Annotated in this window: 385 protein-coding genes, 11 tRNA genes, 2 pseudogenes, 1 CRISPR repeat array and 1 riboswitch; of the genes and pseudogenes, 221 read left to right on the forward strand and 177 right to left on the reverse strand. The window is 53.0% G+C overall.

Annotation, left to right across the window (positions count from 1 at the left end):
• Positions 1 to 242: 242 nt before the first annotated feature.
• Positions 243 to 896: a Gp138 family membrane-puncturing spike protein gene (locus NQF89_RS00005; protein WP_155572740.1), complete on the forward strand. Its 654-nt coding sequence runs from the start codon at positions 243 to 245 to the stop codon at positions 894 to 896.
• Positions 897 to 899: 3 nt separating this feature from the next.
• On the opposite strand, the gene NQF89_RS00010 is transcribed toward NQF89_RS00005, so the two are convergent.
• The 4 genes from NQF89_RS00010 to NQF89_RS00025 all read right to left on the reverse strand — a co-directional run bounded on the left by NQF89_RS00010 (position 900) and on the right by NQF89_RS00025 (position 2,548).
• Positions 900 to 1,490: a hypothetical protein gene (locus tag NQF89_RS00010; RefSeq protein WP_155572739.1), complete on the reverse strand. Its 591-nt coding sequence runs from the start codon at positions 1,488 to 1,490 to the stop codon at positions 900 to 902.
• Positions 1,491 to 1,504: 14 nt separating this feature from the next.
• On the reverse strand, positions 1,505 to 1,660 hold the full coding sequence (locus NQF89_RS00015) for a hypothetical protein (RefSeq protein WP_266137206.1): 156 nt from the start codon (positions 1,658 to 1,660) through the stop codon (positions 1,505 to 1,507).
• A gap of 135 nt (positions 1,661 to 1,795) precedes the next feature.
• Positions 1,796 to 2,179, reverse strand: a complete 384-nt coding sequence (locus NQF89_RS00020; RefSeq protein WP_155572737.1) for a hypothetical protein — start codon at positions 2,177 to 2,179, stop codon at positions 1,796 to 1,798.
• A 12-nt stretch (positions 2,180 to 2,191) separates the two neighbouring features.
• Positions 2,192 to 2,548: a hypothetical protein gene (locus NQF89_RS00025; RefSeq protein ID WP_155579005.1), complete on the reverse strand. Its 357-nt coding sequence runs from the start codon at positions 2,546 to 2,548 to the stop codon at positions 2,192 to 2,194.
• Positions 2,549 to 2,594: 46 nt separating this feature from the next.
• On the opposite strand from NQF89_RS00025, the gene NQF89_RS00030 reads away from it, so the two are divergent.
• The 15 genes from NQF89_RS00030 (at position 2,595) to NQF89_RS00100 (ending at position 10,596) form a co-directional block, all read left to right on the forward strand.
• Positions 2,595 to 2,945 (forward strand): hypothetical protein, encoded by a 351-nt coding sequence (locus NQF89_RS00030; RefSeq protein ID WP_099027555.1) that lies wholly within the window; start codon positions 2,595 to 2,597, stop codon positions 2,943 to 2,945.
• Entirely contained in the window at positions 2,932 to 4,161 is a 1,230-nt protein-coding gene (locus tag NQF89_RS00035; protein WP_155579004.1) for a baseplate J/gp47 family protein, read from the forward strand. The genes NQF89_RS00030 and NQF89_RS00035 overlap by 14 nt, the downstream gene beginning before the upstream one ends.
• Complete coding sequence (locus NQF89_RS00040) at positions 4,158 to 4,847, forward strand: DUF2612 domain-containing protein (protein WP_266137207.1); 690 nt, start codon at positions 4,158 to 4,160, stop codon at positions 4,845 to 4,847. Before NQF89_RS00035 ends, NQF89_RS00040 begins: the two co-directional genes overlap by 4 nt.
• The gene (locus NQF89_RS00045; protein WP_266137208.1) at positions 4,844 to 5,710 is read left to right on the forward strand and encodes a hypothetical protein; all 867 of its coding nucleotides are present in this window, start codon (positions 4,844 to 4,846) and stop codon (positions 5,708 to 5,710) included. The genes NQF89_RS00040 and NQF89_RS00045 overlap by 4 nt, the downstream gene beginning before the upstream one ends.
• Entirely contained in the window at positions 5,707 to 6,129 is a 423-nt protein-coding gene (locus NQF89_RS00050) for a hypothetical protein (RefSeq protein ID WP_266137209.1), read from the forward strand. The genes NQF89_RS00045 and NQF89_RS00050 overlap by 4 nt, the downstream gene beginning before the upstream one ends.
• Positions 6,130 to 6,141: 12 nt before the next feature.
• A complete protein-coding gene (locus NQF89_RS00055) occupies positions 6,142 to 6,375 on the forward strand; it encodes a hypothetical protein (protein WP_155572731.1) in 234 nt (77 codons plus the stop codon).
• Positions 6,375 to 6,629, forward strand: coding sequence for a hypothetical protein (locus tag NQF89_RS00060; protein WP_266137210.1), 255 nt, complete (start codon positions 6,375 to 6,377; stop codon positions 6,627 to 6,629). The genes NQF89_RS00055 and NQF89_RS00060 overlap by 1 nt, the downstream gene beginning before the upstream one ends.
• 68 nt (positions 6,630 to 6,697) lie before the next feature.
• Positions 6,698 to 7,000, forward strand: coding sequence for a hypothetical protein (locus tag NQF89_RS00065; protein WP_099027549.1), 303 nt, complete (start codon positions 6,698 to 6,700; stop codon positions 6,998 to 7,000).
• A gap of 3 nt (positions 7,001 to 7,003) precedes the next feature.
• Complete coding sequence (locus NQF89_RS00070) at positions 7,004 to 7,432, forward strand: structural protein P5 (RefSeq protein WP_155578999.1); 429 nt, start codon at positions 7,004 to 7,006, stop codon at positions 7,430 to 7,432.
• Positions 7,429 to 7,857: a phage fiber-tail adaptor protein gene (locus NQF89_RS00075; protein ID WP_266137211.1), complete on the forward strand. Its 429-nt coding sequence runs from the start codon at positions 7,429 to 7,431 to the stop codon at positions 7,855 to 7,857. The genes NQF89_RS00070 and NQF89_RS00075 overlap by 4 nt, the downstream gene beginning before the upstream one ends.
• Complete coding sequence (locus NQF89_RS00080) at positions 7,854 to 8,870, forward strand: tail fiber protein (protein WP_266137212.1); 1,017 nt, start codon at positions 7,854 to 7,856, stop codon at positions 8,868 to 8,870. The genes NQF89_RS00075 and NQF89_RS00080 overlap by 4 nt, the downstream gene beginning before the upstream one ends.
• Positions 8,867 to 9,475: a hypothetical protein gene (locus NQF89_RS00085; protein WP_266137213.1), complete on the forward strand. Its 609-nt coding sequence runs from the start codon at positions 8,867 to 8,869 to the stop codon at positions 9,473 to 9,475. Before NQF89_RS00080 ends, NQF89_RS00085 begins: the two co-directional genes overlap by 4 nt.
• A gap of 54 nt (positions 9,476 to 9,529) precedes the next feature.
• Positions 9,530 to 9,766, forward strand: a complete 237-nt coding sequence (locus NQF89_RS00090) for a hypothetical protein (RefSeq protein ID WP_266137214.1) — start codon at positions 9,530 to 9,532, stop codon at positions 9,764 to 9,766.
• A gap of 48 nt (positions 9,767 to 9,814) precedes the next feature.
• Positions 9,815 to 10,123, forward strand: coding sequence for a hypothetical protein (locus NQF89_RS00095; RefSeq protein WP_266137215.1), 309 nt, complete (start codon positions 9,815 to 9,817; stop codon positions 10,121 to 10,123).
• A 131-nt stretch (positions 10,124 to 10,254) separates the two neighbouring features.
• Positions 10,255 to 10,596 carry a YnfA family protein gene (locus tag NQF89_RS00100; RefSeq protein ID WP_155572724.1) on the forward strand — a complete coding sequence of 114 codons (342 nt, stop codon included), beginning with the start codon at positions 10,255 to 10,257 and terminating at the stop codon, positions 10,594 to 10,596.
• Positions 10,597 to 10,608: 12 nt separating this feature from the next.
• Here the strand turns inward: NQF89_RS00100 and NQF89_RS00105 are convergent, their stop codons facing one another.
• From NQF89_RS00105 to NQF89_RS00125, 5 genes are all read right to left on the reverse strand, one after another.
• Positions 10,609 to 11,226 (reverse strand): trimeric intracellular cation channel family protein, encoded by a 618-nt coding sequence (locus NQF89_RS00105; RefSeq protein WP_266137216.1) that lies wholly within the window; start codon positions 11,224 to 11,226, stop codon positions 10,609 to 10,611.
• Positions 11,227 to 11,262: 36 nt separating this feature from the next.
• Complete coding sequence (locus tag NQF89_RS00110; protein ID WP_266137217.1) at positions 11,263 to 11,703, reverse strand: hypothetical protein; 441 nt, start codon at positions 11,701 to 11,703, stop codon at positions 11,263 to 11,265.
• A 63-nt stretch (positions 11,704 to 11,766) separates the two neighbouring features.
• Positions 11,767 to 12,153, reverse strand: coding sequence for a hypothetical protein (locus tag NQF89_RS00115; RefSeq protein ID WP_266137218.1), 387 nt, complete (start codon positions 12,151 to 12,153; stop codon positions 11,767 to 11,769).
• Positions 12,154 to 12,175: 22 nt separating this feature from the next.
• A complete protein-coding gene (locus NQF89_RS00120; RefSeq protein WP_266137219.1) occupies positions 12,176 to 12,682 on the reverse strand; it encodes a hypothetical protein in 507 nt (168 codons plus the stop codon).
• A 60-nt stretch (positions 12,683 to 12,742) separates the two neighbouring features.
• Positions 12,743 to 13,255 carry a GNAT family N-acetyltransferase gene (locus tag NQF89_RS00125; protein WP_266137220.1) on the reverse strand — a complete coding sequence of 171 codons (513 nt, stop codon included), beginning with the start codon at positions 13,253 to 13,255 and terminating at the stop codon, positions 12,743 to 12,745.
• Positions 13,256 to 13,508: 253 nt separating this feature from the next.
• Here NQF89_RS00125 and NQF89_RS00130 point away from each other — a divergent pair, with 253 nt between their 5' ends.
• On the forward strand, positions 13,509 to 13,808 hold the full coding sequence (locus tag NQF89_RS00130) for a hypothetical protein (protein WP_155578992.1): 300 nt from the start codon (positions 13,509 to 13,511) through the stop codon (positions 13,806 to 13,808).
• Positions 13,805 to 15,685, forward strand: a complete 1,881-nt coding sequence (locus NQF89_RS00135) for a PepSY-associated TM helix domain-containing protein (protein WP_266137221.1) — start codon at positions 13,805 to 13,807, stop codon at positions 15,683 to 15,685. The genes NQF89_RS00130 and NQF89_RS00135 overlap by 4 nt, the downstream gene beginning before the upstream one ends.
• Here the strand turns inward: NQF89_RS00135 and NQF89_RS00140 are convergent.
• On the reverse strand, positions 15,621 to 16,748 hold the full coding sequence (locus NQF89_RS00140) for an AI-2E family transporter (protein WP_266137222.1): 1,128 nt from the start codon (positions 16,746 to 16,748) through the stop codon (positions 15,621 to 15,623). The two genes, NQF89_RS00135 and NQF89_RS00140, sit on opposite strands and share 65 nt — an antisense overlap.
• A 178-nt stretch (positions 16,749 to 16,926) precedes the next feature.
• Between NQF89_RS00140 and NQF89_RS00145 the strand changes: the two genes are divergently transcribed.
• Positions 16,927 to 17,091 carry a hypothetical protein gene (locus NQF89_RS00145; protein ID WP_155572716.1) on the forward strand — a complete coding sequence of 55 codons (165 nt, stop codon included), beginning with the start codon at positions 16,927 to 16,929 and terminating at the stop codon, positions 17,089 to 17,091.
• A gap of 59 nt (positions 17,092 to 17,150) precedes the next feature.
• On the opposite strand, the gene NQF89_RS00150 is transcribed toward NQF89_RS00145, so the two are convergent.
• From NQF89_RS00150 to NQF89_RS00175, 6 genes are all read right to left on the reverse strand, one after another.
• Entirely contained in the window at positions 17,151 to 19,538 is a 2,388-nt protein-coding gene (locus tag NQF89_RS00150) for a mechanosensitive ion channel family protein (RefSeq protein WP_155572715.1), read from the reverse strand.
• A gap of 94 nt (positions 19,539 to 19,632) precedes the next feature.
• Positions 19,633 to 20,784: a glycerate kinase gene (locus NQF89_RS00155; RefSeq protein WP_266137223.1), complete on the reverse strand. Its 1,152-nt coding sequence runs from the start codon at positions 20,782 to 20,784 to the stop codon at positions 19,633 to 19,635.
• A 57-nt stretch (positions 20,785 to 20,841) separates the two neighbouring features.
• Positions 20,842 to 21,588, reverse strand: a complete 747-nt coding sequence (locus NQF89_RS00160) for an epoxyqueuosine reductase QueH (RefSeq protein ID WP_230873231.1) — start codon at positions 21,586 to 21,588, stop codon at positions 20,842 to 20,844.
• A 100-nt stretch (positions 21,589 to 21,688) separates the two neighbouring features.
• Positions 21,689 to 22,864: a Na+/H+ antiporter NhaA gene (gene nhaA, locus NQF89_RS00165; protein WP_230873230.1), complete on the reverse strand. Its 1,176-nt coding sequence runs from the start codon at positions 22,862 to 22,864 to the stop codon at positions 21,689 to 21,691.
• A 51-nt stretch (positions 22,865 to 22,915) separates the two neighbouring features.
• Positions 22,916 to 23,761, reverse strand: coding sequence for a transporter (locus NQF89_RS00170; protein ID WP_230873229.1), 846 nt, complete (start codon positions 23,759 to 23,761; stop codon positions 22,916 to 22,918).
• Between the two features lie 201 nt (positions 23,762 to 23,962).
• Positions 23,963 to 25,318, reverse strand: coding sequence for a purine-cytosine permease family protein (locus NQF89_RS00175; protein ID WP_266137224.1), 1,356 nt, complete (start codon positions 25,316 to 25,318; stop codon positions 23,963 to 23,965).
• A 183-nt stretch (positions 25,319 to 25,501) separates the two neighbouring features.
• Here NQF89_RS00175 and NQF89_RS00180 point away from each other — a divergent pair, with 183 nt between their 5' ends.
• Both NQF89_RS00180 and NQF89_RS00185 read left to right on the forward strand, forming a co-directional pair.
• Entirely contained in the window at positions 25,502 to 27,025 is a 1,524-nt protein-coding gene (locus tag NQF89_RS00180; protein ID WP_230873228.1) for a carbohydrate porin, read from the forward strand.
• A gap of 123 nt (positions 27,026 to 27,148) precedes the next feature.
• On the forward strand, positions 27,149 to 27,856 hold the full coding sequence (locus tag NQF89_RS00185) for a YfdX family protein (protein WP_155572711.1): 708 nt from the start codon (positions 27,149 to 27,151) through the stop codon (positions 27,854 to 27,856).
• 273 nt (positions 27,857 to 28,129) lie between these two features.
• On the opposite strand, the gene NQF89_RS00190 is transcribed toward NQF89_RS00185, so the two are convergent.
• Positions 28,130 to 29,755, reverse strand: coding sequence for an efflux transporter outer membrane subunit (locus NQF89_RS00190; RefSeq protein ID WP_155573449.1), 1,626 nt, complete (start codon positions 29,753 to 29,755; stop codon positions 28,130 to 28,132).
• 170 nt (positions 29,756 to 29,925) lie between these two features.
• Between NQF89_RS00190 and NQF89_RS00195 the strand changes: the two genes are divergently transcribed.
• Complete coding sequence (locus NQF89_RS00195) at positions 29,926 to 30,594, forward strand: TetR/AcrR family transcriptional regulator C-terminal domain-containing protein (RefSeq protein ID WP_155572710.1); 669 nt, start codon at positions 29,926 to 29,928, stop codon at positions 30,592 to 30,594.
• A gap of 41 nt (positions 30,595 to 30,635) precedes the next feature.
• On the opposite strand, the gene NQF89_RS00200 is transcribed toward NQF89_RS00195, so the two are convergent.
• From NQF89_RS00200 to folD, 3 genes are all read right to left on the reverse strand, one after another.
• Positions 30,636 to 32,216 carry a DHA2 family efflux MFS transporter permease subunit gene (locus NQF89_RS00200; RefSeq protein ID WP_155572709.1) on the reverse strand — a complete coding sequence of 527 codons (1,581 nt, stop codon included), beginning with the start codon at positions 32,214 to 32,216 and terminating at the stop codon, positions 30,636 to 30,638.
• Positions 32,217 to 32,224: 8 nt separating this feature from the next.
• The gene (locus NQF89_RS00205) at positions 32,225 to 33,367 is read right to left on the reverse strand and encodes an HlyD family secretion protein (RefSeq protein WP_155573448.1); all 1,143 of its coding nucleotides are present in this window, start codon (positions 33,365 to 33,367) and stop codon (positions 32,225 to 32,227) included.
• A gap of 206 nt (positions 33,368 to 33,573) precedes the next feature.
• Positions 33,574 to 34,494, reverse strand: a complete 921-nt coding sequence (folD, locus tag NQF89_RS00210) for a bifunctional methylenetetrahydrofolate dehydrogenase/methenyltetrahydrofolate cyclohydrolase FolD (RefSeq protein ID WP_407652337.1) — start codon at positions 34,492 to 34,494, stop codon at positions 33,574 to 33,576.
• Positions 34,495 to 34,622: 128 nt separating this feature from the next.
• On the opposite strand from folD, the gene NQF89_RS00215 reads away from it, so the two are divergent.
• Positions 34,623 to 35,687: a threonine aldolase family protein gene (locus NQF89_RS00215; protein WP_266137226.1), complete on the forward strand. Its 1,065-nt coding sequence runs from the start codon at positions 34,623 to 34,625 to the stop codon at positions 35,685 to 35,687.
• A 22-nt stretch (positions 35,688 to 35,709) separates the two neighbouring features.
• Here the strand turns inward: NQF89_RS00215 and NQF89_RS00220 are convergent, their stop codons facing one another.
• Positions 35,710 to 37,245, reverse strand: coding sequence for a Do family serine endopeptidase (locus NQF89_RS00220; RefSeq protein ID WP_407652332.1), 1,536 nt, complete (start codon positions 37,243 to 37,245; stop codon positions 35,710 to 35,712).
• A gap of 171 nt (positions 37,246 to 37,416) precedes the next feature.
• Between NQF89_RS00220 and NQF89_RS00225 the strand changes: the two genes are divergently transcribed.
• Together NQF89_RS00225 and NQF89_RS00230 are read left to right on the forward strand one after the other, a co-directional pair.
• On the forward strand, positions 37,417 to 38,148 hold the full coding sequence (locus tag NQF89_RS00225) for an AzlC family ABC transporter permease (RefSeq protein ID WP_155572707.1): 732 nt from the start codon (positions 37,417 to 37,419) through the stop codon (positions 38,146 to 38,148).
• Entirely contained in the window at positions 38,145 to 38,447 is a 303-nt protein-coding gene (locus NQF89_RS00230) for an AzlD family protein (protein WP_155572706.1), read from the forward strand. Before NQF89_RS00225 ends, NQF89_RS00230 begins: the two co-directional genes overlap by 4 nt.
• A gap of 8 nt (positions 38,448 to 38,455) precedes the next feature.
• Here NQF89_RS00230 and NQF89_RS00235 read toward each other — a convergent pair whose 3' ends face one another.
• The gene (locus tag NQF89_RS00235; RefSeq protein ID WP_230880569.1) at positions 38,456 to 38,941 is read right to left on the reverse strand and encodes a nucleoside deaminase; all 486 of its coding nucleotides are present in this window, start codon (positions 38,939 to 38,941) and stop codon (positions 38,456 to 38,458) included.
• 103 nt (positions 38,942 to 39,044) lie between these two features.
• On the opposite strand from NQF89_RS00235, the gene NQF89_RS00240 reads away from it, so the two are divergent.
• From NQF89_RS00240 to NQF89_RS00255, 4 genes are all read left to right on the forward strand, one after another.
• The gene (locus NQF89_RS00240) at positions 39,045 to 39,815 is read left to right on the forward strand and encodes a pseudouridine synthase (protein WP_099026674.1); all 771 of its coding nucleotides are present in this window, start codon (positions 39,045 to 39,047) and stop codon (positions 39,813 to 39,815) included.
• Between the two features lie 4 nt (positions 39,816 to 39,819).
• The gene (locus tag NQF89_RS00245) at positions 39,820 to 40,473 is read left to right on the forward strand and encodes an RsmD family RNA methyltransferase (protein ID WP_266137369.1); all 654 of its coding nucleotides are present in this window, start codon (positions 39,820 to 39,822) and stop codon (positions 40,471 to 40,473) included.
• 92 nt (positions 40,474 to 40,565) lie between these two features.
• Positions 40,566 to 43,430 carry a DNA translocase FtsK gene (locus NQF89_RS00250; RefSeq protein WP_407652333.1) on the forward strand — a complete coding sequence of 955 codons (2,865 nt, stop codon included), beginning with the start codon at positions 40,566 to 40,568 and terminating at the stop codon, positions 43,428 to 43,430.
• 3 nt (positions 43,431 to 43,433) lie between these two features.
• Positions 43,434 to 44,150 (forward strand): RluA family pseudouridine synthase, encoded by a 717-nt coding sequence (locus NQF89_RS00255; RefSeq protein WP_155572705.1) that lies wholly within the window; start codon positions 43,434 to 43,436, stop codon positions 44,148 to 44,150.
• A 5-nt stretch (positions 44,151 to 44,155) separates the two neighbouring features.
• On the opposite strand, the gene ubiM is transcribed toward NQF89_RS00255, so the two are convergent.
• Both ubiM and NQF89_RS00265 read right to left on the reverse strand, forming a co-directional pair.
• On the reverse strand, positions 44,156 to 45,364 hold the full coding sequence (gene ubiM, locus NQF89_RS00260) for a 5-demethoxyubiquinol-8 5-hydroxylase UbiM (protein ID WP_266137227.1): 1,209 nt from the start codon (positions 45,362 to 45,364) through the stop codon (positions 44,156 to 44,158).
• Positions 45,365 to 45,374: 10 nt separating this feature from the next.
• A complete protein-coding gene (locus NQF89_RS00265) occupies positions 45,375 to 45,992 on the reverse strand; it encodes a nitroreductase family protein (protein WP_099026399.1) in 618 nt (205 codons plus the stop codon).
• A gap of 110 nt (positions 45,993 to 46,102) precedes the next feature.
• Here NQF89_RS00265 and hisB point away from each other — a divergent pair, with 110 nt between their 5' ends.
• The 7 genes from hisB to NQF89_RS00300 all read left to right on the forward strand — a co-directional run bounded on the left by hisB (position 46,103) and on the right by NQF89_RS00300 (position 50,638).
• Positions 46,103 to 46,705 carry an imidazoleglycerol-phosphate dehydratase HisB gene (gene hisB / locus NQF89_RS00270; protein WP_266137228.1) on the forward strand — a complete coding sequence of 201 codons (603 nt, stop codon included), beginning with the start codon at positions 46,103 to 46,105 and terminating at the stop codon, positions 46,703 to 46,705.
• Between the two features lie 88 nt (positions 46,706 to 46,793).
• Positions 46,794 to 47,438 (forward strand): imidazole glycerol phosphate synthase subunit HisH, encoded by a 645-nt coding sequence (gene hisH, locus NQF89_RS00275; protein ID WP_155572702.1) that lies wholly within the window; start codon positions 46,794 to 46,796, stop codon positions 47,436 to 47,438.
• Positions 47,439 to 47,445: 7 nt separating this feature from the next.
• Positions 47,446 to 48,816: a 1-(5-phosphoribosyl)-5-[(5-phosphoribosylamino)methylideneamino]imidazole-4-carboxamide isomerase gene (hisA, locus tag NQF89_RS00280; protein WP_266137229.1), complete on the forward strand. Its 1,371-nt coding sequence runs from the start codon at positions 47,446 to 47,448 to the stop codon at positions 48,814 to 48,816.
• Positions 48,810 to 49,571, forward strand: a complete 762-nt coding sequence (gene hisF / locus NQF89_RS00285; protein ID WP_266137230.1) for an imidazole glycerol phosphate synthase subunit HisF — start codon at positions 48,810 to 48,812, stop codon at positions 49,569 to 49,571. Before hisA ends, hisF begins: the two co-directional genes overlap by 7 nt.
• Positions 49,572 to 49,589: 18 nt before the next feature.
• Positions 49,590 to 49,949 (forward strand): phosphoribosyl-ATP diphosphatase, encoded by a 360-nt coding sequence (locus NQF89_RS00290; RefSeq protein ID WP_155572699.1) that lies wholly within the window; start codon positions 49,590 to 49,592, stop codon positions 49,947 to 49,949.
• A 94-nt stretch (positions 49,950 to 50,043) separates the two neighbouring features.
• Complete coding sequence (locus NQF89_RS00295) at positions 50,044 to 50,427, forward strand: HIT domain-containing protein (protein WP_155572698.1); 384 nt, start codon at positions 50,044 to 50,046, stop codon at positions 50,425 to 50,427.
• 135 nt (positions 50,428 to 50,562) lie between these two features.
• A tRNA-Glu gene (locus tag NQF89_RS00300) sits at positions 50,563 to 50,638 on the forward strand.
• A 164-nt stretch (positions 50,639 to 50,802) separates the two neighbouring features.
• Here the strand turns inward: NQF89_RS00300 and NQF89_RS00305 are convergent.
• The 3 genes from NQF89_RS00305 to NQF89_RS00315 all read right to left on the reverse strand — a co-directional run bounded on the left by NQF89_RS00305 (position 50,803) and on the right by NQF89_RS00315 (position 52,380).
• A complete protein-coding gene (locus NQF89_RS00305; protein WP_266137231.1) occupies positions 50,803 to 51,279 on the reverse strand; it encodes a thiamine pyrophosphate-dependent enzyme in 477 nt (158 codons plus the stop codon).
• A gap of 15 nt (positions 51,280 to 51,294) precedes the next feature.
• Positions 51,295 to 52,131 (reverse strand): hypothetical protein, encoded by an 837-nt coding sequence (locus NQF89_RS00310; RefSeq protein ID WP_266137232.1) that lies wholly within the window; start codon positions 52,129 to 52,131, stop codon positions 51,295 to 51,297.
• Positions 52,132 to 52,215: 84 nt separating this feature from the next.
• The gene (locus NQF89_RS00315) at positions 52,216 to 52,380 is read right to left on the reverse strand and encodes a thiamine pyrophosphate-binding protein (protein WP_155572695.1); all 165 of its coding nucleotides are present in this window, start codon (positions 52,378 to 52,380) and stop codon (positions 52,216 to 52,218) included.
• A gap of 16 nt (positions 52,381 to 52,396) precedes the next feature.
• Here NQF89_RS00315 and NQF89_RS00320 point away from each other — a divergent pair, with 16 nt between their 5' ends.
• Positions 52,397 to 53,326 carry a LysR family transcriptional regulator gene (locus NQF89_RS00320; protein WP_266137233.1) on the forward strand — a complete coding sequence of 310 codons (930 nt, stop codon included), beginning with the start codon at positions 52,397 to 52,399 and terminating at the stop codon, positions 53,324 to 53,326.
• Positions 53,327 to 53,342: 16 nt separating this feature from the next.
• Here the strand turns inward: NQF89_RS00320 and NQF89_RS00325 are convergent, their stop codons facing one another.
• Positions 53,343 to 54,164 carry an alpha/beta hydrolase gene (locus tag NQF89_RS00325; protein WP_266137234.1) on the reverse strand — a complete coding sequence of 274 codons (822 nt, stop codon included), beginning with the start codon at positions 54,162 to 54,164 and terminating at the stop codon, positions 53,343 to 53,345.
• 291 nt (positions 54,165 to 54,455) lie between these two features.
• Between NQF89_RS00325 and phoU the strand changes: the two genes are divergently transcribed.
• From phoU to NQF89_RS00360, 7 genes are all read left to right on the forward strand, one after another.
• Positions 54,456 to 55,187, forward strand: coding sequence for a phosphate signaling complex protein PhoU (gene phoU, locus NQF89_RS00330; protein ID WP_155572692.1), 732 nt, complete (start codon positions 54,456 to 54,458; stop codon positions 55,185 to 55,187).
• Positions 55,187 to 55,936, forward strand: a complete 750-nt coding sequence (locus NQF89_RS00335; protein ID WP_266137235.1) for a response regulator — start codon at positions 55,187 to 55,189, stop codon at positions 55,934 to 55,936. Before phoU ends, NQF89_RS00335 begins: the two co-directional genes overlap by 1 nt.
• A gap of 153 nt (positions 55,937 to 56,089) precedes the next feature.
• Entirely contained in the window at positions 56,090 to 57,139 is a 1,050-nt protein-coding gene (locus NQF89_RS00340; protein WP_266137236.1) for a sensor histidine kinase, read from the forward strand.
• A 104-nt stretch (positions 57,140 to 57,243) separates the two neighbouring features.
• A complete protein-coding gene (locus NQF89_RS00345) occupies positions 57,244 to 58,065 on the forward strand; it encodes an alpha/beta fold hydrolase (RefSeq protein ID WP_266137237.1) in 822 nt (273 codons plus the stop codon).
• A complete protein-coding gene (locus NQF89_RS00350) occupies positions 58,062 to 58,922 on the forward strand; it encodes a sugar phosphate isomerase/epimerase family protein (RefSeq protein ID WP_155572689.1) in 861 nt (286 codons plus the stop codon). The genes NQF89_RS00345 and NQF89_RS00350 overlap by 4 nt, the downstream gene beginning before the upstream one ends.
• Positions 58,923 to 59,068: 146 nt before the next feature.
• Entirely contained in the window at positions 59,069 to 60,445 is a 1,377-nt protein-coding gene (locus tag NQF89_RS00355) for an L-serine ammonia-lyase (protein ID WP_266137238.1), read from the forward strand.
• Positions 60,446 to 60,522: 77 nt separating this feature from the next.
• Complete coding sequence (locus tag NQF89_RS00360; RefSeq protein ID WP_266137239.1) at positions 60,523 to 61,209, forward strand: hypothetical protein; 687 nt, start codon at positions 60,523 to 60,525, stop codon at positions 61,207 to 61,209.
• Positions 61,210 to 61,218: 9 nt separating this feature from the next.
• Here the strand turns inward: NQF89_RS00360 and alkB are convergent, their stop codons facing one another.
• Together alkB and NQF89_RS00370 are read right to left on the reverse strand one after the other, a co-directional pair.
• Positions 61,219 to 61,860 (reverse strand): DNA oxidative demethylase AlkB, encoded by a 642-nt coding sequence (gene alkB, locus NQF89_RS00365; RefSeq protein WP_266137240.1) that lies wholly within the window; start codon positions 61,858 to 61,860, stop codon positions 61,219 to 61,221.
• Complete coding sequence (locus NQF89_RS00370; protein ID WP_155572685.1) at positions 61,857 to 62,153, reverse strand: putative quinol monooxygenase; 297 nt, start codon at positions 62,151 to 62,153, stop codon at positions 61,857 to 61,859. Before NQF89_RS00370 ends, alkB begins: the two co-directional genes overlap by 4 nt.
• A gap of 167 nt (positions 62,154 to 62,320) precedes the next feature.
• Here NQF89_RS00370 and ybaK point away from each other — a divergent pair, with 167 nt between their 5' ends.
• From ybaK to NQF89_RS00400, 6 genes are all read left to right on the forward strand, one after another.
• The gene (ybaK, locus tag NQF89_RS00375; protein ID WP_266137241.1) at positions 62,321 to 62,818 is read left to right on the forward strand and encodes a Cys-tRNA(Pro) deacylase; all 498 of its coding nucleotides are present in this window, start codon (positions 62,321 to 62,323) and stop codon (positions 62,816 to 62,818) included.
• 111 nt (positions 62,819 to 62,929) lie between these two features.
• A complete protein-coding gene (locus NQF89_RS00380) occupies positions 62,930 to 63,406 on the forward strand; it encodes a hypothetical protein (RefSeq protein WP_266137242.1) in 477 nt (158 codons plus the stop codon).
• Between the two features lie 107 nt (positions 63,407 to 63,513).
• Positions 63,514 to 66,825 carry an efflux RND transporter permease subunit gene (locus tag NQF89_RS00385; RefSeq protein WP_266137243.1) on the forward strand — a complete coding sequence of 1,104 codons (3,312 nt, stop codon included), beginning with the start codon at positions 63,514 to 63,516 and terminating at the stop codon, positions 66,823 to 66,825.
• A 79-nt stretch (positions 66,826 to 66,904) separates the two neighbouring features.
• Entirely contained in the window at positions 66,905 to 67,576 is a 672-nt protein-coding gene (gene petA / locus NQF89_RS00390; protein WP_266137244.1) for a ubiquinol-cytochrome c reductase iron-sulfur subunit, read from the forward strand.
• Positions 67,577 to 67,588: 12 nt separating this feature from the next.
• Entirely contained in the window at positions 67,589 to 68,785 is a 1,197-nt protein-coding gene (locus tag NQF89_RS00395) for a cytochrome b (protein ID WP_266137245.1), read from the forward strand.
• Positions 68,782 to 69,489: a cytochrome c1 gene (locus tag NQF89_RS00400; protein WP_180794191.1), complete on the forward strand. Its 708-nt coding sequence runs from the start codon at positions 68,782 to 68,784 to the stop codon at positions 69,487 to 69,489. The genes NQF89_RS00395 and NQF89_RS00400 overlap by 4 nt, the downstream gene beginning before the upstream one ends.
• Before the next feature lie 57 nt (positions 69,490 to 69,546).
• Here the strand turns inward: NQF89_RS00400 and NQF89_RS00405 are convergent, their stop codons facing one another.
• Positions 69,547 to 70,596, reverse strand: a complete 1,050-nt coding sequence (locus tag NQF89_RS00405) for an NADP(H)-dependent aldo-keto reductase (protein WP_099026420.1) — start codon at positions 70,594 to 70,596, stop codon at positions 69,547 to 69,549.
• Positions 70,597 to 70,763: 167 nt separating this feature from the next.
• On the opposite strand from NQF89_RS00405, the gene NQF89_RS00410 reads away from it, so the two are divergent.
• The 4 genes from NQF89_RS00410 to NQF89_RS00425 all read left to right on the forward strand — a co-directional run bounded on the left by NQF89_RS00410 (position 70,764) and on the right by NQF89_RS00425 (position 74,198).
• The gene (locus NQF89_RS00410; protein WP_099026421.1) at positions 70,764 to 71,450 is read left to right on the forward strand and encodes a response regulator transcription factor; all 687 of its coding nucleotides are present in this window, start codon (positions 70,764 to 70,766) and stop codon (positions 71,448 to 71,450) included.
• 24 nt (positions 71,451 to 71,474) lie between these two features.
• Positions 71,475 to 72,974: a sensor histidine kinase gene (locus NQF89_RS00415; protein ID WP_266137246.1), complete on the forward strand. Its 1,500-nt coding sequence runs from the start codon at positions 71,475 to 71,477 to the stop codon at positions 72,972 to 72,974.
• Between the two features lie 76 nt (positions 72,975 to 73,050).
• Positions 73,051 to 73,395 carry a hypothetical protein gene (locus NQF89_RS00420; RefSeq protein WP_155572678.1) on the forward strand — a complete coding sequence of 115 codons (345 nt, stop codon included), beginning with the start codon at positions 73,051 to 73,053 and terminating at the stop codon, positions 73,393 to 73,395.
• Positions 73,392 to 74,198 (forward strand): SIMPL domain-containing protein, encoded by an 807-nt coding sequence (locus NQF89_RS00425; protein ID WP_266137247.1) that lies wholly within the window; start codon positions 73,392 to 73,394, stop codon positions 74,196 to 74,198. The genes NQF89_RS00420 and NQF89_RS00425 overlap by 4 nt, the downstream gene beginning before the upstream one ends.
• Before the next feature lie 32 nt (positions 74,199 to 74,230).
• Here the strand turns inward: NQF89_RS00425 and NQF89_RS00430 are convergent, their stop codons facing one another.
• From NQF89_RS00430 to NQF89_RS00455, 6 genes are all read right to left on the reverse strand, one after another.
• Positions 74,231 to 75,478, reverse strand: a complete 1,248-nt coding sequence (locus NQF89_RS00430) for a S1C family serine protease (protein WP_266137248.1) — start codon at positions 75,476 to 75,478, stop codon at positions 74,231 to 74,233.
• 129 nt (positions 75,479 to 75,607) lie between these two features.
• On the reverse strand, positions 75,608 to 78,097 hold the full coding sequence (gene hrpB, locus NQF89_RS00435; protein ID WP_155578970.1) for an ATP-dependent helicase HrpB: 2,490 nt from the start codon (positions 78,095 to 78,097) through the stop codon (positions 75,608 to 75,610).
• Positions 78,098 to 78,126: 29 nt separating this feature from the next.
• A complete protein-coding gene (locus NQF89_RS00440; RefSeq protein ID WP_099026425.1) occupies positions 78,127 to 78,666 on the reverse strand; it encodes an adenine phosphoribosyltransferase in 540 nt (179 codons plus the stop codon).
• A gap of 97 nt (positions 78,667 to 78,763) precedes the next feature.
• A complete protein-coding gene (locus tag NQF89_RS00445; RefSeq protein WP_155572674.1) occupies positions 78,764 to 80,026 on the reverse strand; it encodes a multidrug effflux MFS transporter in 1,263 nt (420 codons plus the stop codon).
• A gap of 6 nt (positions 80,027 to 80,032) precedes the next feature.
• Positions 80,033 to 80,650, reverse strand: coding sequence for a VTT domain-containing protein (locus tag NQF89_RS00450; protein ID WP_323670729.1), 618 nt, complete (start codon positions 80,648 to 80,650; stop codon positions 80,033 to 80,035).
• 71 nt (positions 80,651 to 80,721) lie between these two features.
• Positions 80,722 to 81,297 (reverse strand): NUDIX domain-containing protein, encoded by a 576-nt coding sequence (locus tag NQF89_RS00455; RefSeq protein WP_155573440.1) that lies wholly within the window; start codon positions 81,295 to 81,297, stop codon positions 80,722 to 80,724.
• A gap of 223 nt (positions 81,298 to 81,520) precedes the next feature.
• Between NQF89_RS00455 and NQF89_RS00460 the strand changes: the two genes are divergently transcribed.
• Both NQF89_RS00460 and NQF89_RS00465 read left to right on the forward strand, forming a co-directional pair.
• Positions 81,521 to 82,768, forward strand: a complete 1,248-nt coding sequence (locus tag NQF89_RS00460) for an MFS transporter (RefSeq protein WP_196424565.1) — start codon at positions 81,521 to 81,523, stop codon at positions 82,766 to 82,768.
• A 116-nt stretch (positions 82,769 to 82,884) separates the two neighbouring features.
• Positions 82,885 to 83,439 carry an LOG family protein gene (locus tag NQF89_RS00465; RefSeq protein WP_266137250.1) on the forward strand — a complete coding sequence of 185 codons (555 nt, stop codon included), beginning with the start codon at positions 82,885 to 82,887 and terminating at the stop codon, positions 83,437 to 83,439.
• Here NQF89_RS00465 and murA read toward each other — a convergent pair.
• From murA to NQF89_RS00495, 6 genes are all read right to left on the reverse strand, one after another.
• Entirely contained in the window at positions 83,405 to 84,679 is a 1,275-nt protein-coding gene (gene murA / locus NQF89_RS00470; RefSeq protein WP_155578966.1) for a UDP-N-acetylglucosamine 1-carboxyvinyltransferase, read from the reverse strand. The two genes, NQF89_RS00465 and murA, sit on opposite strands and share 35 nt — an antisense overlap.
• Positions 84,680 to 84,719: 40 nt before the next feature.
• The gene (gene dcd, locus NQF89_RS00475) at positions 84,720 to 85,271 is read right to left on the reverse strand and encodes a dCTP deaminase (RefSeq protein WP_155572669.1); all 552 of its coding nucleotides are present in this window, start codon (positions 85,269 to 85,271) and stop codon (positions 84,720 to 84,722) included.
• 110 nt (positions 85,272 to 85,381) lie between these two features.
• A complete protein-coding gene (locus NQF89_RS00480) occupies positions 85,382 to 86,374 on the reverse strand; it encodes a DMT family transporter (RefSeq protein ID WP_155572668.1) in 993 nt (330 codons plus the stop codon).
• Positions 86,374 to 86,532 (reverse strand): hypothetical protein, encoded by a 159-nt coding sequence (locus NQF89_RS00485; RefSeq protein ID WP_180794193.1) that lies wholly within the window; start codon positions 86,530 to 86,532, stop codon positions 86,374 to 86,376. Before NQF89_RS00485 ends, NQF89_RS00480 begins: the two co-directional genes overlap by 1 nt.
• A complete protein-coding gene (locus NQF89_RS00490) occupies positions 86,522 to 87,748 on the reverse strand; it encodes a glycosyltransferase family 4 protein (protein ID WP_266137251.1) in 1,227 nt (408 codons plus the stop codon). The genes NQF89_RS00485 and NQF89_RS00490 overlap by 11 nt, the downstream gene beginning before the upstream one ends.
• Positions 87,745 to 88,803: a hypothetical protein gene (locus NQF89_RS00495; RefSeq protein ID WP_407652338.1), complete on the reverse strand. Its 1,059-nt coding sequence runs from the start codon at positions 88,801 to 88,803 to the stop codon at positions 87,745 to 87,747. Before NQF89_RS00495 ends, NQF89_RS00490 begins: the two co-directional genes overlap by 4 nt.
• A 446-nt stretch (positions 88,804 to 89,249) precedes the next feature.
• Between NQF89_RS00495 and dnaK the strand changes: the two genes are divergently transcribed.
• From dnaK to NQF89_RS00545, 10 genes are all read left to right on the forward strand, one after another.
• Positions 89,250 to 91,148, forward strand: coding sequence for a molecular chaperone DnaK (gene dnaK, locus NQF89_RS00500; RefSeq protein ID WP_155572666.1), 1,899 nt, complete (start codon positions 89,250 to 89,252; stop codon positions 91,146 to 91,148).
• Positions 91,149 to 91,320: 172 nt separating this feature from the next.
• Positions 91,321 to 92,457 carry a molecular chaperone DnaJ gene (gene dnaJ / locus NQF89_RS00505; RefSeq protein ID WP_266137253.1) on the forward strand — a complete coding sequence of 379 codons (1,137 nt, stop codon included), beginning with the start codon at positions 91,321 to 91,323 and terminating at the stop codon, positions 92,455 to 92,457.
• A 12-nt stretch (positions 92,458 to 92,469) separates the two neighbouring features.
• A complete protein-coding gene (gene dapB / locus NQF89_RS00510; protein ID WP_099026435.1) occupies positions 92,470 to 93,225 on the forward strand; it encodes a 4-hydroxy-tetrahydrodipicolinate reductase in 756 nt (251 codons plus the stop codon).
• Between the two features lie 244 nt (positions 93,226 to 93,469).
• Positions 93,470 to 94,654: a methionine adenosyltransferase gene (gene metK / locus NQF89_RS00515; protein ID WP_266137254.1), complete on the forward strand. Its 1,185-nt coding sequence runs from the start codon at positions 93,470 to 93,472 to the stop codon at positions 94,652 to 94,654.
• Between the two features lie 116 nt (positions 94,655 to 94,770).
• Positions 94,771 to 95,466 carry a tRNA (guanine(46)-N(7))-methyltransferase TrmB gene (gene trmB, locus NQF89_RS00520; RefSeq protein ID WP_099026437.1) on the forward strand — a complete coding sequence of 232 codons (696 nt, stop codon included), beginning with the start codon at positions 94,771 to 94,773 and terminating at the stop codon, positions 95,464 to 95,466.
• Between the two features lie 53 nt (positions 95,467 to 95,519).
• Positions 95,520 to 97,172: an electron transfer flavoprotein-ubiquinone oxidoreductase gene (locus NQF89_RS00525; protein ID WP_155578963.1), complete on the forward strand. Its 1,653-nt coding sequence runs from the start codon at positions 95,520 to 95,522 to the stop codon at positions 97,170 to 97,172.
• A gap of 69 nt (positions 97,173 to 97,241) precedes the next feature.
• The gene (locus NQF89_RS00530; protein WP_266137255.1) at positions 97,242 to 97,991 is read left to right on the forward strand and encodes an electron transfer flavoprotein subunit beta/FixA family protein; all 750 of its coding nucleotides are present in this window, start codon (positions 97,242 to 97,244) and stop codon (positions 97,989 to 97,991) included.
• On the forward strand, positions 97,991 to 98,905 hold the full coding sequence (locus NQF89_RS00535) for an electron transfer flavoprotein subunit alpha/FixB family protein (RefSeq protein WP_155578962.1): 915 nt from the start codon (positions 97,991 to 97,993) through the stop codon (positions 98,903 to 98,905). The genes NQF89_RS00530 and NQF89_RS00535 overlap by 1 nt, the downstream gene beginning before the upstream one ends.
• Positions 98,906 to 99,066: 161 nt before the next feature.
• Positions 99,067 to 99,143: transfer RNA gene (locus NQF89_RS00540), tRNA-Pro, on the forward strand.
• Between the two features lie 37 nt (positions 99,144 to 99,180).
• A complete protein-coding gene (locus NQF89_RS00545) occupies positions 99,181 to 99,543 on the forward strand; it encodes a hypothetical protein (protein WP_155573438.1) in 363 nt (120 codons plus the stop codon).
• 54 nt (positions 99,544 to 99,597) lie between these two features.
• Here the strand turns inward: NQF89_RS00545 and hemH are convergent, their stop codons facing one another.
• The 3 genes from hemH to NQF89_RS00560 form a co-directional block, all read right to left on the reverse strand.
• The gene (gene hemH, locus NQF89_RS00550) at positions 99,598 to 100,629 is read right to left on the reverse strand and encodes a ferrochelatase (RefSeq protein ID WP_266137256.1); all 1,032 of its coding nucleotides are present in this window, start codon (positions 100,627 to 100,629) and stop codon (positions 99,598 to 99,600) included.
• A 90-nt stretch (positions 100,630 to 100,719) separates the two neighbouring features.
• Entirely contained in the window at positions 100,720 to 101,784 is a 1,065-nt protein-coding gene (locus NQF89_RS00555) for an aspartate-semialdehyde dehydrogenase (protein WP_155572660.1), read from the reverse strand.
• 81 nt (positions 101,785 to 101,865) lie between these two features.
• The gene (locus NQF89_RS00560) at positions 101,866 to 102,555 is read right to left on the reverse strand and encodes a 2OG-Fe(II) oxygenase (RefSeq protein ID WP_230873221.1); all 690 of its coding nucleotides are present in this window, start codon (positions 102,553 to 102,555) and stop codon (positions 101,866 to 101,868) included.
• Between the two features lie 87 nt (positions 102,556 to 102,642).
• Here NQF89_RS00560 and NQF89_RS00565 point away from each other — a divergent pair, with 87 nt between their 5' ends.
• The 3 genes from NQF89_RS00565 to trpA are packed head-to-tail and all read left to right on the forward strand — an operon-like array spanning position 102,643 to position 107,442.
• On the forward strand, positions 102,643 to 105,351 hold the full coding sequence (locus NQF89_RS00565) for a 2-oxoglutarate dehydrogenase E1 component (protein ID WP_266137257.1): 2,709 nt from the start codon (positions 102,643 to 102,645) through the stop codon (positions 105,349 to 105,351).
• A gap of 31 nt (positions 105,352 to 105,382) precedes the next feature.
• The gene (trpB, locus tag NQF89_RS00570; RefSeq protein ID WP_099026443.1) at positions 105,383 to 106,615 is read left to right on the forward strand and encodes a tryptophan synthase subunit beta; all 1,233 of its coding nucleotides are present in this window, start codon (positions 105,383 to 105,385) and stop codon (positions 106,613 to 106,615) included.
• 11 nt (positions 106,616 to 106,626) lie between these two features.
• Complete coding sequence (trpA, locus tag NQF89_RS00575; RefSeq protein ID WP_155578958.1) at positions 106,627 to 107,442, forward strand: tryptophan synthase subunit alpha; 816 nt, start codon at positions 106,627 to 106,629, stop codon at positions 107,440 to 107,442.
• A 75-nt stretch (positions 107,443 to 107,517) separates the two neighbouring features.
• On the opposite strand, the gene NQF89_RS00580 is transcribed toward trpA, so the two are convergent.
• Positions 107,518 to 107,784, reverse strand: coding sequence for a hypothetical protein (locus tag NQF89_RS00580; RefSeq protein WP_099026445.1), 267 nt, complete (start codon positions 107,782 to 107,784; stop codon positions 107,518 to 107,520).
• Positions 107,785 to 108,070: 286 nt separating this feature from the next.
• Between NQF89_RS00580 and NQF89_RS00585 the strand changes: the two genes are divergently transcribed.
• A complete protein-coding gene (locus tag NQF89_RS00585; RefSeq protein ID WP_266137258.1) occupies positions 108,071 to 110,362 on the forward strand; it encodes a heavy metal translocating P-type ATPase in 2,292 nt (763 codons plus the stop codon).
• 28 nt (positions 110,363 to 110,390) lie between these two features.
• On the opposite strand, the gene NQF89_RS00590 is transcribed toward NQF89_RS00585, so the two are convergent.
• A complete protein-coding gene (locus tag NQF89_RS00590; protein ID WP_266137259.1) occupies positions 110,391 to 111,596 on the reverse strand; it encodes an amino acid aminotransferase in 1,206 nt (401 codons plus the stop codon).
• 9 nt (positions 111,597 to 111,605) lie between these two features.
• Positions 111,606 to 113,309 carry an alpha-keto acid decarboxylase family protein gene (locus tag NQF89_RS00595; RefSeq protein WP_266137260.1) on the reverse strand — a complete coding sequence of 568 codons (1,704 nt, stop codon included), beginning with the start codon at positions 113,307 to 113,309 and terminating at the stop codon, positions 111,606 to 111,608.
• A gap of 240 nt (positions 113,310 to 113,549) precedes the next feature.
• Between NQF89_RS00595 and accD the strand changes: the two genes are divergently transcribed.
• The 3 genes from accD (at position 113,550) to NQF89_RS00610 (ending at position 117,407) form a co-directional block, all read left to right on the forward strand.
• Positions 113,550 to 114,422, forward strand: coding sequence for an acetyl-CoA carboxylase, carboxyltransferase subunit beta (accD, locus tag NQF89_RS00600; protein WP_099026449.1), 873 nt, complete (start codon positions 113,550 to 113,552; stop codon positions 114,420 to 114,422).
• Between the two features lie 79 nt (positions 114,423 to 114,501).
• Positions 114,502 to 115,842, forward strand: coding sequence for a bifunctional folylpolyglutamate synthase/dihydrofolate synthase (locus NQF89_RS00605; RefSeq protein WP_266137261.1), 1,341 nt, complete (start codon positions 114,502 to 114,504; stop codon positions 115,840 to 115,842).
• 38 nt (positions 115,843 to 115,880) lie between these two features.
• Positions 115,881 to 117,407, forward strand: coding sequence for a replicative DNA helicase (locus NQF89_RS00610; protein ID WP_099026451.1), 1,527 nt, complete (start codon positions 115,881 to 115,883; stop codon positions 117,405 to 117,407).
• Between the two features lie 30 nt (positions 117,408 to 117,437).
• Here NQF89_RS00610 and NQF89_RS00615 read toward each other — a convergent pair whose 3' ends face one another.
• The 10 genes from NQF89_RS00615 to rph form a co-directional block, all read right to left on the reverse strand.
• The gene (locus NQF89_RS00615) at positions 117,438 to 118,415 is read right to left on the reverse strand and encodes a DMT family transporter (RefSeq protein ID WP_155572652.1); all 978 of its coding nucleotides are present in this window, start codon (positions 118,413 to 118,415) and stop codon (positions 117,438 to 117,440) included.
• Positions 118,416 to 118,457: 42 nt separating this feature from the next.
• On the reverse strand, positions 118,458 to 120,695 hold the full coding sequence (locus NQF89_RS00620; protein ID WP_266137262.1) for a TonB-dependent receptor: 2,238 nt from the start codon (positions 120,693 to 120,695) through the stop codon (positions 118,458 to 118,460).
• Between the two features lie 120 nt (positions 120,696 to 120,815).
• Positions 120,816 to 122,042 (reverse strand): Fic family protein, encoded by a 1,227-nt coding sequence (locus NQF89_RS00625; RefSeq protein ID WP_266137371.1) that lies wholly within the window; start codon positions 122,040 to 122,042, stop codon positions 120,816 to 120,818.
• A gap of 170 nt (positions 122,043 to 122,212) precedes the next feature.
• Positions 122,213 to 122,977, reverse strand: a complete 765-nt coding sequence (locus tag NQF89_RS00630; protein WP_266137372.1) for a sulfite exporter TauE/SafE family protein — start codon at positions 122,975 to 122,977, stop codon at positions 122,213 to 122,215.
• Positions 122,978 to 123,099: 122 nt separating this feature from the next.
• Positions 123,100 to 124,971, reverse strand: a complete 1,872-nt coding sequence (gene cysC / locus NQF89_RS00635) for an adenylyl-sulfate kinase (RefSeq protein WP_266137263.1) — start codon at positions 124,969 to 124,971, stop codon at positions 123,100 to 123,102.
• A 14-nt stretch (positions 124,972 to 124,985) separates the two neighbouring features.
• Positions 124,986 to 125,780: a sulfate adenylyltransferase subunit CysD gene (gene cysD / locus NQF89_RS00640; RefSeq protein WP_266106829.1), complete on the reverse strand. Its 795-nt coding sequence runs from the start codon at positions 125,778 to 125,780 to the stop codon at positions 124,986 to 124,988.
• 65 nt (positions 125,781 to 125,845) lie between these two features.
• The gene (locus NQF89_RS00645) at positions 125,846 to 126,625 is read right to left on the reverse strand and encodes a phosphoadenylyl-sulfate reductase (protein WP_266137264.1); all 780 of its coding nucleotides are present in this window, start codon (positions 126,623 to 126,625) and stop codon (positions 125,846 to 125,848) included.
• Between the two features lie 197 nt (positions 126,626 to 126,822).
• The gene (locus tag NQF89_RS00650; RefSeq protein WP_266137265.1) at positions 126,823 to 128,508 is read right to left on the reverse strand and encodes an alginate export family protein; all 1,686 of its coding nucleotides are present in this window, start codon (positions 128,506 to 128,508) and stop codon (positions 126,823 to 126,825) included.
• A gap of 103 nt (positions 128,509 to 128,611) precedes the next feature.
• Positions 128,612 to 129,214 carry an RdgB/HAM1 family non-canonical purine NTP pyrophosphatase gene (rdgB, locus tag NQF89_RS00655; RefSeq protein WP_266137373.1) on the reverse strand — a complete coding sequence of 201 codons (603 nt, stop codon included), beginning with the start codon at positions 129,212 to 129,214 and terminating at the stop codon, positions 128,612 to 128,614.
• Positions 129,215 to 129,240: 26 nt separating this feature from the next.
• Positions 129,241 to 129,960 carry a ribonuclease PH gene (gene rph, locus NQF89_RS00660; protein WP_099026457.1) on the reverse strand — a complete coding sequence of 240 codons (720 nt, stop codon included), beginning with the start codon at positions 129,958 to 129,960 and terminating at the stop codon, positions 129,241 to 129,243.
• A gap of 134 nt (positions 129,961 to 130,094) precedes the next feature.
• On the opposite strand from rph, the gene NQF89_RS00665 reads away from it, so the two are divergent.
• From NQF89_RS00665 to NQF89_RS00700, 8 genes are all read left to right on the forward strand, one after another.
• Positions 130,095 to 132,659, forward strand: a complete 2,565-nt coding sequence (locus tag NQF89_RS00665) for a penicillin-binding protein 1A (protein WP_266137266.1) — start codon at positions 130,095 to 130,097, stop codon at positions 132,657 to 132,659.
• 38 nt (positions 132,660 to 132,697) lie between these two features.
• Positions 132,698 to 133,829, forward strand: a protein-coding gene (gene prfB, locus NQF89_RS00670) for a peptide chain release factor 2 (protein WP_155578950.1) whose coding sequence is annotated in 2 segments (ribosomal slippage) — positions 132,698 to 132,766 and positions 132,768 to 133,829 — 1,131 coding nt in all. Because the reading frame shifts where the segments join, the coding sequence is not laid out codon by codon here.
• 377 nt (positions 133,830 to 134,206) lie between these two features.
• Complete coding sequence (locus NQF89_RS00675; protein ID WP_155572646.1) at positions 134,207 to 134,899, forward strand: energy transducer TonB; 693 nt, start codon at positions 134,207 to 134,209, stop codon at positions 134,897 to 134,899.
• A gap of 92 nt (positions 134,900 to 134,991) precedes the next feature.
• A complete protein-coding gene (locus NQF89_RS00680) occupies positions 134,992 to 136,050 on the forward strand; it encodes a MotA/TolQ/ExbB proton channel family protein (protein WP_266137267.1) in 1,059 nt (352 codons plus the stop codon).
• A gap of 5 nt (positions 136,051 to 136,055) precedes the next feature.
• Positions 136,056 to 136,481, forward strand: coding sequence for an ExbD/TolR family protein (locus tag NQF89_RS00685; RefSeq protein WP_099026461.1), 426 nt, complete (start codon positions 136,056 to 136,058; stop codon positions 136,479 to 136,481).
• Positions 136,482 to 136,571: 90 nt separating this feature from the next.
• On the forward strand, positions 136,572 to 137,012 hold the full coding sequence (locus tag NQF89_RS00690) for an ExbD/TolR family protein (RefSeq protein WP_266137268.1): 441 nt from the start codon (positions 136,572 to 136,574) through the stop codon (positions 137,010 to 137,012).
• A 2-nt stretch (positions 137,013 to 137,014) separates the two neighbouring features.
• Positions 137,015 to 138,304 carry a hypothetical protein gene (locus NQF89_RS00695; protein WP_266137269.1) on the forward strand — a complete coding sequence of 430 codons (1,290 nt, stop codon included), beginning with the start codon at positions 137,015 to 137,017 and terminating at the stop codon, positions 138,302 to 138,304.
• 100 nt (positions 138,305 to 138,404) lie between these two features.
• Positions 138,405 to 140,834, forward strand: coding sequence for a mechanosensitive ion channel family protein (locus NQF89_RS00700; RefSeq protein WP_266137270.1), 2,430 nt, complete (start codon positions 138,405 to 138,407; stop codon positions 140,832 to 140,834).
• 64 nt (positions 140,835 to 140,898) lie between these two features.
• On the opposite strand, the gene NQF89_RS00705 is transcribed toward NQF89_RS00700, so the two are convergent.
• Complete coding sequence (locus NQF89_RS00705) at positions 140,899 to 141,066, reverse strand: YqaE/Pmp3 family membrane protein (RefSeq protein WP_099026690.1); 168 nt, start codon at positions 141,064 to 141,066, stop codon at positions 140,899 to 140,901.
• Positions 141,067 to 141,240: 174 nt separating this feature from the next.
• Here NQF89_RS00705 and NQF89_RS00710 point away from each other — a divergent pair, with 174 nt between their 5' ends.
• The 6 genes from NQF89_RS00710 to NQF89_RS00735 all read left to right on the forward strand — a co-directional run bounded on the left by NQF89_RS00710 (position 141,241) and on the right by NQF89_RS00735 (position 146,004).
• A complete protein-coding gene (locus NQF89_RS00710) occupies positions 141,241 to 141,531 on the forward strand; it encodes a YciI family protein (protein WP_266137271.1) in 291 nt (96 codons plus the stop codon).
• Positions 141,532 to 141,541: 10 nt separating this feature from the next.
• Complete coding sequence (locus tag NQF89_RS00715) at positions 141,542 to 142,414, forward strand: 3-hydroxyacyl-CoA dehydrogenase family protein (RefSeq protein WP_099026465.1); 873 nt, start codon at positions 141,542 to 141,544, stop codon at positions 142,412 to 142,414.
• Positions 142,411 to 143,292, forward strand: coding sequence for a YncE family protein (locus NQF89_RS00720; RefSeq protein ID WP_266137272.1), 882 nt, complete (start codon positions 142,411 to 142,413; stop codon positions 143,290 to 143,292). The genes NQF89_RS00715 and NQF89_RS00720 overlap by 4 nt, the downstream gene beginning before the upstream one ends.
• A 216-nt stretch (positions 143,293 to 143,508) precedes the next feature.
• Positions 143,509 to 144,339, forward strand: a complete 831-nt coding sequence (locus NQF89_RS00725) for a MetQ/NlpA family ABC transporter substrate-binding protein (RefSeq protein WP_155572639.1) — start codon at positions 143,509 to 143,511, stop codon at positions 144,337 to 144,339.
• On the forward strand, positions 144,336 to 145,373 hold the full coding sequence (locus NQF89_RS00730; RefSeq protein ID WP_099026468.1) for a methionine ABC transporter ATP-binding protein: 1,038 nt from the start codon (positions 144,336 to 144,338) through the stop codon (positions 145,371 to 145,373). The genes NQF89_RS00725 and NQF89_RS00730 overlap by 4 nt, the downstream gene beginning before the upstream one ends.
• Positions 145,354 to 146,004 (forward strand): methionine ABC transporter permease, encoded by a 651-nt coding sequence (locus NQF89_RS00735; protein WP_099026469.1) that lies wholly within the window; start codon positions 145,354 to 145,356, stop codon positions 146,002 to 146,004. Before NQF89_RS00730 ends, NQF89_RS00735 begins: the two co-directional genes overlap by 20 nt.
• Positions 146,005 to 146,097: 93 nt before the next feature.
• Here the strand turns inward: NQF89_RS00735 and NQF89_RS00740 are convergent, their stop codons facing one another.
• From NQF89_RS00740 to gyrA, 9 genes are all read right to left on the reverse strand, one after another.
• Entirely contained in the window at positions 146,098 to 147,381 is a 1,284-nt protein-coding gene (locus NQF89_RS00740) for a cystathionine gamma-synthase family protein (protein WP_155572637.1), read from the reverse strand.
• 141 nt (positions 147,382 to 147,522) lie between these two features.
• A complete protein-coding gene (locus tag NQF89_RS00745; RefSeq protein WP_196424743.1) occupies positions 147,523 to 148,107 on the reverse strand; it encodes a cytochrome b in 585 nt (194 codons plus the stop codon).
• 87 nt (positions 148,108 to 148,194) lie between these two features.
• Positions 148,195 to 148,638, reverse strand: a complete 444-nt coding sequence (locus NQF89_RS00750; protein WP_155572635.1) for a pseudoazurin — start codon at positions 148,636 to 148,638, stop codon at positions 148,195 to 148,197.
• Positions 148,639 to 148,724: 86 nt separating this feature from the next.
• Entirely contained in the window at positions 148,725 to 150,965 is a 2,241-nt protein-coding gene (katG, locus tag NQF89_RS00755; protein WP_155572634.1) for a catalase/peroxidase HPI, read from the reverse strand.
• A gap of 431 nt (positions 150,966 to 151,396) precedes the next feature.
• A tRNA-Leu gene (locus NQF89_RS00760) sits at positions 151,397 to 151,483 on the reverse strand.
• Between the two features lie 17 nt (positions 151,484 to 151,500).
• Positions 151,501 to 151,576: transfer RNA gene (locus NQF89_RS00765), tRNA-Lys, on the reverse strand.
• 144 nt (positions 151,577 to 151,720) lie between these two features.
• Entirely contained in the window at positions 151,721 to 152,200 is a 480-nt protein-coding gene (locus NQF89_RS00770) for a peptidylprolyl isomerase (RefSeq protein WP_155579011.1), read from the reverse strand.
• A 121-nt stretch (positions 152,201 to 152,321) separates the two neighbouring features.
• Entirely contained in the window at positions 152,322 to 152,834 is a 513-nt protein-coding gene (gene coaD / locus NQF89_RS00775) for a pantetheine-phosphate adenylyltransferase (RefSeq protein ID WP_099026474.1), read from the reverse strand.
• Positions 152,815 to 155,571, reverse strand: coding sequence for a DNA gyrase subunit A (gyrA, locus tag NQF89_RS00780; RefSeq protein ID WP_407652339.1), 2,757 nt, complete (start codon positions 155,569 to 155,571; stop codon positions 152,815 to 152,817). Before gyrA ends, coaD begins: the two co-directional genes overlap by 20 nt.
• 171 nt (positions 155,572 to 155,742) lie before the next feature.
• Between gyrA and NQF89_RS00785 the strand changes: the two genes are divergently transcribed.
• The 3 genes from NQF89_RS00785 to NQF89_RS00795 are packed head-to-tail and all read left to right on the forward strand — an operon-like array spanning position 155,743 to position 160,074.
• On the forward strand, positions 155,743 to 157,077 hold the full coding sequence (locus NQF89_RS00785) for an anthranilate synthase component I family protein (protein ID WP_266137274.1): 1,335 nt from the start codon (positions 155,743 to 155,745) through the stop codon (positions 157,075 to 157,077).
• Positions 157,067 to 157,930, forward strand: a complete 864-nt coding sequence (locus NQF89_RS00790) for an aminotransferase class IV (RefSeq protein WP_266137275.1) — start codon at positions 157,067 to 157,069, stop codon at positions 157,928 to 157,930. The genes NQF89_RS00785 and NQF89_RS00790 overlap by 11 nt, the downstream gene beginning before the upstream one ends.
• On the forward strand, positions 157,927 to 160,074 hold the full coding sequence (locus NQF89_RS00795) for a S9 family peptidase (RefSeq protein ID WP_266137276.1): 2,148 nt from the start codon (positions 157,927 to 157,929) through the stop codon (positions 160,072 to 160,074). The genes NQF89_RS00790 and NQF89_RS00795 overlap by 4 nt, the downstream gene beginning before the upstream one ends.
• Positions 160,075 to 160,100: 26 nt before the next feature.
• Here NQF89_RS00795 and NQF89_RS00800 read toward each other — a convergent pair whose 3' ends face one another.
• Positions 160,101 to 160,562, reverse strand: coding sequence for a hypothetical protein (locus NQF89_RS00800; RefSeq protein WP_266137277.1), 462 nt, complete (start codon positions 160,560 to 160,562; stop codon positions 160,101 to 160,103).
• Between the two features lie 188 nt (positions 160,563 to 160,750).
• Between NQF89_RS00800 and ykgO the strand changes: the two genes are divergently transcribed.
• Both ykgO and NQF89_RS00810 read left to right on the forward strand, forming a co-directional pair.
• Positions 160,751 to 160,876 carry a type B 50S ribosomal protein L36 gene (gene ykgO / locus NQF89_RS00805; protein WP_099026480.1) on the forward strand — a complete coding sequence of 42 codons (126 nt, stop codon included), beginning with the start codon at positions 160,751 to 160,753 and terminating at the stop codon, positions 160,874 to 160,876.
• A 26-nt stretch (positions 160,877 to 160,902) separates the two neighbouring features.
• Positions 160,903 to 161,553: a tetratricopeptide repeat protein gene (locus tag NQF89_RS00810; protein WP_155572629.1), complete on the forward strand. Its 651-nt coding sequence runs from the start codon at positions 160,903 to 160,905 to the stop codon at positions 161,551 to 161,553.
• A 9-nt stretch (positions 161,554 to 161,562) separates the two neighbouring features.
• Here the strand turns inward: NQF89_RS00810 and NQF89_RS00815 are convergent, their stop codons facing one another.
• A complete protein-coding gene (locus NQF89_RS00815; RefSeq protein ID WP_266137278.1) occupies positions 161,563 to 163,815 on the reverse strand; it encodes a primosomal protein N' in 2,253 nt (750 codons plus the stop codon).
• 36 nt (positions 163,816 to 163,851) lie between these two features.
• Between NQF89_RS00815 and NQF89_RS00820 the strand changes: the two genes are divergently transcribed.
• The 6 genes from NQF89_RS00820 to NQF89_RS00845 all read left to right on the forward strand — a co-directional run bounded on the left by NQF89_RS00820 (position 163,852) and on the right by NQF89_RS00845 (position 168,066).
• Positions 163,852 to 164,859, forward strand: coding sequence for a tyrosine recombinase XerC (locus tag NQF89_RS00820; protein ID WP_266137279.1), 1,008 nt, complete (start codon positions 163,852 to 163,854; stop codon positions 164,857 to 164,859).
• Positions 164,759 to 165,847: a retroviral-like aspartic protease family protein gene (locus NQF89_RS00825; protein ID WP_266137280.1), complete on the forward strand. Its 1,089-nt coding sequence runs from the start codon at positions 164,759 to 164,761 to the stop codon at positions 165,845 to 165,847. The genes NQF89_RS00820 and NQF89_RS00825 overlap by 101 nt, the downstream gene beginning before the upstream one ends.
• Positions 165,848 to 165,940: 93 nt before the next feature.
• A tRNA-Asp gene (locus NQF89_RS00830) sits at positions 165,941 to 166,017 on the forward strand.
• Between the two features lie 116 nt (positions 166,018 to 166,133).
• Positions 166,134 to 166,775, forward strand: a complete 642-nt coding sequence (gene queE / locus NQF89_RS00835; protein ID WP_266137281.1) for a 7-carboxy-7-deazaguanine synthase — start codon at positions 166,134 to 166,136, stop codon at positions 166,773 to 166,775.
• 2 nt (positions 166,776 to 166,777) lie between these two features.
• Positions 166,778 to 167,515 carry a 7-cyano-7-deazaguanine synthase QueC gene (gene queC / locus NQF89_RS00840; protein WP_155578935.1) on the forward strand — a complete coding sequence of 246 codons (738 nt, stop codon included), beginning with the start codon at positions 166,778 to 166,780 and terminating at the stop codon, positions 167,513 to 167,515.
• Entirely contained in the window at positions 167,512 to 168,066 is a 555-nt protein-coding gene (locus tag NQF89_RS00845; RefSeq protein WP_266137282.1) for a 6-pyruvoyl trahydropterin synthase family protein, read from the forward strand. Before queC ends, NQF89_RS00845 begins: the two co-directional genes overlap by 4 nt.
• 19 nt (positions 168,067 to 168,085) lie before the next feature.
• Here the strand turns inward: NQF89_RS00845 and folE are convergent, their stop codons facing one another.
• From folE to NQF89_RS00865, 4 genes are read right to left on the reverse strand one after another with little or no spacing between them, the layout of a single operon-like run.
• Positions 168,086 to 168,727: a GTP cyclohydrolase I FolE gene (gene folE, locus NQF89_RS00850; RefSeq protein ID WP_266137283.1), complete on the reverse strand. Its 642-nt coding sequence runs from the start codon at positions 168,725 to 168,727 to the stop codon at positions 168,086 to 168,088.
• 29 nt (positions 168,728 to 168,756) lie between these two features.
• On the reverse strand, positions 168,757 to 169,608 hold the full coding sequence (folK, locus tag NQF89_RS00855; protein ID WP_266137284.1) for a 2-amino-4-hydroxy-6-hydroxymethyldihydropteridine diphosphokinase: 852 nt from the start codon (positions 169,606 to 169,608) through the stop codon (positions 168,757 to 168,759).
• A complete protein-coding gene (folP, locus tag NQF89_RS00860) occupies positions 169,605 to 170,483 on the reverse strand; it encodes a dihydropteroate synthase (protein ID WP_266137285.1) in 879 nt (292 codons plus the stop codon). Before folP ends, folK begins: the two co-directional genes overlap by 4 nt.
• Positions 170,484 to 170,520: 37 nt before the next feature.
• Positions 170,521 to 171,294 (reverse strand): DsbA family protein, encoded by a 774-nt coding sequence (locus tag NQF89_RS00865; protein ID WP_266137286.1) that lies wholly within the window; start codon positions 171,292 to 171,294, stop codon positions 170,521 to 170,523.
• 209 nt (positions 171,295 to 171,503) lie between these two features.
• Here NQF89_RS00865 and NQF89_RS00870 point away from each other — a divergent pair, with 209 nt between their 5' ends.
• The gene (locus NQF89_RS00870) at positions 171,504 to 172,925 is read left to right on the forward strand and encodes a gamma-glutamyltransferase (RefSeq protein WP_266137287.1); all 1,422 of its coding nucleotides are present in this window, start codon (positions 171,504 to 171,506) and stop codon (positions 172,923 to 172,925) included.
• A gap of 51 nt (positions 172,926 to 172,976) precedes the next feature.
• Positions 172,977 to 174,071, forward strand: coding sequence for a recombinase RecA (gene recA, locus NQF89_RS00875; RefSeq protein ID WP_155572617.1), 1,095 nt, complete (start codon positions 172,977 to 172,979; stop codon positions 174,069 to 174,071).
• Positions 174,072 to 174,125: 54 nt separating this feature from the next.
• On the opposite strand, the gene NQF89_RS00880 is transcribed toward recA, so the two are convergent.
• The 3 genes from NQF89_RS00880 to NQF89_RS00890 all read right to left on the reverse strand — a co-directional run bounded on the left by NQF89_RS00880 (position 174,126) and on the right by NQF89_RS00890 (position 176,203).
• The gene (locus NQF89_RS00880; protein ID WP_155572616.1) at positions 174,126 to 174,392 is read right to left on the reverse strand and encodes a hypothetical protein; all 267 of its coding nucleotides are present in this window, start codon (positions 174,390 to 174,392) and stop codon (positions 174,126 to 174,128) included.
• 180 nt (positions 174,393 to 174,572) lie between these two features.
• Positions 174,573 to 175,562, reverse strand: a complete 990-nt coding sequence (locus NQF89_RS00885) for a ferritin-like domain-containing protein (RefSeq protein ID WP_266137374.1) — start codon at positions 175,560 to 175,562, stop codon at positions 174,573 to 174,575.
• Between the two features lie 38 nt (positions 175,563 to 175,600).
• On the reverse strand, positions 175,601 to 176,203 hold the full coding sequence (locus NQF89_RS00890) for an ATP-dependent Clp protease proteolytic subunit (RefSeq protein ID WP_155573432.1): 603 nt from the start codon (positions 176,201 to 176,203) through the stop codon (positions 175,601 to 175,603).
• Positions 176,204 to 176,525: 322 nt separating this feature from the next.
• Between NQF89_RS00890 and NQF89_RS00895 the strand changes: the two genes are divergently transcribed.
• From NQF89_RS00895 to NQF89_RS00945, 11 genes and pseudogenes are all read left to right on the forward strand, one after another.
• Positions 176,526 to 177,464 carry an OmpA family protein gene (locus NQF89_RS00895; RefSeq protein ID WP_266137288.1) on the forward strand — a complete coding sequence of 313 codons (939 nt, stop codon included), beginning with the start codon at positions 176,526 to 176,528 and terminating at the stop codon, positions 177,462 to 177,464.
• Between the two features lie 151 nt (positions 177,465 to 177,615).
• Complete coding sequence (locus NQF89_RS00900; RefSeq protein WP_155572613.1) at positions 177,616 to 178,809, forward strand: LL-diaminopimelate aminotransferase; 1,194 nt, start codon at positions 177,616 to 177,618, stop codon at positions 178,807 to 178,809.
• A gap of 48 nt (positions 178,810 to 178,857) precedes the next feature.
• Entirely contained in the window at positions 178,858 to 180,201 is a 1,344-nt protein-coding gene (locus NQF89_RS00905) for a homoserine dehydrogenase (protein WP_266137289.1), read from the forward strand.
• Entirely contained in the window at positions 180,198 to 181,202 is a 1,005-nt protein-coding gene (glpX, locus tag NQF89_RS00910; protein ID WP_266137290.1) for a class II fructose-bisphosphatase, read from the forward strand. Before NQF89_RS00905 ends, glpX begins: the two co-directional genes overlap by 4 nt.
• A gap of 18 nt (positions 181,203 to 181,220) precedes the next feature.
• Entirely contained in the window at positions 181,221 to 183,044 is a 1,824-nt protein-coding gene (recJ, locus tag NQF89_RS00915) for a single-stranded-DNA-specific exonuclease RecJ (RefSeq protein ID WP_266137291.1), read from the forward strand.
• A 40-nt stretch (positions 183,045 to 183,084) separates the two neighbouring features.
• A tRNA-Glu gene (locus NQF89_RS00920) sits at positions 183,085 to 183,160 on the forward strand.
• Positions 183,161 to 183,271: 111 nt separating this feature from the next.
• On the forward strand, positions 183,272 to 183,598 hold the full coding sequence (locus NQF89_RS00925; protein WP_266137292.1) for a hypothetical protein: 327 nt from the start codon (positions 183,272 to 183,274) through the stop codon (positions 183,596 to 183,598).
• 71 nt (positions 183,599 to 183,669) lie between these two features.
• Positions 183,670 to 184,821, forward strand: a pseudogene (locus tag NQF89_RS00930) (carbohydrate porin).
• 154 nt (positions 184,822 to 184,975) lie between these two features.
• Positions 184,976 to 186,472 (forward strand): carbohydrate porin, encoded by a 1,497-nt coding sequence (locus tag NQF89_RS00935; protein WP_266137293.1) that lies wholly within the window; start codon positions 184,976 to 184,978, stop codon positions 186,470 to 186,472.
• Between the two features lie 11 nt (positions 186,473 to 186,483).
• Positions 186,484 to 187,659 carry an NHL repeat-containing protein gene (locus NQF89_RS00940; protein WP_230880564.1) on the forward strand — a complete coding sequence of 392 codons (1,176 nt, stop codon included), beginning with the start codon at positions 186,484 to 186,486 and terminating at the stop codon, positions 187,657 to 187,659.
• Positions 187,660 to 187,670: 11 nt separating this feature from the next.
• The gene (locus NQF89_RS00945) at positions 187,671 to 188,876 is read left to right on the forward strand and encodes a Dyp-type peroxidase (protein ID WP_155572607.1); all 1,206 of its coding nucleotides are present in this window, start codon (positions 187,671 to 187,673) and stop codon (positions 188,874 to 188,876) included.
• Here the strand turns inward: NQF89_RS00945 and NQF89_RS00950 are convergent.
• From NQF89_RS00950 to NQF89_RS00965, 4 genes are read right to left on the reverse strand one after another with little or no spacing between them, the layout of a single operon-like run.
• Positions 188,862 to 189,887 (reverse strand): chorismate transformation enzyme, FkbO/Hyg5 family, encoded by a 1,026-nt coding sequence (locus NQF89_RS00950; RefSeq protein WP_266137294.1) that lies wholly within the window; start codon positions 189,885 to 189,887, stop codon positions 188,862 to 188,864. The genes NQF89_RS00945 and NQF89_RS00950 overlap by 15 nt on opposite strands.
• Positions 189,888 to 189,890: 3 nt before the next feature.
• Positions 189,891 to 190,625: a class I SAM-dependent methyltransferase gene (locus tag NQF89_RS00955; RefSeq protein WP_266106719.1), complete on the reverse strand. Its 735-nt coding sequence runs from the start codon at positions 190,623 to 190,625 to the stop codon at positions 189,891 to 189,893.
• Between the two features lie 46 nt (positions 190,626 to 190,671).
• The gene (locus tag NQF89_RS00960) at positions 190,672 to 191,403 is read right to left on the reverse strand and encodes a class I SAM-dependent methyltransferase (RefSeq protein ID WP_099026504.1); all 732 of its coding nucleotides are present in this window, start codon (positions 191,401 to 191,403) and stop codon (positions 190,672 to 190,674) included.
• A gap of 40 nt (positions 191,404 to 191,443) precedes the next feature.
• Positions 191,444 to 192,112 carry a COG4648 family protein gene (locus tag NQF89_RS00965; protein ID WP_155572604.1) on the reverse strand — a complete coding sequence of 223 codons (669 nt, stop codon included), beginning with the start codon at positions 192,110 to 192,112 and terminating at the stop codon, positions 191,444 to 191,446.
• 20 nt (positions 192,113 to 192,132) lie between these two features.
• Between NQF89_RS00965 and NQF89_RS00970 the strand changes: the two genes are divergently transcribed.
• The 10 genes from NQF89_RS00970 to NQF89_RS01015 all read left to right on the forward strand — a co-directional run bounded on the left by NQF89_RS00970 (position 192,133) and on the right by NQF89_RS01015 (position 202,276).
• The gene (locus NQF89_RS00970; protein ID WP_257875103.1) at positions 192,133 to 192,417 is read left to right on the forward strand and encodes a phosphopantetheine-binding protein; all 285 of its coding nucleotides are present in this window, start codon (positions 192,133 to 192,135) and stop codon (positions 192,415 to 192,417) included.
• Between the two features lie 17 nt (positions 192,418 to 192,434).
• Positions 192,435 to 194,084: an AMP-binding protein gene (locus tag NQF89_RS00975; protein ID WP_155572603.1), complete on the forward strand. Its 1,650-nt coding sequence runs from the start codon at positions 192,435 to 192,437 to the stop codon at positions 194,082 to 194,084.
• Positions 194,081 to 194,980, forward strand: coding sequence for an LpxL/LpxP family acyltransferase (locus NQF89_RS00980; RefSeq protein ID WP_099026508.1), 900 nt, complete (start codon positions 194,081 to 194,083; stop codon positions 194,978 to 194,980). Before NQF89_RS00975 ends, NQF89_RS00980 begins: the two co-directional genes overlap by 4 nt.
• Before the next feature lie 4 nt (positions 194,981 to 194,984).
• The gene (locus NQF89_RS00985; RefSeq protein WP_155572602.1) at positions 194,985 to 195,593 is read left to right on the forward strand and encodes a LolA-related protein; all 609 of its coding nucleotides are present in this window, start codon (positions 194,985 to 194,987) and stop codon (positions 195,591 to 195,593) included.
• A complete protein-coding gene (locus NQF89_RS00990) occupies positions 195,590 to 197,905 on the forward strand; it encodes an MMPL family transporter (protein ID WP_155572601.1) in 2,316 nt (771 codons plus the stop codon). Before NQF89_RS00985 ends, NQF89_RS00990 begins: the two co-directional genes overlap by 4 nt.
• Complete coding sequence (locus tag NQF89_RS00995; RefSeq protein ID WP_155572600.1) at positions 197,902 to 199,107, forward strand: beta-ketoacyl-[acyl-carrier-protein] synthase family protein; 1,206 nt, start codon at positions 197,902 to 197,904, stop codon at positions 199,105 to 199,107. The genes NQF89_RS00990 and NQF89_RS00995 overlap by 4 nt, the downstream gene beginning before the upstream one ends.
• On the forward strand, positions 199,104 to 199,901 hold the full coding sequence (locus NQF89_RS01000; protein WP_155572599.1) for a beta-ketoacyl synthase chain length factor: 798 nt from the start codon (positions 199,104 to 199,106) through the stop codon (positions 199,899 to 199,901). Before NQF89_RS00995 ends, NQF89_RS01000 begins: the two co-directional genes overlap by 4 nt.
• Complete coding sequence (locus tag NQF89_RS01005; protein ID WP_155572598.1) at positions 199,888 to 200,313, forward strand: phosphotransferase; 426 nt, start codon at positions 199,888 to 199,890, stop codon at positions 200,311 to 200,313. Before NQF89_RS01000 ends, NQF89_RS01005 begins: the two co-directional genes overlap by 14 nt.
• Before the next feature lie 5 nt (positions 200,314 to 200,318).
• A complete protein-coding gene (locus NQF89_RS01010; protein ID WP_266137295.1) occupies positions 200,319 to 201,581 on the forward strand; it encodes an NAD(P)/FAD-dependent oxidoreductase in 1,263 nt (420 codons plus the stop codon).
• 62 nt (positions 201,582 to 201,643) lie between these two features.
• A complete protein-coding gene (locus tag NQF89_RS01015; RefSeq protein WP_266137296.1) occupies positions 201,644 to 202,276 on the forward strand; it encodes a LysE/ArgO family amino acid transporter in 633 nt (210 codons plus the stop codon).
• 94 nt (positions 202,277 to 202,370) lie between these two features.
• Here NQF89_RS01015 and NQF89_RS01020 read toward each other — a convergent pair whose 3' ends face one another.
• Together NQF89_RS01020 and NQF89_RS01025 are read right to left on the reverse strand one after the other, a co-directional pair.
• Entirely contained in the window at positions 202,371 to 207,344 is a 4,974-nt protein-coding gene (locus NQF89_RS01020) for an autotransporter domain-containing protein (RefSeq protein ID WP_266137297.1), read from the reverse strand.
• Between the two features lie 322 nt (positions 207,345 to 207,666).
• On the reverse strand, positions 207,667 to 208,119 hold the full coding sequence (locus tag NQF89_RS01025; protein ID WP_155572595.1) for an RrF2 family transcriptional regulator: 453 nt from the start codon (positions 208,117 to 208,119) through the stop codon (positions 207,667 to 207,669).
• Positions 208,120 to 208,302: 183 nt separating this feature from the next.
• On the opposite strand from NQF89_RS01025, the gene cysK reads away from it, so the two are divergent.
• Positions 208,303 to 209,304 carry a cysteine synthase A gene (gene cysK / locus NQF89_RS01030; RefSeq protein ID WP_266137298.1) on the forward strand — a complete coding sequence of 334 codons (1,002 nt, stop codon included), beginning with the start codon at positions 208,303 to 208,305 and terminating at the stop codon, positions 209,302 to 209,304.
• Between the two features lie 94 nt (positions 209,305 to 209,398).
• Here cysK and NQF89_RS01035 read toward each other — a convergent pair whose 3' ends face one another.
• On the reverse strand, positions 209,399 to 210,169 hold the full coding sequence (locus NQF89_RS01035; RefSeq protein ID WP_155572593.1) for a glucose 1-dehydrogenase: 771 nt from the start codon (positions 210,167 to 210,169) through the stop codon (positions 209,399 to 209,401).
• Positions 210,170 to 210,642: 473 nt separating this feature from the next.
• Between NQF89_RS01035 and tauD the strand changes: the two genes are divergently transcribed.
• The 5 genes and pseudogenes from tauD to NQF89_RS01060 all read left to right on the forward strand — a co-directional run.
• On the forward strand, positions 210,643 to 211,551 hold the full coding sequence (gene tauD, locus NQF89_RS01040; protein ID WP_155572592.1) for a taurine dioxygenase: 909 nt from the start codon (positions 210,643 to 210,645) through the stop codon (positions 211,549 to 211,551).
• A gap of 6 nt (positions 211,552 to 211,557) precedes the next feature.
• Entirely contained in the window at positions 211,558 to 212,898 is a 1,341-nt protein-coding gene (locus NQF89_RS01045; RefSeq protein WP_155579722.1) for an amino acid permease, read from the forward strand.
• A 132-nt stretch (positions 212,899 to 213,030) separates the two neighbouring features.
• Positions 213,031 to 213,579 (forward strand): Plug domain-containing protein, encoded by a 549-nt coding sequence (locus NQF89_RS01050; RefSeq protein WP_266137299.1) that lies wholly within the window; start codon positions 213,031 to 213,033, stop codon positions 213,577 to 213,579.
• On the forward strand, positions 213,500 to 214,213 hold the full coding sequence (locus NQF89_RS01055; protein ID WP_230880560.1) for a TonB-dependent receptor: 714 nt from the start codon (positions 213,500 to 213,502) through the stop codon (positions 214,211 to 214,213). The genes NQF89_RS01050 and NQF89_RS01055 overlap by 80 nt, the downstream gene beginning before the upstream one ends.
• 59 nt (positions 214,214 to 214,272) lie before the next feature.
• Positions 214,273 to 215,430, forward strand: a pseudogene (locus tag NQF89_RS01060) (TonB-dependent receptor domain-containing protein); the annotation flags it as partial.
• A gap of 97 nt (positions 215,431 to 215,527) precedes the next feature.
• Here the strand turns inward: NQF89_RS01060 and NQF89_RS01065 are convergent.
• From NQF89_RS01065 to NQF89_RS01090, 6 genes are all read right to left on the reverse strand, one after another.
• On the reverse strand, positions 215,528 to 215,932 hold the full coding sequence (locus NQF89_RS01065; protein WP_155572590.1) for a DUF934 domain-containing protein: 405 nt from the start codon (positions 215,930 to 215,932) through the stop codon (positions 215,528 to 215,530).
• The gene (locus NQF89_RS01070; protein WP_266137300.1) at positions 215,919 to 217,601 is read right to left on the reverse strand and encodes a nitrite/sulfite reductase; all 1,683 of its coding nucleotides are present in this window, start codon (positions 217,599 to 217,601) and stop codon (positions 215,919 to 215,921) included. Before NQF89_RS01070 ends, NQF89_RS01065 begins: the two co-directional genes overlap by 14 nt.
• A complete protein-coding gene (locus tag NQF89_RS01075; RefSeq protein ID WP_155579724.1) occupies positions 217,598 to 217,951 on the reverse strand; it encodes a DUF2849 domain-containing protein in 354 nt (117 codons plus the stop codon). Before NQF89_RS01075 ends, NQF89_RS01070 begins: the two co-directional genes overlap by 4 nt.
• On the reverse strand, positions 217,951 to 219,399 hold the full coding sequence (gene cysG / locus NQF89_RS01080) for a siroheme synthase CysG (RefSeq protein WP_266137301.1): 1,449 nt from the start codon (positions 219,397 to 219,399) through the stop codon (positions 217,951 to 217,953). The genes NQF89_RS01075 and cysG overlap by 1 nt, the downstream gene beginning before the upstream one ends.
• A 145-nt stretch (positions 219,400 to 219,544) precedes the next feature.
• Positions 219,545 to 222,379: a CRISPR direct-repeat array (repeat unit 29 nt; unit sequence CGGTTCATCCCCGCGAGGGCGGGGAACAT).
• A gap of 191 nt (positions 222,380 to 222,570) precedes the next feature.
• Positions 222,571 to 224,034, reverse strand: a complete 1,464-nt coding sequence (locus tag NQF89_RS01085; protein WP_266137302.1) for a mannitol dehydrogenase family protein — start codon at positions 224,032 to 224,034, stop codon at positions 222,571 to 222,573.
• A gap of 38 nt (positions 224,035 to 224,072) precedes the next feature.
• Positions 224,073 to 224,744 (reverse strand): HAD family hydrolase, encoded by a 672-nt coding sequence (locus NQF89_RS01090; RefSeq protein WP_155573429.1) that lies wholly within the window; start codon positions 224,742 to 224,744, stop codon positions 224,073 to 224,075.
• Positions 224,745 to 225,042: 298 nt separating this feature from the next.
• Between NQF89_RS01090 and NQF89_RS01095 the strand changes: the two genes are divergently transcribed.
• Entirely contained in the window at positions 225,043 to 225,837 is a 795-nt protein-coding gene (locus NQF89_RS01095) for a DUF421 domain-containing protein (protein ID WP_266137303.1), read from the forward strand.
• Positions 225,838 to 225,904: 67 nt separating this feature from the next.
• On the opposite strand, the gene NQF89_RS01100 is transcribed toward NQF89_RS01095, so the two are convergent.
• On the reverse strand, positions 225,905 to 226,549 hold the full coding sequence (locus NQF89_RS01100; RefSeq protein WP_266137304.1) for a transglycosylase SLT domain-containing protein: 645 nt from the start codon (positions 226,547 to 226,549) through the stop codon (positions 225,905 to 225,907).
• Between the two features lie 2 nt (positions 226,550 to 226,551).
• Entirely contained in the window at positions 226,552 to 227,085 is a 534-nt protein-coding gene (gene ssb, locus NQF89_RS01105; protein WP_099026526.1) for a single-stranded DNA-binding protein, read from the reverse strand.
• A gap of 139 nt (positions 227,086 to 227,224) precedes the next feature.
• Here ssb and uvrA point away from each other — a divergent pair, with 139 nt between their 5' ends.
• From uvrA to NQF89_RS01125, 4 genes are all read left to right on the forward strand, one after another.
• Positions 227,225 to 230,137, forward strand: coding sequence for an excinuclease ABC subunit UvrA (gene uvrA / locus NQF89_RS01110; protein ID WP_266137305.1), 2,913 nt, complete (start codon positions 227,225 to 227,227; stop codon positions 230,135 to 230,137).
• A gap of 12 nt (positions 230,138 to 230,149) precedes the next feature.
• Entirely contained in the window at positions 230,150 to 230,488 is a 339-nt protein-coding gene (locus NQF89_RS01115; RefSeq protein WP_099026527.1) for a DMT family transporter, read from the forward strand.
• 4 nt (positions 230,489 to 230,492) lie between these two features.
• Positions 230,493 to 230,966, forward strand: a complete 474-nt coding sequence (locus NQF89_RS01120; protein ID WP_266137306.1) for a permease — start codon at positions 230,493 to 230,495, stop codon at positions 230,964 to 230,966.
• A gap of 148 nt (positions 230,967 to 231,114) precedes the next feature.
• Entirely contained in the window at positions 231,115 to 233,286 is a 2,172-nt protein-coding gene (locus NQF89_RS01125; protein WP_407652340.1) for a TonB-dependent receptor, read from the forward strand.
• Positions 233,287 to 233,344: 58 nt separating this feature from the next.
• On the opposite strand, the gene trhO is transcribed toward NQF89_RS01125, so the two are convergent.
• From trhO to NQF89_RS01175, 10 genes are all read right to left on the reverse strand, one after another.
• Positions 233,345 to 234,289: an oxygen-dependent tRNA uridine(34) hydroxylase TrhO gene (gene trhO, locus NQF89_RS01130; protein ID WP_099026530.1), complete on the reverse strand. Its 945-nt coding sequence runs from the start codon at positions 234,287 to 234,289 to the stop codon at positions 233,345 to 233,347.
• Positions 234,290 to 234,391: 102 nt separating this feature from the next.
• Positions 234,392 to 235,987 carry an autotransporter strand-loop-strand O-heptosyltransferase gene (locus NQF89_RS01135; RefSeq protein ID WP_155572581.1) on the reverse strand — a complete coding sequence of 532 codons (1,596 nt, stop codon included), beginning with the start codon at positions 235,985 to 235,987 and terminating at the stop codon, positions 234,392 to 234,394.
• The gene (locus NQF89_RS01140; protein WP_155572580.1) at positions 235,984 to 237,153 is read right to left on the reverse strand and encodes an autotransporter strand-loop-strand O-heptosyltransferase; all 1,170 of its coding nucleotides are present in this window, start codon (positions 237,151 to 237,153) and stop codon (positions 235,984 to 235,986) included. Before NQF89_RS01140 ends, NQF89_RS01135 begins: the two co-directional genes overlap by 4 nt.
• Before the next feature lie 43 nt (positions 237,154 to 237,196).
• Positions 237,197 to 239,023: an AMP-binding protein gene (locus NQF89_RS01145; protein ID WP_155579729.1), complete on the reverse strand. Its 1,827-nt coding sequence runs from the start codon at positions 239,021 to 239,023 to the stop codon at positions 237,197 to 237,199.
• The gene (locus NQF89_RS01150) at positions 239,020 to 245,487 is read right to left on the reverse strand and encodes a type I polyketide synthase (protein WP_266137307.1); all 6,468 of its coding nucleotides are present in this window, start codon (positions 245,485 to 245,487) and stop codon (positions 239,020 to 239,022) included. Before NQF89_RS01150 ends, NQF89_RS01145 begins: the two co-directional genes overlap by 4 nt.
• Positions 245,487 to 246,992 (reverse strand): AMP-binding protein, encoded by a 1,506-nt coding sequence (locus tag NQF89_RS01155; RefSeq protein ID WP_155572577.1) that lies wholly within the window; start codon positions 246,990 to 246,992, stop codon positions 245,487 to 245,489. Before NQF89_RS01155 ends, NQF89_RS01150 begins: the two co-directional genes overlap by 1 nt.
• 42 nt (positions 246,993 to 247,034) lie before the next feature.
• Complete coding sequence (locus NQF89_RS01160; protein ID WP_266137308.1) at positions 247,035 to 248,000, reverse strand: glycosyltransferase; 966 nt, start codon at positions 247,998 to 248,000, stop codon at positions 247,035 to 247,037.
• Between the two features lie 119 nt (positions 248,001 to 248,119).
• Positions 248,120 to 250,294 carry a protein-disulfide reductase DsbD family protein gene (locus NQF89_RS01165; protein ID WP_266137309.1) on the reverse strand — a complete coding sequence of 725 codons (2,175 nt, stop codon included), beginning with the start codon at positions 250,292 to 250,294 and terminating at the stop codon, positions 248,120 to 248,122.
• Between the two features lie 80 nt (positions 250,295 to 250,374).
• A complete protein-coding gene (locus NQF89_RS01170) occupies positions 250,375 to 251,652 on the reverse strand; it encodes a YVTN family beta-propeller repeat protein (protein WP_370513613.1) in 1,278 nt (425 codons plus the stop codon).
• Positions 251,649 to 252,512 carry a creatininase family protein gene (locus NQF89_RS01175; RefSeq protein WP_266137310.1) on the reverse strand — a complete coding sequence of 288 codons (864 nt, stop codon included), beginning with the start codon at positions 252,510 to 252,512 and terminating at the stop codon, positions 251,649 to 251,651. Before NQF89_RS01175 ends, NQF89_RS01170 begins: the two co-directional genes overlap by 4 nt.
• Positions 252,513 to 252,608: 96 nt before the next feature.
• Here NQF89_RS01175 and NQF89_RS01180 point away from each other — a divergent pair, with 96 nt between their 5' ends.
• Positions 252,609 to 253,157: a DUF2721 domain-containing protein gene (locus NQF89_RS01180; RefSeq protein WP_230873348.1), complete on the forward strand. Its 549-nt coding sequence runs from the start codon at positions 252,609 to 252,611 to the stop codon at positions 253,155 to 253,157.
• Here NQF89_RS01180 and pstS read toward each other — a convergent pair.
• Positions 253,108 to 254,112 carry a phosphate ABC transporter substrate-binding protein PstS gene (gene pstS, locus NQF89_RS01185; protein ID WP_266137376.1) on the reverse strand — a complete coding sequence of 335 codons (1,005 nt, stop codon included), beginning with the start codon at positions 254,110 to 254,112 and terminating at the stop codon, positions 253,108 to 253,110. The genes NQF89_RS01180 and pstS overlap by 50 nt on opposite strands.
• A gap of 348 nt (positions 254,113 to 254,460) precedes the next feature.
• On the opposite strand from pstS, the gene NQF89_RS01190 reads away from it, so the two are divergent.
• The 7 genes from NQF89_RS01190 to NQF89_RS01220 all read left to right on the forward strand — a co-directional run bounded on the left by NQF89_RS01190 (position 254,461) and on the right by NQF89_RS01220 (position 263,003).
• Positions 254,461 to 256,107: a hypothetical protein gene (locus NQF89_RS01190; protein ID WP_266137311.1), complete on the forward strand. Its 1,647-nt coding sequence runs from the start codon at positions 254,461 to 254,463 to the stop codon at positions 256,105 to 256,107.
• 95 nt (positions 256,108 to 256,202) lie between these two features.
• The gene (locus NQF89_RS01195; protein ID WP_196424792.1) at positions 256,203 to 257,543 is read left to right on the forward strand and encodes a UDP-glucose dehydrogenase family protein; all 1,341 of its coding nucleotides are present in this window, start codon (positions 256,203 to 256,205) and stop codon (positions 257,541 to 257,543) included.
• Positions 257,544 to 257,727: 184 nt separating this feature from the next.
• On the forward strand, positions 257,728 to 258,828 hold the full coding sequence (locus NQF89_RS01200; RefSeq protein WP_266137312.1) for a hypothetical protein: 1,101 nt from the start codon (positions 257,728 to 257,730) through the stop codon (positions 258,826 to 258,828).
• Between the two features lie 42 nt (positions 258,829 to 258,870).
• Complete coding sequence (locus NQF89_RS01205) at positions 258,871 to 259,656, forward strand: MlaE family ABC transporter permease (RefSeq protein ID WP_407652334.1); 786 nt, start codon at positions 258,871 to 258,873, stop codon at positions 259,654 to 259,656.
• Positions 259,657 to 259,688: 32 nt separating this feature from the next.
• Entirely contained in the window at positions 259,689 to 260,498 is an 810-nt protein-coding gene (locus NQF89_RS01210) for an ABC transporter ATP-binding protein (protein WP_230873349.1), read from the forward strand.
• Position 260,499: 1 nt separating this feature from the next.
• Entirely contained in the window at positions 260,500 to 261,906 is a 1,407-nt protein-coding gene (radA, locus tag NQF89_RS01215; protein ID WP_266137313.1) for a DNA repair protein RadA, read from the forward strand.
• 110 nt (positions 261,907 to 262,016) lie between these two features.
• Entirely contained in the window at positions 262,017 to 263,003 is a 987-nt protein-coding gene (locus NQF89_RS01220; protein WP_155572571.1) for an MIP/aquaporin family protein, read from the forward strand.
• On the opposite strand, the gene NQF89_RS01225 is transcribed toward NQF89_RS01220, so the two are convergent.
• Complete coding sequence (locus NQF89_RS01225) at positions 263,000 to 263,599, reverse strand: IMPACT family protein (protein WP_099026706.1); 600 nt, start codon at positions 263,597 to 263,599, stop codon at positions 263,000 to 263,002. The two genes, NQF89_RS01220 and NQF89_RS01225, sit on opposite strands and share 4 nt — an antisense overlap.
• 214 nt (positions 263,600 to 263,813) lie before the next feature.
• On the opposite strand from NQF89_RS01225, the gene NQF89_RS01230 reads away from it, so the two are divergent.
• The 3 genes from NQF89_RS01230 to NQF89_RS01240 all read left to right on the forward strand — a co-directional run bounded on the left by NQF89_RS01230 (position 263,814) and on the right by NQF89_RS01240 (position 268,952).
• Positions 263,814 to 266,405, forward strand: coding sequence for an MMPL family transporter (locus NQF89_RS01230; protein ID WP_155572570.1), 2,592 nt, complete (start codon positions 263,814 to 263,816; stop codon positions 266,403 to 266,405).
• A 187-nt stretch (positions 266,406 to 266,592) separates the two neighbouring features.
• Positions 266,593 to 268,323 carry an alginate export family protein gene (locus tag NQF89_RS01235; protein WP_155579736.1) on the forward strand — a complete coding sequence of 577 codons (1,731 nt, stop codon included), beginning with the start codon at positions 266,593 to 266,595 and terminating at the stop codon, positions 268,321 to 268,323.
• 143 nt (positions 268,324 to 268,466) lie between these two features.
• The gene (locus tag NQF89_RS01240; RefSeq protein WP_155572568.1) at positions 268,467 to 268,952 is read left to right on the forward strand and encodes a flavin reductase; all 486 of its coding nucleotides are present in this window, start codon (positions 268,467 to 268,469) and stop codon (positions 268,950 to 268,952) included.
• Here NQF89_RS01240 and NQF89_RS01245 read toward each other — a convergent pair.
• The 4 genes from NQF89_RS01245 to NQF89_RS01260 all read right to left on the reverse strand — a co-directional run bounded on the left by NQF89_RS01245 (position 268,949) and on the right by NQF89_RS01260 (position 272,479).
• Entirely contained in the window at positions 268,949 to 270,238 is a 1,290-nt protein-coding gene (locus NQF89_RS01245) for an Nramp family divalent metal transporter (RefSeq protein WP_266137378.1), read from the reverse strand. The genes NQF89_RS01240 and NQF89_RS01245 overlap by 4 nt on opposite strands.
• A 47-nt stretch (positions 270,239 to 270,285) precedes the next feature.
• Entirely contained in the window at positions 270,286 to 270,534 is a 249-nt protein-coding gene (locus tag NQF89_RS01250; protein WP_099026547.1) for a DUF3297 family protein, read from the reverse strand.
• Positions 270,535 to 270,623: 89 nt separating this feature from the next.
• Entirely contained in the window at positions 270,624 to 271,094 is a 471-nt protein-coding gene (locus tag NQF89_RS01255; protein ID WP_266137379.1) for a RidA family protein, read from the reverse strand.
• 95 nt (positions 271,095 to 271,189) lie between these two features.
• Positions 271,190 to 272,479 carry an O-acetylhomoserine aminocarboxypropyltransferase/cysteine synthase family protein gene (locus NQF89_RS01260; protein WP_266137314.1) on the reverse strand — a complete coding sequence of 430 codons (1,290 nt, stop codon included), beginning with the start codon at positions 272,477 to 272,479 and terminating at the stop codon, positions 271,190 to 271,192.
• A gap of 275 nt (positions 272,480 to 272,754) precedes the next feature.
• On the opposite strand from NQF89_RS01260, the gene NQF89_RS01265 reads away from it, so the two are divergent.
• Positions 272,755 to 273,534, forward strand: a complete 780-nt coding sequence (locus tag NQF89_RS01265; RefSeq protein WP_099026550.1) for an alpha/beta fold hydrolase — start codon at positions 272,755 to 272,757, stop codon at positions 273,532 to 273,534.
• Positions 273,535 to 273,582: 48 nt separating this feature from the next.
• Here NQF89_RS01265 and hisD read toward each other — a convergent pair whose 3' ends face one another.
• The 3 genes from hisD to gmk are packed head-to-tail and all read right to left on the reverse strand — an operon-like array spanning position 273,583 to position 276,239.
• On the reverse strand, positions 273,583 to 274,875 hold the full coding sequence (gene hisD, locus NQF89_RS01270) for a histidinol dehydrogenase (protein WP_266137315.1): 1,293 nt from the start codon (positions 274,873 to 274,875) through the stop codon (positions 273,583 to 273,585).
• Positions 274,875 to 275,570 carry an ATP phosphoribosyltransferase gene (gene hisG, locus NQF89_RS01275; protein WP_370513398.1) on the reverse strand — a complete coding sequence of 232 codons (696 nt, stop codon included), beginning with the start codon at positions 275,568 to 275,570 and terminating at the stop codon, positions 274,875 to 274,877. Before hisG ends, hisD begins: the two co-directional genes overlap by 1 nt.
• A 45-nt stretch (positions 275,571 to 275,615) precedes the next feature.
• Positions 275,616 to 276,239: a guanylate kinase gene (gmk, locus tag NQF89_RS01280; RefSeq protein ID WP_155572564.1), complete on the reverse strand. Its 624-nt coding sequence runs from the start codon at positions 276,237 to 276,239 to the stop codon at positions 275,616 to 275,618.
• Positions 276,240 to 276,470: 231 nt separating this feature from the next.
• On the opposite strand from gmk, the gene pqqA reads away from it, so the two are divergent.
• From pqqA to NQF89_RS01310, 6 genes are all read left to right on the forward strand, one after another.
• Positions 276,471 to 276,551, forward strand: a complete 81-nt coding sequence (gene pqqA, locus NQF89_RS01285) for a pyrroloquinoline quinone precursor peptide PqqA (protein ID WP_099026553.1) — start codon at positions 276,471 to 276,473, stop codon at positions 276,549 to 276,551.
• A 148-nt stretch (positions 276,552 to 276,699) separates the two neighbouring features.
• Positions 276,700 to 277,617 carry a pyrroloquinoline quinone biosynthesis protein PqqB gene (pqqB, locus tag NQF89_RS01290; RefSeq protein ID WP_155579740.1) on the forward strand — a complete coding sequence of 306 codons (918 nt, stop codon included), beginning with the start codon at positions 276,700 to 276,702 and terminating at the stop codon, positions 277,615 to 277,617.
• A complete protein-coding gene (gene pqqC, locus NQF89_RS01295) occupies positions 277,614 to 278,345 on the forward strand; it encodes a pyrroloquinoline-quinone synthase PqqC (protein ID WP_155572562.1) in 732 nt (243 codons plus the stop codon). The genes pqqB and pqqC overlap by 4 nt, the downstream gene beginning before the upstream one ends.
• Before the next feature lie 26 nt (positions 278,346 to 278,371).
• Entirely contained in the window at positions 278,372 to 278,668 is a 297-nt protein-coding gene (gene pqqD / locus NQF89_RS01300) for a pyrroloquinoline quinone biosynthesis peptide chaperone PqqD (RefSeq protein WP_155572561.1), read from the forward strand.
• A 23-nt stretch (positions 278,669 to 278,691) separates the two neighbouring features.
• A complete protein-coding gene (pqqE, locus tag NQF89_RS01305) occupies positions 278,692 to 279,777 on the forward strand; it encodes a pyrroloquinoline quinone biosynthesis protein PqqE (RefSeq protein WP_266137380.1) in 1,086 nt (361 codons plus the stop codon).
• A 60-nt stretch (positions 279,778 to 279,837) separates the two neighbouring features.
• Positions 279,838 to 280,644: a polyprenol monophosphomannose synthase gene (locus NQF89_RS01310; protein WP_155579741.1), complete on the forward strand. Its 807-nt coding sequence runs from the start codon at positions 279,838 to 279,840 to the stop codon at positions 280,642 to 280,644.
• A 13-nt stretch (positions 280,645 to 280,657) separates the two neighbouring features.
• On the opposite strand, the gene rfbD is transcribed toward NQF89_RS01310, so the two are convergent.
• Genes rfbD through rfbB form a run of 4 tightly spaced genes read right to left on the reverse strand, consistent with a single transcriptional unit; the run spans position 280,658 to position 284,140 of the window.
• The gene (gene rfbD, locus NQF89_RS01315; protein WP_230873350.1) at positions 280,658 to 281,548 is read right to left on the reverse strand and encodes a dTDP-4-dehydrorhamnose reductase; all 891 of its coding nucleotides are present in this window, start codon (positions 281,546 to 281,548) and stop codon (positions 280,658 to 280,660) included.
• A 20-nt stretch (positions 281,549 to 281,568) separates the two neighbouring features.
• A complete protein-coding gene (gene rfbC / locus NQF89_RS01320) occupies positions 281,569 to 282,129 on the reverse strand; it encodes a dTDP-4-dehydrorhamnose 3,5-epimerase (RefSeq protein WP_266137316.1) in 561 nt (186 codons plus the stop codon).
• Between the two features lie 35 nt (positions 282,130 to 282,164).
• On the reverse strand, positions 282,165 to 283,088 hold the full coding sequence (rfbA, locus tag NQF89_RS01325) for a glucose-1-phosphate thymidylyltransferase RfbA (protein ID WP_155579742.1): 924 nt from the start codon (positions 283,086 to 283,088) through the stop codon (positions 282,165 to 282,167).
• The gene (gene rfbB, locus NQF89_RS01330) at positions 283,085 to 284,140 is read right to left on the reverse strand and encodes a dTDP-glucose 4,6-dehydratase (RefSeq protein ID WP_155579743.1); all 1,056 of its coding nucleotides are present in this window, start codon (positions 284,138 to 284,140) and stop codon (positions 283,085 to 283,087) included. The genes rfbA and rfbB overlap by 4 nt, the downstream gene beginning before the upstream one ends.
• 181 nt (positions 284,141 to 284,321) lie before the next feature.
• On the opposite strand from rfbB, the gene galE reads away from it, so the two are divergent.
• Positions 284,322 to 285,308, forward strand: coding sequence for a UDP-glucose 4-epimerase GalE (galE, locus tag NQF89_RS01335; protein ID WP_155579744.1), 987 nt, complete (start codon positions 284,322 to 284,324; stop codon positions 285,306 to 285,308).
• Here galE and NQF89_RS01340 read toward each other — a convergent pair.
• Positions 285,293 to 286,747 carry a hypothetical protein gene (locus NQF89_RS01340; protein WP_266137317.1) on the reverse strand — a complete coding sequence of 485 codons (1,455 nt, stop codon included), beginning with the start codon at positions 286,745 to 286,747 and terminating at the stop codon, positions 285,293 to 285,295. The genes galE and NQF89_RS01340 overlap by 16 nt on opposite strands.
• Before the next feature lie 125 nt (positions 286,748 to 286,872).
• Between NQF89_RS01340 and NQF89_RS01345 the strand changes: the two genes are divergently transcribed.
• Both NQF89_RS01345 and NQF89_RS01350 read left to right on the forward strand, forming a co-directional pair.
• Entirely contained in the window at positions 286,873 to 288,357 is a 1,485-nt protein-coding gene (locus NQF89_RS01345; protein ID WP_266137318.1) for an ArnT family glycosyltransferase, read from the forward strand.
• Between the two features lie 62 nt (positions 288,358 to 288,419).
• Positions 288,420 to 289,976 carry a glucosyltransferase domain-containing protein gene (locus tag NQF89_RS01350; protein ID WP_266137319.1) on the forward strand — a complete coding sequence of 519 codons (1,557 nt, stop codon included), beginning with the start codon at positions 288,420 to 288,422 and terminating at the stop codon, positions 289,974 to 289,976.
• Between the two features lie 58 nt (positions 289,977 to 290,034).
• Here NQF89_RS01350 and NQF89_RS01355 read toward each other — a convergent pair whose 3' ends face one another.
• From NQF89_RS01355 to NQF89_RS01365, 3 genes are all read right to left on the reverse strand, one after another.
• Positions 290,035 to 291,456: a hypothetical protein gene (locus NQF89_RS01355; RefSeq protein WP_266137320.1), complete on the reverse strand. Its 1,422-nt coding sequence runs from the start codon at positions 291,454 to 291,456 to the stop codon at positions 290,035 to 290,037.
• Positions 291,457 to 291,474: 18 nt separating this feature from the next.
• Entirely contained in the window at positions 291,475 to 292,419 is a 945-nt protein-coding gene (locus tag NQF89_RS01360) for a glycosyltransferase family 2 protein (RefSeq protein ID WP_266137321.1), read from the reverse strand.
• A 96-nt stretch (positions 292,420 to 292,515) separates the two neighbouring features.
• Entirely contained in the window at positions 292,516 to 294,573 is a 2,058-nt protein-coding gene (locus NQF89_RS01365; protein ID WP_266137322.1) for a hypothetical protein, read from the reverse strand.
• An 80-nt stretch (positions 294,574 to 294,653) separates the two neighbouring features.
• Between NQF89_RS01365 and NQF89_RS01370 the strand changes: the two genes are divergently transcribed.
• Both NQF89_RS01370 and NQF89_RS01375 read left to right on the forward strand, forming a co-directional pair.
• On the forward strand, positions 294,654 to 295,649 hold the full coding sequence (locus tag NQF89_RS01370; RefSeq protein WP_266137323.1) for a glycosyltransferase family 2 protein: 996 nt from the start codon (positions 294,654 to 294,656) through the stop codon (positions 295,647 to 295,649).
• Between the two features lie 101 nt (positions 295,650 to 295,750).
• Positions 295,751 to 297,349, forward strand: a complete 1,599-nt coding sequence (locus NQF89_RS01375; protein WP_266137324.1) for a glucosyltransferase domain-containing protein — start codon at positions 295,751 to 295,753, stop codon at positions 297,347 to 297,349.
• Positions 297,350 to 297,385: 36 nt separating this feature from the next.
• Here the strand turns inward: NQF89_RS01375 and ribH are convergent, their stop codons facing one another.
• The 6 genes from ribH to NQF89_RS01405 all read right to left on the reverse strand — a co-directional run bounded on the left by ribH (position 297,386) and on the right by NQF89_RS01405 (position 302,563).
• Positions 297,386 to 297,856, reverse strand: a complete 471-nt coding sequence (gene ribH / locus NQF89_RS01380) for a 6,7-dimethyl-8-ribityllumazine synthase (protein ID WP_266106668.1) — start codon at positions 297,854 to 297,856, stop codon at positions 297,386 to 297,388.
• An 11-nt stretch (positions 297,857 to 297,867) separates the two neighbouring features.
• Entirely contained in the window at positions 297,868 to 299,103 is a 1,236-nt protein-coding gene (ribB, locus tag NQF89_RS01385; RefSeq protein WP_266137381.1) for a 3,4-dihydroxy-2-butanone-4-phosphate synthase, read from the reverse strand.
• A 20-nt stretch (positions 299,104 to 299,123) separates the two neighbouring features.
• Positions 299,124 to 299,774, reverse strand: coding sequence for a riboflavin synthase (locus NQF89_RS01390; RefSeq protein WP_099026574.1), 651 nt, complete (start codon positions 299,772 to 299,774; stop codon positions 299,124 to 299,126).
• A 3-nt stretch (positions 299,775 to 299,777) separates the two neighbouring features.
• Positions 299,778 to 300,836 carry a bifunctional diaminohydroxyphosphoribosylaminopyrimidine deaminase/5-amino-6-(5-phosphoribosylamino)uracil reductase RibD gene (gene ribD / locus NQF89_RS01395; protein ID WP_407652341.1) on the reverse strand — a complete coding sequence of 353 codons (1,059 nt, stop codon included), beginning with the start codon at positions 300,834 to 300,836 and terminating at the stop codon, positions 299,778 to 299,780.
• Positions 300,837 to 300,929: 93 nt separating this feature from the next.
• Positions 300,930 to 301,084: riboswitch (FMN riboswitch) on the reverse strand.
• Positions 301,085 to 301,198: 114 nt separating this feature from the next.
• Positions 301,199 to 301,723: a hypothetical protein gene (locus tag NQF89_RS01400; protein ID WP_155572545.1), complete on the reverse strand. Its 525-nt coding sequence runs from the start codon at positions 301,721 to 301,723 to the stop codon at positions 301,199 to 301,201.
• 105 nt (positions 301,724 to 301,828) lie between these two features.
• On the reverse strand, positions 301,829 to 302,563 hold the full coding sequence (locus NQF89_RS01405; RefSeq protein ID WP_266137326.1) for a Crp/Fnr family transcriptional regulator: 735 nt from the start codon (positions 302,561 to 302,563) through the stop codon (positions 301,829 to 301,831).
• 294 nt (positions 302,564 to 302,857) lie between these two features.
• Here NQF89_RS01405 and NQF89_RS01410 point away from each other — a divergent pair, with 294 nt between their 5' ends.
• The 4 genes from NQF89_RS01410 to NQF89_RS01425 all read left to right on the forward strand — a co-directional run bounded on the left by NQF89_RS01410 (position 302,858) and on the right by NQF89_RS01425 (position 309,719).
• Entirely contained in the window at positions 302,858 to 303,703 is an 846-nt protein-coding gene (locus NQF89_RS01410) for an OmpW/AlkL family protein (RefSeq protein ID WP_407652342.1), read from the forward strand.
• A 220-nt stretch (positions 303,704 to 303,923) separates the two neighbouring features.
• Positions 303,924 to 305,039, forward strand: a complete 1,116-nt coding sequence (locus tag NQF89_RS01415; protein WP_266137328.1) for an efflux RND transporter periplasmic adaptor subunit — start codon at positions 303,924 to 303,926, stop codon at positions 305,037 to 305,039.
• Between the two features lie 15 nt (positions 305,040 to 305,054).
• Entirely contained in the window at positions 305,055 to 308,147 is a 3,093-nt protein-coding gene (locus NQF89_RS01420; protein WP_266137329.1) for an efflux RND transporter permease subunit, read from the forward strand.
• Entirely contained in the window at positions 308,148 to 309,719 is a 1,572-nt protein-coding gene (locus NQF89_RS01425) for an efflux transporter outer membrane subunit (protein WP_266137330.1), read from the forward strand.
• 72 nt (positions 309,720 to 309,791) lie between these two features.
• Here NQF89_RS01425 and NQF89_RS01430 read toward each other — a convergent pair whose 3' ends face one another.
• From NQF89_RS01430 to NQF89_RS01445, 4 genes are all read right to left on the reverse strand, one after another.
• Positions 309,792 to 310,388: a histidine phosphatase family protein gene (locus NQF89_RS01430; protein ID WP_266137331.1), complete on the reverse strand. Its 597-nt coding sequence runs from the start codon at positions 310,386 to 310,388 to the stop codon at positions 309,792 to 309,794.
• 26 nt (positions 310,389 to 310,414) lie between these two features.
• On the reverse strand, positions 310,415 to 311,350 hold the full coding sequence (locus NQF89_RS01435) for a ribose-phosphate pyrophosphokinase (RefSeq protein ID WP_155572539.1): 936 nt from the start codon (positions 311,348 to 311,350) through the stop codon (positions 310,415 to 310,417).
• 240 nt (positions 311,351 to 311,590) lie between these two features.
• Complete coding sequence (locus tag NQF89_RS01440; protein ID WP_196424556.1) at positions 311,591 to 312,529, reverse strand: hypothetical protein; 939 nt, start codon at positions 312,527 to 312,529, stop codon at positions 311,591 to 311,593.
• Positions 312,530 to 312,708: 179 nt separating this feature from the next.
• The gene (locus tag NQF89_RS01445; protein WP_230873354.1) at positions 312,709 to 313,785 is read right to left on the reverse strand and encodes an energy transducer TonB; all 1,077 of its coding nucleotides are present in this window, start codon (positions 313,783 to 313,785) and stop codon (positions 312,709 to 312,711) included.
• 62 nt (positions 313,786 to 313,847) lie between these two features.
• Between NQF89_RS01445 and NQF89_RS01450 the strand changes: the two genes are divergently transcribed.
• From NQF89_RS01450 to NQF89_RS01480, 7 genes are all read left to right on the forward strand, one after another.
• Positions 313,848 to 314,513 (forward strand): DNA-3-methyladenine glycosylase family protein, encoded by a 666-nt coding sequence (locus tag NQF89_RS01450; protein ID WP_266137332.1) that lies wholly within the window; start codon positions 313,848 to 313,850, stop codon positions 314,511 to 314,513.
• Between the two features lie 129 nt (positions 314,514 to 314,642).
• A complete protein-coding gene (infA, locus tag NQF89_RS01455) occupies positions 314,643 to 314,861 on the forward strand; it encodes a translation initiation factor IF-1 (RefSeq protein WP_043559458.1) in 219 nt (72 codons plus the stop codon).
• Between the two features lie 8 nt (positions 314,862 to 314,869).
• The gene (locus NQF89_RS01460; protein ID WP_155579757.1) at positions 314,870 to 315,490 is read left to right on the forward strand and encodes a Maf family nucleotide pyrophosphatase; all 621 of its coding nucleotides are present in this window, start codon (positions 314,870 to 314,872) and stop codon (positions 315,488 to 315,490) included.
• Complete coding sequence (locus NQF89_RS01465; protein WP_266137333.1) at positions 315,450 to 316,571, forward strand: ribonuclease E/G; 1,122 nt, start codon at positions 315,450 to 315,452, stop codon at positions 316,569 to 316,571. The genes NQF89_RS01460 and NQF89_RS01465 overlap by 41 nt, the downstream gene beginning before the upstream one ends.
• Positions 316,568 to 316,768: a DNA gyrase inhibitor YacG gene (locus tag NQF89_RS01470; protein WP_155572535.1), complete on the forward strand. Its 201-nt coding sequence runs from the start codon at positions 316,568 to 316,570 to the stop codon at positions 316,766 to 316,768. Before NQF89_RS01465 ends, NQF89_RS01470 begins: the two co-directional genes overlap by 4 nt.
• Positions 316,769 to 316,884: 116 nt before the next feature.
• Positions 316,885 to 316,960, forward strand: a tRNA-Phe gene (locus tag NQF89_RS01475).
• 165 nt (positions 316,961 to 317,125) lie between these two features.
• Positions 317,126 to 317,983: an aldo/keto reductase gene (locus NQF89_RS01480; RefSeq protein WP_266137334.1), complete on the forward strand. Its 858-nt coding sequence runs from the start codon at positions 317,126 to 317,128 to the stop codon at positions 317,981 to 317,983.
• Positions 317,984 to 317,987: 4 nt separating this feature from the next.
• On the opposite strand, the gene NQF89_RS01485 is transcribed toward NQF89_RS01480, so the two are convergent.
• A complete protein-coding gene (locus NQF89_RS01485) occupies positions 317,988 to 319,877 on the reverse strand; it encodes a glycoside hydrolase family 32 protein (protein WP_196424794.1) in 1,890 nt (629 codons plus the stop codon).
• A 222-nt stretch (positions 319,878 to 320,099) separates the two neighbouring features.
• Here NQF89_RS01485 and NQF89_RS01490 point away from each other — a divergent pair, with 222 nt between their 5' ends.
• Together NQF89_RS01490 and NQF89_RS01495 are read left to right on the forward strand one after the other, a co-directional pair.
• The gene (locus tag NQF89_RS01490) at positions 320,100 to 321,062 is read left to right on the forward strand and encodes a bile acid:sodium symporter family protein (RefSeq protein ID WP_266137335.1); all 963 of its coding nucleotides are present in this window, start codon (positions 320,100 to 320,102) and stop codon (positions 321,060 to 321,062) included.
• Between the two features lie 8 nt (positions 321,063 to 321,070).
• Positions 321,071 to 321,565 (forward strand): DUF892 family protein, encoded by a 495-nt coding sequence (locus NQF89_RS01495; RefSeq protein ID WP_266137336.1) that lies wholly within the window; start codon positions 321,071 to 321,073, stop codon positions 321,563 to 321,565.
• 55 nt (positions 321,566 to 321,620) lie between these two features.
• Here NQF89_RS01495 and htpG read toward each other — a convergent pair whose 3' ends face one another.
• From htpG to NQF89_RS01520, 5 genes are all read right to left on the reverse strand, one after another.
• Positions 321,621 to 323,495, reverse strand: a complete 1,875-nt coding sequence (gene htpG / locus NQF89_RS01500) for a molecular chaperone HtpG (RefSeq protein WP_266137337.1) — start codon at positions 323,493 to 323,495, stop codon at positions 321,621 to 321,623.
• 170 nt (positions 323,496 to 323,665) lie between these two features.
• Positions 323,666 to 324,463: an SDR family NAD(P)-dependent oxidoreductase gene (locus NQF89_RS01505; protein WP_180794207.1), complete on the reverse strand. Its 798-nt coding sequence runs from the start codon at positions 324,461 to 324,463 to the stop codon at positions 323,666 to 323,668.
• Positions 324,464 to 324,513: 50 nt separating this feature from the next.
• Positions 324,514 to 325,434: a copper resistance protein B gene (locus tag NQF89_RS01510; protein ID WP_155572529.1), complete on the reverse strand. Its 921-nt coding sequence runs from the start codon at positions 325,432 to 325,434 to the stop codon at positions 324,514 to 324,516.
• The gene (locus tag NQF89_RS01515) at positions 325,431 to 327,146 is read right to left on the reverse strand and encodes a copper resistance system multicopper oxidase (RefSeq protein WP_266137338.1); all 1,716 of its coding nucleotides are present in this window, start codon (positions 327,144 to 327,146) and stop codon (positions 325,431 to 325,433) included. The genes NQF89_RS01510 and NQF89_RS01515 overlap by 4 nt, the downstream gene beginning before the upstream one ends.
• A 65-nt stretch (positions 327,147 to 327,211) precedes the next feature.
• Positions 327,212 to 327,574: a hypothetical protein gene (locus tag NQF89_RS01520; protein WP_266137339.1), complete on the reverse strand. Its 363-nt coding sequence runs from the start codon at positions 327,572 to 327,574 to the stop codon at positions 327,212 to 327,214.
• A gap of 101 nt (positions 327,575 to 327,675) precedes the next feature.
• Between NQF89_RS01520 and NQF89_RS01525 the strand changes: the two genes are divergently transcribed.
• Together NQF89_RS01525 and NQF89_RS01530 are read left to right on the forward strand one after the other, a co-directional pair.
• Positions 327,676 to 327,885 carry a heavy-metal-associated domain-containing protein gene (locus NQF89_RS01525; protein WP_155579766.1) on the forward strand — a complete coding sequence of 70 codons (210 nt, stop codon included), beginning with the start codon at positions 327,676 to 327,678 and terminating at the stop codon, positions 327,883 to 327,885.
• Between the two features lie 72 nt (positions 327,886 to 327,957).
• Positions 327,958 to 329,409: an MATE family efflux transporter gene (locus NQF89_RS01530; RefSeq protein ID WP_230873355.1), complete on the forward strand. Its 1,452-nt coding sequence runs from the start codon at positions 327,958 to 327,960 to the stop codon at positions 329,407 to 329,409.
• Here NQF89_RS01530 and NQF89_RS01535 read toward each other — a convergent pair.
• The gene (locus NQF89_RS01535; protein ID WP_266137340.1) at positions 329,406 to 331,379 is read right to left on the reverse strand and encodes a S9 family peptidase; all 1,974 of its coding nucleotides are present in this window, start codon (positions 331,377 to 331,379) and stop codon (positions 329,406 to 329,408) included. The genes NQF89_RS01530 and NQF89_RS01535 overlap by 4 nt on opposite strands.
• A gap of 35 nt (positions 331,380 to 331,414) precedes the next feature.
• Between NQF89_RS01535 and NQF89_RS01540 the strand changes: the two genes are divergently transcribed.
• The 4 genes from NQF89_RS01540 (at position 331,415) to NQF89_RS01555 (ending at position 334,390) form a co-directional block, all read left to right on the forward strand.
• Positions 331,415 to 332,176: a DedA family protein gene (locus NQF89_RS01540; protein WP_266137341.1), complete on the forward strand. Its 762-nt coding sequence runs from the start codon at positions 331,415 to 331,417 to the stop codon at positions 332,174 to 332,176.
• Positions 332,173 to 332,598, forward strand: a complete 426-nt coding sequence (locus NQF89_RS01545) for a DUF805 domain-containing protein (protein WP_266137342.1) — start codon at positions 332,173 to 332,175, stop codon at positions 332,596 to 332,598. The genes NQF89_RS01540 and NQF89_RS01545 overlap by 4 nt, the downstream gene beginning before the upstream one ends.
• 35 nt (positions 332,599 to 332,633) lie before the next feature.
• Complete coding sequence (locus tag NQF89_RS01550; RefSeq protein WP_266137343.1) at positions 332,634 to 333,833, forward strand: FRG domain-containing protein; 1,200 nt, start codon at positions 332,634 to 332,636, stop codon at positions 333,831 to 333,833.
• A gap of 95 nt (positions 333,834 to 333,928) precedes the next feature.
• Positions 333,929 to 334,390, forward strand: a complete 462-nt coding sequence (locus NQF89_RS01555) for a DUF805 domain-containing protein (RefSeq protein ID WP_266137382.1) — start codon at positions 333,929 to 333,931, stop codon at positions 334,388 to 334,390.
• A gap of 33 nt (positions 334,391 to 334,423) precedes the next feature.
• On the opposite strand, the gene hemJ is transcribed toward NQF89_RS01555, so the two are convergent.
• The 3 genes from hemJ to hemE are packed head-to-tail and all read right to left on the reverse strand — an operon-like array spanning position 334,424 to position 336,654.
• Positions 334,424 to 334,870 (reverse strand): protoporphyrinogen oxidase HemJ, encoded by a 447-nt coding sequence (gene hemJ / locus NQF89_RS01560; protein ID WP_155572522.1) that lies wholly within the window; start codon positions 334,868 to 334,870, stop codon positions 334,424 to 334,426.
• Between the two features lie 17 nt (positions 334,871 to 334,887).
• Positions 334,888 to 335,586, reverse strand: coding sequence for an HAD family hydrolase (locus NQF89_RS01565; protein WP_266137344.1), 699 nt, complete (start codon positions 335,584 to 335,586; stop codon positions 334,888 to 334,890).
• A gap of 3 nt (positions 335,587 to 335,589) precedes the next feature.
• Positions 335,590 to 336,654: a uroporphyrinogen decarboxylase gene (hemE, locus tag NQF89_RS01570; protein ID WP_155579772.1), complete on the reverse strand. Its 1,065-nt coding sequence runs from the start codon at positions 336,652 to 336,654 to the stop codon at positions 335,590 to 335,592.
• 153 nt (positions 336,655 to 336,807) lie between these two features.
• Between hemE and NQF89_RS01575 the strand changes: the two genes are divergently transcribed.
• The 5 genes from NQF89_RS01575 to NQF89_RS01595 all read left to right on the forward strand — a co-directional run bounded on the left by NQF89_RS01575 (position 336,808) and on the right by NQF89_RS01595 (position 340,087).
• Positions 336,808 to 337,398, forward strand: a complete 591-nt coding sequence (locus NQF89_RS01575) for a Maf family protein (RefSeq protein ID WP_155572519.1) — start codon at positions 336,808 to 336,810, stop codon at positions 337,396 to 337,398.
• 104 nt (positions 337,399 to 337,502) lie between these two features.
• Positions 337,503 to 337,578: transfer RNA gene (locus tag NQF89_RS01580), tRNA-Ala, on the forward strand.
• Positions 337,579 to 337,723: 145 nt separating this feature from the next.
• Positions 337,724 to 338,623, forward strand: coding sequence for a metal ABC transporter solute-binding protein, Zn/Mn family (locus NQF89_RS01585; RefSeq protein WP_196424796.1), 900 nt, complete (start codon positions 337,724 to 337,726; stop codon positions 338,621 to 338,623).
• A complete protein-coding gene (locus NQF89_RS01590) occupies positions 338,620 to 339,282 on the forward strand; it encodes a metal ABC transporter ATP-binding protein (protein WP_266137345.1) in 663 nt (220 codons plus the stop codon). Before NQF89_RS01585 ends, NQF89_RS01590 begins: the two co-directional genes overlap by 4 nt.
• Entirely contained in the window at positions 339,275 to 340,087 is an 813-nt protein-coding gene (locus NQF89_RS01595; RefSeq protein WP_155579776.1) for a metal ABC transporter permease, read from the forward strand. Before NQF89_RS01590 ends, NQF89_RS01595 begins: the two co-directional genes overlap by 8 nt.
• On the opposite strand, the gene NQF89_RS01600 is transcribed toward NQF89_RS01595, so the two are convergent.
• Complete coding sequence (locus NQF89_RS01600; protein ID WP_155572515.1) at positions 340,084 to 340,266, reverse strand: hypothetical protein; 183 nt, start codon at positions 340,264 to 340,266, stop codon at positions 340,084 to 340,086. The two genes, NQF89_RS01595 and NQF89_RS01600, sit on opposite strands and share 4 nt — an antisense overlap.
• Positions 340,267 to 340,536: 270 nt before the next feature.
• Between NQF89_RS01600 and NQF89_RS01605 the strand changes: the two genes are divergently transcribed.
• Genes NQF89_RS01605 through NQF89_RS01615 form a run of 3 tightly spaced genes read left to right on the forward strand, consistent with a single transcriptional unit; the run spans position 340,537 to position 343,467 of the window.
• Complete coding sequence (locus NQF89_RS01605; protein WP_155579819.1) at positions 340,537 to 341,217, forward strand: histidine phosphatase family protein; 681 nt, start codon at positions 340,537 to 340,539, stop codon at positions 341,215 to 341,217.
• Positions 341,214 to 342,581 carry a lipopolysaccharide biosynthesis protein gene (locus NQF89_RS01610; RefSeq protein WP_266137346.1) on the forward strand — a complete coding sequence of 456 codons (1,368 nt, stop codon included), beginning with the start codon at positions 341,214 to 341,216 and terminating at the stop codon, positions 342,579 to 342,581. The genes NQF89_RS01605 and NQF89_RS01610 overlap by 4 nt, the downstream gene beginning before the upstream one ends.
• Positions 342,582 to 342,603: 22 nt before the next feature.
• Positions 342,604 to 343,467 (forward strand): hypothetical protein, encoded by an 864-nt coding sequence (locus tag NQF89_RS01615; protein WP_266137347.1) that lies wholly within the window; start codon positions 342,604 to 342,606, stop codon positions 343,465 to 343,467.
• Positions 343,468 to 343,473: 6 nt separating this feature from the next.
• Here NQF89_RS01615 and NQF89_RS01620 read toward each other — a convergent pair whose 3' ends face one another.
• From NQF89_RS01620 to mnmE, 8 genes are all read right to left on the reverse strand, one after another.
• On the reverse strand, positions 343,474 to 344,904 hold the full coding sequence (locus NQF89_RS01620) for a nucleoside/nucleotide kinase family protein (RefSeq protein ID WP_230873356.1): 1,431 nt from the start codon (positions 344,902 to 344,904) through the stop codon (positions 343,474 to 343,476).
• Positions 344,905 to 345,095: 191 nt separating this feature from the next.
• Complete coding sequence (locus tag NQF89_RS01625) at positions 345,096 to 345,446, reverse strand: DUF3147 family protein (RefSeq protein WP_370513395.1); 351 nt, start codon at positions 345,444 to 345,446, stop codon at positions 345,096 to 345,098.
• Positions 345,447 to 345,483: 37 nt separating this feature from the next.
• A tRNA-Lys gene (locus NQF89_RS01630) sits at positions 345,484 to 345,559 on the reverse strand.
• Positions 345,560 to 345,646: 87 nt separating this feature from the next.
• Positions 345,647 to 346,540 (reverse strand): ParB/RepB/Spo0J family partition protein, encoded by an 894-nt coding sequence (locus NQF89_RS01635; RefSeq protein ID WP_266137348.1) that lies wholly within the window; start codon positions 346,538 to 346,540, stop codon positions 345,647 to 345,649.
• Between the two features lie 5 nt (positions 346,541 to 346,545).
• Positions 346,546 to 347,370 carry a ParA family protein gene (locus NQF89_RS01640; RefSeq protein WP_155579778.1) on the reverse strand — a complete coding sequence of 275 codons (825 nt, stop codon included), beginning with the start codon at positions 347,368 to 347,370 and terminating at the stop codon, positions 346,546 to 346,548.
• A complete protein-coding gene (rsmG, locus tag NQF89_RS01645) occupies positions 347,330 to 347,908 on the reverse strand; it encodes a 16S rRNA (guanine(527)-N(7))-methyltransferase RsmG (RefSeq protein ID WP_155572509.1) in 579 nt (192 codons plus the stop codon). The genes NQF89_RS01640 and rsmG overlap by 41 nt, the downstream gene beginning before the upstream one ends.
• Complete coding sequence (gene mnmG, locus NQF89_RS01650; protein ID WP_155579779.1) at positions 347,908 to 349,779, reverse strand: tRNA uridine-5-carboxymethylaminomethyl(34) synthesis enzyme MnmG; 1,872 nt, start codon at positions 349,777 to 349,779, stop codon at positions 347,908 to 347,910. Before mnmG ends, rsmG begins: the two co-directional genes overlap by 1 nt.
• Positions 349,780 to 349,788: 9 nt before the next feature.
• Entirely contained in the window at positions 349,789 to 351,081 is a 1,293-nt protein-coding gene (gene mnmE, locus NQF89_RS01655; protein WP_266137350.1) for a tRNA uridine-5-carboxymethylaminomethyl(34) synthesis GTPase MnmE, read from the reverse strand.
• An 88-nt stretch (positions 351,082 to 351,169) separates the two neighbouring features.
• Between mnmE and NQF89_RS01660 the strand changes: the two genes are divergently transcribed.
• The 3 genes from NQF89_RS01660 to cydB all read left to right on the forward strand — a co-directional run bounded on the left by NQF89_RS01660 (position 351,170) and on the right by cydB (position 354,293).
• The gene (locus tag NQF89_RS01660) at positions 351,170 to 351,631 is read left to right on the forward strand and encodes a methylated-DNA--[protein]-cysteine S-methyltransferase (protein ID WP_155579780.1); all 462 of its coding nucleotides are present in this window, start codon (positions 351,170 to 351,172) and stop codon (positions 351,629 to 351,631) included.
• Between the two features lie 225 nt (positions 351,632 to 351,856).
• Positions 351,857 to 353,272: a cytochrome ubiquinol oxidase subunit I gene (locus NQF89_RS01665; protein WP_266137351.1), complete on the forward strand. Its 1,416-nt coding sequence runs from the start codon at positions 351,857 to 351,859 to the stop codon at positions 353,270 to 353,272.
• A gap of 1 nt (position 353,273) precedes the next feature.
• Positions 353,274 to 354,293 carry a cytochrome d ubiquinol oxidase subunit II gene (gene cydB, locus NQF89_RS01670; protein ID WP_155572504.1) on the forward strand — a complete coding sequence of 340 codons (1,020 nt, stop codon included), beginning with the start codon at positions 353,274 to 353,276 and terminating at the stop codon, positions 354,291 to 354,293.
• A 228-nt stretch (positions 354,294 to 354,521) separates the two neighbouring features.
• Here cydB and rho read toward each other — a convergent pair whose 3' ends face one another.
• The 3 genes from rho to NQF89_RS01685 all read right to left on the reverse strand — a co-directional run bounded on the left by rho (position 354,522) and on the right by NQF89_RS01685 (position 358,708).
• Positions 354,522 to 355,832 (reverse strand): transcription termination factor Rho, encoded by a 1,311-nt coding sequence (gene rho, locus NQF89_RS01675; RefSeq protein WP_099026616.1) that lies wholly within the window; start codon positions 355,830 to 355,832, stop codon positions 354,522 to 354,524.
• Between the two features lie 279 nt (positions 355,833 to 356,111).
• Positions 356,112 to 357,656 carry a GMC family oxidoreductase gene (locus NQF89_RS01680; RefSeq protein WP_266137352.1) on the reverse strand — a complete coding sequence of 515 codons (1,545 nt, stop codon included), beginning with the start codon at positions 357,654 to 357,656 and terminating at the stop codon, positions 356,112 to 356,114.
• A 419-nt stretch (positions 357,657 to 358,075) separates the two neighbouring features.
• The gene (locus NQF89_RS01685) at positions 358,076 to 358,708 is read right to left on the reverse strand and encodes a gluconate 2-dehydrogenase subunit 3 family protein (RefSeq protein WP_266137353.1); all 633 of its coding nucleotides are present in this window, start codon (positions 358,706 to 358,708) and stop codon (positions 358,076 to 358,078) included.
• Between the two features lie 151 nt (positions 358,709 to 358,859).
• Here NQF89_RS01685 and sucB point away from each other — a divergent pair, with 151 nt between their 5' ends.
• A complete protein-coding gene (gene sucB / locus NQF89_RS01690) occupies positions 358,860 to 359,969 on the forward strand; it encodes a dihydrolipoyllysine-residue succinyltransferase (RefSeq protein ID WP_099026618.1) in 1,110 nt (369 codons plus the stop codon).
• A gap of 91 nt (positions 359,970 to 360,060) precedes the next feature.
• On the opposite strand, the gene NQF89_RS01695 is transcribed toward sucB, so the two are convergent.
• Complete coding sequence (locus tag NQF89_RS01695; protein WP_155572502.1) at positions 360,061 to 360,435, reverse strand: DUF3597 domain-containing protein; 375 nt, start codon at positions 360,433 to 360,435, stop codon at positions 360,061 to 360,063.
• 96 nt (positions 360,436 to 360,531) lie between these two features.
• Positions 360,532 to 361,830 (reverse strand): adenosylhomocysteinase, encoded by a 1,299-nt coding sequence (gene ahcY / locus NQF89_RS01700; RefSeq protein ID WP_155572501.1) that lies wholly within the window; start codon positions 361,828 to 361,830, stop codon positions 360,532 to 360,534.
• Between the two features lie 236 nt (positions 361,831 to 362,066).
• Here ahcY and NQF89_RS01705 point away from each other — a divergent pair, with 236 nt between their 5' ends.
• On the forward strand, positions 362,067 to 363,155 hold the full coding sequence (locus NQF89_RS01705) for a CorA family divalent cation transporter (protein WP_155572500.1): 1,089 nt from the start codon (positions 362,067 to 362,069) through the stop codon (positions 363,153 to 363,155).
• Positions 363,156 to 363,438: 283 nt separating this feature from the next.
• On the forward strand, positions 363,439 to 364,881 hold the full coding sequence (locus NQF89_RS01710; protein WP_099026622.1) for a catalase: 1,443 nt from the start codon (positions 363,439 to 363,441) through the stop codon (positions 364,879 to 364,881).
• A gap of 65 nt (positions 364,882 to 364,946) precedes the next feature.
• Here NQF89_RS01710 and NQF89_RS01715 read toward each other — a convergent pair whose 3' ends face one another.
• Both NQF89_RS01715 and NQF89_RS01720 read right to left on the reverse strand, forming a co-directional pair.
• Positions 364,947 to 365,612 carry a hypothetical protein gene (locus NQF89_RS01715; RefSeq protein WP_266137354.1) on the reverse strand — a complete coding sequence of 222 codons (666 nt, stop codon included), beginning with the start codon at positions 365,610 to 365,612 and terminating at the stop codon, positions 364,947 to 364,949.
• Positions 365,613 to 365,714: 102 nt separating this feature from the next.
• Positions 365,715 to 366,416 carry a pirin family protein gene (locus tag NQF89_RS01720; RefSeq protein WP_155579785.1) on the reverse strand — a complete coding sequence of 234 codons (702 nt, stop codon included), beginning with the start codon at positions 366,414 to 366,416 and terminating at the stop codon, positions 365,715 to 365,717.
• Positions 366,417 to 366,582: 166 nt separating this feature from the next.
• Here NQF89_RS01720 and NQF89_RS01725 point away from each other — a divergent pair, with 166 nt between their 5' ends.
• Both NQF89_RS01725 and wrbA read left to right on the forward strand, forming a co-directional pair.
• Entirely contained in the window at positions 366,583 to 367,518 is a 936-nt protein-coding gene (locus tag NQF89_RS01725; RefSeq protein ID WP_155579786.1) for a LysR family transcriptional regulator, read from the forward strand.
• Positions 367,519 to 367,625: 107 nt separating this feature from the next.
• Complete coding sequence (wrbA, locus tag NQF89_RS01730; RefSeq protein ID WP_155572496.1) at positions 367,626 to 368,222, forward strand: NAD(P)H:quinone oxidoreductase; 597 nt, start codon at positions 367,626 to 367,628, stop codon at positions 368,220 to 368,222.
• 84 nt (positions 368,223 to 368,306) lie between these two features.
• On the opposite strand, the gene NQF89_RS01735 is transcribed toward wrbA, so the two are convergent.
• Complete coding sequence (locus tag NQF89_RS01735; RefSeq protein ID WP_266137355.1) at positions 368,307 to 369,392, reverse strand: A/G-specific adenine glycosylase; 1,086 nt, start codon at positions 369,390 to 369,392, stop codon at positions 368,307 to 368,309.
• Between the two features lie 46 nt (positions 369,393 to 369,438).
• Between NQF89_RS01735 and NQF89_RS01740 the strand changes: the two genes are divergently transcribed.
• Positions 369,439 to 369,957: a DUF721 domain-containing protein gene (locus tag NQF89_RS01740; protein ID WP_266137356.1), complete on the forward strand. Its 519-nt coding sequence runs from the start codon at positions 369,439 to 369,441 to the stop codon at positions 369,955 to 369,957.
• A gap of 90 nt (positions 369,958 to 370,047) precedes the next feature.
• On the opposite strand, the gene serB is transcribed toward NQF89_RS01740, so the two are convergent.
• On the reverse strand, positions 370,048 to 370,944 hold the full coding sequence (gene serB / locus NQF89_RS01745) for a phosphoserine phosphatase SerB (protein ID WP_099026629.1): 897 nt from the start codon (positions 370,942 to 370,944) through the stop codon (positions 370,048 to 370,050).
• Positions 370,945 to 370,988: 44 nt separating this feature from the next.
• Here serB and miaA point away from each other — a divergent pair, with 44 nt between their 5' ends.
• The 9 genes from miaA (at position 370,989) to NQF89_RS01790 (ending at position 380,113) form a co-directional block, all read left to right on the forward strand.
• Positions 370,989 to 371,972, forward strand: coding sequence for a tRNA (adenosine(37)-N6)-dimethylallyltransferase MiaA (miaA, locus tag NQF89_RS01750; protein WP_266137357.1), 984 nt, complete (start codon positions 370,989 to 370,991; stop codon positions 371,970 to 371,972).
• 39 nt (positions 371,973 to 372,011) lie between these two features.
• A complete protein-coding gene (gene ilvB / locus NQF89_RS01755; RefSeq protein ID WP_099026631.1) occupies positions 372,012 to 373,790 on the forward strand; it encodes a biosynthetic-type acetolactate synthase large subunit in 1,779 nt (592 codons plus the stop codon).
• Between the two features lie 70 nt (positions 373,791 to 373,860).
• Positions 373,861 to 374,880 carry a ketol-acid reductoisomerase gene (ilvC, locus tag NQF89_RS01760; protein WP_266137383.1) on the forward strand — a complete coding sequence of 340 codons (1,020 nt, stop codon included), beginning with the start codon at positions 373,861 to 373,863 and terminating at the stop codon, positions 374,878 to 374,880.
• 202 nt (positions 374,881 to 375,082) lie between these two features.
• Positions 375,083 to 375,562, forward strand: a complete 480-nt coding sequence (speD, locus tag NQF89_RS01765) for an adenosylmethionine decarboxylase (protein WP_099026633.1) — start codon at positions 375,083 to 375,085, stop codon at positions 375,560 to 375,562.
• A 144-nt stretch (positions 375,563 to 375,706) separates the two neighbouring features.
• Entirely contained in the window at positions 375,707 to 376,603 is an 897-nt protein-coding gene (gene speE / locus NQF89_RS01770; protein ID WP_266137384.1) for a polyamine aminopropyltransferase, read from the forward strand.
• A 23-nt stretch (positions 376,604 to 376,626) separates the two neighbouring features.
• The gene (gene panB, locus NQF89_RS01775) at positions 376,627 to 377,457 is read left to right on the forward strand and encodes a 3-methyl-2-oxobutanoate hydroxymethyltransferase (protein WP_155572493.1); all 831 of its coding nucleotides are present in this window, start codon (positions 376,627 to 376,629) and stop codon (positions 377,455 to 377,457) included.
• A 67-nt stretch (positions 377,458 to 377,524) separates the two neighbouring features.
• Entirely contained in the window at positions 377,525 to 378,667 is a 1,143-nt protein-coding gene (gene gcvT / locus NQF89_RS01780; protein WP_155572492.1) for a glycine cleavage system aminomethyltransferase GcvT, read from the forward strand.
• Positions 378,668 to 378,831: 164 nt separating this feature from the next.
• Positions 378,832 to 379,134 (forward strand): putative quinol monooxygenase, encoded by a 303-nt coding sequence (locus NQF89_RS01785; RefSeq protein ID WP_155572491.1) that lies wholly within the window; start codon positions 378,832 to 378,834, stop codon positions 379,132 to 379,134.
• Between the two features lie 25 nt (positions 379,135 to 379,159).
• Entirely contained in the window at positions 379,160 to 380,113 is a 954-nt protein-coding gene (locus NQF89_RS01790; protein ID WP_155572490.1) for an ROK family protein, read from the forward strand.
• Positions 380,114 to 380,229: 116 nt separating this feature from the next.
• Here NQF89_RS01790 and glnA read toward each other — a convergent pair whose 3' ends face one another.
• Positions 380,230 to 381,690 (reverse strand): type I glutamate--ammonia ligase, encoded by a 1,461-nt coding sequence (gene glnA, locus NQF89_RS01795; protein ID WP_155572489.1) that lies wholly within the window; start codon positions 381,688 to 381,690, stop codon positions 380,230 to 380,232.
• 158 nt (positions 381,691 to 381,848) lie between these two features.
• Here glnA and tldD point away from each other — a divergent pair, with 158 nt between their 5' ends.
• Both tldD and NQF89_RS01805 read left to right on the forward strand, forming a co-directional pair.
• Positions 381,849 to 383,336 carry a metalloprotease TldD gene (gene tldD, locus NQF89_RS01800; protein ID WP_407652335.1) on the forward strand — a complete coding sequence of 496 codons (1,488 nt, stop codon included), beginning with the start codon at positions 381,849 to 381,851 and terminating at the stop codon, positions 383,334 to 383,336.
• A 177-nt stretch (positions 383,337 to 383,513) separates the two neighbouring features.
• The gene (locus tag NQF89_RS01805; RefSeq protein ID WP_230873359.1) at positions 383,514 to 384,647 is read left to right on the forward strand and encodes a hypothetical protein; all 1,134 of its coding nucleotides are present in this window, start codon (positions 383,514 to 383,516) and stop codon (positions 384,645 to 384,647) included.
• A gap of 67 nt (positions 384,648 to 384,714) precedes the next feature.
• On the opposite strand, the gene NQF89_RS01810 is transcribed toward NQF89_RS01805, so the two are convergent.
• Complete coding sequence (locus tag NQF89_RS01810; protein ID WP_230873360.1) at positions 384,715 to 385,038, reverse strand: YggT family protein; 324 nt, start codon at positions 385,036 to 385,038, stop codon at positions 384,715 to 384,717.
• Between the two features lie 173 nt (positions 385,039 to 385,211).
• Here NQF89_RS01810 and NQF89_RS01815 point away from each other — a divergent pair.
• Positions 385,212 to 385,287 (forward strand) — tRNA-Ala (locus NQF89_RS01815).
• 111 nt (positions 385,288 to 385,398) lie between these two features.
• Here NQF89_RS01815 and NQF89_RS01820 read toward each other — a convergent pair.
• From NQF89_RS01820 to NQF89_RS01875, 12 genes are all read right to left on the reverse strand, one after another.
• The gene (locus NQF89_RS01820) at positions 385,399 to 385,989 is read right to left on the reverse strand and encodes a PqiC family protein (protein WP_155572487.1); all 591 of its coding nucleotides are present in this window, start codon (positions 385,987 to 385,989) and stop codon (positions 385,399 to 385,401) included.
• A complete protein-coding gene (locus NQF89_RS01825; protein ID WP_266137359.1) occupies positions 385,986 to 386,942 on the reverse strand; it encodes an MlaD family protein in 957 nt (318 codons plus the stop codon). Before NQF89_RS01825 ends, NQF89_RS01820 begins: the two co-directional genes overlap by 4 nt.
• Positions 386,935 to 387,726, reverse strand: coding sequence for an ABC transporter ATP-binding protein (locus NQF89_RS01830; RefSeq protein WP_370513392.1), 792 nt, complete (start codon positions 387,724 to 387,726; stop codon positions 386,935 to 386,937). The genes NQF89_RS01825 and NQF89_RS01830 overlap by 8 nt, the downstream gene beginning before the upstream one ends.
• 3 nt (positions 387,727 to 387,729) lie before the next feature.
• Positions 387,730 to 388,890 carry an MlaE family ABC transporter permease gene (locus NQF89_RS01835; RefSeq protein ID WP_155572484.1) on the reverse strand — a complete coding sequence of 387 codons (1,161 nt, stop codon included), beginning with the start codon at positions 388,888 to 388,890 and terminating at the stop codon, positions 387,730 to 387,732.
• A 176-nt stretch (positions 388,891 to 389,066) separates the two neighbouring features.
• A complete protein-coding gene (locus NQF89_RS01840) occupies positions 389,067 to 390,728 on the reverse strand; it encodes an ArnT family glycosyltransferase (protein WP_266137360.1) in 1,662 nt (553 codons plus the stop codon).
• A gap of 41 nt (positions 390,729 to 390,769) precedes the next feature.
• Positions 390,770 to 391,543 carry a glycosyltransferase family 2 protein gene (locus tag NQF89_RS01845; protein WP_155572482.1) on the reverse strand — a complete coding sequence of 258 codons (774 nt, stop codon included), beginning with the start codon at positions 391,541 to 391,543 and terminating at the stop codon, positions 390,770 to 390,772.
• On the reverse strand, positions 391,540 to 392,040 hold the full coding sequence (locus tag NQF89_RS01850; protein WP_155572481.1) for a F0F1 ATP synthase subunit B family protein: 501 nt from the start codon (positions 392,038 to 392,040) through the stop codon (positions 391,540 to 391,542). The genes NQF89_RS01845 and NQF89_RS01850 overlap by 4 nt, the downstream gene beginning before the upstream one ends.
• Positions 392,030 to 392,614 (reverse strand): F0F1 ATP synthase subunit B family protein, encoded by a 585-nt coding sequence (locus NQF89_RS01855; RefSeq protein WP_155572480.1) that lies wholly within the window; start codon positions 392,612 to 392,614, stop codon positions 392,030 to 392,032. The genes NQF89_RS01850 and NQF89_RS01855 overlap by 11 nt, the downstream gene beginning before the upstream one ends.
• A gap of 11 nt (positions 392,615 to 392,625) precedes the next feature.
• Complete coding sequence (locus NQF89_RS01860; RefSeq protein WP_018979931.1) at positions 392,626 to 392,853, reverse strand: ATP synthase subunit C family protein; 228 nt, start codon at positions 392,851 to 392,853, stop codon at positions 392,626 to 392,628.
• Positions 392,854 to 392,909: 56 nt separating this feature from the next.
• On the reverse strand, positions 392,910 to 393,659 hold the full coding sequence (locus NQF89_RS01865; protein ID WP_266137361.1) for a F0F1 ATP synthase subunit A: 750 nt from the start codon (positions 393,657 to 393,659) through the stop codon (positions 392,910 to 392,912).
• Complete coding sequence (locus NQF89_RS01870) at positions 393,637 to 393,996, reverse strand: AtpZ/AtpI family protein (protein ID WP_196424551.1); 360 nt, start codon at positions 393,994 to 393,996, stop codon at positions 393,637 to 393,639. The genes NQF89_RS01865 and NQF89_RS01870 overlap by 23 nt, the downstream gene beginning before the upstream one ends.
• A 142-nt stretch (positions 393,997 to 394,138) precedes the next feature.
• The gene (locus tag NQF89_RS01875) at positions 394,139 to 395,587 is read right to left on the reverse strand and encodes a TSCPD domain-containing protein (protein ID WP_266137362.1); all 1,449 of its coding nucleotides are present in this window, start codon (positions 395,585 to 395,587) and stop codon (positions 394,139 to 394,141) included.
• A 313-nt stretch (positions 395,588 to 395,900) separates the two neighbouring features.
• Between NQF89_RS01875 and mlaD the strand changes: the two genes are divergently transcribed.
• The 6 genes from mlaD to NQF89_RS01905 all read left to right on the forward strand — a co-directional run bounded on the left by mlaD (position 395,901) and on the right by NQF89_RS01905 (position 401,545).
• A complete protein-coding gene (gene mlaD / locus NQF89_RS01880; protein ID WP_155572476.1) occupies positions 395,901 to 396,467 on the forward strand; it encodes an outer membrane lipid asymmetry maintenance protein MlaD in 567 nt (188 codons plus the stop codon).
• Between the two features lie 10 nt (positions 396,468 to 396,477).
• A complete protein-coding gene (locus tag NQF89_RS01885; RefSeq protein ID WP_155572475.1) occupies positions 396,478 to 396,732 on the forward strand; it encodes a hypothetical protein in 255 nt (84 codons plus the stop codon).
• Positions 396,733 to 396,737: 5 nt separating this feature from the next.
• Positions 396,738 to 397,397 carry a DUF2155 domain-containing protein gene (locus NQF89_RS01890; protein WP_196424550.1) on the forward strand — a complete coding sequence of 220 codons (660 nt, stop codon included), beginning with the start codon at positions 396,738 to 396,740 and terminating at the stop codon, positions 397,395 to 397,397.
• A 92-nt stretch (positions 397,398 to 397,489) separates the two neighbouring features.
• Positions 397,490 to 398,020, forward strand: coding sequence for a disulfide bond formation protein B (locus NQF89_RS01895; RefSeq protein WP_155572473.1), 531 nt, complete (start codon positions 397,490 to 397,492; stop codon positions 398,018 to 398,020).
• A 31-nt stretch (positions 398,021 to 398,051) separates the two neighbouring features.
• A complete protein-coding gene (locus tag NQF89_RS01900) occupies positions 398,052 to 400,088 on the forward strand; it encodes an NAD(+) synthase (protein WP_155572472.1) in 2,037 nt (678 codons plus the stop codon).
• Between the two features lie 596 nt (positions 400,089 to 400,684).
• Positions 400,685 to 401,545: a hypothetical protein gene (locus NQF89_RS01905; protein WP_155579803.1), complete on the forward strand. Its 861-nt coding sequence runs from the start codon at positions 400,685 to 400,687 to the stop codon at positions 401,543 to 401,545.
• A 112-nt stretch (positions 401,546 to 401,657) separates the two neighbouring features.
• Here NQF89_RS01905 and NQF89_RS01910 read toward each other — a convergent pair.
• The 4 genes from NQF89_RS01910 to NQF89_RS01925 form a co-directional block, all read right to left on the reverse strand.
• Positions 401,658 to 401,732, reverse strand: a tRNA-Gln gene (locus tag NQF89_RS01910).
• A 71-nt stretch (positions 401,733 to 401,803) separates the two neighbouring features.
• Entirely contained in the window at positions 401,804 to 402,466 is a 663-nt protein-coding gene (locus NQF89_RS01915) for a TetR family transcriptional regulator (protein ID WP_230880549.1), read from the reverse strand.
• A gap of 72 nt (positions 402,467 to 402,538) precedes the next feature.
• On the reverse strand, positions 402,539 to 403,351 hold the full coding sequence (gene proC, locus NQF89_RS01920; RefSeq protein WP_155579804.1) for a pyrroline-5-carboxylate reductase: 813 nt from the start codon (positions 403,349 to 403,351) through the stop codon (positions 402,539 to 402,541).
• A 20-nt stretch (positions 403,352 to 403,371) separates the two neighbouring features.
• Positions 403,372 to 403,656, reverse strand: a complete 285-nt coding sequence (locus NQF89_RS01925; protein ID WP_155572469.1) for an accessory factor UbiK family protein — start codon at positions 403,654 to 403,656, stop codon at positions 403,372 to 403,374.
• A gap of 152 nt (positions 403,657 to 403,808) precedes the next feature.
• Here NQF89_RS01925 and rfaD point away from each other — a divergent pair, with 152 nt between their 5' ends.
• The 9 genes from rfaD (at position 403,809) to NQF89_RS01970 (ending at position 410,431) form a co-directional block, all read left to right on the forward strand.
• On the forward strand, positions 403,809 to 404,789 hold the full coding sequence (gene rfaD / locus NQF89_RS01930; protein WP_155572468.1) for an ADP-glyceromanno-heptose 6-epimerase: 981 nt from the start codon (positions 403,809 to 403,811) through the stop codon (positions 404,787 to 404,789).
• Positions 404,786 to 405,613 carry a prolipoprotein diacylglyceryl transferase gene (gene lgt / locus NQF89_RS01935; RefSeq protein ID WP_266137363.1) on the forward strand — a complete coding sequence of 276 codons (828 nt, stop codon included), beginning with the start codon at positions 404,786 to 404,788 and terminating at the stop codon, positions 405,611 to 405,613. Before rfaD ends, lgt begins: the two co-directional genes overlap by 4 nt.
• The gene (gene pgeF / locus NQF89_RS01940; protein ID WP_155572467.1) at positions 405,610 to 406,392 is read left to right on the forward strand and encodes a peptidoglycan editing factor PgeF; all 783 of its coding nucleotides are present in this window, start codon (positions 405,610 to 405,612) and stop codon (positions 406,390 to 406,392) included. The genes lgt and pgeF overlap by 4 nt, the downstream gene beginning before the upstream one ends.
• A gap of 105 nt (positions 406,393 to 406,497) precedes the next feature.
• Positions 406,498 to 407,127 (forward strand): 50S ribosomal protein L25/general stress protein Ctc, encoded by a 630-nt coding sequence (locus tag NQF89_RS01945; protein ID WP_266137364.1) that lies wholly within the window; start codon positions 406,498 to 406,500, stop codon positions 407,125 to 407,127.
• A gap of 15 nt (positions 407,128 to 407,142) precedes the next feature.
• Entirely contained in the window at positions 407,143 to 407,712 is a 570-nt protein-coding gene (gene pth / locus NQF89_RS01950; protein WP_266137365.1) for an aminoacyl-tRNA hydrolase, read from the forward strand.
• 81 nt (positions 407,713 to 407,793) lie between these two features.
• On the forward strand, positions 407,794 to 408,888 hold the full coding sequence (gene ychF, locus NQF89_RS01955; protein ID WP_099026660.1) for a redox-regulated ATPase YchF: 1,095 nt from the start codon (positions 407,794 to 407,796) through the stop codon (positions 408,886 to 408,888).
• Between the two features lie 90 nt (positions 408,889 to 408,978).
• Positions 408,979 to 409,566, forward strand: a complete 588-nt coding sequence (locus NQF89_RS01960) for a nicotinate-nucleotide adenylyltransferase (protein WP_407652343.1) — start codon at positions 408,979 to 408,981, stop codon at positions 409,564 to 409,566.
• Complete coding sequence (rsfS, locus tag NQF89_RS01965; RefSeq protein ID WP_155572466.1) at positions 409,559 to 409,948, forward strand: ribosome silencing factor; 390 nt, start codon at positions 409,559 to 409,561, stop codon at positions 409,946 to 409,948. Before NQF89_RS01960 ends, rsfS begins: the two co-directional genes overlap by 8 nt.
• A 27-nt stretch (positions 409,949 to 409,975) precedes the next feature.
• Positions 409,976 to 410,431, forward strand: coding sequence for a 23S rRNA (pseudouridine(1915)-N(3))-methyltransferase RlmH (locus NQF89_RS01970; RefSeq protein WP_155572465.1), 456 nt, complete (start codon positions 409,976 to 409,978; stop codon positions 410,429 to 410,431).
• Between the two features lie 40 nt (positions 410,432 to 410,471).
• Here NQF89_RS01970 and NQF89_RS01975 read toward each other — a convergent pair whose 3' ends face one another.
• Entirely contained in the window at positions 410,472 to 411,122 is a 651-nt protein-coding gene (locus NQF89_RS01975) for a CHAP domain-containing protein (RefSeq protein WP_266137366.1), read from the reverse strand.
• A gap of 406 nt (positions 411,123 to 411,528) precedes the next feature.
• Here NQF89_RS01975 and NQF89_RS01980 point away from each other — a divergent pair, with 406 nt between their 5' ends.
• Genes NQF89_RS01980 through NQF89_RS01990 form a run of 3 tightly spaced genes read left to right on the forward strand, consistent with a single transcriptional unit; the run spans position 411,529 to position 413,669 of the window.
• Positions 411,529 to 412,176 (forward strand): MBL fold metallo-hydrolase, encoded by a 648-nt coding sequence (locus NQF89_RS01980; protein ID WP_155572463.1) that lies wholly within the window; start codon positions 411,529 to 411,531, stop codon positions 412,174 to 412,176.
• A 21-nt stretch (positions 412,177 to 412,197) separates the two neighbouring features.
• Entirely contained in the window at positions 412,198 to 412,698 is a 501-nt protein-coding gene (locus NQF89_RS01985) for a DUF192 domain-containing protein (protein WP_407652336.1), read from the forward strand.
• Complete coding sequence (locus tag NQF89_RS01990) at positions 412,695 to 413,669, forward strand: NAD-dependent epimerase/dehydratase family protein (protein WP_266137367.1); 975 nt, start codon at positions 412,695 to 412,697, stop codon at positions 413,667 to 413,669. The genes NQF89_RS01985 and NQF89_RS01990 overlap by 4 nt, the downstream gene beginning before the upstream one ends.
• Positions 413,670 to 413,706: the final 37 nt, after the last annotated feature.

Consider the following 413,706-nt stretch of genomic DNA (forward strand, 5'->3'; position numbering starts at 1 on the left):
TAAACCCATCCGCTGCAACGCATATTGCTGCTGCGCCGCAACCATCTTCAACCCCTCCTCTATAGGCGGTATCCCATCAGCACAAACACCCAAACCAGACACCAAAATAAACGCCGCAAAACTCAAAATCCCCGCAACAAATCCCCGCATCACAACCCCCAATAATCACAAAGTCAAAACCACCCTATCAACAAATAAACCATATTGTCACCTTAACACATCGCCAGAATATGGAGCCTACTATGCCTCTCCCCACCAACACCCCTTATCTTCGCCCTACGACGGGGAAAAATAACATTAAAGGCGCGCTAGATAGCCTTATTGCCAGCCACATTAGCCAAATTGGACCTTCTATGTTGGTTCAAGTCGTGGATGTCTCGGCAGAACCAGCCTCTATCACCGGCAAAGTCACCGTCCGCCCCATGGTCCAACAACAAGACGCCCTATCACGCCCTTTAGCGCATGATATCATCCATAATGTGCCCTACCTACGCATCCAAGGTGGCACATCGGCCCTCATCATCGACCCCAAACCGGGCGATATTGGCTTCATCATCATATCCGGGCGCGACCACACCCATGCCGTAACAACCCGTCAGCCATCCCCACCTGCCTCATTCCGGCAATTTGCTCTACAGGATTGCGTTTATGTGGGTGGCTTTCTCAATAACGGGCCAAATCAATTCATTCAGGCCACAGAGCAAGGCTGGCGCATCGTAACGCCAGGGACAGTCTCTATCGAGGCCCAAGGCGAGGTCACTATCAATGCTGCAAAATTATCAGCAAATTGCGATATCGTAACAAATGGTGACGTAAAAGCCGGCAGCATATCCCTTACACAACACACCCATAACGGGGTACAACCCGGCTCCGGCGATACCGGTCCCCCCCGATAATTATCATTGAGGGAAAGGCATATGCCCATGCTGTGCAGTCTCGCGCATATTCTGCACAAACTCAGCTCCTTGAGCAAACTCAACCTGCTTTTGCCCACCACTCCACACCATCGTCACAGCATGACTTTGCGCCAATGCCGCGAACAGGGCCTTCCCTTCTGCCTCACTAACATAACAGCCCCATTGCGTGCCTCGGTTAATAATGCCGGTATAATGGAAGCTCTTTACCTCCAGACCGTTCGAAAAACGTACAGATAAAGCCGGGTCCTTAACCTCTTGACCTTTCAGCACGAACATCAAAAACACATCTCCGCCACGGCGTGGAGAAAAGGACAACATTACATCATCCTCAGCCAGCAAAGCCGTCAGAGTATGTTCCAACTCCAACATCTGCCACTTCCCCACCTGAGCAAGACGCTGCCCCTCCTGCGCAGACACACCAATAGCCGCTATGCCATTGGTCGTTACATGCCCATCTTGCCCCACCTCAAGAGGGGCCTGCGCATGGGCGATCCCCCCTGCTATGCAACACCCTACCCCTAGCATCCCCATTCTCACAGCTAAGCGTTTTAGCTTTAAGGCCCCTCGTACCATCTCCGCCCTCCTCTTTACTGCGTCACATCCTCAGCTTCATCGCTAGAGACCTCATCAATCACCTCATAATGCCGCTCCCGCGCAGCTGGCCGCTCCTCGGGATGCAATTCCTTAATCACTTCATGGGTAGGTTTGAGCGGTACATTCTTGCTATCTGACTTATCAGCCATATTCCTATCTCCTTACTGTATATCAAGGTGCCCCCTCAGCTGGCCCCTTCCCAAAAGGAGATCAAGCCGCAACCTACCATAATCCTGCAAGACTGCTTTGCAGTAAGCCCAACCCTTCCCACGAAAAGGAAAAACTTACCGTAGATTTTCCCGCTCACAAATACCGGAGTTCTCTAGATAAACCACCACACGTTGGTCACTTTGGACAAACGCCTCAGAGGCCCCTTTCGCATCCGCTGCAAGCTGACGAACATATTGCGCACATTGCGAACGCGGACGATGAACCACAGCCCATAGGCCATCCTTTGCCGTCCTTTCCGACAACCCCAAACGGCGCAGATTTTGCTCATCAAACTGCAAGCCCTGCTCACTATGCCCACGATGATGAGCAGCAACAGCATTATCATGCAGTGCCTGAGACAACGACTCTGTAGGCTCAGGCTGATGGCTCAACATATCCGCGTGCGCCTCTCCAAACATCATAAGAGCCGCAACACACATAAACGCACGATAAGTCATACACAAAGTTCCTTATTGAGGAGGCACCGCCGGCAAGGCAGGAGCATAAGCCGGATGCTCTCCAGTAACAGCGTTATCACTCTCTAAGTCTGGTTTGTAGCAATATTTTGTAACATTCCCCCCACCATCATCATAGTAGATAAACATATGAATAACAGCATCATAGCAAGGCCCACGCCTTTTATTGATGAGAACATCATACGCGTTATCAGCAATCCTTTTTTCCGAATACGCAGCATGTAGAAACTCATAAGCCCGCTGAGGGTCCACCATAAAGGTTCCATCACTCCCACGGACAAAACGCTCCTCTGCTCGCGCCACGCCAAACAACGCCAACCCCGCCATCACGACCACCAATAAACGCATCATAAGCCCTCCTTCACCTTTCCTCACCTGCTACCTCACAGGACGCCCCATGAAAACCCTCTCCCTTACCTCTGATTGGGACTTATCGCTTGATAGCACCGGCAATCTCGTTGTGCTGTCTGATAAAACTGCCATTTTGCAAGATGTCTGCTCTGCCGCCCGCACATGGCTGGGGGAGGTGCTGTACGACACCGGGCAAGGCATCCCCTACGATACAGACATCCTCAATTCAGAGGTGGACATCTCCTTCTACGCCTCCGAGGTCGAGGATGCCGCGCTCTCCGTCCCCGGCGTTGCCGCTGCGACCTGCCACCTCGCCAATCCCACAAAAGAACGCCAATTACGCGGCGTTATCCTCGTAACCTTCACTGATGGAAGCACGGATTATGCCCAATTCTGACTTCATAACGAACGTCCCTGCTCCCACCCTCACCGATGCAGGCTTCACCGCTCCTTCTGAGCAAGACATCCTCACCGGCGTGCTAGCGGACATGAACACCGCCCTCGGTGGCGGGGCTAATACGGCCCTCTCCACCCCTCAAGGGCAAATTGCCATTTCAGAAACCGCTATTCTTGGCGATTTTCTATCGGCCATGCTCGCCGTCTTTAATGGCGTGGACCCCGCCTCAGCCTCCGGGCGAATGCAAGATGCTATCGGGCGCATTTATTTTATGGAACGCCGCCCCGCCACCGCGACCACTGTTACCGTGCAAGCCACGGTGAACGCTCCCGGTCAGGTCATCAAAGCGGGCACGATTGTAGCCCAAAGCTCAGTGGATAATACGCTCTATGCCGCCCCGCAGGATATTACCCTCCCCAACACCAACACTGCTAATTTAGAGCTTTCATGCCAAACAGCAGGGGCCATTACATGCCCCGCCAATAGCTTAACGCTCTATCAAGCAGGGCTGGGGATTGCAGCCCTCTCTAACGCCGCCCCCGGTGCTACGGGAGCCGATGCCGAAAACCGCACGGACTTCGAGGCGCGGCGTCAAGCGAGTGTAGCGGCCAACAGCATCGGTCAGAACGCCTCTCTCATGGGCGCATTGCTTGCACTCCCGGGCGTAACAGATGCCTTTGTGACGGATAACCCCTCCCAAACGGACATGACGCAACAGGGCGTGACCATCCCAGCAGGGGCGCAATATATCCTTGTTGAGGGCGGCAACCCGACAGATATCGGACGGGCCATCCTCAATAAAAAGCCCCCCGGCATTGCAACTGTTGGCACGCATATCGTCACCGTTCAGGATACCAACCCGGTTTATGCGGGGAACCAGCCGTCTTACTCCTTCCATTATGACCGCCCCACCCCGGTGGCTGTCTATGTAACTATGGAGATTGCGGCGTCTGACACGGTGCCGAACAACGCAGCACAGCTTATTCAGCAAGCCATCATGAGCTATCTCACAACGGGGACAACACGCATTCGCATCGGCAAAACGCTCTACGCCTCACGCCTCTCAGCAGTTGTGGATGGGTTAGGTGACTGGGCAGAGGTGCTAACACTCTCTATCGGCACGGATGCCAATGCGGGCCAGAACAGGCTCACCCTACCGATTAACCAGCTCCCCACCGTCACAGCCGATACAATCAGCGTGCAGGTGGTGACATGATCGACATACGCGAGACCATCTTAGCGCAATATGCCAACAGCCCCGCCCTCACCGGCATTATTGGTTACTTCAATGCGGCCATAGACCCACAGAGCCTCATTGAAACCTTCCAACAACGCGTCTGGAACCCCCTTACCGCCACGGGATGGGGGCTAGATGTATGGGGCCGCATTGTTGGAGCCCAGCGCGTCCAGAAGGTCAGTCAACCGCAATTCATCGGCTTTGATGAAGCTGATGACGGCACCAATTCAGCGCGCCCTTTTGAAGATGGCGTCTTTTATACCGGCAAGAGCATCACCGAGAATTACGCCCTCACTGATGAGGCCTTCCGGCGGCTTATCTTCGCCAAGGCGGCAGCCAATATCTCCAACGGCTCCATCGCGCAAAGCAATGTCATCCTCATGCGGCTTTTCGGTGGGGGTGATAAGGTCATTTACCTCTCCGAGGGTACTCTCGCCGATGACTATCTCGGCTTTACAGAGGCGCGCGGCCCTACCAAAGGCCCGCAAACCTTCGAAAACGGCATCTTTTTCGGCAACAGCTCCTTGGGGTCTGCCAATGGTACGATGACCATTTGCCACAACTGGGACCTCTCCCCCCTTGATGTCACCCTCATTCAGCAAAGCGGTGCCCTCCCCCGCCCCGCCGGTGTCCACATCCTTTATCAGCGAGTTTACATTCCATGAAACAGACCGATATCCGGCCCCTCTTCGCCACCCCGTGGGCAGAGCAGGCCGATAGCTCCACCATTGCGACCATTCCGCAATCAGCAACCGCCATTGGCCGAGCAAGCATGGCTCTGGGCTTCCCCAAAGCGACCATGACCCCCATCGCCGCCGGTGGCGTACCGCCTTATGGCGAGGACATGAATGGCATCCTCAATATGCTCTCACGCGCGGCCCGCACAGCAGAACTAGGGATACTGCACCCTTTCTCTGCCGATTATGCCACCGCTATTAATGGCTATCCTGTAGGTGCAACCATCGCACACCCTACCATCGCAGGGCGTTTTCTCATCTGCACGGCAGACAATAACACCAACGACCCCAGCCAGAGCATGAATGGCTGGCTAGACCCGCTAGGAAATTACGCCACAGCCGCCGCCCTTCAACAGGAAACACAACGGGCGCAGGCAGCAGAGGCGGGGTTGCTACCGCTTGCTGGCGGCACCATCACCGGGCCGATTAACCGCGCAGGCGGCGGGGTTTTGCCAGAGGTGATTGGGCCGAACTTAACGGGCCGTGTGGTGATTCAGGCGTTCACAGCCACGGGGCAAACGGCATGGGGCGATGATCGCGAGGCGTGGGTTTCGTTCCCGGCCTCCTTCACACCGGGCACTGTCCCTGTAATTTCAATCGCAATTACCCGCGAAACGGGTGGGGGTTACGTCTCCCGCTTCGCTCCGATAGGCGTTTATCTCAACACCTCTACCCCACATATCAATAATACTGGATTTTATTTTCAACCCGCCTACGTCAAAGGCGGGGAGGTTAATACCTCTGGCGGGCAGTGGACAGTGCAGGTTATCGCAATAGGAGTAATGCAATGAGCAATTATCAGAATCTTTATCCGGCGCGTTATTACGCCAGCTACGACCACTCAGCCAGCCAGCCGACCCCTGTTACGGGCTGGTTTGACATGGGATTTTACAACTCCCTAGACGGATTCCCACCAGCCTCAGAGCTGCTCCCTCTCACACCAGAACAGTGGAAGAACCGATTGCCGTGCGGGCAGGCGGTAAAAGATGGCACAATCGTTCCTTACACTCCACCTCCCCCATCACTCAAAGCCCAAGCGACCTCCGCTCTGCAAGCCGCACGCCAGATTGTTTATAACAATTACGGCATCATTGGTGAGCCTACGCCTGATAACTGGGTCGCCTACATAAAAGCCTTAATGGCTATTGTGAACGGCACCGACACCACCAGCAAAACCCTCCCCACAGCCCCTAGCGAACCAACAGCATAACAAGGAACCCCCATGAATCTCTACGCTGCCTGTAGCTTCCTGCTGGCGGTGCTGGGCTTTTTGGGCGGGTTGATTTGGTACGCTAACCGGGCGGGGCGTAATAGCGCGCGCGTGGATACAAGCCAGCGCACCACGGCCAACGCCAATGCGGCCACGCAGGCCGCACACGCCATGCTCAATGCCCGCACCAATGGCATCCGCACCGATAATCAGCTACTCGATACGCTGGATAAAGGAGCCTTCTAATGCCCAAGCGTGATTATGCCCCCGCTCTGGCAGTAGCAGCCCTCATCGCAGCGGTATTGTGCGCTCTGTTAGGCGGATGCGCAGCCCAACCCACATTGCGCCCGCTTTGCCCGCCCCTTGTGGCCTACACACCCCAAGAACAAGCCGCTCTAGCGCGCGAGCTACGCACTCATCCCGACCTCGCAGAAGTGCCGCTCTTTCTCACCGATTACGCAAATGAGCGCAAAGAGCTACGCGCGGCTTGCCCTCCATAAACACACCACCCTGCCAGACGATACAGACCGCCCCTTCAAGGGCGGTTTTTTTATAGCATGAGGATAAAATGACCGACCAACTCCCCACGGCCCCGCCCTATGCGCCGCTTAATGAGCGCGTGGCAGCGTTAGAGGCCGTACAGGCACGCCATGATGACGACATCACAAAGCTTAGCGACAAAATCGACAATCTCGCCCGTGAACAACGCGCAGGGATTGAGGCATTAAGCAACCAGATTGCCGCCACTATCTCCACACGCTCCCGCCTCATTACCGCCGCCATCACAGGCAGCGCGGCCTTTGGCGGTGGCGTAGCAGTGGGGCTGTATCAGCTTATTCATACGCTCAACCCTCATCTTTTCGGAGGGTAAAGCATGGGCCAGACCGACAGCCGCCCCCGCGGCATCCGCAATAACAACCCCGGCAATCTCAACTTTGCCCACCAACCCGGCGCGGTGCTAGAGCCGGGGCCTAACGCACGCTTTGCACGCTTCCCCACGCCAGAGGCGGGGCTTGAGGCCCTGCGTGACCAGCTTGCCCGCTACATCCTACGCGACCATATCGACACCGTAACGGGCATCATCAGCAAGTGGGCCCCCCCGACCGAGAATGACACCTCATCTTACATTGAGGGCGTGTCTCACAGCCTCGGCGTGGAGCCTGATGAGACGCTCGGACAACCCACGCCCCGCTTACTCTCTGGCCTCATGAACGCCATTATCCGCTTCGAAAACGGCCAGAACCCCTATGGTGGCTTGGTGCTTCAAGTGGCGTCAGACATGCAGAAGGACGTTATGACATGATGCCATGTTCGGCGCGCTCCCTTTACCCTTCTAACGAAGCCACCATCCAAACTTTCCCCAGCAAGAACCGGGGCGATGCGTTGGATTACAGCCTCTATCTTAGCCCGTTCTGCTGCGATCCGGGCGAGACTGTCATCCGCCTTACGGTGGATGTGCCACAAAATACGGGTCTGACGCTGCTATGGTCCGCCCTCTCAAGCACACTCGCCACCATCGGGCTGCAAGGGGGAACCCCCGGCACACAGAGCATCACCATGACGCTCGAGACCAGCACAGGCCGCCGTTATGTCCGCACCTTACGCATCACCGTGTTGGATGATGCCGGGTCGGTCGATGCTGTGCAGGCCAGCCTTCCTCCGCCTGACCATGCGGCCATCCAGCCCGATAACCTCACCCTCCCTGATGGAAGGATTCTCACCCTATGACGAGCATGACCGTCAGCAATGAAGGCGGGCGCGTCCGCGTGCCGGACCTGCCAACCTTGAGCGCACCTCAGGCCGGGGACCGCGTGCTTGGCCTCCAAGGCAGCGTGGTCGGGCTGTTCCCCGCTAGTTCTCTGGGCGGGGGCAACATAACAGCTCCAGACCTCTCCGCTTACGCCAAAAAGAGCGACCTCCCCGATAGATCCGGCCTTGTTACATCCCAACAGCTCGCCCAACATATAACGCAGGCGATTGAGGGGATTCAGCTTCCCTCCATTGAGGGATTAGCTAAACAAGCCGACTTAACCACCGAGGCAACCGCACGCCATGCCGCTGATGCTGCTCTTGAGCAACGCATCAATCAGGTGAGTGCCACTATCCCGGCTCCCCCGGACCTTTCAGGCTACGCAAAGCAAACCGACCTCACAACCGAGACCACCGCGCGGGAGCAGGCAGATACCGCCCTGACCCAGCGCATGAGCAGCGTGGAGCAGAAACTTGCTACACCTCCTGCGCCCTCCACTGGTGGTCTTGCTGCGGGGGTTATCGCCTATTTTGCTGGCACAAGCCCGCCGGAGAACTGGCGCGTGCGTGATGGCTCATCCTTTCCGATGGATGTCTATCCCGAGCTTGCTAAAATCTACCCAAGCGGCTTCCTCCCCAATGATTGCGGGCTCTTCATCCGCGGGTACGACCCTAGCGGTTATAACGACCCAGACGGCCCAACGCGCGGCTTTGCCTCTTATCAGGAAGGCTCCGCCGCCGCTGGCACCTCCACCATTGGGGGCCGGGTGGGCATCCCGGTATTCTTCTCCGGCGACTTCCAAGCAGCCGGGTTAGAGCAACCAGCCGCTGGCCATTACCCCAGCAAACCGGGTGTCTCTAACCCTTTCCAAAGCAGCTTCTTCGATATTCACACCCCCGCCCCAGATAACGCATGGGCGCAGGTGGCTGTGACACGGCCTAAAAACCGCAATTACTTACCCATCATCTATGCAGGATTACCCGTTAAATGACAGACGATACCAACAAGCCCCAACCACGCGCTAGCTTCGGTGATGACGGCTTCACCGTAAATAGCGGCTATATTACACTCTATGCCTTCGACCCTTATACCGGCGTCTATAAAGGCTCATGGGAAGGCTGGGTGCAAATCTACTCCACCGAGCCCGCTGGCAGCACACGCTTTGCTCCCCCTACAGCGAATGACGGCCAAGTCGCTGTGTTCGATAACGTCAATAAGAAATGGAATGTGCTGGAGAGCCATATCGGCCAGACCGTATGGCGCAAGGCCGATGCGAATGCCTTCCAAATCTCCAAGCCGGGGCCGCTGCCAGCGGATGTTGTCACAGTCGCTCCACCAGCCCTTTACGGCCATTGGGATGACAGCACGCAACAATGGATTGTCGATAAAGCCGCCGTTGCTAATGCACTCAAGCAGCAAGCTTTATCCGTACTAAGCGTCGCACGGATGCAGATTTACAATAATTACGGCATCTTCAATGAGGATACACCTGATGATTGTGTCGCTTACATCCGCGCTCTAACGGCCATCGCCAAGGGTAAGGATACGACCAGCACAGCCTTACCAGAGGCCCCAGCTGACCTTAACCCATCCTGACCATAAAAAGGGCCGCTCCATATAGGGGCGGCCTTTTCATCATTGGAGGATTGTGTGGATTTCTCATCCATCCTCTCTGCTCTGCCCAATAGCGTGCAGGGCTATGCGGCGTTGCTCATCATCGCATGCGCCGCACTTTCTACCATCATCCGCCCACCCGCTGCGGGGTCGCGTTGGACGGTCCCCTACCGGCTGATGAACATCCTTGCCTTCAACATAGGCTGGGCGGCTAACCACCTACCCAACAATCGGGCCAAGAGCGGCAATGCACGGGATTCCCTGCCGCATTGACTGAACCCTCACCAACCATCTCTCACTAAAATTGAACAGGAGCCTATCATGGCCGACACAACCCCCTCCCTCTCCGCCCTTATCGCCGCTGGTGAGAGCGTGTTCACCGCAGCAACAGGCAAAAGCTCCGCGAATGTGGATAAAGTCACAGCGGGAATCTCCTCCGTCGCAGACGGCTTGCTCCCGACTGTAGAAAGTAAGGTCAAATTCGACCTCGGTAAGGTCATCGCAGGCACAACCGCTATCCTCACCGGCACGGCCCTAGTGCTAGCCGGCCTGAAAAAACTCCCAGAAGCCACGGCGTCCACCGTCTCCAACCCCACAACAGTGCCTAGCTCCAACAACGTCCCCCGCTAAATAGCTCCCACCTCCGCACTGGGCAAACACCGTAGCGTCCAGTGCGGGCTTCCACGTCCATGATAGCAATCTTTTTACAAAGAAGGTATCTACATAATAAACCTCCTCATCCTATTGGTTATGTCTCTTTTATGCCTCTCCTGTTCAGCTCTATATTGCTCTATAGCCTCACAGCCTGTGCTGAAATCGCTGGATGTTTTTCATTTTGGGCATGGATTAAACTTCATAAAAACCCCCTATGGCTCATTCCCGGCAGCCTCTCCTTGAGTCTCTTTGCTTTTCTACTAACATTGAGCCCTTCCGACCATGCTGGACGTGCTTACGCACTTTATGGCGGAATCTATATTGTTATAAGCCTAGTTTGGAGCTGGCTCATAGAGCATACAATACCCGACATATGGGATATCGCCGGTGCAAGCCTCTGTCTAAGCGGTGCTACTATTATCTTATGCGCCCCCCATAACCACACCTAGGCGCAATCTCCTCTAAGACCGATATGTAAAGCGAGGTAATGTCCAATTATATCGAATAGATAATAACCGAAATGTAATACCAAATATCATAGCTATAATAAGTTCAATATTTTTATTATCTATATAATGAGAGCATAACAAAAAGACAATAGCCGTACTTACCGACACCGTCCCATATAATTCAGAACGAAACAAAAGCGGGACATCGTTACATAATATATCCCGCAAAACACCCCCCATACATCCCGTAATCATACCAGATATAACTACACATATAAGCGACAAATGCCCTACTATTGCTATCTGGCACCCAATTACTGTAAAAACAACCAATCCAATCGCATCGAGAAATAAAAATAACTTACGCAATTTATGCATATGTCGTGCAACAACAATAGTCGCTAAAGCTGCAAAACCTGTTATTAAAGAATAACTTGGATGCCGCACCCATGACAATGGATAATGATTTAGCAATACATCCCGAATAGACCCACCCCCTAAGGCCGTTACCCAGCCCAAAAGAAAAACGCCCACAAGGTCCATCTCTAATTTTCCAGCCAAAAGGGCAGCGGTCATAGCTTCGGCAATTATCGCGATGATATATAATATAGTGTACAGATCAAACGTCACGCTGCTGCCTTCATGCTACGTTTAGGTCTCTATATCTCAACGCGTAATCAAGCGGTCATAATTTGCAAAAAGAACATGGGCATCATCTTCACCAAAAGGCATATTCTTCTTCACACATAGAAGAAACCGATTCATAAACCGCATAGATGCCAACGTATCATTGGCAGAATTACCATTAAACTGCACCATCAAACGGTTAAAATCAGCATCTACAGAATAATAACGCTCCGATGAGAAACGGTCACATAGCTCATGGAACTCCCTTTCCATGGAACTAACCATCTGTTTATAAAATTGATGCGATGCCTCAATCTCACAATAAAATGCCTCGTGCCGTGGGGTTACTTTAGGGTTCCCCTTCGGAAAAGGCGTCAAATCCTGTGAAAAAAGCTCATGTTTGGAGAGACGGCCAATCTTTTTACCAAGTTGGCGGACCTCATCCTCATAACCGAGCAAACTATATACTGAATCCGTCATAACACCCCTCCCGCAAACATATTATGCTGCCCATACCATAATTCGGTACTAACACGCATAAGATTATTCCCCCTTACGAGGATGATTTAATGCCCAACAACGCGATGTTACCACGGTTTGATCCGTCTCAACATTCGGCATCGTCAACGCACATATAGCATGAAGACGCGCCTCCATAGGGCCTTCTTTTCGCGCTAAAACCACTATCTCCTCTCCACCTGCTTCATGGGCGGATATAATCGTGTAATGCTGATCCAACAAAGCCTCTAACGATACATCAATAGGCTGAAAATAAGTTGGAATGGCCAAAGGACTATACGGAGCCTTCACACCCGATTCCGGGAATGAAAGTGCGCCCGCCACCGCGATACTCCCCATATAAAAAAAACTTATCGCCCCAACTACCAGCCCTTCCAAAAAGCCCGATCGCCCTTTTAGCCACATCCTCATCTAGCCACACCTTCCTTTGTCTTCAGAACCCTGCTGCAATGGCATGAATCTGCATCGTTCCCGTAAAATAACGGTTCGCTGGGAGGGGTGTTACGGCCTGACCGTCTTGCAGTTTCACCACCCCTTTTACGCGTGTAAAAATAGAGACCGTATGATTATTCGCTACACGGTTTAATGACGCCGAGACAGTATAACTCATCGTACCATTATCATACCCACCATGCGGGCCGGGACGTAAACGAACTTGCATCCGATATTGTCCCAAGCGGTAAGCATTATGCCCAATTTCAACCGTCTTCTGGACTTGCCCACGGCGGATATTCGGCCCTAGATTCGTTTTTAGCACATCGGTAGGGGCTTGGTCCTTCCCCACCACCAAAGTTGTTGGAGCCAGCTGCGCTTGCACCTCATAAACACGGTCCAAATCTTCAGCCCATGCAGGCGTTGCAAGAGCCATACCCCCAACTAATAAAGCCATCATGGACCATGCACGGCTCCACATTACCCCATCCCTCTTACAACCCAACATGGTGTTTCTCCTCATATTTTCATTCTGATACAAGAACAAAAAACTGCTATTATAGCAAGTTCATTTTGGCAAAGGACATCCCTCAAATGTGACTTGCATGAAGGTCAAATCCAACCACCGCCCGAACTTACACCCTACTTGAGGGCACTCCCCCACTTTTTGGAAGCCTAATTGCTCATGTAGGCGTAATGACCCTACATTCCCCGATTCAATACCCGCAATCATAACGTGATACCCTCGCTCACGCGCAGCCCCCATCAAAGCGTGCATAAGAGCCTTCCCGACCCCCTTACGTTGTGCAGCTTTATGCACATAGACGGAATGTTCTACCGTATATTTATAGCCATCCCACGCACGCCACGGCCCAAAAGTGGCATAACCATTCACCACGCCATCATCATCCACACTCACCAAGACTGGCAAATCCGCTTCATCATGAGCCTTTAACCATGCTGCCCTATTCGCTACATCCACAACGCGATCGTTCCATATCGCTGTCGTTGTCCTCACAGCGTGATTATAAATCTCCGTAATAATGGGAAGATCATCCTCTATGGCGTGACGAATATCCATTATGCCCTCCACTCCCCTCTAAAACTGTCTCAGTTTATGCTGCTTTTACCTATGAGGGTAGAACATATCTTATGACCTCTCATAGAAACTTGATAAATCCCTTCGCACCCTCACAAGAAGGATATGATTATCAGAACAATTTATATCCTGCATTAATAATACAGGTTTGACGCCTTGCACTGATTCCCCATAAAATCCCCTCACAGATAACCATGGTCTTGCATAACAAAAACATAATACGGGGAGAAAGAGAGTGCCATTCATTGATACGACTTTCAGCCTCTTTGCAGGTGGCTTAGGTCTCGGCAGTTTCTCCGCTATTCTATTATGGCTTCAACTCCCCGGTCAGACGCCTCAAATATCTTACCTCAACCCCACGTTAGCCAAGGGTTTGCTGGGCGTAACGGCCCTGCTTGCATGGAACCTTTGGGCCTATATTTTCGGCCCGATTGGTGCATTCTTCTGCCTCGGTGGCCTGACTATGGCCCTCTTATGCCTACTCCCCATTTGCTGGGCTATTCTTGACACCTATCGCTCATCGCTCTCCTCATGACGACGCCTAACACTCCTTTATGGCGGCGTATCACCATCGGGATAGCATGTTGCACCTTCATCATAGGAGGGAGCATCCCTATAGCAACATGGTTGAACATCCCTCATCATTATGGTGTCACTGGTAGCTCCCTATTTCTCCTCAGCAGCTGCTTTATCGCCCTTATGGGCCTTACAGCCCTCATTGGCACTGGGGTAGGGCGTAATATCCATCGTATCGCGCGCCGTTATCAAACACTCCATAGATGGATTGGCATTACCACAGGCAGCCTCTTAGCAATGGGGTTCCTTGCTGGAGCTCTTACATTATTTGCAGCCCCATTACAGCAATGGAGCATAGCCCGCCTACCTCCTCCCTCACCTCTTGAAACATCTCTCTTACCTCTTGATAAGACGACATTAGATACATTAGGGGTGCACACCCCCTTACAATATCGCATCACATTAACCAGCCCTACCACAGCGCAGCTAAGCCTCCCCCTTGCACCAGAACTCCCCTTAGCTTTACCAGCTGCTCAGATTCTTATACATCAAATCTCCCCTCACACTTCCTCCCTTTATTATCTTGCCCCTACACCAGCCCCTAGCTTTATTGGTGGGTTACATCGCCGCATGGGGCTCCCGCTACCAGAGCCTTGGGCGATGCCCATTATAGGGATTATATGCCTCTTTTATGGGCTGGCACTGCTATCAGGCGTCATTTTACTACTACCCGGCATGTGGCGTAACCTTATGACCGTACGCTTACACGGGCGCGCAAGACGGCGTTGGCTGGACTTACATAGCTTACTCGGCCTTTGCTCCATGCCATTTCACCTTATCATCGCTTTGACAACGGCCCTCTTTGCCTTCTTCCCACTCTTTTGCAGTATCTCTGACACTCATATCGTTTCGGAATCAAAACAAAATACCCACTCCCTCATCTCACCGGAGAGCGTTCTAACGCAGCTCCATACTCTTGCCCCTCATTTTCAACCTTACCGCTTAGACTATATTCTCTCCCCTATCACCGCCGATACATTAGCTGCACGTGTCATGCTCCATGCCCCGCTCTATAGCCCTAACCCTCTCTCATCTAAGCCTCTACAAACTTATCCTTTCTTATTTGTACAGGGTATAGATACTTACAACCCAATGATTGGTCGGGATCGTGCCTCCATCACACTGAACCCTTATACGGGGAGCGTTTTGGAGGAGACGAACTTATCCTCCCACCAAAGCCTTGCACGACGTTTGCTCACATGGTGCCTTGCTTTACATTTTGGAAGTTTCGGGGGCGAGTTTGTTCGATGGCTCTATATTATATTAGCTCTCTGCGGTGTGGGGTTCTTCCATACGGCCAATCAGCTATGGCTTAATACACATCGCAAAACCATAAAGAAAAAAAGCAGCCGACTTGAATCATCAACGACATTATGGCTTGACCGCATAACAGAGGGAAGCCTCATGGGGTGTTTACTTGGCTTATGTGGGGTTATCGCCCTTAGCCCCCTGACCACTCACCTCATCCCCCTTGGGAATATTACAAAAATGGCCAGCTTACCCTCTATAGCCCAAACATCTATGATGCGGCTTTATCAGCATATCACACTATTTTATTATACTTGTTTTGCTCTAAGTATTCTAAGTTGTGCTACTTTCCCACGCTATATCTACCGCGTTCTTATACTCATCTTATCAGCTAGCTTCCTGACCACAGCCCTTACCATCGTAACGCTACGCCACACGGCCATGCAAAACACAGCAACATGCAGTCTAACGCTAGCCCTCGCCCTAGCGACCATAAGCCTCTGGGCGAGTGCAGGCTTTATCCTTACAAAGAGGATGTCTTTTCTGCCTCATCTTTCGGTGAAAGACCCACCCACTCCTGAAGCATAAATTCAACAAGATAAAGCAGGGTCGGACCAACAAAGACACCAGCAAAGCCTAATGTAGCAATACCACCAAAGGCCCCAAACATAATAGTGATGACCGAAATCCTCACATAACGACGAATGACCAAAGCTTGTAAAAAATTGTCATTCGCTACGGCAATCAACGCAAAGACCAATAAAATCAGCGCGTGAGACAAAGGAGCTGTAAAATAAAGCCAAATCGTACTAGCAAATAATACCCACGCACCACCAAATTGTAAGACGCATGATATAAACATCACCGCCGCAATAACGCTACCCATCGGCATACCAGCCAGCATAAGGCCAAGCCAACCAAAAAGAGATTCCACAATGGCGGTTAAGGTTACCCCTAACGCAACACCACGCATTGTGATTTCTGCACGTTTTAGAAAATGACGACCCGCCTCTCCTGCCAAGCGCACGCTGATACGCTCTAGCACATCAATCAACTTTTCTGCATGGAGGAGGATAATCACCATAGCGATCAATGTCAGGCCAAACTCCACCAAAAGAGACCCAAAACTTCCCGCCGAAGAAAGGACCATGCTTATCAGCGTCTCAGGAGGAGGGATAATCTGCTTCAGCAAACTTGGCAGACTATTTTCACGCAGATGGTCCCACAGAGGTACAATATGACTTCCCAGATGCGGGATATGGCCCACCCACGCGGGAACCGCTGGTAACTGCCATGACGGTAATATAGAAATTAAGTGCGAAACATCCTTAACATGTTGCGCAAAAATGAGAGCGATTAGCGCAACGGGCATAAAAAAGACAATCAAGGCGGCTAAGGCTGTGCAAAATACAGCGGCAACACGACTACCAAATAACAGCTTGTGCAATTTTAGCACAAAAGGCCAGAACGTCACCGAGATAGTAATGGCCCCTAATATAGGCAGTAAGAAAGGCTTGAGCACCCATAAAGCCGCCAACAGCAACGTCCCCACCGTAAGGGCCGTCAAAACGGGCTTCAGCTGCCCCTCTGCTTGCTGACCTTGGAAGTTGGCCTCTGGCTGCGTAAAAAAAGACTTTAACCGCGTTATCATACCCTGTCCTTAACCGTGTGCTCCATTATACCATCCCACTATTTCTTTACCAGAGCTTTACTTTTCTTCTTAACAAAGCGTGACCTAGCGTTATAAAACCTGCTAAATGTTCCCAGGGCAGCCAACAGTGCTGTGTGGTTGCTATCATCGCCAGTTTATATGGAAGGAACAAACCGTTATGGCACAAAACGATGTAAACCCCGTTCGTAACATGACACGCGAAGACCTCATCTTTGCTCTTGTACAAGATGTTGTACGGATTGAGGGACCTAACACACAAATCGACCGGGCTTACCTAACAAAGCTCGTTTCCGAAATTGCACGCTCTGTTGACGGCAAATAAGCCTAGAACGGCTCTATAAAGCCGGAGCCCTTTTATAAGGCTCCGGCTTTTATAAGCTTTTACGAAGGCAGAATAAGAGAAATACCCTCACTGTTAAAGCGGTTCATCAAAGCCCCCATCACCGCTGTCGTTACCGCGTCACTACTCGTACCGCGAGCTATATAAACAGACAGTGTAGCTCCGATTGTCTCCCCTGCACTAGGATCAAGCAACGTTTGCGGGGCAGGGTCACGCAGAATGTTCGGTTGCTCATTAGCCACCTGCATGAAAATCTCCTGTATTTTATCCAGACTAACATTAGACGGCACAGCAACAACGAGCTTCACCTTCACAGGGTTTTGCCCAGCACTCCAATTTTGCACGTTGGAGGTAATAAATTGAGAGTTCGGCATAATCACTGTGGTCCCATCGCTCAGGCGGATATCCGTTGCCCGAACGTTCACACGCTGAATAACACCTGTAGTCCCACTAATGCTAATTTTATCGCCCGCTTGTGCAGGCCGCTCAGCTAGCAAAATCAACCCAGAGATAAAGTCCTTCACGATGGATTGTAGGCCAAAACCCACACCGACCGATAACGCACTCACCACCCATGTTAGATTCTGAACAGAAATCCCCATCATGGATAACAACTTCAACCCTGCCACAATCCATAATGTATATGTCATGATGCTTAGAATAGATGTCCGCGCACCATTATCTAATGACGTTACGGGAAACAGGCGATTATTTAACCATTGTTGGAGAAACTTAATGCCATAAAATACGCCTATTATCAGCAGGGCGGCATTTACCAACATCCGTGGTGAAAAAGAAATCCCAAAAAAGATGTCTCCCGCAAAAATCTGTTGCAAACCGTCCCATGCACCACCAAAAGAGGCCCCATTTCTCCCCTGCAATAAGGCTACAAAAACCATCACCAACCCCAGACCAACAAGGGCCGTGCTGATAACCTCCACCTGTGCAAGACGGCGTGCGCTTAGGCCAAGCTCATTCCAAATACGCCCTAAATGACTTTGAGCCGAAAACACAAATTGCGCACAATCCCGCCATGCCTGCATGAGCAACATAACAATACCAGCAGCATAAAGCAGGGTCAGCACCCAGTCATTCAACAAAAAGGCAAAAGGAATATAACCACTTAATACAGCTAGGCCCGTTACTAATAGTAACAATGCTGAAACACCATGAAGCGGCAAATATTGGATTAACATTGCACCAATATCCTGAGCCATTCCCCCACCTAGCTCACTTATATCCTCACCGGCATGTTGCTGACGATTTTTCTCCACACGGCAAGGCACATAAAGAAAAATCGCTGATGAAAGAGCCAAAACGCCGCCCAATATGGCATCCAACCCCGGCCCAAGGCTTTTATTCAGCTCGGCTGTTCGTAACGCCCCACAAAAGAGAACCCCTGTGCCTAATAATAAGCTGCAAAGAGGGCAAATCTTCCCGCGGAGTGAGCGTTTTAACGAAACGCCAGCTCCCATCACAAACCCAAACACCGGTAAAGATCGTGTTAAATACTGCCCCGATAAAAGAGGCATCCCATCCTCACTAAACGCAATGAACCCCCACCCTTGCCAAAGAAGCTCCGCCAAAAAGGCGCATAAAATACCGAGCACCACACTCCCTACGGCGCGTTGCGTGCGAATAGCAGCAACCCACCGCATCCGGGCCAATGTGGTATTCAGCATTTTACCTGTTAACCAGCGCACAGCCTCTGCAAAAACAGAAACAAGCCCTATAACCCCTAAAGCCCCAAGGACGATATTTAACTCATCCCGCGTAAGACCTTTAAAGGCGGCGTACCCCTCGGCCCCGATTGTTTGCCAAAAACCTAGACTTAATGGTGTTTCCACATGACGAACGAGCGCACCTTGCTGCACACGGCGGCGCAAACCATCTAGCTGGCCTTCCAACTGGCGCGTCTGCAAATCACACACTCGCATCCGCACTTGCAAAGACGCAATGCCTAATGATGTCTTCCGTGCTGCCCCGCGCTGACGCGTAATCGTTGCATCCTCACCATCTTCAGCCTTGGTGCCGAGCACCTGCAACAAAGATGTGATAGAACCCTCATAAAATTGAATCTGGGCTAAGCCATCCGTAACATGTTGCCGCACAACCTTAACTTGCGCGCTATAAGCATCCAGAGCATTCCCACTAAGAGGGGTTTTTGCACGAGACAACTCCTCCCCAATGCTCCGCAATGTTGCTTGGTCTTGCTCTAGCTGGAGCCGCAAAGCACTTGCAACATTATTCCACCCAAAATCTCCTTCAGGTGTACCAATAACTAAAGGCGAGGCGGTATTGGCAACGGCTTTATCGGCGTCCGCTGCTCCAATGGAGGAAGCTGCCTGTGCAGGAACAACCAGCACAAGAATAAGCCCACATAACGCCCATAACCGAGCTATAACAAGCGGGAGGGGAGAACGATTCATAAAATCACTTGCCACTAATACGCTGCGCTGCACAGCTTCTGACTATAAAGTTAACCTAGCAGGCTCTTTTACAAGAGTGAAGCGTTCAGACGTTCTATGAACATCTCTTCATCATCTGCCCCATCTTCAATATGATGGCTACATTCTCAGCAACCCGGCGGAGGGAGGATGGAGCTTCCTCCAATATCGTTGTTAAATCTGCTGGGTATGAGACCGTATCAAAAATGGCATCAATACCGACCTGATGGACAAGCTCTACATCCTTCCCAGTAGAGCCAACAATAGCAATCACCGGCTTGCCGAAGCGTTTTGCAATCTGCGCAACCCCCATAGGGGCCTTCCCATGGACTGTCTGCCCGTCCATTCGCCCCTCACCAGTGATGATGAGGTCCATCTCTGCAAAATGCTCGGCTAAATGCAGCTGCTCAGCAATAATCTCCACACCCGGCCGTAAGGTTACGTGTGTAAAAGCCAACAGCCCACCACCAAGGCCACCTGCTGCCCCCGCCCCAGATATATGAGCGATATTACGTCCAGATTGAGATGCTAAGAGCGTTGCATAATGTGTTAGGGCAGCCTCTAACTGTGCTACATCCCGTGGGGAGGCCCCTTTTTGTGGACCAAATATCGCCGAAGCCCCCTGCGGGCCTGTGAGAGGATTTGTAACGTCACAGGCTCCCTCCAGCGTGACATACGCTAATCGAGCATCCAAGCCAGAAGCATCTATCTGTGCGAGATGAGCCAAGGCAGCACCACCGGGAGGCAAATCACGCCCTCGCTCGTCTAACAATCTTACCCCCAGAGCCTGAGCAAACCCAGCCCCACCATCATTTGTAGCACTACCGCCTAACCCAATGATGATATGCTGGCAGCCATGATCCAACGCAGCACGCACCAACTCTCCCACGCCATAGGTTGTTGTCTGTAATGGTGCATACTCATCCGGTTTTAATAAAGGGAGGCCCGCCGCGGCGGCCATTTCGATCACGGCGGTGCGCCCATCCCCGCTCACGCCCCAAAAAGCAGAGACAGGCTTGCCCAATGGCCCTGTCACGCTGCATGCCATTATCTGCCCACCCGTCCCCTGGGCAAAAGCCTCCACTGTGCCTTCTCCACCATCTGCCATAGGGAGGCAAAGGTAATCAGCATGAGGGAAAATACGCGAAAATCCTGCTTTAATCTCCCGCGCGACCTCTAAGGTGGAAAGACTACCCTTAAAGGAATCACATACAACCGCAATCTTCATGCCAGCTCATCCCTTCAACCACATGCGCGGGATTATGAAACGTAAACGATGCAGCCCTTAATCATCCTCACCATAAAACTCCTCTCCCAAAACAATCGCCGGGCGACCTTTTGAGCGGCGGAAATTATTTGTATCCCGCAAAGAATAAGCACATCCACAATATTCTTGCTTATAAAAACGCTCGCGCTTGCTAATCTCAATCATCCGAGCAGAGCCGCCGCCTTTACGCCAATTAAAATCCCAATATTCTAACCCTTCATAGGGAGCTACAGCGCGCGCACCGCACTCATTAATCTGGGTCATATTCTTCCAACGAGAAATACCAAGGGAACTGGTCATAACGGGGAAGCCATGCTCATGCGCGTACAGTGCTGTACGCTCAAAGCGCATATCAAAACACATCGTACAGCGTATGCCTCGTTCTGGCTCCCACTCCATCCCTTTTGCACGCTCGAACCAATTATCTTTATCATAATCAGCATCAATAAACGGAATATTATGGGCATCTGCGAAGCGGATATTCTCATCTTTGCGTAAAAGATATTCCCGCTCTGGATGAATATTCGGATTATAAAAGAAGATGGTATAATCAATCCCGGATTCCGTCATGGCTTCCATCACTTCGCCAGAACACGGCGCACAGCAAGAATGTAGCAAGACCTTTTTTTGCCCACCGGGGGGCTGAAGTTGCTGACGGCCTGATGGTAATAGCTGAGGCCCCTTCCGGCGATTACGCCGCGCCGCATAGCCGCGTTTGGCCTCTGCTTCCTCCACCATTATGCTCTCCACTTCATTATCACTCATATGCTTTGCCATACTAAAGAATGGACCATGCTGTCGAGCAGCACTCTATGCTCCATGGTTTATTTTTTAGTCATCTCGTTACGATATGAAAACAAATCTCTTACTCAGAGACCGTAACGCCTGCTCGCAGCCATACCCAGCCCATCAAGGCCGCCATGAGAGAGCCGCTCAGAATACCAAGCTTTGCGGATAAGAGTAAATTAGACCCAGCAAATGAAAGGGAGGCCATAAAAAGACTAACGGTGAAGCCAATACCACACAGCATAGATAAACCAAACACCATATACCATGATGTCTGGCGGGGCAGAGGGCTCAACCGGCAACGCACAGCTAGCCATGTTGCACTGAAAATGCCCGTTGTCTTACCCATAACCAACCCGACCGCTACAGCACAAACCAAACGTACATTCACCGCATGGAGAGGAAGGGTCAGTAACGGTATCCCCATAATCACAAAGCCAAATATAGGCAGAATCACCCATCTCACCCATGGTGTGACGTAATGCTCCATACGCTCTACAGGCGAGGGAAGCGTCTTCACTCGTGCAGGGAGGCACAAGCCTACAACAACGCCCGCTATGGTAGGATGCACCCCTGAGACCAACAAACATCCCCACAACAAACATCCCGCCACGCTATACGGCCAAAGAGCACGAATCCCACGCCTCCCCCAATAGACCAAGCATCCCACCAATACCGCACTAACGACTAAGGGCCCGCACCTTAACGTACCGCCATAAAATAATGCGATGATCAGAATCCCTAAAACATCATCAAAAATAGCAAGGGCCATAAGCCAAACACGCCCTCCTTCGGAAACATATCGTCCCAATGCCAATAAAATCGGCACCGTAAAGGCGGCATCTGTTGCTATCGGGATGGCCCAGCCTGCCTGCAAAGCAGGCTCTGACGCGGCAATCACCCTATATAAAAGGGCAGGCACAACGACCCCACCGAGTGCGGAGACACATGGTAATAAGCACTGACGTAATTGCGATAAATGCCCGCTAACAAGCTCCTTTTTAAGCTCTAAAGTGATAAGCAGAAAAAATAATGTCATCGGGCCAAGCGTGATGGCTTCAATAACGCTAGGTAATGTGAGGGACCATGTGCGCCCGTTCCACCCGGTAATGTGCACATCCCCCATAGGGTGAGCCAATAATGCGTAGTTAGCCTGCCAAGGCGAGTTCGCCGCTATGAGACCTGCAATTGCCATAAAAAGCAAAAGGGATGGGCCGGCTATATCGGCTGTTCGCCACCATGCTTTCTGCATCATGCACATATACTTAACATTACGACATGAACCCTACCTACGCCCCTTATCAGGTTAATAATGAGAGAATATTGCCCCTTGGAATAAATAAGCTAACTTTAGATAATAAGCATTTGTCTCCGCTATATTACGCCCTTCTACTGAATGGGAATAACGGGCTGTTATATTCCACGCGCTATTAATATTCCACATCAGCCCAACACCCAAAGCGACTTCACGGCTGCTTGTATTGGCTACATAATGCCGTAATGTATTATCGCGCAAGCCGGCATTATTCTGCCAATCCAACCCAAAGAATGGCTCCCAATGTGGGGAGGCCTTCCAGCTAAAGCGCAAATTGCTATGGAAGGCCGTTCCCGGATGATAGGAATGTTGGCCTTTATTATGCAACGTAGACGCCACAACCGCCCCTAAATCACCATCAAAGCCGAAATGCTTCCATTCATAATCGAACATAAAGCTTGAAAGATTGGACCAATAATTAGGGTTGAGGCGGTCCCGTGTCGCACTTGGGGTTTGCATAAAGGTCTGTATCCCGAAGGTGCTATGAGCGTTCGGCTTAAACCACACGGCAGGGCCGCTAATAGTTGGGCCTAACCCACCAAAATTAGTCCCATTGGCAAGCTGATAGCTCTCTGTCTGAATCACCTCATAAGCAAAGCCAATTTTAGGAATGGATTTAAACGTCCAGAAATGAACATATTTGCTCATCCCTGACCATGTATGAGCCCCTTGGCCGGAATGACGCGCCCCTTGGCCATCATAATGGAAGGTGGCCGCATTACCGTCCCCGTACTGCACAAAGACATTAAACGGCTTAAAATCAACCGGTAGATCATATTCATGCGGGCCAATAACAGCAAATGTTATATCCGCAGCTTTCGCGCAAGACACCCGCATAATGGTTGATAGAAGGATGACCCCCCATACAACACTAAGCCACGGACGTGATATTCTCCCACACAGCACGCGGCTCCCCCTCATAAAGCGATACTCCGCTCACAGCGTCTCTCACTCTATAAAAGAAGTATCGCCCCCTTAACAAGATAGGCTAATCATAAATATAAATGTACCTTATCAGTCCTTATTAGCCTCTCAGATTTAGGCCTTGCGCTGAAGGTGACGTACAAGTCCATAATAGGCCCCGCCTGTTACAATCAAACTAACAATCCAAGAGATATCCACGCCATGAAGCAAAGGCACTAGAGGACCCGTGTAAGGGCCTGTCTTCATAAAGGGAAGCTCAACAAAGACACCTAATACATAAACCGCCACGGCAAGACCATTAAACCGCCCGTAAGGCCCGCCATCAGCGGCAAAAAACGCGGCAACATCATATTGACCATCGCGCAATATATAGTAATCGCATAGATTAATCGACGTCCACGGTACGAGAACAGCCATAAGAATATCCAGAAAGGACGTATAGGCCTTTAGAAAATCCCCCATCATGCCGAGGCTCATTATCAGCGCGATGGCGAGCAAGAGAAAGGTCATCAATAACCGTCCCCCTAAACCAGAACGCCAAGCAGGGCGGAAGGTTTGCACAAGGGTTAGGCTGCATAATGCGCCGCAATACACACTCATCGCATTAGCAAGAGGGATGGCCAAAGCCAACACCAACACTACAAGATTACCCACCCGTCCACCAGCATGGGCCAAAGCCCCAGCAAGAGGAAGTGAGGGATAGCTTAAAGAGAGCAAACTCCCCAAGACCATAGGCAAAACAGCCCCGATAACAGTCCCCCCATAGGTTGCCCAAAATGCCCGCCGACCAGAACTTGCCTCATCCGGTAAATAACGTGATGAATCAGAGACATAAGGCGCGTAAGCTATCTGCCACAATGCTGAGACTGAAAAAGCCCCAAAAAAGCCCGCTAAGGAGCCATGCGTATCCGCCAGCAAACTACGCGAGAAACCACCAAGCCCGCAGCCAATCGCATATACAACCGCAATGATAGAGACCCAGCTCGCAAAACGAGAACATATGTGAATCGCACGATAGCCCATCACGCAAGGGACGAGCGTCAAGATAGCGACCAACCACACCCCTTTGCTCCCGTTAAAAACTGGAAGAACATGTGCTAGGGCTCCCCCCCCAACCACGCAGTTAGACGCCGCAAAACCAATATACATCAACACAACGAGCAAAATGATCGGCACTGACCCGTAAATGCCGAACTGCCCGCGACTTTGCACCATTTGAGGAACGCCAAGCCTAGGGCCTTGGGCTGCGTGGAGGGCCATAAAGATAGCCCCCACCATGTTGCCTAACAGCAACGCTAAAACAGACCAGAAAAATGAAAGCCCAAAAACAGCTGGGCCTAGAGCCCCTGTAACGACCGTTAGCAGCGTCATATTCGCGCTAAACCATACAGAAAAAAGGTCTGCCACCCGCCCATAACGGTGCGTGTGGGGGATGGGGTGAATCGTGTGGGTTTCCAAATGGGTCGTCATAGCTCACTTCTCCCACACTACTCATAATTTTGCCAGCTCTCTGCTGGCTAGATTTTCATAATTATGTCGCCATAACAAACAGATAAGCTTTGATCTTCCTGTTAAAATTCTTTAGCTCTTCAGAGAGCGTTTTATGTTAGTCATCAATGCCTAAACAGCGTCTTTACAATACCGGGAGCCTTCATGACGATGTATCCTTTACGCCTTAATGGCATGAAGCCCTCTCGCCCCTCACGCTCATATATCAAGCTTATAAAGCATATTGCATTATCTACTCTATGGGTAGGGTGTGCATGGCTCGCTGTCCCTTCTGCCAAGGCACAGGTTTTAGATGAGATTATCGGCAATGAGCCAATGCTCCGCGTGGATACGCCCTTGCCTGCCCGTGCTGACTATACAACCTCCGTCCCACCTTTTGCCCGGCCTGAAGCTTTGTTCCCGCGCGGGTTTGGCATGACTGACTGGCTCCGCAAACGGGGAATCGCCTTCCTCCTTGATAATACGAACGAATTTGCCGGGGCTATTACCCCCCCTACGAAGTCCTACCCCAACTCCCAGCATTTTGCCCGTTATAAGCAAGGGGCGAGTAATGCTGGGCAATATGCAGCCTCTGTTAATGTCAACTGGGAGCAGCTCATCGGCTTACGCGGCTTCTCCACCCATAGCATTATTGTAGGGCGGTACGGAACAACGGCAAACCGTATGTTCGGTGATTGGCTTAACCACGCCTCGGAAGATTATGGCGGGGGTGGTAACGTAGTAGTCCATCTCGTCATGGCCTATGGGGAGGAAACCCTGTTCGGGGGACGTCTCTCCATCGCAGCAGGGCGTATGTCTGAGATGTCAGACTTCCAGAACAGCCCGCTCTTTTGTAACTTCCAAAATGGTAGTATTTGCGGCCGTCCTAAAGCAGCAACAGATAGCAGCTTTACCAGTGGCTACCCCGCCGCTGTATGGGGGGGACGTATACGCGGCCGTCCGTCCCGCTTCCTCTATATGGAGCTTGGCCTCTATGCGGGGGAGAATGGGATTTATAAAAACGAGCAGCACCGTACGGGCTTTAAGTTTAATGGCGGGAATATCAATGGATTCCGCCTGCCTTATGAGATGGGATGGGAGCCCATCTTCGGCAAAAATCATCCCGGCCATTATAAAATTGGTGGCGTCTTAATGACGGCCCCTAATCCTGATAATTATTATGATGTTAATGGTCAGCCTTATGCCTTAACCCATCGCAGAGCAGATCTCCACCACGATGGTTATGGAGCTTGGTTTATGGCTGACCAGCATCTCCTGAACCATTATAAAGACAGCAAGCGCGGTATTACGGCACTTTGGGGCTTCCTCTATAACGATAAACGCATCGCCCTGCGTGAATGGGAGGCCTATGGAGGGGTCATCGATCGCGGGCTTATCCGCTCCCGCCCCTTTGATACGCTTGGCATCTCTTTTACTTATGAGAAAATTGCTCCCGGTGTACAAGCAACCGAAACAATGATGCTAGATAATGCACAATATAACCGTCTCCCTAATCATGCCACAGGTGTGCAACGTCATGCAGCGGTTTTGGAGGTCAACTACGCTATCCATGTTTATCGCGGCGTTATCTTCCAGCCTTTGATGGAATATTTCTTTCGCCCCAATGGGCAGGGTAATTTACGCGATGCCGCTTTGCTTGGTTTTAAAAGCCATGTTGAAATCTTTTAAAGCACAGCAAAAAACAACATAGCAGCTTCCCGGTTCCTTCCCTTGCACCTTTATAAGGCTTAGGCTCTCATGAGAGTGGTGATAAGGGGGGCTCCCCGACTATCTAATAGAAAGGATAATCACATGCAGTTTACCACGCTATCACGGGGTCTGACCCTCTCCGCTTTAGGAGTAAGCCTTCTGGCTGGGTCTGCTTTTGCCGCTGATGCAACAGCAGCACAGGACCATAAAAGCCTGCACAAAGAGCATGCTGAGGAACGCAAAGAGCATCGCGCTTTCCATCATCTCTCCGACCACGGGCAGAAGGCGATGGTGAAGATTGTGGATGCTCAGCATCTGCTCGCCGCAGGTCAAGATGAGAAGGCTATCCCTGCCCTCAACGCAGCCCTCTCCCATTTGGATTTAGCCGCTAAAGCGCGTGAGCAATTCACCGCAGCAGAGGCAGACTTGCACCCAGCCCCGCAGCATCCACTCCCCAAAAACCACACAGTGGCAGGCCCGACGGATTGGATTCCGGTTGGGGGTGAGGTCATCGCTACAACAGAGCTAGAGCCAGCCAAGAAAAGTGCCATTGCTACGGCAAATGCTCAGCTTAAAGCTGGCCAGACCGACCAAGCCGCCCAAACGCTACAAATTGTTGGGCAGGATATTGACTTTGTCATCGCCCTGGCACCGCTCTCCCAGCTTCAAGGTTATGTCAATCGCGCGCTTATTTTTGCCCAAGGCCATCACCCTGAAGCGGCAGCTGTGGCTTTAAATGATGCGATTGATAGCCTTGTCTTCGTCTCCGAGACTGTGGTGACAGAAGCAACAACAGCCACTCAGAAGTAAAACGCTCTTTCCTCTATGGGGATACTCATCCCTATGAGTTCTTTACTAAAAAACCGGCACTCTCGTCGTGCCGGTTTTTTTTATAGTCCCCTAAATCATCCCCATAAGGCATATCCATACTACCCTCATTTGGGGATAATCCTACTCATTTCTTAACAAGAAGGGCGGTTTTCTGCGCCGTAGGCCTGTGGAAAACCTTGTGCACAAACTTACTACCCTTGACAACGAGTCTCCTTTGCAAAACTAAGGAGTCGCTCTCTCTATAACCCGCCATCAGGGCTGTGATGATGATGCTTTTTCCTTTTCTGCATCAGGCAACACATCAGACCAACCACCCCCCAGAGCGTTATAAAGACGTGCAAGGTCTGTTGCGAAGGCAACATCACTACCTGCGAGGTCGAGTTGAGCATTTTGCAACCGTTCTTGAGCCTCCAAAACAGCAAGATAAGTAGCAAGACCAGCTTTATATTGGCTGGTTGCCAAAGCAAGCGCGCGCTGTTGGTCCTCTACAGTGCGGGAGAGGCCCTCACGACGGACTTGTTCATCATGATAAGCTTGTAACGCGTTATCGACCTCATTCCACGCTTGTAAGACTGTTTGGCGATATTCCACAGCGGCAGCGCGTTGGGCGGCCTTTTTCAACTTCAACTGCCCATAAAGCCGCCCACCTTGGAAAATAGGCAGAGAAATACTCGGCCCGACATTCCAAGCCCGTGCATTCCAAAAACCAAGGTCACGAAACGATAAGGTCTGGAAGCCAAAATCCGCCGTGACCGTCACTTTAGGGTAGAAATCCGCTGTAGCTTCACCAACCTCTGCCACAGCTTCACGCAGATGGTCCTCTGCTTCACGAATATCGGGGCGGCGATGGGCGAGTTCTGACGGCAAGCCAGCGGGCACAAAAGGCGGCACAGTCGGCACGGTTGCTGTACGGCCTAGCTCCTCATTCAAGCTCTGAGGGGGTTGGCCAAGCAGTAAGGCGATGGCATTTTGTTCCCGCGCGACAGTCTCATCCAAATTAGCCTGCTGGGCTTCTACACCATGCAGACGCGCTTTAAGACTATCGACATCAAGCTCGGTCACCAGACCACTCTTATAGCGGCTTTGCGCTAACGAGAGCAGATTTTGCACGGTTGCATGACTATTTGCTAAAATGCGCTGGCGTGTTTGGTCCCCGCGTAGCTCCAGATAATCACGCGCCATATCGGCTTGGCGGGCAATAAGGATGCTACGCCTTTCCTCCTCGCTCATCTTCATCAAATATTTTGCCGCGCGATATTGATACGCCACCCGACCCCAGAGGTCGATTTCGTAAGTCGCGTCAATTTTATCCTGCCATTGATTCAGCAAAGGAACAGAGGCTTCCTGCGAGGCTTGAAGAAAATTCGCCTCTTGTGAGGGAAGATCAGGAACACCTTTACCAACGCGTTTAAAAATCTCCTGTAATTGCTTGGAGCTATGCTGCGAACGAACATACGTCCCCGTTGCGGAGAGATTGGGGAAGCGTTCTGCCCCGGCAATCAGCATTTGTGCGCGGCTTTGGGCTAGATTTTCCGTCGCTAAGAGGAAGGATAAGTTCTGGATGGCTACACGCTCTTCCAAAGAGGTGAGCTCTTGGTCATGGAAGGAGGTCCACCATTTATCGGCCATCGGCAATTCTGTCACGATGGAGGACGGCGAGGCTTTTGCCTGTGTTTTATCCTCTGGGGCGGCATTAGCCCCGTGCGGGCCCGCTTGCGTGCTTTTCGGCGAGGGCTGATTCTTCCCATTATGGAGGTCATAATGCGGTGGGGCCCAATCCTTGGGTTGATGATATTTTGGCCCGACCATTAAGCAACCCGCTAAACCAAGCGAGGCAACCCCACATAATAAATGCCGGCTAAACTGCGATAGAAACATGACCCCACCTTTAGGACGGACGGAACGAAGGGAATGAGCGTCTTTCACAGTGCAGCTCCTGCGTAATCATCACTAAAAAACAAAGAAGAAATGAGGCTCCTATATGGACCCCTCCCCCCGCGCGGCTTATCATGCCCCCTTATGAGCAGGAACAACCCTCCCCTAAAGTAATGACACAGCCTACCAAACCGGCCCCTAAGACCAGTCCAATCCAACACCGCCTTGTCCCAAACAAGGGGAAAAATGCCCCCCGTAAATGTGAGCAAATCCTCACCAGTGCAGGGCAGCTTTTCCTCCAACAAGGATATGAGCGGACCTCCATGTCCCAAATTGCACAGCTGGCGGGGGTCTCTAAAGGCTCGCTCTATAATCATTTTGAGAATAAAGCCGATTTGTTCACTGCCTTTTTTGAAGAACGCAGCCGCACACGGCTTGATACGCTCAAAGCGGTATCCCGCACCCCCCAACCGGATTTGCGTACCGCCCTCATCCAAGCCGCATCGACCATTATTACACTGCTGATCGACCACGAGGCTATCGGGCTGTATCGCATTGTTGTCGCGGAGGCAAATGAGTTCCCCCATCTGGCTGATACGCTCTGGCATTATGGCTTCTCCCGCACGCTGAGCAGTCTCACAGAATGGTTTACCCACAAGCATGAGGCGGGTTTGCTGAAGGTTGATGATGCCGCTTTTGCCGCTGAGCAATTCTTGATGATGAGCCAGACGCGTATTGTCCAACGCACGCGCTTGTCCTTGCCGGTTGATCGCAGCCCAGAGAACATTAACCGTGTCGCCAGTGCGGTGGCGGACCATTTCCTCAAAATATACGCGCCATGAGGGCTGTATGAAGCGGCTCTTATAAAGGGGAGACTGCATCATTAATGCCCTCCCCCACTATGGCCACTCCCTTTCATCGGGGAGAGCAGGAAGCAGAAGGGCACCACGCACAAAGCCATAATCCCCAGCACGTTAAAGAGCTGATTATAAGCTAGCATCGCCACTTGCTTTAGGAAGTCCTGATACATATGCGTAATCGCAAAGGCATGAGCCCGTAAAGGAGCCAGGCCATGCGCCTCAGCCAGCTTTTGCATCTGGAAAATATAAGCGCGGAACTCTGGCTTCGCGGCAATCGCATGGGCGGAGACATCAGTTTGTTGAACCTGCCGCATCTCCGTGAGAGCCGCTGTGGAGAGAGAGATAGCCTGTGAACCAAAATAATTCCGCACCATGCTGAATAAGGCCGATGCATCACCATTCAACTCGCGCGGGAGGGTGGAATAGGCAATGGTGGAAATGGGCACGAACAAAAAGGCCAGCGGGGCCGTTTGCCGCACGCGGCATAGCACCAGATACCAAAAATCCACATCCGCATAGAGGGTTGCTGCAAAGAAGCAGGATAGTGCCATGAAAAAAAAGCCTAGCGCGATGATATAGCGCACCTGCATATGCTTCATCAGCATCCCCACAAAGGGGATAAGCACCATCACAGCCATACCACCCGGTGCCATAAGCTGACCAGCAATGGTAGCCGTATAGCCCTGCACCTGCTGGGCAAATTGCGGCACAAGCACTGCCGAGGCGTAAAGCAACACGCCTACCGCGCCTATCATGAAGGTCCCAAGGGCGAAGTTACGGTCCTTCAAGACAGTAAGATGGAGGAGGGGCTTTTTGGTCTTTAACAACCAAATAATGGCCCCAATCGTACAAATACCCCCAATAAGAGCCATCGTGGTAATAAAGGATGAGCCAAACCAATCATCATCCTCCCCACGGTCAGCCATAATCTCTAAACAGCCCAACCCTAATGAGATAAGGCTAATGCCAATAACATCGACCTGCTCTTTAGTGGGTTTGAGCCATGGCGGGTCTTCCACCAAAGCAATGACAGCAATGACGGTAATAATCCCAAAGGGCACATTAACGTAAAAAATCCACCGCCATGAATAAGTATCCGTCAGCCACCCACCTACAAGCGGGCCAAGGACAGGCCCGACCACAATAGCCAGAGCTGTTAGCCCAAAAGCGGCACTACGTTTTTCCGGTGGGAAAATATCCAAAATGATGGCTTGTTGGACTGGTTGTAGCCCTCCCCCAAAGAAACCCTGCATTAAGCGGAAAATCACCAACATAGGCAATGAGGTCGATAACCCGCATAAAAAGGAGGAAAGGGTGAACATCGCCACGCAAATGAGGAAATAACGCTTCCGCCCAAAGCGTTTTGACAACCAGCTTGAAATGGTCAGCACAATCCCATTCGCCACAAGATAGGAGGTCAGTGCCCATGTGGCATCATCGTAGGAACTCCCTAAAGAGCCTGCAATATGCGGGAGGGCCACATTTACGATGGTGGTATCAAGCACCTCCATAAACGCAGCCAAGGTGACCACGACAGCCACAAGCCAAGGGTTATGGCGTGGCCGCCAGCTATCATGGTCGATAGGGGGGGATTGCTCAGCCATAGCGGGCCTCACTCACCCACATACACAGTTGGCTCAACCGACATCCCCAAAGAGAGGGGCAGCTTATCATCTAACCCATCATCAATAAGAATCTTAACGGGAATACGCTGCACCGTCTTTACAAAATTGCCGGTCGCATTCTCCGGTGGGAAGGCACTAAAGGATTCCCCAGAGCCTTTTTGGATACTATCCACATGCCCTTTAAGACGTAGTTGCGGATAGGCATCAACCTCGATCTCGGCCTTCTGTCCCGGTCGCATATCAGCAAGTTGCGTCTCTTTATAATTAGCGACAATCCACACATCTTTTGCAACGATGGAGAACATCTCTTGGCCAATCTGCACAAAATTGCCTTGCTCCACGGTACGTTGAGAGACCCAACCATCACGCGGGGCGCGAATATCCATCCAAGCAACATTCTGCCGTGCAAGCTCTAATTGGGCTTGGGCTGCTTTAAGGGAGGCTTCAGCTTGGCTGTAATGCGCATAGGCATTGCCGATATTGGCATCCACCGGCTCGGCCTGTGTTAATTGACCTTGCGCTTGGATGACGGCTGCTTTGGCCTCATCCAACGCTGCGCGGGCATAGTCGATATCTTGTTGGGTTGTTGCCGCACGCTCAACCCGATGTTGGCGGGTATAATCTGTTTGCGCCCGAAAGAGCCGCGCTTTTGCATCATCCAACGCCCCTTGTGCGGCCATCAACTGACCGGGGAAGTTCTTCTGTGCAACAGCATAAGCCAGATTATAGGACATCATATCCGCTTGCGCCTGTGCTACGGCCGCCTCGGCTTGATGAAGCTGGGCGATATAATCCCGCCCATCAATTTGCGCTAACAAATCCCCTTTATGGACAAACTGGTTATCATCCACATAAAGATGCTCCACATACCCACTCACATGAGCCGCTATGGAGATTTTACGCCCTGTTACGTAAGCATCGTCCGTTTCCACATGATTGCGATTGAAAAAGAGGTAAAGCGCAATACCCAGCACAGCCATAACCAGAATAAGCACCAGAAGAATCTTCCGTGCCCCACGGTCCTTAAACGGTTTAGAGGCTGCTTTCCCCTGCCCCGCCTGTGCCTGCTGGCCCCCTGCACCCTTTTGTGCCGCAGAGTGAGTGCCAGACTGTGTATCGGACTGCGCCATAATGCCCTCAAATATCAATGAAACTGGCATGATGGCCTAGATGGGCTCCATCACCAAAGCCGTGCCAGATTGTACGAATATGCTAAAAAGAAAATGACCAGTCGGTCATTCTGACTAGAAAGGCAATATACCAACTTGATAGAACAATCAAGAGATTGTTCTATCTCATACGCTCTTACGCCATAAAATCGCGCTAAAAGACGTGCTTAACCCTCAGGCTTCATCTTATGACGGCTTGCCGTTTGGAAGGTATTATGCAAGAGGCACGCAATCGTCATCGGCCCTACACCACCCGGCACGGGGGTGATATGACCTGCTACCTGACACGCATCCTCAAACACAACATCCCCTACGAGGCGGCTTTTGCCCTCCGGAGTTTGGATGCGGGTAATGCCGACATCAATCACCGTTGCCCCCGGTTTAATCCAACTGCCCTTCACCAGCCCAGCTTTCCCCGTTGCTACAACGAGAATATCTGCCTCGCGCGCGATTTTCTCAATCTCGCGTGTGTGAATATGCGCTACCGTAACGGTACAATTCTCTCTAAGGAGAAGCTGCGCCATGGGCCGCCCCACCAAATTAGACGCCCCGATAATAACGGCATGTAAGCCCGTCATATCTTTATGAACAGACTGAAGCAATTTGAGACAGCCCAGCGGTGTGCAGGGAACAATACCGTTATTCATCCCCAAGGCCAGCCGCCCAGTATTCACCTCACCTAGTCCATCTACATCTTTATCAGGATGAATGGCATTGATGACCGTAGCGGCATCAATTTGGGGCGGTAAAGGCAACTGGACAAGAATCCCATCTACCTTAGAATTCTCATTCAGCTCCTTGATTAACGCCAAAAGCTCCTCCTGCGAGGTGCTTTCGGGCATCATCTGCATGAAGGATTTCATCCCCGCGCGATGGGTTTGGATGGCCTTATTCTTCACATAGACTTCCGAGGCGGGGTCATTACCCACAAGGACAACAGCAAGGCCGGGAAGCTCGTGCCCTTGCTCGACAAGCTGTTCCACCTGCTGACGAATCTCCGCCGTCATCTGCGCGGCCATCGCCTTGCCATCAATTAACTTAGCTGTTCTGCCTGACTGCTCGGTAGATGTTGGTGCTGTCATGCTCATAATCTCCGCCAAACCCATAATCCCGCCTCTCTATGCTTATTGGACAAGACATGACAAGCCCCGTTCTTTCCGCTAGAGACAGAAACTTAAAGAGGCCCCCTCTCAAATAAGGATGAAGGAATACCCCCGTGCGTGATGATATACGCAAAAACTTTGCCAGCGATAATGTAACCCCCGCCTGCCCCGCTGTTATGCAGGCCATCGCTGATGCTAATGTGGGCAATGTTCCCTCCTATGGCCATGATACGCTCTCTCTTACCTTAAACCAACGTTTTGGTGAGGTTTTTGGGGCGGAAGTTGCAGTTTTTCCCGTTGCCACGGGGACCGCTACAAACTCCCTCGCGCTCTCAGCCATGGTGCCACCTTATGGGGCTGTATTATGCGACCAAAGTGCGCATATCAACACAGAGGAAGGCGGCGCGCCGGAGTTCTTCACACAAGGGGCAAAGCTTATTGGGATTCCCTCCCCAGAGGGCCGGATGGACCCCCAAGCCCTGCCCCCCGTTCTACAACATAATCGCGAAAAGGGTGTCCTTGCTCCGCCTTTTGCGGCACTCTCCCTCACCCAAGCGACAGAGTGGGGCACGACTTATCCTTGCAAGACCATTACTCAACTCACCAGCATCGCGCATGAATATGGGTTAACAGTCCATATGGATGGCTCTCGCTTGGGCAATGCGATTGCTTTTCTTGATTGCACACCTGCTGAGACCACATGGCAAGCAGGGATTGATGTTTTAAGTTTTGGTGGCACAAAAGCTGGCGCAATGGCTGCCGAGGCGATTATCTTCTTCCTCAATGAGCGGACGCGCCCGATGGTCGCTAGTATGGCTCATCGTATTAAACGCAGCGGTCATTCTTGGTCGAAGCAACGCTTCCTCGCAGCACAATTACTCGCTTTGATAGATAATGACGTCTGGCTAGAGAATTGTCGCCACGCCAATATTATGTGCCAAAGGCTGCTCCATGGGCTGCATAAACATCCTGCGGCGCATCTCCCTTTTGCAACGGAAAGTAACGAAATATTCGTTGTGCTGCCGGAGCCTCAACTCGACTCCCTCCGCGAGGAGGGCTATCAGTTTTATACCTATCCTACACCACAGGGCGTGCCGGGCAAGCTCGTCCGCTTCGTCACAAGCTTCTACACACGCCCTGAGGATGTTGATGCTTTGCTAACCAGCCTCGTAAGCTGAGGCTGGCGCATGGCCTACCCCCTTAGGGGGTATCGCCATCACTATCATCATCACCATCAGCCCCTCCATTAGGGGAGACAGCGACAAAGAGTTGTTGTCCGTCCCGTAGGATACGCAACAAAGGAGGCTGGTGTTGTTTAAGGGCCTTTTGCACCAAGGCCACTACGGCATGAGGATTAGCGGTGAGCTGATTACCCACAGCCACGATAATATCACCGGGGCGAATCCCGGCATGGTCCGCGGGGCTGCCTTGTGTAACATCGGCTACAACACAGCCTTGCACGCTATCATCCAACCCCAACTCCTGCCGGATACGCGGTGTTAGAACCCCCAAAGCAAGGCCAAGCTTGCCAGATGGGGCCTCAGCATTCGTGCTACCATCACTCCCCTCTTGCCCGTTGCGTGTTTGATTACCGATAGTAATGGTCACGCTTTGAGGTTTACCATCACGCAAAATGCTGAATGTCCCCTGTGCGCCGGGAGCTAGAGCAACGACCTTCACGGCGAGGTCATGCGCGCTATGGACATCATGACCATTCAAAGCGAGAACCACATCGCCGCTCTTTAACCCAGCCTTATCCGCTGGGCCACCTTTGATGAGATTCGCCACCAATGCCCCATGAGCCGGAGCCCCCGGATGGTCACCATTTAACCCAAGGGCACGGGCCATTGTGGGTGTGATGTCTTGCGTCTCTACCCCAATAAAGCCCCGCACAACATGGCCCGTTGTCCGTAACTGCTCCACCACAGCACGCACCGTAGCGGAAGGAATCGCAAAGCCAATACCGATCGAGCCGCCCCCATTTGGCGACATAATCATGGAGTTTACGCCAATCACCTTCCCATCTAACGTAATAAGCGGACCGCCGGAATTACCACGATTGATAGGCGCATCAACCTGAATAAAATCATTATACGCACCAGAATGGAGGTCACGGCCTAGGGCAGAGATAATGCCTGCTGTTACCGTGCCCCCGAGGCCATAAGGGTTCCCAACCGCGACAACCCATTGCCCCGGCTGTACATCATCAGAATTACCAAGCTCTACATAAGGGAGATGATCCGCCTTAACGCGCAACAAGGCGATGTCTGTCTTAGCATCATGACCGATGACTTTAGCAGGCAGGGCAGTACCGTCATCTAATTTAACCGTGACCTTCGTAGCCCCGTTAATCACATGGTTATTTGTAACGATGTACCCATCAGCAGAGATAATAAACCCTGAACCACGCGCCTCAACCATACGGTTAGACGGGGCTCCCGGCATCATCTGAAATGGAAAAGGGAAAGAAAACGAGAATCCTTGCGGGCCATTACCACCGCCATTCATCTCGCCATTATCGTCATCATCCATCCCCTCACGAATACGCGCTGTGATGGAAACCACCGCTGGCTTTACTTGCTTTACGATTTGCACGAAGTCTGGAATACCCTGCCCGCCAGACATTTGCGGGCGGATAGGAGTTGCCTGCGCCATAGCTGGCAAGGGCGAAGCTGCCAGCCCAATGACAGGCAAAGCCGCTAGACACGCCAAAGAAAAACGAGAAGGCATCATCATAAAGGGATAATCCTGACACTCTAAATTAAAAGGTACATCACCAAAACGCGCCATTAAAATAAGGATGAAATGCCCTATTCTGCAAGAAAGCAGTACCTAAAAGATATGTAAGGCAGGTCTCTCCCCATTCTCCTCTTGCTGATTAAACGACAGACTTTTACACTCACTCTCATGCAGACCACATCTCCCCCCTCTGGGAAGGGAGCGTTCCTCACGGAGGTCATCCGTGGTGTGAAGGCCTCCTTACCGCTTCTCATCGCATTTATTCCCTTTGGCCTCCTCCTTGGGAGTCAGGCTGTCCAACAGGGATTCTCCGCTTTAGAAGTCCCTTTATTGACGGGGCTTAATTTTGCGGGAGGCTCTGAGTTTGCAGCGGTAGGGTTATGGTCTATCCCCCCGGCGATTATGCTCCTAGCGAGTGTGACATTCCTCATCAATAGCCGTCATATCCTCATGGGAGCGGCCTTAACGCCCTATCTGCGGCATCTCCCTCGTTGGAAAGTCTGCATCCTTCTTTTCTTCCTCTGTGATGAGGTTTGGGCTCTAACGCTCACAGACCTCCAAAGCCGTACTAATAAGCGATTCAGCCCCGGATTTTATATTGGTATTACAGTCTGCCTTTACCTCTGTTGGGTGATTTTTACCTTTATCGGCGCACGTACGGGTAATCTACTGGGAGACCTAACACGCTATGGTATAGATATGGCCTTCCCCGCTGTTTTTATCATGCTCCTTAAAGGCATGTGGCGGGGCGCACGCAACGCTATGCCTTGGGCCATGAGCCTCGTTGTTGCTGTACTGGCTTATCGTCTCATACCCGGTGCATGGTATGTTCCCCTTGGCACATTAGCGGGCATTGGCATGACCATCCTTGTCGTGGATAAGGAGCAAGAAGAGGCATGACCATCCATCTCTCCGCTCTCATCGCCATTCTCGCTATGGCTTTTGTGACCTATCTCACACGTATTTCGGGCTATTTTCTCCTTGCTGGGCGGTCCCTCTCCCCACGCGCTACGGCGATTATGGACCTCATCCCCGGTTGTGTGTTGGTCGCTGTTCTGGCTCCTAGTTTTGCCTCTGGTCGTCCAGCAGAATTACTGGGCCTTGTTGCCACCATGTTAGCGGCAACGCGTTTTTCTCTCCTGCCCACTATGCTTTGCGGCATTATCGTTACGGGGGTTTGCCGCGCTTTGCTGGGATGAGCACACAACTATCGTAAGGCTTGGAAGAAAGCCCTTAATTGGGCCGCTGCCTTACGCTCTTGCAGCCCGCTAATAATCTCTGCTGGCCGGTGCAAACAGCCGGGTTGTTGAAAATGCCGTGCCCCGTGATCCACTGCCCCTCCCTTAGGGTCATACGCGCCATATACGAGCCGTCGAATACGAAAATGGCTCATCGCCGCAGCGCACATCGGGCAAGGCTCTAACGTCACAATCACGGTACAATCCATCAGACGAGAGGAGCCACAATATTGCGCGGCCTCTCTCATCGCTAATAGCTCGGCATGGGCACTGGCATCACAATCTTCTTCCACACGGTTGCGCGCCGCCGCGAGCATCTGACCTTGTTCATCCAGCACCACCGCCCCTACGGGCACCTCTCCCGCACGAGCCGCCTCCTCCGCTAAGGTAAGGGCATGGTGCATCGCTTGGCTTATGGTCATAACCTGCACAGGGGGCATCTCGGCTTGGCTCATCGCTTTATCATACGGAGAATGAGGATAATAATGGCTGTAAAGCTGCTTTATCCTGCTGTAAATGGATTGCCAAGAAAAGGCTCAGCGCGGTATGTCGCATAATATGACTGACGACCTCTCCTCTCCCCCCTCAACGCAACGTGGCGAGCGCATCGCTAAAGCCCTAGCCCGCCGTGGTGTAGCGAGCCGTCGTGATATTGAGCGTATGATTGAGGAAGGGCGCATTACCCTTGATGGTAAGCCCGTGACCCATCCGGCTACCTTCATCCTCCCCCATGACCATGTTTGTGTTGATGGCAAACCAATAGACCCGCCTCAACGGACGCGCCTATGGCGTTACCACAAGCCAGCGGGGTTAGTGACCACGCATCATGACCCTGAGGACCGCCGCACTGTTTTTGCCTCCCTCCCCAAAGCTATGCCGCGTGTTGTCAGCGTGGGGCGGTTGGACCTGAACTCCGAAGGGTTATTGCTCCTCACCAATGATGGTAGCCTCGCCCGTGAGTTAGAACTCCCCTCCCGCCAATGGATACGCCGTTATCGGGTACGCGTCTTTGGCCTTGTGGATGAAAAGAAACTCCAAGCCCTTGCTAAAGGCTGTGTAATAGAGGGTGTGCATTATGGCCCTATTGACGCTACACTGGATTCTACCAAAGGGGATAATTCCTGGCTGACCGTAAGCCTCCGCGAGGGGAAGAACCGTGAGATTCGTAAGGTGATGATGGGGATGAACCTCCATGTCAGCCGGCTCATCCGCCTCTCTTATGGCCCGTTTGCTCTTGGTAATCTCAAGCCGCATGAGCTTGAGGAAGTGGCTCATAAAACGCTGATAGACCAAATCCCCTCCTTAAAGCCAAAGAAGGCACGGTCCTAAGGTGATGAGAATCATCGCTGGTACAGCCCGTAATCGCCGCCTACAAGCACCGCCCGGCCTTACGACCCGCCCGACAGCCCAGCGCGCGCGGCAGACCTTATTTGATATGCTCATGCACGCCCCATGGTTTGGTCGCGATGCTTTAGAGCAAGCCATTGTGTTGGATAGTTTTGCCGGTACTGGTGCGCTGGGGTTAGAAGCTCTCTCCCGCGGGGCACAATTTGCTACCTTTATGGAAGGTAGCCGCCCCGGCATTGCAGCCTTACAACATAATCTCCAAGCCTGCGGCATGACACAACGCGCAAGGCTGCGCCATTGTGATGTAACACGCCCGCCTAAGGCCCCGCAGCCTCATACGCTCATTTTCCTCGACCCGCCTTATCATAAAGGCTTGGTGCAAAAGGGATTGCGGGCCTTATGGCGTGCTGGATGGGTAGCTGATGGGGCCCTCATTATCGCAGAGACAGAAAGTGCGCCCCTCACCCCGGATGGCAAAGAGCCAGAAGAGCCTTTCCAGCCCTTCCATGCCCATCTTTTACCCAGCCTCACCGCACTACCGCCCCCGCTACTTGCACAACGAAGCTTCGGGGCGGCGAGCATACATATTTGGCGGCATGATAATAGCGTAACAGGGACCCGCCCTCCGCTACCTTTATAAGGTCTGAGGGGTTCATTATTTCAGAATCAGGTAAAATAGGTTATCCTTGCTCTCTCATACCATGCCTATAGCCTGCCAGAGGATACGCCCCTGTGCTTTCTCGCTTTCGTTTATCTCCTAAGCTGCGCTCTTTGCTGCCATCCTCTTTACGGGGAAGCAATGGCACGATTGAGCCGCCCCTAGGGGGTATGATAGCAGATGATGAGGAGATTCCTGCATGGCATGAATCTCCCCTCTCGCGCATCCTCTCCGCGCGGATGATGGAGGTACTGGGCGTTATTTTACTTGCTATGGCTCTTGCCATTGCTGCTTCGCTCTTTAGCTTTAACCCGCATGACCCCTCCTTCAACACCGCAACGGGAACGGAGCCAACCAATTTACTCGGCCGTTTTGGCGCGACGATTGCCGATGCTCTTACCCAGCTCCTAGGGCTTTCTGGCATCCTACCAGTACTCATCCTACTAGCATGGACATGGCAGCTCTTACGTTACCACCATTTAGGCCTGCCTCTTTTACGACTAGTTGGGGCAATCATCTTCCTCCCCACAGCCGCGATGATGATTGGTCTACTCCAACTCACCTTGCCCGGTTGTGATGTCCCATGGCCGACAAGTAGCGGATTAGGAGGGGAGAGCGGTGTCTTCTTTGCCCGCAAGCTCCTCGCCCTAACCACGCAGGAAACAGGCAGCATGGGGGGGATTGTGGCTGCCTTCCTCACTCTGATTCTGCTCGCTATTCTATGCCCTTTAACTATGGGGTTAAGTGGGCGAGAGTGGCGGTCCCTTGGCAAGGGGATGAGTGCTATCATCATGATACCGCTTCATGCCTTATTACGCACACGCAAACCAGTAGAAGACACCACGCCAGAGACGGCCTATCCCTCCACAATGGGAGGGCCTGTCCGCTATAACCGCCCCGTGCCCGGCAATGGGCCTCGTCCATCTGGTTTTATTATACGTAATCTTAACCGCCAAGCAGAGGCTCTACCCCCGCATAATGTCGCTCCGTGGCAAAAGCCGCTCTCAACCCAACCACAACACCCCCCTGCGCCCCCCCCTGCACCACAGACTGAGGCAGACCCCACGCCCGATGCAGCAGAGGCCGACAACCCCTATGCGCGAATGCTTGCCCATATTCGCCATGACCCCGGCCGAACCCAACAAGCCCAAAAGCTGCATGAGGCCCATGAGCTAGAGGATATTACGCATCATGTAACGATGCCGCCTCATCCTACACAGCCTGTAGCAACAGCTTTTGCCTCTGTGCCAGACAGTCATAAAGCAGCGGAACCCCTTATAACCCCCACCGCCCCCCTTGCTGGCCATGCTTCACCCTCATTCAACGGGCCGGTTCCTGTACCATTGCAGCCCTCTGCGGCCCCTCATGCCCCTATAACGGGTATGACGGCACCCTCAACATGGCTTCCTCCTGCTGTCAGCCTCCTCAACCCATTGCCAGACCATAATGAGACTGGGCCTTCTGACGAAGCCTTACAAGCTAATGCGCAAATGCTGGAAAAGGTGCTTGATGATTATGGCGTACAAGGGACCATCACAGATTACCGCGCCGGGCCTGTTGTCACGCTTTATGAGCTAGAGCCAGCCCCCGGCATACGCTCCTCCCGCGTGATTGGCTTAGCCGATGATATTGCCCGCACGCTTGCGGTATTGAGCGTCCGCATTGCCACCGTACCGGGGCGTAATGTCATTGGGATAGAAGTCCCCAACGCTACGCGTGAGACGGTCTATTTCCCCGAACTTCTTCTCTCCTCCGCCTGGAAGGAGCATCGCGGTAAACTACCCCTCGCTTTAGGGAAAGATATTGCTGGGGAGCCTATTTTTGCAGACCTCGCCCGGATGCCTCATCTCCTTGTGGCTGGGACGACAGGCTCTGGTAAATCGGTGGGGATTAATGCGATGATCCTCTCACTACTTTACCGGCTAAGCCCAGAGCATTGCCGCCTCATCCTCATTGACCCGAAAATCCTAGAGCTTTCCATCTATGAGGGTATCCCTCATTTGATGACCCCAGTTGTAACGGAGCCGCCTAAAGCCGTCAGTGCCCTCAAATGGGCTGTGCAAGAAATGGACCGCCGCTATCGGCTTATGGCGGACCACGGGGTGCGTAATATCAGCAGCTATAATGACCGCATCCGTCATCTTAAAGCGACAGGGGAAACCCCAACACGGCGCATCCAAACCGGCTATGACCCAGAGACGGGCCATCCCGTTTTTGATGAGCATCGCCTCCCCCTTGAGCATCTGCCTTATATCGTCATCGTCATTGATGAAATGGCCGATTTGATGATGGTTGCCGGTAAAGAGATTGAAGCCTCCGTCCTCCGACTGGCCCAAAAGGCCCGTGCGGCGGGTGTGCATGTCATCATGGCAACACAACGGCCCTCTGTTGATGTCATCACAGGGACGATTAAAGCGAACTTCCCAACGCGTATTTCTTTCCAAGTTACCAATAAATATGACAGCCGAACCATCCTAGGTGAACAAGGGGCAGAGCAGCTCCTCGGCCGTGGGGATATGCTCTTTATGCAAGGCGGTGCGCGTATTACCCGCGTGCATGGGCCGTTCATCAGCGATGAAGAGGTTGAAGCTGTGGTGGCGGACCTTCGCTCCAAAGGAGCACCCGTTTATAATACGGAAGTCCTCGCTGACGAGACGGATGAGGAAGAGCAAGCCCCCAGCAAGGGGAATCGCGCTACGGATGATGACCAAGACGCCGCCCTTTATGAGCAGGCCACGGAGCTTGTCATCCGCGCGCAACGGGCCTCCACGAGCTTTGTCCAACGCCATCTCCGCATTGGGTATAATCGCGCCGCTAATATCATCGACCAAATGGAGCGCGAAGGCATCATCAGTGCTGCAAACCATGTGGGCAAACGTGATGTCCTCGCAAGCAAGGAGTCTCTCACCGCTGGTTATGATGATGAGGATGATGCCTAACCTATGGCTCCTCCTCCCCTTTTCCGCCCCGGATTCGCCTTACCCCTCTTATGGGAGGACCGGCATTTTATCGTCATCAATAAGCCCGCAGGTCTAGCCGTCCACCCCGGGCCGCAAACGCGCGATAGTGTGGAGAGCCGCCTCACACCGCAAAAACGTGGAGGGCCATGGCTCGTCCATCGTTTAGATACTGATACAGCGGGCTGTTTGCTGGTAGCCCTCCGCAAAACGGCTTTAATTGCTGCACAAAAGGCCTTTGCCACCCATCAAACCACCAAACATTATTGGGCGTTAGTCTCTGGCAAACCAACAGAGCCAACAGGTAGCCTCACCACCGCTATAAAGCGCGTCTCCTCCCCTCAACAAGGTTGGAAGATGGTTTGTGAAGCCCCCCATGAGGGCACAAAGGCTGCGGCACTTGCTCGTACATCATGGCGGGTTTTAGCCCATGATGGCAGCACAAGCCTGCTTGAACTCACCCTCCATACAGGCAAAACACATCAAGCACGGGTGCATTGTGCCGCATTAGGGACACCTATTATAGGCGACCACCTTTATGGTCGAGCAGAGGCCACCGCACCCCTCGCCTTACTAGCACGCTCCTTAGATGTACCACTCCCGCTAGAGGATGGCACGGCTCATACAGCCCCTCATCGCCGCATCCATGCCATAGCGCATCATGAGCAGATGGACGCTTTCTTGCAGAATTATAAGCTCTAATCCCCCTATATAGGGTCCATAAGCATCCGCGTTACGGCCCGCTTAAAGGGGGTGAGACGGTTAGCCAGCATCAACCCCGCCCGGCGCGCGAGAGGAAAAGGCCCATCATCACGCGTATAGGCCACAGCAATCGCGTTTGTTGCGGTAAAGAGCGGGAAGGTCGCCCGGCGATGCCGTTGCTCAAACCGCCGCAACGCTGCTGCCTCACCCGGGTCACCAGAGCCTGCGCTCAACTCCTGCACCAAACATTCTTGCCCGCGAATCCCAAAATTGAAGCCATGAGCGGTAATAGGGTGCATCCCCACAGCGGCATCACCAATCAAAGCCACACGCGGCCCGTGGAAACGGTGCGCATAAACCGCTTTAAGGGGGTAGGTGATGCGGTCACTCACAACACGCAAAAGGCCGAGCCGCTCATCCGTACGTTGGGTGATTTCTGCGTTAAACGCCTCATCCGCTGCGCTGCGGAGGCGGGCAATCTCATCGGGCGGAAGGGTCAAGACCAGAGAGGACACATCCCCCATCCCGCCATCTGATGCAACAGGCAGCAAAGCGATGGTTTGCTTCTCAGAGAACCATTGCAAGGCGGTATTGTCATGCGGTGTGAGATGTCGCATCCGGCAGACAAGAATGCTCATGCCAAAATCATGCACGATAGCCCCAATCCCGGCCATCTCGCGCACGGCTGAGAACCGCCCATCCGCTCCCACTAAAAGCCGCGCTTGTATAGTACCCCCGCTAGCAAGCTGAATATGTGCGGCCTCACGCGTGGTGTGATAGCCCGCTACGCGCTCCTGACAACAAAGCGTAATGCCCGCTGTGCGCCGTACAACATGATAAAGCGCACGGCGAATCAAATGATTAGCCACAAGATAGCCCAGCGGCTCACCCTCTGGGGTTGCTTCAGATTGTTGAGGGGCATGGAAGATTAAGGGTGGGCCACCAAGGCTGCCACTCTCCACCCGTGCAACATCTAGGGGACAAATTGCCTCAGCAGGAATCTCCTCCCACACACCATATTGCTTCAACCAATGAACGGTATGATGAGTGAGGGCGATTTCACGCCCATCAAAGGCAGGGGACGCCAGCACTGTATGAGGGGCAGGCTCCACCACATGCACGGCCCAGCCCTCCCGCGCGAAGGATAAAGCTGCGGCTAAACCCGCAGGGCCACCGCCTGCAACAACAACATCGCTCATTACAGTCTGCTGCATCACGCTCACCTTAATGCGACTCCTCATCCGCCCGGAATGTAACAGGATGTTCCGCCTCCCATATCGCCATATAATCAGCAATATCAGGCCGTTTATGAAGCTTGCCGGGTTTTTCTGGCGTACCGACTAATAAGAAACCTGCCAGACGATGCGGCTTCTTCAACCCTAAGTGACGGAGTAAGGGGCGGTCCTCACAAAAAGCCCCGCTAATCCATACCCCACCAAAGCCCTCCATATGCAAGGCATTCAGCACATTCATAGCCCCAGCCGCCACGGCCATTTCTTGCTCTATGACGGGGACTTTATGTTTGGGGCGTATATGCATCCCAAGGGCAATAATCATGGGGGTTTCGCTAAAACGCGTGCGGCGTTTCTCACGCTTTTTCTCTGGCGCATCAGGCTCTTGCCGGGCTACAGCCTCCACCACATGCGCAGCAAAAGCGGGCCGTTCCGCCCCGGTGATGACAATATAACGCCACGGGCATAAATGGCCGTGGTCAGGCGCGCAAAGACCTGCGGATAAAATACGCATCAACACATCGCCTTCTGGGGCAGGTGCGATAAGGTCCCCCGTGGAGGACCGCCCCAATAGCGCAGAGAGAGGCGAATCAGATATAGCCTGTGTCATGATATTAACCCTCTCCATCGTCATAAGAATATCAGATACAAAACACTCTCCCCCAGACGAGCGCGATAAGCAAGTTTGGATTACGCCCGAAACTGGTATAATTAGGACGCATGACAACACAGACACCCCGCACCGCTACGCTGAATCGCCAAACAAACGAGACAGACATCGCCCTCTCACTCTCCCTCGATGGAGAAGGGAAAAGCACCATCCAGACTGGGATTGGCTTTTTTGACCATATGTTAGAGGCCCTTGCCCGTCATGGTGGGTTAGACCTTGAGGTGCGCGTCAAAGGGGACCTGCATATTGATGACCATCACACCATTGAGGATGTCGGCATCACCTTAGGGGAGGCCATTTATCGTGCCCTTGGCGATAAACGAGGAATCGAACGTTTTGGCTTTGCCCTCGTCCCGCTTGATGAAGCCTTGTGCGAAGCGGTGGTCGATATTTCTGGCCGGCCCTTCCTTGCGTGGAACATCACCTTCCCCCGCGAGATAATTGGCACAATGGCAACCGAAATGGTGGAGGAGTTCTTCCGCGCCCTCTGTATGGCAGCGCGCATTACCGTCCATATGAATGGCCGTGCAGGGACTAATGCCCACCATATTGCCGAGAGTGCCTTTAAAGCTTTTGCCCGTGCCCTCCGCATGGCCTTAGCCCGTGACCCGCGCAGTGCAGGGCGCATCCCCTCCACAAAAGGTGTATTATAAAAAAACCTTATATAATTTTTGCTTGCTTTACCGCCCTCACATGCCTGAAAGAAAAGCAAGTGTCTCGTAGGCTGAGGGGGAAATGTTCATGCGCGTTGTCGTAATCGACTATAATGGCGGCAATCTGGCCTCCGCTGCACAAGCTGCCCGCCGCGCCGCAGCTCTGCGAGGGATTAAGGCCGATATCCTCATCAGCCGTGAGGAAGCGGACATCCTCAGCGCGGACCGGCTCATCCTACCTGGGCAAGGGGCGTTTGCAAATTGCGCTCATGGGCTGGATACTGGCAATCTCCGCCCCTTATTGGAGAAAGCCACAGCGGAAGGCACACCCTTTTTGGGCATTTGTGTGGGGATGCAGCTCATGGCTCGCTATGGGCTAGAACATGGCCGTACAGAAGGCCTAGGCTGGATTGATGGGCATATCGCCCCTATGGATGAGAGCGCAAAAGCGGGATTGCAGCTCCCTCATATGGGGTGGAACACCCTTAGCTTCACCCCCGGTGCCCACCCCCTGACAGAAGGGTTGCAGCCGGGGGAGCATGGCTATTTTGTCCATTCCTACGCTCTAAAAGAAGCCCATGAGGATGAGGTCATCGCCACAGCGGATTACGGCATGACTATACCTGCCATCGTAGCGAAGGGGAATCGCTGTGGTACGCAATTCCATGTTGAGAAAAGCCAAGAGGTTGGGCTGACCATTCTTGGTAATTTCCTCCTCTGGCAGGCTAGGTGATATCACTATGCCCTTATTTGACCCACCCGCCCAATATAAGGCGGAACGTCTGCATGATACGATTGAGGAAGACGACCTAGAAAGCCTCATAGAAAGCACAACAGCCGCTATTCTCAATGAAGGTGTTTTTAATTGGCATACCCCGCCAGAGGCAGGGGTGTTACGCCGTTTCTTCCAAGGGTTGCTCCTCGTCCCAGAGCGAGACCTGTTCATCGTCCGTGCCCCAGATAACAGCATTTGCGGGGCCGCCATTTTAGCCCATGCTACAGCACGCTCCGAGCTTTACGGAGCTAGTGCAACCATCACCGCCTTTTTCATCGTTCCCTATGAGCGCAATAAAGGGCTAGGAACGCTACTCCTGCATAAGGTCATCGCCTGCGCACGCGCTGGTGGGGCGCATGTGCTGGATTGTCGCGTGCGGGAAACTCTACCCGATGCTATTGCCCTACTTACATCATTGGGCTTCACCCATTGGGGCACGCACCCCTATTTTGCACGAATCGGAGACCGGACAGTGCGCGGATTATTCTTCTCCAAACTTCTGGTCCCAGAAGGCGGCACAATCCAATGGCAAGTAGCAGGAGGAGCCACAACTATGCCTCATCACACGCCACAGGCCCCTACACCTACCTCTACAGGGCTAACCCTCTATCCTGCGATTGACCTCAAAAGCGGGGCGTGTGTACGCCTACGCCAAGGTGAGATGAATGATGCCACCCATTATTCAGATGACCCGCCAGCACAAGCCAAACTTTTTGAGGCCGCTGGCTGCCGCCACCTCCATATTGTGGATTTAGATGGTGCTTTTGCTGGTCGCTCCGCCAATATAGATGCCGTTGAAGGCATTATCGCCAATACCTCCCTCCCCGTACAGCTTGGTGGAGGATTGCGCGATATGAAAACAATCGAACGCTGGTTAGAGGCCGGTGTGAGCCGGGTTATTCTTGGCTCGGTTGCCGTTAAAGACCCGGACCTCGTCCGCCAAGCAGCCCGCGCATGGCCCGGCCGTATTGTCGCGGGGATTGATGCCCGCCAAGGCCGTGTTGCTACAGAAGGCTGGGCAGAAGTCTCCGAACTCACCACGACAGACCTCGCCCGCCATATGGAGGATGCCGGGGTTGCGGCTATCATCTTCACCGAGATTACTCGTGATGGCATGTTAGAAGGGCTTGATATTGAGCAAACAGCGGCCTTAGCGCGACATGTTTCCATCCCTATCATCGCCAGTGGCGGGGTTGGCACGTTAGAGCATCTCCACGCCTTACGCCGTGCTGCTGAAGAAACACCGGGCATTACGGGGGTGATTGTTGGACGCGCCCTTTATGATGGACGCCTCTCCCTCCCAGAGGCCCTACAGGTGTTGGAGGGGACATGCTAAAGCTACGCGTCATCCCCTGCCTTGATGTTTGTGATGGCCGTGTTGTCAAAGGGGTTAATTTTGTCTCCCTCCGTGATGCTGGCGACCCTGTCGAGCAAGCACGCCTTTATGATGCTGCTGGGGCAGATGAGCTAACCTTTTTAGACATCACGGCAAGCTCTGATAACCGTGAAACCATCTTTGATGTTGTCAAGCGCACAGCCGCCGAAGTCCAGCTTCCCCTTACAGTTGGGGGCGGGGTGCGAAGCTGTGGGGATATGCGGAAGCTCCTCCTCAGCGGGGCTGATAAATGCGCTATTAATTCCGCTGCGATTCGTACGCCCCATTTCATCAATGAAGCAGCCGAACGCTTTGGCAGCCAATGCGTTGTTGTCGCTATCGATGCCCGTAGCAATAGCCGGGGTGGTTGGGAGGTTTATGCCAAAGGTGGGCGCGAGCCTACAGGGTTAGATGCCCTCACTTGGGCTGAACAAATGGCAGAGCGTGGGGCGGGGGAAATCCTCCTTACCAGTATGGATCGTGACGGCACACGCTCTGGCTTTGATTTAGACCTCCTCCGCGCTGTGTGCCAGCGTGTCTCCATCCCCGTTATTGCCTCTGGCGGGGTAGGGGAACTTACTCATTTTGTCGAAGGGGCGCAGGCTGGTGCGAGTGGACTTCTCGCCGCGAGTGTGTTCCACTTCGGTCAATTTAAAATTAACGAGATCAAGCAAGCCTTACACAAGGCGCATCTGCCAGTACGACTTGGCCGCTAACGGCTTGGGAGAATCATCATGTCTAAAGAGAAGAAACAAGCCGCACTCACCCGCAATGATATATTAGAGCGGCTCTACCATACCGTTATGGACCGGAAGGATGCCTCCCCCTCTGTAAGCCATTCGGCCCGTCTCATGGCCCGTGGACGGAGCAAAATTGCCCAAAAATTTGGGGAAGAAGCCGTTGAATGTGTCATCGAAGCCATTGGCGGTACGCGTGAGAGCCTCATTAGTGAGAGTGCGGATGTGCTCTACCACCTCATTGTAATGTGGGTTGATGCTGGCGTTGCCCCTGCCGATGTTTGGGCCGAGCTAGAACGCCGCGAAGGGACAAGTGGGATTGCGGAAAAAGCCTCCCGCCCGAAAGAGACCTTCTAAAAAGCAAGGCATGGGTGGGTTGCCCCCCTTCCCCCCTTGACTTACCCCCTCCCTCCTCCCCAATCATATGAGGAGGAAAAGAAGGATCCATCTTATGCCGATACCCAACCCTGCTTACGATAATAACAACGTCTTCGCCAAAATCTTGCGTGGGGAAATCCCAGCCGAGCGCGTCTGCGATAGCAAACATTCCTTTGCTTTTTATGACATCTCTCCCGCAACGCCGATCCACATCCTTGTTGTCCCCCGTGGGGCCTATACCGACCTGCACGACTTCACTTCCCGCGCGAGTGATGAGGAGATTCTCGATTTCTGGAAGTTGGTAGATAAAATCACAGCCGAGCAATCCCTCATCCCCAGCGGCTTCCGCCTCATCAGCAATTCTGGCCCTGATAGTGGGCAGGAAGTACCGCATTTTCATGTTCATTTGCTTGGCGGGCAAAAACTTGGCCCCATCCTCTGCCCTCCTAAAAACTAACTTTTACATATAAACTGTTGCGAGAAGCTCCCTCATGGGGGCTTTTTGCTTATTATCTGCAATGGTTTTGTAAAAAAATCTCCTCCCCCTCTTGCGCTCCTGCCCTATCCCCTTTAGAGAGAACCCACGCCTTTAGTCCCGTTCGTCTAGAGGCCTAGGACACCGCCCTCTCACGGCGGCAACACGGGTTCGAATCCCGTACGGGACGCCAGTCGCTTTATCATCTTCCTTAAAAACTAAATCATCTCATAATAATGGCATTCGCTGGTGATAGCGTTTATACCCGCTTAGTATATGTCACAAGCCCTATAAAAAGGGCCTCTCCCTTTCATAAGGAGAGGCCCAGCTTGGCCAGCTTAGAAGGACTTTACTGCCTTACTGCTTCTTCCCCATAGCTTCTGCCATCATAGGGGCATCATAACGGGGGGCTATAACCTCTAGGTAGGCCCCTTGCCCCGGTGTTACTGCTGCAAGAGCCTGTCGCAAAGCCTTGGGCGTGCTGACACGTTCGCAATGCCAATCTTTCCCACCAAAGGCACGGGCTAGAGCGGTATAATCCCAGCTGGCAACATCGTTATAATAACGCTCCCCATCATCACAGAGCAGACGCTCAATCAGATAGCCACCATTATTAAGCACCAAAATGAGGGGGTGGCAGCCAAAGCGGGCAAACTCACCAACAGCTTGTACTGTAAGCTGATGAGACCCCTCCCCTGTCAACAAGATAACCCGTTTATGCGGGGCTGCCATAGCCATACCAAAAGCAGCGGGTGTGGCCCAACCAATGGCCCCCCATAAACTTTGCTCCTCATAGCGTACACCCTCTGGTAAGCGGATAAACCCCATACCCATGCTATGGTCCCGGTTTCACTCACCACAATATCCCCCGCCCGGAGATGGATGATCCTTCACAGCGGAATATAGCGTGTGAGTCCGAATAGCCCCATCATCGCCTTCATCAGCCTGCTGGGGGGCAAGTTCCGTCCCCAAATAACCCGGCCCCGTATAGGCAGGCAGGGTCCCCGCTAACGCGGCAAGAGCTTCCATAACCTCTACCAAGGCGACTGCATAAACCGCACCATCACCAAAGCGCACCTCATGCGGCATGACACTAATAACACGCTCCGGATTCAAGGTCTGCGTGAATGTCCCGGTGTTAAAATCCGTCATCTCGGCACCCAATGTGAGGACAAGATCCGCTTGCTCCACAAAATGAGCAACAGCCTCCTGGACGAGATGCCCGCTATACATCCCTATAAAACCGGCATCCTGCTCATCCACCACGCCTTTATCCATATACATCGTAGCGTAATAAGGCAGGCCGGAGCGTTTTAAAAACTGTTGCATGGCCTCTTGGCAACCAAAACGAGCGGTAAGAATACCCGGTAAAACACATGGCGTTTTGCTCTGCTCAAGCTGCGCAATAATACGCTTGGCAACATACTCGGCTTGTACCTTGTTCGGCTGGGAGCGAGAGGGTTTATGACCCTCCACCACGACCACTTCATTATGAGCTGCATCGGAAGGAATACCGATACAAATAGGCCGCCACTCTTTATACAATGCAGCAAGGACGCGCTCCACCTCCTGCACGCAATTCTGACCATCTAAAATCGTCTGAGCGCACACAATATGAGCCCCTGCATCATAAAACGCCATGAACTGACCATTGTCTAACGTATGATGCACGAGCCTGTTTTTCATCTATCACAGCGCGTTCGGGAAGCCCAACCAGATGGATAACCGATAGATACTCCGCATATGCCCCGGCAACGCCGTTAATGGCACTTAACTCCCCAACACTGTACCTTGGTTAAGGGCGGCAATCCCCCGCACACGCGCATAACCATCAGCAGCATAAGCGGCATTCAACTCGTTAGAGCATCCAACCCAGCGCATATCTTTCCGCGCGGTAATGGCATCATTAATCGGGAAGGCATAATCACCCGGCACCCCAAAGACATGCTCGATGCCTTACCCCCAACTCACCCTCCGTGAGCTTCATTATTTCATGGTCGTGGCCACGCAGGGCAATTTCAGCCACGCAAGTGATATGCTGCATATCAGCCAGCCCTCCCTCAGCATGGGCATCCGCTCTTTAGAGAATAAATTAGATGTGCGCCTTTTTGACCGGACACATAAAGCCATCACCCTTACCGACAAAGGCAAGACCTTTTTCCTCCATGCAGAACGTCTCTTAGAGGCAGAACAGAATCTTCAACGGGCTATGGCTGATGAATCCGGCCCCTTAAAAGGGACTGTCCATTTAGCCCTCCCGCCTATCCTTGGGGCTATCTATTTCCGCCCTATCATCCGGCAATTTTGCAGCTTATACTCAGAGGTCGTGCTCACGATTGAGGAATACTCTTCCGACAGGATCGTAACACAGCTTCTAGGTCATCATACCAATATCGCTGCACTCATAGAGCCTATCCATAATAAGCAATTACACACCATCGCTTTTGCAGAGGAGGAGCTATGCTTGCTCATGGCGGACACACACCCGCTTGCAGGCCGGGCTATATGTTCCTTCACCGATATTTTGGAGGAAAAATTTGTCCTCATGAATGAGGATTTCAAAATTAACCAATTTATCTCAGAAGCCTTTGCCTCTCACGGGGTCACACCGCAGGTTACGGGGCGGACAAGCGATACATCGCTCTTACTAACCGTAGTGCAGGCGGGTGTTGGCATCACTATCCTTCCCGCTGCTTTTCATAATCCTATCCAACATGACGGGCTTTATTGCTGCCCCTTACAAGACCCTACCCTCCGCATCACTATCTCACTCGCTATCCGCCGTAATAGCCCCTTAAATAAAGCTGAGGAGACATGGCTACAACACAGCCTTAATAATCAGTCCTACCAGCCTCCCTCATCGCCCTCACCGCAGCCATAAAGGGAGGTCGTCTATTCTATAAAAACCCTTGCTGTCTCATCCAACGCTCTGCGAGATGAGGCCATTTTTGTGTGGGGCCTGTTGCACGGCCTAGGCCGAAGCCATGCCCGCCTGTAGCAAATTGATGAACCTCATAAGGCCGATGATGCCTCTGATAAGACTGCACCAGATACTCATCTTGCGGGGGTGAAACAATGGAATCATCCGCCGCATAAGCCAAAAATAATGGAGGGGCATGAACACCAACATGAGGCGGCAAAGACCATCTCATTATCTGCTCTCTTGTCGCAGAATGGTCACCAAGGCAGGCACGGCTTGTACGCGTTCGCTCAAAAGGGGGGCCAACCATCGTCACAGGGTACAGCAGCATTAATAAAGCAGGGGGCATAGTATGAGCCTCCAAGGCAGTTAAGCCCGCCAAATGCCCCCCCGCTGAAAAGCCCATAAGAGCAACACGCTGTGCATCAATACGCTCATTATACAGGCCCGATTGTAACAGGGAGAGAGCCTGCCGCGCATCAGCTAATGGAGCCTCCATCATTCCCCCCTCATCAGGCAAACGATATAGCAAAATCGCGGCGGTAATCCCTAAAGAGGCGAGCCAGTGCGCCGCAGGAAGGGCCTCTTGCGCCACCGCGATATGCCGATACCCTCCACCTGCGGCAATAATAACAGCCGCCCCATTGGGATGCTCAGGCCGCATAATATGCAAACCCGGCGCACTTACACGCACTATACGACCACGGCGTGATGTATAAGCAGGGCTTGCCATGCTACCCTCTGGCCATAGAGGATAGACATCGCGAGCATTATCTAAACGCATCCTATCTGCTGCCATACAGTCTTGCCCATATGCCCTATAAGCTAGAGATGACAAGGCACAGCATTCTCGTAAAAAAGAACGGCGTGTCCTCATCACCATCAACAGCTCCTTCACTCTTAAATGCATCTACCCTTAACAAGGTGCGCCACCCTGCGGAGATGAAATATTTATGACAACTACGTTAAATATAAGAATATTACCTTAAAAACGGCGGAAAACAGAGGTTTTTTGCCAGTTTCTCCACCTCTTGCGGCCTGTTCCCGCTCTTACAGAATTAGGCTAGTATCACGGCAAAAGGGAGAGGCTATGCCGCAACAAGGCCAACATATTGTACAACGTTATGGGGAGGACCTCCGCCGCCTACGCTCTTTTATGGAGGAGATGGGCGGCCTTGTGGAACATCAATTATCGCTTATCCTCACCGCTTTTACCGAGACCGATGCACAAGCCATCTCCCAAGTCATTCATCATGATAAAGCCATTGATGCTTTAGAGCATGAGGTAGAAACACAAGCCATCCGCCTCCTCGCTCTCCATGGCCCTATGGCCGCAGATTTGCGTGAGATTGTCGCTAACATCCCCATGGCTGGCACATTAGAGCGCGTTGGCGATTATGCGCGCTCCATCGCACGGCGGCTAGAGCAGATGGAGCAGCCCATCCCCCCTCATGACCGGCTCGCTTTAAGTGAAATTGGTCGCATGGTCCTCGAGCATCTCCGCCGTGTGATGGACGCTTTAGAGCATCAAGATGCAACGGCGGCTCATTCTGTTTGGCAGGCTGATCATCGTGTGGATGAATATTGCGCTACCATGACCCATAATTATCTGGAGCGCATGACCCAACAGCCCCGTGCGCTACGCTTTTATATCTCCCTCTTATTCATCATTAGGAACCTAGAGCGGATAGGAGACCACATAACTGATATAGCCGAGCGCATCATCTTCATCGCAACAGGTACGTTACCGCCGCCCACAGCCCGACCGCACGGCCATGCAGCACAGAGCATCGCCACAGAGCAAGAGGCCAGCACCCCGTGATGCCTGCTCCACCGGCTACAAATACCACTAAAGGCTTTGTCCTCGTTGTAGAGGATGATGCCGCCCTGCGCCTATTGCTTGAACATAGCTTGCAGCAACGTGGTTATCAGGTGCATGCTGTTGCAGATGCGGAACACGCTCTTACCTTTCTTGAGGGGACAAAACCGGATGTCGCCCTTCTGGACTGGATGATGCCCGGCCTCTCCGGCCTAGAATTATGCCGCATCATAAGGCAGAAGCCGGGTTTAAAGGACCTGCCTATCTTATTCCTCACTGCACGAACGGAGGAGCAAGATCTTATTAATGGGCTTGATCACGGGGCGGATGCTTACCTCACTAAGCCATGCAGTGCTGATAAGTTAGACGCCCGCCTCCGCGCCTTATTACGCCGCGCTCGCCCTAGCCAAGACCAAATCAGTTTCGGCCCCTTACTCTTAGAACCAGAAAATCACCACGTCACACGCGCTGGCCGCGTCATCACCTTAGGGCCAACGGAATATCGCCTCTTAGACATACTCATCCGCCAACCCCGTAAAGTCTTTTCCCGCGAACTCTTATTAGAGCGCATTTGGGGAGCCAATGTTCATGTGGAACTCCGGACGGTGGATGTCCATATCCGCCGCTTACGGAAGGCCCTAAATGAGCCGGGGGAGGCAGACCTTATCAGGACCGTACGCTCGGCGGGATACGCGCTAGATGATAGCCGCATGGAGCATGATGCCTCCCCTTCTGCCCCCACTGCGCCTTAAATGATAGGGCATATCCTATGGCTGGGCGGTGGTGCCGTTTTATGCCTCTGCTGCCTTTATATAGGATGGGTGCTAGCCCGTTATTATCAGGACAACCCACCTCGCAGTGCACACACAGCTCCATACTCATCCGCTAAAGCCCCCCTTCATCAGATGGCATTAGATGAGTTAGTGGAACTCATCCCCGGTATGGCTTTAATCCTTGACCCGATGGGGCAGATTCTCGCCTGTAATCAAGCCGCGCAAGAGCATTATAAAGAGAGCTTACGCGCCATCCTTCGTCACCCTAATAGCCGCGCTATATTGCACGAAGCCTTAGCGACCTCACCTTCTACCGGCCCGCATGCCATCCATACCGCCATCGTTCATCTGGATGTCCCCATCAAGCACACGATCCGCTTAGCGATGCGCCAGTTAAGTAGGCCACAAGGGCGGGATAAGATGGTCCTCACCCTCCTTACCGACCATAGCACAGAGCAAGCAATGGACCGTATGCGGGCCGATTTTATTGCCCATGCAAGCCATGAGCTACGCACCCCGCTGGCCTCACTCAGTGGGTTTATCGACCTCCTAAAAGACAATGAGGGCACAACAGACCAAGCCTCCCGCACGCTTTATCTACAGATAATGAGCCAACAAGCCACGCGTATGCAACGGCTAGTGGAGCGACTTTTATACCTCTCTCATCTCCAACTCCGCAGCCATAACCGCCCTCATACACGCCTTGATGTTGGGGAGTTATTCGCCCTTATCGTGGGGGAAGTCCTACCTCGTTTTACCGATAACACGCGTAACCTCACTGTAGAGCAAGAGGAGGATCATCTTACCCTCCTTGCTGATGAGGATGAGATGATCCAGCTCTTTCTCAATCTCATCGAAAATGCCATCCGCTATGGTACGACACCAGACCACGCTTTGCAGGTCCGCCTCTGTGCGCGTAAGGAAGGTACGGGCATTTTATTATCTGTAAGTGATAATGGCCCCGGCATTGCGCCTCATCATCTCCCCCGCCTTACCGAGCGTTTTTACCGCGTTACCGATAATAAGCAGACCAATCCCGCGGAAGTGGAAGAAGGCACAGGGTTGGGATTGGCCATCGTCCAACAGATTGTAGAACGCCATAAAGGCCATCTACGCTTTCTCAGCCCCCCTCATGAAGGCACGATATGCCGTATCTGGCTCCCTGCCGCACCCGCTTTGTAAGGTAAAAACATTACAACATCATCACCCCCCTTGCAGGGAAAAGAGGCTCCACACCATCTTACATGAAAGACGCCTAGTGAAGGCCGTATTAGGGAGATTCTTCGATGCCCCATATTACCACGAGCGACCATGTCAAACTCTATTATGAGGAGCATGGCCAAGGGCGGCCCCTTGTCATGATTCATGGTTGGACATTTTCCGGGCGGTTCTTCCACCGTAATGTTGCCGCTTTTGCACAAAAATACCGTGTCATTACGCTGGATTTACGCGGGCATGGGCACTCTGACAAACCGCATCATGGCTATCGTATCGCCCGCCTCGCAGCGGACCTCCGCGATGTGTTGGAGGCTTTGGACCTTCATGATGTTACGGTTCTTGGCTGGTCCATCGGCTCACCCATCATCTGGTCTTATATGGAGCTTTTTGGCACAAAACGCCTCCGCAGTGCCATTTTCGTCCAGCAGACACCAAAGCAATTCTTCTCGCCTGACTGGAAGCTAGGCCACGCTACATGCTACGATGAGGCCGGGTTAACCTTCCTCCAACAACAGCTTACCTTTAACCGCAGCGCGTTTGATCAACAAAATCTCGCTGATTGCCTCAGCACCTCCCTGCCTGAGGATGAAAAAACCATGCTGCTTAACGAGATGGCCGCATGCCCTAGCTATGCCGCTTCCCTCATGATGGCTGACCACACAACGCAAGATTGGCGAGATGTCCTCCCCCATCTCTCACTACCCTCCCTCATGATGATTGCTGGGAAGGATAAAGTCCTCCCCGCTGCTGGACCTCGGTGGGTGGCAGAGCATATGCCGCATTGCCAAGCCGTAGAGTTTGAGGAAAGTTCCCATATGGTGTTCCTTGATGAGACAGAGAAGTTCAACCATACTGTTCTCACCTTTATGAAAGAGGAAGCCGCCGCATGAGCCACTTTCCCTTCGCCTTTGGCATGAACGAGTTTACCACCCAACCGTGGTCTTTTGAGGAAGATATTCAGCATTATGCAGCCCTAGGGGTTGAGACGATCGAACTATGTGAGAACAAACTCGACCCCCATCGGTTGGATGAGCAAATGGCATTGCTGAAGGAAAGCGGGCTGAAGCTTAGCTCCTTCCAACCATTAGTCCGCACATTTGGGGCCAGTAAGATGGTGCCCTATCCCCAAGAGGCTGAACGCCGCTTCGCCCGCTTAGAAGAAAGCCTGCATCGCTTTGCGCCTTACGCCCAAAATGTACCGTTTGTCGTCAATACAGGGGCACCTGATAACGGCGATGTATATGGTTGCATCCACCATACGATAGACTCCCTCCATCGCCTCTGCCCCCTAGCGCAAGAACTCGGCGTTACGCTCTCCTTAGAGCCGCTCAACCCCACATCCATCAATTATGAGACCGCTATTTGGACGATTGACCAAGCCTTAGACATCATCAAAGCCGTCAATCATCCTGCCCTAGGGCTATGCCTTGATTATTGGAACATCTGGCAACAACCTGATGTATGCGCCGCCATCCGCCGGGCGGGGACGCTGATTAATGTTGTGCAGATTAGCGACTGGCGCACACCACGCTCCGCTGCAGATAGGCTCATACCGGGAGCAGGGTGCATCCCCCTCCATGAGATGCTCCATGCTACATGGGATGCGGGATTCCGCGGGGCCTGCGCGGTGGAGATTTTCTCCTCCGATGTCAGCGATAGCTTGTATCAAGGGGACCTATCCGCCCTCATCACACAATGCCGCCTTGCTTTGGAGACACTCTGGGCACAACCAACTTCCCCCTCTTAAAAAGAGGGGGCATAGTGGGGAGTGTCCCTTATAGCAAAGTTTCTTATTTGTTGCATTATCAGAATAATTTATTTTTTAAGGCTTATAACAGAACGGTTTTTACCCCATAAAGGAAGAAGGATTCACAGGACCAAGGGCCCGTTTTCATGCTCAGCCTCTTTGACCTATTCAAAATAGGGATTGGCCCGTCCTCCTCCCATACAGTCGGCCCTATGCGTGCAGCACAACGCTTTACCGATGTGCTGGCAGACCTCCCTGATGGCCCCTTAGAGAAAGACCCCGCCCGTATTGTCGTCACCCTTTATGGCTCGCTCGCCCTCACTGCGGAAGGGCACGGCACCATCAAAGCGATTCTGCTTGGCTTAGCGGGCGAAACGCCAGAGCATGTTAACCCCGATACAGCCCAAAAGCTCGTCCAGCATATTGAAAGCACACATCTGCTGAACCTCAATGGCACGAGCTTCTCCTTCGATTATCAAAAAGATATTTGCCTTGATACCAGCACCATCCCGCCCATCCATCCCAATACTATGCAGTTTGAAGCTTTCAGCCGAGATGGCAGCCTCATCACACGTCAACGCTTTTGCTCTGTCGGAGGTGGATTCATTACGCCAGAAGAACAAGCGCGCACTATGTCTTATTCCCTACCGGATGTGCCTTACCCTTTCCGCAGTGGGGCGGCTTTGCTAGCCCATACGAAGAAACATCATACCGATATTGCCAGCATCGTTTTAAAAAACGAAACCGCCATCCGCCCCCTATGGGATGTTGAGCGAGGGATGGACCGCATTACTGATGTTATGTTCGCCTGTATTGAGGCTGGGTTACATCATACCGATACACTCCCCGGCCCACTAAAAGTACAAAGACGTGCAGCAAAATTATATGCCCGCTTACAAGCCAAAACAAACGCCGCCCCCTCCCCCCATAATGTGATGAACTGGATCAGCCTCTTTGCCATTGCGGTGAATGAGGAAAATGCCGCTGGCGGGCGTGTTGTCACCGCCCCTACCAACGGGGCCGCTGGCGTTATCCCCGCTGTAATGCGCTATTATCGCGACTTCTGCCCCGAATATAGCAAGGCTGGGTTACGCACCTTCCTCCTCACAGCAGCAGCGATTGGGGGGCTGTTTAAACTCAACGCTTCTATCTCCGGGGCGGAGGTTGGCTGCCAAGGTGAAGTTGGCGTTGCCTCCTCTATGGCTGCTGCGGGCCTAACCGCAGCCCTTGGTGGCTCACCAGAGCAATGTGAACATGCTGCTGAAATCGCTATGGAGCATCACCTCGGCATGACATGCGACCCTGTGGCAGGGCTTGTGCAAATCCCCTGTATTGAGCGCAATGCCTTTGGGGCTGTGAAAGCCATTAACGCATCCTCTTTGGCGATGAGTGATGATGCAAACGCGCATTATGTCTCCCTTGATCATGTCATCAAAACCATGGCGGAGACAGGACGGGATATGAATCATCGTTATAAAGAGACCGCCTTAGGCGGCCTGGCAGTGAATGTCCCTGCTTGTTAAGGGAGGCCATTCCCTTACCGTGACGCATACAGTATTGTGAATCTACATCGTCTCTTTTTTGCGTTACGGTCGGCTTTATGAAACGCCTTCTCCTCCCTGCTCTGATTTGTGGGGCTGCTAGCCTCCCCCCCCTCTCCCCTCTCTATGCTGAGCCGGGCGACCCTTTGCCAGCCTCCCAACGCCCACCGGCTCCAGCCCTTTTGGAACCAAAATTACCGTGCCAAAAGATGGCCAGCGCGCCGATTATCTTTGCCTCTAAACATAGTGATGATGCCCTCCATATGCGGGTACAATGTGTGATGGATAAAGGCCAAGATGGGTTATGGCGCGCCCAGAGCTGCTCCTACCATTCCCATTGGAACGGCTTTTACATGCCCCGCCCCCCAAAAGTGCGCCATTATCGTGATGTCGTCACAAATTATATGGATAATGCTTGCTTTACTGATGGGCAGCTCACCCCTTATCTCTCTGATGAGCAAAATGAACAGCCTGATTCTATCTCTGATGAAGATGCTTGGACCTCCCGCACCATCACCCCATGGCGTGAGGACCAATTTGCCCATGGCATCAGCCCCGCGCAGGATGAAAAATTGGGGGCGATTTACCTCAATAATACGCGTGTGATGCTCAAACTCAGCTTCACTCATCGTCCCCCCGTCACGGCGGAGGAAAATGATACAGATAAAGCCGCACATTCACCCCACCGTTTTGAGCCTGCACCAAGCATCATCAATCTTGATGCCGTCTCGGCAGTAACGAAATAAGCCCTCCCCTTACCGTACAGTGCGGAAGGTGAGATTATATCGCCAGCCTAGCCCCGCAACAGCAGGGCCGGGCTTAATGGGCATAATCCCGTGGAAGTTATGCCGGCTTGGCCCGCCCCACACCACTACATCCCCATGATGGAGGGGCACTTTACGACATGGGGCGTTGCGCGTCGCCCCACCCCATTGGAATATCGCTGATAACCCAAGAGAGACCGAAATAATCGGGGCTTCAACGACCTGTTCATCACAATCCTGATGCAGCCCCATGCCTGCACCGGGGGCATAGCGGTTAATCAACCCAGATTGCGGCATAAACTGCTTATAGCCTGCCTCTTGCGCCGCTCGCACCGCAAGTGATTGGAAGATAAGCGGCATAGTCGGCCAAGCACGCCCGGTCAAAGGGTCTAGCTCATCATAACGATACCCTCGGCCATCACTCACCCAACCATAACGACCACATGCCGTCATGGCCGCAGCAAGCTGGCCTCCTCGGGCTGTTTTATACCGCCGCAAAGGGGCTTGTTTTAGAACATCCTCAATCGCCTGCAACAAAGCGGGAGCATTTGCTTTAGCAAAACCACCCAACACCACAGCCCCGGGGGCTAAAACCTGCCGGGTGCGTGTCTCTGGGAATAAATCATCCATCATTGCCGATGGAAGAAACGAATCTGCCTTGTTGTAATGGCAAGCTCCTTCAACGCATTACGAAATACCGCAAAATGAGGGGCCGCCTCATGCGCTTGGAAGGCCTTCTCATCCTTATACACCTCATAAAGAGCGACAAGATAAGGCTCCTCAACACTGCGTTGGATGAGGAACTCCAAACAGCCCGGCTCATCCGTTTTGGAGCGCAGCGCATCATACTGACACACCTCAAGGAACTTCGCCAAACTAGCCTCTGTTGCTTCAAACTCAGCAAACACAACGAGCGGTTGGGACATCGACTCCTCCTGCGTAATAACGCCTTATCCAGCCTTTATGATACGCCTTGCCCTGCGCCCCAACAAGGCAGGGCTGCATAGGCCTCGCTTGTCCCGCCGGCTAAAACACGCTTGATAATGGGCGATCATCATATCGTTGTAGCGTTCCACGCGATTGAAAGGGTTGCATGATGCACATAAACACCTCCCAGCATGACGAGACCGCCGCTACGCTGTTCCTCGACCAAGCGGGGGTTTCTTACGAGACGCGCCATTATGATTATGCCCCGCAAAAAGGCCATATTGGCGAGCAAGCAGCCCACGCCATTGGGGCCAAACCATCGGCTGTGTTTAAAACACTTGCTGTTAAAATAGACCGCAAACAGGCGGCTTTTGCTGTCATCCCCGTAGCCAAACGCGTCAATTTTAAGGCCTTAGCCGCAGCCTTAGGCGGCAAAAATGCTAAAATGATGCAAGCGGAGGAAGCTCACGAACGCACCGGTTTTGTCTCTGGTGGGACAACGCCTTTTGGCTCCCGTGAATCATTTCCCACTATCATAGACCGCAGCGCACAAAAGCATAAAACAATTTGGATTAATGCTGGGGCGCGGGGATTTTTAGCCTGTATGACCCCGCACGATATTCAAAATGTCCTGCAAGCCCATTTTGCCGCGATTGCCGAGTAAGGCACGGCCTATTCTACATGACTATTTCGTGACGTTTTTTTCACTACCCTTATACCCTATTCCAGCGTTACTATCTGATGCGTTGAGGTTAGTCCCACACAGGGGGAGAAAATGCGGTTTACCATCGCTGGGCTTATCTGTGCTCTCGCCTTTGGGGTGTTAAGCCCCCATGCGGCAGAAGCGCATCGCGGCTATTACCATCATGGTTATTATTACGGCCATCATCACAGCTTTGGCCATAGCTTCGCCCGCGGCTTTGGTTATGGCGTTGGCTCAGGCCTCGGCTATGGTGTCGTTAATCGCGTTTTTTCTGGCGGGCCTTTTGGGTACGGTTATAGTGGTGGTTATTATGATGGTGGCTATGCCATCCCATATGCTGTCCCTAGCCCTAGCTACAGCTCTCCGCCGCCGCCCAGCACCAATGTTGTTATTGTGCAACCACCTGCACCCCCCGCAGGTCCCCCCGGCTATCCTTATCCCGTCCCCGGCTATACGCATTACCAACCGGGGCAGGGCTATGTAGCTCAGACAACGACCTATGTGCAGGGCTATGGTTATGTCCCCACACCCCAACCTATTACGCCTTAATCATAAAATATCTGGCTTTACAAAGAGTTAAGAGTATATTACCGCACGGCATAATCACCCATCCTTTATACTCAATAGAGTAACACGAAAGGGCATATTGCGAGCTTATGGTCTTCTGCCGGCTTTTTATTGATCGCCCCGTGGCGACCACTTTGCTGGCCTTAGCCATCTTCCTCTCCGGGTTAGTGGCGTTACCCTTTCTCCCTGTTGCGACCATGCCGGACATGACGGCGACCGCCATTATGGTGGTAGCCAGCCAACCCGGCTCAGACCCGCAACAAATGGCGACTTCTGTCTCCACCCCGTTAGAACGCCGCCTTGCCACGATTGCCGATGTCCAATCGCTAGAATCCACTACAGGCAGCGGCAAAACCTCTATCTTTATTGATTTTGCCCCATCACGTAATATTGATGGGGCATTGCGGGATGTCCAAGCCGCTTTACGTGCCGCCCGAAGTGACCTGCCAACAGGTACATTAGATTCAGACCCACAAGCCTTTAAGCTTGATGGGGATAGGCCTATCTACCTCCTTCATTTAACCTCTAAACAACAATCACGCGACCAGCTTTATGACCTCGCCCTCATCCGCATACGGCCCATATTGGCCCAAATTGGCGGGGTTGGCCGGGTGGAAATATTCGGGGCCTCCAACCCTGCAGTGCGAGTCGAGCTTAACCCTTACCCCCTGTATAAATGGGGCTTAAACCCAGAGGATATTCGCTCCGCTCTGGCCTCTGCTAATGCCTATACACCCAAGGGTTTTTTCACCCTTGGTGACCAACGCATCCAACTCCAAACGAATGACCAAGCCATCAATGCGGCACAATATCGCAACCTCATTGTTGCCTATCGTAACAAGTTCTACCCTATCTATCTGCGCGATATCGCTAGGGTGCATGATGATGTGCAGGATATTTACCAAGAAAGCACATTAAACGGGCAAACCGCTATTACACTTGCTGTTATGCCACAACCCCACGCGAACACAGTCGCTATCGTCAACGATATTACTCATCGTCTTCCACTTCTCCAACAAACAGTCCCAGCGACTGTGCAGATCCATACAGGGCTGGACCTCTCTCGTACAATTCGCTCCTCCCTGATTGATGCGAAGCTCACACTTATTGTCTCTATTATCTTAGTCGTCCTAGTTATTGCTCTCTTTTTCCGCCATCTTTTTAGTACACTTATCCCCGCTATTACGATCCCCATTGCCCTCTCTGGCACACTCACAGCAATGGCGTGGTATCACTTCTCACTAGATGTTCTCTCCCTTATGGCCCTAACGATTGCCGTGGGTTTTGTCATTGATGATGCCATTGTCGTGCTCGAAAATATCGCTCGTCATATGGAAGCAGGGATGGATCGTTACCAAGCAAGCCTTATTGGAACAACTGAAATTACCTTTACAATTCTCTCTATTAGCCTCTCTTTAATTGCGGTTTTTATCCCTCTCCTTTACATCCCCGGAACATTAGGATCGATTTTTAACGAATTTGCCATGACGATGATTATCGCCATCATCATCTCAATGGTTTTATCCCTTACCCTTACCCCTATGCTATGCGCCCATTTTCTCACAATACACACACAGCCGCACGCCACATTACCCTCCCGCCCCCAACGCACCATGTGGCGCGCTCCATTGGGATGGCTACTCTATAGGGGCCATCAGCTCTTTCACGTCACAGAAACAGGCCTCCAACGCCTCACACGAGCTTATGAAAACTCCATGATCTGGAGCTTGCGGCATCCCATCCTTATTGGTCTTACCTTACCAGCTAGCCTCCTCTTACTCATCGGGGGCATTACCATCCTACCTAAAACAACTCTTCCAGCAATGGATTTGGCTATCCTACGAGGGCGCATAGTTGGGGAACCGAACCTCTCCTTCCAAGCATTATTACGCCGCTTACGGCAGGTCGAAGCAATTATCCAAAAAGACCCTGCTGTCCAAACAGTCGTTACATTTAACCGGAATAGCTACACGGGCGATCTCTTTATTTCCCTCAAAGATAAAGCCCAACGCGCTAGCCCTCGGACGATATTAGCACGGCTCCATAAAAGCATCCCCCAACAAGCTGGGGCAGAAGCCTTCTTCTGGGCATTAGGGAGCGACCGTCAAGGGGGGGGCGATACAAGCAATACAGGTAATTATCGTTATGTCCTCCAAAGTGATGACAGCACCCCTCTTTATAACGCGACCCCGCCCCTCCTAGCGCAGCTCCGTGCTAGCGGGGTCTTTCGTAACCTTTCAACCAATGCAGAAGATGTTGAAATCTCATCCAATATTATAGTCCATCGAGACCTTGAGGCCCGCTATAATGTTACACCACAATTAATCCAAAATGCTCTTTTTGACTCTTTTGGGCAAAGCATTGTCTCGACCATTCATCTTCCCCTTACCAACCACAGAGTGGTCATGGTGGTTGATGCGCCTTTCCGCCAGTACCCCAACACACTCCATCATCTCTGGCTTTCCACCTCTGCTGGGACAGCCGCCGGGGGGATTGCCTCTAACCTGATCCGTGTCCGCAGCAAAGGGACATTGAGCGCACAAGCCTCCATCGCCCAAGATTCTGTGACGAACTCTTTTGCCAATAAACTCTCGGGCAATAATTCCAACGGTGCAGCGGTGTCTTCATCCCAAGAAACGATGATCCCTCTTGATAATGTGGCCAGTATTGCCAAAGCACCTATGCCCCTGACTATTGCTCATCACAATGGTTATTACGCCACAACCCTCTCTTTTGACCTCACAGCAGGCCACACATACACTGATGCTGTCGAAACGATCAAAAAATCCCTCGTAAATCTCCATGTCTCAGATGTCATCCATGGGGAGTTTACTGGCACAACGGGGGAAACCTCATCTCTTATGAACAACGCCTTAATCGCGTTTATGGTCGCTATTGCTATTATGTATATTACTTTAGGTATTCTCTATGAAAGTCTCATACACCCTATTACCATCCTCTCTACCCTGCCTTCTGCCGGGGTGGGAGCTGTTCTAGGACTTTGGGTTGCAGGGGAGAACTTTAGCTTAATTGCCGTTATCGCCATTATTCTCCTCACCGGCCTTGTGAAAAAGAACGCCATCTTGGTGATTGACTTCGCCTTACAAACCCATAAATCCAACCCTGAGATGACAGCCGAGCAAGCCATCCAGCAGGCCTCTATCATCCGCTTCCGCCCCATCCTGATGACAACATTAGCCGCGGCTTTAGGCGGGGTGCCTCTACTCATCGGCGATGGATATGGATGTGAGTTACGCCGCCCCTTAGGGGTAGCGATTTTAGGAGGGATGGCTGTCAGCCAATTCTTAACCTTCTACACCACACCTGCAATTTATCTTTTGATGGAACGGCTAAAACATCGTTGCCATCATCTCACAAAAAAGCTGATTGCACGGGCCTAATACCCCATAAGGCGGCTTCTCTACATTGCGTCACTTTATCGCTATTTCTATAAAGAAAAGCCTGATAAGGAGCGCGCCCATGACCCAGCAGAACGATACCCCCCCGCCGCACCCAGCTTTGGATGACGCCCCCCTTTTCCCTCGTCCTACGCGGCGGCGGATCCTAACGGCAAGCTCTCTCGCTTTAGGCGGAGCTGGGGCCTGCACGCTCGCTGCGCCCTTCCTCAATAGTCTCCGCCAGACTGAAGCACGCTCTGCGGAGAACACGCATGAGCACGCCATTCTTGATGTCACTGTGCAGGATTTAGAGCCGGGTAGCCACAAAATAGTCGTTTGGCAGGGCCTTCCAGTGGCTATTCAACGCCGCACGCCAGAGATGCTCCGCGCTTTGGAGGACCCTACCCTCCTTGCCCAGCTGGCTGACCCGCACTCACACATCCATCAACAACCCGCCGAGGCTGCCAACCCCCATCGCTCCCTGCGGACTGACTATGGGGTTTATATCACCATTTGCACCCATCTAGGCTGCGTCCCCAATTATCAAGATAGTGCAAACTTACCGGCCTCTGGTGGGTTCTTCTGCCCGTGTCATGGCTCACAATTTGATGGGGCGGGGCGTGTCCTACGCAATATGCCCGCCCCTTATAATTTGCCCGTCCCGCCCCTTCATTTTGTTGATGATAACACCATCCGCTTAGGGGAAAGCCTGCTCTCCCCTCATTACGACATCACCAAAATCCAACAACTGTAAGGGACGGCCTCTATGATGAATCACACCCCCACACCGCCTTCCCATTGGCTTGACCGCCGCTTGCCTTTCCTACGGCCTTTCTGCCGCCATATGGCGCGCTTCCCCATGCCGCCGGTAAATCTGCTCTGGACTATCGGGGCCTGTTTGATCGCCGCCTTCGGCCTCATGATTGTAAGCGGGATTTTTCTTGCCCTCCACTACCAGCCCGATATGACGCAGGCTTTTGAAAGCATTGAAGCGATTGAACGCCGCGTCCCCTCTGGCTGGTTGGTCCGTAGCATCCATACAGGCGGGGTCAGCATGCTCTTTGCAGCCCTCTATCTCCATATAGGGAGAGGGCTATGGTATGGCTCCTACAAAGCCCCGCGAGAGCTTGTCTGGCTCTCTGGCCTTATTGTGATGCTCCTTTTTATGGTTACAGCCTTTGCAGGGTATGTTTTACCATGGGGGCAGATGTCCTATTGGGGCGCAACCGTTATTACCCATGCGGTGGACGCCGTGCCAGCTATTGGGCATCCGCTGCTTGTTTATCTCCTTGGGGAAGAGACGTTAGGCAATATTGCGCTGCACCGCTTTTTCATCCTGCATTTTACCCTTGGCTTCATTATCGCCACTTTGATTGGCCTGCATATCATCTGCCTCCACGGGACAGGCTCTAGCAATCCAACCCTAGATAGCCCCCAGCCTGACAAAACAACACGGCCTTTCGCACCGTTTTATGTTGTCAAAGATAGCTTAGCCGTCTGTATTTTTCTGGCGTTATTGGCGGGGTTAATCTTCTTCCTCCCCGGTTTATTAAGCAAGATTGATAACATTACCCCTGCCAATCCCCTCAAAACCCCTGCTGATATTACGCCAGAATGGTATCTTGCCCCGTGGTTTGCCATGCTGCGCGCTATTCCCTCCCGCCTTGGGGGGCTTATCATAGCGGCCTCTAGCTTACTCGTCCTTTTTGCTCTCCCTTGGTTGGATATCTCCCCCCACCATAATGCGACCTATCGGCCTTTTATCCGCATCGGGATGGGGCTTTTCTTCCTCGCCTTCCTCACCCTCATCGTAGCAGGGCTACAACCAGCTACCCCCCTATGGGCATGGATAAGCCGAGGCGCATTGCTGGTATGGTTCCTCGTGTTTCTCGTTCTGCTCCCCTTCACTGCATGGCAAGAGCGCAAAGCCGCACAATCCTCACAAAAGGATGTACAGTCATGATGCCACACCGTCTGTTATGGGCTCCTTTTGCTCTATTCACCCTCATCAGCGGGGCCGCTAGCCCTGCTCTCGCCGCCCCTATCACGGCGGCATCCCCTACTCCGCCCCCCATTATGAAGCCGGAAGAACGCGGGTTGCTTATCTTCCAGCAAATATGCAGCTCCTGCCATAGTATGGACCATGCCCATTATGGGGATATGATTGCGTTACAACCAGATGTTGCCGCCTTGCAGCATTGGGCACAACAACGCCATACAGGGTTAGAAAGCCCCATTGCCTCCCCTTATCCTAGTGTCGCTGTGGGCAAAGCGAATAATGGGGGGGACTACCCGCCAGACCTCTCCCATATTGTCCGCACAATACGCGGTGGGCCGGATTATATCCGCCACATGCTTGCAGATTATCGCCCTGCTCCCCCCGGCGTTACACTCGCCCCACATACTTATTACAACCCCACGGCACTCACGCATCATCACAAGTTCAAAATGCGGCCGCCTTTGCAAGAGGGGGCTATCAACTTCCCCGATGGGACAAAAGCGACCATCCCCCAAATGGCCAGCGATGTCACAGCCTTTCTCCAATGGGCTGATGATAGCCATAAACGCACCCGCCATTTTATCGGCACGGCTGTGCTGCTTTATCTCGCACTACTAAGTGGGATTTTGCTTGCCCTGTGGCGCGTCTTAAAAAAGGATGCCCCCTAAAAGACGAGCCGGAACATAATGATGCTCCGGCTCTACCGTTACTTTATATACTTCCCCTTAAGGGGCAGGGTTGGCGTTTAGCTGATGGATGGCGTTAATCTTCTCCTCCAGCTCCGGCGTAATGGTGAGATTGACGGATGTTAGAGCCGTCTCAAGCTGCTGCAAATTAGTTGCCCCGATGATGTTAGAGGCCACAAAGGGACGGGTGGTTACAAACGCAATCGCCATTTGGGCGAGGTCTAACCCGCTCTCTTTCGCAAGGGCCTGATAAGCACGAATCGCATCATCAACGCCCGGTTTTTCGTAACGCTGCCCCCGCTCAAAGAGGGTTGTCCGCGCCCCCGGTGGGCGGGCACCATCCAGATATTTGCCCGTTAAATAACCCTGCGCGAGTGGAGAATAAGCCAATAAGCCGACATCCTCCCGCAAGCCCATCTCGGCAAGGCCAATCTCATAAGTGCGGTTCAACAGATTATAGGCGTTTTGGATAGAGGCAATACGCGGCTGTTTTTCCTCGCGTGAAACACGCAAAAACTCCGCCACACCCCATGCGGTCTCGTTAGATAAACCTACATGACGGACCTTGCCTTCCTTCACCAACTCCCCCAATGCGCCTAATGTCTCAGCAATCGGCACTTCATCAGCATCAGAGAGGGTTTGGAAGGTCGTCCCTCCCTCACCAAAGATGTTAATCTTACGGTCTGGCCAATGGAGCTGATAAAGGTCCAAATAATCCGTATTTAACCGCTTGAGCGATTGCTCGATCGCATATCGAATCTGCCCCGGTGTCAGACGTGGTTTCTCCCCATCGGGGCGGAACCACTCATTCTGGCTACGCCCAACCACCTTACTGGCTAGGATAATTTTATCACGATTACCGCGTGCCTTTAGCCAACTCCCCACAATGCGCTCGGTCGAGCCTTGCGTCTCTGCACGCGGAGGGATGGAATATAATTCCGCCGTGTCGATGAAATTTACGCCATGTTCGAGGGCCATATCGAGCTGGGCATGACCTTCTGCCTCGGTATTTTGTTGTCCAAAGGTCATGGTTCCTAAGCATAGTTCACTTACTTTAAGGCCAGTTCGCCCTAAGGGTCTATATTGCATGGCTATTCCCCTCTCCTTACAATCACAGTGTCTCCAGCATCCTAACATGCCCGTAATATGAGGCAAGAAAGCCCTCTATGAGTGACCTTCCCTTTTCCCCCAGCTTACCGCTATCCTAGGCGCACAAACGCTCTAATAGAGCAGACTAGACGAAACAGGCAGGACCAATGCATATCTTACTGGTTGAGGATGATCCCACCGTTCGCTCCTTTGTCCTTAAAGGCCTTAAAGAAGCAGGGCATGATGTAGACCATGCCGATAATGGCAAAGATGGGCTCTATCTCGCTGTGGGAGAAAAATACGACATCATCATCTTAGACCGGATGCTCCCCGGTGGGGTTGATGGCTTGCATATTCTTGAGACCCTTCGCAGCCAGAAGAACAATACCCCTGTGCTCTTGCTCTCTGCCCTCTCTGATGTAGATGATCGAGTCGATGGGTTGCGTGCCGGTGGGGATGATTACGTCACAAAGCCTTTTGCCTTCTCCGAGCTTCTCGCCCGTGTGGAGGCTCTCGGCCGCCGTGGGCATAATGAAACCGCCCCAGAGACAACCCTCACTGTAGGCGACCTCACATTAGACCTCCTCTCCCGCGAGGTACGGCGTGGAGGCCAAAAGATTGACCTCCAACCGCGTGAGTTCCGCCTCCTAGAGTTCCTCGTCCGCAATGCCGGACAGGTTGTGACCCGTACCATGCTGCTTGAGAAAGTCTGGGATTATCATTTTGACCCGCAGACCAACGTGATTGATGTCCATGTCTCCCGTCTGCGGCAGAAGGTTGATAAACCTTTTCAGACCGCTATCATCCATACAGTCCGCAATGCAGGCTATATCCTCCGCCCGACACAAAGTTAGCGCGAATAAGAGGTTAGCTACTTTATGAAGAAGGATAAGAAAGCCCCGCGCCGTTGGCTCCAATGGCGGCGGGGGGATGCCAGCAAAGTGGGGCGATGGCATTGGCCGATCCGCTCCGCTGGAATTAACTTCGCCCTCGGTTATGGCGTGTTATTTCTTATCTCAGCCACGCTGTTCTTATCCTTCATCTGGTGGAGTAGTACCAACCTCCTCACCCAGCATGTCCGTGCCTTTATAGAGACCGATGCACAGGAGCTCACACAGCGGTGGAACTATGGCGGCCCCCCTGCCCTGAGCAGTGCCATTACGGACCGTTTAGAACAGAATATTGATGATGATGCCCTCTATTTGCTCATCGACCGCCACGGGCGACGTTTAGCGGGCAATTTACCCGGCTGGCCCGTTGCCATCACAAAGATGGATCATTTTTACGAGCTTACCATCCGCCGTTATACCTTCTCCACCCCCGCGCAATTTAAGGCCTACCACCTCACCCACGGCTTTAAGCTCATTGTCGGGCATGACATCAGGGGCCGCGCCCTCCTCAGTACGGTCATCACCCGTACCCTGATTTGGTGTGCTGTAATGATTGCCCTCCTCGCTATTGGCGGGGCTTTAGTGGTGCGCAATCTCTTCCGCCGTATTGTTGGCTCCATCGCTCGCACGGCCTCCGCTGTAGCGAGTGGGGACCTTAACCACCGCATCGCCCTCACAGGGAGCGAGACGGACCTTGTTGCTGAGACGGTCAACACCATGCTGGACCGAATCAACCGGTTGATGGAAGGGGTGCGCCAAGTCTCCAACGCCATTGCTCATGACCTCCGCACCCCCATCACTCGCGCCCGTAACCAACTGGAAGAAGCCCTCTTTTCCGCCTCCTCACCTGATGAGTTACGCCTAGCGGCGGAAAAAGCGATTGGAGACCTCGACCATATTACCGGTATCTTTGAAGCCCTCCTCCGCATTGCCCAGATTGAGGCCGGGGCACGCCGCTCCGCCTTTACTATGGTGGACCTTAACCAACTCCTCACCAATATAGCGGAATTATATGAAGCCTCTGCTGAAGAGGCAGGATTAAGCCTCCATATGGATATCAGCCCGCTTCCCCTTCTTTATGGAGATGAACGGATGCTCCAACAAGCTTTAGCGAATCTATTAGATAACGCGATTAAGTTTTCCCCTCCTCATAGCGCACTCTCCCTTACAGCCCACCCTGTTACAGCTATTACACCGCGTGGTCATACAGCGCACACAGCCCCCACTGGGATAGAAATTAGTGTACAAGACCAAGGGCCGGGGATGAATGAAGCTGATATTCTCCGCGCGCATGAACGCTTCTTCCGCGCAGAGAGTGCCCGCCATACACCCGGCTCTGGCCTTGGGCTTTCTCTCGTCCAAGCGGTGACGAGCTTACATCATGGTCGTCTCACCCTCACGCGGATGGATCCGGGGTTACAGGTCACGCTCTCTCTGCCACTCATCCAGCAAGAAACAGACCGTACAAAAACGGTAGTCCCTTTATGACCCTACCGCTACGTCTTACGAAAGTTTCATACCTTGCTCATCTTAACCGCCTATTTTCTGTGATAGCGTCATGATCATGCGCACTTTATGCTTTCTCACAGCTCTGATTCTTTTGGCTCCGCTGACAATATGGCCAGAGGTTGCATGGGCCTCTCTCTTGCCGGGTAGTGAGGCAACCCCTCCCCCTCAAGACCTTGTCATCACCAGTGATAGCCCTGATTATTGCGCCCAGCTGAGCGAGCATTTAGCTGAGAAAATACGTACCCCCCATAATGTACCTGTTGGTGCCATGGATGATGCCCAACATTTGTTGGAAGAAGGCCGGGAGCTCTGCCAACAAAATCACATTCGCGCAGGGATAGGCCGTTTGCGGCGCGCGCTTGTTCTCCTCAAAAATCAGGAAGAAGGACCTCATCAATGAGCCTACGTCACCCCCTTACCGCATTGAGCCTAGCGACATTCGCCGCGGGCTCTCTGTTGGTAACCCCTCTCTCCGTTGCCTCCGCCGCGCCTGAGGGGGAGACCGTGCTTCCCTCCCACCAAATGCCGCCACCCCCGCCTATGGCTTATCCTCACGGTACAGAACTCAGCTTTACTGTCTCTGATGAAACACAAGCAACAGCCGATACGCTCATGATTCATCTCTCTGCTAAGGCTGAAAGTGCCACCCCTAGCAACGCGCAGCAGCAGCTCAATCAACGCGTTAATGCGGCAATGAAGCTCCTTAATGGTCAATCCGCTATTAAAAGCACGGCTGATAACTATATGGTTGGGGAGGAATACGGCCCCCATAACAAACATAGCTGGGTTGCCCAACAAAGCCTGACATTAAGCAGCCAAGACCGTGAGCAACTCCTCGCTATGACAGAGAAGCTCCAACAGCTTGGTCTGAGCATTGAGAGCATGCAATGGACCCTCAACCCCCAACTGCGTGAAACGCTGGAGCAACAAGCCCGCCTTGGTGCGCTTAAAAAACTCCGCCAACAGGCAGAGGATGATGCCACTGCCCTTGGTCTCTCCTTAGTCCGGCTAGAGCGCGTCCATATTGGGGGACAAGGCCCCATAAATCCGCTTGAGCCTCGCCCCCCCATGCTCATGATGGCCGAGATGCGCAGTGCCGCTACACCCCCTAGCAGCACGGCAGAGGTACAAACAATCCGTGTTACCATCCATGCTCAAGCCTTGTTGGCTGATAAGCTGGAGAAAACCTCTCCTACTCCTTGAGAGGAAAAGAGGGCGCATGAACGCGCCCCCTTTTAAAAATCTGCTACGGGGCGTTTGCCAAGCGTCACGGGGAGGGTCATCTCCTTCCCCTCCCGGCGGATGGTAAAGTTAAAGACGGTTCCCGGATGTGCTGCTGCGACACTGCGTAATACTGTCCGTGCATCATGCACAGGCACATCACCAATAGCGAGGATGGCGTCTTTTTTCCGCAAACCGCCCTGCCAAGCCGCCCCGTGTGGGTCCACATCCTCCACCCACATAGGCGCGCTTGCGTCATTCAATGTGACCCCAAGCCAGCCATGCTCCACATGACCAGTCTTACGAATCGATTCCACAACCGGGGCTACAATCTCTGAGGGGATGCCAAAGCCAATCCCCACCGAGCCATCACTCGGCGAGGCGATCGCCGCATTCATCGCCACAACCTGCCCTTGAAGATTAAAGGCTGGTCCGCCGGAATTACCGGGGTTAATGGGAGCATCAAGCTGCATGAAATCATCCAGCGCACCACTGCCTAAATCCCGCCCTACAGCGGAAACAATCCCCGCCGTAACGGAGGAGCCAAAACCAAAAGGATTCCCAGCAACCAAAATCCAATCGCCAATCTCTACCTGCCGGCTATCCCCCCATGTCACAGAGGGGAGCGGGGTCGGGCTATCGACCTTGATAACAGCGATATCAGTCATGGGGTCCTCCCCCAAACTCCGCGCTTTAAGCGACCGCCCATCAGAGAGCGAGACCATAATCCGCGAGGCATGGCCTATCACATGCCGGTTCGTCACGATAATGCCCGAGGCATCCACGACAAAGCCGGACCCTGCGCCGGTTAAATCATCATCAGCAGGCCGTACGGTATGGTGTTTCTGCCTCCGATGCCGCCGATGAGGGGCCGGGATAGGAACAACCTTCCGCGCTGCTGGTGTTTTAGGCTGTGTAGAAGGCTCATCATCTGTTGGGGGAGAGCCACGAGAGACGGAAATATTCACCACAGCCGGAATCACCTGATGCACCAATGGTGCAAAGCTCGGCAAATTTAATGCCTCCCGCGTAGCTATAGGGTCGTGAGCTGAACTAACAGGCAAAGACGGCGCAGCAGGAACAGGGGCCGAGGGCAACACTAAAGGGGACGATACCGGCACAGGCGGGTGATGCACAGCTTGATAAAGCCGCGTATTACGGATGGGCGTAGGGACTTTCTCCCCACCGGGGACCCACCATAGGCATATGCCCATCGCCGCCACACTCCCAACAGCCGCTGGGACTAAAACAGACCAGACCACATGCCTTATTACCGGCTGCATGAATACCCCATCCCCTTCCATAACAGCCATAACACGGCCAAACGACTCCCTATACCCCCTATCACACTCCCTCACACAATCCTACAGGCAGCCCCTCTATACCGCCTCTTAGGACGTCTCATCAGCGGGGTTTTCTGGCCAATGATGTTTAGGATACCGCCCACGCATATCCCGCCGCATATCCAACCAACCCGCCTTCCAAAACTGCGCTAAATCCGCTGTAACAGCCTGCGGACGCCCTGCCGGGGAGAGCAAAGTCGCTTGTAAGGGCACCTTACCGCCTGCCAATTTTGGCAGCGACATTATCCCGTAAAAATCCTGCGCACGCGCTGCAAGAGAGGGAATGACCGTTGTATAATCAATCCGCCTACGTCCCCCCTTTAATGCCACATGAGTAGGAAGCTGGCGCGCAAGCTCTTGTTGGTCCTCATAAGATAATAAGCTCGTCAGAATAGCCGTCATATCCAACTCTTTAAGCTGAGCGAGGCGATCCATCCCCGCAAGCCACGGCTCTAGCCATTCCATAGACTGCACTAACGCATCATCGCTTATATCCGGTAAATGAGGCGCGTAATGTCTCCGCGCAAGGGCGACGCGCGCTTGCATCTGCCGCGCTGTATCGGACCATTCCACATAACGAGGAAGGTCTGCCTGCACTTTGGCAAGCAAGGCCGTGGTAATATCCTCTGGCAATGGGGGTACATTTTTATCCCTTAGGATAAGAGCCCCCAACCGTACTCTCTGACGTACAATTACCTTGCCCGAAGTACCATCAAGAGCAGGCTCCCGCTGCTCCTGCATACAGGCTTTAACGGAATCAGGCAGCTCATCCATTGTCACGGGGGCAGCAAGGGTCATGCTCGTACCCTTACCACTATGAAAGGCCGCCCCCGCTAAAAGCTCCTCCTTCACTAAAGGGTCCGCCGCATTGAGCCGCGCACTCCCACCCCCTGCAAGGCGATAACGTCCTTCCGCATGGGTCCGCTGTGCGAGACGATCAGGGAAACCCGCCGCGATCAAACGCCCCACGCCATAGCCCTGCATACCTGCCGTCACATATTCTGCTAATTGGCGACGGCCGCCCTTTTGCCCACCACGCTGCCAAAAACGCTCCGCCGCTTGTTGGAGCCTACGCATCACAGGGCGCGGCACACGCCCATCATCATGGGTAAAGAGCCTCAAACGCAGCCGAATATCTGCCGAGAGGGCCTCCCCCATACCCTCGCGCCCTCTCAAGGGGTCACGCTCCTCCAACAAAGCAGCTAAACACGCTGCTACTGCTTGCTCCTCCACCGTACGCGCAGCGCACAGCAAGGCAGCTAAACGAGGATGCGTGCCAAAATTAATCATCCTCTGCCCAAGAGGGGTTAAAACTCCCTCTTTATCCAACGCCCCTAACTCATGTAGCAATGCTTGTGCCGCTGCAAGGCCACCAGCAGGGGCAGGATCGAGCAACGGTAGAGCCTTTGGCTCTGTCCCCATCGCTTGCTGCCATGCCGCTGTCAGGAGGGCAAAATCACATAAATCAGCCTCTAAAATGGCGGGGATGTCCTGCACAATCAAACTGCGCTGTGTCATCTCCGACCATAAACGAATAGCCACACCGGGGGCTTGCCGCCCTGCGCGCCCTGCCCGTTGCTCCGCCGTAGCGCGGGAGATGCGGCGTGTGTGCAACCGCGGTAAGCCCGTACTGGCATCACGCTGTGGCAAACGCCGCCACCCACCATCTACCACCACACGCACCCCCGGTACGGTAACGGAGGTTTCTGCAATGGAAGTTGCCAATACAATCCGCCGTCCTGAGGTGGGGTCTAACGCACGGGCTTGGTCCTCAACCGATTGTTCCCCATAAAGAGGATAAAGTGGAGCTTGCTCGCCCAAAAGACGCTGCAAAAAAGCCTCTGTGCGACGTATCTCCCCGATACCGGGTAAGAAAGCTAGAATAGAGCCCTCTTCCTCCTGCCATGCTTGCGCCACGGCGTGCGCGCATGCCTCTGGTAAATCCCGCAGATGGCCTATATCCCGCCTATGGCGAATTTCTACAGGGTAGTGCCGCCCATCACTCTCAAGCAATGGAGCCTGCAAAGCGGTTGTAAAAAGGCTAGCCTCTAAGGTGGCAGACATCGCTATGAGGCGTAAATCCGGCCGAAAGTTCTGCTGCACATCGCGGCAGAACCCTAAAGCCGTATCTCCATCGAGGGAACGCTCATGCACCTCATCGAAAATAACAGCAGCCACGCCTTCTAAAAGTGGGTCTGCCACAAGGCGGCGGACCAATAGCCCTTCTGTTACAACCTCAATACGCGTTTGGACAGAAACCGCACTCTCCAGCCGGGTACGATACCCAATCACCCCACCGGGGGCTTCCCCTCGCAAAGCGGCCATACGCTGCGCCGCAGCCCGCACCGCTACACGCCGTGGCTCGACCAACAAAATACGCCCCGCCCCCAACCATGCAGGGGCACGCTCTAACAAAAAGGGAGGGACGGTTGTCGTCTTACCCGCACCCGGTGGAGCTACGAGAACGAGATTCGGCCCCGCGAGCAAGGCCTCATGCAGCGCGGGCAAAATCTCTGTTACCGGTAAAGGCTCTGACATCACACCACGCTGCATACGGGAGATAACGCTTAATCCTCGTAGGTCAGCAGGGACGTCACCGGCACGTCAATTTTCTTACGCCCCCCAAGAGCTAGAAGCTCTATCATGACTGATGCCCCCACAACCTCCGCCCCGGCCTTGCGTAAAAGGTCGATCGAGGCAGCAAGTGTTCCACCTGTTGCAAGGAGGTCATCTAACACGACAACACGTTGACCGGGTGTGACCGCATCGGCCTGAATATGCAGCTCATCCTCGCCATATTCGAGGCTATATTTATGAGAGATTGTCTTACCCGGTAGCTTGCCCGGCTTGCGCAACATCGTAAAGCCACATCCAAGCCGCGTTGCGAGCGGGGCAGCGGTAAGGAAGCCGCGGCTCTCAATCCCTGCCAAAAGGTCCGGCTGAAAGCGAGAGACAGCCTGCGCTAGCCGCCCTGTCGCCACCTGCCATGCTTCTGGATTCCGAATCAAGGTCGAAATATCGTAGAAAAGAATCCCTGGCTTAGGGAAATCTGGAACCTCACGGATATAGCGTTTCAGCTCCAATGGGGCAGGGTCTTTAAAGGACATGAGCGCACTTCCCTCATAAATAGGGTCAGAATAAACAAAGGCCCCTTATAGGCCCTTCTCTTAGCGAGGGGGAAGGGGCATATGCCGCCCCATCCCATTAAGGAGCAAAACGAGCTGATAACAGCATGAAGATATAAGCCACAAACAGCATAATCCCCATGGGAATAGCCGTACCTACAGGCAACCAAGAGACCATCACACTCGCTGCAATCCCAAAGAGATATTGCCCTGTCCCAGCCAAAGCTGTGGCAACACCCGCATTACGGCCCTGCGTCAATAAAGCCCCGGCCATAGCATTCGGCCCGATGCAACCGCCGGAACCTAAAGCACACACCATCGCCCCAAATAATGGCCATAAATAAAGATGTTTAAGATGCCCCGCTGCGTCCACATCTATCGCAGACCACACAGCAATCGCTAACAAAATCACCGACCCTATCATGCTGATGGTCAAGCCAGCTTTTAACAGGGTCCGGCTATGATAATAATTCAACAACCACGCATTAATCTGCGATGAGGCAATCATACATAACGCCATCACCCCAAAAAGCATCCCATATTGGAAGGGCGTGAAAGCATACACGCTCTCAAATAAGAAAGGGGCGGCAGTAAGATACGTGAAGATAACAAAGCCCTGTATCATCCAAATCAGAGCATTGAAGCGATAATTCCTATCCTGCAAGGTTTGCCCGTAGCGGACAATAACAGGCCATAACCTGATAGGGTGACGGTCCTCCCCGGCCAATGTTTCTGGCAGAAAGAGAAAAACAATCACTAACCCCACAACCCCATATAATGATGTCGCCCAGAAAATATCGCGCCAGCTAATAAATTGTAGCGCAAAGCCACCAAGAGCGGGGGCCAAAATCGGCACCACACCTTGGATGAGAATCAACCGGGACATCAACTTCGCCGTGGCATCACCAATGGTCAGGTCGCGCACGCAGGCATTGGGCACCACGAGGCTTGCCGCCCCCATCAAGGCCGCAAAAGCACGAAAGAAGCACAACATCGGCATAGAGGTTGCAAGCGCGCAACCCGCGGCGGCTATGGCATAAAATAACGTCCCCACTAAAAGCGGACGACGCCGGCCAAAACGGTCTGTTATCGGCCCTACGAGAATCTGCCCAATCGCTAAGCCCGCCACCCAGGCAGCCATGGTCAAGCTCCCCGTCCCAGCAGCAGAGCCTAACTGACGCTCCATCTCTGGCAAAGCGGGCAGATAAATATCAGTCGAGACAGGGCCTACAGCGGTGAGTGTCCCTAATATTAAAGGCACCCACATGGGCAAATGCCCACCTCTTACCAAGGGCTTTGTAAGCACGGCTTGCTTAAAAACACTGCGTTGTGACATCGCCATAATGCGTTATTCTGCCTTCTGTCTATCCTGATGGAAGCCGCGTAACACCCAGCCTGCTAATCCAGCAGAGGATAGTGCCAAGATTATCGCCATAATCAAGGCCCCCCCGTGTCCTATTTCTACACCATGCCCAGCGAGGAGAAAAACAAGATTTTGTGGCACCCCACCGAGCATTGTCGCTAGCACAAACCGCCCGACAGCAAGCCTCATCATCCCTGATGAGACCGAGACAAGCAAAGCCGACCCTACTGGCAATAGACGTGCGCATAATACCGCACGAAAAGGAGCTGCCACCCCCGCTTTAATAAACCACGGCATAGCGACTTTGTTTACAGGGTGCCATCGTTGCCAAAGCCAGCCCCCGCTATAGCCCAAAAACGCCCCGCCCCCATAAGCGAGGCTCGCCTCTACCAAGCCGAGCTTAACACCAAGACTCGCCCCAAGAACAAAACAAAGCACCTGACGGGGGAAACCCAACGCACAATACGCTATTGTCGCCGGTAAAAGCCACGCTACCGCATAAGGCCGCCCCGCCCAACTCTGCAAGACGCACACACCTCGTTGAATGAAAGGCACATGCCATAACAGCAGTGGCCCAACTAATAAAAAGAGGGCAAAACCCATCACCGACATGAGAGACCTTCTACGGGAAGGACGCTGCCCCTCATGCTCCTGCGGTATATAGCGTTGGCCTATCAGATTAAGCCTCGTGCGCGAATTTGTGCAAAAGCTGCTAAGGTAACCATACACGTAATCTCGCCCTCAACAATCATACGCTCAAACTCCGCAAAGCTTACATCACGTACGACCATATCAGCCTCGCTTGCTTCCCGCTCTGCCGCACCTCGAATGAGATTACGCGCTAAGAAAACATGCCCCTCTTGCGTAGAATAACCCGCCCCTTGATAGAGCGTGCCAGCATGAATCAACTCCCCCGCACGCAGGCCCGTCTCCTCCCGCAATTCCCCTAAAGCGAGGGCCTCTGCCTCCGCATCGGGCCGTGTCTCCCACATCCCCATCGGGAACTCCCAAAGCCGCTTGCCCACGGGATAACGGAATTGCTGTACAAGAGTAACCCGCCCATCCGCATGCACAGGCATAATCACCGCAAAAGGCCCACGCTCTACAATACCGTAAAGACCTTCTTTCCCACCGGGATGGATGATTTTATCCTCCCGCACAGCCGTCCACGGATTTTTATAAACAAGCTCTGAGGAAAGAATACGGTATCCCGCCTCCTCACGAGCTTTCCTGATGGCATCATCAGTCATCATCAACACTCCTTCCTGTAAATGGCAGAGCCATAACCCAAAGAATCCTCACACAAAACAACCCACCTACTTGCTGCATGGCTGCCATTCATAACTATATCAGCAAAGCAAACTTTGCCCCGTGACGGAAAGGGTTTTCTCACCTATGGTCAAGACCTAAGCAAAGTTGTGCCTATATTAGCTATCGGTGGGCATGGCTGCAAAAACTGCAAAGGGGACGTTCATGTCTGACGAAGACGCAACCTATACGTGCTCACCGACTATGCGTGTGATGCCCGTTGTTTTCTTTAACCTCCTTGTATATTTCGTCATCGGGCTGCCCAACGCTATTATTGGTGCTCAGTTCGTACATAATACGCTCGGTTTTAGTACGGCTATTGCAGCCAGTACCATCTCCCTACAATATATCGGCACAGCCATGGGCCGTATGATTGTTGGTCGCCGCATCGACATCTTCGGCCCTAAAGCCGTCCTAAGATGGGGTCTGATTCTCTGCACCATCTCCGGCTTATTGATGTGCCTTGCCGCGCTCATTCCTACATCCCATCTGATGGGTATGAATGACACATCTCGTTATGTGGCGTTGGCTGTTGCTCTTATCAGCCGTCTCTTCATCGGTTGGTCAGAGAGCTGCACGTCTACCTCTGTAACGACATGGAACCTCCGCCGCGTTGGGCCAGCTCACTCCTCCGTTGCTATTTCTTGGAACGGCGTGACCTCCTACGGTGGTATCGCTGTTGGTGTGACAGTTGGGCAATGGCTCAGCGGCTTGCTGCCGACCATCAAGCTTCTGCCTGTTGGTATCTTTGCCGCAACATTGGGCATTTGCGGGTTCATCATCTTGACCTTCTATAAGGCCATTAAGCCCCTGCCGAGCAAGGGTAAGCCTATGTCCTTCGGTCTCGCAGTGAAGAAGGTGCTGCCTTATGGTGCCGCTCTGGCTGCTGGCTCTGTCGGCTTCGGGACGGTGAACAGCTTCCTCGCCCTGTATTATACCGAGAATCACTGGACAGGCCTTGGCATTGCCTTTGGCGTTTTCGCAGCATGCTTTATCTTCATGCGGATTTTCGTCTCTGGCCAAATCGACAAACATGGCGGTGTGCCGATTGCCTACATGTCCCTCGTGACAGAAGCTATCGCTATGGCCGTGTTCTGCTTAGTCCATAACAATACAGGCGGGTTAATCGGTGCTGCCCTAACCGGTGCAGGCTTCTCCCTCCTCTTCCCTGCTATGGGTACAATGGCCGTCAAGACCGATGGGCCAGAGTTCCATGGGATTCTCATCGCCGCTTACTCCATCTTCACGGATGTCACCATTGTGATTTCCAGCTGGTTCATGGGTGGTTTGCGCGACCATATGGGCTGGGGCGTTATGTTCGCCGTAGCTGGTGTACTCTGCGTTAGCGGTATCGCCTTTAGTGCTGCTTTCTCCCGTATCCCCGGGTGTGGTATTCCTAAAAATACCCAATAAGGCAGGGCCTTACAGCAAAGGCGTAGTCTCACCGCTACGCCTTTATGGGATTTATCCCATGCTAAATGCCGGGTTCTTGCACCCGGCATTTTTTATGCGAAGGAGACACATCTTTTATGGCCATTCAATTCTGCTCTGTCTTTTGTGGCTCTCGCCTTGGTCATGACCCCGCCTATATGCACACAGCCCGCGCCCTTGGCACGGCCCTAGCCCAAGCAGGCGTCACCCTTGTTTATGGGGGCGGCAAAGCTGGATTAATGGGGGCCGTTGCTGATGCAACATTACAAGCAGGCGGGCGCGTTAAAGGGATTATCCCCCGCTTTTTAGAAGCACGAGAAATCCTCCACGAAGGCGTAACGGACCTCGACGTGACAGAGGACATGCCTACACGCAAAGCCAAGCTCTTTGAAATTGCTGATGCTTATATCGTCCTGCCCGGCGGCTTTGGTACGTTTGATGAGTTTTCCGAAGTCCTCGTCAATCGCCAGCTTGGACTAAGCCAGCGACCCATCATCATCCTCAACGCTCATGGCTGGGCAGATGCGCTCATCGCTATGCTTCGTACAACCTTGGAGCAAGGATTCGCCGATGCTACTGCCTCAAGCCTCTATGAGGTTGTGGAGGATGTACCAAGCGTCATCCAGCTTTTGCAGGAGCCTTCACGCGCTTAATTTTCGCCCCACAGGCAGAGAGCTTTTTCTCCACATGCTCATAACCGCGATCAAGATGATAAACGCGGCTAAGCTCCGTTTCGCCCTCTGCCACCAACCCTGCCAGAATGAGGGAGAAAGAGGCCCGCAAATCAGTCGCCATCACCCGTGCGCCAGAAAGATGCTCCACCCCACGAATCACCGCAGCACGCCCTTGGATCGTAATATTCGCCCCCATACGATTCAGCTCTGGCACATGCATGAAGCGATTCTCAAAAATCGTCTCAGTGATCATAGAGGCCCCCTCCGCTACAGAGAGCATCGCCATGAACTGCGCCTGCATATCTGTCGGGAAGCCGGGATAAGGCTCGGTCGTTAAATCTAACCCGCGCAAACGGCCTTGGCTGCGCACCCTCAGCCCCTCAGCCTCCTGCGTAACCTCAACACCAGCCTGCTGTAGCGCATGGACTACCGCCTCTTGGTCGGCCATACGACCACCCTCTAGCAGGACATCCCCGCCAGTCATCCCGACCGCACAAGCATATGTCCCACATTCAATCCGGTCTGGCATCACCGCATAATGCGCGCCATGCAGCCGCTCCACCCCTTCTATCGTGATGGTGCCAGAATGTGCCCCGGTAATGCGGGCCCCCATGGCGTTCAAACACTTAGCGAGGTCTAAAATCTCCGGCTCCCGCGCGGCATTAACAAGCTCTGTCGTCCCACGCGCTAGGGTAGCGGCCATCATGATATTCTCTGTCGCCCCCACACTGGGGAACGGTAATACCACACGCCCCCCCTGCAAACCCTGCGGGGCACGCGCATGGATATAGCCTGCCTCTAACTGAATCTCCGCCCCGAGAGCCTCTAGCCCTTTGAGGTGCAAATCCACCGGGCGCGTACCAATGGCACAACCACCGGGCAAAGAGACACGCGCCTCGCCCATACGGGCCAAAAGAGGCCCCAACACCAAGATAGAAGCCCGCATACGAGAGACAATATCATAAGGGGCTTCTACAGAATGAATGGCCCCCCCAAGGCTCAGCGTGCCGGGGCCATCAACCTCCGCCACCTCATAACCAAGCTGGCCCAATAATGTCCGCATCGTGCGGATATCGGCAATATCAGGCACGTTAGAGAGAATCAAAGGCCCTTCAGAGAGGAGGGACGCTACCATCAGCTTCAAGCCGGAGTTCTTTGCACCACCAACAGGGATGCGCCCTTCCAAACGCCGCCCCCCCTCTATGAGGAAATAATCCATCAGCCTTGTTCCCCTCGCCTCTTAACCTAAAATATGCCGCTTATAAGCGCGGTGGTGTTACACCAGACTGCCGCATATATTTCCCTGCCCTATCAGCATAGCTCACCTCACAAGGGCTATCACCTTTAAAGAACAAGAACTGGCAAATACCCTCATTAGCGTAAATACGAGCTGGCAGAGGGGTTGTATTGCTTATCTCAATGGTCACTTGCCCTTCCCATTCAGGCTCTAAAGGGGTGACATTGACGATAATCCCACAACGCGCATAGGTCGATTTACCAAGGCAAACAACCAATGTATCCCGCGGGATGCGGAAATATTCCACCGTATGCGCTAGGGCAAAACTATTAGGCGGGATTGTAATATCCCCCCGGCGCGTGACAAAACTATCCGGGCTGAAGTTCTTTGGGTCCACAATGGCATTATCCACATCTGTAAAGATATGGAACTCATCCGCCACGCGGGCATCATAGCCATAAGAGGACAGGCCGTAGGAGATGACCTTCTCACGTTTTTGCGCCTCAACAAAAGGCTCTATCATGCCATGATCCTGCGCCATACGGCGAATCCAGTGGTCGGGCATAATTGACATAGCCGCTCTCCCTTATGATTAATAACCTCTACAGTCCCTCAAATCGTGCTTAAATCCCAGCCCGACCTCTTTTACCATATCATCTGCCCGCGCTAGGACAAAATTATCCCCTATCGCGGGTCAGACCCATTACGGATCGTCAAATCCGACATACTCGGCCGATAACGCTTTTTCTGCACAATCGCGGTATCGCGCACCGCACCACCACGCAATGTGCGGCGGAAACGCGGCCAACGCGGCTTAACCTCACTGGCTAAAACCCCCGCCACAATAAAGCCTGCCCCGACAAGGGTCGTTATCGTTAAAACATCCCCTGTAAAGAACCCTACAAGGCCACCCCATATTGGCTCACTCGCATAAATAATCGTTGCTTTTGTGGGAGAGACTGTCTTTTGCGCCCAGTTAAGCACAAGTTGTGTGGCTGCACTCACCACACCCATTACGAGCGCACAGCTCATCCAGCCCCAACTGAAGGCTGGAATATGCTCCCCAACTACCGGCATCAGCACAAAAGAAAGTAATGCCCCAGCAACCAGCTGCACAAAGGCCATACGGCGGCTATCAGTCTCTAAAGCGAAAAGACCAACGCAGATAATCTCAAAAGCGTAAGAGAACGTCCCCAATAAGGTCAAACCGTCACCGGAGCTCATCGTTAAGCCCGTCTTCCACGGTTCAGCGAGAAGAACTAACCCAACAAAGGCGAGGAAAATACCAATGATTCCGCTCGTATTAGGAGCCTTACGCAAGATGATCCATTGCAGAAGGGGAACAAGGGGAACGTAAAGAGCCGTCAAAAACGCAGAGCGACTACTGGTAATTGTCAACAAACCTTCTGTTTGACAAATATACCCAAAGGCCAGCACAAGGCCGATCATCCCACCACGCCAAATCTCCGAGCGTGGAATCCCCTGCAAAACGCGCTTACGCCCTACAAAACAGACCACAAACAACGCCGCAATGAGAAAGCGCACCCCAATAAAGAACATCGGCCCACTGGTCTTTAAAGCCAGCTGGATGATGTAATAGGTCCCCCCCCATAATATAGTGATAATCCCCAATGCAATTTCTTGCCGGGATGGGAGCGGTAAGGAGAGCTTATTCATTAGGCTTTCTCTCGGCTAGAGGCACTCGTAGGGCGGGCACGTTGCTGCTGCTTGCGCCGCATCAAATTGGCACGCAAAGCCTCTGCCTCGCGTAATTGACGCTCCTGCCGCGCTGTCATAGGGGCAGGCTCCATCTTTTTCGCCCTATCAGGCTTCATGCTCTACATCCCTCTCCTGATGGAAGCCTATAAAAGCCTCCTGCAAATGGCTGGATAGAAGCTCATCATACACACCCAACGTAGCTTGCTGCATATGTTGTTTTGTATAGCGCGCTAACGCATGGGCGCGTATTTCATCCTGCCGCTCTGCCATAAGTTCTGGGGGCACGTCCAGCACTTCCCGCAGGGCCATAGCAAGCGCGCGCGAATCCCCCGCAGGGACAAGCGTTCCCGTCTCACCATGATGGATAGTCTCTTTCAACCCCCCACGGGCAGAGCCTATAACCCAGCGTCCCATCATTTGCGCTTCTACCGGCACACGCCCAAACGGCTCTGGCCTTAAAGAGGGCACCACGACAATATGCGCTAATTTATACGCTGCTGCCATATCGTGACACACACCCGCAAAACGCAAACGGCTGGCTATACCGCGTTCTTCAACCAATTTCTGCAACATCTGCGCATAGGGTCTTTCTTCTCCCGGCCCAACCATAACACATATCCATTCTTGCTCTGGATGATGGGCTGCTAGATACCCCAATGCCTCGATAAGACATTCCTGCCCTTTCCAACGCGTGAGCCGCCCCGGCATCAAAATAATGCGGCTCTCATCCCCTACGCGCCAACGCTCCAACAAAGTATGCATCTGGGAGCCATGGACGGCTTCCAACGCAAAAACAGCCGGGTCACTCCCACGCGGAATAACCCGCAACCGGTCCTCCCCCACGCGATATTCTTTGCGCAAACGCTCCCCAATATGCTCCGACACCGCAATCACACGCTGCCCACGCACTAGGCCAGAATTATACCATTTCTTCAGCCAAAAACGCGCTTGATGGTCCCCATGCCATGTCGTCACAAGCGGGATATTCTCCTTCCGACAAGCCACCGCTGCGACAAGAGCCGGGTAACGAGAGCGCGCATGAACCAAACTTACCCCCTCTTGACGGATAAGCCTGCGTAACATCGCCACACGACTAAAAAAATACCGCAACGAGACCCGCTTATGAAAAGCCATCTCCACATGCTCACCGCCCACATAACGCAAGCGCGAAACCAACGCTCCACGCTCGGCAGCAACAAGGGCACGCCCCCCCGCTTGGTTAATGGCCTCGGCCATATCGACCGCCCCACGCTCTAACCCTCCAATCCCAAGAGCAGGTAGAAGCTGAAGAATCACTGGTTTTTGAGCCATCATCACGCCTCGTTCTGTCATCCTGCTGGGATTGTCACCACAGCACCACCACTATGGCTAGTTGCTGCAAGTGTGCTGAGGACTTGGACCATCGTAAAAGCTTCCTTACTCCGGAAGTCCGTGTCGGAAATCCAATACCAGCATTTTTTATAAAAAACAGCAGCATACGCGCCTTCTGGAGCTTCTTTACCAGAATGGATCACCACCTCCGGGCGGCTCTCAATCCCAACTTGGCCAATCGTTGGCAATGTTCGGCCAGAATGGACATCCTTCTCTGGCACTTCCATTTCGTAAGAGAGCTGCGTCAACATAGCGAGCATTGAACGCGTAAGAATGGCGATTTGCCCTTCCTTCTTCGGGTAGGGACCATACACAATCTCTGCTTCATTTATCTCGGCATTAAGGTGCAATAACCGCCGCACCTCACCTTGAATCGCCTGTAAGTTACTGTCGGCCGTACTGGTGAGGACAAGATATATATGCTCGTTCGGCTGGCCATTGCCCCCCTTGCCTCCATTACTATCCGTCCCTGAAGAAGGGCCTGCTTGTTTACCCCCCTTTGATGAAGACGGATCATCTGTCGCAATACGCACCGTCATAGCCCCAGCTAATTGAAGCTGACGTAAATCATGCAATAAAAGATAAAAGCGGACCGACCCTCCCCCAAAAGGCCCCACCCCCCGCACATTCGAGAGGCCATCAATAGATTGTGCTGTCAGCCGCAAGAGCGTATCAATCGCCATTCCCCCAAGGCTAAGCGGCATAATCGCTACAGGAGAAATAGGGCGAACAATATTTTCCGCATATTGCTCCCCTGTTAAAGGCTGGTAAGTGATAGTTGGGTTCTCCGCTTGGGACATAGTGCCTGTCCCAAAGAGGTAATTACTTACCGCAGATGCCGGATAACCATAATACCCGCCTGAAAAACTACGCGAGAAGTTATAGCCAGCAATCACCTGCGTTGTATCCAAAAAGGCCGGTGGCTCCCCATAACGCAACCGCACGATATTGAGCAGCATTTCCCGCTTTTGCACCTCACCAAGGGCGCGGGAATAAGCAAGTTGGTCATGCCGCATACGCTCTGGGCCAAGCGTCAAACACCCCCCAAGTGCGAGAGGCAATACACATGCCCACAACGATAATGCGACACGCCCCTGCCACCTGCTACAGTCATTTTTCCACCAGCATATGGAATAAAGCCGCGCCACAAAACCCAGCTTACAAGATAAAGATTTCAGGCCAGACAGGGGAGAACTCCTAATAAAGACAGCATGTTATAGTCACACTACCTCAGCTTAACGCAGATGCTACGCTTCTCCAACGAGAAAACATGCCCGTCCCTTATAGGAAAATCAGCTATCTTTTCCAGCTTTTCCCTCTTGAAAGAGCAATATAGACTTACCAAATCGGTCCTACGGGCCTGTAGGCTTGCCTACCAGCCCGACCTGATAACGTCACAATAGGGTTTCCACCCGATGCCTTGAGGGGGTTGGGGGACGCCGCTGAAAAGGGACAAATCGTCATGGGTAAAATTATTGGTATTGACCTTGGGACAACCAACTCCTGCGTTGCTGTGCGCGAGGGGAATGAGAACAAGGTTATCGAAAACAGCGAGGGTGCCCGCACCACCCCATCCGTCGTTGCCTTCACTGATAGTGGGGAGCGTTTGGTTGGTCAGGCCGCAAAACGTCAGGCTGTCACAAACCCTGCCAACACGCTTTATGCTGTAAAACGTCTGATTGGCCGTCGTTTTGACGACCCCACCGTTGCTAAGGACCAAAAGACCGTTCCTTACGAGATCGTCAAAGGCGATAATGGCGATGCGTGGGTGCGTGCCCGTGACGAGAACTACGCCCCCTCCCAGATTTCCGCCTTCGTGCTCGGCAAGATGAAGGAAACCGCTGAGGCTTATCTCGGTGAGAAAGTGACAGAAGCCGTCATCACCGTTCCGGCTTACTTTAACGATGCTCAACGCCAAGCCACGCGCGATGCTGGTCGTATCGCTGGGCTAGATGTTAAGCGCATCATTAACGAGCCAACCGCCGCTGCCCTCGCTTATGGGCTTGAGAAAGGCGATTCTGGCAATGTGGCTGTGTATGACCTCGGCGGTGGTACATTCGATATTTCCATTCTGGAAATCTCCGATGGTGTGATCGAAGTGAAATCCACCAACGGTGATACCTTCCTCGGTGGTGAAGACTTCGATAATAAGCTGATCGATTATCTGGCTGATGAGTTTAAACGGGAGCAGGGGTTAGACCTCCGCACTGATAAAATGGCTCTCCAACGCCTGAAGGAAGCTGCCGAGAAGGCTAAGATTGAGCTTTCCTCCGCGAAGGAGACAGAGGTCAACCTGCCCTTCATCACCGCTGACGCTTCTGGGCCGAAACATCTTGTCGTCAAGGTGACCCGTGCAAAGCTTGAGAGCCTCGTTGACGACCTTATTAAGCGGTCTCTGGAGCCTTGCCGCAAGGCCCTCAAGGATGCAGAACTGACACCGGCCGACATTAAAGAGGTTATCCTCGTTGGTGGGCAGACCCGTATGCCCAAAGTTGTGGAGAGCGTTAAAGAGTTCTTCGGCAAAGAGCCTGCCCGCAATGTGAACCCTGATGAAGTGGTTGCCATCGGTGCGGCTGTGCAGGGTGGTGTTCTCCAAGGTGACGTCAAAGACGTGCTGCTGCTGGATGTGACCCCACTCTCCCTCGGTATTGAGACGCTGGGCGGTGTCTTTACACGTCTGATCGACCGTAACACGACGATCCCGACTAAAAAGAGCCAGACCTTCTCCACCGCTGAGGATAATCAGCCAGCTGTGACCATTAAGGTCTTCCAAGGTGAGCGCGAAATGGCCGCAGATAACAAGCTGCTCGGCAATTTTGACCTCACAGGCATTGCCCCGGCCCCGCGTGGTCAGCCGCAAATTGAGGTGACATTCGATATTGATGCTAACGGTATCGTCAATGTCTCCGCCAAGGATAAGGCAACTGGCAAGGAACAGAACATCTCCATTAAGGGCGATGGTGGTCTCTCTGAAGCCGATATTGATCGCATGGTCAAAGAAGCTGAGGAAAATGCCTCTGCCGATAAGGCCCGCCGTGAGCTTGTGGACCTCCGCAATAGCACCGAGGCCATGATCCATCAGACCGAGAAGACCCTCTCCGAGGCTGGTGATAAAGTCCCTGCTGCTGATAAGAGCGAGGCAGAAGACGCTATCAAAAAGGCTCGCGAAGCCCTTGGTGGTGAGGATGCTGAGGCCATTAAAAAGGCCAGTGAGCATCTTACTCAAGTCGCTATGAAGGTTGGGCAAGCGGCTCACCAAGCTGGGGCTGGTGAGGCAGAAGGTCAGCCTGCTGGCGGCAAGCCAGAGGAAGATATTGTCGATGCCGAGTTTGAGGACGTTGACGATAAAACAAAGAAATAATCGCTTATAATAAGGTGGAGCCCGGCCCTTTTTGCGGGGCTCCCCTTCCTGCGATTGGCGTCAATTCCCCCACTCACTGGGGGGTGACGCCTTTTTGCATAAGGGACAGACCATCATCACCCGGCCCTTCCTTTATCCGGGTGCCCGCTCCCCTGCGTGACTGAGGACCATTATGGCTACACGAATGGATTATTACGAGACACTCAGTGTCTCCCGCACAGCAAGCGGTGCAGAGATTAAAAAAGCGTATCGTAAATTAGCAATGCGCTACCATCCCGACCGCAACCCCGATGATGAGGAAGCGGAAAGAAAGTTTAAGGAAGTCAACGCCGCTTATGAAGTCCTAAAGGACGAGCAAAAACGTGCTGCCTATGACCGTTACGGCCATGATGCTTTCGAAAACGGCATGGGCGGTGGAGCAGGTGGCTTTGGCGGTGGCTTCGGCGGGTTTGATGCTGGTGGCCTTGGCGATATTTTTGAGCAAATGTTCAATATGGGTGGCCGCCGCGCCCGCCAACAACGCCAAGCTGAGGACATACAAGTCCAAATCGACATCACCCTAACAGAGGCCTTCTCTGGCGTGCGGAAGGAAATTGAAGTCCCCACCCGCAAGGCCTGCTCCAGCTGCCAAGGCTCTGGCTCGGCAGACCCTAACGGCAGCAAACAAACCTGCCAAACGTGCCACGGGCAAGGGGCTGTGCGTGTACAACGCGGCTTCTTTGTAGTGGAACAACCCTGCCCAACCTGTCACGGTGCAGGGCAAACGGTGAGCAATCCGTGCCGTAGCTGCCATGGCAGCGGGACCGAAGCCGCAAAAGAGACTGTCGCGGTTGATATCCCCGCCGGGATTGAAGATGGCACACGCATCCGCCTTGCTGGCAAAGGCGAAGCCGGGGGCGAGGGTGTCCAACCGGGGGATCTTTATGTCCTCATCACAGTGGATAGCCATAATATCTTCGAGCGCGATGGGGCCACCATCCAATGCCGCGTCCCCTTACGAATGACCCAAGCCGCCTTGGGTGATGAGATTGAAGTCCCGCTCATTGATGGGGGACGAACAATGGTGAAAATCCCTGCCGGGACGCAAACAGGCGATAATTTCCGCCTACGCGGGAAGGGCTTCTCCGTCCTGCACTCCAAAGCGCGGGGGGATATGTATATCCGCATCACGGTAGAAACCCCAAGCCACCTCACCAAACGTCAACGCGAATTGCTTGAGGAGTTCGAGGCAGAGAGCAAAGACCATAGCAAGGGCAGCCCCGAGCATGATGGCTTCTTTGCCCATGTTAAAAAGTTCTGGGAGCGATAAGGGCAGAGCATCATGAGCAACATTCTCTCTCCCCGCATCGGCATTGCGGGCATTACCGGGCGGCTAGGGCAGCTTTGTGCGGAGGAAGCAGGCCCGCATCTCGCAGGCGGGCTGTCCCGCACGGCTGACCCTGCGCGTCATATCACCAGCGAAGCCGATGCGCTTGGGCGTGAATGTGACGTGATTATTGATGTCAGCCATGCAAGCCTTGTCCCCACTCACGCCCGTGCCTTTACGCAAGCAGGGTGTGCGTGGGTCCTCGGCACAACGGGGTTAGATGCCGCAGCACAACACGCTGTAGAACAAGCAGCCGAGCATATCGCTGTCCTCCAAGCGGCGAATTTTTCTCCTGCGCTTACTATGTTGCTCTCCCTCGCACGCCAACTCGGCGCAGCCTTGCCAGATTATGATGCGGAAATTGTGGAGACACATCATCGCCAAAAGCTAGATGCCCCCTCCGGCACAGCTCTCGCCATTGGGCGGGCTGTTGCTGCAGGACGAGAGGCAGAGTTTGAGCAGGTTAAACGGTTAGACCAAAATGGTAAGCGGCCTGATGGGGCCATCGGTTTTGCCTCCCTCCGCGGGGGGCAAGTTATTGGCGAGCATGAGCTGCGCTTCCTCACCACCGATGAAGAAATTACCCTCTCCCACCGCGCATTAGACCGCCGCGTCTTCGCCCGTGGTGCGCTTAAAGCAGCCCTCTGGTTAGCACAGCCTCACCGCAAAGCAGGGCTATACAGCATGCAGGATGTGCTCAACACACCGTAATTGTTCCCCCTCATGGCCATGTTGCGCGTCTTTTTTCCTACCCTGCCAACATGGCCTAACAAGCGGAAAATACGCACTTTCTTTACAATCCAATCCCACGCGTTGAAATGTAAAGAACGCGCTAACCCTTGACCTCAGAGCGTTTTTCAGCCAAGCGATTAGGTTCTTCATGTCCTGTCGCTTGTGCCTTTCGGGGGGCAGGGGCAGCCTTTTTTTCACCACTCATTCCCTGCGAGGTCCCTGAGTGCGCAATCACGGCGATTTTCTTTTTACTTCTGAATCCGTTTCCGAAGGTCATCCCGATAAAGTAGCAGACCGTATCTCCGATACCGTCCTAGATGCTTACCTTGAGGCCGAGCCAGAAGCCCGCGTAGCTTGTGAAACACTGGTTACTACGAATCGTGTCATTCTTGCTGGCGAAGTTCGCGGCCCTAAAGCTGTCGAAGATACATTGATCGACCGCGCCCGCGAGGCCATCAAAGATATTGGTTATGACCAAGAGGGCTTCTCTTGGAAACATGCTGAAATCACCTCCCTCCTCCACGCACAATCTGCCGATATTGCTGTCGGTGTTGATAGTGCTGGCGATAAGGATGAAGGCGCAGGCGACCAAGGCATTATGTTCGGCTTTGCTACACGTGAAACAGCAGAGCTTATGCCTGCTCCGCTCTTTTACGCCCAAAGCATCCTAGAGCGCATCCGCGATTATCGTAAGCAAGGCGATGCACGCGGCGTGGGCCTACTACCTGATGCTAAAAGCCAAGTCACGCTGCGCTATGTGGATGGCAAACCTGTTGGGGCGACCTCTGTTGTGGTCTCCACCCAACATGCAGAAGGTATGCGCCAAAACACCATCCGCGAAATGGTGCGTGAGACTGTCCGGGAGGTCCTGCCCGAAGGGTGGATGTGCCCAGAGCATGAGTTCTACGTCAACCCGACAGGCAATTTCGTCATCGGGGGGCCAGATGGCGATGCCGGGCTAACAGGCCGCAAAATTATTGTGGATACTTACGGCGGGGCTGCCCCTCATGGCGGCGGAGCTTTCTCCGGGAAGGACCCGACCAAGGTGGACCGCTCTGCTGCTTATGCCGCACGCTATCTGGCTAAGAATGTCGTTGCAGCGGACCTCGCAGACCGTTGCACCATCCAGCTTAGCTACGCGATTGGCGTCTCCCGTCCGCTCTCTGTTTATGTGGACCTGGATGGTTCTGGCAAAGATGTGGATGAAGTTCGCCTCGGCGCGTTGCTCAATGAGATTGTAGATCTCTCCCCCCGTGGCATCCGCGAGCGTCTGCGTCTTAACCGGCCTATCTACAGCAAAACAGCCGCTTACGGGCATTTTGGCCGTATTCCTGACCCTGCGTTAGATAACTTCACATGGGAAAATACGGACCTTGCCGAGCAGCTTAAAAGCGCGCTCAATCGCTGAAGTCCTACAGGGAGGGGCATAAGCCCCTCCCCCTCTGCCAGCCTCCGCTTCCTCTCCATGTTCAGCATGAAAAGGGAGTGGGGGCTTTTTATCATCCTCAACTTTAGTGCCCGATTGTGCTTGAAGACCTCAAACCCCAGCCCGAACGCCTCTATGGCCGCCAACGTGGCCATCCCCTCCGCCCACGCCAGCAACGCTTGCTCGATGAGGCCCTCCCGCGTGTTCATTTCCGCAATATGGCCGCCCCGTTGGAAGGCTTCGGCAAGCCTGTCTCTCAACTCTTCTTAGAGATTGGCTTTGGTGGTGGTGAGCATGCTTATGACCAAGCCGCTCGCAACCCAGAGGCTGGCTATATCGCAGCGGAAGTGTTTGATAATGGCGTTTGCTCCCTCCTCTCGCGCATCATCCCAGAGGGGGAAGAAGCCACAGCCTTAGGGCCGGATAATCTACGCCTTTGGGCAGAAGATGGCCGCCAATTATTAAAAGGCCTGCCCGATTCCTGCTTAGACCGCGCCTATCTCATGTTTCCCGACCCGTGGCCTAAAGCCCGCCATGCGAAGCGGCGTTTCATCCATCCAGAGAATCTGCGCCATATGGCTCGGCTGCTTAAACCCGGTGCGCCGTGGCGTGTCGCAAGTGACCACCCTGTCTATCAAGACTGGGTCACAGAAGTGATGAGCCAGCAAACGCTCTTTGAGGCCCCACCGCCCGCCTTAGAACGCCCCGCAGATTGGTCCCCCACACGCTATGAGGCCAAAGCCTTCCGTGAAGGGCGGCAGCCTTTTTACTGGACCTTTACACGCAAAGGGTGAGATACCTTCTCTGACCACTCTTTATGTTCCCTGTAAGCAGTAGGAGTCCCCTCATGTCACAGACCCAAAGCGATAACACAACCGCTATAGAGCGGGAGGAAATGGCCTTTGATGTCGTCATCGTGGGGGGCGGGCCTGCCGGACTCACTGCCGCTATTCGCCTCCGTCAACAACAGCCAGAACTTTCAGTCTGCTTGTTGGAGAAAGGCAGCGAAATTGGCGCGCATATTGTCTCCGGTGCTGTGCTAGAGCCTAGCGCGTTGACAGAGCTTTTCCCAGATTGGCCGGAGCGCGGTGCCCCACTTCACACACCTGTCCGAGATGAGAAGCTCCTCTTTCTGACAAAAAAAACCGCCATCCCCATCCCGGCTCTCCATCTCCTCATGCCGCAAATGGATAATCGGGGGAATTACATCATCTCTCTTGGGACATTCTGCCGTTGGCTCGGGGAGCAAGCCGAGGCTCTGGGGGTGGAAATCTATCCCGGCTTCTCTGGCGCAGATTTGTTTATTGAGGATGGCAAAGTTTGCGGCGTTATCACTGGGGATATGGGCGTCAACCGCCAAGGTAAGCCAAAGCCTGACTACACACCGGGGATGATTCTCCGCGCGAAACAAACCATTCTGGCAGAAGGAGCCAGAGGTTCGCTCAGCAAAAAAGCCATGGCCCGCTTTGACCTCCGCAAAAATGCCGACCCGCAGACCTTTGGCCTAGGGATTAAGGAAGTATGGGAGATTCCTGCGGAGAATCATCGCCCCGGCTTTGTGCAGCATAGCTTTGGCTGGCCGCTTGATACCCACACTTATGGCGGGGCCTTCCTCTATCATTTCGGGGAAAATCTGGTGTCTTACGGCTTCATCACCGCGCTAGATTACCGCAACCCATGGCTCTCCCCTTTTGAGGAAATGCAGCGCACCAAGCAGCACCCCGCCTTTAAGAAACATTTTGAGGGCGGACGGCGCATCATGTACGGGGCGCGGGCTATCTCCGAAGGGGGATTACAATCCCTCCCCCATCCTATCTTCCCCGGTGGGGTTTTGACAGGCGATTGCGCGGGCTTCCTCAATATGCCCAAGATTAAAGGCATTCACACAGCTATGAGGTCCGGCATGATTGCCGCAGATGCGGTGCTAGAGGCCATCCAAACTGAGCAAACTGAGGCCAGCACCTACATGCGTGCCCTAAAGGCCTCACGGTTATGGAAAGAACTCTCCGCTGCACGCAATATTCGACCAGCTTTCTCTCATTGGGGGATGCTCGGCGGAGCTGCCTATAGCGGGATTGATAGCATGATCTTCCGTGGGCGCGCCCCTTGGACCTTGCATCACCGTCATGCTGATAACCACACCCTCCTCCCTGCTGATAAAGCCCCCAAAATCGACTACCCCAAAGCCGATGGTAAGCTAACCTTCACCCGGGCCGAGTCCGTCTTTCTCAGCAATATCAGCCATGATGATGACCAACCTGTGCATCTACATGTAGGCGATATGCAAACGTGGAAAGAGGTTAATCTTGCGCGCTTTGCCGCCCCAGAAAGCCGCTATTGCCCTGCCGGTGTGTATGAAACCAATGAGGCAGAGGAGCTTGTTATCAATGCTCAAAACTGCGTGCATTGCAAAAGCTGCGACATTAAGGACCCGGGGCAAGATATTAACTGGTGTACGCCAGAAGGCGGTAGCGGGCCAAATTATCCTTCTGGGATGTGACTTTTAGGATAAAAGCAGATAACCTAGCCCCAGTTTCATTTTAAGCTGCGACAGCAACAAAGGATGACCATGAAGGTTCTTGTCCCCGTCAAACGGGTTGTTGATTACAACATCAAGCCACGCGTTGCCGCAGATGGCCGTGGTGTCGAAACGCAGGGCGTAAAAATGTCCATGAATCCCTTCGATGAAATCGCACTGGAGGAAGCCCTCCGCCTGCGAGAGAAGGGCCATGCTAGTGAGGTCATCGCGGTGACCATCGGCCCGCAAGTGGCTCAGGATGTCCTCAGGACCACCATGGCCATGGGGGCAGACCGTGCCATCCTCATCAGCACCGATGTAGATTGTGAGCCGCGCGTGGTCGCTAATCTCCTCAAAGCCGTTGTGGAGAAAGAGCAGCCGGGCCTTATCTCCATGGGCAAGCAAGCCATTGATGATGATATGAACGCCACTGGCCAGATGCTCGCAGCCAAGCTTGGCTGGCCGCAAGGGACATTCGCCAGTCAGATTGACATTGCCGATGGCCACGCCACCGTTACGCGGGAAGTTGATGGCGGGACGGAGACCCTTGCCCTCACCCTACCTGCGGTCATCACAGCGGACCTCCGCCTTAATGAGCCACGCTATGCCTCCCTGCCTAACATTATGAAGGCGCGTAAAAAGCCACTGGAGACGCTTGAAGCAGCCTCCTTAGGCGTTGACCTGACACCCCATCTCACGGTGGTAAAGGTCGCTGAGCCGCCCCAACGCACAGCGGGCATCATTGTCGAAACCGTGGATGAGCTGGTCCAGAAGCTCAAGACAGAAGCGAAGGTAATCTGATGACCGCACTTGTTCTGATCGAAATCGAGAACGGCAAGGTCCGTCAGGCTTCCCGTTCTGCCATTGCCGCTGCCTCCCGCTTTGGTGAGGTTGATGCGCTGCTCCTTGGGGACGCTGGGGCGGAAGCTGCCAGCACATTGGCTGGTGTACGCAAAGTTCTGCATGTTCCCGCTCTCACCCATGCCCTCGCCGAGCCTACGGCAGCTCTGCTAGCCACATTGGCCCCCTCTTACAGCCATATTCTTGCGGCATCATCCTCCAGCGGGAAGAATATCCTCCCCCGTCTAGCAGGGTTGTTGGATGTTCAACCTATCTCTGACGTGGTGAAGATTGAGGATGAGAGTACATTCATCCGGCCTATCTATGCGGGCAATGCCCTCGCCACTGTGCAATCCAGCGATAGCGTCAAAATCCTGACCATTCGCTCCTCCAGTTTTGACCCTGTGGCTGAGACCGGCGGCAATGCAAGCCTTGAGGTGCTAGACGCCCCTGCTGATGACGGCAAAAGCCGCTTTGTAAAGTTGGAACAAAGCCAGTCCGACCGCCCAGAGCTAGAGGTCGCCCGTGTGGTCATCTCTGGTGGTAAGGGCCTTAAAGATGCCTCTAACTTCCATAATTTATTAGAGCCGATTGCCGATAAATTAGGGGCCGCTATTGGGGCCTCCCGCGCAGCGGTGGATTCTGGCTTTGCCCCCAATGAGATGCAGGTGGGCCAAACGGGTAAAGTGGTTGCGCCAGAGCTTTACATCGCTACGGGCCTCTCTGGGGCTATTCAGCATCTTGCTGGGATGAAAGATAGCCGCGTGATTGTTGCCATCAATATCGACCCAGAGGCTCCCATCTTCAAAGTGGCGGATTACGGCATGGTAGGGGACCTCTTTGAGATTCTACCTGCTCTTACCAAAGCTCTGTAAGCTCTATCGCGCCTCTTTTAAGACGCCCACTTTCTCTTTCGTGAGAGGGTGGGTGTTCTTTTAGCAAGAGCTTGAGCAATCATTTCTTTATTTTTCTGCAAAAACCGCGAGGCTCCCCCTTGCACCCCTGTTAGAGGCGGGGTAGGTATAACCCCACAAATCGGAGTGTAGCTCAGCCTGGTAGAGCACTGTGTTCGGGACGCAGGGGCCGGAGGTTCGAATCCTCTCACTCCGACCATTTTCCTAAAAAATAATAATGTTAGGGGCCTTCAATGATGAAGCGCGCAATCTTCTCTCTTTTCGCTACCAGCATGCTTATTGGCATGGCTGCTCCTGCCATGGCAGAGCCGGGCGGCTGCATCAAATACGGTGCCGCTGGGGCTGTAGCGGGCCATGTTGCCCATAAGCATGCTGTGGCTGGGGCTGTTGGCGGCTGTGTTGTGGGGATGTATCAGCGGCATAAATACCGCAAATCCATCGCGGAGAAAGCCGCTCTTTGGGATAAGGAACATCCTGTAGAGAGCAAGCAAAATGGCAGCGGCTGGTGGCAGAAAAACAACTCCGCCGCAGCTAAAGCGCAAAAAGCCCAATGGTACGATGCTGAGCATGCTAATGGGGATGCCCAAGCCGCCCATTAAGGCTAAGCGTATATCGCTTATGAGAAACCCGGCTTTTTAGCCGGGTTTTTTGTGTCAGGGTTGGAAGCCTTTCATCGCCTGCCGCGCTAAATGCTCCAAAAGCGTGATAGCCTCTGGCGCGTCATTCAAACAGGGGATGAAGGCGAACTCCTCTCCTCCTGCCTCCATGAACTCCTCACGCACCTCCCGGCCAATTTCATCCAGCGTTTCGATGCAATCCGCCATAAAGCCGGGCATGATGACGGCAATCTTTGTAACGCCTTGTTTGGGTAAGGCCGCGATATAAGGGGCCGTATAAGGTTGGAGCCATTCCATCGGCCCAAAGCGGGATTGGAAGGTCAAAGGAACCTCCTCATCCTTCAACCCTAATGAGGCAGCCAAGGCTTTGGTCGTGCGGGCACATTCCTCTTGATACGGGTCGCCCTTCTCCACAAAGGCTTTTGGCAGGCCGTGATAAGACGTCACAAGCCGTTGCGGTGTAAAGGGTAGCCCTGCATAAACACGCCGCACCGAAGCGGCTAACGCCTCAATAAACTGTGGATGGTCAGGAAAAGACGGTACCGTCAACACCGAAGGTTGCCGCCGCAAGCGCATCAAAGCCCGAAAGAGCTGGTCATTCGCTGTGGCTGTCGTAGTGGCGGAATATTGCGGATAAAGCGGGATATTGATGATGCGGTCACACCCTTGGTCCAGCAACTCCTCCAAGGCCTGCTTTACGGAGGGCTGGCCATAGCGCATCCCCCATGCCACCGGAATCCCCTCCGGGGCGAGGCGTTCAGCCAAGCCTTCTGCCTGCTTACGGGTAAAGACACGCAGAGGGGAGGCATCCTCCTCCTTATCCCAGATGCGGGCATAATTCGCCCCACTCGCAAAGGGCCTACGCGACAACACCAGCGTGTTAAGGATGGGCTGCCAGATAAGGGGATGAGATTCGATCACCCGGCGGTCTGAAAGAAACTCCTTCAGATAACGGCGGACGGAACGATAACCCGTATCATCTGGCGTACCCAGATTCACGAGAAGAACACCAACCCGCCCCCCGGAGGGAACAGGCGTGCGCGGAGGGGTATAAGTAAAATAAGACATAGCCCCTCCACTATGGGGACGACATCCTTTTTTGGAAAGAGGATTTCACCCCAGCATTGCGATAAGCACCATCTATTAACCCACCCGTAATTACGATGGCTCTTCTGGGCGGGGAGCTGGCTTCCAAAGTGGGGAGTCCTTGCCAATCAAATGCTGCTCATGCAGGCTCTCGGCAATTTGTACAGCATTAAGGGCCGCCCCCTTACGGAGATTATCCGACACACACCAAAAGGCCAGACCATGCTTTACAGTCGGGTCAATCCGCAGGCGGGAGATGTAGGTATCATCCTCACCCACACATTCGATTGGGGTGACGTAGCCACCATCTTCACGCTCATCACGCAAAATCACACCGGGGGCTTTCCGCAACGCCGCGCGGGCTTTCTCTAAATCCACCGGCTTACGACATTCAATGCTAATCGCCTCAGAGTGACCAATAAAGACCGGCACGCGCACGCATGTGGCAAGGACCTTGATGTCCGGGTCCAGAATCTTACGAGTCTCGACCGCCATCTTCCATTCTTCCTTGGTGGAACCATCCTCCATAAAGCGATCAATATGCGGGATGAGGTTAAAGGCAATCTGCTTTGTAAATTGTGCAATGGTGGGCGCATCATTCACAAAGCTACCTTTTGTCTGGCTAAACAGCTCATCCATGCCGGACTTCCCTGCCCCAGAGACAGCCTGATAGGTCGAGACCACCACACGCTCAATGCTGAACAAATCATGCAGTGGCTTCAACGCCACCATCATCTGAGCGGTAGAGCAGTTAGGGTTAGCGATAATGCCTTTACGCGCCTTCTTTAAAGCACTGGCATTGACCTCCGGCACAACGAGGGGGATACCCGGCTCCATACGGAAATGGGATGTATTATCCACGACCAAACATTTTGCCGCCGCAGCCTTAGGCGCGTATTTGGCCGATACAGCCCCGCCAGGGGAAAAGAGCGCAATATCCCACCCTGTGAAATCGAACGTCTCGAGATTCTGAACCTTCAGAACCGTCTTGTCTCCAAAGGAGACCTCCCGCCCTGCCGAGCGAGCAGAGGCGAGGGCTACAATCTCATCAACTGGGAACTGACGCTCCGCCAATGTTTTGAGGATCTCACGCCCAACAGCCCCCGTAGCCCCAACAACAGCAACTCTATACCCCATCGTCTCACTCTCCTCTTATCAGCAAAGGGTATGCCTTTGCCTTCATCTCCGCCTCAACGGCCTCTTACAAACCAACTTATTTTACGAAACCAACCGCTTCCAAAAAGCAGAGACACGATGCCGTAAAAGCTCATACTGGGCGCGTTTATCCCGTGCCATGTAATTCAACTGAATTGTATAGCGCGGCCCTATATAAGGGCGATGCCCGTGCCATGTATCCGGCCCATTGGGGAAAATAACCAACGTCCCCCCAACAGGTGGAATCTCACTTACATAATCCTCCACATCATCCGGCCCATTCAAAAAGCGCAAACACCCGCCCTGATGCGCCCAATCCTGTGTAGGGTCATTAAGATAAAGAAGAATTGTCACCCGCTTAGAGGCACTATCACGATGAATCCGGCCATCTTTAGCGCGCGTTTGCCCGCGCATTGTCACCATGCTTGGGGCGGTTTGCACATCTAGGCCAAATCTCTCTGCCACAATGGCTTTTAAACGCGGCCCAGCGAACTCCTCCATCATGCTCTTTAGCTCTGGATGGAGCGACAAAGCCGCTAAGGGGTAAGACCCACCGGCTTTTATCTCTGGCAATAACGACACCGCCCGCATAAGAGACGGCCCTGCCAAAAAATCCGGCACCACAAGATGCGGGCACGGCTTATGCTGGAGGCGTGCTTGCTGCACAGCCTCATAATTGAGAGAAATAGCACTCATAATAGAAAGCAAGCTACCCCTCCCCGGCAAGGCAAGCAAGCCATCATTCTCGCTCATGCCCTTCACATCAAAGAGAAGATTTTGCCTTCATCGCAGGATGCGTTAAAAATACACCCCAGCGAGGCGAAAAGGAACCATGCCATCATGACGGGCTCACCGAACCATCACCATGCCATTAATGGCGAGAACATCGCTTATCTCGGCGAGCTATACACCCAATGGGTGGAGGACCCGACCTCTGTCCATCCTGATTATGATGCGCTTTTTACCACCATGGGCAACCCCGCTTCGGAGGACGAGGCCGCTTTGCCCTCCTCGCCTTCCTCCGAGGCAGAATTGCGTGATGAGCGACTTAAAGAAGCTTTCCGCCTTTGTGGTCATCTCCATGCCGAGCTAGACCCGCTTGGCCTACGCCCTGCCCGCCCGCATGATGCCCTCACCCCCGATAGCCACACCGACCCTGCCTTACTAGCTCATCTAAAACGCGCTTATTGCGGGCCGATTGGGGCAGAGTTTATGCACCTCCATGATAGCCAACAACGGCAATGGTGGATCGACCGTTTAGAGACTCATCCCTCAACAGCTCTCCCCCTCTCCCAAGAGCGCATCCTCAGCTTGCTCACCCGTGCGGAAGGGTTTGAGACCTTTTGCCAACAACGCTTCACCGGGATGCGCCGCTTTGGGTTAGAGGGAGGAGAGAGCCTCATTGTCGCGCTGCAAGCCCTGCTCAATGAGGCAGCACGCGATGATGTACGCTCCATCTCCCTAGGGATGCCTCATCGCGGGCGGCTGAATGTCATGGCCAATATCCTGCGTAAACCCTATGCCGCTATCTTTAGCGAGTTCGCAGGCAAGGCCTTCTACCCAGAGGGTATCCGTGTCTCTGGTGATGTGAAATATCATCTCGGCACCACAACCACCATCCGTCAGGGCCGTCACGAAATCCGCATCTCCCTGCTGCCCAACCCCTCCCATTTGGAGGCTGTGGATCCTGTCGTGCTAGGCCGCGTCCGTGCGGACCAAGATAAAGATAAAGACGAAACCCGCCAGAAGCATCTTGGGATTCTCGTCCATGGGGATGCCGCCTTTGCGGGGCAAGGTGTTGTGTATGAAACACTCCAACTCTCCCGCTTAGAAGGGTATCGCACGGGTGGGACAGTGCATATCATCGTCAATAACCAAGTTGGGTTTACCACCAGCCCAGAGGCCGCTCATTCTGGCTTATGGAACACCGATGTCGCCAAAACCGTGCAGGCCCCTATTCTGCATGTTAATGGTGATAATCCCGAAGCTGTGGCCCGTTGTGCGGCTTTAGCGCATGAATGGCGCAAGACCTTCGCCAGCGATATTGTGGTGGACATCATCAGCTATCGCCGTCATGGCCATAATGAGACGGATGACCCCGCTTTTACACAACCTGCGATGGTGCAAACGATCAGCCAGCATCCCACCTTACGCACCCTCTATGCCAAGAAGGTCCTCGCGGAGACGAACATCCACCCTGCCGAGATTGATGCGTTATGGGAGGATGTGCAGGCTCAACTTCATCGTGCTTTTGAGGAAGCCGACACCTACCAGCCAGACCCAACCGATTGGCTTGATTATAGCCCACAAGACCCCACCCGTTTGCTCGACACGCCAGAGCGTATCCAGCCCATGACGGGCGTGCCCCTTCCCCGTCTGCAACAGGTGGGGGAGGCCCTAACGACTGTCCCCACCACATTTAACATTCATCCCCGCCTTGCCCGGCAACTTAAAGCACGGCAGGCCACCTTAGCCGAGGGCGGGCCAGTCGATTGGGCCACGGCAGAAGCCCTCGCTTTTGGTACGCTGGCTTTAGATGGCCACGCAGTGCGCCTCTCTGGGCAGGATTGTGGCCGTGGGACCTTTAGCCAACGCCATGCCGTGCTGACAGACCAACATACGGGCCATCATTATACGCCACTAGCTCATATCGCCCCGCGCCAAGCCCCTGTGAATGTATGGAACTCCCCTCTCTCCGAATATGGCGTGATGGGGTTTGAATATGGTTATTCCCTCGGCAATCCTGATGCGTTGGTGCTGTGGGAAGGGCAATTTGGCGACTTCGCCAATGGTGCACAAATTATCATCGACCAATTCCTCTCCGCAGGGGAGACAAAATGGCTGCGTACCTCAGGCCTTACCCTGCTCTTGCCACATGGTTATGAGGGGGCCGGGCCAGAACATTCCTCTGCGCGGCCAGAGCGTTTTCTCCAGCTTTGTGCGGAGAATAATATGCGCGTCTGTATGCCCTCCAGCCCAGCAAGCTTCTTCCACCTCTTGCGGCGGCAAATTGCCCGCCGTTGCCGTAAGCCTTTGGTGGTGTTCAGCCCCAAATCGCTCCTCCGCCATAAGCTGGCTGTCTCACCGCTTAGCGATATGGGGCCGCATACACGCTTCCTCCCCATTCTGGCAGATGCCACCTGCCCCGGTGGGGCCAAACGAGTCGTGCTATGTAGCGGGAAGGTGTATTACGACCTTCTACAAAAACGCGATGAGATGGATCTGTCCCATTGCGCCATCATTCGGTTGGAGCAGCTTTACCCCTTCCCTCACCATGCGTTAGCTGAAGAGCTTGGCCATCACCCAGAGGCGCAAGAGGTCATCTGGTGCCAAGAAGAGCCAGAAAATGGCGGGGCATGGCACTTTGTGGACCGGCGTATTGAAGCCTGCTTGCATGATGTCGGCCATCGCTGCACCCGTCCGCTTTATGCGGGCCGCAAGGCCTCTGCCTCTCCCGCTACGGGGCTTGCGAGTATTCATCAAGCTGAGCAAGAGGCCCTCGTCCAGCACGCTCTAGGGCTGCACTCCCCCACGCCAACCATCGACTAATCCCTCTTTTCACAACGCAAAGATACATATCATGCCTACAAACACACCCATCACCAGCCAGCTTAACTCCCTCCGCACCGGGCCAGATGAACGCGGGCATTTCGGGATTCATGGGGGGCGTTTTGTCGCAGAAACCCTCATGCCCCTCATGCTAGAGTTGGAAAAAGCCTATGCTCACGCCAAAACAGACCCGGCCTTCCAAAACGAGTTAGATTATTACCTCCGCCATTATGTTGGCCGCCCTAGCCCGCTCTGGCACGCTAAACGGCTGAGCGAGACACTCGGCGGCGCGCAGATTTACCTCAAGCGGGAGGAGCTAAACCATACAGGCTCCCACAAGCTCAATAATGTGATGGGCCAGATTCTCCTTGCCCGCCGTATGGGCAAAACCCGCATTGTGGCAGAGACCGGGGCTGGGCAACATGGTGTGGCCACAGCCACTGTCTGCGCCCTCTTTGGGTTGGAATGTGAAATCTATATGGGCGCCACCGATGTAGAACGGCAAAAACCCAATGTCTTTCGCATGCATCTGCTGGGGGCTAAAGTCCACCCCGTTACAGCCGGGGCCGGCACCTTAAAAGACGCTATGAATGAAGCCATGCGCGATTGGGTAGCTAATGTAGCGAACACTTACTTCCTTGTCGGCACGGTCGCGGGGCCTCACCCTTATCCGGCCATGGTGAGGGACTTCCAATCCGTCATCGGGACAGAAGCGCGTGAGCAAATACAGGAGCAAACAGGCCGTTTGCCCGATGCCGTTATCGCTGCCATTGGGGGCGGGTCTAACGCGATGGGGATTTTCCATCCCTTCCTTGATGATGCAGAGGTCCCCCTTTATGGCGTGGAGGCCGCAGGCTTGGGGCTAGATAGCGGCAAAACAGCGGCCTCTATCGCCCGCGGTACGCCCGGTGTGCTGCATGGTAACCGTACCTATCTGCTGCAAGATGATCACGGGCAAATTACAGAAGCCCACTCTATCAGCGCGGGGCTGGATTATCCGGGCATCGGGCCAGAACATTCATGGCTTCATGATATTGGCCGGGTGAACTACGTCAGTGCGACAGACCAGCAAGCTCTGGAGGCCTTCCAAACCCTTACAAAGCTGGAGGGCATTATCCCCGCCTTAGAGAGTGCCCATGCGGTAGCCCATGCCATTGTCATGGCCCCCAAGATGGAGAAGAGCCAAACCATCATTGTTAATCTATCCGGCCGGGGGGATAAGGATGTTCCCACTGTTGCGGCCCATCTCGGCGTAAAATTGTAAGGAGAGCCATTATGAGCCGCATCAAAGCCTGTTTTGACCGCCTAAAAGCAGAAGGACGCGGGGCCTTACTCCCCTATCTAGAAGCGTTCGACCCTGATTACGAAACCTCCCTTGCCCTGCTGCGCCAAATGCCCGAAGCCGGGGCGGACCTCATCGAAGTTGGCGTGCCGTTCTCCGACCCCTCGGCAGATGGCCCAACCATCCAACTCGCCGCCCAACGTGGCCTTAAAGCTGGTGCGACTCTCAAGGGTGTGTTAGAGCTTATCCACCAATTCCGCCAAGGTGATGACCATACGCCCATTATTCTCATGGGCTATTACAATCCCATCAACCATTACGGGGTAGAGCGTTTTTGCAAAGACGCGCGTCAAGCCGGTGTGGATGGGCTCATCATCGTAGATTTACCCCCTGAAGAAGTTGAGGAACTCGCCCCCTATGCCAAGGCGGAAGGGCTGGACATCATCACCCTCACGGCCCCTACAACGCCTGATGAGCGGCTCAAAACCATTCTGAAAGACGCCAGCGGCTTTGTATATTATGTGAGCATCACCGGCATTACCGGCACGCGCAGTGCTACAGAGGAGCAGCTAAAAGCTGCAATGACACGCCTCCGCGGCGCAACGGACCTCCCTATTGTGGCAGGCTTTGGCATCACCACGCCAGAGCAAGCCCGCACAGCCTCGCGCATTAGCAATGGGGCCGTTGTGGCCTCCGCCATTATCAAAGAGATGGCCGCCACCTATGATGAGCAAGGCCGCGCCACTGCAGCAAGCCTCCCCACCGCTTTGGAGAAAATCCGCTCCCTAGCAAAGGCCGTGCGGGGATAGGCCACAAAAAACCCCGGCCTGTAGGAAGGCCGGGGGCATCATGCTTTATCTATAACAAAGCGTGATGATATAAGCTTACTTCTTCAGCCAGCGGCCGATAGCGCAAAGGCCTGCTAGAGCAGCAACGATGATACCGCCCCAAAGCAGCGTATGGCCAACACATTGGCAACGGCCTTTAGGCTGCTTCAACTCGTTATTCAGCTCATTAAAAGCATGCTGTGCCTGACGTGCTTGCTCATGTGCTTTAGCTTTTAGCGCGTCTGTATCAACAGCATTCCCAGCCTTGTTAAGGGTCTGCTCTGCTTTTGTTTTAAGCGCATCGACATTAAGAGCGTCTGCCATGGGTTTCCCCTCCTTCAACACTGCTCCGCCCCTCTCTTAAAAGGAGCTGATAGACAGATTGAATCTTATAGTTCCGTCAGAAAAATACTGACATTTGGTAAACATAACACCCTCATCATAAAGAATAAGGGGGCCTGCCCTCATGGGAGAGTTCTTTTTTCTGCATATGTCGTGCTAAGGGCCGTGCCACTTCTGCCCCTCCCTAAAAGAAAGGCTTTTGCTACCCCCTGCAAAGCCCTATCATAAATATAATATTACAAACGTCCTCACTCTTAGGAGGCCCTGCGTGCCTACATCCTCCCCATCATCACGCACACTTCTTATCGAGGGTATGAGCTGCGCATCCTGCTCCGCACGGGTGGAGAAAGCCTTAAAAGCTGTACCGGGCGTAACGGATGCTCATGTAAATCTTGCAACACAACAGGCTCAGATTACAGGCACAGCCTCTCAGGAGGCTCTCATCGGGGCCGTCAAGACTGTTGGGTTTGGGGCGGCACCGCTCATCCAACAAGAGGCGCATCGTACAGTACAAGACCGCAAAACACATCGTGAGGCCCAAACGCGCGCGCTCCGACACGATTTATTACATGCGGTCATCCTTTGGTTGCTCATCTTATTTATGAGTATGGGTCACGGCTTTGGCTTTATCCCTGTAGGATGGCGGCCTTGGCTGCAATGGGTGTTTGCGACACTCGCCCTCATCGGGCCGGGGCGACAATTTTATCGGGCCGGTCTCCCCGCGCTGCTCCACCGCACCCCAACGATGAACACCCTCGTTGCCCTCGGTACGGGGGCAGCTTATCTTTATTCCAGCCTTGTTGTCTTTGCCTCTGCCTTATTACCCGCAGAAACACAGCATCTCTATTTTGATACTATTTTAGGCATCATCACGCTCGTCCTGCTTGGCCGTTTGTTAGAGGCCCGCGCGAAAGGCCGTACCTCCGCCGCGTTAGAAAAACTCATCTGCCTCCAACCCCAAGAGGCGCACCGCCTCCATAATGGAGGGGGGCATGATGTCCCCATCGCGCAGATAAAGCCGGGAGATCAGCTCCTCATCCGCCCCGGGGAACGCGTACCGCTGGATGGCGTCATTTTGGAAGGCAAAAGCCATCTTGATGAATCCATGCTGACAGGCGAGGCCCTCCCCACCCCGCGCGGTGTGGGTGAAACCATCATTGGGGGGACGCTAAACCAAGAAGGCGCATTGACCATTCAGGCCACAGCCACGGGGGCTGATACTGTTCTGGCGCGCATCATCAGCATGGTGGAGCATGCACAGGGCAGCAAACTCCCTATTCAATCCTTAGTGGATAAGGTCATTCTCTGGTTTGTGCCCGTTATTATCGCCATTGCTGGGCTGACCTTCCTATTATGGCTCATCATAGGGCCTGCCCCCTCCTTTATCTATGCTCTTACCAACGCTATTGCCGTCCTCATTGCCGCTTGCCCTTGCGCGATGGGGCTTGCGACCCCTACGGCCATCATGGTGGCAACGGGTAAAGGCGCGGAGATAGGCATCCTCTTTCGCAAAGGCGAGGCCCTGCAATCCCTCGGCCATACACGCCTTGTTGCTTTTGATAAAACAGGCACCCTCACCAAAGGCCAACCTCATCTTACGGACATCTATCGCCTTGATGATACAATAACGGAGGAAGCACTCCTCGCCCTCGCTGCGGCTGTGGAGCGACATTCCGACCATCCTTTGGCCCGGGCGATTACCCAAGCCGCGGAGGAGCGGGCTGTAACGCTGCCGCCTGTTCGTTATGTCAGCACCCTCACCGGGTTGGGGATTGAAGCGCAAGATGAGGCAGGCCATCACATCCATCTTGGCAACCATGCTTATATGAAGTCACTCGGTCATTATTCTGCCGAGGCAAACCGCTTGGCTGACACGCTAAGCCAGAAGGGAACATCCCCCCTTTATATGACCTATAAAGGCCGCATCATCGCCTTAATGGCGATTGCCGACCCTATCCGCCCCTCTGCCGCCGCAGCCATCGCCGCGCTAAAGAACGCGCATATCCGCACCGTCATGATTACCGGGGATATTGAAGCCACAGCCCGTTCCATCGCCCAACAGGCAGGGATTGAAGATGTCATCGCGCATGTTATGCCAGAGGAGAAAGGTGCTACCATACAGACGCTACAAAAGCTGCATGGGCCGGTTGCCTTTGTAGGGGATGGCATTAACGATGCCCCCGCCCTCGCTTTAGCCGATACAGGGCTTGCCATCAGCCACGGAACAGACATCGCCATTGAGGCTGCTGACCTCGTCCTCACCCGCGATAGCCTGATGAGTGTCCCTGACGCCATCACGCTCTCACGCTCGACCATGAAGGTCATCCGGCAGAATCTCTTTTGGGCTTTTATTTACAATATCGTGCTGATTCCCCTCGCAGCCGGGGCCTTATATCCGCTGGCCCATATCATGCTCTCCCCAGCCTTCGCCGCGGGGGCCATGGCGTTCTCTAGCCTGTTTGTTCTTGGTAACGCTATCCGGCTCCGTTTCGCCCCACCCTTCTTGCCCGAACAGGCCCATAAATCCAAACGTAAAACCTTTGAAAAAGGGCCTCTTTAACGAGGCCCTTTCCCCTTACGCACTTACTTTACGCGCTGGTGGAGAAAACCGCCGCAAGGGCATTGACCACAGGCGGGAGGTTCTGCTCATTCAGACCGGCCATGCAAACACGGCCACTCCGCAGAATGTAAACGCCATATTCCTCGCGTAAACGGTCTGCTTGGGCAGGGGTTAGCTTCATCATGCTAAACATACCGCGCTGCGCCAAAAGATACTGGAAGTCCTGCCCCGGTAAACGGGTGGAAAGCTGGGTATGTAAACTCTGGCGCATTGCGCGGATGCGCGCGCCCATAGCGGCGACTTCCTCCCGCCAGAGGCGAGCCAGCTCTTTATCATTCAGCACGATATTAACAAGCTGCGCCCCTCGGACTGGCGGGCTGGAATAATTACGCCGTACCGTTACCTTTAGCTGGCTTAGCAGCCGCTCCGCCGTTTCTTCATCCTGACAGACGACCGACAAAGCCCCAATCCGGTCCCCATAAAGGGAAAACACTTTAGAGAATGAGTTGCTCAGCAAAAACGCCATCCCAGCTTTCACCATCGCCCGGGCGGCATACACATCTGCCTCTAACGTGCTGCCCAACCCTTGATAAGCAAGGTCGAGGAAAGGGACTAACCGCCGCTCCTTCAACAAAGGAATCAGCACATCCCATTGGGCCTCGCTAAGGTCTGCACCGGTGGGGTTATGGCAACAAGGGTGCAACAAAACCACGTCCCCAGCCGGAATCTGCCGGATACATGCGCACATCGCCTCAAAATCCACCCCGCCTGTTTTGGGGTCGAAATAAGGATATTCATGCGTTGTAAAGCCCGCCCCAGCAAAGATGGCGATATGATTCTCCCATGTAGGGCGGCTCACCCATAGGTCAGCTTGGGGAAAATAACGATGCAGAAAATCCGCACCAATTTTTAACGCCCCAGAGCCGCCAAGAGTTTGGACTGTGGCAATACGCCCCGCTTTTACAGCCTCGCTCTCCTCACCGAACAACATATGTTGCACAGCCTGCCGATAAGAGGCGAGGCCCTCCATCGGGAGGTAAAGCTCCGGCTTATCCCATGTATTTGCCAACCTCTCATAGGCTTTACGGATGCAGGCTAATTGAGGGACCTGCCCCGCCTCATCATAATAAAGCCCAATGCTGAGATTGACCTTCTCCGCCCGCTTATCCCGCTTAAAATCTTCCACAAGAGAAAGAATCGGGTCTCCCGGCGATTGCTCAACAGAGTGAAACATAAGCGTGGCTCATCCTTTCTGTGCGTGTGTCTGCGTGCTGGCATTGCGCGGGCCTGTGGGGCCGTAATCATAATCAGCCACGGCTATGCCGAACCTCTTGAGAGCCTCTGGCGCGTCCATCTCTGGCAAAATCAGCTCAATAAACACAGCTTTATCGGCCTGCTCTGCTTGTTTGAGCGCATCCTCTAACTCACTCACACGCTCCACTACGAGGGAGAGAGCTTTATCCTCACGGTCGAAGGCATGAGGCAAAGCCGCATAACGCCAATTTGCAATATCGTTATACCGTGACCGCTCCCCAAGAATGAGACGCTCGATCGTATAACCCTTATTATTAAGCAAGAAGATGATTGGCTTCTGCCCATGACGGAGGATGGAAGAAAGCTCCTGCACTGTTAATTGAAAGGACCCATCCCCGATGAACAAAATATGCCGCCGTTCCGGGCTTCCCATATAAGAGCCAAATAAAGCGGGGAGTGTATAGCCAATCGCCCCCCATATGGGCTGGGCGATATAACGCGTCTTTTGGGGGAAGGCTGTCCCCAAAAGGGCAGTATTGCTTGTCCCGGCCTCACCAATAATCACGTCTCCTTCCCGCAAGAAGGCCGCCACACGGGGCCAAAGAGCCGCATGGGTGAGGGCATCATCCCCTTGCCCGGGTGCACTCGCTGCCCCTGTCGCAGGGCGCGCGGGCAATGTGCGTGTGCTAGGGGAGAGTTTTGCTAATAAAGCCTTCAACACCGCTGCCATCGGTGCAGCAGGGATAGACCGCCCAGCAAGGCTTACCTCATGGGCTAAGATATTAATAAAAGCCTCTGGCCGAATCTTCTGCGTAAAAAAGCCCGTATTAATCTCGGTAAAGCGTAGCCCAAGGCCAATCACACAATCGGACTGACTGACAAGCTCCCTTATATCAGGACGACTCGCAGCCCCCACATACCCACCTAGATAATAAGGGGCGGTCTCATCCAACACAGCTTTGGCAGGGGCCGTGGCCACACAAGCAATGACGCCTCGTTCGGCTAAGTCGGCCACCAAGGAGGCCGTGCCGAAACGATCCACATCAGCATCAAGAATCATAACAGGATGACGCGCTGCGGCAAGGCGTGTGGCAATATGCTCAGCTGCGAGGGCCACTTGCTCCGCATCGCCTTGTGAATCCTCCAAGACAAGCGGTGCATCGGGCACCTCAATGCTTAAATGGGTAATGTCCGAAGGAAGTTGAAGATGGACAGGCCGCCGCTCCCGCCAACAGGCTTGGAGGACACGATCAATCTCCTCCACAGCATTAGCTGGGGTGAGGCGCGCTTGTGCGACTGTATATTCAGCCATGCAGCGGCCAATATTACCATAACCCCCATCAGCCAATGTGTGATGCAATAAGGCACGGCTTTCCACCGCATGCAGGGGGGGAATCCCCGTAATATGTACAAAAGGCACACGCTCTGCATAAGCCCCAGCGATGCCGCTAATGGCCCCAAGGTCCCCCACCCCAAGGGTGGTGACCAGCCCACAAAGCCCTGCTGTGCGGGCATAGCCATCAGCCGCGTAAGCTGCGTTAAGCTCATTACAGTTACCAACGAAGCTAACAGAGGGAGCCGCCTCTACCTGCTCTAAGAAGGAAAGATTAAAATCCCCTGGCACACCAAAAAGATGGCTAATGCCTGCCTCTGCCAAACGGCGAATGAGATAATCCCCTATCAACATACGCATGTCCGACTCCCCTCTCGTCTATTATCTTTTGCACATCGTGCCTTCGCGGTCTTTATACCGTGTTTCATACGGCCCTGTATGCCTCTTTTCACAAACAAATGACTAACAAAACCGCCCTAAAAACGTAGAAATACACCTTGTGCAAAGAGAAAGCTGGCATCTTTTCCCAAGCCCGGATAAAGTCCCCCAGCCTTTATAGGCCCTAATGATGCACCATTGCTGGAGAGTGAACAGAATACCATGAGCTGGCTGACCGAACATGTCCGTCCCAAATTACGGAGCCTGCTGCAAAGGGAGGTCCCAGATAACCTCTGGACCAACTGTGAATCTTGCTCGCAAATGATGCTCACTAAGGAGCTTACCCGCAAAAAGAAAGTCTGCCCCCATTGTGGGCACCATATGCGTGCCGGGGCGCATGAGCGTATGGCATGGACCTTTGATGACGGCCATTACACCACCATTGAGCTACCCTCCGTCCCTGCTGACCCGCTGCACTTTCGCGATTCCAAACGCTATACAGACCGCCTCAAAACGGCACGCTCTAAATCCAACTTGGAGGATTCCCTCCTTGTGGCACATGGCAAAATTGGCGGTCATGATGCCGTTGTTGCCGTCATGGCTTTTGAGTTCATGGCCGGGACGATGGGCAGCGCGTTAGGGGAGGCCTTCCTCGCAGCATGTCGCCTCGCTATCTTGCAAAAAGCCCCGCTCATCATCTTTACAGCCTCTGGTGGGGCGCGGATGCAGGAAGGGGTTGTCAGCCTCATGCAAATGCCCCGCACCACCATCGGGGTGGAGATGCTGCGCGAGGCCGGCTTGCCCTATCTTGTTGTCTTTACCAACCCCACAACAGGCGGGGTGTCGGCCTCCTTTGCCATGTTGGGAGACATCCATATTGCCGAGCCTAATGCGCTCATCGCCTTTGCAGGACCGCGTGTGATTCGGGATACAGTGCGTGAAGAGTTGCCTGAAGGCTTCCAACGCTCTGAATATCTCAAAGACCATGGGATGGTGGACCTTATCGCCACGCGTGATGAACTCCCCGCTCTTTTGGGACGACTCGTAGGGATGCTCAGCCCCACAAAAGACGCTCCCGCCCAAAAAGCATCCTAACATTCCATTGCCCCGGCCCTTTCCTGACTAAACGGCCGGGTATGACCCCTCCCCTTCTGAGAAACCCGGATAGGCGATTATGGCAACAAGCCCGCAAACCAACCTCCCCTCTGGTGAGTTCCACGGGCGGACGGGGGAGGTGGTGCGCCGCCTTCAAGAACTCCACCCCAAGCTCATCGACCTCTCCTTAGAGCGGCTAGAACGGCTACTCGCTCGCCTTGGCCACCCAGAGCAGCACTTACCCCCTACCATCCATGTCGCTGGGACAAATGGTAAGGGCAGCACATGCGCCAATCTCCGCGCCATTGCTGAAGCAGCAGGCTTAAAAGTGCATGTCATGACCAGCCCGCACCTCCTCAGCGTGACAGAGCGTTTTCGCCTTGCAGGGCAGCTTGTAACAGAAGATGACCTCATCGCGACTTTAGAGGAGATTGAACGGCTCAATGACGGGGCCCCCATCACCGTCTTTGAGGTCCTCACCGCAGCGGGGTTTTTGCTCTTCTCCCGTATCCCTGCGGACCTTCTCATCCTTGAAGTCGGCCTTGGCGGGCGGTTTGATGCAACAAATGTCATCCCCACAGCACGCGCTTGCATCATCACCTCTATCAGCCTCGACCATCAGGCCTTTTTAGGGGATGACCTCGCCGGTATCGCGCGGGAAAAAGCGGGGATTATCAAGCAAAATGTGCCTGTCTTTGTCGCACCACAGACTGATGCCGTCATGCAAGCCATCACAGACATCGCCACCGCCCATCAGGCCCCGCTCTATCGGTTAGGGCATGACATCACCCTCACAACGCAACGTGATGGGCTGCTTTACCACGATGATAAAGGCACGCTCACACTACCCTATCCGGCCCTCCACGGCCCTCATCAATACGATAATGCCGCCTTAGCCATTGCCGCCCTGCGTCATGCGGGCCTTACGCTGCCGCAAAATGCTTTTGCGGGCATTGCCAAAACCACATGGCCCGCTCGCTTACAGCCCCTCCATGGGGCATTGCATCACGCCCTCCCAACCGGGTGGGACTTACTCCTTGATGGCGGGCATAATCCCGGCGCGGGAGAGGTTTTGGCAAAAGTCCTCCACCACTGGCAGGATCGCCCCCTCCATCTGATTGTCGGGCTAAAAGACAGCAAGGATGTTACGGGCTTTCTCCGCCCGCTCATCCCCTATGCAACCACACTCCAAGCCGTGGCAGAGCCGGGTCAGCATTTGGCTATGCCTGTCCCTACCATTCTTAACGCTGCCCGTGCTGCGGGGGGAGAGGCTATAGCAGGGCCTGATATTCGCACCGCCCTACACTATTTGCGGACCAACCATGCCCCCCCGCACAGCCCCCCGGCGCGTGTCCTCATTTGTGGTAGCTTATATCTCGCAGGCTGTGCCCTCGCCCTTGATGGTGCCACACCGCACTAACCCACCTGCCCCTCACTTTGCATCGTAAGACCCCTCTCATGAGCGACCAAAACCCTACTCCACAAACTAGCCCCACCACAGACCAAGGCGGGGAGTTACAAAGCCTTTTACAGCGTGTCCCCCCTGCCAATATGCAGGCAGAGCAAGCCCTCTTAGGGGCGATTCTGACCAATAACAAAGCCTATGAGAGCGTGTCGGACTTTCTCCACCCCTCTCATTTTGCTGATGCTGTCAATGCTCATCTTTATGAGCTTATCACTCGGCGAATTGAGCGTAATGGCGGCAAAGGCGGGGTGGACATCATCACCATGCGCGGGGATTTTGAGGCCAGTGCCACCCTCGCTGCTGCGGGCGGGACGGAGTATGTTGCTAAGCTGCTCAATGCCATGGTGGGGATTGTCAATGCGCGCGATTATGGGAAGGTCATCCATGATTGCTGGGTGCGCCGCCAGCTCATCGGCATTGGGACGGATATTGTCAATAACGCCTTTGGGGCACGCCCTGACCTTGACGGACCAGAGCAAATCTCCGCCTCGGAGGAAGCCCTCTTTAATCTCGCAACCGATAAAGGCCAAGAAGGTGGCTTTCTCGTTTTCTCCCAAGCCCTAAAGAGTGCGCTGGAGATTGCCGACCAAGCCTATCGTCATACGGGCGATATTGTGGGCCTCACCTCCGGCTTACGCGATTTTGATAAAAAAACAGGCGGGTTGCACCCCTCCGATCTGCTCATCCTCGCTGGTCGGCCTGCTATGGGGAAAACGGCCCTTGCGACAAAAATCGCCTTCTCCGCCGCACGCGCACTGATGCAAGAGGCCCAAGACGAAGGGCTTGAGAGACCGCGCGGAAGTGTGGCTATTTTCTCCCTTGAAATGTCCTCCGAGCAATTAGCCACGCGTATCCTCTCCGAGCAAGCAGAGGTTTCGGGCGAGCGCATCCGCCGTGGCGATATTGGCTCGAAGGATTTTGACCGCTTTGTCCGTGTCGCAACGGAGCTACAACGCCTACCGCTGCATATTGACGATACACCGGCCATCTCCCTCTCCGCTATGCGAACGCGCTGCCGCCGCCTTGCACGAACACACGGGCTAAGCCTTGTGGTGGTGGATTATCTCCAGCTCATGCGCCCTGCCATTGGGACACGGCCCGATAGCCGCGTGCTGGAAATCTCCATGATTACACAAGGGCTTAAAGCCATCGCAAAAGAGCTAGACGTCCCCGTGATTGCGCTCTCCCAGCTATCTCGCCAAGTGGAATCACGCGATGATAAACGCCCCATGCTCTCCGACCTGCGTGAATCAGGCTCGATTGAGCAAGATGCGGATGCGGTGATGTTTGTCTATCGTGAGGAATATTACCTCCAACAGCGCAAACCTAAAGATTCCACTTATTCCAGCCCGGAGAAGTACCAGCTTGCGCTTGAGGAATGGCAGCGCAAAATGTCGCTTGTCCATAATAAAGCCGAGCTTATTTTGGAGAAACAACGCCACGGCCCCACAGGCACCATCCCCCTCTATTTTGAAGGGGAGTTCACCCGCTTTGGGGATTTAGATAGCTTCCACGAATAACCACCGCCTCACAATGCTGCGATCCGCCCCTTAATCATGAGGCGTTTCCGGCAATGGCGGGGTGATAACTGCTGCTGGGGTAGCCGCAATGACCTCTGGGGAGGGTTTACGCTTCCACCACCAGCCACGATGAATCATCTTCTCAAAGCGAATCTTCTGCCGCAGCCAATTCAGCATGCCAGAGAAGGTAACGACCAGAATCCCAATCCCATCCCACACATCAACAGGTTGATGGAAGATGAAATAACTAAAAGCCACAATCCAAGCCATCTGGCTATATTGGGGCAAAGCCACGCGATTAGCCGGGGCGATGGAGGCCGCCAACATCAGTAACAACTGCCCAGCAGCGGCCAAAAAGCCATAACCAAAAAGCAATAGCCATTCCGCCACTGTATGAGGGATGACGAAATGCTTCGCCATCAAAATCCCATCCCCCACTAACGGCCCAAACAAGCTAGAACCAAACAAAGTAAGGCGGGACGCTTCCTTCCCCGCAAAGCGATAGGCAATCACACTCACAGCGGTGGACATCGCGGCTAAGACCGCACAAAGATGGCCGAAATTAAGGGCCTTCATACCGGGGCGCAGGACAATCATCACCCCGACAAACCCCAACAGAACAGACAGCCACGCCCAGCCCGTCACCTGCTCTTTAAGGAATAAGACCGATACAATCGTCACAAAGAAAGGCATAAGGAACATGAGCGAGAGGGCCTCTGGCATGGGTAGAAGCATAAAGGCTTCCACACTAGCTGCTGTAGCCACAAACACCGCCGCCGCTCGTAACAGCCAAAGCCATGGATGGTTGGAGAGGACCAGCGCGCTATAGGATTCCTGCGGTCGCCGCAATGTTGGGACAATCAAAAACCCAAAGACACCACCAAAAAAGGCGACCTCAAAAGGGTCCAACGCCCCTGCCAACCCTTTGGAGCAAGCATCACTGATGGAAAAGAACGCATACCCAATAAAAGCCAGCACAATGCCAGACGTAAAGAGTATCTTCCGCATGAAACCCCACTCCTTGGTACATCAATCATGGCTGCACCAGCCTTAGAGGGAGAAAGACACCCCCCCCATCACACTCCGCCGCAGCCCGTATTGTGGGGCACCAACCCCAATGCCGCTGCCATCGCGTAGCATATAATGCTTATCAAACAAGTTGATAACATCCAAGCGTAGCTGCATGTTATGCCCCCCTAGTGCAGGGACATGACAGATATGCTGTACCAGGGCGAGGTTAAAGGTCACATAGCGCGGCACATGCGCCCCGTTGGGGATGTCCCCAGTTGCCGTCTCTTTATCCTGCCGTAACCCGCTACCATAAACCATCGTCCCAGAGAGATGCAAAGGGTGATTCGTTTTACGAAAAGCCGTATAAGCTGCCCCCGCTGAGGCCGTTACACGTTGATCATGGTCTAAATGCACCCAATGATGGCGCATATATTGGAGGTCATCTTCATCAAAGTTCCATTGCGCGGAGTTAATATCCTTCCCCATCGCGCGGGAGAGGGCAACATTGCCATATAAGCTCCACGGCCCAGCCTCATAATCGGTTGTAAACTCCACCCCCCGCACATGGCCCCGGCGGTAATTATAGGCCGTCAAAATCACCGGCGCGCCGAACTGCCCTTCATCCAAAAGATTTTTCGCATCCTTCCAATAAGCATCCACCCCGATGGACCAATGCGGGGTAAGGCGTTGGATAAAGCCAATATCGTAATAATTATCCCGCTCTGCTTTCACGCGGTCATTTTGATAATGCGCTGGGGCGGCCGATGTATTGGCAAACCGGCTGAGGCTAGTTGTGCCGATGGTCTCAAAAGGTGGGGGGGTTAAATAACGCGCACAGCCAACATGAAACCGCCCACCACGCCACGGTGTCCACACCAAAGAAATGCGCGGGCTAAACTGATGGGCATGGACATATTCCTCCACACCATCAAACCGCGCACCAAGATTGAGGGTAAGCTTACGCGTAATCTTCCACTCATCTTGAATATACGCCCCATATAGAGCCCCGGTCTTGCCTGATGAATCATGCACATTCATCGGTTGAGGGATGATGCTTCCATCCTCTGCTAAGGGATACACCGAGGCGTTACTTTTACTCACCACCCGCTCCCCATAGGCTTGCACCCCACCGCGCAGCGTATGAGCATGGTTAAGACGCCATGTTACATCACTTTGCACCCCGCTAGAAAAGACCGACCGCGCCGCTTGCTGCGCTATGCCGTTATAAACAAGGTCCCCCACCCAATCGGGCGAATAACGCATAGAGCTATAGCGAAGAATGGCTGATGTCTGAGCACTAACAGTCTCATGCTCCTCTTGCCATGAGAGGATAGCGAAGTCGGTAATCTGCTGCTGATGCTCATCCAGATGGCTACTATCAGGCGCGTTTGCCTGCATAGAGAGTGCATTATCTGCCTTAAAAAGCGGGGTTGCAAATTGATGTTGTTGGCCGGGATTATTAGGTAGCTGATACCACGCATTGGATATCCCCGCTGTAAAACTAAAGCGCGTCTCTGGCCGGAGGGTATAGCGCACATGCCCTAGGATATGATGCTGACGTGAGAGATCGTGAATCGCATTATAGCTGGGGATGGTATTCTCTATCCCCACCCGGTCATGAATCATATCAGCGGTGATAAAGCCATCCCACTGGCCCCAATGCCCACCATATTGGAGAGAAGGCTGCACATAATCCCGCACCCCGCCATAGCCGGAGAGCATTCCGCCCTCATCCGACACACCATTTTTGGTTTGAATATCAATCACCCCCGCTTGGCGAAACCCATATTCCGCCGGCAGAACGCCCGTTGTCAGGCTCATAGAATGGGCAAAGCGGGTCATCAAAGCCTGCCCGAACACATTCACCCCTTCTGGTAAAGCCACACCATCCAGCCGGAATTGAACATTATTATGATCCCCCCGGATATGAATCTGCCCATAACTATCCTGCGTAACACCGGGGGCCTGCAAAAGGATGCTGTTAAGGGCAGCATTATCCCCGCCGGGATTGGCCTCTATAGCTTTGCGGGAGAAACTTGTCTGCGTGGCCCCAATGGCAGGTTGCAAAGCTTGGCGCGCTTGGTCCAACCGCCGCGCTGTCACATGGATGTGCTCCTCCTGCGCACTAAGCGGATGTGCCTCCTCTTGCCCCTCTGCTGCGTTATTAGCATCACGCTGCACAGGCTGACGGCTCTCTTGTGCCCATATTGTAGGCGGTAACATCCCTCCCACAACCAAGGCGACATAAACACCCCCGCCCCACCGCTTTACCGCCATGCCACTCTCCACTCCTTCACGCACGCATCCTGCTTCGTGAATAATGTTATGTTATACTATAACATTTGTGAAGCCCTCATCCACAAACCAACGGACCCAACAACAAAAAGCTAAATATTCTTATTCACTCACCACTAATTTCGGGAAAAGACGCCCGTGATAATTCTTCGGCAAGCCTAATTTATATGGCTCCCGATTATTCCTCGTATCCTCTACAACAAATCCATCTTTTAAAAGAGGCTCTATTCGGTTTCGTGCCGTTTTGACTGAACATCCTAACACTCTTGGCAAATCGCCCTTATTAATTGCATCTTTTATAAAGAGAGTTTTTATAATCTCCAAAGCATGCTCTCTCTCCTTACCTTCATAAAGGCCTTTAATAACAGACTCATAGCGTTGCTGTAATTTCTGACCATTAAACTGTGTTCTCATAAACTTAACTTGGTCCAAAGCAACACGAAGGAACCACTCACAAAACTCTTCTAACGCAGATAGAGACAATGTACCTCGCCCATCTGTATCTCCTCTACGAAGTACGTCCGCTTTTTGCATATAATTTTTATATTCAACTGAGCGGTTCATTCCTTCTAACCCACGCGCTAACCCCCGTGAGATAGACCATAAACCATCTACACCTACATCCATCTTACGAAACATCGCATGAGAAATCAGACGCCCGACGCGTCCATTCCCATCTATAAAAGGATGAATATGATTAAATCTATGATGCGCAGCCCCCACCGCTATAAGGGAGGACACGCTGCCTCTTCGATTCATCATTTTTGTATAACGTTCAGCATAATAAGCCATATAGCTCCCAACATCTTCTGAGCGTGGCGGCTTATGCCTGCCAACCATTACATCCTCCGCAGGGCAACTTCTAAAATAACCAGGTCTTATATCTTGGAAGGTCCCATCAGGTCTCTCGGAGCGCAAACGCTCCGGTCCCGCTCCTTTATAAAAGTTTTTGTGTAAATATTTTATAAATTCTAAAGAAGCAGGCGCAACGTCCTCTCCTCTTTCAAAGAGATTATCTATTTTTTCCTGCAATTCAACATGAGCTATAGCCTCATCAATGAAATAATCATGACTCCCCCTCTCCTTTTTACTTTCCATAGCTTTCTCTATATCAGCAGGACGTGTATTATTTCCTTCTATTAAATTAGAATAATAACAATTCATTAATCTAACCATATGCCGTAATTGCTTACGCATATGCGATGAGCGCGGTAGCTCCTTGTCAAAATCTCTCGCTTCGGCCAACAGCTCACCGGCTAAATCTGCCAATTTCGTTGGTGTATTTTCCTCTGATACAGAGAGCGGTTCAACAGACGCAACGGTCAACATCAAAGCGTTATCCAATTCCAACTAAACTTGATCCATATATCTCCCTTAAACCAAAAGCTGTAGAGTTTTTTCCACAAAAAAATCCATAAAAAGACTCCATACACAAATCTTTCACTCTATCCCTTGATCAACCGGCCTTTTCATCCAATTATCGTATGATAAACTCCCACTTAGATCGTCTTCACGCCAATCAATAACAATAAGCTTCCTAAAATGAGCCGTTGCCATCGCTCTGGGCAACGGCCTGCGCAATGTGTGCCGAGCCAAATACCGGGCAAGGAGCCGCTTAAAAGCAGCAACAATGTTGGCACAATAACATCACCCTCCACCCAATGGCCTGCCCCGGCAATGAGTGTGAGGGGGATAGCATGAGCAATATCAATGGCTACGAGTTCACGCAGTGGCAAAGTGGGGTAGAGCATCACCAGCACGGCCATACCAATCGCCCCGGCCCCCACGGAGGAGAGGCTCACCATGCAGCCCAGCACAAAACCTAGCACAACCGTTAGCACCCGCGATTGCACCGGCCCACCAAGCTGATGCCGTAAGACCCATGCTTTTAAGGTGGGACGAAAGAGAATGGCAGGGGCGGTTATTAATAAGCAAATACCCAATGAGACACGAATAACCTGCGCCATTTCTTGCGGGGAGCCTATATGCCGCAGCCAAAGGAGCGCGACTGCCACACCGGGAAGGCTGCCAGACATCATCCACAACACGATAGACCAACGCACCGGCCCACATCGCCTATGTAAAAACGTGCCAAACAACTTCGTCATCGCGGCATAGATGAGGTCCGTCCCCACCGCTGCTTTAGGATGAATCCCACAAAGGAGGATAAGCAGCGGGGTCATGAGGGAGCCGCCGCCAACGCCCGTCATACCCACTAAAAACCCCACTAACGCACCGGAGATGACATAAGCAAAATGCTGCATCACCCTATCCTCCCTTAAAGGAGGGGCTTACCGTAATGGGTAAACTCCTCCCCTCCCGGCCTTTGCCTTGGCAAAAACCGGCTTCTTTTCCCTAAATAGACAGTCCTTACGGCCTGAGCGGCTTACCGTACGGCTTTATGCACAGCGTCTATTAAATGCTGTACGCTACGGGCCACATCCCCATCACCGGGGACAATGACATCTGGCGTCTCTGGTGGCTCATAGGCAGCGGATACACCGGTAAAGGAGGCAATCCGCCCCTCCTCAGCCTGTGCATAAAGCCCCTTCGGGTCACGCTGGCGGCAAAGCTCTGGTGCGGTATCAACAAAGACCTCATGCCAATCCTCACCGATAATCGCCCGCGCCATGGCACGATCCTGCGCTAAAGGCGACACCAAAGCGACCAACACAATCTGCCCACTCTCTGCCAAAATCCGCGCCACATGCGCGACACGGCGGATATTCTCCCGCCTATCCTCTGGGGAGAAGCCGAGGTCGCTACACAAGCCGGAGCGCACCGTATCGCCATCTAACACTGTGACATTCAGCCCTTCATGGCTGAGAGCCTCCTCAGCATGGCGGGCGATAGTGCTTTTGCCAGCACCGGGTAAACCTGTCAGCCAGAACACAGCACGCTTATGCCCGCGCAACCCTGCCCGAACAGCCTCACTCACACCGCTTGCTGTAGGATGAATGGCATGCGCCCCATCCGCCAACGCAGCTGGGCCGATAAGCGGTGCCCCACCGACAATCTTCTGATGCCGGTCCACCAATACACCGCGCCCATCTGGCATCCCCGGTGCAAAGGGATCGAACAAGATATTCCGTGCGACCGCCAACGTAATCTCGGCAAAACCATCGGGGGGAACTTCATCAGCGGGGCTGAGGGTGAGGTCATCCAGATTCACCACCGCATCAATCGCCGCAACCGTCACGTCATATTCCGCTGTGGCTAAACGTAGGCGGAAGCTTTCACCCACATGCAACGGTTCACCACGCAGCCAAAAGAGCCGTGTTTTCAAACGCGCCGCTTTCAATGGGGCAGCGGCTTCATCCCCCGCAGGAAAGAGCAAATCCCCACGGTCTGGTACGAGGTCAGGCTCTAAGCGCAAAGCAATGGACTCACCAGCACCTGCAACAGGCTCATGCGGGGCATGCCAACGGCAGACCTCCGCCACGGTGGCCTCCTGCCCTTGCCCACCAATCACCAGCCGGTCCCCCTCCCGCACTGTGCCGCGCTCAATACGGCCTGCGACATAACGCACACCTTCAAAACGATACACATCTTGCACAGGCATACGCAAAGGCAGCGCATGACGAGAGGCTGGCGGCTGAATCTGCGCTAGGGCCTCCAACAAGGTTGGGCCTTTATACCATTCTGCCCTCTCCGAGCGGGTAGCGATGTTATCGCCATCCCGTGCCGAAGCAGGAATGACCTGCTTAACATCAATCTCCAACCGGGCTAACAACTGGCGAATATCGCCCTCGACCTGTTTAAGCTTTGCCTCATCAAAATTGATGCTATCAGCCTTATTAAGCAGCACAATCACATGACTAATGCCGATGAGCCGTAGCAACATCGCATGGCGGCGTGTTTGCTCGCGCACGCCCTCAGCTGCGTCAACCACCAGCACGGCAGCCTCTGCATCCGCTGCACCAGTAATCATATTCCGTAAAAATTGCCGATGACCCGGCGCATCGACAATCACAAAATCCCGCCCATTTAGCTGGAAAGGAATGCGCGTGGAATCCACCGTCACGCCTTGGTCCCGCTCAATCTGAAGGGAATCGAGCAGGAAGCTCCATTCCACAGCAAGGCCACGCTTACGGCTACTCTCGACAATCTGGACGAGGCGGCCATCAGGCAAGCTATCTGTATCGTATAACAAACGGCCAATCAGGGTGGATTTGCCATGGTCCACATGGCCAACAATCACAATCGGCGTGCTAACACCGTGACGAACCTGCGTAGAAGATGAATGAGGTTGTGTCATCGTTAAAGCTCTCCTCACAAATAGCCAGCAACGCGGAGACGCTCAAACGCATCTTCTGATTCATGGTCCATAGCGCGGCCCGCCCGCTCGGACGTGCGGCTTGTCTCAAGCTCGGCAATAACCTCCGCCACGGTGGAGGCTTGGCTTTCAATCGGGCTGGTAATGTCTTGGTCGCCTAGCGAGCGATAACGCTTGCCATCTTTTGCGAAATAGAGGTCCACTAGCGGAATATTCTCGCGCTCAATATACCGCCAAATATCTAGCTCCCGCCATGCCAGCAGCGGATGAACACGCACATGCATCCCCTCCTCATAAGGGGTAGCATATTGGTCCCAAAACTCTGGCGGTTGGTTCCGCACATCCCATTGATGGCTCGCCCCGCGCGGGCTAAAGACGCGCTCTTTAGCACGGGTCGCCTGCTCATCCCGCCGGATACCAGCCACAACACCGCGGAACTTATGCTTATCAATCAAATTCGCTAACCCGACCGTCTTGCGTGCAGCAGAGCGTGCAGCGGGGGGGAGAGACGGGTCCATCTCCTCCACGGGGGGACATTCCCCTAAAATGAGGTCTAAGTTCCATTTTTTGGCGTATTCATCACGAAACGCATACATCTCGGGGAACTTCTTACCCGTATCCACATGCATCACGGGGAAAGGCACATGACCCATAAACGCCTTACGCGCGAGCCAGACCATCACGTTACTATCTTTGCCTAAAGACCATAGCAGGGCCATAGGCTTCAACTTGCGATAAGCCTCCCGCAGGATGAAGATGCTCTGGGCCTCTAATTGGTCCAAACCATCCATAATATGTGCGTCTTGCAGAGCCATGCCTGCTCCCTTTCCTTACTGATAAGCCCGATAGTCGGGCGTCATTCTACAGGTCGTTCCGCTAATAAAGCCGTGGCTGAAATCTCTTCCTTATCCGCACCGGGTGGCGGCGTAACGGGCACAGGGCGATGTAGGCCACATTCCGTTTTCGCAAGCCCAGCCCAGCGGCCTGCGCGGCTATCCTCACCCGCACCAACGGGCCTTGTGCAAGGCTCACACCCAATAGAGCGATAACCACGCGCAACAAGAGGATGAGCAGGCAAGGCTTTCTCCTTCATAAAGTCAGCAATCTGCGCCTCACTCCACCCAGCAAGGGGGTTAAGCTTTACACTGCCATCCGCCTGCCGCTCAGCCACTGGGAGGGCTGCCCGCGTGGCTGCTTGCATACGCTTACGCCCCGTCACCCAAATATCAAACTCTGGCAGAACAACATCTAAAGGCTCTACTTTACGCAGGGCACAACACGCATCAGGGTCGAAGGCCACAAGCTGGCCCTCCGGGTCACGATACTCGACCTCTTTACGCGCAGGCTGGAGGGTGCGGACATCCTCCAACCCCAAATGCTGGCTTAGCTCATCACGATAGGCCAAAGTCTCCGGGAAATGCCGCCCTGTATCGAGGAAGAAAACCGGCACGGCTTTATCCTGCGCGGCAATCTGCGCGAGTAATACGGCGGACTCCGCCCCAAAGGAGGAAATCACCGCCACGCGACCGGGAAAACGTGCCAAAACAGAGGCCAGCACACGCCCTGTTTCCTCCTCTGACGCAGCAACAACCCCCTGATGAGGGAGAGCCTTATATTCATCCTCCGAGACCGCCACGTACCCTGCTCCTGCATCTTTAATACGATAAAAAAGAGAGTAATTGCATAATCCACTAACTTCAATGTGTATTTTATATAAAAAATGAAAAAAGATCATTTTTTGATGATATAAAGATAGCTTTGTAAAGAAATTCAGCCAAAATATTTGCTTTTATTAAACTATTTATATTCGTTGTTTATTCTCTCGCAGCATCCTTAAAAGCGGAAGGTCAACGTAGAGAGCATATAGGTCCCATTTTGTCCCCCCGCTTGCCGCATCCGATGGGTAAGAAAAATAGCCCCACCATCAAGCTGCCAATTCACATGCTGTTGAAGCTGAAATTGCACCTGCCCTTGCGGTTGTAACCCCACGGCACGCCCCGCCGCCCTTAGACGAGACCCCGCTAAAAAGGAAAAAGGCGATGAGGAGTTATACAGCCCATCATGCACGCTCTCTCGCCATAAATACGGCACACGAATACGGATATTCATAAAAGGGCGAGGCGCAATGCTCATAAGCGGGCCTGCACTAATAAGGTTAGCCCGCGCTATCGTCCGTGTGAGGTCGAATGTCGCATTACGCGGGGAGAAAGGGGCCGAGAATGTTCCCTCCGTACCATGCGCGCGACGATTATCCCCCCCGCTATAAGCCTCCGCCTGCACACCGAGGAAGGGATGTAAGGAGGAGGAAGAATGACGCCAGCCCGCCACCCCACGCACAGCCCATGCACTCACCGGGCGGCTGCCGATAGCAGATTTACTCGGATGGAACCGCCCTGCCTGATAAACGCCACTAACATCATACTCAAAGGCGGGGGCCGAGCCATACCAGCGGAACCCGCCATTTTGGCGCGTCTGCGTGCCTGCCTCGCTTCCTTTAAGCTGGGCAATAGCGGCAAGCTTCCCCCCATAGTGAAAGCCCATCCAAAATAGATCCAAAAAAGAATGAACCTGCTGCCCCGCGATAGAAAAACGCGGCAGAGCGACCGTAACATCGCCCCCATAAAGGCGCGTTCCATCATCAAATCCGCCGCCCATGATGGTATCTCGCGTCACTTGTGTTGCCACAAAATTATACACATCAACCCGCACACGCTCCCACATGGCATAGCCCCGCGCGCCATTCCATGAGAGTTGCACATTAGGGGTCTCACGGGCGTAAATCAGCCATGAAGGGGCATCCAAAAATTGCTGCCGCCCGACCATTACGCCCGTTTTTGCACCTAGAAGCTTCTGCTCGTAACGAACAAAAAGCTGCTGCAAGCCAAGCCTACGCCGCCATGTCGCGTTATAGCCGTAATAATTCCACCCTGCGGCCTCGCCATTATTAAGCTGCCCGAATATCTGCCAATGCGTGCCGAGATGCAGCTCTGCCCCCAACAAATTACGCACTGTAAACCGGCCAGAATGACGCTTACCTACTGTGCCAAGCATCGGGCTGGATTCATACCAGTTCCGAATCCGTGATTCCCCGGAGAGGGTCAGCCAAATACTGCCTGATTCATTCAAACGAATCGCTTTTAGAGGGTCCAGAAAATCCGTGTAATTCTTCAGGTCTTTTTTGCTGCTCCAATCCTCAGCCCATGGGGCCACACCATAAACCCCCACCGGGCCAAAACCTGCGAACTCCCCATTCCCCCAATTAAAAGCCCCCCAATCGCCCTGATGCCGCTTTTTAGAACGATTCTGCTCCGGCGTGACACGACGTGGTTGGCCAATCACCCCCGCCCCCGGCATGACCTCCACCGCTGGCGGGGGCTTATCCTCTGCCTGTAACGGCCCTACCCCGCCAAAGCACGCCGATGCCACCATCACAATAGATGCCCATACAGGGCCATCCCATTTTGGCACATCACCGATGATATACGCACGAGCATGGCGTGATGACGAGACGGAGGGCATGGGACATCCATTTATACGATATGTAATAGTGCAATATATTACATATGTTTTTATCCCCTTTGTGAAGTCGTGAAATTATAATTCCACGATTATTTTTCCGATTCTACGCCACACAATCTTGCAAAAAGCGGGCCATGGCCTGTCCACGATGGCTGAAACGGTTTTTCTCCTCCTCGGTCATTTCGGCAAAACGGCGGCTCTCCCCTTCAGGGATAAAGATAGGGTCATAACCATGGCCATGCGTCCCACGCGGGGGCCATGCGACATGGCCATGACATGCCGCCTCTACCATACGATACGCCCCATCAGGCCACGCCACACATAAGACCACAACAAAAGAGGCCCCTTTATCAGCAGAGCCACTGGCCTGCATCGCCTCATATACGCGGTTCATCGCGAGGGTCATATCACGCTGCGGACCAGCCCAGCGGGCGGAATACACACCCGGCTTGCCGTTAAGGGCTGCAACGCAAAAACCGGAATCATCTGCCAAAGCAGGCAGGCCGGTTGCTTTTGCTGCGGCCGCGGCCTTAATCAGCGCATTCCCGGCAAAATCCGCTGCGGTTTCCTCTGGCTCTGGCAAATTTAATGCCGCTGCGGAGCGGACTGTAATGCCGCTCTCCGCCAATAAGAGGGAGAACTCTCGTAATTTACCTTGATTATGGCTAGCGAGGACAAGCTCACTCCCCCGCGCTAGGCGGCGCATTTTATCTTCATAATGCGGCATAAAGCTTAGCCTCCCTTTTTACGAGTGAGAGCTTCTTTCTGCACGGCAAAGAGGGTCTGTGTGCCTTTCTGTGCAAGGTCAAAAAGCTGTTGGAACTCCTCCGGGCGGAAGGGGCGATCCTCCGCTGTGCCTTGAATCTCCACAATCCCGCCATCGGCTGTGAGGACAAAATTGGTATCGGCCTGCGCGCTGCTATCTTCTTGATAATCAAGGTCCAACACAGCCCCGGCCTCTGTCAAACCACACGATACAGCTGCGACTTGTGCGGTCAGAGCTTTGCTTTTGCCCATCCCCTCCAACGCATGCGCCAGGGCAACCCATGCCCCGGTAATGGAGGCACAACGCGTCCCGCCATCGGCATTCAGCACGTCACAATCTAGCGTAATCATACATTCGCCAAGGGCTTTAAGGTCCACGCAAGCCCGAAGGGACCGCCCAATGAGCCGCTGAATCTCCTGCGTGCGGCCTGATTGCTTACCCCGTGCTGCCTCGCGGGAGCCACGCGTATGAGTCGCGCGCGGTAACATGCCATATTCCGCCGTTACCCACCCTTGGCCCTGCCCTCGCAGGAAAGGTGGCACCCGTGTCTCGACCGAGGCCGTGCAGAGCACTTCCGTCCCCCCTACGCGAATCAGCGCAGAGCCTTCCGCATGAGTGGCAAAGCCTGTCTCGATTGTAACAGAACGGAGGGCATCGGCAGCGCGACCGGAGGGACGTGTAACCATGAACTAAATCCTTAACTCTTTTTAAAACAAGCCCCACAATAAGGCTTATCCTATGGGCGTCCAGCACCGTACCATAAAACAGAACCTATGAGGCTGCCTCCCGTTTTTTTATTGACCATGTTATAGAGGGCAGCATGACGCGTTCTTCTATGCTGCCAGACAGCCCGCCACCGCCTTTTCAGAAGCCCCGTTTCCGCCGTTGGCGGTTCTTACTAGGGGCTGCGCTTAGCCTTTGCACGCTTGGCCTTGCCACCCTTGTGCTGGTGGGTTGGGGCTTATATGCCCATCTTAGTGCTAATCTCCCCAGCGTAGAGAGCTTGCAACATTACCAACCCCCCGTTGTAAGCCGGCTATACACCGCTGATGACCAACTCATGGCCGAACTCTCGCACGAGCGGCGTATTTATGTGCCCATCCGGGCCATCCCCCCACGTGTGCGTAACGCCTTCCTCGCTGCGGAGGACCAAAATTTCTATTCCCATGGCGGGGTGGACCCTTTAGCGATGCTGCGTGCTGGGGTGACGGATATTATCAGCATCCTCACCCATCAGGGTAAACGTCCCCTCGGGGCCTCCACCATTACCCAACAGGTCGCTAAGGTCATGCTGCTTAATAATAACAGCCTGACCATCGACCGCAAAATACGCGAAGCTCTGCTTGCGATGCGTATTGAGCGCACCCTCTCCAAAGACCGTATTTTAGAAATCTATCTTAACGGGATTTATCTGGGTAATGGGGCTTATGGTGTAGAAGCCGCCGCTCAGACTTATTTTAACAAAACGCTCGACCAACTTAGCAATGCCGAGGCTGCGATGCTGGCCAGCATGCCTAAATCCCCTAGCAATTATAATCCCTTCCTCCACCCTAAAGCGGCGATGTGGCGGCGCAACTGGGTGCTGGACCGGATGAGCGAGACACGCGCCATCACCCCAGAGGATGCCCAGCAAGCTAAGCAAGACCCGCTCATCCCCCAAGGCTATACGCGCTTCGGCCCCTTGCAGGATTCCGAATGGTTCGCCGCAGAAGTCCGCCGCCAGCTCACCACCCTCTATAGTGAGGAACAAACCACCGAGGGCGGGTTGGATGTCCATACCAGTTTGGATGCTCACCTCCAGCAAGTCAGCACTCATTTATTACGGGAAGGGCTCATCAATTATGCACGCACGCATGAGGGCTGGCACGGCCCTGTAGGGCACCTAACCAGCCTGACAACATGGCAAGATGACCTCCCCAGCCAGAAGCCTCCCGCAGGGATGCTCTCCTCATGGCGGTTAGCCGTTATACTCTCCCCAGCCCCAGTAGTGCATGTTGGGTGGGTGAGTGGCCATACAGCCCACACCGCCACACTCCGCAAAGCTGATGAGAGCTGGAGCCGGCGCACTCATCCACTTCTCCCCGGTCAAATCGTGATGATTGAACCGCAAAGCGATGGCTCCGCAGCACTAGAGCAAATCCCCCAAGTGGAAGGGGCTACCGTCACGCTGGATGCCCATACAGGCCGTGTGCTGGCCCTTGTGGGGGGCTGGTCCTTCCAGCAAAGCCAATTTAACCGTGCCACACAGGCCCAACGTCAACCGGGGTCCTCCTTTAAGCCGCTCGTCTATCTTGCTGCGATGGAGCGGGATATTTCCCCCTCTGAAACATTTGATGATTCCCCCATCAGCTTTGGGGATTGGAAGCCGCAAAATTACGAGCATGATAATTGGGGCCCCACCACGTTGCATGATGCCCTGCGGGAGAGCCGTAACCTCGTCACGATTCGCGTTGCCGCGCATCTAGGGATGAAGGCTGTTAGCGATATAGCGGTACGCTCTGGCATGGTGAACAATATGCCGCCTTACCTGCCCGCTGCCCTCGGTGCGGTGGAGACAACCGTCCTTAAAGAAGCTGGGGCCTATGCTGCTATCGCCAATGGTGGCCATAGCATCACCCCTAGCCTCATCGACTATATCCAAAACCCAGATGGGACAATTATTTGGCGAAATCAGGCTAATCACCGTACCGTCACAACGGAGAATGGCCTGCCTGTCATCCATGATGACCGGCCCGTCCTCGCCTCCCCGCAAAGTGCTTATCAAATCACCACCATGATGCGCGATGTCATTGCCCGTGGGACTGGTGTGCGCGCAGGTGTGGGGATTGACCGCCCCATCGCCGGGAAAACCGGGACAAGCCAAGATTATCATGACGCATGGTTTGCAGGCTTCTCGCCCGATGTCGTCACTGTGGTGTGGATTGGTTATGATAACCCCCACAGCCTCGGTAAGAACGAGACAGGCGGCCATCTCTCCGGCCCTATCTGGAATGGCATCATGAAAGCCGTTTTTGCCACCCGTCCCAAACTGGACTTCCCCACCCCAGAGGGCATGACCTTGGCAGAATATGACACAGGGCGCATCCGGGCGATTGATGCGTTTAAACAGGACCAGATTCCAGGAGCATCCGTCCCACTGCATGGCTTTGGCGATGGGACACAAACCCTTACTGCGGCCGATACGGGTGCGGATATGATTCCTGATTCTGAGACCGATATGCCCAGCAGCACCCCCAACAACACATCCGGTTCTGCTAACCCTGCCAATAGTGATGCCCCCCTTCCCCCCCCTACACCCATGGCGGCTACGCCAGCCCCCAGCACTCCCAACACGACACCAAACACCACAGGGGGAGGTGACATTGGCGTTGGGGGGCTATACTAAGGCAGCATCACTAACCATAGGAATAAGGAGAACGCCTCATGTCGGCTGAGACCGAAGCCCTCTCCGAGCAAATCAAGCAGTCTGTTGCACTGCTGAGGAGGCATCTTTGACTGGGATGCCGCCAAAACACGCCTTGCTGAGCTAAACCACCTCGCTGAGGACCCAGAGCTTTGGAATAATCCAGACGCTGCCCAAAAAATGATGCGCGAGCGCACCATGCTCGCTAATCAGATTGAAGGGGTCGAGGCCTTAGAGACTGAAGTGCAAGACACGCTCGACCTTGTCGAACTTGCCGAGATGGAGAATGACGAGGCTGTCATCCAAGATGGCCTGACCACTCTGCGTGCCTTAGCCGCCCAAGCCCAACAGCGTGAGACGGAGAGCCTTCTCTCTGGTGAGGCCGATGGGAATGACTGCTACCTTGAGGTCAATTCCGGCGCGGGAGGGACCGAGGCGCAAGACTGGGCCGAGATGCTGCTGCGCATGTACACACGTTGGGCCGAGCAACATGGCTATAAAGTCACGCTGATGGAAAGCAGCGCAGGCGAGCAAGCGGGGCTAAAATCGGCTACGATTCTCGTAAGCGGCCCCAATGCGTATGGCTGGCTGAAAACCGAAGCCGGGGTACATCGGCTTGTCCGCATCTCCCCCTTTGACGCTGCTGCACGCCGTCAGACCTCCTTCGCCTCCATCTATATCTCCCCCGTTGTGGATGATTCGATTGAGATTGAAATCCTCGATTCTGACCTCCGAGTCGATACATTCCGCGCTTCTGGTGCGGGGGGACAGCATGTGAATAAAACGGATTCGGCTATCCGTATTACGCACATCCCCACCGGCATTGTTGTGGCCTGCCAGACAGACCGCTCCCAGCACCGCAACCGTGCCACTGCGATGGAGATGCTGCGTGCCCGCCTTTACGAAACTGAGCTGCAAAAGCGGGAGGCTGAAGCCTCCGCCGCTGAAGCAGCTAAGACGGATATTGGTTGGGGACACCAAATTCGCTCCTACGTTCTCGCACCTTATCAGCTGGTCAAGGACTTGCGGACGAACATAGAGAAAGGCAACCCCGATGCCGTTCTTGATGGTGATTTAGATGAGTTCATGGCCGCGTCACTCGCCCAACGTGTAAGCGCAACACGCTCCGAAGCCAGTGCAACCGCACAATAACGGCGTACGCGCCTAAATGGGATGCCCTTCACTCAAGAAGGCATCCCACCACGACCAAAGGGGTGATCCTCCCCCATCAAGAGCAAAACTTGTCATTTTTATAGGCAGCTCTGGTGTAACTTATACACAGAGAGCAATCTCAAAAACGTGATTTTAGAGACCAAAAAACCCTCAAAAATAGCCATTTATTAACCATCTCATAAGTTATACACAATTTTCTCTTTAGTTATACACACTCTCTTATGCGAAAGAGTCGCATATAATATCTTGCATAGAGGCCCCCGCTTAGGCCATCTTGACACCAGAAACTAGACGGGACTGGTCCCGTGTAGGCATGGTGTATGAGCTGAGATAACAAAGGGGCAAAGAGTTTTGCTATGAAAAGCTACGCTGCCTTACAACGTAGGCCGATTGACTATATCGTTGCCGCTGTTGTGGCTTTTCTTGCCATTGGGCTGGTGGTCTATGCCCTCACGCTCAATAAGGCAGAGAAGACCGAGCCTGCACACCCGCCGATTCAAACGGTCATCATTGCAGAGGCACCACCTCCCCCACCACCGCCACCGCCGCCTCATCCGGTCATGGTGCAGCCACCACCACCTTATATCCCTCCCCCGCGCATTAAGCTGCCACCGCCGCCTAAGCCGCCTATCCATCATAGCGCGCAAAAAGTGCCTCAACCTAAAGTGGCTCCTACATCTGTTGCGCCTGCTGCCACATCAGCCTCGGCAGCGTCCAGCAGCAGTAGTGGCAGTGGTGATAGCACCTCCGATAGCGACCATGCTGCTGGGGCTGTGCCGATTAATAATGTGCGGCCAGAATATCCTGAAGAAGCCCAAGAGGAGAGCCGGGAGGGCTCTGTGACGGCTTCATGCGATATTCTCACCAATGGCAAGCCCGCTAATTGTAAGTTGCTCAGTGTAAAAGGAGGGCATGATTTTGCCGAAAGCGCACTCAACTTCCTAGAACGCTCCCCCGTACGCTACCAACCCGCTGTGGCTGGCGGACAACCCATTGTTGAACATAACCACGTCCTGCATGTGGACTTCACCCTCGGTGATGATGAATGAGTATCGCCTCATCCATCACCCGCTTATTTGCCCTGACCACAGGGTCCGTTAAGAAAACGCACCTTGCGTTGATAGACAAGGATATGAGATTCATGACCAGAATGCTCCGCCTTCCCCTGACACATACCGCCTCTAAAGCGCGTCCATTCTACGGTACGGCTTTGGCCTTAATCCTTGCAGCTATGCCGCTTTCCTCTGCGGCGTTGGCTCAAGAGGCAAGCCCTGCTGTACCGCCCGCGGGGGCGAGCGCACCAGCCCAGCCCCCCGCTGGGGCAACAGCTCCCGCACAAGCCCCCGTTACAACAACTGCTCCGGCTCAACCGCCAGCAGGGGCGACTAGTGACGCACAGCCTCCCGCTGGGACCGAGGGCAATGCCCCTGTCACAGCAACCCCCGTCAGCGACAAACCCGCTGATGATGCCTCAAAAGACAATCCCTATGGGCTGAAAGCCTTGTGGAAGAATGGGGACATCATCGCCCGTGGCGTCCTGCTGATTATGGCTCTGATGTCCTTAGGGACATGGATTATCATGGTCAGCAAGTTCATTGAGCAATCCCGTCTCTTTAGTGCCTCCAAAGCGGCAGACCGGACCTTCTGGACACAAAAGACCATTCAAGAAGGGGCGAAAACCCTCAAGCCCACCTCGCCCTTCCGCTATATTGCGGAGACAGGCATCATCGCCGCGCAGCATCATGAAGGCTCCATGCGGGATTCAATCGACCTGCAATCTTGGACAGCCATGTCCATCCAGCGCGCGTTAGAGACCATCAATACACGTTTGCAAGCGGGTCTCGCCTTCCTCGGTACGGTTGGCTCCACATCGCCCTTTATCGGGCTTTTTGGTACGGTTTGGGGTATTTACCATGCTCTGACAGCTATCGGCATTGCAGGGCAAGCCTCCATTGATAAAGTCGCTGGCCCTGTTGGTGAATCCCTCATCATGACGGCTATCGGCCTTGCTACCGCTGTCCCGGCTGTGTTGGGGTACAACCTTTTGGTGCGCCGTAATAAAGGAGCGATGGATCGCGTCCGTAATTTCGGCTCTGACCTTCACTCCGTTCTGCTCGGCGGCTATCGGCATGAAGATGGCCTGAGCGAAGCCGTGAAGGATGACAGCCCCACCACGACAACCACCAGCACGCGAGTCTAATCATCATGGCTATGAACATCGGTAACGGTGGAGATGATGACGGCGAGGTGGTGTCGGCTATCAACACCACGCCGCTTGTTGATGTCATGCTGGTGCTGCTTATCATCTTCCTCATCACCATCCCGGTAGCGACCCATACGGTTAAGGTTCAGCTACCGGTGGACCGCAACCAGCCAACCAAGACCAAACCGGGCAATATTGTGTTGGCTGTCACCGCTGATGGGCAAAGCTACTGGAACACCACCCCCCTCACCGGGCATAAGGACCTCCTCAACCGCCTTATGGAGGCAGCACGCCAGCAGCCTCAACCGCAAATCCAAATCCGTGGCGATGGGTCTGTCCAATATATGCCCATCGGTCGGATTGTAGCGGCGTGCCAAGAGGCTGGCATCCAACATGTGGACTTCATCACCGAGCAACCACACGACTAACCCCCTCTATTTACCTAATCTGTAACAGAGGCCCCATTTTCTGCCCCCTCTTTGGGGGCCAAACCGGACGAACATTTTGGGAGGTCCATCATGGCTATGGGTATTGGCTCTAGCAGCACTCATGAAGATGAAGCCATTGTCGATATCAACACCACCCCGTTGATTGACGTCATGTTGGTGTTGCTCATCATGCTCATCATCACCATCCCCCTCCAGACTCATTCCGTGGCGATTGACCTCCCCCAAGGCAACCCGCCTCCCTCGGCGATACAGCCACAAATTGTTACGATTAGCATTAATTACGACAATTCACTGAGCTGGAATGACATGCCCATCCCCTCTGAGGATGCTCTCCAAGCGCATATTAACGAGGCCGTACATCCCACAACGGGGGACCAGCCTGAAATCCATATCCGGCCCGACCGCCTTGCGAATTATAAAACCGTGGCTCATGTCCTTGCCGATGCCCAGCGCCTTGGTGTGACCAAACTCGGCATTGTAGGGTTAGAGCAAATGATGGAGGGCCAATAATCATGATGTTCCCATCTCTCAAACAGCCGCGCCCGTGGCTTTTAACAGCCCTAATTGGTCTTTCTGCCACCGGGGTTGCAGGGCTAACGCACACCCCTCTTACCCCCTTCGCCTTCAGCACCGCTTATGCAGAGGATGAGCTAGGGCAAGAGGTTGGCAAGCCACTCCAACAAGCGCAAGCTGCTCTGGATGCTCACCACCCTGCCCAGGCGTTAGAGTTCATCAAACGCGCGGATGCTGTCCCGACAAAAACCGCTTATGAGAGCTACGTCATCGCCCAAATGCGTGCCGCCGCAGCAAGCCAAGCGGGTGATGTCCCAACGGCCTTAAAAGCGTATGATGTGCTCATCACTAATGAGCGCACAGCCCCTGCAACACGCCATCAAATGCTCATGGCCCAAGCCAGCCTTGCTTATGGGGCGCATGACTACCCTAGCGCAGCCCGTGCCGCCAGCCGCTACCTGCGTGAGGCTGGCCCTAACCCTGCGATGCAAACTCTCTTGCTGCAATGTTATTACCTCCAACAAGATTGGAAGGGCCTAACAGGGGTTGGGAAAGCCATCCTCGCCGCAGACCAAAAAGCCAAGCTCATTCCCGCGGAAAATCAGCTCCAAATGCTGGCGACTGCTTATGATAAGCTGCATGACATCACCAATAAGACGGGCATTTATGTCAAGCTGGTGAAATATTATGCACGGCCACAATATTGGCAGATGCTGATTCATGACCTCACGACGGACAGCACCTTGACCCCACGTATGGTCTTTAACCTCCAACGCTTACGCCTCGCAACCGGGCTGCTTACAAACCCGGCGGAGTTCCAAGATATGGCCGAGCGTGCCGTCCAAATGGGGCTACCACAGCTTGCGCTTAATTTACTGGATGAAGGCTATAACCGTCATCTCCTCGGTACGGGGCCACAAGCAGCAGCCCAAGCGCATTTCCGCGCCTTCGTAGCCCAACGCGCGAACGAGACACGCGCGGCTCTTCCCTCTGCTGTTGAACACGCCAAAACCTCACCAGATGCAGGGCTATCTCTCACAGCAGGTTATAATCTTGTCCTCAATGGGCAGGTGGACCAAGGCATCGCCCTGATGCAGCAAGGCCTCGCAAAACACCCGCATCAACCAGACCTTGCCCGTCTGACCCTCGGTATGGCCCTGCTGGATGGCGGCAAACGTACCGAGGCTATTGCCCTCTTTAACAGCGTAGATAGTGACGGTGCGGCCGATAATCTTGCGCAGTTATGGGCCGTCCAGCTTACCTCTCATGCCGCCTCTGCTGGAAAATGACATCATCTTCATAAAACTCACCCTTAAAACTATGTGAATCTTTTGAGAAAAGAGCGATTCATTCGCTCTATCTTGTTCTCCTTTTGTGAGGCCCCTCTGAATGCTTAAACCTCTACAGCCCGTTGCGATGAGGCAAAAAGGCTTCCGCGCTATTATATCAACGCTTTTGCTAGCATGCTTTGCGGCCTTTGCGTTTGTTCGCCCTGCTTGTGCTGCCGATGCCCCTAGCAACACTGGGCTAAGTGATGCACAAGCCCGGCAGCTCATTTCTGTCCTAAGCAATGACTCTCAACGGCAGCAATTTTTAACGACCCTGCAAAACCTCGTTAAAGCGCAGCAAAATACAAAACATACCTCCCTGCTCACTATGGCACGGGATAATCTCACAGAGTTTGGGGAGCGTGCCCTCCAGCAACTCCATGTGCTGCATCAAAATATTATTGATTTTGGCGCGATTGGCCCTTGGCTAGGGGCCGTTCTGCATGATGCTGCCTTACAAAAAACAATTGCACATATTGCCCTGCGTGTTCTCATCATGCTGGCCGTAAGCTTTGTGCTGCTTTACAGCGTGCGCCTTGTTCTACGTCCCCTTCGCCGGCGCATTAACCGTATGGCTAAGGAGCATAATAAAAAGGTTTTCCAAAACGCTGCCCGTAAGCTCCGCAAAGCAAATGCTGACGCTGAAGGCCTTGCTCAACACGCCACAGATGAGGCTACCTCCGCAAAAACAACATCATCTCATGATGATGCTGAATCCGTACAAGCCACTTTAGAGGAAAGCCTGCGCCATCAAGGGGCCTTAACACAGCTTATGCTATGCCTACGCCGCGCTCCTTACGCGCTGGCATGGGCAGGGCTAGAGCTCCTCGCGATTGTCATGTTCCCTCTCGTCACTTTGTTGATGGGGGTCCTAGACCCTGCCCCTACCCCCCAAAGCGACCATGCTCTTTGGAGCATTACATGGTTAGTTGGCATTGGGTTGGGCCTATGGGTGATTCTCCTACGCATTTTCCTTGCGCCAGAAGCCCCATGGCTGCGGCTCAGCATCCTGCATGATAGGACAGCAAACTTCATCTTCCGCTATCTCCGCCATATTGGTTACATCATTGCGTGGGGGTTTGCGGCATTAGATGTCATCGCGACAATGAGCGTTCCTAGCCCTGTTCTCCACGGATTGCAAAAGCTGCTTATGCTGGTCGTCCATTTCCTCTTAGCGGTCATGATTATCCGCTCACGCGGAATTGTGCGCCGTGCTTGCCAACTTGTGGGAGCCAATAACCGCCATTTACAGTCCCTCATGTCTGTCATTGCTAAGGGATGGTGGATTGTCGCGCTCTTCTTTGACGGTGCGCTATGGCTCGTTTGGGCTGCCGATATTGCTGGGGGCTATCAGATCATCCTGCAATTATTCGTGCGGACTATTGTCGCGCTAGTCATTGTCCGCGTTGTAAGCATCCTCATCTATGGTGGATTAGAACGCTTCATGCGCGCTTTGAATGACTGGAACCTTAATGGGGAAACCCTAACGCGCATCCGCCGTTATTATCCGGCCGCTACAGCGATTATTCGCATCATTATGGCCGTTATCACCATCTTGGCCCTTGCAATTGCATGGGGGGCCCCTGTTTATCTGCTCATGGGGCAGAACACTCTTGGCCCGCGCATCTTCCAAGCTGCTCTCACCATTCTCGTGGCCCTGATTGTCGGTGTGGTTGCTTGGGAAGTAGCCAATGTGACGATTGAGCATCATATCCGCCGCCTTGATGCACAAGAGGGCCGCGATACCAAAATCCGCGTAGCACGGCTGCAAACATTAACGCCGATGTTCCGCATCCTCTTTCTCCTCATCTTGGCTGTTATTATTGGGCTGACGGTTCTCTCCCAATTAGGCATTGATACCGGGCCATTAATTGCCAGTGCGTCTATCTTCGGTGTGGCCTTGGGTTTTGGCTCTCAAAAGCTCGTCCAAGACTTCATTAGCGGGATCTTCTTGCTTTTAGAGAATGCCCTTACCGTTGGTGATGCTGTCACACTTAATGGGACATATGGGGTGATTGAGCGTCTCTCCCTGCGCTCGGTGCATGTACGAGCAAATGATGGGTCCATCAATATCTTCTCCTTTAGCTCACTCAGCCAAGTGACCAACTATAACCGCGACTTCTCCCGCGCTATGATTCTCGCAACTGTGGATATTGAAAGCGATACGGACCAAGTAGCGGCTATTCTGGTCGAAATTGGGAAGGAGATGCGTCATGAGGCCCCTTATAAAGACCTCATCCTCGCTGATTTCGACCTCTGGGGCGTCTCGGCCATCGGCACATCCTCTGTCTCGGTTAAGGGGGTTTATCCCACCACCAATGCAGGCCGTTGGACAGTGGAATGGGAGTTTAACCGCCGTATGAAGAAACGCTTTGAGGAGCATGGCATCCAATATCCCCGCGAGGTCGTGGATATTCAAGGTGCTGCGTTGGAGAGATTTATCACCAATGCTGCCCCTTCTGGGGAGACCCCCCAACCCCCACAACACTAGCCCATAAAAAAGCCCCCTGACCTTACAATCAGGGGGCTTTCTTTTTAACGGACGTTACCGCGTCTTAGCGATTTGTCTCATCATATTTCTGCAAAGCCAACACCGCCCAAATGGCCGCCGGAATCCAGCCCAAAATGGTGATTTGCAGGATAAGGCAAATAATCCCAGCAAAAGGGCGACCAATGGTAAAGAAGGTCAGCCAGGGGATGAAAAAGGCTATCAATGTACGAATCATAATTAGTCCTCCCTATCATAAAGGGCAGTAGCAAAAACAGCATTCCTCCCTTTTTGGAAGAACACCTTATCATCCTTAAAAAAAATACCAATATTATGAAAGTGTTATTCTCCTTCTCTATGAGGCTGCTAGATTAAATCGCCTCCATATACTCACCAAAGGACCTCTTCTATGATCATCGCTGAAGTTTCCTACCTCGCCTCACCTGAAGACATACAAGCCCAACGCCCTGCTCATCGCGCCTTCCTTGATACATTATATGACCGCCGCTTATTACTGGCCTCTGGGCCTAAAACCAGCAAGGATGGTGGCATCCTCATCATTCGCGATGGCATTAGCCTAGATGAGATTGAATCCCTCTTAGCGGAGGACCCTTTTGTGACCTCTGGCGTAGGGCAATATCGGTTTATTGAGTTCACAGCCGCCAAAACAGCCCCAGAGCTAAAAACACTAGCGCAATAAAGGGGCCGTCATGCTCGATACACTCTTAACAAAAGCCCGTAACAGGCCAGCCGTTGTTATTGGGGCAGGGACGATGGGCACGCGCATCGCCCTTATGCTCGCCACACAAGGGGGAGAAGTACGCCTTTTTGACCGCAGCGTGGAAGCCACCCAACGCGGACTTGCTTATATTCAACACACACTTCCACAGGTCATCCCTACCGTAAAAGGGGGGAAAGCCGGGCCTGTACATATCACCACCGCTCTGGACGATGCCTTAAAAGACGCATGGCTTGTGATTGAGGCCCTGCCGGAAAAATTGGACCTTAAAATAGATATTTTTGGCCAATTAGAGCAATACGCCCCCAAAGATGCCCTCCTTACAACGACCTCATCCTCCTTCCCCTCTCGTCACATTATTGGCCATGTGAAGGATACGCACCGCGTCTTTAACACGCATTTTATGATGCCACCGGATAAGCGCGCGGTGGAGATTATGTCCTGCGGGGCCACAGAGCCTAGCCTTATGGAAGGGCTAGCGGCTTACTTCACCCAGCTTGGCCTCTCACCTTATCTCCTAAAGAAAGAGAGCATGGGGTTTATCCAAAATCGTATTTGGGCGGCCATCAAACGCGAAGCTCTCTGCGTTGCGGCTGAAGGCATTACCGAGCCTGAAACGATCGACCGCATTTACCGCGAAACTATAGGAACCGCCCAAGGCCCCTTCCAGCTTATGGACCAAGTGGGGTTGGACATCGTTTTACAAATTGAGGAACATTACGCAGCGGTATTCCCTCATCTGCCAGAGGCCCCACGCCAGCTTCTCCGCGAAATGATTGCCGAAAACCGGCTCGGTATCAAAACAGGCCGCGGCTTCTATAGCTATGGTAAAGAAACATCATGACCCATCAGCCCCTTCTCTACACGTTAGAAACCGAACCCCCACGCATAACGATCCTCTCCCCCAAAGAAGGGCAGGTGCTCTCCCATATTGACCTCGGTTGGGGCACACCTGATGGCCTCTGGATTGATAAAGCCGAAGGCCGCCTTTATTGGACCAATATGGGCAAGGATTACGCCGCCGCTGATGGCACAATAAACACCGCCCGGTTAGATGGACGTGACCATAAAACCCTCATAGGCCACGGCCTTGTCGTAACACCCAAGCAGCTTACCTCCGCCCCGCATTGTGAGCATCTTTATTGGTGCGACCGAGAGGGGATGCGCATCATGCGCTGCCGCCGCGATGGTAGCAATTTGGAGGTTCTCCTCCAAAGAGGTACCTTCCCCACAGATATGACAGATTGCACCCTCCATTGCGTTGGGATCGCCCTCGATACACATCATAATTACCTCTATTGGACCCAAAAAGGCCCCCCAAAAGGAGGCACGGGCGGCATCTTCCGTATGGCATTAGAGCAGCCAGAGGGCATGGACCCCGCTCATCGTACAGATATAGACTGCCTCCTTTCGCATCTGCCTGAACCTATTGACCTGCATCTCTCCTCCGATGGCCGCATCTTATGGTGGACAGACCGAGGCGGCCCCCCGAATGGCAGCAGCTTGAATGTTGCCCATGTAGATAAGCAGGGCCTACACGACCATCGCATCATCGCCCGAGACCTAGGAGACGCCATCGGCCTCGCTATTGATGAAGCCAAAGGATGCGCTTTTGTCAGTAATTTAGAGGGTGCGCTTTACGAGATTAACCTCACCACAGCAAAGGCACGCCTCCTCACCCAACAAGGCCCCATGACGGGTCTCCATCTCTTAACGCCATAAGACGCACCCTTCCCTCAAAGGAGGATATTCATGAAGCTTTATATTCCTTTATCATTAACTGCTCATATGGTCATATCTTTATCTTGACAGAATAAAGCGACCAGCTAAAAACTCATCTCACACGCGCTATGATTGGTGTGCGTGTCCCTCTTTCCTTGTGGTGGAAACGTCTGTAATACAGTACCCATCCACTCCTAAATGTTGAAAGGTATGCCCATGTCCCGGTCCTTTTCTCTCCCCCGGCGTCGTTTTCTTAGCCTTTCAACAGGGCTAGCGGGGGCTGCGACTCTTGGCCTTCTCGGTTCTGCCGCAGCTCATGCGGAGGAGCGCACGCTCAAAATCGGTATCATGTCCGGTGAGGATGAAGATATTTGGCGCGTTGTGAGCCAAAATGCGGCACAGCGTGGCTTGAGCCTTAAAATCATCACCTTCTCCGATTATAACACCCCTAATGAGGCCCTCTCCGAGCATGAGGTGGATGCAAATGCCTTCCAGCACAAGCCGTTCCTTGATGCGCAAAAGAAGGCCCATGGGTATGACATCGTCCCTGTAGGGGATACTTACTTCCAGCCGATTGGCCTGTACTCCCATAAATGGCACAGCCCTGCGGACATCCCTAAGGGGGCCCGCATTGGCATCCCTAATGACCCCAGCAATGAGGGCCGTGCCCTGCATGTGTTAGAGACACTTGGCCTCATTAAGCTTCCCAGCAATACGGGGCTCTTCCCCACTGTGCTAGATATTGCCGAAAACCCGCGTGACCTCTCTATTGAGGAACTTGATGCTGGTGTTGTTGGCCGCTCCCTGCCGGATTTAGACGCCGCGGTTGTGAATATGGACTGGGCGCGTAAGGCTGGCATCCCGCAGACAGAGCGCATTGGGGTAGAAGGCTTGGCCAACAACCCTTATGTCAATTTCATCTCTGTGAATGGGAATGACGCTAATGCACCATGGGTTAAGCCCTTGGTGGAGAGCTATCATCAACCTAATGTCCGTCAGGTGATTTTGGACCTCTATCACGGTACGGTCACTCCTGCGTGGTCATGAGGCCTATCCTTGACATCCAGCATGTAACCCATGCTTTTGGCCACCATACCGCCCTGCATGATATTTCCTTCTCTATCAAGCAAGGAGAGGTTGTTGGGCTGATTGGTCGCTCCGGGGCGGGGAAATCCACCCTTTTGCGCTGCCTCTGCGCGTTAGAGCGACCACAGCAAGGCCATATCTTGCTCGATGGGGTGGACCTCACCACCCAAACCGAGCGGCAACTTGTCCGCGCGCGGCGCAAGATTGGCTTGGTCTTTCAGCATTTTAATTTGCTTACCTCGCGCACGGTGGCGGGTAATATTGCCCTCCCCCTCCAAATCGCGGGCCGCCCCCGTAAGGACCATGCCAAACGCATCGCCGAATTATTGGCCCTTGTCGGGTTGGAAGGCTTTGAGGATAAATACCCCTCCCAACTTTCTGGCGGGCAAAAGCAGCGTGTCGGCATTGCGCGTGCCCTCGCCGCAGAGCCAACATTGCTCCTTTGTGATGAGGCGACCTCCGCCCTAGACCCTGAATCCACAAACTCCATATTGGCCCTCTTGGCCGACATTAACCGCACACTTGGCCTGACGATTATCCTCATCACACATGAGATGGAGGTTGTCCGCCGCTTTGCCCAGCGGATTCTCGTTCTTGACCATGGCCGCCTCGTGGAAGATGGCTCCTTGCTCGACATCCTACGCGATGGGCAGGAGAACCAAACCTTACATAAATTGCTAGCCGATATTCGCCCTTCTCTCCCGGCCTTCATTGCTGAGAACCTCAGCCCCAGCCCCCTAACTGAGCCACATAAAACCATCATCCGGCTGGTTCTGAGTGGGGATAGTGCTACAACCCCGCTCTTTAGTATGCTTTACGCACACTATGCCGTTAAAGCGACCTTACTCCAAGGTGGGGTTACGACCATTAGCCAACGCCTTAGCGGCGATATAATCCTCAGCTTAGAGGGAGAACATATAGAGCAAGCCTTGGCCTTCCTCAAAACAGCGACACAAAGCATGGAGGTTTTGGGCTATGTCCCCTCTCATCCTTAAGCTGATTCTCCAATCCACAGAACAAACGCTGGAGATGGTCCTCGCCTCCACAGCGATTTCCGTCTTATTGGGGCTGCCTCTTGCTCTATTTATGATTGCTACAGGCCCGCGCGGGCTTTATCGCCTCCCTTTTGCAGCGCGTCTTATTGGTATGATTGTTGATGCTGTACGGGCTGTCCCTTTCATCATTTTGCTCGTCCTGCTCATCCCTGTTACCCGCTTTGTTGCAGGGACCTCCTTAGGGACCGAGGCCGCCATTGTCCCACTCTCCATTGCGGGGATTCCTTACTTCGCCCGTATTGCGGAGATGGCATTGCGGGAGGTTGATTCCGGCTTGATAGACGCCGTACGCGCTATGGGCGGGACACGTCTAACCATCATCCGCTCGGTCTTGATTGCAGAGGCCATGCCGAGCCTCGTCACCGGGGTGACGGTGACGCTCATCTCCATGGTGGGGGCCTCTGCTATGGCAGGTGTGATTGGGGCCGGTGGGCTAGGCGACTTGGCCATTCGCTACGGGTATCAACGTTTCAACACCACTGTGATGTTCGGTGTGGTGGTGGTCCTCATCATCATGGTCAGTGTGATGCAGATTCTCGGTAATGCGCTCGCTCGTTGGTTAAAGCACTAGCAAGCAACGCGCCTCCACTCCCATTTAAAAAGCCCGTCTCCATAATGGAGACGGGCTTTTCTTTTCTACACTGTACCTTAACGCCACACCCTCTCAGGCAACATTAAGAGCTTGCTCAACATCCACCAGCAGGTCATCAACATGCTCCACACCGATGGAGAGACGCACGGTGGACGATGTCACCCCGATGCGCTCGCGCACCTCTTTCGGCACGCCAGAATGGGTCATGGTAGCGGGATGGCTCGCTAAAGATTCTGTTCCGCCAAGACTGACAGCCAGCTTCATAATCTTCAACGCATTGAGGAAGCGGAAGGCCGCAGCCTCACCGCCCTCAATATCAAACGAGAAAGTTGATCCCGCACCGCTGCATTGGCGGGCATAAAGCTGCCCCTCAGCTGAGGAAGCCTCATAAAAAGGCGGGAAGTGCACCTTCTGCACCTTAGGATGATGGTTTAAGAATGTCGCCACACGCTCCGCATTCTTCGTGGCCCGCTCCATCCGCAAGCTCAATGTCTCCAAAGAACGGCCAAGCATCCAGCAGCTATGCGGGTCCAAATGCGTCCCAATCGCCCCGCGTAATTGACGCAGCGGGCGGGTCATCGCCTCACTACCCAGCACAGCCCCTGCCACAAGGTCGGAATGACCACCCACATATTTTGTCAGAGAATAGAGCGACAAATCTGCCCCATGCTTCAACGGATGCTGATAAAGCGGGCCGAGGAGCGTATTATCACACGCAATGACAGGCCGCTTTCCCTGCTTCGCCTCAATCTCTTCTGCAATGTGACGAATCAGCTTTAAATCCACCAGACCATTTGTTGGATTCGCAGGCGTCTCGACCAGAATCATCGCTACATGGCCCTCTGCCATGGCTTGCTCTGCCGCCTTCCGCATTAAGCCAGCATCAACACCATTGCTGCCTAACCCTACGGACTTCATCCCTAGAGAGGCCATAGTTTTGGTCAATAAAGTTTCCGTCCCACCATAAAGCGGCTGGGAGTGGAGAATCACCTCCCCCGGACGCACATACGCCAATAAGGTGGTCGCAATCGCGGACATGCCAGAGGAGAATAATACGCCCCGCTCTGCCTCCTCATAAACCGCCAAGCGGTCCTCTACAATCTCGCTATTGGGATGGTTAAAGCGGGAATAAACCAACCCCTGCCCTTTGCCCTCCGGTGGCTCTTTACGACCAGAGACGTAATCAAAAAAATCACGCCCATCTTCCGCCGTGGGGAACACAAAGGTGGAGGTTAAAAATACCGGCGGCTTTACCGCTCCTTCTGAAAGAGCTGGGTCATACCCGTAATTCAGCATCTCCGTCTCAGGATGCAGCTTATGGTTGCCGATATGGGTTTTTTTATGATCTGACGCCATTGCGCTCTTCCTTCAGCGGGCTTTCACTAGCAGGATATATAGCTTGCTTTATATCCTACCTATCACGCTGAGTGATACCATATTCTCCAAAGAAAAACACCCTCACTCCCAATCGAGTAAGGGTGTTCCAGCAAGAACCATTCAGCGGTCAGAACGATGACCCGGCACCATACGCTCTACAATATGGTCCTTCTTAATAAACCGATGATACAACGCTGCCAGCACATGCAATGCAATAAACCCAGCAAATATCCACCCAAGCCACTGATGCAGCCCTGGCATCATCTCTGCAAGGGAGCCACTATCCATCACACTCTGCGGCAGGGGAATTAATGGCCAAGCCACAAGACCAAACAATACAAGCGGCATCGCCATGGCAGAGACCATCAACCAACCTGTTGCAGGTAGGAGAATTTGAAAAAGATATAAAATCCCCTCAACGCTGCCCGCCATTACACGTTGAATACCAGACATACCTTGCGGAAGTGGTGGGGCTTTATGCGTCAACCGCCATATAATCCGCACTGCAATTAGCAGCATCGTTATAATACCAACCGATTTATGCAGCTGATGTAACGCAACTGGATCACTCACAGAGGCATGATCCATATATAAACCAAGGGCTATCAAAAAAAAGATTAGCAGGGCAATCACCCAATGCAACAGCATTGCCACACCGTCATAACGTGCCGGTTGCTCGCCCTGTAATTCCACCTTCGCCGACATGGCTTTCTCCATAGGTTGTATATAAAAAAGCGGCCTTTTCCTGAAAAGATCAGGAATAAGGCCGGCATTGTTATAAACAATTTTTACTTACTTGCTAGCGTTATCCACTTGCTGGAAAAGCTGCTCAAAACGGTCTTTCGCCTTGCCATACATCGGGGCTTTACGCGCTTGGGCCTCGTTATTAGCATTATCCACCACAACAAGCCCAACCATGCCAAAAGAATAATGCGGTAGACATTTATAACCATACACGCCCGGTGTCGTGAACTTAATTGTCCGCTCTTGGCTAAAGGGCACGCTAAAGGACTGCGCTCCCTCAGGGATCATCCCCGGGATGGACTGCACATTATGCCCTCTATCGGTAGGGATAAAACGCACGCTATCACCAGAATGAATACGCACAACCCCCGGCTCGAAAGCATAAGCACCATCGCTGCCATGGGTCAGCATTTTAACATCGACTGTCGCCGCTGTGGCGGACAGGGCTGTTGCCATAAACAGGGCCAAAGCCCCACCTGCAAACTTAAACATACTATCCTCCACTTCTTAACAAACCGCCGGGGAAAGACCCCGGCGGAATGCTTTATCTACTCTTTCTTTGACAGAGAGAGCAAAGCTTAACGCTGAAGGTCAAAACGGTCCAGGTTCATCACCTTTGTCCATGCCTTCACAAAGTCGTTATAGAACTTCGCTTTAGCATCGTCAGAAGCATAAACCTCAGCCGCAGCGCGCAGCTCTGGGTTCGCACCGAAGACCAAGTCCACATCCGTGGCTGTCCACAGTTTCTGCCCTGTTGCGCGGTCAAAGCCCTCATAGAGGTCTTCCTGACCAGCAACCTTTTGCCAGCGTGTATCCATCGTCAACACGTTGGTGAAGAAGTCTTGCGTCAAGACACCGGGGGTCTTTGTCAGCACACCATTGGCGGAATGGCCAGAGTTGATGTCCAGAGTACGCAGACCACCAAGCAGGACTGTCATCTCAGGGATGGTCAGACCCAGCGTGTCAGCCTTATCTACCATTGCGTTAAGCGGCGGGGTGTTATCGGCATCTGCACGATAGTAGTTACGGAAGGCATCAGCTGTCGGCTCCAACAGGTTGAAGGAGTTAACATCTGTCTGCTCTTGCGTAGCATCACCACGACCCGGTGCGAACGGCACCTGAATCTTCACGCCAGCTTTTTGAGCTGCATCCTCGATACCAACGCTACCGCCGAGAACGATGACGTCAGCCAGAGCAACCTTGCGAACGCTGTGAGCGTTAAACTTATCACGCACCTGTTCCAGCTTCGGCAGAACAGCCTTCAGCTCCTCAGGATCATTCACAGCCCAGCCATTTTGCGGCATCAGAGCCAGACGGCCACCGTTAGCACCACCCCGGTGATCGGTCACGCGATGAGAAGACGCAGCTGCCCATGCTGTTTTGATCAGCTCACGGTCAGACAGACCTGTTGCCGCAATCAGCTTACGCAGCTCACGAACATCAGCCTGATTGATCGGCTTAGCTGGCATGTTGATGGGATCCTGCCAGACGAAGGTCTCTTTCGGAACTTCGCTACCGAAGTAACGGCTCTTCGGCCCCATGTCACGCACAACCAGCTTGAACCATGCACGAGCAAAAGCATCAGCGAATTCATTCGGATGCTCAGCCCAACGGGCAAGAATCTTGTGGTAAACCGGATCCGTCTTCAGCGCGATGTCCGTTGTGAACATCATGATCGGACGCATCTTGGAAGGATCGTTCGGGTTTGCCGGGTCTGGAGCGATCTTGTCGTCCGTCTTGGTGTGCCACTGATGCGCACCAGTCGGGCTTGTCCCCAACACCCAGTCATTGTTCAACAGGTTGTCAATGTACTGTGTGGTGAAGTGGATCGGATCAGCAGACCAAGAGCCTTCCAGACCACTGGTGGAGGCATCATCAGCGGTCTGTGTGCCCTTAATGCAATGGTCAGCCCAACCAAGACCCTGATGCTCCACACCGTTAGCAACCGGCGGGCCGCTCAAGCAGGAGTTCGGATGCGCACCATGTGCCTTACCAAAGGTATGACCACCAGCGATAAGAGCCACAGTCTCTTCGTCATTCATCGCCATACGACCGAAGGCCAGACGAATCATCGCAGCGGACTTCACAGGGTCAGGATCGCCGTTCGGCCCCTCTGGGTTCACATAGATAAGGCCCATGTGCGTAGCAGCCAGCGGGTGCTTCAGAGTACCGTTCTGCCCAACCTGGAAGGAGCTCTTATTGGGGAAGAATGTGGTGCCCGGACCCCAATAAATCAGCTCGGACTGCCAGTCATCAGGACGACCACCAACAAAGCCGAGGGTCTTAAAGCCCATCTGGTTCAGCGCGACATCACCTGTCAGGACGATAAGGTCACCCCAGGAGAGCTTCTCGCCATATTTCTTCTTAACAGGCCACAGCAGACGCTTTGCTTTATCCAAGCTAGCGTTATCGGGCCAGTCATTCAACTGAGCAAAACGCTGTTGTGCGCCTTCCTCACCACCACGACCATCAATAGCACGGTATGTACCAGCATTATGCCATGCCATACGGATGAAGAACGGCCCGTAATTGCCATAGTCCGCCGGCCACCAAGGCTGGGACGTCAGCATAACCTTCTCGATATCCTTACGGACTTCTTGAAGATTCAGCTGCTCGAACTTCTTGTGGTAGCTCGTATAATAATCTGCACCATATGGGTCAGACTCTGAATCATGGGCACGCAGCTTGGCCAGATTCATGCCCTTCGGCCAGTAATACTGGTTCGGAGAGGGCACATCAGCAGCCATAGCAACCGATGCGAAAGAGGTCAGTGTCGTGCTGGCAATCAGCAGAGCTGCCCCAAATTGTTTCAATTTCATCCTGATAATTTCCCTATTCGTGGATGAGGACTCGTTAGAGTGCGTAACAGTGGCAAGCTAGACGCTGCACGGCGTATGCCTCGCTGTCACACATCGCAGAGTTATATTATCGGGATGCAGGAAGGCAAGTAAATCGTTATTTTTAATAACTCTTATAAACCAATTCTTTCCGGGCCTGGTTTCCCTTCTAAGAGAAAGTAAAATTTTTTACAAGACAAAACAGCACAAAAAAACTCCGATAACCTAACAGTCGGAGAAAATTGCCCTCTTAATAGGGGATTTGCATTGCACTATAAGCTCAAAATACCACCAAGTAAGACATCTTGTTGCAATAAACTCGCAACACCTCTTAAATAAAGCACTCTAAACTGTGATGGTGTGAACTTTAAGAATCATACCTCATCAAAGAGCGATCATCTCTTCGAGAGAATTGGTGCCCAGAAGAAGACTCGAACTTCCACGTCCTTGCGGACACAGGCACCTGAAGCCTGCGCGTCTACCAATTCCGCCATCTGGGCATACTCTTTTGAGAGTATGGTGAACCGGCTGGGACTCGAACCCAGGACCATTCGATTAAAAGTCGAATGCTCTACCAACTGAGCTACCGGTTCACTTGAAGAGGCTATCTACCCGCTCCCCTAAGGAGCGTCAACCCCACATAGCGGAGAAACCCGCCATGATGATGATTTTCTTCCCCCTCTCTACGCCTCTCGCGCTCTTTAAGAGGGAAGAAAACCTTTTACAAAGCCAGTATCTTACTTCTCGACATAAGCCTTAATGATGTGGTCCGGATTCTGCACCATGCCAGAGGCACCAGCCCCACGTTTGACCTTATCGACAGCCTCCATCCCCTCAATGACCTGACCAACAATCGTATATTGGCCATCCAAAGACGGAACGCGATCAAACATGATGAAGAACTGGCTGTTAGCGGAGTTCGGGTCCATAGTACGGGCCATGCCCACTGTCCCACGGTCGAACACGGCCGTTTGGCTAAACTCTGCTGGCAGGTCGGGATAGCTGCTACCGCCTGTCCCCGTCCCTGTGGGGTCGCCTGTCTGCGCCATGAAGCCTTCAATCACACGGTGGAACTTCACACCATTATAAAAGCCCTCATTCGCCAAGGTCTCCAAACGCTCCACCGCTTTAGGGGCGAGGTCTGGACGCAGCGCGATAACAACCTTGCCGTCCTTTAATTCCAAAACCAATTTATGCCCGCTTGTTGTCTCTGTCATGGTTGTACCCTCTCCTAAATTATCACTATCAGCCTGCTCACTAGCCCAAGCTTGTGCCAAGCTTCCGCCAGCCGCGCATAAGGCTGTTAAAGCGGTGACGAAATGCCGCCGTTTCATCTCATTATCCTCCTGCTAATTTACCCCGCAAGTGACGAGCTGTCCTGTCACTGACAAAGGGGGAAATATCCCCCCCTAGGCGGGCAATCTCCTTCACAATCCGGCTTGCGGTTGTACGGTGATTCTCTGAGGCCAGCAAAAAGACCGTCTCAATCTCCGGGGCTAAACGCCGTAACGCACCAGAGAGCTGAGTCTCAAAGTCAAAATCCCCCGCAGAGCGCAACCCACGGATAACCGTCCCCGCCCCAGCTTGCCTAACTGCATCGACTAAGAGCGTATCAAAGCCTGTAACAGAGATGCGATCCCGGTGCGGTAGGCTAGCAATCTCTTGCTCTACAAGGCCGCGCCGCTCCTCAAAGCCTAAAAGCGGGGCCTTAGCATCGTTAATTGCCACACCAACCACAACATGATCGAACAACACCGCCGCCCGGTCAATCACATCCAGATGCCCAAATGTGATAGGGTCAAACGTACCGGGGTAGAAACCGATGCGCGGGTTAGTCATCCGTTTTATCATCCGTAGCGGCTTCAGCTGTTTCGGCCTCACCTTCGGCAGAAGATTCAGCCTCCTCAGTCTCCTCCTCCATCACGGGGAATACGCTGATGATGCGCTCATCCCCATCGACACGGAAGAGCGTTACCCCCCCTGCCTGACGGGACATCACGCGCACTTGCTCCACTGGCAGACGGATAAGGCGGCCTGTATCGGTCACCATCATCACATCTGTACCATCTAGCGTTACAAGCGTGCCGACCACCTCGCGACCGCGGCGCGCATTGGAGAAGGTCATGTTATTAATGCCCTGCCCCCCACGGCCGGAGACGCGATAATCATACGCGGAGGACCGCCGCCCAAAGCCTGTATCTGTCACAGTGAGAAGGATTTGCTCCTGCGCCTCAAGCGCGGCATAGCGTTCCTCACTCAGTGGGCTATCAGCGAGAATCCCCTCTAGCCCTTCTTCATCAGAGGCGACATCGCTGCTCTCATCAATATCCTCCTCAAGGGTCTCATCCCCCGCCTGAGCGGCAAGGACGCGGCGATGTGCATTTGCGGCGCGGAGATAAGCAGCACGCTCCTCCACGCTTGCCTCAACGTGATTCAATACGGCCAGAGAGACCACCTTATCCCCATCAGCGAGGCGAATACCCCGCACACCGGTGCTGCCACGCCCTGCAAAAACACGCAGCACATCATCGGTGATATGGAAGCGAATCGCACGTGCATTACGCGTGGCAAGAAAGACATCCTGCCCCTCCCGGCATGTTGCCACGCCAATGAGCTGGTCATTTTCATCCAGCTTCATCGCGATAAGGCCAGAGGAACGAATATTGCGGAAGTCACTTAACCGGTTACGCCGCACATTCCCGCTTGCTGTGGCAAAGACGAGATGCAAATCATCCCACAGCTCCTCATCTTGCGGCAACGGCAGCACGGCAGTGATAGTATCCTCGCCCAATTCCGGCAGCAGATTCACCAAAGCGCGGCCTTTGGCGGTTGGGGCTGCCTCTGGCAAATGCCAGACCTTCATCCGATACGCCTTCCCGCCAGAGGAGAAGAACAACACCCATTGATGAGTATGGGCATTAAAGCTGCGGATGACGATATCATCACCACGCCGCCCTGCTGCCGTGCGCCCCCGCCCACCGCGATTCTGCGAACGGAATAAATCAAGCGGGGTCCGCTTAATAAAGCCATCGCGCGTGATGGTCACAACCATCTGGCCCGGCTCAATCAGGCTCTCATCGGACTGATCACCCAGCGCATCGGAGATTTCCGTACAACGCGGGTCTGCCAGAGCAGCGCGTGCGGCCTGAAGTTCCTCCCGCATGACTTCCATACGGCGGACATGGCTGCCGATAATCCCCAACAATTCCGTAATGCGCTGGCTGACCTCTGCCAACTCACCCTGAATCTTCTCCCGCTCAAGCCCTGTTAAGCGTTGGAGACGCAACTCCAAAATACCGCGCGCCTGTGCCTCGGTAAGATGGACGCGGCCATCAATAATCACATTGCCTTCATCATGGATCAATTCCAGCAGCGGCTCTACATCCGCAGCGGGCCATGTACGCGTCATGAGCTGCTCACGCGCTGTAGCGGCATCTGGTGCGGAGCGGATGAGGGCAATGACCTCATCAATATTCGCCACAGCCAGCACCAGACCAACGAGCAAATGCCCACGGTCGCGCGCTTTATTCAAATCGAACCGCGCCCGGCGGAGAATCACATCCTCACGGAAGCGAATAAACGCATCCAACACATCGCGCAGCCCCATCGTACGGGGGCGGCCTTCATCCAGAGCCAGCATATTCACGCTAAAACTCGTCTGAAGCTGCGTAAAGCGATAAAGCTGATTCAACACCACTTCCGGCGTAGCATCACGCTTTAGCTCAATCACCACCCGCATACCGGAGCGATCACTCTCATCGCGGATGTCGGAAATGCCTTCAATATCCTTAGAGCGGACAAGGTCGGCAATCTTCTCCTGCAACGTCGCTTTATTGACCTGATAAGGAATCTCCGTCACCACAATGGCAAAACGGTCTTTACGGATTTCCTCAATCTCAGCACGGGCACGCACAGGGATGGAGCCACGGCCTGTCTCATAAGCCTGCCGGATACCCCGGCGGCCCATAATAATTCCCCCCGTTGGGAAGTCCGGCCCCGGGACAATCTGCATGAGGTCTTCAAGCGTCATATCCGGGTTAGCAATAAGGGCTAGGACAGCATCAATCACCTCGCCCGGATTATGGGGTGGGATGTTCGTAGCCATACCCACCGCAATACCGGACGCCCCATTAACTAAAAGATTCGGGAAGGCAGCCGGAAGAACCTGCGGCTCTTGCTCGCTCTCATCATAATTAGGCTGGAAGGCAACCGTATCGCGGTCAATATCATCCAGCAGGAAAGAGGCTGATTTTGCTAAGCGGGCCTCGGTATAGCGCATAGCCGCAGGGCTATCCCCATCGACAGAGCCAAAATTACCCTGCCCATCCACAAGCCGCACACGCATGGACCATGATTGCGCCATGCGGACCATAGCATCATAAATGGAGCTATCACCATGAGGGTGATATTTACCCATCACGTCACCGACCGCGCGGGCCGATTTACGATAAGGCTTATCCGCCGTAAAGCCGCTCTCTCGCATAGCGTACAAAATACGGCGATGCACAGGCTTCAGCCCATCGCGCACATCTGGCAAAGCGCGGGAGACGATCACCGACATCGCATAAGCCAGGTAAGAGGAGCGCATTTCCTCCTCAATCGTTACTGGGAGACGGTCGGAGGGTAAAATATCGTGCGGCTCGCTCAAGACAAATCAACCTATTTTCTATAAATGGTTAGGGTCCCTAGCATAGCCTATTCTACCGAGAGTTCCTAGTTTGTTCCGTCCATCCTCTTTTATCGCGCTCTTTTTACCCTTATGAGCCACCCTGCTGCCCCCTTTATCACACCCCTCCCATGGCAGCCGCCTGCGGCATTTTTCCCCCTCTGCCGCACGACAGAACATTCCGTTTTTCTCGATAGTGGCGGCCCTGCCACACAAGACCGCCATCGTTGGAGCTTGCTTTGCCCCCGCCCGGTGGCTCATCTCACCCTGCCTTTGGCAGAGATACACCAGTTTCCCCAAACATTACGCCAGTTCCTCACCACTCATGCCCCCGCTACACCGTTAGAGCCTATGGATGACGCTCTGCCCTTTCTGGGTGGGGTGATTGGTATGCTCAGCTATGAGGCGGGTATGCGCTATGCAGGTCTAACCTCCCGCCATCAAACAGAATGCCCCGCCTTAACAGCCCTTGCCTGCCGGGATTTCTTCCTCTTTGACCGGCGCGCACAAAAATTATGGTGGGTCAGCGCGGAGGGGCTCCCTCCCCCCGCTATGCCCACCCCAACGCATAAACCCGCCCTAACGCCACATCTCACCCCTCATGCCACGCAAAATGCCTCACACTGGCAAGAGGCTGTACAAACTATGCGGCGTTACATCGCAGCCGGCGATATCTTCCAAGCGAACCTCACTATGCGCTGGCATGCTGACCGCCCCGCAGGGTTGGACCTCCCACTTTTATATGAGCAACTCCGCACCCAGTGCCCTGCCCCCTTTGGGGCGTGGTTTCATACACCGGATTTTACGCTGCTCAGTGCCTCAGTTGAGCGGTTTATCGCCCTTGATGCCGAGGGCATGATTGAGACACGGCCCATTAAAGGCACCTGCCCCATCAGCCCAGACCCACAACAGAATGACGCTTTCAAAGAGGCTCTCCGCCATGATGAGAAAGAGCGGGCGGAAAACCTCATGATTACCGACCTGATGCGCCATGATATTGGGCAAGTCTGCCAGCTTGGCAGCGTCACCGTGCCGCAGCTTTTTGCAGTCGAGGCATTTGCCCATGTGCATCATCTTGTCTCTAGCGTGCAAGGGCGGCTCAGACCGGGGTTAGATGCAGCGGACCTCCTCGCCGCCACAATACCGCCCGGCTCCGTCACCGGGGCCCCAAAATATCGGGCTATGGAGATTATTGATGAGGTCGAGACCTCCGCACGCGGGGCCTATTGTGGGACGCTTTTCCGCCTCGGATGGGATGGCACGCTTGATAGTGCCGTTATCATCCGCAGTATCAGCGTAACAGCCAAGACCCTTGCCATCGGGGCTGGTGGGGGCATCACATATCCCTCCCACCCAGAGCGCGAATATGAGGAAATGTGCCTCAAAGCCGCGCCTCTTTTAAAGGTGCTTCGCCATTATGGCTCATAAGGTCATCCCCCCTTATCTCTGGCTGAATGACACGCTCCACCCAGCGGACCAACCGGCCATTATGGCCCAAGACAGAGGCTACCTCCTCGGTGATGGGCTCTTTGAGACCATGCAGCTTTATAATCACCGCGTGCCTTTACTAGAGGCTCACCTCACCCGGCTAGAAGAAGGCTGCCACCTATTGCACATCCCCACACCTCAGCGCACTCTTATTGAGAGGGCACTCCACCAACTTATAGAGGCCAACCACCTCACTCATGGCTCTGTGCGCTTGACGCTCACACGCGGCCCCGGCCCGCGGGGCTTAGCCCCACCAGCTCACCCAAACCCGACCTTGCTCATCACAACCGCCCCACCACTGCAACACCCACCCCAGCCTATCCGCCTGCATATCAGCACGCAGCGGCGGGACCCTCACTCTATGTTGAATCGGGTGAAATCACTCAATGCATTACCGGCCATCCTCGCCCGTTTAGAAGCCCAAGACCATGGGGCAGATGATGCGCTTTGGCTCACCCATGAAGGCTCCATTACCGAAGCCACTGCGGCAAGCTTCCTAGCTTTGATAGACGGACGATTAGTAACACCCCCCCTCTCCACCGGCATTCTCCCTGGTATTACGCGCGCACGATTGCTCGCCGCTGGGATATGTGAAGAGCAACTTTTGAGCAACAATGACATTCCCCTTCTACAAGGGGCATGGCTGGCCACGGCCCTTAACCTCACCCCGATTGCCGCGATTGGGGGACATGCACTGCCACCTCAGCCAGAGCGCAGCGCAGAGTTACGGCGCATCCTCTATGACCATCCCATCTTGAATCCCCCCACCCAAACAGCCACATCTGCCTCATGACTGCACATACACATACCCCCGCTCCCACCGCCACGCCCAAGGCCCCCATCGCCCGGCGCAACCCCATCGTGCTGGAACAGCTTGGCCGCACCCGCACGGATTCCTACGCGTGGATGAAAGATGAAAACTGGCAGAAGGTCTTAAGAGACCCTTCCATTCTACGCGATGATATCCGCACCCATTTAGAGCACGAAAACGCCTATACAAAGGCCATGCTGGCCGAGACCGTCCCCTTACAAGAGGCCCTCTTTAAAGAGATGGTCGGCCGGATTCCTCCTGCTGAAGAATCCGTCCCGCTCCCCTCTGGCCCGTGGCTATATAGCTTACGTTTTGAGAAAGACGCCCAATATCCCCTCCATATCCGCCGCCCCCGCAAAGCTGGCACTAACGAGGCCGATGGGCCGGAAGAGATTCTACTTGATGTCAACAAGCTTGCCGCTCAACATAGCTTCTACAGCCTCGCCCAAGCTGCCCATACCGAAGACCACCGCTATTACGTCTATGCTGAGGATGTGCAAGGCTCAGAGGTCTATCGCATTCAGGTCAAAGACCTCTCCACAGGGACACTCTGCGCCCCGGCGGTGGAGAGCTGTACCGGCAGCTTCACCCTTTCGCCGGATAGCCAATATCTCTTTTGGATTTACCGCGATGATAATGGCCGCCCCTCCCGTATTTATCGCCGCCCCCTGCGTGGGGGGGATGACACGCTCATCTTTGATGAGACCGACCCCGGTTTCTTCCTCAGCATTGGGGTGAGTGCCTCCCGCGCATGGATTATCATCGAGCGCGGGGACCATGATACGAATGAGACCCTCCTCATCCCCGCAGCAGAGCCAACAGCCCCTCCAAAATTAGCCGCCCCCCTCGTGCGGGGAGAACGCTATAGCCTCACCCATTGGAATGACCGTTTTATCATCCTCACCAATGCAGGGGGAGCGGTTGATTTCAAGCTCATGACCGCACCAGAAGCCACGCCAGACCGGAGCCATTGGCGGAACTTCCTCCCTTATGAGGAAGGCCATTTCCTCCTCGGTGTTAGTACAGGGCGCGAGCATCTCGCTTGGATAGAACGGCGCAATGGCAATACGGAAATCTTCATCCTTGACCATAAGGATGCTGATAAAGGGGCGATTCGCACCCATGCACGCCGTATCAGCATGGATGAGCCAGCCTATACGCTCAGCCTCCTCGGGGTGTTGGAATATGACGTGCCCATTCTGCGTTATATTTACCAATCCCCCACCACACCGGCCCATTGGTATGATTACGATATGCAGACGGGGCAAAAGACCCTCCGCAAAGTGCGGGAGGTCCCCTCCGGGCATGACCCTGCCGCTTATGAGACACGCCGCCTTTTTGCTAAAGCACAAGATGGCGCATTGGTCCCCATCACCCTCTTGATGAAAAAAGGCACGGAGCTAAATGGGAAGAACCCCATGTTGCTCTATGGCTATGGCTCTTATGGTATCTCTATGGAGGCCAGCTTCTCCACCACTGCGCTAAGCTTGGTGGATCGTGGAGTCATTTACGCTATAGCCCATGTGCGTGGTGGCAGTGAGAAAGGATGGGGGTGGTTCCTAGACGGGCGAGCCACCAAAAAGACCAACAGCTTTACCGACTTCATCAGCTCTGCTCATTATTTGATTGATGAAGGCTATACCGCACCACGCCGCATTGTCGCCCATGGGGGCTCTGCTGGGGGGCTGCTTATGGGGGCGATTGCCAATATGGCCCCAGAGCTTTTTGCCGGGATTGCGGCCCAAGTGCCCTTTGTGGATATGCTCAACACAATGTCGGACATCTCCCTCCCCCTCACCCCGCCGGAATGGCCAGAATGGGGTAATCCTCTCACCGACCCAGAGGCTTACGATCTCATCGCCAGCTATTCCCCTTACGATAACATCCGGCCCGTCCCCTATCCGGCGATTCTGGCGATGGGGGGTTTATCTGACCCACGCGTCACCTATTGGGAGCCAGCAAAATGGATTGCCCGTTTGCGAGAGGAAGCCAAGGGCGGGCCTTTCCTCTGTCATATCAATATGGAGGCAGGCCATGGCGGTTCCTCCGGGCGGTTTGCACGTTTGAAGGAAGTCGCCCTCGTGCAAGCCTTCGCACTATGGAGCCTCCAACGCGCTAACGCATAACCCCTCCATTAAAGCGGGGGAGAGCCTTATTGGAGGTCATCCCCCTCGCTATCCATATCCATCTCTGCAAGCTGGGAGCAAATCTTACCTAGCCGGGAATCACCCTGCCCCACGCCCTCCCCGCAAGCTGTGCGCGCATCTTTACCGCAGCTTTTAATCACGCTCTCCATGTCCGATTCCAAAACATCGCGGACAAGCCCAACGTCAAAGCTACGTTGTGCGGTTTCCTCAACATCAAGCTGCTTTTGCACCTTTCGCATCTCATGCAGATTATTCACACAAACTGTGCTGACGACACGCGTATGGTCGCGCAAAACGGCGAGGATGTTATTCACGACCACGCCTTTTTCATTCACTGCGGGGTCATCATCATCCGTGCGGGCAGAGCCATCAGCCCATGCCACCCCCATTGAACTCATAAAAACAAGGCTCAAAAGCCCCCCTAAAAGGCGGGACCGGCGGGACGAGAAGAAAGAAAACTGGCTCATTCCCCTACCATAATCCGAAAAACATGAAGGGGAAATGGGGCTTTTGCACGACATCACCTTGACTCACCCCTCCATTACAGGTTATGCGGTCGCCAAGTTTCGCGGGCGTGTTAGCCCTGCATTATGAGAGCCACTACCTTACAACAAGGTAGAAAAGGCCCATCTTTTGGTCGGGGAGCCTGAACATTATGAAGATTCGTAATAGCCTGAAATCCGCTAAGATTCGTGATAAAAACTGCCGCGTTGTTCGCCGCCGTGGCCGCGTTTATGTCATCAATAAACAAAACCCACGTATGAAGGCTCGTCAGGGCTGAGTAACGGATTTATGGGGACGCACCGCTTGATGTGCTGCGTACTTCATGCTCTGCCCCCTTATGAGAGGGGGAAGCCTCTTGCCTTCTGGCTGGGGGCTTTTTTTTACCTTACAGCTACCCCGCTCGCCTATGCAGCAGCCCCGACTCATCCCACGTCTGCTGCCTCTGCCCCCCCTAAGGCTCATAGCCTCAGCTTAAAAGAGAAAATCACCCAAACCGAACAGGCTCTCGCCACAGAGCAAGACGATCAAAAAGCCCAAGCCTTGATGAAAAAGGCCGAAACATTACGCCTCTATACCGTGCAAAATAGTGGCCGTTTACTGCTGAGCGAAGCGCAAGAGGCCATCCAAAAAGGCCATACGGATGAGGCTGAACGCGCCCTCTCTGCCGCTTTGACCCTTCAGCCGGATAATGCCTTTCTCCGCCGCCAACGCGCAGCGATTCGCTTTATCGGCAATGACCTTACCGGCACGGTAGAGGACCTCCAAGTCGCCCTTGTGCATGACCCCGGTGATGCTCAAAGCTGGGATTTGCTCGCCCGCACGCAAGAGCATCTCCATCACCCTCATCAGGCCCTCCATGCTTATACGGAGGCCCTCACCCATGCCCCGCTCCTCCCCAATGGGCAAAAACGCTACCAACAGCTAGAGCAACGCGCAAACGGCACACCGGATTAACCATCCGCCTTACATAAAAGATACCGGGTCCACATCTACATCAATGCGCGCATCATTCTTGCAAGTCACCCCTGCGAGCCAATGGCGCAAAACGGGTTGGAGGGCGATGTCACGCCGTGTTCGCAAAAGGAGGCGGAAGCGATACCGCCCGCGTAGCAACGCTAAAGGTGCAGGGGCCGGGCCTAAAATCTCCATCCCCTCCCCATGCGGGCCATTAAGGGCTAGATGGCGAGCAAGGGCCTCGGCGTGCGTCTCCTTAGGAGCACTGACAATCACAGCTGCTAACCGCCCATAGGGAGGCCAAAAACCGGGGCGGCGTTGGGCAGCCTCTTGCTCCATAAAACGGATAAAGTCATTCTCTATAAGAGCCTGCATAACGGGGTGATCCCCCACATAGCTTTGCAGCATCACACGGCCGGGTTTTGAGCCACGCCCTGCCCGCCCTGCCACTTGATGAAGAAGCTGCATCGTCCGTTCAGCCGCTCGTAAATCCCCCCCGCCTAGGCCAAGGTCCGCATCCACAACCCCTACAAGGGTGAGGTCGGGGAAGTGCCAGCCCTTCGCGACAATTTGCGTCCCGATGATGAGGTCCACCTCCTTTTGGGCAATTTTGCGGACTGCCTCCTCCATCGCAGCGGGAGAGGTTAAGGTATCAGAGGCCATAACCAGCAACCGGGCCTCCGGGAAGCGCGCTTGTACCTCCTCATGAATCCGCTCTATCCCCGGGCCAATGGGCACGAGGCTATCTTCCGCCTCACAAGCGGGGCAGGCTTTCATTAGAGGTTGGGTATAGTCGCAATGATGGCACGCTAAAATCCGCCGCCGCCGATGCTCCACCATCCATGCCGCACAATGCGGGCACTGGATGCGATGCCCACAAGCCCGGCATAAAGTCAGCGGGGCATAGCCACGCCGGTTGAGGAACAACATGCTTTGCTCCCCCGCCTTCATGCCATCCTCAATGCTTTCACATAATAAAGGGGAGAGGAACAAGCCACGCTCCGGCCCGTGGTCACGCATATCAATCAGGCTAATCTCTGGCATACAGGCTGGCCCGTGCCGCGATTCGAGCACCTCATGACGGAAGCGGCCCTTCTGTACATTCACTAATGTTTCCATAGAGGGCGTTGCTGAAACCAAAATCGCCGCAGCCCCGGCAAGGCGCGCTCGCACAATGGCCATATCCCGCCCATGATACAGCACCCCTTCCTCCTGCTTATAGGTGCTCTCATGCTCCTCATCGACCACAACAAGCCCTAACGCAGCAAAGGGAAGAAACAGGGCCGAGCGCGCACCCACAACCACGCGCTGCTGCCCATCTGCCACCGCACGCCATGTCTCCCGCCGGGCTTTCTGCCCTAAATCGGAATGCCAAATCGCCGGAATAGTGCCGAAACGCTTGGCAAAACGCTCCGTCCATTGGGTTGTTAGGGCAATCTCTGGCACCAACACCAGCACTTGCCGCCCTTGCCGCAGAGCCGCCGCCACAGCCTCGAAATACACTTCCGTTTTGCCAGAGCCCGTTACCCCCTCTAGCAAGGTCACATTAAAAGCGCGTTCCTCCACTGCTTCTATCAAAGCATGAGCAGCCTCAGCTTGCTCGGCTGATAAAATGGGCGGGGCGTAATCAGGCTCAGGCGGCGTGGCACTCATGGGGGAGCCTTCCAGCACGCTCTCCTCCAGCACACCGGCATGTGCTAAGCCGCGAATCACCGCCGCGCTCGCCCCACTTTGCGCGCTTAATGCCGCTGTACTGGCCGGGCCATGAGCCTCCAACGCGGCTAAAACCGCGTTACGCGCGGGGGTAAGCCGTAAAGACTCTGGCAAGGGACCAGCTTTACGGGCCCAACCAAGCATCGGCTTCATCCCTCCCCCTTGGGCAGGTACGCGCAGCGCAATGGCGAGCACCATACCCGGCGCACTCAGCCCATAAGCAGCTACCCAATCGATAAAATGCCGTAACGTCTCTGGTAAGGCGGGGATGCGCGTCTCCACGCTAATAATCGCGCGTAAAGAGCCAAATGCCACATGCCGGCTAGAGCGTGGCGGGCGAAGGTCCACCGGCAAATGTGTTGGCTCGGCCTCCCACACACAGCCTACGATCTCCTGCCGCCCCAAGGGGACGCGCACCACCGTGCCCGGTGCCAAAGGCGTATCGAACTTATAATCCAACGGCCCCGCAAAAGGACGCGGCACAAGGACGGAAAGACGATGACCGGCTTCCCGTCTCCTGCTATGGGGGGAGAGGCGTTGTTCTGCCATATCACATCACCTTACCCTCTCCGGCGGGGAAATACCATGAGCCATCTACCAACGCACACGCCTTCATCGCTGACGCTACATACCGCGCAAGAGGCCCTCACCGCGTGGCAAGAATGGCTCCTCTACGAAAAACGCGCCAGTAAAGCGACCTGCACAGCCTATCAACATGATGTTGCCCTCGCTTTAGGATTCTTCAGCCGTCATTTTGGAGGGGAGCTACCTCTGCACGCTCTTGCTCGCCTCTCTTTAACCGACTTCCGCTCATGGCTGGCCCATGAGACAACACGTGCAGAGCAGAACGCCCGCCGCCATCCCCATAGCCGCCATACACAAGATGGCCATGCCCGCAGCCGCGCCCGCCGCATCTCCGCTCTACGCTCTTTTTACCGTTATTTGGAAAAAGAACATCACCTCACCAACCCCGCTTTAACCCTCCTTCGTAGCCCACGGTTAAAAACCCGCTTACCACGCCCCCTTACGCCAGACGCTGCACGCCTCGCCCCAGAAGGCATTGCAGAGCAAACCGTTAATCCTCATTTTGCTGCACGTGATGAAGCCCTCTTTACCTTGCTCTATGGTGCAGGTTTGCGAATCAGCGAGGCTCTCTCCCTCTCTATCGGGGATGTAGAACGCCTCAGCGATGATATGCTGTTCATCATCGGTAAGGGCGGTAAAGAGCGCGCCGTGCCGATTCTACCACCTGTTAAGCAGGCCTTGGAGCGTTGGTTAGCAGCACATCCTTACCGCCATGCAGAGGCTCCCTTCTTTTGTGGGGTACGGGGGGGACGACTGAATCCGGCCATCGCACAACGGGCCATGCGCCAATGGCGCATGATGGAGGGACTGCCCGATTCTGCAACACCGCATGCCTTACGCCATGCTTTTGCCTCTCATCTCCTGCAAAATGGGGCCGACCTTCGCACGATTCAGGAGCTGTTGGGCCATGCCAGCCTCTCTAGCACGCAAATCTACACCCTTGCTGATGAACAACACCTCATGGATGTATGGCAAAAAGCCCATCCCCGTGCTGATACATCCCCCTAACCAACATAAATGGCTGATGATGACCTTCCCCCGCGCTCTCAAAGTGATAATCCCAACCATAATGATGACTCTCTTGAACCTCATCCTGCCCACAGCTTATGCAGACGAGCCGGGGCCTGCTTGTCGGCAGAGGCATCTCACCACCATCACCTTGCAAGAGACAGGCTATTATCTAACCTCTGTAGCACAGATTCATGGCCGGTCCCTCTCCATGATTATTGATACAGGCTCGGAGGGGAGCTTGCTCACACCAGAGGCTATTAGCCAATTACATCTTACACCCAATGCAGAAGAAGCCACCATCATCTCCGGGGCGGATGGACGTGGTCACGTTGTCCCCACTATTGAGCTGGCCTCCCTTACACTCGGCCATGTGACCTTCCATCAACCGATTATGCCTTTAGGGGCCTTACCCGCCTTCCCGGCGATTCAACCGCCCGTATTGGGGTTAATTGGGATGGATTTACTCGGCCATTACGATATAGACCTCGACCTCCCTCATCATAAATTAAGCCTTTGGGAGATTCAGACACATTCTATGCTCTGCCAACAACCTCCCTTTTGGCCGTATCAGAGCCAGAGGCTCACCGCAGGGCGGGTGAGAGGGCGATTCTTCATCCCCTTTACCTTAGATGGCCAACATGGTGTGGCCTTGATTGATAGTGGCGCACGCTCGCACATCATCAGCAAAGAGTTCGTCTATAAACTCGGCATCACAAAAGATGACCTCGCCCAAGACCCCGGCGGGGTCAGTGCGGGAATTGGCGATAAGGAGCATCGCTACCATTGGCACCGTTTTGGCCGCCTTACCTTGGGGGGACAAACCCAGCTTCACCCGGTCCTTACAGTGACATCCCTGCATGAACAAGCTGATATGCTCCTCGGGGCGGATTGGCTGATGCATCATCACCTCTGGCTTTCCGCTGGGGCAGAGGGGGCCGTGTTTGTTAAAACCACGCCAGAGACAAAACCAGCACAGAAAAAGTGAAAAAATCATTTTTCACTATTGCCAGCTCTGCGCTATCCCGCTAAACAGACGCCATCCCACGGGATGAACCTTTTTATAGAAGGTTATAAGACTGCGGGTGTAGCTCAGTTGGTTAGAGCGCCGGCCTGTCACGCCGGAGGTCGCGGGTTCGAGCCCCGTCACTCGCGCCACTCTTTATTCAAAGGGTGGCGTTTTTGTATCATCCCCCCTCTCAAAAATAAAAAACTTACCCCATGCGATGAGAAATCGCTTGCATCCAGCGCGCTGCTGCCCGACATCTCTGCCCATGGCTTATATCATCAAGGAATTATTCGCTACATTGCAAGGCGAGGGAGCCCATGCGGGCCGTGCGGCTATCTTCTGCCGGTTTGCAGGCTGTAACCTCTGGTCTGGCCGGGAGGAGGACCGCCATAAAGCCCAATGCAACTTCTGCGATACGGATTTTATCGGCACGAATGGCCCCGGTGGAGGCCGTTTTGCACATGCCGATTCCCTTGCAGAGGCCCTAGAATCATGCTGGCGCGCCCATGCAGATGACGCAGCGCATCGCTATGTCGTCTTTACAGGGGGGGAGCCTTTGCTTCAGCTTGATGATACCCTCATCAAAGCCACAAAGGCCCGCGGCTTTACCCTCGCAGTAGAAACTAATGGAACACTCCCCGCCCCTGCGGGGCTTGATTGGATATGCGTTAGCCCCAAACCGGGCCAGTCGCTCGTACAAACCCATGGTCATGAGCTTAAACTCGTCTATCCCCAACCAAGCCTCACACCAGAGCAATTCGCGGGGCTAGCCTTCCAACATTTCTGGCTCCAACCTATGGATGGGCCAGAGCGCATCGCTAACACAAGGCACGCTGTGCAGTATTGCCAAGCGCATCCGCAATGGCGTCTTAGCCTGCAAACTCATAAACTCATCGGGATTGCCTAATTATGCCCAATGCTCCCCTTTCCGCCAGCCATCAAGCCGCGCAGAATCGCCGTGCGCTTGTCCTGTTCTCCGGCGGGCAGGATTCTGCAACATGCCTCGCATGGGCGTTGCAGCATTTTGAGCATGTCGAGACGGTCGGCTTTGCCTATGGCCAACGCCACGCCATCGAGCTGGAATGCCGCAATACTCTTCGCCACGGCCTAACAAAGCAGAACCCTCTTTGGGCAAAAAAGCTGGGGGAGGACCATATGATTGACCTCGCCAGCCTTGGTGCCCTCTCCGACACAGCCCTCACCCGTGATGCTGAAATCAGCATGGGGGAGAATGGCCTGCCCAACACCTTTGTGCCGGGGCGCAATCTCATCTTCCTCACCTTTGCGGCAGCCTTAGCCTTTCGCCGTAGCCTCCGCCATATTGTCACCGGCGTGTGTGAGACGGATTATTCCGGCTATCCTGATTGCCGCGATGATACCATCAAAGCCCTGCAAGTCGCCCTTAATCTCGGGATGGAGCAACGCTTTGTCCTCCACACGCCGCTTATGTGGATCAATAAAGCGCAGACATGGCAACTCTGCCACGAGCTTGGCGGGGATAGCCTTGTGGACATCATCCGCCATGAGAGCCATTCTTGCTATAAAGGGGAACGCTCCCATGAGCATCCATGGGGCTTTGGCTGTGGGGATTGCCCCGCCTGCGCCTTGCGTGCTGAAGGGTGGCGGCACTATCAGGAGGGGTTATGAGCGACATCACCCGCACAGAACTCGTTTTTACCCGGCGTTTCTGCATGGGGCATCGGCTTATCTCTGGCTGTAGCGAGCGTTGTGCCATCCCACATGGGCATAATGAATATGTCACCGTCACGCTCATCCCCGGCCCTAACGCCCCGCAGGGTCAGAGGCTTGATGGGCACCATAATATGATGCTGCCCTTTGCAGAGGCCAAAGGCCGTTGGCATCGCTTTATTGATGAGCGGATGGACCATAGCTTTCAGCTTTCCACATCCGACCCGCTCTTACAATGGTTCACAACACATGAACCCCAACGCCTAGAGCGAATCGTCGTTACACCGGGTGACCCAACAACGGAGCTACTCGCTGCCCTGCTGATGAGCAAACTGCAAGCCTTCCTCACCGCCCAAGGCGGGCTACTTGCCCCTGCAAGTTTAGAGATTAAAGAAACACCCACCAACACAGTGCGCCTGCATGGCGAGCCGACCCTCTATCTCCCATTAGTGGACCGCCCCGCAGAGCAATGCTGGTGGCACCGGGCTGATGACAGTACGCGCGATTAAACCCGCACGCACAACCACGTCAATCGCGCATCAACCCCATGACTTCCTGCCGCGCTTGGGCATCTTCAGCCCATAAGCCGTAAGACCCTGTCGTGACGGTCGTAGCACCGGGGCTACGCACACCACGGAGGCTCATGCACATATGCTCTGCCTCTATCATGACCAGCACGGCTTTAGGCTCCAATATCTCCACAAGGGCTTGGACAATCTGGTCCGTTAGTCGTTCCTGTAATTGAGGGCGGCGTGCATAGCCCTCCACAACACGGGCTAACTTGCTTAGGCCCGTCAAACGCCCGCCCTCTGGCAGATACGCCACATGCGCCCGCCCGATGACCGGCAAGAGATGATGCTCGCATGTAGAATGGAAGCGAATATCCTTCACCAACACCATCCCACTATGATGATCCGCACTGAATTGCTTTTTGAGATGGTCGCGCGGGTCCTCATACAGGCCGGAGAAAATCTCCAGATACATCTTGGCTACACGCTCTGGCGTATCGCGTAGCCCCTCACGGCTAGGGTCCTCCCCTATAGCGAGTAGAAGCTCCCGCACGCCACCGGCAATGCGCTCCAACGCATCCTCTGGCTGAATGATAGCCCCGGCTGCGCCTTCTGGCGTGGGTTTTGCCTCTGTTACTGCCTTTATCATCTTACGCGCCATTCAACACTCCCCATCACCACATAGCCCCATTATCGCCGTGTTACATCCCCGGCTATACGCTCCATCCCTGCTAACGCCTCCGCGATGGAACGTCCAGCAATCTCAAGCTTTGGTGCGATTTCCACAAGCGGTTCTAACACAAAAGCGCGCTCAAACAGATGAGGGTGCGGCACGCTCAGCGCAGGATGATCGATAACACGCTCCCCATAGAAAAGAAGGTCAATATCCACAGCACGCTCACCCCAGCGACGCCCCGGCATGCGGCCTAAACGCTGCTCAATCTCTTTGCATAAGCGCAATACCGCTTGCGGGGGCAGGGTCGTACGCCCTAGGGCTGCGATATTTACAAAAGGCGGTTGGTCCTCCACCCCCCACGGGGCACTATCATAAAAGGAGGAGACAGCCTCTATCTCCATCCCCTCATAATGGCCGAGCGATTCCACCGCGGCGCGTAACACCGCCTCGCGCTCCCCCAAATTCGCCCCTAAAGAAAAACCCACATCATGCGCCCGCTGCTGCGCCACCGTCACAGAGACATCTTCCACCGGATGCGGTACAGGGGCAGACGGTTTACGCACCGTTACAGAAACCCGCTCCACCACAGCATGAGCCGCCAACACAGCATGACCAATCTGCGCGGCTAATGTCTCTATCAAATGATAGGTCGTATCATGGAACACTGCCTCAGCAATCTGGCATAGCTGGCCATAACAGACGGCCTTTTCGTAATCATCCGCACTTGTCGCAGCAGAAAGATCCGCCTGCACATCTATTGAGATATAAAAACGCTGGCCGAGGCGTTGCTCCTCCCCATGCACACCATGAGGGCCAAAAAGGCAAAGATCATGCACACGCACATGCGATAAAGGAGCAGTAATCACGCTGTCTCTCCCACCATAGCACAAGCCGCCCCCTCATCGCGCCCAGCCAACAATGCCGCCATTGTAAGGGCATCTTTATGCGCTTGAACATCATGCACACGCACCATACAAGCCCCCTCTGCGGCCCCATAAAGATGAGTGGCCAATGTTGCAGGCAAGCGGGCCTCCACCTCTCGGCCAAGCAGCTTACCAAACAGCGACTTACGCGACACACCGAGCAGAATAGGCCGCTCATAATACGCCCCTAATGCGCGCATATGCCGTATTGCCCATAGATTTTGCTCTACTGTTTTGCCAAAGCCAATGCCGGGGTCCAGCATAATCTTCTCCCGCGCAATACCCGCTTGCTCAGCCAATGTAAGGGAGTGGTCAAAAAAACGTTGCCACTCATCCCATAAATCCAACTGCGGAGTAACCTCTTGTCGGTTATGCATCACTGCAACAACCGCCCCGCCTTCCGCCACGACAGAGGCCATAGCCGGGTCCGCCTGCAACCCCCACACATCATTAATCATCTGCGCCCCAGCCTTTAACGCCCGGCGTGCAACAGAGGCTTTAGTGGTATCGATAGACAATACCGCCCCCTCATCCACTAAAGGAGGAATGACAGAGGCTAGACGTCCCCATTCCTCATCCGCCTCCACAGGGGTAAAACCCGGCCTTGTAGATTCCGCCCCAAGGTCCAGAACATCAGCTCCTTGGGCGCGTAATAGACGCGCTTGCTGGAGTGCCGCCTCCGGGGTGAAAAACTGCCCCCCATCGGAGAATGAATCCGGCGTGACATTCACAATCCCCATAATGAGAGGACACCGCCCCGGCGATGTGGGGTCAGACGGACCATAAGCCGCAATCTGTTCAACAAGGGTAGGTTTCATCTATCCGCACCACCTTACATACAAGGCATCGGCACGCTTAACCCTTCTGCGCGAGGGTCAGGAACTGCTCCATCTGCGCCATATCCAACGCACCGGGGGCAATCGCAGCTTGGCCAAATAGGAAGGTCGGCGTCCCTTGCACACCAACCGTTTGAGCTTGGTTTAGATTCGTAGCAAGAAGGCCCATAACAGCCGGGTTAGCCATATCTTTCTCAAACCGTGCTAGGTCTAGCTTTAAACCCTTCGCAATATCGCGAATACGCTCCATGCTTGGCTTAGCATTATCTTCCATCAAACGGCGGCGCATCGCATCATATTGCCCTTGAAAGGCCGCCGCATAAATCGCCCGCGCTTCCAAAATACTGGCTTCACCCAATACAGGGATGACCTTCTCCACCAAGCGCACATCAGGATGTTTTGTAAGGAATTGGTCCACCAACGGGGCCATACGGCGGCAATAGCCACAACGAGGGTCGAGAAACTCTACAACCGTAACTTGCCCTTGTGGATTACCCCGCACCGCATAAGAAGGCGCGGTGGAAAGAGCCGCCCAATTCGTCCGTACAGCCGCTTTTGCTTGGGCATCCTGCTGCGCTGTCGCTTGTTGGCGGATAGACTGAATCGCCTCAGAGAGGATAGTCGGGTCCGTCTTTAAGGCATTACGGACAATCTCTATAATAGCGGCACGTTGCTGAGGATTAAAAACATCCCCCTCTGCCGCATGGGCTTGCTGAAAGAACGCCCCTCCCCCTACAGGTAGGCCAATACATAACGCTAATGCACATGCGGCTACATAATTCTTCATGCTCATGCCTTCCAATACCTTCAATAATATGGCCCTCAGGCCGTCCCTTTTACACAAAACGATCCAAACATCACAATTCCCATGAAAAGAGCTTGCTCTTTCCCTGCCGACCGCTTTAACGCTATGATGGCTTATCTGGAAGCCCACCATAGCTTTCCACAGTCTGAATGACCACCTACTTAAACGTGACCGCAAAATACTGGAGAGCCGCCACCGTGCCACAGCATGACAGCCAGACACCCTCATCCTCCTGCCTGTCTAAAAGACCAACCCGCCGGTGGGTCCGCCATTGTGCCTTACTGGCCTCTGTCAGCCTTTTAGGTGGTGCGCTTGGTGCATGCTCCAGCGGTAAGAGCCTTAAACATCACCTCTTTGGCCCAACAAACGCACCTAATAGCGGTATTGTTGTCGCTGATGAACCCCAAGCCGCGCTGATTGGGCGGGATGTCCTCGCCCGAGGGGGTAATGCTGCCGATGCTGCAACAGCCACGGCCTTTGCGCTCTCCGTCACACTGCCCTCACGCGCCTCTCTTGGCGGGGGTGGGGCTTGTCTTGTTGTCCGCCCCGGCAAAGCGGCCGAGAGCATCACCTTTGTCCCTGTTAATGGCAGTGGCCCAACAGGCGATCGCCCGGCCTCTGTCCCGATGGTTGCACGCGGGTTGTTCCTCCTGCATCTACGTTATGGCTCTGTCCAGTTTGGCGAGACGATCGACCCCGCCATTACCCTTGGCCAGCAGGGCATTACTGTCAGCCGTCTCCTTTCGGACGATATCGCTGCTGTCAAAGCACCGCTCTTTTCCAATGAAGGCATGCGCGCTCTTTTAAGCAAAGATGCCACCGGCACGGCTGTGAGCGAGGGAGACCAGCTCACCCAACCACGCCTGACCTCCTTCCTCTCCCGCCTCAAACTTGTAGGGGTTGGTGACCTCTATACAGGTGCGCTCTCTGACGTATTTGTCTCACAAGCTAACCAAGCGGGAGCGGCCCTCACGCGTGATGACCTTCGCCACGCCATACCCGGATGGACCAAAGCCCTCTCTCTCTCTGATGAGCAATATAGTCTCAATTTCCTAGCTCCTCCCGCTGATGGTGGGATCGGCAGTGCGGCGGCCTTCAGCCGTGGTCTACCAGCAGAAAATGTCGTTAATGCCTGGCGGCATTCTGGCTCGCACAACAGCCTTCGGGACGCACAAAGCTTTATTACCTCTGGCCAGAGTGATGCCACAGGCTTGCCCCCGCTCCCTGCCTCAACCTCCTTTGTGGTGCGCGATGGCCAAGGCCTAAGCGTTGGCTGTGTCCTGACGGAAAATAACCTCTTCGGTACGGGGCGTCTGGCTGGCAGCACAGGCGTTGTCCTCAGTGGGGCACCACGTTATTACCCCACACCGCTCCTTAGTGCCGCCTTTATCAGTTCGTCGCGTACCCACATGCAGGCTATCCTTGCGGCTTCTGGTCAAAATGACGCTGCCCAAGCCGTGGCTGATGGGCTACGCAACATCTCCCAAAACCACATGGCTGCGACCACCACAAGCGGCTCTGGTGTGCTTAATAGCATTACCTGCACAGACACAAGCTGCACAGGCCATGCCGCTACGAATGGTAAAGGGTTAAGCGCACAAACCCTACAACATCGCTAAATCTAATTCACGCTCTCCCTGTGTGAGACGCATAGTAACGAGGTCTTCTTCATGTCAGCAGGTAAAAACGCCGAAAAAAGCAAAGCCTTAGAGGGCGCACTCAGCCAAATTGAACGCTCCTTTGGTAAAGGCTCCATCATGCGGTTGGGCCAACGCCCTAAAGAGCAGGTGGATGTTATCTCCACCGGTTCGCTCGGCTTGGATATTGGCCTTGGGATTGGGGGGCTACCACGGGGGCGCATCATTGAGATTTACGGGCCTGAAAGCTCCGGTAAAACAACCTTAGCCCTCCATGCCGTTGCTGAAGCGCAGAAAAAAGGCGGCACGGCTGCGTTTATTGATGCCGAGCATGCGCTTGACCCCATCTATGCCCGCAAGCTGGGTGTGGATATTGATAACCTCCTCCTCAGCCAACCTGATGCAGGCGAGCAAGCTTTGGAGATTGCCGACACACTGGTCCGCTCTGGGGCAATTGACATCCTTGTGGTGGATTCTGTGGCTGCTCTCGTCCCCAAGGCTGAGTTAGAAGGCGATATGGGCGATAGCCATGTCGGCCTCCATGCCCGCCTAATGAGCCAAGCCCTGCGTAAACTTACCGGCTCCGTCTCCCGCTCTAACACCACCATCATCTTCCTCAACCAAATCCGTATGAAGATTGGGGTAATGTTCGGCAACCCAGAGACCACAACAGGCGGTAATGCGCTGAAGTTCTATGCCTCTGTTCGGCTGGATATCCGCCGTATCGGATCGGTCAAAGATAAAGACGAGGTGGTGGGGAACCAGACACGCGTTAAGGTGGTGAAGAACAAAATGGCCCCGCCCTTCCGTCAGGTCGAGTTTGACATCATGTATGGTGAGGGGGTCAGCAAAATGGGTGAATTGCTGGATCTCGGCGTTAAAGCGAATGTGGTGGAGAAATCCGGCGCGTGGTTCTCATACGATAGTACGCGCATTGGCCAAGGGCGGGAAAATGCCAAGCAGTATCTGCGCGAGCATCCTGAAATGGCCGATGAAATTGAAAAACGCGTCCGCCAGAGTGCTGGTCTCATCGCTGATGATATGATGACGGGAGAACAAGAAGACGACACCGACCTTACAGGGGAAGAACTCCCCTTGGATAACGCCCCCTCAAAACGTAAAAGCTAAAATCCTTTGGTCCTATGGAGGGTATCTTCATAGGACCACACCCCTAATATTATTTTACGCCTCGATATTAAACATACTCACACATTCGCAGCCATTAGGCAGCGTAACATTGCGATAGCTGCACACCCCTTTTGAATATTCGTAAACCTCTAAAGAGGCTTCTCCGACCCCTGCAATATCAAATTGGCCAGAATGATTCGCACTACCCCCTGTACTGCGATTCGACGTAGCCGCATCATTCCACGCAATATCAGCAGAAGAAACAATCACCTTCTTATCTGGAGGGATAAAAAATTCTGCATAACCTGATATAGAAACCATATTCACCTCGGCATTGCTAAAGCCTACCCGCCTCCAAGCGAGCAACCATTCCCAACTTTGCGAGGAAAATCATTACAAAGACACTAACATAACACAAAAAATCCCACCTCATTTTATTATGAGGCAGGATTCTACTGTGTTCACCACACTATCAGCCCGAAGGCTAACAGAATGTAACCTTTAAGCAGCCTGTTGTGAGGCCCCTTTATGGCCTGTTAAACGCCGCCAGAGCTTCACACCACCCAACGCTACACGCGCAGCAAATGGTGCCATCTGAGGCCGCACAAGGCGCGAATCGTACCCGGCAAAGCGGCGTTCATTCTCACGCAAGCACAACTCCATCAAATCGACAAAATCGACCTGCTTGTCCGTCATGCTCTTTGCACCTGTAACGGTGAAGTTGTTATCCTGCGTATGCTCCACGCCGTTATCATCAAAGCTACGCACCAAGCTCAAACGCTCATAGAGCAAGAAGAACAGAACGCCAACAACGCGCATCTCAAACCATGGGCGACGCCAGAGCGGCATAACCGCACGGTGATAAGCCAGCCAGTTTGCAAAGAGCAGAATATGGCGACATTCTTCCTGCATCACTGGCTCGAATGTCTCAATCAGCTCCATCGGGAACAGGCCCGCCTTCTCAGCAAGAGAAAACAGCCCAAATGCAAAAAAGCTATCCCAGCATTCAGAGAAACCCGTCACCAGATAAGCCCATTCCGTATCGCGTGGCTCGATATACGGGTCTTCCGGGGCTAGCGGAATGCCGTAATGCTCGACCATACGGGCGAGCACTTCTTTATGGCGATTCTCCTCCCACGCATTACGCGCGATAGCATCTTTCACATCCGGGTCATCCAGCATCTCGGCATAGGCAGCCATACGCAGGCGGGCCTTACCCTCTGTCTGCACCGCAATATCCCAGATAGGCAAGGAAGTGATGCGCTGCATCGTCTCCGGGTCCAGCTCCGGCCAAGGAATGACGGAAGGCTTGTAGGGATTAAACGTATCACGGAACATATCGGCCATTGCCTTTTTATGCTCCGGTGTACCCGGCTTTAGCGGCCCTTTTACCGGGCTGCTCCAATGGCGGGCATCATAATCCACCTGCTCCAATGTTTTTTCGGAGGGGCTATCGGGCAAATGGGAATAAATATCCGCCAGATTCTTCACGTCACTCATCGATAGGCTTCCTTTCCTTGCTTTAAGGCTCAACCTTTTTTAAGATCAGCTGCAGACGAAATGATGCGGTTAACAAGCCCGTATTCAACCGCCTCCTTCGCCGACATCCAGTAATTGCGGTCCGTATCACGGGCCACTTTCTCGTAAGGCTGCCCTGTTTCCCGCGCGAAAAGCCGGTTGAGGCGTTCACGCATTTTGATGATCTCGCGGGCCTCGATATCAATATCGGTCGCCGGCCCCCGCACACCGCCCATCGGCTGATGTAAAAGGAACCGGGTATTAGGAAGACATACACGCCGCTCTGCCCGACCTGCGGCAAAAATCAACGCCCCAGCCGAGGCCACCCAGCCTGTACCAATCATCGTCACAGGGGCGATAGAATCCACAAAGCGAATCATGTCATGGATGGTATCACCGCTCTCTACATGGCCACCGGGAGAGTTTACATAAACCTCAATCGGCTTATCCGACTCCCCAGCAAGAGCGAGAAGGCGGCCGGTAATCTCACGGGCCATGCGGTCATGCACCTCCCCAAAGATGAGCACCTTGCGTTGCTCAAAGAGATGGCGTTCTACCTCTGGCGCAGGAGCGGCCTTTTTCTCCTCCTCGGCTGGTTTTTCAGCCTCCTCCATACGGAGCGGCCCCCTTACAGGAGAGGTAGACAGAGCAGACCGAGAGGGTGCGGTATAAGTATCGCGTTCGTCATATGTCATCATGTGCGCTATCCTGCTCCCGCTTTGTCTCTCTGCCAAGCCATAAAAACGCACTTCTGGGTCGCTTTTTTATTATTTCCTAAGGGAAAATTAGGACTCTATTTCTCCCCATCCCAGCCTCACCCCATTAAGAGATGCAGATAAGGAATTGCGTCAAACCGCAGAGATACATATTCTGCCCCGTAATTTCTCTAGGGCTTTTTGGGCCCTGTCCCTTTGCCCCCATAGATATGCCCGGACTATGACACCCAGTTTTTTTAACCGCTTCTCCCACATTATGCGCCATAGCAGCAAAGCCGTTTCTATTCTGGCTGTGCCTTTCCTCCTCACAGCCTGCCAACATCGCGGCCCGGTGGAAATGACACGCGACCTCTCGCATGACCTCATGGGCGGCGAAATTAAAAAACTGCACCCTCTTACACCGGGTTATGACACACCTGCCCCTAATATCGCCTTTACTCCTACGACTATTCCAGAGTTTCCTAGCCCAGAAAATCGCGCCATGATTACGACCAAGCTAGAGCAAGACCGTAATCTTACCCAGCATGTCGGGGCAGCAGGGGGCGCATTACCAATTGGTATGGTCAATCCCCTTCCCCCACGCACTCAACATGGCGGGGCAACAACCTTAAACAGCCCAAGCCAGCCCCCCGCATTGGAGGACACACCCGCGCCTCCTCCTGCACGAATCTCTAGCTCTGGCTCAACGCTCATCTATCAACCCATCTCCCACACAATGCCCACCTATCTGCCAGACCCCGGGCACCCCCCCCTGCCGATTCTGTTCCCCGGCTTCACACTGCCGGATGCGGCTCGCTCTCTCATCCCCAATTTTGATACCACCACCCCAGCAGGGACGCTCATCCGTTTTCAATCCGGTACGGACCATATGGTGGAAAATCAAACCGATCGTTTTAACGAGATTATCGCCCATCGCCGCCATCATCGGCTTGTCATCCGTGGCTTCGGCACCACCCTTACCGCACAAGCGGGCCTCTCCCCCACAGAGCAAGCCAATGAGATTGCCCTCGCCCTCCTACGCGCCCGAGCAGTCGCGCAGCAATTAACCCTCATGGGTGTTTCAGCAAACGATATGCGCCTAACAGGTGAGCCTATCGGCGATGGGGTGCGCGTCTCTTACGAGCTAAACATCAAACCCACCCAAACAGCCCAACGCTAACGGGCTGTCATCGCACTCCTGTGAAATAAAAATCGCCTCATCTGCGCGAAAAACCCTTGTCGAACGCCCCGCCCTCATGAAACATGGGGCGTTCGTTTTTTGAGGCTTTAGGCCCTGCCCTATTGCCCCGCCTGTTGATTGATTGAGTGTCATGACTGAAGAATTCCACAAAATCCGCCGCCTGCCGCCTTATGTCTTTGCTGAAGTCAACAAAGCCAAAGCCGCCGCACGCGCCGCCGGGGAGGATATTGTGGATCTCGGCATGGGCAACCCAGACAGCCCACCCCCGCAGCATGTTATTGATAAATTAACCGAGACACTGCGTAACCCGCGTGTGCATGGTTACTCTGTCAGCCGTGGCATCCCCGGGTTACGTAAAGCCCAAGCCGCTTATTATGACCGCCGCTTTGGTGTGAAACTGGACCCAGAGACGGAGATTATCGCCACCATCGGCTCTAAAGAAGGCTTAGCGAACCTCGCCTCAGCCATCACTAGCCCCGGCGATACCATCTTGGTGCCTAACCCCTCTTACCCCATCCATCAATTCGGCTTCATCATTGCTGGGGCCTCTGTCCGCTCTGTCCCTGCCTCACCTGATGAGACGATGCTGCGTGCGCTCCATCGTGCTGTTCGTCACTCCGTCCCCAAGCCAACGGCCCTCATCATCAATTTCCCCTCCAATCCGACAGCCTATCTCGCCTCTAAGGAGTTTTATAAAGAGATCGTCGCCTTCGCGCGGAAGGAGAATATCTGGGTCCTCTCCGACCTCGCTTATTCGGAAATCTATTTTGGTGATGAGCCTCCTCCTTCCATCCTCTCTATTGAGGGCGCAAAGGACATCGCTGTGGAGTTTACCTCCATGTCCAAGACCTACTCCATGGCGGGTTGGCGCATTGGCTTTGCAGCGGGCAACCCGCGTTTAATTCAGGCCCTCACACGCATTAAATCCTACCTTGATTATGGGGCTTTTACCCCTGTGCAGGTTGCTGCCACGGCCGCTCTTAATGGCCCGCAAGATTATGTGGAAGATATGCGCCTACTTTATAAAGATAGGCGCGATGTTCTTATCCGCGGCCTCCATGCTGCGGGATGGGATGTCCCCACACCGGAGGGATCGATGTTCGCATGGGCACCCATTCCGCCTCACTTCGCTCATATGGGCAGTGTGGCTTTCTCCAAGCTCTTATTGAAGGAAGCAAAAGTCGCCGTTGCCCCCGGATTAGGCTTTGGTGAACATGGGGATGGATTCGTCCGCATCGGGCTGGTGGAAAATAACCAACGCCTCCGCCAAGCCACACGCTCCATTAAAACATTCATGAACCACCATAACGCCGTTAAATCATAAACCCCGCCCCTTTTGGGGCTTGTCTCACCCTGATGAAAGCCACTGCACATGACTGCTGCCCTTCACAACACTGTATCATCTCCCGCCCTTCCGCCACTTCGGTTAGGTATTGCAGGCCTTGGGACAGTGGGGACGGGTGTCATTCGCCTATTGCGCGCCCACGCGGCTCTGCTCCAAAGCCGTACAGGCCGTCAGATTGAGGTTATTGCCGTCAGTGCCCGCAATCGCACACGCGATCGGGGGATCGACCTCTCCGCCCTGCAATGGTACGATGACCCTATCGCCCTTGCTGCCGCCCCTGATATTGATGTGGTGGTAGAGCTTATGGGCGGGGCAGATGGCGCGGCCCGTGCTTTGGTAGAGGCCGCCTTAAAGGCGGGCAAAGCTGTCGTCACAGCTAATAAAGCCCTTGTAGCTCGTCATGCCCAAACGCTCGCGCGCCTCAGCCATAAACATGACGCCCCGCTTTTGTTTGAAGCAGCCGTGGCAGGGGGCATCCCCGCTATCAAAATGGTGCGCGAAGGGGTCGCCCCAGATGCCCTCACACGCTTAAGCGGCATCCTCAATGGGACAAGCAACTTCATCCTCACCGAGATGGCGGAAACAGGCCGCGCTTTTGATGATGTATTGAAGGAAGCCCAAGAGAAAGGCTATGCTGAGGCTGATCCCTCCGCTGATATTGATGGCTGGGATGCCGCCCATAAGCTAAGCATCCTCACGGCCATTGCCTTCCGCCCGATTCTCTTTGATAGTCTTGCCGTCAGCGGGATGCGCCGCATCACAACAAGCGATATTCATCAGGCCCGTAAGCTGGGTTATGCCATCAAAATGCTCGGTGTTGCCCGCCGCCTTGCCGATGACCGCGTAGAAGCATGGGTGCAACCCTGCCTCATCCCCGCACAATCGGGCCTCGCGCAGGTTAATGGCGTGTATAATGCCCTCACAACGGAAGGGCCTTTCAGCGGGCCGATTACCATCTCCGGCCAAGGGGCGGGAGAAGGCCCTACAGCAAATGCGGTCATGGCCGATATTATCGACCTCGCCCGTGGTCATGCCCTCCCTCTCTGGGGCCGTATGGCAGAGCAAGCCCCCATCGCGTGCGAGCCGATTGAAGACTTGCCCAGCCGGTTCTATCTCCGCATCACGCTCAAAACCCCATCAGATGCGGCACCAGATGCTACTACGGCCCTGCGTGAGGTCCGCACCATTTTAGAAAATGAGGCCCTCCCGATAGAGAGCGGCCATCACCATATGGAGGGTGATGCTGCCCAGCTTATCTTCCTCACCGGCACCACAAGCTTGGCCGAGATTAACCGCCTCCTCCCCATTTTAGAGGAAGTCGCCTTTATCAACGGCACACCGCTTGCCCTCAAGCTGGAGGATTTACCATGAGTTCCCAGCCCTCCAGCATCACACCTCATGCGTACCGTGTAACGGGGCGGAATCTGGGCCTTGACCTCGCCCGTGTGACCGAGGCCGCTGCCATTGCCTCTGCCCGTTGGACAGGCCGTGGCGATAAAAACGCTGCGGATGCGGCCGCTGTTGCAGCAATGCGTACAGCCTTTGATACTGTTGCCATCAGCGGCACAGTGACCATTGGTGAGGGGGAAATGGATGAAGCCCCCATGCTCTATATTGGCGAAAAAGTAGGCCACGGCGGCCCAGAGATGGATATTGCTGTGGACCCGCTAGAGGGAACCAATCTCTGCGCCCGTAGCCTGCCCAATGCCATCACTGTTGTAGCCCTCGCCCAAAAAGGCTGCTTCCTCCACGCGCCAGATATTTATATGCAAAAGCTCGCTGTAGGCCCCGGCCTGCCGGACGGCGTGATAGAGATTGATGCCTCTATAGGCCAAAATCTCGCTAATCTAGCACGCGCCAAGCACTGCGATGTCAGCGACCTCATCCTCTGTGCGCTAGAGCGGGAACGCCATAATGAGCTTGTGGCCAAAGCACGCGAAGCCGGGGCGCGTGTCCGGCTCATCAGTGATGGTGATGTAGCCGCCGTCATCGCCACATGTTTGCCCAATAGCGGGGTCGATATTTATGCAGGCAGCGGTGGCGCACCGGAAGGTGTATTAGCCGCCGCGGCAATACGGTGCCTGAATGGCCAAATGCAAGGTCGCCTCCTTTTTGAGAACGAGGCCCAAATTACACGCACACGCAGCATGATTCGCGCTGACCTCGACCCTACACAGGCCCTTACCTTGGCCGATATGGCGGCTGGTCCTGTCTTTTTCTGCGCTACAGGGGTGACCTCTGGTGATTTGCTAAAAGGGGTGGAATATCCCAACCCGCATTATATCCGCACCCATTCCGTCATGATGCGCTCAGAGAGTGGCACAATCCGCTATATGGATGCTTATCACCATTTCGACCCTCATCTCGCTTAAGGACCTTTTACCCCTTTCATGCGTGCCACCTCGCCTTCTACCACCACTCCCCCCACTACGCCGGACCTTGTTTTAAATATACAACGCAGTGCAGGGCTACGCCGCTGGGTATGGCGTCATCCCCTCCTTGCCCAAGCAGATAACAGGCTGGCCCTCGCCCTTGCCCAGAAGCTGGATATGTCCGAGCTTACAGCACGCATCCTTGCAGGGCGTGGCATCACGGTAGAAACGGTGGAATCTTACCTCCAACCCCGTTTGCGCGATGCGCTGCCAAACCCCTCTTGCCTCAAAGATATGGACGCCACAGCAGCCCGTTTGGCAGCAGCCGTGACACACCATGAGACAATCGGCATCTTAGGGGATTATGATGTTGATGGAGCTTGTGGGACGGCCCTGCTCTGCTCCACACTCACTGCTTTAGGCTGCCAGGTTTTTACCCACATCCCTGACCGCATTGCCGAAGGCTATGGCCCCAACATCCCCGCTTTGGAAGGGCTCCTCCAACAAGGGGCGACACTGCTCGTATGTGTGGATTGCGGTACCGCCGCGGTTGAAACACTCGACCATTTTGAGAGCAGGGCGGACCGCATCGTACTAGACCATCACAAGCCCGATGGTATGCGCTTACCCAAAGGGTTGGTCGTCAACCCGAATCGTCTTGATTGTGAGTCCGGCCTTGGGCAGCTTTGTGCCACATCTGTTGCGTTCCTCACCATCATAGCCCTCCAACGCACACTCCGCCAGCAAGGGTGGTTCAACCACCATCCAGAGCCTGACCTTATGGCTCTGCTAGACCTCACAGCTTTAGCAACCATTTGTGATGTGATGCCCTTACAGGGGCTTAATCGCGCTCTTGTTGCCCAAGGCCTCAAAATCATGAATCGCCGTCAACGCCCCGGCTTAGCCGCACTGGCTGATATTGCCGGGGTAAAGGCCGATGCCACCGCAATGAGCTGCGGCTTTGCCCTAGGCCCGCGCATTAATGCTGGGGGACGTATTAGTAAAGCTGGGCAAGGTTTGCAGCTCCTCCTCAGCCCGACTGAAGACGATGCCCGCCCCATTGCCGAAGCCCTAGATGAAATCAACCGCAAAAGACAAACCGTTGAGAGCCATATTCTTGATGCAGCTATAGAGCAAGCCCAAACGCAGCTCGAGGCTGGCCGTGCGGTTATCTTCCTCCACGGGGCAGATTGGCATCCCGGTGTGGTAGGCATTGTCGCAGGCCGGTTGAAAGAACGCTTTAACCGCCCTGCCCTTGTCGGAGCCTTGCAGGAAGGGATAGTGAAAGGCTCTGCCCGCTCCATCACAGGGTTGGATATGGGGGCAGCCATTATTCAGGCCCAACAATCCGGGTTGCTCTTAACCGGTGGGGGCCATGCTATGGCGGCTGGTTTCTCCCTTACTGAGGAACAATGCCCCGCTTTTCACACCTTCCTAGACGATATGCTCAGTGAGGCACGCACTCTCCCCCCGCAAGATGATTTGCTCTTGGATGGTGTGGTGAATATTCAAGGGGCAACAGCTACGCTCGCCCGGACTATCGCCCAACTAGCCCCTTTCGGACCGGGAAATGAAGAACCCCTTTTAGCCCTCCGCAATGTGCGCTGTGTTAAGGCCGACCGCATCGGCCAAGATGGCAATACGTTACGGGTGATTCTCCAAGATAGCGATGGCCTTAACCGCCTTAAAGGGTTGCTTTTTCGCTCTGGGGAAAAACGTTTTGCCCCCCTCTTAGAGGATAAGAGCCGCCCCCTCCTCCATATTGCTGGGCAATTACGATTAGAACGTTGGCAAGAGCGAGAAAATCTTACTTTTTTCATTTTTGACGCCGCATTGGCTTGACGTCACGCCCCATCCTGCCTATTAACCCCTCACGCCTTTAGTCCCGTTCGTCTAGAGGCCTAGGACACCGCCCTTTCACGGCGGCAACACGGGTTCGAATCCCGTACGGGACGCCATTTTCAGTATAATTGAAAATAAAGCGGCTCAGTTTCATTCAAAAACAATTTTCTAACCTTTAACGTTACTCCTATAGTGATGCAGCCTTCCCTTTTCATTTGGAGGCTTGCATGCCCTCTCTTGCCTCCCTACCCAACATATTATCTTTATTAAAGCGCCATCTTCCCCGCATCGCTATCACAGGGTTAGCCCTGCCTCTTATTGTCCTTCCCGCTTATGCGCGTGCGCCATTGGTGAATCTCGGCAATGCCACTGCAGCGGGGGAGGACGCCTCCACGGCCATCTTTGATAACCTCTCCCACAACATCTTCGATATATCGCCTTTAGGCAGCCTTTATAGCCTGCTCTCCCCTTTCCCGAGTTGGAGCAATCATCTCACCCTCCTCGGCGCAATGGGGGGCTGCGGACCCAAATGGCCAAAATCGGCCTTGTTCTAGCCGTTCAAGAAACATCAGAACTTTTTGGCAATATCTCTGGTGGGTTCCGTCGCGGGGCAGCTTATGACGGCATGACAACAGCCGTCCTTCAACTCAACACACAACGCGCTTTTGGATGGTCGGGCGGGACATTCCAAGTCAGTATGGAGCAAATACACGGCCGTAATCTCAGTGCGGATAATCTTGGTGTGTATCAAACTATCAGCGGGATTGAGGCCGACCGCTCCACCCGTTTATGGGAGTTATGGTTTGACCAAAAATTCCTCCCCCATCACACGCTCGACATCAAAATCGGCCAGCAAAGCTTGGACCAAGAATGGATGATCAGCAATAATGCGCTGCTCTTTGCCAATACGATGTTCGGCTGGCCGATGCTCCCTTCAGCCGACCTCCCCGGTGGTGGCCCAGCCTCTCCTCTTGCCAGCCTTGGGGGACGTGCCCGGTATCATGTCGTAAAGCCACTCTACATCCAAGCAGGCATCTTTAGTGGTAGCCCCGCTTATGCCCGCACTGGCGATGCCCAAAAGAGCAACCGCTCCGGCACAAGCTTTGTCCTCAATCGCGGTATATTTGCTATTGCGGAACTCCAATATGCGCGTGGCGAGCTAAAACATATCGCCTCACCTGAGGAAGCCACAACCCTGCCCTATGTCTATCGTCTAGGCGGTTGGTATGATTCCGAGCCCTTTGCTGACCAATATGGGGATGAACATGGCATCGCCCTAAGCCCCCCCCAAAGTACCGGTAGGGCACGCCTCCATCGTGGGGCCTTTAGCCTCTATGCTGTGATGGACCAAACACTCTGGCACAGCCATCACAATTTAAGCCGCGCTCTGGCTCTCTTTGCCCGTGTAATGGGCACCCCACAATCAGACCGTGTGCCGATTGATTTCAGCATGAATGCTGGCCTCACCCTCAAAGCCCCTCTCCCCGCTCATCCTTATGATGTGCTGGGCCTTGGCATGGGCTACACCCATACAAGCCATAGCCTTGCCCAATATGACCGCGCTGTACAAACACATACAAATCGCTATAGCCCTGCTTAAGGCAGCGAAACCTTTATGGAGCTAATGTATCTTGGCCAAATGACAGGTTGGCTCCAACTCCAGCCGGATTTTCAATATATCTTCAACCCCTCTGGGGGCATCCCTAATCCGCTCCATCCCACACGGCGTATTAAAAATATCGCCGTCTTTGGGCTGCGCGCAAATATTACGTTATAAAAACAAATATACTCCATAATGCCCCATCCTACGTCAAAATGGAGTGACAGAAGCTAGCGTTACTATTTTGTTGCGAATGATTATTAGAATCGTTGACTTTTAGAAAAGCTTTTTTATATCTGTAATAAATATCACCCATGAGTTGGACATCATCATGACCCCTCCTCACACCGCTCTGCTGGATAGACAATCACCCCTAAAACGTTTCCTAAAAGCAATGAATCTCGCAGGGGCGGGTGCCCTCCTTTTAGCTGGACATATAGCTTATGCCCGTGCGCCGATGGTCAATATCGGCAATGCGGCCGCTGCGGGTGATGAATCATCAGATGGTGTATTTGGCTTCCTCTCCAACTGGAAGCGCGATGCCAACCTGCTTGGCAATATGTGGGGCTTACGCACAGAGATGGGCAAAGCCGGGCTTGTCCTTGCTATTCAAGAAACATCGGAGCTTTTTGCCAATGTCTCTGGTGGGTTTCATAAAGGCCCTGCTTATGATGGGCTGACAACGGCCGTCCTGCAAATGAACACACAACGCGCTTTTGGCTGGTATGGCGGGACCTTCCAAATCAGTATGGAACAAATCCATGGCCGTAGTTTAAGTGCTGATAATCTTGGTGTGTATCAAACTGTCAGCGGGATTGAGGCTGACCGCTCCACCCGCTTATGGGAAATGTGGTTTGACCAAAAATTCCTCGACCAACAGGCTCTTGATATTAAAATTGGCCAACAAAGCTTGGACCAAGAATGGATGGTCAGCAATAACGCCCTCGTCTTTGCCAATACGATGTTCGGCTGGCCGATGCTCCCCTCTGCCGACCTCCCCGGCGGTGGCCCGGCCTATCCGCTCTCCAGCCTTGGGGTACGCGCACGCTATTGGGCAGCAACGCCGCTTTATATTCAAGGAGGCGTGTTTAGCGGCAGCCCCGTCCATAACCGTACAGGCGACCCCCAACAACATAATCGCTCTGGCACAAGCTTTACGCTCGACCGTGGGGTGATGGCGATTATGGAGCTCCAATATATCTATCCGGGCCTTGGGGCTATGGTCTCCCCCGATGATGCTGACGCCCTCTCCCGCGTTTATCGCATCGGAGGCTGGTATAATTCCGAGCCTTTTGCCGACCAATATTGGGATACAAGTGGCACATCCCTCGCCTCCCCCGATAGTAATGGAGCCCCACGCAGGCATAGAGGGGCTTTTAGCCTTTATGCCGTGGTTGACCAAATGCTCTGGCATAGTCACTTCGACCCTAACCGCACCTTCAATATGTTTGCCCGCGTTATGGGAACGCCGCAATCACACCGCGTGCCGATTGATTTCAGCATGAATTTTGGCTTCACCTTAAAAGACCCTCTCCCCTACCGCCAAGATGATACGTTAGGCCTCGGGATGGGCTACACCCATGTTAGCCACGCCCTGGCAAAATATGATCGCGCCGTGCGGAACTATTCTGGCACCTATAACCCTACCCAAACCGGCGAGACCTATATGGAGCTGATGTATCAATGCCAGATGACAGGCTGGCTCCAACTTCAGCCGGACTTCCAATATCTCTTTAACCCCTCTGGGGGCATCCCCAACCCACTCCATCCCACACGGCGCATTAAAGATATTGCCGTCCTTGGGCTGCGCGCCATCATTGCTCTGTAAGGATAGACATCATGCGCATTAAACCACTCTCCTCTCGCCCTTTTACCCTCCTTACTCTCGGCTTCTTGCTAGGCTGGCAGCTCTCCTCCACGCAGGCTCAGGCTGCCCCAAAAGGGTTTTTAGAGACCATCCACCGCCATGCCATGCTCGCTTCCACTAGCCCCGGTAATGGCGACCTCAACCCTTATGCAATTTATGTTGTCCCCCAAGATATGGGGAGCCTGAAGAAAGATGAGGTACTTGTTACTAATTTTAACAACGTCAATAATCTACAAGGTACAGGCACAACCATTGTTGCTTACTCTCCCGTAACGAAAAGCGTACGCCTCTTTGCCAGCGCGCCCGCTCATCTCGCCGCCTGCCCCGGTGGTATAGGCTTTACTACGGCTCTCACAGTGCTCAAATCCGGCTGGGTGATTGTCGGCAGCACCCCTAGCAAAGATGGCACAACCGGCACAAAGGGCGATGGTTGCTTGCTCGTCTTTGATGCAAACGGCACCTTTACCACAGCATGGAAAGGCCCGCTCATCACTGGCCCATGGGGCAATATTGCCAGCGTAGATAATGGCGATAAGGCAGTGCTTTTTATCTCCATGGCCGCAGCGGGCTTGCCCAGCCCTTATGTGAGCGACCCTGTCACCCATTATCCTCCCATCTTACATAATGCGACAGTGGTGCGCTTTAACCTCGACATCCCCGCAGGCAAGCCCCCTGTTATCGCCCAACAAACCGTCATTGCCAGTGGTTTTGCTGGGCGTGCGGACCGCGATAACTTCCTCTTTGGCCCCACAGGCTTAGCCCTAGATACTGATGGCACATTATACGTCACCGATGGCTATGATGAGGAAGTCACCGCTATTGATAACGCCCTCACCCGCACCGAGCCTGTAACACGCCAAAATGATGCTGTTGGACGCATCATCACCAAAGGCAAATTGCTCAACTGGCCTTTAGCGATGATTTGGGTCCCCGGCCATCATTTGCTTGTTGCCAATGGCCGTAATGGGCAAGTGGTAGAGATTGACCCGGTGGCGAAAAAACAGCTTTACGCCCAATGGGTAGATAATGACCAAGCCCAGCAACCACCCGGTAATGGCGACCTCTTTGGCCTTGCTATGACACCAGATAATAAGGGTTTTTATTATGTCGAAGACGATATGAATACCCTCAATGTCAGCCTACCATAAGGGTGAAAGCCATGGCTCATCTCCTCACACGCCGTAAAGCTCTAGGCACTGCTCTTGGTATGGCTGGGCTGGGCTGCCTCGCCCCGCGCCATGCTTGGGCGACATCCCCCGCAGAGTTCCTCCATCAACCGGGTATTACCCTGCCACAACTGCCTTTTCTCTATTTCCTCACGCTGGATATCACGACCGAGAACCGCCATGATGTTGCTCAGCTTATGCAACGCTGGACGGACGCCGCAGCGGCTCTTATGGCAGGGAAGCCCATCCCCGGCCTTGTTGATTCTGATGAGACATACGGCCTGCCTCATCAGGCCCTAACGCTCACCTTTGGCTTTGGCCCCACCCTTTTTACCAAAGAGGGGAAAGATAGGTTCGGCCTCGCTGCCCAACGGCCCGCCCCCTTAGCCGACCTCCCCCGCTTTACAGGGGACCAGCTTGTCCCCGCCCATACGGGGGGCGATTTGTGCATCCAAAGCTGTGCCGATAATCCGCAAACGGCTTTTCATGCCATCCGCATCCTCACCCGCCTTGCTGATGGCATCGCCACACCACGTTGGGCACAAACGGGCTTCCTCCCCGATTTTGGGCCGCACCAAACGGGCCGCAATCTTATGGGCTTTAAAGATGGGACCATGCAGCCCAATATTGCCGACCCTGCTGTTGCTAAGCGCGTCCTCTGGGCCGCAGATGATGATAAAGCATGGATGGCAGGCGGGACCTATCTCGTTGCCCGGATTATCCGCATTGCCCTAGAGCATTGGGACCGCACGAAAACCAGCTTCCAAGAGGAGACAATGGGGCGGCAAAAACGCAGCGGGGCCCCTATTGGGGGGCATCATGAGTTTGATCCCCTCACCCTCAAACAAACCGATAAATACGGTAATCCCATCACGGCGGAGGCTTCCCATGCACGCCTTGCCGCCCCAGAAGAGAATGGCGGAGCGGAGTTTTTAAGGCGCGCTTACTCCTACGATAATGGCCTAAGCTACATCGCAGAGCGTTGGCCCCCGTGGCGACAGGGCAATGAGTTTGATACTGGCTTGATGTTCCTTGCCTATCAGCAAGACCCACGCAAAGCCTTCACCCGCATTTTTGAGCGTATGGCAAAGTTCGATATGATGAACCAATACACAACCCATATTGGCAGCGGTCTGTTTGCCTGCCCCGGCTATCGTAAAGGTCATTATCTCGGTGAGGACCTGCTAATGACGCGCTAAGAGAATACCCTCTACCTCTACCAACAGCTCCGCTCGGCAAATATCTGCCACCAAGAGCGGGGCTTGACCAGCAGGACACGGAAAAGCACGCTCTATTGCCGCTTGCACAGCAGACACATCCTTAGGATGACGCACATAGAGCTTCATGCTCTCAAACCGACCAGCCTGAAGGCACGGAAAGCGTTTCTCTGCTGCCGCACGCAGGCTATGGATTGTCTCAATTGTAATGGCAAGTTGCTCATCAAGCGTATGACCAACCGATTCATGCCCACGAATACTAGCCGTGCCAGAAAGGTAAAGGACTGTCTGACTCTCACCCTCCATCACTGTAGCCCGTGCAAAAGACGGGGACCGCCGCCCATAACGTGGTGGATAATGATAAGCAGGCAACTGAGATGGGTTTTCTACATTCACGCCCTGCATGACACGATGAGCAATAAGATAAACAGCCACTCCTCCCGCGGGCAACCCAATCCCTGTCGCAGCAGGTAGGGCCGTAAGCTCTACCCCCAGCGCATCGAATGCCTGCGCTCGCCCGCGGCAGAAATCGCGATAGCGCTCCTCCCCATACTCATTATCCTGATTGATCGCCCCTAAATAATTCCACATCCGATAAATATGGGGGAAGCCCTTCTGCCGGCTTAATGTGATCAAACGCTCATAATGTGTTTGTACTGCATCGCATAATTCTGGCTGGTCTTGCACCCAAAAAGCTGCAAACAACACATCACCTTCGCAGTTCCAACCTATGCCAGATTCCTTACCGGCCATACGCGGTATAATAGACGCTGTGCCCTCAGCCTGTTGTTCTCCTATCTGCATAGGATGCCATGTTTCATAAAGAACAGGCGAAGGGCCGGGAAGGGTCATAAAAACACATCCCTGTGCGACCTCTACCCCAGCTTCATCGCCCCCATAACGCACGCAAGCCAGAGGGTTATGCGCTGTCTCAACAGGCGTACCCCTCGCATAATGGGGCACCAATACCCGCCGCTTAAAAGACGATGTCACAGCTTAGACGCGCCCCATATAAGCACGGAAAATCCCCAACGCGACATCACAGCGCACATCCTGAAACCCCGCAGCTTCCATCGCGGCCATAATCTCCTGATAAGACACGCAATGATCTATCGTATCCCAATAATAATCCATCAAACGACGACTAGCCCGCGAGGCCGCCACACCAGAGAGAAACGGCACAACACGCCCTAAATAAAACTGCAAAAGCTTTTGAACGATTTTATGCTCTGCCCGGCTGATCTCCAAAATCAAAACACGACCGCCAGGCTTCAACACACGATGGTAAGAGGCAAACGTTTGCTGTAAATCCGCTACATGCCGCAACGCATAGCCCATGCTGAGGAAATCGATACTCCCATCAGCAAAAGGCAATGACATCGCATTCCCTTGTACAAGAGAAATAGGTAAAGAATGACGGCATTGCTGGAGCATCCCAAAGCTCATATCCAGCCCGGTCACCTTTTCTGCGCCCACAATGGCCATTGCCTCGCGCGCAACAAGGCCCGTCCCCACCGCGACATCTAAAACATTTTGGCCTGCCCTTAACCCCGCCTTGTGCAACATTTGCCGGCGATAACGACCACCCGTCCCTAACGAAAACAAAGCGTTGATACGGTCATAATGGCTGGCTGTTTCATCAAACAAACCACTAACGAATTCTTCGCGTTCTTCACGATGTGTATAAAAGCGCGATAAAACAGGATGAGGAGATTTAGGAGAATTAGACATGCCGCCTCCTTAGCACATCCGACAATAAATGCATCTACTATCCCTCTTACACACACCCCATATATGCGTGAAACACACCACAAGAGACCTCGCACCGTATATTATGAAACCCCGCACGCTCCATCGCTGCGATCACATCGTGGCGAAATACACAGCTCTCTAGCGTATCCCAATAATAATTCATCAGGCCGCGACTCGCCCGATACGCCGCTTGCCCCGATAAAAATGGAACAACCCGTCCTAGATAAATATGCAATAATTTATGCAATAGACGGCTCTCCGCCCGCCCAATCTCCAGGACCAAAATCCGCCCGCCCGGTTTTAACACACGGCGGCAAGCAGCGAAGGTTTGAGTCAAATCTTCCATCAAACGCAACGCATAACCTAGACTAAGGAAGTCAATACTCTCATCGCCAAAAGGAAGGGACATCACATCCCCCTGCACAAGCGAAATAGGCAAAGCGCGTTGGCATTGCTGGAGCATACCCCAACTTACATCCACCCCTATAACATGCTCCGCCCCTATAATAGCTACCTCCTCCCGCGCGATGAGGCCTGTGCCAATAGCCACATCCAAAACGGTTTGCCCCGGCTGCAACCCCGCACGCCTGAGCATACGACGACGATACCAACGACCCGTCCCTAGAGAAAATAAGCTATTTATCCGATCATAATATATTGCCACGTCATCAAATAAACCACGCGCCATAATGCCCTCCCGCATGTCCCCAGGCACAAAAGACGATGAGCGTTGTGAAGAAAATGTACTATCAGACATGGCCTATTTCATCACATATGAGTGAACTATTTAAGACCTATCAGAATAGAGAGTTCTTTCTCATAAAAACAACACGGCTTGCCATAATATTTTGCTTTAATGTGGCATGTTGATAGTGACGGATAATCACCCGCCGCAGAGGCATCTCACCACAAAATAAAAGCAATGCCACGCCCAACGTACCGCCGCGTATGGGGATATGCCACCATCCTTGCTGTGGCGCATAGAGCCACAAAATAACCGGGGCCCCCAAGGCGATCATAAAAAAGCCGCTCCACACCCATGTTAGGATGATCGTGTAACGCCGTATATCCTGGCGCAAAGACCCGTGTACTGCCTCAGCTAATTGTGTGATAAACGCCGTCTGCCCCCGCCGTAAGGAGCGTACAAACATCATAAACGGCCCCAGCAAAGCCAGCGCATAAAGTAAGAGCTGGTCCCCCAGCCGCACAAAGCCCGGCCATAACCCGCCGGCCACCCCTATACACAATAATAATCCATAACCCCAACACACCCGGTATGGCAGCAACATCACAAGCTGCATCATCATACCCAACCCGACACATACTGCCTGCCACTGAGGCCCTCCGATTGTCAGATTCACCACTCCTACACCACTAGCAAATATGACAATCCGCCAAAGCCAAGCCCTACGGCTCTTGCTGCCTGCTACACCCGGTGTTAAGAGGTCACAGCTTTTACCCTTCATATAAATGGATGCCTCTTTCAGTGACAGCCACTGCCCCTTTGCATGAACAAACCCCCTTTGAGCACGAGGTTGCAACACATCTTGTGGACGCCGTGCAGCTTGATATGGACCCCCACGACATCGACCCAGAGACGCCCCTTTTTGGGGAAGGGTTGGGGCTCGATTCCATTGATGTGCTTGAAATTGCTCTGATGGTCAACACACAGTACGGCATCAAGCTGGAATCACATGATGATAACAATCGTGAGATATTCCACTCATTACGCTCCCTTGCACATTATATTGAGGCTCATCGTCCATCGTAACGCGATTTGCCTCATCCATGCACGCCTCTTTTGATCTATCCCTCATCACCGCACCAGCACGCCCTATTTTTTACATGATGGCCGGGCCTATTAGCGGTGAGCAACTTCTCTCCTTCGCATGGGCCTTGGCTGATCATTGGCCAGAACGCCCCATTATCAACCTCCATACCGACCCTCTACACTTTACCATCGTCTTTTTAGCAAGCCTGCTAAAGGGACAATATTGCATACTCTCCAGCAATCACGCAGCTTCGCAATTACTGGCCTTACAAAAGGAACATAACGCCCTTTGCAGCAGCCCTACAGCGTTGCCAGAAGAGCTGGTGAATCTGTCCCTCCCACCTCTGGCCACACTCAAGGCAACACAATCAGATAATCCCCACCTTGCTGTGGACTATAAAGCGGCCTACGTCTTTACCTCAGGCAGTACGGGCCAAGCTAAAATGCATATTAAATATTGGGGGGAGCTTGTCGCTCGCAGTCACGCAGCCCTACCCCTCCTCGCCCCACATCATCCCACCACTACGACTATGCTAGGTACGGTACCGCCCTACCATATGTACGGGTTTGAGACACTCATCCTCCAAAGCCTCCATACCCACACAGCCACAGCAAGCGGCCCTTCCTTCTTCCCCCGCGATGTCGAAAAACTAGCCGCTCACATACCCACAGAACATACGCTCATCACAACGCCAGTGCATCTACGCTCCCTCACCACAGCACGTATCGCCCTGCCAGAAGTAAGGCGCATTATCTCCGCCTCTGCTCCCCTGCCCCATGACCTCGCTCTTGAGGCAGAAACCCTTTTCCACGCCCCAGTGATGGAGATTTATGGCTCTACCGAGACAGGCTCCATTGCTAGCCGCCGCACAATAAACCCCGACCCATGGCAACTTTACGACGGGGTAACCCTAACTGCAGACCCAACCTCAACAGATGCAGAGGCCTATATCTGCACCGCTCCCTATGCAACACCTCACCCCCTTAATGACATTATCACCCAAAAAGGGCCACGCCATTTCACGCTCATGAGCCGCAAAGGGGACCTCCTCAAAATCGCGGGAAAACGCACCTCTTATGGAGCCCTTAACAAAGCACTCCTCCAACTAGACGGGGTCTTAGATGGCTGCTTCGCCCCCCTCTTTAGTGAAGCAGAGCTCCAAAACGACAAGCCAGAACCCACGCGCTTGCAAGCCTTTATTGTCAGCTCAATAGACGATACTACTGCCCTTATGCGGGCCCTGCGCCATTATATTGACCCCGCCTTTATGCCACGCCGGTTTGTCCGCCTGCCGCATTTACCACGCAATGCCATTGGCAAACTTACACGGCACGCTTGGGAGAGCCTCATCCGCGATTATGCTGAAAAACGCTCCTATCCACCTTTTTCCATCCCAGCTACACACCCTGCCCTCCCTGGCCATTTTCCCCAGAATCCTACTGTGCCAGGCATTGTCCTGCTGGAGGAAGTCTTTACACGCTTAAAGCTCAAACCCCATTTTATCGAAAATGTAAAATTTCTCTCCATTGTCCGCCCGGAGGAACCACTCCATCTTTTCTCCAGTGCTTTAGGCGGTGGCCGGATCCGCTTTAGTTTGCATCATCATGACGGCCATACCACCACAAGCACCATCCTCCGTGGTACGGCTAAGGGCCCATCCTTATGAGCGCCAACACATGGCTCCGCCCAGAAAAGGGTAATCTAGTAATCGGCCGGCTGCTCATTTGGGTTGCACTGCATTTGGGGTACCACATCACAGCGTTATTCCGCTGGCCTGCAACCCTTTATTACGCCACCTTTTATCCTTCGGTGCGCCGTGCCTCATGGCGCTATCTTACTCATCTCCATAATGTTGGGCGAGGTCAACAGCCCCATTATGGTATGGTCCTTGCACATATTTATGCTTACAGCACCAATATTTTAGACCGCATTTATCTTCTCAGTGGACGTTTCCCACCCCATAAAATCCATATCCATGGGCGCGACTACCTCTTAGACGCCCTAAAACAACAAAAAGGCTGCATCATCATGGGGGCACATATTGGCTCTTTTGATGTCCTCCGTTATTTCGGCATAGATGCCCCTGTCCGCTTTCGCATGTTGATGTATCGACGGTTCCTAGGGGAAACCTCACGTTTGATTGAAACCCTTGCCCCGACCTTTCAAGCCGACCTCATTGAGCTTGGCCATGCAGATAGTATGCTCACAACCTTCAACGCCCTTAAACAAGGGGAGGTAGTGGGCATATTAGCCGACCGCGCCCATGATGATAGCCGCTCTGTCCCTGTGACATTTCTTGGGCAAACCGCCCGCCTTCCCGCAGGGCCGCATCAACTTGCTGCCCGTACAGGCGCCCCGGTTGTGCTTGTCTCAGCCATTCGGCAGAAAAATGGCTCTTACCATATTGCATGCCGCCGCCTTACTGATACTCTCTCACAAGGGGAAACACAGTCCACTTTACATCCGCACATCCTCGCCTATGCCCGCTGGATGGAAGATTTATGTGAGCAAAACCCTTATGCTTGGTTCAATTTTTTCGACTTCTGGGAAGAAGGTCTCTGACCTTATGAAATATCTCTCTCTTCTTCTCTGCTGCCTTACCTTCAGCCCTGCTCTAGCCCAGCCCCTCTACAGGCAAGACCACGCCCCTATAGCCTCCTCCACATCTAATGAGGCCCTAGCCGTAGAGATCATTCACCATATTGGGCTGGTCTCCCAACGGGATAATCACTTTCGTGAAACACGCCAGCTCCATGCGTTAAAGCAACCCCTCCATAGCGAAGGGCTGCTCCGCTTCGTACCCCCTGACCATATAGAGAAATACACCCTCACCCCTGTGCAAGATCACTTTATTTTGGAAGGCGATATGGTGCAGCTCCAACATGGGCAAAGCCCTATGCGGAGCATCCCCCTGCACATAAACCCAACTATGCAAATTATGGCAGCAACAATCCGCGGCCCCCTCCAAGGTGACGTAACTTTGTTACAAACCTACTATAATCTCAGCGCACAAGGCGATATGGGACATTGGACGCTCCTCCTCACCCCCCGCACATCAGAGGTTGCGCAGATTATCCAACGCGTCCAACTAGAGGGGCGCAATAACGTGCTAGAACGTACACGCCTCATCCAAGCAAATGGCGATAGCACCGAGACCATCATCACCCCGCAATGAGACGCCGCCTCCCCCTCCTACTCGCAGTTTTTTGCGCCATCGCCGTAGCCATAGGTACATTCTCCTGCATCCCTTTACGCATGGATATGCGGGCCTTCCTCCCCCGGCCCCATGACGATACATCTCAGTTCCTGCTTGACGAGCTTAATAACGGGACGACGCAATCCCTTATGCTCGCCTCTATCAAAGGCGATGATGAAGCCACTCTCCTCAACATAGGCCATCGCTTTCATGACGCTTTAGTCGCGGGAGGGCAGTTCAACCTTATTCTTGATGGCCCGAGCGCCCTCTCATGGCAAAAGGACCAGCCCCTTCTTTTTGCTCATCGTTATGGTCTTGCCCCTCATGACCATACCCGCCTTTTCACCCCAACGGCTCTCAGAACCGACCTAAACCAGCTTTACGACCTCCTACAATCTATGGCAGCCCCCGTGGTGGAAGATGTCGGCCTACATGACCCTACAGGGGCTTATGGGGATTACTTGGCAAGTCTCAATGAAGTAAACCCACCTCAGAGCAAAGATGGTTTATGGCTCACAACGGACCATCACGCCACATTGATGCTGCTCCATCTCCGCCATCCCAGCCTTGATACCGCCCAGCTCACGCAACTTCATCACACCATTATGCAAGCCTTTGCCCAAAGTGTAGACGGGCATAAAGGCTACACGCTCACCCTTACAGGCACACCAGCTTTCTCTTTTTTTGCTGCACAATCCCTGCGGCATGATATGGACCGCCTGGCCCTACTCTCTCTCTCACTCGTTATTATAATCCTATATTGGCGGTTTCGCTCCCTTTGGGTCCTAGCCGCCATTGGTGTGCCGTTTTTGCTGTCTCTCTCTCTCGCTATGCTCGGGCTACACCTCCTCTTTGGCTGGGTACATGGCATTGCCCTAGGGTTTGGCATGACTATGCTGGGGGTTTCGTTAGATTATCCCGTTCTCCTCCTCGGCCATCGTGATAAAGGCGAGGCCATCCCCATTGTCTTAGGCCGTATCGGTACAAGCCTGAAATTAGCCGCTCTGACAGCCATCATCGGCCTATTAAGTATGATCTTCTGCGGCTTGCCGGGGCTTATGCAACTCGGTTTGTTCTCAGCCATCGGCATCCTCACCGCCGCATGCTTGACCATCTGGGTGCTGCCCCATCTCATCACCCAGGCCGACTTAGCAGCCTATCATCAAGGCATTTCCCGCTCGCTCTTACGCTGGGAAAAATTACGGCATTATCGTATGCTCTGCCTTCTTGCTGCCCCCTTAGCTTTGGCCCTCCTCTGGCTTCATCCTTTTCAAATCGAACGCCAAGGCCAAATCCTCAACCCCATACCCCCTTCCATGCTCGAAACGGACCGCCAACTCCGTCAACAACTTGGAGCCCCCCAAGCAGGCCTGTTAGGTGTTATCCACGCCGCTGATAGTGAAACTGTCCTTCAGCGGGAAGAAGCCATTCTAGAGCGTCTCCCCCCCTCACATGATATAGAAGCTGCTGCGTTACTACTCCCCAGCAAAGCCCGCCAGCAACACAGGGTGGAGAGCCTCCCGCCAGAAAAACTTATCACAGCTAATCTACATACAGCGTTACAAGGCTCTCCCTTCTCAGCTGATGCCTTCGCCACTATCCCTCGGGACGTTGCCTCCGCACAACAACAACCATCCCTAGGAATAGAAGACCTCACTAACACCACGCTCGCTTATCGCCTTGCACTCCTACTCTTTCCCCGTCATGGCAGTTGGTACGGCCTGCTTATCCCCCGCACGCCAGAAGCAGCCGAATGGTTGCGTCGTGATGCTCAGCACGACCCTACAATATTGCTGGTGAATATGAGGACAGCCGTAGGCGACCTGCTTCACCCTTATGTTCAACAAGCGGCCTTATGGCTCATCATCGGGACAGCTTTTGCCCTCATAACCCTCTTTTTCTGCCTTAAAAGCCCAGGGCGCGTTGGCCGTGTGGCCCTCACCTTAACGCTCACCGGCCTAAGTACATTAGCCTTATTGCGCCTTCATCACCCTGTTTTTTCAATCATCCATATTGTCGCCCTCGCCTTTGTGCTAGGTGTAAATATAGATTACGCTCTTTTTTTTGGACGACCTCAATTAGATGAGGCCGAACGCACCCGCACCCTACGCACACTCTTAACCTGTAACCTGATGACTGTTTCTTCCTTTGCTATCCTCGCCAGCTGCCAAACACCCCTCTTGCGAGAAATTGGCCTCACCATCTCCTGCGGGGCCTTATTGGCGTTGATCTTTAGCTTCCTCCTTATGGGGGCCATGCCTCCCAAAGCATCAATGAGAGCGAAGCTATGACAGAGCTTATCATCACCGCAGGAACCGCTATTAGTGCTATGGGGCGCGGCATAGAAGCAACGCAGCGTTGTTTACAAAATAAGCAACACACCCTCCAACCTGACCAATTTCAACCAACAGGGCATGGTTATATAGGACGAGTCGCCGGGGTGGAGGAGCATGTCATCCCCCCTCATCTCGCACAATTTGACTGCCGGAATAACCGACTGGCCGATATGGCCTTAATGACAGATGGCTTCATAGAAACTGTAAAAACCGCATCTGCGCATTATGGTCCTCATCGCATTGCGGTCATTATGGGTACAAGCACATCCGGTATTCTCAGTGCAGAAGAGGCATACGCAGCCCGTACGCCCGGTGACCCGACGCTACCAAAGAGCTTTCATTACACCAACACGCAAGACCTCTCTTCCCTCCCCCGTTATGTCGCTGCACGACTCGGTGTTAGTGGGCCTTTGCTGACCATTTCCAACGCTTGCGCCTCCTCCACACGGGCTTTTATAGATGCCGCTCATCTTATTACGAGCGGCGTATGTGATGCCGCTATTGTTGGCGGGGCCGATAGCCTATGCCGGATGACCCTCCAAGGTTTTACTTCACTAGAGCTCATCTCCCCTCACCCTGCTCGCCCATGTGATGCCGAGCGTGATGGCATTTCCATTGGGGAGGCCGCCGGTTTTGCTTTATTAGAGCGTGCTAACGCCCGCCCTCTTCCCCTCGGAACATCAAGTTATAGAGCGCGGCTTGTCGGCTATGGGGCGAGTAGTGATGGCTACCATATGTCCTCTCCCGATCCCACTGGGGCAGGGGCCATACGCGCTATGCAACGCGCATTAGAACACGCACACCTCCCCGCCAAGGCGATTGGCTATATCAACATGCATGGTACCGGCACCCGCGCAAATGATAAAATGGAGGATAGTGCGATTTACGCACTCTTTGGGTCTCGCGTGCCATGCTCTTCTACCAAAGGATGGTCAGGCCATACGCTAGGAGCTTCTGGTATTTTAGAGACGATGATCTGCGCTATCGTACTCAATACTCATCACCTCCCCCCTTGCATGAATAGCCACACAACTGACCCTACCTTTCGCAGCGATATTCTCCTTACCGCCCGTCATAGCCGCTCTGATTATGTAATGAATAATGCCTTTGGCTTTGGCGGGACTAATAGCAGCCTCATTCTAGGGAGGTTTGCATGATCGTCGCAATCGAAGCCATTGGCTGTTGGGGAGAGGGGCTGCATGGTTGGCCAACCGTACAAAACATCCTTCGTGGTGAAGCCTCTTTATGTGCTGAATCGCTAAAACTTCCCGCTCCTACGAGCCTCCCGATCAATGAACAACGCCGAGCAAGCCAGATTATCCGTCTTGCTGTGCTCTGCGCTGAAGAAGCCTGCCAACAAACCCCCTATAAGCCGGAGGACCTCCCCATTATTTTTGCAAGCTCTAATGGGGATGGCTTTATCATCAACCGAATTTTGGAATCCCTCACCACACCGGGGGGGGCGGTATCTCCCTCGCTCTTTCATAATTCCGTCCATAATGCACCAGCAGGTTATTGGATGATCGGCCATCACAGCCACCAGTCGGCTGTTTCACTCGGCCTTCATGATGAAACCCTCCCCGCCGCGCTCCTCAAAGCCGCTATTGAAGCGCATATAGAGCAACGCCCCGTTCTATTCTGCATTTATGATGCGCCCGTCCCCGGCTCTTTAGGCACAGCACGCCGCACAGACCACGCATTTAGTTGTGCGTTCATCCTCACACCTGGTACAAACGGAGCCCTATCGCTCACATTATCCTTCCAAGAGGGAAAAGGTGAGGCCACTCCGCCACCGCCTCTCCCAGACGTGATGATGAACATTCTACGTCATAACCCAGCAGGGCATGTTCTCCCGCTACTCTATGCCATAGCCCATAAACGGGACTGCACGCTCACCTTGCCTTACGGGGAGAACCATCTTAGACTCGCCCTCGCTCATGCTAACTCGTGATGACATACTCACCCTTATTCCTCACCAAGGGGTAAGCTGTTTGTTAGACCGTGCCACCCACTGGGATGCAACACAGCTAACAGCCCAGATATTATGCCATAATGACCCCGCGAATCCTTACCGTATCGCAGACCATCTCCCACCTATCACAGGGGTAGAGATAGCCATGCAAGCAGCGGCCCTTCATGGAGCACTAACCGCCCATGAAGCCCGCCAAGGCTGGCTAACAAGCGTGCGTGATATTCACATCCATTGCGATAGGCTGGATATCCCCCATTGGGATAGGCTGACCATTACCGTCACGCAGAAACATCAGAGCCATAATGGCATGATTTATGATTTCTCCCTCTTGAGCCCTTCTACCACGCTCCTACTGAGCGGGACAGGGACTGTCATGTTACCAACTGGATAACTGTTATGACCAACAACTCTCCCCTTCCTTGTGATGTTCTCATTATCGGTGGTGGGCCAGCAGGCAGCACAGCGGCAATCACCTTGGCACGACAAGGACTTGATGTCGTTATAATAGAAAAAGAGCAACATCCCCGCTTTCACATTGGGGAATCCTTGCTCGCCTGCAATATACCCATTCTAAAAGAGCTGGGCGTCTTGGACGATGTTGCCGCTATAGGCGTGTACAAACCTGGTGCAGAATTTGTTACCGACACAGGAGAGGGGCGCATGTCCTTCCCTTTTCGTTACGCCATTGATGCACAAGCGGACCATGCCTTCCAGGTTCGACGGGCTGAATTTGATGAAATACTCTTTCGCCATGCCGCAAAAGCTGGGGCCACAACGCTAGAGAAAACACGCGTTACAAAAGTATCTTTCACATCCACCGCAACCCTTTTAATCGAAGCCAGAACGGAAACGGGCGAGATGCGCCTCTTTGCCCCTCGTTTTCTCCTTGATGCCTCTGGGAGAGATACGCTCATGCTCCGCCAACATGGGCAGAAATATAGCGACCTTCGCAATAATAAAGCGGCAATCTTCAGCCATTTCCGCAATGTCCCACGCGCTGAAGGCGAAGGGATGGAGGGCTATATCTCCGTCCATCTTGTCCAGGGCGGTTGGTTTTGGATGATCCCCCTGCCAGATGATGTCATGAGTGTTGGTTTTGTAGGCGACCATGAAAGCTTTAAACATCATGGTGGCTCTCTCGACGCACTCTTCTGGAAGCATGTGCAAGCAAGCCCTAGCGTACAAGCCCGTATGGCCAAAGCCGAAGCCCTCGCCCCCCTCTCCACCACGGGCAATTATTCCTATAAAGGCGACAAAGCATGGGGGGAGCGTTATTTCATCATTGGAGATGCGTTCGGCTTTTTGGACCCCGTCTTTTCCTCCGGCGTCATGCTAGCCATGAAAGGGGCCCTCCGTGGGGCTCATGTTGCCTCCCAATGGTTACTTAGCCCCCAATGGGGCCGCAAAGCCGCCCGTAAGGCTGAGCGTCAAACACGCCAAGAAATGCAACTGATTAGCTGGCTCGTCTATCGCATCAATGACCCGCTGTTACGCTATTTCTTCATTCGCCCTAAAAACAAACCTCTTAGAATGCGCGATGCTATCATTGCCCTCTTAGCGGGAAATTTTGCCCCTTCATGGCGGGTTATGATTCCCTTCCGCGCTTTTACAGTAATCTTCGGGCTTGCAAAACGCTTTAAGCACTCATCTGGACTTTAATAAAAATGTTTACGCCCTGCATAAATAACTACGCACGGCTCCACCACCAACCACTCCCTTTAATGATGCATACAATCTTCACACCCGTCTTCACTGGTTTTTGTTTGGGAGCTTCGGCTATCATCGCCATCGGCGCCCAAAATGTTTTCATCCTACGGCAGGGCCTAAAACGAGAGCATATCCTGCCTATCATCCTGCTCTGTGCTGGGGTGGATGCGGTGATGATTACCCTTTCTGTCCTAGGGGTTGGACATGTTGTGCAAACCGTCCCGTATCTTACAACAGCTCTGACCTACGGAGGCGCTGCTTTTCTGCTCTGGCAGGGGCTACAAGCCCTACGCCATATGATGAGCCACAACCACCTTACCCTAGAGGACCAACCGCCCCAAAGCCTTAAAAAGGTTATGATGATGACCTGCGGCTTTACGCTGCTCAACCCCCATTTATACTTAGATACAGTACTCCTTATGGGCTCTGTCAGCTTAACCCAACCAGAGGCCAGTCGTCCTTATTTTGGGCTAGGGGCCATAATGGCAAGTTTCGTTTGGTTTCCCCTACTTGGCTATGGTGCCGCCATACTAAAACCTATATTCAGCAACCCTCTTTCATGGCGCATATTAGACGGGTTAACAGCCCTCATCATGCTGACTTTAGCAGGTACACTTATCTACCACGCCGCTTTACCCAATCCATAAAGACATAAAAAAACGGATCACCGAGATGGTGATCCGTCCTTTTACATAAGAACTTTCTAAAAGCGCCCCCGGATAAACCCCGGGGGCTTTCTCATTAGAAGGCAACCTTAATAGACCCTGTGGCCCCACTATCAATAGAGTGGTTCCCGTATTGCCCGATATAGGACAGGTCAAGGTCAATCCGATTCGTCAGCTTAGCGGAGACACCAGCCTTCGTCACAGCAGCATCACGGGAGAGCAGCACACCAGTGATGTTCATATTATCCCCACCATCGAGGAAACGCTGCCCACGGCTAGACCCCAAGGAGCCATAAGCCCGCCGGTAAGCGGCCATGACATGGGCATGCATCCGCAAATCACCAATCCGGAAGTCCTGACCCGTACGGAAGCCGAAGGTCGTAAAGCCAACGCTGCGGTTCCCGGAGTGGCTGTAAAGAGCCGCCGCCCCATGTTCGTGGAAGCTACCCGCATATTGGTTTACATAAGCCCCCTCGACAAACGGCTCAAACTGGAGCTTGCCGACATTCATCTTATAGCTCAGCTCCGTAAAGGCGCGTGCCGTACCATCACGATAATGGCTTGTCTGGCGCCCACCAAAGCCAAGCACATCAACATGGCGGCGCGTATTCATCAAGTTCCATGTGTAGAACGCGCCCAACTTCAAGTTGAACCGCCCCCAATGAGACCCAGCATAGGCACCAATGCTGATGTTATTGCTGTTACCAGAGGAATTGCTCGCTCTGTTTGTGTTGAACATGGAATGCCCGTAGGAAATCATGCCACCAACACGCCAGCGATTGGCCACCGGAGCATCCGCCCCCATAACAAAGCCTGCGGTCTGATGGTGCAAGGCATCGACACTACCGCCGCCGCCATTATGCCCCATGCTCCCATAAGCCTGACCCCACATGACAGCATGATCACGATAGCAACGGGATTCCTTGCGCCGTGTATAGAAGTCATACCGCCCTTGAGAGGAGACATAATCACCATCATGGCAACCAGCATCTGCCAGCCTATCCAGCACAGCCTGCTCTAGCAGGTAGCTATCCTGGATAAGAGCCGTACGGGCAGACGCATGAATTTCACCAGAGAGGTTATTCATAGCCCGACGTGCTTCTTGAGCCGTCATCACACCAGAAACGGCTCTCACAACATCACTACTACTCGGCAGGCTATCCAACCCATGGCCAACAGCCGCTTCGTTACGGGTGTTGGCCACACTGCTGAAGGAGACATCACTACGATCGTAGATAATATCAACAGCATGATCCTCGAACACGGTGTAAGGCGCGACGAACAGCGAGCCTGTCCCTAGGTTCCCCGTCAAGGCGTTATCATGATTTGCTGTCACTTTACCGGTTGCTGTTAAGATACGATACGCATCACCAGCAAAAATCCGGCCATCGCCCGTCCGCTGAACATTGAGCGTTGCGCTATTAAGAGCCGCATCACCATTAACGTGGATCTCACCACTGGTAAGCTGCCTAAAGCTCCCGCTAACCGTCTTGCCCGTCGGGGTCGTTGTCGCATCACCATCACGCAGAGTGAGATCCCCCGCGCTCGCATTTGGCGTATAAGCTGTCGCATTCTGCAAGACGATGCGATTATTCGTTGCGGTTGTCCCCGCACCGACAGACAAGATGGACTGATGGCCATCAGTGCCATTCATCGTCAGGGCGGTACCTGTGTGATTCAGCGCACCGATATTCAACGTACCGGTAGAATGACCCCAGTTCGCCTCAAGCGTACCACCACCGGCAACAGTCGTTACAGGAGCCGCACCATAATCATTCACGTCCTGCTTCGTATTACCTGTAAGCTTGCCGCCGTCACCAACGCTCAACCCTGCAGAAGAAGACAGATTCACATCAGAGGCCACGCCATCATCTGTCCCCAGAGCCAATGCGCCCTGATCAATGACTGTCTGACCCGTGTAGTTATTCTGGTGCCCATTAATATAGAGGGTACCTGCACCTGTTTTGACAAGCCCACCTTGGCCACGATCTAACAAATTACCCATGATGTAGGTATTCTGACCGTTAGTGTCGAACGTCCCACGCCGAACATCTGTCGCATAATGCCCATCAGAGAGATAAATGTCAGACGCGATGTGCAGGTCAGAGCCCTGACGATTCTGGATAACACCGTTACCAAACAACGTGAACGCATTGGCCTGAGTGGATGTGCTGACAATACCCGGATTGCCTCCAACATCACCAGCAATCAACGTGCCCTTCTTGACCGTGGCGAAGGAAGCATCACCATCACCAACTTTCAAGAAGCCATCCCGCGTAATGCGGACCTGACCTTCACTGTTGATGGTCCCACCATGGGTCACCCCAACAGCATACAGAGTCGCATCCTGCTTATCTTCACCAATCGTCAAGCCACCCTTGCCGATATTGAGGAGCTGACCACCATCCAATGCATTAGCATCCGTTGCCAAGCCCGGCGGAATAGCCCCAACGCCAACCGTGCTGCCCGGTGTACCACCAACACTAACGCTATAAGCTGAAATCTCGCCACCGCTCTGCAAGCTTACGTTACCATAACCTTGACCACCGACAACCAAGTTACCAGTGCTGCCCGTGCCGGTAAGATCTACACGAGACACCACATCCGTATTGTGGTTCCCGTAAATCCCATTACCAACGGTCAAGACACCGTAAGAGCCTGCCTCTTTACCAAGTGTCAGGTTACCGCCAACGGCAACCGTCCCGCGCTCACCTACCGTTAAGAAGCCAGTCCCAGCATTACCCACAACAAGGTTGCCTGTATTGCCGGTATTCTTCAAGGTCAGACTAGATGTTGCCCCTGTATCACCTTGGCCAGAGGGCAAATCACCCGTCACATTTTTACCAGTGACGATAACATTACCAACACCAGCGGCCTTATCAGCGATGACCATATTACCATCGGTGGTTAAGCTACCACCATTTTGTAGGATAAACCGGTTATTATCGTCACCCCGTGCAGCTTTATCGTTGGTGTAATCTTTCTGACCACCAAGATCGCTCCCGATGACAACATTACCCCCACCGGTAATATTGATAGCACCTGTTTTACCTGCATAGGAGTCAACCGCGAGGTTCCCCTTCCGCAGTAGAAGGGCCGTCTCAGGGCTACCATCAACATGAGTCAAATTAACCTGACCCGTCAGATGAGTAACACTATTTGCCTGGTCTAAGACATTTACGGACTCACCAATAACCCCGTCTGTCGCATCACGCAGAAGCTGACCTTGCCCGGAAATATTATTGGAGATAACGCGATAATTTTCACGCGCTGCACTATTGGGCGAATGGTTAGGATTATTAGGTGTATCAGCCAGCGTATTTGTAGCCCAAGCAAGATTGACCGTACCCGTTTTGCCGATAGTAATCGCGCTAGAAGGATCAATCTTACCGGCCTGATTATATGCATCTTGCAGAGCATTATTATAGGCCTGACTGCCCTTATAGGACGCAGCCGAACCTTGAGTATTATGCTCCAATGTACGCGCAGCCAAACGTTGATCATACGGCGTGGATGGTGTGGAAGACCCAACAATACCACCCAACTGCAATGTACCATCTTGGACAGTTGTTGTGCCGGTGTAAGTATTATTCCCCAGCAGGGTCAATGTCCCAGAGCCTGTTTTATTCAAGCTCCCCGTATAGCTGTTGCCAGACACATCTTTATAGTTGGCAATATCACCAGCAACAGTAATACCCGTTGCATCCTGCTTACCACTAATTGGATCTAACGGCGTGGAGGCATTAACAGCGGCATTTGTGGCATTAAAGGTAGCTGTACCAGCGATGCCAATATTCATATCCGTATGGAGTGGGTCAACACCCTTCCCATCAGAGCCAGCATCCGTCCGGTTTGCCAATGTACCATCTATGATGGAGAATTGTGTGCTCTGAGGATAATCAACATTGGAGACGATAGCATTCTGGCCATAATTCTGCGTAATGCCATCCGTGCGACCATAATTATAAACGACCTGCTGATGCCCTGTCAGGCCATTATCTGTGCTGCCATCAGGCATAGTGTTGGTTAATGCAACCTCACTATCCCCAGCAATAAGAGTACCGCGCCGCCCAACAATCAAGTTGCCACGTACAGTATCGTAAACGTCATTCGTGGTGCCGTTATTACCATTTTGCGCCCCATCAGTCGTGCTAACGAGCTGAGCATCACCGAAGGAGATAACACCCTTACTCTCAATCACACCACTACGATCGACAAGGACAACACCTTTGCCGCTATTGATTGTGAGGCCACCATCACCAGCAACAAGCTGAGACCCATCACCCGTGACGTAAATAACGCCACCATTCCCACCGACATAGTTCGTGACGGAAACAGTACGCGCCGTAACAGCACCACCATTTTGGACAATAAGCTCACTATTGCCCGAGCTAGTAATCGTCCCAGTCGTATCAGGTGTTGGGTCATTATTACCAACGATCAAAGAGCCAATGATGGTATTCGGCGTTGCGCCCGCTACATCACCATTCATATGTAAGGCACTGTTACGGTCCACAATCATGTGAGCCGCATCTTTGGCCAAATAGCCAACCTCTGTCACACCTTGCGAGTTGATTGTCCCCCCATTCTGAAGGACCAAACTCCCATTACCCCGGACAAGAGTATAACCATCATAATTAATAGTCTTATCCAGAGTCACAATATTATTCTTCTGTGTTGATGCTGGGTCAGAACCCGCACCAACCATCATCCCAGAAGACGCCTGAACGAACGGCAACTTTTTGTTATTTGTTGTATCTGTAACGTAAGCCGTGCCTTGCCCAAAGAAGCCACTTTTGACCCCATTAGGACCCGTTGGCAGGCTTGCTTTCTCGCGCTCTAAAATCTGCGAGGCGACAGCATCTGTCGGATGATCGGTGCTACCGGAAAGGTCGCCATTAGCGTTATAAACACCCGTCACACCAGAATCATCAAGACCCGTTACAGCAGCATCATAAGCATCAGCTGCACGGGCAGGCGTATAAATACGCCCGAACGGCGTCATTTCTACGCAGAACAATGCCGCTGTAAACAAGAGTTTGTTGCGCATATTTCCTCCCCGCGCCCAAGAACCAGACCCACTGAAATGGGCTCTCAAAGACTCGTATCGTTACAGATAAAAACCTTACGCTAAGGTAACCAAGAATTAACGCTATATCAATATAGATTAATCAAAAATAATTTTTTTATTACAAGAATGAAAAAAGGATATAATTTTTTAATGTTTTTCTATCCAAAAGTAATGGAAAATAAAACATCCTTTTGGTTGTGTATTGGATAAGTAAATTATCGAGATGAGAAGGATTACGCCTTGTTGTATAGCAAAGTAAAAAAAATATTTTTTTATTGTTTATTTCTAAAAAACTATTTTTTTAAATAGTGAATGAGATAGGAATCTGCCGCGGACGCTCCAACCCTAAGCGTTCTGCTTGTTGTAGCAAATCTGCTAACGTAATATTGCCTAACTTGCCTTTTATGCCATCATTTAACTCTTCCCATAAAGGCTTCATCACAAGTGTCCTTAAAGGATTATCCTGCTCTACCGGGAAGCAAGACGAATCGTACGCCCCTACGGCACTGGCAATCTCATGCAAGTTCACAACACGAGGTGAACGCCCTAGCCGATAGCCCCCTTTGGGGCCACGTATGCTATCTAATAAGCCTGCCCGTGAGAGTGCCTGTAAAACAGGCTCGATTCCCCGTCGCAAAAGCCCGCTACGCTGTGCAATATCAGCCCCGCTCGCCACACCAGACCGCCCCGCATAAAAGGCGACATCCAACATGATGGACAAAGCTGTTAGGATACGGTCTGTCTTTAAGTACATAATATCATCCTCATAAGCAGAGCTGCGTCTCCCATTTTACCGCATTTTACGATAGAAAAAAGGGAATTATAATTTTAACCGCCTTTCTTTGCGTATTGCCCTTACAATCGGTTAAGGTAGAGCTATAAATATTGAAGGCCGGTCTTTTAAGGCCACCTTTCCATCTGACAAGGAGTACCGCACATGTCAGGGTCATCCTCCACTTCTGTTCCTTTTCCACTCTCCAAAACAGCCTTTGCAGCACCGCGTGGGCAGGTTTATCCTTCATTTTTGGAAGTCGTGGGCGGCACACCGCTTGTGGCCATTCCCCATCTTACCAAACAAGAGCATCTTAAAGCTCATGTGTTACTCAAATTAGAGTTCTTTAACCCGCTTGCCTCCGTTAAAGATCGTATCGGCGTGGCAATGCTGCGTGATGCGCAAGAAAAGGGCCTCATCACACCGGGCAAATCCGTCCTTGTTGAGCCAACCTCTGGCAATACAGGGATTGGCTTAGCCTTTGCCGCGGCCTCTATGGGCTATAAGCTCATCGTCACGATGCCCGAAAGTGCCTCGCTAGAGCGGCGTAAAATGATGGCGCTCCTCGGTGTCACGTTGGAACTAACCCCCGCTCAACAAGGGATGAAAGGGGCCATCAACAAAGCAGAAGAAATCCTCAAACAGACTAAAGATGCGTGGATGCCAAGCCAGTTTACAAACCCTGCCAATCCACGCGTGCATGAAAAAACCACCGCTGAGGAGATTTGGACTGATACAGCAGGGCAGGTTGATGCCATCGTAGCCGGGTTAGGCACAGGCGGGACAGCCTCTGGGATTGCCCATGCCCTTAAACCACGCAAAGAAGGGCTTAAAGTCTTCGGGTTGGAACCTTCTGAAAGTGCTGTCCTTAATGGGGATGACCCCGGCCCGCATGGGATTCAGGGCCTTGGACCGGGCTTTAAGCCTGAGACATTGGACATCCGCGCTATTGATAAAGTCATCCCTGTTGCTGAGCATGACGCTCTTACCACAGCGCGCCTCTGCGCCAAGGTAGAAGGGCTACCTATTGGTATTTCCTCCGGGGCGTCCCTCTTTGCGGCGATGGAGCTTGCCAAACAAGATGAATGGGCAGGCAAAACCATTGTTGCCGTCATTCCTGACTTTGCTGAACGCTACCTCTCAACCGCTCTCTTTTCTGGCTTGTAAGACGAGCCTGCCTAAGAGGCAATCTACCTAAAAGGAAAGGCCTGCCCCCAAGGGAGCAGGCCTTTTTAGTAACGCATCGTAAGCGCGCTTTACCTCACTCGGAGGTGTAACCACCATCAATCACCAGCTCGGTAGCGGTGACGAATTTGGATTCATCAGAGGCCAGATACAGCACACCATAAGCCACATCTTCTGGCGTACCCAGATGACCGACAGGGTGAATATCCACAAGATGCTGATAAGCAGCTTTATCTGTGCGGGTCAGTTCATCAACCAGCGGTGTTTGGATGTAGCCGGGGCAGACGTTATTGACGCGGATCTTATAGCCCTTACGCGCACAATGCAGCGCAGCGGACTTGGTCAGCATCTTCACCCCACCCTTGGAGGAGCCATAAGCAGCGAGGTTGGGAATCCCTACCAGAGCCGAGCTGGAGCACATATTGACGATGGACCCGCCATCCCCACCATTCAGCTCACGCATCGCAGCAACGGCATATTTCACACCGAGGAAGACACCATCCAAATTGATGGACTGCACACGCCGCCATTCCTCCAAAGAGGTGCTCTCAATCGTACCATCAAAAGCGATACCAGCGTTATTGACGACAATATCCAGACGGCCATCATGCTCTTTGATGGCGGCCATCGTCTTTTTCCACTCATCTTCTTTCGCCACGTTCAGCGGTAAGAAGCATGCTTTGCCACCAGCTTTGCGAATCTCTTCTACGACCTCTTCACCACCCTTTGGGTTGAGGTCCGCAACGATGACCTTGGCCCCTTCTTTAGCCAAAAGTACGGCGATGCCTTTACCGATGCCGCTACCACCACCGGTGACTAATGCGATCTTTCCAGAAATCCGTCCCATCTGTCATCTCCTCAGATAAAGGGTCTGTGTCACATAACCGTCTTTGCATAAAACCATCTGAACTTACATCAAAATAACACCCGTACTTTGGCTCATCGCACTGGTTTTAGAGGGTGAGCAGAGCCATAAGCCGCCATTTTCAGCCCTTAATGGACACCCTCACCCTAAGCTGCATATCTTCCATGCCTATAGAGCAAACCGATTAGAGCAATTAGCTATGGCTACCCTCAAAAGGCAATTAACACGACTAATAATAGTTCTTTAAAAAGTTTTTAAATGACTCCCTCCCTCCGAATCGGACAAAATCCCTCGCGTCTTACCCTTAATTAATCCTTATAAAACAATAAGCTATAAAAAATAATCGCTTTTTTGCTAATTTTCACTTTTCAAAATGATTATTTATATAATTATGTACATATGAATCGTTGTTTTATTTAATAACGATACATAGTCGCTTTTTAGGAGTGCTCATCATGGTATCTACTGCCGCTGCCTTCGCCCCATCCTTTCCCTCACCCGCTAATGCGGATATTAAAGCGACTCCCCTCAGCCCTGCCATCGGGGCGATTATCGAGGGGATCGATATTTCCAAACCGCTCTCCGCAGAGCAAAAAGACACCCTTCATCAGCTATTATTACGCTATGAGGTTCTCTTTTTCCGTAAGCAGACCATTAGCCCAGCTCAACAGCGAGACTTTGCCCGTAATTTTGGCAAGCTTCATCTCCATCCTATCTTCCCGACTGTGCCCGATGTACCTGAGGCCATTGTGCTGGACACAGCCAAGAACGACCTACGCGATAATGCCCTCTGGCATGCTGATGTTACCTTCCAGCAAAACCCACCTTTAGGTGCTGTCCTCACAAGCCGTCTCTTACCGGAGACAGGCGGTGGTGATACAATTTGGGCCAGTGGCACTGCCGCTTATGATGCGCTTTCTGAAGGGTTAAAACAGCGGATCGACCCCCTCACCGCCCAGCATGACTTCCTCCGCTCTTTCCCCGTCTCCCGTTATGGACGGACAGAAGCGGAACGGAAAAAATGGGCCGAAACGCGCGATGCTTATCCCCCAGTGACCCATCCTGTTGTCCGCATCCACCCAGAGACAGGGAAAAAAGCTCTATTTGTTAATGAGGGCTTTACAACAGAAATCAATGATGTTGACCCCGAGGAGAGTGCATCCCTCTTGGCTTATCTCACCCGTCATGCCACAAAACCGGAGTTCTCCGTCCGTTGGCGGTGGGAAGAAGGCGATGTCGCGTTTTGGGATAATCGCATTACGCAGCATTATGCCGTAAATGACTATCTCCCTGCCCGGCGCATCATGAACCGCGTTACCATCATCGGGGAACGTCCCTTTGGCCCCGGACATCAGGAAGGTTAAAGCCCGATGGCCCACCCCCCCGCACCATCACCAGCTAGTGCTAGCCAAAGCCGTTTTAAAGGCATCCATGTCGCGATGATCTCTATTGGTGGGATCATCGGGGCGGGGCTATTTGTCGGCACCTCTGCCACCATCGCTGCGGCAGGACCTGCAGTGCTGCTCTCCTACCTTGCGGCAGGGTTAGTGGTCTGGCTGGTGATGCGTCTTTTGGGCGGCTTAGCCATTACCGCACGCGGGCAAGGGTCCTTTATTACCCATATTGCCACCCATATCGGCTCACGCACCGCCTTTATTACAGGTTGGAGCTATGCTTTCCTCTGGGCTGTGACCGCTGGAGCGCAAGCTGTGGCCGGGGGTATGATTATCGGGCGGCTGGCTCATATTGCCCCTTTATGGGGTGCGCTCGTCCTTGTAGCCATCGCTTGGTCTATTAACCGTCTTTCACTCCGCCATTATGGACAAGCAGAGACAGGCCTTTCCATTTTTAAGCTACTCTTTCTAGGTGGGTTTATTGCCCTTGGCTTAGGATGGCTAGCCCTTTCGGGCCATCCCTTTGCGATAGCCTTCCAGAACATTACTGCTCATGGTGGGGTCTTCCCTAAAGGGGGATGGGCTGTCATCGGGGCTGTGCCCATGATTATACAGACCTTCACCGGCTGCGAAATTGCCATCATTGCCGCAACCGATAGTGATCGCCCCCTACGCGCTATTGCACGGACTATGCGGCGGCTACCTTTGCAAGTGCTGTTCTTCTACGCTGGGTCGGTTTTGGTCATTATCGCCCTTCTGCCGTGGAGTGACGTGCATGTCGGGCAATCACCCTTCCTCAGCGTGTTGGAATATCTCAAGGTCCCCTTGGCGCGCTATGCCGCGATTGCGGTAACGCTTGTAGCTGTTCTCTCTTGCTTAAACTCGGCGGTTTATGTTGTCTCTCGTACACTAAAGGAACTCGCAAGCCTGCGCTTAGCCCCGCAAAAGCTAACCCTTGAGACCGCTCGCCATGTACCGCTCTGGTCATTACGGCTCACAACTTTGTTGGAGTTGCTCGTCATTGCCTCGGCCATTGGCTCGCCAGAAACACTCTACCCCGTCCTACTTGGCTCATCAGGTGGGTTGATCCTCTTTATCTATTTCATCATCGCCATTGCTTATTGGCTGTGGGGCCGACAATCACAAACAGCCACAGCCATGCCCGTGGCGCGTGGATTAATCCTGCTCATCCCCATTTTAGGGGCTATTCTTCTCATTCTACCCGCTGCACGGGGAGATGCATTGCTCTCCTTAGCGGTCATTCTCGTGCTGAGCATCATCAGCCTCTTAGCCCTCTCTCAACGATGTCTGCGGTAAGGCCTAATCCATTTTCTGCGCATAGCTAATTAAGGCGAGCTATCGGCCTAGCCCCCTCGCTCGCCTCGTCCCAGCCCCTTACTGGATAATCATCATGAAACCACGCCATCTCCTATGGGCGGCCTAACGGGCTTGTCCGTACCCTTTATTGTGCCTGTTGCGGCACAAACCCCTTCCCACCATGCCACAACAAAAAAACATCTAATAAACACCCCGCAGCCCCTTAAAACACGCGCTCATACACAGCGTCTGGCGCGCAAAAGCCTCTCTGGTGGGTATGAGACGCTATCCGTCCATACCCGCCATTTAACGCAAGGGACACAGCTTGTATTGGGCCATAAGCAGCTAGAACAACAAGTGCCCGGTACCAACCCATTACGCACCCTTGCTCAATTACCGGGGGTTCAATTCCAATCCGATGACCCGCAAGGCATTGATACCTACTCTACCCAACTTTACATGCACGGCTTTGTTCAAAGTGAAATCGGCATGACGCTAGATGGCCTGCCCCTTGGTGAGCCAACCTTCCGTAACTATAACGGGCTGAACCCTTTACAGGCCATTTCTTCCGAAAATGTGGAGCGGCTAGAGGTCACCCAAAGTGCCGGGGCAGAAAGCACAGCTAGCACCAATAATCTGGGGGGGAAGCCTGAATTACATCTCCAGCAATCCGAAGGATAAATTAGGCGGGACCATCGCACAGACCTTTGGGAGTAATGCGCTATTCCATTCCTTCTTCCGTTTTGATTCCGGTACGTTAAATGAGAGTGGTACAAAGTTCTACGTCTCATACATGCGCAATCAGGGCGATAAATGGAAGGGCGGTGGGGACCAGTTTATGCAACAGGTCAATGCTAAGCTCGTCCAACCGATTGGGGAGAGAAGCCAGCTCTCCGCCTTCTTTAACTGGGATGCCCTCCAGATGGTGAATTATCAGGATTACGCCCCTAGCTGGCTGGATCAAGCCGGGTCTCGATTAGATAATTTCTACGGACGGCCCGGCGCATGGGCACAGGCTTATCATGCGGCACAAGGGCGGTATCCTGCTGCCTATAATGGGCTGACAGACCCTAAGGACGTCTCTTATTACGATAGTACCGCTAGCTCCTCCGACTTTTTCGGCGGGGTTAAAGCAGACCTCGCCCTTACAGACCACTTAACATGGAAAAGCAGCCTCTATGGCCATAGCGAAACCGGGCACGGCACATATGCCAGCCCCTATGCGTATCAAAATGGTGTCGATACAGTGCAGCTTAATGGCGGACCTATCTTCGAGCAGGTGCGCCATCCTTCCATCGAACGTTTTGGCGGGTAACCTCCTTTGAGTACCATTTAAAGCAGCATGAGCTTTCTACAGGGTTTTGGTACGAGAATAACCAATATGATTCCTACGCTTATGCCTACCAACAACCCAACAGCCCAGACGGCACGCCTCTAAACCCCTTTGGAAGCTTTAAAAACGTCCCTAGCCGAACCCTTTGGGGCCAGCGTTGCAACACTAATAGCTTCACGGCTTATGTGCAGGACACCTACCATCCCATTAAATCCGTTGCGCTGCATTTTGGCTTTAAGTCCATCCTCAATACAACCCGTGTAGGCCATGCCACCAACTGGGGGCCTCGCTTTCCCGCTCTGGCCAATGCTGAAAGCTTAACAACGGCCAAAGCCTTCCTCCCCCATATTAGCGGGGATTGGCATTTTCTCCATCATCATGAATTATTCTTTGATATTTCGGAAAATGCCCATGCCTACAGCCAGTCGGGCTATAACTCCAGCAACTCCCCCTTTGCAGTGTCTCAACTAGCGTATAACGCCACAAAAGACAGCCTAAAGCCAGAAACCGCATGGACCTTCACCGGAGGTTACCGCTACACCGACCATCTCATCCAAAGCAGCCTCTATCTATACCGCACTAACTTCCATAACCGCTTGCAGCAGATTCTAGGCAGTGCGGGGGCTGGGTCCATCCTCACCAACAATACGTCCACTGTACAAAATGTAGGGGGTGTAACCATGAATGGCGTGGATGGTGCCATTACCATCACACCACTACCCGGCCTCGCCTTATTTAATAGCGTTAGCTACGATAAAGCGGCTTATGACCAAAATATACGCAGCGGCGGCACACTTTATGCCACAAAAGGACGGCAAGTCGTTGCTTATCCTCGCTTTATGTACAAGGCCCGCCTCTCTTACGAATGGCAGCATCTACAAGCCTATATCGATACCCAATATTATGGCAAACGCAGCTATGATTATGTTGGTGATTATAAATTGCCAAGCTATTGGCTGGCCAATTTCGGGCTTATCTATTCATGGGACTTAACCCATTTTGGAATGCGTAACCCCACCGCCGTACGGAAGCTTATCTTCTCTTTTAACATCTATAATCTAGCAAACCAAAAATACGCCTCCACTATGGGACAAAATGGCTTCACCATGGATAATAAAGAGGGGGCCGCTTACAATAACCAATCCATCCTACTTGGTGCGCCCCGCCAGTTCTTTGGCTCTGTTAAGGCAGAGTTCTAAAACAACACCCCTGATACAAACAAGCCGGAGGGGACATCACATCCCTTCCGGCTTGTTTATTCTGTAAAGCCGTTCCAACGATTCTTTTATGGCCCCTTCAGGCGGAACTAACAGCAGTATTCTGATAATAAAACTGATAACGGCTCAACTGCTCGTCCCAATCCTGCGTATTGGCTTCCTCTGGTAAGGCCACACTATCAAACCCGCAGCGTTTAAGGTGAATCGCTTGGTCTGGCAAAAGATGACCAGAGGCCCGGATCTCCCCTTTATACCCCTCATATTCCCGCAGAGAGCGCGCTTGTGTAAAAGCCCGCCCATCCCGGAAGATGGGGAACTCCAACACAATCAAGGTCAGCTCGTTGAGATGAGAGCGTAAATCCTCCACCTCGACATCCTGAGGCAGAGAGATAGCTGTACCGTGGGGAGCGTCCTTCCAATCTGCAAAAGCCACAGGGGAGGCTTCCTCTAACGTCTTACGCCCGCTGAGATTAAACAGTTTCATAAGCCACCTCCTTAAAGGCCCTCAGCCCGCACCGCTTCAGCATAGCAGCGAAGCTTTCCCCCTTCTGCCGCTGTGCGAGATAGAACTCCACAATCCGCGCTACGGCCTCTACGGCTTCATCCTCTGCAAAGGAAGGGCCTAAAATCCCACCAATGGCGGCATTCTCTCCCCCATCCCCCCCAAGGAGAATCTGGTACGTCTCAGCCCCGCGCTTATCAACACCCAAAAGGCCGATATTACCCACATGATGATGCCCGCACGCATTAATGCAGCCCGACATATGGATGCTCAACGCCCCAATCTCAGCCTGCAACGCTGCATCCCCAAAACGGGCTCCCAATTTCTGCGCCAAGGGGAGGGAGCGCGCATTGGCCAGATTGCAATAATCCAAACCGGGGCAGCTCACAATATCGCTAATCAGCCCAACATTCGGCGCGGCAAGGTCAAGCTTCTGCAAGCCCTCCCACACATCATAAAGCTGGTCTTTACGCACATGACCAAACACCAGATTCTGCAAATGCGTCACCCGCACTTCCCCAAAGGCATAACGAGCGGATAAATCTGCCAGACCGTGCATTTGCTCTGCCGTTACATCACCGGGGATAGCCCCCGGCGTTTTGAGAGAAACAACCGCACAAATATAGCTGTCATGATGATGAGGGTGCGTATTGCTTGCCACCCAGCGGGCAAAGGCTGGGTCTGCCTGCTTATGCTGCTCAAAGAGAGAGGCCGCATCCGCTGGGGCTTGAAGGTCCGGCACAGCAAAACGCGCCCGAATCTGTGCAACATGCTCCGGCGTCAGGCGGTAAGCCGCACGGTCCATGCGGCTAAGCTCCTCCTCCACAGCTTTGCGGAAAGCCTCTAACCCAATGGTCTGCACCAAAATCTTGATACGCGCTTTATAGAGATTATCTCGCCGACCAAACGCATTATAAACGCGCAACACCGCCTCTAGCGTGGCGATGAGGTCTTCTTCCCTCACGGAATCGAACAATTCCTGCCCAACAACGGGCGTCCGCCCTAAACCACCCCCCACAAAAAGGCGAAAGAGCGGGCCATGTTCGCTAGGGCGTGCCAGCAAGCCAATATCATGAAAGCGCGCCGCTACACGGTCCTCTGGGCTACCAGAAATCGCGATTTTAAACTTACGGGGCAGGAAGGTGAACTCAGGATGCAAAGTGGACCATTGCCGCACAATCTCAGCATGAATGCGCGGGTCCATCAGCTCATCCTTAGCCGCCCCAGCGAACTCATCAGAGGTGACATTACGGATGCAATTACCACTTGTTTGGATGGCGTGCATATCCACCTCGGCCAATTCCCGCAGGATGGCTGGCATATCCTTCAACGCAATCCAATTAAACTGAATATTCTGCCGGGTGGTGAAATGGCCGTAATTGCGGTCATATTTCGCAGCAACATCAGCAAGCTTATGCAGCTGGCGGCTATCTAACACACCATACGGAATCGCCACGCGTAACATATAGGCATGAAGCTGAAGATAAACGCCATTCATCAAACGGAACGGCTTAAACTCCTCCTCGCTTAATTCGCCAGCAAGACGGCGGCGCACTTGGCCTTCAAACTCATTAATCCGCTCTTGAAGAAAGGCCCGGTCCCGCTCCTCATATTGATAATGCCCAACAGAATGTGAGTTAGATTGAGTCATTGCGCACGCTCCTTCTCCTGCGCTGGGGTCCGCGCTAGGGCATCGTCATACGAAAAATCAGGGTGAACACTCGGCCCGTGGGCACGAATCACTTCGCGTGCTGTTACAGGCTCTGGCGGCTGTGTGTCATGGGCGACAACTTCATAAATCGCCACAACCTCTTTTTGCGCCGCTGCGGCCAAAGCACGCTCTAAGGCAGGGCCTGCCTCCTCATAGCTAAAGCGTTTTGCCTCAGCAATGGATTCACGCCAATGCTCTCCCTCGCCAAGCCAAACAATACGGCCATCCAGCAAACGATTTGCCGTCAGCAATAGGACTTCCCCCTCTCCCGGGCGGGATAGACGTTTCATCACGCACGCTCCTTTGATGTGCTCTCACTGGAAGCAGCCGGCGGCTCCACCGCACCACGATGATGCACCACTTCCCCCACAATAATTAAGACTGGGCTTTCCAACCCCTGCTGCTGCACAAGCGCGGTAATTGTGCCCAACGTACCCTTGACGCATCGTTGATCCGGGCAGGAGCCACGATAAATCACCGCAACAGGCCAATGGGCGGGCAGACCATGCCCCTGCATTTGCTGGCATAGCTCCCCTATAGAGCTTAACCCCATATAAATCACCACCGTTTGCCCCTTACGGGCAAGGCTGGGCCAATGCAGATTTAACGTACCATCTGCGCGCGCATGACCCGTCACCATAATGCAGCTTTGGGCACAATCCCGATGTGTGAGCGGAATCCCCGCCGCTACCGCACAACCATTCGCCGCCGTAATGCCAGGGACAACCCGCACCGGCACATGCGCGGCGAGCAAACTCTCCATCTCCTCACCCCCACGGCCAAAAACAAACGGGTCCCCTCCTTTTAACCGTAGGACGCGTTCCCCCCGCTGGGCACGGCGCAAAAGCTCGGATTCTATATCACGTTGCGGCAGCGTATGATAGCTACGCTTTTTGCCAACATACACACGCTCCGCATCCCGCCGCACGCGGTCCAGAACCTCTGGAGCCACGAGGTTATCATATAAAACACTATCAGCATTTTGCATCAAACGGAGGGCGGCAAGGGTCAACCAATCGGGATTCCCCGGCCCAGCCCCCACAAGCCACACCTCCCCTTGCGGGCGCGTGGCGACTCCCTCCGCTGCCTCGACAAGCTGCTCTAGCTGATGACGGGCTGAAGCCTCCTCCCCCGCCAAAGCGGCCTCATAAGCAGGGCCATCCACAAAGGATTCCCACACACGTTGCCGCTGCTTCACATGCGGGAGGCGAGCCTTCAGCCAACCGCGCTGTTGCTGCATAAACCGTGCGGCCTCACCCACTCTAGCCGGGAGCATAGCCTCGACCATCTGCCGCACCCGGCGCGCTAAAACGGGAGAGGCTCCCCCCGTGGTAATCGCCACTTGCACGGGGGAGCGATCCACCAACGCCGGGGTAATAAAGCTGGAAAGCTCTTGATTATCCACCACGCATACAGGCACACGCAACGCATGAGCCTGCCGCGACACCATCTCATTAACAGCCTCATCATCCGTAGCGGCAAAGACTACAGCCATCTCCGGCAATATCTCTCGCAGGGCTTGCTCCTCAACACGCCCTTGACGAAACACCGCCTGCCCCTGCGCAATGAGAGCCTCTAGCTCAGGATGCACGCTCTCCGCCCAAATATGAAGCCGCCGGCACCGCCCTTTAAGCAAGCGCATCTTCTGCACCGCCACCTGCCCCCCCCCAATGAGAAGGGCATCGCGTTGGCCTGTCCGCATCATAATCGGCAGATAAGAGAAGGGCTTCATCGTCATGCAGGGAGCATGTCAAATCTGGTGCAAAAATCAACTCATTATTTTGTTGTTTTTTTTAATAACGATAAATTTTAGTTGTTTTTATGCCTAACCTTCCTCTGAAAGTTACCAATTGCTACCGCCTCTTCCCGCTTCTGCCGTTCTGCGGTTCATCCCCGCGAGGGCGGGGAACATTCATTTATAACTCTCCACACTACCAATCTCGGCGGTTCATCCCCGCGAGGGCGGGGAACATATCAAGGGCGTCTGAATGCGGCCGAGGACGCTCGGTTCATCCCCGCGAGGGCGGGGAACATTGGCCAAGCGCATCTTAAATAGGCATTTTTCACGGTTCATCCCCGCGAGGGCGGGGAACATCAGTAACCCGGCGTCAATCAGCTCTGTTCTGGCGGTTCATCCCCGCGAGGGCGGGGAACATGTTGCTACATATAGACAGTATTCCTCCCCCTCCGGTTCATCCCCGCGAGGGCGGGGAACATGTTACGAAGAGCCTCTGCTAATCCTAACACGTCGGTTCATCCCCGCGAGGGCGGGGAACATATTATATTCATCACTTGTTAGGTAAATATATACGGTTCATCCCCGCGAGGGCGGGGAACATATCCGAAATAGTTTTTTCACTATCAGAAAAGCCGGTTCATCCCCGCGAGGGCGGGGAACATACGGTCTAGAAAATAATTTTCTCTGTCAAGGCCGGTTCATCCCCGCGAGGGCGGGGAACATCTCAATACTAATGTAAGTCAACTACAAACCAACGGTTCATCCCCGCGAGGGCGGGGAACATTGGACCTCGTTTTGATTAAAGGCCTCAAGGTCCGGTTCATCCCCGCGAGGGCGGGGAACATTTCTGGCTTTAAAATACCAGCCGCCCTCATAACGGTTCATCCCCGCGAGGGCGGGGAACATCTCCCCACTCGTTGGATCAATTCTTTAGGTGTCGGTTCATCCCCGCGAGGGCGGGGAACATATCTCAGTGAACTCGTCCCTGCAGAATGCCGCCGGTTCATCCCCGCGAGGGCGGGGAACATTCTTGTGCTAACGCTCTGATGTCCGCTGTTGCCGGTTCATCCCCGCGAGGGCGGGGAACATTGCGCGTCTTTCCAAATCAAATATTGCTGATACGGTTCATCCCCGCGAGGGCGGGGAACATTCCCCTATTTCACTATCTTTCCTAGGTATTTTCGGTTCATCCCCGCGAGGGCGGGGAACATCAAATTAACGCGTTGCATAGTGTCCAATTTCACGGTTCATCCCCGCGAGGGCGGGGAACATCTTGGCTTTTAGGGATATAAGCCACGACATCCCGGTTCATCCCCGCGAGGGCGGGGAACATGATTTTCTGCATCAGGGCGTTGGTTTTCCGGGCGGTTCATCCCCGCGAGGGCGGGGAACATAGAAAATAACAACCCGTGGTTATATTATACCGCGGTTCATCCCCGCGAGGGCGGGGAACATGCCGGGGTATCCGGGCATGTCTGGCAGATAGCCGGTTCATCCCCGCGAGGGCGGGGAACATTTGAGGTAGGCACGCAGCGCGGGGTTATCCTACGGTTCATCCCCGCGAGGGCGGGGAACATTAGCTCTCTATCGTGAGAAAAACGCTGTGAGTCGGTTCATCCCCGCGAGGGCGGGGAACATATCACGATAAACTCCCTAGTTGTTATTACTGTCGGTTCATCCCCGCGAGGGCGGGGAACATTTTTCGTCAACACGATGGAGAGCGTATTCCTCCGGTTCATCCCCGCGAGGGCGGGGAACATCTGAATGTTTTGAATTATTTGAGCATTAAAATCGGTTCATCCCCGCGAGGGCGGGGAACATCTGTCTAGTGCTAACCAGCAAAATACAAACGACGGTTCATCCCCGCGAGGGCGGGGAACATAGAGGCGGCGGTGGCAGGGGCCGCTATTGGGGCGGTTCATCCCCGCGAGGGCGGGGAACATAGGGTCTACTGGTTTGTGTTTTGTAAATTTATCGGTTCATCCCCGCGAGGGCGGGGAACATTTACCAACGCCACAACTATGCTACAAGGCCAGCGGTTCATCCCCGCGAGGGCGGGGAACATAGACGTATTGAAAGATTGTGAGAGGTTTTGTACGGTTCATCCCCGCGAGGGCGGGGAACATACGCAATGTCAAGAATTATTTCGAAACCAAACCGGTTCATCCCCGCGAGGGCGGGGAACATTAAAACCAGAAGGACGACCCCCATCAGAAAAGCGGTTCATCCCCGCGAGGGCGGGGAACATACCGACACTCCCCAATCCGGTTATCCACAGGCCGGTTCATCCCCGCGAGGGCGGGGAACATAGGTAAGACCTTTCGCAACGTCATCAAACATGCGGTTCATCCCCGCGAGGGCGGGGAACATCCTTTGGTTTCCATGAAATGGCCCCATCTATCCGGTTCATCCCCGCGAGGGCGGGGAACATAATTCTCCACATAATGGCAGCGATTTGACCGCCGGTTCATCCCCGCGAGGGCGGGGAACATTTTACCAGATTTTCCTGAGGTCCCCGTTAATGCGGTTCATCCCCGCGAGGGCGGGGAACATTGCGCCGCGCTGCTTTACAGAAAATTTGTGCACGGTTCATCCCCGCGAGGGCGGGGAACATATCTACAGGCTCTGGTTTTTCGCCGTGCTTTTCGGTTCATCCCCGCGAGGGCGGGGAACATGAAGAACTAACTCGCCAGAAGATGGAGGATGCTGGTTCATCCCCGCGAGGGCGGGGAACATCCCAAACCGACCCCGCTGCCCCATTGCGGAGCAGGTTCATCCCCGCGAGGGCGGGGAACATTTTTCATCTACCCTATGCAGAGCATATTCCTCCGGTTCATCCCCGCGAGGGCGGGGAACATTCGATACAAATATTGCCGAATTTGTGGATAGACGGTTCATCCCCGCGAGGGCGGGGAACATTACCGAAATAGAATTGGTTAGGTCGGACTCTGCGGTTCATCCCCGCGAGGGCGGGGAACATACTTCCTAGAACCGCTTGTATTATAAACATAATTCATATGTCAAAGGCCGTACCAACTTAAATATAAATTTAATATCCTTTTCCCTACAAGCTTTTTCTCAATTTTCTACCTCCTACATCCATCCCATAAAAAAGAGGAGAAGGTTTCCCCTCTCCTCTTTCACTAAGCCTTCTATCAACCGTGCGACGCGTTACACAGGTAGGCTCGCCAATACACCTTTTTGGCGAATAACGTCGCGCGCCTGTGCAATCTCCTGCTCAATCTCAGGAGTCAGCAAATCACGCCATCCGTCAAAGGCTGGTAGAGCAATAGACGCCTTAAAATCATTAGATGCCGCAGATTTTAGCTGCTCAGCATTAAGGAAGGGCTCCTCCAGCTTAATGGTTTCGCCCTTCTCCGTCTTGCCACGCAGTAGCTCCAACAATAACGCCATACAGTACACAATACGACTACGATCCCGCCCCTCACTAAGGACAGCGCGGACGGTCTCCGTCCAGAATACTTGTGCTTTAGAGGTCGCATCGGAGGCGATACGCGCCACTTGGTCCGCCATCGCTTTGTTAGAAAAGCGACTTAACAAGGTGGCCTTATATTTGTGCAAATCTACACCAGGGGGAGCCTTTAATGTTGGGATGACGTCTTTCTCCAACATTAAATCCACAAACTTATGCACAGGCTGCTCTGCTAACACTTGGTCCACGAGCTTCAAGCCCAAGAGCATCCCCGCAGCACTAAGGATGAGATGGCTGGAGTTCAGCATACGAATCTTCGCATGCTCATACGCGCTCACTTGGTCGCTAAACTCTACCCCCACCTTCTCAAAAGCGGGACGGCCTGCGGCGAACTTATCCTCTATCACCCACTGGATAAAATCCTCCGAGATTAATGGCTGGAGGTCATCCAACCCGCTACGCTCATTCAGCTTCGCTTTCCCCTCGGAGGAGACAGATGGCGTAATACGGTCCACCATCGCGTTGGGGAAGGTCACATTCTGCTCAATCCACTGAGCAAGCTCGCCATCCACAGCGCGCGCATAACCGACAAAAGCCTTACGGGATACATCCCCATTATGGCGCAAATTATCGCAGGACATCACCGTCAAACCTCCATGACCAGCCTCACGGCGGCGGCGTAGACCCTCCACCACATAGCCAAAGACTGTCTTAGGATGTTGCGGGTCTGCGAGGTCTTCCTTCACCTCTGGATGTGTAAGCCGAAACTCCCCAGTTGTTTCATCAATATTATAACCACCCTCGGTGATGGTCATGGAGATGATCTTCGTAGCCTTATCAGCCAACAAAGCCAGCACTTTTTCCGGCTCATCAGGGGCTTGCAGATAATCCCGTAACCCGCCCATCACGCGAATTTGTGTCGTACCATCAGCGGCGATTTCCGTCAGGGAGTAAAGCCCCTCCTGCGCACGAAACTCCTCCGCCTTTTTCTCTGAGCGTTCACCAGAGCGTAGCCCTACCCCAGTAATGCCCCACTGCTCCTGCCCCGGCAAAGCCAAGACACGGTCCACATAATACCCTAAATGGGCACGGAAGAAGTTACCCACACCAAAATGAACAATGCCCGATGTAACCTTACGCACATCGTAAGAAGGGCCAGCGACATTCTTCGGTAATGTTTTTAAACCTTCATATGTCAGCATAACATGTCTCCAAAAAACGGTTACGACTATGAAGAAACTCAGCCTTTGTGATGGTCTTTCTGCGCAGCGATGATCTTCTTTAACAAGGGGACAAATTCATCTAGATGCTCAATACGCAATAAACCCGGCCAAGATGGAGCAGGCTTATTTAAATCCCGCAGCAACACACAGGCCATTCCTGCCCGGTGAGCAGCTTCTACCCCAGCATCAGAATCCTCCAACACAAGGCAATGTGCTGGGTCTATCCCTTCCTGCTTTGCGCCATAGAGGTAGATATCGGGGCGGGGCTTTGGCATGTTTAAATCCCGACCGGAATGTATACGCTCATCCTTGAGGATTTTATTCAGCCCCGTGCTGGAGAACTTAGCCTCCATCTCTGCCTCTGAGGAGTTGGAACCAACACGAATCGGTAAGCGAATCTCATTAACGACATCCCGCAGCATTTTGGATGCACCGGGAACCTCTTTAGCCTTTTGTCGCATCATCTCAACGATGCGATTCTGCATAATCATATCCCAATCATCGGGCAGTTTATCGCCTGTTTCTTTAGCAATCATCTCGCCGATTTTGGCAAGTTCACCCCCGCCAAAAAGCTTATTGCCTTCCTCATCACTGATATCCCAACCGTGGCTGCGTGCGTCTTCGGACATCAACGCGGTAGAGAGATGCTCCCCACCGACCAACACGCCATCACAATCAAAAATAATCATCTCCAAACGCCCCGTAGGCAGAATGGCAGCAGGTGCCTGATCGGGAATCGGAAAATTCGTGTGCTTGCTCATGAATGCTCCTTATCTGCCTTATATGGTTCTTAGTGTCTCACACATCTGTGCGCTAACCTGCCCTTGAGAGTAACAGGAGAAGAAAAGAGCGCAACATCTTGAAAACTTATTAAAGAGGCTTATAGCATGCTAATGCAAGGGCTTCATCCCCTGCGCCTACGCGGATGTTATAATGCATTAACCCGCCGGGGCATACTACCTATCCACCACGTTAAGGTTCTCTTTCATGCTCCATCAACTTTTTCCCAATCTTGCTCTTAACATATGGATGTTCTTAAAACTCGTCACTGGCTTTGCTATCATCATTGGGTATCTCAACATCTCTGGCCGTAGCCAAGTCTCCCAAATGAACGCCATCGACCTTGTCGGTAACTTCATCCTCGGTGGGCTTGTTGGCGGTGTTCTCTACACAACCAATATTTCCTTCCATGAATATGTCATCGCCCTGCTTATCGGGGTGGGTATTTTGCTAACCATTACGCGTTTCTGCCGGAAAATTAATATGTTCAGAAACGTTGCCATTGGTCGGCAAATCCCCATCATAAAAGATGGGCGTTTCCTGATGGAAAATATCCGCGATAAAAACAATAAAATTGATATGCTCAATATCGCCTCTCAGCTTAACCTACAGGGCATTTATTCTTTTGATGAAGTCTATTTCGCCCAAGTTGAGCCAAGCGGCGCGCTAACAGCCATTACGGATAAAAAGAAACTCCCTGCTCTCATCGTCTATTATGATGGTGTTGTCCGGGAAGATGACCTCAAAGACGTTGGTCTTTCTGGCGATGATCTAAAAGAAGATGCAAAGCGTAAAGGCATCGAATCCCTTGATGATGTCTTTATGGCCGAGATTAAAGACAAGCAGTTCCATTATGTCTTGATGAATGGTCTCGTTGTACCTCATCCGCGTAAGGACAGAGAGCAAGAAGAAGCTAAAAAGCTCGCAGAAGAAGAAGCAAAGAAAAAAGCTGAAGAGCGTAAAGACGCTCTTACCCCCGGCGCAAAAGAAGAGACGGCCTGATCTACCGTCTTTTCCAATCATCTTGCCAGTATTTATAACCATGCTGGCAAGATGACATATAATAGTCCTAAAAAATACTATTCCAAAAACGCTCCCACCAACTACCCTTTAGCTCATCTTTACATGCATTATATTGCTTTTGATATTGCTGGGCACGCCGCCCCACTTTACGCGCAACAGTGACCAACCACGGCTTTGCCTCGTAACTCCGCTTGCGGTAGCCACCCCAACCTTCATGATACGCAAGATATTGCCGCGTCGCGTTAGTGAGGGGAATCCCATCAATTTTATGGCTATTGGTGAGATACCAATTCACAAAATTCAACGCATCAGCGTAATTTGTCCGGCTACCCCCGGCCCCGGTCTGGCGTTGATAATCCCGCCAGATTTCATTCTTCGCCTGTGCATAACCGTAGGCGGTACTAATATGCCCCCACGGAATCACCCATAGGATATAAGTTCGCCGCGTCCGCGCATTAGCCCGAAAGCTTGATTCCTGATTCATAATCGCCATCGGGATGGCAGAAGGGATGTGCCATTTCTCCTCCTGCCGCATCGCAGTGTGATACCAGCTACGCTTCTCCCGATAAATTGAGCATAAATCATCAGGATGCTGGGGCGGGGTTGTGGTACAGCCCGCCAGCATTACCCCCGCCATCACAGCAAAGACCCCAGCCCACCTAGGCTGTATGACCTGTTGATTCGCAGCCATAGTTAGAAGGGGATTTCATCATCCAAGCCTTGGTCGTGGCCAGCAGAGCTATCCCAGCCATTGCCGCCCCCCATACCGCCATTATTGCCCCCACGGTTTGCAGGACCGGCCTGTTGTCCCCCAAAATTACTGCCCCCGTCATTATAGCCGCCATCATTATAACCACCATCATCACCACCGCTGCGCTGGCCATCAAGCAACACAAGATTGCCACGGAAGCGGTCAATCACCACCTCGGTAGTGTATTTCTCTACCCCTTGTTGGTCCGTCCATTTACGCGTACGCAATTCGCCCTCAATATAGACTTTCCGGCCCTTCCGCAGATATCGCTCAGCAACCTCCCCCACGCGCTCATTAAAAATCACAACACGGTGCCATTCAGTCCGCTCGCGCCGCTCACCACTATTACGGTCATTCCATGTATCACTAGTCGCAATGGCGAGATTGACAATCTTACTGCCGGACTGCGTATTGCGCGTTTCTGGATCACGCCCCAAATTACCTACGAGAATAACCTTATTTACACTACCAGCCATGTATAATCCCCATCTCTCTTAAGAAGCTGTTTGCACTCTTACGGTTCGATTCTGGCACCATGTGCCCTTATTGCTTATATTGCACAGAACAATCGCCCATGCATCCACCCTGCCATAAAGACCATCAAGAGGACATAGCGTGACAGACACACCCACACCTACCGGCACCAGCCATATCATTGTCCGTGGTGCCCGCACGCATAATCTAAAAAATGTCAACGTCACGATCCCACGCGATAAGCTTACGGTCATGACGGGGCTTTCTGGCTCTGGTAAATCCTCCCTCGCCTTTGATACCATCTATGCCGAAGGCCAACGCCGTTATGTGGAGAGCCTCTCTGCCTATGCGCGGCAATTTTTGGAGCTCATGGGCAAGCCAGATGTAGAGTCCATTGAGGGGCTGTCCCCCGCTATTTCCATCGAGCAAAAAACCACCTCGCGCAATCCACGCTCTACCGTTGGGACCATCACCGAGATTCACGATTATATGCGCTTGCTCTGGGCGCGGGCGGGGGTGCCTTACTCCCCTACTACGGGCCTACCGATTGAGGCGCAGAGCATCAGCCAAATGGTGGACCGTGTTATGGCCATGCCCGCGGGCACGCGGCTTATGCTGCTCGCCCCCATCGTGCGGGACCGCAAAGGCGATTGTGCGAAAGAACTCGCCGAGCTGACCCGCCGTGGCTTTGCGCGCGTGCGGATTGATGGCACACTTTATGAAATCACCGATGCCCCCAAGCTCAACCGCAAAACACGCCATAATGTCGATGTTGTGGTCGATCGCATCGTCCTAAAAGAGGGGATAGAAACCCGACTAGCCGATAGTTTTGAAACCGCTTTGGAACTCTCAGACGGTTTGGCCTCTGTTGAGGAAGTCCTCCGCAGCGGGGAAGAGCGGGAGCCGCTTAAAGCCTCCTTCTCCTCCCGCTATTCCTGCCCAGAATCTGGCTTTATGCTAGAGAGTGTGGAGCCGCGCCTTTTCTCCTTCAACGCGCCAATGGGGGCCTGCCCAACCTGTGATGGGTTGGGTACAGAAACGCATTTTGACCCCAATCTCATCATCCCTGATGATAGCCTAACCCTGCGAGAAGGCGCCATTGCGCCATGGCGTAATGAGCAAGACCCGCTCTTTGACCAAACCCTCGCCGCCCTCGCCCGCCATTGCGAGGAAACTCTTGATACACCATGGAGCAAGCTGAAAGAGACATCCCGCCAATTCCTTCTCCATGGTGGGGCGGAGGCTGTCAGCATCCCTTATCAGGATGGTAAGGGCAAAACACACACCATCCACCGCCCCTTTGAGGGCATCATCAGCCATCTACAACGCCGCCTTGCCCAGAGCAGCAGCATCCATGTGCGCGAGGCCCTTGGCCGGTATCAATCCGCTATGCCCTGCCCTGCCTGCCACGGGGCACGATTGCGGCCAGAAGCCCTGTGTGTGAAGGTCAATAACAGCAATATCGCCGAAGCCTCAGAGCTTACCATTCAAGAAGCTCTTGCATGGTTTAAAACTGTGGAGGCCAGCCTCACCCCCCAGCGGGCCGAGATTGCACGGCGCATCCTCAAAGAAATTACCGAGCGGCTGCATTTCCTCGACCGTGTGGGGCTAGATTATCTCACCCTCTCCCGCAGCTCTGGCACGCTCTCAGGTGGGGAGAGCCAGCGCATCCGGCTGGCTTCGCAAATTGGCTCCGGCCTAACGGGCGTCCTCTATGTGTTAGATGAACCCTCCATCGGGCTGCATCAGCGCGATAATGCCCGTTTACTCACCATGCTGGAGCGGCTGCGCAATCTCGGCAATACCGTCCTTGTTGTGGAGCATGATGAAGATGCCATCCGCCAAGCTGATTACCTCATCGATATGGGGCCGGGGGCCGGGACCCAAGGCGGGCGCGTCATCGCTTATGGCACGCCAGAAGAAGTCGCCCAAAATCCCGATAGCCTCACCGGCGCATGGCTCGCAGGTCGCCGGGGCATCCCCGTGCCCACCACCCGCCGTAAAAGCAAACGCTGGGTAAGCATCCATGGGGCAAAGGGTAATAACCTCAAAAATATCAGCGTAAAGTTCCCTTTAGGGACCTTTATTGCCATCACCGGGGTCTCTGGCAGTGGGAAATCCACTCTCATTACCGATACCTTCTATAAAGGCCTAGCCCGACAGATTATGAAATCGGCCGCCGTCCCCCTCCCTTATGGACGGCTAGAAGGCACAGAGCAGCTCGATAAAATCATCGAGATTGACCAATCCCCCATCGGGCGCACACCCCGCTCCAACCCTGCTACTTATACGGACCTCTTTGCCCCTATTCGGGATTGGTTTGCCGAACTGCCAGAATCCAAAGCGCGGGGTTATAAGCCGGGGCGTTTCTCCTTCAATGTCAAAGGGGGTCGTTGCGAGGCTTGCCAAGGTGATGGTGTATTGAAGATTGAGATGCACTTCCTACCGGATGTGTTCGTAACCTGCGATAGCTGCAAAGGTGCGCGCTATAATCGGGAAACGCTGGAGATTAAGTTTAAAGGTAAATCCATTGCCGATATTCTGGCCATGACGGTGGATGAGGCTGTGCCCTTCTTCAATGCGGTACCACGCATTGCCGACCGCCTCGCCATCCTTCAACAAGTGGGGCTAGGCTATGTCGCCCTTGGCCAGCAAGCCACCACCCTCTCCGGTGGTGAGGCCCAGCGTGTAAAACTCGCGAAAGAACTCGCCCGCCGCGCTACAGGCCGAACCCTCTATGTACTGGATGAACCCACAACTGGGCTGCATACAGAGGATGTGCATAAGCTCCTCAACGTCCTGCATGCACTCGTAGAGCAAGGCAATACGGTGCTGGTTATTGAGCATAATCTGGACCTCATCAAAACAGCGGATTGGGTCATTGATATTGGTCCAGAGGGCGGCGCAGGCGGGGGCGAGGTTGTAGCCACCGGCACACCGGAGGATATTGCCGCCTGTAAAGCCAGCCATACAGGGCGATTCCTCGCCCCGATGCTCGCTGCCAAAGGCCCGCCCTCTCATACAAAGAAGGATGCCAAACCACGCAAAAACTGATAAGCACCTCTTATGACGCCCTTTTTTGCTTGGTTATTCCTCTTAGGGGCCATCTTGTTAGAGGTTATGGCCACCAGCCTGCTGAATATCTCTAACGGGTTTCGCAAGCCCCTACCGACCATAGGCGCGCTCCTCTTTTATGGGGCGGCCTTTTTCTGCTTGGCCCAAGCCCTAAAATGCATCCCCCTCGGCATTGCTTATGCGGTATGGTGCGGGGTGGGGATTGTCTGCATTGTGGTTATCGGGCTGACTGTCTTCCGCCAGCCCTTAAACCTCACCGCTTATCTAGGGGTTGGGCTTATCATGCTTGGCACGTTACTCGCCTGCCTCTCTGGCGGGGTACGGCACTAACGCTATGAGGGCCACTCTCTTACAACGCCACATATTACGCGGCTTGATGATGCTCATCATGCTCGTAGCATTTAGTGGGCAACTCCTCCTCACAGCTACGAGCTTACCAGAGGAAAGCCCCAGAGCGGCTATTTTACGTCTAACGCATCTCGATATTGCACCCGCACCGCCGCCAGAGCCTCACGCTGGTCCTACCATGCATGACGCTATGGGGATGACTACTCCTCATCACACGGCCCAGCATGATAAAATGACCCATCATGGGGGCCATCATCACGGGGTGGACTGCCCCCTTTGCCCGCTTTTAGGGCACATCCTCTTTACCCTTACCAGCCTATTCGTGCTGTTAAGTTGCATCCGGCTTTCCCGGCAGCTTTGGCAGGCGAGTCCCCCCGCACAAGCCCCACCAGAACCCACACGCCAACGCCCGCCAAGCCGTGGGCCGCCTCGCCTCCTTCTAAACCAAACATTCGCCTGACCGAGCCAGCTTAAAAGGCTGTGCATCGGCCTTTTCTGCATGTTGTTTTCAGGATGGATTGATTTTGTTTTTTCCCTCATATTATCTGGGGCGGGGCCTAACGCGCCGTCTCTTAGTGCTGGGTGGTTTTGCTTTACCGCTTACGCCCCTGCTCGCTCAAACATCCCCTCAAAATACGCTGCCCACATCCACATCTGATGCCGTAGCCTCCGCCACGCCCATCCCCCACCCGGTGGAGCAAATCAGCGTGATAGGCACGCGGCGGCCTTTCACACAGGCCGCGGACACCGCAGCGTTATTCCGCGATGTACCGGGTTTTAGCAGCTATAAAACGGGTGGGATTGCCAGCCTCCCCGTCTTAAATGGTATGGCCGATGACCGGGTCGCCACCTTTGTGGATGGCATGCCCCTTATGGCCGATTGCCCTAACCATATGAACCCCGCCCTCTCTCAAATCAGCCTCGATGAAGTCGCCCATAGCGTTGCGATTGCGGGGATCACCCCTGTTAGCCTCGGCGGTGATAGCACCGGTGGGACCATCTCTGTGGAGCGCAAAGACCCACAATTTGCCAAAGAGGGCAAAGTCCTCATCACCGGTGATGGACGAGAAGATTGGCGCAGTAATGGCGGCGGCTCTGGCGCAGGGGGCTCCCTCACTATTGCGAACGATATGCTCAGCCTTCGCTATAGTGGCTCCTACACCCATGCGAGCGATTATACCGCCGGGGGACGCGGCGGGCGGGTTTTATCCTCCAATTATCTCAGCTTCAACCATGATGTCACGGCAGGGCTAAAGCTAAAGAACCACCTCTTTAGCCTCACATTTGGGCAACAAAATACCCCTTATGAGGGCTTCCCCAACCAATATATGGATGAAACAAATAACCGCTCCACTTTCGTTAATGGCAAATATCTAGGAACATTCAACTGGGGTACGTTAGAGGCTCGTGGCTATTGGCAACATGTGACCCACGCGATGAATATGCTAGCCGATAAAGGCGGCCATAGTGCTACCACCGGTATGCCGATGAATAGTGATGGACGCACAGCCGGTTATAGCCTTGTAGCCACCCTCCCCTTGGGGCGGAGCCATCAACTTAAGCTAGGCAGCGCATTTAGCCATGATGGCCTTAATGATTGGTGGCCCCCTTTAGAGGGCAGCATGATGATGGGGCCAGAGGCCTTCCATAGCCTTAACCACGCCCATCGCGACCATCTTGGCCATTTCATCCAATGGGATGCTCAATGGTCCCCGCGCTGGTCTAGCGAGCTTGGGATGCGTAGCGATGTCATCATGATGAATACTGGCACAGTCTCCCCTTATCAGGGCCTCTCCTCCATGAGTGATATGGGGATGAATATGGGGGGAAGCATGATGGGTATGGGCGGCATGGCCGGTATGGATATGTCCAACATGGGCATGAGTGGTATGAGTATGGGCAGCACCAACCAAGAGGCCGCCCGTGCCTTCAACAAAGCGCGCCGGGGCCGGACGGATGATAATTTCGATGTCACGGCCTTACTACGTTATAAAGCCAACGCCTATCTGAATATCGAAGGCGGCTATGCTCGCAAAACACGTTCCCCCAACCTCTATGAACGCTATGGCTGGAGCCGGGAAAGCATGACCGCACGGATGATTAACTGGTTTGGCGATGGCAATGGCTATGTCGGCAATCTCAACCTCAAGCCAGAAGTCGCTAATACAGCGAGTGTTACCTTCCGCCTCCATGATGCGGCGGATCATCAATGGGAGGCAATGGTCCAACCCTTTTATACCTATACGCATAATTACATTAATGTCGTGCGGATTGGGGCCCTCTCCCGCGGGTTTAACCTCTTACAATTTGAGAATCATAATGCCCAAAGCTACGGCATTAACGCCTCTGGCCGCGCCACCTTATGGGATGGCGATAAATGGGGCACGGGGGAGATTTCCACCCAGCTGAATTGGGTAAAGGGGCAGGACTTCAAAACCCATTCCGGCCTTTATCAACAAATGCCGCTTAATGGGAGCATCCGCCTCCATGAGCATTTTGGCCCCTGGCACGGCATGGCCGAGATTGTTCTTGTCAAAGCTAAGCATACAGTCGATTGGGTGCGTAATGAGCCCCGCACCCCCGGCTACGCGCTGCTGAATCTGGGAGCAGGGTATCATTGGTCCAAATATCTACAGCTTGATGTAAGCCTCGATAACTTGCTGAACCAACGCTACGCCCTCCCCCTTGGTGGCCGTGCTGTCAGCACTGCAGGCAGTCCACCCGGCCCCGTGTTAGGCATGGGTCGCTCTGTTAATCTGACCCTACGGGAGCATTTCTAAAAACAAAAGGCGTCTCCACAGTGCAGGGGGACGCCTTTCTTTGTGAAGGGAAAGGGCCTTACCCCTGCGCGCCATCACCAAGATGGGTCTGGCCGCGTTTTTCTGCCAGAGCGGCTTGGCGTTGCCGCTCACGGTAACGATGCCGTTGGGCCTCTGTGCGTTGGTTATAGCAATGAGGACAACTTACCCCCTCCTCATAATGAGGGGACTGCTTATCCTCTGCACTAATAGGCGCGCGGCACGCATGGCAAAGGTCATATTGGCCCAGCTTTAACCCATGCCCAACGGACACACGTTGGTCAAAGACGAAACATTCACCCTCCCACAGGCTTTCCTCCTCCGGGATTTCCTCCAGATATTTTAAAATGCCACCTTTGAGGTGATACACATCCTCCACCCCTTCTTGCCGCGCAAAGGCGGTGGATTTTTCACAGCGTATGCCCCCCGTGCAGAACATCGCGATTTTAGGTGTGCGACCTTGGGCCTCTACCTCCTTACGCCACTTACGGAACCATTCTGGAAACGCACGGAAGGTTTTGAGGTCCGGGTCCACCGCCCCGCGGAAGGTCCCAATGGCTACCTCATAATCATTGCGTGTATCCATCACCACCGTATCAGGGTCGGAGATAAGGGCGTTCCAATCCTTTGGCTCAACATACCGCCCAACGCAGACGAGCGGGTCAATATCAGGCTGCCCCATGGTGACGATTTCTTTCTTCAACCGGACTTTCATCCGCAAAAAAGGCATCGTCTTGGCACGGGATTTTTTATAATCAAACCCCGCACAACCGGGCAGGTTATTAATATGGGCCAATACTGCATCAATCCCAGCATCAGAGCCGGCAATCGTGCCGTTAATCCCCTCACGGGCCAAAAGGAGGCTGCCCTTTACCCCCTCCCGCTGGCACATATCCAATAGCGGTTGGCGGAGAGCCTCATAATTATCAAAGGCTGTAAAATGATAAAGCGCGGCTACACAAACCGGCAAAGATGTTTCTGTCATTAGTCACCCATCTCGCAAAGAAGGAACCTTTTCCCCTTCTAGCAGCCTACCTTTAGAAAGGCACGTCCCCAGAGTAAGGGACGTCAAGGTTCCTTCATGCTCTTAGAGCGTCCAATAGACCTCATGCCGATGCTCGTAACCTTCCTGTTTGGTCGCGCCCTCGGCACGCTCTTTATCATCAGGCCAAGGCTCCCCTGCTGCAACAGCCGGTGGAACATAGCCGTGGTCCCGGCAGAGACGCTTAATCGTATCAATCACATACGCTGTCCCGATGATGCGCGTACATTCAAAAGCGCGGTCTGTCCCTTTATGACGAGGGCAAAAGAGATAATCATTATGCTGAAAAGGCGTGCGAACATCATGCCAACAGCTATTACAACCATGCGTACTAAAGACCCGATACGGCGTAGTGAACTCATTCATCGGGTCTGTAAAACCGCTAATCATCACGACAGGCGTCTCAACCGCCCATGCCAACCAAGACAAACCAGAGGATAATCCCACAAAGAACTCTGCATGTTTTAACCAACGCGCACGCTCTGCCAAGGGACGCTCGCCTGTTTCATCCTCCACACCATGAGGCAGGGCATTCCAATAACACCCCACCCCAACCACAGGGTCTTTATCGATACAAATAACACGATACCCCATCTTTTTGAGGTATTTTACTGTATCTAACCACCCAATAGGGTGATGCCACATTTTACACGCACAAGAGGCCTGCACCGCGACAACAACATAAGGTTCCTCTATCGGGCGGGTATCAGGCTCCTCAACCGCCACTCTCGGGCGGACCTCTGTTGGGTCCACACCCAAAATCCACCCTGCCGTCCGATGCAGCCCCACCGCGCGGAAATCCCGCGGTTGCCATTCCTGATCCTCATCATGGAAGAAAAGCCCGAGATAATACGTGGCGTAAAACTCATCACGCACAGCACCAAACTCTTTATCCACCATGAAGCGAATCTCTGGATAAACCGGCCCCATAAGATCGCGAATCATCTCACTCACCACAACGGTGAGCGTACAACCATGCACTTGGCCAAAACGCTCTACATAGGGTATCCATCCGAGCGGATCGCCCAATGTCCCCGCAGGCATAATAACGGCAACCTTCTTCCCCCGTGCATTATAATGATGCGTCCAAACGAGCTTCTCATCATCAAAAAGCTCTATCACACCTTGGAGAAAGTATTTCTTGCGGGAATATACCATCTCCCCGCCCTTCTTCTGGTCATAAAGGCATGTATCAGTCTGCCCATCCCAAAAGCGTATCCGCCATTGCTCACCCTCTGGGAGCTTAACGCGTATCCCTAAATTAAAATCATACCGCAGCCCATGTGGACCCTCTTGCGTCAGGACCGGCGCAGGCGCAGGAAATGCAGCACCGGGTATGCGCTCAATATCATCACCTTGCGCCCCACTTGCGTTAGATGAGACATCTTGCCCCACCCCTGACGAACCACCCATAGCTAATAAGGATGGCACGGGGGAAGACGTTACAGCTGCCTGCCCCGGCTCTACCATTGCCTCATTCCCGCCAAGGGAGGACAACTTCCCCCCCGACACTAAGGCCTCTGACGAGGACGAGGAGGAAGAAGCTCCCTGTGAGGAGGGTGGACGCAGGGAAGCAATATCCTGCAAAATACGCTCTTTCCCGCGTCCATTTTGCGGGGCATCATTCTTATGCTCTGTCATTGGTCAAACTCCCCAAAGCCGGGAATTGTCTCGATAACCGCCTTAACCTGCGTAAAAGAAATACCTATAGAACATTCAAACATGCGGTCTGTTCCCTTATGACGTGGGCAAAAGAAAACATCATCCATACGCAAGTCAATATTCACATCATTTGCGCAACTATTACAGACATTACGATTAATCACCCGATACGGTGTGTAAAACTCATTATAAGGCTCGGTATAGCCACTAATCATCACAACAGGTGTCTCCGCTGCCCACGCCAACCATGAAAGCCCCGATGATACTCCCACAAAGAACTCCGCATGTTTTAACCAACGTGCACGCTCTGTTAAGGGGCGGACCCCTGTTTCGTCTTGCGTTCCGTGGGGGATAGGCCGCAATGCCGCAGTAGGCCCAGCAATGCGCATGGCATCAATACATACAACTTTATACCCTTTTTCTTTCAGAAAACGGACAAGGTCATACCATCCGCGCGGGTTGTTCCAATATTTACTCAACCCTGAAGCTTGAGCAGCGATACACACATAGGGCTCCTCCATAGGACGCCCCCCCTCATCTACTGAGATACGCGGCCTACGCTCCTGCGGTGGCAACCCCAAAATATAAGCCCCCATATGGGCCAACCCACTTTGGCGGTAATCATTAGGCTGACAAATACGGTGGTGATCATCAAAAAAGACAAGCACCACATATTGAGCATAATATTGCCTATCCCCCACATCCGACTCACCAATAAAGCGAATATCAGGATATTCATCCTCAAAAAGCGGAATTAAATATGACGCAATAAAAAGAGTCGCACGGCATTTATGCTTCTCTACAAAAGCTAGGGCATGTCCTATCCATGCAAGATGATCCCCAAGACCACCCAAGTTCATCGTGATAAGCACTTCACGATCGCGCAAATCACATAGATGGGTGAAGATAAGCTCCCCATCCTTCCAGACGCAAATCTCAAAAGGAATATAATAACGCTTAAAGCTCCGCACCATGCCAGAGCCTATAAGCTCCTCTAGGAACAAAATAGTATCTGTCTCCACATCCCGGAGACGAACCAACCATTTGGCCCCCTCAGGCACCCAAACGCGGCAGCCTTCGTTAAAATCGTACCTGATTCCCTCAGGACCCTCTTGGGTTAATACAGTCGTCTTTGTCTCACTCATGACCACGCACCCTCATTACCTTTATCATACCCGTAAACCCCGCTCATAAGGGCCGCTCTCCCCATGCCAAAACCTCGAGATGCTCTAATGATTCCGGGCCAAAGCTTTGCTCTTGCACCACAGGCAACCGCCCCTGCGTATAAGCCTCAGATGTTGCCGCAAGGCGCATCTTACCGCTGGGGGTCCGCCAGATACCCCCTTGGCGTACTAATACGCAGCGTATCTGCTTAACCGGGCAAATATGCCGCATAGCACGCGCCATAGCCTCCAACACCGCCCCATAATCTTCCGTCTGGCGAATATGCGTTAAGGAAAGCTCTCCCATAACGCATAACATCCCCTCATGACGGAAGACCGCCACAGCACGGCTTGTAAATAAGGGGCATGCCTGCCGTACAGCTTGGGCTAAATCCGCAGGGTCATAACGCTGCTCACCAATCGGCACGCTATTTTCCAACCGCCCCGTGACGAACAAACAGTCCTGCTGCATAAAGCCCATATCCCGGCTACGGAACCACCGACGGCCATCATCACCCATAATGAAACGCTCGCGGTTTTCGACCTCACGATTCACATAGCCCGGCGTAACGGATGGCCCACTAAACCATAACTCCCCTACCTGACCGTCTGGCAGCGGAGCCTCGTTCTCTGGGTCCACCACGAGGATGTCATGACCATCAATCACACGCCCACAATTCGCCACGGCCCGCTTATCATAAGCATCATACGGTGGGGCAACGCGCCCCTCTGCCAAAGCACGGCGAGAGACGACATCAAAAGATACAACCTCTTTGCCATCCCCTTTACCGCTAGAGACCATTAAGGTGGTTTCTGCCATCCCGTAGCCAGGCCTAAGGACAGATTTTTTCAACCCAATAGGCAGATACCGCTTAAAGAGTGTCTCCACCGTATCCTGCTCTATCATTTCCGCCCCGATAAAGGACCATGCCCAGCAAGACAGGTCTAACCCCTCTAAAGCCGCATCTGGCACTTGTCGGGCTAGAAGCTCGTACGCAAAATTAGGCCCGGCAGAAAAACTAAGGCGGTACCGGTCAATCGCCTGCACCCATCGCTCCGGCTTGGCGATAAAATGCTCTGGCCGCATCAACCACAATGCCCCACCAGCCCCGATGCAATAAAGCACACTCACCAAGCCAAGGTCATGCGAGAGAGGCAACCATATAAGCCCGCTCTCCCCCGCCCATAAATTGCCGCGGAGCATCATTTGTTGCAGATTCGCCCCCACATTACGGTGCGTAATCTCCACACCACGCGGATGCCCCGTAGAGCCGGACGTATATTGCACATAGGCAATATCATCCAACGCCGCAGCATGACGGCGATGAAGCGGTTTGGCCTGCTCGGCACCTTCTATAGGGATCCATTTCAGGCCCGCAGCCCGCCCAGCAGCCTGCCGCCTAAAGCCCATAAGCGTCTCGCGCGTACCGAGCACCGCAACCGCCCCGGAATCCTCCACAATCTCAAAAAGCCGGTCTGCACTACCCAACATAGCCGGGTACACACCAGAGACGGGCTCCATATTCGCATAAAGGCAGCCAAAAAAGCCCGCGACAGAGGCTGTTCCATTCTCAAAGCATAAAACAACCCGGGACCGCTCCGGCATGAAACGATCCACCAATCCGGCAATCCGACATGCCCAATCATGCATTTGCTGGAAAGTCGCGCTCTCCTCAATCTCCCCTTCCTCATCGAGCAAGAAGAAGCGGACCTTATCGGGATTTTCCACCGCCCGGAAGCTGAGCATCTCATCAACCCGATTAGCATCTTTATTCAAAGCAGCCAGCGTATTGTCGTAAAAGTCGACTGTATAACCATGCTGCTGAATCGTCCGGTACGATATGTCTCTCATGCTTCTGCCCCTTCCACCGTGATGGCACCGCCTTGCTGCACCATCATTACAGCCTGTTGCAGCAAGCTCCGCGCCATCTCGATGATGGTTTCACTCCGTGCAAGAAGTGTTAGAGTCGCATCCACACCAAACTCCACATTAATAGCCGTTTGCAGCTCCACCCCGGCGAGGGAATCAATCCCCAACTCGGCAAGACGTGCGCTATCAGCAATGCTCTGCGGGTCCACTTGGAGGACCGTCCCTAATTGCTGCTTTAGCCGTGTCAGCACATAATCTAACCGCTCCCCTTCAGGCATGCTCATTAAAAGCTGCACGGAATCAGAAACGCCACCGCTTTGGCTTTCCTGCTGCAAGAGCGCAAAACGTGCCGAGTTTTTCAGCCATGTGAGAGCCCCAAAAGCGTGCCGCCAATCAATCTCCACCACAGAGACTTCACTGCGCTCCACACCATAAAGAACCGGTAAAAGGGCCAAAGCATCCGCCGCTTTCATGGTTTTAATACCCGCAGCTTCAAAAAGACGGCCCGCCCCCTCACTCTCTGTCACCATACCGACATCACCAATCGCTCCCCACCCTACAGCAAGAGCCGGTAAGCCCTGCCGGCGGCGATTTTCTGCCAGAGCGTTAAGGTAACTATTAGCCGCGATATAGCTGCTTTGCCCCACATTCCCCAACTCTGCCGTAAAGGAGGAATAAAGGACAAAATGATCCAACTTCAGGCCGCGCGTTGCTTCATCCAAAGCCTGCGCCCCCACAATTTTAGGGGCCATAACACGGGCGATGCTGCGCGAATCATCCATCGATTCAATAAGCTGGTCTTCCACCACCCCAGCCGCATGGAACACCCCGCGCAATGGCCGCTCATCTTGAGCGAGCTTCCGCACTAATGCCTTCACCGCATGAGGCTGGGTAACATCCAACCGATGCGTTACAACCTGCCCGCCATGCGCCGCAGCAAGCTTGTTAAGCTGAGCGATAGCATGTTGACGCTCCGGGTCTTGCGGTAAGGTCCGCCCAGCCAGATGCACAGCCCCCGCACCTTGTAAGAGCAGATATTCCGCCGTTTTGAGGCCAAAGCCGCCCATCCCCCCGGTAATGAGGTACGAGCCATCCCGCTTAAAGCCCGGTAAGGGGCGCGCAATAGGCCGTGCCTTTAGGCCGCTCATATCCTCATAAGAGAGGAGCACCTTCCCAATATGCCGCGAGGCCATCATATAGCGGAAGGCTTCCGCCGCCTCAGCCGCAGGGAAGGTTTTTATCGGCAAGGGAGCAAGCTTACCCTCCCGGCTGAGCGTCAAAATCTCATCCATAATCCCAAACAACGCCTCATGCGGCATCATCCGGTCCATATCGAAGGAGATATAGGTCAAATTCTCATTAAACGGTCTCAGATCCAACGCCCGATGCTCAACAATATCGCGCTTGCCAATCTCCACAAACCGGCCCATCGGCGCGACAAGTTTAAGGCTATGAACCATCGCCTCACCGGGGAGGGAGTTCAACACCACATCTACCCCGCGGCCCCCGGTAGCCTCACGGATACCATCGACAAACTCTAACGTACGGGAATCCCACACACCGGCACAGCCTTGTTGGCGTAGATAGTCCCGCTTCTCCGGGTTGCCCGCTGTGGTGTAAATGACAGCCCCACGCATTTTTGCAATGTGAATTGCTGCCTGCCCTACACCACCTGTCCCAGCATGAATCAGCACACTCTCCCCTTCGGCAAGATGTGCTAACTTCACTAAGGTGTAATAGGCCGTCATAAAGGCCACGGGCACACCTGCAAGCTGCTCTAAAGCCTCATGCGTTAGATCAGCCGAAAGCTTAAAGGCACAGCCTGCCAGCGCGCTTACCTTCAACACACGGCGATAAGCAAAGCTATCAGGATAAGCCACAACAAGCCGATCACCCGGTGCCATATCCTCAACACCCTCACCAACGGCTTCAACCTCCACCACGGCCTCAAGACCGAGGCTTTCGCCGTTAAAGGTCCCCTCAATCACGCTCTCCGGGAGGAGACCAAGGGCTTTAAGAACATCCTTAAAGTTAAGGCTGGCTGTTAATGTCCGCAGCTTGACTTCACCCGGCCCCGGCTCTGGCACGGTATAAGCCTGCCAGCGGATGGTCTCCACCGTGTTCGCGCGTCCCCCCTCTAGCCGCACGCTACAGCTCCCCTCATCATGAGAGCTGATAATCTCACCCCATGAGACAGGTTGCGGCTCTGGCTTGAGAGATGGGGAGACTAACCGCTGAACAAGCCGCTGCACACCCTCATCACTCGGGCGCAACCAGACACTATCCTCAGCACACCCCTCCAACACCAGCTCGGCAGCGATATCCTCTACTAGCTGGTCCGCCCCAATAGCGGGGACATCCACACAACGTATGGCTAGGTCTGTTCTCTCTGCCTCCACAGCGCGTAACAAACCATGGAACACACGCTGCATCGCCACAGCCTGCCCATGCTCCGCATAAGCCCCACGCGTGATGAGGATGACCGCAAGGCGATGCTTCCGCCGCCGTTGTGGGATATGCTGGATGACCTCAATACACGCCATCACATCATCAAGGCAGTGTTGATAATCCGCACCATCTCGCGGGAACAACACAAGCGCACGTTGTTTGCTTAAAAAGGACTCATGCGCCAAGCGTTCCGCTAAATCCGCCCCGTTAAGAGAAGCAGCATGGGTTATATCTGCCCCATTTTGATGCAGCATCTCCGCTACAGCCTCTGCAAGAGCGTCATTTTCCGCATGACAAAACGTAATCGCCAAAGGCTCACTTAACAAAAGCTGCTGCTCTGCATGAATCCATTCCGGTGCGTAAATAAGATGCGCACCTGTAGAACGGTCTCCCCCACGGCGAGCCATACGGCGGCAACATAGCCCTAATAACTCGCACACCAACTCTCCCTCTGGGGTAAAGAGCTGCATATCCGCAACAATCTTCCGCTCCGTCCGTTGGGTCGGTGTGACCTTTACATAAAGCCGCGCAACCTTCTGCCCCAGATAACTCACCCGCTCGATTGATGCAGGGACGAATACCTCCTTTTGCTCCTCAAAGGGGAAGGCCCCGATAAGCGCGTGCATAGCCCCATCGAGCAATGCTGGGTGCAGCAAATACTCGCCTATTGTGGCAGCTTGGTCATCAGCAAGGGCAATCTCTGCCACGACATAGCCCGCCCCACGATGTAAGCTTCGCAAGGTTTGGAAGGCAGGGCCATATTCCAGCCCGATCGTGGCAAAAGCCTGATAGACCTCTGCCCCTTCAAAACATGTGGTCCCTTGGCAAAGAGCCGTAAAATCGAACCCCTGATTCCGCTCCGCAGTCGCACACCACGGAGCCGCTTGCAACACCGTAGCATGACCATGAGTTTGCCAATCCCCATTCCATGCAAAGCTTTCACTCTCAAAGCTTAAACGCCGCGTTGTTGTGTTAAACCGCCACATCATAACGGGCACTTGCCCCTCTTGCACAACAAGGGGGGTATTGAGGGTCACATCCTCAATCACAGCGGGGGCTTTGGCCTCCAACTGTGCATGAGCCGCCAAAGCAGCCTCAATATAAGCCGCAGCGGGGAACAGCACCATCTGATGCACCTTATGGTCCATCAGCCACTCCATCACGACGACACTAATATCCGCCCGCCACGCACGCCCTTCCAATAGGCTCGGTGTCCCTAAAACAGGATGAACCTGCTCATCCAACCGGTCACGCCGCGCGGCTTCTGTCTCCAAAGAGGGGACTAATTTTTCAACCCACCGATAGAAGGGTAAATCCATCCGCTCGGCCCGAAGGATATAACGCCAATCCGGCTCCGCCCCACTCAAGGTTAGGCGTACTAAGGCACGCAATAGCCCTTCTGCATCATCATGATGACGGCGCAAAGTGGGGATGACGGCGACCTCATATCGCCCTTCCTCCGCACAATGCGTCACAGAGGCCCCCAAAACCGGATGTGACGCGACCTCTAAAAAGACGGCATGACCATCCTGCAACAGATGGTGCATAGCCTCATAAAATAAGACCGGCTCACGCGCGTTTGCATACCAATATGCGCCATCATGACGCTCCTCATCCCGCCATGCTTGACCCGTCACGGTGGAATAAAGCGGAATCACCGGTTTTTTAGGCTGAATCTGCGCCAAGGCTATGAGCATATCGTGCTCAATAGCGGCCATCTCTGGGCTATGATAAGGGACTTCAACCTTGAGGAAGCGGGCAAACACACCTTCCTTGCGACATGCTTGCTCTAGCTCTGCAAGAGCGTCTTGCGGCCCTGCAACTGTGCAAGACTCCCCACTATTAACCGCCGCAATGCTAATCTGCCCGCCAAAGCGGCCTTCCAACCGTTTGGCCAACATCTCGCGCCCTAGCCCAACGGCCAGCATTGTTCCACGCCCAGCAAGACGGCCCTGCAACTGGCTGCGATGGTAAATAACCGTAACGGCGTCTTTAAGCTCCAGCGCACCGCTTATATAGGCTGCTGCCACTTCCCCAACACTATGGCCAACCACAGCCCCCGGCGTAATGCCATAATGAGCAAAAAATGCCGCAAGGCATATCTGCACCATAAAGATGGCAGGCTGTGCAACCTCTGTTTCCTGCACGCGGGACTTACGCTCTGGCTGCAACAACGCATCCCGTAAAGACCAACCTGCTAGCTCCTGAAAAAGCACATCACATTGCTGGGCAAGAGCGCGCACTTCAGCCGGGGCCTTACGCAGCAAGTAACGACCCATCCCCCACCATTGTGGCCCCATACCAGAGCATAAAAAGACAGGCTTTACCGGCTGGTCCACCACCGCTTTACCCGTAAAGAGGGCTGGGTGATTACGGTCCACCGCCAAGGCCTCCAACGCCTCACGCGCTTGCACATACGCATCTGCCCCACGCTCTGGGAGGATAAGGGCCCGTTGGCGGAAGCGTGCCCTATATCGTGCTGCGGCAAAACACAGCCCATCCCACAGACGCTTATCCGCCTCATCCCCTAGTTGAGCGGCATAAACATGGCCCATCCGCTTGAGCGACGCCTCAGAAAATGCACTCAGCAGCAAAGGCGTCCGCCCCATAAAACCTGCTGGCCGCACCCCTTTAAGCCGATGCTCGCGCATAGCCTTCTTACGGGCGGCATTTTTCTCCGCCTCTGTAGGCCGCCGCAGCAAGGCTACGGCATTGGTCCCGCCATACCCAAAGGAGTTGACCACCGCATAAAGCTTATCGCGTTGGGGCAGAGGGCTTGGCTCACCTTGAGCCACCTTAATGCCATACTCATCAAACGGGATAGCCGGGTTAAGCTCTTTTAAATTCGCTTGGCCGGGAACCATGCCATGCTCCAAGCACAGCATAGCCTTCAACACTGCCGCTGCCCCTGCCGCAGCCTCCAAATGGCCCAGATTCGCCTTTACCGACCCAACAAGGACAGGCTCCCCCTCATCCTGATACTGCCCAATGGCTTGCCCAATCGCCTTAGCCTCAATCGGGTCACCGACCGGTGTGCCCGTCCCATGAGCCTCCACATAAGCAACATCGCGCGGGGCAACCTTAACCTTACCCAAAACCTCACGCATTAAGCTCTCTTGGGCATCCACATCCGGCATGGTGAGAACAGGCGTATGGCCATCCTGATTCACCCCAGAGCTGCAAATCACACCGCGAATCTCGTTACCATCGCGCACAGCATCTTTAAGGCGTTTGAGCATCAATATGACGCAGCCTTCCCCACGCCCATACCCATCAGCATCAGCCGCAAAGGATTTAGACCGCCCATCTCTGGCTAAGAAACGCCCTTTTGTCATCAGCATGGCGGTTTGCGGGGCGAAGATACAATTTACCCCACCGGCTAAAGCTACGTCACATTCCCCAAGGCGAAGGCTGTTACAGGCTTGATGCACCGCCACAAGAGAGGAAGAACACGCCGTATCCATCGCAATGGTCGGGCCTTTTAAGCCATAAACATGAGCCAACCGAGCCGCATGCATTGTCATAACGGAGGATAAAGCCGCAAATTGGTCGCGGATTTGCGACTGCATAAACGGGCTACCACCATGAATGAGCTGGTCTTGTGTAAAGCTCCCCACAAAAACGCCCGTCCGCGTTCCCTCCAACGCGCTCGCTTTTATATTGGCACTCTCCATAGCATGCCATGCCACGCTTAAAAGCAAACGCTGGGGGACATCCATCAATGTCCCCTCACGCGGGGAAATACCAAAAAAGAGGGGCTCAAACTGATGCTCCTCTAAGGTGAGAAAGTGGCCATATTGCATGGTCGTCTTACCCGGCGTGTGGTCCACCGGGTCATAAAAACGCCGCCGCCCCCAACGGTCCTCCGGCACAGCAACACAACCATCGCGGCGATCGAGTAAAAACCGCCACAACCCCTCCATATCCGCAAGGCCCGCTGGCAATATGCAACCTGTGCCGATAATGGCTATCTCATCCGCGCGATACATAGGCCTCATCACCGCTCTAACTTATGCTGGATATAGTCCTTCAACATAGCCCGTAGCCGCTCTCTCTCCACATGACCTTCCGTTGTGCGTGGGATTTCTGGCACCCAAATCATCGTCACAGGGGGCAAAGCGGCATAACGCTGCCGTAATTTGACGGAAAGGGCTTGTTCATCAAATGTTTCAGTCGAGACAATCGCAGCATAGCACCGCTCTACACCCTGGCGGTCCTCCAGCATGAATACGCCTGCCTCTTTAATGCGTGGCTCTGTAAGAAGAATCTCCTCAACAACACCGAGGTCAAACTTCGCTCCACCCACATTTATCAACGCATCGGCCCGGCCATGGAGATGCACCTCCCCTGTTGTTGAGATGGCACCACGATCCCCCGGGTAAAACCACCCTTCATGAAAACGCGCACCCCCTACAGGATTTTCCTCCTTATAAGGATGCACACTCTCACTACGGATACGAATATAACCTACCTCCCCAGCGGGACATCTCCGCCCCTCAGCATCAACGGCCTCTATATCAACCCACGGGAGGGGCAAACCAACACTCTCCTCACTTTGCCGCTTTTCTGCGGGGATAGCGGCCACAACCCCAGTCTCATCCGTGCCATAAACAATCTGCACATGCGGGGTGAAACGCTCCTGCGTTTGCTCCAATGTTTTTTGCGGCAAGCCCGCCCCAACAACACGCAAATGGATATGGCTCATCGCCCGACTAGCTGGCGGAAGAGCTTTTAAAACATGCTCCAAATGAGCCGGAGTGAGAACCAACAGCATTTCTGCTGCTTGCATCATCTCTGTGGCAATATTTTGGGAATCACTACTGCGTACCGTTGTCCCTGCGGCCAAAGCCGCCCCAGCCATAAGGAAGCCACTCAAAGATTGTGGGCCAATAGAGCATAAAAGATTCGGCTTGCTGCTCACATGCCGCGCTGTACGCGCTTTACGCACAAAGAACTCCACCATATCATGATAGATAAAACGATGAAGCTCTGCCTCCAGCTCCGCAAAGCTAAGCTCTATCAGATGGATATTGCGATCCGTCCCATTGGCCAAAGCAGCCCGACACGGCGTGGAAGGCTCAACAGGAACAGGCGGGTAATAGTTAGAGGCATCATCACCCTCTACCCCCTCCAACACACGCTCAAACCATGCTTCATCCAAGACCAGCCGCCCCTCGCCGGGGGGCATACACCCCATCCCATGAATGATAATAATCTCCGGCTGGAGAATGGCTAAATCCTCCTCCGAGACATCCCCCTTCGATAAAGAGGCTGAAGCCAGACCAAGCCGCCCTAGGGCTAGCGTTAACGCCCAATGCCGCCAGCTATCACTACATTGCACAGCCACCCGGCGCGGGGCCAAATCACGCAGCCCTTCCAATGCACGCGCTAACCGGCTTACAATCGCCTCTAACTGTGCATAGGTTTGCTGGCGCGCCAAACTCCCAAAAGCAATATCGCCCCCATTATGGCGTGCATTATAAGCTATAAACCGGTCTAGCATGTGGTTAAATATCTCCTCGGCACGGTGCTAAATGATGCACCTTCACTCACCCGCATTAAGTAATTGGCTATAAACTTGTTTAAGGGTGGCACTAACGCGCTCCGGCGCATAAGCCTGCGCTGCTCTATGGCCAGCCTCCAGCATCTTAGGCAATAATGGATCCCCTGAAGAAAACCCCGTTATGGCACGCGCCAAAGAATCAACCACGCCCTCAACATCTTCTGGCGAATGCCAAAAGCCATTCTGGGCTGTAGCGTAATCAATTCCACCACCACCATGATACCCCACAACACAACACCCAGCAGCCATGGCCTCCAAAGCCGTAATCCCCAAGGATTCCAAACGTCCAAGGGAGAGAACAATGGCAGACCTCCCCATAATGTGCGCTGTTTCTGCCTCGCTATTATTCTGCAAAGCTATCCAAGAAATATGGGTAAATTGTGGATATTTTAAGTGCAACATCTCACGCATTAATCCCGCATAATCCACCACATTTTCCTGCCCAACCCATTTCCTATAAGACACTACAATCTGCAGCGACTTAGGCTGTGGGGTAAAAAGCGTCCCATCCACAACGGGTGGGGTTATCAGCACATTATCCACCCCTAAAACAGACTGAATCATGCGGGTGCAATACGCGCCGGGGGAGAGAATATACTGTACCCCCCATTCCTTCAGATTCTGCTTTGATGGCCCATAGGTGAAAAAGTAATAAGGATTTTGACAGAAAATAACTTTCTTCCCCTGCAAAGGGGCACGAATCATCTTACTGTACCAGCCATTCAATGTTTCAGGGAAAACAATCAAATCATTCGCTGTTAAGTTCGTCACATCTGAGCATATCAAAGCCGCCATCTCACGGTCCAACCATGAAGGTGGGCCATCAGGCTGCATGACCTGCACCTCAAACCCCGCACGGCGCAATAAAAGCGCGTGACGATAAGTCGTCTTAACCCCACCAGTGATACAATCACGCGGGAAACAGTTTAAAAATATAATACGCCCCACAAACGGGCTCCCCCATTTTTATTCGCTCATGCATTAAGCACGCAAACCGTAAAATCTTCATTAACACAACCCGGCTTATTCATTAACATAAAGTGAAGGGGGGAAGCCAGTAGGCAGCCTTATTGTTCTGCTTTAAAAGGCGTCTCACCAATTATCTGCTGCACGAGGGTCGGCGTTAATATCTGTGGCAAAAGCACCTCTTTCCCCTGTGGGGAAAGGTAGAGATAAAAAGGCACGCCCTCACGCCCATGCGCACGAAGGAAGGCCGTTATCGCCTCATCATGCTGCGTCCAATCCCCCCGCAATAACGTCACACCATGCTCATGAAAAGCCTGCTGAACAGAGGGGACATCTAACGCCACACGCTCATTTACCATGCATGTGATGCACCATGAGGCGGTCATATCCACAAAAACAGGCCGCCCTGCTGCGCGTAAGGCTGCCAAGCGTTTTTCAGAGAATGGCTCTATAAAGGAAGGGGCATTTTTTTGCGCAACATCACGGGCGTGCGTCCTCACCTGCATCAGGCCCAGCGCACATAATAACAGGCATAAAATCGCCACCCCACGGCAGAACCACATAAAACGCGGCGTACGGCTGGTCATAGCGGCCTGTTGGGCAAGGCCATAAAACCAGCCGCCTAAGCCGAGCAACACAGCCCCGCCCCCCATAACGACCACTATATCTGGCCCGCTTTGCTGCACAGCGACCCATAATAACCACACAAAACTTGCAAAAAGGGGGAACGCCAACCCTTGCTTTACCCGCTCCATCCACGGGCCAGGGCGCGGAATATAACCTGCCACCCCCGGCATAAGAGCCAACATAACATAGGGCAGGGCCAACCCCGCCCCCATAACGAGGAAGATGACCCCTCCCATCCAAACAGGCCCATTAAAGGCCGCTGCAATCGCCACCCCCATAAAAGGGGCCGTGCAAGGCGTTGCCACGATGACGGCTAATAAACCTGTAAGCAGCTCCCTAACCGGGCCATGCCCTGCCATCCTTTGGCCAGCCATCCCGACCAACCGCCCCCCTGTAATGTGAAATACGCCCCCTAAGGTCAGAGCCATAAGAAATAAGAGCCATCCCATCCCCACCACAAAGGCCGGGGATTGAAACTGAAAGCCCCATCCCAGCGTAGCTCCCCCATAGCGTAGAGCCATCATCCCTATGCCAAAGGCCACAAAACTGCCCATAACACCGAGGCCATACCATGTGGCACTCTGCACACGGCTGCGCCATTCTACCCCACCCATTGCGGCAAAAGAGACAATCTTCATCGCCAAGACAGGAAACACACATGGCATGAGGTTTAAAATCATCCCGCCTAAAAAGGCTGCGAGCAACACTCCAAAGACGCTCTGCCCCGCCTTCTGCCTGACATCGTGAGGGGACGGCATGGCTGTAATATGTATAGCAGAGCGATTGCCTGCCCCATCCACCAACACAACCACGCCTGCCAAAGACTTCTGCCAAAAAGGCGGCTGCGCATACGCATCTGGCTTTAGTTGAATCTGCACATAACCCGGCTCAACCGTCACAGCCTGCGTGGCGGCATGGGCGATAACGCCGCCCTCTAAAGGCAAAAACCACGCTTGCCGCACCGTATCAGACGCTAGTCCCGCCCCGTACAGAACAAGCCGTCCTTCCGCTGTGATAGACGCCGTAAAGGGAGAAGGCTGCGGCAATTCCGCCTCCGCCTTGCGGAACAAATCTGCCTCAGCACTTGGAGGTGTTGTAGCTGCCTCACGCGCGGGCAAAGTAAGGGTGAAGTGCCCGCTTTCGGGGATGCAAATATCAGCACAAACAAGCCAATCCGCCTGCGCGGTTATCTGCACCACCCCATTGCCTTGCCCTTCTAACGGCACTTTAACGGGAAGAAGCACATCCCCCCGATAGCCATAGGCCATCAATTCACCCTCGGAGAGACGCTCTGGCACGGGCCATTCTATTTGCTCCCCCACCCCGCTGCGCGCCCCGCTGATGGTGATGCGAATATGTGTCGGCTCCCCCGCATCACCGGGGTTTTGCCAATAGCTGTGCCATCCCGGTTGTAATTGAAGGCGCAACCCTAATAACAGCTCTGCACCCGTTTTATCAGGCTGTGATGCCGTCCCACTGGGTAGAGCATCCACCGCGCTTACAAGGCTTGCGCGTGTATGGGAGGTCACAACCGGCGTACTCTCAGCAGCATCAGCCTGCGATAATGCCATCACCCCCATGAGGCATAATAGCCCCATATAGGCCATCACACTGCCCCACACTGCCTCCAAACGCAATAACCTCATCATGCCCTCCCTGCGCGCTATGATGAAAAAAGGGAGCCGAAGCCCCCTTTTCCCTTTTACATGCCTTATAAGCTTCCAGCCAATTAACGCATAATGCCCGTATGGCCGATGCTGTAACGGCCCGGCTGTGGCCAGACAGTCAAGCCATGAGGCTCTGCCCCTACAGGGATGCTTTTCATCGCCCCGGTTTGGGTATCAATCGCATAAACGACATCATCAAACCGGCCAGAGAGCCATAATGTCTTACCATCAGCACTCACATTGCCCATATCGGGGCTACCACCGCCGGGGATGGGCCATGTCTTTAACACTTTATCGGTCGCGACATCCACAACCGAGACACTCCCTTTGCTATGGCGCGGCCCATGAACCATATGAGACCCACGGTTCGCCACATAAAGCAATTTAGCATCACGGCTTGGATACAGCCCATGCGTCCCTAACCCTGTGGGGATGAAGCCTGTCTCTTTAAAACTATCACCATCAATGATGAACACACCATCGGCATGCATATCAGCAACATAGAACTTATGCCCATCTGGTGCAGCAAGCACATCTTGCGGCATCCCGCCTTTAGAGAGCTTCAACATCCCTAAAAGCTTACGATTGACCGTATCGACCTTCGCCAAATACCGCCCGAACTCACATGTAAAAATGGCATAACGCCCATCAGCAGAGAAAGCCGCATGGTTAATCCCCTCACAAAGCGGGGCTTCAACCGAGCCTTTAAGAGCCATTGTATGGGGGTCACGGAAGTCCAACCGGCGATGTGCCTCTGCCACAACAATGGCATTCTGCCCATCGGGGGTAAAGTACATATTGTAAGGGTCATCCACCGCGACAGCCTTACCGGGCTTGCCTGTATGTGGGTCGATCGGGGTGAGGGAGCCATCCGTATGGCCTTCACTATTATTCGTCACCCATAAGGTCCGCAAATCCCATGAGGGCACAACATGTTGTGGGGACCGCCCAACGGGGAAGGTATCCACGACTTTATAGGTCTTAGGGTCAATCACCGAGACGCTATTACCCCGCAAATTCGGCACATAAATGCGCTCCGGGTCCTGCGCAATGGCGGGTGAAATCTTATCCGGCCCGCTAGCCTCGCTATAGATATTATGCGCATCTGGCACAGGCGGCATGCCGGGGATTGTCTCCACCGCAGAAGCAACAGGCTTTACAGCCTCACCCATCGTAGAAGGTGCAGCGGCTTTGGCGGCTGGCGAATCAGAAAACGGCTTAGGAGACTCAGCAACAATCGGGTCATCTTCTGGGTCTGGATGGGGTGTTGGTTGCTGGGCATAAGCTGCCCCGGCCATCAACAACGCCCCCATTGTAAGAAAAGAAACTTTAAGCCTCATGGGTGCCTCCTATTAAAAGAAGAAATGGCCTTAACAGCAGCCTGCACCTGCATGGCTATGCCGACCCGGCCAAGTTCAGCCGTTGCCTGCCGCGGGTCCCCACCATAGACCCCATCAGCGGGCGTTGGTTTCCCAACCTGCCTCAGAAGCCCCTCCCGCACAAGGGAAGGGTCCACCGCAAGCATGAGTGACGTATCACTTATATCAGCATGTTTCCCCAAAGCCACACCATAACCATGCTGCCGTAAATAAGGGGCGTACTCTTGGGCAATCACATCATAATAAGCCCCTACATATAATACACGCGCTAACTGCCCCTCTGCCGCCCAGCGTTTATTCACCTTACGGGCTAAACCCTCTAGCTGGGTTTGATACCCTCCATGATCTCCTAGCAACACAATGGTCCTAAAGCCCTGTGTGCGTAAACTCTCCACAGCCCCTTCGATAAGACCTGCAAATACAGAGGGCGGGATGGATAACGTCCCCGCAAAACGCATATGGCCTGTACGTGGTTGTGTTCCCCCTTCTGGAACATACGCCACAACAGGGGCAACCATCGTATGGCCAAGCGTGCGGGCAATCTCATCAGCAAGGCTCTGCGCCCGCACATTATGTTTACCCACCGCCATATAAGGCCCGCTCTGCTCCGTCCCACCTATGGGCAAAATGGCCGTCATCACCCCTTGCTTGAAGGCAGCATCAAGCTCCGTCCAGCTTTGGCACGCAAGCTCCACCTGCTGGGCAGGCGGTGGGCAAGCCGGTGGGAGCGCTTCTGCCACGCGCCCCTCCGCATAAGCAGAAAACGCCACGCCCCAAAAAGCTAGCAAACCACCCCACCACATCATAGCCCGGTTGCTCATCCAGCATCCCTCATGCATCATCCCCAGAGCAGATAGTGCCGATTCGCACTCCGCAAGACTTTGCCTTGTAACCCTATAGCCTGCAACTGGCCGACCATGCCCCTAACCGATACGCTCCCCTTCCTCAGCCAGCAAATGAACACGCTCGATGATGCCGCCCATGTGATTCAAATGGCTCTAACACCGGTCTTTATGCTCTCCGGTATTGGCACCCTCATCAACATCTTCAACACAAGACTGGCCCGTGTATCGGACCATCTGGATAATGTGAACCGCCTCCTCGCAGCCCCGCCGGAAAAAGAGCCTCAATATAGCTACGATACACCAAGACGGCTAAAAATCCGCCAAAAACGCCTCACACGCCGCATTGTCGTGCTAGACCTTGCCATTATCCTCAATGGCCTTGGCGGGGCACTCACCTGCGGGGCGGCCATTGCGCTATTTGTCGGCTCTTTGGGCGATGCCACAACATCCCTGTGGCTGTTGGCCCTCTTTGGCTCCGCCCTAAGCTGCACGGTCGCAGCTCTGCTCGCCTTCTTGGTCGATACACTCCTGAGCTGGCATGGGCTGCGGCATGAGGGGCAGGTCTCCCTCCTTACCGCTTTGCTGCGCTCAAAGGCCAACCCGATAAAACCGCATCACTAACCTCTTTGGGCAAGCCAACATAACCAAGCTGGGCGTTAATCTCCCCTCCATGGGCAAACCCCCATTGGAAGAACTGCTTCACCGCCCGGCCCTCTGGCTGGTCTACGGCATCTTCTGGCACAAGCACATAAGTCGCCGAGACAATAGGCCAACTCCCCACACCGGGGCGATCGAGCAAATTAACGGCGAACTGCTCCTTCGCTTCCCAATGTGCAGCAGCGGCGGCAGCAACAAAGCTCTGCAAAGATGGCGCGATAAACGCCCCATCATGTGTTTTTAACTGCACAATATCGAGGTGATTTTGGGCCGCATAAGCATATTCCACATAGCCAATGCTCCCCTCTGTCTGACGGACAAGGGCTGCAATGCCATCATTCCCCCGCGCCCCGGCTCCACCGGCCCATTCCACCAATGTGCCAGCCCCGATTTTCTCCTTCCATTGTGGAGACACCTCAGAGAGATAAGAAGTAAAAACGTAACTCGTCCCCGCACCATCAGCGCGATGAATGGCCACAACCCCCATATCAGGCAATGTAATATCAGGGTTGAGGGCTTTAATGCGCGGGTCATCCCAATCTGTGATGCGCCCATCATAAAGCGCGGCAATCGTTGGGCCATCCAACCGTAATTGCCCCTCTGGCACACCCGGCAGATTGACCACCAATACCACGCCGCTCATCACGGTGGGGAATTGATAAAGATGCGTCTTAGCTAAACGCTCAGCACTCATCGGCTTATCAGATGCCCCAAAATCCACCGTGCGCTCAATCACTTGGTCCTGCCCCGCGCTGGAGCCAACGGTCTGATAATTGACATCTACACCCGTTTGCGCCCCCGCAGGTACACTCCAGCTCTGATAAATAGGCGCAGCAAAGCTAGAGCCAGCCCCTGTTATACCGACCTCCTCCGCCTGTGCTGCCGCTGCATATAATACCGTTGCGGGCATGAGCAACATAATAGCTTGCACACACGCACACACTCCCAAGCGTGGCAGGGATTTGATGGTCAGACGCATATAGCCCCTCAAGGTCACACAATAATCCTTTTATCGTTATAACCACGCCAGCATAGCAAACAATAAAAATATAACCAAAAGAGCAAAAAAGACTTTTAAAATAAGAAAAAATACGCAAGAAACCCCAATAGATGATGCCATAGAGAGGCTTTTAGCGTGAATAGAAAAGCAAATCATAGTATATATTCTCTTTATTACAGTTTTATGACAGTAACATTTCTGTCATATATTGCTCCTCACGCTATATCCTCTGCTCACGCCGCAGGCACCAATGATGCCATTGCACTAATGGAGCAGCAGATACATGCCATGCAGGCCCAACTTAACACTATGAAGCAAAAGCAAGCAGCGGAGAATCGGCGTATCCGTGCCGAGCTAGCCCGCCAGCGGGAATTAATCGAGGCTGACCCTTACGCCTCTCGCGCGCATCTCCTTGGGCAGAACACAACCGGTCCTTACGGGGTCGCCCCCCATAATGGGACCGGCCATGATGATGTTTTTGGCCTTGCCTCCTCCGCCATCATCACACCATCGCGCACAGCCAGCACTCCCTATGGGGAGCTGACCGCTATCCCTCCTGCTCACCCAGACCTCTATAGCCCACTGCGCCGGGGGCAATTACAAATTGGTGGCGTTCGTCTCACATTAGGCGGGTATTTGGAGGCCGCCGGGGTTTGGCGGTCCCGCAATAGTGCGGCTGATATTGCCAGTGCGTATAATGCCATCCCTTGGCATAATCAGCCTACATCGCATATGAGCGAGTTCCACCAAACAGAGCGGCAAAGCCGTCTCGCTGCCTTAGTGGAGGGGATGCTTACCAAAAAGCTTGAAGCTGATGCGTATGTGGAGACGGACTTCCAAGGGGCGGGGTCATCCTCCAACTCGCGGCAATCCAACTCTTACGTTCTGCGTGCCCGCGTTGTGTATGGGGAGCTAAAAGATAGTGCTGATGGCTGGTACATCCTCGGCGGGCAAAGCTGGTCGCTCATCACACTCTTTAACAAAGGCATGTTCGCCCGTGATGAACAAACCCCTATGGTGATCGAAGCCCAATATGTCCCTGGCTTTAATTGGACGCGTAACGCCCAATTCCGCGTTGTGAAAACCTTTGGTCCGCATGAACGCTACGCCGCTGGTCTCTCCATCGAGAATCCAAGCTCTGTCCCCGCTGGTGTCTCACCTTGCTCCACAGCGGCTCATCATTGCACCACGACTGACCGCCTCACCGGTACAAATGTCAACAACCCTTCCACCTATTATACCAGCGACCCCGCACCAGACCTCATTGCCAAAGTCGCAGCTGACCCCGGTTGGGGACATTATGAACTCACAGGGGTGATGCGCTTCTTCCGAGACCGCAATAGCACGGTTGGCTCTGGCTCCAACCACACCACAATCGCCGGGGGCGGTGGTGGGGGGATGGTCCTACCTCTTATTGATAAAAAACTCTATTTCCAGGCTTCTGGCTTAGTCGGGACAGGGCTGGGCCGTTATGGCTCAACCAATATGCCCGATTATACCTATAACCGCACAGGTGGTGTAACCGCCTTACCAGAGGCCAGTATCCTCCTGGGCCTTTATGGCAACCCTATGAAGAACCTCAAGCTCTACTCCTATGCTGGGGCAGAGAACATCCTAAGCCGCCGTGCTTTTGATGAAGGCAGCAACCATTACGGCTATGGCAATCGCAACTTTGATATGCGCGGCTGCTCTACCGAACTCGCAACAAATTGCGCCGCCTCAGGCAATATCCACACAGTCGCCCAAGCAACAGGGGGCTTTTGGTACACAGCTGCGAAGGGTGATTACGGCACACTCTTTGTCGGCGGGCAATATGCGCACACCCATATACAAGCTTTCTCCGGCCTTGGCGGCAAACCCAAAAGCGATGCCGATATGGTCTTTATGTCCCTTCGCTACCAACCTTTTAACTAAGGAGCGTGCAAAATCCCTCTAGCCAGCATGGCTTACAACTGACAAAACCTAACGGCACCCATTCTTACTCACAATCCCACAAGCAGGAGGCCCCCATGCACATTACCATGATTGGCGGCGGGTATGTCGGGCTTGTATCGGGGGCGTGTTTGGCGGCCTTTGGGGCGAATGTAACCATCATAGAGCGTGACACCCAACGGCTAGACTGTCTCCAAGCTGGGCAAGTCCCACTTTATGAGCCGGGGTTAGAGGCCCTCATTACCCAACAACAACAAGCCGGGCGGCTCACCTTCACACAGGATTTAGCCCCGGCCCTGCGCGACAGTCAGGCGGTGTTTATTGCCGTGGGCACCCCCACACGGCGGGGGAGCGGCCATGCTGATTTAAGCTATGTTTATGCCGCAGCGCGCATGATTGCAGCTCATGCGCCCGATAATCTACTCGTTGTCACCAAATCCACCGTGCCAGTGGGGACAGGGCGGCAGGTCGCGCATATCCTCCGCACCACCCGGCCTGACCTTACGTTTCATATCGCCTCCAACCCAGAATTCCTCCGCGAGGGCCATGCGATTAACGACTTCATGCAGCCTGACCGCGTCATCATCGGGTTAGAAGATGAGGCACAAACCGCCTCCCATGCCCGCACCCTGCTAGAGGCCCTCTACGCCCCCTTACACACCCCGCAAAATCGCCTCATTTTTATGGGCATTGAAAGTGCAGAACTCACAAAATATGCAGCCAATGCCTTCCTCGCGATGAAGGTGACCTTCGCTAATGAAATGGCCGATCTCTGCGAGGCCACAGGTGGTCATATTGCCGATGTAACACGCGGCATGGGGCTAGACCCCCGCATTGGCCCTGCTTTTTTAACACCGGGGCCCGGCTATGGAGGCTCGTGCTTTCCCAAAGATACGCAAGCTTTGGCCACATCGGCCCGCCAAGCGGGGGCCCCCACTCAACTTATCGAGACCACCATCGCCGCTAATGAGGCCCGCAAACGCCGCCTTGCGGAGCGCATCATCGCCCTCGCAGGCCATAACATCACCCATTACACAATCGCCGTGCTTGGGCTGAGCTTTAAGGCCCATACTGATGATATACGCCAAGCCCCCGCTTTAACCATCCTCCCTTTATTGCATGAAGCTGGCGCAACACTCCGCGTTTATGACCCCCAGGCGATGAACGCCGCACGCCCGCTCCTCCCCCACGATATCAGCTACGCGCGTAACGCCCTCCACGCCGCAGAGGGAGCCGATATGCTGCTTATCCTAACAGAATGGCCAGAGTTTGCAGCCCTTAGCCCTGCCGATATTGCCCCCACCATGAAAGGGAGGCTCATTGTGGATTATCGGCAGATATGGCACCAAAATGACTGGCAAAAGGCAGGATTCAACTATCACGGGCTTGGCTATAAAATGGCAGAAGAGCCACGATGACCCCTATCGCGCAGGGGTCCCACGGGCAAATCTTACCTCTTTTTTAAACGAGGCTATCTTCATACAAAAGGGCTGCTTATAATACAGCAGGATAAAAGGTGACGGATGGGCCTATATTGCCCTATCATCTGCTCAGCTATTTTAAGTGGCCGGTGCCGCTATTTTACCAATCGGGAGTCCCTGTGTGAGTACGCATAACGTCCGGGTTTGTTTATCTCTGTTCCTAAAACGCGCTCTTTGCGTTGGAGCTGTACTGGGCGGTGGCCTCTTTGCCGCTAGCAGCTTTGCAACAGAAGCGACCCATACCGTTCTCCGTGCTGATGAGCTGGACCTCAGCGTCCCTTGTGCGCAAGTGCATATCAAGGTGGACCCTGCCCTTAAAAACAGCATGGTATTAGAGACAGCTTCTGGCCTCTCCCCTGCCATCCAAACCGTTAAAGATGGGACAGAAAGCCACCTCCATATTGCTCTTAAAGCCTGCCAAAAAGGCGGGGTTATGGCCTTGCGCCTCTCTGGTGATACGGCTCTTACCCTCCATGACAGCCCTCAAGCGCACATTACCATCAGCGGGACTCTCACAACGCTGGAGAGCAATCTAGATGATGCCTCCCTGGATGTTGATCATGTCGAATCCCTAGACCTCTCCATCTCCGGCACAACGCAGGCCCATATTTTCCAGCTTGCTCGTGCCGCGCAAATCAACGCTACAGGGGCTGCGCGGCTAGATGTTGATAACGCGCTTCTCTCAGCCCTATCGGCCCAGCTCTCCGATAATAGCCAGCTTTCCATCGCGCAGGGGCAAATTGATAACGTAACGCTGACAGGCTCTCAACAGGCGGAAGCCTCCATCATGGCGACTGTCAATAATGCCAATATTATAACGAATGATGCCGCTCATGTTACTCTCAATAAAGTAACGGGCACTGTGCAAGATGGGGGAACAAAACACATCTCCCACACCACACCGGCAGAGCCTGCAACACAACCATCTCCCAAACCAACACCAACACTACAGCCCGATGGCCAAGCTCAGGGGCTGAATAATCCTGCCCTACCGCATGTAACGCCTGCCCCTACGCCTACAGCTACACCAAAAGCATCGCTCTCCCCCCACGAGGCCACACCTCCCAGCACTACATCGGCACAGCCTATCAACGCAGCACAGCCCCCCGCGACACCACCCAAAATGACGTCTCCCACAACACCGGCTGATAACGGCACACAACCACAAACAGCCCCACAAGCGACACCAACACCAACGCCACAAGGGCAAATAGCGAAATGACCCGCCCCCTCCACAGGGTCGGCATAATATAGAGGCAATTTTGTGAGACTATTCACCCTCCCTTTCATCTTCCTTGGGCGTTATATTTTAAAAGCATTGCACCATGCTGGGACCTTGAGCTTATTTGCTCTGCGTGGCCTCGCTGGGGTGTTTCGTCCACCTTTTTATGGGCGGATTATCCTCTCCTGTTTGTTAGAGATTGGCTTTCTCTCCCTCCCTGTTGTAGCCTTAACGGCGATTTTCTCCGGTGCGGTTATTGCACTGCAATCTTATAGTGGCTTTAGCCAATATCATGCTCAAAACGCCATTGCGGGGATCGTCGTCCTCTCCATCACGCGGGAGTTGGGTCCAGTCTTAGCGGGGCTTATGGTTGCTGGGCGCATCGGGGCCGCCATTGCCGCCCAAATCGGGGCGATGCGCGTGACCGACCAAATAGATGCCCTCAGCACATTAGCAACAAACCCTATCAAATATCTCGTCACACCCCGCTTGCTCGCAGGCTTGTTGGCTCTGCCCTTCCTTGTATTGATTGCCGATATTTTAGGCGTCTCTGGCGGGTTTATTGTCGCTGTAGGCAAGCTGGATTTCAGCCCGGCCCTCTTTATCAACACAGCCTATAATGCCCTCCATGCGCATGATGTCTTAGTCGGGCTTTTAAAAGCGGCTGTCTTTGGGTTTCTCATCGCTCTGCTGGGCTGCTACGAGGGGTATAATAGCCGCGGCGGGGCAGAAGGTGTGGGCCGGGCTGCAACCGCAACGGTTGTGGCAGCCTCCATCCTCATCCTCGCTTTTGATTACCTCTTAACCGACCTCTTTTTCACCGCATGACGCGCCTTACCTCACCCCCGCCCCGACAGGACATGATGACCCAACAGCCTTGCATCCGCATCCGTGGCTTAAAGAAATCCTTCGGCAACCGCACCATTCTCAATGGGATTGACCTAGACATCCCCGCTGGGGCCTCTACCGTCATTATTGGCGGCTCTGGCAACGGGAAATCCCTCATGCTGCGCTGCATCCTCGGCTTGATTGAGCCTGATGAAGGCATCATCGAGATTGATGGCGAGGACATCCTCCGGGCTTCCACCAAACGCCGCGATGCGCTGCTAAGACGCATTGGGATGCTTTTCCAAAACGCTGCGCTCTTTGATAGTATGAGTGTGATGGAAAATATCCTCTTTGGCCTCAAAGCCAAACGTCATGGCCGTACTGCCCTCCCCCACCGTACAGAGTTGGAGCAAGAGGCCTTCCACCTCCTAGCTCAAGTCGGTCTTGGCCCCAATGTCGCCCCCCTCAACCCGGCAGAACTCTCCGGCGGGATGCAAAAGCGCGTTGGTCTTGCTCGTGCCTTAGCAGGACAGCCCGATATTCTCTTTTTTGATGAACCCACCACAGGGCTAGACCCCATCATGTCCGCCGTGATTGATGGTTTAATCAGCGATTGTGTGACCCAACGAGGCTCCACAGCCCTAACCATCACCCATGATATGACCTCCGCCCGCCGCATTGGGGACCATGCCGCCATGCTGTATGGGGGAAAGATTATCTGGCAAGGCCCCGCCTCGGACCTCATGAATAGTGGCAACCCGATTGTTGACCAATTCACGCATGGACGGCGGGAAGGCCCCATCACCACCACGATGACGGACCAACCAGCAATAGGGGGCTAATATGGCCAAAAAGCCCACTAGCATCTTTATCTGCCAAAATTGCCATGCCCGTTATCCAAAATGGACAGGCCGATGCGACCAATGCGGGGAATGGAATAGCCTAGAGGAAGAAGCCAGCACCCCAACCCCCAGCAAAGCCCAACCGGGCAAACGCGGTACGGGGCTAAAAACCACGCGGCTTGATGGCACAGCAACGCCCCCACCGCGCCTTAATACCAGCATGGCAGAATTAAACCGCGTCCTTGGTGGTGGGCTTGTCCCCGGCTCGGTCGTGCTGGTGGGGGGGGACCCCGGCATTGGCAAATCCACCCTCATGCTCCAAATGACCTGCGCTTTAGCCAAAGCGCACCATAATGTTCTTTATGTCTCCGGGGAGGAGGCGATAGACCAAATCCGCCTCCGTGCCCAACGGTTAGAGCTGGATAAAGACCCTAAAGCCCTAGACCAGCTAGACCTTGCAGCCTCTATCAATGTCAATGACATCGCCACAACCTTGGAGGAGAATCGCAGCCTCCATGTCGTAGTCATCGACTCCATCCAAACCATGTGGCTAGAGAGTGTCGCCAGCGCGCCCGGCTCGGTCTCCCAAGTGCGTAATTGTGCTTTTGAGCTTATCCGCCTTGCTAAAACGCTTGGCTTTGCCCTCATCCTCATTGGGCATGTGACAAAAGAGGGAGCCTTAGCCGGCCCGCGCGTTTTGGAACATATGGTTGATGCGGTGCTGTATTTTGAGGGGGATCGCGGCCATCAATTCCGTATTCTCCGTGCGGCTAAAAACCGCTTTGGTGCAACGGATGAAATCGGCGTATTCGCCATGACCGATACAGGCTTGCGGGAAGTCCCCAACCCCTCCGCCCTTTTCCTTGCGGAGCGGCATGGCAATATCGCAGGCTCTGCTGTCTTTGCTGGGTTAGAAGGCACACGCCCTATTTTGCTGGAGGTACAAGTCCTTCTCTCCGCCAAAAGCAGCGATGGGGCCCCACGGCGGGCCGTGCTAGGCTGGGATAGCTCCCGCCTGAGTATGATTCTCGCTGTGTTAGAGGCACGCTGCGGGTTAAAACTTGGGAGTATGGACGTCCATCTCAACATCACAGGCGGGCTGAAGATTAACGAGCCCGCTGCCGACCTCGCCGTTGCAGCAGCCCTCATCTCTGCCGCAACAGGCCAACCAACCGCCCCACATGAGGCTTATTTTGGGGAGATTGGCCTCTCTGGCGAAGTGCGGCAGGTCAGCCAAACAGCAGTCCGACTGAAAGAAATCTCCAAACTCGGCTTCAAACAAGCTGTCATACCGCGCCATGTAGGTACAGCCACAGCCCGCCCCAAAGGTCCAGCCACCCTCACCATTGCCGAAACAGGCCATCTCAGCGACCTTGTCCGCCGCTTCTCCCCCGCTGCGGGGTCATGAAATCGGGAAACATTAAAAACCTCTTACAGCCCTTGACCTTTCCCCAATCTTCCCGAAACACTAATGCCCACCACAATATGATCTTGTCTTAACACTGGGTTCATTCTCCCATGACTGACCGCAAGAAAACCTACACAGCCCGGCATGTTCGCTACCCTCATATTCGTCTGCCGCATATTCGCTTTTCCCGCAGAGAGCTGACAGACCGCCCCCTAGAAGGCAAACCCCACCCAGACCAACCCTTCCATTGGAAGCTCTATGCCATGGAGGCCATCGCTACGGCCATCATGCTGCTTCTTGGCATTACCGTCACCACAATTTTAGCCGCCGATGGCTCCCCTGTGGCGGCTTTTCTGGCCCCTTACCCCATTCTTCGCTCTGCCCTTATTGGCCTCTTCTTCGGCCTAGCGGGGACGATTGCCACACTCTCCCCCTTCGGGAAAGTCAGCGGGGCGCATCTCAACCCCTCTGTGACGTTGGCATTCTTCCTAAGCAAGAAAATCCGTTGGTTAGATGCTCTGGGTTACATATTTGCCCAGCTCATTGGGGCTTTTACAGGGACGCTCCTCGCAAGCCTTGGGCTGAGCATCCTCCTGCCCTTCTGGCAGCCTCTTGTGACACAAATCCACTATGCAGGGACCTTCCCCGCTTCCCATTATAGCCTTGGCTTTGTCGCTTTGATGGAAGGCATCGCCACCGCAGGGTTGATTCTCGTCATTTATTTCACCGCATCACGCCCACGCCTTCAGCATTTTACCACATGGATGTGCGCGCTTTATTTTGCGATTACTAACCCGTTTATCTCCGGCTTTTCTGGCAATAGCACCAATTTTATGCGGACCTTAGCCCCCGATACCTTAGCCCATAACCTCCATGGGATATGGATATATCTTGTCGGGCCTTTTATGGGGGCGGCTATTGCGTTGCAACTCGCCCGCTTCCTCGTCTCTCATCATGGCCTGCGGGAAGCGCGCATCGTCAATTTTGGCCATCATGGCCGCGTACCCCGCTATTCCGCCCCGGAGGCCAAAGGCCCTTCACCTGACGAATTAAAACGTGAGGATAAAAAAGAGGCGGCTCAACAAGACACCCCTTAGTCCGGCTCATCATCCAATACACGGATAGGCTCTTGCCCGCGTGTGAGGTCCCTCAGCCATGCCTCAACCTCCTCACGCGCTTGCACGGGGACAGCCAGCTCCATCACGGCCCCTGCCGCACCAAAAGTACAATCGCGCACCTCCACGCGCCATCCCGGTAATTTGGCCTCTACCTCCGCATAAATCGGGAAAGGACAGTGGAAGCCTAGCCGAACCCGCTCGACCCACTCACTCTTTGCTGCCTCACGCAAACAAGCTGCTGCTGCCCCGCCATAGGCCCGCACCAGCCCCCCAGCCCCAAGCTTCACCCCCCCAAACCAGCGGGTGACAACGACCATAACCCCCTCAAAATCCTGCCCTTCTATCGCAGAGAGAATAGGCCGCCCTGCCGTGCCAGAGGGTTCCCCATCATCATAAACACGGTACCGCCCCCCAACACGAAACGCCCAGCAATTATGCGTTGCCTCTGGCACAGCCACTTGGGCCAGAAAGGCCATCGCCCCGGCTTCATCCTCCACAGGGGCGGCCATAGCGCGGAACACACTATGGCGAATAATCGTTTCATGCTCGGCTATGCCGTCTAATGTCCAAGTCATACGCTCATTCTGCCCTAGAAAGGCTGTGCCCGCCAAGCCACACCGCACACTCCTTTTGCAATCATCTTACCTTAGATGAGGCCTTTCTCCTAAAAGGGGAAACCGCACGCTATGGAAAATCCCGCCCTATCGCGCTACTACTGCCTTCATCCACAAGGCTAGAATGGGCCAATATCCAGCCTATTACACAAGGGTAAAAGAGGATCACACTGCCATGCTTTCCACGCTGACAAACCGTCTCAATGCGTTTTGTGGCCGCCATGTCGCCCTTGTATTGACCATTTTTACCTTGTTATGCGCTGGCTCGGTATGGCTTAGCCTTAACCATCTCGGCATCACAACCGAGACCGATAAGCTCTTTGCCGATACCCTCCCTTGGAAGCAAAAAAACCATCAATTAGAAGAACTTTTCCCCGGCGAGAAGAACACCCTCGTCGCCATCATCAGCTCCGCTACGCCTGAAGAAGGGCGCGAGGCAGCGCACGATCTTGCCGCCATCCTCGCACAAGACCATGAGCATTTCGATAAAGTCAGCCAACCTGATGCTGACCCTTTCTATACCCGTAATGCCTTCCTCTTTATCGATACAAAAGAGCTAGAACCCCTGCTCGATTCCATCATCGCCGCACAACCATTCCTCGGTACCTTAGCTGCCGACCCTTCTGCGCGCGGCCTCTTTGGCACCTTCGGCCTTATGGCAACAGCCCTTAAAACTGGCCAACCCATCCCTGCTAGCTTCAATACCGCTCTTGATGGCCTAACCCATACATTAGAGCAAGGCATGACAGGCCAAGCCGCCCCCCTCTCTTGGGAGAAATTACTCTCCGGTGGTTTGAGCGACCTTGGCGGGCATTACCAATTTGTCGTCACCCATCCACGGCCTGATTTCTCCTCCTTTGAGCCCTCAGAGGCCGCCACAAAAGCCATGCGTGCGGCCTTAAACACACTGCCCAGCGTCAAAGCAGGGCGGACCCATGCGCTCATCACCGGGGAAGCGAAACTCAGTGATGAGGAGTTCTCCACCGTTGCCCAAGGGATGGTCATCGGCCTTATCATTTCTTTCGCCCTTGTTGCGCTTTGGCTCATCCTTGCCGTGCGGACATTGCGCGTTGCTATCCCCATCCTCCTGACGCTCATCATTGGCTTGTTACTCACAACAGGGTTTGCAGCCTTAATTGTCGGCACCTTGAATATGATTTCGGTCGCCTTTGCCATCTTATTCGTTGGAATTGCGGTCGATTTCGCCATTCAATTTGGTGTGCGCTTCCGCTGCCAAAAGGATGAGCAGAACCAACCCCTCGCCCCCCTTGCAGCCTTAGAGCGCACCGGCAAAGAGAGTGGCCCGCAAATCTTTGTTGCCTCCCTAGCAACAGCGGCGGGCTTCCTCGCTTTCACACCCACGAATTTTGTAGGGGTTGCCCAATTAGGGCTTATTGCTGGGGGCGGGATGATCATCGCCTTCTTCTGCACCCTGACTCTTCTACCCGCTTTGCTGATGGCCTTCCGCGCCAAACCGGGGGCGAGCAGCACGGGCTTTACATCTCTCCTGCCGATAGACCGCGCTTTACAGCGTTATCGCACCCCTGTTCTGAGCATTTTTGGGGTGCTCGGCCTTATCGGGCTTTGCCTCATCCCACGCCTGAGCTTTGATGCCGACCCCCTCCATACCAAAAAGCCTGACACAGAGGGCATGAAGGCCCTTAATCTACTGGAGGAAAACCCCCTCACAACCCCGTATAATGCCCAAGTCCTCACCCCAGACATTGCTACCGCTGCACGCCAAGCGGCGGCCTTTAACAAGCTCGAAAGCGTACATGATGTCCTCTGGCTTGGGGCCCTCGTCCCCGATGACCAAGACGCTAAAATCCAGCTCATCCATGATGCAGGCGACATCATCCTCCCTACCTTAGATGTTAACCACCCAGCCCCGCCCCCTTCCGCCGCGGAACTCCGCCAAGCAGCCCTTAAAGCCGCTCATTCTTTTGATGGGTTAGACGGTAAATTAACCCCCGCCCTCGCTGCTTTACATAATGCGCTTTTACGCCTCTCTACCGCCCCTGATGCCACATTGCTCTCCACCAATGAGGCCCTCACCCACTTCCTCCCCGCAGAGCTTAACCAGCTTAAAACGCTCCTAGTCCCCCCACCGTCCATTACGATGCAGAGCATCCCGGCCCATATCCGTGCCGACTATATTGCCTCTAACGGGGCCTATCGTTTGGTCATTCACCCTAAAGGACAAATGTCCGAGACCAAGACGCTCCATCGCTTCGTCAATGAGCTAGAGACGGTCACCCCTGATATTTCCGGCCCAGCTTTGGAGATTATCGCCAGTGCCCAGACCATCACACACGCCTTTATTACCGCAGCTATCTGCGCCATTATCGCCATTGCGCTGATTTTACTCATCACATTGCGCCGCGTGCTCGATAGCCTCCTCGTGCTGTTGCCCTTGCTCCTCTCCTCACTTCTCACGGTGATTCTCGTCATCACGGTGCCGGAGCAACTCAATTACGCGAACATCATCGCCTTACCCCTTTTGCTAGGGGTCGGGGTGTCCTTTAACATCTATTTCGTCATGAACTGGCGTGCAGGGTTGCATAATCCCCTTTCCTCCCCCACAGCACGAGCGGTTTTATTCTCTGCCCTGACAACTGGTTCCGCCTTTGGCTCTTTAGCAGCCTCCATCCATCCGGGCACCGCTAGTATGGGGCGGCTTTTACTTCTCTCCCTCACCTGCACGCTCATCTGCTCACTTGTCTTTATCCCCGCCCTCTTACCGGGGGAAAAAGAGGACTTAAAATAAACCTCTTTTGAGAAAACTGGCTGATTATAAGGGGTTTTTCATAAGCCCCTTTATTAATCGGTAATCCATATCTCTGTAAGAGGTTTATTTGATGAGTCTCTTTGAAGAACTTTTGCGTTAAATCAATGTTCTAACCTCATTTTAATCATCTTCTGGGGCCGTAAAAACCATAACAAGGTCCCATGTAATGCCCAAAAGACCCTTTCCCCATATCGTCCTTTACACCACGCTCCTGACAGCTGGCCTGGGCACCACACTGTCACCTGCTCATGCTGAAGCAAGCAGCACAACTCCCGCTAGTACCGATTCTTCACAGCTAAAACGCAGCATCCTCGACCGCATCATGCACACAGCACCGGGCGGCTGTCCGGCTGAAGCCCCCCAATCTAACCCTTATGGCATTTGGGCTCGTGGGGATGGGAGTGAGACAGGCTTCGGCCCCGTCTCCCAATATGGTACCCCAGCGGGGATGGATAGCATCAGCCAGCCTAAAACCGGCCTTTGTGACCGTGGCGACCCTTTTGATAGCTATAAGCACATGAAGCTTAATGATAGCGGCTCCATCTGGCTTAGCCTTGCTGGGGAAACGCGGCTGAATAACTGGTACGATAGGCGGCCTGTCTTTGGTGCAGCGATTGACCCTACCACCTCCATGAAGGCCCGCCCCTTTAACTCTGGCCGCTTTGCTGTCCGTAATCTTTGGAGTGCGGACCTCCATTTTGGCCAGCATGTACGCTTCTTTGGCCAACTTATTAACGCTGATGCTGGTGGGTGGCGCGGCTATAGCTATGATGGCACCTTCCGTAAAAACTTAGACCTTCAACAAGCGTTTGTAGAGCTTAGCGGCAATGCTGTTGGAGGGCATGGCGGCTTCATCTTTGGGCGGCAGCAATTCCTTGATGCGCCTGACTATATGATCGGTAATCGCGATGTGCTGAATGTCCCACTCAGCTGGGATGGGTTCCGCATTTACGAGCATTGGAACCGCGTCCGGTTTGATGGTTTTTATTTCATCAATACAAAGAACAACCATACAGATAGCTTCCGTGGGGGGAACTCCCTTTTCCACGACACACTTGATTATAAAACCCGCCTTTATGGGGCTAACATCACCTATGCGCCGCCGGATTTCCACTTCCTTGGGGAGGCAGGATATTCCTTCATCAACATCTTCTATTATGGCTATGAGCTTAACGGCGGGCCTGCCCAGCAAACAGTGATGTATAATGCCTCCGCATTAGGCCACACCAAACGCAATAACTTTGGCATGCGGTGGCATGGGGAGGCCGGGCCTATCAGCTTCTCCTTTGGGGGAGCGTATCAGCAGGGGCGGTTCTATCAATCTTATAACGCCGCAAACCATTATGATAAAATGAACCGCCATGTAAATGCGTGGTCCATGAATGGCACGGTGGATTACCATTTCCGCCATGTTATGTGGCATCCTACCATCGGTGTGCAGGGCGATGCTTATTCCGGCGGTGGCGCACGCGGGACGACAGGCAGTGTGAACACCTATATCGAACCCTTCGGTGTAAACACGAATTATCTGGACCCCACCAATTACCTCACCGGGCAAAACTTGATCGACTTTGCCCCAAAGGCGAGCTTCTCCCCCACCAACTATCTAACCTTCCAACTCAAACTACCCATTTATTGGCGTTACAATACGGGGGATGACACATACTCCATCTATGGGCGTAACATCTTCCAACGGCAATTCACCTCCGGGAGATATAATGCTTATAACTACGACTCCTTTGTCGGGATTGCCCCACAAATGGCAGCAAGCTTACGCCTTGGCCCTCATTTAACCTGGGATCATCATGTCGTCCGCTTCCTTACATCCCACGCCATGCACCAAGCTGGCGCACATGATGCAACCTATTACCAATCCTCCCTCACCCTCACTTACTAACTTGATAGGGGCAGAAATGCCCCTTTCCCCCTCACCTTAAAAGACTAACAGCTGTTTTCACTCTTGGATTTACAAAAAAGCCTTGATAAACCCCTTATCCGTCCTTCTTTAGTCCTATTTATTCTGCCCTGAAAGTCTCCCCCATGCAGGCTATCTTTCGCAATGCTATGAGTCGCCTTGGCTCACCTGTTACACTCGTTACCACTGATGGCCCTGCGGGGCGTTATGGCTTAACAGTCTCCGCCATAACGAGTGTTACCGATACCCCGCCCACAATATTGGTCTGCTTTAATCGTGCTAACGCATCGCATGAGGCCTTTTTGACCAACAAAAAACTCGGCATTAACATCCTCGGTAAAGGCCATGATGATCTCGCCTGCGCCTTTGCTAATAACCAACTCACCGCGACAGAACGCTTCACATGCGGGCAATGGCACCCCGGCCCGCTCGGCTCCCCCTTATTAGACGGCGCGCTGGCCACGCTTGATTGTACGATAGAGAATACACACACCATCGGCACGCATGACGTCCTCATCTGCCGGGTGCATGCCATTACAATAGATGATGGGACACGCCACGGGCTAACATGGTTTGACCGGGCCTTCCATCACCTACCAACACGCGCCTAAAACAGGGCATCGCTTAGTAATTTTACATTCAACCCAACAATCACCAGCACCACAAACCACGCTAAAACAGCCCATAAGGGCGTAAGACGAAACGCCCCCATCTTCTGCCGGCTTGAGACAAACCAAACAAGCGGAATCATCGCAAAGGGCAACTGCATGGAAAGGACAATCTGGCTCAATACGAGCAAATCCCCCACCTTCCCCTGCCCATAAAGAGCAACAATAACAATAACGGGCAACACAGCTATGCCACGGGTGATGAGTCGCCGCACCCAATAGGGCAACCGTAAGTGAAGGAAGCCCTCCATCACGATTTGCCCTGCTAACGTCCCTGTAACGGTGGAGTTTGTGCCTGCCGCAAGCAACGCTACGGCAAATAAGGTCGAGGCCAGCCCAAAGCCCAACACGGGCGAAAGCAGCCGCCACGCATCGCTAATCTCAGCCACATTTTGATATTTCGTGCCATGGAACGCCGCCGCAGCCACAATTAAAATCGCAGCATTGATGAACAAAGCCAGCGTTAAAGCCAATGTGCTATCCCATGTCGCCCAGCGCAGCGCATCTCGCCGCCCTTCCACCGTACGCGGGTAGGAGCGGCTTTTTACCAAAGAGGAATGGAGATAAAGATTATGAGGCATAACCGTAGCCCCAATAATCCCAATCGCCACATACAGCATATCGGGGTTCGTCAAAATATGTGGCGATGGCACAAAGCCTTTTAAAATCCCCCCGATAGACGGGGATGCCGCCACAAGCTGTATGCCAAAGCACACGGCAATAATCCCCAAAAGGGTTATCACAAAAGCTTCCAGCGCGCGCATCCCACGCTGCATGAGCAATAAGACGAGAAAAACATCCAAAACGGAAATTAACGTCCCGGCCATGATGGAAAGGCCAAACAATAAGTTCAACGCAACAGCCGTGCCGATAACCTCGGCTAAATCACACGCAATGATGGCGACTTCACAAGTCAGCCACAGGGGGATATTTGCCCAACGTGGTAACCAATCGCGGCAGGCTTGGGCAAGGTCACGCCCTGTTACAATCCCTAACCGTGCCGCAAGGGCTTGGAGCAGGACCGCCATAATATTGGCCAGCAAGATGACCGATAGTAAGCGATACCCAAACCGTGCCCCACCTTGTAGGTCTGTGGCCCAATTACCGGGGTCCATATACCCCACGGCAACCATATAGCCGGGGCCAATAAAGGCTAAAAACCGCCTCAGCCAGAAGCTTGCCCGCGCCGGTACAGCCACAGCACCACGCGCCGCATCCTCAACGGGCATATAGTCTGCCTCAGGCACGCTTTAATCCTTTATGTTAGAGGGGCTAATCAGGACGCCGCCTCACCTTTAAACCAGACTTCAACAGGGCCATTCAGCTTTAACGTCATCGGCCGGCCCCGCCGGTCTAAAGACCGCCCTACAGAGACACGAATCCACCCCTCACTCACGCAATATTCCTCAACATTGGTCTTTTCTTCCCCTTTAAAGCGCACACCTATGCCGCGGCCCAATATCTCCTCATTATAATAAGGGCTATCAGGGTAGATAGAGAGGCGATCAGGTAATGTATCACTCATCGAATCAGTCATCCTTTCATTAAAATCTGGCAGATGATTCTGGCAGGCTGCCCTTCCATAACAACCAACCTACCAAAAAGAAGCCCTCTTTAAGCGACTTCAAACATCGCTTCAACTTCTACCGGGGCATTCAGCGGTAAGCTCGGCACACCAACGGTCGAGCGGGCATGTTGGCCAACCTCCCCAACAAACACCGCAGCAGCAAGGTCAGAAGCCCCATTCATCACAGCAGCATGATCGGTAAAATCAGGCGTGCAGGCCATAAAACCACCAAGACGCACAACCCGCCGCACACGGGAAAGATCACCCCCCAAAGCCGTATTAAGCTGGGCCAGAATATTGATAAAACATGCTCGTGCGCATGCTGTCCCTGCTTGATTGGAGACTTCACCACCCAACTTACCAGTAATCAGCAATTTACCATCCACTAATGGCAACTGCCCGGAGACAACCAATAAATTACCCGTCCGCACAACAGGGAGGTAATTCGCCACAGGGGCAGCGGCAACGGGAAGCTCAATATTTAACGCAGCGAGACGACTTTCTGGTGTGGACATAATCTTCTCCCTTTTTCTCCCAATGGGGTCAAACCCTGCACACCCTGCGCTGTAAAGCCTCTCTTGCCAAGGGGCCCCGAGCAAGAAATCCCCCCCCCTTACCCAGCAGCACGCCCCAAAGCCTGCGTTAAGTCTGCCAAAATATCCTCTGGATGCTCCAATCCAATCGACAACCGCACATAGCCGGGGGAGACCCCTGCCGCCTTTTGCTCCGCCTCGCTCAACTGCGCATGGGTTGTAGAGGCAGGATGGATCGCAAGGCTCCGCGCATCGCCAATATTAGCGACATGATAAAACAGCTCCAACGCATCAATAAAACGTTGGCCTGCCTCACGCCCGCCAGAAAGCTCAAAGCCGACAAGCCCGCCAAAGCCCCCCTGCAAAACAGCTTCCGCACGCTGCCGTGCCTCACCCTCCTGCAAGGCGGGGTAGATAACGCGCTGCACGTCAGGACGCCCCTGCAAAAACTGCGCCACTTTTAGCGCATTCTCGCAATGCCGCGGCATCCGCAGTGGTAAGGTCTCCACCCCTTGCAAAAGCTGGAAGGCATTAAAGGGCGAAAGAGCCGCCCCACCATCGCGCAGCAATACCGCTCTTGCCCGCAGCGCATATGCAACTGGCCCTAAAGGACGAGCAGCCTCCGTCCAAATCGCCCCATGATAGCTTGGGTCTGGCTGTGTGAGCAACGGGTGACGCTGCCCCCATTCAAACTGCCCACCATCAATCACTAACCCACCAATAGAGGTCCCATGCCCGCCAATATATTTGGTCGCCGAATACACCACAATCGCCGCACCATGCGCTAAGGGACGTGCCAATAACGGGGTGGCCGTATTATCAACAATCAGAGGGATCCCCAAGGCGCGCCCCGCTTTGGCAATCGCTGCCATGGGAGCGACAATCAATTTCGGGTTCGGCAAAGTTTCTACATACCATGCCCGCGTCCGCTCATCACTTGCCGCTTCAAAGGCTGCCGGGTCGGATGGGTCCACAAAACGCACCTCTATACCCATCATCTTGAGGGTATGGGCAAAGAGATTCCACGTCCCCCCATATAAGTCTGTCCCGCTGACGATATTATCCCCAACCTCCGCGAGATTTTGCACCGCTACAGCCGATGCCGCCTGACCAGACGCCACCGCTACAGCCGCTGCTGCCCCCTCTAACGCGGCCATGCGTTTTTCAAACACATCAACTGTTGGGTTTGTCAGGCGGGAATAAATCATCCCCACATCCTTCAGCGCAAACCGGTCCGCCGCTTGTTGGCTGCTCTCAAATTGATAAGAGGTCGTCTGATGGATAGGTGGCACGACAGACCCCGTCACCGGGTCAGCCCGCCAACCAGCATGCAGGGCTAATGTTTCGGGATGATATGTAGTGCATGCCATGGGGCCTCCTCGGTAATATCTCATCCATAAGACGAACAAGCAAAACGGACTTTATCCCTTTAGGGCATATTATACCCCATCAGCACAACTACCCCCTACCGATGAACCTCTTTGAAACAGATAAGAACACTTAATATGTTACCTTTTTAAAATAATCTCCAAAACCTAAACTCGTTGTAATAGCTCTCATAGGGAATATAGGATTGATTTTATCCGTAATAACTCTATAAGCGGCGGTTCTTCTCATAATTTCAGTCCGTTAGAGGGTTACAGTCATGCAGCTCGCTTCCCTTATTCGCAATGAAACAGGCCTTGATAATGCGCCAACGGTCGTTCTGCTTCATGGTGTTTTTGGGCGGGCGCGTAACTTGGGCATCCTACAACGGGCCCTTAGCCCTTATTTTAACACGGTTGCTTTTGACCTCCGTTGCCATGGCGAGAGCGACCACGCCCCCATCTCCTACCCGGAAATGGCCAAAGATGTACTTGAAAGCATGGATGCACTCGGTATTGAGAAAGCCCATCTCGTAGGCCATTCCATGGGCGGGAAAACAGCCATGGCCACCACGCTGACCGCCCCGGAACGTATTGAAAAGCTGCTCATCGCCGACATCGCCCCCGATACGATGATTCATGGCCAGCATGACCTTGCCCAACAGCTTTATCATACGCCGCTTCCTGCCCTCAGCAGCCATGCCGAAATCCGCAAGTTCCTTCATGACCTCACCGATGACCCCTCCGTAGGCGAGCTCATTGCCCAGCACATCACCCCCGGTGACCCTGCCCAATGGAATATCGGTGTGACAGATATTGTCGCTAGCTTCCCCGTGATTCAGGAATGGCCAGTCGAAGCCTTTAGCGGCAAAACATGGGACGGCCCTGCCCTCTTTATCCGTGGCGGGGATTCACCTTACATCAAGCCCCATCATCATGCTGTCATTCAGGATTACTTCCCCAAAGCGGAGGTCAAGACCATCCCCAATACCGGCCATTGGCTGCATGTGGAAGATGCCCCCAGCTTTAACGCCATGATGTTGGACTTCTTCCGCGGGTAACCCCATCAAAAAAGGCCGCCCTCATCAAAGGAGCGGCCCTTTTTAACATCAGCCCTTCTTTAAACGCTCAGAGAGGCTGAGGGCGTGGGCATCTAACCCTTCCTCCCGTGCCAAAATCACCCCAGCAGGGCCGACCTGTCTCAACCCTTCCATATCTGTCTCGATAGAGGTTGTCCGTTTCAGGAAGTCATAAACCGAAAGGCCAGAGGCAAAACGGGCCGTGCGGCTTGTCGGCAGAACATGATTCGGCCCACCAACATAATCCCCTACGGCCTCTGGGCAGAACCGCCCCATAAAGATAGCCCCTGCATGGCGGACCTTCTGGCTAAAGGCCCGTGGTTCATCCAACAGCACCTCCAAATGCTCTGGGGCGAACTCATTCACCACATCAGCAGCCTCATCTTCGCTATGAACAATCACCACAGCCCCGCAATCTGCCCAACTTTTCCGCGCAATATCTGCACGGGGAAGGGTCTTTAACTCCGCCTCAACCGCAGCGATGACCTTATCAGCAAAGGCTTCATCCTGCGTAATCAGCACTGATTGTGCCTGCTCATCATGTTCAGCTTGGGCGAGGAGGTCAATCGCGACAAGGCGCGGGTCATTCTTCCCATCCGCGACCACCACAACCTCGGATGGCCCGGCGATGCTATCAATCCCCACATGGCCAAAAACTTGCCGCTTCGCCTCTGCTACAAACGCATTACCCGGCCCTACGATACGGTCCACCGGGGCGATGCTCTGCGTGCCATAGGCCAAAGCCCCTACCGCTTGCGCCCCGCCAACACGGTAAATCTCCGTCACACCACAAAGGCGCGCGGCCTCCATCACGAGCGGATTCAGCACGCCATCTGGCGTTGGCACGCACATCGCCAACCGCTTCACCCCCGCAACATGCGCTGGTAGAGCATTCATCAACACAGAGGAGGGATAAGCCGCCTTCCCACCGGGGACATAAAGCCCTGCCGCATCGAGCGGTGTCCAGCGCATCCCCAAACGCAAGCCTGCCTCATCCGTATAATCAAGGTCTTTAGGGAGCTGCGCTTCATGAAAGGCCCGAATCCGCTTTGCTGCAAAGGCCAGAGCCTCCTTTGTCTCCGGCGCAACACGCGCAGCGGTTTCGGCAATCTCTGCCTCACTAATGCGTAGCTGCCCTGCCTCCAATGTGAGGCGGTCAAACCGCGCTGTATAAGCACAAAGGGCCTCATCACCCCGCTTTTGCACATCTGCCAGAATCGCACGCACAGGCTCTGCGACAGAGCCGCTTTGCTCTCCCCGGCGAGCCAAAACCGCCTTTAAATGCGCCTTAAACTCTGACGATGCGGTATCAAGACGCTTCATCAAGCACACTCCCCTTGCTGCATAGATTGCGCCACAGCCGCCCGGAAACGCTCAATCAAAAGCCCGACTTCCTCCGGTCGCGTCTTTAAGGCGATACGATTTACAATCAACCGGCTTGTAATATGCGCAATCGTCTCAACCTCCTCCAACCCATTAGCCCGCAAGGTCGAGCCGGTATCGACAAGGTCCACAATCACATCGGCCATATCAAGGGCTGGGGCAAGCTCCATCGCCCCATGGAGATGCACAATCTCCGCATTCACCGCGCGCGAGGCAAAATGACGCCGCGCAATGGCCGGATATTTTGTGGCCACACGCAAGCGGGACCGCCCCTCTGGCGGCTCATCCTCCCCACTCCCTTTAGGCCGCGCAACAGCGATACGACACCCGCCTATCCCAAGGTCTAGCGGGGCATAAAGGTCGGGGTAGTCAAACTCCATCAGCACATCAGCCCCGCAGACGCCAATGTCCGCCCCGCCATAAGCCACAAAGGTAGCAACATCAAAAGACCGCACCCGCACGACGTCCAAATCCGGGCTAGAGGTCGGAAAACGCAAACGGCGGCTGCTCTCATCAAGGCAATCTTGTGCTGGTTCAAAGCCTGTATGATGCAACACAGGGCGCAAAGCTTTAAGAATCCGCCCCTTTGGGAGGGCCAGAATAAGCGGCGTTTTTACCTGCGTTTCACTCATCATTTACGCTCCTGCTCACATAACCTCCCCAGCTTAGCAAAGCCCAGCCTACCCCGCTACAGGCCAGAGAGCCTCTAGGTCCTTCCTGCGGGCACGGGCTAGCCGATTCGCCACAAGGACAGACCGTGCCTCCGCAACCGCTTTATCCAAATCATCATTGACCAACACATAATCAAACTCTGGCCAATGAGACATCTCGCCCATAGCGGCCTTCATGCGGGAGGCAATTTCCGCATCGCCATCGGTCTTACGCCCCCGTAAACGGGCTTCTAATTCCTCCAAAGAGGGCGGTAGAACAAACAACCCCACTACATCATCTGCCATGGCCTGACGCATCAGACGATGGCCTTGCCAATCAATATCCAAAATCACATCCCGCCCAGCGGCAAGAGCAGCTTCTAACGGGGCACGGGGGGTGCCATAGCCACGGCCAAACACTTCTGCCCATTCCAGCAACTCCCCCGCTTCGGCCATGCGGCGGAAGGTTGGCATATCACGGAAGTAATAATGCACCCCTTCTTCCTCACCGGGGCGAGGTGCGCGCGTTGTGACAGAAATAGAGGTAAAGATAGTCGGATCGGCCTCACGCAGAGCTTGCGCTATGGTGGATTTTCCCGCCCCTGAAGGCGCAGAAATAACCAAACACACACCCCGCCGTGATGGCTTTGCCATAACATCCCCTCGCTTGATATTTTATAATCCGCCTCATGTGCCAGAAAAAAAGCCCCATGACCAGCAACCCCTTTATCAGGCTAAACACGATAGTTTTACGTTACGCTGCGGTTTCTACTGGCCTTTTTGGTTAAGTTTGCTTTATCCTCCCAATGGGGAGCTTCCCTAAAGAAGGGACACGCTCACCCTTGTGCAGCCTTGCACAAGTCACGCTACATAAGGAGTACCATCATGGCATGGAACACACCGAAAGTAACCGAAATCCCCTTGGGCGGCGAAATCAACTCTTATGTCTGCGGCGAGACGAAATAACCTCTCCGCAGCCATGCGTTTAGGGTGGTAGGCCCCTTTTTACAGCCTGCCACCCTATCCATGCGCCTCCCCAAAGCTGCGTAGTCATAATACAGGCTCAAAACGGTATCGGCGCATCAGCCAGACACAACCATAAGAGGCCATCCTCATGCTTGATGTCATTATTTTAGGGGCCGGTGCGGGGGGAGGCTTCCCACAATGGAACTCCGCCGCAAAAGGCTGCCTCCTCGCCAGAGAAGGCAAAAAGGCCAAAGCCCGCACGCAAGCCTCCCTCGCCGTAAGTGGGGATGGGCAGCATTGGTTCCTCCTCAATGCCTCACCAGACCTCCGCCAGCAGATTCTCGCTACCCCGGCTTTACATCAAACAGGGGCTATGCGCGGTACCCCCATCCAAGGGGTCATCCTTGCTGGGGCGGAAATTGATGCCATTACCGGGCTGCTCACCCTCCGCGAGCGTGAACCTTTCACCCTTATGGGCAGCCCTTCCACTCTCGCTCAACTCGACCGCAACCCCATTTTTGAAGCCCTAGATCGCAGCATCATCCCCCGCCTCCCCCTCACCGAGGGTGCGCCTGTGCCGCTCTTGCTGAAAGATGGTTCTCCTTCTGGTTTGATGCTGGAAGTCTTTACCGTGCCGGGCAAAGCCCCGCTTTATGTGGAGCATGAAGGCACAAAACCCGATGATACGCTTGGCCTTGCCCTCTCTGATGGGCAGAAAACGATGCTTTTCATCCCCGGCTGTGCGGAAATCACCCCCGCCCTTAAAGAGCGTGTCAGCCATGCAGACCTTCTCTTTTTTGATGGCACACTCTGGCATGATGATGAGATGATTCGCGCCGGGCTAAGCCCCAAAAGCGGGCATCGCATGGGCCATGTCTCTGTAAATGAAGCCGATGGCCCCCTCGCGCAATTTGCCCATTGCACGAAGCCGCAGAAGGTCTTCATCCATATCAATAACTCCAACCCCATCTTACTAGATGATAGCCCCCAACATCACACTGCTAAACAAGCTGGCTGGATTGTGGGGGAAGATGGGATGCGCTTTCAACTAAAGGCCGAATCATGAGCACTCTCCTCACACCAGATGAACTTGAAGCCCGCCTCCGTGCCATCGGGGCAGAACGCTATCACCGCCAACATCCGCTCCATAAAGCGATGTATGAAGGCAAGCTGACCAAAGGGCAGCTCCAAGCCTGGGCCTTAAACCGCTATTACTACCAAGCGCAGATTCCCAAAAAAGACGCAACCCTCCTCGCTCGCCTCCCCACGACTGAACTCCGCCGGGAATGGCGACGCCGTATTGAAGACCATGACGGCACCGCCTCCAGCCCCGGCGGGATTGCACGCTGGCTAAAGCTGACGAGCGGATTAGGGCTGGATGATGCTTATGTAGAAAGCCTTGAGGGCCTCCTACCAGCAACACTCTTTGCGGTAGATGCTTATGTAGCCTTTGTGCGCGACCGCTCCATACTCGCTGCCATTGCCTCCTCCTTAACGGAGCTTTTCTCCCCCACCATCATTGGAGAGCGTATGGAGGGGATGCTCCGTAATTATTCTTATATCTCGGAGGAGACTTTGGCCTATTTCAAGCCGCGTCTCACCCAAGCCCCGCAGGATTCCACCTTCGCGCTTAATTACGTCAAAACCCATGCCCGCACGCCAGAGCAACAGCAAGAAGTTCTTCACGCATTAGAGTTTAAATGCGCTATCCTCTGGCAACTTCTGGATGCGCTGGACCACGCTTATGTAGAAGGCAACATCCCCCCCGGTGCCTTTGTGCCAGACATCCCCTAACATCCCCAACCGCCTGAAAGACCCCTATGCCCAGCCCCGCATCGCCCCCCATCGTGACTGAAGACTCGTGCCCCGGTTTCAGCCGTGGGTATCGCCTCCAACATGATAAAGTGCGGGAGCAATGGGTCATTCAGGCCCCAGAGCGGGCCTTCCTTGCCGATGCAATCGCTGTGGCCATCCTCCAAGAGCTTGATGGCCATACCTCCATCAGCACCATCATCGACCGCCTCGCCGAACGCTATCAAGCCCCACGCGCGCAGATTGCAGCCGATGTTCTCGCCCTTTTATCCGACCTAACTGAAAAGCGGATTCTCCGCCTGTGAGTACACCTCGCCCCCCTGCCCCGATGAGCTTACTGGCAGAGCTGACCCATCGCTGCCCGCTCTCCTGCCCTTATTGCTCCAACCCCCTCGAGCTTGAACGCAAAGCGCAAGAGCTTGAGACGCAAGACTGGCTCCGCATTTTGGAAGAAGCCGCCGCTATGGGGGTGTTGCAGGTTCATTTTTCTGGCGGGGAGCCTATGGCCCGCCCAGACCTTTATACGCTCATCGCCCATGCGCATAAGCTTAATCTCTATACCAACCTCATTACCTCTGGCGTCCTCATCACCGCTCAAAGCATGAAGCAGCTTGATGAAAGCGGGCTAGACCATGTCCAACTCTCCTTCCAAGACACCGACCATGCAGAGGCCGACCGGCTCAGTGACTTCCCCCAAGTCCAACCCCGTAAACTGGAAGCCGCCCAACTTATCAGGGCGGCGGGGATTCCCCTTACGCTGAACTTCGTCCTCCAAAAAGCTAATATTTCCCGTATTCCTGCCATGTTTGCCCTTGCCCGCCAGCTTGATGCCCAACGGGTGGAGATGGCTCATACGCAATATTACGGTTGGGCTCTCAAAAACCGCGCTGCCTTGCTCCCCTCCCGCGCACAGCTAGAGGAAGCCGCACATTATGTCGCGCAGGAGGAGGCCAAAGGCGGCTTAGCCATTGACTACGTCACACCCGATTATTATGCCGACCGCCCCAAACCCTGCATGGGCGGTTGGGGGCAACGCTTCCTCAATATTTCACCCTCTGGCCATGTTCTGCCCTGCCATGCAGCAGAGACCATCCCCGCCCTCCACTTTGACTCCGTGCGGGAGCGGTCCCTTAGCGATATTTGGTATCACTCCCGCGCTTTTACCCTCTTTCGTGGCACAGCATGGATGCCAGAGCCCTGCGCCTCTTGCGTACGCAAAGAGATTGACTGGGGCGGCTGCCGCTGCCAAGCCCTCGCCCTGCTCGGCGATGCCACACAAACCGACCCTGTTTGCACCCTCTCCCCCCACCGTCATCTCATTGATGACGCCATTGCCGAAGCCGAAAAAACCGACACTCAACACTTTATGTACCGCCGCATGGGGGCTGCCTCTTTGCAGAAAACACGCCCCTAACCTTGCACTCCCCAGATAGACTCCCTAAGAGGGGGCATCTCCCCCTTTATGGACCCCAGCATGAACGCCCCAGATATCAGCATCATCATCCCCTGCTATAATGAGGTCGAGAATGTCGCTCCTCTGGTAGAGGCTCTTGAGGGCGTTCTAACAGATGTGGCGTGGGAAGTTGTTTTTGTTGATGATAACTCCCCCGATGGCACGATGAAGGCCGTTCGCAAGCTGGCAGAAACGAAACCTTATGTGCGTGGCATCCTGCGCATTGGGCGGCGTGGGCTATCCTCCGCTGTGATTGAAGGGGCTTTAAGTGCCTCCGCCCCCATCATCGCTGTGATGGATGGTGACCTCCAGCATGATGAAACCTGCTTGCGTGAGATGATCACAGCCCTCCAAACCGACCGTGCCGACATTGCGGTTGCGAGCCGTCATATCAAAGGGGGAAGTAATGAGGGCCTCTCCAACGGGTGGCGGCGTTTCCTCTCCAATGCGGGCATCTGGGCAGCACAATGGCTCCTAAACGTCCCCCTCACCGACCCGATGAGCGGCTTTTTCGCCGTCAAGCGCACGGTCTTTACACAACGTGCCCCTTTCCTCGATGGCCATGGCTTTAAAATCCTGCTGGACCTCATGATTGCGCGGAAGGAGCCGCTTCGCATCCATGAAGTCCCCATGACATTCCGCAATCGCGCTCATGGGGAGAGCAAGCTAGATTCCAGCGTCATGTTCATTTTTGCGCAAAATCTGGCTAAGAATAGCTTCCGCCGCCGCCCCGCCCTCGCTTATGGGGCCGTAGGCTTAGCTGGGCTTGGCATAGCAGTGGGGCTTAAAGCTCTATGCACCCGCTGCCGCCATTCATCATCCTCATAAACCAACCACGCGCTTAGGCGGGTTTATGCAACAACGCCTTCACCACGCGCGCCACGCTCTCCTGCCAATGCGGCAAACGCACCCCAAAAACACGCTGAAGCTTGCTATTATCCAGCCGGGAATCCGCAGGACGTGCCGCCGGAGTTGGCCAATCTGCTGTTGTGATAGCCTCCATCCCCGGCATAGGCTGACCATATTGTACCGCTTGCTCTAGCGCATAATGAGCCAGCTCATACCATGTGGCCTCACCAGCCCCACTCGCATGGAAGATACCCGCATAAGCATCCTGCCAACCTGTCTCTTCAATTTTGCGCAGAATCTCTAAAATAACGGCCGCTAAATCATCCGATGATGTTGGATTCCCCCTCTGGTCCCCCACAACGCGCAGATGAGGAGCCTTTGCACCCGCATTGAGCATCGTTTTTACAAAGTTCTTCCCATGGTCGGAATACACCCATGCCGTCCGCAAAATAATGCTACGCGGTTGGGCCTGCAACACGGCAGCCTCTCCCTCGGCCTTGGTCCTCCCATAAGCCGTTACAGGATGAATCGGATCACTCTCTTTATACGGGGCCCCTTTTGTGCCATCAAACACATAATCCGTTGAAACATGGATCAACGGGATACCCCGTTTTGCAGCCTCCTCGGCCAAACGCGCAGGCCCTGTATGGTTGCCCTGCTTAGCCGCCTCTTGCTCACTCTCGGCAAGGTCCACCGCCGTCCACGCCGCTGCATTGACGATGAAGGCCGGTTTATGCGCGTCAATTACCTGCGCTAGGCTCTCTGGCTGTTGCAAATCCGCCTCTGGCCGACCCACCGCAACAACACGCTCTCCTCCCAGCTTCTGCAAAGAGGTCGCCAACTGGCCCGTACGACCAATGACAAGAATAGAAGGCTTAGCCATAATCCGCTCCTCCGCTGCCATTATTTGTAGGAAAACCAGCCCGTTGCGGCTTCAAACGCCGGGGCTTGCTCATCCTTTTCGGACAATACAGCCGCCCCACGCTCTACCGGCCATTCAATACCAATCTGCTCACAATCCCACCGAACAGACCGCTCAGAGGCCTTATCGTAAAAGCCGGTGCATTTATATTGCACCTCTGTATTCTCCTCAAGCGTAACAAAACCATGCAAAAACCCAACGGGCAACCAAAGCTGTGCCCAATTCTCAGCGGAAAGCTCCGCCCCGACCCATTGCCCATAAGTCGGCGAGCCTGTGCGTGCATCCACCGCGACATCCCAAATCGCCCCGCGCGTTACACGCACTAATTTACCCTGCCCATAAGGCTCTAATTGACAATGCAACCCCCGCACGACGCCTTTCTGGCGCGAAAGGCTCTGATTATCCTGCACAAAAACCTCAGGAATCCCCGCCTCTGCCATAGCCTTTTGGTTATATGTCTCCGAGAAAAACCCTCGATGATCCCCAAAGCGCGCGGGGGTTACTTTCAAAATACCGGGGAGGGATAATGCCTCAACCTTCATCACATTGCTCCTCATTTACCTTATTCATGCCACCCTTAAAGGGTTGATGGTCCATATTCTGCCGCAACATGCAGCAACGTTTGCCCTAAGGGCGTCTTAGCCATTTTCTGCCCTGTGGCGATCAATCTCTCACGCGGGATGAAACCCATCCGATAAGCCGCCTCTGTTGGCGAGCCCACCAGTAATCCTTGGCGGGATTGAATCGCCTGCACAAACGTCCCCGCTTGCATCAAACTATCAGGCGTTCCCGCATCCAACCACGCACAACCACGGGCTAGCCGGTCCACCTCTAGCGTCCCTTCTGCTAGATAGATGCGGTTCAGGTCCGTAATTTCCAACTCACCACGGGCACTTGGTTTCACCTGACGTGCAAACTCACAAACCCGCTCATCATAGAAATAAAGCCCCGTCACCGCCCAATGAGATGGCGGATTAATCGGCTTTTCTACAATATCCACCGCACGGCCTGTCTCATCAAAGGAGACAACGCCATACCGCTCTGGGTCCCGTACTTGATAAGAAAACACCGTTGCCCCATGCGGACGGCACGCCGCATCCCGCAACATATGCTCCAACCCATCTGCAAAAATCAGATTATCACCAAGAATCAACGCACAAGGTGAGCCTGCAATCCAATCCTCAGCAATCTGAAATGCCTGTGCGATCCCTTCCGGCTTAGGCTGAATACGATAGGTAAAGCTCACCCCAAATTGCTCACCACTGCCCAATAAACGCTGAAACTGCGCTTGGTCCTCCGGCGTTGTGATGATCATAATCTCCCGTATCCCTGCCAAAATCAGGGTCGTAAGCGGGTAGTAAATCATCGGCTTATCATAAACAGGCAAGAGCTGCTTGGAGGCCGCCAAAGTCATTGGGTATAAGCGCGTCCCAGAACCACCAGAAAGCAGAATCCCTTTTGTAACATGCTGCTTTTTAGGGTTAGCCTGTGTATGTCTCATTTCTGTACTCCCAGCCGCTGCCCGTCATAACGCTGCTCGCGCAAACGCTGCCACCAGGCTTTGTGCTCTAAATACCACTGGATTGTCCGGCGCAGCCCGGTCTCAAAATCATGCTCGGCCTTCCACTCCAAACAGGTCTCGGCATGGCTTGGGTCAATCTCATAACGGAAATCGTGCCCCGGCCGGTCACTAACAAAAGAAATCAACCGTTCTCGTGGCCCGGCTGGGTCTGGCGCAAGCTCATCCAAAATAGCGCATATTTGCCGCACAACATCGAGATTCTTACGCGGCTGACGGGCACCAATAGCGTAAGTCTCCCCCGGTTTGCCACGCTCCACAGCCCGCACCAACGCCGCAGCGTGGTCCTCCACAAATAACCAATCCCGAATATTCTCCCCCTTGCCATAAACCGGCAAAGGCCGCCCCTCTAATGCATTAATAATCATCAAGGGGATGAGCTTCTCTGGAAAGTGCCATGGCCCGTAATTATTGGTCGTATTGGTCACAAAAGCTGGGAAGCCATAAGTATGATACCATGCCCGCACTAAATGATCCGATGCCGCCTTGCTGGCCGAATAGGGGCTACGTGGGTCATAGGCTGTCTCCTCCGTAAAAGGAGGGGCCTCAGGCTCCAGATGGCCAAACACTTCATCTGTTGAAATATGAAGGAAACGGAACCCCGCCTTTTTAGCACCCTCTAGCCCTAACCAATACTGGCGCGCCGCCTCTAATAAACAATAAGTGCCGACAACATTAGTCTGAATAAAAGCCCCCGGCCCATCAATCGAACGGTCCACATGGCTTTCCGCCGCCAAATGCATAATCGCATCTGGCTGAAACGCCGCTAACGCACGCTCCACCGCATTTTGATTGTTAATCGAGATGGCTTCATGCCTATAACGCGGCTGCGTCGCCACCTCTGCCACTGTCTCTTCAGAGGCAGCATACGTCATACAATCAATATTCAGAACCTGATGAGATGTCTTTCTCAAGAGATGCCGTATCACAGCAGACCCAATGAAACCACATCCTCCCGTTACAACAATCTTCATTCCATCCCTTTCCTACATCCCTCATTAACTTAGGAGAAGCATATCTCACATTACTGACCAGACCTTAACAGCTTATCGCTGCAATAGCGTATTGTCACACAACAAGCACCCTCTTTCTTTTTCCATCGTAACACCATACCCTTCCCCCACAGCTTAACAATGCAAAGGAAGCCTCCCCGCTATGCGTTATCTTGTTACAGGTGGAGCCGGTTTTGTCGGTAGCCATGTGGCTCTCGCTCTCATAGAGCATGGCCACCACGTCACCATTTTAGATAATCTTAGCACCGGCCACCGCGCCGCCATCCCAACTGGAGCTCAATTCCACGAGGTTGATCTTCTAGACACGAATCGTCTTAACACCATCCTAGCAAACGGCCCTTGGGATGGCGTATTACATTTTGCAGCACTTTCTTTGGTCGGAGCCTCTATGGCGACACCGTACCATTACCTGCGCCAAAATATGCTAACATCCCTTAATTTAATTGAAGGCTGCGTCCGCTATAACGTCCCGCGCTTCCTATTCTCCTCCACAGCGGCCTTATTTAATAATCAAGGTAACACCCCTCTCTCTGAAGACTCACCCATTAATCCCGGCTCCCCCTATGGGGAAAGCAAATTCCTCATCGAGCGCGCCCTTAACTGGGCCGAGAGAATACACGGCCTCCGCTATGGCTGCCTACGTTACTTCAACGCTGCCGGGGCAGATGCCAAAGGCCGCCTCGGTGAGGACCATCAGCCCGAAACCCATCTCATCCCCCTCGCGCTAGATTCTGCTTTAGGCCGCCGTCCGCCTCTCAAGCTTTTTGGCAATGACTACCCAACACCAGATGGCACCTGCATCCGCGATTACGTTCATGTTAGCGATTTAGCCGAAGCACATATCCTCACTCTCAATCGCCTTGATACTGGTTCAGTAACCTACAATCTCGGTACAGGGCAGGGCTTTAGTAATTTGAATATCCTCAAAGCAATCGAAACAGTAACGGGAAGAGAGTTACCCTGGGATTGGGCCCCTCGCCGTGAGGGGGACCCTGCCATTTTGGTCACCGACCCCACGCGCATCCGTACAGAGCTTGGCTGGCAACCCCGTTACACCAAAATTGAAGATATTATAGAAACTGCCTTCCGCTGGCGGCTTGCCCACCCTAATGGCTATAGGGGCTTATAACTAAGCAACAGCATATGGCCTTGCCCTGTGAAGACGGGGCGATAGCCTGCTTTTTGCAACCATCCATCAAAATAAGTGCTTTTTGTACGATAAGCATCAGGTGCCCCATAAAGCTGCACAAACGCAACCTTATGATTCATGATGAACGCCTGTACCGGGTAAGGTCCCCCTCCGACCTTTAAAGCCTCTGCCAGATTAAACATATCAACCGGATAAGTCGCATGCGCCCAATAACATAACGCCATATCCGTGCATAATGTATCGTCTTTATGAGCCTGCATCAGCCGGATATTCTCAGCCCATGATGCCTCTTTTTCATGAATAGATACAATATCATGATAAAAGCTCACCCCCCGTATAGGCACAAGAAACATTAATGACAGCGACATAGTGGCGCACATATAAGACATCACGCCCCCACATCGCGCATCATTTAATAATGTCGCAAGCCCTATCCCACATAAAAGCGTCCCCGCCACAAGCACATCAAACATGCTATTATAATCTACACCCGCCCCCATTGATCCCATTAACCCAAAAAAGAGAGCGAACATCAAAAACAACAATGCAAATACAATATTATCATGTATTCTTATTTTTTTTCTGTAATAAATCGCTACCCCAATACCAGATACAACAATACCCACCATCAATAAGAGCGCTTTCACCCCATGCACAATACGCCCTAGCCGCACCGTCCGCTTATGCGAAAACACATCATGGAAAAAAGACATCCCATATGCTTGATAACAAATAGAAAACCCTATTCCGAGGCATATAACTAACATACTCGCCCATAAAAATGCCTTTTTCTTATCTAAAAAAAACATCCATACACATAGAGCTGACGGCAAAGCCACTAAATTATGTTTAGTAAATCCACCCAATACAATAAACAGAACACTTAATAAGAGACGCCACCATACAAAACTAACGCGCCCAGACGAAAATAAAACATAAACCCCAACCAACATAAGACATTGCGCCAACCATTGAGGGTCATTCATTCCAAAATAATTATAAAATGCTGTATTCATGGTTGCCAGAAATATAAGAGATCCCGCCCAACCAGATAGCGCACTCCTCGTCATAATATTTATTAAACGTTGTATAATAATAGATGATAAAATTATGGACAAACAGGAAATTATACGCCCTACAATGATGGCATCTCCACCTAATTTTATCACCCACCCAAAGATAAAAAAGGATAATGGAGGATAATTATTAAATATAAATCCCGTTTCAGACGAATATAGCTGATGCCCGCCTACCCCTATCCCCCAGCCCGCTAACAGGGCATTCCACCCCTCATTATAATCCAGCGCAACATGATGGAACATCACAGCCCCTGTGCGTAAACAGGTGAGTAAAAACACTACGCACCACATCAAGCTCCATAGTCCTAAAATAACTTTTTTTCGTGCTGTGTTAGACATTAAATCTCTACCTACTATCCTCATATTCCTAATTTTAAGCTTTATCATGCCCTCTCTACATGATATACGCATCACCCGCTACATTTTTCGATGTATAACATACCCTCTTAAAGAATCAGACCTTTATGCGCTCCTTTTTAAATGCGTCCCCCTTAAAAAAAACTTTAGATAATTGGTATTTTCTCTATTTTTGTTTGCTCCTCGTTGCATATTTATCCCGCGCTGCCCTTTTAGGTAATCCTTTTATCTTTTTTGATGAAGAGTTTTACCTTTTTGTTGGGGGGCGCATGCTCCACGGCGATCTCCCTTATGTCGATATCTGGGATAGAAAACCTATTGGCATTTTCCTTATTTATGAGTTTTTTCATCTTTTTGGCCCCTATCGCATCTGGGCTTACCAGATAGGTGCACTCCTTAGCGCGTGGCTGACCTCTATTTTTTGCCTTAAAATTGCCCGCTCCATCGCCCCAATTGGTGGAGCCTTCTGTGCAGGGTGCCTTTACCTTATTTGGAGTGTTGGCTTTGGCGGCATGGGAGGGCAATCCCCTATTTTTTATAATACACTCATCACAGCGGCTATATTGATTATACTCCAAGGACTACAAAAAAGAACAGTTAAAAACCTCACAATATCCGGATGGGTTAGTATGGTTTTATTTGGTCTATCCATACAAATAAAACCTACCGTTGCTTTTGAGGGGATATATGTTGCACTTTTCCTTCTATATATTTTGTATAAACATAATATAAAGATTCTCACCCTTTTTATAACAGCTTTTGGCTGGAGTATTACAGCTCTTCTACCATCATTCTGTGTCATCGTTACATATGCTTCTTTAGGACATCTCTCTGAGTGGTGGTTTGCTAATGTAATCTCTATATTTCTAAAACAAGACCCACCCCATAATACCCTCATTTCATTGTGGCATTGGGCTCATTGGGGAATAATTCTAGGCGTTCTTTTTGTCAGTACTATAGGGGGGCGTTTTCTACTTCTTAAAGCGCGCCCCAATAATATACTTCATATCTTTATTATGGGCTGGGCCTTTACCGCATTCCTAGGGTTTTTCATATTCGGCAGCTTTGCAACACATTACGCCCTTCCCCTCTTTGCGCCATTCTTTATCAATGCAGCCCCTCTTTGGTCTGCTAAAGTAGGTCGCCTATGGCTTACATTTTTAACCGGTTTTGGCGCAGTATGCGCTTACTACAGCACAGAGAAAGTACTTAGCAATGGCTCCCAAAAGGACCTGACAACCATCACACAATTACTCTCATCAGCTCCCGGTTGCGTTCTAATGGATCACGGCCCCGATATTATCCTTGATGCATTACCTCATTATTGCCCCGTGACGACCTTACCTTTCTCCTGGCATCTCGACTCCGCGCCGGAAAGAAAGGCCCTCCCCCTTGACCCAGCAACAGAAATCAAGAGAATCTTTCAGACGCCTCCACGCTATATCATCCTAGATAGCGATGTTAAGGACTATAGTGGTGGGAATATAGATGTTATTAATATCGTACATGAGCATATAATGGCATCCTACCATGAAATATATCGCCATAAACGCCGTAAGGATGATAATATACTAATCTATATGCATAATTGATGTCCTTTCCCTATGGTATAATCTCTCTCATATAGGTCTAGCTAACATAGAGGACTATGAAAATGCCCCCTCTCTCTTATAAGTACTCTGAAACATCTATACGCTTTCTCATCTTCCTATCTATCTTGGGGTTGTTCTTATACCCTATCCTCCACGGCAATTTTTATTATCCAGATGACTATTATCGCTCTGCCACTGGGGATATTTCATGCACACAAACAGGCCGCTTTCTTGCCCAACTTATCTTTATTACTATAAATGCAAGCAATATAGCATATGATTTATCTCCACTCCTCCAAGTATTAGCAATTATCTTTCTCTCCTTTTCTCTTGCGTCTCTATCATTAAAATGGAAATTAAATCGTACATCTTCAGCTTTAGCTTTAAGCCTTACTGTCTGTACACCTTTCTTTCTTCAAGACTTATCCTATCGCTTCGATAGCCTCACTATAAGCATGGCATTATCATGCATAATATGGTTTTTTATTTTAGAAAAAACATTTACCTCTTCCTATAAAAAAATATTATTTAAATCAATATTATTGTTATCTGCACTTAATCTTTATCAACCGACATTGAATACATTTTTAATATTTTCAATAACTGAGTCATTATTTATATTGTATGATAAAAATGCTAGATATTCCATTCGCTCCCTTGTAGCGAATATATTATATCTCCCCATCCCGCTTATTATTTACAAATGTGAAGTAATCTTTAGAAAAGACGAGAGTTACTCATCACTTCACGCTCAATTCACACATAATTCATTCATAATCCTAAACAATATTCGAAAGTTATTGAAATATGCCTTCCTAGAATTTGGTATCCATGGCGGAGGACTAGAAATCCTTTTAGGAATCTTCTTGATAATTGGCTTGACGAACCTTCTTTATACTTTCTACAAAAAGGGTAAACTTCCATATCTCTCCTTATCTCTATTTTATATTATTCTTTCTATTTGTTCCTTAGCAGGATTTCTCTCACTTTTAAGATATCCTGTCTTTGATATGCGCGTTTTCATAGCAAATGGTGCATTCCTTTCTATTTTCATGTTATTCTTTATAGGGAGAGAAGCCTCATTTCAGAAAACCCCCATTAAAATACTCCTAGCCAGCTGGGTACTCCTCATCCAAATGACATTTTCAACACAATGGGGAAATGCCATTGCAGCTCAAACTGAACTTAACGAAGCTATAGCCAGCAATATTGTCAATGATATTTATATCCTTTCCAAACAACGTCCTGTTTTCATCCGTATTGAAGCCCAACATAAAACAGTCAATAACATCACGACAATCGCTACCCAGACGGATGATGGTATTCTTGATGTCCCTGTTCCATTTATTACTAAAAAGATATGGCTGGCACGGCGCGCTATATTTGACCATAATGTAATTTATGATCCACTTGGAGAGTTCATCCTGAAAAAGCATGACCTCCAGAGCAATGCCACGTATTTCCGCTCTATCGACGAAAGCTCCCAATTTCCCTTTGCTCTAGCCCAAAACATATATGAGCATTGTTCATATGAGGCCATGCGTGCCAATAGGTATTACAATATCTATAAAAAAGGGAGCTATATCCTCGTTGACTTCTCCCATAAATGTAACGAATAGACCCCATATAAAAGGAGCAGCCCCTTACATTATGGGACTGCTCCTCTAGGCTTCATTCTCACTTAAAGATTTTGTGGTAGTAATAATATCCAACCCCATGCGGCATGTATGGATAACATGGTCCCAACTCAGAGAATCCATATAAAAGAGAATTAAAATTAGATACTAAAACACTAACTACAATAAGTGCCATCAATATTTTCTTAAGATATGGAACGTCACTCTTATACCTAACAATATAAATAAGCCCCAACGCTCCCAATAGAATAATGTCCGGATAAAACTCCGCCCGATACCGGTAATTCATACTAATCGCTATCATCATCAAAAAAGCAGGGATACCTAATGATATAATGACTGCTCCAACCAACAATCGATGAAAAGGGAATATATCCTTCCTCCTATTAAATAAAAGAGTCCATAGGAAAATGCCCCCACAGAGCATCATGAACCCATCTGTCAAAAAGAAACTACTCGCAGGTAACTCATTCGCGTCAATTAGTTTGGTAAATTGCTGTTGAAACAGAAACGTCCCATCATGTTTTTGGAAAACCCATATAGGAAAAAAGAAATATATGAAACCCAAATAAAACCTATGAATATTAAATAATCCATATAATTTTGTTCTAAAAAGACGGTCAGGATACTCAATATTATATAAATATAAGTTATAATTCGCAAATGTTAGAGGGTTCCCCCACCTCTCATAATTAACATAAGCCGTAATGACTATCCCAAGCCCGGATAAAACAACTGGCAGCAGAATCAACTTTATTGAGCCTGTTAAATCCTTCTGCTTGGATTTTAAACAAGCCTTATACGTGAAATACACTAAAAAACACAATAAAGCAGCATATAAGCCAATCCCCATAGAGACACGCGTCAACAACGCACCACTAGCAGCAATCGCCATAGAAGGGCCAGCTTGCCGCCAATAGGTCTCATCAAATATTGTTTGTATAGCGGAATATATAAACCATCCCGCAAAAGCTAATGACCAAAAACAAACCTCTTGATACAACTTATGCTCGAAAAAACATACTTGCTCACCTGAGAAAGCAAATACAATGGCCAAGCTTACAGAGGCCCATCGCGCTTCTTGAAAAAACTTGCAAGACAAAAAATCCCATATCCTATAATTAAAGAACAGTATAATAAGAAGAGCAATTATAGATGAAAGGCGCGTTATATCCAAATGAAGCCCATTAGGAAATAATAAAATAGGTATTCTTAAAAAGGCAGGAAAAATACCCCAATAAGCATATACTCTGCCATCACGCAGAAACCCCTCCTCTTGCACGGTCCATGGGGCAACATCAAATTTCCCATGAAGCATATGTTCCATCATACTATTGAACGTTAACCTTACACCCTCCTCTCTATATTCAACCGGAAAATGAGACCAACTTAGAATACTCACAACACTCCACAACGCAGAGAATATCCATATAAGTGAAATTATATTCTTCTTTGTTATCATATCTATTATCTCCTTCTCCTATTTTTTCTCTAAGAATTTTATTGGATAAGAAAGGTAAGCTAAGTATTTCTTTTCCTTCCGGGCAATAGCTACTGTATCTAATATTAAACCACATACAAAGCTTAAAAAAGATAATATAATAAACGATACAGATAATATTGCCGTAGGAAGCCTAGGAACAATGCCATGATCTAAATAAAATGATATTATAGGCCAGCCTAGAGAAATACCGGAAACAAATAAAATAAATGCAATAATCGAGAAAAGAGAAAAAGGTTTCTCAAGCCTCACGATATTAACGATAGTGCCTAATATTCTTATACCATCTTGATATGTTTTCAATTTAGAGACACTCCCTTGAGGGCGTTCTACATACTTTGTAGGTATTTCCCCTATAGGCAAACCAAGCCCCAAAGCATGAATGGTAAACTCCGTCTCAATTTCAAAGCCTCTTGATAACGATGGGAAAGACTTAACAAAACGCTTTGAAAAAACACGATAACCTGACAGCATATCCGTAAGACGACGCCCAAATATCAACGTCACTAACCCTGTTAGCAACTTATTGCCTAAAACATGGCCACGCCGATAAGCTGCCTTCTGTGTTGTAACACGCGCCCCATTTACCATGTCCAGCCCCTGCTCATGCGCCATCTTCAAAAGTTTAGGGGCCGCCTCAACCTCATACGTTGCATCGCCATCAACAAGTACATAGAAATCTGCCTCTATGTCCGAAAACATGCGCCGGACAACATGTCCCTTCCCTTGCAAGGTCTCAGTACGTACAATAGCCCCAGCATATCGGGCGACATCTATAGTTTTATCAGTAGAATTATTATCATAAACATAAATCGGGACATCCCTCATAACCTCCCGAAATGAACGAACAACCTGTCCTATAGCCATTTCTTCATTATAACACGGTATTAAAATAGCTATTTTTATATCATCGTAACTCTTCATATATCACCCTCTACAAACACCTCTCACAAGAAGAATTCTAATTATCATATAAGTATTAAACAACCACTACCTGCATGAAAACAATACACCATAACCTCATCCTCCATGATCCAGCACTTTAACCCGATACATCCTTATCCCATTAACCGGTTTTTGTTTTGCCTTGTAATTAAGAATATGGAATTGATAGTCCAAACTATTTTGACCTGGCTCAATGGGAAGTTCTAAATAATAGATAGATTCATGTGATGGCACCACCCACTGCGCTACTACCTTACCTCTATAAAGAACATCTACAGGTAATTGATCCATTTTATTTGAAGAAAGATGCACCCACATTCTCACTAGAGTGGAAGACCTATCTAAAACCGGCACATGGACAGTTGCATATTCCTCCGTAGTCACCACTCCATGCTTGGCCCACTCCCAACCATCAACCGAAATAAGGTTATTACCATTCAGCTCTATTTCTGGATAAAAATCTTTCCACGACAACACCGAATCATAAGATATACTCAGAGGTTTCTTCCAATTTTCAACATTAATATCATATGGCAGATTCATTTTGTTCCCTGCATATACAAAAAATGTAACCTGATGTTTTTGCTTTATGTAGAGTGGTGAACCAAACTGATTCAGAACAGCTTCTCTACATGATGGATATGGAGGACAGACTCTATCATCACCTAGGTTAGTCAGAACAAAAACCCACTTCTGTGAAGACGGCACGTGATACCAATTTGGAGACGTCCAAATCGTCGGTAAGAATCCATGATAATCCATCGTATAAAGAAGAGGACGCACAACTTTCTCATAATGACTTTTCCATGTGATAGTATGCGCTTCCAACCCCCAATAGTCTCCGTAAGCATACTGAATCTGTTCATTATTTAAAAATGAAATCACTTCATTCTCTACATCAAAGGATGATAAAAGAGCAGGCCCCTTCCAAACGCTTTTATTGCTCAAAATACTAGCTGATAGAAATAAAAAACCCAAAGCATAAAACTTCTTACGGATACTCGGATCCATTGACTTCCACGGCAACAAGCATACACATATAATCAAAGCATAGTATATATTGACAATGTATCTTGCCAGACGGATGTTATTAACACCTTTAAACACAACGGAGGCTGAAAAAATGCCTAAAATTGACAAAATAAACAACATAAAAGTAAATAAATTCTCTCTTTCAGGAAAAAGATACTTTCTTTTTATCGACTTTATGAGTGTATAGATTATGAAAAAGAAAATTAAAAAGTTTACAACCATCGCTATATAATACAACAAAGCATTTCTTTTTTCTTCACTCAACAACACACCGTAAAAATTATTAAAATTAAGAAGCGGAATAAAGTTAAAATAATAAGACACAGAAGCTGAGGTAAAAATAATAGACTTCCACGAAAGATTAACACTTGTAAAACCTTTTTTGTATATTGCACTTATAGGGAACAATCCCAAACAATGCGTTTCAGAAAAAATAATTACAAAAAGTCCTATAAAAAACCATACTGTATAGAACAACCTTTTCCGACCAGATTCTAAAAAGAACATTATAAATGACGAAATGATTATTGGAAGAACAAATACTGGCAACATCCACGGATCAGAAAAAGATGAAAGAGAGAAAACAACTCCAGAAAGAATAAGAAAAAAAATATTTTGTTTTCTAATCGAAAGCAAGCACAATAAAACTCCAAACAATCCCCAAAGCATCGAAGCATTGTGTGCTACTGAGTATAACAAGAACCCACCACGCCCTAACGCAATTTGTGGTGCAGCTAATATTAAAGCCCCACACCAAAGTCCTTGATTTAGACTAGAAAGCTTAAAAACCAAAAGTCCGGCAAAAAAAGCCGTAAGACAAAAAACAACAGCACCCAACACAAGGAGAAGCGTTGATTGTTCACCAAAAAAATGAAATACAATTCCATACGGAATAATAATCGAAAAAAACCAATTATCTATTGGAAAATGAAATGTTTTAAGGGCACTCCATCCCTCCGTTAGAAAGTATCTAATCATGACAGGAAAAACAGCTATATCGCTATCAACTTTCCAAAGAGAGAAGACCTCCCTATACGCAACAAATACTCCATAAATTATTAAAATAATAGGTAATATGCTACTTTTTTTTACCTTTTCCATAACTCATTACCTTATTCTTAGAGAGAGCGAGGCTTTTGTAATACATTTTAATCTCTGTGTCTATAAGATACATATTTCTCTTGAAAAAAGATGATCCCCTTTCTAAAAGCAACCAAGAGCGTTCCTCTCTGGAGTATGATACCCAAATGATTTCTCGCGTCATTTCAGTAATAATCCCATGCCACAATGAGGAAAAAAATATTATTAAGTCTTTACACGCCCTAAACAACATCCTTGACAATATTCCCCATATCACATGGAAAGTTCTTTTAATTGATGATGGAAGCTCAGACAAAACTGTTGAAATTGCTACCAGTTTACAAGAACAAGATAATCGACTTAAAATCATTGAGTTCTCCAGAAATTTTGGTAAAGAAGCTGCTATGACCGCCGGCCTTGATGAAGCCACAGGAGACGCTGCTATCATTATTGACGCAGACTTACAGGACGACCCCTCTCTTATCCCTCAAATGGTGAAAAAATGGGAGGAGGGCACGGAGGTCGTTTTAGCAAAACGTTCCGACCGGACGACAGACCATGTCCTCAAACGTTTCACCGCAAGCTTATTCTACCGGACTCATAATGCGCTTTCTCCTTTAAAAATACCAGAAAATGTTGGAGACTTTCGCCTTATAGATCGTTGCGTCATTGATGCGCTAAAACTATTGCCAGAACGCCAACGCTTTATGAAAGGACTTTTTGCCTATGTTGGCTTCAAAACAGAAACTCTCACATATAAAAGGCAAGCTCGAGAAACGGGAGAGAGCAAATTTACTCCGCTTTCCTTATGGAACCTTGCATTAGAAGGCTTCACCAGCTTCTCTACCATTCCACTCCGAATATGGACCTATCTCGGCACTATAGGTGCTATTTTATCTATCATTTATGGTTTTTTTGTTGTTTTCCATAAATTACTTTATGGAAATGGAACACAAGGGTATACATCCATCTTTTTTGCTATTCTCTTCTTTGGAAGCATTCAAATGATAACTGTCGGGATACTCGGAGAATATATTGGTAGAATTTACATGGAAACTAAACAACGCCCTGTATATATCATCCGTAAACGCCATTAGGTTTATACTACACCACCAAACCATAAGGAATAACTATTGTCTTGACGGTAATTTTCTAAGCAGCTAGATTAGCTTTTCATATTTAAACAAGGATAGCAACCATGTTTTCTTCCCTCCAAGATAATAAAATATTTATTCAGAGATTTTTAACGTTTTTTGTGATTTTTTTTATTTTTGTATACTCTATTCTGCATGGAAATATTTTTTACTTTGACGATATACCCCGAGAAATCAGGCACAAAATCTATTTCATCCATGATGGTAGAGTACTATCTGAATTATTATATATCCTCCTCGATGCCTCTCATTCTATTTATGATATATCTCCCTTAACGCAACTATTGTCTATATTAATACTATCTTTTAGTTTAACTATCCTCTCCGCAAAATGGAAAATGAACACTATATCAGCAATTTTATCCCTTTCTTTTATTGTATGCTCACCATATTTTTTGCAGAACTTATCCTATCGATTTGATAGTCTTACTATGGGGTCTGCACTATCATGTGCTATACTGAGTATAGCCGTTAAAGATGAGAATTGGTCAGCTAAAACGACCCTTTATAAAATATTCTGGAGCTTATGCGCACTTAATTTCTATCAATCTTCTGCCAATGTTATTTTGAGTCTTATTGCCTTTTCCTCTCTTATAAAATTATATAACTCATCACCTAGAATAACTTTTTCATATTTCAATCGTAATATGATATTTATTATTTCTTCTTTACTGATTTATAAAATTGAATCAAAGATAATTCACTTGCACATATATGCTCAGGAGCATGCACGTACGATATTTAAACCTCTTTATATAATAAAAAACCTTTTCCATTTATCTGAAAATGCACTTTCTGAATTTGGCATAAAAGGAGGACATCTTGAAGAAATTCTCGGTGTAATATTGACCATTAGTTTTATAAGAATGTTGCATATTTTTTATAAAAACCGTGGCACAAACTCTGTGATGATGGCGTTTGGTTTTTTGGTATTCGCCTTTTTCTCTTTGACAGGCCCCCTTATTCTTCTATATCACCCCGTATATAGTATGCGCACTTTAATGGCTAATGGGGTTTTATTATCTATCGCTATTTTCTTCAATATAGGTCCACAACCAACCTTATACAAAAATAAAATATCTATAGCTATTGCAACTTATACTCTTTTTATCCCCTTTATATTCTCCTATCTATGGGGGAATGCTCTACATGATATTCAAGAGATGAATATGGACATAGCTTCAAAAATTGTTGAGGATGTATATTCTATTTCTGACGGTCGGCCTGTTATTATACGCAATCTAACGCACCATCAACCACCATTAGGATATAAGACACCACACGATATAGATTACTCATTCAACTCAATGATTCATTTTCAGGACTCTACTGGCATAATTGATACACCTGTTCCACCTATCGCAAAATCTATTCTACACCACCGACGTGCCATTGCCGAAAGAGATTTCTTGTTTAGAGAGTGGGATTTTTCATATTTCTTAATGAAGATGAAAGGACTACAAGATAATGCTGCATTTATACCAGAACTACTTGAAAATAGTGAATTTTCTAAACAAGAAGCCTTAAATATACGTGCCTCTTGCTCTTATGATGCAATTATTAAAAGGCGTTTTTATAATCTATATAAACGCGATAACCATATTGTGGTGGACTTTCACCGTGAATGTCCACACCAACCATGAGACAGGGGGCGGAGCTATATCCGCCCCTGCATCTCCTTACTTCCTCAGAAAGGCAACAGTTTCTACACAGGCAGCGGCGGCTTCGCGGCCTTTATTATGCTCATCGCTGCGGGAGCGTGTAACGGCTTGGTCCTCTGTATAGGTTGTTAGGATACCAAAAGAGACCGGTACATTCGTCTCCAGCTGCGCTTGCATAATGCCGATGGTCGCCCCTAGAGAAATGAACTCAAAATGAGCCGTATCTCCCTTAATGACACAACCAAGGCAGATAACGCCCTCATAAATGCCTTTGCGGGCAAGATGTTGGGCCATAATAGGTAGCTCAAACGCACCGGGAGCCTCGTATATATCAACGCTCTCATCAATGCCACGTTCTTTCAACCACTCTAACGCGCCATTGCGCAACCCACCAGTAACATCAGGATTAAAACGACTTACCAAAAGAGCAAGCTTCGGGGCTGGGGTAAGCTGCAAATTGGCAGGGGCTGTAGCAATATGTTTGCTCATCAAACAATCTCCTATAGAGCGTGACCCATACGGGTCCGTTTTGTCTCAAGATAATGGCGATTAAACGGGTTTGCCGGGATGACGAGGCGTTCTACCCCTTCTACAACCAAGCCAGCCTCTTTTAAGCCGCGCTCTTTCTCCGGGTTATTGGTCAAAAGCCGCAAACGCGTCACCCCTAATGCGGCCAACATTTGGGCGGCCATGTCCCACCGCCGTGCATCCGCAGGGAGGCCAAGGGCTTCATTCGCCGCAATAGTGTCCATCCCTTGCTCCTGCAACTCATAAGCGCGGATTTTGTTCACAAGACCAATACCGCGCCCTTCATGCCCGCGCATATACAGTAAAATACCCGCTTCAGCGACAGAAATACGCTTGAGGGCTTCTTGCAACTGCTGGCCACAATCGCACCGCAGCGAACCTAACGCATCCCCCGTTACACATTCGGAATGTAAACGCACTAGAGGGGTATGTTGCGTTACATCCCCTTTGACGAGAGCGAGATGCTCCACCCCATCAGCACCACGAAATGCATGAGCGCGCATCCCCTCCCCACCGCACCAAGTCGGTAAATCTGCAACAGCGCAATCAACCGCTTCAGGAGGGAGCTGCTCTACTGAGCCAATCTCTCCAACATCGGCACGACCATGGGCCGCAATCCAACGGCGCATCTCGGCAATGGAGACTAACGGCAAGCCATGGCGGTGCGCGTAAAGCCGTAGCTCTGGCAGGCGCATCATCGTGCCATCCTCAGCCATAATCTCGCAAATCACCCCAGCAGGACGCAGCCCCGCCAAGCGCATGAGGTCCACAGCCCCCTCTGTATGGCCTTCCCGCGCCATCACACCGTCTGGGTTCGCCCGTAAAGGGAACATATGGCCCGGTGAGATAATATCCTCTGGCCCTGCATCTGGGGCAGAAGCAACCTGAATCGTATGGGCACGCTCAGCAGCGGAAATGCCAGTGGTCACACCATGTGCCGCCTCAATCGACACCGTAAAAGCCGTGCCGCGTGGGTCACGATTTTCTGCCACCATTGGGGGGAGGCCCAACCGCTCAATCTGCTCTGCCTCTAAGGAGAGGCAAATCAACCCACAAGCCTGCCGCGCCATAAAGGTAATGGCCTCTGCTGTGGCAAATTGTGCCGGAAGAATCAAATCGCCCTCATTCTCCCGGTCTTCATCATCCACCATCACGACCATGCGGCCTTCCCGCACCGCCTGAATCGCCGCCCTTAATGTAGGGGACATCTCTGCAAGCTCTGCGCGTGTCACGGCTGGCTCCCTTTATAAAGTAAGGCTTCCTCTGGGCTATGACGAAGGAGTGTCTCAATATATTTCGCCATCATATCGACCTCCAGATTCACGCGTGCGCCGTTTTTGAGTGTCGAGAGGTCGGTATGAGTCCATGTATGAGGGATAATCATCAGGCCGATTTCGAAGCCCTGTTGCCCATCATGCTGAATCGCCTCGTAAATCTCATTCACTGTCAGGCTAATCCCATTGATGGTAATGGAGCCTTTCTCAATGACATAACGGCGTAACGCCGCTGGCATAAAGATGCGTAAATGATGCGAGTCCCCCGCTGCTTCCTTATGGGTTAGAACCCCCACCCCATCAACATGGCCTTGCACAATATGGCCGGAGAGGCGGGTATGTAAGCTCACCGCACGCTCTAGATTCACACGGGCCCCAGCGGTTAACGCACCAAGAGAGGTACGGGCTAATGTCTCCCCACTTAAATGGAAGTCCGCCACACCCTCCGGCGTAAAATGGGTAACGGTTAAACACACACCATTGGTTGCGATGCTTTCCCCTTCGGTAAGGTCCGTAAAATGCGTAGCGATGCGCATATCCATCGCTTTATCCCGCAAAGAGACGGACTGCACCTCACCTACATGCTCAATAATGCCAGAAAACATCTTTCATCCCCCATAGATACGCAGCAGTTGGATTGGGCTTATCGCCCCATCCTCCCCGTGCCGTAGCGTCATAGTGTAATGATCTGCTTCACCACCGCCCCGATGATGAATGGTCAGCCAATCATCCCATAAACCAGCGGCCTTCACACTCTCCAACAAAGTAGGGCCAGCCTCTATCAAGGCCCAATTCACCCCCATCTCGCCCAATAGAGCGGGCATGGCTGAAAGGTCGCGGCATTGTTCCACATGAAACCCCTCCGCCTCTCGCGCATAAACCCACGCACGAGGAAGGCGGTTGTGCCTATCCAACACAATCAAAGGCCGAGAAGCGCGCGCTTTATGGTCTGCGACATGCCGCACGGTAAAAGAGGGCGTATCGGCTAAGACTGTCCCCACCCCTGTTACAAGTGCATCACAGGCACGACGGAGCTGATGCGCCAACCGCAACGATGCCGGGGAGGTAAAGGTTTTCTGCCCTTTGGGAGGAATCATACTCCCTTGTTCATCCAACGCTTGCTTCACACTCAACCACGGGCGGCCTTGTGTTACGCGCTGGGTAAATGGCGCATTTAATGCCTGACATTCCCGCGCAAAGGTGGCTAAAGCAGGTTCCTCTGCTACAAACCGCACCTCTTTGGGTGCAGGCCCAGCCGCTAAATGAGCCGCCCCACCTGCCGCCATTGGGTTAGGATCGCGTGTGCCAATCCAAATGGTTTGCACAGGGCTTTGCTTTAATGCCTCGCTACAAGGCGGGGTACGCCCATGATGATTACAGGGCTCCAGCGTTACAAGGGCAATGCGGGCTTGCTCCAGCACCCCACGCATACGCGCTTGCTCTAGTGCCATAATCTCTGCATGAGCTTGGCCTGCTGCGGGATGCGCCCCAACCGCGAGGAGCCGCCCCTCACCATCCAGCAGCGCACAACCAACGGATGGATTAGGAGCTGTTGCTCCCATCGTCTGCACGGCTTCCTTAATAGCCTGCTGAAACCCAGCCCGTACCGCCGTTAGGGACGGGGAGGTCTCACCTATCTGCTGTGCCTTATCCGACACAATAGTCATCATCAGTCCCCAATCATCTCAGGGACGTTCGCGGCGACGTCACGCCTTCTCCCCCCGCCATGATGGGCATAACACCATAGCAGAAGCAGAAAAACGCATTCTCTCTCATCCGGACTATCACCGTCGGCCCCGGAATCACACCGAGTCTGCTTGTCTCCTACCCCGAAGGGTAGGACGCTCGCGGGCTGAGGTAGCCTAGGGCCACCAACACCGCCGGTAGGGAATTACACCCTGCCCCGAGAACGTCTGTCTCTATTATCGCCCTCTATATGGAGGGGTTATACCAAAAGAACAAGGGGCCGCCCTAAGAGCGACCCCCTGCTATCAGCCTGATAAGACTAACCTTTATACAAGGGTGTCGATTAGAACCCACCCTTTAAGGAATGTACAAAGTCCTTACCAGCCTGCACGTTGCTATCGTGCATATCCTTCAGGCTCTGTTTTTGATCATCCCAGCTCTTCTTCTGAGCATCAACCTGGTCCTTAATCTTCTGCTTCTGCTCAGCAGGAGCATTCTTATACTTATCACGCAGGTCTTTGATCTGCTGCTTACGATCATCAATGTTTTTCTGTAACTCAGCTTTTTTATCGGATGCTAAGTTCTTGTACTTATCACGCAAGTTCTGAAGTTTCTCCTGACGCTGCTTAAGGTCAGACTTCATCGCATCAATGCGCCTTTGCAGCTTAGCACGCTCACGAGCAGGAGCCCCAGCGTATTTGTCTTGAAGGGCTTTGATCTTCCCTTCTTCATTCTGGATAGATTTGGAGACGCTATCCAAGCTGCTCTGAACAGAGAGCGGGTCATTCGGATCATAAGCATGAGCCTGCGGAATGAGAGCGAAAGAAGATGCCAGCAGCATCGTGGAAAAAAGAATACGGTTTTTCATGCTAAACTCCTCATGAATACGCAAAGACGTGTCACTGTCCTTACACCACAGAACGGCCTTTAATAAAGTTACAAAAAGGCCATTCACCAAGGCTTGACACGCCTCTTATAACATCCCATTCGCCAAATTATTCAAGCTACCTACAGCAAGCAATGTAACAGAGCTGGCCCCTTTTATGCTAATCAGCCCTTCCTTCTTAAAGGTGCTGAAGGTCCGGCTAACCGTCTCAATAGTCAGACCTAAATAATCGGCAATATCTGTCCGGGACATAGGCAAAGACAAGGTAACAGGGCCATCCTCATTGCACCATACCTTCCCATAGACACAACAAGGGCGGGCCTGCTCCATAAGGAAGGTCGCAAGTCGCTCCCGTGCTGTTTTACGCCCCAACAGCATAAGACGCGACTGCATCTTAACAAGCTCGCTTGAGGCCTCCTTTTGCAACCGCCCACGCAAACGAGGGAAACGCTCTATTAAGCGATCGATAGAAGAATGGGAGAAACGGCATAACACAGCCTCACCAAGAGCCTCAGCGGTGAACTCATATGTCTCGGAGGACGCAAGGCCCAAAAAATTACCTAAATCTGCAAATCCAATAATCTGCCGGCGACCATCCACCATCAAATTAAAAAGCTTTACTCGCCCGCTCGTGAGGACATAAAAATAACGCGCTGGCGTTCCCTCTTCTATAAAACAACGCCCCGGAGGGATAATAACCCTAGAGGATTCAGCAACTAATGCAGGCAGGTCACTATCATTTATAACATTGCATATACTTACAGTCCGACCCGGGCAGTTGCTGCAACGCTCCTTTACAGCCTCCATCAAGTCACGCTCCATAGCCAATCCTTTGCCCGCTGATTTTGGCACTCCGTTACGGCATAGGCGATGCAATCTCAAGATGGAAAAGCAACTCTTCCGATAACAGTTATTGGAAAAAGCTATCTCTATTGAAAATTAAAGCTTTAATAGTTTATTCTTTTAAATCTATTACAGTTATAACTTTCCTCTTGCCATAGCAAAAAAAGCGTTTTAGGAGACAGAGAGGAACGATTAACTTTTATCCATCTTCCGTCTTATCGTCTTAAACCATATTGAGGGTCTTATCCAACCATGAGCCGCACCTTCACCCGGATGGCCGCAGCCGCGCTAGTGACATTTGGAACCACTTCTTTCGGGGTTGCTAAAGCAGCTGCTCCATCTGCTAGAGCTCCTGTAACGACCACCACAACCATGCAAGCGGCTCCGGATGCCTCGATTCATCTTCAGCCGCCGGCAAATGAGCATTGTGGCCTCTTTAAGACATGCGCTAGCACAAAAATCGGCTTTGGGAAGGGCGATTTCGTTGTACGTCTCTCCGCTCTTGGGGTGATTACAAATAATACAGGTTCCCGCGTGCGTCTGGCAGAAGGCTCTCCCGCTGCAACGCTCGCAGGTGGTAATGTGTTCCGTCACAATACATCTGTTACCAATCAGGCTATGCCAGAGCTAACGCTCGAATATTTCCTGACGGATCATTTATCATTAGATCTCATCGCATCTTCCACCCGTCATGAGGCTGCAGCCCATGTAGGTAAGCTCGGCAAGCTGGATGCTGGTAGCTTCTGGATTCTCCCCCCAACGCTGACAGCAGCTTACCATTTCCGCCCACATAAACGCTTTAACCCCTATGCTGGGCTTGGCATCACAGTGGCTATCTTCCACAATATGCACGCCGCTAAAAACCTCAATGGTATTGGCAATGGTGCCGTCTTTGATGCGATGCACATGAAGACCAATGTCGGCCCAAGCTTCAATCTCGGCTTTGATTATCAGCTGGTTGGCAACTGGTTCTTCAACTTCGACATCAAACAAATCCTGCTGCTTAATCAGAGCGTCCATCTCAGCAAGCGCGGCAATCCCATTACAGGTGGGCGCGTCCGTGTTCATGATGACGTAAACCCAACTGTTGTTGGTGCTGGTATCGAATACCGCTTCTAAGGCACTCTATAATAGAGTATCTCCTTAATTAAGACGGGCCGTGGTCATTCTGCGGCCCGTCTTATTATGTTTTGTCAGCAACCAATAGCTGACATTAATCTCTCATTTATGATTACTAAATCCCTTTTTAAACCGGCTCTGTCGTGACAAACAGCTCCAGCTATGCGAGAATATTTCTCATATTACCTTAGCCATCAGATGAGCGGAGAACCTTCTGATAATGCGTGTCTCGCGTAACTTTGTAATTATCGGCACTTCCCTGCTTGTCTTTATCATCTTTTTAGGGTTGTGGGCTCTCATGCCTCATCGCGTGATCGAGAGCAGCCCTCCACCAGCCGTTACGCATGATGGCGAATTGTTGCGCATCCGTGCCGGTGGCCCGCTTGATGGCCGCTTAACTGTAGAGCCTATTGGTACAGCTCTTACCCCTCATCAAGTTGCTTTGCCTGCACAAATTATTGCAGCACCGGGCCAAACGATAGATATTCACTCCCCTGTTGTTGGGCGCGTGGCGAGTTTGCATGTCCAGACAGGCCAGCATGTCCAAGCGGGCGATAGCCTTGCGACCCTGTATTCTGGCGATTTAGCCCAAGCTTGGTCAGATTCCCGCAAAGCTCAATCCGCCCTGACCCTAGCGCGCAATGCGTATCGCCGCGCGGTAGGTGTTTTGGCCGCCGGGGGGAACGCTGTCAAAGATATGCAATCCGCCCAGAATGACCTTAAACAAGCTGAAGCCGAAGCCCACCGCGCCCAACAAAGGCTACAAGCCCTTGGGACCAATGGAGATGAAGGTTCCCAGCCTCTTATTGCTCCTTTCTCCGGTGTTGTTACGGCAATTTCCACCGGGGTAGGACAAAATGTCACGGATATGACAGCCGCCCTCATGACCATTTCTAACATTGATACAGTGTGGGTTCAGGCAAGTTTGCCAGAGTCTCTCTTACCCATGCTGGGCACAACCATGACGCTAGAGGCCCCCTTCCCCGGCCAAACCTGTAGCGGCCCCGTCACAGCGCAAGACCCGGCCTTCCGCACCGATACACGGCGGATGAACCTCTATTTACGGTGCAACAATCCCCAAGAGCGGCTCCATCCCGGCCAATTTACCACGGCCACACTAAACATCACCCAAAAGGCCCAACCCTTGCTGCCTAAAACAGCCCTTTTGATGGATAATGACCAAATCTCTGTCTTTATTGAGGTCGCACCAAAAACATATCGCAGGCGTTATGTTACCATCAGCTATGAAGAAGGTGATTCTGTCCGTATTCTCTCCGGCCTGACTACGGGTGAACGCGTCATCACCCACGGGGCTGTTCTGCTCAATGATTATTAAGGGCCGCTGAGCAGTATGTTTATCGAAAAATTCATCTCATGGTGCTTTTACCATAGTAAGGCGATAGCCTTCCTCACCTTTGCCATGTTCGCAACAGGGATGATCGCGTGGAAGCAACTCCCCGTGGAAGCTTATCCCGACCTCGGTCCTGCAAGCGTGCTTGTCACCACCCAAGTGAATGGCCTTGCTGCTGAGGAGATGGAACATCAAGTCACCACCCCGGTAGAGCGCGAGCTGGCCGCCGTCCCCGGTGTGGTGGAGAGTCGTTCTAGCACCACCTTCGGCCTCTCGCTCATCACGCTTATTTTTGATGATAACGCCGATATTTACCGCGCACGTCAATTAGTCCAAAGCCAACTAGATGGCCTACAGCTCACCGGTGGGGCGCAACCCTCTCTCGGCCCTATCTCCGGCCCTAGTGGGGAGATTTACCGCTACACGGTGGAATCGGACGATCGCGACCTCATGACCATTTCGGACGTGCAACGCTGGGAGATTATCCCTGCCTTACAGCGCGTCCCCGGCGTAGTGAATATTGATAATTTCGGCGGCTTTACGCGGGAATATCAGCTCATTTTAGACCCGCATGCCCTTATTCGTTACGGCATTAGCATCAGCGATGTGATGAACGCCATCCGTAATAGCAATGTCAATGCTGGGGGTGGGCGTGTAACCCGTGGGGAGCAATCTTACATCATCCGTGGTGTGGGGCAGATTCACTCCCTTGATGATATGCGCAATACCGTCATCGGCCATCATGATGGTGTGCCAGTCCTTCTCTCCGAGCTTGGTCATATCGAGTTTGGCCATCAAGTGCGTGAAGGGATGTTGGGCAAAAACGGTAACCCCGATACGATTGAAGGGGTCGTGACCATGCTCCGCGGGGCCAATCCCTCCCAAGTGTTGGATGACCTCCATGCAGAGGTTGATAAGCTCCAAAAACAACTCGCCCCACGGCATATCCGCATTGTTCCTTATCTCGACCGCGATAATCTCGTTAAGTCCACAACCGATAAAGTCAGCGAGACCATTTTAGAGGGGATCGGCCTTGTATTGATCATCTTGACCTTCTTCCTTGGTTCTCCGCGTAGTGCGGCTATCACAGCGGTAACCATTCCCTTTGCGCTCGCTTTCGCCTTCATCCTTATGCGTGCATGTGGGATGGCCGCTAACCTGTTCTCCCTTGGCGCGGTGGATTTCGGCGTGATTGTCGATGGCGCGATTGTTGTCACAGAGGTCATCCTCCGCCATCGTGAAGATTATCATACAAGGCCGCTCGACCCTTCCGATATTTTGGACATTACCCGCCGAGCGGGACGCGCTATTTTTGCCTCCACGCTCATCATTGTTGTAGCTTATAGCCCTCTCTTTGCCTTTGTTGGGAGTGAGGCCAAAATCTTCCGCCCTATGGCATGGACTGTTAGCTTCGCCCTCCTTGGGGCCTTGCTTTGTGCCCTCTCACTCACCCCGACAATGTCCTTTCTTGCCCTGCGGAAGCCACGGCCCATCTGGCATAATAAGCCACTCGCATGGCTGCATAAAAAATATGATAGATTGCTAGGGTACTTCCTCCATCACCCGACCATTCCTTTCATCAGTGCAGGCGTGGCCTTAGTCGCCGTTATCGCCCTTGGTATCACTACAGGACGGGAGTTCCTCCCCGACTTGGATGAGGGCGCGCTCTGGCTGCAAATACAAATGCCTACCGGTATCTCACTAGAACAAGGGCAAGAAAAAGCCTCCGAGGTACGCCGTGCTGTGCGTGAGTTCCCAGAGACATCCTACGCCATTACCCAACTTGGCCGCTCTGATGATGGGACAGACCCGTGGACACCGTCTCATATTGAGATGCCTGTTGGCCTAACCCCCTATAATCAGTGGGCAAATGGAGAGACGAAGGCACAATTCATCACCAAATTACGGGCACGGCTGAACAAAATCCCCGGTATTTCCTTCTCTATCAGTCAACCGATTGAAGATAATCTGAGCGACCAGCTCGGCGGGGCGCATAGTCCACTTGTGATGCGCATCTATGGTGATGACCTCACCGGTTTACGCGTTCTTGGTCAGCAGATTGTCAATATCTTATGGCAAGTACAGGGCACAGTGCAGGCGGATATCTTCCAAGAGCCTAAAATCCCTCAAATAGAAATCACGCCAGACCGCCTCAAAGCCGCCCGTTATGGCATTAGCATTAATGATATCAGCGACCTCATTAATAGTGCCATTGGTGATGAACCCCTCACCAGCGTGATTGAAGGTGACCGTTTTTATAACGCAACGCTGCGTGTTGATAATGCCCAACGCTCTAACCTTCAGCTCCTAGGGCAATTACCCTTGATCACGAGTGATGGCAGTGCCGTCCCCTTAGCGGATGTCGCGCGTATTCGCCTCCAAATGGGGGAGAGCAGCATCGCTCATGAAATGGGCCAACGGCAAATTACCCTCCAAGTGGATAATGGCAGCCGCCCCATGTCCCAATATCTCGCGGATGCCCAAAAACTCATCGACCAGAATGTCCATTACGACCCTCAAAAGTTCCGTATCGAATGGGCAGGGACATTCCAACAGGCCCAACGCGCGCAAGTCCGCCTCGTTGCCGCATTGGGGGTTATGTTCGCTGTAATGTTGGGCTTGCTTTATGCGGAATTCCAAAAGCTACGCCATGCGCTACTCATCCTCGGCATTGTTCCATTAGCTGCGCTTGGTGGGCTAATCGCGCTGCATGCCCGTGCGGAAACTCTTAATATTGCAACCGCTGTGGGCTTTATTGCTCTCTTTGGTGTGGCCATTCAAAATGGGATCATTATGGTCTCCAACATCAATCGTCATATTAAAGAAGGAATGGGCCTGCGTGATGCCACCCAGCTTGGAGCTGCGGAGCGTTTCCGTCCCGTTTTGATGACCGCTACAGTGGCTAGTGTCGGCATGCTCCCTGCGGCTATGGCTACCGGGGTAGGAACAGACGTACAACGCGGCCTCGCCACGGTTGTTGTTGGCGGGCTTGGTATTGCAACCTTGCTCACCCTTTTCATTCTACCTGTCTGCTTCTGCCGATTGGAGGAGCAGGTCAAACGTCGTGCCCTACGCAATGGGGAGGATGGTTAAATGACCACGCCTTTGCATCAATCTCAACGCCCTCATAAAGGCCAGCGCAATCCTCTTTTACGGGCTTGTAGTACCCTCGCTTTACTCGCCGTAGGGCTGGGCGGGTGCATTGTAGGGCCATCCCCTAAAGACATCCCCCCTCTGCCAGACAAAACCGATTATACAAAAAAGCCAATTACCCAAACGGCAGGCGGAAATAATGCGGCAAAAGATAGCCTCCTGCGGCGGCAGCATTTTACGGCTGGGGCTGATGTTGCAGGTAAATGGTGGGAAGCGTTCCAAAACCCACAACTCAACCAGCTTATTGAGCAAGCTCTTGCTAACAGCCCAACGCTTAAAGCCCAACAGGCGGGCCTAAAGGCTGCATGGGAGCAACGGCGTGTGGAAGGGGCTTCGCTTTATCCGAGTGTGTCCGCGCAGTTCCTCCCCACGCGTAACAAGACTTCCAAAGCCCTCTCCCCTGTGCCAAACAATAATGAGTGGCTCTATAACTTACATACGGCTCAGCTCAATATCGGCTATGTCCCTGACCTCTGGGGGGGATCGCGACTGGCCATCCGTAATGCTAAGGCACAGGCGGATATTCAGCGTTTTCAACTAGAAGCCACAACGCTGACCTTAATCTCTAATCTCGTCAATACCGCCATTACTGAGGCTGGCTTACGCGCTCAAATCCGCGCCAAAGAGATGTTGATCGCCCAGCAAACGGCCATGCTCACCATTAATGGCAATCAAGTTGGCCTTGGCGACCAATCCCGACAGAGCCATCTTTTGCTGCGGGATTCTCTTGCCCAACTTCAAGCGGATTTACCACCGCTGCAAACTCAACTCGCTCAAACACGGGACCAGCTTGCCACCTTGGCGGGCCTCACCCCCAATGCGGACCTTCCTACATTTGAGCTAAAAGATTTCACCCTGCCGGAGGAGCTACCGCTCTCCTTACCCGCGCAGCTGATTCTTCAACGCCCTGATGTAGCCGCAGCGCAAGCGCAAATCCGCTCTGCCGGGGCGCAGCTGGGCATTGCTATTGCAAACCGCCTGCCCAATGTGCAGCTTAGTGCGCTACCGGGTGAGGCTGTTAATAGCATGAGCCAATTATTCAAACCCGGTATGGGCAACTGGATGTTGGCCGCTACCGTCACTCAGCCTATCTTCCAAGGGGGGTCACTCCTCCATGCACAGCGCGAAGCCAAAGCAAACTACACACAAGCCAAAGAGTATTATCAAGCCGCTATTCTCTCCGCTGTGGGAGATGTTGCTGATAGTTTGCACGCGGTGGACCTCGACAGCAAAACCCTCATGGCTGATCAATCCGGTTTAGAGGCTGCAACGCAAGCCCTACGCATTGCAGAAACCCAGCATAGATTAGGCGATAACAGCAAAATTGACCTTGCCCAAGCACGGATGGAAGTCGCCCAAGATGAACTCTCCGTAGCGCAAGATAAGGTGACGCGCCTTTCTGACACGGTCGGGCTTTTCCAATCCCTCGGCGGGGGATGGTGGAACCGCAATGACCTTGGCGTCAGCCGCAAAGAGGCCGATCACCTCTCCACAACATTGGTGCCTTGGTAAACACCTCACATCTCTACCCCCCTATCGCCCTTTGGAACGGGCCTAGGGGGACTAGATAAACGGCCCTCGCACTTACGCAGAGAGCATCTCCAGCACCCAGTTCTCCTCACTCGGGGTTGCTTTTAGGGGGACGGCATTAGGCAAACGGACGTTAATTTCCAACCCCATCGCTGCCCGCAACCCACGAAAGAGAGCCCCATGCGCTACAATCAAGGGTGCGCCAGTGCCACGATCATGCGCGCGATTAAGGGCGGCTATACCGCGTGCCTTGAGCGTTACAAACCGTTCCCCTTGCTCAGGGACGAATGTGCCATTGATCCATGTATTGTACCAATCGCCCATCGGCTTGCCTTCCTGCACACCAAAGCTCACCTCTTGCAAATCAGCATCATCACTTAATGGGAGGGTAATCCCTGTTCGCTGAGCAATCGCCTCGCGCACATACTCGGCTGTGACAAAAGCGCGCTTTAACGGGGAGGAGACAATATGGGTAAAAGGCCGCTCCCCTTTCTCAAAAAGGTCAGCAAGTTGATGGCCCGCACGCCGAGCTTGCTCTAAGCCAGTCTCATTTAAGGGAATATCTGTCCGCCCTTGGGAGAGGTGGCGAGCATTCCACTCCGTCTCCCCATGCCGAAGAAACCAGAACGGCTTTGTACAAAGCTGTGTCATTACTTAACCCCTCTCCCGCAGCAATCTTAATCAAACAAGGTGGAAACAGAACTCTCATCCGCCACGGCCCGCACAGCCCGCCCTAAAAGATTCGCTGTTGAAATCTGACGGATGTTAGGCGTTGCCTTCAATATCTCTGTGGCGGGGATGCTATCGGTTAATGTCAGCATAGAGAGCGGACTCTTTTGCACACGCTCACAGGCATTGCTTGTGAGCACCCCATGGGTCACATAGGCTTCTACCCCCGCGGCCCCATATTTCATCAACGCCTCAGCCGCATTGCAGAGTGAGCCGCCGCTATCAATAATATCATCGACCAACACGCAAAAACGTCCAGACACATCCCCGATGACATTCATCACCTCAGAGACGCCAGCCCGCTCGCGGCGTTTATCAATAATGGCAAGGTCAACATTCAAACGGCGTGCTAACTGCCGTGCCCGCACCACGCCTCCAACATCGGGAGAGACAACGATGAGGTTATCCATATTAGGATGACGACTTAACAAATCCCGCACAAAAAGCGGGGCTGCATATAGATTATCCGTTGGAATATCGAAAAAGCCCTGAATCTGCATCGCATGCAAATCCATCGTTAAAATACGATTAGCCCCGGCTTCTGTCAGCAAATTAGCCACTAACTTAGCACTAATTGGCGTACGCGGGCCAGACTTACGATCCTGCCGGGCATAGCCGAAATACGGCATCACCGCCGTAACACGCCGTGCCGAGCCGCGCCGTAGCGCATCCAACACGACGAGCAGCTCCATCAGATGATCGTTCGTTGGGGTGCATGTACTTTGGAGGACAAACATATCCTCCCCACGCACATTCTCCTGAATCTCGACAAACACTTCCCCGTCAGCAAAGCGGCGGATAGAGGTCTTGCACAAGGGGATTTCAAGCTCATCAGCCACGGCTTGAGCCAAGGGCATGTTACTGTTGCAGGCGACGATCTTCATGATAGATACTTTTCATAGGAAAGCAGAAGGAACGGGACAGCCCCTTTTATCAGCTTGCCTAGTCAATGTCATGAGCTTACGGCGTAGGGCAGCCACCTGCACGGCCCTTCATTGGTGTGATGGCAACATGGCTGCCCCATAAAGCCTCATCCCCCCTCACAACAGGCACAGCGCATCACATTAATATCATGCCCTCATGTCATTCCGTAAGGAGATAGATACGCTACCGTAACCCTTCTGCTACTTCTTTGCCTCCCCCGCGATGAACCGCTTCATCCCGTCTTTCTCTTTAGAGGCATCCCCTCCTACATCAGATTGCGCCGGGGGGGCTTTACGCTCCCGGCCGGAATAATTGGTGATAATCGTCCGCACCGCTCCTGCGGCTTCTTGCGCGGCGGCCTCGGCAACATCTGCCCATGATTTATCCAAAGAATGTGCTGGCACGTCATGAATCTGCGTTGCCGCACCGGCCTCTTGTCCATCAGGCGTAAGGACATGCCAAATAATCGTCACTTGCTGTTGCGGCCCCGCACTGGGAGGACCTGCATCAGGCGAATCCTTTAGGCTAACGGTTGTTTTAACAATATAATCCGCCCCCTCATGCTTTGTTTGCACTTTATTATGTGCATCAGGCAACATGGTATAAAAGGCTTGGCCAAGCACCGTATTGCCATCCCCCGGCGCACCTTGGACGCCATCAAAGCAAATACGTGCAGGGCGATTCATCAAGCTCTGCGGGTTATCCATCATCATCCGTGTTTGGATTTCCGTTAGTTGATGAGCAATTTCTGGGGCCATTTGGAGGGCCACTGTATTTAATGCATCAGGGTCCGCACCGCGCCAGCCCGCTTCATCAATAACCGCGCCATAGCCTCTAGCCCTTACTTTGCCATCTGGCCCAACAATCGCATAACGAGGGCGAATACCGCCATTATCGGCCTTCACAGCACCGAGGCGCACCCACCAATCCCCCGGTTGCGGCATTTTTGCTACGGCTGGGATGGACTGCCCAACAAGCGCAATAACCATATCCCGCGCCCACATCGCCGTTGCAGCCCGCCATGGCGCATTCCCTGGCACAGGGACAGGCACCGCCAAACGAGCAGGCGGCAAGTTCGCTTGCACAAGACGTTGCGCTTGGCCACCGGGATTATGCTCAAAAGGCTTATAAACACTCAAACAACCGCCTAACCCTAGGAGAGGCACACATAACCCAGACATAAACAGCGCACGACAAAAGCGCATGGATAACCCACTTTCCCTACAATTTTTGGACAAACCCCACGTCCCCCAATGAGAGATGCGGCTGCAACTTAACGCCCTTTTTCCCCCCTGACTACAGGCGAAAGAGGGAGATTCTAATGGCGGATGAGGATGTAATTAATCGTCACATCTAGGTCGAAATGATCGCCCTGCATATCAGGTGGGACAGGCGGTAACTGCGCCCCTTGGAACATCCCAGCCGTTGCCGCATCAAGCGAATAAGAATTAGACGAATCCGTCAAACGCACACGAATAACCTTCCCACTTCGATCAATCACAACATGGACAGAAGATGGCCCTTCCTCCCCATTCTGCGCAGCTTCATCAGGGTAGAACATATGGTTGCGAATCCAACGATCCACCTCACTCCCATAATCAGAGCTAACCCCTTTAACGCTGCTGCGCGTCTTATAGGGGGCGTTGATCTCGCCATTCATGCTGAGCGGGCCAAGAGAGAAATCAACCGGTCCCCCCGTGCCCCCACGGCGGCCCCGCCTACGAGGCTGCGGTGTTGGCTCGCCATCAAAAGAGAGATTCATAGGCCGGGCAAAGGGGTTGGCGTCACTCTGCCGGGTCACAGGATGATGGCTTGGCGTGGCCCGATTATGACGTGGCAAACGCGGAGCCGCTTTGGAGAGCGGATGCTGTGCCGATTCTGCATTCGTCAGCTCCCCCGTAGGCGATGTCGTCAACGATGGAGAGGAGGGCGCATGTGGCACAGGCTCCATCGGTGCGGGGGTGGCTTCTTCCTGACTACTGGGCGGGGGCGCACTGGCCGCCCCACCAACCTCATGCGTTGGCGGGCCTTGCATACTATGTTTAACAGGTGGGGCATCAAACACCATTTCCACCTGCGGCTGCTCCGCTCCGTTCATCGTCCCATGCTTGCCAGCATCCGTCATGGTGACTAGCCAAAAGATAAGCCCATGAACACTAGCCGCCAAAAGCAACGGGCCAATAAGAGGGGGGTCCACCAGCACTTGCGTGCGCCGCATAGGCGTGCGCGCCTCTGTCCGCAATCCCATAGCAGAAGCAGCATAATCACTCAGCCGCTCCCGGCGCGTCTGCAAAGAGGCATCCGGCATCGTCACAGGGCTAAAACCCGTTGGCAGCAAGAGGGACAGAAAGCGGCTATCATCATAACCTTTCCCTTGTGCCTCAGAACAACCCATATTGTCATCACCGGAAACACCCTCTAGCCCTACTTTTCTGTAACCTTTAGTAAAAGCAGTCTATGTCTCCTCCCACTCTGCCCGCCTGTTTTGAGCAAGATCGTGCCCTTGCTGCCTTCATCGCACAGATTGGCCCCTGCCGCCTTGCTGAACAAACACGCCCCGACCCACAAACGCAGGACCCTTACGCCTCGCTCATCAAAGCCGTAACGGGCCAGCAGCTTCATAATACCGCAGCACGCACCATCTTTGGCCGCCTCTGCACCCTCGGTCCGCAGCGTGATAAAAACGGCCCACCACCCACACCAGAGATTTTGCTTACTTTAGATGACGCAACCCTCCGCCAATGTGGCCTCTCTGGTGCTAAAATTGCGAGCCTCCGCGCGATTGCCCAAGGACGGTTAGACGGGATTGTCCCAAGCCTTACCGAGGCTCATAAAATGGATGATGAAACACTCATCACCCAATTAACCACCCTGCGCGGTGTGGGCCGCTGGACAGCGGAAATGATGTTGATGTTCCATCTCCGCCGGCCTGATATTCTGCCAGCAGGGGATTTAGGCGTGCAAGAAGGCTGGCGGCGATTACAAAGGCAGCCTAAACGCCTCACCCCAAAGGCATTAAAAGCAGCCACGCTAGCCTTTAGCCCTCATCGCTCTACTTTAGCGTGGTATTGCTGGCAAGCTAAGGAAAGGCTCCCTCCTTCACCATCAGCCACCATCAGCTAACAGCGAATCCCCGCCTCAATAGCAAAAAACCTTGACGTCCTCCCCCCTTGCTCGCACATAATGCGCCGCCATTGCTGGGCTTTTAAAAAAGCCTGCATTTTGTTGACCTCCTTCCTGCAAGGGATATTCATGCCTAAAGAAGATTTGATCGAGTTTACCGGTACAGTGACAGAGCTCCTACCCAATGCCATGTTCCGCGTCACGCTGGATAACGAGCATACCATCCTCGCCCATACGAGCGGTAAAATGCGCAAGAATCGCATCCGTGTTTTGGCCGGGGACCGCGTTAATGTTGAGATGACCCCGTACGACCTCAGCAAAGGCCGCATCACCTTCCGCTTTAAATAAGCGTTTTCATGGCTGCGTCATCTCGGCCTGCCCTTGTGCTGGCCTCCGCCTCCCCGCGCCGTATCGCTCTCCTCCGCCAAATCGGGGTAGAGCCAGATGCTATCTGCCCAGCCAATCTGGATGAGACCCCCCATAAGGGCGAGCTCCCCCGCCCCTATGCGCTCAGGCTTGCCCGCGCAAAAGCCGCTCATCACGCCCATCAATATGGAAAACCAGCCCTTATCATTGGGGCTGATACGGTTGTGGCCGCTGGGCGGCGCATCCTCCCCAAAGCCGAGGATGAAGAGACAGCCCGCCGCTGCCTCACTCTCCTTTCTGGCCGCCGTCATAAAGTCTTTACCGCCATCGTCTGCCAGCCCACGCCAGAATGGCCAGAAGGCCATTATTGCGAACGCGTGGTCGAGAGCTCTGTGACCTTCAACCGCCTCACCCCTCAACAGATCGAAGCCCTCATTCACGGGGGTGATTGGCAAGGCAAAGCGGGGGGATATGCCCTCCAAGGGCAAGCGGCGGCTTTTATTCGACAAGTTGGCGGTAGCCCCTCTGGCGTCATTGGCCTTCCTTTATTTGAGATGGTGCAACTCCTGCGTGGCCAGCCCCTCCCTGCGGGGCAAAAATGGGTGGATTAATCCCGTTATGGAACTCCGCCTAGCAAGCTCCCCCGGGGAAATCCGAATCGCCTTCCTTAAAGACGACATTCTCCAGGATGCCGCTCTTTGGCGGCCCGGCGCGCCAGATGGCTGGGGGGATGTGCATCTTGTCCGCATTACCGCCCATGCACCTGCCCTTGACGGTGCCTTTGTCGAGCTCGCCGGGGAGGCTGGGCCTGCTACCACGCAAACAGGCTTTATAAAGGGACGTAAACTTCCCCCAGAAGGGAGCCTCCTTTGCGGGCAGATTACGCGCGCCGCCCAAAATGGGAAAGGCCTCCGCCTTAAAGCCATCCCTTTGCCCGCTCATATAACACCGGGTCCAACACCGCGCCTTCTCAAACATGGTCCCACCCCTTTAGAGGATATTCTCCAACATACCCCGGCGGACTGCCCTATTTTAGTCGATAATGCCGCCTTGGCCGCACGCCTGCCTGCCACTCTGCACCCGCGTTTAGAGCGTGTTCGCCGTAGTTTTGATGATGTGTTAGAGGCCGATTGGGCCGCTTTATACGCTCCCACGGCCCTTCTTGGCCCCCTCATCGCACATATCACCCCCACCCCTGCCCTCACAGCGATCGATTTAGACGCCCAACAACAGCCCGATTTTGCAGCGAATCTAGCCTGCTTCCCCGCCCTACTCCGGGAGATTAAACTGCGTAACCTCTCTGGCCCGATTCTCATCGACCCCGCCGGTGTACGCAGTGCCAAACGCCCCGCCTTAGTGCCTTTCCTCCGCAAAGCGGCCACGCAGGAGCATGACCCACTCTCCCCGCGCATTACCGGCATAACCCCCAGCGGCTTACTAGAGATCACCCGCCCCCGCCGCCGTGCCCCATTGCATGAGCTCCACCACTCCCCGCACGGGCAAGGCCTTGCCATCCTCCAACGCATCCTGACAGAGGGTCTTAAAGGCGAGCAGCTTTTTGCCCCACCAGCCATTATCCATGCGCTAAAAGCCGACCCCATCGCTTTGGATGACCTCTTCCATGCTACTGGCCAACGCCTTACACTCCATAGCCGTCCTCTCCCTCCATCATCATGCTGGAGCCTTTCATGAGCTGCCCTATCTGCCATAAACCAACCCAAACCCGCTTCCGCCCCTTTTGCTCCCAGCGTTGTGCTGATGTCGATTTAGGACGCTGGTTTAAAGGCGCGTATCGTACCCCTTCCTTCCGCCAAGATAATGACCCTGCCGACCTCACCGAGGCAGAAGTCGCAGCCATACGCCTCGCCCAAGAGCCTTCCCCTCAATAAGCCCTGCGGCTTGGCCTCATGCTCATCACACTTTCTTCACCAAAGAGGGTTGATCCCCCCTCATCCATAGGGTAAACCCCTTCCCATAGCCGAGCGGGATTCCTGCTCGGCCCGGTGCCCAAGTAGCTCAGTTGGTAGAGCATGCGACTGAAAATCGCAGTGTCGGTGGTTCGATCCCGCCCTTGGGCACCATTTAATTCCCCTTAAAAATCTTGTTCTAGTGCTTTATGTGCCGCAGGATGGGCATAACAGACATGCTGGGCTTTCTCTTTCCCCTGTCCTCATGCTGCGCTTACCTATCTCCATCAAAGCGTGTCTATGAGGATTCGCCTCTCCACGCTTTAGGAGACGCCCCTTATGACAACGCCTTCAGCCCCCACTATTACCCTTAATGGCACCTCCCTCCCTGCTCTAGGGATGGGCACATGGCGCATGGGCGACAACCCTGCCCACCGAGCAGATGAGATTCGCAGCTTGCAAATGGGGTTAGAGGCAGGCCTAAACATTATTGATACCGCAGAAATGTACGGCCAAGGCCGTGCGGAAGCTGTTATTGGCGAGGCTATAAATGGGCGGCGTGATAAGGCCTTCCTCATCAGCAAAGTTCTCCCCAGCCACGCCTCTTACAAAGGTACGCAAGAAGCGTGCGAACGCTCCCTACGCCATCTGAATACCGATTATTTGGACCTCTATCTCCTCCATTGGCCCAGTGCCATCCCTTTTGAGGAAACACATCGCGCTTTCGAGACCCTTAAAAAACGCGGTCTCATTGGGGGGTGGGGTGTCTCAAACTTCGATACGGAGGATATGAAGCCCCTCCTTGCTCATAAGTTCCGCCCCGCAGTTAATCAGATTCTCTATAGTCTCGACTATCGAGGGACGGAATATGACCTCCTCCCCCATAATGAGACAGCGCATATCGTCTCAATGGCTTATAGCCCTATCGGGCAGGGGGGAGCCTTGTTAAAACACCCGCTCCTCCATGAGATTGCCCAACGACATGAGACCACACACGGCCCCGCTACCCCCGCGCAAATTGCCCTTGCATGGGTGTTACGCCGCCAAAATATGATCGCCATCCCCAAAGCAGGCACACCACATCACCAAGCCCTTAACCTCGCTGCGCAGGAGATTATCCTCACCCACGCAGATTTACAGGCTCTTGATGCCGCTTTCCCCCCACCACACCGCAAGATACCGCTCGCTGTTATTTAAGTCTTTAATTTTGCTCCAATCGGCTGACCGTTTGGCGTAATGGGTAAAGCTCTAGCTTGTGAATCACCGCTGCGGCGTTAGTGACCTGCACACTGAGTGTCTCAAGTGGGTTAGCGGGATAGATGAGGGCTGTGCCAACGGACATGCCCTCATTCGCAAAGACTTCTAGCGTGCTAGCATCCAACACAATCCGCAGCTTAAACCGCCGACTACCGGGCACGAGTGCAGAGGAGAACGTCCCGGTAAAGAAGGGATGGCTAAAGCCATGTAGATTACTTCTATCAAGCCATAATTGGCAGGAGAAACCATCAAACCCGATGCTTAAACTCTCCCCTTGCCGGTTAGAGAACACCACAACAAAACGCCCTGCGCGCCCTTGCTCACCATCGGGCAGATTGCTGTTATGACGTTCCTCCAACGCTGCATCTAAAACCAACTCTATCGCCTCCCCAGCAGGGATGGCCACTTGCCGACTGCTCTGCGCCTCTAGCCGTGAGAGCGGGAAAGGGATCGCCGCCTTACGCAAGGCTTCCAACTTATACGGGTTTTGGGCGATACGCAGCCACCCAGCCGTATCCCGCCGTAACACCACTTTCCGCGGCAGGGTCATAATACCGCGCCAGCTTTTATTGGGCAGTTCCTCGCAATACTGCCAATTATCTAGCCAAGCGATATAGACAGTTTGCTTCCCCGGCATGTTCTCATAGGTCTGAAGCGCGTAACTATCTTTGCCGAAATCCGTAAGGTCCACAATCGTATCATCTGGGATGAAACGCTCGCCATCAAACTGCCCGACAAAATATTGTGTTATGCTCCCCCCTTGTGGCCCACCGGGGTTGATAGACACAAACAACACCCAGCGTTTCTCACCGGGGGCTTCACCCTCAACCTCGACCTCCGCCAGGGCCGGACATTCATAGTCCACTCCGGTAATGCCGGAAGGACCAAAGTCGCTCAAATGCATCCAATGTTTTAGGTCAAAGGAACCATAAAAGGAGACCTTATGCTCGCGGGAGCGGACCACGACCATAACCCATTTTTCAGTCGGACCGTGCCAAAACACTTTCGGGTCACGGAAGGAATTATGCCCAATATCCAGCACGGGATTGCCTTCATAATCCTTCAAGGTCTGCCCGCCATCAGGGCTCCATGCGAGATATTGCGTCTGTCTTTGTGGCGTTGCCCGCGTGTAAATTGCCACTAATCCACCAGCCATAGGCGGCAAAGCCGGTGCCATAGGGACAGGAACATCCTTCCCTGCCACAGGATCATCCCTTAGGGCGGCTAAATACTCAGACTTTTGATGCCCCTGCAGAGGCCCTACAGCGAGGCGATCAATCTCTCGTTGGTCTTGCTCTCCCTTGCCCTCCAGAAGACGCGCGGCTTTTTGTGCGGCTGTCTCGACAGAGCCGGGCTGTGGTTTATCCTGCGTTCGTGCAGGAAAAAGGCCAGAGCGATTATCCCTATCTAAAATCGCACACCCGCTATAAGCCTCCCCGGCTTCTGTCTCATGAATCGCAATCGGGAGGTCCTGCCATGTATAGAGGTCCGTACTCACAGCATGACCCCAATGCACATGCCCAGCATAAGGCCCAAAGGGGTTATGCTGATAATAGAGATGGTAATATCGCCCATCAAAAATCAGCCCATTAGGGTCATTCATAAAACCCTTTGGAGGGGAGAAATGGATCTTAGGCCGATATTGTTGGTCCGCCACCGTCTCATGCACATGCTGAGGGACAGGTGCCGTTGCATTACCCGGCTCCGCATGGGCGTTATTAGGCTGATCCGGTGCAGCGTTAGACCCGCCCCCCTCTGCTGCGCGCACTTTACCGCCCATAAAAGCCCCTGCTGCCAGAAATGATCCTAAAACCATACGTCGATTAACGGTCATTCTTTGACCTCTCCCTCGCTTTATTAGGGCATGACCCATCTTTAAGCTCGAAGGGAAAATGCCCTTTTAAGGCCCCTTCTTGCAAGTTGTTTACGCATCCCTGTGGATGAATCTTTAGACAGATGGTCTCCCCTTTTTGCTCTACACATTGGCAGCGCGGCTAATCTGCTCTACCGTCTTTCTCACCGCAATTCGCCTCGTTGCTTTGCAGGAGCCAGCCTTATGAGACGTCCCGACCCTTTTTTAATGAGCCTCATCGCCGCTGTCCTGTTAGCCTCCTTTCTCCCCTGCCCTCCCACATGGCAACCTTGGCTCTCCCGCTTAACATCACTGCTTGTTATTTTGATGTTCTTCTTCCAGGGAGCAAAGCTGCAACGCTCTGCTTTAGTTGAGAGTATCCGTAATTGGAGGTTACAAGGCAGCACGCTCCTCGTGAGCTTTGCGCTGTTCCCCCTCCTTGGTGTGGGGCTTTATGCGCTCTGCCATCTACTCTCCCCCACGGGATTTTTAGGCCCTGACCTCTGGATAGGGGTCCTCTTTTTATGCTGCTTACCTTCGACTGTACAATCCTCCATTGCCCTTACCTCTATTGCGCGCGGTAATGTCCCTGCCGCTATTTGTGCTGCGACTGTCTCCAATATCTTGGGGATTCTTTTCACACCGTTATTAACGAGCCTCCTCCTCCATCGCAGCCATGGCGGCTCTGGCGTGCAGACTGTCCTTAATGTCGCCCAAGAGCTTCTTCTGCCCTTTATTGCAGGGCAGATTCTACAACCATGGGTTGGTCCCATCGTACGCCACCATAAGATTCTTCTCTCTTTTTCAGATAGAGGCTCCATCATCGTGATGGTCTATGCGGCGTTTAGTGTTGCCGTGCTGCAAGGCTTGTGGCATCGCGTCCCGCTCCTCACCTTATTGGGGGTTGGGCTGGTCGATACACTCCTCCTCGCCCTTACCCTTGCCCTCACCTTCCTCTTAGGCCACGGTATGAAGCAATCCATTGAGGATAATATCGCCCTGCAATTTTGCGGGTCTAAAAAATCGCTCGCCTCAGGGGTGCCGATGGCGAATGTTATTTTCCCTAGCGGGGCAGGTATTGTTGTCCTGCCTTTGATGATTTTTCATCAAATACAATTATTTATCTGTACTGTTCTCGCCCGCCATTACGCTAACCGCCCCCAATAGAGGTCACAGTGCCGCGCTCTTTTGCTAAATCCTCCCCCATTGCTGCTCTTTATATAGAACGCCTCCATGAGCATCTCAGCCTGACATCTATTGTACGGGAATGCTTGCTCGAATTACTAAGCCGCCCCGCTGCCCCACCGACCTTGCAACATTGGATCACCACCATTTTGGAGCAAAATAAGGAGCAAGAACGGCAAATCAGCCATCGCCTCCGCCAACATGGGGAGAAACCACGCAACGAGTCCGATACATTATCGGGTCTGCTTGATACGGTGGTGACCTATTTCCCCACAGGGGAACAGGCAACGCATCTATTAGGGGTCATGCTTGATATTGCGGGCTATCTCGCCCGCCTAAGAACATCCCTCGCCCTGCTCTTACTCTTAGCTGAGAAGCTCTCCTTGGCCGAGGATGCGGCCATCCTCACACAACTCCGCCATAACAGCCAGAACGCTTCCCGCAGCCTCAAAGAGGTTCTGCCTGCCCTTTTGGATGAACCATAAAGAAAAGGCACGCCCTAAAAGACGTGCCTTTCTCCGTATCATACGGCCTTAATCGTTAGGCCGTCACAGTCCCAGCGAGCAGGCCTGCGAGTGTACGGGCGAAGCCACTGGGGTCGGGGAGGGCCTCACCTTCCTGCACACGAGCGAGGTCCAGCAGAATACGGGCATGCTCTGCAACGCTCTCGCCCTTCTCCGCACGCTCTGCCAGAGCGCGAATGAGAGGATGACGGGGGTTAATCTCCAAGACCGGGGGCAGAGCGGGCATTTCCTGCCCAGAGCGACGCATAAGGCGTTGCATGGCTAAATCTGGCCCGCCTTCGCTAGCCAACACCACCGCACTCCCTGTCAGGCGTACAGTGCTGCGTACCTCCTTCACAGCCTCACCAAGAGCATCCTTCAGAGCGGGGGTTAGTTTTTCAACATTAGCTGCATCCCCTTGCTCCTCCGCCTCTAAAGCGAACTTCTCCAACTCACCATGAGCCTGCGCGACAGAGCGGAAGGTCTTGTCTTTGTAAGAATGGAGGCGGTCTGGCCAGAAGCTATCCACAGCATCAGAGAGCAACAGCACCTCCAACCCACGGGCACGGAAGCCTTCTAGCTGGGCAGAGGCCTTGAGAGCATTCAGATTATCCCCAACGAGATAATAGATGGTCTCCTGCTCTGGCTTCATCCGGCTGATATAATCATCCAGCGTTGTCAGTTCATCATCATGAGTGGAATGGAAGCGAGCAAACTCCGCAATCTCCTGCCGATGTTCGGAATCCTCCCATAGCCCTTCCTTAATCACGAGGCCAAAATTATTCCAAAAGCCAGTAAAGGCCTCACCACCTTCCTGCGCGCGTTTTTTAACCTCGCTGATAACACGTTTGGTCACCGCTTTGCGGATACGTGCCAATACAGGGGTGGATTGCAGCATCTCACGCGAGACATTCAAGGGGAGGTCATCCGTATCAACCACACCTTGGACAAAGCGCAGCCAGTTCGGCACCAAATTGGCCTCATCCGTGATGAACATACGCCTTACATGCAGGTGAATCCGGCTCTCCCGGCTGCTCTGCTCCATAAAATCGAACGGGCGCGCACCGGGGAGGAACAACAGAGAAGCAAACTCCACCGTGCCTTCGGCCTTCCAATGCAGGGTCGCATAAGGCTCATCAAAAGCGCGGGCTGTATGGCGATAGAACTCGGTATAATCCTCAGATGTAATCTCGGATTTTGGACGCAACCAGAGGGCCTTGCCCTCATTAATGGTTTCTTCCTTCTCCTTACCATCCTCGTCAGGCTCATGCAGCACGACTGGCCATGCGATATGGTCAGCCCATTTACGGATAATGCTGCGCAAACGCCACGAGTCTAAAAACTCCTCCGCATCATCTTTAATATGGAGGGTAATATCTGTCCCCGCATGCGCGCGCTCAGCAGGGCCAAGGCTGTAAGAGCCTTTACCTTCCGACACCCAGCGGGCAGCCACATCCTCCCCCGCCCGGCGAGAAATCACATCCACCTTATCAGCCACCATAAAGGCCGAATAGAACCCCACGCCAAACTGACCAATCAGATTAGGGCGGTCCTCCGGCTTGGCGTTGCTCAGCTTCTCTCCAAACGCTTTGGTACCAGAGCGGGCAATCGTCCCCAGATTTTGGGTCAACTCCTCCGGGCTCATCCCCAATCCGTCATCAGAGAGCGTGATGGTTTTGGCCTTTTTATCCGCCTTGATATGGATAGACGGGGCCTCTGGCAGGGATAATGCAGGGCTCGTTAAAGCCTCAAAGCGGCGTTTATCCATCGCATCAGCCGCATTCGCCACAAGCTCACGCAGGAAGATTTCCCGGTCGGAATATAAAGAATGAACAACCAAATCAAGCAGCTGCCCGACCTCAGCACTAAAGCTATGCTGCTTCATCTCCGCTGCATTTTTGCCATCACTCATGATGCGTTGCACTCCTCCAAAATGGCAGACTCCAAACAGGCTTCATCTTCGGCGGCCGCCTGCTCTACCGCAAAAAGATGGAGCAGATATGGGAGAGGCCTCCCCCGCTTTCAAGCATTCTTGGCAGCGTGAGAGGCCTCCAGCCTCATTATGGGGGCAGACCAACCGCCTTAGACGAGGCCGAGAGATGTCCCCTCATCCACCACAATGGCCGAGCCATGCATCGCCACAGCCCCGGGGCCAGCAAGGAACAGCACAACCGCCGCAATATCCTCAGGGGTGGAGAAAGTCCGCTTGCTGGGGTTGGCCTCTGCCACAGCCTGCAACGCCTCTGCCTTTGTGGGGTCGTTTATCAACGCATCATGCATGGAGGTCTTAACCCGGCCCGGCTCAACGGCATTAATGTTAATACCTAGCGGCCCAAGCTCTAAAGCAAGGCTACGCACAAGGGCGGTAGCCGCGGCCTTACTGGCAGCATAAGCGGCATAACCGGCAAAGCTGTAAAAGCCACAAATAGAGGAAATCGCCACAATCTTCCCCCCATGAACATGGCCTTTCTTACGCCGAATATAAGGGAGGGAGGCCTGCACAACATGCCACATGCCGCTGACATTAATGCTCATCATTTTATCAAAGGCTTCAGGTGTTTCATCCGTAATGGGTGTCTCAAAAAACACCCCGGCGGAATGAACCACGACATCCAACGTCCCTACCTTTGCGGCAATCTCTGCCAATAGGGCTTTTACCGCTGGGAAGTCCGTAATATTCACCCCATGAGCGCAGACGCGCACATCATGCCCAGCGGCTTTACCTGCGGCCTCAACAGCTTGTACGGCCTTTGTGTAGTCACGCTCCGGGCTGCTGCCTATCAGGATGAGATGGTCTCCCTCCTTCGCAAAGGCCTGTGCGATGGCAAGCCCAATGCCGGACGTCCCCCCTGTGACTAATACATGTCTCGCATCTGCCATCTTCATACTCCCTTTCCGAACGTGACAACCATGATACAACCTTCCCTACCTTAGAACCAACTCCGAATCCCGAATGTAAAGCGCGCTTCGCTCGCTTTATCCCCACGGCGGCGGGCCATATGCCGCCCTTGGGTCAGGGGGGAATCATACGTCACGGCCACATAAGGGGCCATTTTGCGCCATAACTCATAGCGCAGACGCAACCCGGTATCGATATCCGCAAGGCCAGAGCCAATCCGCCGTTGTTTATCCGCTCGGCTATACAAATTTAGCTCCACCTGCGGCTGAAGAATGAGACGATTGGTAAGAAGAATATCATAAGAGCCTTCAAACCGCCCAGCCACGCCTCGGTCACTAAAATACCCTGTCGCTTGGACCTCAAACTGATACAAGGCCAGCCCCTCTATCCCAACAGCTCCCCACGCACGTGTTGGGCCGCTATCAAGGTCTAACCTTACGCCACCTTGGAGGTTGAAATAGGTGGAAATCGCCCGGCTATAAAGAAGCTCTTGGTCGCCATCGCGCACCCGCCCTTTTGTCATAGTGCCCTCTGTTTTAAGCCAGAGGCGGTTATAATCACCACCATACCAAGCCTCACCATCCCACCGCAAAGATGACCGCCCACCCGCTTGATAGCGGCCTTCAAACTCATCCAACACACCATGAAACCACCGCCCTTGATCCATCCCCTGTAGATGATGGCCAATATCCACCACCGGCTCACCGGGCGCATCTACCGCTTTATGCACAAGGCGCGGCGTCTTTTTTACAGGCGCAAGCGGAGCGGCTTGCGTCTTATCCTGCTGAGGCCCCTGTTGAGGCGGTGCTTTTGGGTTCGGCTTCTTAGCGGGCATGGTCATATCCGCCATATCCATGCCAGACATATCCATATCCCCCATATCTTCAGCATGAAGCGGCGTGACAGCGAGGCCCACCACAAGAGCAGCCCCTATCATTGTGATGTGTTTCATGACACCACCACCTCACGGAACATCCCCGTTTGCATGTGATACATAAGATGGCAATGATACGCCCAAACCCCACGAATATCCGCCGTTACAAGCACACTCATGCGGGAGCCGGGTTGGGAAATAACCGTATGTTTGAGCGGGCGATGCTGGTCATCCGCCCCTGTCTCCAACTCGCTCCACAGACCATGAAGATGAAGCGGATGTTCCATCATCGTATCATTAATGATGGTAAAGCGAACACGCTCCCCATAAGCGAGGTGAATCGGCCCGGATTCGGAATATTTCCGCCCGTTAAAACCCCATATATACCGCTCCATATTGCCTGTCAGATGTAAGATAATCTCGCGTGAGGGCGGGCGTTGGTCCGGCGGAGGACGCAGGGCGATGAGGTCGCTATAAGCAAGGACGCGGCGGCCCAGCCCTTCCAACCCATCACCAGGGCTTGTGACGCGCTCTATCGGGTGAGCTGCAACATTTTGATTCTCCACATTCACAGGGGGCGGGCCGGGGTCATCAATCTCATCAGCCGGGGCGCGGGCAATGGTGGGGGGCATCGCCATCTTCGCGGCCCCGTTTTTCATAGGCATGGCCATGCCCATATCCACCATACCCCGCACAGGCCTGGGGTCCATCGCAGGGAGCGAGCCTAAAAGCCCCTCATGCGGTGTTAATGTCCCACGCGCATAGCCAGTACGGTCCTCACTTTGGGCAAAGATTGTATAGGGCTTACCCTCTTGTGGGGTGAGTAACACCGCATATGTCTCACCCGGCCCAATGCGGAACTCATCAAGATTAACCGGAACAACCGGATTCCCATCGGCCTCCACCAGCTGCATGGTAAGGCCGGGGATGCGGACATCAAATAACGTCATCGCCGCAGCGTTAATCACCCGTAAGCAGATGCGCTCACCGGGGGTGAATAACCCACTCCACCCCTCCTGCGCGGGCTTGCCATTCATTAAATAACGATACAACACACCACTTACATCGGAGATGTCAGTCGCGCTCATCCGCATATGCGACCATTGCAAGCGGCTCTTTAACGCAGCCCCTAATCCCCCAGCAGCACGGCTCTCCTGCGGCAGGGAAGCTATACTCCGTTGGCGGAAATTATAATAATCATCCTGCATCTTCAGATTAGCAACAATCTGCGCGGCTGAAACATCAGACCAATCAGAGAGGAGAATTGTATAATCACGCTCCGCTTTAGGCAGGAGAGAGGCCCCCGCAGGCTCGATAATCAACGCCCCGTAAAGCCCTGCGGATTCCTGATGGCCCATATGGCTATGGTACCAATATGTCCCACTCTGCTGAACAGGAAAGCGATATGTATAACGCCCCCGCGGTGGAATCCCAGCAAAGCTTAGCCCCGGCACACCATCTTGCGCACTCGGCAGACGGACCCCATGCCAGTGCAGAGCAGTCGGCTCATCCATATGATTATAAACATGGATGACCACCTCCCGCCCTTCTTGCCAACGCAAAAGCGGGCCGGGCATGTGCCCATTCACACAATAACCCACACCATGCTGCCCTGCGATATGCATCGTCCGGCGCGTGATGTGAAGCTCAAACTCCAACGGTGGTAGCAAAGGCGCAGCTGGGGCAGTTTGCCGCCCCTTTGCCCGCGCACCTAACGGCGTAACTAGGCCCGACCCAGCCGCACCCAACCCCGCCAAAAACTGACGGCGTGGCACATGATAAGATGACATTATATATTACCTAAAAAGACACATCATGAACGGCTAAGCCTTCCCAGCTTCGCCATAAAACGCGGTCAAACAGGTAATAAAGCCGGAGGACGCCACGGCGCGGCCAATAATGAACGCGCTTTGATACAATCCTGATAAACAAGCAGCCTTGTGCCCCTAAAGGGCATAGGATGCAGCCCCTGGCCAGCAGGCCATAAGCCTGCATCACACACGCTATGATGACCCTGACAACAGGCAGGCATAGCCCCTGTCTCCCGCCCTTCATGAGCTAAGACAGGCCCCGCCCTCATCACCGCTGCGCTCTCCACCCTCATCATAGGCGGCTCCATCCCATCGGCCATTGCAGAGGGCATGATAAAAGCTGGCAGCTGCATCAGCAGACACAGCACCACCCCCATCATCACCCGCCAAAATGACCACATAGGCATGAGACGCCTTTTCTCCTTTTACAGACGACACCAGATTAGAAAGGTTCTTCCTTTTTGGAAAGACATTCCCTTAATCGCACTCTAAAAAAGGACCATCCCTCATGACGACTCCCCTAACCATCTCCGTTGCTGGCATGACATGCGAAGGCTGCGTGCGTGCGCTCACCCGCGTGTTAGAGGCCTCCCCCGCCATCAAACAAGCAACTGTCACGCTAGAGCCGCCACAAGCGCGTATTCTCTTTCAGGCTGCCCCACTCCCACAGGCAGAGATTAATGCCCTCATCCGGCAAGCTGGTTTTGAGCCCGCCTAACACAACATGCAATAACGTGGCGTATAATTCAGCACTGGCCCTTCTTCTATAAACAAGGCACAATAGGCCACAATGCCGCATCATGCCCGCCATGCCCCGTCTGCCCCCTCTCCTTCCCCCGTGAAGGACCGCTCGCCCTGCGCAAAAGCGCAGCATCAACGGCGGCACGCTCGGTTTGTCCATGGCAATATTATGCGCCATGTCATCACCATGGCCGGGACGGGGGCTATTGGGCTGATGGCCGTCTTTTTTGTCGATCTGCTCAATTTCTTCTATATTTCACATCTGCATGACCCCACCCTCACCGCCGCTATTGCCTTTGCGACCTCACTTGGTTTTGTCCAAGTCGCTGTCTCGCTCGGTATGTCCATCGGCCTTGGGGCCAATACGGGGCGGCTCATTGGGGCATGCCGCCATTTCCGTGCGCGGCGTCACGCCTCGGCCTTTCTCGTCCTCATGCTGGTTGTTACGACCGCCCTAGGGGTCACAACGGCGTTACTCGCTCACCCCCTCCTCGTCCTCCTTGGGGCCCGTGGGGAGGCCCTAAAACACGCCTCCCACTTCATGTATATCACCTCCCCTGCTTTACCCCTCGTCTGCTTAGGGATGGCTCTATCCTCCCTTCTCCGCGCTGTTGGGGATGCAGGGCGGGCAATGCGCGTTACCCTCACAGGGGCCGCTTGTACGGTGATTATCGACCCCATCTTAATCTTCGGCTTCCATTTAGGCTTAGAAGGGGCAGCTATTAGCACCGTCCTCTCCCGTTGTGTGATTTCACTAAGCGGGTTCCTTAATCTCCGCGGGCATGACATGCTCGAACGCCCCCGCCTAAAAATTATCCCCCATGCTAGCCGCGATATTGGCAGCATCGCCCTGCCCGCTATCGGCACGAATATGGCAACACCCATCGGCAATCTCATCGTCACCCATGCGATGTCCCGCTTTGGGTTGGAGGCTGTCTCTGGCCAAGCGGTGGTGGACCGCATGGTCCCTGTCGCCTTTGCCTTTGTCTTTGCCCTTACAGGCTCAGTTGGCCCCATCATGGCGCAAAATCTGGGAGCATGCCTGCCTCAGCGCGTCCAAGAGACCTTCCTTGCCGCCCTCAAACTCACCGCCCTCTGCGTAGGGTTGGATTGGCTCTTCTTCGCGCTGGGGGAGCCGCTTATTCTCCATCTCTTCCACGTCCAAGGTGATGCAGTCGGGCTTGTAAAGCTTTTCTGCCATTGGGCCGTGGCGAGCTATATGTTTGTCGGGCTGCTTTTTGTCTCTAACACCGCCTTTAATAATCTAGGCCACCCGCTTTATTCGACCATGTTTAATTGGGCGCGTGCCACAATTGGGACCATTCCCTTTGTCGCGATAGGCGTCCATTACGGCCCGCGGGGGGTCATGGTCGGCCAAGCCCTTGGCGTAACACTCATCGGCTCTTGCGCGCTCATCACGGCATTAACAGTGATTCGCCGTCTCCCCCAACGCCCACAGCGACCAACACGCAAGAGCCATACAAAACGCAAAGCCCATTAGACCGCTGCTTGCGCAAAAACATCCCGGTAGAACGCCAATTCTCGCTCCAAAGACTCCGCTATAACCTCTGCCGAGCGAAAGCCATGCCCCTCCCCTTGGTAAATATGCAGCGATGAGGCAGAAAGCTGGCTCTGCAACGCCTCTGCTTGAGAGAGCGGTACGACGCGGTCCGCATCCCCATGGAGGAACAACACCGGCGCGGTGATAGCCGCCGGCCATGAAAGGGGCGAACGCGCCCGATAAACCGCCTCGCCCTCTGGCCAAGGGGCGATTAATCCATCTAAATAACATGCCTCAAAACGGTGCGTCTCTGCCACTAAGCCGCGCAAATCCGTCACGCCATAAAGCGATGTCCCTGCTACAAAAAGAGATGAATGCGCAAGGGCGGAAAGGACCGTTAGCCCCCCTGCACTACTCCCCCGAATGACACAGCGTTGCGGGTCCACCCAGCCTTTATCCACCACCCCTTGCACCGCGCGACAACAATCTTGCACATCCAGCACGCCCCAGCGGCCATCTAAAGCCGCACGATAAGCGCGCCCAAACCCTGTAGAGCCACGATAATTTACATCCAGCACGGCAAAGCCACGGCATGTCCACCATTGCACCTTAAAGGAGAGGTCCGTCCGTGCTTGCCCTGTTGGCCCGCCATGGACAATCACCACCAGCGGGGGCTTACCCTGTACCGCCTCACAATGTGGCCCTTGGGCAGGGCGGTAAAATTGTGCATAAAGCGGCCCCGGCCCTTCCTCTACAGGGAAGCTCACCGTCTCTGGCACGGCAATATCAGCCGGGGTTACACCATCAGGCAACACCCAGGCCTGCCGCACACATATACGCCCCTCTATCTCACTCTCTAAAGAGCCCATCATCACACAAGGCGGGGCATCTGGAGGGCTATTTAGCCACGCAAAGTCTCTCCCCCCCTCCACAGGCACGGGCACATCATCGGGGACAGCCCCTATCAGCACATCCTTCCAGCCTGTTTGCGGGTGATAAAGCAACGTCACAGGCACACCATGACGCACCCCACGCGCTAATAATTGCCCCTCCGGCAACGCAGCGCAACATGATTGCCCAAACACCCATGCTGGCAAGCCTATCTCTGCCGGGGCGGGGGGTAAGGGCTGAGGCTGCCAGGTCACCTCCTCCCCTGCGGCGTCAGCTTTGGCCTCAAAGGCAATGGGCGTCCAATGCCGGTTATAATCCGCGGCTGCATGCTCTGGTACCCCATCAGAAAGCGCATAAAGCCGCTCCCCCGCCCAAAACGGGCCCATCACGCTACAGGCATGTCCCGCCCCACCGGCGAGGCACATTGTCCCTTGCGCGCCAGTGAGGTCCTGCACATACAGTCCGGTTTCCGTCCACGGCATATGAGGGTTCTGCCACGCAATGAAAGCTAAAAACCGCCCATCTGGCGATAAACGCGGGGCCATGTAAAAATCCGCCCCGCTTTGCAGGGAACACACCACCCCAGAGGGCATAACCTCCACAAGTTCAGCATGAATCACCCCATCAGGATGTTCCGCCTCCCGCACACAGACCAACCGCTCCCCTTGGAAGGCTAGGTCCGCATAAGAATAAGCAATGCCTCCCTCATCATAAGCCGCACCACATACGGGCTGCGCCTCTCCCCCTTGCACGCTGCGCCATAACCCGCCTCGCTTCCTATCGCTAAACACCACATGAATCGCCGCGCCATCATACATAGCGGCCCACGCGCCCCCGCCATAAACATGCATCTCCGTCCCCGGCTGGGCGTCTGGTGGGGTGAGGTCATGCAAGCTGCCATCTGGCGCACACCCGACAATCACGCTACGCCCTTGCTCATCAGGCCGGCTCTCTTGCCATAAGACCCAGCCTTCTACAGCACGAATCTCGGCAAAATTGCGGGTTTTACGCGTCATCAATGCTGGGGTTACCCATGGATGCACCACACGAGATGAGCCTGAAGAACGCCGCGCTATCATAATATCTCTCCTGCATAAAACGCTCTTGCCTTGCTGTGAGCTCCCCCCTTATCGTGCTACCACAAAGCAAACGCACATCCCTCTTACAGGAAGCCCTTGCCCTGATACAGCATCTCTCCTCCTTTCTAGAACATCTGCCCCCCCTTTATGCGTATCTAGCACTCGGTGGCATTATTTTACTGGAAAGCACGGGCGTCCCCCTCCCGGCGGAGAGCTTGCTCATCTTTGCGTCCCTTTATGCTTCCCATACCCATCACCTCACGCCGGAAAACCTCATCATCGCGGCCATTAGCGGGGCTGTTATCGGCGATAATATCGGCTATCTGATTGGCTATCAGCTCGGTTATCGCTTGATGGAAAAGCACGGCCATAAAGTCGGCCTGCATTATGACCGCATCGTCTTAGGCCGGTATCTCTTTCGCCGTTATGGGGGGATTGGTGTGTTGGTCGGGCGGTTTGTGGCCTTCCTGCGTATTCTCATTGCCCTTTTAGCAGGGGCCTCGCGCATGCCGTGGCATAGCTTTACCTTCTATAACGCCTTGGGGGGCACCCTTTGGGGGTTGTGCTATGTCCTCATCCCCTATGAGCTTGGTAGCCAGATTGATAGCTTCACCGGCCCGGTCGGACTTGGCTTTGCCGCCTTTATGCTGAGCCTACTTGTCGGCTCCTTCTTCCTTCTCCGCCATCATGAAAAGACCCTCATCCGCAGGGCTCTTATTGATGAAAAACGCCTCAAGGCCAAAAAATCACGCAAACGCCCGCAACGCCCTTCTTTGCGAAAGGAGTCCACAAAATGACAGTGCAATCCCTAGTTTCCCTCTTTAAGAGCAGCCTGAACCATTATTGCACATATCCACTGAATATCCGCAAACGGACAACACGTGCTGAATATTGGCCTTGCTTTATAGCAGGCTTCACATTACTTTGTACGTTATCGGTTTTATGTTTTATTTTCTCTCAGCTTTATATCCGCTATGATAGCGGAATATGCCTTTTATTAGGGATGATACTTTACGTTATTTTGCTAATAAGCGGGGCTGTCATCACCATCCCCACCATCACCGCCCTCATCCGCCGCCTGCATGATACAGGCCGCTCCGGCTGGTGGCTGTGCATCAGCTTTACCATCATCGGCTATATCCCGTTAATCATCTTCCTCTGCCAAAAAAGCCAACCAACCGCTAATCGCTACGGCCCCGTCCCAAAGCAGCGGAAGTAAAGCACCTTACCGATTATAATGTTACGGAATAACTTATGTCACATACAGACCAACCAGAAGATGTCTCCAATAACCTACCCGAAGTAAAAGAATATTGGATACAAGAGCTTCTCGATAACGCTGATAAAGCCCCAGAAGATATTCATCTCTCTGATTACATGAAGGTATTGGAAAAGTTACAGCCCCATCAATCACCGGGAGCCTCCCTCTTTTTCCGTGGTCAAGCTGATGCAGAATGGTCTCCACTCCCCGGTATTTTTAGAACTTACAAACTCGCAGAAAATGAGGATAACATCATCCATGAAGTCTTAGCCAACCAAGCGGATGAGTTTCGCTATGATAAAACAACCTTTGAAAAACTCGTCCGTATGCAGCATTTCGGCATCCCCACCCGATTGCTTGATATTACAAAAAATCCGCTTGTTGCCCTTTACTTTGCTGTAAACTCTGAACCTAAAGCAGATTGTGCAATTTTTGTATATTATGAAGACTATATTAAAGATGTTGCTAAATATATTAAGGACAAAAAAGGAGACATTATCCTCAAAAAAGCTATTAGCCTTGCCAATAGAATCTCTGACAAAGGAAGTCTCTCACATAAAATATTTCATGCAACAGTGGACGATAAATTCAACAAGTTCATTCATTTCCTCAGCAAAAAAAACATAAAAACATCATCAAGCAATAGAACGACCATACATTCAAATATATCATTAATGAATACACATGAAAAAACCTTCATATCTATCTGTTTTAAGTATTATTGGATGGAAATTCATAAAAAACAATCTTATATTAAGGACGATTTCCCAGAGAATATGAAAAGTCTCTCAAACAAATATAATAAAAAATACCCTTTCCCATCCTTGTTACAACATATTAGACAAGATAAACCCTTTTTTGAACCGCATATAGATTTAGCAATTCTTGATGAACCTATTATTGTCATCCCACCCAATACCAATAAAAGACTCATTGCCCAACAAGGGGCCTTTATTTTATTTGGTCTTAAAGCCCCAACAATGGGAGACATTCCTCTTCATAAAACCATCCCATTAGGTATGAAACTTATAAAAATCATCATTCCCGCTAACGCAAAGAAAAATCTCCGTAAAGAACTCGATTTTATCGGGATTAACGACATGACCTTATTCCCCGACCTCGAAAATACGGCAAGCTATATTAAAAAGAAGTACGCCCCCCCTAAAACACGGCGGCCCCGTGCCAATAAATAGCCGTTGCATCACATTAACACGCCCTTTATGTTTCTGGGCCATTAAAGGGGATAAGCCCTCTCCCTTGCTCATTTTCGAGGATAATGATGACTAATATGGTCAAGAAAAGATCGTTCTTTTTACAAAGCCTGCATAATGTCTTTAACAACTATGCTAAATTTACAGGCCGTGCAACACGTGGGGACTTCTGGTTTCTATGCCTCTTTACGTTCCTTCTTAAATTGTTTTGCGCTTCTATTATGATAATAATTGCACTTCATTTTTATGAAATATCTAAAATCTTATCCATCACACAGTCGATAGATGCTAGATTAGGAGCTGATTGTATTATTACACTATCCCTCTATGCGTACTTTGTCTTTCTCTTCTATATTCTCCTCTTCTCCCTTACGCTTCCTATCGTTACTACAAGCGTAAGGCGGCTGCATGATGTAGGCCGGTCTGGTTGGTGGTTGCTGCTGGCCCTTACGGTTATTGGGGCTATTCCGCTCTTTATTTTCTTCTGCTTAAAAAGCCAACCCCACGATAATGACTACGGCCCGGCCCCGTTAGCCTAACAGCACAATAGGGGGAGGCTTCCCTTCCCCCTATTAAGGCCGCACCACAATCATAATCACAATCACAATCATCAAAATGGTGGGGACTTCATTAGCGATGCGGTAAAACCGCTCGCGATGGTGGTTGTGCCCTTCGGCAAAGCCGCGCCGCCATACCGCACAAGCCCCATGGAAAGCGAACATCCCAAAGAGGCAGACTATCTTCACCCACCACCATAAAGCCGACCAATCCACCACACCGGGGAGGGAAGCCATCAAAGCCCCGGTAAAAAACGTCACCACCATCGCAGGGGCCATAATCTGACGTTGCAGACGCCGTTCCATCAGGCAAAAGCGCGCATATTCTTCAGAGTTCGGGGCCATTTGCGTGTGATAGACAAATAAACGCGGCAAATAAAACAGCCCTGCCATCCATGAGACAAACGCCATAATATGCAGTGCGACAAACCAGCTAAGATGTGTCAGTAAAAATAGCTGCATTACCCCCCTCCCCAGCGTTATTGTTTTAGTTCTGGAGCCAAAACAGGCTCTAAAAGGGGGAGCACCTCATCCAAATGCTCTACCCGCACAAACCCCTCCACTGGCCAAAAGGGCGGCAGCGGATGGCTGGCAGGGCGCAGTAAAATGCACGACATCCCCGCCCGGCGTGCGGCCTCGGCCCCAGTATCGCTGTCCTCAATCACCACGGTTTGCTCTGGCCTGACACCTTCCTCAGCCGCGCCATGGAGATAGACAGCCGGGTCCGGCTTGGGGGCCCCCATATCCGCTGCTGAATGAATCCGCTCCGGTGCGAGCAGGCGGTCCATCCCTGTATGGCCAAACTTAGCCTCCATCTCCATCACAGAGGAGTTAGAGCCAACACGCACAGGGATATGGCGTTTCTTTAACGCTTCTAAAAGCGTAATAGCCCCCGCTATGGGCTCAACCCCCTGCTTCATCAAGGCCACCAAATTCGCATGCATTGTGGCATGTGTATCAGGGGGGAGCGAATGGCCAAGCTCTGCCTCCATCTCCGCAATAACCTGCGGCAAGGCCTTCCCTGCAAAGCGCGCTATGCCCTCCTCATCCGAAATATCCAGCCCGACCGAGCGCGCAAAACGCGCCGTGCCACGGCAAGCAGGGGCTTCGCTATCAATCAGCACGCCATCACAATCGAAAATGACAAGCTTAATGCCCGCTCTTAAGGCGTCCTTCATGTTTTAGACGCTCCTTATTGTCTCAACTAATGTAGCAACATGCTCTGGCGGTGTGGTTTTTATCACCCCATGGCCCAGATTAAACACATGTGGCCGCCCTTTTAGACTATCACGAATACGGCGCGCTTCTTCCTGCAACGCCTCACCACCATTCAGCAAAATCATGGGGTCGAGATTACCTTGTAAGGTCACGCTTGGGGGGACCATCTCCGCCACTTTGGCCATATCGGCCACCGTGTCTAACGCTAAGGTGTTAATGCCCGTTTTCTCGGCATATTCCGCAACCATAACACCCCCAAGGCGGGGGAAACCAATCAACGGAACATCAGGGTAACGTGCGCGAATATGGGCAACAATCTGCTTTGTTGGCTCAATCACATAACGGCGGAAAGCCTCTGGTGGGAGAATCCCCGCCCATGAATCAAACAACATGACCGCTTCCGCCCCGGCCTCAATCTGCCCACAGAGCATCTCCGCCGTGCTGCGGGTCAGCATCGCCATAAGCTTATCAAACAAAGCCGGGTTCTGCTGCATCATCGCCCGAATATGGGCAAAATCACGAGAGCTACCACCCTCCACCATATAACACGCCACCGTAAAGGGGCTGCCCGCAAAACCGAGCAAGGTTGTCTCTGCTGGCAACTCCACCCGCAAGCGGCGCAACGCCTCCCGCACAGGGGCTACAGCCTCCATCACGCGGCCTTCATCCAGCCGAGCGAGGTCAGCTTCATCACGGATGGGCGTCATGACGGGGCCACGCCCTTCCTCAAAGCGGAGGTCCTGCCCCATCGCCCAAGGGAGGATAAGAATATCGGAGAATAAAATCGCCCCATCCATCCCATAACGGCGGATGGGTTGTATGGTCAGCTCGACAGCAATCTCCGGCGTCATACAGCGTGTGAGAAAATCCGCCTGCTCCCGCATCGCGCGGAACTCCGGCAAATATCGCCCCGCTTGGCGCATCAGCCATACAGGCGGGGGCCATACAGCCTCCCCCTTTAACGCGCGCAAAAGCGGTTTGTGGCGTATTGTCTGCGTCGCTAGGCTTCCGCTTTGCTGCTGCGTCATGCTGCTTATCCTGCTCTCATATCCTAATATGTTGCTTATCCTTGCCTTGGAGAGGCGGCAAGCGTCAACTCTGGAATAACCGGACTTTCCTTAAAGCAACGCTTATAAGGCTATGATATTATAGCCTCACATCCCCCAACCAAAGGTGCCTTCATGCTCATCCTTGCCAGTGGTTCCGCCATACGCCGCCAACTCCTCCAAGAGGCGGGCGTGCCTATAACCACACATCCCGTTGCGGTGGATGAGGACGCCCTACGTCAACACGCCGAACAGGAAGGGCTTTCCCTCCGCGAGACAGCCCTCATCCTCGCCCGTGCCAAAGCCCGCGCGGCAAGCTCTGCCTTCCCTCATCGCTACATCCTCGCAGCAGACCAGCTTTTAGACCTAGAGGGCACAGCCTTTGCCAAAGCCCGCACAATGGAGGAAGCTCGCTCCCATCTCCTCACCCTTCGGGGCAAAACCCACGCCCTCCATACCGCTTTAACCCTATGGAAGGACGGCCAAGAATCGTGGGCGCATAGCGAAAGCCCCCGCTTAACTATGCGGTCTTTCTCCCCCGCCTTTTTGGACGCCTACCTCCATAAAGAAGGCACCGCCTTATTAGCCTGTGTTGGCTGTTATCGGATTGAAGGAATGGGGATTCAGCTCTTTCATCTCATTGAGGGAGGGCATGATGCCATTGCAGGCTTACCATTACTGCCCCTTCTCCATGCCCTGCGGGAGCGGAAGATTCTTCCCTCCTAACAATAATATTTTACGGAAAAAATAACTTTCCCTCTTGCCTTTTCTCCAATGAGGGGGGTATATCCCTCCCCACAGGCGCATTACGTGCGTTCTGATATAAATGTGGGGCCATAGCTCAGTTGGGAGAGCGCTTGAATGGCATTCAAGAGGTCGTCGGTTCGATCCCGATTGGCTCCACCATTTTCCTCTTAAAATAAGACACTTCTCCGAAGCCTTACCGTGCTGCCATCCTATTGATGATCGGTTCGCCTTATGCAGACGTTTCTTTTTGCTAAGAAAATGTTATTATATAACATTACCTACGGTCTCGGCTTGGATGTCCTGCATGTTTGTTCTGCGTCTTTTAGCGCATATACCGCGTTTTTTACGCCTAACCCTTAGCCTCCTTGCCATCCCCGCCTATGCCCAACAGCCCTCAAACGCCGCCCCCGCCCTGCGGCTAAGCTGTGTGGAAGCTGTATGGTGTGATATTGCCCAGCAAGTTGGCGGCTCTACGGTGCAAACTTACGCACTCATCCATAGTGAAGGGCTAGACCCACACCATCTACAGCCCTCCCCCCTTATGGCCCAGCAGCTCGCGCAAAGTGATGCTATCTTGCTCAATGGGGCTACGTATGATGATTGGGCCAAGCCATTACATGCGGCCTCATCCAAGCTTTTTATCGCCGCCGATTATGCTGACTGGCATATAGGTGATGACCCACATCTCTTTTTCGACCTCCCCACGGTCCACAAAACAGCGCAGCGCATTGCGGAATGGCTCAGCACAAACAGGCCCCAAGCGCGCGCAGACATCAGCCAAAATCTTGCTCGTTTTGAGCGTGATGTGGCTCGCCTCTCCACTCAGCTAGAGCGACTTCGCCATGTCGTCCCTAACGCCCCCTTCGCCATGACCGAACCGGCAGGGGAACGCCTCCTTTACGCTGCGGGGCTGCATATGATTGATGAAGGCTGGGCTAGAGCCTTGATGAACGAATCCGGCCTCTCCCCGCGCGATACAGCCCAGCTTGAAACCGCAATTCAACACAAAGGGATTCGCTTCCTTGTACGCAACCCCGCCCTTGAGGCCCCCCAAGCCCACGCGGTGGAAGCCCTCGCCCAACAAGCGCACATCCCCATCATCACGATCGGCGAGAGCCTCCCCGCTGGGCTGCATTGGCAGGACTGGCTAGGCCACATCCTCACCACTATAGAAACCACCCTCACCCAACAGGCCACACCATGAAGGAGGCTCATCTCTCTGCTCAGGATGTCAGCCTACGCGTAGGCTCCCAGTCTATTCTCAACCACGCTACATTCGACCTCCCCTTAACGGGCCTAACCATCCTCCGGGGCCATAATGGGGCGGGGAAAACATGCGTCCTCCGCGCCTTATTGGGCATACTCCCCCACCAAAGCGGCACGCTCCTCCTCCTTGGCCACCCACCAGACGTTGCACGGCATCAATGTGGTTATATGCCCCAAAAAGCGGACCAAACGGCCCCGATGCTCCCCGTCATCAGCCATGTGAAGGCCTGCCTTAACGGCGCGCATTGGGGCTTTCCCTTCTCTAGCAAAACCACCCGCCATCACGCCGAGGCCCTCCTAAGAGATGTTGATGCGCTCCCCCTCGCCTATCGCCCGCTAGGCTGCCTCTCTGGCGGGGAGAGGCAACGCATCGCCCTCGCCCAAGCCCTCGCTAATAACCCTAAACTCCTCATCCTTGATGAGCCTTTCGCCGCTTTGGACACACAAAACCATAAGGCGTTGCTCCAGCTTTTTGGGCAATTATACCAACAGCGAGGGGTCAATATCCTCATCACCGCTCATGGCCCTTTAGAGACAGCCTCTCTCCCCCTGCCTGTGCGTGAGGTGACGTTAGCAAGAGGGCACATCCATGGTTGAGCCATCCTTTCTCGCCTTCCCCTTTATGCAACATGCTTTTATTGGCTGTTTTCTCGTCTCGCTCCTCGCAGGGAGCTTAGGGTGGTGCCTCCTCCTCCGGCGGCAAGCTTTTGCAGCCCATGCCCTACCCCATATCGGCTTTAGCGGGGCCGCAGCGGCTGTGTGGCTCCATATCTCCCCTTTATGGGGAATGATTGCCACCAGCATGTTAGGCGGGGTCTTTATGGGCCATGAGGGACGCAGCAAACATCATCCCGCCCAGCGCGATATGATGACAGGGCTTATCCTCGCAGCAAGCCTCGGTATAGGGGTGCTATGCTTGCATGAGGCTAACGGGGCCTCCTCCCAAACAACAACGCTCCTCTTTGGGGATGTTTTAGGCTTGGACCTCCCAAGCTTGGGCATCCTTGCTCTCCTCACCCTTCTCTGCCTTGGAGGGCTGGCACTCCTCTGGCGGCCCTTGCTCTTTATCAGCATGGCCCCCAGCCTAGCGCAGGCACAAGGCCTCTCCGCCTCTCGGCTTGGGCAGCTTTTCCTCCTCCTCGCCGCCTTAGCCTCTGCCGCCTGTGCTGAAATTGCCGGGGCGTTGCTCTGTTTTAGCCTCATGGTCGGCCCGGCAGCGGCGTCCTTAAAACTAGGGCTTTCCCCCTTTAAGGGGATTCTCTGCTCTATCCTCGGGGCCTTACTCCTCTCTTGGGGAGGGCTGATCCTCTCTTGGTATAGCGATATTCCCCTCCCTTTTTGGATAAGCTTGGGCGGGGTTGGGCTTTATGCTCTAGCCAGCTTTCTCAAACGCTCGTTTTAGAAATCTTGCAGACCCATCAATTTCCAATGGAAGACGATAAGGAGCATAACGATAACGACATGGAATAAAATCAAGCATTTGCCATCTATGACAAACACCTCATTATTGCCCTTAGGCCACACAGTACGGACGAACCTGCCCAAACGTGTTAGATTAACGGGCCCTGCTGTGGCTTTCATCGCTCTTTATCCTTAATCCTAGCTCGTACTCTGGCCTTAACAGATTCATCCTACTTTATAAATCATCTCTAAAAGCAAAAGGTGATTCATCTCCCTTCCGGCCCATAAAAATGCTAACATTTACGCAATTTATGCAACTTCTTCTTGAGGCTTGTTCCGTTCCCGGCTATGCGCCCTTATCGTAAGGTAGCGATTTACCCGTGGGCAATGTCCATACGGGGGTCGTTGTATGTTCATTGAGCCAATGAGGTTTACGTGCCGCAGCCTGCCATGCCAGACCCCCAAGAGCATTTTCTGGATGGGCCAGAGCTTCCCTCTGGGGTTACGCGCTTCTGGTTGGTCCGCCATGCGATTGTTGAAGCCAACGCACGCAAGACCATGTATGGCTCGCTTGATGTCCCCCTTTGTACGCACCACCTTACCAGCCAAAAGGCTGCCTACCATGCCTTAGCACGCCGCCTACCACATCAGGCCCTATGGTTTTCCTCCCCTCTAAAGCGGGCTCAGCAAACAGGCCATACCATCCAAAAAGCCGGGAAATTATCGATCCCCCTTACCATTGACCCCGCCTTTGCCGAACAATCTATCGGACAATGGAACGGGACCCCTCATAAAGACTTCCCCGCCTTGCTCAGCAAGCCCACCGGTCCCTTTTGGTCTATCGCCGCTGATGAATGCCCCCCAGAGGGCGAAACCATGCTTGATGTCCGCCACCGTGTTGGCCATGCGCTTAATAAACTCGCCCAACAATATGCGGGGCGAGACATGATTATCCTCAGCCATGGGGGGGCTATTCGTATGGCCTTATCGCATTGCCTTGCCATCCCTGCTGAGACAGCTTTGCGCTTTTGCATCCAAAATCTTTCTCTCACCATCATCGAGCATATTGCCGGACAATGGCGCGTTGTTACGGTCAATGAACTACCAGATTTCGGGACCAACGCAGCATGAAGGGTCTATTTAGCGATGATCTCTTTCGTGTTGTTCTTAAAAACGCAGGTAAACTCGGCTCTACCAAATTAATTGGGGCCATCATCGGACTACTCGCCCTTGTCAGCACCGGGCGTACCTTGCACCCGCATGATTTTGGTGTCCTCACCCTTATCGCCTCTTATATCGAAACTATCGCCGCAATGGGGCAATTCCAAAGCTGGCAAATTGTGTTGCATTATTCAGCCATCCCTTGGAAGAAAGGGGAACGGACCATGGTGCAAAACAGCATTAACCTCGCTATTGGGCTTGATATATGCGCCGGGTTACTCTCCATGGTCCTAGGAGCGTTAGCCTTCCTCTTTTTTGGGAAGATGTTAGATGTTCATGACCAACACACAGCCCTTGTTCTGCTTTATTGTACCTTAATCCCCGGCCTTGGCAGCACTGCCCCTTATGGTATCCTCCGCTTATTCGACCGTATCGACCTTGTCTCCCGTCAGCAGCTCATCACCCCTGCGGTTCGCGCGTTAGGTTGTCTCTTAGCGTGGTTAAGTGGCACAAAATTAACAGGCTTTGTCATTGCTTGGTATTGCGCCACATTAGCGGGGCAGCTTTACCTATGGGGGACAGCTCTCCTTGAGCTAAAACGCCATGATTTGCTCGCTACTTTAAGACCCAGCATCATTAAAGCCTCCCGCCAAATGCCCAAAGGGCTATGGGGCTTTGTCTGGACAGCCAGCATCACCACACTTTTAGAAACCGTATGGGAGCCTATCAGCAAATTGCTTGTCGGACGCATTGTCAGCACCTCCGCAGCGGGGCTTTATTCCCTCGCAATGGAGTTTTTAGACGCTGTCCAACGCCCAGCCAAACTCCTTGAGAAGAGCTATTACCCTGAAGTCGTGCTGATGGACCCTCGCACCCCCGCCCCGTGGAAGCTTGCCCTGCGTACAAGTGCCCTCTCCGCCGTTTTTGGCCTTGTCGCTATGCTCATTGTTTATCTTGGCGGCAAACCTGTTATCAGCATCTTCGGCCATCGTTTTGGCGATGCTGCAACCTTGATGATGTGGATGTCCCCCTCCCTTGTCTTTTTTACCGCAGGGCTGCCGATGGAAGGCGTCCTCTATACCGCGGGCCGCTCTCATTACATCATGCTCGCCCAGCTTTGCTCTGTAATATGCTACGTCCCCTTACTCATTTATCTAGGCAATCATTACGGGCTTAATGGGGCAGGGCTGGCCTATGCGCTGGGAATGTTCCTCGCTACACTCATTACATTCGCCATTATGGGGGTTACCTATCTCCGCCGGCATAAAATCATCCTCCCCCATGAGCGCGAAATCCGGCAGACCTCCACTGCATCACCCCCGCCTCACGCATAACCAACCCCCTAAGGAATTATTTGTGCCCTTCTTCCCCTTCTCCCGTAAGGCAAGCCCACGCCATTACCCCGCTTTTCCACAAAATATGTTCGATACCGTCTTTGAGCATATCCTCTTAGATGATGTCCCCCACCCTACAACGCCACTCCCAAAGGATGTCCTTCCCCTTTGTACAGCACAAGAAGTAACCGAGGGTTATAACCTCTGCTGGCAATTGCTTGAGGATGGGGTGGACCGTAAAGCCTTCCGCCGTTTAATCCTCAAAATCGCTTTCTCCGGCCAAGCTGATGAGGAAGAACGCCTCTCTTTCAAATATGAGCGTGCTAAGTTTAAGCATATGCGGTTTGCATGTGCTAATTTTACACGCAAGCACCGCTATCCCTTATTGCTCCACATCGTCACCATCATTATGGGCAATATGCAGGACGCTTTTAAAAACCACCAACGCCGCGCGACCTTAATCCTTGGTCTTATCCTCTGGATTGCGTTATCACCAGCCTATTATTGGCTCATCGCAGCCCCACTTACCTCATGGCGGGAGGATAGTGCTACTGGCATCCAAGCGTATCAAAAACGAGAAAATACCCGCCTCGCTAAGATGGTTGCAAAATTAGAGGCCACAACGGGCCATGAGTTCCATGTCGTCCGCAAAATCATCAGCCGCCGTGTCGCCTTTAATGATACGCTACGCACCATTCGCCCCTCGCATGAGCTAGACCAACTCTCCGAGTATTTAGCGACAATCAACGGCATGATGGGCGACCTGCATGACCATCTCATCGAGAAAAAACTAGACGGTACGCAAAATTATAAGCGCGACCGCTTCCAATCTCCACAAGAGATTCCCCAGCGCATCCGCGCTTTTCTCAGCCGTTCCCCCCAATAAGAGCCTTTAGATAAGGTTATGCTTACGTAGCAGAGTGACCACTTGCTCCTGCACGGCTTCGTATGATTGCCGTGCATCAATCACCTCTAGCTGAGCATGATTAAAGGTAATCTGCGGCATGAGTGTTGCTTTTGCCTGCATGGCCTCTTTGTCATGGTCTGGCTTGCGCTGAAAGGCCGTCTCCGCATCCACATCCAGTAAAATCACAAGATCCGGCTTAAATTGTGCAATTTTGCGATAAAGCCCACGCTCCAACCATGCGAGGAGTCGAATAAAAGGATTATGGCTATATGCAGTAGAAAGACCCGGCCCATCACATTGATGACCGGAAATCTCCGCTTGAGGGTACCGGTCCGTTACCACGAAGAACCCAGCCTCCACCGCCCGCTTTACCCGCAAAAACCGCCGATACCGGATCGCAGAGAAGGTAAACATCACAATCGCGGTTAGCATACCGGGGATTTTCTCCCCCTTTGTGCGCGCTTTTTTAGCCTTGCTATTCAGCTTCTTCTCCACAGCAGGGCCAATAAGTGGCAAACGACCAATCCGGCGGCCTAAATCCCCAGAGCCTAAGCCAAGATAGCCATAGCGCATTGGTTTTTCAGTGGCGAAATGTTCCACCAAATATTCACTAATGCTCGATTTGCCAGAGCCATCACACCCTACCAAAGCCACCAATATGCCTGCCCGCCGGCCATTTTTATGGCTCGACCTATCTACTCGCTGCGTGGCGGGAGCAGGGTAAAGGGCTAGCACCTTCCTTACAGTCTCCTTCGCTTGGGTGAGTACCTCTGCCAAAGGGGCGGTGGCATCAATATCCACAATCGGCGCACCGGCAAACTCAACTTGGCTCAAATCCTCAATCTTGCGCGCAAGCTTATAAGGCACATGGTCCGGTTTACGCTGCAACGCTGTAGCCAAATCCACATTTAAACGAATCACCACATCAGGCCGAAAGCGCGCCATACGGCCATAAAGGGCTCGCTCTATCTTGCTAAATAAGCGCATCCCCATACCATCCCGGTTCAATGCCGCGAGGGAAGGGCCATCCATAGGGCCGGGAACGACATTTTGTGGGTAACGGTCCGTCAAAATAGCCAAGCCACGCTCATGCTTAACACGCATGCACCCAAAACGCACAATACGCCGCATAGAGAATATAAAACTGCAGATCGCCGCTAATGCGCTTGCTTGCTTGCCAGACTGCGTTCTTGCGGTTTCCTTCTTGGACTTACCCCTTACATAAGGGCCAAGAAAGGGTACAGAATCCAGAGCACGGCCAAAATTACCAGCCTGTTTGCCTAAATGACAAAAGGCTGTTGGCCGCTCTGCCCTTAACTGCGCCAGCAAAGCCTCCCCTATTGTGGATTTCCCACTTCCATCACACCCAACCAAGGCTATCACTGGCTGGTGCCGTCCCTCAACTGGTTGGGGCATGAACTCGCTTACACGCATAGCACTCTCATCGTTTTTAATGCGTCTATCATAGCCTGTCTTGCTCCTCCATAACAGGCTTATGATAAACCCGCCCGCATAAAGTGCCTCATAATAAATAGGCTTTTTTAACGAATGGTTAGACGCCCTACGGTCCTACTTCTACCAAGACCTCATAACTGTTTTTATTTATTTTATAAAGCAATCCCATAACGCCGCGCGCACCACACCATTACCGTATAAAGTACGATAGTCATAACACATCCCACAGCCAAGCTGCCCCAAAAAGGCCAATCACGCCTCAATAACGCCGGAATAAGCAAAAACATGGGAAGAGACGGTAAAACATACCAAAAGGTGGCCTCACTATGGGTTTCCATCATCGCCCGGTCAGGCTTTTCTACCCACAGAAACATCATCCCCAAAACAGAAACAAGCGGGAGTGAAGCAATCAACGCACCAAAAGCAGGCAGACGCCGCCCAACTGTAGCAATAGACGCTATCAAGATAGCGGAAAGAATTGTTTTAAGGAGGAACGGAGCCATAAACATCCTTCATCATGCAGGAGAAAATGGCCGATTGTGGTGGGCACACTAGGGCTCGAACCTAGGACCCGCTGATTAAGAGTCAGCTGCTCTACCAACTGAGCTATGTGCCCACAATCGCTTACCGGTGCCCTTCCTTTATCAGACCACTGCTAAGCGAGCAAGAGCTTTTACGCCATTCCTGACAAAAAGATTACATTTTAGCGTGTAAGATGCGCCATCAAGGCCTCAAATTGCTCTAATGAGGAATAATTAATCTTCAAAGAGCCACTTTTGCCATTAAACCGTATCTGCGTTTTCAGGCCAAAGCGCGCTGATAAATCCTCCTCCAAACGTGTGATCTCTGGGGCGGGGTGCGCTGCTTTAACCTCGGCCGACTCTGCCTTATTCAACCGCGCAACCATATCCTCCGTTTGCCGAACATTCAGCCCCTTGGACAGCACCTCCGCCATACCCGCTACAGGCTCAGGATGGCTCAATAAAGCCCGTGCATGGCCAGCACTTAAAGCCCCCTCGCGCAACTGAACCAACACAGGCTCGGGCAAATTAAGTAAGCGCATTGTGTTTGTAATATGCGAGCGAGACTTCCCAATCGCCCCAGCAAGCTCCTCTTGAGTCAGGCTATAATCCTGCAACAAACGCTGCAATCCCATGGCTTCTTCCACCGGGTTTAGGTCCGAGCGTTGGAGATTCTCCACCATGGCCGCGGCCATAGCATCGGTATCATCAAGCTGACGAATATAAACGGGCACCTCATGCAGACCCGCCTTTTGTGAGGCCCGCCAACGGCGTTCCCCCGCGATGATTTGATACCGCCCCTTATGCTCTGGGTCTGGTCGCACCAAAATAGGCTGAATCACCCCGCGTGAGCGAATGGAATCCGCAAGCTCGGCCAAACGCTCCTCATTCATATCCCGCCGCGGCTGAAACGGGCTAGGGGAGAGAAGGTCCACCCCCAAACTCCCCGGCTGAGATGGTGCACGGGCCTCTGTTTGTGGGGCCCCCGCACGCGCTAAATCAGGAGCTTGGTCTCCCAGCAATGCAGCAAGCCCACGCCCTAACTTACGCGATGATGGTGATGCTTTTTTTGCCATGATGCTCAGCCTTTCTTCTTCAGCCGTTTTAGCAGCTCATCCCCTAAAGCTTCGTAAGCCTGCGCCCCGGTAGATGAGCGGGCATAATCCAACACAGGCTGACCATGGCTTTGCGCCTCGGAAATACGAATATTGCGCGGGATGACCGTCTTAAAGACTTGCTCCCCAAAAAAGCCGCGCGCATCTTCTGCCACAAGGGTGGAGAGATTATTACGCGTATCAAACATCGTCAGTACAATCCCTTCTAAATGAAGGTCCGCGTTAAAAGCCAAACGCACACGCTCAATCGAGCGTACAAGCTGACTAATCCCCTCCAAAGCAAAGAACTCACATTGCAAAGGCACTAACACACTTTGCGCCACAACAAGGGCGTTTAATGTCAGCAACCCAAGGCTTGGGGGGCAATCAATTAAGATAATATCGTAACGATGTAGTAATGGTTGTAGTGCATCCCGTAACCGATATTCCCGCCGGTCTTGGTCGATCATCTCCAGCTCGGCCCCAGCAAGGTCGGCATTTGCGGGCATGACATCCAGCTTTGGCACCACGCTTTTGCGGAGGAGCGTCTCTGCGGGCTCATCCTCCAACAAAGCACCATATGTGCCGCGGCCACGCTCATCATACTCCAAACCAAGGCCTGTTGAGGCATTGCCTTGGGGATCAAGGTCCACCAACAAGACACGCTTACGCCGCGCAAGGGCAGCCGCCAAGTTCAGGCTGGTTGTTGTTTTGCCCACGCCACCTTTCTGGTTGGCAATGGCGATAATATGCACAGTGTGAGAGGAAGGCTTAGACACGTCTAAAATCACTAATCTTGAGAAGGACCCCATCGGGGTCTGTATGGCTAGGGAAGCTATTATATAGCATGTGCCAGTCAGAGCGGGCTTTGGTCAACTCATCTGGCGTTTTTCTTCCCTTTAAAAACAAACAATAGCCATCCTCTTTTAACAAAGGCCGCGCCCACGTTAAAAGTTGGGGCAGGGGGGCAAGGGCACGAGCGGTGATAATATCGGCAGGCTCTAGCACAGCTTGCTCGATCCGTTTTGCCAGCACACTAACACGCGCCCCACATTCCCGCGCGGCCTCGCGTAAAAAGGCGCATTTGCGTTGGTCAGACTCAATTAGCGTAACAGGATTACCCGTTGCTATAGCGACAATCAAACCGGGAAAGCCCCCGCCTGAGCCAAGGTCAGTTATCCTTGCCCCTTCAGGCACATACGGCACAAGTTGGAGACTATCTTCAATATGCCGCTGGCGAAGATGGGCAATATCTTTAGGGCTTACGAGGTTAATTTTCTCATTCCAGCGCGTTAAAAGCTGGGTGAAGTGAGCGAGCTTCGCTTCAGTTTCATGTGAAACATGGTGCATTAGGGACGGCTCCTCATATAAGCCAGCAGCGCAATCAAAGCCGCAGGGGTAACACCACGCACACGCCCAGCGGCTGCAAAATCAACCGGGCGGGCTGCACTTAATCGCTCTTGCATCTCTTGGCTTAGCCCCCCAATCGCCCCGTAATCCAAATCCTCCGGCAAACGAAGGGAAGCCTCACTTTTAAGTTGCTGAATCTCCCGCTCTTGCCGGCGCAGATACCCCCCATAGCGGGCCTCTGTTTGCACATGCCGCCCAATGCGCAACGGCAAAGCCGCAAACCACGGGGCCAGCTGGGCAAGCTGTGCTTCATCAGCTTGTGTGGCTAATACATCCAGCAAGCTGCGCCGCCGCCCATCTTGAGAGACCTCAATCCCATGTGCGCGCAAATCTTGGGGCAGAAAAACCGGCTGACGCGCCTGCTCCATCGCCGCCTCAATCTGACACACCGTATCCTTAAACGCAGCCTCACGCTCTGGCCCAACACAGCCAGCCTCAATCGCCTTCGGAGTGAGGCGTAAATCCGCATTATCTGCCCGCAATAACAAACGATATTCCGCCCGTGAGGTGAACATCCGATAAGGCTCGCTAATGCCATGGAGGGTGAGGTCATCAATCAACACACCAAGATACGATTCCTCCCGCCCTAATGTAAGCGGCTCCTTCCCCCCTACAGCGCGGGCCGCATTCAGCCCAGCGAGCAACCCTTGCGCCCCGGCTTCCTCATACCCTGTTGTCCCGTTAATCTGCCCAGCCAAATACAAACCGGGAAGGGCGCGTAACTCCAAAGAAGGCCTCAGCTCTCGCGGGTCCACATAATCATACTCCACCGCATAGCCGGGTGTGACGATGCGCGCTTGCTCCAACCCCGGCATAGAGGCAATCATCAGCTCTTGGACCTCCGCTGGGAGAGAGGTGCTAATGCCATTAGGATACACTAAATCCCCACCCGGATTGCCCGGTAGGGCCTCTGGCTCCAAAAAGATTTGATGACTATCGCGCCCAGCAAAACGAACAATTTTATCCTCAATAGACGGGCAATAACGCGGCCCCCGCCCGGTAATCTCCCCCCCATACATGGCAGAGAGATGGAGATTCTCCTCAATAATCTTATGGGTTTGTGGCGTTGTTTGGGTAATACGGCACGAAATCTGCTTATTCGGCAAAGAGGTGGTGAGCGTACTAAATGCCTCTGGCTGCACGTCTCCCTCATCAGCAGGCAGGGCCTCCCAGTCGATACTCTCGCGGGCAAGGCGCGGGGGGGTGCCCGTTTTTAACCGCCCCATCTTCAACCCCAGAGCCTCCAACCGCTCACCGAGCATCGTCGCAGGGGCATCCCCAATACGCCCCGCTGGTCGGCTCACCCGCCCTGTATGAATCACCCCCCGCAGGAAGGTCCCGCTCGTCAACACAACAGCCCCCGCCATAAAGCGGCGGCCATCCTCACACACCACACCGCGCACATGACCTTGCTCAACAATCACATCCCCCACAGCCCCGGCAAGTATGGTCAGGTGAGGGGTTTGGGCCAAAAGCCCCTGAATCGCCGCCCGGTATAAGGACCGATCCGCCTGCGCACGCGGGCCATGCACCGCCGGCCCTTTGGAGCGATTAAGCAGCTTAAAATGAATCCCCGCTTGGTCCGCTGCTTTGCCCATCAGGCCATCAAAGGCATCAATCTCCCGCACGAGATGGCCTTTACCAATGCCCCCAATCGCTGGGTTGCACGACATGCTGCCTATCGTGTCCAGCTTATGGGTTAAAAGCAATGTGTCTGCCCCAAAACGGGCCGCGGCGGCGGCGGCTTCCGTCCCTGCATGGCCGCCCCCCACGACGATAACATCATAGCGTTGCGTATGTGATGTACTCATGCCGTAATGTTACTTTCCTATACAAAACTGGCCGAAAATTGTATCGAGCAGGGCCTCTACATCCACATGGCCTGTCAGCCGCCCTATAGCCTGCATTGCTAAGCGCAACTCCTCCCCGCGTACCTCCGGCCATGAGGCCTCCAACGCATGGGTAAGATGCTGCTGCGCCTCCTGCAACCCTGCACGATGGCGCGCCCGCGTTAAAGGCGGTGTGCCACGTTGTACCATAAGCGTGGCAAGATGTGCTTTTAGCCACTCACGCAAGGGGGTTAAACCGGCCTCATCCTGCGTATGCACCCCAAGTTCACCTCCTTGAGCCGGAGTCAGGTCTGTTTTGGTGCGTAATTTTACAGCATGAGGGGCGAGCAAAGGCGTCTCATCCCCCGGCCCGACGAGATGAAACAATACATCCGCCTTCTCCACATGCTGCATGGTCCGGCGGATGCCTTCAGCCTCAATCTCATCCTCTGTCTCGCGTAGCCCTGCTGTATCAATCAAGCGAACCCGAATCCCCTCAATCATCCACTCAACACTTATCGCATCCCGCGTTGTGCCAGCTTTTTGCGTCACGATGGCTGCATCCTGCCCACTAAGAGCATTAAGCAAACTTGACTTCCCGACATTTGGGGCCCCAGCGAGAACAATCTTCAACCCGTCCCGCACAATCTCGCCCCGCTCATCAGCAAGATGAGCCTGCATCTCCTGCGCTAAAGCCCGACACTCTTCTATAAGGGCACCCTCCACCTCTGGGGGAAGCTCCTCATCGGGGAAGTCAATCAACGCTTCCTGTTGGGCTAAAATCTGCCGCAATCGCGCTGCCCATCCTGTATAAAGCTGGCTTAATGCCCCATCAGCTTGCCGCAAGGCTTGATGACGCTGCGCTTGTGTTTCCGCCTCAATTAAATCCGCAATCGCTTCCGCTTGGAGAATATCCATCCGCCCCGCTTGGACAGCCCTGCGGGTAAACTCCCCCGGCTCAGCAGGGCGGCCACCAAGATGCACAAGAGCCTGCGCTACGGCCTCTATAATCGCCGGGCCAGCATGGAGGTGCAGCTCAAAACTATCTTCCCCTGTATAAGAGCGCGGCCCCGGCAACCATAAGATAAGGGCATGGTCTAACACATCCCCCTCATATGTTAAGGCCCGCACGCTAGCGTGACGCGGCGGCGGTAAAGCCCCGCATAATGCCTTTAAAATCTTACCACTCTCCGGCCCGCTTACCCGCATAACCGCAATCGCCCCCTGCACGGGGCCTGTCGCTATAGCAAAAATTGTATGAGTGGATGCGCCAGATATGTTCATGCCGCCTTTCATACAGCACTCCTGCCAGAAAAGCAGCGTTTTGTAGAAAGAATTGACGCTCATCGCTAAAACAGGCAGCTTAGAACTTATGCCACAGCTTTCTTTTCATTCCCCCCTAGGTGCCCTCACTCTTAGCGAAGAAGACGGGCGCATCGTCTCCCTTGATGAAGGCTGGGGACGCGACCAGAGTGAGACCCCGCTCCTGCTTCAGGTACGAGACATGATGCAGGATTATTTTGATGGCAAAGTGGTGGATTTCCAATCCATCCCGCTCATGCTGTGTGGCACAGCCTATCAAGAGCGCGTATGGGCTGCCTTACGCACAATTCCCTACGGTCAAACCCGCAGCTATGCCGAGCTAGCCCGCAGCATCGGCGGTAGCCCGCAATCCATCGGCCAAGCCGTGGCGCGCAACCCGTTGCTTATCCTCATCCCCTGCCATCGCGTATTGCCCTCTCATGGCAAAAACTACGGCGATTACAGCGGCTTTGACGGAGCCGAGAGCAAAGCCTTCCTGCTCGACTTAGAGCGTGAGATACTCACCCCGTAAAAACGAGCTGTTATAAAACATACCCTATAAGCTCCATACAAAATTGTAATAATAGCTTTTTCGTACCTGCCTCATCCGCCAAAAACAGGCATTTAACAAGTACCGATATCCTTTACATAAACAATACCTATCACAGAAAAAATAAAACCAATTTTATAATGTCTCATAAGTCCAATAACGAAAAATATGAAGTCTTCCTAATTTAACGGAAAGGAACGATTATTTATGGTTACCGACCATAATATACCCCTGATAATCGCACGAATACAATTTGCACTTACCGTTGGCGTACATATAATATTTCCTGCATTTTCAATCGGACTATCTGTCTTTCTCACATTCCTTGAAGGGATGTGGTTAAAAACGACTGATAATCGTTATTTAAATCTCTTTAAATATTGGTTGAAGGTCTTTTCAATCGTCTTTGGGATGGGTGTCGTCTCCGGGATCGTTATGGCTTACGAATTCGGCACAAACTGGGCTAGATTCTCTGCCAAAGCAGGACCGATCACCGGTGTTCTACTCTCCTATGAGGTTATGACAGCCTTCTTCATGGAGGCAGGCTTCCTTGGTGTTATGCTTTTCGGGCTAAACCGAGTTGGGCGCAAAATGCACTTCTTTGCCACTTGTGCTGTCACCACGGGAACACTCATCTCCATGACATGGATCCTTGCGTCAAACTCATGGATGCAAACCCCGCAAGGCTATATCATCGACCCTAAAACCGGCCATTTTTTACCAAAAGATTGGCTGGCCATTATTTTTAATCCGTCATTCCCTTATCGGATCATCCATATGGGACTGGCCGCTATGCTCTCTGTCGCCTTTACTGTAGCGGCGGCTGGAGCGTGGCATCTACTCAAAGCAAAAAAGAACAAAACACAGGCTGATAGTACAGTCCGCCTTATGTTCTCCCTCTCCCTTTGGATGATTGTCGCCACAGCCCCGCTCCAAATCTTGGCAGGTGATATGCACGGGCTAAATACCCTGAAATATCAACCCGCTAAGATTGCAGCGATAGAAGGAGACTGGATAAATGAGAGACGGGCTCCCGAACTGCTCTTTGGCATCCCGAACATGAAGACCGAGCATACAGATTATGCCATAAGTGTCCCACTACTTGGCTCTCTCATCCTTACCCATGACATTAATGGCAAGGTCCCCGGGTTAAAAGATTATCCAGCAGACCAACGGGCCCCCTCGCCAATTGTATTCTTCTCCTTCCGCATCATGGTTGCCTTGGGAGGGATTATGCTGCTCTGTGGTTTATGGTCACTCTGGCTACGCCATAGGGGACGGTTTTTTACACATCCACTCTTCTTGCGGGTAATGCTCATCATGGCCCCGGCCGGCTTTGTTGCATTGCTCTGCGGCTGGGTCACCACCGAGGTCGGCCGCCAACCATGGACTGTGTACGGCTTACTCCGCACAGAAGACAGTGCCTCACCCCTTGCTCTCTCTAGCCTGTCTTTCTCCATGCTCTTTTTTGTCGTGATTTATGTTTTTGTCTTTGGCTCTGGCCTTCTCATGCTCGTCCGTCTGCTCAGAACCGCCCCAGAAGCCACCGATAACACTCATGATGACACCATGATTCTAGGTAGTCATCACCATACGGTCTCTCATAACAAAGAGGTGCCCTGACATGTCCGGTCTTGCTTATTATTTGCCCTTCATCTGGGCTTTCATCGTCATTCTAGCCATCTCTATCTATGTCATTCTGGATGGTTTTGACTTAGGCATTGGTATGCTCTTTGCTTTTGAGAAAAAGCCAGAGCACCGCGATGTTATGATCAACACCATTGCCCCTGTCTGGGATGGTAATGAGACATGGATGGTTTTAGGGGGTGCTACATTATTTGGTGTTTTCCCCGGTGCTTACAGTACATTACTACCCGCTTTTTATATTCCCATCATCATCATGCTGGGTGCCCTAATCTTCCGTGGTGTTGCCTTTGAGTTCCGCATCATGGCGCACTCCCCCGGTTACCGGACATTCTGGAACAAGGGCTTCATGGCAGGCTCCATGCTCGCATCCTTTTGCCAAGGATGTATTCTTGGGGGCTATGTCCAAGGAATCCACACTCATGACGGTGCTTTTGCCGGTGGCCCAATGGATTGGCTAACACCCTTTAGTGTTCTCTGTGGCCTCTCTGTCATCATCGGCTATGCCCTTTTAGGCACAACATGGTTGGTCTGGCGCACATCCGATGAGCTAGAAGCACAATGCCGCCGTTGGTCTAAACGGCTATCTATCCTAATGCTTCTTTGCATCATTGCCGTTAGCTGTTGGACGCCTTTCCTCCATGCGCCCTATCTTCATCACTGGCTTGCTTTCCCGAACATTCTATTCGGCCTGCCTGTCCCGCTACTCGTAGCCCTATTTGGGTTTATGATGTGGCACAGTTTGGATAAAGACCACACTATTACACCCTTCCTCTGCACTATAGGATGGTTCCTACTAAGTTTGGTGGGGCTAGCTATCACCATCTGGCCCTACGCTGTTCCCCCAACATTAACCCTGTGGGATGTAGCATCACCTGTTCCTAGCCAGCTCTTCCAACTTGTTGGGACCGTTATCTTGCTCCCTATCATCACAGGATACTCAATTTATTCTTACTATCTCTTCCGTGGAAAGGTCACCAAAGCCGATGGATATCACTAAATTCATCACATATGATGCAAAGAAGGTTCCCACTTCTTTTTGTAAGCGTCTAGGCTGGTTCCTCAGCCTCTGGATAGCGGGCACGGTCACCATTATTCTGGTGGCCAGCCTGCTCCATATGTTGATCCCTCATTGAAGGACAGCCCACTAACATAGACCCGTTATAAAAAAGGCAGGTCCCTTAATGAGGGCCTGCCTTTTTTGCAGCAACTTACTAACTATAATAATCTAGTTATTCATCGCATCGAAGAAATCCTGATTTGTCTTGCTATAGCGCAGCTTATCAAGCAGGAAGTCCATAGCATCCATCGTGCCCATGGGAGCCAAGATACGGCGAAGGACCCACATTTTGGAGAGGGAGGCACGATCCACCAATAGCTCCTCCTTACGCGTGCCGGACTTGGTGATGTCGATAGCGGGGAAGGTCCGCTTATCAGCCAATTTACGATCCAACATCAGCTCGGAGTTACCTGTACCCTTAAACTCTTCGAAGATGACCTCATCCATACGGGAGCCTGTATCAATCAAGGCTGTAGCGATAATGGTAAGGGAGCCGCCTTCCTCAATATTACGCGCCGCACCGAAGAAGCGTTTAGGCCGTTGGAGGGCATTAGCATCCACACCACCGGTCAACACCTTACCAGATGACGGCACAACCGTGTTATAGGCACGCGCAAGACGTGTGATGGAATCTAACAAGATGACCACATCGCGCTTATGCTCAACAAGACGTTTGGCTTTCTCCAACACCATTTCCGTCACCTGCACATGACGATGAGCGGGTTCATCAAAGGTGGAGGACACAACCTCACCACGCACAGAGCGGGCCATGTCTGTCACTTCCTCAGGTCGCTCATCAATAAGCAGAACAATGAGGAACACATCAGGATGATTTGCCGAGATAGAGGCCGCAATGCTTTGCAGCATGACCGTCTTACCCGTCCGCGGGGGGGCGACAATCAACGCACGCTGGCCCATCCCAATAGGAGCGACAAGGTCAATCACGCGGGAGGTATAATCTTTTTGGTCTTTACGGTCCCGTCCCTTGCTTTTTGCTGGGGCAGGGGCGGCATTAACAGCATCTTGCTGCTCTGTCTCCATCCGCAAAGGACGCTCAGGAAAGAGCGGTGTTAGATTATCAAAATTAATCCGCGTGCGAACTTGCTCCGGAGCTTCAAAATTGATCGTATTGACATTTTGCAGGGCGAAATAACGCTCGCCATCCCGTGGGGCGCGGATTTCCCCTTCCACCGTATCACCCGGCCGCAAGGCAAAACGCCGCACTTGCGCAGGGGAGACGTAAATATCATCAGGGCCGGGAAGGTAGTTTGCCTCTGGGCTACGAAGGAAGCCAAAACCATCCGGCAAAATCTCAAGAGTGCCCTCGCCGTAAATAGCCTGTTCACGCTCGGCAAGAGTTTTGAGAATAGCGAACATCATATCCTGCTTCCGCAGGGATGAGGCATTCTCAACCTCCAATTCTTCAGCAAAAGCCAATAGATCAGCGGGAGATTTCTTCTTCAATTCGGCGAGATGCATGAAATGATGCGCCTTGGTAAGCCCCTCTCACGAAGGGTGAAAATAGGAAAGAAAACGGAAGTCCAGACTAAGGGCTGATAAAGGCCCCCAAATACTACCAATCAATAGAGACAAGCAAAATGACGTTTCTCTAAAGAAAGACTGGCAAAACTGCCTTCCGGTGCGAAGGGAATGACCCGGCAGGCTGGGCAGGACGCCGCCTCCATAAGGTTCGACCCCTCATTAAGTGAAAGGGGCCGATACTGTCAAGACGCCCCCTCTCACTTAACATCATCATACTTACACAACCTTTAGCAGCGCATCCGCTGTTCGTAAGGAAAGTGCCATAATGGTCAAAGCAGGATTAGCCGCCCCAGAGCTAGGAAAGGTGGAGTGATCGCTTATCCATAGATTCTCAATATCAAAACTACGGCCATAGGGATTAACCACCGCAGAGCCTGCATCTTTACCCATACGGCATGTGCCAATCATATGGGCAGCACGGCTAATAACCCGTATATCCTTCGCCCCGATCGACTCCCACATCTTCACCATCAGACGGGTAGCATGGCGGTGCATGGCCTCCTCATTAGGGCCATAACTGTAATCAATGCGCGGTTTTGGCAGGCCAAAAGCGTCTTTCTCCTCCGAGAGGGTTACGCGGTTTTCCTCCCGTGGGAGGCTCTCCCCATGCATCCCAATACCGGCACTATAATTATAGGCGGCCAAAGTTTGGCTTAACGCTTCACCTCGCCGCCCATCAGCACGCACAAGATTTGCCGCCCATGTCAGAGGCATCATACCGAGAGATTGTAGCAAATAGCCCCCCGCAAAATCCGCATCCTTAGGCCGAAGCATATCCTCAGTAATCGTAAGGGATGGGTATCCTTTATTCGGCCGGATTTCCTCATCAAACACGCCCCACACTTGGGTGGAGACATGTGTCATGTAATTCCGCCCCACTTGGCCGGAGCTATTGGCCAGACCATTATGCAGTAATAAGCGAGCCGTCTCCACCGCCCCAGCGGCAAGAACAACAGCCTTACATTTTTGCCGTTCTTCTCGCCCATCTTTTACATAAATGACAGCTGTAATCCGCCCCTGACTATCACGCTCAAAAGCTGTTGCCATACAGCCGGGACGCAGCTCCGCCCCATGAGCGCAAGCTAGTGGCAGATAGGTATTATCAACACCTGATTTCGCCCCATTGCGGCAACCTTGATGGCAGGCCCCGCAATTAACACACCCTTCACGATGACCAAAATGAGGCTGCTCACGCCCTTGCGAAATCACAGCCACAGGCCCATCCGCATGGCGTAACCCTACATTATCGCACGCTTTCCGCATTTTAAGGGCTGCTGCATTAGGGGCCAAAGGGGGATAGACATAATGGCGGCTTTCATCCCACGGATAATGCGCTGGGCCGCTGACCCCGATAAAACGTTCAACCTCCTCTATATAAGGTTGAATCTCCTCAGCACCGAAGGGCCAATCAACCCCTTGGCCGGTCTCACTATAGAGATGAAACTCCCGCTTATCCATTCGTGGTAAAAATGCCCCGTAATGAAGCAAAGAGCCCCCAAGGCCCGTCCCGCTATTATTGCCACCAAAGGCTTGTGGGGTCTTCCCACCGGAGAGCCGCTCATGCAGCCAATAAAGCTCCTGCGCGGTTGGCTCATCAGGCGTATGGGACCGCGCTTGAAAAGCCGGTCCTGCTTCCAACGCTACGACCTTTCGCCCTGCTTGGGCCAGCCGCGCTATAAGAGGGGCACCACCGGCCCCTGTACCGATAACAACAACATCAGCAATTTGTTGTGAAACATCATTCATCATGTTCTGCGTCATCAAACTATGTCCATCACCTTATGGATAAAGTGGTTTAGGTTGGGGTACATGGGGATTGTACGGGCTTTTATGAGAGCGGTACCGAGTACTGGGGACGGTACTGTACCCCCTTATAAAAAGGGGATTGTACACAGGCCCATTGTGGAAAAAGAAGGATAACATCCTGGAGGCCTTGAGTCTTCTTGCTCAATGAAGTTGTACACAGTGTGAGTAAGCTGGGGTACATTTTTAGAAAGCCGGGTACCCCAGTTTTCACAGGGTTTAACCACATCATCAATTTATAATTTTATAAATTAAAATGTTGTGTTGTCGGTCTTTCTTCTCACGCACGCTATGATTTCACGTCATTTTCGCTTTAAAGCTGAACCCTCTACGGATGGAACTTTTCTCTCACATATAGCCCTTTATCCCACCATGTTTTATGGATGATTCCGATTCAAAAAACGGCGTTCATTTTCAGGCTCAAACGCTTCTTTTTGCTCTAAGCTATGAGCCGAAAATCCTTGTATTTCCTTATCTCCACCGGTCATATTGGCAGAAATACCAAGCTTATCTTGCGCTATAGGATGCGCCAGAAAAGACGATACAATCGCCGTGCGCATATCCCCACTCCACAAAGCCATCTGGGCAGGGGAAAAAGCAGCGGAAGAGCAAGCTGGTAATGTGCCTGCAAAAGCATCATCAAGCAGAGAGCCACGATCTTCAGCCTTTAAGGCTGTATAAGAGGTGCTAAAAAGATGCTGAGCGTAATCATTAAGAGAGGCTAGGCCCATCTCCCAAGCTTTTAAGTCAGTTGGGAGGTCGGCAAAACGCCACCCATCACCCGGCCCGGCGAGGGTTTTATCAATCATAACAGCAAGGTTAAGGTGAACATCACCAAGCAGAGAGCTTTGTGGCAAAATATCATCGCAAACTTGCTCTAAACAATCGAAAGATGATGCAGAGAGATGCTCTCTCTTGCCTTGTTCATCCTCCATACGTTGTAACAGCGCAAAGCGCGTGCGGGCTGATATATGGTCTGATTGAAGGAAATCAGGGGGTGTGCGTGGCATGGTCTTTTCCTATAAGAAAGATGAAAAAAGTAAGAGAAGGCTTTACCCTATTGTCTCATCAGGAGATATAAGGGAATGAAATGCGAGGCCTTTTCTGGCAAGTGGGGGGTAAAACCCGTTTTTCAAGTTCTAAAAAAGCAGGAGACATAAGGTGACGGTTGAAATTAAGGTCCCTGTGCTTGGGGAGAGCCTAAATCAGGCAACCGTGGCACGTTGGCTCAAGCAGTCTGGTACATATGTACAGGCTGGGGAAACGATTTTAGAGCTAGAGACGGATAAAGTGACCCTAGATGTCCCCGCACCAGCGGCAGGGCAATTAACATATGACCTTGCTGAGGGCATTGATGTTGATGTTGGGCAGGTTGTTGCTCTTATTGATGAGACAGCACCACCACCGCGCGTTGCTCCAAAAGAGACGGTGGATGAACACGCCCCAGAGCCTGCGCTTGCGGTGGTTGATGATGCCCCACCGGCCTCTCCCGCCCCTCAAGAGGCTGTATCTGTGAAAGATGATAGGCAAGAGAAAGAACCTTTCATAGAGCATGTGGCTGAGGGGAATGAAGGAGAACGGCGCGTACCGATGAGCCGCCTTCGCCAAACCATCGCCCGTAATTTAAAGGCGGCGCAAAATAACGCGGCTATTCTTACAACCTTTAATGAGGTTGATATGAGCGCGGTGAAGGAATTGCGCGCTCAATATCGGGATTTGTTTGAGAAGAAGCATGAAGGTGCCCGATTGGGCTTTATGTCCTTTTTTGCTCGCGCTGTTATAGGGGCTTTAAAGGATTATCCTATCCTAAATGCACAGATTGACGGCCAAGAGATTGTCTATCGGGATCATGTTAATCTTGGCATTGCTGTGGGAACAGAGCGCGGCTTGGTGGTGCCTGTTCTGCGTCATGCAGAGACGTTGAGCTTTGCGGAGCTAGAGAAACGCATTGCCGATTATGGGAAACGGGCCCGTAAAGGTGGCCTTGCTCTTAAAGAGTTAGAAGGGGGGAGCTTTACCATCACGAATGGTGGAATCTTTGGTTCGTTGCTCTCCACGCCCATTCTTAATGCCCCGCAATCTGGGGTGTTGGGTATGCATGCAATTCAGGAGCGGCCTGTTGCCCGCAATGGGCAGGTGGTCATCCGGCCTATGATGTATGTGGCCCTCTCTTACGATCATCGGCTTGTTGATGGACGTGAGGCGGTAAGCTTCCTCGTGCGGTTAAAAGAGTTGATTGAAGACCCACGCCGTTTGCTTTTGGATATTTGACCCTAAGCTAAATGGTAAAAAAAACCCCTCTATTCTGATTGGATAGAGGGGGTTTTGTTAAAGAGGTAAGGTTATAAGGGGGTGTTGATTATCAATGGCCCCAACCAGCGGGGATTTTGCCACCATTGTTAGCAAGCTCGGTGTAAACTTGCTTAATGAGCCATACATTCATCGTGGCGGTATCGTTTTTATCGCCTGTATAATGCAGCTCATCAGCTAGGGACTGACGAGCCTGTAAGGAGCTGTCGAGCCCTAGGAGCTTGAGAAGATCAACAATCGATTCTTTATAGTTCAAAGGTTGTCCTGCCTTAGCAGCCAGCTCTTTTAGAACAGCATCTACATCGACTTGCGCAACAGAAGGCGTGGCAGATGGTGCAGCATTGTCAGCGGCTTCCGCAGGGGACGTGCCAAGCAGGCTTTTGGCAAAGTGCGAGACTTTGGAGACGATGTCGTTAAAAAGACCCATGATGTAGTCCTTCCTTCAAATAGGAGTGAAAAGGTTGGGCCATGCTCTTTGCCTTCATTTTTATATGAAAGCAAGGAGCATGACTGATAGTAGTGATTAATATCGGTACAGGTCGTGCTTAAACGGCCCTGTTGGGGAAACACCGATATAATCAGCTTGCGCTTGCGTCATCTTAGAGAGAGTGGCTCCGACCTTTGCGAGATGCAAGGCAGCGACTTTTTCATCAAGAATCTTTGGCAATGTGTACACTTTCCCCGCCTCATATTGGCCGGGTTTAGCGTTCCAAAGTTCAATCTGTGCAAGGGTTTGGTTGGTAAAGGAGGCAGACATCACAAAAGAGGGATGACCTGTTGCATTACCAAGATTCACCAAACGCCCTTCAGAGAGGAGGATTAAGCGGCGGTTAGGGGCAAGCTCAATCTCATCAACCTGTGGTTTAATGTTGGTCCATTTATGGTTGCGCAGGGCAGAGACCTGAATCTCACTATCAAAATGCCCGATATTGCAGACAATGGCCCGGTCTTTCATCTCACGCATATGCTCAATGGTGATGATGTCCTCATTACCGGTGCAGGTGACGAAAATATCCCCACGCGGAGCGGCATTTTCCATCGTGACGACTTCATACCCTTCCATAGCAGCTTGAAGGGCGCAGATTGGGTCTACCTCTGTGACCAGCACACGGCAGCCAGCACTCCGCAGAGAGGCGGCAGAGCCTTTACCCACATCACCATAACCAGCCACGACAGCGACTTTGCCAGCCATCATAACATCAGTCCCGCGGCGGATGGCATCAACCAAGCTCTCGCGGCACCCATAAAGGTTATCGAACTTCGATTTCGTCACGCTATCATTAACATTGATAGCAGGGACTTTCAGCAGCCCTTTGCGTTCCATCTCCCAAAGGCGATGCACGCCTGTTGTGGTTTCTTCAGAGATACCGCGAACCTCTTTGAGAAGGTCGGGGTATTTTTCGTGCATGAGGGTTGTAAGGTCCCCCCCATCATCAAGGATCATATTAGGTGTCCAGCCATCAGGGCCTTTGATGGTCTGCTCAATACACCAAATGAACTCCTCCTCATTCATCCCCTTCCACGCGAAAACGGGGATATTTGCTGCAGCAATGGCTGCGGCGGCTTGGTCTTGGGTGGAGAAGACATTGCAAGAGGACCAACGGACCGTTGCCCCAAGGGCGATGAGTGTCTCAATAAGGACAGCGGTTTGAATGGTCATATGCAGGCAGCCAGCAATCCGCGCGCCTTTAAGCGGCTGGCTTTTGCCATATTCGGCACGCAGAGCCATCAGGCCCGGCATTTCCCCTTCTGCGATGGAGATTTCCTTACGGCCCCAATCGGCAAGGGACATATCGCGGACTTTGTAATCCTGTTTACTCATTTATTGTTCCTCAGCTTTTTGCTGTTTTTGGACCTCATAACTATAGAGCCTTGCATAGTCGGTGGGAAGGAGAGGAGGTTAAGAGTTTCCAGCAGAAAATAAGCCTCCCTATATTGCGTCCTATTTAGCAACGTGCCAGAGAACAAAGCGCGCTTTTAAATAAGGGGCGTTATACCTCCCAGAGGGAGGGATGGCCGTGCCTTCGGTCCGGGTTAAAAACTGTAATGGGGGTGGTTATGCCCGACAATACTGTTCCGACTTTCTCTTTTACAGTGCTGGACCCTGCTTTAAAGGAGGCTCATTCCGTCCCACGCATTAAAGGGCTTGTTTGGGCGATTGAGGCTGTGCCGGGGAAGGGCATCACCCCGTTGGAAGCCGATGAGGTCCAACGTATTTTGCAATCTCCCGCTGTGGAAGACCCAGAAAATGATGTGTTGTTAGAGGCGAACTCATGGTGTTGGCTGCATTTTGATACGGTTCATCGCTCTGCACGCAGCCATGTAGGGCGTTTGCCCGGTATGCCAGAAGATGTTGGCATGATGTTAGCAGAGACGGATTACGGCATTGCGTTGGAAGCCGCGGATGATACGGTTTGGGGGGCTTTACCGGCTTTTGATGATGCGTTAGCGGAGGAAGATCGCGAGATTTGTGCATGGCGGTTTGCGATGCGGCAAAATTTGCTCATCACCACGCGCCGCACGCCCATCCCTGTTTTAGGATCGGCTTATCGCTCCTTACAGACACAAGGTGTCCCGCGTAATCCCGCTGGGGTTATAGACCGTGTTTTGAGGGACTTTACCGGGACGGTACGCCGCCAACTGGGCCAGCTTGATGATGAATTAGACCGCGCGGAAGATGTCCTCTTAGCTATTGAGCATGGCTCCGACCTTGGGCATCTTGGTGGGATTGTAGGTAAAGTGCGCCGCCGTGCGACAGAGCTGCGGCGCGTTGTCATGCCGATTGACCGTGTATTGCGTGATGAAGATCTCGACCTCCCCGATTGGGCGGAGGATGATTTGCGTGACCGTGCCGAGCGACAGATTCATGCTGCGTTGGATGACCTCATCGCTTTACAAGACCGCGCGCGTTCGCTGCAAGATGAGCTTGCCTCTAGCCAAGCTGAAGAAACAAACCGCCGCCTATGCATTGTCTCTATTGTGACGACCCTTATGCTCCCTGCCACATTAGTAACGGGCTTCTTTGGGATGAATACCGGCGGTATGTTCCTAGCCTCTGGCGGGTTAGGCACCATCTTTGCGGGAGGGTTGTGTGTCGCGGCCATGATTGTGACCTTCATCTTTATGAAGATGGCACGGCTTTTTTAGACAAATAAAGGAAGGAAACAGTAGCACAGAGCGTTGTTGCAAATTATTATCATAATAAATACTTACAGTCTTATATCGGTACTAATTATGAGAGACGATTATGTCATTCTTTTAAAGAAAAAGGGGATGGACAGCATCCGCAAACCTGCTTATCCTCCCGCATTGAAGGCTAATACCGGAGTGGATTGGAACTGTTTATTAGAGAAACAGGATTAATCATCTTCCTTTTCGCGTAGGTACTACCTATTTTCTGACATCAGATAGTAAGGAAGGAGTCCTTTAAATGTCTGATAAAAACATCATTCGCACAACAGCCGGTGCCCCTTGGGTGAGCAATCAGGACAGTAAATCTGCTGGTCCTCGTGGTCCGTTGCTGCTGGAGAATTATCAGCTAATTGAAAAGCTGGCTCACCAGAATCGTGAGCGTATCCCAGAGCGTACCGTCCATGCTAAGGGTGTTGGTGCCCATGGGACATTGACTGTCACAAAGGACATCACGAAATATACATGTGCGTCTCTTTTCTCCAAGGTTGGGAAGAAGACGGAGATGTTCTTGCGGGCTTCCACCGTTGCTGGTGAGCGCGGGGCTGCTGATGCCGAGCGTGACGTACGCGGTTGGGCGCTGAAGTTCTATACCGATGACGGTAACTGGGATTTGGTGGGTAATAACACGCCGGTCTTCTTCATCCGTGATCCGATCAAGTTCCCGGACTTCATCCATACGCAAAAGCGTCATCCACGCACTAATCTGCGTTCTGCTACAGCGATGTGGGACTTCTGGTCTCTTAGCCCGGAGAGCTTGCATCAGGTCACTATCCTGATGTCTGATCGTGGTATCCCTAAAGGCATCCGTAACATGAACGGGTATGGCAGCCATACCTACTCCATGTGGAATGCGAAAGGTGAGCGCTTCTGGGTGAAGTTCCACTTCAAGACCCAGCAAGGTCATGAGTTCTACACAACTGAGGAAGCGGCCGAGGTTGTTGCTAAGACCCGTGAATCCACACAAGAAGACCTGTATGAGAACATCGAGAAGGGGAACTTCCCCAAATGGACGTTCTATATCCAGGTGATGGAAGAAGAAGAAGCCGAGCGCGTCAACTTTAATCCGTTTGATGTAACCAAGGTTTGGTCTCATAAGGATTATCCGTTGATTGAGGTTGGTGAGCTAGAGCTTAACCGCAACCCAGAGAATTACTTCGCTGAGGTTGAGCAGGCTTCGTTCTCTCCATCCAATATTGTGCCGGGTATTGGTTTCTCTCCTGACCGTATGTTGCAGGGGCGTATCTTCGCCTATGCAGATGCGCATCGCTACCGTGTTGGGACGCATTATGAGGCATTGCCGATTAACCGTCCTAAAATCAAGGTGAAGAATTATCATCTTGATGGGCCGATGCTTCATGATGTGCCAAAGCGTGGCGATGGCGATTATTATGAGCCAAACTCCTTTGGTGGCCCGGTAGAGGATTTAGCAGCGATGGAGCCGCCGCTGCGTGTTAGTGGGGATGCCACCTATTACGAGCATCGTAAGGATGGTGACGACTTCGCTCAGCCGCGTGCTTTGTTCCATCTGTTTGATGCAGGGCAGAAGCAGCGTCTGTTCAACAATATCGCAGGGGCTATGGCTGGTGTGCCGCAAAATATCATCGACCGTCAGCTTGCTTTGTTTGAGAAGGTTGACCCTGCCTATGCCGAAGGGGTCCGTAAGGCTCTAAAAGGCTGCTAAGCTGGTTTAAGCATCTACGCTAAACTAGGGAAAAGCCCTCTGCGTATATAACGCAGGGGGTTTTTTTATGTGTGGATATGGATGATGAAGGTAGAGGCAAGGGAGGGATCATCACCTTGTTGTAAGGTGATGACATCTTGTTGTCCGGCGGGGAGTTGCCCAAGGCGTGTTAATTCAGAAAGATTTTCAGGGAGGGGGACGTCAATCTCTCCAATATGGAGATGGAAGGGCACCTCTGATGAAACATGAGCTGGGCCAATAACATGCTGATTTAACGCGCGGAGTTCAGCGTGGTTTTGGTCGATGAGGCGTGCAAGCCCTTTATAGCCCTCTAGTGTTAAGGGGAGGAAAGAGCTTGCTTCATCTTGGCTCTCGGCAGTGAAATCAAGCGTATTATCCTCCGACCTAAAGGTAAGCCAATGACGGTTTGTTTCTGCATTGCGGAGGGTTATCAAACCGCGTGATGTGGGGATGATGTCACTCTCTGGCAGAGGGAAGGGGAGGGAGATGCGTTTATGAAACCGTGCCGTGAGAGGGGGGTTATCCTCATAAGAGGTGAGAGGAGCCTTTAGATAAAGGGCAAGGCCGGGGAGCTGATGTGCTGTAAAGGGTTGGAGGATAATTGCATCAGCAAGGCTATCATGGCTCATCATTTGGCCTGTTGCATCTAATAGCCAGAGATGATGGGCGTTTGCTGCTGTCATATGCTCAAAAGGGGAAGAAAGAGGCATAATAATCCTACCGGAGTGTCTCATAGGCATATAGGTGGCATATAGGTTTCACGGGAAACATTCTAGTTGAAACCATAAAATTGCACCCCGGTAGGTTTGGGGTTAGGCCGTTACATCGACTAAAACCACTTCCGTATCCTCTAGGGCTTTTAGTGTTAGAGCTTCTTGTTGGGCGATGGCGGCCCCAGCGCGGGATGTGATGCTTTGCCCATTAAGGAGGAGGCTGCCCTTAGCGGGGACGAGATAGCCCAGTCGGTTTTCCCCTAATTGATAGCGGATATCTTGCCCTTTTTGTAAATTGAAGCCAACCACACGGGCATCTGCATGGATAGGCAAAGCCCCCTCGTCCTCAGCATAGCCGGAGGCGAGGATGCTCATCTGGCTTGTTTGGTCATTTTTGGGAAAATGACGCGTCCCCCAAGAGGGCGCATGGCCTTTTGATGTGGGAATGATCCATATTTGGAATATCTTGGTAGGGATGGCCTCAAGATTATATTCGCTGTGGAATATCCCCGTCCCAGCAGACATCACTTGTACATCACCAGCTTCCGTCCGCCCGCTATTGCCGAGGCTATCTTTATGGGTAATAGCCCCTTCACGCACATAGGTGATGATTTCCATATCCCGATGAGGGTGGGTGTCAAACCCTGTACCGGGGGCGATGATATCATCATTCCATACGCGGAGATGGCCCCAATTCATACGCTTAGGGTCCATATAATGAGCAAAGGAAAAATGATGATGAGCGTCCAGCCACCCATGATGCGCATGGCCCAATGTTGCAAAGGGACGGATGTCTATCATGATAGAAGAACTCCTTCATAAGGTGATAGGAGGAGTCTAAAATCTAAGAGATAGATAGTGTATAGAAAGAAAAGAAAGCTATTTGTTCTAAAACTATCATCGTCTTAATTTTGCACCATTTTGTTAATATAAAATTAACTTCCTTATCGGGAGGCTATGAGACGCCATGAAATTACCAGACTTTGAAGCATGGGCTATTTTTGCCAAAGTGGCTGAATATGGCTCTTTCTCGCAGGCAGCGAAGGAACTGCAACTCTCCCCGCCGACTGTCTCTAAAGCGGTGAGTCGTTTAGAGCAGTCTTTAGGTGTGTCGTTATTCAGCCGTAATTCTCGGCATATGTCCATCACACAAGCTGGGCATATGGTGTTGGAGCGGGCAAATCGTATCTTTTTAGAAGCGGAGCTAGCAGAGGCTGAGGCGCGTGGGGGGAAGGTTCAGCCTTCTGGTCTTATTAAAATAGCAGCCCCTACGATTTTCGGTATTCGGCATATCTCGCCTATTCTCCCTTCATTTTTGGAAAATTATCCAGAGATTGACCTTATGGTTAATTTTAGTGATTCTTTTGTGGATCTGATTGCCGAAGGTTATGACCTTGTAATTCGTATTACGCGGCTAGCTGATTCCGCACTAACTGCGCGGAAGTTGTGTACCGTGCGGCGGTTGCTTGTTGCAGCCCCTTCCTATGCGGCCTCTTTAGGGGGGATAACACACCCACGGGATTTAGAAGGCCAAAAGAGCTTTATTTATAGCAATGGTGTGGCACCGGGGATGATTCGCCTTATGGGGGAGGGGGTGCATAAAGGGGAGGTTTATATGCTTTCCCAAAAGGCGCGCCTTCAATCAGATAATGTAGAGGGCTTTCTTCCGGCTTTAGAAGCGGGGTTAGGCTTTAGTCTTTTGCCAGAGTTTTTAGTAAGTGACGCGCTGGAGGCAGGGCGATTGGTGGGGCTTCTCCCCGGTTGGCATGTGGAGGATGTAGGGTTGTATCTTGTCACAACGGGGCGGGCTTTGCGCCCACAACGCGTTACGTTGTTGATGGAGCATCTCATACGCCATTTTGAAGCTCCTTCATGGCGGAAGGGTAAGGCTATAGAAACGTGAAAAGCTCCCTTTCTATTTTTGTTCTATGCGCCTCATGATCTGACCATTAGCGTATGGGGTGAAGTGACCTTTTGATAGAGAAGGTCACGCGGAAAAGGTGGCGTAATATGTCGAAGATTCTTGTTCTTTATTATTCCTCTTATGGTCATGTAGAGACAATGGCCTATAATATTGCAGAGGGTGTGCGCAAAGCTGGGCTAGAGGTAGATGTAAAACGTGTGCCGGAATTAGTGCCCGAAGAGGCGGCGAAGGCGCATCATTTTAAAGTGGATCAAAAAGCCCCAATCGCCTCGCCTGATGATTTGGTTCATTATGATGGTATTATTGTTGGGGCACCTACGCGCTTTGGGCGTTTACCAGCACAGATGGCCAATTTCTGGGACCAAACGGGTGGTCTTTGGGCAAAAGGGGCATTGATTGGTAAGGTCGGTGCTGTTTTTACCTCCACAGCGACCCAGCATGGTGGGCAGGAGACAACGCTTTATTCTTTGATGTCTAACTTGTTGCATCATGGCTTAGTGATTAGTGGGCTACCTTATAGCTTCCAAGGACAGATGCGTAATGATGAGATTACCGGTGGTGCACCTTATGGGGCGACGACAATTGCCTCAGGTGATGGCTCTCGTCAGCCAAGTGAGACAGAGCTAGAGGGTGCGCGCTTCCTCGGGCAGCATGTGGCAGGGCTGGTAAAGAAGCTTGCCTAATTTTGCTGGCATGTGACCTTATGAGGGAAGGGAGGCTGGGGCCTAGCCTCCCTTTTTATGTCTCTATGTTTCATGTGAAACAATTTAGCGCATAACAGGTTTATGCTGTGTCCCGATGAGGAGGCACTTCTTCATCACGCTAGAGAGAATGGCCTCTTTAAAGGGGAGAAAACGACCATAAGAGGCAGGGATAGGGTAGTTGCTCTTAGCCGGTAAGGTGCAGCCATAAATATGGACCATTAAGGTGAAATGGCTGAAAATATGCTTCACCTCCCCGCAATGCTCCCATTGGGTGGGGAAGGGCGCATCATGCGTAAAAGCTGTTTTTTTAAGCTGTGTAAGGGAGGGGGTTATTTTGTCATCCGCCCATGGCGTGCCGGGGAGTTCATCTGTGCCACCTAATAAGCCTGATGGAGGACGGGGGCGGAGTAAGACGCGGCCTTGGGCATCAATGATGCGAAAAAGAATGGCATGGCGCGTGGGGCGTGGTTTTTTCTTCTCCCGTGCAGGGAGCAGGGGGGCTAGATTGCGTATTCGGGCGAGGCACTCTTCATGCCATGGGCAGGTTAAGCAGGAGGGCGAACGGGGAGAGCATAGGCTAGCCCCGAGGTCGAACAAAGCTTGTGCAAAATCGGAAGGGCGCGCTTGTGCGGCGGGGTCATCATTTAGATGGCTGGCAAGCTGAGCTAAAAGCGGGCGCGAGGCGGGTAAAGGTTCCTCCACAGCATTGAGCCGTGCTGTGATGCGCTCCACATTGCCATCAACAGGCACGGTGGGAATATTAAAAGCAATGGCCGCAATCGCACGGGAGGTATAAGCCCCAATGCCGGGGAGTTTTTGTAGGGCTTCAATTGTAGAGGGAAATCCTCCTATCTCGTGAACTGCTTTGGCACATGCATGTAAGTTACGGGCCCGTGCATAATAACCAAGCCCTGCCCAAAGTTGGAGGACTGTCTCTAAGGGGGCAGCGGCGAGAGCATCAATTGTGGGGAAATGCTCTAAAAAACGCTCATAATAAGGGATGACTGTTTGCGCGACAGTCTGCTGGAGCATGATTTCACTGAGCCAGACATGGTAAGGCTCTGCTTGCTGGCCGGGGGCTGCACGCCATGGGAGGTTACGGCGGTGGCGGTCATACCATTGGAGAAGTTGGGCGGAATTAGGTGTCACGATGGGCTTAGTACGCTATGATGAGGGGGGAATAATGGGGCAGTATATGACGGAAGATTCATCGGAAAAAAAGACAAAGAAAGCGGATAAGACAGAGTATCGCCGGGTTGGGGGGCGGATGATAGGTGCGCTTTTACCACGATTAACCCAGCCAATCTTCCGTAAAAAATCGCCCCTTTATGTGCGTCTGCTTATGGAGTGGGAGACGCTTGTAGGGACAGCCTTGGCAGAGGTGAGCGAGCCATGCCGTTTGCGGCCGGGTGTGTTGACGATACGATGTTGTGGCCCCGCAGCGGTGGAGATGCAATATGCAGCCCCGCGTATTTTGGCCAATATTAATACAGCTTGTGGTTTATCGGGGGCAGATGCTCTAACGCAGATTAAATTATTGCAGGATCGCCCGGTCCAACCAAAGAGAAAATCCCCCCCTCGCCCTAAGCAATGCAATGGGGCGTCCATCGCAGTGGAGGGTATAGATGATGAATCACTTAAAGAAGTGTTGGAGCGTCTAGGCAGCCATGTTTTGGCAAAAAAACAAGGCGGGAAACGCGAGAGGCGTTTTTAGGTTTGCCTAAAATATAAGATGCATAAGGAGAGGCCCTAGACCCCGGCTCTCCGTTATGGAGATGCCGAAGGCATAGGGGTGAGGGGAAGGTTACTCCCCGCCGACAATGTCGGAGGCTTTATAGCCTTGGGCAAAGAGATGCGTCCGCATCCCTGTGAAGTTGACTTGTTGCTCCACCACTTGGCGGACATTTGGCTTTGCATGATAGGCAATGCCAAGCCCCGCGGCTTGGAGCATGGGGATGTCATTAGCCCCATCACCAGTTGTGATGCTGGCAGAGAGCTGAACACCACGCTCGGCACAAATTTGCTCAAGATGTTTCTTCTTAGCATCTGGGCCGAGAATATCGCCAATGAGCTGACCTGTGATGATTCCGTCTTTAATCTCAAGGAGATTGCCGTAATGCTCATCAAAGCCGAGCTTTTTAGCCGCACGCTCGGTGAACCAATCAAACCCACCGGAGATGAGAGCCGTGCGTGCGCCATTGGCCTTCATGGTCTGGACAAGCTCTTTAATCCCATCGGTGAAGGGGAGCTTCTCTAGCACGTCCTTTAGCAAGGATTCAGGATGGCCTTTTAGCCCGATGGTCCGTTTGCGGAGGGATTCATCAAACTCCATCTCGCCATTCATCGCGCGTTTGGTAATCTCGGCGACATAGTCACCTGTGCCGGTGGCCTTGGCAAGGTCATCCAGCGTTTCGCCATCAAAGATGGTGCTATCCATATCGGAGACGAGGACAGCCTTACGGCGGCCCCGCGTCTTGGTGAGGATAGCATCGACCTTATAAGGGGCAAGGGCGGCACGGATTGTTGCAGGCGTGGCATCACCGGGGCCGGGAGGCGGGCAAAAAATATCAACGGCTTCACCCTCGGACAGCACGACCGGCGGTTCACCTTTGACAAGATTGCGGGCAATGTCGATCGCCTCTTTGGGAAGGGTCCCATTGCGGCGATTGGCAACAAGAGTCAGAACACAAGGTAGGGACATGACATCTCTCGCTAAAACATCAGAAGATATGGCAGAATAAGTGTATGAGCTCTTCTGAAAACGCCCTTATTGTGGCCGGACCAACCTGTTCGGGCAAGTCAGCTTTGGCCTTTCATTTGGCAGACCTGTATTGTGGTACGGTCATTAATGCGGATTCTATGCAGGTTTACCGGGAGTTACGCATCCTCACCGCCCGCCCAAGTGAGGCGGAGGAGGAGGCGATTCCGCATCGTTTATATGGGGTTTTGCCTGCGGCTACAGCAGGTAGTGTTGCATGGTGGCGTAAGCAGGCCCTCGCTATAATGGCAGAATGCCGCGCCGCAGGGCGGTTGCCTATCCTCTGCGGGGGGACGGGTATGTATCTACGCGCCTTGACCGATGGCCTTGTGGAAGTCCCCGACCCCGGGGCAGAGGCACGCCAACAAGCCCGCGCCCTGCTTATGGAGATTGGGCCTGAAGCGTTACACGAAAAATTGATGAAGGCAGACCCTCAAACAGCCTCTCATCTTCACCCACAAGATTCTCAACGTGTGAGTCGGGCTTGGGAAGTGCTGATGGGAACAGGCCGGGGTTTAGCCTCATGGAGGGCGGCGGAGGGCCTACCGGCAGCACCTTACCGGTTTATATCCCTCATGCTGGACCCTCTGCGTGATGAGTTACGTTCTGCCATTGCTCAACGCTTTGATGCCATGCTGGAGGCTGGGGCGATGGAGGAAGTCGCCGCGCTACGACGGCAGAACCTCCCTGAGGGCCTCCCTGCTATGCGGGCGCATGGTGTGCCAGAGTTAGGACAAGTGCTAGAGGGGCAATGGAGCCTTGATGAAGCTCGCCTACAAGCGACCCGCGCCATTGGCCGTTATACGCGCCGCCAAGCGACATGGTTCCGCCATCATGCTCTTAGCAAAGATGGAGATGGCGAAATAATATTTCACAGAACGAGCGGAAAAGAGTTCTTTTCGAGTAAAAAAATGCGCGAAATTGAATATTTTATATCATCTAGAATTGACGGAGCCGGTTTAGAGCGATAGAGCAGAAGCGTTGCGTTAACCGGCGAGAGGATATACGCCATGCCTGCCAGCGAGACAGCTCCGATGATGGCAACAGGTGCTGAGGTCATTTTACGCGTTCTTGAGGAAGAAGGCGTGGATGTCATTTTTGGCTATCCCGGTGGTGCGGTCCTCCCTATTTATGATGCGCTTTTTAAGCAAAAGGCGATCCGTCATATTCTCGTCCGGCATGAGCAAGCGGCAACCCATGCGGCGGAAGCTTATGCACGCTCCACAGGTAAAGTGGGTGTGGTGTTGGTGACATCCGGCCCCGGTGCAACCAATGCCGTAACAGGTCTGATGGATGCGAAGATGGATTCCATCCCGCTTGTTTGTTTGGCTGGGCAGGTGCCTGTTCCCTTAATCGGGAAGGATGCCTTCCAAGAGGCGGATATGGTGAGCATTACGCGCCCCGCTACGAAGCAGAGCGTCCAAGTGCGTGAGGCTGCGGCTTTAGCCCCTACGATTCGCGAGGCCTTTGCCGTAGCGCGTTCTGGCAGGCCCGGCCCGGTTTTGGTGGATTTACCTAAGAATATCACAGTCTCGGAAGCCCCCTTGCCGCCGCGCCCGGCACAACCTGCTTGTAAAGAGGCGGGTCCATCTCTGGAGGGGCATGCGGTAAAGCGTGCGATTGAGGCGATGAAGAACGCCCGTAAGCCGCTGCTTTATGTGGGGGGTGGCGTTATTAATGCCGGGCCGGAAGCCGCAAAATTGCTACGTCAGTTAGCGGAGAAAACGGGCTTCCCCGTGACCTCTACTCTGATGGGTTTAGGGGCGTATCCGTCCTCTAGTGAGCCGTTTTTAGGCATGCTGGGGATGCATGGGGCGGTTGAAGCGAATATGGCCGCGCATGATTGTGACGTGCTGGTAGCCCTTGGGGCACGGTTTGATGACCGGGTAACGGGCCGTGTGGATGGGTTCTCCCCTCATTCCTTCAAGATTCAGGCGGATATTGACCCGCGTGAGTTTGGTAAGATTGTAAAGGTTGATGTCGCTTTGCAGGGGGACCTCAAGGCGACTTTAAAGGCCTTGCTGGCAGAATGGGGGGATACGCAAGCAGCGGATCTTTCCAGCTGGTGGCAGGAGATTGCCCAATGGCGCGCTGTTGAGGGCTTTGGCTTTGAGCAAGATAAAGCCGATACAGCCATTATTAAGCCGCAATATGCGTTAAGCCGCTTGTATGAAAAGGTGAAGGCTAGCGGGCGGGATTGTTTTGTTACGACCGAGGTTGGGCAGCATCAAATGTGGGCGGCGCAATATTTCGGTTTTGATGAGCCTAACCATTGGTTGACCTCCGGTGGGCTAGGTACAATGGGCTATGGCCTGCCAGCAGCAGAAGGCGCGCAGATTGCTCATCCTGATGCTTTAGTGATTGATATTGCCGGTGAGGCCTCTACCCTGATGAATATTCAGGAGTTAGGAACAATCGCCCAATATCGCCTGCCGGTGAAAATCTTCATCCTCAATAATCATTATATGGGGATGGTACGCCAATGGCAGGAGCTAGTGCATGAATCCCGCTATTCTCAGTCTTACAGTGCAGCTTTGCCGGATTTTGTGAAGCTGGCGGAGTCGTTTGGCATCCGTGGGTTGCGGGTTGAGACGCTGGGCGGGTTGGATGAGGCCATTACCACTATGTTGGCGCATGATGGGCCGGTGTTGGTGGATGTCCATGTAGCGCAAGAGGAATGTTGCTTCCCCATGATTCCCTCTGGGGCCAGCCATGACCAGATGCTCCTAGGGCCGGGGCGTGTGTTTGGCGGGGCGAAGCTGACAGAAGAAGGCAAACGCCTCGTTTGAGAGATGGGTTTTACGGGCTGCCTAAGCGGCGGGTCGCTATTGTGTGTTTTGGAAAGGAAGGATGAGTACAATGCGTGTTTATTATGATCGCGATGCGGATATTAATCTGATTTGTGGCAAGAAGGTTGCCATCATCGGTTATGGTAGCCAAGGCCATGCCCATGCCAACAATCTGCGTGATAGCGGGGTGAAGGATATTGTTGTCGCTCTGCGGCCAGAATCTAAGGCGCGCGCAAAGGCAGAGGCAGCGGGCTTCCGCGTTGTAACACCCGCCGAGGCCGCCGCTTGGGCCGATGTTGTGATGATTTTGACACCAGATGAAGGTCAGGCCGCTCTGTATAAAGAGCATCTGGCCCCGCATTTAAAACCCGGCACGGCTCTGGTGTTTGCGCATGGTCTGGCTATCCATTTCCGCCTGATTGAGCCAACTGCCGAGATGGATGTGTTCTTGATTGCTCCGAAAGGCCCCGGCCATACGGTGCGCTCTGAATATCAGCGTGGTGGTGGTGTCCCATGCTTGGTGGCTGTGCATCAGGATGCTTCTGGCCATGCGAAGGATATTGCTCTGTCCTACGCCTCTGCCGTTGGTGGTGGGCGCGCTGGCGTGATTGAGACGAGCTTCCGTGAGGAAGTGGAGACAGACTTGTTTGGTGAGCAAGCCGTGCTGTGCGGTGGGACGATTGAGCTTATCAAAGCCGGGTTTGAGACGCTGGTTGAAGCAGGCTATGCCCCAGAGATGGCGTATTTTGAGTGTCTGCATGAGATGAAATTGATTGTGGATCTGCTTTATGAAGGTGGTATCTCCAACGTCAATTACTCCATTTCCAACACGGCGGAATATGGGGAATATGTCAGCGGGCCGCGCGTTGTGACCTCTGAAGCGAAGGATGCCATGCGTGCTGTGCTGAAGGATATTCAGGATGGGACATTCGTGCGGAACTTCATCTTGGAGAATCAGTCCGGCAATGTTGGCTTTAAGGCATCCCGTGCCCGTGATGAACAACATCAGATTGAGAAGGTCGGGGCAAAATTGCGTGAGATGATGCCGTGGATTGCCAAGAACAAGCTGGTTGATAAAACACGTAACTAATAAAGGTTGCGGTTTTATAATCACAGAGTGGTTATGGCTTAATGGGGAGGATTTTCCTCCCCATTTTTATGGAGTATTATTGCGTCCATTTAGCAGATTTTTAAAAAACAGTTGCGTTTAGCGTTATATTTTCTTAGAAAACGAGTTCGACGCTCCTTCATTCGGGAAGGGGGGCGATAATCTGCTGGTTCAGGAGTACGTTATGGACGCACTTGCTCGACTGGGGATGGAATCGGACCTTCCGAGAGATATCCAGAACACTGAGGCAATTCACGCAGTCGAAGACTGTAAGGACTTTTTTATCAAGCAAGGTGGTGAGACCTATGCAGGTAATCATCTGCTTGTTGATTTCTGGAATGCCAGAAATCTGGACGACCCCGAACAAATAGACGCTACGTTAAGGCGGGCTGCAAAGGCAGCAGGGGCAACGATTCTTCATGGACATTTCCATCATTTTACGCCAAATGGTGGGGTTTCTGGCGTGATTGTTTTGGCTGAGAGCCATATTTCCATCCATACATGGCCGGAGCGTCACTTCGCAGCGGTGGATATCTTCATGTGTGGTGTGTGCGACCCTAACCGGTCGGTCCCTGTTATGCAGGAGCTTTTTCAAGCTGGCCGTGTGGAGATAGACGCGTTCAAGCGTGGGCGTGTCAGTGCGACAAGGCATACAGGGCGGTAAGCCGAGCGGGGAAGGGGTTTAGGCGTCTTCCCAATTTCCCTATAATAAAAGGTTATAGGTCCCTGCATTTTGTAAGGCAGCGGGGCATAGCTGGCTATGAGCGTACTTATTGTGGGCACGCATCCATGGCTAGGTGATGACATGATGAAAGGATGGGCCGTGTCTTCTGGCATATCTTCCGAGGCGTGGTTTAACGAGGCTTTGTATCCTGATTGGGGCCAACGCTTTAAAGTGGTGAAAGAGCTTGTGCATAAACGCTCGCCTTTCCAAGATATTCGTATCTTTGAGAGCAGCAGCCACGGCCGTGTTTTGGTGTTGGATGGCATCATCCAAATTACCGAGCGTGACGAGTTTATTTATCAGGAAATGTTGGCTCATGTGCCACTTTTCATGCATCCGCACCCTAAGCGCGTTTTAATCATCGGCGCAGGTGATGGCGGGGTGTTGCGCCGTGTCCTCCAACATAAAACGGTGGAAAAAGCCGTCATGGTGGAGATTGATGGCGATGTGATTGAACTTTCCAAACAACACCTGCCTATGTTCGGCAAGGATGCGTGGGATGACCCGCGGGCTGATGTCATCGTGGGTGATGGGATTGATTACGTCAAAAAAGCTGATGATGGGGCGTTTGATGTCATCATCGTTGATAGTACAGACCCTATCGGCGTGGGTGATGTACTCTTTACGGATGATTTTTATAAGAATTGCGCGCGCATCCTCTCAGATGAAGGGATTATCGTGAATCAATGCGGTGTGCCCTTCCAACAGGCGGATGAGCTGCGGGAGACCACAGCACGGCGGGCGAAGTTCTTCCCGCATGTAACGGCCTATCTTGCGGCAGTGCCGACTTATGTTGGTGGTTTTATGACCCTTGGGATGGCTAAAAAGGGCACCGCACCGCATAAGTTAGAGCTAGCGACGTTACAAAAAAGAGCGCAAGAAAGCGAGATTGCGGAAAGCTGCCAGTATTGGACGCCAGAGGTGCATATTGCCTCTTTCAGCCTTCCGCCTTATATCGCCCAAAACCTCCTACGCTCATAATGGTATAGAGAAGGACCCCTACCATGCGCCGGATGACACTTGCGGACTTCCAGAAGATGAAGGATGAAGGCCGGCCCATCGCCATGGTGACGGCCTATGATTACGCCTCGGCTTTAATTGCGGAGCAAGCGGGCGTGCCGGCTATTTTGGTAGGGGATTCCCTCGGCATGGTTATGCAAGGGCAGGACACAACCTTACCTGTGCGTGTAGAGGATATGATTTATCATGCCCGCATGGTCATGCGCGGGAGCCGTAAAGCCCTTGTGGTGGTGGATTTGCCTTTTCTGTCTTACGCGACAGAGCAAGATGCGGTGGATGCAGCACGGCGCGTTATGCAAGAGGGGGGCGGCCAAGCCCTTAAATTGGAGGGCGGGCGTGAGATTGCCCCGATAGTGCGGCGTTTAACAGCAATGGGCGTGCCGGTGATGGGCCATTTGGGGCTTACGCCACAAGCGCAACATCAAATCGGCTTGCGCGCTCAGGCAAAAGAGGTGCAGGCGGCGCGTAAATTACTTGATGATGCGCGTGCGTTAGAGGAGGCTGGTGCTTTTGGGATTGTGCTGGAGGTTATCCCGGCAGATTTAGCGGCTTTAGTCTCTAAAGAGGTGCGTATTCCCACAATCGGCATTGGGGCTGGTGCGGGGTGCGATGGGCAGGTTCAAGTCTGGCATGATGTGCTAGGGCTATTCGAGGGGAAATCGCCTCGTCATGCGCATCGTTTTGCAGAAATTGGGGCGCAGATGGTTGGGGCTTTATCTCATTATGTAAAGCAGGTGGAGGAAGGCTCCTTCCCCACAAAGGCGCAGAGTGTCAGTATGGCCCCCGATATTTTGGCCGCTCTTACAGCGGAGTGAGATTGTCAGAGAGGGGGGAAGCTGGCAAAGTGCCGCTTTTCCCTGTCTTGCAGGAATAAAGATAGACATGATGGATGAGACAATACAACCTAGCCCCCTTCGGGCACTCCATGAGGAGCTTAAAGCTCAGATGGATGGGTTTGATGGGTACGAATTGCCAGCACAATATCCCTCCGGGGCTGAGGTAGAGCACCTCCATACGCGCAAACAGGCTAGTTTGTTTGATATTTCCTTTTTGGGGCAGTTGCGTGTGCGCTCTAAGGAGGGGAATCTCGCCATTGTGGCTGAGGCCTTAGAGCAGCTTTTGCCAACCAATGTTATAGGGATGGAAAAAGGCCGGATGCTCTATGGTCTCCTCACAACAGACCAAGGCGGCATCCGAGATGACCTTGTTATCTCCCGGCAAGAGGATGATTTTTTACTCATCCTCAATGGGCGCAATCGCGAAAGCAATGCGGATTATATTGAGAATGCCCTTGGTGAGGATTGCAAAGTAAGCCGTGAGTTCGACCGGGCGATGGTGAGCCTACAAGGCCCAAAAGCAGCAGATGTGTTGGGGGCTGTTCTAGGGGTAAGTGCCATTACTGCCATGAAGTATCGTGATTGCCATGATATGCCGTGGGAAAATGGGACCATTACGGTTGCGCGCTTTGGCTATACGGGGATGGATGGGTTTGATATTTGTCTGCCAGCAAATCTCGCAGAAGCTTTTGCACGCCGTCTTTTGGAGCATCCAGAGCTAGAGCCTGCCGGTATGCTGGCGCGTAATACGTTACGTTTGGAGGCAGGGTTATGCCTCTATGGGACGGATATTGATAAAACGACCTCTCCGGTAGAGGCCGCACTTGCCAATAATATTGCACAATGTCGTAGGCCCGGTGGTGAGCGCGCAGGAGGCTACCCCGGTGCGGAGACTATCGCAGGGCAATTAGAGCATGGGATTTATCGCCAGCGCGTAGGGTTAAAGCCGAGTGATGAAACATCCCTCCCTAATGGGGCGGAGATTTTCTCTGATGCTGAAGGGCAGGACCGTATTGGCCGTGTTACCTCAAGCTGTTTAAGCCCGACATTACGGGTCATGATTGGCATGGGCTATGTCACACCGGCTCATGTTGAGGTGGGTAGTCAGATTTTTGCCAAAATGGATGATGGTACCATGCAGCCTATCACAGTGGCGGCTCTGCCTTTTGTCCCCCTTGCGGAGCGGTGACCCTCTAGCCGTATTAAATCTAGCTCCTTTTCCTTAATAGGGCTTTACGCCATGCCTTTTTTGGGTGAGGCTCGGCAATAGCAGGCGGGGAGGGGTCTCTCCGGTCCTGCTGCGGCCCTAAGCATCCGGCTTGGGAGCTTATAAGATGGTTAAGGAGATGTGGTATGAGCGAGGCTGTTCATATTCTGGCATTAGCGACAATTGATAAGGGCAAAGCGGCAGATCTGGAAAAAGTTGTGCAGGAATGTGCGAAGCACTCCCTGCAAGAGAAAGCCTGCAAGCGTTACGAAATTGCGCGTGATGCTGAGAATGAAGGTCGCTTTACTGTGAGCGAGATTTGGGCCAGCCAAGAAGGCTTCGAGGCGCATCTCGCGACAGAGCATTTCGGCGTGTTAGCGGCTTTCGCTAAGGAACATGGTGCAGAGCTGGAAGTCATCCGCCAAGTACCGCTGCATCCCGCCGCATAAACGGCAGAATAAGGAGTGTAACTCAATGGCTGATTATCGTTTGGGCATTGATTTTGGTGGCACGAAAATCGAGATCCTGGCGTTGGACCGCAAAGGGCAGGAGGTATTGCGCGAGCGTATTCCTAATCCCGGCGTCTATGATAAGGCCATTGAGGCCATCCGGGATTTAGTTCGTAAAGCGGATGAGCAGATTGGTTGTGTTCCTGCTCATCGTATTACGGGGACGCAACTAACCTCCACGTTGGGCATTGGTATCCCCGGCTCGATGTCCCCAGAGACAGGGCTTGTGCGGAACTCCAACGCAACATGGCTGAACAACCATCCCTTTAAGCGGGATGTGGAGGAAAGCCTTGGCCGCCCTGTGCGGGTGGAAAATGATGCGAATTGTTTTGCCCTTTCCGAAGCGGCCGATGGCGCGGGAGAAGGCTATGCTACAGTGCTGGGTGTAATTATTGGCACCGGCATGGGTGGGGGCATTGTTGCTAATGGCCGTATTCTCCCCGGGCGGCATCATATTGCTGGGGAATGGGGCCATATTCCTCTGCCATGGGCTAAGCAAGAAGATTTCCCGATGCGGAAATGCTTCTGCGGGAATGAGGGGTGTCAGGAGCGTTATCTTTGTGGCCCGGTCCTTGGGGCGGAGTGGAAAGGCGAAGGCAATCGCTCCCCTAATGGGATTGAGGAAGCCGCGCGTAATGGTGATGAGGCCGCGATTCGCGCATTAGACCTCTATATGGACCGTTTTGCGCGGGCCTGTGCACAGGCTGTGAACTTCCTAGACCCAGATGTAATTGTGTTGGGTGGTGGGGTGTCTAACTTAGCCTGCATTTATGAGCGTGTGCCGAAATTGCTGCCGCGTCATGTTATTACGTCACCTTGCACAACCCCAATTGTGCAGAACCGCCATGGTGATAGCTCTGGCGTGCGCGGTGCGGCATGGCTGTGGGATGTGAGTGAGAGTGGCGTGACGCATACATAGTAAGTCGGACTAAACGTACCAGCGTCATTTTATAAAAACCGCCCGTTCTGTTATAGAGCGGGCGGTTTTTTATGAGCTTGCTCTGCCAGAGGTGGCAGAGCAGTACGTTCGTTATATTAGACGGAGTAATACATCTCAAACTCAACAGGGTGAGGTGTATGCTCAAAGCGATACACATCTTGCATCTTGAGGGTGATGTAGCTCTCAATCTGATCTTTGGTGAAGACATCCCCTTCCAGCAAGAAGGCGTGGTCGGTCTTCAAGGCTTCCAAAGCTTCACGCAGGGAGCCGCAGACCGTTGGGATCATGTTCAGCTCCTCAGGGGGAAGCTCGTAGAGGTCTTTATCCATCGCTTCACCCGGATGGATTTTATTGCGGATACCATCCAAGCCTGCCATCAGCATGGCACTAAAGGCGAGGTAAGGGTTCGCTGTTGGGTCGGGGAAGCGAACCTCCACACGTTTTGCTTTGGGGCTTGTCGCATAAGGGATACGACAAGAAGCCGAACGGTTAGCAGAGGAATAAGCCAGCAGCACAGGGGCCTCAAAGCCCGGGATCAGGCGCTTGTAAGAGTTGGTGGAAGGATTGGTAAAGGCATTAAGAGCCTTGGCATGTTTGATAATCCCACCGATGTAATACAAAGCTTCATCAGAGAGGTCAGCATAGCGGTTACCAGCAAAAAGCGGCTTACCATCTTTCCAAACGGATTGATGAACATGCATACCTGTGCCGTTATCACCATAGATAGGCTTTGGCATAAAGGTTGCTGTTTTGCCGTAGGAATGAGCCACATTATGCACGCAATATTTGTAAATCTGCATAAAGTCAGCAGATTTAACAAGCGTTGCAAAAGCCGTGCCTAATTCATGCTGGCTGCGGGCGACTTCGTGATGATGCTTTTCAATCGGTAAGCCCATCTCACCCATTGTAGCGAGCATTTCGGCGCGCAGGTCGCTCTCATTATCCACAGGCGGAACAGGGAAATAACCGCCTTTACGGGCAGGGCGATGGCCCATATTCCCTTCAGGATAATCTTTCATGGAAGCTTCTGGCCCCTCGATGCTGTCGAGGTGGTAGGAGCCGTAATTCTCCCCCGTACCAAAGCGGACACTATCAAAGATGAAGAACTCTGCCTCCGGGCCAAAGAAGGCGGTATCCCCAAGGCCGCTTTTTTTGAGGTATTCTTCCGCTTGTTTTGCTGTCGCGCGTGGGTCGCGGTTGTAATAGCCGTTGGTTTTAGGGTCGATAATATCGCAGATGAGAATGAGCTGAGGGCGGGCAGAGAAAGGGTCCACCACAGCGGTCTCAGGGTCAGGGAGGAGGACCATGTCGGACTCATTGATGGCCTTCCACCCTTGGATGGAGGAGCCATCAAACATGAAGCCATCTGTAAATGTATCTTCTTCAATGGTGCGGACAGTCTGCGTGGTGTGCTGCCATTTGCCCTTTGTGTCGGTAAAGCGGAGATCGACAAACTCAATGCCATGCTCTTCAATCAACTCAAAAACGCGCTGGATAGCGGCTTTTTGAGGGGAAGGGCGTTGTGCAGAAGGAGTAGATGCTGATTTTTTTGCCATGGCTGCGTGCCTCGCATATTTTGGACTGATACCAAAACGATTACGGGACAATGAGCCATCTGTCGAGTGCTTGCACATAAACTTCCTTTTATAAGACGAGCTGGCTCCTTTTTCTGATAGGATTTGCATTTTCGGGCTAAAAAGCCCATCTGGTGGTCATGTCTATCATCTCACCCCTACAAATATCCGACTCTTTGTTTTTTCATGATGGTTCTTCATGGAATCACGATGACGTGAACAAACAACTCACCCATAGTCTTGCCGGCATGGATGATGGGGAATTGTTCCTCGAATATCGTGAGGATGAAACGCTTGGGCTGGAGAATGGCTTATTGCGGAATGTTGGCTTTACGCAATCTTCTGGTTTTGGGTTGCGTGGCGTTGTGGGGAGTCAGACCCTTTTTTCCCACTCGGACCTTTTGGGGATGGACTCATTACAACGTGCGGCAGAAGGGTTCCGTCATATAGAGGTTGCGGCGTTACCACCCACCAACTCTGCTCCGCAAGGCACTGTATCAGGGGCGGATAGATGGCATGCAATAGCCCTGTATAGCGGGACACATCCGCTAGAGGGGAGCCGCTTTACCCAGCGGGCAGATTTATTGCGCGAGATTGACGCGTATGGCCGTGGGCTAGATGGCCGGGTCGTGCAAGTAAATGCCACATTGAACACGCAATGGCAGGTCGTACGGATTCTTCGCCCTGAGGCTTTGTGCCGTGGGGAGACTGGCCCGTTGGTGGATATTCGCCCGCTTGTGCGGTTGGATATTTCCGTGATGGTGGAGCAAGGGGGACGGCGAGAAAGTGGGCGTATGGGCCAAGGTGGCCGTTATGCGCTGGCCCGTTTGATGGCACCATCTTGTTGGCAAGCGATGACGCAAGAAGCCTTGCGGGAGGCTTTGGTGAATCTGGAGGCCGTTGCAGCCCCAGCGGGGGAGATGCCCGTGGTGTTAGGGGCGGGCTGGCCCGGTATTTTGTTGCATGAGGCCGTAGGCCATGGGTTGGAAGGGGATTTCAACCGGAAAGGGACATCCGTTTTCTCCGGCTGTGTGGGCCAGCGCATTGCTGCGCCGGGCGTTACGGTGTTGGATGATGGGACATTGCCAGAACGCCGGGGGTCGTTAATGATGGATGATGAAGGCACCCCGACAAGGCGCACTATGTTGATTGAGGATGGTATTCTGCAAGGTTATATGCAGGATCGGCTTAATGCTCGTTTGACGGGTGTTGCCCCGACGGGCAATGGGCGGCGTCAATCTTATGCGCATGCGCCTATGCCGCGTATGACCAACACCATCATGGCAGGCGGTCAGGCCTCGGAGGAGGAGATGATTCGCTCCACTAAAAGAGGGCTTTATGCGCGTAATTTTGGCGGTGGGCAGGTTGATATTACCTCCGGCAAGTTCGTCTTTGCGGCATCAGAGGCTTATATGATTGAGGAGGGGCGCATTACAGCCCCTGTGCGTGGTGCTACTTTGATTGGTAGTGGTGCCGATGTCATGCAGCAAATCAGCATGATTGGGCCAGAGATGGCATTAGACCCCGGTATAGGGACATGCGGTAAGGCGGGGCAGGGTGTGCCTGTTGGTGTGGGGCAGCCGATGATAAAAGTGAGCGGGCTGACCATCGGCGGGACGGCCACTTAGAATCTTTTAAAAACAGTATATTACGGTGTGTTATTCTGTGTGCTTTTCTTTTTAAGGGGGCATAGATAAAACAAATGGAATATGTTTCAGATATAAATATTTCTCATTACACTATTGCAAAGTATCTTTTTGCTGTCGTAATGTTTTCGCATCAACAATTTTTGATGGTGCATCGCTATGAAGAAGTCCGTGCGTTACGCAGCCCTTCTCTCCAGCCTCGTTGCAGGTACCTATGGTGCCACTGCGCAACTCTATGCTGCAGATGCAGCGGGGACTAATAGTGTTAGCACCATGTCTGATGATAAAGCGAAGGTGAAGTCTGTTAAAAAAGCAGACAAAACAGCGTCAACATCAACGCCTACAGTGGCGACACAAGCCGCAACGCCCAAGCCGCCCGTTGTGCAGGTTGCTGAAAAACCAGCCTCTAAACCATTGCCAGAGCAGTGGTATACGGGCTCGCTTTACTCCCCTTCTCCCGCTTTGCCTGCCCCGGGGATGATTGCGGTGGAGCCGTATGTGGCGGCTGGTTTGCCTGCTGGTGCGTTTGATTCCAATGGTCACTTAAATACCCGCAAAGGGGCGGGGGGACAGCACTCTATTAGTCAGTTCTCCTTGGCAAAATACGGGATTACCGACCATCTGTCGCTCTATTTATTGCCGACTTATAGCTATAGCTGGGGTGACCACCAGAAACATTCCGGTTTGAAGTTTAATGACCTGCCGGTGGAGTTTCAGTACCGTTTAACGCCACATTATACGCCATCCATCACGCTTTATTTTGGTGTGAATACTCCAACAGGGGATTATAAAAACCTCTCCAATGCATCAGAGGGTGTGGGGCAAGGTGTTTGGGCGTTGCGTTACGGTGTGCATAGCCAGTTTGCGCTCCCCTTCTTTAAGCATGCGATGCGTGTGCGTCTTTGGGCGCAGGTGCGTCACCCCGTGGCCAGTACAAAATTGCGGAACATTACGAGCTATGGGACAGAGAAAGGCTTTACAGGCCGCGGCCATGCTGGCCCATATGGGAATGAAGGTGGCTCTGTAGAGCTGGGGATTACAAAAAAATGGGTCTTTGCTTTAGACCTTTACCATGTTTGGTCCACGTCTAATTCGGTAAATGGATATAACCGTTATACGAATAAAAATATCCATTATCGGACAGGTTGGTCCGGTGCATTTAACGTAGGCCCGGGTATTGAATATAACTGGACGTCAAGCATCGGGGGAATCGTTGGTGTGATTTTACCGGTGGCAGGGCATAATACGTCTCGTTCTATTTCCCCACAGGTTGCGGTGTTCGCCGTCTTCTAAGAGCTAAGTTTGTTAGAGCGGGCTTTTTTCCCCTCGTCTCCTTTAAAGGGACGAGGGGTTTTTTGTATTAGGCATGTGTTAAGAATACTAATTTGAAGATCGTTTTAAAGATAAAGTGGGGAGCATATTGGATAGTAAGTAATAGCACTAACGGTGAGAAATCCATTATCCCTGTAGGGGGGAGGATATTACGAATGGGTTGTAATACAGGCTCCACCAAACGTGCAAGCATCTCGGTAAGGGCTTGTATAAATCGGTTGGAGCGGGGGTCAATAACGTCAAAGTTGATGGCCATTGTGGCGAAGCAATAAGCAAGGATGATCCATGTATAAATATCCAGCACCATCAAAATAAGATTGACGATAAACATATAAAGATTAGCAGCAGTCATAAAAGGTGATGTCCCTGATACGAATTAGGTATAATCCCCTATGTAGCAGGCTTTGCTAAGTCTGACGATATGAAAGCGAATGAAAGGCGGGGTTTCTATAACCGTGTGGCTTATTTATACGCTTTTACCTTGACAGGTAAGAGCCTACATGGTGTTTATAGGGCAGACATCATGGGGCTATAGCTCAGTTGGGAGAGCGCCTCGTTCGCAATGAGGAGGCCAGGGGTTCGAATCCCCTTAGCTCCACCATGATTTCCCCCTTTAAAAGCTGTGTGTTTAAGAGGATATCAGGGTGTAAAAACCCCCCTTCTTATATTGTGCATATGGGCAAAGCACGCATGAGAAGGGGGGATAAAACTATTATGGTGTTGTGGGGATAGAGCGAGAAATATGATCCGCTAACTGCACCACAAGGTTACGCATCAGGGCTGCGATATCGGCATCAGTATTCGCGGGGCCTTCTGCGGAGAGATGGACAATATTCTGTGTGATGGGTTTTGTTGAATCATGAGGGACAATCGCCCAATGGGCGTTTAATACGGCGTGATGATTCACATCGACATCAAACTCCGAAATCGCAACCATCACGCGCATATTAGCTGCTTCGATCAAAGGTTGATCTGTAAAGAGCATATGCGGTTGGGTTGCGGCGATCTCGTTTGTGATGAGGTCGGTCACCCCAAGGGAAAGGCGCGTAACCCAGCGGGCGTTTTGGCTGCGGCGAATTTCTTCTCCATTACGGGAGATAATATCTTGGCAGTCCAAATAATCGGGTATGACCACGCGATCAATCGCCACGATAGTTGCATTAGGGGGAACCCGAAATGACTTATCGTCACTATGAGCAGGAATCCCCAATGTGTAGAGGCGCAAAGCAGGAGAAGCGCAGCCAGTAAGGAGAGCGCAGCCCCCCAAGAGAGCAAGAGCAGTGCGGCGGAAAGGAAACATCATGGCTTGCGTCCCATCAGTAGGAGTTGCGGGTTGCGTTCTACATCGCTTGCAAAACCGCGAAGCGAGGCCGCTGTGACAGCAATATCACGCAGGGCGGCATCCAAATTAGCACGATCAGCAGAGCGTTCGGAGAGGATATCTTGCAGGGAATCCAGCGTCTTAGTGGCTGAGACGAGCGTCATATGAAGGTCCTTCCCGCGCTGGTTAAGTTCACCTGTGCCCGCATCAAGGAGCTGGTTCATCTTCAGCAAGGTATCATCAAGGCGCGCATGAAGGTCCTTGATGGTCTCAGTGGCAGCGAGAACGGTATCTTGTGCATGGTCGGAGGTTGTTTTGACGCTATCAATCAAGGGCGGTAGTTTCTGGCGCAGAGTGTCGCTCAGTGCGGTGATGGACAGAATGGCCGTATCAGCATGCTCGCTAATATCCTTGATGGGAATCTGCTCTAATGTGTTTTTCAGCTTCTCCATAGTTGATAGACGCACGGGGATTTCCGGTAGATTTGTAATCCGAGGATGAAATACAGCCGGGACAGATTTATCAAAATCCAACTCAATATCGGACTGCCCAGTAACTAAACTTTGCAGATTCAACCCAGCGCGTAGCCCATTATCAATCATCTCTTGGAACTTAATGCGGGTATGGTCCGGCATATCGTGGACAACATGCATTTGGCTAGGCTCTAACGTGATAATAACAGGGATATAGGCCTTCTTATCCTGTGGGTCGAAATGGAGGGTGATGCTTTTCACCGACCCAACCTTCACCCCACGGAAGTTTACAGGGGCACCGACAGAGAGACCAGAGATGGAGTTTTGGAAGACCAGCGCGACCTCCTTTGTAGAGGAAAATAAGCGCATATGGCCAAACGCCATAATGATAAAGATAAGCAGCACGCTGCCAAGGATCACAAACGCGCCGATTTGGGTTTTTTTGTTTGTGGTATCAGACATGCTGTTCGGCCTTCTGTTCTGTCTGGGAGGGGATGGTGGCAGAGCGATGCATGAAGGCTGTCACCTCCGGAATAGTACAATCAAGGAGCGCACGCGGCGAGCCATGGGTGATGGGCCTATGCGTTTTTGCATCTAAGAAGATGCCGTCATCAGCAATTGTAAGAAGGCTGGGTAGCTCGTGACTTACAATGACGATTGTCGCACCAAGCCCATCACGGAGGCTGAGGATGAGGTCATCCAAACGCGCCGATGTGATGGGGTCTAACCCTGCTGAGGGCTCGTCAAAGAATAAAATATCAGGCTCTAAGGCGATAGCACGAGCAAGGCCTGCACGCTTGCACATACCGCCTGATATTTCATAAGGGAAAAGGTCTATCGCATGTTCCATCCCAACAAGGCCGAGCTTGAGCCTGACAAGCTCGGTAATTTCGGCTTGGCTGAGGGATGTAAACATTTCTAACGGGAGGGCAACATTCTCGCCCACTGTCATGGAGCTCCATAGCGCACCACTTTGGAAGAGAACACCATAGCGGCGGTTAATCGCTGTACGGCGGTCATCAGGCTGAGCCCAGTAATCTTCTCCTCCAACCATGATCTGCCCTGCTGTAGGGCGGAGCAAGCCTACAATACTGCGGAGAAGTGTGCTCTTGCCGCAACCGGATCCACCCATAACCGCAAAGATAGATCCGCGTTTAAGGTCGAACGAAACATTCTGTTGGATGATCTTTGGGCCGAAGGATAATTGCAAATCGCGGACGGAGATAAGTGTTTCTTGCTCAGACATCAATCAAATCCCGACAGCATTAGCAATAACGGCGAATACAGCATCCAAGGCGATGATGCCCACAATCCCAATCACAACAGCGCGTGTGGCGGCGATACCAACATCAGCCGCGCTACGGCCTGCTTTAAGGCCGACACGGCAAGCGGCAAGAGCGATAAAAGCGGCAAAGAAAAGAGATTTGATGAACCCAAAAACAAACTGGCTAATCTCAACACCATCGAATGTCGCGAGCCAGTACCCAATGGGGGAAATATCCATCATGCCCATAGCGACAACAAAGCCGCCAAAGATGGAGACCATCGTACCATAGAGGTAAAGCAGCGGCATCATAATGACGAGCGAGAGGATGGAGGGCAGTAAAATATAGCCCGAAACGGGGATGCCCGTCACTTGGAGAGCATCGATCTCCTCATTCCCCAACATGGTAGAGATGCGTGCCGCATAAGCCCCGCCGGTACGCCCTGCCATGATGATGGCCGTCATGATGGCGGAAATCTCACGTGCGGAGGCAATCCCTACGAGGTTGGTGACATAAATCTCCGCAGCGAACTTACGCAGTTCAATCAGCCCAACAAAGGCTAAAATAGCCCCAACAAGGAAGTTAACGATACTGACAATTAACAAAGCGGAGGGACCGGCATTCCAGACATCAACGAGGAGGTCTTTTAGGCGCATGGCACTCTTACCGCGGAAGGCCTGCATGGCCCCCCGGAAGACATCCATCGTAAGGGTCGCCATTGTGCCAATCTCATTAAGATTGTTCAGGCATTTACCCCCGACACGAGAGAGGAAGCCCTCATGATGCTCTTGATGAGGGGTAACCTCAGCGGGTTTATCTGGCAATAAAGCGAGCAAACGCTGTGCGGAATCTGGGAGTGTTTGCTCATCCAAGGTAAGAGAGGCCTGACACGCCGCTTTTTTAACGTCCCATAAAAAGGCGATGAGGCTGACATCCCAATTCTGGAGGCCCGTGACATCAACCGTTACTGTCTTATCTGCAATAGAGGCAACAGAGGCGAAGCTATCTTGTGGGAAGTTTATGCCATTCTGCGTTTGGATGTTCCATGTGCCCTTGAGGGCGAGGCACAAACGCCCCTTGCTCTCTTGGAGGGCCCAAGAGGGTGCAGGAGAGGAGGTAGCGGCTCGCATTTCCGTCACAGGCATAAGGCCAGTCCTTGCTGTGCCCTTACTGTGGGGCGTTGGGTAGGATGCGACATCGTTATGCCAATAAAGCGTCTCATAATGAAAACCCTATAACATAAATGTAAGAAAAGCGAGGGGGCGGGAGAGGGTATGCTGTAAGATTATTTCTATATTTCAAGAGGTTTTTAGAAAGGGAATTACTCATGTGCGGCATAAAGTCGCAGATGCATTTTCCGGCCATTAGAGTAATTCAGCCCCTCAAATTGATCATAAAGAATTGCGCTTTCTCCTTGTTGTTTTAAAGCGTGCAGAAACTCTGCTTCATCGCGTTGGTCTATCAGGGCGAGGGCACAATGTGCATCTTCATGTAAGGCTTGAGCAGCGGCTATGGTGGGTAGGATGCGTGTCGCCCCGCCAGTTAAAAAGATGAGACTTGGCTCTTTATAGGATGGGGAGAGCAGGGGGCTTTCTTGGCAGGGGCGAAGTTGCTCAAAACTATGGGCTATACGAGGCGAAAGTTGGATGCTGGTAAGGTGGGGGATTAGGCATAAGAAAAGCCCCATCTCACTTAACAACGCGGCACCAAGGGAGCAAAAGGCCCCTTCTCGCCATTTTTGTTGGTAGATAAACCACCCCGTGGCGATGAGGAGCGGGAGGCTACCATAAAGGGGGATGAAGCTATCGGTAAAGAAGTGCCCTTCCATAGCGTAAAGGAGCAAAGGCACCGCAGCAGAGAGCAGCAGCCCTATACTTAACCAAAGGGTTGCATAAATCCCGACCCCTATTTTGGCCCAGAGGGTACGCAGTGGGGTGCATGGCCAGTTGAGCAAGCTAGCGGCTGTGAGAATGGCAATGGCGGGATAGGTGGGCAGAACATAATGGGGGAGTTTAGTCGCGAGGCACTCAAAAAACAGCCAATGAGGGATAATCCAGCAGAGGAGAAAGAGAAGCTCCGGCTCTTTTCGTTTCTGCCAAAGGGTGGGTAAGGCGCGGAGGGCATAAAGGGCACATGGCCAGCATGCGAGCGAGACAAGCAGAAGGTAATAACCGGGAGGAAAGCCATGTGCTTCTTGTCCACTGGTGATTTTACCGAGCAGATTATGGCCTACAGCACGGCGGAAGAACTCCCCATGGCTGACAAAAGCAATGCTTATACACCATGGCAAAACGATTAACGCACTGATTATCCATCCCCAAGCGGGCCGTAAATGCCGCCAGAGGGTAAGGGTGCGTGTGGCCAAACAAAGGGCGAGGAGTGTCCCAAAGCTAGGGATGAGAACGATGGGGCCTTTGAGCATCAACCCCATGCCAAGGGCGCACCAATAAAGGATGCTGTAGCCGCAAGGTGTTTTTATATGGGCGCGTGCATCTTCAAAATGCCGGAGGAGGAGGGCTTGCAAGCACAGAATATCTAGCAAAAGGACGCTATCAATCGTGGCCATTCGGCTTTCTGCGGCAAAGAGAGGCGTCACCAATAGAAAGCCAGCAGCGAGCAGCCCCGTTTTTGGCCCAAAGAGGCGCGCGCCAATCCATGCGGTGAGGAGTGTACTTAAAATAGATGCTACGAGGCTGGGCAGACGATACGGCCAAGTGTGATGGCGCAGGGTTGTATCATGCGTGATGAACTCTGTGATTTTAACAGCACCGGCCTCTAACCAATAGATGCCAGCAGGCTGATGATAGCGAGGCTGGTCTTGGAAGCGAATATCGAGGAAGTTACCCGTTGCCAGCATCTGCGCGGTAGCTTGCATATAGCGTGGCTCGTCCCGGTCTAGCGGGGGGAGGCTAAGCCGCCCTGGCAGAGCGAGTAAAAAGGCTAACAAGCCAAGCACAATATAATGACGGGATGAGAGGGTCATAAAAGGCAGGCTTGCAAAGGGGGAAGGATACAGAGAGAGGCTTATCGCTCGCTTAACGGTGGGAGAGGGCGTGTCCGTTTTTGCAGCCAGAGAACACCCAAAAGGTCGAAAATACCAACGAGGGCACGATTCATATTATTATATTTAGAGTGCCCATGCAGTCTTGCGCGATGTTGTGTTTCTATACAAATGAGCGGGGCACCATAGCTTTGCATTAAAGCAGGTAAAAAACGATGAAGCCCCTCAAAATGGGGAAGGGTAAGGAAAAGGTCGCGTTGAAAGAGCTTTAGCGGCCCGCCGGTATCGGGGCAATGGTCGTGTAGAAGATGTTGACGAAGGGTGTTTGCAAGCCGGGTCGCAAAGCGGCGAGAGAAGGAATCACGCCTTTTCCGGCGGACCCCAACAATGAGCGGGGCTGGGCTTTTCACCCCATGGGTTGTCTCATAAGTGTGGCGCGCAGCCAGCATGGTTTGGATGAAAGCGGGATTGTCCTGCCCATCACCATCCATTGTGGCAATCCACGGCGCATGCGCGGCACGAATAGCGGAGCGGAGTGCGGCGGATTTTCCCATACGCGTGGGATGAACGATAATCCGCAACTGGGGGAGGAGGTGTACTTTAGCCTCTAGCAGCTTTTGCTGTGTTGTATCGGTGCTACCGTCATCAACAATGATAACCTCCGCTGGAGGGAGGTCCGTTAAAACTGTGCAGAGTTCCTCACATACGGGGAGGATATTATCGCTCTCGTTAAAAACGGTAATGACGACAGCCAGCAAGGGATTATGTGGCTTACTGGCTGTCAGTGTGCTGGTCATGCAGCCTTGTCATTAAGGGCTTGCGGCAGTTGCTTTAGCCCATCAGTGATGAGTTTATGAGCAAGGGAGGAATCTGCCGCGAGGTCTTTTTGGAGGACATCCTTTGCAGCAGCAAGCGCGAGGGCCGCGGCTTGCTCACGAATGTCACGCAGGGCGGCTTGCTCTGCAATATGAATGCGCTCGCGAGCAAGTTTCTCATGGCGGGCCACCATATCATCAACATCACGCTCAGCTTGGGCGCGCAGACGCTGTGCCTCTAGCTTGGAGGATGTGATGAGCTGTTGGGCTTCCTCTTGAGCGTGCTTTAGGTCGCGTTTGGAATCCTCAAGCATTTGCTCAGCTTCACGGCGGAGGCGTGTTGCCTCATCCAAATCCTTGCGGATCTCATCTGCGCGTTCATCAAGCTTAGAGGCTATGGTTTTCCAGAGCTTACGCCCAAAGATGACGAAGAACAGAACGAAAGCGAGAGATGACCAAAAACGGGGTTCATGAAACATGCTCACCTCCTGCAGTATGAGCGCGCTCTATAGCAGAGGCTACAGAGTGATGATCGGCTTTACCAATGAGGCGTTCAATAAGAGTTGTGGCGGTATTTGTAGCGATGCCACTAACATGATTGAGGGCCTTGGTGCGCGATTGTGCAATGCGGGTCTCCGCATCACGGATTTCAGTATTAAGGCGAGCAAGTGTCTCGCTAACCTCATGCTGAATGTTCTTCTTAGCTGTATCGCGAATCTCTTGAATGATAGCGTGAGCATCATCAAAAGCTTTATCGCGTGCTTCATGGAGCTCTTTTTGGGCTTTGTCAGCATCTTGCTTAGCGCGGCGGGCAAGGTCAAGATCGCTCTTGATGCGTTGGTCACGCGCCTTCAGCACATTAGCAACCCGTGGCAAAGCAGAGCGGCTTAGAAGCAGATAGAAGATGAAGAAGATGATGGCACCCCAGAGCACCTGGCCCTGCACATAAGGGTCGTTAAAGTGGAGCTGGGGCATGCCTTCCGCCACGGCCCGGCCCGGTAAGGCCGCAAGGGGGGCGGCGGCAGACAGGAGGAAACGAGGCGTAAGGCGCATCGGTCTTGCCCTCAGACGAAAAGGATAAGGAAGGCGATCAGCAGGGCAAAGAGGGCAATAGCCTCTGTCAAGGCAAAGCCAAGCATACCCAGGCCAAACACATGCGGGCGAGACGCCGGGTTGCGAGCGATAGAGTTTACCAGCGCAGCAAAGATGTTACCGATACCAGCACCAACACCGGCAAGAGCAATCACGGCAAGACCAGCACCAATCTCACGAGCGGGATGAAGAAGATCCATGGTTCAGCTTCCTTTATAAGGACAGGACAAAGAGAAACGCAGGCACTGCCAGCCCATTAATGGGCGACAGCCTCACGCAGGTAAATGCAGGTAAGGATGGCAAAAACATAAGCCTGTAGAAGCCCTACCAGCAGCTCAAGTGCCGTCAAAGCGATGTTGAGAACAACAGGGGTAATTGCCAGCACATCGCCGACAACGCCAAGACCGGCAAGCATGATCGTAAAACTTGCAAAAACCTCCAACAGCACATGCCCTGCTACCATATTCGCAAAAAGACGAATGGACAGGCTGATGGGCCGGGAGATGTAGGAGAGAATCTCAATCGGTACAAGCAAAGGGGAGAGGGCAATGGGCGCACCCTCCGGCATGAAGTGCTTGAAGAAGTTTAGCCCCTGCACACGCAAAGATGTGATGATGCAAAGGATAAACACCGCCATTGCCATAGCCAGCGTAACAACAATATGGCTGGTGAAGGTAAAGGAGAACGGCAGTAGGCCGATGTAATTCCCCGTCAGAATGAAGAAGAATAAGGCAAACACAAAGGGGAAAAAGCGCGTTCCCGCCTCCCCGATAGTATCAACGGCCAAACCGTGGATGAAGTCGTAACTCACCTCTGCGGCGGCTTGTAGGCGACCAGGCACCACGGCTTTTGGCTTCATCCCAACATAGAGGAACGTAAGCACCACAGCGGCGGAGATTACCATAAATAGCGGGGACTGGGATAACCGCAGTGCCTCACCGAAAGAACCCAAAATCGGATGCAGTTCAAACTGTCCGAGCGCGTCAATCTTCGATCCGCTGGCCACGCTGGTCTCTCCCGTTTTCTTGTGCCCTATTCTGAGGGGCATCTGTAACATTCACAACACGCCAGACATTCCGCAAGCCGGCTGCCATGCCAAGCATAGCAAAGCCAATCATAAACGCAGGCTTACATCCTGTCCATCGGTCAAGTTCATAACCAATGCCCAGACCAACGGCAACACCAGCCACGAGATCACTTGCAATACGGAAGGCCATTCCTAATGCAGAATCTTCGGACAAGGCGGCAGTTTTTCGGGGGGTATTTTTTGGGGTCAGCTTTTGCTCCATATGAGCAAGACGCTCATTGAACTGGCTGTATCTGGTTGTGTCGTGGTTGCTCACGCTACAATACCCCAAAATGTCCTGCATCATTGCGATGGACACAAAGTAGCTAGACAGGGCATGAGGCTGATGTCAACGACCTGAGCGCATCCCTCCTGCCCACTGAGCGAAGGGCTACTAAATTATAGTGAAAAAACAACCCTTAGCTAACAAGTCGCAACCTTTGGTTTTTTGTGCGAGAGGATGTTTTATGCTCATCTGGCCCAAAAGGAAGCATGGGCGGCTCTTGTTGTTTATCGTTAGAGTCCGCTGGAGCATCAGGCATATGATGACCAAGATACGCATCCGATAACGCACGGAAGGCATAATCTAGCATAGAGGTCGCATAGCGGGCCACATCATCGCCTTCAACGGTACCGCACGCACCGAAGCGAGAATAAGCAAATTGCTCGACAAACATTTCTAAAGGTACACCGCATTGCAGGCCAATACTCACGGCTTGGCTGAAGCACTCCATCAGGCCGCGTGCCATGGGGCTTTCCCGTGGGGGAGCGAGGGATAGGGCGGCGAGGCTGCCATCTTCAAACTCGCTGGTCCGCATAAAAAGGCGATGCCCGCCAATGGAGGTGCGCTGGCTAAAGCCGCCTTGCCGCATGGGTAAGGGGCGGCGGACGCCACGGCCTAGCTTGTCTTTTAGGTCATCTATTTCTGGCTCAGGCAGAGCAGGAAGATAATCGCAAAAAGGCATAACAGCTTCATGCATCTGTGCATGAGCTTCCGCACCGGCGGGATGAAGTGGGCTTTGTCCCTCCAATGTGAGGGCTAAAGCGGCCTCTGGGGAGAGGCCCTTATGGGCGAGGCGGTTGAGAGTTGAGGCTCGCAATGTGCCGTGTTGCGTAACAAGGGAGAAAATTGGCCCTAAGCCGCAGGCTTCGACATCAAGTAGAGCATCAACCATGCCGGGGCTAGAAAAGCCCGTCTCGATAGGGCTGAGGGTGGTTACGCTCTGTAGTGCGCTAGTGATGGCGATAGCGGTCTTCTCAATTTCTGGATGATGAGGGCAGTGGAAGGCCTTAGCCGGTTTTGCTGTGCCAGCACGGGCAATGAGCTGCGTAAGATGGCTTATCGCTTTGGCAAAATCACGCCCTTCTGTGCTGTCATATTCCATACCAAGGGCGGCAAGGCAGGCATCAAGGTCGCTCAATAAGATTAGCCCGACAGGCCCATCATCATGGTGAGCAGGGGCAGGATCATCAAAGAGGGGAAGTTCCCCACTGCGATAAGGCCGCTGCGCTGCGTCTAACCGGCGCAAGCTATCGCAGGCTAATTTAAGGCAAGCGGCAAAATGTTCAGTTGCAAAAAGACCATCCTGCACAAAGCCGGAGAGCCTTACAATAAAGCCCGGTTGTCCGTCAGGGTCATTGCGCCATAGGGCAGCATTGGGGGCCATTTGCTGCATTAAAAGCAGATACGATAAGCTCCGCCCCGCCGGTGGGGTCCCTTGGGGGGTGTGGGGTAAGAGCGGTGTAGAATCAATAAGGTCCACCCAGCGCGCGGCTTCACTTGCGAGGCGGATAGGCCCGCCTTCTGCCGGGGTGAGCTGGATGAGTGCCTGAGCGGCATCATCACTCCACACAGAGGGAACGGTCACCGAACGCAGGTTAGAGCTGTCCGAGTCTATGCTTATTTGAAGCGTTCTCATATGAACGCCATTCCAGTGAAGATGCGCTTTCATGATGACGAGTCTAGTCATGAAGCAGTGAGGAGGAAACCATCCTTAGAGGGGGATAACGGGCATAAGCGTTCAGGAAAACGGGGATATAGTGGATAACTTTTTATCAGCCCGTAAAAGAGAAAAATGCTGGTGAGTGTGGCAGGGGATTGGACGTAACGCGTGGAGTCCGCTAGAGCGTTAAGGACATTCACGCATGTGATGGTTTTGTGACGGTAAAAAGGATAGAGCGATGGTTACGGGCAATGTGGGGGATATGGCCGTAAGACGAGCTGGAAAGGACCGCTTAGAACTCGCTGTAGGGCTTGTTGCAGCAGGTGTTCTAGCGGTGTTAATTGTCATTGCCTTTATCGGGCGGCAGCATCCACAAGACCGGGGCTACCCTCTCCATGCGGCATTTAGTCATATTGATGGGCTTGGCGTGGGGTCGGATGTCCGCCTTGCTGGTGTGACAGTGGGGCATGTGCGGCATTTGCAGGTGGACCCGCATAATTTTCAAGCAGAGGTAACTTTCAGTGTTGCGCCGAATATTCAGCTCCCGGCTGATAGCGGTGCGATTATTACTTCTGATTCTCTCTTAGGGGGGAAATATATTGCCCTCACCCCTGGCGGGGATGCGACCATGTTAAAAGCAGATGGTGTGATTGGGGAAACGCAGGGGGCGATTAGTTTAGAGCAACTTTTGAGCAAGTTTATTTTCTCCGTCACGGATTCATTACAAAAGAAGGCTCCTCCCGCCACGCCGCCTACCGAGCCAAATCCTTCCTCAGCACAAGCCCCTGCTCAACTGACCCCGTGAGACCATTTTTATGGCAGAGCAAGACTGGCTCGATAGTGCAGGGCAGCCGATACATTGTACAGGTAAATTGCGTGTTTTGCGGGAGAATGAGGAGGAGTTACGGCAAGTTATTAAAGAGGCTTGTGCGGATGCCTTATTGATGGATGTAGCCCCTGCTTATTTGCGCCAACATATGGAGCAGCTTATGGCTGCGATAGTCGCAGAGGCCATAGAGGGCACAAAAAGTACCAATGGTGCTGATGCGATGGAACAGGGGGAAGGATGAGGGTTATGGGCGTAAAAAAGCGGCGTTTTAGGGGGCTGGTGGTCTGTTTGTTAGGCTCTATGCTGGGTGGGGCGGTATTATCCTCCTTGCATGCTGAGGGTGTGCGTGCTGTAGCCCCTCCTGCGACGTATCCCGCAACAAGTTGGCAGGGGCGTAATCAGGCGGTGATGCGCATTATGCGGCGGTTGGATTCTCATGTCGGGCTTGTCTCGCTGCATGTTGGGGAGGTGGTGCAATATGGCACTTTGTCCTTAACGTTAGAGCGTTGCTTGCAAAAACCTGAAGGCCTTCCCGCCCAAGCCGCAGCGCAGGTAAAGATTGAGGAAAACCAAGAGGCTGGCAGCCCTACATTTGAGGGATGGATGTTTACCAATGACCCCGCTTTAGGGGCTTATGCTGGGGCGTTGTATGATGTGCAGGTCGTCTCATGCGATGGTGATGCTGTGGCCCCTATGGTAGGGCCGTTGCCCCATCCATCTGTACCGTCGGTTGCAACAGCAGGGGCCCCACATGTGGAGGCCGATGGCGAGGGCAAGTCCTCCTCTCCCACGGCAGGGCAGAATGTTCATCAAGGGGATAATGGGGCATCTGGGCCCGTCTCTTTATTACCGCCAACACCTGCCCCAGCACCGCAGGCTGGGCAGGGTGAAGGGACGCAGCCCTAAGGGGATGGTGTGAGGGGATGAAGTGCTTTTTCCACCCCATAGGGGTATGGTGGATGGAAGCATCGTGATGTTTATAAAAGAAGGAGAGGGACATGCTGTTTACGGATAAACAACAGATACGTGCTGTATGGCGTGTCGGAGGGCTTTATATTCTATCCGCCCTCTTTGCTCTTCTTATTGCCTTCATTGCGGAAAATTTCTTGCATATGGTCCCTTGTGAGCTGTGCTTGTGGGAGCGTGGGCCGTGGCGGGTGCTGATAGGGATTGGCGTGTTGGTTCTGGTCTTTTCCCCGCGTTATGCGCGTTGGCTCGCTTGTATAGGGTTGGTGTGTTTGTTGGTGAGTGTGGGGTTAGGTATTTTGCATGTGGGCGTAGAGCATGGGCTTTGGCCCAGCCCCGCGGCGGAATGCCACGTGACCCCTGTCGAAGCGCATGATTTTAAAGACTGGATGGCACATTTACCCGCTCATCCGACTAAACCTTGCGACCAGCCCGATTACCCGTTGGGTTTGCCTGTGTCACTGACGAGTCTTGCGGCTCTTTATGCGTTTGGTGTGTTTGTTCTCGCACTGTGGGAAACATGGCGGTTATTCCGCTTTGTGCGGCAACAAGTGGACGCATGAGATTATAGATAGAAAGCGCGGGAGGGCGGTTATGGCTTTAGATGAGTTCTTATGCTTATACCGGCAAGGCTTTGCACGGGTTGCTGCATGTACAACGCCGATTGCGCTGGGCGAGCCTCATCATAACGCCATAGTGTTTCAGCAATGGTTAGAGCGGTGCCATGAGCAAGCGGTTGCGATTGCGGTTTTCCCAGAATTAGGGCTGACAGGCTATACGTTGGAGGATTTGTTCTTCCAGCAACTGATGTTAGAGCGCAGCCAAGAGGCTTTGTTAGCCTTGGTGGAGCGCACGGCTCACCTCATGAGCGTTGGCATTGTTGGGATGCCATTGCGTTGGGGGGATAGCCTCTATAATTGCGCGGTCATCTTTCATAAAGGCCGTATTTTGGGCGTTGTGCCGAAGATTATGCTCCCACGTTATCGCGAGTTTTACGAAGCACGGCATTTCACCAGCGGGGCGGGTTGTTCTGGTACGATCAGGCTTGGTACGCAAGAGGTGCCTTTTGGGGCCGATTTGCTTTTTGAGGCAGAGGATATTGCCGGTTTAACCCTCGGGGTGGAGATTTGTGAGGACCTCTGGGCACCGCAACCACCAAGCGGGGCTTTGGCGGTGGCTGGGGCGACCGTTATTGCGAATCTTTCTGCCTCTCCCGTAACGGTTGGGCGCGCCGAGCATCGCGCTTTATTATGTGCTGCACAGTCTATGCGGACGAGTAGTGCGTATCTTTATGCCGCTGCCACGGTGGGGGAATCGACAACGGACCTCGCATGGGATGGGCAGCTTTTGATTTATGAGGCCGGGGAGTGCCTTGCCCAATCAGACCGTTTTGCCCCGAAAGGGGATATGGTGGTCGCTGATATAGACCTCGACCGTTTGCGGCAGGAGCGACTCCAGACGGGGTATTTCGCATCAACTCACGCGAAAAACTTTCGCCGGATTCGTTTTGCCGTAAATCCTCCTCTTCAGGATTGGGGGTTAAAGCGTGAGGTGCCACGCTTCCCCTTTGTGCCTTTGCGCCTTGCCTTATGTGAGCAAGATTGCCGGGAAGCATGGAATATTCAGGTCCATGCTTTGTGCCAGCGGTTAAAAGCCGCTCATGCCAAAACAATGATTATTGGCGTGTCAGGTGGGTTAGATAGTGCGCTGGCCCTCTTGGTGGCGGTCAAAGCGGCGGATTGTCTTGGCTGGGAGCGGACGCAAATTATCGCCCGGACCATGCCCGGCTTTGCCACAGGCGGCGAGTCCCTCGCGTTGGCGCATGGCTTGATGGAGAGTTTGGGTGTGCGTGCTGGAGAGCTGGATATCAGGCCGACCGCGCAGGCCATGTTGGCAGCGATTGATCACCCTTATGGGCGTGGCGAAGCTGTATATGACATTACCTTTGAGAATGTACAGGCAGGGTTAAGGACGGATTTTCTTTTCCGTCTAGCCAATCATCATCAAGGGTTGGTCATCGGTACGGGCGATATGTCCGAGCTAGCTTTGGGCTGGTGTACCTATGGAGTCGGTGACCAGATGGCTCATTATAATGTTAATGCGGGCCTGCCTAAGACGCTCATCCAGCATGTGATTCGCTGGGCCTCGGGTCATGATAAGAGCGTATCCCCGGCAGCGCGTGCGGTGTTGGAGTCGATTGTCGCAGCAGAGATTAGCCCAGAGCTTGTGCCGAATCAGGGGCAGGGTGTGCAAAGTACCCAACAAATGATTGGCCCATACGCGTTGCAAGATTTCACGCTTTATTATGTTCTGCGTTATGGATTCGCACCTAAGAAGATTGCCTTCTTGCAATTACATGCGTGGGGCGATGCAAAAAAGGGTGAGTGGCCCCTTAATTACCCAGAGCAAGACCGTATTGCTTATGATCTGCCAACAATCATCCATTGGAGTCGCGTTTTTCTAAAGCGATTCTTTGGCACAAGCCAATTTAAGCGGTCGGCCATGCCTAACGGCCCGAAAGTTGTTGCAGGGGGGAGCTTATCGCCTCGGGGCGATTGGCGCGCGCCATCGGACGGTACGGCGACTCTATGGTTGGCCGATTTGGATGACATCGAATCGTATAAACTGTGAGATGACAATTCCTTATAAGGGGGTTCTGCGAAGGCAGGGTCGTGATAACTGTGCGCCCCTTATTTGAGCGATGATGCAGAAATCATTATGATAAAGTTAATTTTTTTGTGTGGCCATATAATGCCGCAAGGATAGTCATACAAAAAATCTACTAAAATAAAGAGAAAATAATTTTCTTTATCTGGAAATAAATAAGATTTATTTTTATCAAACAAATATATAAGAAAATTTTTTTGTTATTCCTCTCTATCGTTTCAGTATATTTGTGTGATTTCTATCAAAAATGTATCAAAAAATTGCGTATACATTCTCATTATCAATTTTGAAATCGAATAGAAATTACACACAAAACATTTGTAAGCCATTGGTTAATCTGTTATCTGTTGTTAACAGGTTGCGGGTCATTTCGACCTAATTCCGACAGCGTCTCTTAGGAGGGGCCCTTTGTAGGTTGCCATAAAGTTTTCTCACTTCTGACGTGAGGGAGCCACGAAGGTAGTTAATCTTCTCTCTGTCATCAGAGGGCAAGAAGGGGCCGGAATAAGAGCAGCTTGTCAGTTTGGGTCGTATGATTATGTTGTGTAAGGTGTAGTCTCTTGGCAATTCCAACAGTATCAGGTTTGCGGCAACAGTATTTCTTTGGGCTTCCTAGTCAGGGGGCGCAGGATCTCAGTGCTTTATTTGCAAACTCCTTCCAGTCGCTAATGAACCGTTCCGGTTTTGACGATGACGAAGGTGGGATGTCATCCCTCTCCTCTGGTGTGGGTAATGACGGACTTGACCTTCGGCAGTCTTTGGATTCCGATGACGATTCTCAGGCAAGTTTTCTTGGCGGGCAGGATACAATTTCTGCTGCAGGAGATGGGACCAACGGGAGCTCTAGCCAGCTTTCTCTCGGGGGGACGCTAAGCTTCCTCGGTGGTGTTGGCTCCGGGACGCGTTCGGTCGGGGATAATGCCACCATCTTTGGCACCGCTAATAGCGTGTATCATTACGCTCAGCAGGCAACGGATGGGAGCAGCGTGTTCCGTCCAGAATTTTATGGGGCAGCACCGGGCGCAGATAATATTCTGTTTGATGCTTCGAACTCCCATCAGTCTTTGGATGCGCTTGCTGGCCTTGGGGACACCATCAAAGGTGGTGATGCCTCTGATACGATTTCGGTTCAGAACACGGTTGACGGGACCAATGCTGGCGCGACATTAAGCGGCGGTAGTGGGTCTGCTAATCTCTTCCAGTTCCTGAATAATAAGGGCGGGCATTATACCATCGCCGATTTCGGGAAGGCTGCAGGCAATCAGGTTGGGCTTAAAGCAACTCAGCAGGAGATTGGTCAGATGCTTGAGCATCAGTCAATCACTGGTGGTAATGTGACGGTTGATTTGCCAAACGACCAAGGTCAGATTACCTTCTTGGACCAACAGCAGTTGCATCCTAAAGATTTCCATAGCTTCTAATAGATACTCACCCCTCTTCGGAGGGGTGATTTTTTATGAGCTGTATACAGAGCGTACAAGAATGCCGTCCCGATGGGGCGGTATTTTTTATCTTAATTTTTGGGAGAGTCATTGGCTGGGGCGGGAGGATTCGAACCTCCGCATGGCGGAATCAAAATCCGCTGCCTTACCGCTTGGCTACGCCCCAACGCTGGCTCCTTAATATCCCGAACAGACGAATGGGTAAAGGGTGCGTAAGCGTTTTTTTTACATAAGATGTTATAAAATCTCGTCCTCATCTTTGGGGGCGACATAGTCGGGCAGTCCGCCTTCATCCTGTAAGGGAGAATCGGAGAGGTGATGAGAGGATGCCGCTTTGAGCAAACCCAGCCGCTCCGCACGAGTAAGGGCTTGGTCAAGTGTTTGCATGGTCGTAGTGAGGTCTGGTGAGCTGTCTTTCTCCCAACTGACAATGGTACGCGACCATAAGGCGAGCAGAGCATTTTGGCGGATGATGCCTCCCAAGCCGCGACACTCTAGCCCGGCTGCATCGGCAATCCAGCGTAGGCTTTCCATTGTCGTTGCAGCGAGGAAGGCCGCTAGGGCTGGGTCACGGGGGAGAGTGTGCATGACAGCGCATAGTCCTGCACGATAATCTTGCATTGCATCAAAGCGGCGCATGAGGAGGTCAAAAAGCCGCTCGCGCACGGTGGTGCCATAGCGTTCCCCACAGAGGGCCGCTTCATCAATGTGGCGATTCAGGTGTAATAAAATCATCGCTTTAAAGGGGAAGCGTTGGCGTACACGGGCGAGGGGCAAGCCTGCTTCGCGCGCTGCCTCTACGAGGGAGGTACGCTGCCAACCATGCTGCTGAGCAAGCTGTAACGTGGCATCAATCATCGCCCTGTCAAAAGAAGGGTCGTGGGGGGAATTGGTCATCATTATGCGTTTTATGCCTAAGCGTGTGAGATGGACCGATAGAGCGGGTTATGTTCCACCGGTCCGATGGGATGGTTAATCATCAAGCTCGCGTGAGCGTTTAATCGCAGCTTTGGCCGCTTCAGGGATGAGGCGTGGCCAATGTTCTTCCTTCATAAAGACGCTCAAAGCCGCAGCGGTTGTGCCGTTGGGGCTGGTGACGTTTTTGCGGAGTGTTTCTGCATCTTCAGGAAGTTCATGGAGCATCTTGCCAACACCATAAATCATGCCACGGACAAGAGCGCGTGAAGCATGAGCGTCTAAGCCGAAATCTTGCCCGACTTTCTCCAGCAATTCAGCAAGGTAGAATACATAAGCCGGGGCAGAGCCAGCAATGGCAATGACGGTACGGAGGTCCTCCTCATGCGGGACGGAAACAACGGTACCTACTTGTTCCATCAAGCGGATGGCGAGGTCCTTTTGCGCTTGGCTGACATGGGGGGAGGCATAAAGCCCCGTTGCCCCGGCCCCAACGCAGGATGGCGTATTGGGCATGGTGCGGATGACAGGCATATCCGCACGGCCACACCAGCTTGCTAGTTTTTCGCAGCTCTTACCAGCCATGACAGAGAGGAGAGCTGTATGATTCATCCGCTCGCCCAAAACGGTTTTAAGGGATGAGAGCATCGCCTCTGCCCCCGCAGGTTTAACGGCCAGCACGATAATATCGGGTTTTACGTCAGGCGTAATCTCCTCTGGCGTGCGGAAGATGGTGCATCCTGCCGGGGCGTCTTGGAGCTTACGGTCTAGGATAAAGATGCGCGGCGGGGTTGGGCTGCTTACCCACCCACGCATAAGGGCCCCGCCCATTTTGCCGCAACCAACGAGAAGAAGTGTAGGGATGGTCATGAGGAAACTCCAAAAAGGGATTAACGCTGTGAGGAAGGAGCAGTAAGGCTTTGCTCTAGCTCGTCTAAACGGGCTTCTAGCGCAGCGAGGCGATGCTCGGCCTTTTCTTGAGCGAGGCGAGCGTGGCTTGCCATCTCTTGCACGGCCTCAAACTCATCACGGCGGACAAGATGAAGGGAGAAAAGAATCTCGTTAATCTGGCTGCGAATAAGCGTATGAATCTCCTCGCGTACACCAGTCGCGGCAGAGAACGCCGTTCCAGCAAAGCCGGCTATATCATCGAAGAAACGGGGGCGTATGGCCATATTATTAACTCCTTTATAGGTGGTCTTCCAAAACGGACCTATCTGTCTGCCGCAATTCTTTCAGAAGCAAAGGTAGGTCTGTCAACCAATTCTCCCTCATTTCTGTGCGTTCTTATGTTGGATACTGCTTTCTACCAGACTATACAGGAAGAATGATTATCGTCACCGGTGGAGCCGGATTTATTGGGTCTTGTCTGCATCACGCTCTGTTTCAGCAGGGGCGGCGGACTGTTATTGTGGATTATCTTCACGACCAAGGGAAGTGGCGTAACCTTGCCACGCATCCCCCTCATCTTATCGTGCCGCCAGAGGGCTTAACGGCGTTTTTGGCAGAGGCGAAGGGGGTGGAGGCTGTCATTCATATGGGGGCCATTAGCGAGACTACAGCGCGGGATGGTGACCTTGTATGGCAGAGTAATGTTGCCCTCTCTCAGCAGCTATGGCGATGGTGTGCAGAGCAGGAGGTCCCATTTCTCTACGCGTCTTCCGCAGCGACCTATGGCGCGGCAGACCAACCCGCCCTCTTTCAAGATGGGTTGGAGTCTATCGAGGCGCTCCAACCACTCAATTTATATGGCTGGTCTAAGCACGCGTTCGACCTCTGGGTAAAGCGGACGATAGAGGCGGGCGAGCCTACTCCCCCGCAATGGGCGGGGTTGAAGTTCTTTAACGTCTATGGGCCGAATGAATATCATAAAGGGCGGATGATTTCGGTCATTAAGGTAAAATATGATGAGCTCATGGCTGGCAACCCTGTGCGGCTCTTTCAATCAGATAAACCCGGCTTAGCCGATGGCGAGCAGAAGCGGGATTTCATCTGGGTTGGGGATGTGGTGAAGGTGCTGCTCTGGCTGTTGGAGCATCCTACAGTCAGTGGGTTGTTTAACTGCGGGACAGGGCAGGCACGCTCTTATGAATCCCTTGCGCGGGCTGTATGCGATGCGGCAGGGAAAAGGGTAAATATCGAGTATATTCCTATGCCAGAAAGCTTACAGGGGCAGTATCAATCCTTTACGCAGGCGGATATGAAGGCACTGCGTAAAGCGGGGTATGATGCACCCTTTACCAGCTTAGAAGATGGTATCCGCTTTTATATTAAAGATTATCTGGCATCAGGAAGGCCGTATTTGTGACACAACCGCTTATCTTTCCGGGGTTGGACCCGGTGGCGTTTCATCTAGGGCCATTGGTGGTCCGTTGGTATGCGCTTGCTTATATAACGGCATTTCTCATAGCCCTGCCTATCGCACGGAAGTTGGTTCAATTAGGGCCGAAGGTTGCTACTCGTCTCGCTGTGGATGACTTTCTCGTCTATGCCGTGCTTGGCGTATTGGTGGGGGGGCGTTTAGGCTATGTCCTTTTTTATCGTCCTCTTTTCTTCCTAGCTCATCCGTTGCAGATGTTTGCAACATGGCGGGGCGGTATGTCCTTTCATGGTGGGGCAGCAGGGGTCATTATCGCGCTGGCTTGGTTTACGTGGCGGCGGCGTCTGAACTTCCTTGCCTTTGCGGACCGGATTGTCGTGGTGGTGCCTATTGGGTTGGGGCTAGGCCGTTGTGCTAATTTCATCAATGGGGAATTATGGGGCCGGCCTGTAGTCCATGCGGTGCCATGGGCGATGATTTTCCCAGCCGTTGGGCCAGAGCCGCGCCATCCTTCTGAGTTATATGAGGCCCTAACAGAGGGGCTTTTATTATTCATCATTATGTTGATGGCCGTGGGGCGGCCTGTTTTGCGGGCGCGGGCGGGCTTTCTCTCTGGCTTGTTCCTTTTTGGCTATGCGTTCGCACGCGCCTTTTGTGAGCTGTTCCGCCAGCCTGATGATAATATCGGCTTCCTTGCTGGGGGCACCACAATGGGGCAGTTGCTCTGTGTGCCTATGGCCATCGCGGGGATTGCGCTGATGGTCTATGCCTTCCGCCGTCCTGCGCGGGAGCGTGATTGGGTAACGTCATGAGTTTGCCGCCGGTCATTCATTCATCTTTATTGCCTGTCCCGCATGGCTTTTGCTTGCGGCAAGGCGGTGTGTCACGCGCGCCTTATGAGAGTTTGAATGGCGGGGTCAATACGCAGGATGACCCTACTTATGTGCAGGAAAATAGACGGCGTATTGCCGCACTTGTAGGGGTGGAGGAGGTGCATCTCGCCGCCCTCCAACAAGTGCATGGAGCAGAGGTCGTGACGTTGCGAGGCTCTGAAGATGTGCCGTCCTTCTCTTGTGGTGCTTTGCCAGAAGGGGACGGCCTGGTGACGGACTGCCCCACCATTGCACTAGGGATTGCCACAGCAGATTGCGCGCCTGTGTTATTTGCCTCGCATGATGGGCGTGTTGTTGGGGCTGCTCATGCGGGGTGGCGCGGGGCTGTAGCCGGTGTGTTGGAAGCTACGGTACAGCAGATGCGCGCTTTGGGGGCCGAGGGGATTCGCGCCGTGATTGGTCCGTGCATTGCGCCTGCTTCTTACGAGGTCGGTGAGGATATGCGGTGCGCTGTATTGGCTCATGAGTCCTCTGGGGAGAGGTTCTTTACACCGGCTGCACGCACTGGGCATTACCAGTTCGACCTTCCCGCATTTTGTCGTGCGCGGTTAGAGGCTCTTCATGTGCGCGCAGAGTGGGTAGGGCGTGATACCGCAGCGGAATCATGCTTCTTCAGCCATCGCCGAGCTACGCTGAGAGGTGATGGGCGGACAGGGCGGCAGCTTTCTATTATTCGAGCAATTACACCATCATCGTGATAAAAAAATTGTCTTTTACGTGTTTTTCGGTTAGGGCAGAGCAGCCGTAGGCACCCCTGGAGGCCGTACGGTTATATTCATTTTTAGAACGCAGGAGCGTATAACGTGGCGAAAATAACGACACTGGAGATCTCCCAGCGCGCCAAAGCAGGTAAGGGGGCAGCGCGCGCTACACGACGTGAAGGGCTCGTCCCTGGCGTGGTATATGGTGGTAAGAAGGAGCCGGCCCTCGTCTCCATCGACCCCCGCATCATCATGAAGGAGCTGCATCGCGGTAGCTGGCAGTCTCGCCTTTATCAGTTCAATATTGGTGGTGAGCAAGTTCACGCGCTGATTCGTGATATTCAGTTCCATCCGGTGTCTGATGCGCCGATTCATATCGACTTCCTGCGTTTGGTCCCCGGCCAGAGCGTGCATGTGCAGGTTGGCATCACCTTTACCGGTGAGGAAGACGCCCCCGGCATTAGGCGCGGCGGTGTGCTGAACATTGCTCGTCACTCTGTGGATGTGGAAGTGCCTGTTGAGAATATTCCAGAGCATTTCACTGTGGACCTCAGCAAGCTAGACATCAACGACAATGTGCGTTGGGATGACCTCCAAGGCACGGAGCATGCAACACCAACGCTGCATATCCCCAACTTTGTGATTGCCTCTATCGCTCCGCCAACAGTGGAGGAGGAGCCTGAGGCCGGTGCTGAGGCTGAAGGCGCAGCGGCTCCTGCTGAGTCCAAATAAAGAGGTTATGCGGTTGTGAAGCTCTGGATCGGACTCGGTAATCCGGGGGCGTCAATGAGCCGCAACCGGCATAATATCGGCTTTATGGCCGTTGATGCGATTGCGCTACGCCACGGTTTTAGCCCGTGGCGTAAGCGTTTTCGCGGGGAGACGGCAGAAGGTATGGTCGGGCGGCAGAAGATTCTTCTCCTCAAGCCGCTGACCTACATGAATCTCTCTGGCGAGAGCGTGCAGCAAGCCGCGCATTTTTATAAAATCCCCCTTGAGGATATGACTGTTTTTCATGACGAGTTGGACCTCGCTTTTGGGAGAATGCGCGTCAAGCAAGGGGGCGGTGCAGCGGGCCATAATGGGTTGCGCTCTATGGATAAAGCATTGCCTAGCCCTAATTATTGGCGGGTGCGTCTAGGCATTGGCCATCCCGGTAGCCGGGAGCGGGTGCATGGCCATGTGTTGGGGGACTTCTCTAGCACGGAGCGGCCAGATTTAGAGCGATGGTTAGATGAGCTGGCCTATGCGACTCCATTACTCGCGCAGGATGAGCCAGAAGCCTTTATGACAAAGACAGCTCTGTGGCGGAGCTAAGGTAAATTGTAATATGCGCGTTGCTATGGGATAAAGGCAGACCATAAAACAGCGGCATTTTAGGAAAATGGGAGAGAGTGCATGGGGTTCAATTGTGGGATCGTGGGCCTCCCCAATGTTGGCAAATCCACCTTGTTTAATGCGTTGACGCAAACGGCCTCGGCGCAATCGGCAAATTATCCTTTCTGCACGATCGAGCCTAATACGGGCCGCGTGGCTGTGCCTGATGAGCGGCTAGAGGTCCTTGCTAAAGTGGGGCAGTCCCAGCGTATTTTACCCACGAGCCTAGAGTTTGTGGATATTGCTGGTCTGGTGCGGGGGGCCTCCAAAGGGGAAGGACTTGGTAATCAGTTCCTTGCGAATATTCGTGAGGTGGACGCCATCATCCATGTGCTGCGTTGTTTTGAAGATGATGACATTACCCATGTAGAGGGTGGTGTGGACCCTGTGCGTGATGCTGACATCATCGAGACAGAATTAATGCTGGCGGATTTAGAAAGCTTAGAACGCCGCAAAACAGGTTTGGAAAAGCGCGCCCGTGGCAATGACCGTGAGGCGAAAGAGCAGCTAGAGCTTATGGAGCCTCTATTAGCGGCGTTGCAAGCAGGCAAACCAGCTCGCACGGCCATCCCTGCGGGGAAGGAGGTTGAAGTTGCGCGCCTTCAGCTTATGACAACAAAGCCTGTTCTTTATGTCTGTAATGTGGAGGAGGCCGCGGCTTCCACCGGTAATGCCCTTTCAGAAAAGGTGAAAAAACGCGCCGAGGCAGAAGGGGCGGGCGTTGTGATTGTTTCTGCGGCGATTGAGGCAGAAGTCAGTCAGCTTGAGGAGGAGGAGCGCATTGAGTTCCTCGATGGTTTGGGGCTGAAAGATAGCGGATTGGACCGCGTAATTGCTGCTGGCTATCGGCTTTTGGGCCTGCAAACCTATTTTACTGTTGGGCCAAAAGAGACACGCGCTTGGACAATCACCGCGGGCACTAAAGCTCCCCAAGCCGCGGCCGTGATTCATAATGATTTTGAGCGTGGCTTCATTGCGTGTGAGACCATCGCTTATGATGATTATGTCACCTATAAAGGCGAGGCTGGTGCGCGTGAGGCTGGTAAATTGCGCGTAGAGGGCAAGAATTATGTCGTACAAGATGGCGATGTGCTGCTCTTCCGCTTTAATGTGTGATTGTTATTGATGAAGGCACAGACCGTTCATCGCTCATCGCGTAAGCGTCCTTTAGGGGCAGCAATGTCGCGATTCGGCGATGGGCGGCATATGCGTATCGGTCTCCTTGGGGGGTCGTTTAATCCAGCGCATGAAGGGCATATTCAACTTGCCCGTAAAGCTCTGGCACATTTGCAGCTCGATCAAGTTTGGCTGATGGTCTCGCCGAGGAATCCGCTAAAATCCCGCATAGGGATGGCCCCTTTTGCGCAGCGTTTAGCCAGCGCGCGGCACCTTGCTGATGGGCGGCGCATCATCGCTGTGGATATTGAGCATCAATTAGGCCAGCATTTTACGGTTAAGACAGTGGCGTTGCTCAAGCAGCGTTTCCCTCATTGTCGTTTTATATGGCTTATGGGGTCGGATGGCCTAGCGCAGTTCTCCCGCTGGCGTGGTTGGCGGAAGCTGGCTCATTTGGTCCCCATAGCGGTATTACCGCGGCCTGGAAGTGTCATCCCTGCGCTAAAAGGGCGCGCGAGTTCTGTTTTGCGGCGGTATCGTCATGATGGCAGGGCAGCGTCTCTTTTGCTAAAAGCAGAAGGGGGGCCGGGCTGGACCTTTTTACTAGCCCCTCAAAACGCTATTTCATCAACGGCTTTGCGCGCCATTAGGAGTAAAAACGATTATCACCATGACTAAATCCTCCTCCCCTTCGTCTCATGAGGCACGGTTGGCCCGCCTTTTATCCGTCATTACCGAGAGTTTGGATGAGGATAAAGCTGAGAATATCATTACATTGGACCTGACAGGCCGCGCCGGTTTTGCGGAGCGCATGGTTATTGCCTCTGGTATGTCTGAGCGTCAGATTTCCGCTATGGCCCACCATTTAGAAACCCGTTTAAAAGAAGAGTCGCTAGCTCGCCCGCAGATTGAAGGGGAACAAGGGAGCGATTGGGTTTTGTTGGATGCTGGCGATGTTGTAGTACATCTCTTTATGCCAGAAAGCCGGGAGCTTTACGCGTTAGAGCGCATGTGGGGCGGCGATTTTGACCATGCGGATGAAGAAATCGCCGTTGAGTAAGAGACAACAAGGCGTGGGGCATATGGGATGAAGCTCATCGCCGTTGGGAAGTTAAAAGCTGGGCCAGAGCAAGAGTTACTCGCACGTTATAGGGCACGGCTGCGGCCCAAGCTTGAAGTTGTTGAGGTTGCTCAAGGGCGTGGCTCCCCTACTGAACAAAAACGGCGAGAGGCTGACGCCCTTTTAGCGGCCTGTCCCGATAATGCGTTTGTTATTGTATTGGATGAAGGTGGCCCGCTGATGGATAGTCCCGTTTTTGCTGCAAAGTTACAGCAATGGCAGGAAACAGGCCGACTTGTGTGCTTCATGATTGGCGGGGCAGAAGGGCTAGATGCCGCTATTATTCAGCGCGCCGATGCTCTTTTCTCACTAGGCAAGCTGACATGGCCTCATATGCTTGTGCGTGTGATGCTCGCAGAGCAGCTTTTCCGAGCGCAAGCGATTCAAACGGGGCATCCATATCATAAAGCCGGGCGTCCCTAGGGGGGGGGCGGCTTTTAAGGAAGTTTTTTCTACAGAGGTCTTATTGGAGAGAGCGGCTCGGGGCTTCCTCGCCAAAAATATCGGAAGGAACAGAGGCCGTCTCTAGGTGGGTGTTTTCTGCCAATACGTTACGAATAGGTGCATTGACAGGCTGGCTCCCTTCGCTGCGCGCATAAATAAAGCCATGTGTTGGGTAGATGCTTCCCAAGCGGCCATCATTACCAGCAAGAGCCACGCGAACAGCTGACCAATCATTGGCAGGAGAGACATCCACAACACGCACATTACGGCTGACGCCGTTGGAGCTCCAATGGGATTGGTCAATGAGGATGGTGCGGCTATCAATCTGTTTGCGGACCACAGCGACATGGCCGAGAGGCATGTGGCGTGTGGGACGGAAGCTTAGCACAGCTCCCGCCTCTGGTTGTGTACCACGGGCATAAATCCCTTCAGCATGGCTCCACCAGTCACGTGCATTCCCACGAATATTGAAATCTGTATTTTGACGGACGAAAGCAACACACTGGAGAATATGCCCGTGATGACGGGATGTTCTATGGCTTCCATGACCTGTTTTTATCAATCGGCTTGCGTGACGCGTATAATGACGTGCTTCTGCGTTAGGGGTACAACAGGCCGCTGCAGAAAAAATCAAGCATGATAAAAATAACCGCTTACCGGTACGGCGCATGGTGCATCTTCCCGTCTTACAAATCCAAACCGAAATGAATGTCGTTTTACCCGACGATGAGGAGGGATATACCAGAGACTCTATCTTTATGACAAGTTAAATATCAGCTTTTCATGAGCATATAATCTAAACAAGATTTAACATTGGTAAACATAAATAATAAAGAAAGATTTTGAGAAGAATAAAAAAGACCTTAACTAAATATTTACCAACAATATAGAAAGAGAGACATAATCTTCGATTGTAAAGATGGTGCAGATATTAAGCTCGCTTCATTTAACTTTTATTTTAAAGAATATTTTGTCAAAAATAAGGCTCTTCGCCGTGATAAGGGGTCATTTCTTGTTGAATGTCATGAGAGCCTATAAATTATAGGGGCAATATAACATGGATTATAGGTTTTTTCATGACATTAACGCTGCGAAAAGTAACCGTTACACCGATTCGGCAAAATTGCACTATCCTGTCAGACCAGTTGGGTCGTGCAGTTATTGTTGATCCCGGTGGGGAGAGCGTGCGCTTAGCCCAAGAGCTGGAGGGGCTACAGTTAGAGGCGATTCTGCTCACTCATGGGCATTTAGACCATGCAGGTGGTGCGGCAGACCTCAAAAAAATAGTGGAGGCGCGGCAAAAAAGCGAGTTTCCGATTCTTGGGCCCCTCAAGGAGGATTCGTTTCTTCTGCAAAGGATTGAAGAACAAGCCGCCACATTGGGGTTAGAGGGGATGAAAAGTGTAGAGCCCGATCGCTTTCTGCGTGATGGGGAGATTCTGTCTTTCTTAGGGTGCAAGATAGAAGTCGCACATATTCCCGGTCATACACCGGGGCATGTTGTGTTTTTATGGCATGAGGAAAAGCTTGCTTTAACGGGGGATACGCTCTTTCGTGGCACTGTGGGGCGGACGGACTTCCCTTATGGGGATGGGCGTCAGTTGTTAGAAGGCATTTGGGAGCGGCTGTTTTGCTTGCCAGATGAGACAGTCGTTTTGCCCGGGCATGGCTTACCCACCACAATAGGTGAGGAACGTCGCCATAATCCAGCCTTCCAACGGTAGGGCTTTAAGGAGGAGAGAGCTGTGAAATTAGGAAAGATAATAGGGTATTGTATCCTTATTCTTGGAGGCTGCTGTGGGGGATTTTATAGTACGCAGGCGGCAGAGCCCATAACACAAGCACAACCTCCTTTACCGTCCGTTTCTTTAACGATTACCGACCAAAAAGGACAAAAACATCCTTTTACGGTAGAGCTCGCCAAGACCCCACATGAGCAAGAGGTTGGGGAGATGTTTCGCAAGCAGATTCCTGCCAATCAAGGCATGTTATTCATTTGGCCGGTCGCGCAAAACACCGCCATGTGGATGAAGAACACTTATGTATCGCTTGATATGGTCTTTATAGATGATCAGAATCGTATTCATGCGATAGAAGAGCGCACAACCCCTTTAAGTGAAGGCATTATTAGTAGTCATGGTCCTGTTCGTGCTGTGTTAGAACTACCTGCGGGTACGACCGAAACTTTAGGGATTGTTGTTGGGGATCGCGTTACAAGTCTTGCTTTGTCAGGCTCCGTAGAGTGAGTAATTCACGGGTAGCGTTCATAACGGGCGTTGCAGGCTTTATTGGCTCTTATGTCGCACGGGCTCTATGTACACAGGGCTGGAGCGTTTTAGGAATCGACACAGAGCAATCAGCCCCCGCCCTAGCCCCTTTAAGGCTTGCTTCCTTACGGGGGATGGCGCGGTTTCAATATGTTAAAATGGATGTATGCGACCAAGACGCTCTCACAACGCTCCTCGCCAAACATACAGAAATTGATACGGTGTTGCATTTCGCGGCGCGAGCAGGCGTGCGGCAATCGCGCCTGAATCCTCATGCCTATATTAAGGATAATATAGCAGGGCAGGTGTCCTTATTAGAAGCATGCCGTGTTTTACCGCATTTAAGGCACAGCCTTTATGCGTCTTCGTCTTCGGTTTACGGACCAGCGACTCCGTTGCCATTTTCCGAATCCGTGCCTTTAGAAGGGCAGGCGTCCTTTTATGCAGCAACTAAACGGATGAACGAACTTACTGCGCAGACATACAGTCATCTTTACGGGTTTGCGCAAACAGGCTTACGGTTTTTTACAGTCTATGGCCCAATGGGGCGACCCGATATGGCGTGTTATGGTTTTGCCCGCGCGATTCGGGATGGTATTCCCCTGACATTGTGGGACGAAGCCGGCCTCGCACGGGACTTCACCTATATTGATGATGTTGTAGAGGCGATTCTCTTATTGATGGATACACCACCTCAGCGGGGCACAAGCCGCGTATTTAATGTTGGCTATGGTCAGCCACGCCCTGTGGCGGAGCTTATCAAGGGGCTAGAGGTAGCTTTGGGTCAAAAGGCTATTGTGCAGAGAGCTCCAAAACCATTCGAAGATGTTTTAAAAACATGGGCTGATACAACATTGCTTCAGCAAACTGTTCCATGGCGCGCTCGGACCTCGCTGGAGGATGGCGTACAGAGTTTTGGTGCGTGGTTCATGCAAAACTCACCTTTATGAGAGGAATGAAAAGTTTTTTTCATTTTCCTATTTTTTG

Origin of the sequence: Bombella pollinis (assembly GCF_026385485.1) — a bacterium.
Classification (GTDB): domain Bacteria; phylum Pseudomonadota; class Alphaproteobacteria; order Acetobacterales; family Acetobacteraceae; genus Bombella; species Bombella pollinis.

Bases quoted from the DNA above. Each gene is read 5' to 3' on its own strand.
- NQF89_RS00535 (WP_155578962.1), top strand. From the start codon at position 97,991: ATGACCGCACTTGTTCTGATCGAAATCGAGAACGGCAAGGTCCGTCAG.
- NQF89_RS00620 (WP_266137262.1), bottom strand. From the start codon at position 120,695: ATGGCGGTAAAGCGGTGGGGCGGGGGTGTTTATGTCGCCTTGGTTGTG.
- hisF (WP_266137230.1), top strand. From the start codon at position 48,810: ATGCTAAAGCTACGCGTCATCCCCTGCCTTGATGTTTGTGATGGCCGT.
- NQF89_RS00940 (WP_230880564.1), top strand. From the start codon at position 186,484: ATGCGCATTAAACCACTCTCCTCTCGCCCTTTTACCCTCCTTACTCTC.
- ribH (WP_266106668.1), bottom strand. From the start codon at position 297,856: ATGAGCAAACATATTGCTACAGCCCCTGCCAATTTGCAGCTTACCCCA.
- NQF89_RS00085 (WP_266137213.1), top strand. From the start codon at position 8,867: ATGACAGACGATACCAACAAGCCCCAACCACGCGCTAGCTTCGGTGAT.
- NQF89_RS00665 (WP_266137266.1), top strand. From the start codon at position 130,095: ATGACGCGTTCTTCTATGCTGCCAGACAGCCCGCCACCGCCTTTTCAG.
- galE (WP_155579744.1), top strand. From the start codon at position 284,322: ATGCGTTATCTTGTTACAGGTGGAGCCGGTTTTGTCGGTAGCCATGTG.
- NQF89_RS01180 (WP_230873348.1), top strand. From the start codon at position 252,609: ATGCCCCTAACCGATACGCTCCCCTTCCTCAGCCAGCAAATGAACACG.
- glnA (WP_155572489.1), bottom strand. From the start codon at position 381,690: ATGGCAAAAAAATCAGCATCTACTCCTTCTGCACAACGCCCTTCCCCT.
- NQF89_RS01975 (WP_266137366.1), bottom strand. From the start codon at position 411,122: ATGCGCCGTACCGGTAAGCGGTTATTTTTATCATGCTTGATTTTTTCT.
- folE (WP_266137283.1), bottom strand. From the start codon at position 168,727: ATGGCGCGTAAGATGATAAAGGCAGTAACAGAGGCAAAACCCACGCCA.
- NQF89_RS00305 (WP_266137231.1), bottom strand. From the start codon at position 51,279: ATGGGTATGGGGTTTATCCGCTTACCAGAGGGTGTACGCTATGAGGAG.
- NQF89_RS00420 (WP_155572678.1), top strand. From the start codon at position 73,051: ATGCGCACTTTATGCTTTCTCACAGCTCTGATTCTTTTGGCTCCGCTG.
- ychF (WP_099026660.1), top strand. From the start codon at position 407,794: ATGGGGTTCAATTGTGGGATCGTGGGCCTCCCCAATGTTGGCAAATCC.
- NQF89_RS00560 (WP_230873221.1), bottom strand. From the start codon at position 102,555: ATGAGCGAGAATGATGGCTTGCTTGCCTTGCCGGGGAGGGGTAGCTTG.
- tldD (WP_407652335.1), top strand. From the start codon at position 381,849: ATGTCTATCATCTCACCCCTACAAATATCCGACTCTTTGTTTTTTCAT.
- folD (WP_407652337.1), bottom strand. From the start codon at position 34,494: ATGAGCATGACAGCACCAACATCTACCGAGCAGTCAGGCAGAACAGCT.
- NQF89_RS01625 (WP_370513395.1), bottom strand. From the start codon at position 345,446: ATGGCTCCGTTCCTCCTTAAAACAATTCTTTCCGCTATCTTGATAGCG.
- NQF89_RS01420 (WP_266137329.1), top strand. From the start codon at position 305,055: ATGTTTATCGAAAAATTCATCTCATGGTGCTTTTACCATAGTAAGGCG.
- rfbA (WP_155579742.1), bottom strand. From the start codon at position 283,088: ATGAGACATACACAGGCTAACCCTAAAAAGCAGCATGTTACAAAAGGG.
- NQF89_RS01890 (WP_196424550.1), top strand. From the start codon at position 396,738: ATGGGCGTAAAAAAGCGGCGTTTTAGGGGGCTGGTGGTCTGTTTGTTA.
- dcd (WP_155572669.1), bottom strand. From the start codon at position 85,271: ATGTCAATTATGCCCGACCACTGGATTCGCCGTATGGCGCAGGATCAT.
- NQF89_RS01190 (WP_266137311.1), top strand. From the start codon at position 254,461: ATGGAGCAGCAGATACATGCCATGCAGGCCCAACTTAACACTATGAAG.
- NQF89_RS00325 (WP_266137234.1), bottom strand. From the start codon at position 54,164: ATGGCAGCAGATAGGATGCGTTTAGATAATGCTCGCGATGTCTATCCT.
- NQF89_RS00905 (WP_266137289.1), top strand. From the start codon at position 178,858: ATGACTGCTGCCCTTCACAACACTGTATCATCTCCCGCCCTTCCGCCA.
- NQF89_RS01575 (WP_155572519.1), top strand. From the start codon at position 336,808: ATGCTCATCCTTGCCAGTGGTTCCGCCATACGCCGCCAACTCCTCCAA.
- alkB (WP_266137240.1), bottom strand. From the start codon at position 61,860: ATGATGGATGATTTATTCCCAGAGACACGCACCCGGCAGGTTTTAGCC.
- NQF89_RS01705 (WP_155572500.1), top strand. From the start codon at position 362,067: ATGCCCGACAATACTGTTCCGACTTTCTCTTTTACAGTGCTGGACCCT.
- tauD (WP_155572592.1), top strand. From the start codon at position 210,643: ATGGTATCTACTGCCGCTGCCTTCGCCCCATCCTTTCCCTCACCCGCT.
- NQF89_RS01000 (WP_155572599.1), top strand. From the start codon at position 199,104: ATGATCGTCGCAATCGAAGCCATTGGCTGTTGGGGAGAGGGGCTGCAT.
- NQF89_RS01605 (WP_155579819.1), top strand. From the start codon at position 340,537: ATGCCAGACCCCCAAGAGCATTTTCTGGATGGGCCAGAGCTTCCCTCT.
- NQF89_RS00075 (WP_266137211.1), top strand. From the start codon at position 7,429: ATGATGCCATGTTCGGCGCGCTCCCTTTACCCTTCTAACGAAGCCACC.
- NQF89_RS00985 (WP_155572602.1), top strand. From the start codon at position 194,985: ATGAAATATCTCTCTCTTCTTCTCTGCTGCCTTACCTTCAGCCCTGCT.
- NQF89_RS01070 (WP_266137300.1), bottom strand. From the start codon at position 217,601: ATGACTCAATCTAACTCACATTCTGTTGGGCATTATCAATATGAGGAG.
- NQF89_RS01015 (WP_266137296.1), top strand. From the start codon at position 201,644: ATGATGCATACAATCTTCACACCCGTCTTCACTGGTTTTTGTTTGGGA.
- phoU (WP_155572692.1), top strand. From the start codon at position 54,456: ATGCCGCAACAAGGCCAACATATTGTACAACGTTATGGGGAGGACCTC.
- cysK (WP_266137298.1), top strand. From the start codon at position 208,303: ATGTCAGGGTCATCCTCCACTTCTGTTCCTTTTCCACTCTCCAAAACA.
- NQF89_RS01020 (WP_266137297.1), bottom strand. From the start codon at position 207,344: ATGCGCAACAAACTCTTGTTTACAGCGGCATTGTTCTGCGTAGAAATG.
- NQF89_RS00425 (WP_266137247.1), top strand. From the start codon at position 73,392: ATGAGCCTACGTCACCCCCTTACCGCATTGAGCCTAGCGACATTCGCC.
- NQF89_RS00595 (WP_266137260.1), bottom strand. From the start codon at position 113,309: ATGCGTATGTTGATAGGGGATTATCTCATTCGCCGTTTGGCAGAGGCA.
- NQF89_RS00750 (WP_155572635.1), bottom strand. From the start codon at position 148,638: ATGTTTAAGTTTGCAGGTGGGGCTTTGGCCCTGTTTATGGCAACAGCC.
- NQF89_RS00495 (WP_407652338.1), bottom strand. From the start codon at position 88,803: ATGCGGCATGACCAACTTGCTTATTCCCGCGCCCTTGGTGAGGTGCAA.
- NQF89_RS00335 (WP_266137235.1), top strand. From the start codon at position 55,187: ATGCCTGCTCCACCGGCTACAAATACCACTAAAGGCTTTGTCCTCGTT.
- pqqC (WP_155572562.1), top strand. From the start codon at position 277,614: ATGAGCACTCTCCTCACACCAGATGAACTTGAAGCCCGCCTCCGTGCC.
- NQF89_RS00170 (WP_230873229.1), bottom strand. From the start codon at position 23,761: ATGCGGGTGTCTTGCGCGAAAGCTGCGGATATAACATTTGCTGTTATT.
- NQF89_RS00150 (WP_155572715.1), bottom strand. From the start codon at position 19,538: ATGAATCGTTCTCCCCTCCCGCTTGTTATAGCTCGGTTATGGGCGTTA.
- NQF89_RS00480 (WP_155572668.1), bottom strand. From the start codon at position 86,374: ATGAATAAGCTCTCCTTACCGCTCCCATCCCGGCAAGAAATTGCATTG.
- cysC (WP_266137263.1), bottom strand. From the start codon at position 124,971: ATGACACAACCTCATTCATCTTCTACGCAGGTTCGTCACGGTGTTAGC.
- NQF89_RS00110 (WP_266137217.1), bottom strand. From the start codon at position 11,703: ATGACGGATTCAGTATATAGTTTGCTCGGTTATGAGGATGAGGTCCGC.
- pqqB (WP_155579740.1), top strand. From the start codon at position 276,700: ATGCTTGATGTCATTATTTTAGGGGCCGGTGCGGGGGGAGGCTTCCCA.
- NQF89_RS01035 (WP_155572593.1), bottom strand. From the start codon at position 210,169: ATGGGACGGATTTCTGGAAAGATCGCATTAGTCACCGGTGGTGGTAGC.
- NQF89_RS00385 (WP_266137243.1), top strand. From the start codon at position 63,514: ATGGTCTTCTGCCGGCTTTTTATTGATCGCCCCGTGGCGACCACTTTG.
- NQF89_RS01840 (WP_266137360.1), bottom strand. From the start codon at position 390,728: ATGACCCTCTCATCCCGTCATTATATTGTGCTTGGCTTGTTAGCCTTT.
- NQF89_RS00045 (WP_266137208.1), top strand. From the start codon at position 4,844: ATGAAACAGACCGATATCCGGCCCCTCTTCGCCACCCCGTGGGCAGAG.
- NQF89_RS01090 (WP_155573429.1), bottom strand. From the start codon at position 224,744: ATGATTATTTTTGATTGTGATGGCGTGTTGGTCGGTGGGGAGCATCTC.
- rph (WP_099026457.1), bottom strand. From the start codon at position 129,960: ATGGTTACACGTCCCTCCGGTCGCGCTGCCGATGCCCTCCGTTCTGTT.
- NQF89_RS00720 (WP_266137272.1), top strand. From the start codon at position 142,411: ATGACCCATCAGCCCCTTCTCTACACGTTAGAAACCGAACCCCCACGC.
- NQF89_RS01785 (WP_155572491.1), top strand. From the start codon at position 378,832: ATGAGCGAGGCTGTTCATATTCTGGCATTAGCGACAATTGATAAGGGC.
- hisD (WP_266137315.1), bottom strand. From the start codon at position 274,875: ATGAAGCGTCTTGATACCGCATCGTCAGAGTTTAAGGCGCATTTAAAG.
- NQF89_RS01960 (WP_407652343.1), top strand. From the start codon at position 408,979: ATGCGTATCGGTCTCCTTGGGGGGTCGTTTAATCCAGCGCATGAAGGG.
- NQF89_RS00710 (WP_266137271.1), top strand. From the start codon at position 141,241: ATGATCATCGCTGAAGTTTCCTACCTCGCCTCACCTGAAGACATACAA.
- NQF89_RS00530 (WP_266137255.1), top strand. From the start codon at position 97,242: ATGAAGGTTCTTGTCCCCGTCAAACGGGTTGTTGATTACAACATCAAG.
- htpG (WP_266137337.1), bottom strand. From the start codon at position 323,495: ATGAGTGATGGCAAAAATGCAGCGGAGATGAAGCAGCATAGCTTTAGT.
- NQF89_RS00100 (WP_155572724.1), top strand. From the start codon at position 10,255: ATGCCTCTCCTGTTCAGCTCTATATTGCTCTATAGCCTCACAGCCTGT.
- ribD (WP_407652341.1), bottom strand. From the start codon at position 300,836: ATGACTATTGTGTCGGATAAGGCACAGCAGATAGGTGAGACCTCCCCG.
- hemE (WP_155579772.1), bottom strand. From the start codon at position 336,654: ATGACGCAGCAGCAAAGCGGAAGCCTAGCGACGCAGACAATACGCCAC.
- NQF89_RS01340 (WP_266137317.1), bottom strand. From the start codon at position 286,747: ATGTCTAACACAGCACGAAAAAAAGTTATTTTAGGACTATGGAGCTTG.
- infA (WP_043559458.1), top strand. From the start codon at position 314,643: ATGCCTAAAGAAGATTTGATCGAGTTTACCGGTACAGTGACAGAGCTC.
- NQF89_RS00410 (WP_099026421.1), top strand. From the start codon at position 70,764: ATGCATATCTTACTGGTTGAGGATGATCCCACCGTTCGCTCCTTTGTC.
- NQF89_RS01155 (WP_155572577.1), bottom strand. From the start codon at position 246,992: ATGCTAGACCGGTTTATAGCTTATAATGCACGCCATAATGGGGGCGAT.
- NQF89_RS01390 (WP_099026574.1), bottom strand. From the start codon at position 299,774: ATGTTTTCTGGCATTATTGAGCATGTAGGTGAGGTGCAGTCCGTCTCT.
- NQF89_RS01640 (WP_155579778.1), bottom strand. From the start codon at position 347,370: ATGGGGTCCTTCTCAAGATTAGTGATTTTAGACGTGTCTAAGCCTTCC.
- NQF89_RS00295 (WP_155572698.1), top strand. From the start codon at position 50,044: ATGCCGATACCCAACCCTGCTTACGATAATAACAACGTCTTCGCCAAA.
- cysG (WP_266137301.1), bottom strand. From the start codon at position 219,399: ATGACGATGAAGCCCTTCTCTTATCTGCCGATTATGATGCGGACAGGC.
- NQF89_RS01235 (WP_155579736.1), top strand. From the start codon at position 266,593: ATGCCCAAAAGACCCTTTCCCCATATCGTCCTTTACACCACGCTCCTG.
- NQF89_RS00080 (WP_266137212.1), top strand. From the start codon at position 7,854: ATGACGAGCATGACCGTCAGCAATGAAGGCGGGCGCGTCCGCGTGCCG.
- NQF89_RS01855 (WP_155572480.1), bottom strand. From the start codon at position 392,614: ATGCGCCTTACGCCTCGTTTCCTCCTGTCTGCCGCCGCCCCCCTTGCG.
- miaA (WP_266137357.1), top strand. From the start codon at position 370,989: ATGAGCTCTTCTGAAAACGCCCTTATTGTGGCCGGACCAACCTGTTCG.
- NQF89_RS01535 (WP_266137340.1), bottom strand. From the start codon at position 331,379: ATGATAGCGCGGCGTTCTTCAGGCTCATCTCGTGTGGTGCATCCATGG.
- mnmG (WP_155579779.1), bottom strand. From the start codon at position 349,779: ATGAGTACATCACATACGCAACGCTATGATGTTATCGTCGTGGGGGGC.
- pstS (WP_266137376.1), bottom strand. From the start codon at position 254,112: ATGTTGCTCATGCCCGCAACGGTATTATATGCAGCGGCAGCACAGGCG.
- NQF89_RS00415 (WP_266137246.1), top strand. From the start codon at position 71,475: ATGAAGAAGGATAAGAAAGCCCCGCGCCGTTGGCTCCAATGGCGGCGG.
- NQF89_RS00200 (WP_155572709.1), bottom strand. From the start codon at position 32,216: ATGGCTGAGCAATCCCCCCCTATCGACCATGATAGCTGGCGGCCACGC.
- NQF89_RS00120 (WP_266137219.1), bottom strand. From the start codon at position 12,682: ATGTTGGGTTGTAAGAGGGATGGGGTAATGTGGAGCCGTGCATGGTCC.
- recJ (WP_266137291.1), top strand. From the start codon at position 181,221: ATGCGTGCCACCTCGCCTTCTACCACCACTCCCCCCACTACGCCGGAC.
- NQF89_RS00195 (WP_155572710.1), top strand. From the start codon at position 29,926: ATGACACAGCCTACCAAACCGGCCCCTAAGACCAGTCCAATCCAACAC.
- NQF89_RS00785 (WP_266137274.1), top strand. From the start codon at position 155,743: ATGAGCCACCCTGCTGCCCCCTTTATCACACCCCTCCCATGGCAGCCG.
- NQF89_RS01085 (WP_266137302.1), bottom strand. From the start codon at position 224,034: ATGCTGACATATGAAGGTTTAAAAACATTACCGAAGAATGTCGCTGGC.
- NQF89_RS00160 (WP_230873231.1), bottom strand. From the start codon at position 21,588: ATGAGTGATAATGAAGTGGAGAGCATAATGGTGGAGGAAGCAGAGGCC.
- NQF89_RS01685 (WP_266137353.1), bottom strand. From the start codon at position 358,708: ATGCCACGCACACCCCCTGATTTCCTTCAATCAGACCATATATCAGCC.
- NQF89_RS00800 (WP_266137277.1), bottom strand. From the start codon at position 160,562: ATGAGCCAGTTTTCTTTCTTCTCGTCCCGCCGGTCCCGCCTTTTAGGG.
- NQF89_RS01460 (WP_155579757.1), top strand. From the start codon at position 314,870: ATGGCTGCGTCATCTCGGCCTGCCCTTGTGCTGGCCTCCGCCTCCCCG.
- NQF89_RS01100 (WP_266137304.1), bottom strand. From the start codon at position 226,549: ATGGCTGCGAATCAACAGGTCATACAGCCTAGGTGGGCTGGGGTCTTT.
- NQF89_RS00865 (WP_266137286.1), bottom strand. From the start codon at position 171,294: ATGAGCATGAAGAATTATGTAGCCGCATGTGCATTAGCGTTATGTATT.
- dnaJ (WP_266137253.1), top strand. From the start codon at position 91,321: ATGGCTACACGAATGGATTATTACGAGACACTCAGTGTCTCCCGCACA.
- mlaD (WP_155572476.1), top strand. From the start codon at position 395,901: ATGGTTACGGGCAATGTGGGGGATATGGCCGTAAGACGAGCTGGAAAG.
- NQF89_RS00015 (WP_266137206.1), bottom strand. From the start codon at position 1,660: ATGGCTGATAAGTCAGATAGCAAGAATGTACCGCTCAAACCTACCCAT.
- NQF89_RS00065 (WP_099027549.1), top strand. From the start codon at position 6,698: ATGACCGACCAACTCCCCACGGCCCCGCCCTATGCGCCGCTTAATGAG.
- NQF89_RS00700 (WP_266137270.1), top strand. From the start codon at position 138,405: ATGCTTAAACCTCTACAGCCCGTTGCGATGAGGCAAAAAGGCTTCCGC.
- NQF89_RS00615 (WP_155572652.1), bottom strand. From the start codon at position 118,415: ATGCGGAAGATACTCTTTACGTCTGGCATTGTGCTGGCTTTTATTGGG.
- NQF89_RS01980 (WP_155572463.1), top strand. From the start codon at position 411,529: ATGACATTAACGCTGCGAAAAGTAACCGTTACACCGATTCGGCAAAAT.
- NQF89_RS00680 (WP_266137267.1), top strand. From the start codon at position 134,992: ATGACCAGAATGCTCCGCCTTCCCCTGACACATACCGCCTCTAAAGCG.
- rsmG (WP_155572509.1), bottom strand. From the start codon at position 347,908: ATGCACCATGTTTCACATGAAACTGAAGCGAAGCTCGCTCACTTCACC.
- NQF89_RS00360 (WP_266137239.1), top strand. From the start codon at position 60,523: ATGAAACGCCTTCTCCTCCCTGCTCTGATTTGTGGGGCTGCTAGCCTC.
- NQF89_RS00055 (WP_155572731.1), top strand. From the start codon at position 6,142: ATGAATCTCTACGCTGCCTGTAGCTTCCTGCTGGCGGTGCTGGGCTTT.
- NQF89_RS01415 (WP_266137328.1), top strand. From the start codon at position 303,924: ATGCGTGTCTCGCGTAACTTTGTAATTATCGGCACTTCCCTGCTTGTC.
- NQF89_RS00405 (WP_099026420.1), bottom strand. From the start codon at position 70,596: ATGCAATATAGACCCTTAGGGCGAACTGGCCTTAAAGTAAGTGAACTA.
- NQF89_RS00955 (WP_266106719.1), bottom strand. From the start codon at position 190,625: ATGTCTAATTCTCCTAAATCTCCTCATCCTGTTTTATCGCGCTTTTAT.
- NQF89_RS00610 (WP_099026451.1), top strand. From the start codon at position 115,881: ATGAGCGACCAAAACCCTACTCCACAAACTAGCCCCACCACAGACCAA.
- NQF89_RS00975 (WP_155572603.1), top strand. From the start codon at position 192,435: ATGCACGCCTCTTTTGATCTATCCCTCATCACCGCACCAGCACGCCCT.
- NQF89_RS00190 (WP_155573449.1), bottom strand. From the start codon at position 29,755: ATGTTTCTATCGCAGTTTAGCCGGCATTTATTATGTGGGGTTGCCTCG.
- NQF89_RS00745 (WP_196424743.1), bottom strand. From the start codon at position 148,107: ATGTCGGCGAAGGTGGAATTACAGGGCGAGCAACCGGCACGTTATGAC.
- NQF89_RS01825 (WP_266137359.1), bottom strand. From the start codon at position 386,942: ATGTCTGATACCACAAACAAAAAAACCCAAATCGGCGCGTTTGTGATC.
- queC (WP_155578935.1), top strand. From the start codon at position 166,778: ATGCCCAATGCTCCCCTTTCCGCCAGCCATCAAGCCGCGCAGAATCGC.
- NQF89_RS00340 (WP_266137236.1), top strand. From the start codon at position 56,090: ATGGCATTAGATGAGTTAGTGGAACTCATCCCCGGTATGGCTTTAATC.
- NQF89_RS00555 (WP_155572660.1), bottom strand. From the start codon at position 101,784: ATGGGGTATAGAGTTGCTGTTGTTGGGGCTACGGGGGCTGTTGGGCGT.
- hemH (WP_266137256.1), bottom strand. From the start codon at position 100,629: ATGTCTTATTTTACTTATACCCCTCCGCGCACGCCTGTTCCCTCCGGG.
- NQF89_RS00675 (WP_155572646.1), top strand. From the start codon at position 134,207: ATGAAAAGCTACGCTGCCTTACAACGTAGGCCGATTGACTATATCGTT.
- speE (WP_266137384.1), top strand. From the start codon at position 375,707: ATGAAAGGATGGGCCGTGTCTTCTGGCATATCTTCCGAGGCGTGGTTT.
- NQF89_RS00030 (WP_099027555.1), top strand. From the start codon at position 2,595: ATGAAAACCCTCTCCCTTACCTCTGATTGGGACTTATCGCTTGATAGC.
- NQF89_RS01175 (WP_266137310.1), bottom strand. From the start codon at position 252,512: ATGAGCAACCGGGCTATGATGTGGTGGGGTGGTTTGCTAGCTTTTTGG.
- NQF89_RS00895 (WP_266137288.1), top strand. From the start codon at position 176,526: ATGACACCCAGTTTTTTTAACCGCTTCTCCCACATTATGCGCCATAGC.
- NQF89_RS01620 (WP_230873356.1), bottom strand. From the start codon at position 344,904: ATGCCCCAACCAGTTGAGGGACGGCACCAGCCAGTGATAGCCTTGGTT.
- NQF89_RS00205 (WP_155573448.1), bottom strand. From the start codon at position 33,367: ATGGCGCAGTCCGATACACAGTCTGGCACTCACTCTGCGGCACAAAAG.
- NQF89_RS01970 (WP_155572465.1), top strand. From the start codon at position 409,976: ATGAAGCTCATCGCCGTTGGGAAGTTAAAAGCTGGGCCAGAGCAAGAG.
- NQF89_RS01260 (WP_266137314.1), bottom strand. From the start codon at position 272,479: ATGGCATGCACTACATATCATCCCGAAACATTAGCCCTGCATGCTGGT.
- NQF89_RS01660 (WP_155579780.1), top strand. From the start codon at position 351,170: ATGCCACAGCTTTCTTTTCATTCCCCCCTAGGTGCCCTCACTCTTAGC.
- NQF89_RS01360 (WP_266137321.1), bottom strand. From the start codon at position 292,419: ATGAAGAGTTACGATGATATAAAAATAGCTATTTTAATACCGTGTTAT.
- NQF89_RS01820 (WP_155572487.1), bottom strand. From the start codon at position 385,989: ATGATGTTTCCTTTCCGCCGCACTGCTCTTGCTCTCTTGGGGGGCTGC.
- NQF89_RS01925 (WP_155572469.1), bottom strand. From the start codon at position 403,656: ATGGCCATACGCCCCCGTTTCTTCGATGATATAGCCGGCTTTGCTGGA.
- NQF89_RS01010 (WP_266137295.1), top strand. From the start codon at position 200,319: ATGACCAACAACTCTCCCCTTCCTTGTGATGTTCTCATTATCGGTGGT.
- NQF89_RS00625 (WP_266137371.1), bottom strand. From the start codon at position 122,042: ATGTTGACCGTTGCGTCTGTTGAACCGCTCTCTGTATCAGAGGAAAAT.
- cydB (WP_155572504.1), top strand. From the start codon at position 353,274: ATGTCCGGTCTTGCTTATTATTTGCCCTTCATCTGGGCTTTCATCGTC.
- ahcY (WP_155572501.1), bottom strand. From the start codon at position 361,830: ATGAGTAAACAGGATTACAAAGTCCGCGATATGTCCCTTGCCGATTGG.
- NQF89_RS00715 (WP_099026465.1), top strand. From the start codon at position 141,542: ATGCTCGATACACTCTTAACAAAAGCCCGTAACAGGCCAGCCGTTGTT.
- NQF89_RS00735 (WP_099026469.1), top strand. From the start codon at position 145,354: ATGTCCCCTCTCATCCTTAAGCTGATTCTCCAATCCACAGAACAAACG.
- rfbB (WP_155579743.1), bottom strand. From the start codon at position 284,140: ATGAAGATTGTTGTAACGGGAGGATGTGGTTTCATTGGGTCTGCTGTG.
- NQF89_RS00320 (WP_266137233.1), top strand. From the start codon at position 52,397: ATGCCTTACCCCCAACTCACCCTCCGTGAGCTTCATTATTTCATGGTC.
- NQF89_RS00125 (WP_266137220.1), bottom strand. From the start codon at position 13,255: ATGGATATTCGTCACGCCATAGAGGATGATCTTCCCATTATTACGGAG.
- NQF89_RS01355 (WP_266137320.1), bottom strand. From the start codon at position 291,456: ATGATAACAAAGAAGAATATAATTTCACTTATATGGATATTCTCTGCG.
- NQF89_RS01210 (WP_230873349.1), top strand. From the start codon at position 259,689: ATGATGACCCAACAGCCTTGCATCCGCATCCGTGGCTTAAAGAAATCC.
- ssb (WP_099026526.1), bottom strand. From the start codon at position 227,085: ATGGCTGGTAGTGTAAATAAGGTTATTCTCGTAGGTAATTTGGGGCGT.
- ykgO (WP_099026480.1), top strand. From the start codon at position 160,751: ATGAAGATTCGTAATAGCCTGAAATCCGCTAAGATTCGTGATAAAAAC.
- NQF89_RS00725 (WP_155572639.1), top strand. From the start codon at position 143,509: ATGTCCCGGTCCTTTTCTCTCCCCCGGCGTCGTTTTCTTAGCCTTTCA.
- NQF89_RS00225 (WP_155572707.1), top strand. From the start codon at position 37,417: ATGCAGACCACATCTCCCCCCTCTGGGAAGGGAGCGTTCCTCACGGAG.
- NQF89_RS01165 (WP_266137309.1), bottom strand. From the start codon at position 250,294: ATGATGAGGTTATTGCGTTTGGAGGCAGTGTGGGGCAGTGTGATGGCC.
- rfbC (WP_266137316.1), bottom strand. From the start codon at position 282,129: ATGAAGGTTGAGGCATTATCCCTCCCCGGTATTTTGAAAGTAACCCCC.
- recA (WP_155572617.1), top strand. From the start codon at position 172,977: ATGTCAGCAGGTAAAAACGCCGAAAAAAGCAAAGCCTTAGAGGGCGCA.
- proC (WP_155579804.1), bottom strand. From the start codon at position 403,351: ATGACCATCCCTACACTTCTTCTCGTTGGTTGCGGCAAAATGGGCGGG.
- NQF89_RS01470 (WP_155572535.1), top strand. From the start codon at position 316,568: ATGAGCTGCCCTATCTGCCATAAACCAACCCAAACCCGCTTCCGCCCC.
- NQF89_RS01565 (WP_266137344.1), bottom strand. From the start codon at position 335,586: ATGAAGGACGCCTTAAGAGCGGGCATTAAGCTTGTCATTTTCGATTGT.
- NQF89_RS00525 (WP_155578963.1), top strand. From the start codon at position 95,520: ATGTCACAGACCCAAAGCGATAACACAACCGCTATAGAGCGGGAGGAA.
- NQF89_RS00070 (WP_155578999.1), top strand. From the start codon at position 7,004: ATGGGCCAGACCGACAGCCGCCCCCGCGGCATCCGCAATAACAACCCC.
- hisG (WP_370513398.1), bottom strand. From the start codon at position 275,570: ATGATGAGTGAAACGCAGGTAAAAACGCCGCTTATTCTGGCCCTCCCA.
- NQF89_RS00995 (WP_155572600.1), top strand. From the start codon at position 197,902: ATGACAGAGCTTATCATCACCGCAGGAACCGCTATTAGTGCTATGGGG.
- NQF89_RS01365 (WP_266137322.1), bottom strand. From the start codon at position 294,573: ATGGAAAAGGTAAAAAAAAGTAGCATATTACCTATTATTTTAATAATT.
- NQF89_RS01430 (WP_266137331.1), bottom strand. From the start codon at position 310,388: ATGACACAGCTTTGTACAAAGCCGTTCTGGTTTCTTCGGCATGGGGAG.
- NQF89_RS01250 (WP_099026547.1), bottom strand. From the start codon at position 270,534: ATGAGTGATACATTACCTGATCGCCTCTCTATCTACCCTGATAGCCCT.
- pqqA (WP_099026553.1), top strand. From the start codon at position 276,471: ATGGCATGGAACACACCGAAAGTAACCGAAATCCCCTTGGGCGGCGAA.
- NQF89_RS01170 (WP_370513613.1), bottom strand. From the start codon at position 251,652: ATGAGGCTTAAAGTTTCTTTTCTTACAATGGGGGCGTTGTTGATGGCC.
- NQF89_RS00820 (WP_266137279.1), top strand. From the start codon at position 163,852: ATGAGCCATCTACCAACGCACACGCCTTCATCGCTGACGCTACATACC.
- NQF89_RS01375 (WP_266137324.1), top strand. From the start codon at position 295,751: ATGTTTTCTTCCCTCCAAGATAATAAAATATTTATTCAGAGATTTTTA.
- NQF89_RS00140 (WP_266137222.1), bottom strand. From the start codon at position 16,748: ATGATAACGCGGTTAAAGTCTTTTTTTACGCAGCCAGAGGCCAACTTC.
- NQF89_RS00790 (WP_266137275.1), top strand. From the start codon at position 157,067: ATGGCTCATAAGGTCATCCCCCCTTATCTCTGGCTGAATGACACGCTC.
- NQF89_RS01145 (WP_155579729.1), bottom strand. From the start codon at position 239,023: ATGAGAGACATATCGTACCGGACGATTCAGCAGCATGGTTATACAGTC.
- NQF89_RS00945 (WP_155572607.1), top strand. From the start codon at position 187,671: ATGGCTCATCTCCTCACACGCCGTAAAGCTCTAGGCACTGCTCTTGGT.
- ubiM (WP_266137227.1), bottom strand. From the start codon at position 45,364: ATGCAGCAGACTGTAATGAGCGATGTTGTTGTTGCAGGCGGTGGCCCT.
- NQF89_RS00900 (WP_155572613.1), top strand. From the start codon at position 177,616: ATGACTGAAGAATTCCACAAAATCCGCCGCCTGCCGCCTTATGTCTTT.
- NQF89_RS01245 (WP_266137378.1), bottom strand. From the start codon at position 270,238: ATGCCCGTTGAGGATGCGGCGCGTGGTGCTGTGGCTGTACCGGCGCGG.
- NQF89_RS00650 (WP_266137265.1), bottom strand. From the start codon at position 128,508: ATGCCCTCCGTCTCGTCATCACGCCATGCTCGTGCGTATATCATCGGT.
- mnmE (WP_266137350.1), bottom strand. From the start codon at position 351,081: ATGAACATATCTGGCGCATCCACTCATACAATTTTTGCTATAGCGACA.
- NQF89_RS00115 (WP_266137218.1), bottom strand. From the start codon at position 12,153: ATGAGGATGTGGCTAAAAGGGCGATCGGGCTTTTTGGAAGGGCTGGTA.
- wrbA (WP_155572496.1), top strand. From the start codon at position 367,626: ATGTCGAAGATTCTTGTTCTTTATTATTCCTCTTATGGTCATGTAGAG.
- rfbD (WP_230873350.1), bottom strand. From the start codon at position 281,548: ATGGCTAAGCCTTCTATTCTTGTCATTGGTCGTACGGGCCAGTTGGCG.
- NQF89_RS00095 (WP_266137215.1), top strand. From the start codon at position 9,815: ATGGCCGACACAACCCCCTCCCTCTCCGCCCTTATCGCCGCTGGTGAG.
- NQF89_RS01065 (WP_155572590.1), bottom strand. From the start codon at position 215,932: ATGAAACTGTTTAATCTCAGCGGGCGTAAGACGTTAGAGGAAGCCTCC.
- ilvB (WP_099026631.1), top strand. From the start codon at position 372,012: ATGCCTGCCAGCGAGACAGCTCCGATGATGGCAACAGGTGCTGAGGTC.
- NQF89_RS00690 (WP_266137268.1), top strand. From the start codon at position 136,572: ATGGCTATGGGTATTGGCTCTAGCAGCACTCATGAAGATGAAGCCATT.
- NQF89_RS00010 (WP_155572739.1), bottom strand. From the start codon at position 1,490: ATGGTACGAGGGGCCTTAAAGCTAAAACGCTTAGCTGTGAGAATGGGG.
- folP (WP_266137285.1), bottom strand. From the start codon at position 170,483: ATGAAACCTACCCTTGTTGAACAGATTGCGGCTTATGGTCCGTCTGAC.
- nhaA (WP_230873230.1), bottom strand. From the start codon at position 22,864: ATGATGCAGAAAGCATGGTGGCGAACAGCCGATATAGCCGGCCCATCC.
- radA (WP_266137313.1), top strand. From the start codon at position 260,500: ATGGCCAAAAAGCCCACTAGCATCTTTATCTGCCAAAATTGCCATGCC.
- NQF89_RS01720 (WP_155579785.1), bottom strand. From the start codon at position 366,416: ATGATAGACATCCGTCCCTTTGCAACATTGGGCCATGCGCATCATGGG.
- ilvC (WP_266137383.1), top strand. From the start codon at position 373,861: ATGCGTGTTTATTATGATCGCGATGCGGATATTAATCTGATTTGTGGC.
- NQF89_RS01265 (WP_099026550.1), top strand. From the start codon at position 272,755: ATGCAGCTCGCTTCCCTTATTCGCAATGAAACAGGCCTTGATAATGCG.
- NQF89_RS01515 (WP_266137338.1), bottom strand. From the start codon at position 327,146: ATGTCATCTTATCATGTGCCACGCCGTCAGTTTTTGGCGGGGTTGGGT.
- NQF89_RS01045 (WP_155579722.1), top strand. From the start codon at position 211,558: ATGGCCCACCCCCCCGCACCATCACCAGCTAGTGCTAGCCAAAGCCGT.
- NQF89_RS00395 (WP_266137245.1), top strand. From the start codon at position 67,589: ATGATGAATCACACCCCCACACCGCCTTCCCATTGGCTTGACCGCCGC.
- NQF89_RS01225 (WP_099026706.1), bottom strand. From the start codon at position 263,599: ATGACTTGGACATTAGACGGCATAGCCGAGCATGAAACGATTATTCGC.
- NQF89_RS01425 (WP_266137330.1), top strand. From the start codon at position 308,148: ATGACCACGCCTTTGCATCAATCTCAACGCCCTCATAAAGGCCAGCGC.
- NQF89_RS01400 (WP_155572545.1), bottom strand. From the start codon at position 301,723: ATGAAAAACCGTATTCTTTTTTCCACGATGCTGCTGGCATCTTCTTTC.
- NQF89_RS00980 (WP_099026508.1), top strand. From the start codon at position 194,081: ATGAGCGCCAACACATGGCTCCGCCCAGAAAAGGGTAATCTAGTAATC.
- NQF89_RS01805 (WP_230873359.1), top strand. From the start codon at position 383,514: ATGAAGAAGTCCGTGCGTTACGCAGCCCTTCTCTCCAGCCTCGTTGCA.
- NQF89_RS01520 (WP_266137339.1), bottom strand. From the start codon at position 327,574: ATGCCTATGTGGTCATTTTGGCGGGTGATGATGGGGGTGGTGCTGTGT.
- NQF89_RS01075 (WP_155579724.1), bottom strand. From the start codon at position 217,951: ATGAAACGTCTATCCCGCCCGGGAGAGGGGGAAGTCCTATTGCTGACG.
- murA (WP_155578966.1), bottom strand. From the start codon at position 84,679: ATGGATTATTTCCTCATAGAGGGGGGGCGGCGTTTGGAAGGGCGCATC.
- NQF89_RS00445 (WP_155572674.1), bottom strand. From the start codon at position 80,026: ATGGCGATGTCACAACGCAGTGTTTTTAAGCAAGCCGTGCTTACAAAG.
- NQF89_RS00565 (WP_266137257.1), top strand. From the start codon at position 102,643: ATGACGGGCTCACCGAACCATCACCATGCCATTAATGGCGAGAACATC.
- NQF89_RS00050 (WP_266137209.1), top strand. From the start codon at position 5,707: ATGAGCAATTATCAGAATCTTTATCCGGCGCGTTATTACGCCAGCTAC.
- NQF89_RS01895 (WP_155572473.1), top strand. From the start codon at position 397,490: ATGCTGTTTACGGATAAACAACAGATACGTGCTGTATGGCGTGTCGGA.
- hisA (WP_266137229.1), top strand. From the start codon at position 47,446: ATGCCCTTATTTGACCCACCCGCCCAATATAAGGCGGAACGTCTGCAT.
- NQF89_RS00035 (WP_155579004.1), top strand. From the start codon at position 2,932: ATGCCCAATTCTGACTTCATAACGAACGTCCCTGCTCCCACCCTCACC.
- NQF89_RS00465 (WP_266137250.1), top strand. From the start codon at position 82,885: ATGGCCATTCAATTCTGCTCTGTCTTTTGTGGCTCTCGCCTTGGTCAT.
- rsfS (WP_155572466.1), top strand. From the start codon at position 409,559: ATGACTAAATCCTCCTCCCCTTCGTCTCATGAGGCACGGTTGGCCCGC.
- NQF89_RS00590 (WP_266137259.1), bottom strand. From the start codon at position 111,596: ATGTTTCACTCTGTTGAGCAATCGCCGGGAGACCCGATTCTTTCTCTT.
- pgeF (WP_155572467.1), top strand. From the start codon at position 405,610: ATGAGTTTGCCGCCGGTCATTCATTCATCTTTATTGCCTGTCCCGCAT.
- NQF89_RS01005 (WP_155572598.1), top strand. From the start codon at position 199,888: ATGCTAACTCGTGATGACATACTCACCCTTATTCCTCACCAAGGGGTA.
- NQF89_RS01230 (WP_155572570.1), top strand. From the start codon at position 263,814: ATGCTTTCCACGCTGACAAACCGTCTCAATGCGTTTTGTGGCCGCCAT.
- NQF89_RS00440 (WP_099026425.1), bottom strand. From the start codon at position 78,666: ATGTCCTTTAAAGACCCTGCCCCATTGGAGCTGAAACGCTATATCCGT.
- rho (WP_099026616.1), bottom strand. From the start codon at position 355,832: ATGCATCTCGCCGAATTGAAGAAGAAATCTCCCGCTGATCTATTGGCT.
- NQF89_RS00740 (WP_155572637.1), bottom strand. From the start codon at position 147,381: ATGGCGTCAGATCATAAAAAAACCCATATCGGCAACCATAAGCTGCAT.
- rdgB (WP_266137373.1), bottom strand. From the start codon at position 129,214: ATGCGCCGCCTAGCGCGGGGGAGTGAGCTTGTCCTCGCTAGCCATAAT.
- NQF89_RS00455 (WP_155573440.1), bottom strand. From the start codon at position 81,297: ATGACTGATGATGCCATCAGGAAAGCTCGTGAGGAGGCGGGATACCGT.
- NQF89_RS00255 (WP_155572705.1), top strand. From the start codon at position 43,434: ATGGCTCCTCCTCCCCTTTTCCGCCCCGGATTCGCCTTACCCCTCTTA.
- NQF89_RS00890 (WP_155573432.1), bottom strand. From the start codon at position 176,203: ATGGAGGAGGCTGAAAAACCAGCCGAGGAGGAGAAAAAGGCCGCTCCT.
- NQF89_RS01195 (WP_196424792.1), top strand. From the start codon at position 256,203: ATGCACATTACCATGATTGGCGGCGGGTATGTCGGGCTTGTATCGGGG.
- serB (WP_099026629.1), bottom strand. From the start codon at position 370,944: ATGTCCCTACCTTGTGTTCTGACTCTTGTTGCCAATCGCCGCAATGGG.
- NQF89_RS00825 (WP_266137280.1), top strand. From the start codon at position 164,759: ATGCCAGCCTCTCTAGCACGCAAATCTACACCCTTGCTGATGAACAAC.
- NQF89_RS00630 (WP_266137372.1), bottom strand. From the start codon at position 122,977: ATGCAGCATTTTGCTTATGTCATCTCCGGTGCGTTAGTGGGGTTTTTA.
- NQF89_RS00695 (WP_266137269.1), top strand. From the start codon at position 137,015: ATGATGTTCCCATCTCTCAAACAGCCGCGCCCGTGGCTTTTAACAGCC.
- NQF89_RS00450 (WP_323670729.1), bottom strand. From the start codon at position 80,650: ATGGGTTTTGCCCTCTTTTTATTAGTTGGGCCACTGCTGTTATGGCAT.
- NQF89_RS00815 (WP_266137278.1), bottom strand. From the start codon at position 163,815: ATGGCAGAACAACGCCTCTCCCCCCATAGCAGGAGACGGGAAGCCGGT.
- NQF89_RS01480 (WP_266137334.1), top strand. From the start codon at position 317,126: ATGACAACGCCTTCAGCCCCCACTATTACCCTTAATGGCACCTCCCTC.
- NQF89_RS01530 (WP_230873355.1), top strand. From the start codon at position 327,958: ATGCCGCATCATGCCCGCCATGCCCCGTCTGCCCCCTCTCCTTCCCCC.
- hemJ (WP_155572522.1), bottom strand. From the start codon at position 334,870: ATGCAGCTATTTTTACTGACACATCTTAGCTGGTTTGTCGCACTGCAT.
- NQF89_RS00235 (WP_230880569.1), bottom strand. From the start codon at position 38,941: ATGAGCCAAGCCGAGATGCCCCCTGTGCAGGTTATGACCATAAGCCAA.
- NQF89_RS00990 (WP_155572601.1), top strand. From the start codon at position 195,590: ATGAGACGCCGCCTCCCCCTCCTACTCGCAGTTTTTTGCGCCATCGCC.
- NQF89_RS00230 (WP_155572706.1), top strand. From the start codon at position 38,145: ATGACCATCCATCTCTCCGCTCTCATCGCCATTCTCGCTATGGCTTTT.
- NQF89_RS01680 (WP_266137352.1), bottom strand. From the start codon at position 357,656: ATGACGCAGAACATGATGAATGATGTTTCACAACAAATTGCTGATGTT.
- dapB (WP_099026435.1), top strand. From the start codon at position 92,470: ATGAGCAACATTCTCTCTCCCCGCATCGGCATTGCGGGCATTACCGGG.
- NQF89_RS01150 (WP_266137307.1), bottom strand. From the start codon at position 245,487: ATGAGGCCTATGTATCGCGCGGATGAGATAGCCATTATCGGCACAGGT.
- ybaK (WP_266137241.1), top strand. From the start codon at position 62,321: ATGATGCACATAAACACCTCCCAGCATGACGAGACCGCCGCTACGCTG.
- NQF89_RS00265 (WP_099026399.1), bottom strand. From the start codon at position 45,992: ATGACACAGGCTATATCTGATTCGCCTCTCTCTGCGCTATTGGGGCGG.
- NQF89_RS00240 (WP_099026674.1), top strand. From the start codon at position 39,045: ATGACTGACGACCTCTCCTCTCCCCCCTCAACGCAACGTGGCGAGCGC.
- NQF89_RS01790 (WP_155572490.1), top strand. From the start codon at position 379,160: ATGGCTGATTATCGTTTGGGCATTGATTTTGGTGGCACGAAAATCGAG.
- NQF89_RS01810 (WP_230873360.1), bottom strand. From the start codon at position 385,038: ATGACTGCTGCTAATCTTTATATGTTTATCGTCAATCTTATTTTGATG.
- NQF89_RS00135 (WP_266137221.1), top strand. From the start codon at position 13,805: ATGACGACGCCTAACACTCCTTTATGGCGGCGTATCACCATCGGGATA.
- NQF89_RS00730 (WP_099026468.1), top strand. From the start codon at position 144,336: ATGAGGCCTATCCTTGACATCCAGCATGTAACCCATGCTTTTGGCCAC.
- NQF89_RS01545 (WP_266137342.1), top strand. From the start codon at position 332,173: ATGACAGTGCAATCCCTAGTTTCCCTCTTTAAGAGCAGCCTGAACCAT.
- NQF89_RS00155 (WP_266137223.1), bottom strand. From the start codon at position 20,784: ATGAAGATTGCGGTTGTATGTGATTCCTTTAAGGGTAGTCTTTCCACC.
- accD (WP_099026449.1), top strand. From the start codon at position 113,550: ATGAGCTGGCTGACCGAACATGTCCGTCCCAAATTACGGAGCCTGCTG.
- hisH (WP_155572702.1), top strand. From the start codon at position 46,794: ATGCGCGTTGTCGTAATCGACTATAATGGCGGCAATCTGGCCTCCGCT.
- NQF89_RS01025 (WP_155572595.1), bottom strand. From the start codon at position 208,119: ATGTACTTAAAGACAGACCGTATCCTAACAGCTTTGTCCATCATGTTG.
- NQF89_RS01485 (WP_196424794.1), bottom strand. From the start codon at position 319,877: ATGACCGTTAATCGACGTATGGTTTTAGGATCATTTCTGGCAGCAGGG.
- NQF89_RS01450 (WP_266137332.1), top strand. From the start codon at position 313,848: ATGTCTCCTCCCACTCTGCCCGCCTGTTTTGAGCAAGATCGTGCCCTT.
- trpA (WP_155578958.1), top strand. From the start codon at position 106,627: ATGAGCCGCATCAAAGCCTGTTTTGACCGCCTAAAAGCAGAAGGACGC.
- NQF89_RS01345 (WP_266137318.1), top strand. From the start codon at position 286,873: ATGCGCTCCTTTTTAAATGCGTCCCCCTTAAAAAAAACTTTAGATAAT.
- NQF89_RS00145 (WP_155572716.1), top strand. From the start codon at position 16,927: ATGGCACAAAACGATGTAAACCCCGTTCGTAACATGACACGCGAAGAC.
- NQF89_RS01835 (WP_155572484.1), bottom strand. From the start codon at position 388,890: ATGCCTGTGACGGAAATGCGAGCCGCTACCTCCTCTCCTGCACCCTCT.
- NQF89_RS01490 (WP_266137335.1), top strand. From the start codon at position 320,100: ATGAGACGTCCCGACCCTTTTTTAATGAGCCTCATCGCCGCTGTCCTG.
- NQF89_RS00060 (WP_266137210.1), top strand. From the start codon at position 6,375: ATGCCCAAGCGTGATTATGCCCCCGCTCTGGCAGTAGCAGCCCTCATC.
- NQF89_RS01715 (WP_266137354.1), bottom strand. From the start codon at position 365,612: ATGCCTCTTTCTTCCCCTTTTGAGCATATGACAGCAGCAAACGCCCAT.
- NQF89_RS01710 (WP_099026622.1), top strand. From the start codon at position 363,439: ATGTCTGATAAAAACATCATTCGCACAACAGCCGGTGCCCCTTGGGTG.
- NQF89_RS01310 (WP_155579741.1), top strand. From the start codon at position 279,838: ATGAACGCCCCAGATATCAGCATCATCATCCCCTGCTATAATGAGGTC.
- NQF89_RS01405 (WP_266137326.1), bottom strand. From the start codon at position 302,563: ATGGAGCGTGACTTGATGGAGGCTGTAAAGGAGCGTTGCAGCAACTGC.
- queE (WP_266137281.1), top strand. From the start codon at position 166,134: ATGGCTTATATCATCAAGGAATTATTCGCTACATTGCAAGGCGAGGGA.
- dnaK (WP_155572666.1), top strand. From the start codon at position 89,250: ATGGGTAAAATTATTGGTATTGACCTTGGGACAACCAACTCCTGCGTT.
- NQF89_RS01410 (WP_407652342.1), top strand. From the start codon at position 302,858: ATGGCCGCAGCCGCGCTAGTGACATTTGGAACCACTTCTTTCGGGGTT.
- NQF89_RS01510 (WP_155572529.1), bottom strand. From the start codon at position 325,434: ATGAAACACATCACAATGATAGGGGCTGCTCTTGTGGTGGGCCTCGCT.
- trhO (WP_099026530.1), bottom strand. From the start codon at position 234,289: ATGACAGAAACATCTTTGCCGGTTTGTGTAGCCGCGCTTTATCATTTT.
- NQF89_RS00935 (WP_266137293.1), top strand. From the start codon at position 184,976: ATGACCCCTCCTCACACCGCTCTGCTGGATAGACAATCACCCCTAAAA.
- NQF89_RS01555 (WP_266137382.1), top strand. From the start codon at position 333,929: ATGGTCAAGAAAAGATCGTTCTTTTTACAAAGCCTGCATAATGTCTTT.
- NQF89_RS00485 (WP_180794193.1), bottom strand. From the start codon at position 86,532: ATGAAGCCTGATAGGGCGAAAAAGATGGAGCCTGCCCCTATGACAGCG.
- NQF89_RS01595 (WP_155579776.1), top strand. From the start codon at position 339,275: ATGGTTGAGCCATCCTTTCTCGCCTTCCCCTTTATGCAACATGCTTTT.
- NQF89_RS00040 (WP_266137207.1), top strand. From the start codon at position 4,158: ATGATCGACATACGCGAGACCATCTTAGCGCAATATGCCAACAGCCCC.
- NQF89_RS01845 (WP_155572482.1), bottom strand. From the start codon at position 391,543: ATGACCAGCACACTGACAGCCAGTAAGCCACATAATCCCTTGCTGGCT.
- NQF89_RS00355 (WP_266137238.1), top strand. From the start codon at position 59,069: ATGCTCAGCCTCTTTGACCTATTCAAAATAGGGATTGGCCCGTCCTCC.
- NQF89_RS00290 (WP_155572699.1), top strand. From the start codon at position 49,590: ATGTCTAAAGAGAAGAAACAAGCCGCACTCACCCGCAATGATATATTA.
- NQF89_RS00245 (WP_266137369.1), top strand. From the start codon at position 39,820: ATGAGAATCATCGCTGGTACAGCCCGTAATCGCCGCCTACAAGCACCG.
- NQF89_RS01135 (WP_155572581.1), bottom strand. From the start codon at position 235,987: ATGACAGAGCATAAGAATGATGCCCCGCAAAATGGACGCGGGAAAGAG.
- hisB (WP_266137228.1), top strand. From the start codon at position 46,103: ATGACAACACAGACACCCCGCACCGCTACGCTGAATCGCCAAACAAAC.
- ribB (WP_266137381.1), bottom strand. From the start codon at position 299,103: ATGTCCCCTACATTAAGGGCGGCGATTCAGGCGGTGCGGGAAGGCCGC.
- NQF89_RS00220 (WP_407652332.1), bottom strand. From the start codon at position 37,245: ATGATGATGCCTTCTCGTTTTTCTTTGGCGTGTCTAGCGGCTTTGCCT.
- NQF89_RS01600 (WP_155572515.1), bottom strand. From the start codon at position 340,266: ATGAAAGCCACAGCAGGGCCCGTTAATCTAACACGTTTGGGCAGGTTC.
- NQF89_RS00845 (WP_266137282.1), top strand. From the start codon at position 167,512: ATGAGCGACATCACCCGCACAGAACTCGTTTTTACCCGGCGTTTCTGC.
- NQF89_RS00350 (WP_155572689.1), top strand. From the start codon at position 58,062: ATGAGCCACTTTCCCTTCGCCTTTGGCATGAACGAGTTTACCACCCAA.
- NQF89_RS01695 (WP_155572502.1), bottom strand. From the start codon at position 360,435: ATGGGTCTTTTTAACGACATCGTCTCCAAAGTCTCGCACTTTGCCAAA.
- NQF89_RS01665 (WP_266137351.1), top strand. From the start codon at position 351,857: ATGGTTACCGACCATAATATACCCCTGATAATCGCACGAATACAATTT.
- NQF89_RS00380 (WP_266137242.1), top strand. From the start codon at position 62,930: ATGCGGTTTACCATCGCTGGGCTTATCTGTGCTCTCGCCTTTGGGGTG.
- NQF89_RS01860 (WP_018979931.1), bottom strand. From the start codon at position 392,853: ATGGATCTTCTTCATCCCGCTCGTGAGATTGGTGCTGGTCTTGCCGTG.
- petA (WP_266137244.1), top strand. From the start codon at position 66,905: ATGACCCAGCAGAACGATACCCCCCCGCCGCACCCAGCTTTGGATGAC.
- NQF89_RS01885 (WP_155572475.1), top strand. From the start codon at position 396,478: ATGGCAGAGCAAGACTGGCTCGATAGTGCAGGGCAGCCGATACATTGT.
- NQF89_RS00960 (WP_099026504.1), bottom strand. From the start codon at position 191,403: ATGTCTGATAGTACATTTTCTTCACAACGCTCATCGTCTTTTGTGCCT.
- NQF89_RS00545 (WP_155573438.1), top strand. From the start codon at position 99,181: ATGAAGCGCGCAATCTTCTCTCTTTTCGCTACCAGCATGCTTATTGGC.
- katG (WP_155572634.1), bottom strand. From the start codon at position 150,965: ATGAAATTGAAACAATTTGGGGCAGCTCTGCTGATTGCCAGCACGACA.
- NQF89_RS00345 (WP_266137237.1), top strand. From the start codon at position 57,244: ATGCCCCATATTACCACGAGCGACCATGTCAAACTCTATTATGAGGAG.
- NQF89_RS01550 (WP_266137343.1), top strand. From the start codon at position 332,634: ATGTCACATACAGACCAACCAGAAGATGTCTCCAATAACCTACCCGAA.
- NQF89_RS00310 (WP_266137232.1), bottom strand. From the start codon at position 52,131: ATGAAAAACAGGCTCGTGCATCATACGTTAGACAATGGTCAGTTCATG.
- NQF89_RS00795 (WP_266137276.1), top strand. From the start codon at position 157,927: ATGACTGCACATACACATACCCCCGCTCCCACCGCCACGCCCAAGGCC.
- rfaD (WP_155572468.1), top strand. From the start codon at position 403,809: ATGATTATCGTCACCGGTGGAGCCGGATTTATTGGGTCTTGTCTGCAT.
- NQF89_RS01725 (WP_155579786.1), top strand. From the start codon at position 366,583: ATGAAATTACCAGACTTTGAAGCATGGGCTATTTTTGCCAAAGTGGCT.
- gyrA (WP_407652339.1), bottom strand. From the start codon at position 155,571: ATGCGCTCCTCTTACCTGGCTTATGCGATGTCGGTGATCGTCTCCCGC.
- NQF89_RS01095 (WP_266137303.1), top strand. From the start codon at position 225,043: ATGCTCCATCAACTTTTTCCCAATCTTGCTCTTAACATATGGATGTTC.
- NQF89_RS00490 (WP_266137251.1), bottom strand. From the start codon at position 87,748: ATGACAGAACGAGGCGTGATGATGGCTCAAAAACCAGTGATTCTTCAG.
- hrpB (WP_155578970.1), bottom strand. From the start codon at position 78,097: ATGTCAGAGCCTTTACCGGTAACAGAGATTTTGCCCGCGCTGCATGAG.
- NQF89_RS01590 (WP_266137345.1), top strand. From the start codon at position 338,620: ATGAAGGAGGCTCATCTCTCTGCTCAGGATGTCAGCCTACGCGTAGGC.
- NQF89_RS00020 (WP_155572737.1), bottom strand. From the start codon at position 2,179: ATGACTTATCGTGCGTTTATGTGTGTTGCGGCTCTTATGATGTTTGGA.
- NQF89_RS00400 (WP_180794191.1), top strand. From the start codon at position 68,782: ATGATGCCACACCGTCTGTTATGGGCTCCTTTTGCTCTATTCACCCTC.
- NQF89_RS00770 (WP_155579011.1), bottom strand. From the start codon at position 152,200: ATGACAGAGACAACAAGCGGGCATAAATTGGTTTTGGAATTAAAGGAC.
- NQF89_RS01350 (WP_266137319.1), top strand. From the start codon at position 288,420: ATGCCCCCTCTCTCTTATAAGTACTCTGAAACATCTATACGCTTTCTC.
- NQF89_RS00185 (WP_155572711.1), top strand. From the start codon at position 27,149: ATGCAGTTTACCACGCTATCACGGGGTCTGACCCTCTCCGCTTTAGGA.
- NQF89_RS01435 (WP_155572539.1), bottom strand. From the start codon at position 311,350: ATGAAGATCGTCGCCTGCAACAGTAACATGCCCTTGGCTCAAGCCGTG.
- NQF89_RS01830 (WP_370513392.1), bottom strand. From the start codon at position 387,726: ATGTCTGAGCAAGAAACACTTATCTCCGTCCGCGATTTGCAATTATCC.
- NQF89_RS01120 (WP_266137306.1), top strand. From the start codon at position 230,493: ATGAGGGCCACTCTCTTACAACGCCACATATTACGCGGCTTGATGATG.
- gmk (WP_155572564.1), bottom strand. From the start codon at position 276,239: ATGGCAAAGCCATCACGGCGGGGTGTGTGTTTGGTTATTTCTGCGCCT.
- NQF89_RS00685 (WP_099026461.1), top strand. From the start codon at position 136,056: ATGGCTATGAACATCGGTAACGGTGGAGATGATGACGGCGAGGTGGTG.
- NQF89_RS00005 (WP_155572740.1), top strand. From the start codon at position 243: ATGCCTCTCCCCACCAACACCCCTTATCTTCGCCCTACGACGGGGAAA.
- speD (WP_099026633.1), top strand. From the start codon at position 375,083: ATGGACGCACTTGCTCGACTGGGGATGGAATCGGACCTTCCGAGAGAT.
- glpX (WP_266137290.1), top strand. From the start codon at position 180,198: ATGAGTTCCCAGCCCTCCAGCATCACACCTCATGCGTACCGTGTAACG.
- pqqE (WP_266137380.1), top strand. From the start codon at position 278,692: ATGAGCTTACTGGCAGAGCTGACCCATCGCTGCCCGCTCTCCTGCCCT.
- NQF89_RS00925 (WP_266137292.1), top strand. From the start codon at position 183,272: ATGCCCTCTCTTGCCTCCCTACCCAACATATTATCTTTATTAAAGCGC.
- NQF89_RS00370 (WP_155572685.1), bottom strand. From the start codon at position 62,153: ATGTCCCAACCGCTCGTTGTGTTTGCTGAGTTTGAAGCAACAGAGGCT.
- gcvT (WP_155572492.1), top strand. From the start codon at position 377,525: ATGATGGATGAGACAATACAACCTAGCCCCCTTCGGGCACTCCATGAG.
- NQF89_RS00965 (WP_155572604.1), bottom strand. From the start codon at position 192,112: ATGAAGGGTAAAAGCTGTGACCTCTTAACACCGGGTGTAGCAGGCAGC.
- cysD (WP_266106829.1), bottom strand. From the start codon at position 125,780: ATGGATGGTTTGGACCAATTAGAGGCCCAGAGCATCTTCATCCTGCGG.
- NQF89_RS01900 (WP_155572472.1), top strand. From the start codon at position 398,052: ATGGCTTTAGATGAGTTCTTATGCTTATACCGGCAAGGCTTTGCACGG.
- pqqD (WP_155572561.1), top strand. From the start codon at position 278,372: ATGCCCAGCCCCGCATCGCCCCCCATCGTGACTGAAGACTCGTGCCCC.
- NQF89_RS01585 (WP_196424796.1), top strand. From the start codon at position 337,724: ATGTTTGTTCTGCGTCTTTTAGCGCATATACCGCGTTTTTTACGCCTA.
- NQF89_RS01115 (WP_099026527.1), top strand. From the start codon at position 230,150: ATGACGCCCTTTTTTGCTTGGTTATTCCTCTTAGGGGCCATCTTGTTA.
- trpB (WP_099026443.1), top strand. From the start codon at position 105,383: ATGCCTACAAACACACCCATCACCAGCCAGCTTAACTCCCTCCGCACC.
- NQF89_RS00460 (WP_196424565.1), top strand. From the start codon at position 81,521: ATGTCTGACGAAGACGCAACCTATACGTGCTCACCGACTATGCGTGTG.
- NQF89_RS00175 (WP_266137224.1), bottom strand. From the start codon at position 25,318: ATGACGACCCATTTGGAAACCCACACGATTCACCCCATCCCCCACACG.
- NQF89_RS01505 (WP_180794207.1), bottom strand. From the start codon at position 324,463: ATGGCAGATGCGAGACATGTATTAGTCACAGGGGGGACGTCCGGCATT.
- NQF89_RS01635 (WP_266137348.1), bottom strand. From the start codon at position 346,540: ATGGCAAAAAAAGCATCACCATCATCGCGTAAGTTAGGGCGTGGGCTT.
- NQF89_RS00880 (WP_155572616.1), bottom strand. From the start codon at position 174,392: ATGGTTTCTATATCAGGTTATGCAGAATTTTTTATCCCTCCAGATAAG.
- NQF89_RS01610 (WP_266137346.1), top strand. From the start codon at position 341,214: ATGAAGGGTCTATTTAGCGATGATCTCTTTCGTGTTGTTCTTAAAAAC.
- NQF89_RS01445 (WP_230873354.1), bottom strand. From the start codon at position 313,785: ATGGGTTGTTCTGAGGCACAAGGGAAAGGTTATGATGATAGCCGCTTT.
- NQF89_RS00605 (WP_266137261.1), top strand. From the start codon at position 114,502: ATGGCAACAAGCCCGCAAACCAACCTCCCCTCTGGTGAGTTCCACGGG.
- panB (WP_155572493.1), top strand. From the start codon at position 376,627: ATGCGCCGGATGACACTTGCGGACTTCCAGAAGATGAAGGATGAAGGC.
- NQF89_RS00180 (WP_230873228.1), top strand. From the start codon at position 25,502: ATGACGATGTATCCTTTACGCCTTAATGGCATGAAGCCCTCTCGCCCC.
- NQF89_RS01850 (WP_155572481.1), bottom strand. From the start codon at position 392,040: ATGTTTCATGAACCCCGTTTTTGGTCATCTCTCGCTTTCGTTCTGTTC.
- NQF89_RS01220 (WP_155572571.1), top strand. From the start codon at position 262,017: ATGACTGACCGCAAGAAAACCTACACAGCCCGGCATGTTCGCTACCCT.
- coaD (WP_099026474.1), bottom strand. From the start codon at position 152,834: ATGATAAAACGGATGACTAACCCGCGCATCGGTTTCTACCCCGGTACG.
- NQF89_RS01915 (WP_230880549.1), bottom strand. From the start codon at position 402,466: ATGATGACCAATTCCCCCCACGACCCTTCTTTTGACAGGGCGATGATT.
- NQF89_RS01240 (WP_155572568.1), top strand. From the start codon at position 268,467: ATGCAGGCTATCTTTCGCAATGCTATGAGTCGCCTTGGCTCACCTGTT.
- NQF89_RS01525 (WP_155579766.1), top strand. From the start codon at position 327,676: ATGACGACTCCCCTAACCATCTCCGTTGCTGGCATGACATGCGAAGGC.
- NQF89_RS00580 (WP_099026445.1), bottom strand. From the start codon at position 107,784: ATGGCAGACGCTCTTAATGTCGATGCGCTTAAAACAAAAGCAGAGCAG.
- NQF89_RS01140 (WP_155572580.1), bottom strand. From the start codon at position 237,153: ATGAGTGAGACAAAGACGACTGTATTAACCCAAGAGGGTCCTGAGGGA.
- NQF89_RS01740 (WP_266137356.1), top strand. From the start codon at position 369,439: ATGACGGAAGATTCATCGGAAAAAAAGACAAAGAAAGCGGATAAGACA.
- NQF89_RS00025 (WP_155579005.1), bottom strand. From the start codon at position 2,548: ATGATGCGTTTATTGGTGGTCGTGATGGCGGGGTTGGCGTTGTTTGGC.